Origin of the sequence: Klebsiella sp. I138 (assembly GCF_051131765.1) — a bacterium.
Classification (GTDB): Bacteria; Pseudomonadota; Gammaproteobacteria; order Enterobacterales; family Enterobacteriaceae; genus Klebsiella.
The window spans coordinates 4597935-5052935 of sequence record NZ_CP180447.1; the positions used below are offsets into that span (position 1 = coordinate 4597935).

General features: G+C 54.2%; 447 protein-coding genes, 5 tRNA genes, 4 rRNA genes, 2 other RNA genes, 5 pseudogenes and 1 riboswitch (2 of these 464 running past the window's edge). Of the genes and pseudogenes, 263 read left to right on the forward strand and 200 right to left on the reverse strand.

Features of this window, described 5'->3' with window-relative positions; translation table 11 throughout:
- A protein-coding gene (argD, locus tag ACMYSK_RS21390; protein WP_434638435.1) for a bifunctional acetylornithine/succinyldiaminopimelate transaminase crosses the window boundary here: on the forward strand, positions 1 to 306 show its 3' portion. The gene continues 915 nt to the left of window position 1, outside the view; the window shows 306 of its 1221 coding nt (coding positions 916-1221); its start codon lies off the left edge, out of view; the stop codon is at positions 304 to 306.
- Here the strand turns inward: argD and ACMYSK_RS21395 are convergent.
- Positions 296 to 2374, reverse strand: coding sequence for a YccS/YhfK family putative transporter (locus tag ACMYSK_RS21395; protein ID WP_434638436.1), 2079 nt, complete (start codon positions 2372 to 2374; stop codon positions 296 to 298). The two genes, argD and ACMYSK_RS21395, sit on opposite strands and share 11 nt — an antisense overlap.
- A 52-nt stretch (positions 2375 to 2426) precedes the next feature.
- Positions 2427 to 3059, reverse strand: a complete 633-nt coding sequence (crp, locus tag ACMYSK_RS21400) for a cAMP-activated global transcriptional regulator CRP (RefSeq protein ID WP_000242758.1) — start codon at positions 3057 to 3059, stop codon at positions 2427 to 2429.
- A 305-nt stretch (positions 3060 to 3364) separates the two neighbouring features.
- On the opposite strand from crp, the gene ACMYSK_RS21405 reads away from it, so the two are divergent.
- The gene (locus ACMYSK_RS21405) at positions 3365 to 3769 is read left to right on the forward strand and encodes an OsmC family protein (RefSeq protein ID WP_434638437.1); all 405 of its coding nucleotides are present in this window, start codon (positions 3365 to 3367) and stop codon (positions 3767 to 3769) included.
- Between the two features lie 64 nt (positions 3770 to 3833).
- Here the strand turns inward: ACMYSK_RS21405 and ACMYSK_RS21410 are convergent, their stop codons facing one another.
- From ACMYSK_RS21410 to ACMYSK_RS21430, 5 genes are all read right to left on the reverse strand, one after another.
- Entirely contained in the window at positions 3834 to 4700 is an 867-nt protein-coding gene (locus ACMYSK_RS21410) for a phosphoribulokinase (protein ID WP_434638438.1), read from the reverse strand.
- Between the two features lie 36 nt (positions 4701 to 4736).
- Positions 4737 to 4955, reverse strand: coding sequence for a YheU family protein (locus ACMYSK_RS21415; RefSeq protein ID WP_004868412.1), 219 nt, complete (start codon positions 4953 to 4955; stop codon positions 4737 to 4739).
- Complete coding sequence (locus tag ACMYSK_RS21420; protein WP_434644271.1) at positions 4952 to 5911, reverse strand: hydrolase; 960 nt, start codon at positions 5909 to 5911, stop codon at positions 4952 to 4954. The genes ACMYSK_RS21415 and ACMYSK_RS21420 overlap by 4 nt, the downstream gene beginning before the upstream one ends.
- A gap of 270 nt (positions 5912 to 6181) precedes the next feature.
- Positions 6182 to 6634: a nuclear transport factor 2 family protein gene (locus ACMYSK_RS21425; RefSeq protein WP_434638439.1), complete on the reverse strand. Its 453-nt coding sequence runs from the start codon at positions 6632 to 6634 to the stop codon at positions 6182 to 6184.
- 110 nt (positions 6635 to 6744) lie between these two features.
- Positions 6745 to 8649, reverse strand: coding sequence for an ABC transporter ATP-binding protein (locus ACMYSK_RS21430; protein ID WP_434638440.1), 1905 nt, complete (start codon positions 8647 to 8649; stop codon positions 6745 to 6747).
- Between the two features lie 173 nt (positions 8650 to 8822).
- On the opposite strand from ACMYSK_RS21430, the gene kefG reads away from it, so the two are divergent.
- From kefG to slyD, 4 genes are all read left to right on the forward strand, one after another.
- The gene (gene kefG / locus ACMYSK_RS21435; RefSeq protein ID WP_434638441.1) at positions 8823 to 9386 is read left to right on the forward strand and encodes a glutathione-regulated potassium-efflux system ancillary protein KefG; all 564 of its coding nucleotides are present in this window, start codon (positions 8823 to 8825) and stop codon (positions 9384 to 9386) included.
- Positions 9373 to 11178, forward strand: a complete 1806-nt coding sequence (gene kefB / locus ACMYSK_RS21440) for a glutathione-regulated potassium-efflux system protein KefB (protein ID WP_434638442.1) — start codon at positions 9373 to 9375, stop codon at positions 11176 to 11178. Before kefG ends, kefB begins: the two co-directional genes overlap by 14 nt.
- A gap of 13 nt (positions 11179 to 11191) precedes the next feature.
- The gene (locus tag ACMYSK_RS21445) at positions 11192 to 11392 is read left to right on the forward strand and encodes a YheV family putative zinc ribbon protein (protein WP_013364433.1); all 201 of its coding nucleotides are present in this window, start codon (positions 11192 to 11194) and stop codon (positions 11390 to 11392) included.
- A 94-nt stretch (positions 11393 to 11486) separates the two neighbouring features.
- Entirely contained in the window at positions 11487 to 12071 is a 585-nt protein-coding gene (gene slyD / locus ACMYSK_RS21450; protein WP_131049118.1) for a peptidylprolyl isomerase, read from the forward strand.
- A gap of 186 nt (positions 12072 to 12257) precedes the next feature.
- Here the strand turns inward: slyD and ACMYSK_RS21455 are convergent, their stop codons facing one another.
- Positions 12258 to 12476, reverse strand: coding sequence for a protein SlyX (locus ACMYSK_RS21455; RefSeq protein ID WP_004868395.1), 219 nt, complete (start codon positions 12474 to 12476; stop codon positions 12258 to 12260).
- Positions 12477 to 12698: 222 nt separating this feature from the next.
- On the opposite strand from ACMYSK_RS21455, the gene fkpA reads away from it, so the two are divergent.
- The 11 genes from fkpA (at position 12699) to bfr (ending at position 21103) form a co-directional block, all read left to right on the forward strand.
- Positions 12699 to 13529, forward strand: a complete 831-nt coding sequence (gene fkpA / locus ACMYSK_RS21460; RefSeq protein WP_434638443.1) for an FKBP-type peptidyl-prolyl cis-trans isomerase — start codon at positions 12699 to 12701, stop codon at positions 13527 to 13529.
- 355 nt (positions 13530 to 13884) lie between these two features.
- Positions 13885 to 14607, forward strand: coding sequence for a helix-turn-helix transcriptional regulator (locus ACMYSK_RS21465; protein ID WP_004868391.1), 723 nt, complete (start codon positions 13885 to 13887; stop codon positions 14605 to 14607).
- Positions 14607 to 14993: a sulfurtransferase complex subunit TusD gene (gene tusD / locus ACMYSK_RS21470; RefSeq protein WP_434638444.1), complete on the forward strand. Its 387-nt coding sequence runs from the start codon at positions 14607 to 14609 to the stop codon at positions 14991 to 14993. The genes ACMYSK_RS21465 and tusD overlap by 1 nt, the downstream gene beginning before the upstream one ends.
- On the forward strand, positions 14993 to 15352 hold the full coding sequence (tusC, locus tag ACMYSK_RS21475) for a sulfurtransferase complex subunit TusC (RefSeq protein WP_434638445.1): 360 nt from the start codon (positions 14993 to 14995) through the stop codon (positions 15350 to 15352). Before tusD ends, tusC begins: the two co-directional genes overlap by 1 nt.
- A 7-nt stretch (positions 15353 to 15359) precedes the next feature.
- Positions 15360 to 15647: a sulfurtransferase complex subunit TusB gene (tusB, locus tag ACMYSK_RS21480; RefSeq protein WP_434638446.1), complete on the forward strand. Its 288-nt coding sequence runs from the start codon at positions 15360 to 15362 to the stop codon at positions 15645 to 15647.
- 124 nt (positions 15648 to 15771) lie between these two features.
- Positions 15772 to 16146 carry a 30S ribosomal protein S12 gene (gene rpsL, locus ACMYSK_RS21485; RefSeq protein WP_002920115.1) on the forward strand — a complete coding sequence of 125 codons (375 nt, stop codon included), beginning with the start codon at positions 15772 to 15774 and terminating at the stop codon, positions 16144 to 16146.
- Positions 16147 to 16241: 95 nt separating this feature from the next.
- Complete coding sequence (gene rpsG, locus ACMYSK_RS21490) at positions 16242 to 16712, forward strand: 30S ribosomal protein S7 (RefSeq protein ID WP_004106370.1); 471 nt, start codon at positions 16242 to 16244, stop codon at positions 16710 to 16712.
- Between the two features lie 96 nt (positions 16713 to 16808).
- Positions 16809 to 18923 carry an elongation factor G gene (gene fusA / locus ACMYSK_RS21495; protein ID WP_434638447.1) on the forward strand — a complete coding sequence of 705 codons (2115 nt, stop codon included), beginning with the start codon at positions 16809 to 16811 and terminating at the stop codon, positions 18921 to 18923.
- A gap of 70 nt (positions 18924 to 18993) precedes the next feature.
- Complete coding sequence (gene tuf / locus ACMYSK_RS21500; RefSeq protein WP_045854065.1) at positions 18994 to 20178, forward strand: elongation factor Tu; 1185 nt, start codon at positions 18994 to 18996, stop codon at positions 20176 to 20178.
- Between the two features lie 180 nt (positions 20179 to 20358).
- A complete protein-coding gene (bfd, locus tag ACMYSK_RS21505) occupies positions 20359 to 20553 on the forward strand; it encodes a bacterioferritin-associated ferredoxin (RefSeq protein ID WP_004106366.1) in 195 nt (64 codons plus the stop codon).
- Positions 20554 to 20626: 73 nt separating this feature from the next.
- The gene (bfr, locus tag ACMYSK_RS21510) at positions 20627 to 21103 is read left to right on the forward strand and encodes a bacterioferritin (RefSeq protein WP_004868378.1); all 477 of its coding nucleotides are present in this window, start codon (positions 20627 to 20629) and stop codon (positions 21101 to 21103) included.
- On the opposite strand, the gene ACMYSK_RS21515 is transcribed toward bfr, so the two are convergent.
- A complete protein-coding gene (locus tag ACMYSK_RS21515) occupies positions 21087 to 21554 on the reverse strand; it encodes a prepilin peptidase (RefSeq protein ID WP_434638448.1) in 468 nt (155 codons plus the stop codon). The two genes, bfr and ACMYSK_RS21515, sit on opposite strands and share 17 nt — an antisense overlap.
- 379 nt (positions 21555 to 21933) lie before the next feature.
- On the opposite strand from ACMYSK_RS21515, the gene rpsJ reads away from it, so the two are divergent.
- From rpsJ to ACMYSK_RS21670, 31 genes are all read left to right on the forward strand, one after another.
- Positions 21934 to 22245, forward strand: a complete 312-nt coding sequence (gene rpsJ, locus ACMYSK_RS21520; RefSeq protein ID WP_001181005.1) for a 30S ribosomal protein S10 — start codon at positions 21934 to 21936, stop codon at positions 22243 to 22245.
- A gap of 32 nt (positions 22246 to 22277) precedes the next feature.
- Complete coding sequence (gene rplC / locus ACMYSK_RS21525) at positions 22278 to 22907, forward strand: 50S ribosomal protein L3 (RefSeq protein WP_004868374.1); 630 nt, start codon at positions 22278 to 22280, stop codon at positions 22905 to 22907.
- A 10-nt stretch (positions 22908 to 22917) separates the two neighbouring features.
- Positions 22918 to 23523, forward strand: coding sequence for a 50S ribosomal protein L4 (rplD, locus tag ACMYSK_RS21530; protein ID WP_000424395.1), 606 nt, complete (start codon positions 22918 to 22920; stop codon positions 23521 to 23523).
- Entirely contained in the window at positions 23520 to 23822 is a 303-nt protein-coding gene (rplW, locus tag ACMYSK_RS21535) for a 50S ribosomal protein L23 (RefSeq protein ID WP_004868363.1), read from the forward strand. The genes rplD and rplW overlap by 4 nt, the downstream gene beginning before the upstream one ends.
- A 17-nt stretch (positions 23823 to 23839) precedes the next feature.
- Positions 23840 to 24661, forward strand: a complete 822-nt coding sequence (rplB, locus tag ACMYSK_RS21540; protein ID WP_002919786.1) for a 50S ribosomal protein L2 — start codon at positions 23840 to 23842, stop codon at positions 24659 to 24661.
- Between the two features lie 16 nt (positions 24662 to 24677).
- Entirely contained in the window at positions 24678 to 24956 is a 279-nt protein-coding gene (gene rpsS / locus ACMYSK_RS21545) for a 30S ribosomal protein S19 (RefSeq protein ID WP_001138115.1), read from the forward strand.
- 14 nt (positions 24957 to 24970) lie between these two features.
- Entirely contained in the window at positions 24971 to 25303 is a 333-nt protein-coding gene (gene rplV, locus ACMYSK_RS21550; protein ID WP_000448832.1) for a 50S ribosomal protein L22, read from the forward strand.
- Positions 25304 to 25320: 17 nt separating this feature from the next.
- Entirely contained in the window at positions 25321 to 26019 is a 699-nt protein-coding gene (gene rpsC, locus ACMYSK_RS21555) for a 30S ribosomal protein S3 (RefSeq protein ID WP_002919766.1), read from the forward strand.
- Between the two features lie 12 nt (positions 26020 to 26031).
- Positions 26032 to 26442 carry a 50S ribosomal protein L16 gene (rplP, locus tag ACMYSK_RS21560; RefSeq protein WP_002919759.1) on the forward strand — a complete coding sequence of 137 codons (411 nt, stop codon included), beginning with the start codon at positions 26032 to 26034 and terminating at the stop codon, positions 26440 to 26442.
- On the forward strand, positions 26442 to 26633 hold the full coding sequence (gene rpmC, locus ACMYSK_RS21565; protein ID WP_004868359.1) for a 50S ribosomal protein L29: 192 nt from the start codon (positions 26442 to 26444) through the stop codon (positions 26631 to 26633). The genes rplP and rpmC overlap by 1 nt, the downstream gene beginning before the upstream one ends.
- Entirely contained in the window at positions 26634 to 26888 is a 255-nt protein-coding gene (rpsQ, locus tag ACMYSK_RS21570) for a 30S ribosomal protein S17 (RefSeq protein WP_004868357.1), read from the forward strand.
- A gap of 161 nt (positions 26889 to 27049) precedes the next feature.
- Entirely contained in the window at positions 27050 to 27421 is a 372-nt protein-coding gene (gene rplN, locus ACMYSK_RS21575) for a 50S ribosomal protein L14 (protein ID WP_000613954.1), read from the forward strand.
- Between the two features lie 10 nt (positions 27422 to 27431).
- On the forward strand, positions 27432 to 27746 hold the full coding sequence (rplX, locus tag ACMYSK_RS21580) for a 50S ribosomal protein L24 (RefSeq protein ID WP_004106345.1): 315 nt from the start codon (positions 27432 to 27434) through the stop codon (positions 27744 to 27746).
- 14 nt (positions 27747 to 27760) lie between these two features.
- Positions 27761 to 28300 carry a 50S ribosomal protein L5 gene (gene rplE / locus ACMYSK_RS21585; protein WP_001096206.1) on the forward strand — a complete coding sequence of 180 codons (540 nt, stop codon included), beginning with the start codon at positions 27761 to 27763 and terminating at the stop codon, positions 28298 to 28300.
- 14 nt (positions 28301 to 28314) lie between these two features.
- Entirely contained in the window at positions 28315 to 28620 is a 306-nt protein-coding gene (rpsN, locus tag ACMYSK_RS21590; protein WP_002919667.1) for a 30S ribosomal protein S14, read from the forward strand.
- A gap of 33 nt (positions 28621 to 28653) precedes the next feature.
- Positions 28654 to 29046, forward strand: coding sequence for a 30S ribosomal protein S8 (rpsH, locus tag ACMYSK_RS21595; RefSeq protein WP_004106343.1), 393 nt, complete (start codon positions 28654 to 28656; stop codon positions 29044 to 29046).
- Between the two features lie 12 nt (positions 29047 to 29058).
- On the forward strand, positions 29059 to 29592 hold the full coding sequence (gene rplF / locus ACMYSK_RS21600; RefSeq protein WP_004868354.1) for a 50S ribosomal protein L6: 534 nt from the start codon (positions 29059 to 29061) through the stop codon (positions 29590 to 29592).
- Between the two features lie 9 nt (positions 29593 to 29601).
- Positions 29602 to 29955 carry a 50S ribosomal protein L18 gene (gene rplR, locus ACMYSK_RS21605; protein ID WP_000358960.1) on the forward strand — a complete coding sequence of 118 codons (354 nt, stop codon included), beginning with the start codon at positions 29602 to 29604 and terminating at the stop codon, positions 29953 to 29955.
- Between the two features lie 14 nt (positions 29956 to 29969).
- Positions 29970 to 30473, forward strand: a complete 504-nt coding sequence (gene rpsE, locus ACMYSK_RS21610; RefSeq protein WP_004106339.1) for a 30S ribosomal protein S5 — start codon at positions 29970 to 29972, stop codon at positions 30471 to 30473.
- Positions 30474 to 30476: 3 nt separating this feature from the next.
- Positions 30477 to 30656, forward strand: coding sequence for a 50S ribosomal protein L30 (rpmD, locus tag ACMYSK_RS21615; RefSeq protein ID WP_001140434.1), 180 nt, complete (start codon positions 30477 to 30479; stop codon positions 30654 to 30656).
- 3 nt (positions 30657 to 30659) lie between these two features.
- The gene (gene rplO / locus ACMYSK_RS21620; RefSeq protein ID WP_004868352.1) at positions 30660 to 31094 is read left to right on the forward strand and encodes a 50S ribosomal protein L15; all 435 of its coding nucleotides are present in this window, start codon (positions 30660 to 30662) and stop codon (positions 31092 to 31094) included.
- A gap of 7 nt (positions 31095 to 31101) precedes the next feature.
- Positions 31102 to 32433 (forward strand): preprotein translocase subunit SecY, encoded by a 1332-nt coding sequence (gene secY / locus ACMYSK_RS21625; protein WP_041142963.1) that lies wholly within the window; start codon positions 31102 to 31104, stop codon positions 32431 to 32433.
- Between the two features lie 31 nt (positions 32434 to 32464).
- Entirely contained in the window at positions 32465 to 32581 is a 117-nt protein-coding gene (gene rpmJ, locus ACMYSK_RS21630; RefSeq protein WP_000868187.1) for a 50S ribosomal protein L36, read from the forward strand.
- A 144-nt stretch (positions 32582 to 32725) separates the two neighbouring features.
- Positions 32726 to 33082: a 30S ribosomal protein S13 gene (gene rpsM, locus ACMYSK_RS21635; RefSeq protein WP_434638449.1), complete on the forward strand. Its 357-nt coding sequence runs from the start codon at positions 32726 to 32728 to the stop codon at positions 33080 to 33082.
- A gap of 16 nt (positions 33083 to 33098) precedes the next feature.
- Entirely contained in the window at positions 33099 to 33488 is a 390-nt protein-coding gene (gene rpsK, locus ACMYSK_RS21640; RefSeq protein ID WP_004138423.1) for a 30S ribosomal protein S11, read from the forward strand.
- A gap of 33 nt (positions 33489 to 33521) precedes the next feature.
- Positions 33522 to 34142 carry a 30S ribosomal protein S4 gene (gene rpsD / locus ACMYSK_RS21645; RefSeq protein WP_004868345.1) on the forward strand — a complete coding sequence of 207 codons (621 nt, stop codon included), beginning with the start codon at positions 33522 to 33524 and terminating at the stop codon, positions 34140 to 34142.
- Between the two features lie 25 nt (positions 34143 to 34167).
- Entirely contained in the window at positions 34168 to 35157 is a 990-nt protein-coding gene (locus ACMYSK_RS21650) for a DNA-directed RNA polymerase subunit alpha (RefSeq protein ID WP_002919219.1), read from the forward strand.
- Positions 35158 to 35197: 40 nt separating this feature from the next.
- Entirely contained in the window at positions 35198 to 35584 is a 387-nt protein-coding gene (gene rplQ, locus ACMYSK_RS21655; protein WP_004868344.1) for a 50S ribosomal protein L17, read from the forward strand.
- A gap of 106 nt (positions 35585 to 35690) precedes the next feature.
- A complete protein-coding gene (locus ACMYSK_RS21660; protein ID WP_434644274.1) occupies positions 35691 to 36059 on the forward strand; it encodes a DUF1992 domain-containing protein in 369 nt (122 codons plus the stop codon).
- A 2-nt stretch (positions 36060 to 36061) separates the two neighbouring features.
- The gene (zntR, locus tag ACMYSK_RS21665) at positions 36062 to 36487 is read left to right on the forward strand and encodes a Zn(2+)-responsive transcriptional regulator (RefSeq protein ID WP_434638450.1); all 426 of its coding nucleotides are present in this window, start codon (positions 36062 to 36064) and stop codon (positions 36485 to 36487) included.
- 57 nt (positions 36488 to 36544) lie between these two features.
- A complete protein-coding gene (locus tag ACMYSK_RS21670; RefSeq protein WP_434638451.1) occupies positions 36545 to 36760 on the forward strand; it encodes an alternative ribosome-rescue factor A in 216 nt (71 codons plus the stop codon).
- On the opposite strand, the gene mscL is transcribed toward ACMYSK_RS21670, so the two are convergent.
- From mscL to def, 5 genes are all read right to left on the reverse strand, one after another.
- Positions 36761 to 37174 (reverse strand): large-conductance mechanosensitive channel protein MscL, encoded by a 414-nt coding sequence (mscL, locus tag ACMYSK_RS21675; protein ID WP_041142958.1) that lies wholly within the window; start codon positions 37172 to 37174, stop codon positions 36761 to 36763.
- Positions 37175 to 37318: 144 nt separating this feature from the next.
- Positions 37319 to 38695: a Trk system potassium transporter TrkA gene (trkA, locus tag ACMYSK_RS21680; protein WP_032690486.1), complete on the reverse strand. Its 1377-nt coding sequence runs from the start codon at positions 38693 to 38695 to the stop codon at positions 37319 to 37321.
- Positions 38696 to 38708: 13 nt separating this feature from the next.
- Positions 38709 to 40004, reverse strand: a complete 1296-nt coding sequence (gene rsmB, locus ACMYSK_RS21685; RefSeq protein ID WP_434638452.1) for a 16S rRNA (cytosine(967)-C(5))-methyltransferase RsmB — start codon at positions 40002 to 40004, stop codon at positions 38709 to 38711.
- Between the two features lie 51 nt (positions 40005 to 40055).
- Positions 40056 to 41003 carry a methionyl-tRNA formyltransferase gene (gene fmt, locus ACMYSK_RS21690; RefSeq protein ID WP_434638453.1) on the reverse strand — a complete coding sequence of 316 codons (948 nt, stop codon included), beginning with the start codon at positions 41001 to 41003 and terminating at the stop codon, positions 40056 to 40058.
- Positions 41004 to 41017: 14 nt separating this feature from the next.
- On the reverse strand, positions 41018 to 41527 hold the full coding sequence (gene def / locus ACMYSK_RS21695) for a peptide deformylase (RefSeq protein WP_434638454.1): 510 nt from the start codon (positions 41525 to 41527) through the stop codon (positions 41018 to 41020).
- A 128-nt stretch (positions 41528 to 41655) separates the two neighbouring features.
- On the opposite strand from def, the gene dprA reads away from it, so the two are divergent.
- From dprA to ACMYSK_RS21725, 6 genes are read left to right on the forward strand one after another with little or no spacing between them, the layout of a single operon-like run.
- Positions 41656 to 42780 carry a DNA-protecting protein DprA gene (dprA, locus tag ACMYSK_RS21700; protein WP_434638455.1) on the forward strand — a complete coding sequence of 375 codons (1125 nt, stop codon included), beginning with the start codon at positions 41656 to 41658 and terminating at the stop codon, positions 42778 to 42780.
- The gene (gene smg / locus ACMYSK_RS21705) at positions 42752 to 43225 is read left to right on the forward strand and encodes a DUF494 family protein Smg (RefSeq protein WP_434638456.1); all 474 of its coding nucleotides are present in this window, start codon (positions 42752 to 42754) and stop codon (positions 43223 to 43225) included. The genes dprA and smg overlap by 29 nt, the downstream gene beginning before the upstream one ends.
- Positions 43226 to 43251: 26 nt before the next feature.
- Positions 43252 to 43806 (forward strand): DNA topoisomerase family protein, encoded by a 555-nt coding sequence (locus ACMYSK_RS21710; protein ID WP_100686336.1) that lies wholly within the window; start codon positions 43252 to 43254, stop codon positions 43804 to 43806.
- Entirely contained in the window at positions 43799 to 44371 is a 573-nt protein-coding gene (gene tsaC / locus ACMYSK_RS21715; RefSeq protein WP_434638457.1) for an L-threonylcarbamoyladenylate synthase type 1 TsaC, read from the forward strand. The genes ACMYSK_RS21710 and tsaC overlap by 8 nt, the downstream gene beginning before the upstream one ends.
- Positions 44372 to 44374: 3 nt before the next feature.
- Positions 44375 to 45193: a shikimate dehydrogenase gene (gene aroE / locus ACMYSK_RS21720; RefSeq protein WP_434638458.1), complete on the forward strand. Its 819-nt coding sequence runs from the start codon at positions 44375 to 44377 to the stop codon at positions 45191 to 45193.
- Positions 45190 to 45447 (forward strand): DUF1488 domain-containing protein, encoded by a 258-nt coding sequence (locus ACMYSK_RS21725; protein WP_434638459.1) that lies wholly within the window; start codon positions 45190 to 45192, stop codon positions 45445 to 45447. Before aroE ends, ACMYSK_RS21725 begins: the two co-directional genes overlap by 4 nt.
- Here ACMYSK_RS21725 and ACMYSK_RS21730 read toward each other — a convergent pair.
- A complete protein-coding gene (locus ACMYSK_RS21730; protein WP_434638460.1) occupies positions 45423 to 45977 on the reverse strand; it encodes a gamma carbonic anhydrase family protein in 555 nt (184 codons plus the stop codon). The two genes, ACMYSK_RS21725 and ACMYSK_RS21730, sit on opposite strands and share 25 nt — an antisense overlap.
- 467 nt (positions 45978 to 46444) lie before the next feature.
- Between ACMYSK_RS21730 and ACMYSK_RS21735 the strand changes: the two genes are divergently transcribed.
- The 5 genes from ACMYSK_RS21735 (at position 46445) to rrf (ACMYSK_RS21755) (ending at position 51581) form a co-directional block, all read left to right on the forward strand.
- Positions 46445 to 47986 (forward strand): 16S ribosomal RNA (locus ACMYSK_RS21735).
- A 232-nt stretch (positions 47987 to 48218) separates the two neighbouring features.
- Positions 48219 to 51124: ribosomal RNA gene (locus ACMYSK_RS21740) — 23S ribosomal RNA — on the forward strand.
- A 97-nt stretch (positions 51125 to 51221) separates the two neighbouring features.
- Positions 51222 to 51337 (forward strand): 5S ribosomal RNA (gene rrf / locus ACMYSK_RS21745).
- Between the two features lie 14 nt (positions 51338 to 51351).
- Positions 51352 to 51427 (forward strand) — tRNA-Thr (locus ACMYSK_RS21750).
- Between the two features lie 38 nt (positions 51428 to 51465).
- Positions 51466 to 51581, forward strand: a 5S ribosomal RNA gene (gene rrf, locus ACMYSK_RS21755).
- The 16S, 23S and 5S rRNA genes sit together here with 1 tRNA gene alongside, the layout of an rRNA operon.
- A 236-nt stretch (positions 51582 to 51817) precedes the next feature.
- Here the strand turns inward: rrf (ACMYSK_RS21755) and ACMYSK_RS21760 are convergent.
- The 3 genes from ACMYSK_RS21760 to ACMYSK_RS21770 form a co-directional block, all read right to left on the reverse strand.
- Positions 51818 to 52039, reverse strand: a complete 222-nt coding sequence (locus tag ACMYSK_RS21760; protein ID WP_434638461.1) for a lipoprotein — start codon at positions 52037 to 52039, stop codon at positions 51818 to 51820.
- 292 nt (positions 52040 to 52331) lie between these two features.
- Entirely contained in the window at positions 52332 to 55442 is a 3111-nt protein-coding gene (locus ACMYSK_RS21765; protein WP_434638462.1) for an efflux RND transporter permease subunit, read from the reverse strand.
- Positions 55443 to 55455: 13 nt separating this feature from the next.
- Entirely contained in the window at positions 55456 to 56595 is a 1140-nt protein-coding gene (locus ACMYSK_RS21770) for an efflux RND transporter periplasmic adaptor subunit (RefSeq protein ID WP_434638463.1), read from the reverse strand.
- A gap of 369 nt (positions 56596 to 56964) precedes the next feature.
- Here ACMYSK_RS21770 and envR point away from each other — a divergent pair, with 369 nt between their 5' ends.
- A complete protein-coding gene (gene envR, locus ACMYSK_RS21775) occupies positions 56965 to 57615 on the forward strand; it encodes an acrEF/envCD operon transcriptional regulator (RefSeq protein WP_434638464.1) in 651 nt (216 codons plus the stop codon).
- An 80-nt stretch (positions 57616 to 57695) separates the two neighbouring features.
- Here envR and fis read toward each other — a convergent pair whose 3' ends face one another.
- The 11 genes from fis to acuI form a co-directional block, all read right to left on the reverse strand.
- Positions 57696 to 57992: a DNA-binding transcriptional regulator Fis gene (fis, locus tag ACMYSK_RS21780; protein ID WP_000462905.1), complete on the reverse strand. Its 297-nt coding sequence runs from the start codon at positions 57990 to 57992 to the stop codon at positions 57696 to 57698.
- Between the two features lie 25 nt (positions 57993 to 58017).
- Positions 58018 to 58983: a tRNA dihydrouridine synthase DusB gene (gene dusB / locus ACMYSK_RS21785; RefSeq protein ID WP_132729490.1), complete on the reverse strand. Its 966-nt coding sequence runs from the start codon at positions 58981 to 58983 to the stop codon at positions 58018 to 58020.
- Positions 58984 to 59342: 359 nt separating this feature from the next.
- Positions 59343 to 60224 carry a 50S ribosomal protein L11 methyltransferase gene (prmA, locus tag ACMYSK_RS21790; RefSeq protein WP_434638465.1) on the reverse strand — a complete coding sequence of 294 codons (882 nt, stop codon included), beginning with the start codon at positions 60222 to 60224 and terminating at the stop codon, positions 59343 to 59345.
- A gap of 11 nt (positions 60225 to 60235) precedes the next feature.
- Entirely contained in the window at positions 60236 to 61687 is a 1452-nt protein-coding gene (gene panF / locus ACMYSK_RS21795; RefSeq protein ID WP_434638466.1) for a sodium/pantothenate symporter, read from the reverse strand.
- Complete coding sequence (locus tag ACMYSK_RS21800) at positions 61677 to 61919, reverse strand: YhdT family protein (protein ID WP_434638467.1); 243 nt, start codon at positions 61917 to 61919, stop codon at positions 61677 to 61679. The genes panF and ACMYSK_RS21800 overlap by 11 nt, the downstream gene beginning before the upstream one ends.
- Before the next feature lie 108 nt (positions 61920 to 62027).
- Positions 62028 to 63377, reverse strand: a complete 1350-nt coding sequence (accC, locus tag ACMYSK_RS21805) for an acetyl-CoA carboxylase biotin carboxylase subunit (protein ID WP_434638468.1) — start codon at positions 63375 to 63377, stop codon at positions 62028 to 62030.
- 10 nt (positions 63378 to 63387) lie between these two features.
- On the reverse strand, positions 63388 to 63852 hold the full coding sequence (gene accB, locus ACMYSK_RS21810) for an acetyl-CoA carboxylase biotin carboxyl carrier protein (protein ID WP_434638469.1): 465 nt from the start codon (positions 63850 to 63852) through the stop codon (positions 63388 to 63390).
- A 22-nt stretch (positions 63853 to 63874) separates the two neighbouring features.
- Complete coding sequence (aroQ, locus tag ACMYSK_RS21815; protein WP_004868300.1) at positions 63875 to 64327, reverse strand: type II 3-dehydroquinate dehydratase; 453 nt, start codon at positions 64325 to 64327, stop codon at positions 63875 to 63877.
- 233 nt (positions 64328 to 64560) lie between these two features.
- Positions 64561 to 65160, reverse strand: a complete 600-nt coding sequence (msrQ, locus tag ACMYSK_RS21820) for a protein-methionine-sulfoxide reductase heme-binding subunit MsrQ (RefSeq protein ID WP_434638470.1) — start codon at positions 65158 to 65160, stop codon at positions 64561 to 64563.
- Positions 65160 to 66161, reverse strand: a complete 1002-nt coding sequence (gene msrP / locus ACMYSK_RS21825) for a protein-methionine-sulfoxide reductase catalytic subunit MsrP (protein ID WP_434638471.1) — start codon at positions 66159 to 66161, stop codon at positions 65160 to 65162. The genes msrQ and msrP overlap by 1 nt, the downstream gene beginning before the upstream one ends.
- A 77-nt stretch (positions 66162 to 66238) precedes the next feature.
- Positions 66239 to 67213, reverse strand: coding sequence for an acrylyl-CoA reductase (NADPH) (acuI, locus tag ACMYSK_RS21830; protein ID WP_434638472.1), 975 nt, complete (start codon positions 67211 to 67213; stop codon positions 66239 to 66241).
- A gap of 219 nt (positions 67214 to 67432) precedes the next feature.
- Between acuI and csrD the strand changes: the two genes are divergently transcribed.
- The 8 genes from csrD (at position 67433) to tldD (ending at position 79995) form a co-directional block, all read left to right on the forward strand.
- Positions 67433 to 69373 carry an RNase E specificity factor CsrD gene (csrD, locus tag ACMYSK_RS21835; RefSeq protein WP_434638473.1) on the forward strand — a complete coding sequence of 647 codons (1941 nt, stop codon included), beginning with the start codon at positions 67433 to 67435 and terminating at the stop codon, positions 69371 to 69373.
- 304 nt (positions 69374 to 69677) lie between these two features.
- Positions 69678 to 70721 (forward strand): rod shape-determining protein MreB, encoded by a 1044-nt coding sequence (gene mreB / locus ACMYSK_RS21840; RefSeq protein WP_002918653.1) that lies wholly within the window; start codon positions 69678 to 69680, stop codon positions 70719 to 70721.
- 71 nt (positions 70722 to 70792) lie between these two features.
- Entirely contained in the window at positions 70793 to 71785 is a 993-nt protein-coding gene (mreC, locus tag ACMYSK_RS21845) for a rod shape-determining protein MreC (RefSeq protein ID WP_434638474.1), read from the forward strand.
- Positions 71785 to 72273 (forward strand): rod shape-determining protein MreD, encoded by a 489-nt coding sequence (gene mreD / locus ACMYSK_RS21850; RefSeq protein WP_182952168.1) that lies wholly within the window; start codon positions 71785 to 71787, stop codon positions 72271 to 72273. Before mreC ends, mreD begins: the two co-directional genes overlap by 1 nt.
- 7 nt (positions 72274 to 72280) lie before the next feature.
- Positions 72281 to 72862 (forward strand): Maf family protein, encoded by a 582-nt coding sequence (locus ACMYSK_RS21855; protein ID WP_434638475.1) that lies wholly within the window; start codon positions 72281 to 72283, stop codon positions 72860 to 72862.
- A 2-nt stretch (positions 72863 to 72864) separates the two neighbouring features.
- Entirely contained in the window at positions 72865 to 74334 is a 1470-nt protein-coding gene (gene rng, locus ACMYSK_RS21860; RefSeq protein WP_032690542.1) for a ribonuclease G, read from the forward strand.
- Positions 74335 to 74460: 126 nt separating this feature from the next.
- Positions 74461 to 78261 carry an AsmA2 domain-containing protein YhdP gene (yhdP, locus tag ACMYSK_RS21865; protein ID WP_434638476.1) on the forward strand — a complete coding sequence of 1267 codons (3801 nt, stop codon included), beginning with the start codon at positions 74461 to 74463 and terminating at the stop codon, positions 78259 to 78261.
- Between the two features lie 288 nt (positions 78262 to 78549).
- Positions 78550 to 79995, forward strand: a complete 1446-nt coding sequence (tldD, locus tag ACMYSK_RS21870) for a metalloprotease TldD (RefSeq protein ID WP_434638477.1) — start codon at positions 78550 to 78552, stop codon at positions 79993 to 79995.
- A 50-nt stretch (positions 79996 to 80045) separates the two neighbouring features.
- On the opposite strand, the gene aaeR is transcribed toward tldD, so the two are convergent.
- Positions 80046 to 80975 carry an HTH-type transcriptional activator AaeR gene (gene aaeR, locus ACMYSK_RS21875; protein WP_434638478.1) on the reverse strand — a complete coding sequence of 310 codons (930 nt, stop codon included), beginning with the start codon at positions 80973 to 80975 and terminating at the stop codon, positions 80046 to 80048.
- A 131-nt stretch (positions 80976 to 81106) separates the two neighbouring features.
- On the opposite strand from aaeR, the gene aaeX reads away from it, so the two are divergent.
- From aaeX to ACMYSK_RS21895, 4 genes are all read left to right on the forward strand, one after another.
- Entirely contained in the window at positions 81107 to 81310 is a 204-nt protein-coding gene (gene aaeX / locus ACMYSK_RS21880; protein WP_004868260.1) for a p-hydroxybenzoic acid efflux pump operon protein AaeX, read from the forward strand.
- Between the two features lie 7 nt (positions 81311 to 81317).
- Positions 81318 to 82250, forward strand: a complete 933-nt coding sequence (gene aaeA / locus ACMYSK_RS21885; protein ID WP_434638479.1) for a p-hydroxybenzoic acid efflux pump subunit AaeA — start codon at positions 81318 to 81320, stop codon at positions 82248 to 82250.
- Between the two features lie 5 nt (positions 82251 to 82255).
- Entirely contained in the window at positions 82256 to 84223 is a 1968-nt protein-coding gene (gene aaeB / locus ACMYSK_RS21890; RefSeq protein ID WP_434638480.1) for a p-hydroxybenzoic acid efflux pump subunit AaeB, read from the forward strand.
- A 154-nt stretch (positions 84224 to 84377) separates the two neighbouring features.
- Positions 84378 to 84641 carry a barstar family protein gene (locus tag ACMYSK_RS21895; protein ID WP_434638481.1) on the forward strand — a complete coding sequence of 88 codons (264 nt, stop codon included), beginning with the start codon at positions 84378 to 84380 and terminating at the stop codon, positions 84639 to 84641.
- Between the two features lie 81 nt (positions 84642 to 84722).
- Here the strand turns inward: ACMYSK_RS21895 and yhcN-B are convergent, their stop codons facing one another.
- The 3 genes from yhcN-B to argR form a co-directional block, all read right to left on the reverse strand.
- Positions 84723 to 84989 carry a DUF1471 family stress response protein YhcN-B gene (gene yhcN-B, locus ACMYSK_RS21900; RefSeq protein ID WP_434638482.1) on the reverse strand — a complete coding sequence of 89 codons (267 nt, stop codon included), beginning with the start codon at positions 84987 to 84989 and terminating at the stop codon, positions 84723 to 84725.
- Between the two features lie 103 nt (positions 84990 to 85092).
- Complete coding sequence (gene yhcN, locus ACMYSK_RS21905) at positions 85093 to 85356, reverse strand: peroxide/acid stress response protein YhcN (RefSeq protein ID WP_434638483.1); 264 nt, start codon at positions 85354 to 85356, stop codon at positions 85093 to 85095.
- Between the two features lie 353 nt (positions 85357 to 85709).
- A complete protein-coding gene (argR, locus tag ACMYSK_RS21910) occupies positions 85710 to 86180 on the reverse strand; it encodes a transcriptional regulator ArgR (RefSeq protein WP_041147448.1) in 471 nt (156 codons plus the stop codon).
- Between the two features lie 415 nt (positions 86181 to 86595).
- Here argR and mdh point away from each other — a divergent pair, with 415 nt between their 5' ends.
- On the forward strand, positions 86596 to 87534 hold the full coding sequence (mdh, locus tag ACMYSK_RS21915) for a malate dehydrogenase (protein WP_434638484.1): 939 nt from the start codon (positions 86596 to 86598) through the stop codon (positions 87532 to 87534).
- 54 nt (positions 87535 to 87588) lie between these two features.
- Here mdh and degS read toward each other — a convergent pair whose 3' ends face one another.
- The 3 genes from degS to zapG all read right to left on the reverse strand — a co-directional run bounded on the left by degS (position 87589) and on the right by zapG (position 90674).
- Positions 87589 to 88647 (reverse strand): outer membrane-stress sensor serine endopeptidase DegS, encoded by a 1059-nt coding sequence (gene degS / locus ACMYSK_RS21920; RefSeq protein WP_434638485.1) that lies wholly within the window; start codon positions 88645 to 88647, stop codon positions 87589 to 87591.
- Between the two features lie 87 nt (positions 88648 to 88734).
- On the reverse strand, positions 88735 to 90102 hold the full coding sequence (gene degQ / locus ACMYSK_RS21925) for a serine endoprotease DegQ (protein WP_434638486.1): 1368 nt from the start codon (positions 90100 to 90102) through the stop codon (positions 88735 to 88737).
- A gap of 173 nt (positions 90103 to 90275) precedes the next feature.
- Positions 90276 to 90674 (reverse strand): Z-ring associated protein ZapG, encoded by a 399-nt coding sequence (gene zapG, locus ACMYSK_RS21930; RefSeq protein ID WP_434638487.1) that lies wholly within the window; start codon positions 90672 to 90674, stop codon positions 90276 to 90278.
- A 190-nt stretch (positions 90675 to 90864) separates the two neighbouring features.
- Here zapG and zapE point away from each other — a divergent pair, with 190 nt between their 5' ends.
- The 5 genes from zapE to sspB all read left to right on the forward strand — a co-directional run bounded on the left by zapE (position 90865) and on the right by sspB (position 94571).
- The gene (gene zapE, locus ACMYSK_RS21935) at positions 90865 to 91992 is read left to right on the forward strand and encodes a cell division protein ZapE (RefSeq protein WP_434638488.1); all 1128 of its coding nucleotides are present in this window, start codon (positions 90865 to 90867) and stop codon (positions 91990 to 91992) included.
- A gap of 289 nt (positions 91993 to 92281) precedes the next feature.
- Positions 92282 to 92710 carry a 50S ribosomal protein L13 gene (rplM, locus tag ACMYSK_RS21940; RefSeq protein WP_004868222.1) on the forward strand — a complete coding sequence of 143 codons (429 nt, stop codon included), beginning with the start codon at positions 92282 to 92284 and terminating at the stop codon, positions 92708 to 92710.
- Positions 92711 to 92725: 15 nt separating this feature from the next.
- The gene (rpsI, locus tag ACMYSK_RS21945) at positions 92726 to 93118 is read left to right on the forward strand and encodes a 30S ribosomal protein S9 (RefSeq protein ID WP_003025138.1); all 393 of its coding nucleotides are present in this window, start codon (positions 92726 to 92728) and stop codon (positions 93116 to 93118) included.
- 313 nt (positions 93119 to 93431) lie between these two features.
- Positions 93432 to 94070 (forward strand): stringent starvation protein SspA, encoded by a 639-nt coding sequence (gene sspA, locus ACMYSK_RS21950; protein ID WP_434638489.1) that lies wholly within the window; start codon positions 93432 to 93434, stop codon positions 94068 to 94070.
- A 3-nt stretch (positions 94071 to 94073) separates the two neighbouring features.
- Positions 94074 to 94571: a ClpXP protease specificity-enhancing factor gene (gene sspB, locus ACMYSK_RS21955; protein WP_434638490.1), complete on the forward strand. Its 498-nt coding sequence runs from the start codon at positions 94074 to 94076 to the stop codon at positions 94569 to 94571.
- A 32-nt stretch (positions 94572 to 94603) separates the two neighbouring features.
- On the opposite strand, the gene ACMYSK_RS21960 is transcribed toward sspB, so the two are convergent.
- On the reverse strand, positions 94604 to 95254 hold the full coding sequence (locus ACMYSK_RS21960) for a TetR/AcrR family transcriptional regulator (RefSeq protein ID WP_434638491.1): 651 nt from the start codon (positions 95252 to 95254) through the stop codon (positions 94604 to 94606).
- A 165-nt stretch (positions 95255 to 95419) separates the two neighbouring features.
- Between ACMYSK_RS21960 and ACMYSK_RS21965 the strand changes: the two genes are divergently transcribed.
- From ACMYSK_RS21965 to ACMYSK_RS21985, 5 genes are read left to right on the forward strand one after another with little or no spacing between them, the layout of a single operon-like run.
- Positions 95420 to 96208, forward strand: coding sequence for a 3-ketoacyl-ACP reductase (locus ACMYSK_RS21965; RefSeq protein WP_434638492.1), 789 nt, complete (start codon positions 95420 to 95422; stop codon positions 96206 to 96208).
- A gap of 15 nt (positions 96209 to 96223) precedes the next feature.
- Positions 96224 to 97375 (forward strand): Gfo/Idh/MocA family protein, encoded by a 1152-nt coding sequence (locus tag ACMYSK_RS21970; protein ID WP_434638493.1) that lies wholly within the window; start codon positions 96224 to 96226, stop codon positions 97373 to 97375.
- A gap of 9 nt (positions 97376 to 97384) precedes the next feature.
- On the forward strand, positions 97385 to 98218 hold the full coding sequence (locus ACMYSK_RS21975; protein WP_434638494.1) for a sugar phosphate isomerase/epimerase family protein: 834 nt from the start codon (positions 97385 to 97387) through the stop codon (positions 98216 to 98218).
- Between the two features lie 57 nt (positions 98219 to 98275).
- On the forward strand, positions 98276 to 99499 hold the full coding sequence (locus ACMYSK_RS21980; RefSeq protein WP_434638495.1) for an MFS transporter: 1224 nt from the start codon (positions 98276 to 98278) through the stop codon (positions 99497 to 99499).
- Positions 99500 to 99510: 11 nt separating this feature from the next.
- Positions 99511 to 101577, forward strand: a complete 2067-nt coding sequence (locus ACMYSK_RS21985; RefSeq protein ID WP_434638496.1) for an FAD-binding protein — start codon at positions 99511 to 99513, stop codon at positions 101575 to 101577.
- A 117-nt stretch (positions 101578 to 101694) separates the two neighbouring features.
- On the opposite strand, the gene ACMYSK_RS21990 is transcribed toward ACMYSK_RS21985, so the two are convergent.
- Together ACMYSK_RS21990 and gltB are read right to left on the reverse strand one after the other, a co-directional pair.
- The gene (locus tag ACMYSK_RS21990) at positions 101695 to 103113 is read right to left on the reverse strand and encodes a glutamate synthase small subunit (protein ID WP_434638497.1); all 1419 of its coding nucleotides are present in this window, start codon (positions 103111 to 103113) and stop codon (positions 101695 to 101697) included.
- 9 nt (positions 103114 to 103122) lie between these two features.
- Positions 103123 to 107583, reverse strand: coding sequence for a glutamate synthase large subunit (gene gltB / locus ACMYSK_RS21995; RefSeq protein WP_434638498.1), 4461 nt, complete (start codon positions 107581 to 107583; stop codon positions 103123 to 103125).
- A 672-nt stretch (positions 107584 to 108255) separates the two neighbouring features.
- Between gltB and ACMYSK_RS22000 the strand changes: the two genes are divergently transcribed.
- The 4 genes from ACMYSK_RS22000 to mtgA all read left to right on the forward strand — a co-directional run bounded on the left by ACMYSK_RS22000 (position 108256) and on the right by mtgA (position 113223).
- The gene (locus tag ACMYSK_RS22000) at positions 108256 to 109191 is read left to right on the forward strand and encodes a TIGR01212 family radical SAM protein (RefSeq protein WP_434638499.1); all 936 of its coding nucleotides are present in this window, start codon (positions 108256 to 108258) and stop codon (positions 109189 to 109191) included.
- Between the two features lie 84 nt (positions 109192 to 109275).
- Positions 109276 to 111615, forward strand: a complete 2340-nt coding sequence (gene arcB / locus ACMYSK_RS22005; RefSeq protein ID WP_434638500.1) for an aerobic respiration two-component sensor histidine kinase ArcB — start codon at positions 109276 to 109278, stop codon at positions 111613 to 111615.
- 232 nt (positions 111616 to 111847) lie between these two features.
- Positions 111848 to 112501 (forward strand): isoprenoid biosynthesis glyoxalase ElbB, encoded by a 654-nt coding sequence (gene elbB, locus ACMYSK_RS22010; protein ID WP_434638501.1) that lies wholly within the window; start codon positions 111848 to 111850, stop codon positions 112499 to 112501.
- On the forward strand, positions 112498 to 113223 hold the full coding sequence (gene mtgA / locus ACMYSK_RS22015; RefSeq protein WP_434638502.1) for a monofunctional biosynthetic peptidoglycan transglycosylase: 726 nt from the start codon (positions 112498 to 112500) through the stop codon (positions 113221 to 113223). The genes elbB and mtgA overlap by 4 nt, the downstream gene beginning before the upstream one ends.
- 60 nt (positions 113224 to 113283) lie before the next feature.
- Here mtgA and npr read toward each other — a convergent pair whose 3' ends face one another.
- From npr to ACMYSK_RS22070, 11 genes are all read right to left on the reverse strand, one after another.
- Positions 113284 to 113556: a PTS phosphocarrier protein NPr gene (gene npr / locus ACMYSK_RS22020; protein ID WP_004868176.1), complete on the reverse strand. Its 273-nt coding sequence runs from the start codon at positions 113554 to 113556 to the stop codon at positions 113284 to 113286.
- On the reverse strand, positions 113553 to 114407 hold the full coding sequence (gene rapZ, locus ACMYSK_RS22025) for an RNase adapter RapZ (RefSeq protein WP_004868172.1): 855 nt from the start codon (positions 114405 to 114407) through the stop codon (positions 113553 to 113555). The genes npr and rapZ overlap by 4 nt, the downstream gene beginning before the upstream one ends.
- A 45-nt stretch (positions 114408 to 114452) precedes the next feature.
- Complete coding sequence (gene ptsN / locus ACMYSK_RS22030) at positions 114453 to 114941, reverse strand: PTS IIA-like nitrogen regulatory protein PtsN (protein WP_434638503.1); 489 nt, start codon at positions 114939 to 114941, stop codon at positions 114453 to 114455.
- A 72-nt stretch (positions 114942 to 115013) separates the two neighbouring features.
- Entirely contained in the window at positions 115014 to 115301 is a 288-nt protein-coding gene (gene hpf / locus ACMYSK_RS22035) for a ribosome hibernation promoting factor (RefSeq protein ID WP_434638504.1), read from the reverse strand.
- 22 nt (positions 115302 to 115323) lie between these two features.
- On the reverse strand, positions 115324 to 116757 hold the full coding sequence (rpoN, locus tag ACMYSK_RS22040) for an RNA polymerase factor sigma-54 (RefSeq protein ID WP_434638505.1): 1434 nt from the start codon (positions 116755 to 116757) through the stop codon (positions 115324 to 115326).
- 47 nt (positions 116758 to 116804) lie between these two features.
- Complete coding sequence (gene lptB / locus ACMYSK_RS22045) at positions 116805 to 117530, reverse strand: LPS export ABC transporter ATP-binding protein (protein ID WP_434638506.1); 726 nt, start codon at positions 117528 to 117530, stop codon at positions 116805 to 116807.
- Positions 117531 to 117536: 6 nt separating this feature from the next.
- Positions 117537 to 118082, reverse strand: a complete 546-nt coding sequence (gene lptA / locus ACMYSK_RS22050; protein ID WP_434638507.1) for a lipopolysaccharide ABC transporter substrate-binding protein LptA — start codon at positions 118080 to 118082, stop codon at positions 117537 to 117539.
- Positions 118051 to 118626 (reverse strand): LPS export ABC transporter periplasmic protein LptC, encoded by a 576-nt coding sequence (gene lptC / locus ACMYSK_RS22055; RefSeq protein WP_434638508.1) that lies wholly within the window; start codon positions 118624 to 118626, stop codon positions 118051 to 118053. Before lptC ends, lptA begins: the two co-directional genes overlap by 32 nt.
- A complete protein-coding gene (kdsC, locus tag ACMYSK_RS22060; protein WP_434638509.1) occupies positions 118623 to 119189 on the reverse strand; it encodes a 3-deoxy-manno-octulosonate-8-phosphatase KdsC in 567 nt (188 codons plus the stop codon). The genes lptC and kdsC overlap by 4 nt, the downstream gene beginning before the upstream one ends.
- A 14-nt stretch (positions 119190 to 119203) precedes the next feature.
- Positions 119204 to 120208 (reverse strand): arabinose-5-phosphate isomerase KdsD, encoded by a 1005-nt coding sequence (gene kdsD, locus ACMYSK_RS22065; protein WP_434638510.1) that lies wholly within the window; start codon positions 120206 to 120208, stop codon positions 119204 to 119206.
- On the reverse strand, positions 120205 to 121182 hold the full coding sequence (locus ACMYSK_RS22070; protein WP_434638511.1) for a calcium/sodium antiporter: 978 nt from the start codon (positions 121180 to 121182) through the stop codon (positions 120205 to 120207). The genes kdsD and ACMYSK_RS22070 overlap by 4 nt, the downstream gene beginning before the upstream one ends.
- 211 nt (positions 121183 to 121393) lie before the next feature.
- Between ACMYSK_RS22070 and mlaF the strand changes: the two genes are divergently transcribed.
- The 7 genes from mlaF to murA all read left to right on the forward strand — a co-directional run bounded on the left by mlaF (position 121394) and on the right by murA (position 126200).
- Positions 121394 to 122212: a phospholipid ABC transporter ATP-binding protein MlaF gene (gene mlaF / locus ACMYSK_RS22075; protein WP_434638512.1), complete on the forward strand. Its 819-nt coding sequence runs from the start codon at positions 121394 to 121396 to the stop codon at positions 122210 to 122212.
- Positions 122212 to 122994, forward strand: a complete 783-nt coding sequence (mlaE, locus tag ACMYSK_RS22080; protein ID WP_434638513.1) for a lipid asymmetry maintenance ABC transporter permease subunit MlaE — start codon at positions 122212 to 122214, stop codon at positions 122992 to 122994. Before mlaF ends, mlaE begins: the two co-directional genes overlap by 1 nt.
- A gap of 4 nt (positions 122995 to 122998) precedes the next feature.
- Complete coding sequence (gene mlaD, locus ACMYSK_RS22085; protein ID WP_434638514.1) at positions 122999 to 123550, forward strand: outer membrane lipid asymmetry maintenance protein MlaD; 552 nt, start codon at positions 122999 to 123001, stop codon at positions 123548 to 123550.
- A gap of 18 nt (positions 123551 to 123568) precedes the next feature.
- Positions 123569 to 124204, forward strand: a complete 636-nt coding sequence (mlaC, locus tag ACMYSK_RS22090) for a phospholipid-binding protein MlaC (protein ID WP_434638515.1) — start codon at positions 123569 to 123571, stop codon at positions 124202 to 124204.
- Positions 124204 to 124494, forward strand: a complete 291-nt coding sequence (gene mlaB / locus ACMYSK_RS22095; RefSeq protein WP_434638516.1) for a lipid asymmetry maintenance protein MlaB — start codon at positions 124204 to 124206, stop codon at positions 124492 to 124494. Before mlaC ends, mlaB begins: the two co-directional genes overlap by 1 nt.
- A gap of 137 nt (positions 124495 to 124631) precedes the next feature.
- On the forward strand, positions 124632 to 124886 hold the full coding sequence (ibaG, locus tag ACMYSK_RS22100; RefSeq protein ID WP_434644276.1) for a BolA family iron metabolism protein IbaG: 255 nt from the start codon (positions 124632 to 124634) through the stop codon (positions 124884 to 124886).
- Positions 124887 to 124940: 54 nt separating this feature from the next.
- The gene (gene murA / locus ACMYSK_RS22105) at positions 124941 to 126200 is read left to right on the forward strand and encodes a UDP-N-acetylglucosamine 1-carboxyvinyltransferase (protein ID WP_434638517.1); all 1260 of its coding nucleotides are present in this window, start codon (positions 124941 to 124943) and stop codon (positions 126198 to 126200) included.
- Between the two features lie 79 nt (positions 126201 to 126279).
- Here the strand turns inward: murA and sfsB are convergent, their stop codons facing one another.
- Together sfsB and ispB are read right to left on the reverse strand one after the other, a co-directional pair.
- Positions 126280 to 126552, reverse strand: coding sequence for a DNA-binding transcriptional regulator SfsB (sfsB, locus tag ACMYSK_RS22110; protein WP_434638518.1), 273 nt, complete (start codon positions 126550 to 126552; stop codon positions 126280 to 126282).
- Between the two features lie 201 nt (positions 126553 to 126753).
- Positions 126754 to 127725 (reverse strand): octaprenyl diphosphate synthase, encoded by a 972-nt coding sequence (gene ispB, locus ACMYSK_RS22115; protein WP_434638519.1) that lies wholly within the window; start codon positions 127723 to 127725, stop codon positions 126754 to 126756.
- Positions 127726 to 127985: 260 nt separating this feature from the next.
- Between ispB and rplU the strand changes: the two genes are divergently transcribed.
- The 4 genes from rplU to cgtA all read left to right on the forward strand — a co-directional run bounded on the left by rplU (position 127986) and on the right by cgtA (position 130829).
- Entirely contained in the window at positions 127986 to 128297 is a 312-nt protein-coding gene (rplU, locus tag ACMYSK_RS22120) for a 50S ribosomal protein L21 (RefSeq protein WP_004106123.1), read from the forward strand.
- A 19-nt stretch (positions 128298 to 128316) separates the two neighbouring features.
- Positions 128317 to 128574 (forward strand): 50S ribosomal protein L27, encoded by a 258-nt coding sequence (gene rpmA, locus ACMYSK_RS22125; protein ID WP_003861831.1) that lies wholly within the window; start codon positions 128317 to 128319, stop codon positions 128572 to 128574.
- Positions 128575 to 128669: 95 nt separating this feature from the next.
- Positions 128670 to 129635, forward strand: coding sequence for a DMT family transporter (locus tag ACMYSK_RS22130; RefSeq protein ID WP_434638520.1), 966 nt, complete (start codon positions 128670 to 128672; stop codon positions 129633 to 129635).
- A gap of 15 nt (positions 129636 to 129650) precedes the next feature.
- The gene (gene cgtA, locus ACMYSK_RS22135; RefSeq protein ID WP_434638522.1) at positions 129651 to 130829 is read left to right on the forward strand and encodes an Obg family GTPase CgtA; all 1179 of its coding nucleotides are present in this window, start codon (positions 129651 to 129653) and stop codon (positions 130827 to 130829) included.
- Between the two features lie 120 nt (positions 130830 to 130949).
- On the opposite strand, the gene dacB is transcribed toward cgtA, so the two are convergent.
- On the reverse strand, positions 130950 to 132383 hold the full coding sequence (gene dacB / locus ACMYSK_RS22140) for a serine-type D-Ala-D-Ala carboxypeptidase (RefSeq protein ID WP_434638523.1): 1434 nt from the start codon (positions 132381 to 132383) through the stop codon (positions 130950 to 130952).
- A gap of 235 nt (positions 132384 to 132618) precedes the next feature.
- On the opposite strand from dacB, the gene greA reads away from it, so the two are divergent.
- Positions 132619 to 133095 (forward strand): transcription elongation factor GreA, encoded by a 477-nt coding sequence (greA, locus tag ACMYSK_RS22145; RefSeq protein WP_123756322.1) that lies wholly within the window; start codon positions 132619 to 132621, stop codon positions 133093 to 133095.
- 152 nt (positions 133096 to 133247) lie between these two features.
- Here greA and yhbY read toward each other — a convergent pair whose 3' ends face one another.
- Positions 133248 to 133541: a ribosome assembly RNA-binding protein YhbY gene (gene yhbY / locus ACMYSK_RS22150; RefSeq protein ID WP_004139797.1), complete on the reverse strand. Its 294-nt coding sequence runs from the start codon at positions 133539 to 133541 to the stop codon at positions 133248 to 133250.
- A gap of 124 nt (positions 133542 to 133665) precedes the next feature.
- On the opposite strand from yhbY, the gene rlmE reads away from it, so the two are divergent.
- The 7 genes from rlmE (at position 133666) to ACMYSK_RS22185 (ending at position 139889) form a co-directional block, all read left to right on the forward strand.
- On the forward strand, positions 133666 to 134295 hold the full coding sequence (gene rlmE / locus ACMYSK_RS22155; RefSeq protein WP_004106110.1) for a 23S rRNA (uridine(2552)-2'-O)-methyltransferase RlmE: 630 nt from the start codon (positions 133666 to 133668) through the stop codon (positions 134293 to 134295).
- Positions 134296 to 134394: 99 nt separating this feature from the next.
- Entirely contained in the window at positions 134395 to 136329 is a 1935-nt protein-coding gene (ftsH, locus tag ACMYSK_RS22160) for an ATP-dependent zinc metalloprotease FtsH (RefSeq protein WP_434638526.1), read from the forward strand.
- A 98-nt stretch (positions 136330 to 136427) separates the two neighbouring features.
- Positions 136428 to 137276 carry a dihydropteroate synthase gene (folP, locus tag ACMYSK_RS22165; protein ID WP_434638527.1) on the forward strand — a complete coding sequence of 283 codons (849 nt, stop codon included), beginning with the start codon at positions 136428 to 136430 and terminating at the stop codon, positions 137274 to 137276.
- The gene (gene glmM, locus ACMYSK_RS22170) at positions 137269 to 138606 is read left to right on the forward strand and encodes a phosphoglucosamine mutase (protein WP_434638528.1); all 1338 of its coding nucleotides are present in this window, start codon (positions 137269 to 137271) and stop codon (positions 138604 to 138606) included. The genes folP and glmM overlap by 8 nt, the downstream gene beginning before the upstream one ends.
- 306 nt (positions 138607 to 138912) lie before the next feature.
- Positions 138913 to 139242 (forward strand): preprotein translocase subunit SecG, encoded by a 330-nt coding sequence (gene secG, locus ACMYSK_RS22175; protein ID WP_100684841.1) that lies wholly within the window; start codon positions 138913 to 138915, stop codon positions 139240 to 139242.
- Positions 139243 to 139255: 13 nt separating this feature from the next.
- Positions 139256 to 139342 (forward strand) — tRNA-Leu (locus ACMYSK_RS22180).
- Positions 139343 to 139487: 145 nt separating this feature from the next.
- Positions 139488 to 139889, forward strand: coding sequence for a hypothetical protein (locus ACMYSK_RS22185; RefSeq protein WP_434638530.1), 402 nt, complete (start codon positions 139488 to 139490; stop codon positions 139887 to 139889).
- 40 nt (positions 139890 to 139929) lie between these two features.
- Here ACMYSK_RS22185 and ACMYSK_RS22190 read toward each other — a convergent pair whose 3' ends face one another.
- The 3 genes from ACMYSK_RS22190 to argG form a co-directional block, all read right to left on the reverse strand.
- Positions 139930 to 140481 (reverse strand): YfaZ family outer membrane protein, encoded by a 552-nt coding sequence (locus tag ACMYSK_RS22190; RefSeq protein WP_434638531.1) that lies wholly within the window; start codon positions 140479 to 140481, stop codon positions 139930 to 139932.
- A 680-nt stretch (positions 140482 to 141161) separates the two neighbouring features.
- Positions 141162 to 141791 carry a helix-turn-helix domain-containing protein gene (locus ACMYSK_RS22195; protein ID WP_434638532.1) on the reverse strand — a complete coding sequence of 210 codons (630 nt, stop codon included), beginning with the start codon at positions 141789 to 141791 and terminating at the stop codon, positions 141162 to 141164.
- Positions 141792 to 141960: 169 nt separating this feature from the next.
- A complete protein-coding gene (gene argG / locus ACMYSK_RS22200; RefSeq protein ID WP_434638534.1) occupies positions 141961 to 143304 on the reverse strand; it encodes an argininosuccinate synthase in 1344 nt (447 codons plus the stop codon).
- 455 nt (positions 143305 to 143759) lie between these two features.
- Here argG and ACMYSK_RS22205 point away from each other — a divergent pair.
- The 12 genes from ACMYSK_RS22205 (at position 143760) to mtr (ending at position 157500) form a co-directional block, all read left to right on the forward strand.
- Positions 143760 to 143836: transfer RNA gene (locus ACMYSK_RS22205), tRNA-Met, on the forward strand.
- Positions 143837 to 144042: 206 nt separating this feature from the next.
- Positions 144043 to 144495 (forward strand): ribosome maturation factor RimP, encoded by a 453-nt coding sequence (gene rimP / locus ACMYSK_RS22210; protein WP_004868075.1) that lies wholly within the window; start codon positions 144043 to 144045, stop codon positions 144493 to 144495.
- A 27-nt stretch (positions 144496 to 144522) separates the two neighbouring features.
- A complete protein-coding gene (gene nusA / locus ACMYSK_RS22215; RefSeq protein WP_434638536.1) occupies positions 144523 to 146010 on the forward strand; it encodes a transcription termination factor NusA in 1488 nt (495 codons plus the stop codon).
- Positions 146011 to 146034: 24 nt separating this feature from the next.
- A complete protein-coding gene (infB, locus tag ACMYSK_RS22220; RefSeq protein WP_434638537.1) occupies positions 146035 to 148713 on the forward strand; it encodes a translation initiation factor IF-2 in 2679 nt (892 codons plus the stop codon).
- A gap of 95 nt (positions 148714 to 148808) precedes the next feature.
- Complete coding sequence (gene rbfA, locus ACMYSK_RS22225) at positions 148809 to 149210, forward strand: 30S ribosome-binding factor RbfA (RefSeq protein WP_434638539.1); 402 nt, start codon at positions 148809 to 148811, stop codon at positions 149208 to 149210.
- Positions 149210 to 150154, forward strand: coding sequence for a tRNA pseudouridine(55) synthase TruB (gene truB / locus ACMYSK_RS22230; RefSeq protein ID WP_434638540.1), 945 nt, complete (start codon positions 149210 to 149212; stop codon positions 150152 to 150154). The genes rbfA and truB overlap by 1 nt, the downstream gene beginning before the upstream one ends.
- Positions 150155 to 150301: 147 nt before the next feature.
- Positions 150302 to 150571, forward strand: a complete 270-nt coding sequence (rpsO, locus tag ACMYSK_RS22235; RefSeq protein ID WP_004868066.1) for a 30S ribosomal protein S15 — start codon at positions 150302 to 150304, stop codon at positions 150569 to 150571.
- Between the two features lie 242 nt (positions 150572 to 150813).
- The gene (gene pnp, locus ACMYSK_RS22240; protein WP_434638542.1) at positions 150814 to 152949 is read left to right on the forward strand and encodes a polyribonucleotide nucleotidyltransferase; all 2136 of its coding nucleotides are present in this window, start codon (positions 150814 to 150816) and stop codon (positions 152947 to 152949) included.
- 108 nt (positions 152950 to 153057) lie between these two features.
- Positions 153058 to 153942 (forward strand): lipoprotein NlpI, encoded by an 885-nt coding sequence (gene nlpI, locus ACMYSK_RS22245; protein ID WP_123756336.1) that lies wholly within the window; start codon positions 153058 to 153060, stop codon positions 153940 to 153942.
- Between the two features lie 103 nt (positions 153943 to 154045).
- Positions 154046 to 154126 (forward strand): protein YrbN, encoded by an 81-nt coding sequence (yrbN, locus tag ACMYSK_RS22250; protein ID WP_099001532.1) that lies wholly within the window; start codon positions 154046 to 154048, stop codon positions 154124 to 154126.
- Positions 154119 to 156113 carry a DEAD/DEAH family ATP-dependent RNA helicase gene (locus tag ACMYSK_RS22255; protein WP_434638543.1) on the forward strand — a complete coding sequence of 665 codons (1995 nt, stop codon included), beginning with the start codon at positions 154119 to 154121 and terminating at the stop codon, positions 156111 to 156113. Before yrbN ends, ACMYSK_RS22255 begins: the two co-directional genes overlap by 8 nt.
- 142 nt (positions 156114 to 156255) lie before the next feature.
- Positions 156256 to 157500, forward strand: coding sequence for a tryptophan permease (mtr, locus tag ACMYSK_RS22260; RefSeq protein WP_434638544.1), 1245 nt, complete (start codon positions 156256 to 156258; stop codon positions 157498 to 157500).
- Between the two features lie 86 nt (positions 157501 to 157586).
- On the opposite strand, the gene ACMYSK_RS22265 is transcribed toward mtr, so the two are convergent.
- From ACMYSK_RS22265 to ubiU, 3 genes are all read right to left on the reverse strand, one after another.
- The gene (locus ACMYSK_RS22265) at positions 157587 to 158594 is read right to left on the reverse strand and encodes a luciferase-like monooxygenase (RefSeq protein ID WP_434638545.1); all 1008 of its coding nucleotides are present in this window, start codon (positions 158592 to 158594) and stop codon (positions 157587 to 157589) included.
- 142 nt (positions 158595 to 158736) lie between these two features.
- Entirely contained in the window at positions 158737 to 159615 is an 879-nt protein-coding gene (locus tag ACMYSK_RS22270) for a U32 family peptidase (protein WP_434638546.1), read from the reverse strand.
- A gap of 8 nt (positions 159616 to 159623) precedes the next feature.
- Positions 159624 to 160619 (reverse strand): ubiquinone anaerobic biosynthesis protein UbiU, encoded by a 996-nt coding sequence (ubiU, locus tag ACMYSK_RS22275; RefSeq protein WP_434638547.1) that lies wholly within the window; start codon positions 160617 to 160619, stop codon positions 159624 to 159626.
- Positions 160620 to 160840: 221 nt separating this feature from the next.
- On the opposite strand from ubiU, the gene ubiT reads away from it, so the two are divergent.
- Complete coding sequence (gene ubiT / locus ACMYSK_RS22280; RefSeq protein WP_434638549.1) at positions 160841 to 161365, forward strand: ubiquinone anaerobic biosynthesis accessory factor UbiT; 525 nt, start codon at positions 160841 to 160843, stop codon at positions 161363 to 161365.
- The gene (locus tag ACMYSK_RS22285) at positions 161359 to 161862 is read left to right on the forward strand and encodes a GNAT family N-acetyltransferase (protein WP_434638551.1); all 504 of its coding nucleotides are present in this window, start codon (positions 161359 to 161361) and stop codon (positions 161860 to 161862) included. The genes ubiT and ACMYSK_RS22285 overlap by 7 nt, the downstream gene beginning before the upstream one ends.
- Here the strand turns inward: ACMYSK_RS22285 and ACMYSK_RS22290 are convergent.
- Positions 161849 to 162133, reverse strand: a complete 285-nt coding sequence (locus ACMYSK_RS22290; RefSeq protein WP_434638552.1) for a GIY-YIG nuclease family protein — start codon at positions 162131 to 162133, stop codon at positions 161849 to 161851. The genes ACMYSK_RS22285 and ACMYSK_RS22290 overlap by 14 nt on opposite strands.
- 55 nt (positions 162134 to 162188) lie before the next feature.
- On the opposite strand from ACMYSK_RS22290, the gene ACMYSK_RS22295 reads away from it, so the two are divergent.
- From ACMYSK_RS22295 to ACMYSK_RS22305, 3 genes are all read left to right on the forward strand, one after another.
- The gene (locus ACMYSK_RS22295) at positions 162189 to 162626 is read left to right on the forward strand and encodes a YhbP family protein (RefSeq protein WP_434638553.1); all 438 of its coding nucleotides are present in this window, start codon (positions 162189 to 162191) and stop codon (positions 162624 to 162626) included.
- A 92-nt stretch (positions 162627 to 162718) separates the two neighbouring features.
- Positions 162719 to 163363, forward strand: a complete 645-nt coding sequence (locus ACMYSK_RS22300; RefSeq protein WP_434638554.1) for an NAD(P)H-binding protein — start codon at positions 162719 to 162721, stop codon at positions 163361 to 163363.
- Positions 163364 to 163410: 47 nt separating this feature from the next.
- Positions 163411 to 164448: a permease gene (locus ACMYSK_RS22305; protein ID WP_434638555.1), complete on the forward strand. Its 1038-nt coding sequence runs from the start codon at positions 163411 to 163413 to the stop codon at positions 164446 to 164448.
- Between the two features lie 99 nt (positions 164449 to 164547).
- On the opposite strand, the gene dolP is transcribed toward ACMYSK_RS22305, so the two are convergent.
- Genes dolP through ACMYSK_RS22325 form a run of 4 tightly spaced genes read right to left on the reverse strand, consistent with a single transcriptional unit; the run spans position 164548 to position 168198 of the window.
- Entirely contained in the window at positions 164548 to 165123 is a 576-nt protein-coding gene (gene dolP, locus ACMYSK_RS22310; protein ID WP_032690598.1) for a division/outer membrane stress-associated lipid-binding lipoprotein, read from the reverse strand.
- Positions 165124 to 165132: 9 nt separating this feature from the next.
- Positions 165133 to 165723 carry a DnaA initiator-associating protein DiaA gene (diaA, locus tag ACMYSK_RS22315; RefSeq protein WP_002918211.1) on the reverse strand — a complete coding sequence of 197 codons (591 nt, stop codon included), beginning with the start codon at positions 165721 to 165723 and terminating at the stop codon, positions 165133 to 165135.
- A gap of 22 nt (positions 165724 to 165745) precedes the next feature.
- Entirely contained in the window at positions 165746 to 166132 is a 387-nt protein-coding gene (locus ACMYSK_RS22320; RefSeq protein WP_434638556.1) for a YraN family protein, read from the reverse strand.
- Complete coding sequence (locus ACMYSK_RS22325) at positions 166090 to 168198, reverse strand: penicillin-binding protein activator (protein ID WP_434638557.1); 2109 nt, start codon at positions 168196 to 168198, stop codon at positions 166090 to 166092. The genes ACMYSK_RS22320 and ACMYSK_RS22325 overlap by 43 nt, the downstream gene beginning before the upstream one ends.
- A gap of 63 nt (positions 168199 to 168261) precedes the next feature.
- Between ACMYSK_RS22325 and rsmI the strand changes: the two genes are divergently transcribed.
- On the forward strand, positions 168262 to 169125 hold the full coding sequence (gene rsmI, locus ACMYSK_RS22330) for a 16S rRNA (cytidine(1402)-2'-O)-methyltransferase (protein ID WP_434638559.1): 864 nt from the start codon (positions 168262 to 168264) through the stop codon (positions 169123 to 169125).
- 85 nt (positions 169126 to 169210) lie between these two features.
- Here rsmI and ACMYSK_RS22335 read toward each other — a convergent pair whose 3' ends face one another.
- The 8 genes from ACMYSK_RS22335 to kbaZ all read right to left on the reverse strand — a co-directional run bounded on the left by ACMYSK_RS22335 (position 169211) and on the right by kbaZ (position 176336).
- Positions 169211 to 169921, reverse strand: a complete 711-nt coding sequence (locus tag ACMYSK_RS22335) for a galactosamine-6-phosphate isomerase (RefSeq protein ID WP_434638560.1) — start codon at positions 169919 to 169921, stop codon at positions 169211 to 169213.
- Positions 169922 to 170713 (reverse strand): PTS galactosamine transporter subunit IID, encoded by a 792-nt coding sequence (gene agaD / locus ACMYSK_RS22340; RefSeq protein WP_434638562.1) that lies wholly within the window; start codon positions 170711 to 170713, stop codon positions 169922 to 169924. It lies immediately after the preceding gene.
- Positions 170703 to 171506, reverse strand: a complete 804-nt coding sequence (agaC, locus tag ACMYSK_RS22345; protein WP_434638564.1) for a PTS galactosamine transporter subunit IIC — start codon at positions 171504 to 171506, stop codon at positions 170703 to 170705. The genes agaD and agaC overlap by 11 nt, the downstream gene beginning before the upstream one ends.
- Positions 171507 to 171558: 52 nt before the next feature.
- Positions 171559 to 172035 carry a PTS galactosamine transporter subunit IIB gene (gene agaB, locus ACMYSK_RS22350; RefSeq protein WP_004868006.1) on the reverse strand — a complete coding sequence of 159 codons (477 nt, stop codon included), beginning with the start codon at positions 172033 to 172035 and terminating at the stop codon, positions 171559 to 171561.
- Positions 172036 to 172101: 66 nt separating this feature from the next.
- Positions 172102 to 172980 (reverse strand): tagatose-bisphosphate aldolase subunit KbaY, encoded by an 879-nt coding sequence (gene kbaY, locus ACMYSK_RS22355; RefSeq protein WP_434638567.1) that lies wholly within the window; start codon positions 172978 to 172980, stop codon positions 172102 to 172104.
- A 12-nt stretch (positions 172981 to 172992) separates the two neighbouring features.
- Positions 172993 to 174147, reverse strand: coding sequence for an SIS domain-containing protein (locus ACMYSK_RS22360; protein ID WP_434638568.1), 1155 nt, complete (start codon positions 174145 to 174147; stop codon positions 172993 to 172995).
- A 361-nt stretch (positions 174148 to 174508) separates the two neighbouring features.
- On the reverse strand, positions 174509 to 174943 hold the full coding sequence (agaF, locus tag ACMYSK_RS22365; protein ID WP_004867999.1) for a PTS galactosamine/N-acetylgalactosamine transporter subunit IIA: 435 nt from the start codon (positions 174941 to 174943) through the stop codon (positions 174509 to 174511).
- Between the two features lie 97 nt (positions 174944 to 175040).
- Positions 175041 to 176336 carry a tagatose-bisphosphate aldolase subunit KbaZ gene (kbaZ, locus tag ACMYSK_RS22370; RefSeq protein WP_434638570.1) on the reverse strand — a complete coding sequence of 432 codons (1296 nt, stop codon included), beginning with the start codon at positions 176334 to 176336 and terminating at the stop codon, positions 175041 to 175043.
- 250 nt (positions 176337 to 176586) lie between these two features.
- On the opposite strand from kbaZ, the gene ACMYSK_RS22375 reads away from it, so the two are divergent.
- Positions 176587 to 177396 carry a DeoR family transcriptional regulator gene (locus ACMYSK_RS22375; RefSeq protein WP_434638571.1) on the forward strand — a complete coding sequence of 270 codons (810 nt, stop codon included), beginning with the start codon at positions 176587 to 176589 and terminating at the stop codon, positions 177394 to 177396.
- Positions 177397 to 177451: 55 nt separating this feature from the next.
- On the opposite strand, the gene garD is transcribed toward ACMYSK_RS22375, so the two are convergent.
- Positions 177452 to 179023: a galactarate dehydratase gene (gene garD, locus ACMYSK_RS22380; RefSeq protein ID WP_434638572.1), complete on the reverse strand. Its 1572-nt coding sequence runs from the start codon at positions 179021 to 179023 to the stop codon at positions 177452 to 177454.
- A 394-nt stretch (positions 179024 to 179417) separates the two neighbouring features.
- Here garD and garP point away from each other — a divergent pair, with 394 nt between their 5' ends.
- The 6 genes from garP to ACMYSK_RS22410 all read left to right on the forward strand — a co-directional run bounded on the left by garP (position 179418) and on the right by ACMYSK_RS22410 (position 185391).
- Complete coding sequence (gene garP, locus ACMYSK_RS22385) at positions 179418 to 180752, forward strand: galactarate/glucarate/glycerate transporter GarP (protein ID WP_434638574.1); 1335 nt, start codon at positions 179418 to 179420, stop codon at positions 180750 to 180752.
- A 28-nt stretch (positions 180753 to 180780) separates the two neighbouring features.
- Positions 180781 to 181551, forward strand: a complete 771-nt coding sequence (gene garL / locus ACMYSK_RS22390; RefSeq protein ID WP_434638576.1) for a 2-dehydro-3-deoxyglucarate aldolase — start codon at positions 180781 to 180783, stop codon at positions 181549 to 181551.
- 28 nt (positions 181552 to 181579) lie between these two features.
- Complete coding sequence (gene garR / locus ACMYSK_RS22395; RefSeq protein ID WP_434638577.1) at positions 181580 to 182470, forward strand: 2-hydroxy-3-oxopropionate reductase; 891 nt, start codon at positions 181580 to 181582, stop codon at positions 182468 to 182470.
- A 65-nt stretch (positions 182471 to 182535) separates the two neighbouring features.
- Positions 182536 to 183681: a glycerate 2-kinase gene (gene garK / locus ACMYSK_RS22400; protein ID WP_434638578.1), complete on the forward strand. Its 1146-nt coding sequence runs from the start codon at positions 182536 to 182538 to the stop codon at positions 183679 to 183681.
- 32 nt (positions 183682 to 183713) lie between these two features.
- Positions 183714 to 184092: RNase P RNA component class A (rnpB, locus tag ACMYSK_RS22405), an RNA gene on the forward strand.
- A 426-nt stretch (positions 184093 to 184518) separates the two neighbouring features.
- Positions 184519 to 185391 carry a mechanosensitive ion channel domain-containing protein gene (locus ACMYSK_RS22410; protein ID WP_434638579.1) on the forward strand — a complete coding sequence of 291 codons (873 nt, stop codon included), beginning with the start codon at positions 184519 to 184521 and terminating at the stop codon, positions 185389 to 185391.
- A gap of 55 nt (positions 185392 to 185446) precedes the next feature.
- Here ACMYSK_RS22410 and ACMYSK_RS22415 read toward each other — a convergent pair whose 3' ends face one another.
- Together ACMYSK_RS22415 and ACMYSK_RS22420 are read right to left on the reverse strand one after the other, a co-directional pair.
- Positions 185447 to 185614: a hypothetical protein gene (locus ACMYSK_RS22415; protein ID WP_434638580.1), complete on the reverse strand. Its 168-nt coding sequence runs from the start codon at positions 185612 to 185614 to the stop codon at positions 185447 to 185449.
- 24 nt (positions 185615 to 185638) lie between these two features.
- Positions 185639 to 186340 (reverse strand): pirin family protein, encoded by a 702-nt coding sequence (locus ACMYSK_RS22420; RefSeq protein WP_434638581.1) that lies wholly within the window; start codon positions 186338 to 186340, stop codon positions 185639 to 185641.
- A gap of 104 nt (positions 186341 to 186444) precedes the next feature.
- Here ACMYSK_RS22420 and ACMYSK_RS22425 point away from each other — a divergent pair, with 104 nt between their 5' ends.
- Positions 186445 to 187341, forward strand: coding sequence for a LysR family transcriptional regulator (locus ACMYSK_RS22425; RefSeq protein WP_434638582.1), 897 nt, complete (start codon positions 186445 to 186447; stop codon positions 187339 to 187341).
- Positions 187342 to 187379: 38 nt separating this feature from the next.
- On the opposite strand, the gene ACMYSK_RS22430 is transcribed toward ACMYSK_RS22425, so the two are convergent.
- The 11 genes from ACMYSK_RS22430 to ACMYSK_RS22480 all read right to left on the reverse strand — a co-directional run bounded on the left by ACMYSK_RS22430 (position 187380) and on the right by ACMYSK_RS22480 (position 194796).
- Positions 187380 to 187748 carry a DUF805 domain-containing protein gene (locus ACMYSK_RS22430; RefSeq protein ID WP_434638583.1) on the reverse strand — a complete coding sequence of 123 codons (369 nt, stop codon included), beginning with the start codon at positions 187746 to 187748 and terminating at the stop codon, positions 187380 to 187382.
- A 126-nt stretch (positions 187749 to 187874) separates the two neighbouring features.
- Positions 187875 to 188861 carry a glutathione S-transferase family protein gene (locus tag ACMYSK_RS22435; protein ID WP_434638584.1) on the reverse strand — a complete coding sequence of 329 codons (987 nt, stop codon included), beginning with the start codon at positions 188859 to 188861 and terminating at the stop codon, positions 187875 to 187877.
- A gap of 77 nt (positions 188862 to 188938) precedes the next feature.
- Positions 188939 to 189331 carry a DoxX family protein gene (locus ACMYSK_RS22440; protein ID WP_004867955.1) on the reverse strand — a complete coding sequence of 131 codons (393 nt, stop codon included), beginning with the start codon at positions 189329 to 189331 and terminating at the stop codon, positions 188939 to 188941.
- Positions 189332 to 189639: 308 nt separating this feature from the next.
- Complete coding sequence (locus tag ACMYSK_RS22445) at positions 189640 to 189936, reverse strand: YqjK-like family protein (RefSeq protein WP_434638585.1); 297 nt, start codon at positions 189934 to 189936, stop codon at positions 189640 to 189642.
- Positions 189936 to 190331 (reverse strand): phage holin family protein, encoded by a 396-nt coding sequence (locus ACMYSK_RS22450; RefSeq protein WP_434638586.1) that lies wholly within the window; start codon positions 190329 to 190331, stop codon positions 189936 to 189938. Before ACMYSK_RS22450 ends, ACMYSK_RS22445 begins: the two co-directional genes overlap by 1 nt.
- 2 nt (positions 190332 to 190333) lie before the next feature.
- Entirely contained in the window at positions 190334 to 190639 is a 306-nt protein-coding gene (locus ACMYSK_RS22455; protein WP_434638587.1) for a DUF883 family protein, read from the reverse strand.
- A 44-nt stretch (positions 190640 to 190683) separates the two neighbouring features.
- Entirely contained in the window at positions 190684 to 191052 is a 369-nt protein-coding gene (locus tag ACMYSK_RS22460) for a DUF1090 domain-containing protein (RefSeq protein ID WP_434638589.1), read from the reverse strand.
- Positions 191053 to 191202: 150 nt separating this feature from the next.
- Positions 191203 to 191586, reverse strand: coding sequence for an EnvZ/OmpR regulon moderator MzrA (gene mzrA, locus ACMYSK_RS22465; RefSeq protein WP_434644277.1), 384 nt, complete (start codon positions 191584 to 191586; stop codon positions 191203 to 191205).
- 2 nt (positions 191587 to 191588) lie between these two features.
- The gene (gene yqjA, locus ACMYSK_RS22470) at positions 191589 to 192251 is read right to left on the reverse strand and encodes a DedA family general envelope maintenance protein YqjA (protein ID WP_434638591.1); all 663 of its coding nucleotides are present in this window, start codon (positions 192249 to 192251) and stop codon (positions 191589 to 191591) included.
- A 337-nt stretch (positions 192252 to 192588) separates the two neighbouring features.
- The gene (gene exuR, locus ACMYSK_RS22475) at positions 192589 to 193365 is read right to left on the reverse strand and encodes a transcriptional regulator ExuR (RefSeq protein WP_434638592.1); all 777 of its coding nucleotides are present in this window, start codon (positions 193363 to 193365) and stop codon (positions 192589 to 192591) included.
- A 129-nt stretch (positions 193366 to 193494) separates the two neighbouring features.
- The gene (locus tag ACMYSK_RS22480; protein ID WP_434638593.1) at positions 193495 to 194796 is read right to left on the reverse strand and encodes an MFS transporter; all 1302 of its coding nucleotides are present in this window, start codon (positions 194794 to 194796) and stop codon (positions 193495 to 193497) included.
- A gap of 482 nt (positions 194797 to 195278) precedes the next feature.
- Between ACMYSK_RS22480 and uxaC the strand changes: the two genes are divergently transcribed.
- From uxaC to ACMYSK_RS22495, 3 genes are all read left to right on the forward strand, one after another.
- Positions 195279 to 196691: a glucuronate isomerase gene (uxaC, locus tag ACMYSK_RS22485; RefSeq protein WP_434638594.1), complete on the forward strand. Its 1413-nt coding sequence runs from the start codon at positions 195279 to 195281 to the stop codon at positions 196689 to 196691.
- An 18-nt stretch (positions 196692 to 196709) separates the two neighbouring features.
- The gene (locus ACMYSK_RS22490; protein WP_434638596.1) at positions 196710 to 198197 is read left to right on the forward strand and encodes a UxaA family hydrolase; all 1488 of its coding nucleotides are present in this window, start codon (positions 196710 to 196712) and stop codon (positions 198195 to 198197) included.
- Between the two features lie 146 nt (positions 198198 to 198343).
- On the forward strand, positions 198344 to 198898 hold the full coding sequence (locus ACMYSK_RS22495; RefSeq protein WP_434638598.1) for a YgjV family protein: 555 nt from the start codon (positions 198344 to 198346) through the stop codon (positions 198896 to 198898).
- 18 nt (positions 198899 to 198916) lie between these two features.
- Here ACMYSK_RS22495 and sstT read toward each other — a convergent pair whose 3' ends face one another.
- The 4 genes from sstT to ACMYSK_RS22515 form a co-directional block, all read right to left on the reverse strand.
- Positions 198917 to 200164: a serine/threonine transporter SstT gene (gene sstT, locus ACMYSK_RS22500; RefSeq protein ID WP_434638599.1), complete on the reverse strand. Its 1248-nt coding sequence runs from the start codon at positions 200162 to 200164 to the stop codon at positions 198917 to 198919.
- A 254-nt stretch (positions 200165 to 200418) separates the two neighbouring features.
- Positions 200419 to 201387: a TerC family protein gene (locus tag ACMYSK_RS22505; protein WP_434638601.1), complete on the reverse strand. Its 969-nt coding sequence runs from the start codon at positions 201385 to 201387 to the stop codon at positions 200419 to 200421.
- A 279-nt stretch (positions 201388 to 201666) separates the two neighbouring features.
- A complete protein-coding gene (locus tag ACMYSK_RS22510; RefSeq protein ID WP_434638603.1) occupies positions 201667 to 202656 on the reverse strand; it encodes a Gfo/Idh/MocA family protein in 990 nt (329 codons plus the stop codon).
- Between the two features lie 73 nt (positions 202657 to 202729).
- Positions 202730 to 203230: a M48 metallopeptidase family protein gene (locus ACMYSK_RS22515; protein WP_131048503.1), complete on the reverse strand. Its 501-nt coding sequence runs from the start codon at positions 203228 to 203230 to the stop codon at positions 202730 to 202732.
- Between the two features lie 136 nt (positions 203231 to 203366).
- Here ACMYSK_RS22515 and rlmG point away from each other — a divergent pair, with 136 nt between their 5' ends.
- On the forward strand, positions 203367 to 204503 hold the full coding sequence (gene rlmG / locus ACMYSK_RS22520; protein ID WP_434638604.1) for a 23S rRNA (guanine(1835)-N(2))-methyltransferase RlmG: 1137 nt from the start codon (positions 203367 to 203369) through the stop codon (positions 204501 to 204503).
- Positions 204504 to 204567: 64 nt separating this feature from the next.
- Here rlmG and ACMYSK_RS22525 read toward each other — a convergent pair whose 3' ends face one another.
- The 3 genes from ACMYSK_RS22525 to lsrR form a co-directional block, all read right to left on the reverse strand.
- The gene (locus ACMYSK_RS22525; RefSeq protein WP_434638607.1) at positions 204568 to 206589 is read right to left on the reverse strand and encodes an FAD-dependent oxidoreductase; all 2022 of its coding nucleotides are present in this window, start codon (positions 206587 to 206589) and stop codon (positions 204568 to 204570) included.
- A gap of 377 nt (positions 206590 to 206966) precedes the next feature.
- A complete protein-coding gene (lsrK, locus tag ACMYSK_RS22530) occupies positions 206967 to 208559 on the reverse strand; it encodes an autoinducer-2 kinase (protein ID WP_434638608.1) in 1593 nt (530 codons plus the stop codon).
- Between the two features lie 37 nt (positions 208560 to 208596).
- A complete protein-coding gene (gene lsrR, locus ACMYSK_RS22535) occupies positions 208597 to 209568 on the reverse strand; it encodes a transcriptional regulator LsrR (RefSeq protein ID WP_434638610.1) in 972 nt (323 codons plus the stop codon).
- A gap of 217 nt (positions 209569 to 209785) precedes the next feature.
- On the opposite strand from lsrR, the gene lsrA reads away from it, so the two are divergent.
- Genes lsrA through lsrG form a run of 6 tightly spaced genes read left to right on the forward strand, consistent with a single transcriptional unit; the run spans position 209786 to position 215507 of the window.
- Positions 209786 to 211273 carry an autoinducer 2 ABC transporter ATP-binding protein LsrA gene (lsrA, locus tag ACMYSK_RS22540; RefSeq protein WP_434644278.1) on the forward strand — a complete coding sequence of 496 codons (1488 nt, stop codon included), beginning with the start codon at positions 209786 to 209788 and terminating at the stop codon, positions 211271 to 211273.
- On the forward strand, positions 211270 to 212304 hold the full coding sequence (gene lsrC, locus ACMYSK_RS22545) for an autoinducer 2 ABC transporter permease LsrC (RefSeq protein ID WP_434638611.1): 1035 nt from the start codon (positions 211270 to 211272) through the stop codon (positions 212302 to 212304). The genes lsrA and lsrC overlap by 4 nt, the downstream gene beginning before the upstream one ends.
- Positions 212305 to 213297 (forward strand): autoinducer 2 ABC transporter permease LsrD, encoded by a 993-nt coding sequence (gene lsrD / locus ACMYSK_RS22550; RefSeq protein ID WP_434638612.1) that lies wholly within the window; start codon positions 212305 to 212307, stop codon positions 213295 to 213297.
- Between the two features lie 4 nt (positions 213298 to 213301).
- The gene (gene lsrB, locus ACMYSK_RS22555; RefSeq protein WP_434638613.1) at positions 213302 to 214315 is read left to right on the forward strand and encodes an autoinducer 2 ABC transporter substrate-binding protein LsrB; all 1014 of its coding nucleotides are present in this window, start codon (positions 213302 to 213304) and stop codon (positions 214313 to 214315) included.
- 11 nt (positions 214316 to 214326) lie between these two features.
- Positions 214327 to 215214, forward strand: coding sequence for a 3-hydroxy-5-phosphonooxypentane-2,4-dione thiolase (gene lsrF / locus ACMYSK_RS22560; RefSeq protein ID WP_434638616.1), 888 nt, complete (start codon positions 214327 to 214329; stop codon positions 215212 to 215214).
- A complete protein-coding gene (gene lsrG / locus ACMYSK_RS22565; protein WP_434638617.1) occupies positions 215211 to 215507 on the forward strand; it encodes a (4S)-4-hydroxy-5-phosphonooxypentane-2,3-dione isomerase in 297 nt (98 codons plus the stop codon). Before lsrF ends, lsrG begins: the two co-directional genes overlap by 4 nt.
- Positions 215508 to 215574: 67 nt before the next feature.
- Here lsrG and ygjK read toward each other — a convergent pair whose 3' ends face one another.
- From ygjK to ebgR, 7 genes are all read right to left on the reverse strand, one after another.
- Positions 215575 to 217926 (reverse strand): alpha-glucosidase, encoded by a 2352-nt coding sequence (ygjK, locus tag ACMYSK_RS22570; protein WP_434638618.1) that lies wholly within the window; start codon positions 217924 to 217926, stop codon positions 215575 to 215577.
- 17 nt (positions 217927 to 217943) lie between these two features.
- A complete protein-coding gene (gene ygjJ, locus ACMYSK_RS22575; RefSeq protein WP_434638619.1) occupies positions 217944 to 219002 on the reverse strand; it encodes a protein YgjJ in 1059 nt (352 codons plus the stop codon).
- Between the two features lie 52 nt (positions 219003 to 219054).
- The gene (locus ACMYSK_RS22580) at positions 219055 to 220488 is read right to left on the reverse strand and encodes an amino acid permease (protein ID WP_434638620.1); all 1434 of its coding nucleotides are present in this window, start codon (positions 220486 to 220488) and stop codon (positions 219055 to 219057) included.
- A gap of 224 nt (positions 220489 to 220712) precedes the next feature.
- The gene (locus ACMYSK_RS22585) at positions 220713 to 222146 is read right to left on the reverse strand and encodes an amino acid permease (protein ID WP_434638621.1); all 1434 of its coding nucleotides are present in this window, start codon (positions 222144 to 222146) and stop codon (positions 220713 to 220715) included.
- A 94-nt stretch (positions 222147 to 222240) separates the two neighbouring features.
- Positions 222241 to 222690, reverse strand: coding sequence for a beta-galactosidase subunit beta (locus ACMYSK_RS22590; protein WP_064359231.1), 450 nt, complete (start codon positions 222688 to 222690; stop codon positions 222241 to 222243).
- Entirely contained in the window at positions 222687 to 225779 is a 3093-nt protein-coding gene (ebgA, locus tag ACMYSK_RS22595; RefSeq protein ID WP_434638622.1) for a beta-galactosidase subunit alpha, read from the reverse strand. Before ebgA ends, ACMYSK_RS22590 begins: the two co-directional genes overlap by 4 nt.
- 241 nt (positions 225780 to 226020) lie before the next feature.
- Positions 226021 to 227004: a transcriptional regulator EbgR gene (gene ebgR / locus ACMYSK_RS22600; protein WP_064359229.1), complete on the reverse strand. Its 984-nt coding sequence runs from the start codon at positions 227002 to 227004 to the stop codon at positions 226021 to 226023.
- Between the two features lie 218 nt (positions 227005 to 227222).
- On the opposite strand from ebgR, the gene ACMYSK_RS22605 reads away from it, so the two are divergent.
- The gene (locus ACMYSK_RS22605) at positions 227223 to 227555 is read left to right on the forward strand and encodes a tRNA-binding protein (protein ID WP_065907099.1); all 333 of its coding nucleotides are present in this window, start codon (positions 227223 to 227225) and stop codon (positions 227553 to 227555) included.
- A gap of 88 nt (positions 227556 to 227643) precedes the next feature.
- Here ACMYSK_RS22605 and ygjG read toward each other — a convergent pair whose 3' ends face one another.
- Together ygjG and ACMYSK_RS22615 are read right to left on the reverse strand one after the other, a co-directional pair.
- Positions 227644 to 229023, reverse strand: coding sequence for a putrescine aminotransferase (gene ygjG / locus ACMYSK_RS22610; RefSeq protein ID WP_434638623.1), 1380 nt, complete (start codon positions 229021 to 229023; stop codon positions 227644 to 227646).
- 267 nt (positions 229024 to 229290) lie between these two features.
- Entirely contained in the window at positions 229291 to 229884 is a 594-nt protein-coding gene (locus ACMYSK_RS22615; RefSeq protein WP_434638624.1) for a PadR family transcriptional regulator, read from the reverse strand.
- Between the two features lie 234 nt (positions 229885 to 230118).
- Between ACMYSK_RS22615 and ACMYSK_RS22620 the strand changes: the two genes are divergently transcribed.
- Positions 230119 to 230895, forward strand: coding sequence for a siderophore-interacting protein (locus tag ACMYSK_RS22620; RefSeq protein ID WP_434644281.1), 777 nt, complete (start codon positions 230119 to 230121; stop codon positions 230893 to 230895).
- Positions 230896 to 231004: 109 nt separating this feature from the next.
- Here the strand turns inward: ACMYSK_RS22620 and ACMYSK_RS22625 are convergent, their stop codons facing one another.
- The 4 genes from ACMYSK_RS22625 to dhaK all read right to left on the reverse strand — a co-directional run bounded on the left by ACMYSK_RS22625 (position 231005) and on the right by dhaK (position 235899).
- Positions 231005 to 232663 carry a glycerone kinase gene (locus ACMYSK_RS22625; RefSeq protein ID WP_434638626.1) on the reverse strand — a complete coding sequence of 553 codons (1659 nt, stop codon included), beginning with the start codon at positions 232661 to 232663 and terminating at the stop codon, positions 231005 to 231007.
- Between the two features lie 90 nt (positions 232664 to 232753).
- Positions 232754 to 234175, reverse strand: a complete 1422-nt coding sequence (gene dhaM, locus ACMYSK_RS22630) for a dihydroxyacetone kinase phosphoryl donor subunit DhaM (RefSeq protein ID WP_434638627.1) — start codon at positions 234173 to 234175, stop codon at positions 232754 to 232756.
- A gap of 10 nt (positions 234176 to 234185) precedes the next feature.
- On the reverse strand, positions 234186 to 234818 hold the full coding sequence (dhaL, locus tag ACMYSK_RS22635) for a dihydroxyacetone kinase subunit DhaL (protein ID WP_434638628.1): 633 nt from the start codon (positions 234816 to 234818) through the stop codon (positions 234186 to 234188).
- A 10-nt stretch (positions 234819 to 234828) separates the two neighbouring features.
- A complete protein-coding gene (gene dhaK, locus ACMYSK_RS22640; protein ID WP_434638630.1) occupies positions 234829 to 235899 on the reverse strand; it encodes a dihydroxyacetone kinase subunit DhaK in 1071 nt (356 codons plus the stop codon).
- Between the two features lie 597 nt (positions 235900 to 236496).
- On the opposite strand from dhaK, the gene ACMYSK_RS22645 reads away from it, so the two are divergent.
- The 4 genes from ACMYSK_RS22645 to ACMYSK_RS22660 all read left to right on the forward strand — a co-directional run bounded on the left by ACMYSK_RS22645 (position 236497) and on the right by ACMYSK_RS22660 (position 241870).
- On the forward strand, positions 236497 to 237594 hold the full coding sequence (locus ACMYSK_RS22645; RefSeq protein ID WP_434638631.1) for a glycerol dehydrogenase: 1098 nt from the start codon (positions 236497 to 236499) through the stop codon (positions 237592 to 237594).
- 96 nt (positions 237595 to 237690) lie between these two features.
- On the forward strand, positions 237691 to 239616 hold the full coding sequence (gene dhaR / locus ACMYSK_RS22650; protein ID WP_434638633.1) for a dihydroxyacetone kinase operon transcriptional regulator DhaR: 1926 nt from the start codon (positions 237691 to 237693) through the stop codon (positions 239614 to 239616).
- A gap of 180 nt (positions 239617 to 239796) precedes the next feature.
- Positions 239797 to 240120, forward strand: coding sequence for a DUF1889 family protein (locus tag ACMYSK_RS22655; protein WP_434638634.1), 324 nt, complete (start codon positions 239797 to 239799; stop codon positions 240118 to 240120).
- 223 nt (positions 240121 to 240343) lie between these two features.
- Complete coding sequence (locus ACMYSK_RS22660) at positions 240344 to 241870, forward strand: sensor domain-containing diguanylate cyclase (RefSeq protein ID WP_434638635.1); 1527 nt, start codon at positions 240344 to 240346, stop codon at positions 241868 to 241870.
- 416 nt (positions 241871 to 242286) lie between these two features.
- Here ACMYSK_RS22660 and ACMYSK_RS22665 read toward each other — a convergent pair.
- Positions 242287 to 242362: transfer RNA gene (locus tag ACMYSK_RS22665), tRNA-Ile, on the reverse strand.
- A gap of 124 nt (positions 242363 to 242486) precedes the next feature.
- On the opposite strand from ACMYSK_RS22665, the gene mug reads away from it, so the two are divergent.
- The gene (gene mug, locus ACMYSK_RS22670) at positions 242487 to 242993 is read left to right on the forward strand and encodes a G/U mismatch-specific DNA glycosylase (RefSeq protein ID WP_434638636.1); all 507 of its coding nucleotides are present in this window, start codon (positions 242487 to 242489) and stop codon (positions 242991 to 242993) included.
- Positions 242994 to 243088: 95 nt separating this feature from the next.
- Here the strand turns inward: mug and rpoD are convergent, their stop codons facing one another.
- The 3 genes from rpoD to rpsU form a co-directional block, all read right to left on the reverse strand.
- On the reverse strand, positions 243089 to 244933 hold the full coding sequence (rpoD, locus tag ACMYSK_RS22675) for an RNA polymerase sigma factor RpoD (RefSeq protein WP_434638637.1): 1845 nt from the start codon (positions 244931 to 244933) through the stop codon (positions 243089 to 243091).
- A 150-nt stretch (positions 244934 to 245083) separates the two neighbouring features.
- Positions 245084 to 246829, reverse strand: coding sequence for a DNA primase (gene dnaG, locus ACMYSK_RS22680; RefSeq protein ID WP_434638638.1), 1746 nt, complete (start codon positions 246827 to 246829; stop codon positions 245084 to 245086).
- 176 nt (positions 246830 to 247005) lie between these two features.
- Positions 247006 to 247221 (reverse strand): 30S ribosomal protein S21, encoded by a 216-nt coding sequence (gene rpsU, locus ACMYSK_RS22685; RefSeq protein WP_001144069.1) that lies wholly within the window; start codon positions 247219 to 247221, stop codon positions 247006 to 247008.
- A 360-nt stretch (positions 247222 to 247581) separates the two neighbouring features.
- On the opposite strand from rpsU, the gene tsaD reads away from it, so the two are divergent.
- On the forward strand, positions 247582 to 248595 hold the full coding sequence (tsaD, locus tag ACMYSK_RS22690; protein WP_434638639.1) for a tRNA (adenosine(37)-N6)-threonylcarbamoyltransferase complex transferase subunit TsaD: 1014 nt from the start codon (positions 247582 to 247584) through the stop codon (positions 248593 to 248595).
- A gap of 52 nt (positions 248596 to 248647) precedes the next feature.
- Here tsaD and ACMYSK_RS22695 read toward each other — a convergent pair whose 3' ends face one another.
- The 8 genes from ACMYSK_RS22695 to ACMYSK_RS22730 all read right to left on the reverse strand — a co-directional run bounded on the left by ACMYSK_RS22695 (position 248648) and on the right by ACMYSK_RS22730 (position 255371).
- A complete protein-coding gene (locus ACMYSK_RS22695; protein WP_434638640.1) occupies positions 248648 to 250255 on the reverse strand; it encodes a purine-cytosine permease family protein in 1608 nt (535 codons plus the stop codon).
- 154 nt (positions 250256 to 250409) lie between these two features.
- Complete coding sequence (gene ureG, locus ACMYSK_RS22700) at positions 250410 to 251024, reverse strand: urease accessory protein UreG (RefSeq protein ID WP_434638642.1); 615 nt, start codon at positions 251022 to 251024, stop codon at positions 250410 to 250412.
- Positions 251025 to 251032: 8 nt separating this feature from the next.
- Positions 251033 to 251707: an urease accessory protein UreF gene (locus ACMYSK_RS22705; protein ID WP_434638644.1), complete on the reverse strand. Its 675-nt coding sequence runs from the start codon at positions 251705 to 251707 to the stop codon at positions 251033 to 251035.
- Entirely contained in the window at positions 251708 to 252199 is a 492-nt protein-coding gene (ureE, locus tag ACMYSK_RS22710) for an urease accessory protein UreE (RefSeq protein WP_434638646.1), read from the reverse strand.
- A gap of 9 nt (positions 252200 to 252208) precedes the next feature.
- On the reverse strand, positions 252209 to 253912 hold the full coding sequence (gene ureC / locus ACMYSK_RS22715) for an urease subunit alpha (protein WP_434638648.1): 1704 nt from the start codon (positions 253910 to 253912) through the stop codon (positions 252209 to 252211).
- Positions 253905 to 254225 carry an urease subunit beta gene (locus tag ACMYSK_RS22720; protein WP_434638650.1) on the reverse strand — a complete coding sequence of 107 codons (321 nt, stop codon included), beginning with the start codon at positions 254223 to 254225 and terminating at the stop codon, positions 253905 to 253907. Before ACMYSK_RS22720 ends, ureC begins: the two co-directional genes overlap by 8 nt.
- Before the next feature lie 9 nt (positions 254226 to 254234).
- Positions 254235 to 254537, reverse strand: a complete 303-nt coding sequence (locus ACMYSK_RS22725) for an urease subunit gamma (RefSeq protein WP_434638652.1) — start codon at positions 254535 to 254537, stop codon at positions 254235 to 254237.
- 9 nt (positions 254538 to 254546) lie between these two features.
- Positions 254547 to 255371, reverse strand: a complete 825-nt coding sequence (locus ACMYSK_RS22730; RefSeq protein WP_434638655.1) for an urease accessory protein UreD — start codon at positions 255369 to 255371, stop codon at positions 254547 to 254549.
- Here ACMYSK_RS22730 and ACMYSK_RS22735 point away from each other — a divergent pair.
- Positions 255361 to 255444, forward strand: a pseudogene (locus ACMYSK_RS22735) (short-chain dehydrogenase); the annotation flags it as partial. The gene ACMYSK_RS22730 and the pseudogene ACMYSK_RS22735 overlap by 11 nt on opposite strands.
- Positions 255445 to 255508: 64 nt before the next feature.
- Here the strand turns inward: ACMYSK_RS22735 and ACMYSK_RS22740 are convergent.
- Entirely contained in the window at positions 255509 to 256978 is a 1470-nt protein-coding gene (locus tag ACMYSK_RS22740; RefSeq protein WP_434638656.1) for an MFS transporter, read from the reverse strand.
- A gap of 214 nt (positions 256979 to 257192) precedes the next feature.
- Positions 257193 to 257813, reverse strand: a complete 621-nt coding sequence (gene plsY, locus ACMYSK_RS22745; protein WP_004867810.1) for a glycerol-3-phosphate 1-O-acyltransferase PlsY — start codon at positions 257811 to 257813, stop codon at positions 257193 to 257195.
- Positions 257814 to 258043: 230 nt separating this feature from the next.
- Here plsY and folB point away from each other — a divergent pair.
- Positions 258044 to 258437 (forward strand): annotated as a pseudogene (gene folB, locus ACMYSK_RS22750) (bifunctional dihydroneopterin aldolase/7,8-dihydroneopterin epimerase).
- 208 nt (positions 258438 to 258645) lie between these two features.
- A complete protein-coding gene (bacA, locus tag ACMYSK_RS22755; RefSeq protein ID WP_434638657.1) occupies positions 258646 to 259467 on the forward strand; it encodes an undecaprenyl-diphosphate phosphatase in 822 nt (273 codons plus the stop codon).
- Positions 259468 to 259494: 27 nt separating this feature from the next.
- On the opposite strand, the gene ACMYSK_RS22760 is transcribed toward bacA, so the two are convergent.
- Positions 259495 to 260736: a multifunctional CCA addition/repair protein gene (locus tag ACMYSK_RS22760; protein WP_434638658.1), complete on the reverse strand. Its 1242-nt coding sequence runs from the start codon at positions 260734 to 260736 to the stop codon at positions 259495 to 259497.
- A 61-nt stretch (positions 260737 to 260797) separates the two neighbouring features.
- Positions 260798 to 261418 carry a TIGR04211 family SH3 domain-containing protein gene (locus tag ACMYSK_RS22765; RefSeq protein ID WP_434638659.1) on the reverse strand — a complete coding sequence of 207 codons (621 nt, stop codon included), beginning with the start codon at positions 261416 to 261418 and terminating at the stop codon, positions 260798 to 260800.
- Between the two features lie 214 nt (positions 261419 to 261632).
- On the opposite strand from ACMYSK_RS22765, the gene ACMYSK_RS22770 reads away from it, so the two are divergent.
- From ACMYSK_RS22770 to glgS, 4 genes are all read left to right on the forward strand, one after another.
- Entirely contained in the window at positions 261633 to 262931 is a 1299-nt protein-coding gene (locus ACMYSK_RS22770) for an inorganic triphosphatase (RefSeq protein ID WP_434638660.1), read from the forward strand.
- A gap of 21 nt (positions 262932 to 262952) precedes the next feature.
- On the forward strand, positions 262953 to 265790 hold the full coding sequence (glnE, locus tag ACMYSK_RS22775; protein WP_434644284.1) for a bifunctional [glutamate--ammonia ligase]-adenylyl-L-tyrosine phosphorylase/[glutamate--ammonia-ligase] adenylyltransferase: 2838 nt from the start codon (positions 262953 to 262955) through the stop codon (positions 265788 to 265790).
- Positions 265791 to 265848: 58 nt separating this feature from the next.
- Positions 265849 to 267282, forward strand: a complete 1434-nt coding sequence (gene hldE / locus ACMYSK_RS22780; RefSeq protein WP_434638661.1) for a bifunctional D-glycero-beta-D-manno-heptose-7-phosphate kinase/D-glycero-beta-D-manno-heptose 1-phosphate adenylyltransferase HldE — start codon at positions 265849 to 265851, stop codon at positions 267280 to 267282.
- Between the two features lie 261 nt (positions 267283 to 267543).
- Positions 267544 to 267753 carry a cell surface composition regulator GlgS gene (gene glgS, locus ACMYSK_RS22785; protein WP_434638662.1) on the forward strand — a complete coding sequence of 70 codons (210 nt, stop codon included), beginning with the start codon at positions 267544 to 267546 and terminating at the stop codon, positions 267751 to 267753.
- Between the two features lie 31 nt (positions 267754 to 267784).
- Here glgS and ubiK read toward each other — a convergent pair whose 3' ends face one another.
- A complete protein-coding gene (ubiK, locus tag ACMYSK_RS22790) occupies positions 267785 to 268054 on the reverse strand; it encodes a ubiquinone biosynthesis accessory factor UbiK (protein WP_434638663.1) in 270 nt (89 codons plus the stop codon).
- Between the two features lie 120 nt (positions 268055 to 268174).
- Positions 268175 to 268326: riboswitch (FMN riboswitch) on the forward strand.
- 105 nt (positions 268327 to 268431) lie between these two features.
- Between ubiK and ribB the strand changes: the two genes are divergently transcribed.
- Positions 268432 to 269085, forward strand: coding sequence for a 3,4-dihydroxy-2-butanone-4-phosphate synthase (gene ribB / locus ACMYSK_RS22795; RefSeq protein WP_154144088.1), 654 nt, complete (start codon positions 268432 to 268434; stop codon positions 269083 to 269085).
- Between the two features lie 56 nt (positions 269086 to 269141).
- Here ribB and zupT read toward each other — a convergent pair whose 3' ends face one another.
- Positions 269142 to 269912, reverse strand: coding sequence for a zinc transporter ZupT (zupT, locus tag ACMYSK_RS22800; RefSeq protein ID WP_434638664.1), 771 nt, complete (start codon positions 269910 to 269912; stop codon positions 269142 to 269144).
- A gap of 193 nt (positions 269913 to 270105) precedes the next feature.
- On the opposite strand from zupT, the gene ygiD reads away from it, so the two are divergent.
- Positions 270106 to 270897 carry a 4,5-DOPA dioxygenase extradiol gene (ygiD, locus tag ACMYSK_RS22805; protein WP_434638665.1) on the forward strand — a complete coding sequence of 264 codons (792 nt, stop codon included), beginning with the start codon at positions 270106 to 270108 and terminating at the stop codon, positions 270895 to 270897.
- 48 nt (positions 270898 to 270945) lie between these two features.
- Here the strand turns inward: ygiD and ACMYSK_RS22810 are convergent, their stop codons facing one another.
- From ACMYSK_RS22810 to tolC, 3 genes are all read right to left on the reverse strand, one after another.
- Positions 270946 to 272106, reverse strand: a complete 1161-nt coding sequence (locus ACMYSK_RS22810) for a glutathionylspermidine synthase family protein (protein WP_434638666.1) — start codon at positions 272104 to 272106, stop codon at positions 270946 to 270948.
- A 5-nt stretch (positions 272107 to 272111) separates the two neighbouring features.
- On the reverse strand, positions 272112 to 272783 hold the full coding sequence (locus ACMYSK_RS22815) for a DUF1190 family protein (protein ID WP_434638667.1): 672 nt from the start codon (positions 272781 to 272783) through the stop codon (positions 272112 to 272114).
- Between the two features lie 181 nt (positions 272784 to 272964).
- Positions 272965 to 274437 carry an outer membrane channel protein TolC gene (gene tolC, locus ACMYSK_RS22820; protein WP_434638669.1) on the reverse strand — a complete coding sequence of 491 codons (1473 nt, stop codon included), beginning with the start codon at positions 274435 to 274437 and terminating at the stop codon, positions 272965 to 272967.
- Positions 274438 to 274632: 195 nt separating this feature from the next.
- On the opposite strand from tolC, the gene nudF reads away from it, so the two are divergent.
- The 5 genes from nudF to parE are packed head-to-tail and all read left to right on the forward strand — an operon-like array spanning position 274633 to position 279037.
- Complete coding sequence (gene nudF, locus ACMYSK_RS22825; RefSeq protein WP_434638670.1) at positions 274633 to 275265, forward strand: ADP-ribose diphosphatase; 633 nt, start codon at positions 274633 to 274635, stop codon at positions 275263 to 275265.
- On the forward strand, positions 275262 to 275684 hold the full coding sequence (locus ACMYSK_RS22830) for a DUF1249 family protein (protein ID WP_434638671.1): 423 nt from the start codon (positions 275262 to 275264) through the stop codon (positions 275682 to 275684). Before nudF ends, ACMYSK_RS22830 begins: the two co-directional genes overlap by 4 nt.
- A 24-nt stretch (positions 275685 to 275708) precedes the next feature.
- Positions 275709 to 276536 (forward strand): 3',5'-cyclic-AMP phosphodiesterase, encoded by an 828-nt coding sequence (gene cpdA / locus ACMYSK_RS22835; protein WP_434638673.1) that lies wholly within the window; start codon positions 275709 to 275711, stop codon positions 276534 to 276536.
- Positions 276536 to 277111, forward strand: coding sequence for an esterase YqiA (yqiA, locus tag ACMYSK_RS22840; RefSeq protein WP_434638675.1), 576 nt, complete (start codon positions 276536 to 276538; stop codon positions 277109 to 277111). Before cpdA ends, yqiA begins: the two co-directional genes overlap by 1 nt.
- Before the next feature lie 30 nt (positions 277112 to 277141).
- Positions 277142 to 279037, forward strand: a complete 1896-nt coding sequence (parE, locus tag ACMYSK_RS22845) for a DNA topoisomerase IV subunit B (protein WP_123756445.1) — start codon at positions 277142 to 277144, stop codon at positions 279035 to 279037.
- A gap of 73 nt (positions 279038 to 279110) precedes the next feature.
- Here parE and ACMYSK_RS22850 read toward each other — a convergent pair whose 3' ends face one another.
- The 4 genes from ACMYSK_RS22850 to qseB all read right to left on the reverse strand — a co-directional run bounded on the left by ACMYSK_RS22850 (position 279111) and on the right by qseB (position 282143).
- Positions 279111 to 279425, reverse strand: coding sequence for a putative quinol monooxygenase (locus ACMYSK_RS22850; protein WP_434583049.1), 315 nt, complete (start codon positions 279423 to 279425; stop codon positions 279111 to 279113).
- A gap of 35 nt (positions 279426 to 279460) precedes the next feature.
- On the reverse strand, positions 279461 to 280042 hold the full coding sequence (locus tag ACMYSK_RS22855; RefSeq protein WP_434638677.1) for an NAD(P)H-dependent oxidoreductase: 582 nt from the start codon (positions 280040 to 280042) through the stop codon (positions 279461 to 279463).
- Positions 280043 to 280146: 104 nt separating this feature from the next.
- Complete coding sequence (qseC, locus tag ACMYSK_RS22860) at positions 280147 to 281487, reverse strand: quorum sensing histidine kinase QseC (protein ID WP_434638678.1); 1341 nt, start codon at positions 281485 to 281487, stop codon at positions 280147 to 280149.
- Complete coding sequence (gene qseB / locus ACMYSK_RS22865; RefSeq protein ID WP_434638679.1) at positions 281484 to 282143, reverse strand: quorum sensing response regulator transcription factor QseB; 660 nt, start codon at positions 282141 to 282143, stop codon at positions 281484 to 281486. The genes qseC and qseB overlap by 4 nt, the downstream gene beginning before the upstream one ends.
- Before the next feature lie 150 nt (positions 282144 to 282293).
- Between qseB and ACMYSK_RS22870 the strand changes: the two genes are divergently transcribed.
- From ACMYSK_RS22870 to ACMYSK_RS22895, 6 genes and pseudogenes are all read left to right on the forward strand, one after another.
- Entirely contained in the window at positions 282294 to 282701 is a 408-nt protein-coding gene (locus tag ACMYSK_RS22870; protein ID WP_434638680.1) for a YgiW/YdeI family stress tolerance OB fold protein, read from the forward strand.
- Between the two features lie 138 nt (positions 282702 to 282839).
- A pseudogene (locus tag ACMYSK_RS22875) lies at positions 282840 to 282937 on the forward strand (AraC family transcriptional regulator); the annotation flags it as partial.
- Between the two features lie 121 nt (positions 282938 to 283058).
- Positions 283059 to 285320 carry a DNA topoisomerase IV subunit A gene (gene parC, locus ACMYSK_RS22880; protein ID WP_434638681.1) on the forward strand — a complete coding sequence of 754 codons (2262 nt, stop codon included), beginning with the start codon at positions 283059 to 283061 and terminating at the stop codon, positions 285318 to 285320.
- Positions 285321 to 285640: 320 nt separating this feature from the next.
- The gene (plsC, locus tag ACMYSK_RS22885; protein ID WP_434638682.1) at positions 285641 to 286378 is read left to right on the forward strand and encodes a 1-acylglycerol-3-phosphate O-acyltransferase; all 738 of its coding nucleotides are present in this window, start codon (positions 285641 to 285643) and stop codon (positions 286376 to 286378) included.
- An 85-nt stretch (positions 286379 to 286463) separates the two neighbouring features.
- Positions 286464 to 287876 carry a cell division protein FtsP gene (ftsP, locus tag ACMYSK_RS22890; RefSeq protein ID WP_434638683.1) on the forward strand — a complete coding sequence of 471 codons (1413 nt, stop codon included), beginning with the start codon at positions 286464 to 286466 and terminating at the stop codon, positions 287874 to 287876.
- Between the two features lie 33 nt (positions 287877 to 287909).
- Positions 287910 to 290183, forward strand: coding sequence for a YgiQ family radical SAM protein (locus ACMYSK_RS22895; RefSeq protein WP_434644287.1), 2274 nt, complete (start codon positions 287910 to 287912; stop codon positions 290181 to 290183).
- A gap of 97 nt (positions 290184 to 290280) precedes the next feature.
- Here the strand turns inward: ACMYSK_RS22895 and dkgA are convergent, their stop codons facing one another.
- Both dkgA and yqhD read right to left on the reverse strand, forming a co-directional pair.
- Positions 290281 to 291108 (reverse strand): 2,5-didehydrogluconate reductase DkgA, encoded by an 828-nt coding sequence (gene dkgA, locus ACMYSK_RS22900; RefSeq protein ID WP_434638685.1) that lies wholly within the window; start codon positions 291106 to 291108, stop codon positions 290281 to 290283.
- A gap of 145 nt (positions 291109 to 291253) precedes the next feature.
- Positions 291254 to 292417, reverse strand: coding sequence for an alcohol dehydrogenase (gene yqhD, locus ACMYSK_RS22905; protein WP_434638687.1), 1164 nt, complete (start codon positions 292415 to 292417; stop codon positions 291254 to 291256).
- A 196-nt stretch (positions 292418 to 292613) separates the two neighbouring features.
- Between yqhD and ACMYSK_RS22910 the strand changes: the two genes are divergently transcribed.
- A complete protein-coding gene (locus ACMYSK_RS22910) occupies positions 292614 to 293513 on the forward strand; it encodes an AraC family transcriptional regulator (RefSeq protein WP_434638688.1) in 900 nt (299 codons plus the stop codon).
- 65 nt (positions 293514 to 293578) lie between these two features.
- On the opposite strand, the gene yghB is transcribed toward ACMYSK_RS22910, so the two are convergent.
- Together yghB and metC are read right to left on the reverse strand one after the other, a co-directional pair.
- On the reverse strand, positions 293579 to 294238 hold the full coding sequence (gene yghB, locus ACMYSK_RS22915) for a DedA family general envelope maintenance protein YghB (RefSeq protein ID WP_434638689.1): 660 nt from the start codon (positions 294236 to 294238) through the stop codon (positions 293579 to 293581).
- A 130-nt stretch (positions 294239 to 294368) separates the two neighbouring features.
- Positions 294369 to 295556: a cystathionine beta-lyase gene (gene metC, locus ACMYSK_RS22920; protein ID WP_434638690.1), complete on the reverse strand. Its 1188-nt coding sequence runs from the start codon at positions 295554 to 295556 to the stop codon at positions 294369 to 294371.
- Between the two features lie 250 nt (positions 295557 to 295806).
- Here metC and exbB point away from each other — a divergent pair, with 250 nt between their 5' ends.
- From exbB to ACMYSK_RS22935, 3 genes are all read left to right on the forward strand, one after another.
- A complete protein-coding gene (gene exbB / locus ACMYSK_RS22925) occupies positions 295807 to 296538 on the forward strand; it encodes a tol-pal system-associated acyl-CoA thioesterase (protein WP_434638691.1) in 732 nt (243 codons plus the stop codon).
- A gap of 6 nt (positions 296539 to 296544) precedes the next feature.
- Positions 296545 to 296970, forward strand: coding sequence for a TonB system transport protein ExbD (exbD, locus tag ACMYSK_RS22930; RefSeq protein WP_434638692.1), 426 nt, complete (start codon positions 296545 to 296547; stop codon positions 296968 to 296970).
- A 141-nt stretch (positions 296971 to 297111) separates the two neighbouring features.
- Positions 297112 to 297606 carry a TIGR00645 family protein gene (locus ACMYSK_RS22935; protein ID WP_434638693.1) on the forward strand — a complete coding sequence of 165 codons (495 nt, stop codon included), beginning with the start codon at positions 297112 to 297114 and terminating at the stop codon, positions 297604 to 297606.
- Between the two features lie 39 nt (positions 297607 to 297645).
- Here ACMYSK_RS22935 and mgrA read toward each other — a convergent pair whose 3' ends face one another.
- Positions 297646 to 298686, reverse strand: coding sequence for an L-glyceraldehyde 3-phosphate reductase (gene mgrA, locus ACMYSK_RS22940; RefSeq protein WP_434638694.1), 1041 nt, complete (start codon positions 298684 to 298686; stop codon positions 297646 to 297648).
- Positions 298687 to 298832: 146 nt separating this feature from the next.
- Here mgrA and yghX point away from each other — a divergent pair, with 146 nt between their 5' ends.
- Both yghX and ACMYSK_RS22950 read left to right on the forward strand, forming a co-directional pair.
- Entirely contained in the window at positions 298833 to 299720 is an 888-nt protein-coding gene (gene yghX, locus ACMYSK_RS22945) for a YghX family hydrolase (protein ID WP_434644289.1), read from the forward strand.
- A gap of 77 nt (positions 299721 to 299797) precedes the next feature.
- Positions 299798 to 300085 (forward strand): DUF2623 family protein, encoded by a 288-nt coding sequence (locus tag ACMYSK_RS22950; protein ID WP_434638695.1) that lies wholly within the window; start codon positions 299798 to 299800, stop codon positions 300083 to 300085.
- A 34-nt stretch (positions 300086 to 300119) separates the two neighbouring features.
- Here ACMYSK_RS22950 and yghU read toward each other — a convergent pair whose 3' ends face one another.
- Positions 300120 to 300986 carry a glutathione-dependent disulfide-bond oxidoreductase gene (gene yghU / locus ACMYSK_RS22955; RefSeq protein WP_434638696.1) on the reverse strand — a complete coding sequence of 289 codons (867 nt, stop codon included), beginning with the start codon at positions 300984 to 300986 and terminating at the stop codon, positions 300120 to 300122.
- Between the two features lie 116 nt (positions 300987 to 301102).
- Positions 301103 to 301663 carry a DsbA family protein gene (locus tag ACMYSK_RS22960; RefSeq protein ID WP_434638697.1) on the reverse strand — a complete coding sequence of 187 codons (561 nt, stop codon included), beginning with the start codon at positions 301661 to 301663 and terminating at the stop codon, positions 301103 to 301105.
- A 102-nt stretch (positions 301664 to 301765) separates the two neighbouring features.
- On the opposite strand from ACMYSK_RS22960, the gene ACMYSK_RS22965 reads away from it, so the two are divergent.
- The 3 genes from ACMYSK_RS22965 (at position 301766) to ACMYSK_RS22975 (ending at position 305102) form a co-directional block, all read left to right on the forward strand.
- Positions 301766 to 301873, forward strand: a complete 108-nt coding sequence (locus ACMYSK_RS22965) for a hypothetical protein (RefSeq protein ID WP_434644292.1) — start codon at positions 301766 to 301768, stop codon at positions 301871 to 301873.
- A 75-nt stretch (positions 301874 to 301948) separates the two neighbouring features.
- Positions 301949 to 303820 (forward strand): bifunctional glutathionylspermidine amidase/synthase, encoded by a 1872-nt coding sequence (gene gss / locus ACMYSK_RS22970; protein ID WP_434638698.1) that lies wholly within the window; start codon positions 301949 to 301951, stop codon positions 303818 to 303820.
- A gap of 100 nt (positions 303821 to 303920) precedes the next feature.
- Positions 303921 to 305102 (forward strand): PLP-dependent aminotransferase family protein, encoded by a 1182-nt coding sequence (locus tag ACMYSK_RS22975; protein ID WP_434638699.1) that lies wholly within the window; start codon positions 303921 to 303923, stop codon positions 305100 to 305102.
- 165 nt (positions 305103 to 305267) lie between these two features.
- On the opposite strand, the gene ACMYSK_RS22980 is transcribed toward ACMYSK_RS22975, so the two are convergent.
- From ACMYSK_RS22980 to ACMYSK_RS23015, 8 genes are all read right to left on the reverse strand, one after another.
- Positions 305268 to 305456, reverse strand: a complete 189-nt coding sequence (locus ACMYSK_RS22980) for a hypothetical protein (RefSeq protein ID WP_434638700.1) — start codon at positions 305454 to 305456, stop codon at positions 305268 to 305270.
- Positions 305457 to 305624: 168 nt separating this feature from the next.
- On the reverse strand, positions 305625 to 307544 hold the full coding sequence (locus tag ACMYSK_RS22985) for a tyrosine-protein phosphatase (protein ID WP_434638701.1): 1920 nt from the start codon (positions 307542 to 307544) through the stop codon (positions 305625 to 305627).
- 276 nt (positions 307545 to 307820) lie between these two features.
- Positions 307821 to 308156, reverse strand: a complete 336-nt coding sequence (locus ACMYSK_RS22990) for a hypothetical protein (protein ID WP_434638702.1) — start codon at positions 308154 to 308156, stop codon at positions 307821 to 307823.
- Positions 308157 to 308251: 95 nt separating this feature from the next.
- Positions 308252 to 309052 (reverse strand): hypothetical protein, encoded by an 801-nt coding sequence (locus ACMYSK_RS22995; RefSeq protein ID WP_434638703.1) that lies wholly within the window; start codon positions 309050 to 309052, stop codon positions 308252 to 308254.
- A 130-nt stretch (positions 309053 to 309182) separates the two neighbouring features.
- Positions 309183 to 310712, reverse strand: a complete 1530-nt coding sequence (locus ACMYSK_RS23000) for a DHA2 family efflux MFS transporter permease subunit (RefSeq protein ID WP_434638704.1) — start codon at positions 310710 to 310712, stop codon at positions 309183 to 309185.
- 10 nt (positions 310713 to 310722) lie between these two features.
- Complete coding sequence (locus tag ACMYSK_RS23005) at positions 310723 to 311739, reverse strand: HlyD family secretion protein (RefSeq protein ID WP_434638705.1); 1017 nt, start codon at positions 311737 to 311739, stop codon at positions 310723 to 310725.
- A gap of 355 nt (positions 311740 to 312094) precedes the next feature.
- Positions 312095 to 313477 carry an aspartate aminotransferase family protein gene (locus ACMYSK_RS23010; RefSeq protein WP_434638706.1) on the reverse strand — a complete coding sequence of 461 codons (1383 nt, stop codon included), beginning with the start codon at positions 313475 to 313477 and terminating at the stop codon, positions 312095 to 312097.
- Positions 313478 to 313525: 48 nt separating this feature from the next.
- Positions 313526 to 315016 (reverse strand): aldehyde dehydrogenase, encoded by a 1491-nt coding sequence (locus tag ACMYSK_RS23015; RefSeq protein ID WP_434638707.1) that lies wholly within the window; start codon positions 315014 to 315016, stop codon positions 313526 to 313528.
- 530 nt (positions 315017 to 315546) lie between these two features.
- Here ACMYSK_RS23015 and ACMYSK_RS23020 point away from each other — a divergent pair.
- The 5 genes from ACMYSK_RS23020 to argE all read left to right on the forward strand — a co-directional run bounded on the left by ACMYSK_RS23020 (position 315547) and on the right by argE (position 320370).
- Positions 315547 to 316476 (forward strand): LysR substrate-binding domain-containing protein, encoded by a 930-nt coding sequence (locus tag ACMYSK_RS23020; RefSeq protein ID WP_434638708.1) that lies wholly within the window; start codon positions 315547 to 315549, stop codon positions 316474 to 316476.
- Between the two features lie 348 nt (positions 316477 to 316824).
- The gene (locus ACMYSK_RS23025) at positions 316825 to 318090 is read left to right on the forward strand and encodes a flavin-containing monooxygenase (protein WP_434638709.1); all 1266 of its coding nucleotides are present in this window, start codon (positions 316825 to 316827) and stop codon (positions 318088 to 318090) included.
- A gap of 29 nt (positions 318091 to 318119) precedes the next feature.
- Positions 318120 to 318542 carry a RidA family protein gene (locus ACMYSK_RS23030; protein ID WP_434638710.1) on the forward strand — a complete coding sequence of 141 codons (423 nt, stop codon included), beginning with the start codon at positions 318120 to 318122 and terminating at the stop codon, positions 318540 to 318542.
- Between the two features lie 9 nt (positions 318543 to 318551).
- Complete coding sequence (locus ACMYSK_RS23035; RefSeq protein WP_434638712.1) at positions 318552 to 319226, forward strand: DUF1028 domain-containing protein; 675 nt, start codon at positions 318552 to 318554, stop codon at positions 319224 to 319226.
- Positions 319219 to 320370 (forward strand): acetylornithine deacetylase, encoded by a 1152-nt coding sequence (gene argE, locus ACMYSK_RS23040; protein WP_434638713.1) that lies wholly within the window; start codon positions 319219 to 319221, stop codon positions 320368 to 320370. Before ACMYSK_RS23035 ends, argE begins: the two co-directional genes overlap by 8 nt.
- 187 nt (positions 320371 to 320557) lie before the next feature.
- Here argE and ACMYSK_RS23045 read toward each other — a convergent pair whose 3' ends face one another.
- Both ACMYSK_RS23045 and ACMYSK_RS23050 read right to left on the reverse strand, forming a co-directional pair.
- Positions 320558 to 321961 (reverse strand): purine-cytosine permease family protein, encoded by a 1404-nt coding sequence (locus ACMYSK_RS23045; RefSeq protein ID WP_434638715.1) that lies wholly within the window; start codon positions 321959 to 321961, stop codon positions 320558 to 320560.
- A gap of 677 nt (positions 321962 to 322638) precedes the next feature.
- Entirely contained in the window at positions 322639 to 323241 is a 603-nt protein-coding gene (locus ACMYSK_RS23050; RefSeq protein WP_434638716.1) for a short chain dehydrogenase, read from the reverse strand.
- Positions 323242 to 323340: 99 nt separating this feature from the next.
- Between ACMYSK_RS23050 and ACMYSK_RS23055 the strand changes: the two genes are divergently transcribed.
- The 13 genes from ACMYSK_RS23055 (at position 323341) to ACMYSK_RS23115 (ending at position 336355) form a co-directional block, all read left to right on the forward strand.
- Positions 323341 to 324240, forward strand: coding sequence for a LysR substrate-binding domain-containing protein (locus ACMYSK_RS23055; RefSeq protein ID WP_434638717.1), 900 nt, complete (start codon positions 323341 to 323343; stop codon positions 324238 to 324240).
- Between the two features lie 996 nt (positions 324241 to 325236).
- Positions 325237 to 325752 (forward strand): fimbrial protein, encoded by a 516-nt coding sequence (locus tag ACMYSK_RS23060; protein ID WP_434638718.1) that lies wholly within the window; start codon positions 325237 to 325239, stop codon positions 325750 to 325752.
- Between the two features lie 89 nt (positions 325753 to 325841).
- A complete protein-coding gene (locus ACMYSK_RS23065) occupies positions 325842 to 326393 on the forward strand; it encodes a fimbrial protein (RefSeq protein WP_434638719.1) in 552 nt (183 codons plus the stop codon).
- Between the two features lies 1 nt (position 326394).
- On the forward strand, positions 326395 to 328878 hold the full coding sequence (locus ACMYSK_RS23070; RefSeq protein WP_434638721.1) for an outer membrane usher protein: 2484 nt from the start codon (positions 326395 to 326397) through the stop codon (positions 328876 to 328878).
- Positions 328879 to 328907: 29 nt separating this feature from the next.
- Positions 328908 to 329663 (forward strand): fimbria/pilus periplasmic chaperone, encoded by a 756-nt coding sequence (locus tag ACMYSK_RS23075; RefSeq protein ID WP_434638722.1) that lies wholly within the window; start codon positions 328908 to 328910, stop codon positions 329661 to 329663.
- Positions 329664 to 329679: 16 nt separating this feature from the next.
- A complete protein-coding gene (locus tag ACMYSK_RS23080) occupies positions 329680 to 330261 on the forward strand; it encodes a fimbrial protein (RefSeq protein WP_434638723.1) in 582 nt (193 codons plus the stop codon).
- Entirely contained in the window at positions 330254 to 330736 is a 483-nt protein-coding gene (locus ACMYSK_RS23085) for a fimbrial protein (protein ID WP_434638725.1), read from the forward strand. Before ACMYSK_RS23080 ends, ACMYSK_RS23085 begins: the two co-directional genes overlap by 8 nt.
- A gap of 12 nt (positions 330737 to 330748) precedes the next feature.
- Positions 330749 to 331615 (forward strand): MrpH family fimbial adhesin, encoded by an 867-nt coding sequence (locus ACMYSK_RS23090; RefSeq protein WP_434638726.1) that lies wholly within the window; start codon positions 330749 to 330751, stop codon positions 331613 to 331615.
- Between the two features lie 265 nt (positions 331616 to 331880).
- Positions 331881 to 332747 carry an MrpH family fimbial adhesin gene (locus tag ACMYSK_RS23095; protein WP_434638728.1) on the forward strand — a complete coding sequence of 289 codons (867 nt, stop codon included), beginning with the start codon at positions 331881 to 331883 and terminating at the stop codon, positions 332745 to 332747.
- A gap of 92 nt (positions 332748 to 332839) precedes the next feature.
- A complete protein-coding gene (locus tag ACMYSK_RS23100) occupies positions 332840 to 333622 on the forward strand; it encodes an EAL domain-containing protein (protein ID WP_434638730.1) in 783 nt (260 codons plus the stop codon).
- Between the two features lie 113 nt (positions 333623 to 333735).
- A complete protein-coding gene (locus ACMYSK_RS23105) occupies positions 333736 to 334491 on the forward strand; it encodes a winged helix-turn-helix domain-containing protein (protein ID WP_434638732.1) in 756 nt (251 codons plus the stop codon).
- The gene (locus ACMYSK_RS23110) at positions 334454 to 334942 is read left to right on the forward strand and encodes a hypothetical protein (RefSeq protein WP_434638733.1); all 489 of its coding nucleotides are present in this window, start codon (positions 334454 to 334456) and stop codon (positions 334940 to 334942) included. The genes ACMYSK_RS23105 and ACMYSK_RS23110 overlap by 38 nt, the downstream gene beginning before the upstream one ends.
- Before the next feature lie 270 nt (positions 334943 to 335212).
- The gene (locus ACMYSK_RS23115; protein ID WP_434638735.1) at positions 335213 to 336355 is read left to right on the forward strand and encodes a Fic family protein; all 1143 of its coding nucleotides are present in this window, start codon (positions 335213 to 335215) and stop codon (positions 336353 to 336355) included.
- A gap of 342 nt (positions 336356 to 336697) precedes the next feature.
- Here the strand turns inward: ACMYSK_RS23115 and ACMYSK_RS23120 are convergent.
- The 4 genes and pseudogenes from ACMYSK_RS23120 to ACMYSK_RS23135 all read right to left on the reverse strand — a co-directional run.
- A pseudogene (locus ACMYSK_RS23120) lies at positions 336698 to 337260 on the reverse strand (hypothetical protein); the annotation flags it as partial.
- A 69-nt stretch (positions 337261 to 337329) separates the two neighbouring features.
- A complete protein-coding gene (locus ACMYSK_RS23125; protein ID WP_434638736.1) occupies positions 337330 to 337515 on the reverse strand; it encodes a hypothetical protein in 186 nt (61 codons plus the stop codon).
- Between the two features lie 969 nt (positions 337516 to 338484).
- Entirely contained in the window at positions 338485 to 338958 is a 474-nt protein-coding gene (locus tag ACMYSK_RS23130) for a hypothetical protein (RefSeq protein WP_434638738.1), read from the reverse strand.
- Complete coding sequence (locus ACMYSK_RS23135; protein WP_434638739.1) at positions 338948 to 339739, reverse strand: winged helix-turn-helix domain-containing protein; 792 nt, start codon at positions 339737 to 339739, stop codon at positions 338948 to 338950. The genes ACMYSK_RS23130 and ACMYSK_RS23135 overlap by 11 nt, the downstream gene beginning before the upstream one ends.
- A gap of 1126 nt (positions 339740 to 340865) precedes the next feature.
- On the opposite strand from ACMYSK_RS23135, the gene ACMYSK_RS23140 reads away from it, so the two are divergent.
- The 5 genes from ACMYSK_RS23140 (at position 340866) to ACMYSK_RS23160 (ending at position 347632) form a co-directional block, all read left to right on the forward strand.
- The gene (locus ACMYSK_RS23140) at positions 340866 to 341426 is read left to right on the forward strand and encodes a fimbrial protein (RefSeq protein ID WP_434638741.1); all 561 of its coding nucleotides are present in this window, start codon (positions 340866 to 340868) and stop codon (positions 341424 to 341426) included.
- Positions 341427 to 341473: 47 nt separating this feature from the next.
- Positions 341474 to 342202: a fimbrial biogenesis chaperone gene (locus tag ACMYSK_RS23145; RefSeq protein ID WP_434638742.1), complete on the forward strand. Its 729-nt coding sequence runs from the start codon at positions 341474 to 341476 to the stop codon at positions 342200 to 342202.
- A gap of 44 nt (positions 342203 to 342246) precedes the next feature.
- Complete coding sequence (locus ACMYSK_RS23150) at positions 342247 to 344781, forward strand: fimbria/pilus outer membrane usher protein (RefSeq protein WP_434638743.1); 2535 nt, start codon at positions 342247 to 342249, stop codon at positions 344779 to 344781.
- Between the two features lie 885 nt (positions 344782 to 345666).
- Positions 345667 to 346830: a fimbrial protein gene (locus tag ACMYSK_RS23155; protein ID WP_434638744.1), complete on the forward strand. Its 1164-nt coding sequence runs from the start codon at positions 345667 to 345669 to the stop codon at positions 346828 to 346830.
- Positions 346831 to 346927: 97 nt separating this feature from the next.
- Positions 346928 to 347632: a fimbrial biogenesis chaperone gene (locus tag ACMYSK_RS23160; RefSeq protein ID WP_434638745.1), complete on the forward strand. Its 705-nt coding sequence runs from the start codon at positions 346928 to 346930 to the stop codon at positions 347630 to 347632.
- 193 nt (positions 347633 to 347825) lie between these two features.
- On the opposite strand, the gene ACMYSK_RS23165 is transcribed toward ACMYSK_RS23160, so the two are convergent.
- Both ACMYSK_RS23165 and dgcJ read right to left on the reverse strand, forming a co-directional pair.
- Positions 347826 to 348122 (reverse strand): hypothetical protein, encoded by a 297-nt coding sequence (locus ACMYSK_RS23165; protein WP_434638746.1) that lies wholly within the window; start codon positions 348120 to 348122, stop codon positions 347826 to 347828.
- A 331-nt stretch (positions 348123 to 348453) separates the two neighbouring features.
- On the reverse strand, positions 348454 to 349971 hold the full coding sequence (gene dgcJ, locus ACMYSK_RS23170) for a diguanylate cyclase DgcJ (protein ID WP_434638747.1): 1518 nt from the start codon (positions 349969 to 349971) through the stop codon (positions 348454 to 348456).
- Between the two features lie 793 nt (positions 349972 to 350764).
- Here dgcJ and ACMYSK_RS23175 point away from each other — a divergent pair.
- Positions 350765 to 352543: pseudogene (locus tag ACMYSK_RS23175) on the forward strand (AAA family ATPase); the annotation flags it as partial.
- 553 nt (positions 352544 to 353096) lie between these two features.
- The gene (locus ACMYSK_RS23180) at positions 353097 to 353579 is read left to right on the forward strand and encodes a FidL-like protein (RefSeq protein WP_434638748.1); all 483 of its coding nucleotides are present in this window, start codon (positions 353097 to 353099) and stop codon (positions 353577 to 353579) included.
- 841 nt (positions 353580 to 354420) lie between these two features.
- Here the strand turns inward: ACMYSK_RS23180 and ACMYSK_RS23185 are convergent.
- The 6 genes from ACMYSK_RS23185 to ACMYSK_RS23210 form a co-directional block, all read right to left on the reverse strand.
- The gene (locus ACMYSK_RS23185; protein WP_434644295.1) at positions 354421 to 354540 is read right to left on the reverse strand and encodes a ProQ/FINO family protein; all 120 of its coding nucleotides are present in this window, start codon (positions 354538 to 354540) and stop codon (positions 354421 to 354423) included.
- 285 nt (positions 354541 to 354825) lie between these two features.
- Positions 354826 to 356823 carry a heparinase II/III domain-containing protein gene (locus ACMYSK_RS23190; RefSeq protein ID WP_434638749.1) on the reverse strand — a complete coding sequence of 666 codons (1998 nt, stop codon included), beginning with the start codon at positions 356821 to 356823 and terminating at the stop codon, positions 354826 to 354828.
- A gap of 19 nt (positions 356824 to 356842) precedes the next feature.
- Positions 356843 to 358117 carry an MFS transporter gene (locus tag ACMYSK_RS23195; protein WP_434638750.1) on the reverse strand — a complete coding sequence of 425 codons (1275 nt, stop codon included), beginning with the start codon at positions 358115 to 358117 and terminating at the stop codon, positions 356843 to 356845.
- 298 nt (positions 358118 to 358415) lie between these two features.
- Positions 358416 to 359399 carry a PTS glucitol/sorbitol transporter subunit IIB gene (locus ACMYSK_RS23200; RefSeq protein ID WP_434638751.1) on the reverse strand — a complete coding sequence of 328 codons (984 nt, stop codon included), beginning with the start codon at positions 359397 to 359399 and terminating at the stop codon, positions 358416 to 358418.
- The gene (locus ACMYSK_RS23205) at positions 359390 to 359611 is read right to left on the reverse strand and encodes a hypothetical protein (RefSeq protein ID WP_434638752.1); all 222 of its coding nucleotides are present in this window, start codon (positions 359609 to 359611) and stop codon (positions 359390 to 359392) included. Before ACMYSK_RS23205 ends, ACMYSK_RS23200 begins: the two co-directional genes overlap by 10 nt.
- The gene (locus ACMYSK_RS23210) at positions 359611 to 360129 is read right to left on the reverse strand and encodes a PTS glucitol/sorbitol transporter subunit IIC (protein ID WP_434638753.1); all 519 of its coding nucleotides are present in this window, start codon (positions 360127 to 360129) and stop codon (positions 359611 to 359613) included. Before ACMYSK_RS23210 ends, ACMYSK_RS23205 begins: the two co-directional genes overlap by 1 nt.
- Before the next feature lie 332 nt (positions 360130 to 360461).
- On the opposite strand from ACMYSK_RS23210, the gene ACMYSK_RS23215 reads away from it, so the two are divergent.
- Positions 360462 to 360854, forward strand: a complete 393-nt coding sequence (locus ACMYSK_RS23215) for a helix-turn-helix domain-containing protein (RefSeq protein WP_434638754.1) — start codon at positions 360462 to 360464, stop codon at positions 360852 to 360854.
- Positions 360855 to 360889: 35 nt separating this feature from the next.
- On the forward strand, positions 360890 to 361222 hold the full coding sequence (locus tag ACMYSK_RS23220) for a hypothetical protein (RefSeq protein ID WP_434638755.1): 333 nt from the start codon (positions 360890 to 360892) through the stop codon (positions 361220 to 361222).
- Positions 361223 to 362097: 875 nt separating this feature from the next.
- On the opposite strand, the gene ACMYSK_RS23225 is transcribed toward ACMYSK_RS23220, so the two are convergent.
- From ACMYSK_RS23225 to ACMYSK_RS23235, 3 genes are all read right to left on the reverse strand, one after another.
- The gene (locus tag ACMYSK_RS23225) at positions 362098 to 363357 is read right to left on the reverse strand and encodes a tyrosine-type recombinase/integrase (protein WP_434644300.1); all 1260 of its coding nucleotides are present in this window, start codon (positions 363355 to 363357) and stop codon (positions 362098 to 362100) included.
- 164 nt (positions 363358 to 363521) lie between these two features.
- A tRNA-Phe gene (locus ACMYSK_RS23230) sits at positions 363522 to 363597 on the reverse strand.
- Between the two features lie 105 nt (positions 363598 to 363702).
- The gene (locus ACMYSK_RS23235) at positions 363703 to 364416 is read right to left on the reverse strand and encodes a DUF554 domain-containing protein (protein WP_434638756.1); all 714 of its coding nucleotides are present in this window, start codon (positions 364414 to 364416) and stop codon (positions 363703 to 363705) included.
- A 436-nt stretch (positions 364417 to 364852) separates the two neighbouring features.
- Here ACMYSK_RS23235 and ACMYSK_RS23240 point away from each other — a divergent pair, with 436 nt between their 5' ends.
- Positions 364853 to 367009 carry an ornithine decarboxylase gene (locus ACMYSK_RS23240; RefSeq protein WP_434638758.1) on the forward strand — a complete coding sequence of 719 codons (2157 nt, stop codon included), beginning with the start codon at positions 364853 to 364855 and terminating at the stop codon, positions 367007 to 367009.
- 50 nt (positions 367010 to 367059) lie between these two features.
- On the opposite strand, the gene ACMYSK_RS23245 is transcribed toward ACMYSK_RS23240, so the two are convergent.
- Together ACMYSK_RS23245 and ACMYSK_RS23250 are read right to left on the reverse strand one after the other, a co-directional pair.
- The gene (locus ACMYSK_RS23245) at positions 367060 to 367752 is read right to left on the reverse strand and encodes a response regulator (RefSeq protein ID WP_434638759.1); all 693 of its coding nucleotides are present in this window, start codon (positions 367750 to 367752) and stop codon (positions 367060 to 367062) included.
- Positions 367742 to 369379: an ATP-binding protein gene (locus tag ACMYSK_RS23250; protein WP_434638761.1), complete on the reverse strand. Its 1638-nt coding sequence runs from the start codon at positions 369377 to 369379 to the stop codon at positions 367742 to 367744. The genes ACMYSK_RS23245 and ACMYSK_RS23250 overlap by 11 nt, the downstream gene beginning before the upstream one ends.
- Before the next feature lie 347 nt (positions 369380 to 369726).
- On the opposite strand from ACMYSK_RS23250, the gene ACMYSK_RS23255 reads away from it, so the two are divergent.
- The 8 genes from ACMYSK_RS23255 to citG are packed head-to-tail and all read left to right on the forward strand — an operon-like array spanning position 369727 to position 377037.
- Positions 369727 to 371088 (forward strand): 2-hydroxycarboxylate transporter family protein, encoded by a 1362-nt coding sequence (locus tag ACMYSK_RS23255; RefSeq protein WP_434644302.1) that lies wholly within the window; start codon positions 369727 to 369729, stop codon positions 371086 to 371088.
- A 17-nt stretch (positions 371089 to 371105) separates the two neighbouring features.
- Positions 371106 to 371969, forward strand: coding sequence for a fumarylacetoacetate hydrolase family protein (locus ACMYSK_RS23260; RefSeq protein ID WP_434638762.1), 864 nt, complete (start codon positions 371106 to 371108; stop codon positions 371967 to 371969).
- 13 nt (positions 371970 to 371982) lie between these two features.
- Positions 371983 to 373002, forward strand: coding sequence for a [citrate (pro-3S)-lyase] ligase (citC, locus tag ACMYSK_RS23265; RefSeq protein ID WP_434644304.1), 1020 nt, complete (start codon positions 371983 to 371985; stop codon positions 373000 to 373002).
- Between the two features lie 16 nt (positions 373003 to 373018).
- Entirely contained in the window at positions 373019 to 373312 is a 294-nt protein-coding gene (gene citD / locus ACMYSK_RS23270) for a citrate lyase acyl carrier protein (RefSeq protein ID WP_434638763.1), read from the forward strand.
- Positions 373309 to 374184: a citrate (pro-3S)-lyase subunit beta gene (citE, locus tag ACMYSK_RS23275; RefSeq protein ID WP_434638764.1), complete on the forward strand. Its 876-nt coding sequence runs from the start codon at positions 373309 to 373311 to the stop codon at positions 374182 to 374184. Before citD ends, citE begins: the two co-directional genes overlap by 4 nt.
- A gap of 10 nt (positions 374185 to 374194) precedes the next feature.
- On the forward strand, positions 374195 to 375712 hold the full coding sequence (gene citF, locus ACMYSK_RS23280; protein WP_434638765.1) for a citrate lyase subunit alpha: 1518 nt from the start codon (positions 374195 to 374197) through the stop codon (positions 375710 to 375712).
- A gap of 4 nt (positions 375713 to 375716) precedes the next feature.
- Positions 375717 to 376256: a citrate lyase holo-[acyl-carrier protein] synthase gene (citX, locus tag ACMYSK_RS23285; protein ID WP_434638767.1), complete on the forward strand. Its 540-nt coding sequence runs from the start codon at positions 375717 to 375719 to the stop codon at positions 376254 to 376256.
- Positions 376234 to 377037, forward strand: coding sequence for a triphosphoribosyl-dephospho-CoA synthase CitG (gene citG / locus ACMYSK_RS23290; protein WP_434638769.1), 804 nt, complete (start codon positions 376234 to 376236; stop codon positions 377035 to 377037). The genes citX and citG overlap by 23 nt, the downstream gene beginning before the upstream one ends.
- 37 nt (positions 377038 to 377074) lie before the next feature.
- Here the strand turns inward: citG and ACMYSK_RS23295 are convergent, their stop codons facing one another.
- The 4 genes from ACMYSK_RS23295 to mutY form a co-directional block, all read right to left on the reverse strand.
- Entirely contained in the window at positions 377075 to 378334 is a 1260-nt protein-coding gene (locus ACMYSK_RS23295; protein ID WP_434638770.1) for a nucleoside permease, read from the reverse strand.
- 239 nt (positions 378335 to 378573) lie between these two features.
- Positions 378574 to 379656 carry a membrane-bound lytic murein transglycosylase MltC gene (gene mltC / locus ACMYSK_RS23300; protein WP_434638771.1) on the reverse strand — a complete coding sequence of 361 codons (1083 nt, stop codon included), beginning with the start codon at positions 379654 to 379656 and terminating at the stop codon, positions 378574 to 378576.
- Positions 379657 to 379709: 53 nt separating this feature from the next.
- Positions 379710 to 379982 (reverse strand): oxidative damage protection protein, encoded by a 273-nt coding sequence (locus ACMYSK_RS23305; protein ID WP_434638772.1) that lies wholly within the window; start codon positions 379980 to 379982, stop codon positions 379710 to 379712.
- Between the two features lie 27 nt (positions 379983 to 380009).
- Entirely contained in the window at positions 380010 to 381068 is a 1059-nt protein-coding gene (mutY, locus tag ACMYSK_RS23310; RefSeq protein ID WP_434638773.1) for an A/G-specific adenine glycosylase, read from the reverse strand.
- A gap of 136 nt (positions 381069 to 381204) precedes the next feature.
- Between mutY and trmB the strand changes: the two genes are divergently transcribed.
- From trmB to ACMYSK_RS23325, 3 genes are read left to right on the forward strand one after another with little or no spacing between them, the layout of a single operon-like run.
- Positions 381205 to 381924, forward strand: coding sequence for a tRNA (guanosine(46)-N7)-methyltransferase TrmB (trmB, locus tag ACMYSK_RS23315; protein ID WP_434638774.1), 720 nt, complete (start codon positions 381205 to 381207; stop codon positions 381922 to 381924).
- On the forward strand, positions 381924 to 382250 hold the full coding sequence (locus ACMYSK_RS23320) for a YggL family protein (protein ID WP_434638775.1): 327 nt from the start codon (positions 381924 to 381926) through the stop codon (positions 382248 to 382250). Before trmB ends, ACMYSK_RS23320 begins: the two co-directional genes overlap by 1 nt.
- Positions 382251 to 382300: 50 nt before the next feature.
- Entirely contained in the window at positions 382301 to 383020 is a 720-nt protein-coding gene (locus ACMYSK_RS23325) for a DUF2884 domain-containing protein (protein WP_434638777.1), read from the forward strand.
- 53 nt (positions 383021 to 383073) lie between these two features.
- On the opposite strand, the gene ACMYSK_RS23330 is transcribed toward ACMYSK_RS23325, so the two are convergent.
- The 8 genes from ACMYSK_RS23330 to ACMYSK_RS23365 form a co-directional block, all read right to left on the reverse strand.
- The gene (locus ACMYSK_RS23330; protein WP_434638778.1) at positions 383074 to 384321 is read right to left on the reverse strand and encodes a sugar ABC transporter permease; all 1248 of its coding nucleotides are present in this window, start codon (positions 384319 to 384321) and stop codon (positions 383074 to 383076) included.
- A gap of 4 nt (positions 384322 to 384325) precedes the next feature.
- The gene (locus tag ACMYSK_RS23335) at positions 384326 to 385162 is read right to left on the reverse strand and encodes an ATP-binding cassette domain-containing protein (RefSeq protein ID WP_434638780.1); all 837 of its coding nucleotides are present in this window, start codon (positions 385160 to 385162) and stop codon (positions 384326 to 384328) included.
- Positions 385163 to 385220: 58 nt separating this feature from the next.
- A complete protein-coding gene (locus ACMYSK_RS23340) occupies positions 385221 to 386270 on the reverse strand; it encodes an ABC transporter substrate-binding protein (protein WP_434638782.1) in 1050 nt (349 codons plus the stop codon).
- Positions 386271 to 386583: 313 nt separating this feature from the next.
- Positions 386584 to 387723 carry a radical SAM family heme chaperone HemW gene (hemW, locus tag ACMYSK_RS23345; RefSeq protein WP_434638784.1) on the reverse strand — a complete coding sequence of 380 codons (1140 nt, stop codon included), beginning with the start codon at positions 387721 to 387723 and terminating at the stop codon, positions 386584 to 386586.
- Positions 387716 to 388309 carry an XTP/dITP diphosphatase gene (locus ACMYSK_RS23350; RefSeq protein ID WP_434644306.1) on the reverse strand — a complete coding sequence of 198 codons (594 nt, stop codon included), beginning with the start codon at positions 388307 to 388309 and terminating at the stop codon, positions 387716 to 387718. The genes hemW and ACMYSK_RS23350 overlap by 8 nt, the downstream gene beginning before the upstream one ends.
- A gap of 12 nt (positions 388310 to 388321) precedes the next feature.
- Positions 388322 to 388612: a DUF167 family protein YggU gene (gene yggU, locus ACMYSK_RS23355; RefSeq protein WP_434638786.1), complete on the reverse strand. Its 291-nt coding sequence runs from the start codon at positions 388610 to 388612 to the stop codon at positions 388322 to 388324.
- A complete protein-coding gene (locus ACMYSK_RS23360; RefSeq protein ID WP_434638787.1) occupies positions 388609 to 389175 on the reverse strand; it encodes a YggT family protein in 567 nt (188 codons plus the stop codon). The genes yggU and ACMYSK_RS23360 overlap by 4 nt, the downstream gene beginning before the upstream one ends.
- Positions 389176 to 389192: 17 nt before the next feature.
- Positions 389193 to 389897: a YggS family pyridoxal phosphate-dependent enzyme gene (locus ACMYSK_RS23365; protein WP_434638788.1), complete on the reverse strand. Its 705-nt coding sequence runs from the start codon at positions 389895 to 389897 to the stop codon at positions 389193 to 389195.
- Between the two features lie 16 nt (positions 389898 to 389913).
- On the opposite strand from ACMYSK_RS23365, the gene ACMYSK_RS23370 reads away from it, so the two are divergent.
- Both ACMYSK_RS23370 and ACMYSK_RS23375 read left to right on the forward strand, forming a co-directional pair.
- On the forward strand, positions 389914 to 390894 hold the full coding sequence (locus ACMYSK_RS23370; RefSeq protein ID WP_434638789.1) for a type IV pilus twitching motility protein PilT: 981 nt from the start codon (positions 389914 to 389916) through the stop codon (positions 390892 to 390894).
- A 334-nt stretch (positions 390895 to 391228) separates the two neighbouring features.
- Positions 391229 to 391882, forward strand: a complete 654-nt coding sequence (locus ACMYSK_RS23375) for a LuxR C-terminal-related transcriptional regulator (RefSeq protein WP_434638791.1) — start codon at positions 391229 to 391231, stop codon at positions 391880 to 391882.
- Between the two features lie 60 nt (positions 391883 to 391942).
- Here ACMYSK_RS23375 and ruvX read toward each other — a convergent pair whose 3' ends face one another.
- The 8 genes from ruvX to metK all read right to left on the reverse strand — a co-directional run bounded on the left by ruvX (position 391943) and on the right by metK (position 400023).
- Positions 391943 to 392359, reverse strand: a complete 417-nt coding sequence (gene ruvX, locus ACMYSK_RS23380; protein WP_004867490.1) for a Holliday junction resolvase RuvX — start codon at positions 392357 to 392359, stop codon at positions 391943 to 391945.
- Positions 392359 to 392922, reverse strand: coding sequence for a YqgE/AlgH family protein (locus ACMYSK_RS23385; protein ID WP_434638793.1), 564 nt, complete (start codon positions 392920 to 392922; stop codon positions 392359 to 392361). Before ACMYSK_RS23385 ends, ruvX begins: the two co-directional genes overlap by 1 nt.
- A gap of 990 nt (positions 392923 to 393912) precedes the next feature.
- Positions 393913 to 394860, reverse strand: coding sequence for a glutathione synthase (gene gshB, locus ACMYSK_RS23390; protein ID WP_434638795.1), 948 nt, complete (start codon positions 394858 to 394860; stop codon positions 393913 to 393915).
- 20 nt (positions 394861 to 394880) lie between these two features.
- Complete coding sequence (gene rsmE / locus ACMYSK_RS23395) at positions 394881 to 395612, reverse strand: 16S rRNA (uracil(1498)-N(3))-methyltransferase (RefSeq protein WP_434638797.1); 732 nt, start codon at positions 395610 to 395612, stop codon at positions 394881 to 394883.
- A gap of 88 nt (positions 395613 to 395700) precedes the next feature.
- Positions 395701 to 396408 carry a deoxyribonuclease I gene (gene endA / locus ACMYSK_RS23400; protein WP_434638798.1) on the reverse strand — a complete coding sequence of 236 codons (708 nt, stop codon included), beginning with the start codon at positions 396406 to 396408 and terminating at the stop codon, positions 395701 to 395703.
- 94 nt (positions 396409 to 396502) lie between these two features.
- The gene (locus ACMYSK_RS23405) at positions 396503 to 397003 is read right to left on the reverse strand and encodes a SprT family zinc-dependent metalloprotease (protein WP_434638800.1); all 501 of its coding nucleotides are present in this window, start codon (positions 397001 to 397003) and stop codon (positions 396503 to 396505) included.
- A gap of 78 nt (positions 397004 to 397081) precedes the next feature.
- Entirely contained in the window at positions 397082 to 398476 is a 1395-nt protein-coding gene (locus ACMYSK_RS23410; RefSeq protein WP_434638802.1) for a sugar porter family MFS transporter, read from the reverse strand.
- Between the two features lie 392 nt (positions 398477 to 398868).
- A complete protein-coding gene (gene metK / locus ACMYSK_RS23415; protein WP_041147193.1) occupies positions 398869 to 400023 on the reverse strand; it encodes a methionine adenosyltransferase in 1155 nt (384 codons plus the stop codon).
- Positions 400024 to 400160: 137 nt separating this feature from the next.
- On the opposite strand from metK, the gene ACMYSK_RS23420 reads away from it, so the two are divergent.
- The 5 genes from ACMYSK_RS23420 (at position 400161) to speB (ending at position 403941) form a co-directional block, all read left to right on the forward strand.
- Positions 400161 to 400436, forward strand: coding sequence for a hypothetical protein (locus ACMYSK_RS23420; protein WP_434638804.1), 276 nt, complete (start codon positions 400161 to 400163; stop codon positions 400434 to 400436).
- Between the two features lie 127 nt (positions 400437 to 400563).
- Positions 400564 to 400638, forward strand: a complete 75-nt coding sequence (locus ACMYSK_RS23425; protein WP_434644309.1) for a hypothetical protein — start codon at positions 400564 to 400566, stop codon at positions 400636 to 400638.
- 85 nt (positions 400639 to 400723) lie between these two features.
- Positions 400724 to 400840, forward strand: a complete 117-nt coding sequence (yqgB, locus tag ACMYSK_RS23430) for an acid stress response protein YqgB (protein WP_434644311.1) — start codon at positions 400724 to 400726, stop codon at positions 400838 to 400840.
- Between the two features lie 8 nt (positions 400841 to 400848).
- Complete coding sequence (gene speA / locus ACMYSK_RS23435) at positions 400849 to 402825, forward strand: biosynthetic arginine decarboxylase (RefSeq protein ID WP_434638805.1); 1977 nt, start codon at positions 400849 to 400851, stop codon at positions 402823 to 402825.
- A gap of 195 nt (positions 402826 to 403020) precedes the next feature.
- The gene (speB, locus tag ACMYSK_RS23440; protein WP_434638806.1) at positions 403021 to 403941 is read left to right on the forward strand and encodes an agmatinase; all 921 of its coding nucleotides are present in this window, start codon (positions 403021 to 403023) and stop codon (positions 403939 to 403941) included.
- 3 nt (positions 403942 to 403944) lie between these two features.
- Here speB and ACMYSK_RS23445 read toward each other — a convergent pair whose 3' ends face one another.
- Positions 403945 to 405156, reverse strand: coding sequence for an MFS transporter (locus ACMYSK_RS23445; RefSeq protein ID WP_434638807.1), 1212 nt, complete (start codon positions 405154 to 405156; stop codon positions 403945 to 403947).
- Positions 405157 to 405585: 429 nt separating this feature from the next.
- On the opposite strand from ACMYSK_RS23445, the gene ACMYSK_RS23450 reads away from it, so the two are divergent.
- The 14 genes from ACMYSK_RS23450 (at position 405586) to ACMYSK_RS23515 (ending at position 418308) form a co-directional block, all read left to right on the forward strand.
- A complete protein-coding gene (locus ACMYSK_RS23450; protein ID WP_159773963.1) occupies positions 405586 to 405909 on the forward strand; it encodes a Rieske (2Fe-2S) protein in 324 nt (107 codons plus the stop codon).
- Entirely contained in the window at positions 405906 to 406214 is a 309-nt protein-coding gene (locus tag ACMYSK_RS23455; protein WP_434638808.1) for a recombinase-like helix-turn-helix domain-containing protein, read from the forward strand. The genes ACMYSK_RS23450 and ACMYSK_RS23455 overlap by 4 nt, the downstream gene beginning before the upstream one ends.
- A gap of 10 nt (positions 406215 to 406224) precedes the next feature.
- Positions 406225 to 407247, forward strand: a complete 1023-nt coding sequence (locus ACMYSK_RS23460; protein WP_434638809.1) for a Rieske 2Fe-2S domain-containing protein — start codon at positions 406225 to 406227, stop codon at positions 407245 to 407247.
- Positions 407247 to 407996, forward strand: coding sequence for an SDR family oxidoreductase (locus ACMYSK_RS23465; RefSeq protein ID WP_434638810.1), 750 nt, complete (start codon positions 407247 to 407249; stop codon positions 407994 to 407996). The genes ACMYSK_RS23460 and ACMYSK_RS23465 overlap by 1 nt, the downstream gene beginning before the upstream one ends.
- Positions 407997 to 408010: 14 nt before the next feature.
- Entirely contained in the window at positions 408011 to 408799 is a 789-nt protein-coding gene (locus tag ACMYSK_RS23470; protein WP_434638811.1) for an IclR family transcriptional regulator, read from the forward strand.
- Positions 408800 to 408887: 88 nt separating this feature from the next.
- Entirely contained in the window at positions 408888 to 409814 is a 927-nt protein-coding gene (locus ACMYSK_RS23475; RefSeq protein WP_434638812.1) for a VOC family protein, read from the forward strand.
- Positions 409811 to 411007 carry an NAD(P)/FAD-dependent oxidoreductase gene (locus ACMYSK_RS23480; protein WP_434638814.1) on the forward strand — a complete coding sequence of 399 codons (1197 nt, stop codon included), beginning with the start codon at positions 409811 to 409813 and terminating at the stop codon, positions 411005 to 411007. Before ACMYSK_RS23475 ends, ACMYSK_RS23480 begins: the two co-directional genes overlap by 4 nt.
- A gap of 27 nt (positions 411008 to 411034) precedes the next feature.
- Entirely contained in the window at positions 411035 to 412291 is a 1257-nt protein-coding gene (locus ACMYSK_RS23485) for an MFS transporter (protein ID WP_434638816.1), read from the forward strand.
- Between the two features lie 10 nt (positions 412292 to 412301).
- Positions 412302 to 412832, forward strand: coding sequence for a cupin domain-containing protein (locus ACMYSK_RS23490; RefSeq protein WP_434638817.1), 531 nt, complete (start codon positions 412302 to 412304; stop codon positions 412830 to 412832).
- A 9-nt stretch (positions 412833 to 412841) separates the two neighbouring features.
- Positions 412842 to 413612: an alpha/beta fold hydrolase gene (locus ACMYSK_RS23495; RefSeq protein ID WP_434638818.1), complete on the forward strand. Its 771-nt coding sequence runs from the start codon at positions 412842 to 412844 to the stop codon at positions 413610 to 413612.
- Entirely contained in the window at positions 413596 to 414390 is a 795-nt protein-coding gene (locus ACMYSK_RS23500) for an SDR family oxidoreductase (protein WP_434638819.1), read from the forward strand. Before ACMYSK_RS23495 ends, ACMYSK_RS23500 begins: the two co-directional genes overlap by 17 nt.
- Positions 414391 to 414403: 13 nt before the next feature.
- Positions 414404 to 415174 (forward strand): aspartate dehydrogenase, encoded by a 771-nt coding sequence (locus ACMYSK_RS23505; protein ID WP_434638820.1) that lies wholly within the window; start codon positions 414404 to 414406, stop codon positions 415172 to 415174.
- A gap of 9 nt (positions 415175 to 415183) precedes the next feature.
- The gene (locus tag ACMYSK_RS23510) at positions 415184 to 416653 is read left to right on the forward strand and encodes an aldehyde dehydrogenase (RefSeq protein ID WP_434638822.1); all 1470 of its coding nucleotides are present in this window, start codon (positions 415184 to 415186) and stop codon (positions 416651 to 416653) included.
- A 14-nt stretch (positions 416654 to 416667) separates the two neighbouring features.
- A complete protein-coding gene (locus ACMYSK_RS23515; protein WP_434638823.1) occupies positions 416668 to 418308 on the forward strand; it encodes a thiamine pyrophosphate-binding protein in 1641 nt (546 codons plus the stop codon).
- Positions 418309 to 418360: 52 nt separating this feature from the next.
- Here the strand turns inward: ACMYSK_RS23515 and ACMYSK_RS23520 are convergent, their stop codons facing one another.
- Positions 418361 to 419119 (reverse strand): M48 family metallopeptidase, encoded by a 759-nt coding sequence (locus ACMYSK_RS23520; RefSeq protein ID WP_434638824.1) that lies wholly within the window; start codon positions 419117 to 419119, stop codon positions 418361 to 418363.
- Between the two features lie 277 nt (positions 419120 to 419396).
- On the opposite strand from ACMYSK_RS23520, the gene tkt reads away from it, so the two are divergent.
- The 7 genes from tkt (at position 419397) to ACMYSK_RS23555 (ending at position 427938) form a co-directional block, all read left to right on the forward strand.
- Complete coding sequence (gene tkt / locus ACMYSK_RS23525) at positions 419397 to 421388, forward strand: transketolase (protein WP_434638825.1); 1992 nt, start codon at positions 419397 to 419399, stop codon at positions 421386 to 421388.
- Positions 421389 to 421719: 331 nt separating this feature from the next.
- Positions 421720 to 422739 (forward strand): erythrose-4-phosphate dehydrogenase, encoded by a 1020-nt coding sequence (gene epd, locus ACMYSK_RS23530; RefSeq protein WP_434638826.1) that lies wholly within the window; start codon positions 421720 to 421722, stop codon positions 422737 to 422739.
- Positions 422740 to 422816: 77 nt separating this feature from the next.
- Positions 422817 to 423980: a phosphoglycerate kinase gene (gene pgk, locus ACMYSK_RS23535; protein WP_434638827.1), complete on the forward strand. Its 1164-nt coding sequence runs from the start codon at positions 422817 to 422819 to the stop codon at positions 423978 to 423980.
- Between the two features lie 195 nt (positions 423981 to 424175).
- Entirely contained in the window at positions 424176 to 425255 is a 1080-nt protein-coding gene (gene fbaA / locus ACMYSK_RS23540) for a class II fructose-bisphosphate aldolase (RefSeq protein WP_434638828.1), read from the forward strand.
- Positions 425256 to 425442: 187 nt separating this feature from the next.
- Complete coding sequence (gene mscS / locus ACMYSK_RS23545) at positions 425443 to 426300, forward strand: small-conductance mechanosensitive channel MscS (protein ID WP_434638830.1); 858 nt, start codon at positions 425443 to 425445, stop codon at positions 426298 to 426300.
- Between the two features lie 150 nt (positions 426301 to 426450).
- On the forward strand, positions 426451 to 427086 hold the full coding sequence (gene argO / locus ACMYSK_RS23550) for an arginine exporter ArgO (RefSeq protein WP_434638832.1): 636 nt from the start codon (positions 426451 to 426453) through the stop codon (positions 427084 to 427086).
- A gap of 90 nt (positions 427087 to 427176) precedes the next feature.
- Entirely contained in the window at positions 427177 to 427938 is a 762-nt protein-coding gene (locus ACMYSK_RS23555) for an oxidative stress defense protein (protein ID WP_434638834.1), read from the forward strand.
- Positions 427939 to 427988: 50 nt separating this feature from the next.
- Here the strand turns inward: ACMYSK_RS23555 and argP are convergent, their stop codons facing one another.
- A complete protein-coding gene (argP, locus tag ACMYSK_RS23560; protein ID WP_434638835.1) occupies positions 427989 to 428882 on the reverse strand; it encodes a DNA-binding transcriptional regulator ArgP in 894 nt (297 codons plus the stop codon).
- A 167-nt stretch (positions 428883 to 429049) separates the two neighbouring features.
- Between argP and rpiA the strand changes: the two genes are divergently transcribed.
- The 3 genes from rpiA to ACMYSK_RS23575 all read left to right on the forward strand — a co-directional run bounded on the left by rpiA (position 429050) and on the right by ACMYSK_RS23575 (position 431862).
- Positions 429050 to 429709, forward strand: coding sequence for a ribose-5-phosphate isomerase RpiA (gene rpiA / locus ACMYSK_RS23565; protein WP_434638836.1), 660 nt, complete (start codon positions 429050 to 429052; stop codon positions 429707 to 429709).
- Positions 429710 to 429976: 267 nt separating this feature from the next.
- Positions 429977 to 431209: a phosphoglycerate dehydrogenase gene (gene serA, locus ACMYSK_RS23570; protein WP_434638837.1), complete on the forward strand. Its 1233-nt coding sequence runs from the start codon at positions 429977 to 429979 to the stop codon at positions 431207 to 431209.
- Positions 431210 to 431250: 41 nt separating this feature from the next.
- Positions 431251 to 431862: a DUF2238 domain-containing protein gene (locus ACMYSK_RS23575; RefSeq protein WP_434638839.1), complete on the forward strand. Its 612-nt coding sequence runs from the start codon at positions 431251 to 431253 to the stop codon at positions 431860 to 431862.
- Between the two features lies 1 nt (position 431863).
- Here ACMYSK_RS23575 and ACMYSK_RS23580 read toward each other — a convergent pair whose 3' ends face one another.
- The 3 genes from ACMYSK_RS23580 to zapA form a co-directional block, all read right to left on the reverse strand.
- Positions 431864 to 432463, reverse strand: coding sequence for a 5-formyltetrahydrofolate cyclo-ligase (locus ACMYSK_RS23580; protein ID WP_434638841.1), 600 nt, complete (start codon positions 432461 to 432463; stop codon positions 431864 to 431866).
- Positions 432464 to 432579: 116 nt separating this feature from the next.
- A non-coding RNA gene (gene ssrS, locus ACMYSK_RS23585) (6S RNA) lies at positions 432580 to 432763 on the reverse strand.
- Between the two features lie 41 nt (positions 432764 to 432804).
- Complete coding sequence (zapA, locus tag ACMYSK_RS23590; RefSeq protein WP_004867406.1) at positions 432805 to 433134, reverse strand: cell division protein ZapA; 330 nt, start codon at positions 433132 to 433134, stop codon at positions 432805 to 432807.
- A 166-nt stretch (positions 433135 to 433300) separates the two neighbouring features.
- Here zapA and ACMYSK_RS23595 point away from each other — a divergent pair, with 166 nt between their 5' ends.
- From ACMYSK_RS23595 to ACMYSK_RS23630, 8 genes are all read left to right on the forward strand, one after another.
- Complete coding sequence (locus ACMYSK_RS23595; protein WP_434638843.1) at positions 433301 to 433879, forward strand: YecA family protein; 579 nt, start codon at positions 433301 to 433303, stop codon at positions 433877 to 433879.
- Between the two features lie 23 nt (positions 433880 to 433902).
- On the forward strand, positions 433903 to 435219 hold the full coding sequence (gene pepP / locus ACMYSK_RS23600; RefSeq protein WP_434638845.1) for a Xaa-Pro aminopeptidase: 1317 nt from the start codon (positions 433903 to 433905) through the stop codon (positions 435217 to 435219).
- Complete coding sequence (gene ubiH, locus ACMYSK_RS23605) at positions 435216 to 436394, forward strand: 2-octaprenyl-6-methoxyphenyl hydroxylase (RefSeq protein WP_434638847.1); 1179 nt, start codon at positions 435216 to 435218, stop codon at positions 436392 to 436394. Before pepP ends, ubiH begins: the two co-directional genes overlap by 4 nt.
- A 10-nt stretch (positions 436395 to 436404) precedes the next feature.
- Complete coding sequence (gene ubiI / locus ACMYSK_RS23610) at positions 436405 to 437607, forward strand: FAD-dependent 2-octaprenylphenol hydroxylase (protein ID WP_434638849.1); 1203 nt, start codon at positions 436405 to 436407, stop codon at positions 437605 to 437607.
- Positions 437608 to 438042: 435 nt separating this feature from the next.
- The gene (gene gcvT / locus ACMYSK_RS23615; RefSeq protein WP_434638851.1) at positions 438043 to 439137 is read left to right on the forward strand and encodes a glycine cleavage system aminomethyltransferase GcvT; all 1095 of its coding nucleotides are present in this window, start codon (positions 438043 to 438045) and stop codon (positions 439135 to 439137) included.
- Positions 439138 to 439160: 23 nt separating this feature from the next.
- Positions 439161 to 439550, forward strand: a complete 390-nt coding sequence (gcvH, locus tag ACMYSK_RS23620) for a glycine cleavage system protein GcvH (protein ID WP_123756549.1) — start codon at positions 439161 to 439163, stop codon at positions 439548 to 439550.
- 111 nt (positions 439551 to 439661) lie between these two features.
- Complete coding sequence (gene gcvP / locus ACMYSK_RS23625; RefSeq protein ID WP_434638852.1) at positions 439662 to 442535, forward strand: aminomethyl-transferring glycine dehydrogenase; 2874 nt, start codon at positions 439662 to 439664, stop codon at positions 442533 to 442535.
- A 59-nt stretch (positions 442536 to 442594) separates the two neighbouring features.
- On the forward strand, positions 442595 to 443338 hold the full coding sequence (locus ACMYSK_RS23630) for an SDR family oxidoreductase (RefSeq protein WP_434638854.1): 744 nt from the start codon (positions 442595 to 442597) through the stop codon (positions 443336 to 443338).
- A gap of 169 nt (positions 443339 to 443507) precedes the next feature.
- Here ACMYSK_RS23630 and ACMYSK_RS23635 read toward each other — a convergent pair whose 3' ends face one another.
- The 6 genes from ACMYSK_RS23635 to ACMYSK_RS23660 form a co-directional block, all read right to left on the reverse strand.
- Positions 443508 to 444008, reverse strand: a complete 501-nt coding sequence (locus ACMYSK_RS23635; protein WP_434638856.1) for a protein disulfide oxidoreductase — start codon at positions 444006 to 444008, stop codon at positions 443508 to 443510.
- Positions 443998 to 444609: a DsbA family protein gene (locus ACMYSK_RS23640; RefSeq protein WP_434638858.1), complete on the reverse strand. Its 612-nt coding sequence runs from the start codon at positions 444607 to 444609 to the stop codon at positions 443998 to 444000. The genes ACMYSK_RS23635 and ACMYSK_RS23640 overlap by 11 nt, the downstream gene beginning before the upstream one ends.
- A gap of 2 nt (positions 444610 to 444611) precedes the next feature.
- Positions 444612 to 446621 (reverse strand): protein-disulfide reductase DsbD family protein, encoded by a 2010-nt coding sequence (locus tag ACMYSK_RS23645; RefSeq protein WP_434638859.1) that lies wholly within the window; start codon positions 446619 to 446621, stop codon positions 444612 to 444614.
- A 48-nt stretch (positions 446622 to 446669) separates the two neighbouring features.
- The gene (locus ACMYSK_RS23650; RefSeq protein ID WP_434638860.1) at positions 446670 to 447029 is read right to left on the reverse strand and encodes a copper resistance protein; all 360 of its coding nucleotides are present in this window, start codon (positions 447027 to 447029) and stop codon (positions 446670 to 446672) included.
- A gap of 134 nt (positions 447030 to 447163) precedes the next feature.
- Positions 447164 to 448597, reverse strand: a complete 1434-nt coding sequence (locus tag ACMYSK_RS23655) for a 6-phospho-beta-glucosidase (protein WP_434638861.1) — start codon at positions 448595 to 448597, stop codon at positions 447164 to 447166.
- 119 nt (positions 448598 to 448716) lie between these two features.
- A complete protein-coding gene (locus ACMYSK_RS23660; protein ID WP_434644313.1) occupies positions 448717 to 449445 on the reverse strand; it encodes a MurR/RpiR family transcriptional regulator in 729 nt (242 codons plus the stop codon).
- 49 nt (positions 449446 to 449494) lie between these two features.
- Between ACMYSK_RS23660 and yqfB the strand changes: the two genes are divergently transcribed.
- Positions 449495 to 449806, forward strand: coding sequence for a N(4)-acetylcytidine aminohydrolase (yqfB, locus tag ACMYSK_RS23665; protein ID WP_434638862.1), 312 nt, complete (start codon positions 449495 to 449497; stop codon positions 449804 to 449806).
- A gap of 161 nt (positions 449807 to 449967) precedes the next feature.
- The gene (gene trhA, locus ACMYSK_RS23670; RefSeq protein WP_434638863.1) at positions 449968 to 450627 is read left to right on the forward strand and encodes a PAQR family membrane homeostasis protein TrhA; all 660 of its coding nucleotides are present in this window, start codon (positions 449968 to 449970) and stop codon (positions 450625 to 450627) included.
- A gap of 113 nt (positions 450628 to 450740) precedes the next feature.
- Here trhA and ygfZ read toward each other — a convergent pair whose 3' ends face one another.
- Positions 450741 to 451724: a tRNA-modifying protein YgfZ gene (gene ygfZ / locus ACMYSK_RS23675; protein WP_434638864.1), complete on the reverse strand. Its 984-nt coding sequence runs from the start codon at positions 451722 to 451724 to the stop codon at positions 450741 to 450743.
- A 297-nt stretch (positions 451725 to 452021) separates the two neighbouring features.
- Here ygfZ and sdhE point away from each other — a divergent pair, with 297 nt between their 5' ends.
- Together sdhE and ACMYSK_RS23685 are read left to right on the forward strand one after the other, a co-directional pair.
- Complete coding sequence (sdhE, locus tag ACMYSK_RS23680) at positions 452022 to 452288, forward strand: FAD assembly factor SdhE (RefSeq protein WP_434638865.1); 267 nt, start codon at positions 452022 to 452024, stop codon at positions 452286 to 452288.
- Positions 452269 to 452679 (forward strand): protein YgfX, encoded by a 411-nt coding sequence (locus tag ACMYSK_RS23685; RefSeq protein ID WP_434638866.1) that lies wholly within the window; start codon positions 452269 to 452271, stop codon positions 452677 to 452679. Before sdhE ends, ACMYSK_RS23685 begins: the two co-directional genes overlap by 20 nt.
- A gap of 5 nt (positions 452680 to 452684) precedes the next feature.
- Here the strand turns inward: ACMYSK_RS23685 and fldB are convergent, their stop codons facing one another.
- Positions 452685 to 453206, reverse strand: coding sequence for a flavodoxin FldB (gene fldB / locus ACMYSK_RS23690; RefSeq protein ID WP_434638868.1), 522 nt, complete (start codon positions 453204 to 453206; stop codon positions 452685 to 452687).
- A 177-nt stretch (positions 453207 to 453383) separates the two neighbouring features.
- Here fldB and xerD point away from each other — a divergent pair, with 177 nt between their 5' ends.
- Together xerD and dsbC are read left to right on the forward strand one after the other, a co-directional pair.
- Complete coding sequence (gene xerD / locus ACMYSK_RS23695; protein WP_434644315.1) at positions 453384 to 454280, forward strand: site-specific tyrosine recombinase XerD; 897 nt, start codon at positions 453384 to 453386, stop codon at positions 454278 to 454280.
- A gap of 22 nt (positions 454281 to 454302) precedes the next feature.
- Positions 454303 to 455001 carry the 5' portion of a bifunctional protein-disulfide isomerase/oxidoreductase DsbC gene (gene dsbC, locus ACMYSK_RS23700; RefSeq protein ID WP_434638869.1) on the forward strand. It continues 15 nt past the right edge of the window, so the window shows 699 of its 714 coding nt (coding positions 1-699); it begins with the start codon at positions 454303 to 454305; the stop codon falls past the right edge of the window.

Sequence of the window (455001 nt, forward strand, 5' to 3'; positions counted from 1 at the left end):
GACGTGCTGAACGGTGTGAACGCGAAGCGTGAGCTGTTTGTGCAGTACCTCCAGCAGATTGATGCGCAGTTTGACCTGTTCAGTGATATCCGTGGGATGGGTCTGTTGATTGGCGCTGAGCTTAAGCCACAGCATCACGGCCGGGCGCGTGATTTCCTGTATGCCGCGGCAGATGCGGGCGTGATGGTGCTTAATGCCGGACCGGATGTTATGCGCTTTGTACCTTCTTTAGTTATCGACGAGAAGGATATTGCCGAAGGGATGGCCCGCTTTGCACAGGCGGTACAGCAGGTACTTAGCGCTTAATCGCGCGTAGCCAGATGCCGTGATGCGGGCGCTGACGCCATGCCACCGAGGAGATGGTGTGCATGGTGTTCAGATGATCGAGGATCCGCTGCAAATGCTGTTCCATCGTACTCAACGGGCCACGGCTCACTTCTACATCCTGCGACTCCATAATATTCACATCGCCAGTGCTGCCCGGACCATCGGTATCCAGCCGCTGCTGGCAGCGCTGGAGCGCAATCTCACAAGATTCCAGATAGCGTCGGGCCAGCTCCGGCGTCAGCATCGTATGCTCACGGGCAAGCGTGGTCATCGCATTGATATGTTCAACAATAAACTGACTGTGGGTGACCCAGAGCTTCATATCGTCAAGATAATGTGAGTTAAAACCGGGCTCCTGCATGGCCTGATTCAGCGAGTTATACAGTGAGTTATGCGCCTGATTAACACGCATGCGGCGGTAGGCCAGCGCCGGGGCCTGATGATCGTCGCTGAGAATGAGTCTGATGGCCTCCTGGTCCGCTTCCAGCGCATCGTGGGCGTTTTTACGCAGCAGCCCGCTTTGCCATTGCGGCCATAGCCAGACCATGCCGCCAAACGCGATAAGGCAGCCGATAAGCGTATCGATGAGCCTGGCGACAATATACTGCTCGCCGTTTAGCGTCAGAAGCTGCAGGGTATACACCGCCGTTACGGTAAAGCCGACCATCGCCCAGCCGTAATGCTTGCGAATAATCAGGTAGCTCATCAGCGTGACGAGCAGCATCGCGGTGAGCGTATAGCCCTCCGGGACATGAAAGTGCAGCGCCAGTCCGGCGATGGCCAGACCGGCAAGGGTTCCTGCCGCCCGGTGGACGATACGTACTCGCGTCGCGCCGTAGCCGTTTTGGGTCACGAACAGCACCGTCATCAGGATCCAGTAGGGCTTGGGCAGATTCAGGGCGCTACCCATCAGACTGGCTGCCGATAGCATCACGCAGATGCGGGCGGCGTTGCGTAATGCCGGTGATTTCAATGAGAGATAGTTCTTCAGCGCAGGCAGCAGCGGCAGGCGACGTTCTTTATCTGCCATCAGGTTGCGGGCATAGAGCGGGCGCTGGGTACGCAAAACCCGGGCTATTCGACTAAAGTGCCAGGCGCAGAATTGTCCGACCGGGTTGTCAGGATGCTGCCAGGCAATTTTCTCCAGCGCACCGATTTGCTTATCCATATGAAAGCGTTGCGGATAGCGGTGGTACAGAATGTCATCGGCCAGCACCCGCAGGCGGGCAGCTACGGTTTGCGCGTTCCAGCGGATCACCGCCTCCGCGTGGCTGCGCTCTACCAGCTTTTGCACTTCTTCGGGTTGATGCAGGCTGACGGAAATATGTTCCTGTAAATCCAGCGCCACCTGAAAGGCCCGCAACAGACGTTTGTGGTCGTTGCGCTGGTTCGCCGCCAGCATATGCATCTGCTGGTAGCATTGGGTTATCAGGTCCACCACCTTTTGCTGGCGCGTGAGCAGCGGCGGCAGCGAAGTGGCCGGATCGATATGCTGCGTCAGCAGGCTGTATTTCGCTTCGCAGTAGTTAGCCAGCTCCCGATAGAGCAGGCTCAGCGATTCACGCAGCGGCTGTTCGCGCCAGAGCCAAAACCAAAACCAGTTAAACAGGCCATACCACAAGGTCCCGAGAGCGTAGATCAGCAGTGGCTCCCAGACGGGCATGTTCCCGGCAAGGCTCAGGGTAAAGATCGCGGCAATTAACGATGCGGGCAGCAGCCTGGCGTGCAGGGAGCTGATTTCCGCCGTGACGCCAAGCAGCAGCGCCAGGCCACTGAGAATCAGAGGCAGCGGGATATCCTGCTGGAGCAGAAGCTGGACGACCAGGCTGCTGCCGGCAAATAACGAACCGCCAACGATCAATCGCTTAAAAAAGCGTTTGTGAGGTGTATCGAGGCCAGCGACGTTACAACAGGCAGGCACTAACGAGAACAGCAGGCCTTGCTGTAGATGACCGAGGAAGAGACCGATTGCGACAGGCAAACACAACACCAGCGTTTGCCGCAGTGCATAGTTGACTTCCGGGTGGTAAATCAGCCTGCGCCACATAATGGGGAAACAAAAACGGCGTATTGCGGGTGCAATACGCCGTTTTATCGACTTAACGCGTACCGTAGACGACGATAGTTTTACCGTGTGCAGAGATCAGGTTCTGATCTTCCAGCATCTTCAGGATACGGCCAACGGTTTCGCGGGAGCAACCCACGATCTGACCAATTTCCTGACGGGTAATTTTAATCTGCATACCATCAGGATGGGTCATCGCGTCTGGCTGTTTTGCCAGATTCAGCAACGTCTGAGCGATACGCCCGGTGACGTCGAGGAAGGCAAGGTTACCCACTTTTTCTGAGGTTACCTGCAGACGACGAGCCATCTGCGACGACAGACGCATCAGGATGTCCGGGTTGACCTGGATAAGCTGACGGAATTTTTTGTAGGAGATTTCGGCCACTTCACATGCGGTTTTCGCACGTACCCAGGCGCTACGCTCCTGGCCTTCTTCAAACAAGCCTAATTCACCGATGAAATCGCCCTGGTTGAGGTAGGAGAGGATCATCTCTTTCCCTTCTTCATCCTTGATGAGCACAGCCACAGAGCCTTTGACGATGTAGTACAACGTTTCTGCTTTTTCACCCTGGTGGATCAGCGTGCTTTTAGATGGGTACTTATGAATGTGGCAATGAGACAAGAACCATTCGAGGGTAGGGTCTGTTTGCGGTTTGCCAAGCACCATGCGCGGTTATCCTCTGTTATAAGCTATCTCCGGGTGCCGACACAACACGGCATCCGGGCATGCAATCGTATTGTTTCCCTATGCCTGGGAAACGGCTGGTGATTTTTCTTCAGCCTGTAATGTGAACTCCTCTGCATACATGCAGTACATCAATGTAATACTGTAGCATCCTGACTGTTTTAGCATAGCTTTTGCCGCATGTCTCCTGGTGTCTCGCTTCAGCATGATGCAGGTCGCCTTCCGTTGCGAGAATTGTTATGTGCGCGTAATCTGTCAGGAAAATTGCAACCTTGGAGTTAAATTTTATGCAAGCTCGTGTGAAATGGGTTGAGGGGTTAACCTTCATTGGAGAGTCCGCATCGGGTCATCAGATTTTGATGGATGGCAACTCCGGGGATAAAGCGCCAAGCCCGATGGAAATGGTGCTGATGGCGGCGGGTGGATGCAGTGCGATCGATGTCGTGTCTATTTTGCAAAAAGGTCGCCACAACGTGACCAACTGCGAAGTGAAGTTGACGTCGGAACGCCGGGAAGAGGCGCCGCGCCTGTTTACCCATATCAATATGCATTTTATCGTGACTGGCAAAGAGCTGAAAGATGCGGCGGTCTCGCGTGCGGTAGAACTGTCGGCGGAGAAATACTGCTCGGTAGCGCTGATGCTGCAAAAAGCGGTGAACATCACTCATACATTTGAAGTGGTGGAAGCGTAATACCAGATGCCCGGTGGCGCGATGCTTACCGGGCTTACACCGTTTTGTCGCGCCGCCCGGCCATTTAAATCGCTTTGCCTTCCATCAGGCGCTCTACCAGCGGCGTCATAATGAGTTCCATCGCCAGCCCCATTTTCCCGCCCGGCACTACCAGCGTATTGATATGTGAGATAAACGAGCCCTGTAGCATCGCGAGCAGCCAGGGGAAATCGATATCCCGCAGGTTGCGGAAGTGAATCACCACAAAACTTTCATCCAGAGACGGAATGCCTTTCGCCGCAAACGGGTTGGAGGTATCGACGGTGGGAACGCGCTGGAAGTTGATATGCGTGCGTGAAAACTGTGGCGTAATGAAGTTGATATAGTCCTCCATCGAACGGACCACGGAGTCCATCACCGCTTCACGTGAATGCCCCCGTTCGCTGGTATCGCGGGTCAGCTTCTGAATCCACTCCAGGTTGACGATGGGCACGACCCCGACCAGCAGGTCGACATTCTGCGCAACGTCATACTGAGGCGTGACAACCCCGCCGTGCAGCCCTTCATAAAACAGGACATCGGTCGGCTCCGGTAGCGGTTGCCACGGTGTGAACGTGCCCGGTACCTGGTTCCACGGCACCGCCTCGTCATAGGTGTGCAAATATTTGCGCGACTGGCCGCTACCGTTTCGTCCGTACTCAAGGAAGGTATTTTCCAGCAGGCCGAAGTCGTTCGCTTCCGGACCAAAGTAGCTGATGTGCTTCCCCTGATCTCGCGCTTTGCGGATTGCCATGTCCATTTCCGGGCGGGTATAGCGATGAAAGCTGTCGCCTTCCACTTCCGCGGCACGCAGGTTTAGCTGTGCGAAGATTTTACGAAAGGCGAGGCTGGTGGTCGTGGTTCCCGCGCCGCTGGAGCCCGTGACGGCAATCACCGGATGTTTGGCAGACATAACAACTCCCAGATTAAACGATGGTGTGGCGCCGCCTTAGCCGTGAAACTGCTTGCGGGGCATGATGTTGACCGTCTCGTGTAGTTCTGACCACACCAGCACGGCTTCTCCGCTTTTCAATTGTTGTTTGACGTCGGCGACTTTATCCGCCAGCGAGCGTTCATGTTCACCATAATCTGTGCCTTCGCGCAACACAAAGCTTTCGATCAGATTATCCAGCGTTTCGGGATCCAGATCGTGCCAGGGAATAATCATTTTTGTGCTCCCAACCAACGGGTTAACCAGTCCGGGATGCGTCTTTCCAGCCACATTTCCGGCTTGCGCAGCGTACCACCGACGAACCCGACGTGCCCGCCATGTTCCGTCAACTGATACTCGACGTTTGCCGGCAGCTGAGCCTGCGGCGGGATCGAGTGGTGATCCATAAAAGGATCGTCCTTCGCATGGATAATCAGCGTCGGTTTGGTAATGTCGCTGAGTCGTGGCATTGCGCTGCACTGACGATAGTAGTCCAGCGCATCCGCAAACCCGTGGATTCTGGCGGTGATCATATCGTCAAATTCGCGGATGCGGCGCATGCCTTTGAGCTGGCGTAAATCAACCGGTAGCGAGCCGGGATAGGCTTTGAGCTTACGGGCAGCGTTGGCTTTTAACAGGTTGAGCAAATAACGCTGATAGACCCGGGAAAAACCCTTATCCATATGAGAACTGCAGGCTTCGAGCATAAACGGGGCTGAGACGATGACCGCCGCATCGAGCGGGACGCTATCGCCTTCTTTCGCCAACAGGCAGCCCAGCATATTTCCGCCCAGGGAATAGCCGACGGCGGCGGTCGGTACCGCACCCCATTCGCGCTGTAGCCAGTGCAGGAACCAGCTGCCATCTTCGGTTTCGCCCGAGTGGTAGATGCGATTGTTCCGGTTAGGTTCGCCGCTACAGCCGCGAAAATGCATTACCACACCCAGCCAGCCGCGCTGCATGGCTGCGTGAATAAGGCCGTGAGCATACGGGCTGTGCAGACTGCCTTCCAGCCCGTGGAACACAACCAGTCGCGGTTTGTGCGGTGCCTCGGCGGGATTTTCGCTCCACGCGAGATCGACAAAATCACCGTCCGGCAGTTCAAGGCGCTGCCAGTACGGCGTGAAGCCCAGTTTACGGCGGATCAGGCGCGGCAGCATGGTTTGCAGATGACGATTACCCACGCCGCGCATTGGGTGGAACTCGCGCGAGTCGTCTTCGGGGGGCGTCATTTCTGTGGGGGTGATTTCAACCATAGCACCAGAGCAGTTAATCATCTTATAAAACAGTATACCGCGCATGAAGTGCGCAGGTTATCCAATATGTGGTCTTGCGGCCTGCGCTATAGGTTACACGAAATTGAGGGGCGGTGATGAATGCTAGCTGGATTAAGAAAGCGTGCCGACCGGAAACCCCGAGAGGAGAAACAGCCACCGCACGGAGCAGGTGGCTGCGCCACCGGCTTAAAACATGCTGTTGCCGCTGGCGGTTTTTTCCGGAACTGTCTGGATAACGTCCCAGTGCTCTACGATCTTGTTCTGCGCGTCGAGGCGGAAAATATCGATTATCGCGCGGGTGATGCCCGGCTCGCGGCCGGTGGAAGCAACGTGCAGAACAACATAGTCACCGTCGACAATCACGCGTTTTATTTCGCTGTGAGAATCGGGGAATTTGTCTTTCAGAAAAGTGATGAACTGACGAAAGCCCTCCGGCCCATCCTTTGCTCCCGGGTTATGTTGGATATACTCCTTTCCGAGATAGGGTTTTGCAGCGTCAAAGTCTTTGTCATTCAGCGCTTTATTATAAAAGGCGATGACGTTTTCTTTGTTCTTTAATTCGCTCTCAGTGTAGGCAGCAAAGGCGGTATGGGTCAGGGCGCAAAGCAGTGAGAGAGAAATAAGCGTTTTTTTTACCATGGCAATGCCTCTTCGCAGATGAGTGTTGCTGTTTTAGCAGGGGCATATAACGGCGCGATCCCATAGCCCGACGCCGCTGCGTTTATGCCCCTGCCTTAGCATAACCGGCTTTAGCCTTCTTGCATCATCTGTTCCAACTGCTCCTGCGCCTCAAGCCAGGCCATCTCGCACTCTTCCAGGCCCGATTTCGCATTGGCCTGCTGTTGCAGGCAGGCGGTCAGCTCGGCTTTACGGGAGTTGTCATACAGCTCGCTGTCGCCGAGTTTCTCTTCCGCCTGGGCAAGCTGAGCGTTGAGCTTATCCATCTCTTTTTCGAGGCGGGTAATTTCTTTACGCAGCGGCTGCGTGAGCGTCCGCAGCTCAGCTTCCCGCCGTTTCTGGTCTTTGCGAGCCTGCGCGCTGTTGCCGTTATCTTTGGCGACGTCAGACGACTGACTCTCCTGCTTCTGCGAGTCGCTTAGCCACTGCTGATAATCTTCCAGGTCGCCATCGAACTGCTCGACCTTACCGTCATGCACCAGATAAAGATCGTCGGTGGTGGAGCGGATCAGGTGGCGATCGTGCGAGACCACGACCAACGCGCCTTCGAAATCAATCAGCGCTTCGGTCAGCGCCTGGCGCATATCGAGATCGAGGTGGTTCGTTGGTTCATCGAGCAGCAGAAGGTTAGGGCGTTGCCAGACGATTAACGCCAGCACCAGACGTGCTTTTTCGCCACCGGAGAAACGCTGCGTCTCTTCGTTGACCTTGTCGCTCTGGAAGCCAAACCCACCGAGATAATCGCGCAGCTTTTGCTCCAGCTCCTGAGGTGCCAGGCGAGCCAGGTGCTGAAGAGGGGATTCGTCAGCGCGCAGGAACTCCAGCTGATGCTGGGCAAAGTAGCCAAGCTTAATGCCTTTCGCGAGGCCAATCTCGCCGTGCAGCGGCTGAAGTTCACCGGCCAGTAGCTTAATCAACGTTGATTTACCGGCGCCGTTACGCCCTAACAGGCCAATACGCGAACCGGGCACCAGGTTGAGCTTGATGGAGTCCAGAATAATTCGTTCGCCGTAGCCGGCGCTGACTTTTTCCATTTTCAGCAGCGGGTTTGGCAGGCTCTCCGGGGCGCGGAAGCTAAAGTGGAACGGGTTATCGACGTGAGCCGGGGCGATAAGCTCCATGCGCTCCAGCATCTTAATACGGCTTTGCGCCTGCTTGGCCTTGGTCGCCTTGGCGCGGAAGCGATCGATATAGCTTTGCAGATGGGCGACGCGCAGCTGCTGGCTCTCATACATTGACTGCTGCTGCGACAGGCGGGTGGCACGCTGCACTTCAAACGAGCTGTAGTTACCGGTGTATTCGTACATCGTTTGCTGTTCGATATGAATAATTTTATCGACGATCGGGTCCAGAAAGTCGCGATCGTGCGAGATCAGAATCAGCGTGCCGGTATAGCCTTTGAGCCATTTTTCCAGCCAGATAACCGCGTCGAGATCGAGGTGGTTGGTCGGCTCATCGAGCAGCAGCAGATCGGAACGGCAAATCAGCGCCTGCGCGAGGTTCAGGCGCATACGCCAGCCGCCGGAAAAGTCGCTGACCGGGCTCTCAAGCTGCTCATTACTGAACCCCAGACCGTGCAACAGGCTGGCAGCGCGTGAACGAATGGTCCAGGCATCGATAGCATCCAGTTTACCGTGCACCGTCGCAATGGCGTGGCCGTCATTAAGCTCGTTGGCCCGATTTAAATCGGCTTCGAGCTGGCGATATTCGCGATCGCCGTCAATAACATAATCAATGGCTGGCTGCGGTAAGGCAGGGGTTTCCTGATTAACCCACGCCAGCTGCCAGTTGCCCGGAAAGGTCATACTGCCGCCGTCGGCGCTAATCTCGTTTTTCAAAAGCGATAGCAGCGTGGACTTGCCGCAGCCGTTTTTGCCCACCAGACCGACCTTCTGGCCAGGATTGATGGTAGCGGTGGCGTTGTCCAGGAGGACCCGTACGCCGCGACGAATTTGTAACGAGGAGAAAACAATCATAAGGCGCCGTATGTTCTGACTATGTTAGTTTGTCATTATGATAATGTAATGTGGCAGCAAGTTGCTCCACCGGGCCGCAATGGTAGCCCAAAACGAAGACGATACACAAAGTCATTCTGGTTGCGTCGAGACGCAGCCGTTGTACAGGCCACCAGAAGATGTTCGGGAGGGGAATGATGTCTCAGACAGCGAAGGTTTTGCTGCTGTATGCCCACCCAGAATCCCAGGATTCCGTGGCCAACCGGGTTTTACTTGAACCGGCTTTACAGTTGCCTAATGTCACCGTGCATGACCTCTATGCGCACTACCCTGATTTTTTTATTGATATTGCCCATGAGCAGGATCTCCTGCGCCAGCATGAGGTGATTGTTTTCCAGCATCCGCTCTATACGTGGAGCTGCCCGGCGTTGCTCAAGGAGTGGCTGGACAGAGTCCTGACCCGCGGCTTCGCCAGCGGTGCCGGAGGGAATCAGCTCGCGGGAAAGTACTGGCGTAGCGTGATTACCACCGGCGAGCCGGAGAGCGCCTACCGACGCGATGCCAATCGCTATCCGATGAACGATATTCTGCGCCCATTTGAACTGACCGCCGGCATGTGCCGGATGCACTGGATGAGCCCGATTATCGTCTACTGGGCTCGCCGACAATCGCCTGCTGATTTGAAAAGTCACGCACGCGCCTATCGTGACTGGCTGGCTAATCCCATTGCGGCAGGAGGCACAAATGGAGGGATCTGATCTGCTTCTAGCGGGGGTCTTATTTCTGTTTTCTGCGGTGGTCGCGGTGCCGTTGGCCGCCCGGCTTGGGATCGGTGCGGTATTAGGCTATCTGCTGGCCGGCATTGCGATTGGCCCCTGGGGGCTGGGATTTATTAGCGATGTCGATGAAATTTTGCACTTCTCTGAACTGGGCGTGGTGTTCCTGATGTTTATCATCGGGCTGGAACTGAACCCGGCTAAGCTCTGGCGCCTGAGAAGCTCTATTTTTGGCGTGGGAGCGGCACAGGTGATGCTCAGCGCGGGCATTCTCGGAGGCCTGCTGATCCTTACGGGGTTCACCTGGCAGGCGGCGGTTGTCGGCGGTATTGGCCTGGCAATGTCCTCCACGGCGATGGCCCTACAACTGATGCGTGAGAAGGGCATGAGCCGCAGTGAGTCCGGACAGCTGGGCTTTTCCGTGCTGTTGTTTCAGGACCTGGCTGTTATCCCCGCCCTGGCCCTGGTGCCGCTGCTGGCCGGTTCCGGCGATGATCATTTTAACTGGGTGACGGTCGGACTAAAGGTTCTGGCCTTCGGTGGAATGCTAATTGGCGGCCGGTATCTGCTCCGCCCGGTTTTTCGGTTTATTGCCGGTTCCGGCGTACGTGAAGTGTTTACCGCCGCGACGCTGCTGCTGGTGCTGGGGTCAGCCCTGTTTATGGATGCGCTCGGTTTGTCGATGGCACTCGGTACCTTTATTGCCGGAGTGCTGCTGGCTGAAAGCGAATATCGCCACGAGCTGGAGATTGCCATCGAGCCGTTTAAAGGGCTGTTGCTCGGGTTATTCTTTATTTCCGTGGGTATGGCGTTGAATCTGGGTGTGCTTTACACCCATTTATTGTGGGTAGCGGCAAGCGTTGCTGTGCTGGTGGCGGTGAAAAGTCTCGTGCTGTACGGTCTGGCGCGGGTATACGGTTTACGTAGCTCGGAGCGGATGCAGTTTGCGGGTGTGCTGAGCCAGGGTGGGGAGTTTGCCTTTGTGCTGTTCTCCATGCCGGCCTCGCTACGACTGTTCGAAAACGACCAGATGGCGCTACTGCTGGTGACGGTTACGCTGTCGATGATGACCACTCCGCTGTTAATGACGCTTATCGATAATGTTCTCTCCCGGCGCTTTAACCAGCCGGAAGAAGAAGATGAAGCACCGTGGGTTGAGGACGATAAACCGCAGGTCATTATCGTCGGCTTCGGCCGCTTCGGCCAGGTAATTGGCCGCTTGCTGATGGCTAATAAAATGCGAATTACCGTGCTGGAACGTGATATTAGTGCGGTTAACCTGATGCGCAAATATGGCTACAAAGTCTACTTTGGCGATGCAACGCAACTGGAGCTACTGCGCTCGGCGGGAGCAGAAGATGCGCAGTCGATTGTTATCACCTGCAACGAGCCGGAAGATACCATGAAGCTGGTGGAGATGTGCCAGCAGCATTTTCCGCACCTGAATATTCTGGCGCGCGCCCGGGGCCGCGTTGAGGCGCATGAATTGCTGCAGGCCGGCGTGAAGCAGTTCTCACGTGAAACGTTTTCGAGCGCGCTGGAGCTGGGTCGCAAGGCGCTGATTACCGTAGGCATGCATCCACATCAGGCACAGCGTGCGCAGCTGCACTTCCGTCGTCTGGATATGCGAATGCTGCGTGAGTTAATGCCCGTGAATACGGATACGCTGCAGATATCTCGCGTACGGGAGGCTCGCCGGGAACTGGAAGAGATTTTCCAGCGCGAGATGCAGAAAGAGAGCAGGCAGCTTGACGGCTGGGATGAGTTTGAATAAGAGGCAAATGATGATGGCAGTGCGTAAACGTTTTATTGCCGGCGCAAAATGTCCGGCGTGCCAGGCGCAGGATTCCCTGGCGATGTGGCGTGAGAATAATGTCGATATTGTTGAGTGTGTTAAGTGTGGCCACCAGATGCGAGAGGCGGATAAAGAGGCGCGAGAGCACGTCCGCAAAGACGAACAGGTGATTGGCATTTTTCATCCGGACTAGCGTTATCTGTCGCCTTTTTTTAAGCTAGAGGGTACACGGCTGCAGAATTCCGCTACAATCTGCGCCACTATTCTTCCCATGCTCAGGAGATATCATGAAAGTAGCAAAAGACCTGGTGGTCAGCCTGGCCTATCAGGTACGTACAGAAGACGGTGTGTTGGTTGATGAGTCTCCGGTAAGCGCGCCGCTGGACTACCTGCATGGTCACGGTTCCCTGATTTCCGGCCTGGAAAATGCGCTGGATGGTCATGAAGTAGGCGACAAATTTGACGTAGAAGTCGGCGCGAACGATGCGTACGGCCAGTACGACGAAAACCTGGTTCAGCGTGTTCCTAAAGACGTCTTCATGGGCGTTGATGAACTGCAGGTTGGCATGCGTTTCCTGGCAGAAACCGACCAGGGTCCGGTGCCGGTTGAAATTACCGAAGTTGATGACGAGCACGTCGTGGTTGATGGTAACCATATGCTGGCTGGCCAGAACCTGAAGTTCAACGTTGAAGTTGTTGCGATTCGCGAAGCAACTGCAGAAGAGCTGGAGCACGGTCACGTGCACGGCGCACACGGCCACGAACATGACCACGATCATGAAGGTTGCTGTGGCGGCCACGGCCACGACCATGACCACGGTCATGAACATGGCAAAGGCGGTTGTGGTAACGGCGGTTGCGGTTGTCACTAATACCCGTCGTCTTTCAAGCCGCAGGCGCGTTGGCTTAGCTTTCATACCCCGGTGACATAGTTTTCTATGCTCCCGGGAATTATCAAGCTGGCCGCCTTCCTGCGACTCGAAATTCTTAGGGTATGTGATCCGGTAGACGCAGTGTTACCGGATATAGTCAGCGGGGAAACCCGCTTTTTTTACGCCTCAATAATGCGGAGGGGGCGTTTCTTCAGCCTGCGATGCAATGTGCGATGATTGGGTGGCTTTCAGCTTTTCAACCATCAAGCGCATATGTTCACGCATCTTCGCCATTTCGATCTCATGGGCGGTGACGGTCTTGTTGAGGTCTTCAATGGTGATTTCCTGAAACGCCAGTCGGCTTTCCAGCTCCGCCAGGCGAGTCTCCAGTGTACTGTCGTGCATGAGTAACCTCTTCTGTCTTATCTCGCGAGCGGATTCTACGCAACTTTCATCCTCCGCGCAGCAATGTCGCGTAAGACAGGAAACTTATTTATACAAAAATAGTCTGAAAACTGGCGATATTCAGGAAGGTCTGTATGTAGATTTGCTCTGCAACGTTCTATAGTACCTTTTTTGCTTTTTACGATAACCCTGGGGTGAGATGCCCCGGCCCTGGAGAAATGGATGAAATCACTGTTTAAAGTAACGCTGCTGGCGACCACGATGGCTGTCGCCCTGAATGCACCGCTGACCTTTGCGGCTGATACTGCTGCGAAGACGGCACCTGCAACGGATAGCAAAGCGGCATTTAAAAATGACGATCAAAAATCTGCTTATGCGCTAGGTGCTTCACTGGGGCGTTACATGGAAAACTCCCTGAAAGAACAAGAAAAACTGGGTATCAAGCTGGATAAAGATCAGCTGATTGCCGGTGTTCAGGACGCTTTTGCTAATAAAAGCAAACTGTCCGATCAAGAAATCGAACAGACTCTGCAAACCTTCGAAACTCGCGTGAAAACCGCTGCTCAGCAGAAAATGGAAAAAGACGCGACTGAGAACGATGCTAAAGGTAAAGCATACCGTGACACCTTCGCGAAAGAGAAGGGCGTAAAAACCTCTAAATCTGGCCTGCTGTACAAGGTTGAGAAAGAAGGGACCGGCGATGCACCGAAAGACAGCGATACTGTTGTCGTGAACTACAAAGGTACGCTGATTGACGGTAAAGAGTTCGATAACTCCTACACCCGCGGTGAACCGCTCTCCTTCCGTCTGGACGGCGTTATCCCGGGCTGGACTGAAGGCCTGAAAAATATCAAGAAAGGCGGCAAAATCCAGCTGGTCATCCCACCGGATCTGGCTTATGGCAAAACTGGCGTACCGGGTATTCCGGCTAACTCCACGCTGGTCTTCGACGTAGAGCTGCTGGATATCAAACCGGCACCGAAAGCCGATGCCAAGCCTGAAGCTGCGGCTGATGCCAAAGCTGATGCACAAAGCGCAGACGCTAAGAAGTAATCTGGTTTGAGCCGCCGCCGTTAAAGGCGGCGGCTTTTTTATTTGGGGCAGATATAATTAAAACTGGAAAGTGCCTCAAGCGCTGTATTACTTTAGTTAGCTTAATAATGATGATGAGCCTGCCCTGACAAGCTACACCTCATCCTTCAAGCTGCCTCTGTATTGGCTGCATCCGCTTATTCCGGTAGCTACCGGAGTCAGCCCTGAGACGCGATAAGAGATCTGTTTCCTCTTACCGCGCCAGCTTACGGCTGGTCAAATTCGTCCTGACGAATGTCTCAGCCATGCACCACAATGCACCTTGAACGGTTTCGTGTAAAAAATGACAGGCTCCTGAAAAGGAGTGCTTTTTTTCATGTCCAGGTCGCTTTTAACCAACGAAACCAGTGAGCTTGACCTGCTGGATCAACGTCCTTTCGACCAGACCGACTTCGATATCCTCAAATCCTATGAAGCGGTGGTGGACGGGTTAGCGATGCTCATTGGTTCCCATTGTGAGATCGTGCTGCATTCTTTACAGGATCTGAAATGCTCCGCCATCCGCATCGCCAACGGTGAACATACTGGTCGCCAGATTGGCTCGCCGATTACCGATCTCGCGTTGCGTATGCTGCATGATATGACAGGGGCCGATAGCAGCGTTTCCAAATGCTACTTTACGCGGGCCAAAAGCGGCGTCCTGATGAAATCCGTCACGATAGCCATCCGCAACCGCGAACATCGGGTCATCGGCCTGCTGTGCATCAACATGAACCTTGATGTGCCGTTTTCCCAGATCATGAGCACCTTTATTCCGCCGGAAACGCCGGAGGTGAACTCTCAGGTTAACTTTGCCTCATCGGTTGATGATTTGGTCGCTCAAACGCTTGAATTTACCATTGAAGAAGTTAATGCCGATCGCAATGTTTCTAACAACGCGAAAAATCGCCAGATTGTCCTGAACCTCTACGAGAAAGGCATCTTTGATATCAAAGATGCTATTAACCAGGTTGCCGATCGGCTGAATATCTCCAAACACACGGTCTACCTCTACATTCGTCAGTTTAAGAGCGGCGATTTCCAGGGGCTGGATAAGTAATGCGTTTTGCCATTACGGTGACGGGGCCTGCCTATGGAACACAGCAGGCCAGCAGCGCCTGGCAGTTTGCCCAGGCAGTTTTGCAAGAAGGTCACGAGCTGGCTTGTGTCTTCTTCTATCGTGAAGGCGTCTACAACGCAAACCAGTTAACGGCTCCTGCCAGTGATGAGTTTGACCTTGTACGCGCGTGGCAGAAGTTGCATGACGATCATGCCGTCGCGTTGCACATCTGCGTTGCGGCAGCCCTGCGTCGTGGAGTTACCGACGAGCGGGAAGCACAGCAATTGGGGTTACCCGGCCATAATCTGCAGCCCGGTTTTACCCTGAGCGGTCTGGGTGCGCTGGCTGAAGCGTCATTAACCTGCGATCGGATGGTGCAGTTCTGATGAAACGCGTTGCCTTTGTTTTTTCTTCTGCTCCCCACGGCTCTGCCTCTGGTAGAGAAGGCCTGGATGCGCTGCTGGCGACTTCAGCGTTGACCGATGACCTCGGCGTTTTCTTTGTCGGCGATGGCGTCTTTCAGCTGTTACCTGGCCAACAGCCGTCGGCGGTGCTTGCCCGTGACTACATCGCGACCTTCAGGCTCTTACCGCTTTACGATATTGACGCGTGTTGGATTTGCGCCGCTTCCGCCCGCGAACGAGGTCTGAATGCTGACATCCCGTGGGTGGTGGACGTCGGGTGGCTGGAGCCTGATGCGCTGTGCGCCCGGCTTGATGATTTCAATGTGATTTTGCGTTTCTGAGGACTGAATGCTCCACACACTCAGCACATCCCCGTGGCATACCGATCTTCGCGCAATGCTGCGCCTGGTAAAGGATGGTGACGATCTCCTGCTGCTTTCTGATGGCGTGCTTGCCGCCGTCGCCGGCGGGTCGTTCCTTGAAATCCTGCAGTCTGCCCCCATAACCATTCATGCTCTGCAAGACGATATCGATGCCCGTGGGCTGGCTGGTCAAATTGCGGACAGTGTCGTCAGGGTTGGCTATACTGATTTCGTCAGAATGTCGCTCAAACATCCTGGACAGTTGTCCTGGTAATGGCGGGATCGTTGTATATTTCTTGACACCTTTTCGGCACCGCCCTAGAATTCTGCGTCCTCATATTATATGAGGCGATTTATTACATGTTTACGAAGCAAAAGCTAAAACCAGGAGCTATTTAATGGCAACAATTAACCAGCTGGTACGCAAACCACGCGCACGCAAAGTTGCAAAGAGCAACGTGCCTGCACTGGAAGCCTGCCCGCAGAAACGTGGCGTATGTACTCGTGTATATACTACCACTCCTAAAAAACCGAACTCCGCACTGCGTAAAGTTTGCCGTGTTCGTCTGACTAACGGTTTCGAAGTCACCTCCTACATCGGTGGTGAAGGTCACAACCTGCAGGAACACTCCGTGATCCTGATCCGTGGCGGTCGTGTTAAAGACCTTCCGGGTGTTCGTTATCACACCGTTCGTGGTGCGCTTGACTGCTCTGGTGTTAAAGACCGTAAGCAAGCTCGCTCCAAGTATGGCGTGAAGCGTCCTAAGGCTTAATGGTTCTCCGTTAAGTAAGGCCAAACGTTTTAAATTAATGTCAAAATAAACTCTTTGAGTTTTGGACAATCCTGAATTAACAACGGAGTATTTCCATGCCACGTCGTCGCGTTATTGGTCAGCGTAAAATCCTTCCAGATCCTAAGTTCGGATCAGAACTGCTGGCAAAATTTGTAAATATCCTGATGGTAGACGGTAAAAAATCTACTGCAGAAGCAATCGTATACAGCGCGCTGGAGACCCTGGCTCAGCGCTCTGGTAAAAATGAACTGGAAGCGTTCGAAGTCGCTCTGGACAACGTCCGTCCGACCGTCGAAGTTAAGTCCCGCCGCGTAGGTGGTTCTACTTACCAGGTTCCAGTTGAAGTCCGTCCGGTTCGTCGTAATGCCCTGGCAATGCGTTGGATCGTAGAAGCTGCTCGTAAACGTGGTGATAAATCCATGGCTCTGCGTCTGGCGAACGAACTTTCTGATGCTGCAGACAACAAAGGTACTGCAGTTAAGAAACGTGAAGACGTTCACCGCATGGCAGAAGCCAACAAGGCGTTCGCTCACTACCGTTGGTAATCCCTTCGGAGTCATAGTCACCAGGCGGGCGCTTCAGGTAAGTGGCCCGTACTGGATAACTTAACTGAACGCCTAAAGAAATAAACGAGGAATCAAATGGCTCGTAAAACACCCATTGAGCGCTACCGTAACATTGGTATCAGTGCTCATATCGACGCCGGTAAGACAACTACTACCGAACGTGTTCTGTTCTACACCGGTGTAAACCACAAAATCGGTGAAGTTCATGACGGCGCAGCAACCATGGACTGGATGGAACAGGAGCAGGAACGCGGTATTACTATCACGTCTGCTGCGACCACCTGTTTCTGGTCAGGTATGGCTAAACAGTTCGAACCACACCACATCAACATCATTGACACCCCAGGGCACGTTGACTTCACCATCGAAGTTGAACGTTCCATGCGTGTTCTTGATGGTGCGGTAATGGTTTACTGTGCTGTTGGTGGTGTTCAGCCACAGTCTGAGACCGTATGGCGTCAGGCAAACAAATATAAAGTTCCACGTATCGCGTTCGTTAACAAAATGGACCGTATGGGTGCTAACTTCCTGAAAGTTGTTGATCAGATTGAAAAACGTCTGGGCGCAACTCCGGTGCCTCTGCAGTTGGCAATCGGGGCAGAAGAGAAATTCACCGGTGTTGTTGACCTGGTGAAAATGAAAGCCATCAACTGGAATGAAGCCGATCAGGGCGTGACCTTCGAATACGAAGAGATCCCAGCTGATATGCAGGAACTGGCTGAAGAATGGCGCCAGAAGCTGGTTGAAGCCGCTGCTGAAGGTTCTGATGAGCTGATGGAGAAATTCTTTGGTGGCGAAGAGCTCACTGAAGAAGAGATCAAAGGTTCTCTGCGTAAGCGCGTTCTGAACAACGAAATCATCCTGGTTACCTGTGGTTCTGCATTTAAGAACAAAGGTGTTCAGGCGATGCTGGATGCGGTTGTTGAATACCTGCCAGCACCGACTGATGTTACTGCGATTAACGGTATTCTGGACGACGGTAAAGACACTCCGGCAGTTCGTCACTCTGATGACAATGAGCCGTTTGCTGCTCTGGCATTTAAAATCGCTACCGACCCGTTCGTGGGTAACCTGACCTTCTTCCGCGTCTATTCTGGCGTTGTTAACTCTGGTGACACCGTGTTCAACCCGGTGAAATCAGCGCGCGAGCGTCTGGGCCGTATCGTACAGATGCACGCTAACAAACGTGAAGAGATCAAAGAAGTTCGTGCGGGCGATATCGCTGCAGCTATCGGTCTGAAAGAAGTGACCACTGGTGACACTCTGTGTGACCAGGACAACGTGATCATTCTGGAGCGCATGGAGTTCCCGGAGCCGGTAATCTCCATCGCTGTTGAACCGAAAACCAAAGCTGACCAGGAAAAAATGGGTCTGGCTCTGGGCCGTCTGGCTAAAGAAGACCCGTCTTTCCGCGTATGGACTGACGAAGAAACTAACCAGACCATCATCGCCGGTATGGGTGAACTGCACCTCGACATCATCGTTGACCGCATGAAGCGTGAATTCAACGTTGAAGCGAACGTCGGTAAACCTCAGGTTGCTTACCGCGAAGCGATTCGTGCGAAAGTTACCGATATCGAAGGTAAACATGCTAAGCAGTCTGGTGGTCGCGGTCAGTATGGTCACGTTGTGATCGACATGTACCCACTGGAGCCGGGCTCAAATCCGAAAGGATATGAGTTCATCAACGACATCAAAGGTGGTGTAATTCCTGGCGAATACATCCCGGCCGTTGATAAAGGCATCCAGGAACAGCTGAAAGCTGGTCCGCTGGCAGGTTACCCGGTAGTTGATCTCGGTGTGCGTCTGCACTTCGGTTCTTACCATGACGTTGACTCCTCTGAGCTGGCGTTTAAACTGGCTGCTTCTATTGCCTTTAAAGATGGCTTTAAGAAAGCAAAACCAGTTCTGCTTGAGCCGATCATGAAGGTTGAAGTAGAGACTCCGGAAGAGAACACTGGTGATGTCATCGGTGACCTTAGCCGTCGTCGTGGTCAGCTGAAAGGCCAGGAATCTAACGCTACTGGCGTACAGATTCATGCTGAAGTTCCGCTGTCTGAAATGTTCGGATATGCAACTCAGCTGCGTTCCCTGACCAAAGGTCGTGCTTCTTACTCCATGGAGTTCCTGAAGTATGATGACGCACCGAACAACGTTGCTCAGGCCGTAATTGAAGCCCGTGGTAAATAAGCCGTAGGGTTAAAACCAAAATCCCGTGCTCTCTCCTGAAGGGGAGAGCGCTATAGTAAGGAATATAGCCGTGTCTAAAGAAAAATTTGAACGTACAAAACCGCACGTCAACGTCGGTACTATCGGCCACGTTGACCATGGTAAAACTACTCTGACCGCTGCAATCACTACCGTTCTGGCTAAAACCTACGGTGGTTCTGCTCGTGCATTCGACCAGATCGATAACGCACCGGAAGAAAAAGCTCGTGGTATCACCATCAACACTTCCCACGTTGAATATGACACCCCGACTCGCCACTACGCACACGTAGACTGCCCGGGCCACGCCGACTATGTTAAAAACATGATCACCGGTGCTGCTCAGATGGATGGCGCGATCCTGGTTGTTGCTGCGACTGACGGCCCGATGCCGCAGACTCGTGAGCACATCCTGCTGGGTCGTCAGGTAGGCGTTCCGTACATCATCGTGTTCCTGAACAAATGCGACATGGTTGATGACGAAGAGCTGCTGGAACTGGTTGAGATGGAAGTTCGTGAACTGCTGTCTCAGTACGACTTCCCGGGCGACGACACTCCGATCATCCGTGGTTCTGCTCTGAAAGCGCTGGAAGGCGAAGCAGAGTGGGAAGCTAAGATCGTTGAACTGGCTGGCTACCTGGATTCCTATATCCCGGAACCAGAACGTGCAATCGACAAGCCGTTCCTGCTGCCGATCGAAGACGTATTCTCCATCTCCGGTCGTGGTACTGTTGTTACCGGTCGTGTAGAGCGCGGTATCGTTAAAGTTGGCGAAGAAGTTGAAATCGTTGGTATCAAAGAGACTGCTAAGTCTACCTGTACTGGCGTTGAAATGTTCCGCAAACTGCTGGACGAAGGCCGTGCTGGTGAGAACGTTGGTGTTCTGCTGCGTGGTATCAAACGTGAAGAAATCGAACGTGGTCAGGTACTGGCTAAGCCGGGTTCTATCAAGCCGCACACCAAATTCGAATCTGAAGTGTACATCCTGTCCAAAGATGAAGGCGGCCGTCATACTCCGTTCTTCAAAGGCTACCGTCCGCAGTTCTACTTCCGTACAACTGACGTGACTGGCACCATCGAACTGCCGGAAGGCGTAGAGATGGTCATGCCGGGCGACAACATCAAAATGGTTGTTACCCTGATCCACCCGATCGCGATGGATGACGGTCTGCGTTTCGCAATCCGTGAAGGCGGCCGTACTGTAGGTGCGGGCGTTGTTGCTAAAGTTCTGAGCTAATTCGTTAGTTCTGAATTAAAAAGGGCGCTTCGGCGCCCTTTTTGCTGTCTGCTATTTGGCATGAGTAGGAATGACGCGAATACTATAAAAGTGCGCCGAAGCGGGTATTTAATCGACTGTCTATTGTAATTATAACTATTCTCATTTACACTTTTGATCATAAATTGAACGGGAGTCGGTATGTACGTTTGTTTGTGTAATGGTGTAAACGATAAAAAAATTCGTCAGGCCGTACGTCAATTTCATCCACAGTCCTTTCAGCAATTGCGCAAATTCATTCCCGTTGGAAATCAATGCGGTAAATGCGTCCGTGCCGCCCGTGAGATTATGGAAGATGAATTAACTCGCATGCCGGAATACCAGGAGATCGCTTAAGAGCTCTGGCTTTTCTTTGACATCTTTATAGCCCGAACTACGCTTCAATAAGTGGAAGCGGAGGGACTATATAATGAAAGGTGATGTCAAAATCATAAGTTATCTCAATAAATTATTGGGAAATGAGCTTGTCGCAATAAATCAGTACTTTCTTCATGCCAGGATGTTCAAGAACTGGGGCCTGATGCGCCTCAATGATGTTGAATATCATGAATCCATCGATGAAATGAAACACGCCGATAAGTACATCGAGCGAATACTATTTCTTGAAGGAATTCCAAATCTGCAGGATCTCGGCAAACTGGGCATCGGCGAAGATGTCGAGGAGATGCTGCAATCTGATCTGAGACTAGAGCTTGAAGGTGCAAAAGACCTTCGCGAAGCGATCGCCTATGCCGATAGCGTGCACGATTATGTCAGTCGCGACATGCTTATCGAAATCCTGACGGATGAAGAAGGCCATATCGACTGGCTGGAAACAGAGCTGGATCTGATAGGTAAATTAGGGTTACAAAACTATCTTCAGTCGCAAATCAAAGTGGCTGACTGACAAACGGTTGCCACCCGCACCAAAAACCCGCTGCAGCCAAAAAAGGGCCGAAAGGCAGCGGGTTGTCCAGTAAGCCCTGTGCTTTACCGAGAATAACCAATAACAGCAGAGCTCCACCGGCAAAAATTGTCGCCACAAGAACCAGCTGTGGCAAAATTTGCCAGCCGTGCCACGCGCCAAGCGCGGCCAGTAATTTCACATCCCCGTAGCCTAGCCCTTCATAACCGCGTATCCCTCGGTAGAACCAATAAATTAACGCAAAAGACAGGTAGCCGGCGATGGCCCCACCAACGGCATGTTCCAGCTGAAGCGGCGCATGGCAAAGATAATAGAGGAGCCCTCCCCAGAGCAGGGGACAGGTCAAACGGTCAGGGAGCAGACCGTAGCGAAGGTCATACCAGCAGAGGACAAGCAGTATACTGCTATAGAAAAGCAAGGAGGGGAGCATCATCGGGATCCTGTCTGGCTATGGGGCAGATGCGCGGAGTCTGGTAGATAAAGAGGCAGGCAGCAAAGGCCGGGACTTGTTATCGCGAGTCTCTGTCCACGATATTTGCCCGTATTCACCTGGCTTCACCGGCTGCTGAACGTAGCACGTAAAAAAGAGTGATGATTTTGTATGCAGCACTTGCGTAGTGGCGGAATTTGCGTATAATGCGCGGGCCTGTCAAAATTGGCAGGCCGGTTCGATAAGAACCCAGATAGAGCTTTTAGCTATCAAACAATGTTCCCAATCGGGGAACTATGTAAGAACGGTTACACTCTCCCATCAATCGTAATGGGTATGAGGAGTAACCATTTCGTCTATAAATAATTGGAGCTCTGGTCTCATGCAGAACCAAAGAATCCGTATCCGTCTTAAAGCGTTTGATCATCGTCTGATCGATCAATCAACCGCGGAAATCGTCGAGACTGCCAAGCGCACTGGTGCGCAGGTCCGTGGTCCGATCCCGCTGCCGACCCGCAAAGAGCGCTTTACCGTTCTGATCTCCCCGCACGTCAACAAAGACGCGCGCGATCAGTACGAAATTCGCACTCACAAGCGTCTGGTTGACATCGTTGAGCCAACTGAAAAAACCGTTGATGCTCTGATGCGTCTGGATCTGGCTGCCGGTGTAGACGTGCAGATCAGCCTGGGTTAATCAGGTCATCGAGCGATTGAGAGGTTGAAACAATGATTGGTTTAGTCGGTAAAAAAGTGGGTATGACCCGCATCTTCACTGAAGATGGCGTATCTATCCCAGTAACCGTAATCGAAGTTGAAGCAAACCGTGTTGCTCAGGTCAAAGACCTGGCTAACGATGGTTACCGCGCAATTCAGGTTACCACCGGTGCTAAAAAAGCTAACCGTGTAACCAAGCCGGAAGCTGGTCACTTCGCTAAAGCTGGCGTAGAAGCTGGCCGTGGCCTGTGGGAATTCCGTCTTGCTGACGGTGAAGAGTTCACCGTAGGTCAGAGCATTAGTGTTGAACTGTTTGCTGACGTTAAAAAAGTTGACGTAACCGGTACCTCTAAAGGTAAAGGTTTTGCTGGTACCGTTAAGCGCTGGAACTTCCGTACCCAGGATGCTACACACGGTAACTCCTTGTCTCACCGCGTTCCGGGTTCTATCGGTCAGAACCAGACTCCGGGCAAAGTGTTCAAAGGCAAGAAAATGGCAGGTCAGCTGGGCAACGAACGTGTCACCGTTCAGAGCCTGGACGTAGTACGTGTTGACGCTGAGCGCAACCTGCTGCTGGTTAAAGGTGCTGTCCCGGGTGCAACCGGTAGCGACCTGATCGTTAAACCAGCTGTGAAGGCGTGAGGAGATAGCAATGGAATTAGTATTGAAAGACGCGCAGAGCGCGCTGACTGTTTCCGAAACTACCTTCGGTCGTGATTTCAACGAAGCGCTGGTACACCAGGTTGTTGTTGCTTATGCAGCTGGTGCTCGTCAGGGTACTCGTGCTCAGAAGACTCGTGCTGAAGTAACTGGTTCAGGCAAAAAGCCGTGGCGCCAGAAAGGTACCGGCCGTGCGCGTTCAGGTTCTATCAAGAGCCCGATCTGGCGTTCCGGTGGCGTAACCTTCGCTGCTCGTCCGCAGGACCACAGTCAAAAAGTTAACAAAAAGATGTACCGCGGCGCGCTGAAAAGCATTCTGTCCGAACTGGTACGTCAGGATCGTCTGATCGTTGTCGAGAAGTTCTCTGTTGAAGCGCCTAAAACTAAGCTGCTGGCACAGAAACTGAAAGACATGGCTCTGGAAGATGTGCTGATCATCACCGGTGAGCTGGACGAAAACCTGTTCCTGGCTGCGCGCAACCTGCACAAGGTTGACGTACGCGATGCAACTGGTATCGACCCGGTTAGCCTGATCGCCTTCGACAAAGTCGTAATGACTGCTGATGCTGTTAAGCAAGTTGAGGAGATGCTGGCATGATTCGTGAAGAACGTCTGCTGAAGGTGCTGCGTGCACCGCACGTTTCTGAAAAAGCGTCTGCTGCGATGGAAAAAACAAACACCATCGTTCTCAAAGTTGCTAAAGACGCGACCAAAGCAGAAATCAAAGCTGCTGTGCAGAAACTGTTTGAAGTCGAAGTCGAAGTCGTTAACACCCTGGTAGTTAAAGGGAAAGTTAAACGTCACGGACAGCGTATCGGTCGTCGTAGCGACTGGAAAAAAGCTTACGTCACCCTGAAAGAAGGCCAGAATCTGGACTTCGTTGGCGGCGCTGAGTAAGTCGGAGGAGTAATACAATGGCAGTTGTTAAATGTAAACCGACATCTCCGGGTCGTCGCCACGTTGTTAAAGTGGTTAACCCTGAGCTGCACAAGGGCAAACCTTTTGCTCCGTTGCTGGAAAAAAACAGCAAATCCGGTGGTCGTAACAACAATGGCCGTATCACCACCCGTCATATCGGTGGTGGCCACAAGCAGGCTTACCGTATTGTTGACTTCAAACGCAACAAAGATGGTATCCCGGCAGTTGTTGAGCGTCTTGAGTACGATCCGAACCGTTCCGCGAACATCGCGCTGGTTCTGTACAAAGATGGCGAACGCCGTTACATCCTGGCCCCTAAAGGCCTGAAAGCTGGCGACCAGATTCAGTCTGGCGTTGATGCTGCAATCAAAGCAGGTAACACCCTGCCGATGCGCAATATCCCGGTTGGTTCTACCGTTCATAACGTAGAAATGAAACCAGGTAAAGGCGGTCAGCTGGCTCGTTCCGCTGGTACTTACGTTCAGATCGTTGCTCGTGACGGTGCTTATGTCACCCTGCGTCTGCGTTCTGGTGAAATGCGTAAAGTCGAAGCAGACTGCCGCGCTACTCTGGGCGAAGTTGGCAATGCTGAGCATATGCTGCGCGTACTGGGTAAAGCTGGTGCTGCACGCTGGCGTGGTGTTCGTCCTACCGTTCGCGGTACTGCGATGAACCCAGTCGACCACCCACATGGTGGTGGTGAAGGTCGTAACTTTGGTAAGCACCCGGTATCCCCGTGGGGCCTGCAGACCAAAGGTAAGAAGACCCGCAGCAACAAGCGTACTGATAAATTCATCGTACGTCGCCGTAGCAAATAATATTAGAGGATAAGCCATGCCACGTTCTCTCAAGAAAGGTCCTTTTATTGACCTGCACTTGCTGAAGAAGGTAGAGAAAGCGGTGGAAAGCGGAGACAAGAAGCCCCTGCGCACTTGGTCCCGTCGTTCAACGATCTTTCCTAACATGATCGGTTTGACCATCGCTGTCCATAATGGTCGTCAGCACGTTCCAGTTTTTGTTTCCGACGAAATGGTTGGTCACAAACTGGGTGAATTCGCACCGACTCGTACTTATCGCGGCCATGCTGCTGATAAAAAAGCGAAGAAGAAATAAGGTAGGAGGAAGAGATGGAAACTTTAGCTCAACATCGCCATGCTCGTTCTTCTGCTCAGAAGGTTCGCCTTGTAGCTGACCTGATTCGCGGTAAGAAAGTGTCGCAGGCCCTGGATATTCTGACCTACACCAACAAGAAAGCGGCTGTACTGGTCAAGAAGGTACTGGAATCTGCCATTGCTAACGCTGAACACAACGATGGCGCTGACATTGACGATCTGAAAGTTACGAAAATTTTCGTAGACGAAGGCCCGAGCATGAAGCGCATTATGCCGCGTGCGAAAGGTCGTGCAGATCGCATCCTGAAGCGCACCAGCCACATCACTGTGGTTGTGTCCGATCGCTGAGACTCTGGAGACTAGCAATGGGTCAGAAAGTACATCCTAATGGTATTCGCCTGGGTATTGTCAAACCATGGAACTCTACCTGGTTCGCGAACACCAAAGAATTCGCTGACAACCTGGACAGCGATTTTAAAGTACGTCAGTTCCTGACTAAAGAACTGGCTAAAGCGTCCGTATCTCGTATCGTTATCGAGCGTCCGGCTAAGAGCATTCGTGTGACTATTCACACCGCTCGCCCGGGCATCGTTATCGGTAAGAAAGGCGAAGACGTAGAAAAACTGCGCAAGGTCGTAGCGGATATCGCTGGCGTTCCTGCACAGATCAATATCGCCGAAGTTCGTAAGCCAGAACTGGACGCTAAATTGGTTGCTGACAGCATCACTTCTCAGCTGGAACGTCGCGTTATGTTCCGTCGTGCTATGAAGCGTGCTGTACAGAACGCAATGCGTCTGGGCGCTAAAGGTATCAAAGTTGAAGTTAGCGGCCGTCTGGGCGGCGCGGAAATCGCACGTACCGAATGGTACCGTGAAGGTCGCGTACCGCTGCACACTCTGCGTGCTGACATCGACTACAACACCTCTGAAGCGCACACCACTTACGGTGTAATCGGCGTTAAGGTATGGATCTTCAAAGGCGAGATCCTGGGTGGTATGGCTGCTGTTGAACAACCGGAACCGGCTGCTCAACCTAAAAAGCAGCAGCGTAAAGGCCGTAAATAAGGAGCGTCGCTGATGTTACAACCAAAGCGTACAAAATTCCGTAAAGTGCACAAAGGCCGCAACCGTGGTCTGGCGCAGGGTACGGATGTTAGCTTCGGCACTTTCGGTCTGAAAGCTGTTGGCCGTGGTCGTCTGACTGCACGTCAGATCGAAGCAGCACGTCGTGCTATGACCCGTGCAGTTAAGCGTCAAGGTAAGATCTGGATCCGTGTATTCCCGGACAAACCGATCACCGAGAAGCCGCTGGAAGTTCGTATGGGTAAAGGTAAAGGTAACGTGGAGTACTGGGTTGCCTTGATTCAGCCGGGTAAAGTCCTTTATGAAATGGACGGCGTACCGGAAGAGCTGGCCCGTGAAGCCTTCGGCCTGGCAGCAGCGAAACTGCCTATCAAAACCACCTTTGTAACTAAGACGGTGATGTAATGAAAGCAAAAGAGCTGCGTGAAAAAAGCGTTGAAGAGCTGAACGCTGAGCTGCTGAACCTACTGCGTGAGCAGTTCAACCTGCGTATGCAGGCTGCAAGTGGCCAGCTGCAACAGACTCATCTGCTGAAGCAAGTGCGTCGTGATGTTGCACGCGTTAAGACTTTACTGACTGAGAAGGCGGGTGCGTAAATGACCGATAAAATCCGTACTCTGCAAGGTCGCGTTGTTAGCAATAAAATGGAGAAATCCATCGTTGTTGCTATCGAACGTTTTGTGAAACACCCGATCTACGGTAAATTCATCAAACGTACGACCAAACTGCACGTACATGACGAGAACAACGAATGCGGTATCGGTGACGTGGTTGAAATCCACGAATGCCGTCCGCTGTCCAAGACTAAGTCCTGGACGCTGGTTCGCGTCGTAGAGAAAGCGGTTCTGTAATAGAGCCTGCATTCTCAACGAATAAACGGCTCAGCGATGAGCCGTTTATTTTTTCTACCCATATCCGATTTCCGGTGTTATAATGCCGCGCCCTCGATATGGGGATTTTTAACGGCCCGATTTTGGGTCTCAGTAGTAGTTGACATTAGCGGAGCACTAAAATGATCCAAGAACAGACTATGCTGAACGTCGCCGACAACTCCGGTGCACGTCGCGTAATGTGTATCAAGGTTCTGGGTGGCTCGCACCGTCGCTACGCAGGCGTAGGCGACATCATCAAGATCACCATCAAGGAAGCAATTCCGCGTGGTAAGGTCAAAAAAGGTGATGTGCTGAAGGCGGTAGTGGTGCGCACCAAGAAGGGTGTTCGTCGCCCGGACGGTTCTGTCATTCGCTTCGATGGTAATGCATGCGTTATTCTGAACAATAACAGCGAGCAGCCCATCGGTACGCGTATTTTTGGGCCGGTAACTCGTGAGCTTCGTAACGAGAAGTTCATGAAAATTATCTCTCTGGCACCAGAAGTACTCTAAGGAGCGAATCATGGCAGCGAAAATCCGTCGTGATGACGAAGTTATCGTGTTAACCGGTAAAGATAAAGGTAAACGCGGTAAAGTTAAGAATGTCTTGTCTTCCGGCAAGCTCATTGTTGAAGGTATCAACCTGGTTAAGAAACACCAGAAGCCGGTTCCGGCTCTGAACCAACCAGGCGGCATCGTTGAAAAAGAAGCTGCTATTCAGGTTTCTAACGTTGCAATCTTCAATGCGGCAACCGGCAAGGCTGACCGTGTAGGCTTTAGATTCGAAGACGGCAAAAAAGTCCGTTTCTTCAAGTCTAACAGCGAAACTATCAAGTAATTTGGAGTAGTACGATGGCGAAACTGCATGATTACTACAAAGACGAAGTAGTTAATAAACTCATGACCGAGTTTAACTACAATTCTGTCATGCAAGTCCCTCGGGTCGAGAAGATCACCCTGAACATGGGTGTTGGTGAAGCGATCGCTGACAAGAAACTGCTGGATAACGCAGCAGCAGATCTGACAGCAATCTCCGGTCAAAAGCCGTTGATCACCAAAGCACGCAAATCAGTTGCAGGCTTCAAAATCCGTCAGGGCTATCCGATCGGCTGTAAAGTAACTCTGCGTGGCGAACGCATGTGGGAGTTCTTTGAGCGCCTGATCACTATTGCTGTACCGCGTATCCGTGACTTCCGTGGCTTGTCCGCTAAGTCATTCGATGGTCGTGGTAACTACAGCATGGGTGTCCGTGAGCAGATCATCTTCCCAGAAATCGACTACGATAAAGTCGACCGCGTTCGTGGTTTGGATATTACCATTACCACTACTGCGAAATCTGATGAAGAAGGCCGCGCTCTGCTGGCTGCCTTTGACTTCCCGTTCCGCAAGTAAGGTAGGGTTACTTAATGGCTAAGCAATCAATGAAAGCACGCGAAGTAAAGCGCGTGGCTTTAGCTGATAAATTCTTCGCTAAACGCGCTGAACTGAAAGCTATCATCTCTGATGTGAACGCAACCGACGAAGATCGTTGGAATGCTGTTCTCAAGCTGCAGACTCTGCCGCGTGATTCCAGCCCGTCTCGTCAGCGTAACCGCTGCCGTCAAACAGGTCGTCCGCATGGTTTCCTGCGGAAGTTCGGGTTGAGCCGTATCAAGGTCCGTGAAGCCGCAATGCGCGGTGAAATCCCGGGTCTGAAAAAGGCTAGCTGGTAATTGTCACCAATTGAATCACGGGAGTAAAGACAGATGAGCATGCAAGATCCGATCGCGGATATGCTGACCCGTATCCGTAACGGTCAGGCCGCGAATAAAGCTGCGGTCACCATGCCTTCCTCCAAGCTGAAAGTGGCAATTGCCAACGTGCTGAAGGAAGAAGGCTTTATTGAAGATTTTAAAGTTGAAGGCGACATCAAGCCGGAACTGGAACTGACTCTTAAGTATTTCCAGGGTAAAGCTGTTGTAGAAAGCATTCAGCGTGTCAGCCGCCCAGGTCTGCGCATTTATAAGCGCAAAGACGAGCTGCCGAAAGTTATGGCAGGTCTGGGTATCGCAGTTATTTCTACCTCTAAAGGTGTTATGACTGATCGTGCAGCGCGCCAAGCTGGTCTTGGTGGCGAAATTATCTGCTACGTAGCCTAATCGGAGGAAACAATGTCTCGTGTTGCTAAAGCACCGGTCGTTATTCCTGCCGGCGTTGACGTTAAAATCAACGGTCAGGTTATTACGATCAAAGGTAAGAATGGCGAGCTGACTCGTACTCTCAACGATGCTGTTGAAGTTAAACATGCAGATAATGCACTGACTTTCGGTCCGCGTGATGGTTTCGCTGACGGTTGGGCTCAGGCTGGTACCGCGCGTGCCCTGCTTAACTCAGTAGTAATCGGTGTTACCGAAGGCTTCACTAAAAAGCTTCAGCTGGTTGGTGTAGGTTATCGTGCAGCAGTTAAAGGGGATGTAGTAAACCTGGCTTTAGGTTTCTCTCATCCTGTTGAACACAAGCTGCCGGCCGGAATCACTGCAGAATGTCCGACTCAAACTGAAATCGTGCTGAAAGGCGCTGATAAGCAGGTGATCGGTCAGGTTGCAGCAGATCTGCGCGCCTACCGTCGTCCTGAGCCTTACAAAGGCAAGGGTGTTCGTTACGCCGACGAAGTCGTGCGTACCAAAGAGGCTAAGAAGAAGTAAGGTAACACTATGGATAAGAAATCTGCTCGTATCCGTCGTGCGACCCGCGCACGCCGCAAGCTCCAGGAGCTGGGTGCAACTCGCCTGGTGGTACATCGTACCCCGCGTCATATTTACGCACAGGTAATTGCACCGAACGGTTCTGAAGTTCTGGTAGCTGCTTCTACTGTAGAAAAAGCTATCGCTGAACAACTGAAGTACACCGGTAACAAAGACGCGGCTGCAGCTGTGGGTAAAGCTGTTGCTGAACGCGCTCTGGAAAAAGGCATCAAAGATGTTTCCTTTGACCGTTCCGGGTTCCAATATCATGGTCGTGTCCAGGCACTGGCAGATGCTGCCCGTGAAGCTGGCCTTCAGTTCTAAGGTAGAGGTGTAAGATGGCTCACATCGAAAAACAAGCTGGCGAACTGCAGGAAAAGCTGATCGCGGTTAACCGCGTATCTAAAACCGTTAAAGGTGGTCGTATTTTCTCCTTCACAGCTCTGACTGTTGTTGGTGATGGTAATGGCCGCGTAGGTTTTGGTTACGGTAAAGCGCGTGAAGTTCCAGCAGCGATCCAGAAAGCGATGGAAAAAGCCCGTCGCAATATGATTAACGTCGCGCTGAACCACGGCACCCTGCAGCACCCGGTTAAAGGTGTTCACACGGGTTCTCGTGTATTCATGCAGCCAGCTTCCGAAGGTACCGGTATCATCGCCGGTGGTGCAATGCGCGCCGTTCTGGAAGTTGCTGGAGTTCATAACGTTCTGGCTAAAGCATATGGTTCCACCAACCCGATCAACGTGGTTCGTGCAACTATTGATGGCCTGGAAAATATGAATTCTCCAGAAATGGTCGCTGCCAAGCGTGGTAAATCCGTTGAAGAAATTCTGGGGAAATAAACCATGGCAAAGACTATTAAAATTACTCAAACCCGCAGTGCAATCGGTCGTCTGCCGAAACACAAGGCAACGCTGCTTGGCCTGGGTCTGCGTCGTATTGGTCACACCGTAGAACGCGAGGATACTCCTGCTGTTCGTGGTATGGTCAACGCGGTTTCCTTCATGGTTAAAGTTGAGGAGTAAGAGATGCGTTTAAATACTCTGTCTCCGGCCGAAGGCTCCAAAAAGGCGGGTAAACGCCTTGGTCGTGGTATCGGTTCTGGCCTCGGTAAAACCGGTGGTCGTGGTCACAAAGGTCAGAACTCTCGTTCTGGCGGTGGCGTACGTCGCGGTTTCGAGGGTGGTCAGATGCCTCTGTACCGTCGTCTGCCGAAGTTCGGCTTCACTTCTCGTAAAGCGATGATCACTGCAGAAGTTCGTCTGTCTGATCTGGCTCACGTAGAAGGCGATGTAGTCGACCTGAACACGCTGAAAGCGGCTAACATTATCGGTATTCAGATTGAGTTCGCGAAAGTGATCCTGTCTGGTGAAGTAGCTCGTCCGGTAACTGTTCGTGGCCTGCGTGTGACTAAAGGTGCTCGTGCTGCTATCGAAGCTGCTGGCGGTAAAATTGAGGAATAAGTAGCAGATGGCTAAGCAACCGGGATTAGATTTTCAAAGTGCCAAAGGTGGACTTGGCGAACTGAAACGCAGACTTTTGTTTGTTATCGGTGCGCTGATTGTGTTCCGTATTGGTTCTTTTATTCCGATCCCTGGTATTGATGCCGCTGTACTTGCCAAACTGCTTGAGCAACAGCGAGGCACCATCATTGAAATGTTTAACATGTTCTCTGGTGGTGCTCTCAGCCGTGCTTCTATCTTTGCTTTGGGTATCATGCCGTATATTTCGGCATCGATTATTGTCCAACTGTTGACGGTTGTTTATCAGCCGTTAGCGGAAATGAAGAAAGAAGGGGAGTCTGGTCGTCGTAAGATCAGCCAGTACACCCGCTACGGTACTCTGGTGCTGGCGATATTCCAGTCGATCGGTATTGCTACCGGTCTACCGAATATGCCTGGTATGCAGGGCCTGGTGATGAATCCGGGCTTTGCATTCTATTTCACCGCTGTTGTAAGTCTGGTCACAGGGACTATGTTCCTGATGTGGCTCGGCGAACAGATAACTGAACGTGGTATCGGTAACGGTATTTCGATCATTATCTTCGCTGGTATCGTTGCGGGTCTCCCGCCAGCCATCGCCCATACTATCGAGCAAGCGCGTCAAGGCGACCTGCACTTCCTCCTGTTGCTGTTGGTTGCAGTATTAGTATTTGCCGTGACCTTCTTTGTTGTATTCGTTGAACGTGGTCAACGCCGCATTGTGGTGAACTACGCGAAGCGTCAACAAGGTCGTCGTGTCTATGCTGCACAGAGCACACATTTACCGCTGAAAGTGAATATGGCAGGGGTTATCCCGGCAATCTTCGCTTCCAGTATTATTCTGTTCCCTGCGACCATCGCGTCATGGTTCGGGGGCGGTACCGGTTGGAACTGGCTGACAACAATTTCGCTGTATTTGCAGCCTGGGCAACCGCTTTATGTGTTACTCTATGCGTCTGCAATCATCTTCTTCTGTTTCTTCTACACGGCGTTGGTTTTCAACCCGCGTGAAACAGCAGATAACCTGAAGAAGTCCGGTGCATTTGTACCAGGAATTCGTCCGGGAGAGCAAACGGCGAAGTATATTGATAAAGTAATGACTCGTCTGACTCTGGTCGGTGCGTTATACATTACCTTTATCTGCCTGATCCCGGAGTTCATGCGTGATGCAATGAAAGTGCCGTTCTACTTCGGTGGGACCTCGCTGCTTATTGTTGTCGTTGTGATTATGGACTTTATGGCTCAAGTGCAAACTCTGATGATGTCAAGTCAGTACGAGTCTGCATTGAAGAAGGCGAACCTGAAAGGCTACGGCCGATAACTGGTCGCCCGAGAAGTTACGGAGAGTAAAAATGAAAGTTCGTGCTTCCGTCAAGAAATTATGCCGTAACTGCAAAATCGTTAAACGTGATGGCGTCATCCGTGTGATTTGCAGTGCCGAGCCAAAGCATAAACAGCGCCAAGGCTGATTTTTGCATATTTTTCTTGCAAAGTTGGATTGAGCTGGCTAGATTAGCCAGCCAATCTTTTGTATGTCTGTGCGTTTCCATTTGAGTATCCTGAAAACGGGCTTTTCAGCATGGTGCGTACATATTAAATAGTAGGAGTGCATAGTGGCCCGTATAGCAGGCATTAACATTCCTGATCAGAAACATACCGTAATTGCATTAACTGCTATTTTCGGTATCGGCAAGACCCGCTCTAAAGCCATCTGTGCTGACACGGGTATCGCTGAAAATGTTAAGATCAGTGAGCTGTCTGAAGAACAAATTGAATTACTGCGTGAAGCAGTTGGTAAATTTGTCGTTGAAGGTGATCTGCGCCGTGAAATCACCCTGAGCATCAAGCGTCTGATGGACCTTGGTTGCTATCGTGGTTTACGCCATCGTCGTGGTCTTCCGGTTCGCGGTCAGCGTACTAAGACCAACGCACGTACCCGCAAGGGTCCGCGTAAACCGATCAAGAAATAATCGGGGTGATTGAATAATGGCAAAGGCACCAGTTCGTGCACGTAAGCGTGTAAGAAAACAAGTCTCTGATGGCGTGGCTCATGTCCATGCTTCTTTTAACAACACCATCGTTACCATTACTGATCGTCAGGGTAACGCGCTGGGTTGGGCAACAGCCGGTGGTTCCGGTTTCCGTGGTTCTCGCAAATCCACTCCGTTTGCAGCTCAGGTTGCAGCAGAGCGTTGCGCTGAAGCCGTAAAAGAATACGGCATCAAGAATCTGGAAGTTATGGTCAAAGGTCCGGGTCCGGGTCGCGAATCTACCATTCGTGCTCTGAACGCCGCTGGTTTCCGCATCACTAATATTACTGATGTGACTCCGATCCCTCATAACGGTTGTCGTCCGCCGAAAAAACGTCGCGTATAACGCGCTCGTTTCTAGGATTGTTGGAGAAAGAAAATGGCAAGATATTTGGGTCCTAAGCTCAAGCTGAGCCGTCGTGAGGGCACCGACTTATTCCTTAAGTCTGGCGTTCGCGCGATCGATACCAAGTGTAAAATTGAACAAGCTCCTGGCCAGCACGGTGCGCGTAAACCGCGTCTGTCTGACTATGGTGTGCAGTTGCGTGAAAAGCAAAAAGTTCGCCGTATGTACGGTGTGCTGGAGCGTCAGTTCCGTAACTACTATAAAGAAGCAGCTCGTCTGAAAGGCAACACCGGTGAAAACCTGTTGGCTCTGCTGGAAGGTCGTCTGGACAACGTTGTATACCGTATGGGCTTCGGCGCAACTCGTGCTGAATCACGTCAGCTGGTTAGCCACAAAGCTATCATGGTAAACGGTCGTGTTGTTAACATTGCTTCTTATCAGGTTAAAGCGAACGACGTTGTTAGCATTCGTGAGAAAGCGAAAAAGCAATCTCGCGTGAAAGCCGCTCTGGAGCTGGCTGAGCAGCGTGAAAAGCCAACCTGGCTGGAAGTTGATGCTGGCAAGATGGAAGGTACGTTCAAGCGTCAGCCGGAACGTTCTGATCTGTCTGCGGACATTAACGAACACCTGATCGTCGAGCTTTACTCCAAGTAAAGCTTAGTACCAAAGAGAGGACACAATGCAGGGTTCTGTGACAGAGTTTCTAAAACCGCGCCTGGTCGATATCGAGCAAGTGAGTTCGACGCACGCCAAGGTGACCCTTGAGCCTTTAGAGCGTGGCTTTGGCCATACTCTGGGTAACGCACTGCGCCGTATTCTGCTCTCATCGATGCCGGGTTGCGCGGTGACAGAGGTTGAGATTGATGGTGTACTGCACGAGTACAGCACCAAAGAAGGCGTTCAGGAAGATATCCTTGAAATCCTGCTCAACCTGAAAGGGCTTGCGGTGAGAGTTCAGGGTAAAGATGAAGTCATCCTTACTTTGAATAAATCTGGCATTGGCCCTGTGACCGCAGCCGACATTACCCATGACGGTGATGTCGAAATCGTCAAGCCGCAACATGTGATCTGCCACCTGACCGATGAGAACGCTGCTATTAGCATGCGTATCAAAGTTCAGCGCGGTCGCGGTTATGTGCCGGCTTCTGCCCGAATTCATTCGGAAGAAGATGAGCGCCCAATCGGCCGTCTGCTGGTCGACGCATGCTACAGCCCAGTAGAGCGTATTGCCTACAATGTTGAAGCAGCGCGTGTAGAACAGCGTACCGACCTGGACAAGCTGGTCATCGAAATGGAAACCAACGGCACAATCGATCCTGAAGAGGCGATTCGTCGTGCGGCAACCATCCTGGCAGAACAACTTGAAGCTTTCGTTGACTTACGTGATGTACGTCAGCCGGAAGTGAAAGAAGAGAAACCAGAATTCGATCCGATCCTGCTGCGCCCTGTTGACGATCTCGAATTGACTGTCCGCTCTGCTAACTGCCTCAAGGCAGAAGCTATCCACTATATCGGTGATCTGGTACAGCGTACCGAGGTTGAGTTGCTGAAAACGCCGAACCTGGGTAAAAAATCTCTTACTGAGATTAAAGACGTGCTGGCTTCACGTGGTCTTTCTCTGGGCATGCGCCTGGAAAACTGGCCACCGGCAAGCATTGCTGACGAGTAACCGGATCACAGGTTAAGGTTTTACTGAGAAGGATAAGGTCATGCGCCATCGTAAGAGTGGTCGTCAACTGAACCGCAACAGCAGCCATCGCCAGGCTATGTTCCGTAACATGGCTGGTTCGCTGGTTCGTCATGAAATCATCAAGACGACCCTGCCGAAAGCGAAAGAACTGCGTCGCGTAGTTGAGCCGCTGATTACTCTTGCCAAGACTGATAGCGTTGCTAATCGTCGTCTGGCATTCGCCCGTACTCGTGATAACGAGATCGTGGCAAAACTGTTTAACGAGCTGGGCCCGCGTTTCGCGAGCCGTGCCGGTGGTTACACTCGCATTCTGAAGTGTGGCTTCCGTGCAGGCGACAACGCGCCGATGGCATACATCGAGCTGGTTGATCGTGCTGAGCTGAAAGCAGAAGCTGCTGCAGAGTAATCTGTAGTAACGTAAAAAAACCCGCCTCGGCGGGTTTTTTTATATCCTCGTTATGACTGCTTCACTACAATGTCTGTATTCTTTTTGTTCATCCCGGAGCCGTATGATGTGGTTACTGGATCAGTGGGCAGAACGCCATATCCTTGACGCACAAACCAAAGGCGAATTTGATAATCTTCCTGGCCGGGGAGAGCCGCTGACTTTGGATGACGATCTGCATGTCCCGCCTGAATTACGTGCTGGCTACCGCTTACTCAAAAACGCTGGCTGTTTGCCTCCTGAACTTGAGCAGCGAAGAGAAGCCGTTGTTCTGGTCGATTTATTAAAAGCGGTCCGCCCGGACGATCCGCAGTATGCAGAACTCAGTCGCCGACTCGCTTTGCTTGAGCTGAAGTTACGCCAGGCCGGGTTGAACACCGATTTTTTACGCGGTGAATATGCAGACAGGCTTCAGAACAAGATTGATGAGGAGTAAACATGTACCGCATTGGTGAACTCGCAAAACTTGCTGATGTCACGCCAGATACTATTCGCTACTATGAAAAGCAGCAGATGATGGCTCATGACGTACGGACTGAAGGTGGATTTCGTCTTTATACCGACAATGATCTCCAGCGGCTACGTTTTATTCGCTATGCCCGGCACCTGGGGTTCACACTTGAAGCGATTCGCGAATTACTGTCGATCCGTGTCGATCCAGAGCATCATACCTGCCAGGAATCTAAAGGTATCGTGCAGGCACGATTGAGCGAAGTTGAGGCCCGTATTAAAGAGTTGCAGACCATGCGTCGCTCACTACAGCGGCTCAATGATGCCTGCTGCGGCACTGCTCATAGCAGTGTGTACTGCTCTATTCTTGAAGCGCTAGAGCAGGGGGCCAGCAGCGCTACGGGGGGACATTGATTTTTTCATTGCGCGGATCTACACTCGCGCCGATCTTATTCACAATCAGGAGTTGTTATGAGCCGCTACCAGCATACAAAAGGGCAAATTAAAGATAATGCCATCGAGGCGCTGTTGCACGACCCGTTATTCAGACAGAGAGTTGAGAAAAATCGGAAGGGAAAAGGCAGTTACCAACGTAAAGATAAACATGCAGGACGAAATGACCGGGAGGCCAGTGGCAAAAGAGTGAATCACTTTTTTACCACTGGCCTTCTGCTTTCTGTTGCCTGATTAAGAACGGTTATTCTGTTCTTTCAGCAGATCGCGAATCTCACTTAACAATACTTCTTCTTTCGTTGGAGCCGGTGGCGCAGCAGGCGCTTCTTCCTTTTTGCGATTCAGGTTGTTCATCAGCTTAATCGCCATGAAAATGGCAAAGGCTACGATCACGAAATCGAAGACATTCTGGATGAATACACCGTAATGCATCACGACTGCCGGGATATCACCCTGCGCATCACGTAACGTGACGGCGAATGATTTAAAATCAATACCGCCAATCAGTAAGCCCAACGGCGGCATAATAATGTCGGCAACCAGAGACGATACAATTTTACCGAATGCCGCACCAATGATGACACCCACTGCTAAATCAACAACATTCCCGCGCATCGCGAAATCGCGAAACTCTTTTAAAATACTCATTTTATTCTCCTTGAGCCCACTAACAGTGATAAGTTTATCAAATGTATTTTCATTTGCCATTGCTGTTGAATAATTGCTAAAAAATATTATCCACTGAAAAATAAAGGATAATAAAAACGGGCGCCATATTGGCGCCCGTTGCAATTAAAGGAAGAAGGGACTGGGCTGGAAGAGACGCTCGACGTCAGATATAAATTTTTTGTCAGTCAGAAACATAATGACGTGATCGCCCTGTTCAATACGCAGATTATTATTAGCGATCATGACGTCATTGCCACGTACGACTGCACCAATGATCGTGCCGGGCGGTAGCTTGATCTCATCGATCGAACGCCCCACCACGCGGGAGGTGCTTTCATCACCGTGAGCAACGGCTTCGATGGCCTCCGCAACGCCGCGGCGTAGTGAGGATACGCCAACAATATCAGCCTTACGGACATGACTCAGCAGGGCAGAAATCGTGGCCTGCTGCGGCGATATCGCAATATCGATAACGCTGCCCTGCACCAGATCGACGTACGCTTTCCGCTGGATCAAGACCATGACTTTCTTGGCACCCATTCGTTTGGCCAGCATTGCGGACATAATGTTAGCTTCATCATCGTTGGTGACGGCGATAAAGAGATCGACCTGATCGATATGTTCTTCTGCCAGCAACTCCTGATCTGATGCATCGCCATAGAAGACGATAGTATTCTGTAGTTTCTCAGCAAGTTCGGCAGCGCGCTGCTGATCGCGCTCAATAAGCTTAACGCTGTAATCTTTTTCGAGACGACGCGCAAGACCAGCACCGATATTTCCGCCGCCAACCAGCATGATGCGCTTATAGGGCTTCTCCAGGCGCTGTAGCTCACTCATGACGGCACGAATATGCTGTGAAGCGGCAATAAAGAAGACCTCATCACCGGCCTCAACAATCGTTGAGCCCTGCGGACGAATGGGTCTGTCGTGACGGAAAATGGCAGCGACGCGGGTATCGATATGCGGCATGTGTTCGCGCATTGTCGAGAGTGCGTTACCCACCAGTGGGCCGCCATAGTAAGCTTTCACAACCGCGAGGCTGACTTTCCCCTCGGCAAAATTAACAACCTGAAGTGCACCAGGATATTCAATAAGCCGATAGATATTGTCGATAACTAACTGTTCAGGGGCGATCAGGTGGTCAATTGGCACCGCTTCAGAGTGAAACAGTTTTTCAGCATCACGTACGTAATCCGGAGAACGGATACGCGCAATACGATTAGGCGTATTGAACAGAGAATAGGCGACCTGGCAGGCCACCATATTAGTTTCATCTGAACTGGTTACGGCAACCAGCATATCGGCATCATCGGCACCGGCTTCACGCAGCACTCGGGGGTGGGAACCATGCCCCTGGACAACGCGAAGGTCGAATTTATCCTGCAGGCTGCGCAGGCGGTCACCATTGGTGTCGACTAAGGTGATGTCGTTGTTCTCTCCGACGAGGTTTTCCGCGAGAGTTCCGCCAACCTGACCGGCGCCCAGAATAATAATCTTCATCAGCAGTGATCCATTATTTCCGATGTTTGATCAGCTTAGCGTAAAAGAACCCGTCACCCTCTTCCGCACCAGGCAAATTTTGCACGCCCGGTTGCTCAGGTGTACCGGTGACGCTAAGTTCTGCGTCCGGTGTACGCTTCAGGAATGCGGCAATTTGCTGGCTATTCTCTTCCGGAAGAATTGAGCAGGTCGCATAGACCAATATCCCACCGGGTTTCAGGTGAGCCCAGATGGCATCGAGAATCTCTGCCTGCAGCTGGGCCAGCTCGGCTATATCACGGTCGCGGCGTAGCCATTTGATATCCGGATGACGACGAATGACGCCCGTTGCCGAGCAGGGGGCATCGAGAAGAATGCGATCGAACTGCTGATCTTCGCACCACTGAGCAGGATAGCGGCCATCACCCTGTTTGACCTGCGCTTTCATTCCAAGCCGCTTCAGGTTTTCGTAGACGCGGGACAGACGCTGTTCGTCAATATCAACGGCTAAAACGCTGGCCTGCGGAGCAACTTCCAGGATATGCGTCGTTTTACCCCCTGGAGCGGCACACAGATCCAGGATTCTCTCACCGTTCTCCGGTGTCAAATAGCGCATACAGCCCTGGGCAGAAGCATCCTGGACCGTAACCCAGCCCTGGTCGAACCCCGGTAATGCTTGTACGGGGGCCGGCGTTGCCAGGCGCACCGCATCAGGATAGTCAGGGTGAGCAAAGCCTTGCAGCCCTGCCTCTTCCAGAAGCGCGAGCCACTCATCGCGTGAATGATGATTGCGGTTTACGCGCAGCCACATGGGCGGACGTTGGTTATTAGCATCGGCAATAGCCTGCCATTGCTGCGGCCAGGATTTTTGCAAACGCTTGAGCAGCCATGCCGGGTGAAGAAAACGGCTCTCGCTTTGGGCAAACTCAGCCAGTAACGTTTCCTGCTGGCGCTGGAACTGGCGTAAAACCCCGTTAATAAGGCCTTTCAGCTGCGGGCGCTTGATTGCTACCGCACCTTCAACCGTTTCCGCCAGAGCTGCATGGGCCGGAATGCGGGTATATAGCAGCTGATAAAACCCCACCATAATCAAATAGTGAACGGTGCGCTGTTTGCCTGTCATCGGGCGAGCCATCAGTTTGCTGACCAGCCAATCCAACTGGCTGAGGGTGCGCAGGACACCAAAGCACAGCTCTTGCAGCAGCGCTTTGTCCTTTTCCCCGACCTTTTGCTGTAACGGTGGCAGAACGTTGCTTAATGACTGGCCTTGTTCGACAACTTGCTCAACGGCCTGCGCCGCCAGACTGCGTAAATTTAGATTTTTTTTCATAACCGCAAAATAAAAATGCCCGGTAAACCCGGGCCTGAGAAGTGACTACCGTCAGGAGAGACGGTTACCGGGGATAAACCATTCCCGGCGAGAATTTAGCAAGTCCTGGGCGCTCATCGCTTTTTTACCTGCGGGTTGCAGCGACTCCAGATTCAGGATGCCATTGCCGGTTGCGACCTGAATACCTTGCTTTCCTGCGGCGATAATTGTGCCAGGTTCAGCACTACTGGTTTCAGCAAAGACTGATGCTTGCCAGACTTTCACCGGTTGTTCATCAATTTCGAGCCAACTCATGGGCCACGGGTTGAATGCACGGATGCAGCGTTCAAGCTGTACAGCGGAAAGAGACCAGTCAATACGGGCTTCTTCTTTACTGAGCTTCTCAGCGTAAGTCACTAACGCCTCATCCTGGACTTCCGGGTGAGTGGCATCGTTTGCTATCTGAGTTAACGTTTCCAGCAACCCCTGTGGGCCGAGTTCTGCCAGCTTGTCATACAGACTGGCACTGGTATCTTGCGCGGTGATCGGGCAGGAGAGCTTATACAGCATGTCTCCCGTATCCAGGCCAACATCCATTTGCATAATGGTTACGCCGGTTTCGGCATCACCCGCCCAAAGTGAACGCTGAATAGGTGCAGCCCCGCGCCAGCGCGGTAACAAAGAGCCGTGGACGTTGATACAGCCCAGTCGCGGCATGTCCAGAACTGCTTTAGGCAGAATCAGTCCATAGGCCACAACGACCATGACATCGGCATTCAGAGAGGAAACCAGCTGTTGATTTTCCTGCGGGCGCAGGGATACAGGCTGGAAAACCGGCAGATTGTGAGCTTCCGCGAGAACTTTTACCGGGCCTGGCATCAATTTTTTGCCGCGACCAGCAGGACGGTCGGGCTGCGTAAATACGCCAACAACCTGATGCTCAGACGACAGCAGCGCATCAAGATGACGCGCTGCAAAATCGGGGGTTCCTGCAAAAATAATACGTAGTGATTGTGACACGTTAGTCCTTGTCCTCAGGCACGCGTACGCAAACGATCCATTTTTTCAACTTTCTGGCGAATACGCTGTTGTTTCAGCGGCGACAGATAATCGATAAACAGCTTGCCTACCAGGTGATCCATTTCATGCTGGATACAGATTGCCAACAGGCCGTCAGCTTCCAGTTCGAACGGCTTGCCCTCACGATTCAAAGCGCGAACCTTCACGGTTTCAGCACGTGGTACCAGTGCGCGTTGTTCCGGGATAGACAAGCATCCCTCTTCGATGCCCGTTTCACCGTTTTTTTCCAGCAGCTCTGGGTTGATGAGCACCAGTTGCCCATCACGGTTTTCTGAAACATCGATAACGATAATGCGCTGATGAATATCCACCTGTGTGGCGGCCAGACCAATACCTTCTTCAGCGTACATCGTCTCGAACATATCATCGACGATACGTTGAATTTCCGCATTAACTTCTTTTACCGGTTCAGCGACTTTGCGAAGGCGCTCGTCCGGGATATGTAACACTTGCAAAACTGCCATAAAGATCCAGAGTCGTATTCAGGAGTTGATAAGATTATTAGCTCTATTCTAGACAAAACCCCCCGTAATTGACAGTCTCGCTGTCCAATCGCAAAGATTGTCAAAGCCACTTATGGCAGAGGGTGAGGATGGCGCCTACAGAGATCTGGCTGCGCTTGATGAAGGTAAACAACCTTTATGGTGACAGCATGGTGATGGCTGCCCGGATGATGTGTGGAGCCCCTGTGCTTGATGGCGAAGCATTACGTACCTGCGGTTTGAGCGAGGCTCAATCAAAGCAATTTTTGTCCTTTAGCCAGCAAGAGCTTGAGTCTACGCTGTTATGGCTGGAACAGCCTGGGCACCACCTGCTGTCGGTCGATCGTCCTGACTACCCACCTCAGCTACGAGCAATTGTTGACTATCCTGGTGCTCTTTTGGTGAATGGTAATTTGGCCGTGCTGAGCAGCTTGCAATTGGCCGTTATCGGTAGCCGTTCGCATTCCTGGTACGGTGCTCGCTGGGGGCGACAGTTCAGTGAAATCCTGGCGGGTTATGGTATGACCATCACCAGTGGTCTGGCGATTGGCATTGATGGCGTCGCTCATCGCGGGGCACTTGAGGCGAACGGGAAGACTGTCGGCGTTCTCGGCAACGGATTAGCTACGATTTATCCACGTCGACATAGCGAATTAGCACAGCAGATCGTGGGTAGTGGGGGGGCGTTGTTGTCTGAGTTTCCTCTCTCCGCCTCTCCGCTGCCGGGAAACTTTCCCCGGAGAAATCGCATTATCAGCGGGCTCAGTATCGGTGTGCTGGTGATTGAAGCTGCCTTGAAAAGCGGCTCTCTGGTGACCGTTCGTTGTGCATTGGATCAAGGACGAGAAGTCTTTGCCCTGCCTGGACCGGTGGGCAATCCCGGCTCGGAAGGTCCACATTGGCTCATCAAGCAAGGCGCTATCCCCGTGACTTCAGCAGAAGATATCGTTGAATATTGCCAGCAGGAGCTACGATGGCTCACGGATGTGCCTGACAATATAAATAATTGCATGGATCCACCTCCCGTGGCATTGCCATTTCCAGAGCTCCTGGCTAACGTAGGAGATGAGGTAACACCTGTTGACGTTGTCGCTGAACGTGCCGGCCAATCTGTGCCAGTGACCGTAGCTCAGCTACTTGAACTGGAGTTAGCAGGCTGGATCGCAGCTGTACCCGGCGGCTATGTCCGATTAAGGAGGGCAAGCCATGTTCGACGTACTCATGTATTTGTTTGAGACTTACATCCAAAACGAAGCAGAAATGCGCGTGGATCAGGATAAACTGACCCGTGACCTGACTGATGCAGGGTTCGATCGGGAAGATATCTATAACGCGCTGATGTGGCTCGAGAAACTGGCTGATTATCAGGAAGGTCTCGTTGCACCCATGCAGCTTGCTTCTGACCCGCTCTCTTTGCGGATTTATACCGAAGAAGAGTGCCAGCGTCTGGATGCCAGTTGCCGAGGTTTTTTATTATTCCTCGAGCAGATTCAGGTGTTGAACCTCGAAACGCGAGAAATGGTGATAGAGCGCGTGCTGGCGCTGGATACAGCAGAGTTCGATCTGGAAGACCTGAAATGGGTGATCCTGATGGTGCTGTTTAATATTCCGGGCTGCGAAAATGCCTATCAACAAATGGAAGAATTACTCTTCGAAGTAAATGAAGGTATGCTGCATTAATCTTTTTGCGGCAACATCGAGTTGTTATGACCAAATCAGCACTGTTTTCGGTGCGTAAAAATGAGCCCTGCCCGCAATGCGGGGCTGAACTGGTAATTCGCTCCGGGAAACACGGGCCGTTTCTCGGCTGCTCACATTATCCGGACTGTGACTATGTCCGTCCTCTGAAAAATCAGGCGGACGGACATATCGTCAAGGTACTGGAGGGTCAGGAGTGTCCGTCGTGCGGTGCCGTCATGGTGTTGCGCCAGGGGCGCTTCGGTATGTTTATTGGTTGCAGCCGTTATCCGGAATGCGAACATACTGAAACCATCGATAAACCTGATGAAACAGCTATTTCCTGCCCGCAGTGTGGGCAAGGACAGCTGGTCCAGCGCCGCTCTCGTTTCGGCAAAACCTTTCATTCCTGCGATCGTTACCCCGATTGCCAGTTCGTTATTAACTTCAAACCGGTAGCGGGTGAATGTCCTGAATGCCACTATCCGCTATTAATCGAAAAGAAAACGGCGCAGGGCGTAAAACGCTTTTGTGCCAGTAAACAATGTGGAAAGCCGATCCCGGCGGAACAAATCAGTGAATAATAACCTGCACTCCGAAACCGTCGCCCATGCCGTGGCGGTTCTGCATAATGAACATGTCATCGCCTATCCAACAGAAGCTGTTTTCGGCGTAGGCTGCGATCCTGACAGTGAAACGGCGGTTATGCGCCTGCTGGCACTTAAACAGCGCCCCGTTGAGAAGGGGCTTATCCTAATCGCAGCCAGCTACGAACAGCTAATTCCCTATATTGATGATTCGCAGCTTAATGATAAGCAGCGAGCGGCTATCTTCTCCTGCTGGCCGGGACCGGTAACTTTTGTCTTTCCGGCTCGTACTACCACACCGCGCTGGTTGACCGGGCGTTTTGATTCCCTGGCGGTACGCGTTAGCGATCATCCGCTAGTAGTCGAACTGTGCGAGGCTTATGGTAAACCGCTGGTGTCAACCAGTGCGAATTTATCTGGTCAGCCGCCTTGTCGCACCACGGACGAGGTTCTGGCCCAGTTTGGCGCCAGTTTCCCGGTAGTGGACGGTGATACGGGCGGTCGCCAGAATCCGTCTGAAATTCGTGATGCCCTGACGGGCGAACTCTTTCGCCAGGGGTAAGTGATGGAAACCTACGCAGTCTTCGGCAATCCGATTGCTCATAGCAAGTCCCCCTCTATTCATCAGCTCTTTGCACAGCAGCTGCAGATTGCACATCCGTATGGGCGAGTCCTTGCCCCGCTGGACGGGTTTATCCGTACCCTTGATGCTTTTTTTGCTGATGGGGGGAAAGGGGCTAATGTAACCGTTCCGTTCAAGGAAGAGGCGTTTGCTCGCGCGGATGAGTTAACTGAACGAGCGGCTTTAGCGGGGGCGGTGAATACCCTAAAAAGGTTGGATGACGGACGTTTGCTGGGGGACAACACCGACGGAATAGGGCTGTTGAGCGATCTGGAGAGGCTGGGTTTTATTAGACCGGGTTATCGGGTATTGCTCATCGGAGCTGGCGGCGCATCGCGCGGTGTCTTGCTACCACTGCTGTCACTGGATTGTGCAGTCACTATTGTCAACCGTACTTTTTCCCGTGCGCATGAATTGGCTACGCTGTTTGCACATACCGGAAGTGTCTGCGCACTTAAGATGGAATCACTGGCTGACCATGAGTTTGACCTCATTATTAATGCCACGTCCAGCGGCCTCAGCGGTGAAGTGCCGGCGATTCCCGCATCGTTAATTAATGCGCACGTCTATTGCTATGACATGTTTTACCAGAAGGGTTGCACGCCGTTTTTGCGCTGGTGCCAGGAGCATGGTGCGAAAATGTATGCGGATGGGCTGGGTATGCTGGTGGCGCAGGCCGCCCACGCGGTACTGCTGTGGCATGGCGTCCTGCCGGATATTGCTCCGGTTATCCAGGCCTTGCATAAGGAACTGAATACGTGAATCAGGCCATTCAGTTTCCTGACAGGGAGGAGTGGGATACCAACCGGCAATGTGTCACCTTTCCGGTGCTGGTGAATGGTATGCAGCTTACTTGTGCGATCAGAGGTGTGACGTTAAAACAGCGCTTCGGTGGTGAAGCGCCGGAACAGTGGCTGGCTGCGTTTCGTGTGCATCGCTGGGATCTGGAAGAAGAGGCTGATGAATTGATCCGCGAGCAGCAGGAAGACGATCAGGGCTGGGTTTGGTTTTCCTGAGCCAGATAATCGTCTTTCCATTTCACATAGTTGTTTGCTGAATAGAGTAAACCCGCGCGTTCCGCCTCCGTCAGGGGGCGGATCTGCTTCACCGGATTGCCAAAATAGAGATAGCCACTTTCCAGTCGTTTGTTTTGCGGCACCAGGCTACCCGCGCCAATCATGACATCGTCTTCTATTACCACGCCGTCCAGCAAAATTGAGCCCATCCCCACCAGTACCCGATTGCCAATGGTGCAGCCATGCAGCATGACCTTGTGACCGACTGTGACATCTTCACCAATAATGAGAGGGTTACCTTGCGGATTAGAGGCCGATTTGTGGGTGACATGCAGCACACTACCATCCTGAATGTTAGTGCGAGCACCGATTGCCACGTAGTTAACATCACCGCGAATTGCAACCAGCGGCCAGATACTAACGTCATCAGCCATTCTGACATCACCGATTGCCACACTGGTGACATCGATCATCACTCGCAGGCCGGTTTGTGGGGATAAATCTTTATAAGGACGTAAATTAGCGGACATGATTACCTCAATAAATCTGGGTTGTATGAAGACTTTGGTGGCTTTTCCTGCCACCTGCAACCCCTTATTGTGGTGAAAATTGAGCAAACTGGACAAGAACGCCGCGAAAAGGGTGAAAAAACATCACTTGGAAAAAAAGATCGATAAAAGACTTGTGCAATAAAATGGGATCCCTATAATGCGCTCCCACTGACACGGCACATGTGAACAACTTCACAGAGTAAGCCGGGTCGGAAGAGAAAAAATCCTGAACTTAAGGGTTGACTCTGAAAGAGGAAAGCGTAATATACGCCACCTCGCGACAGAGCGCTCAGCGCCGTCGCACTGCTCTTTAACAATTTATCAGACAATCTGTGTGGGCACTCAAAGTGACATGGATTCTTAACGTCCTCGGACGAAAAATGAATACCAAGTCTCTGAGTGAACACGTAATTCATTACGAAGTTTAATTCACGAGCATCAAACTTAAATTGAAGAGTTTGATCATGGCTCAGATTGAACGCTGGCGGCAGGCCTAACACATGCAAGTCGAGCGGTAGCACAGGAGAGCTTGCTCTCTGGGTGACGAGCGGCGGACGGGTGAGTAATGTCTGGGAAACTGCCTGATGGAGGGGGATAACTACTGGAAACGGTAGCTAATACCGCATAACGTCGAAAGACCAAAGTGGGGGACCTTCGGGCCTCATGCCATCAGATGTGCCCAGATGGGATTAGCTAGTAGGTGGGGTAATGGCTCACCTAGGCGACGATCCCTAGCTGGTCTGAGAGGATGACCAGCCACACTGGAACTGAGACACGGTCCAGACTCCTACGGGAGGCAGCAGTGGGGAATATTGCACAATGGGCGCAAGCCTGATGCAGCCATGCCGCGTGTATGAAGAAGGCCTTCGGGTTGTAAAGTACTTTCAGCGAGGAGGAAGGCATTAAGGTTAATAACCTTGGTGATTGACGTTACTCGCAGAAGAAGCACCGGCTAACTCCGTGCCAGCAGCCGCGGTAATACGGAGGGTGCAAGCGTTAATCGGAATTACTGGGCGTAAAGCGCACGCAGGCGGTTTGTTAAGTCAGATGTGAAATCCCCGGGCTCAACCTGGGAACTGCATTTGAAACTGGCAAGCTTGAGTCTTGTAGAGGGGGGTAGAATTCCAGGTGTAGCGGTGAAATGCGTAGAGATCTGGAGGAATACCGGTGGCGAAGGCGGCCCCCTGGACAAAGACTGACGCTCAGGTGCGAAAGCGTGGGGAGCAAACAGGATTAGATACCCTGGTAGTCCACGCTGTAAACGATGTCGACTTGGAGGTTGTTCCCTTGAGGAGTGGCTTCCGGAGCTAACGCGTTAAGTCGACCGCCTGGGGAGTACGGCCGCAAGGTTAAAACTCAAATGAATTGACGGGGGCCCGCACAAGCGGTGGAGCATGTGGTTTAATTCGATGCAACGCGAAGAACCTTACCTACTCTTGACATCCACGGAATTTAGCAGAGATGCTTTAGTGCCTTCGGGAACCGTGAGACAGGTGCTGCATGGCTGTCGTCAGCTCGTGTTGTGAAATGTTGGGTTAAGTCCCGCAACGAGCGCAACCCTTATCCTTTGTTGCCAGCGGTTCGGCCGGGAACTCAAAGGAGACTGCCAGTGATAAACTGGAGGAAGGTGGGGATGACGTCAAGTCATCATGGCCCTTACGAGTAGGGCTACACACGTGCTACAATGGCATATACAAAGAGAAGCGACCTCGCGAGAGCAAGCGGACCTCATAAAGTATGTCGTAGTCCGGATCGGAGTCTGCAACTCGACTCCGTGAAGTCGGAATCGCTAGTAATCGTGGATCAGAATGCCACGGTGAATACGTTCCCGGGCCTTGTACACACCGCCCGTCACACCATGGGAGTGGGTTGCAAAAGAAGTAGGTAGCTTAACCTTCGGGAGGGCGCTTACCACTTTGTGATTCATGACTGGGGTGAAGTCGTAACAAGGTAACCGTAGGGGAACCTGCGGTTGGATCACCTCCTTACCTGAAAGAACCTGCCTTTGTAGTGTCCACACAGATTGTCTGATGAATAAAAAATTTCAAAATGTACTGAGAAGTGCATTGTGAAATTTTGCTCTTTAAAAATCTGGATCAAGCTGAAAATTGAAACGACACACTGTTTCCTTTCTCCGTAATAAGAAAGGAAAAATGGTGTGTTCGAGTCTCTCAAATTTTCGCAATGCGAGCTGTTTTACGAAACAGTTTCGGGTTGTGAGGTTAAGCGACTAAGCGTACACGGTGGATGCCCTGGCAGTCAGAGGCGATGAAGGACGTGCTAATCTGCGATAAGCGTCGGTAAGGTGATATGAACCGTTATAACCGGCGATTTCCGAATGGGGAAACCCAGTGTGATTCGTCACACTATCGTTAAGTGAATACATAGCTTAACGAAGCGAACCGGGGGAACTGAAACATCTAAGTACCCCGAGGAAAAGAAATCAACCGAGATTCCCCCAGTAGCGGCGAGCGAACGGGGAGCAGCCCAGAACCTGAATCAGTTTGTGTGTTAGTGGAAGCGTCTGGAAAGTCGCAGGGTACAGGGTGATACTCCCGTACACTAAAATGCATATTCTGTGAGTTCGAAGAGTAGGGCGGGACACGTGGTATCCTGTCTGAATATGGGGGGACCATCCTCCAAGGCTAAATACTCCTGACTGACCGATAGTGAACCAGTACCGTGAGGGAAAGGCGAAAAGAACCCCGGCGAGGGGAGTGAAAAAGAACCTGAAACCGTGTACGTACAAGCAGTGGGAGCCTCTTTATGGGGTGACTGCGTACCTTTTGTATAATGGGTCAGCGACTTATATTCTGTAGCAAGGTTAACCGTATAGGGGAGCCGCAGGGAAACCGAGTCTTAACTGGGCGTTAAGTTGCAGGGTATAGACCCGAAACCCGGTGATCTAGCCATGGGCAGGTTGAAGGTTGGGTAACACTAACTGGAGGACCGAACCGACTAATGTTGAAAAATTAGCGGATGACTTGTGGCTGGGGGTGAAAGGCCAATCAAACCGGGAGATAGCTGGTTCTCCCCGAAAGCTATTTAGGTAGCGCCTCGTGAACTCATCTTCGGGGGTAGAGCACTGTTTCGGCTAGGGGGTCATCCCGACTTACCAACCCGATGCAAACTACGAATACCGAAGAATGTTATCACGGGAGACACACGGCGGGTGCTAACGTCCGTCGTGAAGAGGGAAACAACCCAGACCGCCAGCTAAGGTCCCAAAGTCATGGTTAAGTGGGAAACGATGTGGGAAGGCACAGACAGCCAGGATGTTGGCTTAGAAGCAGCCATCATTTAAAGAAAGCGTAATAGCTCACTGGTCGAGTCGGCCTGCGCGGAAGATGTAACGGGGCTAAACCATGCACCGAAGCTGCGGCAGCGACGCTTATGCGTTGTTGGGTAGGGGAGCGTTCTGTAAGCCGTTGAAGGTGGCCTGTGAGGGTTGCTGGAGGTATCAGAAGTGCGAATGCTGACATAAGTAACGATAAAGCGGGTGAAAAGCCCGCTCGCCGGAAGACCAAGGGTTCCTGTCCAACGTTAATCGGGGCAGGGTGAGTCGACCCCTAAGGCGAGGCCGAAAGGCGTAGTCGATGGGAAACAGGTTAATATTCCTGTACTCGGTGTTACTGCGAAGGGGGACGGAGAAGGCTATGTTAGCCGGGCGACGGTTGTCCCGGTTTAAGCATGTAGGCGGAGCGTTTAGGTAAATCCGGACGCTTATTAAACGCTGAGGTGTGATGACGAGGCACTACGGTGCTGAAGTAACAAATGCCCTGCTTCCAGGAAAAGCCTCTAAGCATCAGGTAACATCAAATCGTACCCCAAACCGACACAGGTGGTCAGGTAGAGAATACCAAGGCGCTTGAGAGAACTCGGGTGAAGGAACTAGGCAAAATGGTGCCGTAACTTCGGGAGAAGGCACGCTGATGGTAGGTGAAGTGACTTGCTCACGGAGCTGAAATCAGTCGAAGATACCAGCTGGCTGCAACTGTTTATTAAAAACACAGCACTGTGCAAACACGAAAGTGGACGTATACGGTGTGACGCCTGCCCGGTGCCGGAAGGTTAATTGATGGGGTTATCCGTAAGGAGAAGCTCTTGATCGAAGCCCCGGTAAACGGCGGCCGTAACTATAACGGTCCTAAGGTAGCGAAATTCCTTGTCGGGTAAGTTCCGACCTGCACGAATGGCGTAATGATGGCCAGGCTGTCTCCACCCGAGACTCAGTGAAATTGAACTCGCTGTGAAGATGCAGTGTACCCGCGGCAAGACGGAAAGACCCCGTGAACCTTTACTATAGCTTGACACTGAACATTGAGCCTTGATGTGTAGGATAGGTGGGAGGCTTTGAAGTGTGGACGCCAGTCTGCATGGAGCCAACCTTGAAATACCACCCTTTAATGTTTGATGTTCTAACGTAGACCCGTGATCCGGGTTGCGGACAGTGTCTGGTGGGTAGTTTGACTGGGGCGGTCTCCTCCTAAAGAGTAACGGAGGAGCACGAAGGTTAGCTAATCCTGGTCGGACATCAGGAGGTTAGTGCAATGGCATAAGCTAGCTTGACTGCGAGCGTGACGGCGCGAGCAGGTGCGAAAGCAGGTCATAGTGATCCGGTGGTTCTGAATGGAAGGGCCATCGCTCAACGGATAAAAGGTACTCCGGGGATAACAGGCTGATACCGCCCAAGAGTTCATATCGACGGCGGTGTTTGGCACCTCGATGTCGGCTCATCACATCCTGGGGCTGAAGTAGGTCCCAAGGGTATGGCTGTTCGCCATTTAAAGTGGTACGCGAGCTGGGTTTAGAACGTCGTGAGACAGTTCGGTCCCTATCTGCCGTGGGCGCTGGAGAATTGAGGGGGCTGCTCCTAGTACGAGAGGACCGGAGTGGACGCATCACTGGTGTTCGGGTTGTCATGCCAATGGCATTGCCCGGTAGCTAAATGCGGAAAAGATAAGTGCTGAAAGCATCTAAGCACGAAACTTGCCCCGAGATGAGTTCTCCCTGACTCCTTGAGAGTCCTGAAGGAACGTTGAAGACTACGACGTTGATAGGTCGGGTGTGTAAGCGTAGCGATACGTTGAGCTAACCGATACTAATGAACCGTGAGGCTTAACCTTACAACGCCGAAGCTGTTTTGGCGAAGAGACGAAATTGATTTTCAGCCTGATGACAGATTATTCACTGCGCAGAGATGCGGGGTGGAAACAGAATTTGCCTGGCGGCAATAGCGCGGTGGTCCCACCTGACCCCATGCCGAACTCAGAAGTGAAACGCCGTAGCGCCGATGGTAGTGTGGGGTCTCCCCATGTGAGAGTAGGGAACTGCCAGGCATCAAATTTAGCGTGCTGATATGGCTCAGTTGGTAGAGCGCACCCTTGGTAAGGGTGAGGTCCCCAGTTCGACTCTGGGTATCAGCACCAGTTTTTAGGTTAAAGTTCGGTACTTTGAAAAGAATTTGCCTGGCGACGAGAGCGCGGTGGTCCCACCTGACCCCATGCCGAACTCAGAAGTGAAACGCCGTAGCGCCGATGGTAGTGTGGGGTCTCCCCATGTGAGAGTAGGGAATTGCCAGGCATCAAATAAAGCAGAAGGCCCAGTCGAAAGACTGGGCCTTTTTGCATTTCAGTTTTCTCGCGTCGAGAACAATACTTTTACAGTAGTCGGCGATCTCTATCTCGGTACTCGCTGATGAATGGCTGCCTGGAATCGTAGGAAACGGACGGTTATCGAACAAAAAGGGCTCAGTCTCGTGACTGAACCCTCTGTTTTATCGGAAATTTATTGGCATCGCGTTATTCAGCAATGAAATCTTAGCGAGTCAGGGCCACAATACCTAATGTCAGCCCCGCAACGGCCGCAGCGCCTCCTGCAATAGCACCTGCTGTTTCCCAGTTATCCTGGGTGGTTCCTTTCATACAGGTATTGGTATGGACTAATCTACCCTGAGAATCATAGACCGGTACGCAGGGGGAATCGTGTGCACAGCCGGCAAGTAAAGTTGCCAGCAGCGTCACTAGAATAAATTTTTTCATGGTCGGGCCTCTGAATAATCCGTCGGGTTGTACCGGTTTCGATATATGACGGAATGGCCTATTTTACCATCGACAATATAAAGGCCCGCAGCCGAAATAATCTCAATTTATGACTAGCGTAAATATCGTGGAGATAGCGACGAGATTATGAGGGAAATATGTAGAATAAAATAACAGAAGAGAGATAAGGTTAATTCATCCCTAATATAACGGATTGATTTTTCAATTAATAGTATGCAGACCGATTGACGAAAAAAGGCGCCATGAGGGCGCCTTATCATGAATGACATGCTTACTTATGCTGACGCACAAATCGACTTCTGACTACGACGAAGAAGACCGGTACGAAGAAGATAGCCAGCAGTGTGGCGGTCAACATGCCACCCATAACGCCTGTACCGACGGCGTTTTGCGCTCCGCTTCCCGCACCATGGCTTATTACCAAAGGGAGTACCCCGAGAATAAATGCCAGGGAAGTCATTAGTATAGGACGTAAGCGCATACGCGAGGCTTCCAGCGTCGCTTCAATAATACCTTTCCCTTCTTTATCCATAAGATCTTTTGCAAACTCAACGATAAGGATAGCGTTTTTTGCGGAGAGACCGATGGTGGTTAATAAACCCACCTGGAAATAAACGTCATTATTGAGTCCACGCAGTGAGGCCGCCAGCAAGGCACCAATTACCCCTAATGGTACAACTAGCATAACGGAGAAAGGTATCGACCAGCTTTCATAAAGCGCGGCCAGGCACAGGAAGACGACAATCAGTGAAATAGCATAAAGTGCCGGAGCCTGATTGCCCGACAGACGTTCCTGGTATGACATTCCCGTCCAGTCGAAACCGATGCCGGCCGGCAGCTTGCTCGCCATTTTCTCCATCAGAATCATGGCATCTCCGGTGCTCTTTCCTGGCGCCGCCTCACCTAACAGCTCCATTGATGGCAGACCGTTATAGCGTTCCAGTCGTGGTGAACCGTAAACCCAGCGTGAGGTGACGAATGAGGAAAAAGGAACCATTTCGCCATTTGCGCTGCGCACGTACATGTTATTCACGTCGCTGGGCAGCATGCGGAAATGGGCGTCGGCCTGCACGTACACTTTTTTCACCCGGCCATGATCGATAAAGTCATTTACGTAGTAGCCGCCAAGAGATGCAGATATGGTTTCGTTGATATCCGACAGAGAAATACCCAGCGCCTGGGCCTTTTCCTGGTCGACGTCGAGCTTGAATTGCGGTGTATCCTCAAGCCCGTTGGGACGCATGCGTACCAGTTGGTCAGGATGTTGTTTCGCCATGCCGAGAAGTTGGTTGCGTGCCTGGGTCAGTGCGTTATGACCAAGGTTACCTTGATCGATAAGCTCAAAGTCAAAGCCCGTAGCCGTACCGAGTTCGATAATGGCCGGAAGGTTGAACGGAAAGACCATGGCATCCTTAATCTGACTAAAAGCGGCCGTCGCCCGTTTGATAATGGCCTTAACGCCATTTTGTGAGCCACTGCGAGCTTCCCATGGCTTCAGGCTGACAAATGCCATCCCTGAGTTTTGCCCCTGGCCGCTGAAGCTAAACCCGTTAACCGTAAAGACGCTCGCGACGTTTGCCTTCTCATTATTCAGGTAGTAGCTCGTGACGGTATCCAGCACTTTCTGCGTCCGCTCCTGGGTCGCGCCAGATGGCAGCTGGATCATGGTCATAAACACACCTTGATCTTCATCCGGCAGAAAGGAGGTAGGTAAGCGCATGAAAAGCACCGCCATTCCGACAACAATAAGCAGGTAGATAACCAGATAGCGACCGGTATTACGTAAAATCCCGCTGACGCTGTTGGTGTAGTGATTAACGCTGCTTTCGAACCGGGCATTAAACCAGCCAAAGAAGCCCTTCTTTTCATGATGATCGGCCGACGCTGGTTTCAACAACGTGGCGCACAGGGCCGGCGTCAGAATCAAGGCGACCAGCACGGACAGCGCCATGGCTGAGACGATGGTGATTGAAAACTGGCGATAAATTGCGCCCGTGGAGCCGCCAAAGAAGGCCATAGGAACAAACACTGCGGACAGGACCATCGCAATGCCAACCAGCGCCCCTTGAATCTGCGACATCGACTTTTCGGTCGCCTCTTTTGGGGGGAGCTTATCCTCCACCATGACGCGCTCGACGTTTTCGACCACCACTATCGCATCATCAACCAACAGGCCAATCGCCAACACCATACCAAACATCGTTAGGGTATTAATGGAGTAGCCAAAGGTCGCCAGCACCGCGAATGTCCCAAGAAGAACAACCGGTACGGCAATCGTCGGAATTAGCGTAGCACGTAGATTCTGTAGGAACAGATACATGACAAGGAAGACAAGGATAATGGCTTCCAGCAGGGTTTTAACCACTTCATGAATGGAGATCTTCACAAACGGCGTGGTGTCATAGGGATAAACGATGCTCATTCCCTGCGGGAAGTACGGTTGCAGCTCGGCGAGTTTAGCTTTAATTGCCGCAGCGGTGTCGAGCGCATTCGCTCCGGTGGCGAGCTTAATTCCCAGGCCAGAAGCCGGCTTGCCGTTAATTTTCGCGACGATGTTAGAGTTTTCACCTCCCAGCTCGATACGCGCGACATCTTTCAAATGAACAACGGATCCATCGGCATTCACCCGTAAGGTCACTTTGCCAAATTCTTCCGGGTCTTTCAGGCGCGTTTGGGCAATGATGGAGGCGTTAAGCTGTTGGTCTTTGATTGCCGGTGTCCCCCCAAGCTGGCCAGCGGCAATCTGGTCGTTTTGCACCTTTAGCTGGTTGATAACGTCAACCGGCGTGAGGTTGTATTTGTTCAGCAGGTTGTTATCAAGCCAGATACGCATCGCGTACTGAGCGCCGAATAGCTGGACATCCCCGACGCCGTTCAGCCGGCTAATCGAATCTTTCACGTTTGAAGCAACGTAGTCAGAGATATCGTCCTGAGTCGTTGCGGGGTTGTCGGAGATGAAACCGGCAACCAGCAGAAAGCTACTGCTGGACTTCTCAACGCTAATCCCTTGCTGCTGTACTTCCTGGGGTAATAGCGGTGTCGCCAGCTGCAGTTTATTCTGCACCTGAACCTGGGCGATGTCGGGATCCGTACCTGATTTAAAGGTTAACGTGATGGTGACGCCGCCGGCAGAATCGCTGGTCGAAGACATATACATCAGGTTATCGATACCGTTCATGTTCTGTTCGATAACCTGAGTTACGGTATCCTGAACGGTTTGCGCATCTGCTCCGGGATAGGTCGCGGTTACCGCAACGGCAGGAGGCGCAATGGTCGGGTATTGCGCTATTGGCAGCTGTAAAATCGCGAGGCCGCCGGCGATCATCAGGATAATCGCCAGTACCCAGGCGAACACCGGTCGATGGATAAAAAACTTAGACATAATGATGCGTACCTTATTGTGCGACAGGCGCCGCAGTATCCTCTGTGGCCTTCACCGTGACGCCGGGGCGAACCTTCTGCAAACCGCTCACAACGACTTTCTCGCCGCTATGTAGTCCACCGGTAATCAACCAGCGATCGCCGATCGCCTGCGATGTCGTCACCGCACGGGTTTCAATTTGGTTTTTGTCATTCACCAGCATCACGCTGGCCTCGCCGCGAGGTGTACGCGTCACGCCCTGCTGAGGAACCAGCATTGCTTCTGGATCAACGCCTTCATCAATCCGGGCACGAACAAACATCCCCGGTAATAGCGTGTGCTGCGGGTTGGGGAAAATGGCACGCAGCGTAATAGAGCCGGTACTCTCATCCACAGTGACATCAGAGAATTGCAAAGATCCTTTAAGCGGGTAGGTCTGCCCATTTTCCATCACCAGCTGCACGCTTTTCGTGTCGTTACCGCGCTGTAGGCTTTGCTGCTTCAGGTGCATAAAATCGTTGCTGGATTCGGTGACATCGACGTAAATCGGATCGAGCTGTTGGATTGTGGCCATCGCATTTGTCTGGCCATTAGTGACAAGGGCGCCTTCGGTTACGCTGGACTTACCAATTCGTCCCGCAATCGGTGAGGTCACTCTGGTGTATGCCAGATTGATACGTGCACTTTCCACCGCTGCTTTGGTCGCGATAACATCGGCATCGGCCTGACGCGCCGTAGCCACGGCCTGATCGTACTCTTGCCGGCTGATATATTGAGTCCCGAGTAGGGGAAGGTAGCGTTTAACGGTCAGGTGAGCGAGGCCTGCTGCGGCTTCAGCTTTCGCTTCATCACCTTTCGCACTGTTATAAGCGGCCTGATAGGTTGCCGGATCGATTTGATAAAGCGACTGTCCGGCTTTGATATCACTCCCTTCGGTAAAATTACGCTGCAGAATGATCCCGCTGACCTGGGGCCGCACTTCAGCGATGCGGAATGCCGATGTACGTCCCGGCAGCTCTGTGGTTACGGAAAGCGGCGCGGTGCTAACTACATGGACGGTAACCTGAGGTGTTTGCGCACTGGACGGCTTATCGCCTGAATGGTCGCAACCTGTAAGCCATATCGCAGAGATAATAAGACTGGATAAAAATGTAATCCTGGCGTGACTCGTCATTGCTGTTCCTTATCGATTACGCACCGGCTCTGGCAGTGAATCTGTGAAAGAAGGAGAAAATAAAAACAGCCTGCATCCTACAAATAAATATCGGTGGATGTAAGGGATAGTTATTTTTGAGCAACAGACAAGGCACGCAAACATAAAAATAAGATATTTTGAGTGTAATAGATGCTCTGGGATTTAAATTTTCTTACACTGATATTTATTTGGTGAATGATTTTATATTTTGATATTTGTTTTATATATTGTTTATTTGAGAATTAAGCTACCTACATTTTTGCTAAATACAATGTTTCAACATATGCTAAATTTAATAATGACTCAGCCTGTTCTCTATTCATTTTTTGCTAGCGAGAAACGCATTGTATGGCACGAAGAACAAAAAAAGATGCATCACGTACGCATCAGTTACTGATCGATGCAGCCATTCAGCAGTTTGCCCTACGCGGCGTGGCCAGTACCACGCTGACGGACATTGCGGATGCCGCCGGGGTAACCCGCGGCGCAGTATACTGGCACTTTTCCAGCAAGGCTGAGTTATTTAATGAGATATGGCGACAGCAGTTGCCTCTGCGAAACCTTATTCAGCAGGAACTAAATCTGGGTCATAATCCAGAACTGCTTAATCAGCTAAGGGATAAGTTCATTGCTGGTTTGCAATATATCGCGGTAGATTCACGCCAGCGAGCATTGATGCAAATCTTGTATCATAAATGCGAATTTACTGATGAGATGATGTCGGAAAGTGAAATCCGTCAGAGAATTGGGTTCAGTTATTCTGCCATCGGTGAGGTTTTACAGGCATGCATTCGTAACCGCTTATTACCAGCAGAAACAAATATCGAAATTGTATTGATTGTATTACATGCGACTTTTAGCGGAATAATTAAAAACTGGCTGTTGGCACCGCAGCGATTAGATCTTTTTGGTCAGGCACCGGCTTTGGTTGGGAATATTATGTCTGCGCTATGCATACCGCAGAGAAGGGAGGATCAGGGAGAGGAGGGCGTTCAGTGAGGCGCGAAACGGCAGGCAGTAAAAAGGCGCTTCCCCATGCCGAAGAGCGCCTTTTATAACAAACAATGAGCTGATTAGTATCAGTTCATGCCGTATTTTTTCAGTTTTTTACGCAGGGTGCCGCGGTTGATGCCCATCATCAGGGCTGCACGGGTCTGGTTACCGCGGGTGTATTGCATCACCATGTCCAACAGGGGCTGTTCAACTTCAGCCAGTACTAGCTCATACAGATCATTAACATCTTGACCATTCAGTTGAGCAAAATAGTTCTTCAGTGCCTGTTTAACCGAGTCACGCAGGGGTTTTTGAGTTACCTGATCCTGAGAGTTAACGGTAGAAACGGTCAGTACGTCAGAATTTACGCGTTGTTCGAACATAGTTCTGTCAGCTCTTTATTTCTGTTTACGCAAAATTTTCGAAGTATGCCTCCAACGCCTCCAGCTGATCGCTGGCATCCTCTATGGCGTTGAATGTGCGCCGAAACTGGTCATTTGGGGCGTGCTCCTGTAGATACCAGGAGACGTGTTTACGTGCAATTCGGTACCCTTTTGCCTGGCCATAAAAGTCATGCAATTCCCGAACATGCGCGCAAAGCAAACGCTTAACCTCTGCCAATGGCAGCGGGGGCAGCAGCTCCCCAGTGTCCAGATAATGCTGGATTTCCCGAAAGATCCAGGGTCTTCCCTGAGCTGCGCGGCCTATCATAAGGGCATCAGCCCCCGTATAGTCGAGCACAGCTCTGGCTTTAAGCGGGTCAGTAATGTCACCATTCGCGATAACCGGAATGGAAACTTTCTGCTTAACTGCCCGAATACTGTCGTATTCAGCGTCTCCGTTAAACAAACAGGCGCGCGTGCGTCCGTGAATAGTCAGAGCCTGAATGCCACACTCTTCAGCCAGTTGGGCAATTTCTACACAGTTACGGTGTTCCGGCTCCCAACCGGTGCGAATCTTGAGTGTCACGGGAACGTCCACTGCCTTGACGACCGCCGTCAGGATTAACTTCACCTGCTCGGGATACTGCAAGAGGGCTGAACCTGCGAGCTTGCGATTCACCTTTTTCGCCGGGCACCCCATATTAATATCAATAATCTGGGCACCGCTTTCCACGTTAATACGGGCGGCTGCGGCCATCTCTTCCGGTACGCTACCGGCGATTTGCACGGTACGAATACCGGGCTCATCCACGTGCACCATCCGTAAACGGGACTTGTCGCTCTCCCAAACCTGCGGGTTGGAGGACATCATCTCGGAAACGGTTAAACCTGCTCCCATCTCGTAGCACAGCGTCCTGAATGGTCTGTCAGTAATGCCAGCCATTGGCGCTGCGATCAGGCGATTTCTGAGCTGATAGTGTCCGATGCGCATGAGTTAAGAAATGACCATACTGTGACTGCAAGGCGGCGTATATTACGCATTTTTTGCACGAGATGAAAGGCCAAACTTTGAGCAATCCTCTGTCACAGATCAATGAATCCAGCATCCGTAGAAAAGTGATGAATAAATTATTATATTAATCATAGTGTTAATCTAAGGTGGATAATTTGTGTCCATTTATAAAATCACAAAACTTCTCGATTTTTCTTAGAAAAAGGCGGCTCTCAACGGCATAAAACGCTGTTTTTGTAGTCAAAAAAGCGCATCGTAATGCGATCTGGCTCCCATTTCTTGACGTCATTCAGCGGTTACTGGAAACAAAAATGCGGCCCGCAGGCCGCATTCCAGAGTTACTTTCTCTGGCCGGTAATCCGGCACCACTCTTCTTTCTCCACCACCGGGTCGAGCGCAAAGCTATCGGCATACGCTTCGCAGACGCTTTCAGCCTGGCTGGCAAGAATACCGGAAAGGCCCAGCAGACCGCCTGAAACGGGCAGCACGCTGATTAACGGGGCCAGCTCACGTAATGGGCCGGCCAGAATGTTGGCGACCACGACATCGGCGCTGAGCGCTTCAGGCTGGTCCTGCGGTAAATAGAGCTCCAGTCGCTCTGAGACGCCGTTACGCTCGGCGTTATCACGGCTGGCCTGGATGGCCTGCGGATCGATATCTATGCCGATCGCTCTCGCCGCACCCAGCTTCAGCGCCGCAATAGCCAGAATGCCCGAGCCACAGCCGAAATCGATAATTGTTTTGCCCGTCAGGTCCAGCCCGTCCAGCCATTGCAGGCACAGCGAAGTGGTCGGGTGCGTACCGGTACCAAACGCGAGGCCCGGATCGAGCATGACATTGACCGCGTTTACATCTGGCACGTCACGCCAGCTTGGGCAAATCCACAGGCGCTCACCGAAGCGCATCGGGTGGAAATTATCCATCCATTCGCGCTCCCAGTCTTTATCTTCCAGCTGTTCGATTTTATGCGTGAAACCGGCGCCCAGCAGCGGATGCTGCTCGAGGATAGCCACCACGTCATGCATATCGCTTTCGGCATCGAACAGACCAATAACATCAGTATCTCCCCACAGGCGAGTTTCACCCGGCAGCGGTTCGAACACCGGCGTATCGTGGGTATCCTGGAAGGTGATAGAGACCGCTCCGGCCTCCATGAGCGCATCGCTTAAGTCTTCAGCATGTGCACCGGTGGTATTCAGTTTCAGTTGGATCCATGGCATAGCAAAACTCTTTATTTGTCAGTAGTCATAACAGGGGCTGGTGGCACAGGTTGACCAAAACGGTTTCCCACCACAAAAGCCAGCAAACTTAACAGCAGCGAAGGCACGATAGGATGAAAGCCCAGGTACTGAATTTTCAGGGTGGCGAGTACGGCGTACAGCACGCCGCCGACAATCATCCCGCTCAGGGCGCCTGCTGCATTGGCACGATCCCAGTACAGGCCCAGCACCAGCGGCCACAGGAAGACCGCTTCCAGCCCGCCAAATGCCAGCAGGTTTAGCCAGATTATCATCTCTGGCGGACGCCATGCGGCCAGCAGCAGCAGCGCGCCGAGGATCAGCGTAATCAGCGCTGACATTCCCTTCAGGCGTTTCTCGTTATGCAGCTGCTCTGGGTGCAGGTTCAGGTACAGATCCTTAATGATCGTAGCGGAACTCTGCAATAGCTGCGCGTTGATCGTCGACATGATCGCCGCCATTGGCGCGGCAAGGAAGATCCCGGCGGCAAACGGCGGCAGTACTTTCACCATCAGCGTAGGGATGACCAGATCCGGGATCGTGAGGTCCGGGATCACCGCGCGACCCAGGGCGCCGGCGAGATGCATACCAAACATCAGGATCGCCACCACGATGGTGCCGAGAATAATCCCGCGGTGCACCGCTTTACTGTCTTTATAGGAGATACAGCGCACCGCAGTGTGCGGCAGGCCGATCACACCGAAGCAGACCAGCACCCAGAAAGAGGTCATAAAAGTGGGGGACAGAATATCGTCCGCTCCCTGAGGAGAAACCAGTTTCGGATCGATGTGTTCCAGGGTCTGCACCGCCTGGCTCAGACCACCCGCAGCATGCACGATGCCGACGAGAAGCACGATGGTGCCTATCAGCATCACCAGGCCCTGCATCGCATCATTCAGCACGCTGGCGCGAAAGCCGCCAAAAGCGGTGTAGAGCGCGATACTGATACCGAAAATCAGCAAACCGGTTTCGTACGGGATGCCCGCGGCGGTTTCCAGTAGTCGCGCGCCGCCGATAAACTGGACCGTCATGGCCCCGATAAACGCAACCAGCAGGCTGAGGCTCGCAAGCCACACCAGTAGACGACTTTGGTAGCGGGCGAAGAGCATATCGTTGAGCGTCACCGCATTATAACGACGGGCAAGAATGGCGAATTTTTTCCCCAGCACGCCCAGCGATAACCATACGGCAGGCAGCTGGATCATCGCCAGCAGGACCCAGCCGAGTCCATATTTATAGGCCGCACCCGGGCCGCCAATGAATGAACTGGCGCTGATATAGGTGGCGGTCAGAGTCATGGCCAGCACGAAGCCGCCCATCGAACGACTACCAAGAAAATACTCGTTGAGGAATGTCCCGGTCGAGCGCTTGCGCATGGCATAAATCGACAGGCCAAACACCACCAGCAGGTAGGCAATAAGCGGCAGGATCACTTCAGGCTGCATCGTCATCCTCCAGCGGAATATCGCGATAGATAAACTTCACCATCGCCCAGCACAGCAGGATAAATATCAGCGGGGTCAACAGACAGGCCATTTCAAACCAGTGCGGCAGGCCGGTAAAGCCCTGCAGAGAGTTTGGTATGTAAGCACTTGCTAACCATGCTGCAAGATAAAGGAGGGTAAGCCACAACGCCCAGCGGGCTTCTTTGTGGGCCTGAACAAAACGCGCGTCCATAAGGCTCCCAGGGTCAATTTAAAGCGGGGATTGTACCTTAAGGGGCTGGCAAGGGGAGAGAAAAAGAAAAAAGGCCGGATTATCCGGCCTTATGCTGCGAGTGCAGGATTATTTTTCCTGCATGCCGAGTTTTTTCTCAAGATAGTGGATGTTGGTCCCACCATGCTGGAAATGCTCGTCATTCATGATGCGAATCTGCAGATCGACGTTGGTTTTAATACCGTCGATGATCAGTTCCTGCAGCGCATTTTTCATGCGTGAAATCGCAACATCACGGTTCTCGCCGTAGCAAATCAGCTTGCCAATCATTGAGTCATAGTACGGAGGTACGGTGTAGCCTGCGTAGATATGAGACTCCCAGCGAACGCCGAAACCGCCTGGCGCGTGGAAGCGGGTAATTTTACCCGGGCTCGGCAGGAAGGTGTTCGGGTCTTCGGCGTTGATACGGCATTCTACCGCATGGCCACGAACCTGGACTTCTTCTTGCTTGATGGACAGCGGCTGGCCCGCCGCAATGCGCAGCTGTTCTTTGATCAGGTCAACGCCGGTAATCATTTCGGTAACCGGGTGTTCAACCTGAATACGGGTGTTCATTTCAATGAAGTAGAACTCGCCGTTTTCGAACAGGAACTCAAAAGTACCTGCGCCGCGATAGCCGATGTCGACACACGCTTTGGAGCAGCGCTCGCCGATGTAGCGACGCAGTTCCGGAGTAATGCCCGGTGCCGGCGCTTCTTCGACGACTTTCTGGTGACGACGCTGCATGGAGCAGTCGCGTTCCGCCAGATAAATAGCGTTGCCCTGGCCGTCAGCCAGTACCTGGATTTCGATGTGACGTGGATTTTCCAGGTATTTTTCCATATATACCATGTCATTGCTGAAAGCAGCTTTTGCTTCAGCTTTGGTCATGGAGATGGACTGGGCCAGTTCGGCATCGCTGCGCACAACGCGCATACCGCGGCCGCCGCCGCCGCCGGACGCTTTGATGATAACCGGGTAGCCAATGCGTTTTGCATGGGCGCGGTTAGCATCCATATCGTCGCCCAGTGGGCCATCAGAACCGGGAACGGTTGGCACGCCTGCTTTCTTCATCGCGTTAATCGCAGACACTTTGTCGCCCATCAGGCGAATGGTGTCGGCTTTCGGGCCGATAAAGATAAAGCCAGAACGTTCAACCTGCTCAGCAAAGTTGGCGTTTTCGGACAGGAAGCCATAACCCGGATGGATTGCCACCGCGCCGGTAATTTCCGCTGCGCTGATGATTGCCGGGATGTTCAGATAGCTTTTAATGGATGGAGCCGGGCCGATACAGACCGTCTCATCCGCTAACAGTACGTGTTTTAAATCGCGATCCGCAGTGGAGTGCACAGCGACGGTCTTGATGCCCAGTTCTTTACAGGCACGCAGGATACGCAGTGCAATCTCGCCACGGTTGGCGATAACAATTTTATCCAGCATGTTCGCCTCGTTACTCGATGACTACCAGCGGCTCATCAAATTCTACCGGTTGGCCACTTTCGATCAGAATGGCTTTCACCACGCCGGCTTTATCGGCTTCGATCTGGTTCATCATTTTCATTGCTTCTACGATGCACAGGGTGTCGCCCACGTTAACTTTCTGACCGATTTCCACAAACGCTTTTGCGTCCGGGCTCGGGGTGCGGTAGAAAGTACCGACCATCGGGGAACGTACGATGTGACCGCTGATTTCTGCTTTCGCCGGCGCGTCTGCCTGAGCGGCTGCCGGTGCTGCTGCAACCGGTGCCTGAGCCTGCATCATCGGTGCAGCATAAGCCTGCTGCATTAGCGGATAGCCAGCATTTGGCGCGGCGCGGCTGATGCGTACAGACTCTTCGCCTTCAGAAATTTCCAGTTCGGAGATGCCTGATTCTTCAACCAGCTCGATCAGCTTTTTAATCTTACGAATATCCATGAGTGGGTTCCGTACTCTTTGTTTAGTGTGATTGTGACAGGCGTTTTACCGCCGTCTGTAAAGCGTATGAATAGCCGTCCGCACCGAGTCCGCAAATAACGCCCGAGGCGATATCCGACAGATAGGAGTGGTGACGGAACGGTTCGCGTGCATGTACGTTGCTCAGGTGAATCTCGATAAACGGGATACTGACCGCAAGTAACGCATCGCGGATAGCCACGCTGGTGTGCGTAAACGCGGCCGGATTAATCAGGATATAGTCCACAGTGTCTTTAGCCTGATGAATTCGGTCGATTAGTGCGAACTCCGCATTGGACTGCAGGTGATCCAGCGCCACGTTCAGAGCCGAGGCTTCTGATTCCAGACGGTTAACAATCTCAGAAAGCTTCAGGGTGCCATACTTCTCAGGCTCGCGCGTACCGAGCATGTTAAGGTTGGGTCCGTTTAAAAGCAAAATGCGAAACTTGTCTGCCATTGTGCGGCTATCTCCTGCCATTCTCGGGTAAAAAACAAAATATACCTTCGAAGCGCGCTTGTCACCTTTTCAGGGCTCGAAAACCCCGTCAGGAAAACCAAAGTCGCACATTATAACGATTTCGTAGCATTTGGCAGCTAAATACTGGTCTTATCAGGGAAGATTATCAACCGCTATCGTGCAAAGCGTCGCGGTTGATAAAAGATCTGCGGGAAACTGCACATATCCGAAGATTATCGCCACCACTGGCGGAACTTCTTGTAACGCCACGCTAAAAGCAATACTGCAAGCACGGCATAGATAACCGGCTGCGGGGATAAGATCTTCACTGACCACAGGTAGTGAACGGGGGCCAGGATCGCAACCAGATAGACGAAGTTGTGCAATGTTTGCCAGCGGCGACCTAATTTTCTCTGCAGCGCTTGCGTTGAGGTGGCGGCCAGCGCCAGCAAAATCAGCCAACTGATAAAACCCAGAGTCAGGTAAGGCCTGCTCACTAACTCCGATCCCAGCAGCGCCAGATTGTTGATCCCCAGCTCCAGCAGCGTGTAGCTGGTGAGATGCAGTGTCGCCCAGGCAAAGCACCATAACCCTAATAAGCGCCGGGTACGAATCAATAATGGCTGTTTAGCGTAGCGCGCCAGCGGCGAGACAAGCAAGGTCGCGAGCAGAAATTTAAGAGCCATCCTACCGGTAAAGTGTTGAATATCTTTTGCTGGATCGGCGCTAAAGTAGCCCTGCTCTCCGGCCCAGAAGAGCCAAAGAAAAGGTAAAAAACCGGCCAGATGAAGGACGACCTTCAGCCAGGTAATCTGTTTTACGCTCAGACGCACTAGTAGTACTCCCGCAGATTTAAGCCCCGATAGAGCGATGCCACCTCGTCAGCATAGCCGTTGAACAACAGCGTCGGCTGGCGCTTAACGTCAAGCACGCCGCCCGAGCCGATAAAGCGCTCCGTCGCCTGCGACCAGCGTGGATGATCGACGTGCGGATTGACGTTAGCGTAGAAGCCATATTCCTGGGGCCCGGCCAGGTTCCAGGTTGTGGGGGGCTGTTCACGTGTCAGTTCGATACTGACGATAGACTTAATGCCTTTAAAACCATATTTCCACGGGACGGTCAGACGGATCGGCGCGCCGTTTTGCGGCGGTAGTGCTTTACCGTACACGCCGACGCTCAACAGCGTCAGATGATGCATAGCTTCGTCCAGCCGCAAGCCTTCTACATAAGGATAAGCCAGCCCCCCACCGATAAAGCGGTCTTTTTGCCCCGGCATCTGATCCGGCGCATACAGGGTTTTAAACGCGACAAAACGAGCGTTGCTGGTGGGCTCAACCAGCGCCAGCAGTTTATGCAGCGGGAAACCAACCCAGGGCACCACCATCGACCAGGCTTCTACACAGCGCATCCGGTAAATGCGCTCTTCCAGCGGAAAGCGCCGGGTCAGGTCATCATGATCGAGCGTCAGCGGTTTAGCCACTTCCCCGCCAATTGTGAGCGTCCAGGGATCGGTGCGCAGGCTGCCGGCATTGGCCGCAGGGTCGGCTTTATCAAGGCCAAATTCATAGAAGTTGTTATAGCCGGCGACTTTATCTTCCGGCGTGAGGGCGAGCGAGCTTTGCCATTGTGCGGGTTTATCAAACGTCAGGGCTTTGCCTGCCGGGGCCGGCGGGCGGTCGTGACCTTTAAACCAGTTCAGCAGATCGGCCTGTGCAGTGGGGGAAAGCGAAAGGGCCGTTGCGGTAATCCCGAGCGTCTTCAGAACCTGGCGGCGCTGCAGCATAAATACGGATTCTGCCGTTACATCGGCTTCCGTGAGTTTTCTTGGTTTCATGACTTCCTCCGGCATGCTTTTTTCTAAGCATGACGGAGGCGGAGATTTATCGCGAATATGTCACGAAAAATTGCAGATTAGGCGATTTTCACCAACGTCCGGCCCTGGATTTGGTTGTTCATGATCTTCTCTGCGAATGCCGGAGCCTCTGCGAGCGTGATTTCCGTGGCGCTGGCGGCGTAGAACGATTCAGGCAGATCGTGCACCAGACGTTGCCACGCTTTTGCACGGCGCGCAGGCGGCGTCATCACGGAATCGACGCCCTGAAGGCGGACATTACGCAGAATAAACGGCATGACCGTTGTCGGCAGTGCGAAGCCACCGGCCAGACCGCAGGCGGCGACACAGCCGCCATAGTTCATCTGCGCCAGCACTTTCGCCAGCATCTTGTCACCGACGGTATCAATCGCGCCAGCCCACAGCTGTTTTTCCAGCGGACGGGTTTCGGCAAATTCTTCGCGGCCGAGAATACGCTGTGCGCCGAGGCTTTTCAGGTATTCATGAGTGCTTTCACGACCAGAAACCGCGACAACCTGATAGCCCAGCTTATGCAACAGCGCAATGGCGGTACTGCCGACGCCGCCGCTGGCGCCCGTCACGATGATTTCGCCATCCTGTGGGCGGATGCCGGCATCTTCCAGCGCCATAACGCACAGCATCGCGGTGAAGCCAGCGGTGCCGATAGCCATTGCTTTACGACCATCCAGGCCCGCAGGCATCGCGACCAGCCAGTCGCCTTTTACGCGCGCGCGCTCGGCGAGGCCGCCCCAGTGGTTTTCACCAACGCCCCAGCCGGTCAGAAGCACTTTCTGGCCGCCGTGGAAGCGCGGATCTTCGCTTGAGTGAACGGTACCGGCGAAATCAATGCCAGGAATCATCGGAAAGTTACGGATGATTTTTCCCTTGCCGGTGATTGCCAGCGCATCTTTATAGTTGAGGCTGGACCAGTGAATATCGACGGTGACATCGCCCTGTGGTAGCCGGTCGGCGTCGATGGTTTGCACCGAAGAGATTGTTTTGCCATCCTGCTGTTCTAATATTAAAGCCTGCATATGCGGGTCCTTATTTGTACAAAGATTGGAAAAAATTTTCTGCAGACTATACTCGCTATCGACATTATTACGCCGATATAACGCAATAAATTGCCAGAAACGCCAGCTTTGATAGTATGCCTCGCGCTTTAGAAAGTTAGTGCTTACTTTAGGTAAAGCGCCAGTACACGAGCCTGAAAATCTATCGGGCAGTCATTCACTCGCGGAGTTAACACAGGGATGCGATTAACGACGAAGTTCTCAGCATTTGTCACGCTGCTTACCAGCCTGACCATCTTTGTCACGCTCATAGGTGCTTCGCTGAGTTTTTATAACGGTATCCAGCTGAAAATGGAGAATCGCGTCCAGGCCGTGGCGACGATGCTGGATAACCGCCTGATCTCTTCCTCGTTTGAGAAACTCGAACCGCAAATGGATGAGTTAATGACGCCGGTGGAGATCGCCCAGGTGGATTTTCTGCTTAACGGAAAGTCGGTCTACAGCCACACGCGGAGCGGCAGCTATCGCCCCCCTGGCAGCAATAATCAGTATCGCGAAATCACAGTACCGTCGTTAAAACATCCGGGGATGACGCTCCACCTGGTCTATCTCGATCCGATGGCAAATTATTTCCGCTCGCTGCATATCACCGCACCATTATCGATAGCCATCGGCTTTATGGTGCTGATGATCTTCTTCTCGGTGCGCTGGATTCGCCGCCAGCTGGCGGGGCAGGAGCTGCTGGAGGTGCGCGCTGCGCGGATCCTCAACGGTGAGCGCGGGCCACAGGTCCGCGGGTCGGTACACGAATGGCCGGCGAGCACCAGCAGCGCGCTGGATATGCTGCTTTCCGAGCTACAGTTTGCCAGCGACCAGCGTAGCCGGATGGATACGTTGATTCGTTCATATGCTGCACAGGATTCGAAAACCGGGCTAAATAACCGACTGTTCTTTGATAATCAGCTGGCCACGCTGCTCGAAGATCAGGAGAAGGTGGGGGCGCACGGCATGGTGATGATGATCCGTCTGCCGGAGTTTGATCTGCTACGTGATAACTGGGGACGAGCCGCTGCTGAAGAGCATTACTTCATGCTCATCAATCTGCTGTCTACTTTTATTATGCGCTATCCGGGGGCGCTGCTGGCGCGCTACCACCGCAGTGATTTTGCCGTGCTCCTCCCTCACCGTACCTTAAAAGAGGCCGATAGTATCGCCGGGCTGCTATTAAAAGCGGTAGATGCTCTGCCGCCAACGCGTATTCTCGATCGTGATGACATGATGCATATTGGACTCTGCGCTTTTCGCAGCGGGCAGACGACCGCTCAGGTAATGGAACGCGCCGAGGCCGCAACGCGCAACGCGGTGCTGCAGGGCAGTAATAGCTGGGCAGTCTACGATGATTCTTTACCGGAGAAAGGGCGCGGCAACGTCCGCTGGCGGACGTTGATTGAACAAATGCTCAGCCGCGGCGGGCCGCGGTTGTATCAAAAGCCGGCCGTGACCCGCGATGGCCGCGTTCATCACCGTGAGCTGATGTCGCGGTTGTATGACGGAACGGAAGAAGTGATCGCGGCAGAATATATGCCCATGGTGCAACAGTTTGGCCTGGCGGAAGAGTATGACCGCTTGCAGGTCACGCGATTACTGCCATTTTTAAGCTTTTGGCCGGAAGAAAACCTCGCGCTTCAGGTGACGGTGGAGTCACTGATCCGGCCGAGATTTCAGCGCTGGCTACGTGATACTTTGATGCAGTGTGAAAAATCGCAGCGTCGACGGATTATTTTTGAACTTGCAGAGGCAGATGTTTGTCAATATATCGGCCGCCTACAACCGGTAATGCGCCTGGTCAATGCTCTGGGTATACGCGTTGCCGTCGTGCAGGCCGGATTAACGCTGGTGGGAACCAGTTGGATCAAGCAGTTGGACGTCGAAGTGATTAAGCTGCATCAGGGGCTGTCGCGCAATATAGAAAAACGCAGTGAGAACCAGCTGCTGGTTCAGAGTCTGGTGGAAGCCTGTAAGGGCATGCCGGTACAGGTTTTTGCAACCGGAGTACGCAGTCGCAGTGAGTGGCAGGTGCTGTCTCAGTGCGGTGTCACCGGTGGTCAGGGGGAATTTTTTGCCGCCTCACAGCCACTTGACACAAATGTGAAAAAATATTCGCAAAGATACTCGGTTTGATCTGCCGTTTAGCGTGATTTCACGTAGAATAACGCGCGCCATAGTGAAGGGGGTGTGCTTGTCTACCTGCCGGATTGTCGCAATGTAAATGCCAGTAAATGACCTTTGACGGGTTACAGATTCAGGCGCGGAGCGCTGTTGAAGATTTCAGCACTGAATGGACCCGGTAAATTTGTAACGAAGGAAATTCACTGCACTAATTTTCACCGTAGCAGATGATTTTTGCGCCTTGTCGCTGCTGCGTGTGGTTGGTAAAGTAAGCGGATTTTGTTTTCCGCCCCAGCTTTCAGGATTATCCCTTAGTATGTTAAAAAAATTTCGTGGCATGTTTTCCAATGACCTGTCCATTGACCTGGGTACCGCGAATACCCTTATCTATGTAAAAGGACAAGGCATCGTATTGAATGAGCCTTCCGTTGTGGCCATTCGTCAGGATCGTGCCGGCTCGCCGAAAAGCGTCGCTGCTGTTGGTCATGAAGCGAAGCAGATGCTCGGGCGTACACCGGGCAACATCGCGGCGATTCGCCCGATGAAAGACGGCGTTATCGCCGACTTCTTCGTTACCGAAAAAATGCTCCAACACTTTATCAAACAGGTGCATAGCAATAGCTTCATGCGTCCAAGCCCACGTGTTCTGGTGTGCGTGCCGGTCGGCGCAACTCAGGTTGAGCGTCGTGCGATTCGTGAATCTGCTCAGGGTGCTGGCGCTCGTGAAGTCTTCCTGATTGAAGAGCCGATGGCGGCTGCAATCGGTGCGGGCTTACCGGTTTCTGAAGCAACCGGTTCTATGGTGGTGGATATTGGTGGCGGTACCACAGAAGTGGCGGTGATTTCCCTGAACGGTGTGGTTTACTCCTCTTCCGTTCGTATCGGCGGTGACCGTTTCGATGAAGCCGTGATTAATTATGTGCGTCGTAACTACGGATCGCTGATCGGTGAAGCGACGGCGGAACGTATCAAGCATGAAATCGGTTCGGCGTATCCGGGCGATGAAGTGCGTGAAATCGAAGTTCGCGGCCGTAACCTGGCAGAAGGTGTGCCACGCGGCTTTACTCTGAACTCGAACGAAATTCTCGAAGCGCTGCAGGAACCGCTGACCGGTATTGTTAGTGCCGTCATGGTGGCGCTGGAGCAGTGTCCGCCGGAGCTGGCTTCCGATATCTCCGAGCGCGGTATGGTTCTGACCGGCGGTGGCGCTTTGCTGCGCAACCTCGACCGTCTGTTGATGGAAGAGACGGGTATTCCGGTCGTAGTTGCAGAAGATCCACTGACTTGCGTCGCACGTGGCGGCGGTAAAGCGCTGGAAATGATCGATATGCACGGCGGCGACTTGTTCAGCGAAGAGTAGTCAGCCGAAGACCCCCGGGCGGCCTTATGGGCTGCCTTTGGTCTTAACTGACACGAGAATACGCATAGCCTATGAAGCCAATTTTTAGCCGTGGCCCGTCGCTACAGATTCGCCTTATTCTGGCGGTTTTGGTGGCGCTTGGCGTGATTATCGCCGACAGCCGCCTGGGTACGTTCAGTCAGATTCGAACGTATATGGACACTGCCGTCAGTCCTTTCTACTTTATCTCAAACGGTCCCCGGGAATTGCTGGACAGCGTATCGCAAACGCTGGCAACCCGCGATCAGCTCGAACTGGAAAACCGCGCGCTGCGTCAGGAACTGCTGTTGAAGAACAGCGATTTACTGATGCTGGGTCAGTACAAACAGGAGAACGCGCGTCTGCGTGAGCTGCTGGGCTCGCCGCTGCGCCAGGATGAGCAAAAAATGGTGACTCAGGTCATCTCAACGGTTAACGATCCTTACAGCGATCAGGTTGTCATCGATAAAGGCAGCGTGAACGGCGTGTATGAAGGCCAGCCGGTTATCAGCGACAAAGGCGTCGTTGGCCAGGTCGTTGCGGTGGCGAAGTTAACCAGCCGTGTGCTGCTCATCTGCGACGCGACGCATGCGTTGCCGATTCAGGTGTTGCGTAATGATATTCGCGTGATTGCGGCGGGTAACGGCTGCACTGACGATTTGCAGCTGGAGCATCTGCCGGCGAATACCGACATTCGCGTGGGTGATGTGCTGGTGACCTCCGGTCTCGGCGGTCGCTTCCCTGAAGGTTATCCTGTTGGCGTGGTCTCCTCAGTCAAGCTCGACACGCAGCGTGCGTATACGGTCATTCAGGCTCGCCCAACGGCGGGTCTGCAACGTCTGCGCTATCTCCTGCTGCTGTGGGGCGCCGATCGTAACGGTGCGAACCCGATGACGCCGGAAGAAGTGCATCGCGTGGCTAACGAGCGCCTGATGCAGATGATGCCGCAGGTTCTGCCGGCTCCGGATGCGATGGGGCCGCAAATGCCTGCACCGGCCACCGGCATAACGCCGCCTTCGCAACCTCAGCCTGCTGGGGGGCAATAGTGGCAAGTTATCGAAGCCAGGGACGCTGGGTTATCTGGCTCTCGTTTCTTATCGCGCTATTGCTGCAGGTCATGCCATGGCCGGCGGACCTGACCGTCTTCCGGCCAAACTGGGTGTTCCTTATCCTGCTGTACTGGATCCTCGCCTTACCGCATCGGGTGAACGTGGGCACCGGTTTCGTAATGGGTGCTATCCTCGATCTCATCAGCGGGTCGACGCTGGGCGTTCGCGCGCTATCGTTAAGTATCATCGCGTATCTGGTTGCGCTGAAATATCAGTTGTTCCGCAATCTGGCGCTCTGGCAACAGGCGCTGGTCGTGGTGATGCTATCGCTTGCTGTGGATATCGTTGTTTTCTGGGCTGAGTTTTTAGTGATCAACGTCTCTTTCCGTCCAGAAGTGTTCTGGAGTAGTGTAGTAAACGGTGTGCTCTGGCCATGGTTATTCCTGCTGATGCGTAAAGTCCGTCAGCAATTTGCGGTGCAATAAGGTTGATATGACGACTCTGTATCTCGCTTCAGGTTCTCCGCGTCGGCAGGAACTGCTGACGCAGCTGGGGCTCTCTTTTGAACGCCTGGTTCCCGGTATTGAAGAACGACGGCAGCCGCAGGAGAGTGCCGAGCACTATGTTGCGCGCCTGGCGCGTGAAAAGGCGCAGGCGGGCGTTGCGCTAGCGTCTCGCGATCTGCCGGTACTGGGGGCGGATACCATCGTCATCCTTAACGGCGAAGTACTGGAAAAACCGCGCGACGCCGCGCATGCCGCTGAGATGCTGCATATGCTTTCCGGTAAGACGCATCAGGTCATGACGGCTGTGGCGCTGGCGGATCGGCAACAGACGCTGGATTGCCTGGTGGTGACGGAGGTGACTTTCCGCCTGCTCTCAGAGCAGGATATTGCGAGCTATGTGGCCAGTGGCGAACCTCTGGACAAAGCGGGCGCATACGGTATTCAAGGGTTGGGTGGCTGTTTTGTCAGGAAGATTAATGGCAGCTATCACGCCGTAGTCGGCTTACCGCTGGTAGAAACGTATGAGTTGCTGAGTAACTTTAACTCACTGCGTGAAGAAAAGGGATAAAGATGACGGCAGAATTATTAGTTAACGTAACGCCATCGGAGACGCGCGTTGCGTACATTGATGGCGGTATTCTTCAGGAAATCCATATTGAGCGTGAAGCGCGGCGCGGAATCGTAGGCAATATCTACAAAGGTCGTGTCAGTCGTGTACTGCCGGGGATGCAGGCGGCTTTTGTAGATATTGGCCTGGACAAGGCCGCCTTTCTGCATGCGTCAGATATTATGCCGCATACTGAGTGTGTCGCCGGGGAAGAGCAAAAGCAGTTTACCGTGCGCGATATTTCCGAACTGGTTCGCCAGGGCCAGGACCTGATGGTGCAGGTGGTGAAAGATCCGCTCGGCACGAAAGGTGCCCGCCTGACGACGGACATTACGCTACCTTCCCGCTACCTGGTGTTTATGCCTGGGGCATCTCACGTTGGTGTGTCACAGCGTATCGAAAGTGAAGCCGAACGTGAACGCTTGAAGAAAGTGGTCGCCGATTACTGCGATGAGCAGGGCGGTTTTATCATCCGTACCGCTGCGGAAGGCGTGCACGAACAGGAACTGGCCGCCGATGCGGCGTACCTCAAGCGCGTATGGACTAAGGTCATGGAGCGCAAAAAACGTCAGCAGACTCGCTATCAGCTCTATGGTGAACTGGCGCTGGCTCAGCGCGTGCTGCGCGATTTTGCTGATGAGCACCTCGATCGTATTCGCGTCGATTCCCGTCTGACGTATGAATCTCTGGTGGAGTTTACCGCCGAATATATGCCGGAAATGACCAGCAAGCTGGAGCATTACAGCGGTCGTCAGCCGATCTTCGATCTCTTTGACGTAGAGAACGAAATTCAGCGCGCGCTGGAGCGCAAGGTAGAGCTGAAATCCGGCGGCTATCTGGTTATCGATCAAACCGAAGCGATGACTACCGTGGATATTAATACCGGGGCATTCGTCGGGCACCGCAATCTCGACGACACTATCTTCAATACCAATATTGAGGCGACCCAGGCGATTGCTCGTCAGCTGCGTCTGCGCAACCTTGGTGGGATTATTATCATCGATTTCATTGATATGAATAATGAAGACCACCGCCGCCGGGTGCTGCATTCGCTAGAGCAAGCGCTGAGTAAAGATCGGGTTAAAACCAGTATTAACGGCTTCTCCCAGCTGGGGCTGGTGGAGATGACCCGTAAGCGTACCCGTGAAAGCGTTGAGCACGTATTGTGCAAGGATTGCCCTACCTGCCACGGACGCGGTACGGTGAAATCGGTTGAAACGGTGTGTTATGAAATCATGCGTGAGATTGTGCGTGTGCATCATGCCTACGATTCCGATCGTTTCCTGGTCTATGCTTCTCCTGCGGTTGCGGAAACCCTGAAAGGGGAAGAGTCGCACGCGCTGGCGGAAGTCGAAATCTTTGTCGGTAAGCAGGTCAAAGTACAAATTGAACCGCTCTATAATCAAGAGCAGTTCGATGTCGTTATGATGTAATCATCTGGTTTGCCTCTGTTCAGGCGCTCGGGAGCATGGCAAAGCGATGCCGCTTCACGGGAGTGAACGCCGCTGACGCAGAGGCAAATGACGGATGACGTATAAAAGTCTGACAAGGAGAGAGGCGTGAGGCGACTGCCCGGGATATTACTGCTCACCGCGGCAACATTGACTGTTGTCGTCGCACTGCTGGTGAGCGGCCTGCGTCTCGTGCTGCCGCAGCTGGACGCGTGGCGTCCGCAGCTGCTGGAAAAAATCTCTGCAATTTCTGGCTCGCCGGTCAATGCCTCTCAGCTGACGGCCAGCTGGGAGAACTTTGGCCCCACGCTCGATGTCCGCGATGTCTCCGCCGGCCTGAAAGATGGCGGTCAGCTCTCTGTTAAACGGGTCACCCTGGCCCTGGATGTGTGGCAAAGCCTGCTGCACATGCGCTGGCAGTTCCGCGATCTCACCTTCTGGCAGTTAAAAATCCATACCAATTCGCCAATCCAGACTAATGATGGCGGCGATAGCCTGAAAACCGACCATATTGGCGATCTCTTTCTGCGCCAGTTTGACCACTTTATTCTGCGCGATAGCCATTTGAGTTTCGTGACCCTCTCCGGTCAACGCGCGGAATTAGCCATTCCGCAACTGACCTGGCTGAACACCAATAACCGCCATCGTGCGGAAGGGCAACTGAGCCTCTCCAGCCTCAACGGGCAGCATGGGGTGATGCAGGTACGAATGGATCTGCGTGATGAAAATGGCCTGCTGAACAAGGGGCGCGTATGGCTACAGGCTGACGATATTGACGTTAAGCCATGGCTGGGCCGCTGGATGCAGGACAATATTGCGTTGCAGAATGCGCGCTTTAGCCTTGAAGGCTGGATGACTATCGACAAAGGCGATATCGCCGGCGGAGACGTTTGGCTGAAGAAGGGCGGTGCCAGCTGGCAGGGTGATAGCCAGCCTCATCGATTGACGGTGGATAACCTGACGGCGCATATCTTCCGTGAGAAGCAGGGTTGGGGCTTTCATATCCCGGATACCCGTATTTCAATAGATGGCAAAGCCTGGCCACGCGGAGCGCTGGCAATGGCGTGGATCCCGGGGCAGGACGTCGGCGGAGATGACCACTTACGCAGCGATGAACTGCGTATTCGCGCCAGCAACCTCGATCTGAATGGCCTGACCGGGCTGCAACCTATTGCCGATAAGCTATCGCCTGAACTGGGCGAAGTCTGGCGTACCACGCAACCTGCGGGGAAAATCGATCTCCTGGCGCTGGATATTCCGCTGCAGGCGGCGGAGAAGTCCCGTTTCCAGGCGAGCTGGAGCGATTTATCCTGGAAGCAGTGGAAGCTGCTGCCCGGGGCCGAGCACTTCTCTGGCAGCGTTGCCGGGAGCGTGGAGAACGGTGCTCTGCATGCCAGTATGACCGAAGCAAAAATGCCTTATGCCACGGTCTTCCGCGCGCCGCTGGAAATCGCCCAAGGCGATGCCACCCTCAGCTGGGTGAAGAATGATAAAGGCTTTATGCTCGACGGGCGCAATATTGACGTGCAGGCGACCGGGGTACGGGCGCGGGGTGGATTCCGCTATTTACAGCCGCAGGGGGATGAACCGTGGCTGGGGATTCTGGCGGGGATCAGCACCAATGACGGCGGTCAGGCATGGCGGTATTTCCCGGAAAATCTGATGGGCAAAGCGCTGGTGGATTATCTCAGCGGCGCGATACAAGGCGGGCAGTCGACCAACGCCACCCTGGTTTACGGAGGGAATCCCCATCTGTTCCCGTATCTGCACAACGAGGGCCAGTTCCAGGTTTCCGTGCCATTAACTAACGCCACGTTTGCTTTTCAACCGGACTGGCCGGCGTTGACCGGGCTGGATATTAACCTCGACTTCATCAATAACGGTTTATGGATGAAGGCCAATAAGGTGATGCTGGGTAAAGTTACTGCCAGCAATCTTGATGCGGTTATTCCGGACTATTCGCGGGAAAAACTGCTTATTGATGCCGATATTAACGGTCCTGGAAAAGAGGTTGGTCCCTATTTTAAAGAGACGCCGCTGAAAGATACGCTGGGATCGGCGCTGGACGAACTGCAGTTGGATGGCAATGTGAGTGCTCGCTTACATCTTGATATCCCGCTGGATGGTGAGCTCACCACCGCCAAAGGTGATGTGAATCTGGCCAATAATAGTCTCTATATCAAACCGATAGATACGACCCTTAAGGATCTGACCGGCAAGTTCAGCTTTGTAAATGGCGATCTGAAAAGCGAAACCATGAAAGCCAACTGGTTTAATCAGCCGCTGAATCTCGATTTTTCCACCACCGAGGGGCCAAAAGCCTTTCTGGTCAACGTTGGAATGAACGCCAGCTGGCAGCCGTCGCGTACCGGCCTGCTGCCAAAAGCCGTCGATGATGCCGTTAGCGGCAGCGTGCCGTGGGACGGGAAGGTGGCAATTGAGCTGCCGTATCACGGAAATGCAAGCTATAAGGTTGATATTAATGGCGATCTGAAAAATGTGAGCAGTGACTTACCTTCTCCGGTCGATAAGCAGGCGGGTGAGCCGCTTCCGGTTAAAATCAACGTCGAAGGCGGACTGAACAGCTTTGAGTTGACCGGCGCCATCGGGGGGAAAAACCATTTCAACAGCCGCTGGCTGCTGAACCGCAAGCTGACGCTGGACCGGGCGATTTTAACGTCCGATAGCAAAGCCATTTCTCCGCTGCCGGATCAGGCTGGCGTTGAGCTGAATATGCCGCCGATGGATGGCGCGGAGTGGCTGGCCCTTTTCCAGGGCGGAGCAGTCAATGAAGTCAGTAGCAATATTATCTTCCCGGAACGTATTACTTTACGAACGCCGTCACTGACGTTTGCTGGCCAAAGCTGGAACAATGTGAGTCTGGTTACTCAACCGGATGCCGGTGGCTCGAAGGTTGAAGCCCAGGGGCGTGAAATCAACGCTTCATTGACGATGCGCCAAAATGCTCCCTGGCAGGCCGCTATTCGCTACCTTTACTACAACCCGGCATCCGCTCAGAAGAGTAGCGAAACGAACGTCAGCACGGGCCCGCTTACCGGTAATCGCTTTGATTTCCGCGGCTGGCCGGATCTCCAGCTACGCTGCGCAGAGTGCTGGCTATGGGGGCAAAAATACGGGCGGATTGACGGTGATTTCTCGATTAAGGGCGATACCCTGACGCTGGCTCATGGACTGGTGGATACCGGTTTTGGCCGCCTGACTTCCGACGGCGTCTGGGTCAACGCGCCGGGCGGAGTACGGACGTCGCTGAAAGGTAAGCTCCATGGGAATAAAACAGATGCCTTTGCCAGCTTTTTCGGTATTTCCACTCCGGTGAAAGGCTCTTCGTTCGATGTCGATTACGATTTACACTGGCGTGCACCGCCGTGGCAGCCGGACGTGGCTTCTCTCAACGGGGTACTGAAAAGCCATCTTGGAAAAGGTGAGTTTACCGATATCAGCACCGGCCACGCCGGGCAGCTGCTGCGCCTGCTGAGCGTCGATGCGCTGCTGCGCAAACTGCGCTTCGATTTCAGCGACACCTTTAGCGAAGGTTTTTATTTTGATTCGATCAACAGTACGGCATGGATTAAAGATGGCGTGCTGAATACGGATGATACGCTGGTGGATGGCCTTGAAGCCGATATCGCTATGAAGGGCTCGGTCGATCTGGTTCGCCGCCGGCTGGATATGCAGGCCGTCGTTGCGCCAGAGATCTCGGCTACCGTTGGCGTCGCGACGGCGTTTGTGATCAACCCGATTGTCGGCGCCGCCGTGTTTGCCGCCAGTAAAGTACTGGGACCGTTGTGGAACAAAGTGTCTATCCTGCGCTATCGCATTACCGGTCCTATCGATCAGCCGCAGATTAATGAAGTTCTGCGCCAGGCGCGCAGCGACAAAAAGCAATGATTTGACGATTGCGGGGAATTATCGCACTCTCAATAGATAGCGTTCTATACCCGTTTTATTTCAAACCACAGATGCGTTGGCGAGTGATTGCTCGACCCATCCTCGGGCTTCGCCCCGATGGGCCGTCGCAAGCGGCGTTCAAATCTGCTCCGGGCAGATTCGTCGTTCACTCCAGTAACATAGTTTTCTATGCCGCTGGGATTTTCTCACTTGCCGTCTTTCTGCACCTTGAGCTATTTAGGGTATCTATTTCCGCCTGATACGCGGCAACAAATGAGTAGCATAACGATGAGTCTGAACCTGGTAAGTGAACAATTACTGTCGGCAAATGGCCTGAACCATCAGGATCTTTTTACCATTCTTGGCCAGCTGGCCGAGCGCCGTCTTGATTACGGCGATCTTTATTTTCAGTCGAGCTATCACGAATCCTGGGTTCTGGAAGACAGCATCATTAAAGATGGTTCTTACAATATTGACCAGGGCGTCGGCGTTCGTGCGGTAAGCGGTGAAAAAACCGGTTTTGCTTATGCCGACCAAATCAGCCGGCTGGCGCTGGAACAAAGTGCGCATGCGGCCCGCACCATCGTGCGCGATAGCGGTGATGGCAAAGTGCGTACCTTGGGTGCGGTAGAATACAGCTCGCTGTATACCAGCATCGATCCGCTGCAAAGTATGAGCCGTGAAGAGAAACTGGATATTCTGCGTCGCGTCGATAAAGCGGCTCGCGCCGCGGATAAACGTGTGCAGGAAGTGTCTGCCAGCCTGAGCGGCGTGTATGAATTAATTCTGGTCGCGGCGACCGATGGTACGCTGGCGGCGGACGTTCGTCCGCTGGTGCGCCTGTCGGTTAGCGTGCTGGTGGAAGACGACGGAAAACGCGAACGCGGGTCCAGCGGCGGCGGTGGTCGTTTTGGCTATGATTACTTCCTGGCTGACGAAGACGGGGACGTTCGTGCCGACGTCTGGGCGAGAGAAGCGGTGCGCATGGCGCTGGTGAATTTATCCGCCGTTGCCGCCCCGGCGGGCATGCTGCCGGTAGTACTCGGTGCAGGCTGGCCTGGTGTATTACTGCATGAAGCAGTTGGACACGGTCTGGAAGGCGATTTCAACCGGCGTGGTACGTCGGTGTTCAGCGGTCATATGGGTGAGCTGGTGGCTTCTGAGCTGTGTACCGTCGTGGATGATGGCACCATGGCCAATCGTCGCGGCTCGCTGGCGGTTGATGATGAAGGGACGCCGGGTCAATACAACGTGTTGATTGAGAATGGTATCCTGAAAGGCTATATGCAGGACAAACTCAACGCGCGTTTAATGGGGGTTGCGCCGACCGGTAACGGGCGTCGCGAATCCTATGCCCATCTGCCTATGCCGCGTATGACTAACACCTACATGCTGGCGGGGAAATCAACGCCGCAGGAAATTATTGAATCGGTTGATTACGGTATCTATGCCCCTAACTTCGGCGGCGGCCAGGTGGATATCACCTCCGGTAAATTTGTGTTCTCTACCTCTGAAGCCTACCTGATCGAAAAAGGCAAGGTGACGAAGGCGGTGAAGGGCGCGACGCTTATCGGTTCAGGGATTGAAGCTATGCAGCAGATTTCCATGGTCGGTAACGATCTGAAGCTTGATAGCGGCGTCGGCGTCTGTGGTAAAGAAGGCCAGAGCGTGCCGGTAGGCGTTGGTCAGCCAACGCTGAAGGTGGATAACCTCACCGTTGGCGGAACCGCCTGAGTGCTCTCAATGCGCTTTCGCATCATGCGAAGGCGCAGCGTGTACCGCGATTAGCGGGCAATTCCCCGGCCGTGCATCCCCTGGTAAATCTTCGCCACCTCGACGAAATATTCCGTCAGCGAGTTAATACAGACCTGAACCTTCAACGGCAGCTTGTCTTTTTCGGTATACACCGCGTACACCGGGCGAGGATCGGACTGGTAGCTCGGCAGCAGGATCTCCAGCTCGCCGCGATTGATCTCTTCGATCGCCCACATCAGCGGCACGTAAGCCACGCCAACGCCTGCGGTGAGCCAGCGTACCAGCGTCATGGGATCGTTAGTGACAAAGCGGCCCTGCGGGATCAGTTTTATTGAGATCCCTTCCGGGGCGATAATTTCAAATTCATTATCGGGGCGCACGCTGTACTCGAGCCACGAATGGCTGGCGAGATCGGCCGGCTTCTCCGGGATCCCGGCCTGCTGTAAGTAGCTTTTCGCCGCACAGAGCACCATGGGCATCGATCCAAGCCGGCGCGAGAAAAGACTCGAATCCTGCAGCGCCCCGACGCGGATCACCACATCCAGGCCGTCGGCAATCAGATCCGGAGCCGGGATGCCGGTAACCAGGTTGACGGATAAACCCGGGTACTCTTTCAGCATCCCTGCGGTAATGTGGGCCAGTACATTCTGTGCCATAGTTGAAGAGCAGCCGACGCGCAGCGTACCGATAGGCGTATTATTAAATGCGTACAGTTGCTCGTGAACATCCTGGGCTTCGAACAGCATTCGCCGACAGCCCTGGTAATAAATTTTGCCCGCTTCCGTTAAGCCAAGGCTGCGGGTACTGCGGTTGAGCAGCTTCACCTGGAGTTCATCTTCCAGTTTGGCTACAGTCTGGCTGATTGACGATACGCTCATCTGGAGCTGGTGAGCCGTGGCGGTAAATGAACCAAGTTCAACCACTTTGGCGAAAACGGACATGCGTTTTAATCGTTCCATTGTTCACTCTGACTTAAAAGTGATTTAGATCACATAATATAGATCATGCTGCAATTGTTACGTTACTATATTGTTAGCTAAATAATAAATGCTTCACGCATATCACCTGTACGCTTCTTATCAAGGTCATCATGAGTCTGTTTCCTGTCATCGTGATTTTCGGCTTGTCGTTCCCGCCGATCTTCTTTGAGTTGCTAATATCGCTGGCTATCTTCTGGCTGGTACACCGCCTGCTGGTTCCCACCGGCATCTATGATTTTGTCTGGCACCCTGCACTGTTTAATACCGCGTTATATTGCTGCCTTTTTTATCTGATATCGCGTTTGTTCGTTTGAGGTCGATGTGAAAACACTAACAAGAAATATCTTCCGTACCGCAATCACTGTGATACTGGTTATCCTGGCATTTGTCGCGATTTTTCGCGCATGGGTCTATTACACCGCGTCTCCCTGGACGCGCGACGCGCGTTTCAGCGCCGATATCGTCGCCATCGCACCCGATGTGTCGGGGCTGATTTCGCAGGTAAATATTAAGGATAACGAGCTGGTTAAGAAAGACCAGGTGTTGTTTGTCATTGATCAGCCTCGCTATCAGAAAGCCCTGGAAGAAGCTCAGGCCGACGTTTCCTATTACCAGACACTGGCGCAGGAAAAACGTGTTGAAGCCGGACGGCGTAACAGGCTGGGCGTACAGGCGATGTCTCGTGAAGAGATAGACCAGGCCAATAACGTTTTACAAACCGTGGAACACCAACTGGCGAAAGCCGTAGCCAGCCGGGATCTGGCTAAGCTCGATCTTGAACGTACGGTTGTCCGCGCGCCAGCCGATGGCTGGGTGACCAACCTTAACGTCTATAACGGCGAATTTATTACTCGTGGTTCTACCGCAGTGGCGCTGGTTAAACAAAATACCTTCTACGTGGTGGCCTATCTTGAAGAGACCAAGCTGGAAGGCGTGCGTCAGGGCTACCGTGCAGAAATTACCCCGTTAGGAAGTAGCCGTTCGATTAAAGGTACGGTAGACAGTATTGCCGCCGGGGTGACCAACGCCAGCAGCAGTAGCGACGCAAAAGGGATGGCGTCTGTGGACTCTAACCTGGAGTGGGTACGCCTGGCGCAGCGCGTGCCGGTACGTATTCGTCTCGATAAGCAGCAGGGCAATCTGTGGCCGGCGGGGACGACCGCGACGGTGGTAATCACCGGCAAAGAAGATCGTGATACGACCCAGGTGAACTTCTTCCAGAAACTGGCGATGCGCCTGCGTGAGTTTGGTTAATCGCCATGGGCATCTTCACCATTGCTCCCCGGCACCTTCGCTTCGCGATTAAATTAGCGTGTGCGGTGGTGCTGGCATTATTTGTCGGCTTCCACTTTCAGCTGGAAACGCCACGTTGGGCGGTGCTCACGGCGGCCATTGTGACCGCGGGTCCCGCGTTCGCCGCCGGTGGAGAACCGTATTCTGGCGCGATCCGCTATCGCGGGATGCTGCGTATTGCCGGGACGTTTATCGGCTGTATTGCTGCGCTGGCGATTATTATTCTGATGATTCGCGCCCCGTTGTTGATGATGCTGGTGTGCTGTCTGTGGGCAGGCTTCTGTACCTGGATCTCCTCGCTGGTGCGCGTCGAAAACTCCTATGCCTGGGGGCTGGCGGGCTATACCGCGCTTATCATTATCATCACCATTCATACCGACCCGATGCTGGCGCCGCAGTTCGCCGTTGAACGCTGCAGCGAGATTGTTGTCGGTATTGTCAGCGCCATCATGGCGGACCTGCTGTTTTCTCCTCGCTCCATTAAGAAAGAGATCGATCTTGAGCTGGATAACCTGCTGGTAGAACAGTACCGCCTGATGCAGCTATGCGTGGCTCATGGCGATAGCGAAGTGGTCGACAAAGCATGGGGGGCGCTGCTGCGCCGAACCAGCGCGCTGGAAGGGATGCGCGGCAACCTGATTATGGAGTCTTCGCGCTGGGCGAAGGTCAATCAGCGGTTGAAGGCCATCAATACAATCTCTTTAACGCTGATTACTCAGGCCTGCGAAACTTACCTAATCCAGAACTCGCGCCCGGAGATCGTGACCGATGATTACCGCGAGCTGTTTGCTGAACCGGTAGAAACCGTACAGGATGTTCATCGGCAGCTGAAAAGAATGCGCCGCTTTCTGACCTGGAAAGGGGAGCATAATACGCCGGTGACGATCTACAGCTGGGTTGGTGCTGCGACACGCTATCTGCTGCTAAAACGCGGCGTGGTGGGCAATACCAAGATCAGCCGGATTGAAGACGAAGTGCTGCAGGGCGAGGTGGTGGTAAAGGCAGGGTCTGCCGAGCGCCATCATGCGATGGTCAACTTCTGGCGCACCTCCATTTCCTGCATCCTTGGGACGCTGTTCTGGCTATGGACCGGATGGACGTCGGGCAGCGGAGCGATGGTGATGATTGCGGTAGTGACGTCCCTTGCCATGCGTCTGCCTAACCCGCGAATGGTGGCGATAGATTTTCTGTACGGTACGTTGGCAGCCTTACCATTGGGGGCATTGTTCTTCCTGGTGATCATGCCTGCCACGCAGCAGAGCATGCTGCTGCTGTGTATCAGCCTCGCGGCAATGGCGTTCTTTATCGGTATTGAAGTACAAAAACGGCGGCTGGGATCGCTGGGGGCTCTGGCGAGTACCATTAACATCCTGGTGCTGGATAACCCAATGCAGTTTCATTTCAGCCAGTTTCTCGATAGCGCATTGGGCCAGATAGTCGGCTGTTTCCTCGCGCTGATGGTTATTCTGCTGGTGCGGGATAATTCACAAGCGCGTACCGGACGCGTGTTGCTCAATCAGTTTGTTTCGGCAGCCGTTTCATCGCTGACGACGAATACAGCCCGCCGTAAAGAGAACCATCTGCCGGCGCTTTATCAGCAGCTGTTCCTGTTGCTGAATAAGTTCCCGGGGGATATTGCCCGTTTCCGCCTTGCATTAACCCTGATTATTGCCCATCAGCGCCTGCGGGATGCGCCTGTGCCAGTGAATGAAGATCTGTCGGCATTCCACCGCCAGTTGCGACGTACCGCGGACCATGTTATTTCCGCCAGCAGCGATGATAAACGACGCCGCTATTTCTCCCGTTTGTTAGAAGAGCTGGATGTTTATCAGGAAAAATTGCAGGTCTGGGAGGCGTCGCCCCAGGTGACGGAGCCGGTCCGAAGGCTGGTAGAGATGTTGCGTAAGTACCAGCACGTATTGACCAATAGCTAACTGCCTGAACCGACGCTAAGCGTCGGTTTTTTTATCACTATACTTAAGCGTCGGGGGTGTTCGCGCTTCGTACAGGACCGCAGGGAGAGAAACCCTGAGGCGTGGAGAGTATCAGGGCGGGTGATAATAGCGCGATGTTGACAGGGTGTGGACGATGACTATCTATACATTTGATTTTGATGACATAGCCGGGCAGCAGGATTTCTATCGTGAATTTTCTCGGACCTTCGCGCTCAACCGTGAGCAGGTGAATAATCTGGACTCACTGTGGGAAGCGGTGACCGGCGGTCTGCTGCCATTGCCGCTGGAGATTGAGTTTATTCACTTAAGCGATAAGCAGCGTCGGCGCTTTGGCGCCTTGATATTGTTGTTTGATGAAGCCGAGGAAGAGCTGCGCTTTAACGCCCGACAGGCATAAAAAAGGTCCATCGCATCTTCGCGTGAACCAAAAAAAGCCCCCGACAGGCGGGGGCAAGTCGTCGGAAAAGACGACGAGGGTTTATTTGTACAACTCAGCTGTAGCGTGCCAGCTATCGCCGGTACGGGCTTCAATAATACGGTAGCTGCTTGCGCCTTCTTTAGCGGCTTTTGCTGCCAGTTCCTGACGCATATCCATTGGGGCACTACCAACCTGAGAAACAGAGATGGTCCCCATAGACTGCAGATTTTGAGCTTGTTCTTCACTGACCTGATGTACTGCGGCGCTTGCGCCGAAGGAAAGGACGGAAGCCAGGCCCAGGGATGCGATGATCATTGCACTTTTCATAATCTTTACTCCAACCATATTGTTGCAGCGGCGGGAGGTTGCTTATGGACCTGGGCCGCTGGAAATTATTCGTATTCAGTTAATAACCGACAATCGTTAAATCTTATTTATAAAGCTCAGCCGTAGCGTGCCAGTGGTCGCCGGTACGGGCTTCGATAATGCGATAGGAAGAAGCACCTTCTTCCTGAGCTTTCTTGTTCAGCATTTCATGCATATCCATCGGGGAAGCACTCACCGCGCCGACGGAAATGGTACCGATTGACTGACGGCCCTGGGCCTGATCGCTGTTGATGGAGTCAGCGGCGAAAGCGCCAAAGGACAGAACAGACAGGATGCTTAGTGCAGCTACAGTTGTTTTGATTTTCATGATGTTCACCTCGTCGAATCTTATTATTGAGGGCTCTTCGTTTCGTGACCCTCATCACAAAATCAAGTATACACTAATCACCGAAAATATTAATACTCTGCTAATGGTTGTATGAGTAAATAATTACAAAGAATTGTCGTTTTTATAACGTATAAGTATTAGAAATGTCATTTTCTCGCCATGACAGTCTGTTATAGCGAATAAAATCATATGGATAGGTGATTTTGATATTTCGTGCGCTTCTGGCCTTTTCATTCGGTAAAGGAATGTATAGAGGCAGAAAACCACACTAAATGTTAAAGAAATGCTGCATTTTTGAAGAGGCCCTCTGGCGGGAACCAGAGGGAAGGCACTTAGAGTTCCTGTTCAAACAGAACGAGAATGGCATCGTGCAGATCTTTGACGGTGAAGCCTCTGGCCGGGGTCGTAAAGATAGTATCATCGCCAGCAATGCTGCCGAGAATCCCTTCAGCCTTGCCGAGAGAGTCCAGCAGACGCGCAATCAGCTGCGCTGCACCCGGGCTGGTGTGGATAACGACCACGGCATCGTTATAGTCGATATCGAGCACCAGGTTTTTCAACGGACTGGAAGTCGTCGGAACGCCAAGCTCGGCAGGCAGGCAATAGACCATCTCCATTTTGGCGTTACGGGTACGAACCGCGCCAAATTTTGTCAGCATACGGGACACTTTCGATTGGTTGATATTATCGAAACCTTCTTCCTGCAGCGCCTGGACGATTTCACCTTGAGAGCTGAACTTTTCTTCTTTAAGTAGCAGTTTAAACGCTTTAACCAGTTCTTCTTGTTTTGCCGAACTTCGCATAAGTCACCCAGATTATGGTGGTAAAAACAACATCATTATGCATAGGAATGAATTTTTATGCAAATAATCCGCAAGGGGATAAAGTAAATAATGTTATGAAGGGGGCATATTTTAGCAAATAACCCTGCTAAGGAACATGCCTTCATCACAGCACGTAAATCGCTGTAAAAGTAAACTAAATGTTATGAGAATGGTGTTGTTTTGCCGAGCGAGCTGGGTGTATTGTAACCAACAGTCGATCCGGTACTACGTTTTGCTGGATGGTCAGTCTCAGGGATGAAAATGCGAAGCGAATGCATCGCTGCGCACCAGAACGCATTCTTCAACCATACTTATTGTAATTGTTCATCTTGTGAATTAAGGTCCAGGCGACGGAGTAACGAAAGACTATATTAACCATAATAAGGAGTTTAGGATGAAAGTTGCAGTCCTCGGCGCCGCTGGTGGAATCGGCCAGGCGCTTGCCCTACTACTTAAGACCCAACTGCCTTCAGGTTCAGAACTCTCGTTGTACGACATTGCTCCGGTTACCCCGGGCGTGGCGGTTGATCTTAGCCATATCCCTACCGATGTAAAAATCAAAGGTTTCTGCGGTGAAGACGCTACTCCAGCGCTTGTCGGGGCTGATGTGGTGCTGATTTCAGCTGGCGTCGCCCGTAAGCCAGGCATGGATCGCTCCGATTTATTTAACGTTAATGCCGGTATCGTGAAGAATCTGGTACAGCAAATCGCGAAAACCTGCCCACAGGCCTGCATCGGTATTATCACCAACCCGGTAAACACCACGGTGGCCATTGCGGCAGAGGTGCTGAAAAAAGCAGGCGTTTACGATAAGAACAAATTGTTTGGCGTCACCACGCTGGACATCATCCGTTCGAATACCTTTGTGGCTGAGCTGAAAGGTAAATCCGCATCTGACGTCGAAGTACCGGTGATAGGCGGCCACTCTGGCGTGACCATTCTGCCGCTATTGTCACAGATTGCTGGCGTGAGCTTCAGCGAGCAAGAAGTTGCCGATTTGACAAAACGTATCCAGAACGCCGGTACTGAAGTGGTTGAAGCCAAAGCCGGTGGCGGATCGGCAACGCTCTCCATGGGTCAGGCAGCCGCTCGTTTTGGGCTGTCCTTAGTACGCGCGATGCAAGGTGAGAAAGGCGTAGTCGAATGCGCCTATGTGGAAGGTGATGGCCAGTATGCGCGTTTCTTCTCACAGCCGTTGCTGCTGGGCAAAAATGGTATCGAAGAGCGCCAGTCGTTCGGTAAGCTCAGCGCATTTGAGCAACAGGCGCTGGAAGGAATGCTGGATACGCTGAAGAAAGATATCGCCATGGGCGAAGATTTCGTCAATAAATAAGATGACGATGTGATAAAAAAACCGGAGCTTACTGCTCCGGTTTTTTTATGTCGGCTAGTTAGTTGCCGGGTATTCCTGCACGGCGATATGCAGGGTGATTTTTTTGTCGTCGCGCATGATAACCACCGGAATTTCAGAGCCTGGACGAATTTCCGCGACCTGGTCCATGGTTTCGAGAGCGGAGACCGCCGGTTTATCATTCACTGAAATGATCACGTCATTCGCGCGGATCCCGGCCTGAGCCGCCGGGCCATCCGGGGCTACGTCATTAACCACTATCCCTTGTAGCTGATCGATACCGCCGCCCTGGGCGTGCAGTGGCGCTATCTCGCGGCCGCTGATGCCGATATAGCCGCGGATCACGCGGCCATCGCGGATCAGCTTATCCATGATCTTCGTCGCCAGCTGGAAAGGAATCGCAAATCCGATCCCTTCCGGGGTTTCGCCATCATTACTTTTATCAAAGGACAGCGTGTTGATACCCATCAGCTCGCCCAGCGAGTTCACCAGCGCACCGCCGGAGTTGCCGTGGTTGATAGACGCATCGGTTTGCAGGAAATTTTGCCGTCCAGTGGGGTTCAGGCCAATACGACCGGTGGCGCTGATGATCCCTTGCGTAATCGTCTGTCCAAGGTTGTAGGGGTTGCCAATCGCAAGGACCACATCACCAATATGTGGCACTCGTTTCGGGTTGATAGGGATGACCGGCAGGCCCGCATTGGCGTTAATTTTTAAGACCGCCAGGTCAGTCAGGGTATCTGAGCCAACCAGCAAGGCTTCAAAGACGCGGCCATCCTGCAGTGCGACAATAATCTGATCCGCATCATTGATGACGTGTTTGTTAGTCAGGATATAACCACGTTGGTCCATGATAACGCCGGAGCCGAGAGTCAGCTGATTATGGCTGGTGCCGTTCAGCGCGCGGTTATAAACGTTGACCACCGCAGGCGCGGCGCGGCGGACGGCAGGATTATAGCTGGCGGGTGACTCGTCCGCGCTATCGTACGGGGTGGTCGTCGACAGATGCCACTGACGCAGAGAAGGCATAACGGCCAGAAGCAGGCCTCCGACGATCAAACCAATGAGTACAGAACGTAAAAACTTTCCAGGCATGATACCGGTATCGTTGATGGATGGACATGCGCAGCATAGCACGAGTTATCCGGACATCGCACTGCAGGCGATGTCCGGAAATGCGTGTTAACGCAGCAGCAGATAGATGCTTTCGTTACCGCGAATGACGTTCAGCGCGATGACGGCCGGTTTGCTCTCCAGTACTTTACGCAGCTCGGCGATAGAACGAATACGCTCGCGGTTAAGACCGATAATAATATCGTCCTTATGCAGGCCAACCTGTGCCGCAGGACTTCCTTTATCGACGTTTTCGACGGCGACGCCTTTCGTACCGTCTTTCATCTGGCCATCGCTCAACGATGCGCCCTGGAGGGCCGGGATGATGAGATCGGCGCTGGCAGTCGAAGAGGTGCTCTTATCCAGCGTGACTTCGACGTCCAGCGGTTTCCCGTCGCGCAGCAGGCCGAGCTTCACCTTGGTGCCCGGCTCGGTAGTGGCAATCCGTGAGCGCAGTTCGGCAAAGCTACTCAGCGGTTTGCCGTTCATGCTGACGATCACATCCCCGGACTTAACTCCGGCTTTCGCCGAACCTGAGTTCGGTAAGACTTCGCTGACGAAGGCCCCGCGCTGAGCGTCGATATTCATCGCTTTCGCAATATCTGCGCTCATTTCCATGCCTTTAATTCCCAGCAGGCCGCGTTTGATTTCGCCAAACTGAATGAGCTGCTGAGCGAGGGTTTTTGCCATATTACTCGGAATGGCAAAGCCGATGCCGACGCTGCCGCCGCCCGGTGCGAGAATCGCGGTATTAATACCAATCAGTTCACCGTTGAGGTTCAGCAGCGCCCCACCGGAGTTACCCCGGTTGATTGAAGCATCGGTCTGAATAAAGTTCTCCAGCCCTTCGAGGTTAAGACCGCTGCGACCGAGTGCGGAGATAATGCCGGACGTGGCGGTCTGCCCGAGACCAAACGGGTTACCGACGGCGACGGCGAAGTCACCAACCCGGAGTTTATCGGAGTCAGCGATCGCGATTTGCGTCAGGTGGCTGGGGTTTTGCAATTGCAGCAGGGCGATATCGCTCTGATCGTCGCTGCCGACCAGCTTCGCATCAAATTCACGACCATCGTTTAGCTGAACGCTGATTTTCTGTGCCTGGCTGATCACGTGATTATTGGTCAATACATAGCCTTTGGCCGCATCGATGATGACGCCGGAGCCCAGGCCTTCAAAAGGTTGAGCCTGCTCCTGCGGTGCATTATCGCCAAAGTATTTTTTTAGCTCCTCCGGCATGTTTTGCGCAGGGGCGGCGGTTCCTTCAACCTGTACGCTCACCACCGCAGGCAGCACTTTTTCCAGCATCGGTGCCAGGCTTGGCAACGCCCCCTGGCCGGGGACCTGGGTGGGTAACGATGCCGTAGCCGTTGGTAGAACCGACAACGATAACCCGATGCTTAACGCTAACGCACTCAACAGCAAAGTCTGTTTCTTCATTAGATGCTGGCTCTCGTAACCTGAGGTGTATGGAAATACGTCCCGAATGGTCTGATGTTATTGAATTTTCGACCGGCTAACAATGCGGTCAATGCTTAAATAATAGCTGGGATGTGGGGTTGAGTCGGGCGCAGGAAGTGCGCCCGGATAATATTTTTGCTGTCAGGGGAAAATTAGTCGCGTTTTGCGCCACCGCGCAGCAGGCCGGATGCGCCTTCAGAATAATCGCGCGGCATCTGGACCGGAGCCTGATCGTTGCCGGCTTCTGATTCAGCCAGACGATTGCGGAACGGATTCGCGTCCGCCATGGCGTCCGGCAGCAGGCTGGAAGAGCTTTTGGCCATGTGCTGATACAGCTGGCGATAGTCATCAGCCATGTTATCCAGCAGTTCAGCGCTGCGGGCAAAATGGCTGACCAGCTCTTCACGATACTCTTCAAGCTCTGTTTTATTTTTTTCCAGTTCGAACTGCAGCGCCTGTTGTTGACGTAATTTGCGGTTGCCAAAACGCATGGCGACGGCACCGATGATGATACCGACAACTAGCCCAATTAGCGCATATTCCCAGGTCATGTACATCTCCCGTTGTTTTGTGGTTCCGTAGGGTGGCTGTTAGGCTCTCCGCCTGCGCCTGATAGTGCCACTATAACCGCTAATTCCACAGAAGTGGAATCCTGGCGTATCATCGCGTAGTGTAGAACGGCATTTTTTTCGTCAATCGTGAGCTCTGGCGTTACGGTTTTCAAGGAATAACAATAAGATCATGCAAAGCCTGTCCCCAACATCGCGTTACCTTTTAGCTCTCAAAGAGGGCAGCCACCAACCTGACGACGTCCAGCAAGAAGCGGTTAGCCGCCTCGATACCATCTATCATGAGCTACAGAATAAACCCGTTCCGGCACCGCAAAGCGGCGGCCTGCGGGCAAAATTCGGCAAGCTGCTGGGCAAGCGTGAGCCAGTTGCTGAGACTGCTGCCGTGCGTGGTCTCTATATGTGGGGGGGGGTCGGGCGGGGGAAAACCTGGCTGATGGACCTGTTTTATCATAGCCTGCCGGGCGATCGTAAGCAGCGCCTGCACTTTCACCGCTTTATGCTGCGCGTTCATGAAGAGCTCATTACTCTGCAGGGACACAGCGATCCGCTGGAGATCCTCGCCGACCGCTTTAAGGCGGAGACCGACGTGCTGTGTTTTGATGAATTCTTTGTCTCTGATATTACCGATGCGATGCTGTTGGGCGGTCTAATGAAAGCCCTGTTCGCTCGTGGGATCACGCTGGTCGCCACCTCGAATATTCCGCCGGATGAGCTATACCGCAACGGCTTGCAGCGGGCCCGTTTCCTGCCGGCTATCGAGGCGATTAAACAGCATTGCGATATTATGAATGTCGATGCCGGAATAGATTACCGTCTGCGTACATTAACCCAGGCCCATCTGTGGCTGTCGCCGCTCAATGTGCAGACCCAGCAGCAGATGGATAAACTGTGGCTAGCGTTGGCCGGTGCTAAGCGTGAGCAGACGCCCACGCTGGAGATTAACCACCGTCCCTTGCCTACGCTCGGCGTGGAAAACCAGACCCTGGCGGCATCGTTCTCTACGCTGTGCATTGATGCGCGAAGCCAGCATGACTACATCGCGCTATCTCGCCTGTTCCATACCGTTATGCTGTTTGATGTACCGGTCATGACGACGCAGCTGGAGAGCGAGGCGCGGCGTTTCATTGCGTTGGTTGATGAGTTCTACGAGCGCCACGTTAAGCTGGTGGTCAGCGCAGCGGTGCCGCTGTATGACATTTATCAGGGTGAACGGCTGAAGTTTGAGTTCCAGCGCTGTTTATCACGCCTGCAGGAAATGCAAAGCGAAGAGTATTTGAAACGCCCACATATGCCTTAAGAGCGCGCTCTTTCCCACGTTGCCTGTTATCCGGGAGAGAGGAAGCAGGGCGGCACCGCACCGCCGAAAAAACCTGGTTCAAATCACATAAAGGGGTCGATCTTTGGCCCTGACTTCTCTATAATCTTGCGACCCCACGTTACGAGAAGGTTTTTTTCCCAAAACTTTCTATGTGCCGGCATAGGCTATTCGAAGGGGTAGGTTTGCTGGACAATGTCGTGTGAACCTCAACTGACTAAAACGTTTGGGTGTTCACCAACGTGTAACTTATTATTTGGGTAAGCTTTTAATGAAAACTTTTACAGCTAAACCAGAAACCGTAAAACGCGACTGGTATGTTGTTGACGCGACCGGTAAAACTCTGGGCCGTCTGGCTTCTGAACTGGCTCGTCGCCTGCGCGGTAAGCATAAAGCGGAATACACTCCGCACGTAGATACTGGTGATTACATCATCGTTCTGAACGCAGAAAAAGTTGCTGTAACCGGCAACAAGCGTGAAGACAAAATGTATTACCATCACACCGGCCACATCGGTGGTATCAAAGAAGCGACCTTTGAAGAGATGATTGCCCGCCGTCCTGAGCGTGTGATTGAAATCGCGGTTAAAGGCATGCTGCCAAAAGGCCCGCTGGGTCGTGCTATGTACCGTAAACTGAAAGTTTACGCTGGTAACGAGCACAACCACGCGGCACAGCAACCGCAAGTTCTTGACATCTAATCGGGATTATAGGCAATGGCTGAAAATCAATACTACGGCACTGGTCGCCGCAAAAGTTCCGCAGCTCGCGTTTTTATCAAACCAGGCAGCGGCAAAATCGTTATTAACCAGCGTTCTCTGGAACAGTACTTTGGCCGCGAAACTGCCCGCATGGTAGTTCGTCAGCCGCTGGAACTGGTCGACATGGTTGAGAAACTGGATCTGTACATCACCGTTAAAGGTGGTGGTATCTCTGGTCAGGCTGGTGCGATCCGTCACGGTATCACCCGCGCTCTGATGGAGTATGATGAGTCCCTGCGTGGCGAACTGCGTAAAGCTGGCTTCGTTACCCGTGATGCTCGTCAGGTTGAACGTAAGAAAGTCGGTCTGCGTAAAGCACGTCGTCGTCCTCAGTTCTCCAAACGTTAATTGTTTTCTGCTCACGCAGAACAATTTGCGAAAAAACCCGCTTCGGCGGGTTTTTTTATGCATAAACCTGCCGTTATCCACAAGGAAATCGCCTGTTCTTACCACTTTTTCAGCATTTCCAGAATCCCCTCACCACAATGCCTTCAAGATCTGGTAAACTATCATCCAATTTTCTGCCCAAATGCTGGTGATTGTTCGTTTTTTGTTTTTTTGCATAAACAATAATGACTTCACGCGAATGGGGTTTTTACATCTGGCTAGCCACGCGTGGCTGGTAGCAGTACAAAAATTCTGAATATACCTGGAGGTTTTCATGGCTGTCGCTGCCAACAAACGTTCGGTAATGACGCTGTTTTCTGGTCCTACTGACATCTATAGCCACCAAGTCCGCATCGTGCTGGCAGAAAAAGGTGTTAGTTTTGAGATAGAGCACGTGGAGAAGGACAACCCACCTCAGGATCTGATTGACCTCAACCCGAATCAAAGCGTACCTACGCTGGTGGATCGTGAGCTCACTCTGTGGGAATCCCGCATCATTATGGAATATCTGGATGAGCGTTTCCCGCATCCACCGTTAATGCCGGTTTATCCGGTGGCGCGTGGAGAAAGTCGTCTGTACATGCAGCGTATCGAAAAAGACTGGTATTCGCTGATGAATACCATTCAGAACGGTACTGCAGCGCAAGCGGATACCGCGCGCAAACAACTGCGTGAAGAGCTGCAGGCGATTGCGCCTGTCTTCACTCAGAAACCTTACTTCCTGAGCGATGAGTTCAGCCTGGTTGATTGCTATCTGGCGCCGCTACTGTGGCGTTTGCCGGTTCTCGGTGTTGAAGTTATTGGTGCCGGCGCGAAAGAGCTCAAGGGCTATATGACTCGCGTCTTTGAACGTGATTCCTTCCTCGCTTCTTTAACTGAAGCCGAGCGTGAAATGCGCCTCGGTCGGGGCTAATCGATGGATGTATCGCAGCTAACGCCGCGTCGCCCGTATTTACTGCGAGCGTTCTATGAGTGGCTGCTGGACAACCAGCTGACTCCACATCTGGTCGTGGATGTGACACTGCCGGGCGTAGAGGTTCCAATGGAGTATGCGCGCGACGGGCAAATCGTTCTGAATATTGCTCCGCGTGCGGTCGGTAATCTTGAGCTGGCTAATGACGAAGTGCGTTTCAACGCGCGCTTCGGCGGTGTCCCGCGTAATGTTTCTGTGCCAATGGCCGCCGTACTGGCTATCTATGCCCGTGAAAACGGCGCGGGTACCATGTTCGAACCTGAAGCGGCCTACGATGAAGACGTCACTTCTCTGAATGATGACGATGCATCAGAAGGTCATGAAAGCGAGACGGTTATGTCGGTGATCGACGGTGATAAGCCGGACAATCATGACGATGATCCTGACGATACGCCACCGCCACCGCGCGGTGGGCGTCCGGCGCTGCGCGTCGTGAAGTAATCTTACGGGCAGGGCCATCAGGCCCTGCTTTTTTATGCCTGAATACCGGGCATCAGCCAGCATTCAATAGTCTCACGCATCACCTTTCTTCTGGCGGCTAATGCTTCCGGGCGCTTCAAATCCTGCTGATAAATGATCGACAAGGTCGACTGGTTGATAAGATAGAAAAAACCCAACGCCGACATTGTAATATTCAGCTGCATCGCATCGATTCCCGGCCGGATGGTTCCGTCTTCTTGTCCGCGGTCGAGAATGCGCTGGGTGATCCCAATCCACGTGCTGTTGATCGGTACGATCGTATCCACCCCTTTCAGGTGGCGTGCTTTCAGCTGATTTTCACTGTTGAGTAGCTGAATAAATTCCGGATTCTCAAGATAGTAGTGCCAGGTGAAATCCATCAGCTCGAGTACCGCATCGCGGGCAGGCAGATGATCCAACTTAAGCGCTGCTTCTTTGGTGCGGATATCCTGATATGCGACCTGCAAAACGTGGGTAAAGAGCGTATCTTTATTTTCAAAATAGTAATAGATAAGCTGCTTGTTCACTTTCGCCGTCGCGGCAATCTGATCGATCCTCGCACCATCAAAACCATTCTCTGCAAACTCCTTTCTGGCGGCATTCAAAATCAGACATTTTGTGAGATCCGGATCATGCCTGCGCTTGGTTCTCGATTCCCCTTTCATAGCATCTCCATTGAATTGCTTGTTTTAATTGTAGTTTTAATTAAATCAACCATCTGGTTGATTTTGAGAAGTCGATCATGATTTAAATTTTTGACTCTTTCTATACTGATTTCGAAGTTTCAACTGTTTAGTTGAAATGTGTCGAGATAAGCAAGGAGTATCCTCATGATCCATTCACAGCGTCCGGTAGCATTGGTGACAGGCTCCACACGGGGAATTGGTAAAGCATGTGCTCTTGCGCTAGCCAGAGCTGGATTTCATGTTGCCATTAACGGACGTGATAACGAAGAAGGCCGCACCCGGCAACAAGCCATGGTAGCGGAATTAGAACAATTTGGCATCGAAGCGCAGGCATTACCGGGCGATGTATCAGAATTACCGCTCCAGCAGGCGATGTTTGACAAGGTCCTGGCTCGCTGGGGGCGGCTGGATTGTGTCGTCAATAACGCGGGGACGGCGGCGAAGCAGAGAGGTGACCTGCTGGAAGTCACCCCGGAAAATTACCAGTACTGCCTGGACGTCAACACAACTGCGATGTTCTTCTTTTGTCAGAAAGCCGCGCGAGCCATGTTGCAGCAAGGTGAGATAAACCAACAGCATCGATCCATCATCAACATCACCTCCTGTAGCGCTCACAGCTTGTCGATTTCTCGCGGTGAATATTGTGTATCAAAAGCGGCGGCGAGTATGGTCACGCAATTGTTCGCGTTACGTCTGGCTGAAGAGGGGGTCGGCGTTTATGAACTGCGCCCGGGCATTATCGCTACCGACATGACCAGCGCTGTGAAACCAAAATACGACCAGCTCATTAGCGATGGCCTGGTGCCGATGAAGCGTTGGGGGCAGGCGGAAGATGTTGCCGCTGTTGTCGAGGCGCTGGCAAGCGGCAGACTTCCTTTCACCGTCGGTCAAATTATTGATGTTGATGGTGGCCTGAATAAATCCCACTTTTAATCTCGAGGTATAACAATGGCTACAATTCCCGTTGGCATTATCATGCATGGCGTAACCGGTCGGATGGGTAAGAATCAACATCTGATCCGTTCGATCGTCGCGATTCGCGAGCAGGGTGGCGTTCTGCTGGAAAATGGAGATCGACTATTGCCGGAACCGATCCTGATTGGTCGCAGCGAAGAAAAAATTTCCGCACTGGCAAAACAGACCGGCATCACTCGCTGGGGGACCGACCTGGATGCGGCGCTTGCTAATCCCAACGACACCATTTTCTTTGATGCAGCGACCACGCAGGCACGCCCCACGTTATTGAAAAAAGCCATCGCTGCGGGCAAGCATATCTACTGCGAAAAACCTGTCGCGGTGAGTCTTACTGAAGCGATAGAGCTCTACCACTACGCAGAACAGCAGGGCGTGTGTCACGGTGTCGTGCAGGACAAACTTTGGCTACCGGGGCTGCGTAAACTTCAGATGCTCAACCAGGCGGGTTTCTTTGGGCAGGTGCTGTCGGTTCGTGGTGAATTTGGCTATTGGGTGTTTGAAGGTGATTTGCAACCGACACAGCGTCCGTCCTGGAATTACCGCCAGGAAGACGGCGGCGGCATCATCCTCGATATGATCTGCCACTGGCGCTATGTCGTCGACAATCTGTTCGGGGAAATCAAAAGCATCAGTTGCCTGGGCGCGACCCACATACCGGAACGTTTTGACGAGCAGGGCAATGCTTACAAAGCTACCGCCGATGATGCTGCTTATGCCACCTTTGAACTAAAAAACGGCACTATCGTGCAGATCAATAGTTCCTGGTGCGTTCGCGTGCGCCGCGACGACCTGGTGACCTTTCAGGTTGATGGCGTAAATGGTTCCGCTGTTGCGAGCCTCACCGACTGCCTGACTCAGTCACGTGTAAATACGCCAAAACCGGTCTGGAACCCGGACATTCGCCAGTCGCACAACTTTTTCGACGACTGGTCACGGGTACCTGACACGACGACCTACGACAACGCCTTCAAAGTTCAGTGGGAACTCTTCCTGCGTCACGTGCATGGTGAGATTGATTTTCGTTGGAACCTGCTCGAAGGGGCGAAGGGTGTACAGCTGGTTGAGCTGGCCTTGCAGAGCTGGAAAGAGCGGCGCTGGGTCGATGTTCCGTCACTGGTACGTTAAGGGGGCGTTATGCAACAACCCGATCAAAAGCGGTTATCGCTGAATACAGCCACTGTCCGCCGGCAGTGGACGCTGGATAAGATTATCGACGGTTGTGCCCGCCATGAAATATGCGGCATCTCGCCATGGCGAGATCAGGTGCAGGCGCTTGGATTGGAACGTACTGCCCGGCTTATCCGCACGAATGAGCTGCTCGTCAGTGGCTACTGCCGCGGGGGGATGTTTCCCGGTATCGACGAGGCAGCCCGACGTGCGGTGGATGATGATAACCGTCGGGCAGTTGACGAAGCGTTGGCAGTGAATGCCGCTTGCCTGGTTCTGGTGGTTGGTGGCTTGCCGGGTGGTTCGAAAGATATTGCCGGGGCGCGTAGCCAGGTGCGGGACGGTCTGGGACGCTTGCTGGACTATTCGCGTAAAACGGGCATGCCGCTAGCCATTGAACCACTGCACCCGATGTATGCAGCAGAGCGGGCCTGTGTGAATACTCTGGAACAGGCGAATGACCTCTGCGATGAGCTTGGGGACGAGGGGTTGGGGATAGCTGTTGATCTCTACCACACCTGGTGGGATCCGAAGTTCTTCCAGCAAATTACGCGTGCCGGACGTAAACGTATCCTGGGATTTCACATTTGCGACTGGCTGGTGCCGACACAGCACCTGCTGCTTGATCGCGGCATGATGGGCGATGGCGTGATTGATATCCGTGCCGCTCGCCAGGCTGTTGAAGCCTTGGGTTATGAAGGTGCACATGAAGTCGAGATTTTCTCCGAAAATAACTGGTGGCAACGCGATCCGGACACGGTGCTGGCTACCTGCAAAGCGCGTCATGTGACGCATTGTTAATCAGATTTTGGCTGTATCTGATATCTCGTCAGTCTTACCGGGTTAGTCGAGGGAAATATGAATACAGATACAAAAAAGATGGTGCTGGTGTCGGTACTATGCGGCCTGGGTTACATGATGTACTCCGTGGATCGCATGACCGTCTCCTCTGCAATTGGGCTTATAGCGACGGATTTCGGGCTGGGTAAGGGCCAGTCCGGTGTCCTGATGAGCTCGTTCTTCTATGGTTTTATCGGCTTTCTGTTCTTGTCAGGGATTATTGCCGACAAGCTCAGTGGTAAGCCGGTTCTGATCTTAGGCCTGGTGATGTTCTCGGTCGCCACCATGCTTACAGGTATTGCGGGGAGCCTCAGCTCACTGATTTTTTACCGTGTGATGACGGGTATAGGCGAGGGGGTATTCTGGCCCGCCGCTTCGCTGGAAGTGGCCAATGTCACTACTGAAAAACAGCGTACTACCGTGATGTCACTCTACTGGATGGGATATCCAATCGGTGGTTTTTTTGGCACCTGGCTGGGGGCCGTACTCGGCCCGGAGTTTGGCTGGCGCTTCGTATTTTATGTTGCGGGTGGTTTAGGGCTGCTGGTTGCAATCGCCTATGGCGTACTGGTGAAGTCTGAACCCAAAAAAGTTATCACCGTTGCTGATCATGAGAAAGTACCTTTAAAACAATTGTTTCGTAATAAGTCTGTGATGTTGATGGCTTTCTACTACTTCCTGTTGTTAAGCGGTTGGTGGATTGTCCTGCTTTGGGCACCGACCTTCCTGATGAACGTTAAGCAGCTCTCTATCGGCACAGCGGGGACGATCGCCAGTCTGTTAGGTCTGACCGGGGCACTGGGTGGTTTCCTGCTGGGGCGTTTTTGTGACGGTGGCGATTTTTCCCGTAAGCGCAGCGTTCTGATTGGCATCACTATCGCAAGTAGTCTGTTGATGGCGGCGATGGTGCTACAGCTGCCGGTTTTTGCTGTCGTCATTCTGGTGTTACTGCTCGGTCTGCTGGGCTATCCGGTTACGCCGCTGGTGCTCTCCTTCACAGCGGAACTGGTGCCTGCACAACTTCGTGGTTCAGCGATAGGTTTCGTGATGAATGTGGGAATGACCGCAGGTGGCATCTCTCCGGTACTGGCAGGTTATTTTGCTGATAAATACTCTATGTCCGCAGTCTGGTTCGTAGCAGCTTGCGTCATGGTAGTGAGTTCAGTGCTGTTACTTGGGGTAAGAAAGGTCGCGAAGCCCGTTAAAGAAATGGAAATGTCCGGACTGTCATCACGCGTTTAACGAGGTAAAACATGGCAATAACGATCCCACAATCGATTCTTGAAAATCTGACCAACGTGACCATGCCGCGCCACGTTGTACAGGCACAGGCGCAGCAAACGATGGAAGTAGAGGGATTTCGTATTCCGGTTTATCACAGTGATGCGCTGGTGGTGGGAAGCGGTGCCGCCGGACTGCGCGCTGCGGTTGAGCTGAAGCGCAGGAAAGTGGATGTGCTGGTAGCGACCCAGACGTTGTTCTGGGGCACATCTGCATGCTCAGGATCCGATAAGCAGACGCTCCACACTGCATCGACCAGTTTTACAGGCGACAATTTCACGGCTCTTGCCAGCGCGATTGGTGCTGGCGGGGCAATGGATGCGGACACCGCCTACGTAGAATCTGTCGGATCGGTTGAGGCATTTATTGGCCTGAAAAGTATCGGGCTGCCTCTACCGGAAGATAGATATGGTGCGGTGCTGCGCTATCAGACGGACCATGATGAAGTCGGACGCGCTACCAGCTGCGGTCCGCGGACGTCCCGGCTAATGGTGCAAGTACTTGCGGAAGAGGCTGCGCTGCTGGGCATACCTTTTGTGGACCATGCCACGGCTGTAAGGCTGCTTACCGAAGGTAAAGGCACTCAACGTCGGGTGGCGGGGATCCTCGCCATAGTCAAAGGAGCAAGAACAAAGGATAACCCTTGGGGGATGTGTCTGATACGCAGCGCGACGGTGGTACTTGCAGCCGGCGGTCCAGGAGAGCTCTTCAGGGACAGCGTATATCCGAAACGCTGTTTTGGCTCGCTAGGGCTGGCGCTGGAAGCGGGGATTGCCACGGTTAATCTGACGGAGCACCAGTTTGGCATTGGCACCCGTCGTGATGAATTCCCATGGAATCTGTCGGGTACTTACGTACAGAGCATACCCTATATCTACTCGGTGGATGAGCTCGGACAGGAACACAACTTCCTTGCCCGTTACTACCGCACGACTCGCGAGCTGGCCTCGAATATTTTCCGCAAAGGTTACCAGTGGCCGATTCATGCCACACGCATGCTGGATTTTGGCTCAAGCCTGGTGGATCTGGCGATTTACAATGAGTCGCAGGCCGGGCGAACTATCCTGATGGATTTCAACCGCAACCCGCTGCCAGTAACGGACGATGAACCTTTTGCCCTTGGGAATCTGGACGAAGATGTCTATCGCTATCTACGTAATAATGATGCGTGTCTCGAGTTACCCATTGCTCGCCTGCAGCGCATGAACCCGCTGGCTATAGAACTTTATAAGCATCATGGGCACGATCTGACAACGCAACCGCTGCCGTTTAACGTCAATCATCAACATATGAACGGTGGCATAGCGGTGGATGTGTGGGGCCATTCGTCACTGGAGGGCTGCTATGCTGTGGGCGAAGCTGCGGGAACGCATGGCGTAACCCGGCCAGGTGGGGCGGCGTTGAATGCCGGACAGGTCTTTGGGTTGCGCTGTGCGAAGCACATTGCGGCTACTCCGCGTAACGTTTCCTCGTCACTCTTTAAAGAGGAAACGGCTGAACTGTTACGTCAAATTCAGGATGACAGCCGTCATCCTGACAGTCTGCCAATTGAAGAGGTCCGTGTCGAAATCCAGCGGCGTATGAGCGAGCGCGCTGGATTTGTGTGTAAAGCTGACTCTGTACCGGAAGCACTTCAGGAAGCCCGTCGTCTGAACCAACGTATTGCCGAGTGTGGCGTGGCAATCGACCATCCAAATAAGGCCGCATTTAGTCTTCAGTGGCGACAAATGGCGCTGGCGTCCGAAGCGCTACTGGTGGCGCTTGATGCTTACATCTCAAAAGGTGGCGGCAGTCGAGGAGCGCGGATGCTTTGCTCCGCCCGAGGTGATGTCGTGCCTCAGAGTCGTGAAGGTGAGCTGTCGGATTTTCGTTTTCTTTCGGAGAAACCCGAGCACCGTCAGGAGCAACTGCAGGTAATCTTGCATGACGGCGAATTCAGAGTAGAGGTAAAACCGCTGCGTAAGCTTGATGATCTGTCGACTCTTTTCTTTGAGAAAAACTGGCCTGCATACCTGACGGGGGATATCTATCGAGACTAGTCATCAACGAGAGTGACTGGCGTTAACTTCGCCAGCCAGATTTGATGCGATAAGAAAGAGCGCTGCAAATATCGGTAGGCCGGATGAGGTTCTTTCACCATCATCCGGCACTTCATCTTACACTTCCAGGTAGTTCAGGATCCCGTCAGCCGCTTTACGACCTTCGGCAATCGCCGTGACCACCAGATCGGAGCCGCGCACGATATCACCGCCAGCAAAGATTTTCGGGTTGCTGGTCTGGAACGCATTTTCATGGCCTTCCGGCGCGATAATGCGGCCCTGAGAATCCAGCTCAACGTCGTGCTTCGCCAGCCACTCCATGCTGTGCGGACGGAAACCAAACGCCATGACCACCGCATCTGCCGGGACGACGTGCTCGGAGCCCGCGACGATTTCCGCACGACGACGACCCTTAGCATCTGGCTGGCCCATCTCGGTACGCGCCATTTTCACGCCGCACACCTTACCGTTGGCATTCACTTCAACGCCCAGAGGCTGAACGTTGAACTGGAACTCGACGCCTTCTTCACGCGCGTTTTTCACTTCGCGGCGGGAGCCTGGCATATTTTCTTCATCACGACGATAGGCGCAGATGACATGCGATGCCCCCTGACGTACGGAGGTACGCACGCAGTCCATCGCGGTGTCACCACCGCCGAGAACCACAACGCGTTTGCCTTCCATGTTGACGTACGGCTCGCTCGCCGTTTCGCCAAAGCCCATGGTCTGCTTGGTGTTGGCGATCAGGAACGGTAGAGCATCAAAGACGCCGTTTGCCTCTTCATTTTCCAGCCCGCCGCGCATGGACTGATAGGTCCCGACGCCAAGGAAGACCGCATCGTACTCTTTCAGCAGGTCATCGAGCTGCACATCCCGGCCCACTTCGACGTTGAGTTTGAATTCAATGCCCATGCCGGTGAAGATTTCACGACGACGTGTCATGACCTCTTTCTCCAGCTTGAATGCCGGGATACCGAAGGTCAGCAGGCCGCCGATTTCCGGATGGCGGTCGAACACTACCGCTTTGACACCGTTGCGGGTCAGGACGTCGGCGCAGGCCAGTCCTGCCGGGCCAGCCCCGACGATGGCCACCGTTTTACCGGTTGGCTTCACGCCAGAGAGATCCGGACGCCAGCCCATTTCGAACGCTTTATCGTTGATGTAGCGCTCGATGTTGCCGATAGTCACCGCGCCGAACTCATCGTTCAGCGTGCAGGAACCCTCGCACAGACGGTCCTGCGGGCAAACGCGGCCGCAGACTTCCGGCAGCGTGTTAGTCTGATGCGACAGCTCTGCCGCTTCAAAAATACGCCCCTCGTTGGCGAGCTTCAGCCAGTTAGGAATGTAGTTGTGGACCGGACATTTCCATTCGCAGTACGGGTTGCCGCAGGACAGGCAGCGGTCTGCCTGGGCTTTGGCCTGGCCTTCTGAAAACGGCTCGTAAATTTCGACAAATTCAATTTTACGGATCTTCAGCGGTTTCTTTGGCGGATCAACGCGCTGTAAGTCGATAAACTGGTATACGTTCTGGCTCATCTGAATTCCTTACTGCGCCTGCACACGCAGCTCTGCTGCGCTACGACTGCGGTGACCCAACAGTGCTTTAACATCGCTGGACTTTGGTTTAACCAGCGCGAATTTCGCGGCAAATGCCGGCCAGTTGGCCAGGATCTCTTCGCCACGAGACGAACCGGTAAGCTGCACGTGTTCGGTAATCAGACCACGCAGGTGCTCTTCATGGATAGCGAGAGAGTCTACGTCCAACACTTCCACCAGTTCCGGGTTCACACGTTTACGGAAATCGCCGTCTTCATCCAGGACGTAAGCAAAGCCGCCGGTCATCCCTGCGCCAAAGTTGACGCCGGTTTTACCCAGCACGCAGACGATGCCGCCGGTCATGTATTCGCAGCCGTTATCGCCGATGCCTTCTACTACGGTGATTGCACCGGAGTTACGCACTGCAAAACGTTCACCCGCCCGGCCCGCTGCGTACAGACGACCGCCGGTCGCACCGTACAGACAGGTGTTGCCGATAATGCTGGCTTCATGGCTGCGGAAGGCTGAGCCCACCGGAGGACGGATTGAGAGCAGACCACCTGCCATCCCTTTACCGACATAGTCATTCGCGTCACCGGTCAGATGCAGCTCCACGCCGCCGGCGTTCCACACGCCGAAGCTCTGCCCGGCAGTGCCGCTGAAGTGAGCGGTAATCGGGTCTGCTGCCAGTCCCTGATCGCCATGGGTCTGGGCGATATAGCCGGATAGCGACGCGCCAACGGAGCGGTCGGTGTTGCGGATATCGAACCAGAAGGTTTTGCTCTGCTTGCTGTCCACGAACGGTTTCGCCTGTTGCAGCAGCTGCGCATTCAGCACCCCGTTATCAAACGGCGGGTTGCTTTCGGTGCAATGCAGCGCTTTACCGGCATGCGGCTCGGCGGTTTCCAGCAGTTTGCTCAGATCCAGCTTCTGTTGCTTCGCGGTAAAGCCGTCCAGCACTTTCAACAGGTCGGTACGACCAATCAGGTCGACCAGACGCTTCACGCCGAGCTCTGCCATCAGCTCGCGGGTTTCGCGGGCGATGAATTCAAAGTAGTTGGTCACTTTGAACGGCAGGCCGTGGTAGTGATTCTTACGCAGTTTGTCGTCCTGGGTTGCGACGCCGGTTGCGCAGTTGTTCAGGTGGCAAATACGCAGGTATTTGCAGCCGAGCGCAACCATCGGGCCGGTGCCGAAGCCGAAGCTTTCCGCGCCGAGAATCGCTGCTTTAATGATGTCGAGGCCGGTTTTCAGGCCGCCGTCCACCTGCAGACGAATCTTATGGCGCAGGCCGTTGGCCACCAGCGCCTGCTGGGTTTCAACGAGGCCCAGTTCCCACGGACATCCCGCGTACTTCACCGAAGAAAGCGGGCTGGCACCGGTACCGCCATCGTAACCGGCGATAGTAATAAGGTCGGCATAGGCTTTTGCTACGCCGGTGGCGATGGTGCCGACGCCCGGTTCGGAAACCAGCTTCACGGAAATCATCGCTTTCGGGTTGACCTGTTTGAGGTCAAAGATCAGCTGTGCCAGATCCTCGATAGAGTAAATATCGTGGTGCGGCGGTGGTGAAATCAGCGTGACGCCCGGTACCGAATAGCGCAGTTTGGCAATGTACGGCGTGACTTTATCACCCGGTAACTGCCCACCTTCGCCCGGCTTCGCGCCCTGAGCGACTTTAATCTGGATAACATCGGCGTTGACCAGGTAAGCCGGAGTGACGCCGAAGCGGCCGGAAGCGACCTGCTTGATACGCGACACTTTGTTGGTGCCATAGCGTGCCGGGTCTTCCCCGCCTTCACCGGAGTTAGAGAAACCGCCGATGCTGTTCATGGCTTCCGCCAGCGACTCATGGGCTTCCGGGCTTAGCGCACCGATAGACATGGCCGCGGTATCGAAGCGTTTGAACAGCTCTTTTGCCGATTCAACGTGGTCGATGCTGATGGCCTCATCGCCAGGATTCAGCGCCAGCAAATCACGCAGCGTTGCGGCCGGACGTTCATTCACCAGTTTCGCATATTGCTGATAATCATGGTATTCGCCGCTCTGTACCGCTTGTTGCAGCGTGCGTACAACGTCCGGGTTGTAGGCGTGATATTCGCCGCCGTGAACGTATTTCAGCAGGCCGCCCTGATCCAGCGGTTTACGGACCAGCCAGGCACGTTTGGACAGATTCAGCAGATCCTGCTGGAAGTCATCAAAGCCCGCGCCGCCGATGCGGCTGACAACGCCGAGGAAGCACAGGTCGGAAACTTCGCGATGCAGGCCGACCGCTTCGAACAACTTCGAGCAGCGGTAGGAGGCGATGGTCGAGATGCCCATCTTGGACATGATCTTGTACAGGCCTTTGTTGATGCCGTTACGGTAGTTCAGCATCACCGTACGATAATCTTTCTCAATGGCTTTGTTGTCGACCAGTTTCGCCAGCGTTTCATAGGCCAGGTACGGATAGATAGCCGTGGCACCAAAGCCCAGCAGAACCGCAAAGTGGTGTGGATCGCGAGCACTGGCGGTTTCAACGATAATGTTGGCATCGCAGCGCAGGCTTTTATCCACCAGACGGGTCTGGATCGCGCCAACTGCCATCGGTGCCGGAACCGGCAGACGACCTTTGGCGATGTTGCGATCGGAAAGCACCAGCAGAACGGTACCGTTACGCACCATCTGTTCGGCTTTATCACACAGCGCTTTCACCGTGTCCGCCAGCGAGGTTTCCGCGGCGTTAAAGGTGATATCCAGCGTATCAGCGCGATAGTGTTCCTCTTCCATGGTGGTGAGCTGTTTGAAATCAGAGTACAGCAGAATCGGTGATTTGAAGCTCAGACGGTGCGCCTGGCCTTCCGCTTCGCAGAAGACGTTCATTTCACGGCCGATGCTGGTGGCCAGCGACATCACGTGGGCTTCACGCAGCGGGTCGATTGGCGGGTTGGTCACCTGCGCAAACTGCTGACGGAAGTAATCATAAATGATACGCGGCTGACTGGAGAGCACGGCAAACGGGGTGTCATCGCCCATTGAACCGACGGCCTCCTGGCCATTTTCGCCCAGTACCCGCAGCACGGAGTCGAGCTCTTCGGCACTGTAGTTAAACTGTTTCTGGAAGCTGGTGAGGGTATCGTCATCCAGCTGACGGCTGCCGACGTCTTCGTCCGGCAGATCTTCAAACGGTACCAGGCGGCGAACGTTTTTCTCCATCCACTCCTTATAGGGGTGGCGGCTTTTCAGGTCATCATCGGTTTCCGCAGAGTGCAGAATGCGCCCGCCGCGGGTGTCGATAACCATCAGTTCACCTGGGCCAACGCGGCCTTTTTCGACAACTTCGTCGGGCTGGTAATCCCAGATCCCCACTTCTGATGCGCAGGTGATCAGTTTATCTTTGGTGATGACGTAGCGCGCCGGGCGCAGGCCGTTACGGTCGAGGTTACAGGCCGCGTAGCGACCGTCGGACATCACGATACCCGCCGGGCCATCCCACGGCTCCATATGCATGGAGTTAAAGTCAAAGAAGGCGCGCAGCTCCGGATCCATATCCGGGTTATTCTGCCAGGCAGGCGGCACGAGCAGACGCATGGCACGCACGATATCCATACCGCCGGCCAGCAGCAGCTCAAGCATGTTATCCATGGAGCTGGAATCAGAGCCGGTTTCGTTGACGAACGGTGCAGCATCGTGCAGGTCCGGAATTAACGGCGTCTGGAATTTATAGGTACGCGCGCGCGCCCACTGGCGGTTGCCAGTAATGGTGTTGATCTCGCCGTTATGCGCCAGATAGCGGAACGGCTGTGCCAGCGGCCAGCGCGGCACGGTGTTGGTGGAGAAGCGCTGGTGGAACAGGCAGATTGCCGATTCCAGACGCAGGTCCGCAAGGTCCAGGTAGAAGCGCGGCAGGTCAGCCGGCATACACAGACCTTTATAGATGTTCACCAGATTCGACAGGCTGCAAACGTAGAAATCTTTATCTTCCTGCAGGCGCTTTTCAATGCGGCGACGGGCGATGAACAAACGACGTTCCATATCACGCGGGCGCCAGCCTGCCGGAGCATTAACAAAAATTTGTTCAATACGGGGCAGCGAGGAGAGGGCGATTTCACCGAGAACCCCTTCGTTGGTCGGCACTTCGCGCCAGCCGACGATAGACAGGGTTTCACGTTGGAGTTCTTCTTCAACGATGCGGCGTGAGGCAGCCGCCAGTTCAGGATCTTTATTAAGGAATAACATCCCGACGGCGTAATTTTTGGCTAAACGCCAGCCGCGCTCTTCCGCAACGATACGGAAGAAACGATCGGGTTTTTGCAGCAGCAAGCCACAACCGTCGCCGGTTTTACCATCGGCGAGGATAGCGCCGCGGTGCTGCATTCGGGCCAGTGCGTGTATAGCGGTACGCACTACCTTGTGGCTAGGTTCGCCTTCTATGTGGGCGATCAGGCCGAAACCACAGTTATCCCTCTCAAGGGATTTATCGTACAACATATCAGTGAACCTCCCCAGGCTCTACGGGACACCCTCCGATACCGATTGCGCACGGGCACAGAAAGAGCATGGCGACGGGGTTTGCACCTCGCATTCGCCCTCTTTAAATCCTTTTCGCATCGGTACGCAAGTTTGAGGACTTGCTGTAAGAGGGAATCTCAATTACTGCATAAATATGATGAGCAGAGTGCTCATCCAGAAAGCTTCCAGCGGATTCCCAAGTTATCGGGAATCCGCACTTACGTCAAATGGCAATCTTATTTATACGAAAATGTGCTATGAGGTATTTAATGTTATGATTGTTAAGGAAAATGATGGTTTTTAAACGGTAATGAAACGCAGCGGGAAGCATAATCTAGTGTGATCTGTCTCACTATATCGATAGCGTAACATTATCGATCTGTGCTGAAGTGGCTATTTATTGCAGAGTATTTATCTACCTGTTGTCTTACAGGCGGGAAATAACACTGTTTTTAGCCCTGATGAAGATAATGGCAAACCAGAGGTTAAGTATAAGGAAAAGTCATTACATATTGGGTGAATGAAATTGCAGTTATCTTGATTGTTTATGCAATGAGCTGAGCGGCCGCGCTGACGATTGATCCAGGTCATCGCCGTCGGTGGCTAAAAATGGCAGGCTTGGCCCCTTTATTCAGGCCGGTCTATCAGATTATGCAGTTACAAAAATTAGTCAATATGTTTGGTGGGGATCTTTCGCGGCGCTATGGCGAAAAAGTCCATAAACTGACGCTGCATGGTGGTTTTAGCTGTCCGAATCGCGATGGCACTATCGGTCGCGGAGGCTGTACGTTCTGCAACGTAGCCTCTTTTGCTGACGAAGAGCAGCAGCACCACTCCATTGCAGAACAGCTGGCGCATCAGGCGCAGCGGGTTAACCGCGCGAGGCGCTATCTGGCTTACTTCCAGGCTTACACCAGTACGTTTGCGGAAGTCCAGGTGCTGCGTTCGATGTATCAGCAGGCGGTGAGCCAGGCCAATATTGTCGGGCTGTGCGTTGGCACTCGTCCGGATTGTGTCCCGGAGGCGGTGCTCGATCTGCTCAGTGAATACCGGGAGCAGGGTTACGAAGTGTGGCTGGAGTTAGGCCTACAGACGGCGCACGACAAAACGCTGCGGCGGATTAATCGTGGCCATGATTTTGCCTGCTATCAACGTACGACTCGCCTGGCGCGTGAACGCGGGCTAAAGGTCTGTGCACATTTGATAGTCGGCCTGCCGGGCGAGGTGCAGAATCATTGTCTGCAAACGCTGGAGCAGGTTGTGGACACTGGCGTGGATGGTATCAAACTGCATCCGCTGCATATCGTGACCGGAAGTACAATGGCCAAAGCCTGGCAGGCGGGGCGACTGGAGGCGATCGCGCTGGATGAATATACGCGCATCGCCGGAGAGATGATTCGCCACACCCCGCCTGAGGTGATTTATCACCGTATTTCAGCCAGCGCCAGACGCCCGACGCTGCTGGCTCCCCTGTGGTGTGAAAACCGCTGGACCGGAATGGTTGAACTTGACCGCTATCTGAATCAACACGGTGTCCAGGGCTCGGCGCTGGGACGAGCCTGGGTACCACACAGCGCTTTAGAGTAAGGGCCCCCGCATTTTTTGCACAACTTACAGCGTATTGCTCAGAATTGGGTATTATTGTGCGGAGTTGTCGCGAAGGAATCCCTTATGAAGCAAATCCGTATGCTGGCGCAGTACTATGTCGACCTGATGATGAAGCTGGGTCTGGTGCGTTTTTCCATGCTGTTGGCCCTCGCCCTGGTGGTTCTGGCGATTGTGGTGCAGATGGCCGTCACGATGGTCCTGCACGGTCAGGTTGAAAGTATTGATGTGATCCGCTCCATCTTCTTTGGCCTGCTTATCACCCCCTGGGCCGTCTACTTTCTGTCGGTGGTCGTGGAACAGCTGGAAGAGTCGCGTCAGCGCCTTTCCCGGCTGGTTGAAAAACTGGAAGAGATGCGTGAGCGGGACCTGAAGCTCAACGTGCAGCTCAAAGACAATATCGCGCAGCTCAATCAGGAGATTGGCGAGCGTGAGAAAGCAGAAGCTGAGCGCGAGACCACGCTGGAGCAGCTGAAGATTGAGATGAAAGAGCGCGAAGAGACGCAAATTCAGCTGGAACAGCAATCCTCCTTCCTCCGTTCTTTCCTTGATGCCTCACCGGACCTGGTTTTTTATCGTAATGAAGATAAAGAGTTTTCCGGCTGTAACCGGGCGATGGAACTGCTGACCGGGAAAAGCGAAAAACAGCTTATCCACCTGAAACCTCAGGATGTCTATAACGAAGAAGCGGCGGTCAAAGTGCTGGAGACGGACGAAAAAGTCTTCCGCCATAACGTGTCGTTGACCTACGAACAGTGGCTGGATTACCCGGACGGGCGTAAAGCCTGCTTTGAAATCCGTAAGGTCCCCTACTATGACCGCGTCGGCAAGCGCCGTGGCCTGATGGGCTTTGGTCGCGATATTACCGAGCGTAAGCGCTACCAGGATGCGCTGGAGCGCGCCAGCCGCGACAAGACTACGTTTATCTCAACGATTAGCCACGAACTGCGTACGCCGCTTAATGGCATCGTGGGGCTTAGCCGTATCCTGCTGGATACCGACCTGACCAGCGAGCAGGAAAAGTACCTCAAAACTATCCATGTTTCCGCGGTAACGCTGGGGAATATTTTCAACGATATTATTGATATGGATAAAATGGAGCGGCGTAAAGTTCAGCTGGATAACCAGCAGGTCGACTTTACCGGCTTCCTTGCCGACCTGGAGAACCTTTCTGGCCTGCAGGCGCAGCAGAAAGGGCTACGCTTCGTGTTGGATCCGGCGCTGCCGTTGCCGCACAAGGTCGTGACCGATGGGACGCGCCTGCGACAGATCCTGTGGAACCTCATCAGCAATGCCGTCAAATTTACGCCGCAGGGCGGAAACGTCACCGTCCGCGTTCGCTACGATGAAGGCGATATTCTGCATTTTGAAGTAGAAGACTCCGGTATCGGGATCCCCCAGGACGAGCAGGATAAGATTTTCGCCATGTATTATCAGGTGAAAGACAGCCACGGCGGCAAACCGGCGACGGGGACGGGAATTGGCCTTGCCGTTTCGCGTCGCCTGGCGCGCAATATGGGCGGCGACATTAATGTCTCCAGCCTGCCGGGCCAGGGCGCAACGTTTACACTGACCGTGCATGCGCCTGCGGTAGCTGAAGAAGTGGAAGATATGCTGACCGATGATGAGATGCCCCTGCCGGCACTCAACGTGCTGTTAGTTGAAGATATCGAGCTCAACGTGATTGTCGCGCGTTCGGTGCTGGAGAAACTGGGTAACAGCGTCGATGTGGCGATGACCGGTAAGGCCGCGCTGGAGATGTTTAAGCCGGGTGAATATGACCTGGTGCTGCTGGATATTCAGCTGCCGGATATGACGGGGCTGGATATTTCTCGCCATCTTAAACAGCACTTTGCTGCCGATGAACTGCCGCCGCTGGTTGCCCTGACCGCCAACGTCCTGAAGAATAAAAAAGAGTATCTCGATGCCGGAATGGATGACGTGCTGAGCAAGCCGCTATCGGTGCCGGCGCTCACCGCTATTATTAAAAAGTTCTGGGATTCACCGGAAGAGGATGAGATCGAAATGCCGACCGTTGATGCGAGTAAGTCAGAATCCGTGCTGGATATTCCGATGCTTGAGCAGTATATCGAGCTGGTGGGGCCGAAGCTTATCAACGATGGGCTGGCGGTTTTCGAGAAAATGATGCCGGGCTATATGGCGGTGCTGGAGTCTAATCTGACCGCCCGCGACCAGAAAGGGATCGTTGATGAAGGGCACAAGATTAAAGGGGCGGCGGGGTCTATCGGCCTGCGACATATTCAACAGCTTGGGCAGCAGATTCAGACTCCGGACCTGCCAGCGTGGTCAGATAATGTTGGCGAATGGGTCGAAGAGATGAAATCCGAGTGGCAGAACGATGTGGCCGTGCTGAAAGCGTGGGTTGCGGCGGCACATAAAAAATGACCCCGGATAAACCGGGGTGCGCGAACACTGCGCCAACACCAGGGAACTGGTCGTTGCGCCAGAATTTTTAGAGATATTTTTACGTAGCGCAACCTGAGGATTTGGTTTGCTCGCTCATTAAGATAGCAAACCTTAAATTATTTGTTACGTGAATCAGTAAAATATGTGAAGCAATGCGAGTAAATCAAAATTTTTGACTGGTTTCAGCAAGTTGCACTAAGGAGCTGGCAGTATGAAAAAGATTGGTGTGGTATTGAGCGGCTGTGGCGTTTATGACGGAACGGAGATCCATGAAGCGGTCATTACTCTGTTGGCGATAGCCCGTGGCGGCGCGCAGGCAGTTTGCTTTGCCCCCGATAAAGCGCAAACGGACGTGATCAACCACCTGACCGGTGAGCCGATGGTTGAAAGCCGCAACGTATTGGTTGAGGCGGCGCGTATTGCCCGCGGAGATATTCAGCCTCTGGCCACTGCCCGGGCTGAAGATTTAGATGCGCTGATTGTCCCAGGCGGCTTTGGTGCGGCGAAGAACCTCAGCAGCTTTGCTTCCGAGGGGGCTGAATGTCTGGTCGATAGCGACCTGAAAGCGCTGACGCTGGCCATGCATCAGGCGGGTAAGCCGCTGGGCTTTATGTGCATTGCTCCGGCGCTGCTGCCAAAAATTTTCCCGATCCCGCTGCGGATAACCATTGGCACCGATCTTGATACCGCTGACGTAGTGGAAGAAATGGGGGCAGAGCACGTTCCTTGTCCGGTCGATGATATCGTGGTCGATGAAGAGCATAAGGTCGTAACGACACCAGCCTGGATGCTGGCACAGGACATTGCGGAAGCGGCAAGCGGAATTGAAAAGCTGGTGGCTCGCGTGTTGGTTCTGACTGCATGAGTGTACGTTTGTCGCCGTTCCGCATGATTAAACGCCTTTTTCTGCGTATTCTGCTGATTGCGGCGGTCTTTTGGGGCGGCGGCATCGCGCTCTTTAGCATTCTGCCGGTTCCGTTTTCCTCCGTCATGCTGGAACGCCAGGTCGGCGCCTGGCTGAGCGGTGATTTTCATTATGTCGCCCATTCTGACTGGGTCGGAATGGACGAGATTTCACCGTGGATGGGGCTGGCGGTCATGGCCGCTGAGGACCAGAAATTCCCTGACCATTGGGGCTTTGATGTCCCGGCGATAGAAAAAGCGCTGGCGCATAATGAACGTAATGAAAACCGCGTTCGCGGCGCATCAACGCTGTCGCAGCAGACGGCGAAAAACCTGTTTTTATGGGATGGTCGGAGCTGGCTGCGTAAAGGGCTGGAGGCCGGGCTGACGGTAGGTATCGAGACGGTATGGAGCAAAAAGCGCATTCTCACCGTCTATCTGAATATCGCTGAGTTTGGCGAAGGGACGTTTGGCGTTGAAGCAGCATCGCAGCGCTATTTTCACAAGCCCGCAAGCCGGTTAAGCGCTTCTGAAGCGGCGCTGCTGGCGGCGGTATTGCCCAATCCGATTCGCTTTCGGGCCGATGCGCCGTCCGGCTACGTGCGCAGTCGACAGGCGTGGATCCTACGCCAGATGCGTCAGTTAGGCGGAGAAGGATTTATGCAGACACACAAGCTGTATTAAGGAAAAGGCGGGAATATTTGCCCCGGTCAGCGTCACGCTGCCGGGGAGAGGCTGGAAAGGTTAGTCTTCGTCAAAACCGGCGTTGAACAGCGCAATGACCGCAGCCAGTGCCTCGACTTCCTGCGGACCGTTGGCCTCAATCTCGATTTGCCGACCTTTGGCAGAGTCGAGCATGAGCAAGGCAATCACGCTATTGGCTTCTGCTTCAGTCCCTTCGTCGTTGCGTAGCAAGACTTCAGCATCATAATTTTGCATCAGCTCGAACAGCTTCATCGCCGGGCGGGCATGCATCCCCAGCTTATTCGTGATTTCAACGATCTGCTTTACGGTCATGATTTGCGTTTTTCCAGCGTCCGATGGCGAGACTGCACGTTCTTACCGCGCGAGCGGAAGTAATCAGCCAGTTGTTCGGCGATGTAGACCGAACGGTGTTTACCGCCGGTACAACCAATAGCCACCGTCAGATAGCTGCGATTATTGGTTTCCAGCATCGGTAACCATAGCTCAAGATAGCTGCGGGTCTGGTAAATAAAATTGTGAACTTCCGTGTGCCGGTCAAGGAAGGCGGCAACGGGCTTATCCAGACCGGTCATCGGACGCAGTTTTGGATCCCAGTGCGGGTTTGGCAAGAAGCGTACGTCGAAGACATAGTCAGCATCAATCGGGATACCGTGCTTAAAACCAAAGGATTCAAAGACCATGGTCAGTTCGCGTTCGCGTTTGCCGAGCAGACGCGTACGGAGCATTTCCGCCAGTTCATGTACCGACATCTCTGAGGTGTCGACGATCAGGTCAGCCCGGGAACGCAGCGGTTCCAGCAGGGCGCTCTCTTCGTCAATTGCGCTCTCAAGCGACAGGTTTTTGCTCGATAGCGGATGCAGGCGGCGGGTATCGCTGTAGCGGCGGATCAGCGTATTGCGGTCAGCATCAAGGAACAGCAGCTGTGGGGAAAACGCCTCAGGCAGATTTTTCATCGCCTGTTCGAAGATCTCCGGCGATTCCGGCATGTTACGCACGTCAATGCTGACGGCGGCAGATATGTTTCTGTCGGCCAGCGATCTCGCCAGCTCAGGCAGCAGCACTACCGGCAGGTTATCTACGCAGTAGAAGCCCATATCTTCCAGCGCCCGCAGAGCGACGGATTTCCCCGAGCCTGAACGGCCGCTGACGATCATCAGTACCATGTACCGTTTCTCCTCAGTACGATAAAGAGTAGGGGGCGACTGTCGTTATACGTCATCGCTGCTTCCCGCTTCGGTGATGATCTCATACAGCTCTTGATCGCTTTGCGCCGCGCGCAGGCGACGGCATATCGTTTTGTCCGCGAGTCGTTTTGCGACCAGCGAGAGCGTATGCAGATGGGTTTTGGTCTGGTCAGCCGGCACCAGAAGCGCAAACAGCAGATCGACCGGCTGGTTGTCGATGGCATCAAATGCGATCGGCGTCTCCAGTTGGACAAACACACCGACGGCGCGCAGCGTATCCTCTTCGAGCTTACCGTGCGGAATAGCAATGCCGTTGCCAATCCCGGTACTGCCCATTTTCTCACGGGTGAGGATCGCTTCAAACACCACCTGCGACGGTAAACCTAACTGTTTTGCTGCCAGCTCACTGATGATTTCCAGCGCGCGTTTTTTGCTCTGGCAGTGGACCTGACTGCGGGTACATTCCTGGTTAAGGACATTGCTCAGTTGTAGAGCCGAATCGTTGTTCATCATAATTTCACCTGAGCGCGCCCTTTGCCTGTCACCAATGAGAGCCGGTGGCAGGCAAGGGCGGCGCCCGGACAATTAGTGTTGTTTTAGTTTATCTTTATGTTTTGTTAACTGTCTTGCCAGCTTATCGATAAGACCATCGATGGCGGCATACATATCCTGCCCTTCCGCACTGGCATGGATTTCGCCACCGTTGACATGCAGATTGGCATCCGCGATTTGCGTCACCTTCTCTACTTTTAACACAATATAGACCTGGTTGATCCTGTCGAAAAACTGTTCCAGTTTGCCGAACTTCGCGTTGACGAAGTCGCGCAGTGCAGGGGTTATCTCGACGTTGTGTCCTGTAATGTTGAGCTGCATAGTGTCTTCCTTATCGGTTGTGTCAGACCAGTTGTTTACGCTGGTTAGACGGCGGAATGGATAAAGACTCTCGGTACTTAGCGACGGTACGGCGTGCCACCATGATACCCTGTTCAGACAGGATGGTGGTCAGCTTACTGTCACTCAACGGCTTCGCCGGATTCTCCGCGGCGATTAACTTCTTCACCAGCGCACGAATAGCCGTCGACGATGCTTCGCCGCCGCCTTCCGTATTAACATGGCTGGAAAAGAAATATTTCAGCTCAAAAATACCGCGTGGACTGTGCAGATATTTTTGGGTGGTAACACGTGAAATAGTCGATTCATGCATTTCGACGGCCTGGGCGATATCCGCCAGTACCATCGGTTTCATAAACTCTTCACCCCGATCGAAAAAGGCTTGCTGCTGTTCGACGATGCAGCGGCTGACGCGCAGCAGCGTGTCGTTTCGGCTTTCCAGGCTCTTGATTAACCAGCGGGCTTCTTGCAGGTTGCTGCGGATAAACTGGCTGTCTGCGTCATTACGCGAGCTGTTACCCATGGCCGCGTAATGCTGGTTGATTTTCAGGCGCGGGATGCTGTCTGAGTTCAGTTCGACAACCCAGCGATCGCTGACTTTACGCACCAGTACGTCAGGAATGACGTATTCCGGTTCGCTGGTCTGGATCGACTGGCCCGGACGCGGGTCGAGGGACTGGATCAGATTAACCGCTTCTTTCAGCACCTCTTCTTTGAGCCGGGTGACGCGCATCAGGGAGCGGAAATCGTGGTTGGCGAGTAGATCGAGATGATCGCTGATGATCAGTCGGGCTTCTTCCAGCCACGGCGTCTCTTTGGCGTATTGTGAAAGCTGGACCAGCAGACAGTCGCGTAGATCTTTTGCCGCTACGCCGACCGGATCAAAACGCTGGATCCGCTTGAGTACCGCTTCAACTTCTTCGAGGCCGATTTCGTCATCGTCGATGCTCTCGACAATATCTTCCACTCGAACGGTGAGGTAGCCGGTATCATCCACGGCATCGACAATCGACGTGGCAATCGCGCGATCGGTATCGGTAAACGGCGTCAGCTCGACCTGCCACATCAGGTAATCCTGCAGACTTTGTGTCGTTTCGCCTTGATAAACTGGCAGCTCGTCGTCCTGGTAATCCACGCCGTTGCCTGACGGTGTGCCGGCGGTGTAGATTTCATCCCAGCTGGCGTCGAGCGGCAGCTCTTCCGGCATCTCTTTTTTTTCCAGAGCGTCGACGCTATCCAGCGACTCGCGGTCCTCGATCTCTTTGGTTTCTACCTCATCGTGAAGATCGGTTTGCTCAAGCAGCGGATTACTCTCCAGCGCCTGCTGGAGTTCCTGCTGGAGTTCTAACGTGGACAGCTGCAGCAAGCGGATGGCCTGCTGCAGTTGTGGCGTCATGGCAAGCTGTTGGCTTAGCCTTAATTGCAAACCTTGCTTCATATTCAGGGCTAATATCTCCGGCTAAAACGTCTGTAACCTCTACCCTATCAGAGTCTGAAGTCTTCCCCAAGATACACGCGCTTAACCTGCTCGTCTTCAAGGATTTCCTGCGGGGTTCCGTGAGCTATCAGGTGGCCCTGGCTGACGATATAGGCACGTTCGCAAACGGCCAGCGTTTCCCTGACGTTATGGTCAGTGATCAGCACGCCAAGGCCGCTGTCACGCAGATGCTCGATGATCCGTTTGATATCAATAACTGAAATGGGGTCAACGCCGGCGAAGGGTTCATCCAGCAGAATGAATTTCGGGTTGGCGGCCAGCGCACGGGCGATTTCGACACGGCGGCGTTCACCACCGGAAAGCGCCTGTCCCAGGCTGTCGCGCAGATGCTCGATGTGAAACTCTTCCATCAGCTCTTTCGCGCGATCTTCACGTTGTTCAGTGCTGAGATCGTCACGAATCTGCAAAACGGCCATCAGGTTGTCGTATACGCTCAGACGGCGGAAAATGGACGCTTCCTGGGGCAGATAGCCGATCCCACGACGCGCACGGGCATGCAGCGGCAGCAGGCTGATATCTTCATCATCGATGATGATGTTGCCAGCGTCGCGCGGCACAATGCCGACGACCATGTAGAAGGTTGTGGTTTTACCGGCCCCGTTTGGGCCAAGCAGACCAACAATCTCGCCGGAGTTCACGGTCAGACTGACATCTTCCACCACGCGGCGGCCTTTATATGCTTTGGCGAGGTTTTTTGCGGTTAATGTTGCCATAACGAATTAGTTACCCTTCTTTTGCTGGTTGGCACTTTTGTCTTGCAGCTGCGAAGGAACCAGAACCGTCGTCACGCGCCCGCCTTTATTGCTGAACGCCTGCATTTTCTGCTCTTTCACCAGATAGGTGATTTTGTCGCCCTGGATGTTGCTGTCGAGCTGGTCGAGGTGTGCATTCCCGGTCAGCACGACAAAATCGTTCTGCAGTTCATAGTGCATTTTCTCGGCACGGCCTTTCACCGGTTTGCCGTTGTCCTGCATCTGGTAGAAGGTTGCAGGATTACCGAAACCGTCGATCACCTCTTTGCCTTTTTCACCACCAGGGCGGGTCACCACAACCTTATCAGCGTTGATTTTAATGGTGCCCTGGGTGACGACGACATTACCGGTGAAGGTGACAACATTACCTTGCATATCCAGCGACTGCTGATCGGATTCGATGTGAATCGGCTGATCGGTGTCGCCGGTTTTTGCCAGCGCCGGCAGGCTGGCGGCCAGTAAGGCGCTGGCGAGCGCAATCTTAAGGCTGAGTTTGTTTGTTCTGAATTTCATAAGAGGTTCTAACCTTTTCAATCAGCTCGGCAGTTTTGCTGCGTAAATTTCCGCGCATTTTCAGGCCGCTGGAATTAAATGTTGTCCCGTACAACGTCACCATGTCATCGGAGGTCACGTCTTGCGTCACCAGGTTTATCTGGGCGTTATCCGTCGTAATTTTGCGCAATTGAGAGTCCGCAGTCAGCGCGTCCACCTCAACGTGGCCGTAAAGATACAGCATGCGGTCTTTAGTCAGCTTGGCTTTATCCGCTTTGATAGACCAGGTCGGGACCTTGTTGGTATCAAATGTGGTCATCACCGGTCGGGTGAACCACGACAGCTCCTGGGCGGAAAAATACTCTACATGCTCAGCGATTAAGCGGTAGTTAAGCGCCCCTTCTGGGGTATAAACAACAGTATCGGTATGCTCGCTGGTGTAGGTCGGGTCATCAGGACCGATCTCTTGCAGAGTGGTATCGTCCGTACTCGCCAGATTCAGGCCGATCAGGATCAGCGCGACCAGCGACAGTAAAATGATAACCCAACGTCTGGTTTTACTCATATTGATTGCCCTTTGGCCTCATCCAGCTTGCCCTGCGCCAATAGTAACAAATCGCAGACTTCGCGTACCGCTCCACGTCCACCGTCGATACGGGTGACATAATCCGCCTTCGGCAACAGCAGCGGGTGCGCATCCGCAACCGCAACGCTTAAGCCAACCTCAGCCATCACCGGCCAGTCAATCAGGTCATCGCCGATGTAGGCAACTTCGTCCGGACGAACGGCCAGCTTGTTCAATAAGTCACGAAATGCCAGTAGCTTATCGGACTGCCCCTGATACAGGTGCGTTATTCCCAGCGTCTGGCAGCGATCTTCTACTAGTTTAGCTTTTCGTCCGGTAATAATCGCGACTTCAATGCCTGAAGTCAGCGCGCAGCGGATCCCGTAACCATCACGAACGTTAAACGCCTTCAGCTCTTCGCCGTGGTTGCCCATGTAGATAAGGCCATCGGACAGTACGCCGTCTACGTCGAGGATCAATAAACGTATCTTTGCCGCCCGCGCGATAAATTCAGGGCTTACTGGCCCGTAGCAGGTCGCCTGCAGAGCATCAGCATTATTCATTATTTTATCCTTACTTACACTACGCCTGCGCGCAGGAGATCGTGCATATGTACCACACCCAACAGGCGGTCGCCATCGGCAACTAACACACAGGTGATATGGCGAGATTGCATCAGGTTCAGTGCATCGACGGCCAGAATACCGGGGCGAATACGAATCCCGCCCGGCGTCATCACGTCGGCGATACGGGCATTACGCATATCAACGCCGGTATCAAACACCCGGCGCAGGTCGCCATCGGTGAAAATACCGATGATGTTCATGTCATCATCGCAGATTGCCGTCATACCTAAATTTTTACGTGTGATTTCCAGCAACGCATCGCGCAAGGTGGCTTGCACATTGACGTGCGGTATTTCATCACCCGTATGCATAATATCATTGACCCGCAGCAGCAGCTTACGGCCCAGTGCGCCACCGGGATGCGACAGCGCAAAATCTTCGGCGGTAAAGCCGCGAGCCTCCAACAGGGCAACTGCCAGCGCATCGCCCATCACCAGTGCGGCGGTGGTGCTGGAGGTCGGAGCCAGCCCCAACGGGCACGCTTCTTTCAATATCTTCACGCAAAGGTGAATGTCTGCCGCACGCGCCATGCTGCTTTCCGCACGGCTGGTCATGCAGATAAGGGGCACCTGCTGGCGTTTAAGCACGGGAATCAGTGCCAGGATCTCATTCGATTCGCCGGAGTTCGAGAGCGCGATAACAATATCCTTCGGCGTCACCATGCCTAAATCGCCGTGAGCAGCTTCGCCGGGGTGAACGAAAAACGACGGCGTGCCGGTGCTGGCAAACGTGGCCGCCATTTTACGCCCGATATGGCCGGATTTGCCCATCCCCATCACCACGACTTTACCCGCGCAGCGGAAGATCTTCTCGCAGGCATGAGTGAAATCTTCATTTATGTACTGATCGAGTTGAGCCAGACCTTCACGTTCAATTTCCAGAACTTCACGCCCTGCCCGTTGAAAGTCAAAATCCGTTGGCAAATCTATTTGCGACATAATGTTATCCCGATTCATTCAACGAAGAGCGGTGCTGCCCAGTACAGCATCGCCAACCAAACCACAAAACCGCCGACCAGCAGCACGCCGACAAGGCGGCCGGGTTGCCGTTTGCGACGCCAGCATAGCAGGGCGAATATGACGCTGACGAACATCATCACGGCGTAGTCGCGCGTAAAGGCTTCAGGCGCGAACGCGCCAGGGGCAATCAGCGCTGGCAATCCGAGAACCAGGGCAATATTCAGGATATTCGCGCCAATGATATTCCCGATGGCGATATCGTCTTCCCCTTTTCGTGCCCCCGCAATCGCCGTAGCCAGTTCCGGCAGGCTGGTACCGATGGCGACCACCGTTAAACCGACGGTCAGTTCGCTAATAGCAAAATAGTTTGCCAGCACGGTGGCGTTATCTACGACCATTCGGGTCGCCATGGGCATCACAATCATGGCAACGCCCAGCCAGAGCAGCGCAACGGGAAGCGAACCTTCACGTGGAAGCTCAGCCATCTGTTCCCGGGTCAGACTGTCGCTGCCCTGATGCTCAGCAAGACGGGCGATTTTAATCGTAAACAGTAACCACAGTATGGCGAGCGCCAGTAAAAAAAGACCGTCCATACGCGACAGCTGGCCATCGTAAAGCACAAAACTCGCCAGCAAACTCACCAGCAACATTAGCGGTAACTCGCGGCGCAGGATATCAGAATGCACGGTAAATGGGCGCAGCAAGGCGGCGAGGCCGAGTATTAATAATATATTGGTAATATTGGATCCGAGCGCGGTGCCGATCGCCAGATCGGTCTGCCCGTGCAGGGACGCGGCGGCGGAAACGATGATCTCCGGCAGACTGGTGCCGATACTCACCACCGTCATCCCGATAATCAGCGGGGGGATCCCTATCATGCGGCAAAGTATTGAAGCGGCGTAGACCAGACGATCGGCGCTGTAGACTACCAGCAGTAAACCAATTATTAACAGAGCCGTCGCTAAGAGCATCTAAAGTCCTTTCTTCAGGTATAATCGTCGATTCGCTGTGCCGATCCATCTGCAGCGTAACGAATTCTTAATTTTGACTTTATGTTTGTCAAAAGTAAAACAAATGCCAGCTTTCGCTAACCCAGGCAGGTAAGATTCTGTAAAAATGTTGGGTTTGTGGCGAAGGTACGCGCCATGCTTAGCCCGAGGGATGTTTAGGAAGGATGATTTTATGAGCCAAACTCTGGCGAATTTGGTCGAAGTGCGCGGTATCCGCTTCTCTCGCGGCGATCGTGTCATCTTCGACGATATCTCGCTGTCAGTGCCGCGCGGTAAGATCACGGCGATCATGGGACCATCGGGGATCGGTAAAACGACGCTGCTGCGCCTGATCGGTGGGCAGATCCCGCCGGACAAAGGTGAGATCCTGTTCGATGGTGAAAACGTGCCGCAGATGTCACGCTCGCGCCTGTATACCGTGCGTAAGCGTATGAGCATGCTCTTCCAGTCCGGGGCGCTGTTCACTGATATGAATGTTTTCAATAACGTCGCGTATCCGCTACGTGAGCATACGCATCTGCCTGATGCGCTGCTGCATACGACCGTCATGATGAAGCTTGAAGCGGTGGGTCTGCGCGGGGCGGCGAAGTTAATGCCTTCCGAGCTGTCTGGCGGGATGGCGCGCCGTGCCGCTTTAGCCAGGGCTATTGCGCTGGAGCCTGACCTGATTATGTTCGATGAACCTTTTGTCGGGCAGGATCCCATCACCATGGGCGTGTTGGTCAAGTTGATTTCAGAGCTAAACAGTACGCTAGGCGTGACCTGTATCGTGGTGTCACACGATGTGCCGGAAGTGCTTAGCATTGCTGATTACGCGTATATCGTGGCGGACAAAAAAATCGTGGCGCATGGCAGCGCGCAGTCGCTGCGTGAAAACGGCGACCCGCGGGTTCGCCAGTTCATTGATGGTATTGCCGACGGTCCGGTGCCGTTCCGCTATCCGGCCGGTGATTATCACCATGATTTATTAGGCAAGGGAGCGAGCAACTGATGCTGCTAAATGTGCTGGCATCACTCGGACACCGGGGAATTAAAACGACCGCGGCTTTCGGGCGTGCCGGATTAATGCTTTTCAACGCGGTAGTGGGCAAGCCAGAGTTCCGTAAGCATGCGCCGTTGCTGATTCGTCAGCTTTATAACGTCGGCGTGCTATCGATGCTGATTATCATCGTGTCAGGGCTGTTTATCGGCATGGTGCTGGGGCTGCAAGGCTATCTGGTGCTCACGACGTACAGCGCAGAAACCAGTCTGGGCATGCTGGTGGCGTTATCGCTGTTGCGTGAGCTGGGGCCGGTGGTCGCCGCGCTACTGTTTGCCGGGCGTGCAGGCTCAGCGCTGACGGCTGAAATCGGCCTGATGCGTGCGACTGAACAACTCTCCAGCATGGAAATGATGGCGGTTGATCCGCTGCGTCGGGTGATTTCTCCTCGCTTCTGGGCGGGCGTTATCTCATTGCCGCTGTTGACTATTATTTTTGTCGCAGTGGGGATCTGGGGGGGCTCGCTGGTGGGCGTAAGCTGGAAAGGTATCGACAGTGGCTTCTTCTGGACCGCCATGCAAAACGCCGTCGACTGGCGAATGGATCTGGTTAACTGTCTGATTAAGAGTCTGGTGTTCGCTATTACGGTGACATGGGTCGCGTTATTTAACGGTTATGACGCTGTCCCCACTTCCGCCGGGATTAGCCGGGCAACGACGCGTACCGTGGTGCATTCGTCGCTGGCGGTTCTGGGGCTGGATTTTGTGCTGACTGCGCTGATGTTTGGGAATTGAGTTCATGCAAACGAAAAAAAGTGAAATCTGGGTAGGTGTGTTCTTACTGCTTGCGTTGCTGGCGGCGCTGTTTATCTGTCTCAAAGCCGCCAACGTGACCTCTTTACGTACCGAGCCAACGTATCGTATTTATGCCACCTTTGACAATATTGGTGGGCTGAAGGCGCGTTCTCCGGTCCGCATCGGCGGCGTGGTTGTGGGCCGGGTGGCGGATATTACCTTGGACCCGAAAACCTACCTGCCGCGCGTTGCGCTCGATATTGACGAGAGCTACAACCATATTCCGGATTCCAGTTCGCTGGCCATTCGTACCTCAGGCCTGCTGGGAGAACAATACCTGGCGCTGAATATCGGTTTCGACGATCCGGAACTGGGTACGTCTATCCTTAAAGATGGCGGAACCATTCAGGACACCAAGTCTGCCATGGTTCTGGAAGATCTGATTGGGCAGTTCCTTTACAGCAGTAAGGGCGGTGACAATAAGAATTCTGGCGATGATTCGGCTGCGGGAGAAAGTCATACTGACGCAACGCCGCCGGCTGCCACGACGCATTAATTTCAGGAGAGACACGATATGTTTAAACGCTTACTAATGATCGCCATGCTGGTGATTGCTCCATTGACGGCTTCGGCGGCAGCGGATCAGTCCAATCCGTATAAGCTGATGAACGAAGCGGCGCAGAAAACCTTCGATCGCCTGAAAAATGAACAATCGAAAATTCAGGCTAACCCGAACTATCTGCGCGATATCGTTGATCAGGAACTGATGCCGTATGTTCAGGTCAAGTATGCTGGTGCGCTGGTGCTGGGCCGCTATTACAAAGATGCGACTCCGGCACAGCGTGAAGCCTACTTTGTCGCTTTCCGTGAATATCTGAAGCAGGCCTATGGCCAGGCGCTGGCGATGTATCATGGTCAAACCTATCAGATTGCTCCGGAACAGCCACTGGGCGATGCGACAATCATCCCTATTCGCGTGACGATTATCGATCCTAACGGTCGCCCGCCGGTTCGTCTGGATTTTCAGTGGCGTAAAAATACCCAAACCGGTCACTGGCAGGCTTACGACATGATTGCCGAAGGGGTGAGTATGATTACCACCAAACAAAACGAGTGGAGCGATCTGCTGCGTACCAAAGGCGTTGATGGTCTGACCGCGCAGCTCAAAGCGATCTCTGCTCAGCCGATTACTCTGGAACAGAAAAAATAATGACCGGGCAGCTGAGCTGGACTCGCGATGGCGAGCGACTGGCGCTGCATGGGGAGCTGGACCAGGATCTGCTGGTCCCGCTCTGGGACGCCCGTGCGCAAGCGACCGATGGCGTGTCGGTTATCGACCTGAGTACGGTGACCCGGGTGGATACCGCCGGGCTGGCGTTGCTGATGCATCTTGTGGCGTTAATTCGCCGCCAGGGTCGAGAGGCGCAACTGATCGGTAAGAGCGATAACCTGCAAACGTTGGTCAGTCTTTACAACCTCCCTGCCGATATGATCCCATAGTTTTTTCAGTGCGTTACTACTAAGGTTATCCTGAAAGCCCCATCAATATTTTCGATGGGGCTTTTTGCTTGTTTAAGACCGCGTCACTTTCCTCTAAGATGTTGGGCTATTTTCACTACCAGATAAAATTTGAACCCATGGAAAATCATGAAATTCAGACCGTGCTGATGAACGCACTCTCCCTCCAGGAAGTCCACGTCTCTGGCGATGGCAGCCACTTTCAGGTTATTGCTGTGGGTGAGATGTTTGACGGCATGAGCCGGGTAAAGAAGCAGCAGACTGTTTACGCTCCGCTGATGGAATACATTGCCGACAATCGCATTCATGCTCTGTCGATCAAAGCGTATACCCCGCAAGAATGGGCACGAGACCGCAAACTCAATGGCTTTTAAGCTGCAGGGATGTTCCCCGCAGCGTATGTGAATTCTTAACAGAGAACAGAATCAATGGATAAATTCCGTGTTCAGGGGCCGACTCGCCTCCAGGGTGAGGTCACCATCTCCGGTGCGAAAAACGCCGCCCTGCCGATCCTCTTTGCAGCACTGCTGGCAGATGAGCCGATTGAGATCCAGAATGTACCAAAACTGAAAGACATCGATACCACGATGAAACTGCTGAGCCAGCTCGGCGCTAAAGTGAAGCGCAATGGTTCAGTCTGGATCGATGCGGGTCCGGTTGATGTCTTCTGTGCTCCGTACGATCTGGTCAAAACAATGCGTGCTTCCATCTGGGCGCTGGGCCCGCTGGTAGCGCGTTTTGGTCAGGGACAGGTTTCACTGCCTGGCGGCTGCGCTATCGGCGCTCGTCCGGTTGACCTGCACATTACCGGCCTGGAGCAGCTGGGCGCCGAGATTAAGCTGGAAGAGGGCTACGTCAAGGCGTCGGTCAATGGACGTCTCAAGGGCGCGCATATTGTGATGGATAAGGTCAGCGTTGGCGCGACCGTCACCATCATGAGCGCAGCCACGCTGGCAGAAGGCACAACCGTTATTGAAAACGCCGCGCGTGAGCCGGAAATCGTCGATACGGCTAACTTCCTCGTTGCGCTGGGTGCGAAAATTAAAGGTCAGGGGACTGACCGTATCACCATCGAAGGCGTTGAGCGCCTGGGCGGCGGCGTTTACCGCGTTCTGCCTGACCGTATCGAAACCGGTACTTTCCTGGTTGCCGCAGCTATCTCCGGCGGTAAAATTCTTTGCCGTAACGCCCAGCCTGATACGTTAGATGCCGTACTGGCTAAGCTGCGCGATGCGGGTGCCGATATCGAAATCGGCGAGGACTGGATTAGCCTGGATATGCACGGCAACCGTCCGAAAGCTGTCAATGTACGCACCGCGCCACATCCGGGATTCCCGACCGACATGCAGGCGCAGTTCACGCTGCTGAACCTGGTGGCGGAAGGTACCGGCGTGATCACTGAGACGATCTTTGAAAACCGTTTCATGCACATTCCGGAACTGATCCGTATGGGCGCACACGCGGAGATCGAAAGCAATACGGCGATTTGCCACGGTGTGGCACAGCTCTCTGGTGCTCAGGTGATGGCGACCGACCTGCGTGCGTCAGCAAGTCTGGTTCTGGCCGGGTGTATTGCTGAAGGGACAACGATTGTTGATCGCATCTACCACATCGACCGTGGATATGAGCGTATCGAAGATAAACTGCAGGCGCTGGGCGCGAATATTGAACGCGTAAAAGGCGAGTAAATCTGCAGCGATAACGGCCCCCTGACGCGTGTCCGGGGGCCGTTTTTTTGTTATGTCCTGTTCATTCACCGTTCTGCCTTCATGTAGGCTCTTTCTTCTGCCGTATCATCTGCGTTCTGTCGATAAACTGATGTGTCACCGGGTCGTGGTAGCGTGAGGGCCAGATAATCCACGGCGTGGTACCCAGTGCATCTGCAATGATCAGCTCGCCTTTTGGCCACGGTCGGGTCAGCGCATTCGCCAGCGTGGAAGAACTTAAGCCGTTACGCCGCGATTCCGCTGCCAGCGACGTCCCTTTTTTATGCAATCCAGCAATGATATCCGCCGGATGCCAATCGATGAACTTATCCATAAATTCTCCTGGTGATAAGGATCCTGTTTGCCTGATATGTGAGCAACAGAATGACTATACTCCAGGTTCATTTAAGTTCTAACAAGTTCTTGTAAGCGAGTAAGATATTCGGAATTTGTTAATTTAAGGGCTGTGGTTACGTGTTACTGGAACTTTATGTCGCGTTCCCGCGCTTTTGCGGGAACGGAGCAAGGGGAGATATTAGTGGTCGCGCTGAACCGCAATATGGGCAAGACCGATAAGCGCTTCACGCCACGGTGAGTCTGGTAACACCTGAAGAACGGCAATAGCCTTGTCTGCTTCTTCTTCCGCGCGCTGACGGGTCCATTCCAGCGAACCGCAGGCGGCCATGGTTTCCAGTACCGCATCAAGAAGATGGCGCCCGTTACCTTGTTCAATCGCCCCACGAATCATGGCTGACTGCTCAGGTGTGCCGTGGCGCATGGCATGCAATAACGGTAACGTCGGTTTGCCTTCGTTTAAATCGTCACCCACGTTTTTGCCAAGACGCTCGCCATCCGAGCTGTAGTCCAGCAAATCGTCGATCAGCTGGAATGCGGTACCCAGATAGCGACCGTAGTCCTGCAGTGCTTGTTCCTGTTCCGCCGTACAGCCGGCCAGAATACCGGAACACTGTGCGGCAGCTTCAAACAGACGGGCGGTTTTGCTGTAGATAACCCGCATGTAGTTTTCTTCGGTGATATCAGGGTCGTTGACGTTCATCAACTGCAGCACTTCGCCTTCAGCAATGACGTTAACGGCTTTCGACATGACTTCCAGCACCTTCAGCGAGCCGAGGCTGGTCATCATCTGGAAAGAGCGTGTATAGATAAAATCACCCACCAGTACGCTGGCTGCGTTGCCAAAAGCCGCATTTGCCGTCGCCTTGCCACGACGCATATCTGATTCATCAACGACATCATCATGCAGCAGGGTAGCGGTATGGATAAACTCGATCAGCGCGGCAATAGTGACGTGCGCGTCGCCCTGGTAACCCACTGCCCGGGCGGCAAGAACCGCAATCATCGGACGAATACGTTTACCGCCTCCGCTAACGATGTAATAGCCTAACTGATTGATAAGCTGAACATCTGAGTCAAGTTGCTCAAGGATTGTCGCATTGACACCCGCCATATCCTGCGCGGTTAACTCATTGATTTTTTCTAAATTCATCGCAAAAGCCGGGCCACATGTCCTGTTACCGCGAATCCAGGTGGGTTCACAGAAGGATTAAGATAGAATTAAACGAAGCTATGATTGTACTGAAAAAATGCCATAGATAAACGTTAGCGTGAAAGTTGTGTTTTTTTTCTGCGTTGATCGCTAATCGCTCTTGTCAAAGGCTCGCGTTTTGCGTAATATTCGCGCCCTATTGTGAATATTTATAGCGCACTCTGAATCACACGAAGAGGTGCGCGGAAGCGGAGTTTTATATGTACGCGGTTTTCCAAAGTGGTGGTAAACAACACCGAGTAAGCGAAGGTCAGACCATTCGCCTGGAAAAGCTGGACATCGCAACTGGCGAAGCTGTTGAGTTCGCTGAAGTGCTGATGATCGCAAACGGTGAAGAAATCAAGATCGGCGTTCCTTTCGTTGAGGGCGGCGTAATCAAAGCTGAAGTTGTTGCTCACGGTCGTGGCGAGAAAGTTAAAATCGTTAAGTTTCGTCGTCGTAAACACTACCGTAAGCAGCAGGGCCATCGTCAGTGGTTCACTGATGTGAAAATTACTGGCATCAGCGCCTAAGACCTGAGGAGAGATTTAAATGGCACATAAAAAGGCTGGCGGCTCAACTCGTAACGGTCGCGACTCAGAAGCTAAACGCCTGGGCGTTAAGCGTTTCGGTGGCGAATCCGTTCTGGCGGGTAGCATCATCGTTCGTCAGCGTGGCACCAAATTCCACGCAGGCACCAACGTAGGTTGCGGTCGTGACCACACTCTGTTTGCTAAAGCAGACGGTAAAGTGAAATTTGAAGTTAAAGGCCCGAACAACCGTAAATACATCAGCATCGTTGCTGAGTAAGTTCTTCGTGGTCCGGTAACGGATTAAAGCCCCGCAACGTGTTGCGGGGCTTTTTACATTAGAATCCCGGATATTTTTCTGCAGGGAAAACGGGTATGAAGCAGCAGGCCGGCATTGGCATTCTTTTGGCGCTCACCACCGCAATGTGCTGGGGTGCTTTGCCAATTGCAATGAAGCAGGTTCTTGAAGTGATGGAGCCGCCGACGGTGGTGTTTTATCGCTTTTTGATGGCGAGTATTGGCCTTGGCACAATTCTGGCTATCAGAGGAAAGCTGCCGCCGCTGCGTCTCTTTCGCAAACCGCGCTGGCTGGTGCTTCTGGCCATTGCGACGGGCGGCCTGTTCGGTAACTTCATCCTGTTTAGCTCTTCCCTGCAATATCTTAGCCCCACGGCTTCTCAGGTAATCGGACAACTGTCTCCGGTTGGCATGATGGTGGCCAGCGTGTTTATCCTGAAGGAGAAAATGCGCGGTACTCAGGTTGTGGGGGCATTGATGCTGATTTGCGGGCTGGTGATGTTTTTCAACACCAGCCTGTTTGAGATTTTTACCCGCCTGACGGATTACACGTGGGGGGTAATATTTGGCGTTGCAGCGGCTGCAGTCTGGGTTAGCTACGGCGTCGCGCAAAAGGTGTTATTACGCCGCCTGGCGTCACAGCAGATCCTCTTTTTGCTGTACACTTTATGTACGATAGCGTTGCTGCCGTTAGCGACGCTTTCACAAGTTCTGGCGTTAAGTGACTGGCAACTGGCGTGCCTGGTTTTCTGCGGGTTAAACACCCTGGTAGGCTACGGTGCGCTGGCGGAAGCCATGGCACGCTGGCAGGCAGCGCAGGTGAGCGCGTTAATTACCTTAACGCCATTGTTTACGCTGCTTTTTTCAGATTTATTATCACTGGCCTGGCCCGATGTTTTCGCCAGACCGATGTTAAACCTGTTAGGTTATCTCGGTGCGTTTGTCGTGGTTGCGGGCGCGATGTATTCCGCCATAGGCCACCGTCTTTGGGGTGGCTTACGTAAGCGTGAAGCGGTTGTGCCGCTGCCCCGCTCAGGCGAATGATTTTCGGAGAGTAAAATGAAGTTTGTTGATGAAGCAACAATCCTGGTCGTAGCAGGTGATGGCGGCAATGGTTGCGTTAGCTTCCGCCGTGAAAAATATATACCGAGAGGCGGCCCGGACGGCGGCGATGGCGGTGATGGCGGTGATGTCTGGCTGGAAGCGGATGAGAACCTGAACACCCTGATCGACTACCGTTTTGAGAAATCCTTCCGCGCCGAGCGTGGACAGAATGGTCAGAGCCGCGACTGTACCGGTAAACGTGGTAAAGACGTTTCGGTAAAAGTGCCTGTAGGGACCCGTGTTATCGATCAGGGGACCGGTGAGGTCATGGGCGATATGACCAAGCATGGTCAGCGTCTGATGGTCGCTAAAGGCGGCTGGCACGGCCTGGGCAACACCCGTTTCAAATCGTCCGTCAACCGTACGCCGCGTCAGAAAACGATGGGGACTCCGGGTGACAAACGCGATCTGCAGCTGGAGCTGATGCTGCTGGCAGATGTTGGGATGCTGGGAATGCCGAATGCCGGTAAATCCACCTTCATCCGCGCCGTTTCTGCGGCGAAGCCGAAAGTGGCCGATTATCCGTTTACCACGCTGGTGCCAAGCCTCGGCGTTGTGCGTATGGATAACGAGAAGAGCTTCGTGGTTGCAGATATCCCAGGGCTTATCGAAGGCGCAGCGGAAGGTGCTGGTCTGGGTATTCGTTTCCTGAAACACCTTGAACGTTGCCGCGTGCTGCTGCATCTCATCGATATCGATCCGATTGACGGCTCCGATCCGGCTGAGAACGCACGCATCATCATCGGTGAGCTGGAAAAATACAGCGAGAAGCTGGCTGAAAAACCACGTTGGCTGGTCTTTAACAAGATTGACCTGATGGATAAAGCAGAAGCCGAAGCGAAGGCGAAAGCAATTGCTGATGCGCTGGGCTGGGAAGATAAGTTCTATCTGATCTCCGCGGCGAGCCAGCAGGGCGTGAAAGACCTATGCTGGGATGTGATGACCTTTATCATCGAAAACCCAATTGTTCACGCTCAGGAAGAGAAAGCGCCTGAAAAAGTCGAGTTCATGTGGGATGACTACCACCGTCAGCAGCTTGAAGAAGCGGAAGTTGAAGTCGAAGATGACGAAGACTGGGATGACGACTGGGACGAAGACGACGAAGAAGGCGTTGAGTTCATCTACAAGCGTTAAGCTGTTCTGTCGCCCCGGCGACATTGTTGATCGGGGCTACGGCAATCCGTTTGGCCGGATTTACCGGTAAGCGATTCAGAACGCACTAAAAAGGGCCGCATTATTTGCGGCCCTTTTGTATTAATTGTTCTGGTACAAATCCTTGTATAACCGGCTCTCAAAGCGTACGAGCGGAATCCGACGATTACGCTGATCCGCAGGCGGCACCGCATACCCTGATAAATACTGCACAAAGGCGATTTTCTGCCCGCTGGCGGCGGTAATAAAGCCTGCAAGGTTGTAGACGCCCTGCAGAGAACCTGTTTTGGCCGACACTTTACCGTCAACCCCAGCCTGATTCAGACCTGCACGGTACTGCAGCGAGCCATCGTGGCCAGCCAGCGGTAGCATGGAGATGAAGTTGAGCTCATTATCGTGCTGGGCGATATATTGCAGCACCTGCATCATGGTCGCCGGCGCTATCAGATTATGGCGCGACAGGCCGGAGCCGTCGGCAATAATGGTATTACCTAAATCAATCCCGGCCTGTTGACGCAGGATCTGGCGCACGGCATCAGATCCGGCACGCCATGTGCCAGGTACGCCGAGGCGAGCATGGCCGATGGTGCGGAAAACGGTATCCGCGATCATGTTGTCGGATTTTTTCAACATGATCCGCAGGAGATCGTGCAGCGGCGCGGATTGCGTGGTGGCCAGCACGGTTCCCGGATCGTTAGCCAATGTCTGGCGCAGCAGCGTGCCGCTATAGGTAATACCAGCCTGGGTCAGCTCGGACTTCAGGATCACGCCGGCATAGCTCGCGCCGTCCTGAATGGCGAAAGCCAGCGGCAAGGGCTCACTGCGCTGCGGCAGGCAACCAGTCAAGGTATAGCGGTTCAGATCGCCTGTGACCACGTCGAGCTCGCAGTACTGGGCCTCAGCAGAGCCGCGGGCCAGCGTCCTCACCTGGCTAAACATCGTCACTGGGTAGTACGACGCCACGCGAATAAAGGCCAGATCGCCTGGTTTCTGTGCGCTGTAAAGTGAGACAGAAAAACAGTTACGATCGACGATAGCTGCCGCCGGAGGGGCGCTAAAGCATTGGGTCATGTCGTTCCACGGCCAGCCCGGAGCTTTGTCATGGCTGGCGAAGACCGATGTGTCAATCAATACGTTCCCTTCGATCCGCTGGACGCCCGCTTTTTTCAGCGTTGCGACCATATTGCGAATATCCTGGCGTTTGAGCGTTGGGTCACCGCCAAAACGGGCAATCAGATCGCCTTTTAGCACGCCGCCATCGAGGCTGCCTTTGGTTTCCAGGGTGGTCGTGAAACGAAAGTCCGGCCCGAGCTGCAACAACGCGGCCAGCGCAGTGATCACCTTCTGGGTGCTGGCAGGCAGCGCCATCTGCTGGCTGTGGAAATCTATCTCCGGCGTCGGGGAGCCAACCTTCTGCGCTATAAAGGCGAGGTTAGCACCCGCAGGAAGCTGGGTGATGTATTCGTCAATGTTCGCCGCCTGAGCGCTAAACGCTATACCGGCGGTCAATCCGATGATAAATCTGGGAAATCGCATAATCTCGCGCTAACAACCTGAAACCGAGCCGTCATACTACGGTGCAACACCCTGTAAAGTAAACGATGACCCATAGTGAACTTCAGGGTAAAATACGTATCAAATTGAAAATTGCTGCTGACCTGGGGAATGTTTTCCGGGTTGGTTTTCTTTTTGCTCCTGTTCTGCTCAAAGGCTGACAGGTTGCGGAACGGCGGCGTCCGTTCCATGAAGGAATGATAAAGAGGTATAACTAATGCAAGCTATTCCGATGACCTTACGTGGTGCTGAAAAACTTCGCGAAGAACTGGATTTTTTGAAGTCAGTTCGTCGTCCTGAAATCATTGCTGCTATTGCTGATGCGCGTGAACACGGCGATTTGAAAGAGAATGCCGAGTACCACGCCGCCCGTGAGCAGCAAGGTTTCTGTGAAGGCCGTATTAAGGATATTGAAGCGAAGCTGTCAAATGCGCAGGTTATCGATATCACCAAAATGCCGAACAACGGACGGGTGATTTTTGGCGCGACGGTAAACGTCCTGAACCTCGATACCGATGAAGAACAGACTTACCGCATCGTGGGTGATGATGAGGCTGATTTTAAGCAAAATCTGATCTCTGTGAATTCACCGATTGCCCGTGGTTTGATCGGTAAAGAACAGGATGATGTGGTGACGATCCGTACACCAGGTGGTGAAGTAGAATACGAAATTATTAAGGTCGAGTACCTTTAGTTCGTTTTTCCCGCTACCATGTTGATGGATTGTAAAGAAAGGAAAAAGGCCGCATAGCGGCCTTTTATCAACGTCCGGAGCATGGCATTTTGCTCGTCTACCCGTAGAAATCCCTCGTTTTACACAATGTTGTGTCGAGATTCAGGATATTCTTAGCGTGGCAGCGAGATTTTACGCTCTTTAGTTGGGCGATACAGGACCAGCGTTTTACCGATGACCTGTACGTTACAGGCGCCGGTTTCGCGCACGATAGCTTCCACGATCAAGGTTTTAGTTTCGCGGTCTTCCGATGCGATTTTCACCTTGATGAGCTCATGGTGCTCTAACGCTTGTTCGATCTCGGCCAGTACCCCTTCGGTCAAACCATTATTGCCAAGCATAACTACCGGCTTGAGCGGATGTGCCAGACCTTTCAGGTGCTGTTTTTGTTTAGTACTCAGATTCATCGTATTTTTTTGCTTACGTTGGGATTGAAAACGGTTCATTCTACCGCCATCTCCCATATATCGCCAAACTACCGTGTCGATTTTTACGTCGCAAAGTATGATGAACCCGAAATGGGAATGTGAAATGACAGGTAAAAAGCGTTCTGCCAGCTCAAGTCGCTGGCTTCAGGAACACTTTAGCGATAAATATGTTCAACAGGCACAGAAAAAGGGGTTACGTTCCCGTGCCTGGTTTAAACTTGATGAAATACAGCAAAGTGACAAGATTTTTAAACCGGGGATGACCATTGTTGACCTCGGTGCTGCACCCGGTGGCTGGTCGCAATATGCGGTTACGCAGATCGGAAACAGCGGCCGCATCATCGCTTGCGATCTTTTACCGATGGATCCAATCGTTGGTGTGGACTTCCTTCAGGGCGATTTTCGTGATGAATTAGTCCTGAAAGCGTTACTTGAGCGCGTAGGTGACAGTAAAGTACAAGTTGTCATGTCCGATATGGCACCAAACATGTGTGGAACACCGGCGGTGGATATTCCCCGGGCCATGTATTTGGTGGAACTGGCGCTTGGAATGGCTCGTGATGTATTAGCGCCGGGTGGTAGTTTTGTAGTGAAGGTGTTCCAGGGCGAAGGCTTCGATGAGTATCTAAGAGAAATTCGCTCCCTGTTTACGAAGGTCAAAGTTCGTAAGCCGGACTCTTCTCGCGCACGTTCGCGTGAAGTGTACATTGTAGCGACCGGGCGTAAACCATAACCGGTAGATTTCAAACGAAAGTTTGAAAGACGCTGGATATAGAGTATCCTGACGCTGTTTTTAACACAGTTGTAATAAGAGGTTAATCCCTTGAGTGACATGGCGAAAAACCTAATACTCTGGCTGGTCATTGCCGTTGTGCTGATGTCAGTATTCCAGAGCTTTGGGCCCAGCGAGTCTAATGGCCGTAAGGTGGATTATTCAACCTTCCTGCAAGAGGTCAACCAGGACCAGGTTCGCGAAGCGCGTATCAACGGACGTGAGATCAACGTTACCAAGAAAGATAGTAACCGTTACACGACTTACATTCCGGTTAACGATCCGAAGCTGCTCGATAACCTGTTGACGAAAAACGTCAAAGTGGTTGGCGAACCGCCGGAAGAACCGAGCCTGCTGGCTTCCATCTTTATTTCCTGGTTCCCGATGCTCTTGCTGATCGGTGTCTGGATCTTCTTCATGCGGCAAATGCAGGGCGGCGGCGGAAAGGGCGCGATGTCCTTTGGCAAAAGCAAAGCCCGTATGCTGACGGAAGACCAGATCAAAACCACTTTTGCCGATGTCGCCGGTTGCGATGAAGCAAAAGAGGAAGTGGCTGAGCTGGTTGAATACCTGCGCGAACCGAGCCGTTTCCAGAAGCTGGGTGGTAAAATCCCGAAAGGTGTCCTGATGGTCGGCCCTCCGGGTACCGGTAAAACGCTGCTGGCGAAGGCTATCGCCGGCGAAGCGAAAGTCCCGTTCTTCACCATTTCCGGTTCTGACTTCGTAGAAATGTTCGTCGGCGTGGGCGCATCTCGTGTGCGTGACATGTTCGAACAAGCTAAGAAAGCGGCACCGTGCATTATCTTCATCGATGAAATCGACGCCGTCGGCCGCCAGCGTGGCGCCGGTCTGGGTGGCGGTCATGATGAACGTGAGCAGACGCTTAACCAGATGCTGGTTGAGATGGATGGTTTTGAAGGCAACGAAGGCATTATCGTTATCGCTGCGACTAACCGTCCGGACGTTCTTGACCCTGCGCTGCTGCGTCCTGGCCGTTTCGACCGTCAGGTTGTGGTTGGCCTGCCGGATGTCCGTGGCCGTGAACAGATTCTGAAAGTTCACATGCGTCGCGTGCCGCTGTCGCCAGATATCGATGCGGCAATCATTGCGCGCGGCACCCCGGGCTTCTCCGGTGCCGATCTGGCGAACCTGGTCAACGAAGCCGCTCTGTTTGCTGCTCGTGGCAACAAGCGCGTGGTTTCGATGGTTGAGTTCGAAAAAGCGAAAGACAAAATCATGATGGGTGCGGAACGTCGCTCCATGGTGATGACGGAAGCGCAGAAAGAATCTACCGCCTACCACGAAGCGGGCCATGCGATTATCGGCCGCCTGGTACCGGAACACGATCCGGTGCACAAAGTGACGATTATCCCACGCGGTCGCGCTCTGGGTGTGACGTTCTTCCTGCCGGAAGGCGATGCGATCAGCGCCAGCCGTCAGAAACTGGAAAGCCAGATTTCAACCTTGTACGGCGGTCGCCTGGCGGAAGAGATTATCTACGGTGTAGAACATGTTTCTACCGGTGCGTCGAATGACATTAAAGTCGCGACTAACCTGGCGCGTAACATGGTGACGCAGTGGGGCTTCTCTGACAAACTCGGTCCGCTGCTGTATGCGGAAGAAGAGGGCGAAGTTTTCCTCGGCCGTAGCGTCGCCAAAGCGAAGCATATGTCCGATGAGACTGCACGTATCATCGACCAGGAAGTGAAATCTCTGGTTGAACGTAACTATAATCGTGCTCGTCAGATTCTGAACGACAACCTGGACATCCTGCATTCGATGAAAGATGCGCTCATGAAATATGAGACCATCGACGCACCGCAGATTGATGACCTGATGGCTCGTCGCGAGGTTCGCCCACCTGCGGGTTGGGAAGATCCGAACGGCACCAATAACTCTGGCAACAATGGCACCCCGAGTGCACCGCGTCCGGTCGATGAACCGCGTACGCCGAACCCGGGTAACACCATGTCAGAGCAGCTGGGCGACAAATAAGTTAGCCGCTGTTGATGTTGTTGTGCATATTGAAACCCCGGGGCGCCCGTCGCTCCGGGGTTTTTCTTTTTAAACCTTCCTGATTCAGGGATTTCGTGATGAAACTCGTAGCCCAGGGCTCAACCCTCGATCTCTCCCATCCTCACGTGATGGGTATCCTTAATGTGACGCCAGACTCTTTCTCCGACGGCGGCACGCATAACTCGCTCGTGGAAGCGGTTAAGCATGCCAACCTGATGATAAACGCGGGAGCGACTATCATTGATATCGGTGGTGAATCGACGCGCCCGGGCGCACTAGATGTGAGCGTTGAGGAAGAGCTGGCACGAGTGATCCCGGTCGTAGAAGCAATTGCTCAGCGATTCGAAGTCTGGATCTCCGTGGATACGTCGAAGCCTGAGGTGATCCGTGAGTCTGCCCGGGCAGGCGCGCATATTATTAACGATATACGCTCGTTGACCGAACCCGGTGCGCTGGCCGCTGCGGCCCAAACCGAGCTGCCGGTGTGCCTGATGCATATGCAGGGCCAGCCAAAAACGATGCAGGAAGCGCCGAAGTACGATGATGTCTTTGCCGATGTCGGCCGCTTTTTCACCGAGCATATCGTGCGCTGTGAGCAGGCGGGTATCGCAAAAGAGAAATTGTTGCTCGACCCAGGATTCGGTTTCGGTAAAAATCTTTCCCATAATTATGAGCTGCTTGCTCGACTCGGCGAGTTCCACCATTTCGGTCTCCCGCTGTTGGTCGGTATGTCGCGTAAGTCGATGGTCGGTCAATTGCTTAACGTCGGGCCGACGGAGCGCCTGAGTGGCAGCCTGGCATGTGCAGTGATTGCAGCGATGCAGGGCGCGCAGATTATTCGCGTCCACGACGTCAAAGAAACGGTAGAAGCGCTACGCGTGGTGGAAGCCACCCTGAGCACAAAGGAAAATAAACGTTATGAGTAACCGCAAATATTTTGGCACCGATGGTATCCGTGGCCGCGTGGGTGATGCGCCAATTACCCCGGAATTCGTACTCAAACTGGGCTGGGCTGCGGGCAAGGTGCTGGCGCGTCATGGCTCACGCAAAATCATTATTGGTAAAGATACCCGAATCTCCGGCTATATGCTGGAATCGGCGTTAGAAGCAGGACTGGCCGCCGCGGGGCTCTCAGCTTCTTTCACCGGGCCGATGCCAACTCCGGCGGTGGCATACCTGACGCGTGCTTTCCGTGCGGAAGCGGGGATTGTGATTTCAGCGTCGCATAACCCGTTCTACGATAACGGCATTAAGTTCTTCTCTATTGAAGGCACCAAGCTGCCGGATAATGTGGAAGAAGCTATCGAAGCAGAAATGGAAAAAGAGCTTACCTGCGTGGATTCTGCCGAACTTGGCAAAGCCAGCCGCATCGTGGATGCCGCCGGTCGTTACATTGAGTTCTGCAAGGGCACCTTCCCGAATGAATTAAGCCTGAATGCGCTGAAAGTGGTCGTCGACTGCGCGCATGGCGCAACCTATCACATCGCGCCGAACGTGTTCCGCGAGCTGGGCGCTCAGGTCATTGCGATGGGTTGTGAGCCTGACGGACTCAATATCAATGAAGAGGTCGGTGCGACCGACGTACGTGCCCTGCAGGCGCGCGTGCTGGCTGAAAAAGCCGATCTTGGCATCGCCTATGACGGCGATGGCGACCGCGTCATTATGGTCGACCATGAAGGCAATAAAGTGGATGGCGATCAGATTCTGTATATCATTGCCCGCGAAGGGCTGCGTCAGGGCCAGCTGCGCGGTGGCGCGGTGGGGACGCTGATGAGCAATATGGGTCTCGAGCTGGCGCTCAAACAGCTGGGCATTCCGTTTGCCAGAGCAAAAGTCGGTGACCGCTACGTTCTCGAGAAGCTACAGGAGAAAGGCTGGCGTATTGGGGCGGAAAACTCCGGCCACGTCATTCTGCTGGATAAAACCACGACCGGTGACGGTATCGTTGCGAGCCTGCAGGTCGTGGCGGCGATGGTGCGTAACCACATGAGCCTGCATGATTTATGCAGCGGTATGAAAATGTTCCCGCAGATCCTGGTCAACGTACGTTTCACCGAAGGCAGCGGTAACCCGCTGGAGCATGAAAACGTGAAAGCAGTCATGGCGGAAGTGGAAGCGGCGCTGGGCAACCGTGGTCGTGTACTGCTGCGTAAATCGGGTACCGAGCCGTTAATTCGTGTGATGGTTGAAGGTGAGCACGAAGAGCAGGTTCATGAGTTTGCGCATCGTATCGCCAATGCGGTAAAAAACGCCTGATTAAGCCGGTTATTTTATTTGCCGATTTGAGCGGAGCGTAGCCCGGACTCAGACCGCGTGTAATCATCATGCTGGATGAAACGGCTCTAAGTGTTTAAAAAGGCGGCGCTTGCCGCTTTTTTATTGGCCGAAAGATCGTTTTTTGCTGTTTTTTTCCGCAGTTGATACAATGCACCGAAATTGCCCTTGCGAAGGTCATTCGCTTTGGTTAGTATTCACACCCGCTTCAGTGGGAAACATTAAAACGTCCCGCTTTATTGGTTGAAGCAATTGGTATGCGGCGAATCCGCAAGGAACAGGTTGATTATGCAAGAAGCTCTTTTAGTTGTTTTCCTTATTGTGGCAATTGGCCTTGTTGGTCTGATTATGCTGCAGCAAGGTAAAGGCGCTGATATGGGAGCCTCCTTCGGAGCAGGCGCTTCCGGCACATTGTTTGGATCCAGCGGTTCTGGTAACTTCATGACCCGCATGACCGGTATCCTTGCAGCGTTGTTCTTCATCATCAGTCTGGTGCTGGGCAATATCAACAGCAACAAGACCAATAAAGGAAGTGAGTGGGATAATCTGAGCGCTCCGAAAACTGAGCAGACTCAGCCAGCAGCACCGGCACAGCCGAGCAGCGATATCCCGCACTAATAGTTATATCCGTGCCGAGGTGGTGGAATTGGTAGACACGCTACCTTGAGGTGGTAGTGCCCGATTGGGCTTACGGGTTCAAGTCCCGTCCTCGGTACCAATATTCTGAAAAAAAGACGCTGAAAAGCGTCTTTTTTTTGCTTTCGATATGCGCTTGTTTATTTATAAATAACTCTTCACTGGTCTTGAACCCACCGTAATCGCTAAAGTCGCGCTCATCTATTCAGAAGAGGTGAAGTGACGCCATGAAAAAAATCAGGTCGTTTATCATTGCCGGCGCCCTGTGTTTGTCCGGATGTAGTACCACGCCATCGGCGGATACAGTGGATACCATTAATACTTTAATGGTGCCGGTATTGCATAGTGATGCGCAGCCTTCAGGGCAAAGTGCTCAGGCAGTGGTCAGTTGTTTTCAGGATAATACCGCGATTATCGGTAGCTTGAGCCGGTCGTTGAAAGATAACTACCTGCAGGATGCCTCTAAAAAAGACATTTTCGATAAGGACAGTGAGGCGTTCCACGTCTATAGCGCTCTGACGAAACTGGAGCAGATGTCTGCGATGAACGAGGTTTATCGGAAAGAGAACAACATTGCAGGGCTTCAGGTGATCAACCGGCTGCTAAAAGCCGTTCCGGCGGTGGCATAAATGAATGAGGGATTGCCGGCGGCAATCCCCTTTGCTGGCATCAGAAATTGAAGTTGAAACCTGCATAGGCACCATCAGCCAGCGTGTTGTCGTGATGGGCATCTTTCCCCGCCATATCAATGTAGCGATACCCCGCTTCAATATTCAGCGATTTAATCACGTTAATCCGCACGCCAGCATTAGCTTCGACATAGTCGTCTACGCCGCTGGACAAGGAGTCCGGAGAATAATAGGTCTCGCCAAATAACGTAAAGTATTGGCCCAGCGGGAGCTGCGCACCGCCACCCAGCGCGACAGCATAGCCTTCATCGCTATCCTGTGGATTCAGATAAAGCGCCTTACCACCCAGAGTCAGAAGAAACGGGCCAAGGTTAAAGTTATAGCCCATGCCTAACCCGGCAACGTCGCCGTCATTATCGCTGTGTGCCCAGTTGCCGTTAAAGGTCATGCCCGGCTCTTCTGCACCGAAGCTGGCCGACAGGTTAGTGAACTCTTCCCCGGCTTCTCCGTGTAAGTTTACCGATGCGCAGGCGGCACTGCTGGCACCGAGAGCGACGACTAACAGAACTGATTTCGGCGTGATCATGCTCATTGTTGAATTCCTTCAGGTAAAAAAATGCCCGATACGGGCGTTCGGGCAAAAAGTTAACGGGTTTTTGGGTTTAATCGTTATTTACTGAAGTGCTATCCCACTGTCGCAATGGCGGCAGAGATATTGGCACTTACGCTTTGCTGATTATTGGCAGCGTTGCTGACACGCGAAAACAGTGCGCGGCCAGCCCAGTCTGGCGTGACATCATGATAGAGCGACATCTAGTGACGGTAATCCCGTCCATCGGACGTTTTCAGGGACAGCTGAAAGCGCCTGATTCCTCCGACCATCATCGTGCCTGTGGGGACATTGATCCCTGCCTCAGCCAGATAAGGGTTTATCCTCACATCAGGCGCTCTCTCTTGCCGCACCTTAATGGTCCGGATATCGAAGAGCGCCGTAGTGTAAGCCGCAGAAACAGGCATTGCCGTACCGGGCATTGCGGCAGAAGGGAGTCAACCTTCCCACAATGCAGAAATTTCAGTAAACGGCACAAGGAGAGCCATCTTCATTTCTGAGCTTGTTGTTCAGTTTTCAGCACACAATCAGTGTGATAAATACAGGAGCTCAGAATAAAATTATTTATCGCTCGTCGTTATCGTTTGTTTGTTTAAATTTAAACTCTTTCGTCGAACCAGTGCCGACAACAATAGATAAGCGATAAATAGTGTGATGGATGATTAGAATTTTTCGGGAAGCGAGTTTACGCCTTGCAAATAACCGCCGCGGGCGAACTCAATATATCCTCCCTTTTTTAACGCCGACAGGACATTAAGAATACTGCTGCGTGAAAGATGGGTGCGGTCCTGAATATACTCCAGAATGGAGACTCGCAGTCGCGTCTCTTCCTGTAACAGCAGCATTTCCAGAAGATGATTGCGAATGACCGAGTAGGTGCGCTGCTGTAAGACCAGATCGTCCCGATACACCAGATAAGAGGTATGGTACGCCAGTAGTCGGGTGACCTCTTCCCACAGGTTGTGCTCGCGGAATAGCCTGATGGCGTGCTCGCTATCAATACGCAGAACTTCGGAAGCGACCTCAGCGCGCAGAGCGTGGCTATGGCTTGGCTGAAGTATCTCGGCTACGCCAAACAAATGCGGTTCATAGACGGTGACGATCAATAATTTATCTGATGAACGAATGACGGACAGCTCGCCTTTTTTTAAAAGATAGAGCTGTGTTTTGCCTTTATAGCTCGGCGTCAGCCTTTTTCTGGCAACGACATTCATGGGTGTGGCATACGGTTCGAGCGTTTCCAGCAGGCGGTTGATTGCCTGATTTGGCCTGACCGGGGGATTAATATTCATCGCGATCCTCACGGGGTCAAGGATAAAGGTATCCGGGTGATTATAGACAATAATTATAAGAAATTGCGACAGGTAAAAATTAACAGGCTAAGGTTTTTGTGATGTTGAGAACGGGTCAGATAAAAAAGCCGACGGATTAACGTCGGCTGAAAGCGTAGTTGAAAACAGGTTATTTGTCTCTGTTTTCCAGGTTTTCTACCTGCGGCAGACCGGTGACTGAAGAGGCGCTCAGCAGGCCCGATTGCGCGTAACCAAACAGCTTGTCACGAGTATCGGTAATATCCAGATTACGCATCGTCAACTGACCAATGCGGTCTTCCGCCGAGAACATCGAGTCGCCTTTTTCCATTGTCAGACGTTCGGCTTTGTAGGTCAGATTGTCTGAGACGGTATTGAGGATCGAGTAGTCGTTGCCACGACGGAGTTCCAGCGTGACTTCGCCGGTGATCTGGCTTGCTACCCAACGCTGCAGACCATCACGCAGCATCAGGGCCTGGGAATCAAACCAGCGTCCCTGATACAGCAGGCGACCTAGCTGACGGCCATGAGCATGGTACTGCTCGATAGTGTCTTCGTTATGGATACCGGTCAGCAGGCGTTCATAAGCAATATGCAGCAGCGCCATCCCCGGTGCTTCATAGATACCGCGGCTTTTCGCTTCGATGATACGGTTTTCAATCTGGTCACTCATACCCAGACCGTGGCGACCGCCGATGCGGTTGGCCTCCAGCATCATCTCAACGTCGTCGTTGAAGGTTTTTCCGTTCAAGGCTACCGGGTGGCCCTGTTCAAAACGAACGGTCACTTCTTCGGCCGGAATTTTGACGCTGTCGTCCCAGAACTTGACGCCCATAATCGGGTTAACGATTTTGACGCTGGAGTTCAGGAATTCCAGGTCTTTCGCCTCGTGCGTTGCACCCAGCATATTGGAGTCGGTGGAGTAGGCTTTTTCAACGGACATTTTGTAGTCAAAGCCGCAGGCGATCATAAACTCGGACATTTCCTGACGGCCGCCCAGCTCATCGATAAAATCGCTATCCAGCCACGGTTTGTAGATTTTCAGCTCGGCGTTGGTGAGCAGGCCATAGCGATAGAAGCGTTCGATATCGTTGCCTTTATACGTACTGCCGTCGCCCCAGATATTGACGCCGTCTTCTTTCATCGCTGCGACCAGCATTGTTCCGGTCACCGCGCGGCCCAGCGGGGTGGTGTTAAAATAGGTCAGCCCGCCGGTCGTGTTGTGGAAAGCCCCGCACTGAATCGCGGCGATACCTTCTGCGACCAGCTGCTTACGGCAGTCGATCAGACGAGCGCCTTCGGCACCGTACTCTTTGGCCCGACGAGGAATGGCATCGTAATCCTCTTCGTCGGGCTGACCCAGGTTTGCGGTATAGGCATAAGGAACTGCGCCTTTTTTGCGCATCCACAGCAGTGCGGCGCTGGTATCCAGACCACCAGAGAAAGCGATACCAATGCGTTGACCAACCGGGAGATGCTTAAGAATCGTCGTCATAAAATAAAACCCTGCTAGATAGACTGTTGTGAGTTCGGTTTATCAAGTCGTAGAACCTGTTCTGTTTGACTATATCTGCCTGCCGTTTTTTCTTCGGACAATGTGCATAATCTTCTCGAACTATGACGCTGAACTGCTGACTGCGTGCTTCGCATGGCCAAAGATGCAGTACTCATGACGTCAAATGGAACAGGTTTATATTGCATTTTTATGCATTAATTGTGAGTTTTCATTTAATCATCTTTTGCGGATGACAGGAAGTGCTTCATCGCTTTTTTGCTAAAAAAGAGCAATATGGCAGCACAAACGAGAACAGAGAGAGATGAAATACATGTTGACAAAATATAGGGTTTATCAATAAACTTTACCACGATTTTATGTCCCGTCCTCGGTACCAAATCCCAGCAGTATTTGCGTCTTTTACTCAATAAGAGTAAAATGTGCCACGTTTCAGGCGCGGGGTGGAGCAGCCTGGTAGCTCGTCGGGCTCATAACCCGAAGGTCGTCGGTTCAAATCCGGCCCCCGCAACCACTTTCCCTTTGAGTACTTTTTCAAATATACTGTGAGGACCTGGTCCTTCGTAGCTGAATTTGAAAGAATTCTCCTGGAAGGTGTTCCAGATCGCAGTTGCGATCGCAGGGTTCAGTTATCTAAAACCCCGATTTATCGGGGTTTTTTGTTATCTGACTTCAGAATAACTGGGCTATACGCCCTTTTTTTATGTCTTGGGGGTGGGTTTGTCCACATTAGAGCAAAAATTAACAGAGATGCTCACGGCGCCGGTTGAAGCGCTTGGCTTTGAGCTGGTCGGCATCGAATTCATTCGCGGTCGCACATCCACACTGCGCATCTATATTGATAGTGATGATGGCATCAATGTTGATGATTGTGCTGATGTGAGCCACCAGGTCAGCGCTGTCATGGATGTCGAAGATCCAATCACCGTAGCTTACAACCTGGAAGTGTCTTCACCTGGTCTCGATCGCCCGATGTTTACCGCCGAACACTATGAGCGTTTTTCCGGTGAGGAAGTCGCGCTGGTATTGCGTATGGCGGTACAGAACCGTCGCAAATGGCAGGGCATTATCAAAGCGGTAGACGGTGAAATGATCACGGTAACCGTCGAAGGCAAAGATGAAGTGTTCGCGCTGAGTAACATCCAGAAGGCGAACCTGGTTCCCCACTTTTAACAGTCTGGATTGAGGTGAAAGGCCCCGATGAACAAAGAAATTTTGGCTGTTGTTGAAGCCGTTTCCAACGAAAAGGCGCTGCCGCGCGAAAAGATTTTCGAAGCGCTGGAAAGTGCTCTGGCAACGGCAACCAAGAAAAAATACGAACAAGAGATCGATGTGCGTGTCAGCATCGATCGTCGTAGCGGTGATTTTGATACCTTCCGTCGCTGGCTGGTCGTCGAAGAAGTGACCCAGCCGACGCGCGAAATTACGCTAGAAGCGGCGCGCTACGAAGACGAAAGCATGAATCCTGGTGACTTTGTTGAAGACCAGATTGAATCAGTCACCTTCGACCGTATCACCACGCAGACCGCGAAACAGGTTATCGTACAGAAAGTCCGTGAAGCTGAACGTGCCATGGTTGTCGATCAGTTCCGCGAGCACGAAGGTGAAATCATCACCGGCGTGGTGAAGAAAGTAAACCGCGACAACATCACTCTGGATCTGGGCAGCAATGCTGAAGCCGTGATCCTGCGTGAAGATATGCTGCCGCGTGAGAACTTCCGCCCGGGTGACCGTATTCGCGGCGTCCTGTATGCGGTTCGCCCGGAAGCGCGTGGCGCTCAGCTGTTCGTGACCCGTTCTAAACCAGAAATGCTGGTTGAACTGTTCCGTATTGAAGTGCCAGAAATTGGCGAAGAAGTTCTCGAAATTAAAGCCGCCGCTCGCGATCCGGGTTCCCGTGCGAAGATTGCGGTGAAAACTAACGATAAGCGTATCGACCCGGTTGGCGCTTGTGTAGGCATGCGTGGCGCGCGCGTTCAGGCGGTTTCGACCGAACTGGGCGGCGAGCGTATCGATATCGTTCTGTGGGATGATAACCCGGCGCAGTTCGTCATTAACGCAATGGCGCCGGCTGACGTCGCTTCTATCGTGGTGGATGAAGATAAACACACCATGGATATCGCGGTTGAAGCGGGTAATCTGGCGCAGGCGATTGGCCGTAACGGTCAGAACGTCCGTCTGGCCTCGCAGCTGAGCGGCTGGGAACTCAACGTTATGACCGTTGATGACCTGCAGGCGAAGCATCAGGCTGAAGCCCACGCGGCTATCGATACCTTCACGAAATATCTTGATATTGATGAAGATTTCGCCACGCTGCTGGTTGAAGAAGGTTTCGCTACGCTGGAAGAACTGGCCTATGTGCCAGTGAAAGAACTGCTGGAAATCGACGGTCTGGATGAAGACACCGTTGAAGCACTTCGTGAGCGTGCGAAAAACGCGCTGACCACGCTGGCGCTGGCTCAGGAAGAAAGCCTGGGAGATACTAAACCTGCCGATGATTTGTTAAATCTGGAAGGTTTAGAACGTTTGATGGCTTTCAAACTGGCTGCCCGTGGTGTTTGTACGCTGGAAGATCTCGCCGAGCAGGGCATTGATGATCTGGCTGATATCGAAGGGTTGACCGACGAAAAAGCCGGAGAGCTCATCATGGCCGCCCGTAATATTTGTTGGTTCGGCGACGAAGCGTAATAAACTGTAGCAGGAAGGAACAGCATGACAGATGTAACCATTAAAGCGCTGGCCTCAGAGATTCAGACCTCTGTGGATCGCCTGATACAGCAATTTGCTGATGCAGGGATTCGCAAATCGGCTGATGATTCTGTGACGGCGCAAGAGAAGCAAACCTTGTTGACGCACCTGAACCGTGAGCACGGTTCGGCGCCCGACAAGCTGACGCTGCAGCGCAAAACGCGCAGCACGTTAAATATTCCAGGTACCGGTGGAAAGAGTAAATCGGTACAAATCGAAGTCCGCAAGAAACGCACCTTTGTGAAACGTGACCCGCAGGAAGCTGATCGTCTGGCGGAAGAAGAAGCGAAGCGTGAAGCGGAAGAACAAGCCCGCCGTGAGGCTGAAGAAGCAGCCAAGCGTGAGGCACAGGCAAAAGCTGAACGTGAGGCCGCAGAACAAGCTAAACGTGAATCCGCTGATAAAGCGAAACGTGAAGTTGCGGAAAAAGACAAAGTGAGCAATACAGACGATATGACTAAAACCGCCCAGGCTGAAAAAGCCCGCCGTGAAGCTGAAGCCGCTGAGCTGAAGCGCAAATCGGAAGAAGAAGCGCGCCGCAAGCTTGAAGAAGATGCGCGTCGCGTTGCGGAAGAAGCCCGCCGCATGGCAGAAGAGAACGAAAAGAACGGTAATGCGAACGCAGAGCCGACTGAAGACACCAGCGACTATCACGTCACCACCTCTCAGCATGCTCGTCAGGCTGAAGATGAAAACGACCGTGAAAGTGAAGCCGGTCGTGGCCGTGGTCGTAACACCAAAGCCGCGCGTCCAGCGAAGAAAGCCAACAAACACGCTGAATCCAAAGCCGATCGCGAAGAAGCTCGTGCTTCCGTACGCGGCGGAAAAGGTGGCAAGCGTAAAGGTTCCGCGCTGCAGCAAGGCTTCCAGAAGCCTGCCCAGGCCGTTAACCGTGACGTTGTGATTGGTGAAACCATCACCGTTGGCGATCTGGCAAATAAAATGGCAGTCAAAGGCTCTCAGGTCATCAAAGCGATGATGAAGCTGGGCGCAATGGCGACCATCAACCAGGTCATCGACCAGGAAACCGCACAGCTGGTTGCCGAAGAGATGGGCCACAAAGTTATCCTGCGTCGTGAGAACGAGCTGGAAGAAGCGGTAATGAGCGACCGTGATACTGGTGCTGCGGCTGAATCCCGTGCTCCGGTTGTGACCATCATGGGTCACGTTGACCACGGTAAAACCTCTCTGCTGGACTACATTCGTTCAACCAAAGTAGCATCCGGCGAAGCGGGTGGTATTACCCAGCACATCGGTGCATACCACGTTGAAACCGAAAACGGCATGATCACTTTCCTGGATACCCCGGGGCACGCCGCGTTTACCTCTATGCGTGCTCGTGGTGCGCAGGCAACGGATATCGTTGTTCTGGTTGTCGCAGCAGACGATGGCGTGATGCCACAGACTATCGAAGCTATCCAGCACGCAAAAGCGGCTCAGGTTCCGGTAGTGGTTGCGGTCAACAAGATCGACAAACCTGAAGCGGATATGGATCGCGTTAAAAACGAACTGTCTCAGTACGGCGTTATGCCGGAAGAGTGGGGCGGCGAATCTCAGTTCATCCCTGTTTCTGCGAAAGCGGGTACCGGTATTGATGACCTGCTGAATGCAATCCTGCTGCAGGCTGAAGTTCTGGAGCTGAAAGCCGTTCGTAACGGTATGGCCAGCGGCGCGGTTATCGAATCCTTCCTGGATAAAGGTCGTGGTCCGGTTGCTACCGTTCTGGTTCGTGAAGGTACCCTGAATAAGGGCGACATCGTACTGTGTGGCTTTGAATATGGCCGCGTTCGTGCAATGCGTAACGAACTGGGTCAGGAAGTTCTGGAAGCGGGTCCGTCCATTCCGGTGGAAATCCTCGGTCTGTCCGGTGTTCCGGCTGCGGGTGATGAAGTGACCGTTGTTCGTGACGAGAAAAAAGCGCGTGAAGTTGCTTTGTATCGTCAGGGCAAATTCCGCGAAGTCAAACTGGCGCGTCAGCAGAAATCTAAACTCGAGAACATGTTCGCTAACATGACTGAAGGCGAAGTTCACGAAGTGAACGTCGTACTGAAAGCGGACGTTCAGGGTTCTGTGGAAGCGATCTCTGACTCTTTACTGAAACTGTCTACCGACGAAGTGAAAGTGAAGATCATTGGTTCTGGCGTAGGTGGTATCACCGAAACCGACGCAACCCTGGCTGCGGCATCCAATGCTATCCTGGTAGGCTTCAACGTGCGTGCTGATGCATCTGCGCGTAAAGTTATCGAAGCAGAAAGCCTGGATCTGCGCTACTACTCCGTCATCTATAACCTGATCGACGAAGTGAAAGCGGCAATGAGCGGCATGCTGTCTCCGGAACTGAAACAGCAGATCATTGGTCTGGCTGAAGTGCGTGATGTGTTCAAATCGCCTAAGTTTGGCGCAATCGCGGGCTGTATGGTTACCGAAGGGACGATCAAACGTCATAACCCAATCCGCGTACTGCGTGACAACGTGGTTATCTACGAAGGCGAGCTGGAATCCCTGCGCCGCTTCAAAGATGATGTTAACGAAGTCCGTAACGGTATGGAATGTGGTATCGGTGTGAAGAACTACAACGACGTTCGCGTTGGCGATATGATCGAAGTATTCGAAATCATTGAAATCCAACGTACTATCGCTTAATTGCTGATGGTAGGCCGGGTTAGCACAGCGCCACCCGGCACGCATTCTAAAAAGGGGCTAAGGCCCCTTTTTTGTCTTTATCTGGAGAATCTATTATGGCGAAAGAATTTGGTCGCCCACAGCGTGTGGCTCAGGAGATGCAAAAAGAAATTGCTATCATCCTGCAGCGTGAAATTAAAGACCCGCGTCTGGGCATGATGACGACAGTCTCTGGCGTAGAAATGTCCCGCGACCTGGCTTATGCCAAAGTCTTTGTAACCTTCCTGAATGACAAAGACGAAGCCGCGGTTAATGCTGGCATCAAAGCGTTACAGGAAGCATCCGGTTTTATTCGTTCCCTGCTGGGCAAAGCGATGCGTCTGCGTATCGTGCCGGAACTGACCTTCTTCTACGACAACTCGCTGGTCGAAGGGATGCGCATGTCCAACCTGGTGACCAGCGTGGTGAAGCATGACGATGAGCGTCGTGTGAACCCGGACGACAGCAAGGAGGACTGATGAGTCGTCCTCGTCGTCGCGGCCGCGATGTGCATGGCGTACTGCTGTTGGATAAGCCTCAGGGCGCATCCAGCAACGATGTACTGCAAAAGGTAAAACGCATTTATAACGCGAACCGGGCAGGGCACACCGGTGCGCTGGATCCGCTGGCTACCGGCATGTTGCCGATTTGCCTTGGGGAAGCCACTAAGTTTTCTCAGTATCTGCTGGACTCCGATAAACGCTATCGCGTGATTGCGAAACTCGGGCAGCGCACCGATACCTCTGATGCCGATGGCCAGGTGGTGGAGGAGCGTCCGCTGACGTTCAGTGATGAGCAGCTAGCGACGGCGCTGGAGAGTTTCCGCGGTGAAACGCAGCAGATACCGTCGATGTATTCGGCGCTGAAGTACCAGGGGAAAAAGCTCTACGAATATGCCCGTCAGGGAATTGACGTTCCGCGTGAAGCCCGGCCCATTACCGTCTATGAGCTGCTGTTTATTCGCCACGAAGGGGACGAGCTGGAGCTGGAAATTCATTGCTCAAAAGGCACCTATATTCGTACGATTATCGACGATCTCGGGGAAAAACTGGGCTGTGGAGCCCACGTTATTTTCCTGCGCCGTCTGGCCGTCAGCAAATATCCGGTTGAGCGAATGGTGACGCTGGAGCAGCTGCAGGCGCTGGTTGAACAGGCGACGGAGCAGGATATTCCTGCCGCGCAGCTGCTCGATCCGCTGCTGATGCCGATGGATAGCCCGGCGTCGGACTATCCTGTGGTTAATATTCCCGAAACATCGGCTGTTTACTTTAAGAACGGCAACCCAGTCCGTACGACAGGCGCACCGCCGCAGGGTCTGGTGCGAGTTACCGAAGGCGAAGAAGAGAAATTTCTCGGTATGGGTGAAATTGACGAAGAGGGCCGCGTCGCGCCGCGTCGTCTGGTGGTTGAATACCCAGCTTGAGGGCTGTTCTTGCGATAAAAGCCGGCTGCGAGTAGAATATCGCCGCTTAACGTCCGCAAAAGTGTTTTAACATTTTCGGGCGTTGCATCAGGGGTCGCTGAATTAGAGATCGGCACCCTTTCTTTCTTTTAAATTTGGAGTTTTAAAATGTCTCTAAGCGTTGAAGCTAAAGCAAAAATCGTTTCTGAGTTTGGTCGTGGCGAAAACGACAGCGGTTCTACCGAAGTTCAGGTTGCACTGCTGACTGCACAGATTAACCATCTGCAGGGTCACTTCTCCGAGCATAAAAAAGATCACCACAGCCGTCGTGGTCTGCTGCGCATGGTTTCCCAGCGTCGTAAACTGCTCGACTACCTGAAACGTAAAGATGTTGCACGTTACTCTTCGCTGATCGAGCGTCTGGGTCTGCGTCGCTAATTCTGCGAGTTTCAGAAAAAGGGGCCTCAGGGCCCCTTTTTTCGACCGGGCGGCAGCAATTCACTAAAAACTCATGTATTGTTGCTATTAATGATCTTTGTGCAGAGGTTCGCGCGGCTAATGAGAGGCTTGATCCGCAGGGGCGGGTAAAGGTTGTCATTAGTCGCGAGGATGCAGAAGATCGGGTCAACTGACGCGATGTCGTGGATATTGCGTCACCAATTGATATAAAGGATAGAATTTTGCTAAATCCGATCGTTCGTAAATTCCAGTACGGCCAACATACCGTAACGCTGGAAACCGGCATGATGGCTCGTCAGGCCACTGCCGCTGTCATGGTTAGCATGGATGACACTGCGGTATTCGTTACCGTTGTTGGTCAGAAAAAAGCGAAGCCAGGTCAGGACTTCTTCCCGCTGACTGTTAACTATCAAGAACGTACCTACGCAGCAGGTAAAATCCCGGGTGGTTTCTTCCGTCGTGAAGGCCGTCCAAGCGAAGGCGAAACCCTGATCGCGCGTCTGATTGACCGCCCGGTTCGTCCGCTGTTCCCGGAAGGCTTCGTTAACGAAGTTCAGGTTATCGCCACCGTTGTTTCCGTTAACCCGCAGGTTAACCCGGATATCGTTGCGATGATTGGTGCTTCTGCTGCGCTGTCCCTGTCTGGTATTCCGTTCAACGGTCCTATCGGTTCTGCTCGCGTTGGTTACATCAACGACCAGTATGTTCTGAACCCGACTCAGGATGAACTGAAAGAAAGTAAGCTGGACCTGGTTGTTGCCGGTACCGAAGCTGCAGTACTGATGGTTGAATCTGAAGCAGAACTGCTGAGCGAAGACCAGATGCTGGGCGCCGTGGTCTTTGGCCATGAGCAGCAGCAGATTGTTATTCAGACCATCAACGATCTGGTTAAAGAAGCGGGTAAACCGCGTTGGGACTGGCAGCCGGAAGCCGTCAACGAAGCGCTGAATGCGCGCGTTGCTGCGCTGGCCGAAGCTCGCCTGAGCGACGCTTACCGTATCACTGACAAACAAGAGCGTTATGCTCAGATTGATGTGATCAAAGCGGAAACCATCGCGACGCTGATTGCTGAAGACGAAACCCTGGACGCTAACGAACTGGGTGAAATCCTGCACGCTATCGAGAAAAATGCCGTTCGTAGCCGTGTACTGGCAGGCGAGCCGCGTATCGATGGCCGTGAAAAAGACATGATTCGTGGTCTGGACGTTCGTACCGGCGTACTGCCGCGTACTCACGGTTCCGCACTGTTCACCCGTGGCGAAACGCAGGCGCTGGTTACCGCGACTCTGGGTACCGCACGTGATGCGCAGAACATCGATGAACTGATGGGCGAGCGCACTGACTCCTTCCTGTTCCATTACAACTTCCCTCCGTACTCCGTAGGTGAGACCGGAATGGTAGGTTCACCGAAGCGTCGTGAAATCGGTCACGGTCGTCTGGCTAAGCGCGGCGTACTGGCCGTTATGCCGACCACTGAAGAATTCCCGTACACCGTTCGCGTAGTGTCTGAAATTACCGAATCTAACGGTTCTTCCTCTATGGCTTCCGTGTGTGGTGCTTCCCTGGCGCTGATGGACGCAGGCGTGCCGGTGAAAGCTGCCGTTGCGGGTATCGCGATGGGCCTGGTGAAAGAAGGCGACAACTACGTTGTTCTGTCTGACATCCTGGGTGACGAAGACCACCTGGGCGATATGGACTTCAAAGTTGCGGGCTCCCGCGACGGTATCTCTGCGCTGCAGATGGATATCAAAATTGAAGGCATCACCAAAGAGATCATGCAGGTTGCGCTGAACCAGGCTAAAGGTGCGCGTCTGCACATCCTGGGCGTTATGGAGCAGGCGATTAATGCGCCGCGCGGCGACATCTCCGAATTCGCACCGCGTATCCACACCATCAAGATCAGCCCGGACAAGATCAAAGACGTGATCGGTAAAGGCGGTTCTGTGATTCGTGCGCTGACCGAAGAAACCGGCACCACCATCGAAATCGAAGATGATGGTACTGTGAAGATCGCAGCGACCGACGGTGACAAAGCGCAGCACGCTATCCGTCGTATCGAAGAGATCACCGCTGAGATCGAAGTAGGCCGTGTCTACAATGGTAAAGTGACCCGTATCGTTGACTTTGGCGCATTTGTTGCCATCGGTGGCGGTAAAGAAGGTCTGGTTCATATTTCTCAGATCGCCGATAAGCGCGTAGAGAAAGTGACTGATTACCTGCAGATGGGTCAGGAAGTTCCGGTTAAGGTTCTGGAAGTTGACCGTCAGGGCCGCGTTCGTCTGAGCATTAAAGAAGCAGCTGAACAGACTCAGCCTGCCGCTGCACCGGAAGCTCCGGTTGCTGAGCAAGGCGAGTAAGGTTGCCGTTTGCCCTCCGCGTTGGCGGAGGGCGTATTACGGGCAGGACGCCTTGTTTGCAGCCGGGGAACTGGACGTTCATCCAATCGTTGTCTTCGGGAGTGGGAAATGAAGCCTTTTTTGCGCTGGTGTTTCGTGGCGACAGCTCTCACGCTGGCAGGATGCAGCAACTCTGCCTGGCGTAAGGACGCAGTCCTCGCGGTGCCATTGCAACCGACTTTGCAGCAAGAAGTGATTCTGGCGCGCATGGAACAAATTCTTGCCAGTCGGGCTTTAACCGATGACGAACGCGCACAGCTTTTATATGAGCGCGGAGTGTTGTATGATAGTCTCGGTCTGAGGGCATTAGCGCGAAATGATTTTTCACAAGCGCTGGCAATCCGACCTGATATGCCTGAAGTATTCAATTACTTAGGCATTTATTTAACGCAGGCAGGCAATTTTGATGCTGCCTATGAAGCGTTTGATTCTGTACTTGAGCTTGATCCAACTTACAACTACGCGCACTTAAATCGCGGTATCGCCCTTTATTACGGCGGTCGCGCTAAGTTAGCGCAAGATGATCTGCTGGCGTTTTATCAAGACGATCCCAATGATCCTTTCCGTAGCCTGTGGCTTTATCTCGCTGAGCGTAAACTCGACGAGAAGCAGGCGCTTGAAGCACTGAAGCAGCGCTTCGACAAATCGGATAAAGAGCAATGGGGATGGAACATTGTCGAGTTCTACCTTAACGACATCAGCGAAAAAACGTTGATGGACCGTTTGAAGGCAGACGCAACGGATAACACCTCGCTCGCTGAGCATCTCAGTGAAACCAACTTCTATTTAGGTAAGTACTACCTAAGTCTGGGGGACAGGGACAGCGCTACGGCACTGTTCAAACTGGCGGTCGCAAACAACGTTCACAACTACGTTGAGCACCGATACGCATTGTTGGAATTATCGCTCTTGGGCCAGGAGCAAGATGACCTGGCAGAATCGGACCAGCAATAGCTGACGAACACACATCAGCCCATTTTTTGTTTGCCATCACCTTAACGGGTGAGGGCGTTGTTGTTCGTTAATACACCTACTTTGAGCCGGTTCACACTTTTCAATGAAAATTACTCTAAATTTTCACGTTGAGTTATGTAGACTGGCCGCCATTAATTTTGAGGCACACGTACTACATGGCTGAATTCGAAACCACTTTTGCAGATCTGGGCCTGAAGGCTCCTATCCTTGAAGCCCTTAACGATCTGGGTTACGAAAAACCATCTCCGATCCAGGCTGAGTGCATTCCGCATCTTCTGGGCGGCCGCGACGTTCTGGGTATGGCCCAGACGGGTAGCGGTAAAACCGCAGCGTTCTCTTTACCGCTGCTGAACAATCTTGATCCTGAGCTCAAAGCACCGCAAATTCTGGTGCTGGCGCCGACCCGCGAACTGGCGGTTCAGGTTGCTGAAGCAATGACGGACTTCTCTAAACATATGCGCGGCGTAAACGTGGTTGCCCTTTACGGCGGCCAGCGTTATGACGTGCAGCTGCGTGCTCTGCGCCAGGGACCACAAATCGTTGTCGGTACCCCGGGTCGTCTGCTGGACCACCTGAAGCGCGGTACTCTTGACCTCTCTAAACTGAGCGGTCTGGTACTGGATGAAGCTGACGAAATGTTGCGTATGGGCTTCATCGAAGACGTAGAAACGATTATGGCGCAGATCCCGGAAGGTCATCAGACCGCTCTGTTCTCTGCCACCATGCCGGAAGCTATCCGTCGTATTACCCGTCGCTTTATGAAAGAGCCGCAGGAAGTACGCATCCAGTCCAGCGTGACGACTCGTCCGGATATCAGCCAGAGCTACTGGACTGCTTACGGTATGCGTAAAAACGAAGCGCTGGTGCGTTTCCTGGAAGCGGAAGATTTTGATGCGGCGATTATCTTCGTTCGTACCAAAAACGCGACCCTGGAAGTGGCTGAAGCGCTGGAGCGTAGCGGCTATAACAGCGCCGCGCTGAACGGTGACATGAACCAGTCACTGCGCGAGCAGACGCTGGAGCGTCTGAAAGACGGTCGTCTGGATATCCTGATTGCGACTGACGTTGCGGCCCGTGGCCTTGACGTTGAACGTATCAGCCTGGTTGTTAACTACGATATCCCGATGGACTCCGAGTCTTACGTTCACCGTATCGGCCGTACCGGTCGTGCGGGTCGTGCGGGTCGTGCGCTGCTGTTCGTTGAGAACCGCGAACGTCGCCTGCTGCGTAACATCGAACGCACCATGAAGCTGACAATTCCAGAAGTCGAGCTGCCGAATGCAGAACTGCTGGGCAAACGCCGTCTGGAAAAATTTGCTGCGAAAATTCAGCAGCAGCTGGAAGCGAGCGATCTGGATCAGTACCGCGCGCTGCTGTCTAAAATCCAGCCGTCTGCCGAAGGTGAAGAACTGGATATTGAAACTCTGGCTGCAGCATTGCTGAAAATGGCCCAGGGCGAACGTCCGCTGATTCTGCCGCCAGATGCTCCGATGCGTCCTAAGCGTGAATTCCGCGATCGCGACGAGCGTTTTGAACGTCGTAATGACCGTAACGATCGTAATGACCGTGGCCCGCGTGGTGACCGTCCTGAGCGTAGCGGTGAAGATCGTCCTAAGCGTGAACGTCGTGACGTTGGCGATATGGAATTGTATCGCATTGAAGTGGGCCGTGATGATGGTGTTGAAGTTCGTCACATTGTTGGCGCTATCGCTAACGAAGGCGATATCAGCAGCCGTTATATCGGTAACATCAAGCTGTTCGGTACCCACTCTACCATCGAACTGCCGAAAGGCATGCCGGGCGAGGTTCTGCAGCACTTTACTCGCACCCGCATCCTGAACAAGCCGATGAACATGCAGCTGCTGGGCGATGCTCAGCCGCGTCCAGACCGCGGTGGCGAACGCCGTGGTGGTGGTGAGCGTCGTGAAGGCGGTCGTGCATTCGGTGGCGAACGTCGTGAAGGCGGCCGCAACTTCGGTGGTGGTGAGCGTCGTGAAGGCGGTCGTGGTGATGGTCGTCGTTTCAGCGGCGAGCGTCGTGAAGGCCGTGCACCACGTCGTGATGATGCTGCTGCTCCGCGCCGTGATGATGCCGCTGCACCGCGTCGTGATGATGCCGCTGGCCGTCGTCGTTTCGGTAGCGATGCGTAATTAGCGCACTCCGCTAGCGTAAAGAAAATAATACAGCCCCGATCGTAATGATTGGGGCTTTTTTTATTTCTTTTGTACTCGTGTACTGGTACAGTGCTGCGCGTTAACAACGAAAAGCATGATTGACTGGAGATTTCGGCAAATGGCGACACTTACCACTACGGCAGCGCGACCGTCTTTGTTTGGCGGCGTGGTGATTATCGGCGGAACCATTATAGGCGCGGGGATGTTCTCGCTGCCGGTGGTCATGTCCGGTGCGTGGTTTTTCTGGTCGCTGGCGGCGCTGGTCTTCACCTGGTTTTGTATGCTGCATTCCGGACTGATGATTCTGGAAGCGAACCTGAACTATCGCATTGGCGCCAGCTTTGACACCATCACCAAAGATCTGCTCGGCAAAGGCTGGAACCTGGTTAACGGACTGTCGATCGCCTTTGTGCTCTACATTCTGACCTATGCCTATATATCGGCTAGTGGCTCCATACTGCACCATACCTTCTCCGAGTTTTCGTTTGATGTGCCGGCACGGGCTGCGGGCTTTGGCTTCGCGCTACTGGTGGCTTTTATTGTCTGGTTGAGTACCAAAGCGGTAAGCCGGATGACGGCTATCGTACTGGGGGCAAAGGTCATCACGTTCTTCCTGACTTTTGGAAGCCTGCTGGGGCATGTTGAGCCAACGACGCTGTTCAACGTCGCCGAAAAAAATGCCTCCTACACGCCGTACCTGCTGATGACGTTGCCATTTTGCCTGGCCTCTTTCGGTTATCACGGTAACGTGCCGAGCCTGATGAAGTATTACGGTAAAGACCCCCGGACGATTACCCGCTGCCTGGTTTACGGTACGCTGCTGGCGCTGGGGCTGTATGTCATCTGGTTGCTGGTGACGATGGGCAATATTCCGCGCCCTGAGTTTGTCGCTATCGCGCAGAAGGGCGGTAACATTGATGTACTGGTGCAGGCATTGAGTGGGGTGCTCAACAGCCGTAGTCTGGATCTGCTGCTGGTGGTGTTCTCGAACTTTGCGGTTGCCAGCTCTTTCCTCGGCGTGACTCTGGGTCTGTTTGACTATCTGGCGGATCTGTTCGGATTTGATGATTCTGCGCTGGGGCGTTTTAAGACCGCGCTCCTGACCTTCATCCCGCCGGTGATTGGCGGCCTGCTGCAACCAGATGGTTTTCTCTATGCCATCGGTTATGCCGGGTTAGCTGCCACTATCTGGGCGGCCATTGTTCCAGCCCTGCTGGCTCGTGCATCGCGTAAACGCTTCGGCAGCCCACAGTTTCGCGTATGGGGTGGAATGCCGATGATTGTGCTGATTCTGCTGTTTGGTGCGGGTAACGTGGTCGTGCATTTCTTATCGAGCTTTAATCTGCTGCCTGTTTACCAGTAAACATAACGCCCGGTAGCGCGATGCTTACCGGGCTCTGCAAAGAGCGGGCAGGCCGGATAAGGCCGCAGCCGCCATCCGGCAATAAATTACCCCTCCAGCTCTTCTTTCACCTGCATCGCTAACTCAAACGAATACAAGCGCGCCTGATGATCGAAGATCTGGCCGTTCACCATCAGCTCATCGGCCTGGGTTTCACGCAAAATGGATTCCAGCCCGTGGCGGATCCTGGCTTTATCCCCAACCAGCGACATGCTCAGCGCCTGCTGGACGCCGTACTGCTCAGATGCGGACCACAGCTGATGCATATTTTCTACCGGTGGCGGGAGCTGGCCGGTTTCACCACGTCGCAGCTTCACAAATGCCTGCTGCATCGAGGTAAACAGGAATTCGGCATCACGGTTGCTGTCGGCGGCGATGATATTAATGCAAACCATGGCATAGGGTTTTGCTAAGCGTTCGGATGGTTTGAAATGGGTACGGTAAAGATGCAATGCCTGGAATAACATATCCGGCGCAAAGTGCGAGGCAAAGGCAAAAGGTAGCCCAAGCTGTGCGGCCAACTGGGCGCTGTATAAGCTCGATCCTAGCAGCCACACGGGAATTTTTTCCCCGTAACCGGGCACCGGGCGCACGTGTGGATTAGGATCGCGGGCATCGAACCAGTCCACCAGTTCCGCCACATCGCGTGGGAAATTATCGACATCACCGCCCATGTGGCGGCGTAATGCCATCATTGTGCGCTGGTCGCTCCCCGGTGCACGGCCAAGACCCAGGTCAATACGACCGGGATACAGGGTATTGAGCGTACCGAACTGTTCGGCAATCACCAGCGGTGAATGGTTGGGTAGCATCACGCCACCGGATCCCAGGTGCAGCGTCGTCGTATTCGCGGCAAGATAGCCGATAAGCACCGATGTCGCGGCGCTGGCGATGCCGACCATATTATGGTGTTCCGCCAGCCAGTAGCGGTGATAGCCGCGTTTTTCAGCCAGTTGAGCGAGATCCAGAGAGTGCGAGAAGGCCGTTTTGGCGCCAGAACCCTCGGGGATCGGTGCCAGATCGAGCACCGAGAACGGAATAGATTTGTCAGTCATAAAGGCTCACTTTGTTACAGCATCGTCATCAGATTGAAGGTCTTCTTCCAGCCTGGCGCATTCAGCAGGCGCCAGCCAGAAAAGCTGCAGCTTTAATACTGCATGAAAAGACGAAGCATGCTGTTAACAAAGTGAGCTATTTTCAGGATTGCAGTTCCAGCCCGGCCAGTCGTTTCCAGTAACCGTTACAGTCGCTGTTGGCGGTTAGTTGTAGCGGCGAGGTACCGTTTTCGTTGGCGCGGAAGGCATCGAGCATGGCGAAAGTGTCATTACCCAGCGGCGACAGACGCACGATATCGACCAGGCCCTGCATCGACGTCAGTTCGTTGCCGAGGTTATAGACGTAGCCGCTCATGGTCTGAATACCATTCAGTACAAATACCTGCTGATTCTCCTGGGACAGCACGCTGCGTCCGTTCGGGTACTTGATACAGCAGGTCTCACATTCGTCTTTTGGACGATCTTCGGAACGCGCGGTAAAGCAGCGGGCAGAGTAAGCCAGCGGCAGGTGGCCATAGCTCAGAACTTCCACTTCGAACTGATCGCGGATCCCTAACTCTTCGCACTGGGTGAGCAGATTCACCAGCCAGTCGCGAGACAGCTCGACCGGCATGCACCAGCGCATCATGCCTTGTTTGCGCAGCAGACGCAGGGTGACGGCGTTATAGCAGTTGAGCGCATGACCGGCGACAAACGGCAGCTTGCGCTCTGCGCACATATTGACGACGCCCAGGTCACTGGCTTCGATCAGAAATTCGCCGTTATCGACATAGCGCTTCAGCTCGCCTAACTCCGAGGAGGCTTGTACAAGGGCGAGGGTGGAGAGCACCACCTGCTTGCCGCTGCCCGCCAGCGCTTTTGCCATCTCAAGCCAGTCGCCCACTTTGGTGGCTCGACGTTTGCTGCACACCGCTTCACCCAGGTAGATCGTATCGGCACTGGAACGTGCGGCCTGCTGATAAAAATCTTCCAGCGTCTCTTTCGACCAGTAGTAAAGCACCGGCCCTAATGAATATTTCATTACTTTTCTCACTGCCATTTACGGTGGTAGGCGCCAAGGGTCGTTTGCGTCCCTTCAGACATGGCACCGAGCGTTTCCATCCACGCGGATTGCGGAATAAAGTTTTGCGGATCGGCTTTGCAGCGATCGATTGCCTGGCGCCAGACTTTCGCAACCTGGGTGACGTAGGCCGGGCTGCGCTGACGGCCTTCAATTTTCACCGATGCAATATTCGCCGCCATCAGTTCCGGCAGCAGTTCCAGCGTGTTCAGGCTGGTCGGCTCTTCCAGCGCATGATAGCGTTCGCCATCCACCAGATAACGGCCTTTGCACAGCGTCGGGTAGCCGGCGTTTTCGCCGTCCTTGTAGCGATCGATCAAGACTTCGTTCAGGCGTGATTCCAGGCCTTGAGGCGTTTGCTGCCAGCGAACGAAGCGCGCAGGTGAGCAGGCTCCGACGGTATTTGGCGATTCACCGGTCAGATAGGAAGAGAGATAGCAGCGACCTTCCGCCATGATGCACAGGCTGCCGAAGGCAAAGACCTCCAGGGGAACCGGCGTGGCGCGCGCCAGCTGCTTCACCTGATGAATCGAGAGCACGCGCGGCAGCACGACGCGAGCGACGTCAAAATTGCGGTGATAGAAACGGACAGCCTCTTCATTGGTTGCTGAAGCCTGAACCGAAACGTGGCGTTCAATATGCGGATAGCGCTCGGCGGCATATTCAAGCATCGCAATATCGGCAAGAATTAAGGCATCAGCACCGAGCTGTGCCGCCATGTCTACCGCGCGCTGCCAGCGGGCATAACCGTCAGGGTGCGCAAAGGTATTGATCGCAATATGCAGCTTACGACGGTGCTGATGCACAAAGCTAACGGCTTCCTGCAATTTCTTTTCGGTGAAATTAAGGCCGGCAAAATGACGGGCATTGGTATCATCTTTCAGCCCGATATAGACGGCGTCGGCACCGTTTTCGATGGCCGCCTTAAGTGCCGGAAGATTGCCGGCTGGGCAGAGCAGCTCCATAATTTTTCCTGAAAAATGCGGCCCGTAGGGACGCTGATAGGGTTAATGAGCAGGGATTTTAGTTAACCTTCTGGTGACAATTTTTGATTTGAGGCAGTTAAAAGCGTATTGGCGGAACCAATAATAGGCACTCGTCGTCGTGATTTTGTTGATTTACGCCGCTATGTCGTTTATTTGATATGGCACAATAGCGAAACTATTGCTTTCATGGAGTAAGGCTTGTGTTGGATAAATTGCGTTCCCGGCTGGTCCACTTTGGCCCGTCTTTGATGAGCGTGCCGGTTAAGCTGGCGCCTTTTGCCCTCAAGCGCCAGGTGCTGGAGCAGGTATTAAGCTGGCAGTTTCGTCAGGCTCTGGAAGATGGCGAGCTGGATTTTCTCGAAGGCCGCTGGTTAAGTATTAATGTGCGCGATATCGGTCTGCTGTGGTATACCTCGGTGAGCGAGGGGCGTCTGGTGGTTAGCTCAACGGCCGAAGCCGATGTGAGCTTCAGCGCCGATGCCAGTGATCTGCTGATGATTGCCGCACGTAAACAGGATCCAGATACATTGTTCTTCCAGCGTCGGCTGGTTATCGAAGGCGATACCGAGCTGGGGCTGTATGTAAAAAACCTGATGGATGCCATTGAGCTGGAGCAGATGCCAAAAGCGCTGCGCATGATGCTGCTGCAGCTGGCTGACTTTGTTGAAGCGGGGCTAAGTAGCCCGCGGAAACCTGAACAGACATCGGTAGGTGAGGCATGCTGATTCGAGTTGAAATTGGGATTGATGCACCGGGAATCGACGCATTATTGCGTCGTACGTTTGGCAGCGATGCTGAAGCGCTGCTGGTGCGCGATTTACGTGAAGACGGTCTGATCACGCTGGGCGTGGTTGCGACGGATGATGAAGGGCAGGTTATTGGCTATGTTGCCTTCAGCCCGGTCTCCGTCGAAGGCGAAGAGCTGCAGTGGGTCGGCCTGGCACCGCTGGCGGTAGATGAAAACTACCGCGGACAGGGGATCGGCAGCCAGCTGGTCTACGAAGGATTGGATTCGCTAAATGAGTTTAGCTATGCCGCGGTGGTAACGCTGGGCGATCCGGCCCTCTATGGCCGCCTGGGCTTCGAGCCGGCTGCGCGTTTCGATCTGCGTTGCCGCTGGCCGGATACCGCTGAAGCGTTCCAGGTTCGCCCGCTGGCCGATGATGCGCTGGTAGGGGTACATGGCCTGGTAGAGTACTGCGATCGCTTCAATCATCTCTGAGGCTCTCCAGCAGGGTCTCAAAAGAACCATCACCGGCAACGAGGCGCTCTTTCTGGCGCTTCGTTAGCTGCTTGATGCGATATTCCAGCCGCAATGCAAGTGAGTGTTCACCAACTTCCTGGCTGAACGCCAGCTGCAGCTCGCCTTTCCCACGCAGTGCTTTTGCCCCCTTGCCATCCTGATGCTGACAAAAGCGACGAGAGACGTCGGTGGTAATTCCGGTATAGAGGCGATTATCGGCGGTACGTATCAGATAAAGAAACCAGCGCACGGTAGAAAGGTCGGTATGTTAAGGTGTGTGCACCATAACATACTGGAGAGTAAAGATGGATACGCTTGCTGCTATTAGCCGCTGGCTGGGCAAACAGCATGTTATCACCTGGTGCGTGGCCTCTGAAGGGGAGCTGTGGTGTGCCAATGCATTTTACGTGTATGACCCGCAAAATGTCGCCTTCTATCTCCTGAGTGATGACAATACCCGCCACGGGCAGATGACCGGCCTGCATGCCAGGGTCGCTGGTACCGTGAATGGCCAGCCCAAAACCGTAGCCCTTATTCGCGGTGTCCAGTTCAAAGGTGAAATTCGCCGTCTTTCAGGCGACGAGGAAGCGGCGATGCGCAAGCGGTATATTAGCCGCTTTCCGATAGCCAGGATGCTTCGGGCGCCGGTCTGGGAAATCCGCCCTGATGAGCTCAAGTTCACCGACAACACGCTCGGATTTGGCAGCAAGCTCCACTGGTTACGGCACCCTGAAAACGTGTGAAATTCTGCAAAGGTGTGCAGAGTTCCACGTTTCTCGCATACTTTCGTTATCGCGGCATCCGCCGCTGAACGGTTGATTTTTCAGGGGGCATGATGAGCCAGGTGCTAATAACAGGGGCTACTGGATTAGTTGGTAGGCACTTACTTCGGATGTTGATCCAGGAGCCGGGCATTGCGGCGATAACTGCGGCGACCCGTCGTCCGCTGGTGGATGCCGAGGGCGTGCTCAATCCCCACGATCCTCAGCTGAGCGATGCGCTGGCTCAGGTTGTTGACCCTGTCGATATCGTTTTTTGCTGTCTGGGAACGACGCTGCGGGAGGCCGGTAGTAAAGCCGCCTTTATTCAGGCCGACTATACGCTGGTGGTAGATACGGCGCTGACGGGACTGCGGCTGGGCGCGCAGCACATGCTGGTAGTCAGCGCAATGGGGGCCAACCCGCATTCGATGTTCTTCTACAACCGCGTTAAAGGCGAAATGGAAGAAGCGCTTCGTGCCCAGCCGTGGCCGCGTTTGACGATCTTGCGACCGTCAATGCTGCTGGGCGACCGTGATAAAAAAAGGGCGAATGAAACGGTGCTGGCACCGTTGTTCCGGCTGTTGCCGGGAAACTGGAAATCTATTCATGCTCATGATGTGGCGCAAGCGATGTTGAGCGAAGCGCTGGCCCCGGGACGAGAAGGCGTGACTATCCTGCCATCGGCAAAACTGCGTGAAATTGCGGCCAGCGAAGCGTAGTATTCTGCGCCTTACATCACATCACCACATCTTTCCTGGGGAATGCTATGACTGGTCAGTCTTCATCTCAGGCGGCATCACCGTTTCAATGGTGGAAGCCCGCGCTCTTTTTTCTCGTTGTTATCGTTGGTCTGTGGTTCGTCAAATGGCAGCCGTACTATGGCAAGGCGTTTACGGCGGCAGAAACCCATAGTATCGGTAAATCAATCCTGGCTCAGGCTGACGCTAACCCGCTGAAAGCGGCATGGGACTACGCGGCAGTCTACTTCCTGGCGGTCTGGAAAGCGGCAGTGCTGGGCGTATTGCTCGGTTCGTTGATTCAGGTGCTGATCCCCCGCAACTGGCTGCTGCGCACGCTGGGACAATCGCGATTTCTCGGTACACTCACAGGCGTCCTGTTTTCTCTGCCCGGTATGATGTGTACCTGCTGTGCCGCGCCGGTGGCAGCAGGAATGCGTAAGCAGCAGGTATCGATGGGCGGTGCGCTGGCTTTCTGGATGGGAAACCCCTTGTTGAACCCGGCAACGCTGGTGTTTATGGGGTTCGTGCTGGGCTGGCAGTTTGCGCTGATTCGTCTGGTGGCAGGGCTGGCAACGGTATTGATCGTCGCGACACTGGTGCAAAAATGGGTCGGTGAGGCGGCAACGCAGCCGTCAGCGATTCCGGCTGTCGGCGATAGCGAACAGGGGCCTTTTTTCACCCGCTGGCTACGCGCGCTCTGGATCCTGTTCTGGAACACAATCCCGGTATATATTCTGGCGGTTCTGCTCCTGGGCGCAGCGCGCGTCTGGCTGTTCCCGCACGCCGATGGTGCAGTGGGGAATACCCTGTTTTGGGTGCTGGCGATGGCGATAGCCGGCTGCCTGTTTGTCATCCCGACGGCGGCAGAGATCCCTATCGTGCAGACCATGATGCTGGCGGGAATGGGTTTTGCGCCGGCACTGGCGCTGCTCATTACGCTGCCTGCGGTCAGCGTGCCGTCGTTGATTATGCTGCGTAAGGCTTTTCCGGCGAAAGCGCTGTGGCTGACCGGCGGGCTGGTGGCGCTGTGCGGCGCGGTGGTTGGCGGACTGGCGCTAATCTGATAATCCTCCCGGAGATGGCGCGACGCGCCTGTCCGGGCTCCAAATGCAGATGGTTTTGCCTTGTAGCCCGGTCAGCGAAGCGCCACCGGGGAGAGCGACTTACTTAATATAGGTAAAGGCGGTGGTCACGCGAGAGACGCCGCTTACCCGGCTGGCGATATCTGCCGCCGCACGACCTTCACGATCCGTAACCAGCCCCATCAGGAACACTTCGCCATTCTCGGTCGTCACTTTGACGTTCGACGATTTCACCTGGTCGGTCCCCAGCAGCTGAGAACGCACTTTTGTCGTAATCCAGGTGTCTGAAGAGGCGGTACCTAAGCCAATTGGCTGGCCCTGGCGAACTTCGTTAAAGACTTCCGTCGTGCCTTCTACGCCCATCGCAATTTGTTTCGCGCGTGCGGAGAGGTCGGCTACCGGAGACTGACCGGTCAGCAGGACTTTGCCCTGATAAGCCGTGACGTTAATCCGGGCCTGTTTCTTAATTTGCTCGTCTTTCGACAGCGCGCTGTTGACGCGCAGTTCCAGCGTACTGTCATCAACCTGAGTACCTACCGTACGCGGGTCCGTGGCGGCTTTGGTGCCGACAGCTGCCGTTCCGACTACCGCTGCGGCAACGCATCCCTGTAGCAGTAGTGCAGAAAGAATGATGGCGAGGGGCGAGAGAGCCTTCATGTGTTCTCCTTAATCGTCCTGGTGTGGAAAAAGCGTGTTATCAATCAAATCGCACAGGCAGTTGACGGTGAGCATATGCATTTCCTGAATTCGCGCGCTGCGATGAGACGGAATGCGGATTTCGACATCCTGCTGGCCCAGCAGGCCAGCCAGCTCACCACCGTCGTAGCCGGTAAGCGCGACGATGGTCATATCGCGGGTCACGGCGGCTTCAACGGCTTTCACGATGTCCCGGCTATTGCCGCGTGTGGAAATAGCCAGCAGAACATCGCCTGCGTGGCCTAACGCGCGAACCTGCTTGGCATAGATTTCGTCATGCAGGCGATCGTTGGCAATTGCGGTTAAGACCACATTATCGGTATTTAGTGCAATGGCGGGTAAACCTGGACGCTCTGTTTCAAAACGATTAATCATGCTGGCAGCAAAATGCTGTGCGTTGGCGGCAGAGGTGCCATTGCCACAACAGAGGATTTTGTTGCCATTGAGCAGCGATTGTACCAGGGTCATGGCCGCACGGGAGATGGCATCCGGGAGTGCTTCCGCTGCTGCAATTTGGGTTTGAATGCTTTCAGTGAAGCAGGCTTTAATTCTATCGAGCACGGGATCCCTTAATTCATTTACGCTATTCGCCAAAGGCGTTTTTCAGCCATTGGATGTCGTTTCCGGTGAAGGCTACCACATCGAAACGGCAATCCACAGTGTCAAAGCTCCCATTATGTCGGGAGAGCCACAGGTGACCTGCCTGGAGGAGTCTTTGTTGTTTTTTTTGCGTGACGCTGGAGGCGGCATCGCCGTAGCTCGCGCTGCGACGATAACGCACCTCCACAAAAACGGTTACCGCACCGTCGCGCATGATGAGGTCAATTTCGCCGCCCCGCTCACGGGCGTTGGCGGCGATAAAACGAAGCCCCTGGCTTTCCAGCCACCGGCGAGCCTGGATTTCCCAGGCATCTCCGGTTTGTTTGGTCAGTTGGCTGCGACGATCTGTCCGTGCTGGTACTTGAGCCATGACAATTTCCTGTTGATCACACAGTCCTGTGAGGCCGTCAGATCGCCGGTATTGCCGTTCAGCTCGAAGCCCGGCGTCTGGCGCATCTGGGCAAAATGGTTAGCCAGTGACCAGGCATCCGCGCCCATCGCGTACAGGCGAGCCAGCGAATAATCGTTGCGCACGGCAGAGAGCGCCTGCTGCATCAATGCCGGGTTGCTGCCTGCCAGCATCGGGATCTCACTATACTGCAAACCTTCCATCTCCAGACGGAAATCCGGGCCGGCGGTGCCCTGGGCGCTACGGGAGCTGGCGTACAGGGTGACATTGCTTTGGCTGCCGTTACGCAGGGCGATCATCGGTTTGATATAGGCAATCTGCTCCGGCGTCGCCAGGATCCAGGCGGCATCGACACCACCGGTGCTGCTGGCAGGGACATCCTCCGGGTTGCCGAGGGCGCTGTCAGCCGCTGACGGCAGCGTAGATACCGGCGTCCCGCTCAAGGAGATACCGCTATTGACGCTGGATTTCAGTTCGGAGGCCGAGCCGAAACGCTGCTGCAGCACGGTACCGCCGCCCAGCTTTAACCACTCGTTGGCAAAGGCACTTACCACACGATCGCCGAGGGCACCGCGTGGTGCCAGCAGCAGCGGCGATTGTTTGCCCTGGTCGTGAATATGACGCGCCGCATCACGGGCTTCATCTTCCGGTGAGAGGGCGAAATAACAAATATTGGCGCGATTTTCGACTTTCTCCGGCTGGTTCAGCGCCAGCACGTTCAGCGAGGTATTGCTCTTGATAACATCCTCGACGTTATCTTTCAGCAGCGGGCCGACGACGATGGTAGCGCCGTCCTGCTGTACCTGCGCGAGTAGCTGGCTCATTGGCTGCGTGGTGGTGTCGTAAATTTTCAGTTCTGCAGAAGGATTGGCCGGGGTGGCGGCAACCGTCTGAGACTGCGGTGCGGCAACCGCAGGTTGAGCGGCGGATGCTGCGGCATCGCTGGTGGCTGACGGAGCCGGCGTTGCTGCCGCCTGAGTCGCTGCCGGTGCCGTTACGGGAGCCGGCGCCTGGTCTGTGGTGGGTGCCTGGACGGGTGCCTGTGCGGTATTGGTCGAGGTCAGGTCGCCAACTTCAGCCTGCGAAGGGCTCACAACATCGCTGCTGGCGACGTTTGCGGCCTGGGCAACCTGAGCAGGAACGGCGCTTCCGGCGACGGCAGGTGCGCCATTTTTTGCGGCTTCAAAACCTTGCTGGATGGTACGGCCAAAGACGGCTGCCTGGCCATTTAGCGGCAGCAGGAGGGCGATCTTATTGGTCGACGCCGGTTTATAATTCTGCATATTCACCAGCGCCGTTGGCAGCATTTTCGCACCAGGGTTCTGCGGATAGCGGGTCTGCCAGTCTTTCACACCGGCTTTAAGCATGGTGGGATCGTTACGGTTATCAAACCACATGCGTTGCAGATCCAACCATCCCTGCAGGACGTTTTCATCGGCATTGATGACCAGCGCGTTAGCCTGCTCCTGAGTCATTGAGGTGAGTGCTTTCCAGGTCGCGTCGATGTTCTGCTGCTGCTGTTTCGGCTGGCTCAGCAGCGGCTGCTGAGCGATGAGGGCGCGCAGCAGTGTAATCGACGGGCGTCCCTGGCTGGCATCAATTTGCGCCTGCCAGTATCGCGACTGCTGACTTTGTTCAAAACTCGCCGGATCGAGCTTAGCCAGCAGCGCCTGAGCACCCTGGAAATCGTTCTGCGCCAGCTTCACTTCGACCGCCAGCAGCGATTGTTCGCGGGCCTGCGCGCCGCTGAGATTAGACGGCAGCTGGTTGAACAGATCGATGGCCTGCTGTTTTTTGCCTTCCTGTAACAGTGCACGAATGGCGAGTAATTGCCAGTTGGTCTTGCTATCATTCGAGCTTTGCTGCATTTGCTGTAGGTAGTAACTGGAATCTGCCTGTGCCGTACCCTGTAAAAACGCCGTGCTTTGATCCGGGGTATGGGTGCCGCAGCCAGCGAAGATCAAAGCAGCCAGCAGTACGGGCAGACAACGCGCGGGTTTAGAACGAAGAAATGTTGACGGTACCATATGTATCCAGTGATATTTTTTTGGCTCAATGCTCAATATTAATTCGGCAATACGGACGAGACAATGAAACAACACGAATCAGCAGATAATTCTCAGGGGCAGCTCTATATTGTGCCCACTCCGATCGGAAATCTGTCTGATATCACGCAGCGTGCCCTGGAAGTGCTACAAGCCGTTGATTTAATTGCTGCGGAAGATACCCGCCATACCGGTTTGTTGCTCCAGCATTTTGCGATTAACGCCCGTTTATTTGCGCTGCATGACCATAATGAACAGCAAAAAGCTGAAACACTTCTGGCTAAATTGAAGGACGGACAGAACATTGCGCTGGTTTCTGACGCCGGGACACCGCTGATCAACGATCCGGGCTATCACCTGGTGCGTGCCTGCCGTGAGGCGAATATCCGCGTAGTACCGCTGCCGGGACCTTGCGCTGCCATTGCGGCGCTGAGTGCTGCGGGCCTGCCTTCCGATCGTTTCTGCTACGAAGGTTTCCTGCCGGCAAAATCGAAAGGTCGCCGCGATACCCTGAAGGCGCTGGAAGAAGAGCCGCGAACCATTATCTTTTATGAATCAACCCACCGCCTGCTGGAAAGCCTGGAAGATATTTGTACGGTGCTGGGCGAGTCCCGCTATGTAGTGCTCGCACGCGAGCTGACTAAAACCTGGGAATCCATTCACGGCGCGCCGATTGGTGAACTGCTGGCGTGGGTGAAAGAAGATGAGAACCGCCGAAAGGGCGAGATGGTGCTGATTGTCGAAGGATTTAAAGCTCAGGAAGAAGCGCTGCCCGCAGATGCGTTACGTACGCTGGCCTTACTGCAGGCGGAGCTACCGCTGAAAAAGGCGGCAGCCCTGGCAGCGGAGATCCACGGCGTGAAGAAAAATGCGCTGTATAAATATGCCCTGGAGCAGCAGGGGGAGTAAGTTATCCTCGCGATGACCGTGCTTATCTGGTTTAAAATGTGATTATCAGCCAGGCAAACTCAGTGTTGCCCGGCTGATTAACGCCTTACATTGCGCAGAATAAACAGATCGTCCGGGGATGCAGCCAGAGAAATGATGCCGGGATCTGAGTCGTCACTTTCCCTTCTCTGAACGCGTGAAATGCCTGCTGTTTTCCGTCACCGGCAACCAGCAACAGGATCTCTTTTGCCGCGAGAATATCCCTGAGGCCCAGCGTGATTCCCCTGTCCACCGGGACTGATGCCTGTTTCAGCATGTCATGCTGGCGGGTGCCTGCGTCGAGAAGTGCGATATGGCTACTGGGTACAAGGGCGTCACCCGGTTCGTTAAGCCCTAAATGCCCATTTTTCCCGATCCCTAACAGACAAAGATCCAGACCACCGTGCCGGGCAATGTGCTCGACAACTCGCTGGCATTCTTGTTCGTCAGCCCTGTCAGAAGCAAACGAAATATAGCGTTCATCTGTAATCGCAAGTGGCTGAAGAATATGCTTTTGCAGAAAAACATTGCAGGTAGCCGGGTTATCGGGGGACAGCCCGACCCATTCATCGAGCTCGACGAAAGTGACCCGACTGACGTCCACTTTTTGGCTCTTCACCTTCTCAACGAACAGCTGGTAAGTGAGCAGCGGCGTCGCCCCGGTTGCCAGGCATATCAGCGCGTCTGGCTTACGGTGAATGAGCGCGATTAAATGGTCGCTGGCGCTTTCGCTCAGCGCACGATAATCGCGGGATTCATGAAATACAATGTCACCCATTTATAAGATCCCCAGTGCAGAGCCGGCAATGGCCAGTACAAAAGTGACTGCAATCAGCAAAACAGGATGGGTCTTTTTCACCCGCAGCAGGTAGTACATTAGCAGTGTGTAACCCATCGGCAAGATATTGGGGAAGACTTTGTCAAAGAAATCCTGCTGTAGCGCAACGTTATGTGTGGCATCAATGGCAAAGGTGGTGACCACGTTGATGTGTACATACGATGCAATCAGGCCGCCAATCACCGTGACGCCGAGGATTGTCGCCGAGCGGGCGATCATCTGCGAGTTTTCCCGCACCTTGTCTATGGCTTTTATCCCGACCGTATAGCCGACGTGCGTCCAGCCTACGCGCAGGAAAAAGATGGCAAGATACACTGCGAAGAACAGGATCGGCCCCAGGACGTTGCCCTGGCTTGCAAAAGAAGAGCAGATCCCAGCCATAATCGGCAGCAGAGTAAACCAGAAAATTGCATCCCCAATCCCTGCAATAGGACCGAAGAGCGCCACTTTCAGGCCTTTGATCGTATTTCGGTTTTCTCCTTTTTCTTCCATGGAGATCAGCAGGCCCATCAGAAAGCCTACGAGGTTTGGGTGGGTGTTAATAAACTCCAGATGATCCTTCATGGCGGCGCTAAGGCCTTCTTTATCACCTTTATAGATCTTTTTCAGGATCGGCAGCATCGCCCAGGTAAAACCACCCGCCTGCATACGTTCGTAGTTGAAACTGGCCTGAAGTAAAGAGGAGCGAAAACCCAGGCGCGTAATGTCTTTTTTACTGATTTCAGATCCCATTGCTATAATCCTCTTCATCTTTTTTTGGCGCGGTAGCCTGAGACTGCGCGGCGTTTTTTGCTTTCGCATTGAAGAATTCGTAAACCGCAAATCCAGCGCCTAAAACGGCTACCGGCAGCAGGTTGCTGACCTGGATGTAACAGACAAACAGAAAGCCTGCGATGAGGTAAGGAATATATTGCGCCTTAAACATCACGCGCAGCAGCAGACCGAAACCGACCGCAGGCAGAATACCGCCCGCCACTTCGAAGCCGTGGGTCAGCCAGGCAGGCATTGCTTTCACCAGGGCCTGCATTGCCCCTTGCGCCAGGTAAGTACAGAGAAAGGCAATAACGGCGTACGAGCAGGCGACAATCAGCGTCGTCGTCCAGTTCAGACGAGCAAACGCTGCCGTGTCGGCCTCTTTCGCGCATTTATCGGCTTTAGACATAAATAACGAAAATGCCGAGTAGAAGAACAAAATGACATATTGCATTAACAGGCTAAACGGCAGACCTAAACCGATTGCGGTTTTAGCATCAACGCCGGTGGTCCAGGCGATGACGGTCGTCATTACCCCCGCCATGATGGGGTTTGGCGGCTGCACGCCGCCGGCAGGAGTCAGGCCCGCAAAGGCCAGTTCAGTCAGACCCCCGGTGATTAAACCAATATGGATGTCACCAAGGATCGCCCCGGTAAGCGTACAAACGATGATCGGACGAAAAAGGAAAAGAGCTTCCAGCCAAAAATCTATCCCAAGAACAAAAACTAATGCGGCCAGGGAAATTCCCTGAATGAGGGTTATTTCGTGCATTTTGTTGCCTCGTAATAGTGATTTCAGTTATTAGAATATCGAGACTCTGCAATTAATCAGGGATGCCCTCTTTCGTATCTCCGGGAACATCCTGAATAAATATGTTTACGCCGCTATGCTTGATAAATTGCAGATTATCTAAATCGTGATTATCGACATAGACCTTACTGCTGATCTGTTTTTTCCCTTCAGAGAAATGCATATTTCCAACATTGACATCTTTTAATGGCACGCCGCCTTCGATAAGTTTTCTGACGGTAGCCGGAGTACGGCAGATGAGAAAAATTTTCTGGTGAGGGGCCGCCTTAGAAATGATGGCGATCGTTTTCTCTATTGAGAAAAAACGAATGCCGAAGCCGTAGGTGTCTGCCGTCATCCCCATTAACTTTTGCTGAATGTCGTCGTTTGCGACTTCATCATCGACAACAATCAATAAATTTGCACCAATCGTGGATGTCCAGGTGACACCGACCTGGCCATGGACCAGGCGGTTATCAATGCGGGTTAATAAAATATTTGGAGTACTCATATGATTAATTCCTGTCAATATGATCGGTAAGTTACGCATTATTAAAATAATATGCTTGCGCTTGATTTAAGAAACCGATACCGAATCGATCGCTAATTTATCCGCCGACCCGCAAACGGTGATTTTGTTTCTGACCACCTCTTTCATGGCATCCATGCCGACGCGCATATAGTAGCGAGGATCGTTACCCTGCGGGTTTTCGGCGAACCATTTTTTGACCGCCGCGGCGAATGCAATTTTCAATTCGGTGGCCACGTTAACTTTGCAGACTCCCAGTTCGATAGTGCGACGGACGTAATCGTCTGGTACGTCGCTCGCGCCGTGCAGCACCAGAGGTATGTCCACGACTTCGCGGATTTCCGCCAGACGCTGGAAGTCAATTTTTGGCGTTTTGCTGTAAAGCCCGTGGGCGGTGCCTATGGCCACCGCGAGGCTGTCGACGCCAGTCAGCTCAACAAAACGTTTTGCCTCCTGCGGATCGGTCAGAAATGCGCTTTCAGCATCCACGTTCATGTCATCTTCCATGCCACCCAGGCGACCGAGTTCTGCCTCTACGCTGCAATCACGGGCGTGGCAAAAATCCACGACCGATTTCACCAGCCTGACATTCTCAGCAAACGGGAAATGGCTGCCATCGATCATGGCGCTGCGAACGCCGGCGTTCACTTTATGGGTGATATCTTCCAGCGATTCATGATGATCGAGGTGCAGTGCCAGCGGCATGCCGTAAGTCGCGGAATAAGCGCTGCACAGCGCGTAGATCTCTTCCAGCGCAATGTGTTTGAACGTGCCCGGAGTCCCCGCGAGGATCACCGGCGATCGCATTTCGCGGCATACTTCGAGGATCGCCTGAATAGTCTCGGCGTTATGAATGTTGAAGGCAGGGACCGCATAGCCTTTTGCCTGAGCGTCCAGCAGGAGGTATTTCGTTGAAATAATGCTCATGATGCGATCCTCTCAAGCAATCCAGGGATGAATGACAACGCCTTGTACCACGCGGTTAACCGTACCGCTGATGGAAGGCGCGTCCGGGGTATTACCGACGCTGATAGATTGTGCGAGAGCGAAAGTCTGGGCATACATCAGGAAGCAGAAAGCCTGTTCGACATCGATAAACGTACGAGAAGGCGGTAACAGGATGTGCGGACCGGCTTCGATAGCAGCATCGTTCTCAGCGGCAATCGCTACCACGCGCATGGCCTGGTTGTCGCGGCGTAGTTCGGCCAGCAGATCGAGATCGTACTGACGGGTATACGGATGACTGGAAACCAACACCACAATCAGCGTTTCTTTATCAACCAGTGATTTAGGGCCGTGGCGGAAGCCGGTAGGAGAGTCATAAAATGCCGCTCGCTTGCCTGCGGTCAATTCCAGGACCTTGAGAGCCGATTCACGAGCCGCACCCTGTAATCCACCGCTGCCAAGGTAGACGATCCGTTTCCACGGCTCATGACCAAATACGCCATTGCTAAAATCGCCGAGCGACGTGAGGATCGTTTGGCAGCGATCCGCCACGTCACCGAACGTTGTGCTGTTGATCGTTTCTGGTGCAAACACCGCAAGGCAGCTTGCCATCATGGTGGTGATGCTGCTGGTCATTGCGAAGCCGCGATCGTGGGTTTCAGCCGGCATTAATAGCGCAAAGGCATTAGGGTTGTTTACTGCATTTTGATACAGGCTGCCGGCTTCATTGCAGGTAATCGACAGGTGGTAACATTCAGGTACGAATTGGTTAGCCAGTTCGACAGCCGCGACGCTCTCCGGGCTATTGCCAGAGCGGGCGAAGGAGACCAGCAGCAGCGGATGTGCCGCGTTAAAGTAGTCCATGGGGTTTGTGACCAGATCGGTCGTCGGGACCGCGCTGAAATTTTTTCCGGTATGGCGCGACAGCCAGGGCGCGATGATCTCGCCGATAAAGGCGGAGGTGCCGGCTCCGGTCAGGACAATTCGCAGGTCGTTTTTGCGTAGCAGGGGGGTAAGGAAGCTGTCGATCGCCGAGCGAATATTGTCGATATTGCTGAGTGAACGTAGCCAGCAGGCAGGCTGCTGACGGATCTCTGCTTCAGTCCAGGTGCCAGTGCTAGCAAAGGCGGCGGTAGAGGTTTCAGGCATAGCTCGGTCCTTAATCGTGTGAATTCCACATCAGACGCTGGCAAAATGTCGCTATCTTTCGTTTCGTTTCACTTGTTTGCTTAATCAGTTTTATAAAATTTATACGAAAGAAAGTGAAAGTTCAATGCACGATTAAGGAAATAAAACGAAATTTGTGATCGAAACGCAGAATGAAAAGATAATGTATTGTTTTTAATAGATAATATTATTATTTATTTATAAATCAGACGGCTTTATGAAAGGAAAAGAAAGCCTTCGGTTTGAAACGAAGGCTTTATGCGGCGTAATGAAAGGGTCAGCGAAGTGGCCTGTTTCGCGACAGGATGAGTGATATTCGCGTTACCTGGCTCAGGTAACGGCATCAGATTCCTTCTTCCACGGGCTTTTCCGTGCGACAGCGTCCTAGCTCATCACTCAGGCTGGTCAAGCCGCGATGGCCGCACTCCAGCGCCTGTACGCGAAACGCCTCACTGCATAAGCCCTCACGTTCCATGACCATTTCCAACACTAACTGTAAGTTGGTGCCGGTGATGACTTCACTGCCCGGTTTCTGTATTGCCAGCGTGGAGGCCACCCGAAATGGCGTTCCTCCCAGCAGGTCAGTCAAAAAGATAATACCGTCCGCGTCTTCAAGTTCTGCAACTGCCTGCTCCAGCTGAGAGGTTAGTTGTGCAGTGGTCGATGTTTCAGGGAAATCAATGGCGATAAATTGTGTCTGTTCGCCGAGGATCTGCTTCATCGCTTTTTCCATCCCGGTAGCGAACCCACCGTGACCGCAAAGAATAATACCTAACATTGTGACTCCTCTTACTTAGCATTTTTCGCCTGGAATTCGTGTCGGGTTTACCCGCCGCTGTCTGCTGTAAACGGATAGCCCACGTTAGCAGAAACGGTTACGCGCTATGTGACATAACGGCCGCACAGGCGGCGTGGTACTGCTGCAGTATGTCCTGAATGTGATCGAGGATGAGTGCTCGCGGTTCCGCCTTGAGATCGCCCTCGCGAACTTTGGTGTACTGCAGCGGCATATACTGGCTGAGGAGCGGCAGTGGGAGTGGCCGGTCCGCAAGATTGCGTACCAGGCGTTCAAACGCCTCATCGATTTGCCGGTCCGGCCAGTAGTAGCGCACGCGGTCTGAATAGCTATAGCCCCGTGCCAGACGTCGCGCATTGCCATCGCCATGGTAGTGGTTTTGCCAGTATTCAGGGCGATCGAGCATCACGTTTTCCAGCACGTGACGCAGGCCGGAGCACGCCTTCGCAGGCAGAAGCTCTTCTTCTATGGCCGAAAGTGAGAACAGCGCTTCGCGCAGAGCGAAGGTAAGCGCCGGACCTACCTTCAAAATGGCGAAGTGATCTTTCACCAGCTGGCGTAGAGCCTGCGGTGTCTGGTAATCGGTAGAGTGGGCTTCAAAGATCAATTCATCATAGTCTTCAATCGTGGCGCTAAGCGCTTCGGCCCGCTGAGGCTGATAGTCGATAATATGGGTGTGATCGAATTCGACGCCGGGCTGCACGACTAATCCAATTATGCGTGGCCAGATGTCGGTCAGCCCGCATTGCGCAAAAGCATGGCGATGCGCTTCGAGCGTCGCGCGCGCGGCATCAGGAGTGGTGACCTGCAGTTCGGTCAGCATTTCGTGGGCTCCGCCAGGAACGGGCACTTCGGTACCGATGACGTAAACCAGGTCGGATTCACCAAAGCGCTGGCGGCAGGTGTCTTCAGCCACCGTGGCCAGACGCGCGGCACGTTCAGCGACAATCTCATCGGTTAACGGTACCGGGTCACCCTCGCAGGACATGCTGCAATCGAGGTGGATTTTTTTAAAACCGGCGGCGACGTAGCTTTTAATTAAATCGTCGGCATTGGCCATCGCCTGAGCGGCGGGCAGGTTTTGCCAGCGGTTGGGACCGAGATGATCGCCGCCGAGGATCAGCTGCGTCAGGGGAAAATTGAGCGAACGGGCAAGCTGGCAGACGAAGCCGCGGAAATCAGTGGGTGTCATACCGGTATAGCCGCCGAACTGATCGACCTGGTTCGATGTTGCTTCAATCAGGAGTGGAGTTTGCTGCATTTGGGCATAACGAATGGCGGCTTCAAGCACCAGTGGATGGGCGGAACAGACGGCATAAATTCCGTTGTTCCCGCCTTGTTTATGCTGTTCCACCATGTTTGTCAGATGTTTCACTTTCCTCTCCATTTCGGATGGTAATGACATTTATCTTTCGATTTATTTCATTTTATATTGCATAAAGGTCTCATGAAAACAAAATGAAAGGTTTTTGTTTTACGATCTGTCTCACAAAAGAAATGTAATGAAAGTTTTCAGCGATAGCAGATGCGCTGAACTCCGGTTTTATGGGGCTTGCATTCCGCCAAAAGAAAGGTGTTAATAGACAAAACGAAATGAAACGAAAGATTTGAACAAAGGAATACTTATGAGCGGTACCGACTCTTCTGTGGATAAGCGTATCAGCGGCACGAGTGAAAGGCGCGAGCAAATTATCCAGCGCTTGCGGCAGCAGGGAAGCGTGCAGGTGAACGACCTTTCTCTTTTATACGGCGTCTCGACGGTCACTATTCGCAACGATCTGGCCTTCCTGGAAAAGCAGGGTATTGCCGTTCGTGCCTACGGTGGCGCGCTAATTTGCGATGGGACAATGCCGGCTCCTGAACCCTCAGTGGAAGATAAAAGTGCGCTCAATACTGCGGTGAAGCGCAGTATTGCACAGGCGGCGGTAGAACTGATTCAACCGGGGCACCGGATTATTCTCGACTCCGGCACCACAACGTATGAAATTGCCCGCATGCTGCGTCAACATACCGATTTGATCGTCATGACTAACGGGATGAACGTGGCGAATGCGCTGCTGGATGCCGAAGGGGTGGAGCTGTTGATGACCGGGGGCCACCTTCGTCGCCAGTCTCAGTCGTTCTATGGCGACCAGGCAGAGCAGTCCCTACAGAATTACCACTTTGACATGCTTTTTCTCGGCGTCGATGCCATCGATCTCGATCGCGGCGTGAGTACCCACAATGAAGATGAAGCGCGTCTGAACCGGCGGATGAGCGAGGTGGCGGAGCGGATCGTTGTCGTGACCGACTCAACGAAATTTAATCGTTCAAGCCTGCATAAGATTATTGATACGCAGCGAATTGATATGATTATCGTTGATGAAGGGATCCCGACCGAAAGCCTTGATGGGCTGCGCAAAAGCGGCATTGATGTGCGACTGGTGAAGGGCTAAACGTGGCCTCCCTCCTTGCAGGAGAGAGGCTCAACGCTATGCCGTCCGGCGGAAATCAGGTCACCGGAGCCGGGTTAAACACCGCCAGCTGATTGTGCAGGCCCCAGCGGTCAGAGAAGGTTTTCTTACGACCACTCGCCACATCCAGAATAAACTCGAACAGCTTCAGGCCAACATCTTCAATCGTCTCTTCGCCGGTGGCGATAGTCCCGGCGTTGATATCCATTAAGTCATACCAGCGGTTTGCCAGTTCGGTACGGGTCGCCATCTTGATAACCGGTACTGCTACCAGACCATATGGCGTGCCGCGGCCGGTGGTAAACACCTGAACCGTGATCCCCGAAGCAACCTGCTGAGTGCCACAGACAAAGTCGCTGGCCGGCGTGGCGGCGAAGATCAGGCCGCGTTTAGTTGGGCGCTGGCCCGGAGAGAGGACCTCGGCAATCGCGCTTTTGCCGGATTTAGCGATAGATCCCAGCGCTTTTTCCACCACGTTCGCCAGGCCGCCTTTCTTATTGCCGGGGGAAGGGTTGGCGCTGCGGTCGGTTTTACCTAAATCCAGATAGTTATCGTACCAGGCCATCTCTTCGAGCAGGCGTTTACCCACCTCTTCGTTGATCGCCCGTGGCGTCAGCAGGTGGATAGCATCGCGGACTTCAGTCACCTCAGAGAACATCACGGTTGCGCCACAGCGAACCAGCAGATCGGACGCATAGCCGACGGCGGGGTTGGCGGTGACGCCGGAGAAGGCATCGCTGCCCCCGCACTGCATGCCCACCACCAGTTCAGAGGCCGGGCAGGTTTCGCGCTGGCGGGCGTTCAGTTTCGCCAGATGCCGTTCTGCTACCTGCAGAATATCGTCAACCATCGACTGGAACCCGACGTGGTGTTCATCCTGCAGGCGGATGATGCTGGCACTGTCGACGGCGACGGGCTGGACATCGTCGGTACCCTGAAGCAGTCGCTCCGGCTGGAGCTTTTCACAGCCCAGCCCAACCACCATGACTTCGCCGCCGAAATTGGGATTCAACGAAATATTATGGATCGTACGAATAGGGATCACGGCGGCCGGGGCGTTGATCGCCACGCCGCAGCCGTACAGGTGGTTGAGACCGACCACGCCATCAACATTCGGGTATTTTGGCAGCAGGTCTCGTTCAATAATTTTCACAACATAATCTACAACACCCGCCACGCAATGTACGCTGGTGGTGATACCGAGCAGGTTCTTGGTGCCGACGCTGCCGTCCGCATTGCGATAACCCTCAAAGGTATAGCCGGTAAGCGCAGGGAGAGGCTCCGGGACTTTCGTTGCCAGCGGTAGCGTGTTCAGCGGCGGCGCCTTCGGGAGTTCAACGAGTGATTCGTCAATCCAGCTGCCCTGCGGGATATCGCGTACCGCGTAGCCAATAACTTCGCCGTAGCGGATGATTTCACCGTGAGCGGGAATATCAACCAATGCCACTTTGTGACCTTGCGGGATATGTTCTATGAGCGTTAGCCCATCAGGGAAACGCGTTCCGGCTTGTAAACCTCGATCGTTAACAATAATCGCCACATTATCCGTTGCGTGTACTTTTATATAAAACGCCGTCGGCGATTGTTGTTTAATTTCAATGTTAGCCATTGTCCAGTATTCTCCAGCAAGGTGCGAATAATAAAATAAAACGGTTATTCAATTCGGAATTTCAGATTTCTGGGAGAAAGAATGTCAGGTGTTTTGATTTTAAAATGTGATCTAAATCACTCATTGTTGCTAGCGCGAACCCGTTAAAGAGGGAAAACACCGGAACTGTGCATCAGCGCCCATTCATTATGGCATTTGCACAATTATAATGATTTATTTATTGTCCTTATGGGTCTTGTGCACAGTGTCCAATGACCGCGAGCTGATTATACTGAGTCATGCTTGCAATGCGCCGGATGAGTAAATCGATAGCCCCTGATATTGATTTATTAATAATTAAGAATCACACCAAAAATAAATAAATGGAAGGTGTGTCGTGCCTGAGGAATATTAAATGAGTCTGGATGCAACGATAGAAGAAAGAAAAGGTGTGCCAACCCGATATTTAATTTTGCTGATAATATTCATTGTTACCGCCGTTAACTATGCTGACCGTGCAACGTTATCAATTGCCGGCACCGAAGTGGCAAAAGAGCTCCAGCTGAGCGCGGTCTCAATGGGCTATATTTTCTCTGCTTTTGGTTGGGCATACTTGCTGATGCAGATCCCCGGAGGCTGGCTGCTCGATAAATTTGGCTCGAAGAAAGTCTATACCTATAGCCTGTTCTTCTGGTCGCTGTTTACGTTCCTGCAAGGCTTTGTCGATATGTTCCCGCTGGCCTGGGCCGGGATTTCGATGTTCATCATGCGCTTTATGCTCGGCTTTTCAGAAGCCCCTTCCTTTCCGGCGAATGCCCGTATTGTGGCTGCCTGGTTCCCGACGAAAGAGCGCGGTACCGCCTCGGCTATCTTTAACTCCGCACAGTATTTCTCTCTGGCGCTGTTTTCGCCGCTGCTGGGCTGGCTGACCTTTGCCTGGGGTTGGGAGCACGTCTTTACCGTGATGGGCGTGATTGGCTTTGTGCTGACCGGTCTGTGGGTCAAGCTGATCCATAACCCGACCGACCATCCGCGAATGAGCAAAGAGGAGCTGAAGTTTATCTCCGAGAACGGTGCGGTCGTTGATATGGACCACAAAAAGCCGGGCAGCGCAGCGGCCAGTGGACCAAAGCTTCACTATATCAAGCAGCTGTTGAGCAACCGCATGATGCTGGGCGTGTTCTTTGGTCAGTATTTTATCAATACCATTACCTGGTTCTTCCTTACCTGGTTCCCGATTTACCTGGTACAGGAAAAAGGCATGTCGATTCTGAAAGTGGGTCTGGTGGCCTCCATCCCGGCACTGTGTGGTTTTGCCGGAGGTGTGCTGGGCGGGGTGTTCTCTGACTATCTGATTAAACGTGGTTGGTCTCTCACCATGGCACGTAAGCTGCCGATTGTCCTGGGAATGCTGCTGGCATCAACCATCATTCTGTGTAACTACACCAATAATACGGCGCTGGTCGTGATGCTGATGGCGCTGGCGTTCTTCGGTAAAGGGTTTGGCGCACTGGGCTGGCCGGTGATTTCCGACACCGCGCCGAAAGAAATTGTTGGCCTGTGCGGCGGCGTATTCAACGTCTTTGGCAACGTCGCTTCCATCGTAACTCCGCTGGTGATTGGTTACCTGGTAAGTGAATTGCACTCATTCAACGCAGCGCTGGTCTTCGTCGGATGCTCGGCCCTGATGGCAATGATTTGCTATCTGTTTATTGTCGGCGACATCAAACGTATGGAACTGCAGAAATAATTAACGGTTAAGTGACAAGGTATAAGCGATGAACAACGATATCTTCCCGAACAAATTTAAGGCCGCCCTGGCGGCGCATCAGGTTCAGATTGGCTGCTGGTCCGCACTGGCCAGCCCGATCAGTACAGAAGTGTTAGGCCTGGCAGGTTTCGACTGGCTGGTACTGGATGGCGAGCATGCGCCGAACGATATCTCCACCTTTATCCCCCAGTTGATGGCGCTGAAAGGCAGCGCCAGCGCACCGGTTGTACGTGTACCCACCAATGAGCCGGTCATTATTAAACGCCTGCTGGATATCGGTTTCTATAACTTCCTGATTCCGTTCGTTGAGAGCGAAGAACAAGCCGTCAACGCTGTCGCTTCGACCCGCTATCCGCCAGAAGGTATTCGCGGCGTTTCTGTGTCACACCGCGCCAATATGTTTGGCACCGTGCCAGATTACTTCGTGCAGTCGAACAAAAATATCACCATCCTGGTACAAATCGAAAGCCAGCAGGGCGTGGACAACGTCGATGCAATCGCCGCCACCCCAGGCGTTGACGGTATTTTTGTTGGCCCAAGCGACCTGGCCGCCGCGCTGGGACATCTGGGCAACGCTTCTCACCCGGAAGTCCAACAGGCTATCCAGCACATTTTTGCGAGTGCGAAAAAACACGGTAAGCCGAGCGGCATTCTGGCTCCGGCAGAGGCCGATGCGCGTCGCTATCTGGAGTGGGGGGCAACCTTTGTCGCCGTTGGCAGCGACCTGGGCGTATTCCGTTCCGCCACGCAGAAACTGGCTGATTCCTTTAAGAAATAACCGCCACCGAAACAAGAGAGATAAAGACATGACAATGAAAGTTGGATTTATTGGCCTTGGCATCATGGGTAAACCCATGAGTAAAAACCTCCTCAAAGCGGGTTACTCGTTGGTGGTTGCCGATCGTAACCCGGAGGCGATTGCTGAAGTCATTGCTGCAGGCGCTGAAACAGCCGCTTCGGCGAAAGCGATCGCTGAACAGTGTGACGTGATAATCACCATGCTGCCGAACTCCCCGCATGTGAAAGAGGTTGCGCTGGGCGAAGGCGGCATCATCGAAGGGGCGAAGCCGGGCACCGTGCTGATTGATATGAGCTCGATAGCGCCGCTGGCGAGCCGCGAAATCAGCGATGCGCTGAAAGCGAAAGGTGTCGATATGCTCGATGCGCCGGTTAGCGGCGGAGAACCGAAGGCTATCGACGCGACTCTGTCGGTCATGGTGGGCGGCGATAAAGCGATTTTCGACAAATATTATGATCTGCTGAAGGCCATGGCGGGCTCCGTCGTACACACCGGTGATATCGGTGCGGGTAACGTGACCAAGCTGGCTAACCAGGTCATTGTGGCACTGAACATTGCCGCGATGTCTGAAGCGCTGACTCTGGCGACGAAAGCCGGCGTTAATCCGGATCTGGTGTACCAGGCAATCCGCGGCGGGCTGGCCGGTAGCACCGTACTGGATGCCAAAGCGCCGATGGTGATGGATCGCAACTTCAAGCCGGGTTTCCGCATCGATCTGCATATCAAAGATCTGGCGAATGCGCTGGATACCTCCCACGGCGTGGGGGCGCAGCTGCCGCTGACCGCTGCGGTGATGGAGATGATGCAGGCCTTGCGTGCCGATGGTCTGGGAACGGCTGACCACAGTGCGATTGCATGCTACTACGAAAAACTGGCGAAAGTGGAAGTCACTCGCTAACAAGAAGGGCGCGGATGCGCGCCCTGTAATTCTTGCCTTGCGCGGCACTGTCAGGCTACATAACTATGAAAATCGTAATCGCCCCAGACTCTTATAAAGAAAGCCTCTCGGCCACTGAGGTTGCACAGGCTATAGAAAAAGGTTTTCGGGAAATTTTCCCCGACGCGCTCTACGTGAAGGTTCCTCTCGCCGATGGCGGAGAAGGCACCGTTGAGGCGATGATAGCCGCGACGCAGGGAACCGAGATGAGCGCTTGTGTGACGGGGCCGCTGGGTGTTCCGGTTGACGCTTGCTGGGGGCTTTCCGGTGATGGCAAAACCGCGTTTATTGAAATGGCGGCGGCCAGCGGGCTGGGGCTGGTACCACCCGCGCAGCGAAATCCGCTATTGACGACCTCGCGCGGTACCGGTGAGCTGATTTTGCTGGCGCTGGAACATGGGGCGAGAAATATCATTATCGGCATTGGTGGCAGTGCGACCAATGACGGTGGTACGGGGATGGTGCAGGCGCTGGGCGCGCGACTCCGTGATGCAAATGGCGCAGACATTGGCTACGGCGGCGGCAGCCTTGCCAGTCTGAATTCGATTGACCTGTCTGCGCTGGACGTGCGATTGCAGGAATGTTCTATTCGCGTTGCCTGCGATGTCTCTAATCCATTGATCGGCGAAATGGGCGCTTCACGTATTTTCGGCCCACAAAAAGGGGCGACGGAAGCGATGATCCTTGAGCTGGATCGTAATCTTGAGCGCTATGCCGATGTCATTAAGCGCGACCTGCATGTTGATGTCAAAGAGGTCGCTGGGGCCGGTGCCGCCGGTGGGATGGGCGCAGCGCTGATGGCATTCCTGAACGCAGAGCTACGCAGCGGTATTGAGATCGTGACCCAGGCGTTAAATCTGGAAGAGCATATTCTCGATTGTTCGCTGGTGGTGACTGGTGAAGGAAGGCTCGACAGTCAAAGTATTAGCGGTAAGGTGCCGGTCGGTGTTGCAAGCGTGGCGAAAAAATACCATAAGCCGGTGATTGGTATTGCCGGTAGTCTGACTCGTGACGTTGGCGTTGTGCATCAGTACGGTATTGACGCGGTGTTCAGTGTGCTGACCACCATCACCACCCTGGAAGAGGCCTTCCGTGGCGCCTCGGATAACATTTATCGCGCTTCACGTAATATTGCCGCGACATTGCAGGTCGGGATTGCGATGGAAGGATGACAACCGGCGGTAAACCTTTTATACTTCGCGCCGAAGCTGACCAGACAGTCGCCGCTTCGTCGTCGTCCTCTTTCGGGGGGAGACGGGCGGAGGGGAGGAAAGTCCGGGCTCCATAGGGCAGGGTGCCAGGTAACGCCTGGGGGGGAAACCCACGACCAGTGCAACAGAGAGCAAACCGCCGATGGCCCGCGCAAGCGGGATCAGGTAAGGGTGAAAGGGTGCGGTAAGAGCGCACCGCGCGACTGGTAACAGTTCGTGGCACGGTAAACTCCACCCGGAGCAAGGCCAAATAGGGGTTCACAAGGTACGGCCCGTACTGAACCCGGGTAGGCTGCTTGAGCCAGTGAGCGATTGCTGGCCTAGATGAATGACTGTCCACGACAGAACCCGGCTTATCGGTCAGCTTCAATCATTCAGAAACGCCCATACAGCGCAATCTGTATGGGCGTTTTGCTATCGGAAAAGCGATGAACGACTGCCCACTCCGTTCTCAACGAAAAGAAAGCGGCTTACCGGTCAGCTTCTATCATTCAGAAACGCCCATACAGCGCAATCTGTATGGGCGTTTTGCTATCTGGGGTAGGCTCTAAGCTAAGCGTGGGGATAAATAACTGACACATTAGCTTCAGGGTAATTGAACAATAAATATTTCCGGGCAATATATAAATTTAAACGTTTTTCCGACTGTGCTTAACTGAATTCTCAGAGATAATATCAGGCTCAATACTGGTCTGTTCTATCCGTTTTTGGCAATTATTCCTGGTGTGCATTCTGCCTTTTTTCAGGTTAATGGATAGCATTTTTATTCTTTTACACCCGAACAGGAGAGTGTATAGCATGAAAAGCTTTGTTTTGTTCCCACAGGTTAAATATGCCATTGAATGGCTTAAAGGTCATGGTGACACTATCATCCAGTTTGGCTGGAATATTGCCGCAGCCTTAATATTGCTGTTTGTCGGGAAATTGATATCTAAGCTCTTATCAAAAGCCATAGAACGAATTCTTCTCCGCAGAAATGTTGACGCCACGGTGGTCCACTTTTTTGCCGCTATTGTTCGCTATATTACGATGGCATTCGCCATTGTCGCTGCTTTGGGCAGAGTAGGAATTGAAACATCATCCATTATTGCTGTTATTGGTGCCGCGGGGTTAGCGATTGGCCTGGCGTTGCAGGGGTCACTATCAAACTTTGCCGCAGGTGTGCTGCTGGTGACGTTGCGCCCTTTTCGTGCCGGTAATTTTGTTGAGGTCGGGGCCGTATCCGGCGTTGTACAATCGGTACATGTTTTCTCGACGACGTTGCTGACTGTTGATAACAAAGAAGTTGTTATTCCAAACGGTAAGATTATCGCCGACAGTATTGTGAACTATTCTCGTCATCCATGGCGGCGTATTGATATTCTGCTGGGCGTCGCCTACCAAAGCCGTATTGGCGAAGTAAAAGATGTGATTCAGCATATTATTGATAACGACAAACGAATTGATAAATCTCGTGGGACAACGGTGCGCCTTATTGAGCTTGGACCGTCAACACTTAACTTTACCATACGCGTTTGGGTGAAAAATGTTGAATACTGGGACACCTATTTCGATCTTCTGGAAAATATTAAAGATGCGCTGGACGAACATCATATTATGTTACCAGGGCCGAGAATGGATGTGCGGTTGATGGGCCCATCCGGGAATCCCATTATGCAGCCGAATGGATAAAATACAGCACAGGGCGGCCAGATAATCGGCCCCATTTGGGGCCGGGTTAAATACGTCAGGCGGCGCGCTCTTCATCCTGAAGCCGGACTTCAGCTTCGGTAATAATAGCTTCCAGCTCGCTCAGCATCTCTTCATAGCCAAAATTCACGGGCTCCGTTGGCTCAACGAACAGAGCTTGAGGTGGCGTAACGGCTTTCTTTGCTTTCTTCTTATGCTTACTCACTGACAGACTCCATGACTCCCGTAATTACACCGGTAAATCTATCAGCAAAGCGCGCAAAGGCGTATCGGCAACGAGGGTAATGTTAGCTTCGTCACGAATAAATGCCCCATCGCCGCAGGTCAGCGCCTGTTTCTGTTCCTCATGCGCGACAGCATGCACCGTTCCATGAATAGATTGCAGGTAGGCGCGTGGCCCGTGAAGCTGGATATTCACCCGCTCGCCTTTGGCGAGATCGAGATGGTGGATCCAGACCTGCTGGCGCAGTTGCAAACTGTTATCTGCACCGTCCGGAGACGCGAGTATCTGCTGCCCGACGCCGGCAATAGTCATCTTCTGCACCAGCGGGTTTTCCCGCTGCGGGCAGGCGTCCAGCCACAGCTGCATCCGCGTCAGAGAGCCGTCTTTACTCAGGTTGTGCTCGCTGTAACTCACGCCTGGCTGAGTGGATATCAGCAGCGCTTCACCGGCCTTTGCCTGCACATGGTTGCCGTCACTGTCACGATACTCCGCTTCCCCTTCCAGAATCAGGTTCAGAATATCGACTTTTGGGTAGGTACGCGGTTGAAACGACGCGCCGGGTGCCAGAACTTCCTGGTTGAGCACGCGCAGGGAGGCGTAGCCTAACAGTTTAGGGTCAAAGTAGTGTCCAAAGGAAAAGGTGTAGCGGGCCTGCAGCCAGCCGAAATCTGCTTGTCCGCATTGTTTGGCTGTTCGGGTAGTAATCATGTTCTTGACCTCTCTTTACACTAAATCAATGGTAAAGGTATGGACGCTGTATTGTTAGCCAGATATTCTGCCCGGTATATTCAAATTTCCTGAATGAGAGTGCTATGGCTAAAGAGAGAGCATTAACGCTGGAAGCGTTACGCGTAATGGACGCTATCGACAGGCGTGGGAGCTTTGCTGCTGCGGCTGACGAACTCGGACGGGTGCCCTCCGCCCTCAGCTACACCATGCAAAAGCTGGAAGAAGAGCTGGATGTGGTGCTGTTTGACCGCTCGGGCCATCGGACAAAATTCACCAACGTCGGACGGATGTTGCTGGAACGCGGGCGCGTGTTGCTGGAAGCGGCGGATAAGCTCACGACCGATGCCGAAGCGCTCTCGCGCGGCTGGGAAACGCATCTGACTATCGTGACTGAAGCTCTGGTGCCAACGCAGGATTTCTTTCCTCTCATCGAGAAGCTGGCGACCAAATCAAATACGCAGCTGTCGGTCATTACCGAAGTGCTGGCCGGTGCGTGGGAGCGGCTTGAACAGGGGCGCGCGGATATTGTTGTCGCGCCTGATATGCATTTTCGCTCCTCGTCGGAGATTAACTCGCGCAAGCTCTATTCGGTGCTGAACGTCTATGTTGCTGCGCCGGATCACCCTATTCACCATGAACCGGAGCCGCTTTCTGAGGTGACGCGGGTAAAATATCGCGGTATCGCGGTAGCCGATACCGCCCGCGAACGTCCGGTTTTGACGGTACAGCTGCTCGACAAACAGCCGCGCTTAACGGTCAGTACTATTGAAGATAAACGTCAGGCTCTGCTGGCGGGGTTGGGGGTCGCGACGATGCCTTATCCACTGGTCGAGGAGGATATTGCCGAAGGGCGTTTACGGGTCGTCAGCCCGGAATATACCAATGAAATCGACATCATCATGGCATGGCGCCGCGATAGCATGGGCGAAGCGAAATCATGGTGTCTGCGGGAGATCCCGAAGCTGTTTGCCAGGAAGTAAATCCGCTATGCGCTCCTTCCGCGGGAGGAGCGCATGAGTCATGATGACAGGGATTTTGGGTCCGGCCCGAAACGATTGTTTCCAGGCGTACCGTTCTGACAATTGAAGACCAGAATGACCAGCCAGCCAATAACCGGAATCAGCATCAGTAGCAGCCACCACGCCGAGCGATCCGTGTCGTGTAAACGACGGAACTGCACCGCCCACCACGGTAAAAAGACCAGCACGCCATAAATCGTTGTCAGGATGCCTTCACCTCCTGCGCGCTGCCAGCCCAGCATTTTATCGATGATGCTCAACACGCCAGTCAGGATGATGTTGACCAGAATAAACATCCAGTATTCTTTGCGGCGTGCGCGGCCGCCAAATCCAATATAGTTTCTTAGTACTTTTAAATACCAGTCCATTTTTACGCCTCGATTAACGGTCAATCACTTGTTTTTAAAGCGATCGCAATAAGAATAGACGTGAATGGCAGGCGGGTAAATATTCAGGAACTGAAATATCGGGCGCCGGAAATGGCGCCCGATGGGTTAGCCGAACAGAATGTCACGGCCATGGGGCTCAAAGAGATCCTGCTGCGGTCCGACAGAGATAATTCCGGTCGGGTTAATCGTTTTATGGCTGCGATAGTAGTGGTTGCGGATGTGGGCAAAATTCACCGTCTCCGCAATGCCCGGTATCTGGTAGATATCGCGCAGGAAGCCATACAGGTTGGGATAATCGCTGATGCGTCGTTTGTCGCACTTAAAGTGAGTCACGTAGACCGGATCGAAACGCACGAGAGTCGTCCACAGACGAATATCAGCTTCGGTCAGCTCGCTGCCCGTCAGGTAGCGATGCCGGGAAAGAATTTGTTCCAGACGTTCCAGCGAGGTGAACACCGCATCGACGGCCTCATCATAAGCCTGCTGGCTGGTGGCAAACCCGGCTTTATAGACGCCGTTATTGACGTTGTCGTAAATCCAGCCGTTTAGCGTATCGATGTTTTCGCGCAGCACGGTCGGGTAGTAATCACCGGCGGTTGCGCCCAGTCCGTCGAAGGCGGTATTGAACATACGGATGATTTCAGCCGATTCATTGCTGACTATCGTCTTCTGCTTTTTATCCCACAGGACCGGTACCGTGACGCGCCCGGTGTAGTGCGGGTCGGCATGCAGGTAAAGCTGATAAAGAAATTCATGTTGATACAGCGAATCGCCGGTTGCATCCGGAAAATCGTCACCAAAGGTCCAGCCATTTTCCAGCATCAGGGGATGAACTACCGAGACGGAAATAAACGGATCGAGACCTTTGAGCTTACGCAGAATCAGCGTGCGGTGCGCCCACGGGCAGGCAAGGGAAACGTACAGATGATACCGGTCTTTTTCTGCGGCAAAGCCACCGCTGCCGGAGGGGCCTGGTGCACCATCGGCAGTCAGCCAGTTGCGGAAGGCGGAAACGGAACGCTTGAAACGCCCGCCGGTTGATTTGGTGTCATACCATGTATCGTGCCAGACGCCGTCGACTAATTGTCCCATTTTTTCCTCCTTCAGACTTCAGATAGCAAAAGCGAGGAGATATCTCCTCGCTTTGTTCGTTACTCAGTATAGTGCGCTTACCACTTTTTATTCAGCACGCGGTCGATGCTGAATGCGCCCGGACCGGTGATGGCCAGCAGCAGGAAGCCGCCTGCGATGGTCAGGTTTTTCATGAACATCAGCGAGTTCACGCCTTCAGCAAAGTTGCTGTGGAACAGGAACGCAGTCAGCAGGGTGAAGCCTGCGGTAAACAGCGCAGTGGTACGCGTCAGGAAACCGAACAGAATCGCCAGACCGCCGCCGAACTCCAGCAGAATGGTTAACGGCAGTAATGCGCCCGGTACGCCCATGGCTTCCATATATTGTTGAGTACCCGCATAGCCGGTGATTTTTCCCCATCCTGCAGTGATAAACAGGATTGGCATCAGAATACGCGCTACCAGTACACCAACATCTTCTAATTTTTTCATTTCTTACTCCAGAAAACCCAAAGGGCGGCGATTTTGTTTTTTAGTGCAATCCTGCGTAGTTACGCGGGGTTGCTGTCGATGGAGAGAATATTAGCGAGGCTCTGAGGGAAATGTTAGCAAGGAAAACTGTAGATCTTCATCAAAGATTCTGAGTAATCATAGCGGCTAAACAGGGCGTGACCTGGCAGACGAGCAGGGATAGACCCTGGCGTGCAGGACTGAATGGGATAAAAATCGGCACGAATCACGAGGCGTTTAAGCCCCGGGAGCGGTGAACTGCGGCCGCTAGCCTGCGTCGAAAAAGGGGATCAGAGGGATGATTGCTGGCGCAGCAGGCTTTTGACCATGCGCCAGGTGCTCCAGATACCGAAGCCGCGTTTTGTCCAACGGAGTAAAAAGCGCGGATGGCGAACGGACCAGACTGCCATGATGCCGCTGCCGACCATTGCCCAGGAGCGAAGGTGCTGAAACGTCTGCCAGCCACGATCTAACGGAGCGGTCGTTTCCAGCCAGTCGCGGCGGCTGGCGATTAAATCCAGCCGCTGCTGTTGGATCTGACGCAGCAGCAGCGCTTTACGCTGCTCGCGTTCCTGTTTGCTGTTCATTAGCGTTCGTCCTCCAGCAGAGCCCGGTCGTCAGCCAGCTCTTTGCGCGTCAGACGCAGGAGAGTCGAGCGGCGTGCTTTACGCAGCGTCCAGATACCACCGATTAACGAGCTAAGAAGCAGCACGGCGGTGGTGGCAATCATCACGTACAGCCGGTACTGCGGATCGATGGCCCAGATAATCAGGACCAGCAGACTCATCAGGCCAAAGGCGGCAAACAGCAGCGTCAGTCCCAGCATTAAAAACAGCTGGAAGAGGTTCGCCTTCTCTTCCTCCAGCTCCACGACTACCAGGCGCAGACGCGTTTCCACCATTTCGACCAGCAGCGTAATGATGCGCTGGCCGATACCGAAAACGCTCTTGCCCGGTCCTTGCGTGTTTTGAGAGTCCGCCATAATTAACGACGCGTCAGCAGGACACCCAGCACCAGCCCAACGGCTGCGCCAATACCTACGCCGGTCCACGGATTTTCGCGGACGTACTCGTCGGCGCGGGCGGCGGTTTCACGCGTTTGTTTGACGATGGCATCGCTGGTTTCACCCAGGCGAACGCGGCTTTCTTTCAGCGCACTCTCTGCTTTACTGCGCAGTTTGCCAATTTCTTCTTTTGACTTATCCGTGGAGGAGTTCAGCACTTCTTCCAGGGTATCAGCCAGCGTTTTCAGTTCTGTACGCAGATCGTCTGCAACGTTGTCTTTAGGCATCTTTCTCTCCTGTAGAGTGGGTCCATAACGTAAAAAGTGACTTATTAGTAATCACGCGACTCGAGCGTTTTCAGCTCTTGCTGCGCTTCATCAAGTTTGTGCTGGCGCTTGCTGATCTTATCCGCATCGCCTTTTTGCCGGGCTTCCTGCAGGTCCCGCTGACGTTCAGCAATTTCTTCGCGCTGTTTGGCGATTTTTTGCTGATGAGCGGCTCTGAGCTGGCTGTCACTGCAGCTTGCTCTGACCTGGCTGAGTGCCTTATTCAGGCCGTCAATACGGCTCTGATTATGGTGTTTTTCAGCGTAGCTAATCTCACGCTTGATATCCTGCTCTTTTTCCTGACAGGGGGTGTTGGCAAAGGCACTGGCGCTAAGCGAACCCAGGACCAGGAGCAGAGCAATGCGGTATTTCATGAATGCTACCTTCCATTGTGAGAGGGCATACCCGGGAGATATGCCCGATCCAGTCGATAAACGTCAGCCCGGCGGCTCCCGCAATCTTAAGCATAGTAAGTAAAACGAGAAACCACCAAACTGCGTGAATATATTCAGAATTTTGGCTATTTATCCAAATCTGTGTGGCGCATCGCGCAGACGGGAGAGCCATGCTGTCGGCGTATTCTCTTCCTCCAGCAAAGCAATAATATAACCATGTGGCAGGGCGCGGCCCAGCACTTCTTTAGCGGCAATGCCTTGCTCGCTGGAATCAAATTTGATCAGCAGGCCGTCTTTTTGCGGGGTGATGCTTTTAAAACGAATGCCGTTGGCGTCGAGATGATGCCAGACGGAAAAACCGTCCGGCATGCCAACGCCCTGAGAGACAGGGTGGATGGTCAGGGTCGATTCTTGTTGCTGCACCGCCAGCCATAGCCAGAACAACGCACACAACAGCACGGAGCCACCCAGCAACCAGCTAAGCCGGCGCCGGGAGAGGCTTTTTATGGCCATCATCAGCTCCGGCTTCTGTATTTTTTCTTCCACAGGACAACTAACGATCCGACTAAGCCGAATACCAGTAGCACCACCGGCAGCAGCATCAGGCAGGACATCAGCTGATCCTCATATTTGAGGAATACCGGGGTTTTGCCCAGCAGGTAACCCAGGGTGGTGAGAATCAGAACCCACAGCAGGCCGCTCATCCAGTTAAAGAACTGAAAGCGGGCATTGTTCAGACCGGAAAGCCCGGCGATGGTCGGCAGCAACGTACGGACGAAGGCAATAAAGCGGCCCATCAATAAGGCGGAAAGCCCGTGTTTATGGAACAGGTGGTGCGCGCGCTGGTGGTAATGGGACGGCAAATGCGAAAGCCAGTTTTGCACAATCCGCGTATTGCCGAGCCAGCGGCCCTGAATATAGCTGAGCCAACAACCCAGACTGGCCGCGGTTGTCAGCAGAAGCAGAGTTTCCGGAAAGCCCATTGCGCCTTTGGCAATCAGGACGCCGACCAGAACCAGCAGGCTGTCGCCCGGTAAAAAGGCGGCGGGAAGCAGGCCGTTTTCAAGGAACAAAATCATAAATAAGACAAAATACAGCATGCCAATCATGGAGGGATTCGCGAGGGTCTCGTAATCCTGGCTCCACAAAGCATTCAACAATTGGGTTAATAGTTCCATTCACGATTCCTGGTACATCGGTTAACGGTATGTCTGAACGCGTGTGTGTAGCGACATAGATTCTTATTAGATTATGGTCGCTGTTCGTGCGTCCTGAACGATTCCCTGTTTAAAAGTGAAGTAAGTGCAAGCCTACTTTCAGAACGACAAAATGCATCTAATTGTAACAAAAGCACTGACTTTACGTCAGAAAAATTGCAGTCTGTTGCATGTTGATTTTGCTGATTGCGGCGGCGGGTGGCGAGTGTCTTTACACAGGCTGACACTATATATGTTTGCTTACCCAGGCGGGTTTACGGGCAGGCGCTGAGAGCCTGCCTGAGATGAGGATAATCGCTTATTTTACGCCGTTAGCTGCGGTATCGAGGTGAACAACCGGATTTTCAGCAAACAGGTAGCGGTCGGCATTAAATTCAAAATCATCGCTGGTCTCATTGAACAACATCAGTTTGGTGTTTTCCAGATGCTGCCACATGGCCAGTTTCGCCGCGTGAGGATCTTTGCGAATCAGCGCCTTCAGAATTTGGTCGTGATCGTCACACCAGTTATCCACCGTACGCAGGTCGATATGGTCATGCAGCTTTTTCCAGTACGGGTTATGCACGCGCTGGGTCCACATTTTTTCAACGATGGCGGCTAATGCGGTATTCTGCGTTGCCAGGGCAACCTGGACGTGAAACTGGAGATCCCACTCTGAATCGCGAAAGCATTTCTCTTTACGCGCCTTCTCCTGGATTTCCATCAGCTTCATGATGTCCTGCTTGGTCACCTGGGTGGCAGCAAACTCGGCAATATTACTTTCAATCAGCTGGCGCGCCTGCAGCAGTTCAAACGGCCCGTAGCTGGCGAACTCCAGCGTTTCATCAACCACCTGCTGATGTTTCGGATGGTTGGAGATGACATGGATGCCTGAGCCTTTGCGCACCTCAACATAGCCTTCCACTTCCAGCATGATAATGGCTTCGCGAACCACGGTGCGGCTGACGCTTTTCTCATCGGCGATAAACCGTTCTGCGGGCAGCTTATCGCCCACAAGGTAGACACCTTGTTCAATACGCGCTTTCAGCTCGGCAGCAAGCTGCTGATACAAACGACGCGGTTCTGTGATTTCCATATTCGCTCCCGGAAGATGGCGACAATATTGGATTTGTTATACCACTTTTACGCGCATCTCACCACTATCAGGCATGAAAAAGCCGCCTTCTGTGAGGCGGCTTTGTGAACGAATTTAAGCGTATCAGGGCTAGTTTTGCGTCACGGGCTTATTCGTACTGAGCGGCGGGATGTCATCATCGGCCGACTTGTTCTTCAGCACGGTCCAGATAACCACGGCACCCAGCAGGTCGAAGACCGCCAGCACGGCGAACAGCGGGCTGAAACCGATGGTATCTGCCAGAGCGCCAACCACCAGGGCGAACATGGTACTCGCCATCCAGGCTGCCATACCGGTCAGACCGTTGGCGGTAGCCACTTCGTTACGACCAAACACGTCGGAAGAGAGCGTAATCAGCGCACCGGACAGCGCCTGGTGAGCAAAACCGCCGACGCACAGCAGGGCGATGGCGACGAACGGGCTGGTGAACAGGCCGATCATCCCCGGGCCAATCATCAGCAGCGCGCCCATGGTTACGACCATTTTACGCGACACAATCAGGTTAACCCCGAACCAGCGCTGGAACAGCGGTGGCAGGTAGCCCCCGACGATGCAGCCCAGGTCGGCAAACAGCATTGGCATCCACGCAAACATCGCGATTTCTTTCAGGTTAAAGCCGTAGACTTTAAACATGAACAGCGGGATCCAGGCGTTGAAGGTCCCCCATGCTGGCTCAGCAAGGAAGCGCGGCAGCGCAATGCCCCAGAACTGACGGTTACGCAGAATCTGCCACGGAGACATTTTCTTGCTGTTGTTGGTCTGGTGATGAGATTCCTGACCGCCAATGATGTATTCGCGTTCTTCCTCGGTTAATTTCTTCTGGTCACGCGGGTGTTTGTAGAATACCAGCCACGCCATTGCCCAGATAAAGCTTAAGACACCGGAAATGATGAACGCCATCTGCCAGCTGTGCATCACAATCGCCCAGACGACCAGCGGTGGAGCGATCATCGCACCGATTGAGGAGCCCACGTTGAAGTAGCCCACGGCAATAGAGCGTTCTTTTGCCGGGAACCATTCAGAGCTGGCCTTCAGACCTGCCGGGATCATCGCCGCTTCCGCCGCGCCGACGGCGCCACGAGCCAGTGCTAATCCGCCCCAGCTGCCCGCCAGCGCCGTTGAACCGCAGAAAATGGCCCAGGCGATAGCAAAGAAGGCATAGCCGATTTTCGTCCCCAGAACATCAAGGACGTAGCCCGCTACCGGCTGCATAACGGTGTAAGCAGCTGAATAGGCTGCGATGATATAGGAATACTGTTGGGTGGAGATGTGTAACTCTTCCATCAGAGTCGGCGCAGCCGCAGCCACAGTGTTACGTGTCAGGTAGCCCAGCACGGTGCCCATTGTCACCAGTGCGATCATGTACCAACGTAACCCTTTAATTTTACGCATGTAAAACCTCATCGTTTGTTATATCTCCGCAGCGAGTGCGGCCATCTTCAAACCCTGTAACAGGGGTGGAGAAGGAGAAACGGAGGGCTCAGGGGGGAAAACCCATATGGCCCGAACCTTGCCATCAGTTGTTTTGCTTAATTCGGTATCCGTACCGGTCAACCCGATGTGTTTATTCATCGGAAGTGCACTCTGTCGGTTTATATGTTGCGACGGCAGAAAGATAACTTGTCATACAACTTTAAAAGTTGAGTACTGTCACAAAAGTGGGAAAGTTTATGGGGGTATTATCTCTTGCGAGCAAAGCCAGAGCTGGCGCGGCCTGGGAGAACGTTTACTCCCTGAAGGGTACTTTTTTTGTCAGCGTTTATTGATCTAACTCACGAAAAAGATTTCGGCCTGTGGAAATTGGTGTGATAACTTTGTCAGCATGATAGTCAATCATCTGATGGGCTCCGAAACGGGGCGAAGAGGAAATGAAAATGACACCGTTTATGACCGAAGATTTTCTGCTTGATACCGAGTTTTCCCGCCGCTTGTACCACGAATACGCCAAAGACCAGCCGATTTTCGACTATCACTGCCATCTTCCGCCGCAGCAGATTGCCGAAAATTATCGCTTTAAAAACCTGTATGACATCTGGCTGAAAGGTGACCACTACAAATGGCGCGCGATGCGTACAAATGGCGTGGCTGAGCGCCTGTGTACCGGTGATGCCTCGGACCGCGAGAAGTTTGACGCATGGGCAGCAACCGTTCCACATACTATCGGCAACCCGCTCTATCACTGGACACACCTGGAGCTGCGCCGCCCGTTTGGGATTACCGGTAAGGTGTTATCCCCACACACTGCGGATGAAATCTGGAATCAGTGCAACGAGTTGCTGACCCAGGATCGTTTCTCCGCTCGCGGCATCATGACGCAAATGAACGTGAAAATGGTCGGCACCACCGACGATCCGATCGATTCTCTGGAACATCATGCGGCAGTGGCGAAAGAGACGACCTTCACCACCAAAGTTCTGCCAAGCTGGCGCCCGGATAAAGCGTTCAACATTGAACAAGCCACTTTTAACGACTACATGGCGAAGCTGGGTGAAGTCTCAGATACCGACATCCGTCGCTTTGCTGATTTACAGTCCGCGTTGGTTAAGCGTCTGGATCACTTCGCCGCCCACGGCTGTAAAGTTTCCGATCACGCGCTGGATGTCGTGCTGTTCGCCGAAGCCAGCGATGCTGAACTGGACAGTATTCTTGCCCGCCGTCTGGCTGGTTCCACCTTGTGCGAGCATGAAGTCGCGCAGTTTAAAACCGCCGTGCTGGTCTTCCTCGGTGCCGAATACGCTCGCCGCGGCTGGGTACAGCAGTACCATATCGGCGCGCTGCGCAATAACAACCAGCGTCAGTTCAAGCTGTTAGGGCCTGATGTTGGTTTTGACTCCATCAACGATCGCCCGATGGCGGAAGAGCTGTCCCGTCTGCTGAGCAAGCAGAATGAAGAAAATCTGCTGCCGAAAACCATTCTTTACTGCCTGAACCCACGCGATAACGAAGTACTGGGCACGATGATCGGTAACTTCCAGGGTGAAGGGATGCCGGGCAAGATGCAGTTCGGATCCGGCTGGTGGTTCAACGATCAGAAAGACGGCATGGAACGTCAGATGACCCAGCTCGCTCAGCTTGGTCTGCTGAGTCGCTTTGTTGGCATGCTAACCGATAGCCGCAGCTTCCTGTCCTACACCCGCCATGAGTATTTCCGTCGCATCCTGTGCCAGATGATCGGCCGCTGGGTTGAAGCGGGTGAAGCGCCAGCGGATATTCAGCTGCTGGGCGAGATGGTGAAAAATATCTGCTTTAACAATGCGCGTGATTACTTCGCGATTGAACTGAATTAAGACCAGAGGTCGGTTGATATGCAATACATTAAGATCCATTCGCAGGATAACGTTGCTGTCGCATTAGCTGATATGGCTGCGGGTACCCAGGTCACTATTGATGGCGATACGGTTACGTTAAGCCAGGACGTTATCCGTGGCCACAAGTTCGCACTACACGCGATTGCGAAGGGAGAAAACGTCATTAAGTATGGTCTGCCCATTGGTCATGCGCTGGCGGATATCGCGCCAGGGGAGCATATTCACGCCCATAATACGCGAACCAACCTGAGCGACCTTGACGAGTATCGCTATCAACCCGATCTTATCGAGCCGACGGCGCAGCCTGCCGACCGCGAGGTGCAGCTTTATCGTCGCGCAAACGGCGATGTCGGGGTGCGCAATGAACTGTGGATCCTGCCGACCGTCGGCTGCGTGAACGGTATCGCTCGTCAGATTCAGAACCGTTTCCTGAAAGAGACCAACGAAGCGGAAGGTACCGATGGTGTCTTCCTCTTCAGTCATACCTACGGCTGTTCGCAGCTGGGGGATGACCACATCAATACCCGCACCATGCTGCAAAATATGGTGCGTCATCCGAACGCCGGGGCCGTGCTGGTGATTGGCCTGGGCTGTGAGAACAACCAGGTTGATGCATTCCGTGAAACCCTGGGCGAGTTCGATCCTGAGCGCGTGCACTTTATGATCTGCCAGAAGCAGGATGACGAAGTGGAGGCCGGGCTTGAGCATCTGCATCAACTTTACGACGTGATGGGCCACGACAAACGTACGCCAGGTAAACTGAGCGAACTGAAGTTTGGCCTTGAATGCGGCGGGTCAGACGGCCTTTCGGGGATTACTGCTAACCCGATGCTGGGGCGTTTCTCGGATTACCTGATCGCCAACGGCGGCACTACCGTACTGACGGAAGTCCCGGAAATGTTCGGCGCCGAACAGCTGCTGATGAGCCACTGCCGAGATGAAGAGACCTTCGGCAAGCTGGTGACGATGGTGAATGATTTTAAACAGTACTTTATTGCCCATAATCAGCCTATTTACGAGAACCCATCGCCGGGCAACAAAGCCGGTGGTATCACCACGCTGGAAGATAAGTCTCTGGGCTGTACCCAAAAAGCGGGCTCCAGCCAGGTGGTAGACGTCCTGCGCTACGGCGAACGTTTAAAAATGCACGGCCTCAACCTGCTGAGCGCGCCGGGCAACGATGCGGTAGCAACCAGCGCACTGGCCGGTGCGGGCTGCCATATGGTGCTGTTTAGTACCGGTCGCGGCACGCCTTACGGCGGTTTTGTGCCGACGGTTAAAATCGCCACTAACAGCGAACTGGCGGCGAAAAAGAAACACTGGATCGATTTCGATGCCGGTCAGTTGATTCACGGTAAAGCGATGCCGCAGCTGCTGGAGGAGTTCGTGGATACCCTCGTTGACATCGTCAATGGCAAACCGACCTGCAATGAGCGCAATGATTTCCGCGAACTGGCTATCTTCAAAAGCGGTGTCACCTTGTAATGATCCTCATCCGACTTCGTCACGGTGCCGGGTGGAACAATAGCCCGGCCGGCGTATAAAAAAGATGAAGTCTCTGTAGTGAGTGAAAAACGGCGCGCCCTGAGGGGATCGCCGTTTGCTTTTGTCTGTTATGACAAGGAACTTTCATGACTGCGTATTGGCTTGCCCAGGGCGTAGGTGTCATCGCCTTTCTGATCGGAATCACCACCTTTATCAATCGCGACGAGCGCCGCTTTAAACAGCAACTGGCGCTGTACAGCGGCATAATCGGGCTGCATTTTATTCTGATGGGGGCGATGCCCGCCGGCATGAGCGCCGGGCTGAACGCCGTGCGCACGCTCATATCATTGCGCACGCGTAGCATGTGGGTGATGGCGACGTTTATTACCCTGACGCTGGTTCTTGGTCTGGGAAAATTGCAGCATGCGATGGAGCTGCTACCGGTTATCGGTACCGTCGCCAGTACCTGGGCTCTGTTCCGCTGTAAAGGGCTCACCGTCCGCTGTGTGATGTGGTGTTCTACCGCCTGCTGGGTGACGCATAACTTTTGGCTGGGTTCGATCGGTGGAACGCTGATTGAAGGCAGCTTCTTAATCGTCAATGGCCTGAATATTATTCGTTTCTGGCGCATGCAAAAACGCGGGATAGATCCGTTTAAACTGGAAAAGGCTGAGGGGGAAGCGAACCCCTCCGCACGTTAGCGGAGGGGAAGGGCGGGATTAATCGCGCAGTGCGTTTTTCGCCAGCTGCTCGTCTTCCGCCATACAGGCGGCAGCGGTGAACAGCACGTCGGTGGAGGAGTTCAGCGCGGTCTCACAGGAGTCCTGCAGTACGCCAATGATAAAGCCGACAGCAACGACCTGCATGGCAACATCGTTGGGAATGCCGAACATGTTACAGGCCAGCGGAATCAGCAGCAGAGAACCGCCCGCCACGCCGGAAGCGCCGCAGGCGCACAGAGAGGCGACGACGCTCAGCAGCAGCGCGGTAGGCAGATCCACCGGAATACCCAGGGTGTGCACGGCAGCCAGCGTTAGCACCGTAATAGTAATGGCGGCCCCGGCCATATTGATGGTTGCGCCCAGCGGGATCGACACCGAATAGGTATCGCGATCGAGATTCAGTTTTTCACTCAGCGCCATATTCACTGGAATGTTGGCGGCGGAGCTGCGGGTAAAGAAGGCGTACACGCCGCTTTCGCGCAGGCAGGTCAGCACCAGTGGGTACGGGTTACGACGGATTTTCCAGAAGACCAGCAGCGGGTTAATTACCAGCGCCACCAGCAGCATGCAGCCTACCAGCACCATCAGCAGCTGCGCGTACCCCCACAGGGTTTCGAAGCCCGTGGTCGCCAGCGTTGAAGAGACCAGACCAAAAATACCCAGCGGTGCAAAACGAATAACCAGTTTTACAATAAAGGTCACCGCATGGGAGACATCGTTGATCAGGTTTTTCGTCGTCTCGTTGCCTTGACGCAGCGCAAAACCCAGGCCGACAGCCCACACCAGAATCCCGATATAGTTGGCGTTGAGTAAGGCATCAACTGGGTTTGAGACCATGCTCATCAGCAGTCCGCGCAGTACTTCGACGATACCAGACGGCGGCGTAATGTCGCCGGCGGCGGACGTCAGGTGCAGCGTGGAAGGGAAGACAAAGCTAAACAGCACGGCGGTTAATGCCGCGCTGAAGGTCCCCAGCAGATACAGGAACAGAATCGGACGGATACTGGTTTTTTGTCCCTGCTGGTGGTTGGCGATGGAAGCCATGACCAGCATCAGCACCAGAACCGGCGCAACGGCCTTCAGCGCGCCGACAAATAGCGTACCGAGCAGGCCAACGGCGATTGCCGCCGGTTTGGAAACCAGCGCCAGCAATACGCCAAGCACCAGGCCGACTAAAATTTGTTTAACCAGGCTGCCCTGAGCCAGGCGCTGTAGCAGGCCCGATGGGGGCGTTTGTGTCGTCATAATTCATTCCTTGTTGTGATGTTGCTATCCGTCCCGTGTACGTATTATTTGTTACGTTTATGTCCGGATGTAAATAAATGTTTGCCTGGTTGAGTATACGGAAAGCGCGTCGGGTAGGAAGCGTAAAATGCTGCTTATTTAGCTGAGATCTTATTTTTTAACTATGTATTAACGTTTTTGTGACATGACGAGAAATAATACGCGGCGGGCGTTGCTGACCGGGTGAAAGCGGCTTCCACCCGGTCATTTAAGGCTTAGTGCTGTAATTTCTTCTTATCGTTTTGCTTATTAACCCACGCGTTAATCAGCAGCGTCAGCGCCAGAATGCCGCCAACCACGCCGAGCGAAATGCCAATCGGGATATGGTAGAAGTCGACGATCAGCATCTTGATGCCGATAAAGACCAGAATGATCGACAGGCCATATTTCAGCATTGAGAAACGCTCTGCGACGCCGGCCAGCAGGAAGTACATCGCGCGCAGGCCGAGAATGGCGAACAGGTTCGACGTCAGGACGATGAACGGGTCGGTGGTCACGGCGAAAATCGCCGGGATGCTATCGACCGCGAAAATGACATCGCTCAGTTCTACCAGGATCAGCACCAGCAGCAGCGGCGTGGCAAACAGGACACCGTTTTGCCGCGTGAAGAAGCGCTCGCCTTCAATTTTATCCGTCATACGCAGATGGCTGCGGATCCAGCGTACCAGCGGTTTGTCGCCGAAACCGGAATCGTCTTCTTTCGCCAGCGCCATCTTCACGCCGGTAAACAGCAGGAAGGCGCCAAAGATGTACAGCAGCCACTCGAACTGCGAAATCAGCCAGCTTCCGGCAAAGATCATCACCGTACGCAACACGATCGCACCGAGCACACCGTAAACCAACACTCTTCGCTGTAGCGCGGGCGGAACGGAGAAGTAGCTGAACAGCATCAGCCAGACAAAGACGTTGTCTACGGCCAGCGCTTTTTCAATCAGATAGCCGGTAAGGAAAGCCAGCGCCTGAGGATCGGCAACGGCACGGCCTTCGGTTTGCGCCAGGTGCCACCAGAAAACAGCGTTAAAGAGAAGGGAGAGCGTAACCCAGAGAATTGACCAACCTGCGGCCTGTTTCATGGTCATGCCATGCGCACCACGCCGTCCCTGAAGAAGCAGATCGATGGCCAACATGATCACCACGACCACGGCGAATCCGCCCCATAACAACGGTGTGCCGACAGTATTCATTACTTAATTCCTTACATAAAAACAAAACGGCTGACGTCGGAAGACGGCAGCCGCTGCGTGTTTATGCATAGACCTCGCCTTCCGGCAAGGTCTCACTTACAACAATAAAAGAGCCGCGCGATACAGGCGGATCTTTTATTATTGCCCGGCGACCGGATGCGGTTTTGCACGCATCGTAATGACGATCCACCGGCAAGGAAGTTACTCCCCTTTGCGCGTAACAAAATATGACAAGTCATAAGTGGCGTCAATGGCTGCTGACGGCCTCTTTACACTCTTTTACGCCACCTGCGGATTATCAGCCGGGAATACTACGCCGGTCTGGCGGCGAATTTCGCTCAGCAGGCTGGCCGTAATACGGCTGACCTCCAGCCCAGGGTGAATAACCTGTTTGTTCTCCACCAGGCGCGCAAACTCTTCCGCCTCGTAGAGCATAGTATTGATATGCTGTGGCTGCGTCAGATCCTGGGCTTTCCCGCCGCGCGGAATGAAAGAGAGCTTCTGGCACTCGGAGATTTTTTCGATCACCAGCGCACCGGCTTCGCCCTGAATTTCGCTTGGCAGCGTGGAGTCGCTCACTTTTGAATGGTGCAGCGTGACGTCAAAATCTGCATAGTTCAGCACCACGGTTCCCTGTGCATCAACGCCGCTGTCCAGCAGGCTGGCGCTGGCATGAACCGCACGCGGTTCGCCCCACAGCGCCACGGCCGAGGCCAGGCAATAGAAACCGATATCCATAATCGAGCCGTTAGAGAAGGCCGGGTTGAAGGTATTCGGGTTCTCACCGTCGAGATAGCGCTGATAGCGAGAAGAGTACTGGCAGTAATTGATAAATGCTTTATGCAGTTTTCCCACTTTACCAAGCGACTGTTGCAGCAGCAGGAAATTCGGCAAAGTAGCGGTTTTGAAGGCTTCGAACAGCACCACCTGGTGTTCACGAGCGGTTTTGATCGCGGCTTCAACTTCCCGCAGATTTGAGGCCAGCGGTTTTTCGCAAATCACATGTTTTTTATGGCTCAGGAACAGCTGTGTTTGCGGGAAGTGCAGGGAGTTCGGGCTGGCGATATAAACGGCATCGACGGCATCGCTTTGCGCCAGATCGTCCAGCGACGTAAAAAGATGGTCGACGGGATAATCTTGCGCAAAGGCTTGCGCTTGTTCAAGGCTGCGAGAGTAAATTGCGGTGAGTTTATACTTGCCAGTTTCATGGGCGGCATCGACAAACTGTTTAGTTATCCAGTTTGTGCCAACAACAGCGAAACGTATCATAAACGTTGACGAACTCCGTTAAAGGGGACCTTTGGTCACTTTAACATGCCATCATGACAAAACCAGTGCGCGACTACGCAGAACGATTTAACGAAAGGTGCGTCAGCCACAGACGGGTATCGAACTCCAGCTGATGGTACTGCGGTTCCATATAGCAGCAGAGTTGATAGAAGGCTTTGTTATGCTCTTTCTCTTTAAGATGCGCCAGCTCATGCACTACGATCATGCGCAAAAAGGCTTCCGGGGCGTCGCGAAATACCGTGGCTACGCGAATTTCGGCTTTCGCCTTCAGCTTCCCTCCCTGAACCCGCGAAATGGCGGTATGCAGGCCGAGCGCGTTATTCAACACATGGATCTTGCTGTCGTACATCACCTTATTTACCGGTGCTGCGCCGCGTAAATAGCGGGTTTTCAGATCCTGAGTGTACTGATAAAGCGCCTTGTCGTTATTGACATCATGGCCTTCCGGATAGCGCTTTTGCAGGACCGCCCCCAGGCGCTGCTCGGCAATTAATGTGCGAACCTGGGAAAGTAAATTCTCCGGATAGCCTTGCAGGTATGTGAGTTGACTCATTACAGCTCCAGATAAAAGATCTTCACATCCTCCTTCAGGCTGCATCGGCGCATCTTGAATGATTTTGTGCATAAAAAGGGTATACTCACGCACCCTTTCAGGGATAACACCGAAATTTTACCACTCAGGAGGGCCGATGAGCCACTTAGACAACGGTTTCCGTTCACTGACACTAAAACGTTTTCCGGAAACGGATGATGTTAACCCGCTACTGGCGTGGGAAGCGGCGGATGAATATCTGCTGCAGCAGTTAGATGAGACGGAAATTAACGGCCCGGTCCTGATTTTCAACGATACCTTTGGTGCGCTGGGCTGCGCGCTGGCGGAGCATACGCCGTTCAGCATCGGCGATTCTTACCTCACCGAGCTCGCCACGCGTGAGAACTTACGCCATAACAATATTGAAGAATCCAGCGTCAAGTTTCTCGACAGTACGGCTGAGTATCCTCAGGCGCCAGGCGTTGTGCTAATTAAAGTTCCGAAAACGCTGGCATTGCTGGAGCAGCAGCTGCGCGCCCTGCGTCAGGTTGTGACACCGCAAACCCGCATCATCGCCGGCGCGAAGGCCCGCGATATTCATACTTCCACGCTGGAACTGTTTGAGAAAGTACTGGGGCCGACCACCACCACTCTGGCCTGGAAAAAAGCCCGTCTGATCAACTGTACGTTCAGCGCACCGGCCCTTGCCGAGGCTCCGCAGACGCTGAGCTGGAAGCTGGAAGGGACGGACTGGACGATCCACAACCATGCGAATGTGTTTTCCCGCACCGGGTTGGATATCGGCGCGCGTTTCTTCATCGAACATCTTCCGTCAGACATTGAAGGTGAGATTGTCGATCTGGGCTGTGGTAACGGGGTGGTTGGCCTGACGCTGTTGGAGAAGAATCCGCTGGCTAACGTGGTGTTCGTTGATGAATCGCCGATGGCCGTCGCCTCCAGCCGTCTGAATGTTGAAACTAACATGCCAGAGGCGCTGGACCGCTGCGAGTTTATGATTAACAACGCGCTGTCGGGCGTAGAGCCTTTCCGCTTTAATGCTGTATTGTGCAACCCTCCTTTCCATCAGAAGCATGCGCTGACGGATAATATTGCCTGGGAGATGTTCCACCACGCGCGCCGCTGCCTGAAGATCAACGGTGAGCTGTATATTGTGGCCAACCGTCACCTCGATTATTTCCACAAGATGAAGAAAATCTTCGGTAACTGCACTACCGTCGCCACCAACAATAAATTCGTGGTGTTGAAAGCGGTGAAAGTGCGCAAGCTGCGCTGATCTGTAGACTACCGTAACCCGGAAGGCGCAGTGCCTCCCGGGGTTTTCTGGTTTGCGGCCATCGTTAAATGGCCAGCGCGAGCGTCGTACCCTGGGCAATAGCGCGGCGAGCATCCAGCTCCATCGCGACATCGCACCCGCCAATCTGATGCACCACTTTCCCCGCCGCGCGCAGCGGGTCCGCCAGCTCGCGTCTGGGTTCCTGGCCGGCGCAAATAATGACCCGATCGACATGCAACACCTGCGGTTCACCGCCGATCGTGACATGCAATCCTTCATCGTCGATCTTTTGATAGCTGACGCCCGGGAACATTTTGACGCCGCGCGCCAGCAGCGTGGCGCGGTGGATCCACCCGGTGGTTTTCCCCAATCCATCGCCGGGTTTGCTGGTCTTGCGCTGGAGCATCACAATTCGACGCGGGCTTTTTTCCAGCTGCGGTCCTTCCGGACGCAGGCCGCCTGCCGTCTGCAGGCTGGTATCAATGCCCCATTCCTTGCAAAATGCGTCGATATTCTGGCTGGTGGCAACGCCCGGCTGGCTCAAAAACATTGCGGTATCAAACCCGATGCCGCCGCAGCCGATAATGGCGACGCTCTGGCCCACCGGTGCCTTGTCGCGCAGAACGTCGAGGTAGCTCAGGACTTTCGGATGGGTAATTCCGGCGATATCCGGCATTCGCGGGGCGATCCCGGTGGCGAGAATAGTTTCATCAAACGTCATCAAACGATCCGCCGTGACGAATTGACCCAGCTGCAAATTAACCCCGTGCAGATCCAGCATGCGGCGGTAGTAGCGCAGCGTTTCGTAAAACTCTTCTTTGCCGGGGATCTGTTTGGCGATATTAAACTGCCCACCGATCTCCTGCTGCGCGTCAAACAGGGTGACAGAATGTCCGCGCGCGGCGGCATTAACGGCAAAGGCCAGCCCTGCTGGGCCAGCGCCGACGACGGCGAGGCGTTTTGGCACGGCCGCAGGCGTGACCGGCATCAGAGTTTCGTGGCAGGCTCGTGGGTTAACCAGACAGGAGGTGACCTTCCCGGCGAAGATCTGATCCAGACAGGCCTGGTTACAGCCGATACAGGTATTTATCTCATCGGCGCGCCCGCTTTTGGCTTTGCTAAGGAACTCACCGTCGGCAAGGAACGGGCGCGCCATTGACACCATATCGGCATCGCCGCGGGCGAGGATCGCATCGGCCACTTCGGGATCGTTGATGCGGTTAGTGGTCACCAGGGGGATCGACACCGCGCCCTTCAGCTTACGGGTTACCCAGCTGAAAGCACCGCGCGGCACCGGCGTGGCGATGGTGGGAATACGCGCCTCGTGCCAGCCTATTCCGGTATTGATAATCGTCGCTCCCGCCGCTTCGATGGCCTGCGCCAGCGTAGTGACCTCCTCCAGGGTACTCCCGTCGTTGACCAGATCGAGCATCGACAGGCGATAGATAATAATAAAGTCGTGACCGGCTCGCTCGCGTACCGCGCGCACGACTTCGACGGCAAAGCGCATGCGCCGGGCGTAATCGCCACCCCACTCATCGGTACGCTGGTTGGTGTGCGCGGCGAGAAACTCGTTGATTAAATAGCCCTCTGAACCCATCACTTCGACACCGTCGTAGCCCGCCTCCCGGGCCAGCTGTGCGCAGCGGGCAAAATCGGCGATCAGCTGCAGGATCTCATCATGGCTTAGCGCATGCGGAGTAAAGCGGTTAATCGGCGCCTGCAATGCCGACGGCGCCACCAGCTGTGGCTGATAGCTATAGCGACCGGTATGTAAAATTTGCAGGGCGATTTTGCCGCCTTCGCGGTGGACCGCATCGGTAATGTGCCGATGGTGTGCCAGGTGGCTGGCATCGTCGAGCACCGCGCCGCCGGCCATCGTGACGCCGGAGTCCGCTGGCGCAATTCCGCCGGTGACAATCAGCGCCACGCCGTGGCGCGCGCGCTCGGCGTAAAAGGCCGCCAGCCGCTCTGCGCCGTCGGCATGTTCTTCCAACCCGGTGTGCATGGAACCCATCAGCACGCGGTTTTTCAGCTGGGTGAAACCCAGGTCGAGCGGGGCGAATAACGACGAGTAGTGGCTCATAATGGCTTCCAGTCTCTTATACCCGCCATACTTCAAGCTGCATATGTGTTGGCTGCGCTCGTTATTCGGCTCATCCATGAGCCTCACCCTTATCAGGGCCGCTGCTCGCAGCGTTCAAATCTGTTCCAGACAGATTTGTCACCCCAGTCACTGACTTTGTAAGCTCCTGGGGATTTACGGCCTTGCCGCCTTCATGCCGCTTGAATTATTTCGGGTATGTAACATTATTGTTGTGTGGTCGGATGAGTTACTAATTTAGCCGTCGCGGGCGAAAAGTGAAAAAGGGCGTGCGGTGATTGTGATGGGATTCAAATAACGATGGCGAGAAGGCCCCCTCATCCAGGGAAGAGGGGGAGTCTGTACTAAGAGCTGGGAGCTCAGGGCGCCGGGACGACCGGTGGCCGTCGCTCAAGGCCCGGTGCTTGCCACATTGACGTCGTCAGCCCGCTGTCGACCAGCCCCAGTTGGTCGGCATAGACCGACTGCCATTTCTCCATCATCCCCTGGTACAGCTCGCGATGTGCCGGGTTAGGGGTAAACTCCCGGTGCCAGCTCACCAGCTTCTCGCCCGCGCTGGCCATATCGCTGTATAAGCCGGCGCCGGTTCCGGCGGCGATTGCGCAGCCCAGCGCCGTGGCTTCACGCACGACCGGTACTCGTACCGGCAGGCCGGTGACGTCGCTGAGGATCTGGCTCCACAGTGCCCCTTTCGATCCGCCGCCGGCAAAGACCAGGCTGTCAAACGTCACGCCGGAAAAGCGGGATATTTGCGCCAGGTTGCAGGCGGAGACAATCGCCGCGTTCTCCTCCAGCGCGCGGAACAACGTGGCCTTGTTGCATTTTTCCGGGTCGATGGAGAGGTTAATAAACGACGGCGCGGCGTGATACCACTGCTTAAAATGCATTGCATCGGAGAATATCGGCATCACGCCGTGAGAACCTGCCGGCACGCGGCTGGCCATCTCTTCGAGCAGAGCATAGGCATCCATCCCCAGGCGTTCCGCAACCAGCTTCTCTTCAGCGCAAAAAGCATCGCGGAACCAGCGCATGGTCAGGCCGGTGAAGAAGCTGATGGACTCGGCCTGCGCCATACCGGGAATGACGTGCGGGTTGATGCGAATATTCATCTCCGGGTCGGTACGGACCTCCGGCAGATTCACCACCTGTTGCCAGAAAGTGCCCCCCAGCACGGCGCTTTGGCCGGCGCGTACCACGCCCAGGCCGAGGCAGCCGAGCTGTACGTCCCCGCCACCCATGACCACCGGCGTCCCGGCCCGCAGGCCGCACTGCTGCGCCGCCGTGTCGGTCACTGCGCCAAGCGGTGTGCCGGTCTCTTTCACCGGCGAGAGCATATCCGCACGCAGTCCGGCCATATCGAGCAGCGCAGGACGCCAGTCGCGGCTGAACAGATCGAGCATCCCGGTAGTACCGGCGTTAGACGGGTCGACGGCCAGTTCACCGGAGAGTTTTGCCGCCAGCCAGTCGCTAATCATGGTGATAGTGGCGGCCTGACGATAGATATCCGGGCGATGGTGGGCCAGCCACAGCAGCCGCGGCATGGCGCTTAACGCCAGCGTCTGGCCGGAGACGTCATAGACTTCAGATTCAAAATGATAATCATGAATCTCTTTAAGCTCAGCCACTTCGCGGCTGGCGCGGGCATCGACGTTGGCGCAGGCCCAGATAGCCTCGCCGTTGCGGTCGTACAGCACGATGCCTTCGCGCATGGAACAGCAGGCGACGGACTGAATATCGCCCCCCTGGAGGTGGGCGTTTGCCAGCGCCTGGCGGATACACTGGCAGGCCAGAAGCCAGTTGGTGGTGAGGTCAAACTCCATAGAGCCGGGAACATTTTCCACGCTCAGATGCTTCCATTCCGCCTGGCCGACTGCGACCTGGTGGCCGGCGAGATCGAAAATCACCGCCCGAATACTGCCGGTCCCGGCATCTAACGCTAACAGGTAACTCATGACATGCGCCTCGCGATTGTTGCGCGGCGCAGGGCCATCAGGAGGCCAGCGTGAGCACCGCGCGTGCTGTTGTCTCTTCCGTTACCAGGCCATTGATGCGTTTGCCCACCAGGGCGGCATAAATCGCCTGCGCTTTTTCCGTTCCACCGGCAACGCCGACAATGGTCGGCAGCTGCGCCAGCTCGTCGAGGGTGACGCCGAGTAATTCCCGGTGAATCTCTAGTTCCTCAACCCGCCTGCCGTCGGCCTGCAGGAAATACCCTAAAATGTCGCCGACTGCGCCTTTCCGGGCGTACATCAGCTGTTCGCCTTCGCTGATGTAGCCGGAGCGCAGAATGGTGGCATCGCGGCGCTGGTCGATGGCGCCGATGCCCACGACCGCCGCATCCGCCGCGGTGGCTGCCAGAATGACATCGCGAACGCTCGACTCCCGCCGCAAAATTTCAGCCACGTTGGCCGAAGAGACCCGCAGCGGCGCCGGAATGATGCTGACGCGACAGGCGGCGTCCAACTGGCCGATGCCGGTCATATAGGGACCGACGCCGCCGGACAGCGTGACCAGCCGCACCTGCTGAGAGCTGATAAACCCGCTCAGGTGCTGCAGGCAGCTCATGGTGGCTTCGCCAAATCCCACCGCCAGCAGCTGCCCCGGTTCCAGCACCCCCATCAGCGATTGCGCCGCGCCAATCCCCAGACGCGTGTTCATCGGCGGGGTATTGAGCGCCGGCAGCACGCGAGCGATCTTCAGGTTAAAACGCTGCTGCAGCTCGGTTTCCAGCGCCAGACACCCCTCATAGCGGGAGTTGATCTGCACGCGGATCACCCCGGACTGGCGGCCTTTCTCCAGCAGACGGGAGATCTTTAACCGCGGCAGCCCCAGGCGCTCGCCGATATCGTTCTGCGTCAATCCGTCGTGGTAGTAACACCAGGCCACCCGAGCCACCAGCTCCTCTTCGGCTAATGCCAGGCCTGCGTAGCGACTCTCTTCCGTAATGCGTTTTTCGCTCATAAATTGAACTCTTATAAAAATTTAGATCATATGTTCGCTATTGCGCGGTCGGAAAGTGTGAGCCGACTGGCAAAACCGATCTTTCATTGTTTGCCGATTTTTTCCAACGATCTAAAGCATGAAACTGTGATCTTTGCACGGTTGTAAATATAGTTCACCGTCTACGCTTTTGAACATTATTAAATTAAAAAATCATTTGTTCATACGAGGCGTGATGATGAACCCACTGCTTGAAGCCCGGCAGATTCGCAAACAGTTCTCCGGCATCGCCGTGTTGAAGGGCATTGATTTCACGCTCTTTTCCGGCCAGGTGCATGCGCTGATGGGCGGCAATGGCGCGGGAAAATCAACGCTAATGAAGATTATCGCCGGGGTGGAAACGCCCGACGACGGTGAACTTACCCTTGGCGGCCGCGCTTTTGCGCGTCTTAACCCGGCGCTGGCCCATCAGCTGGGGGTGTACCTCGTTCCCCAGGAGCCAATGCTGTTTCCCAACCTGACGGTACGGGAAAATATTCTTTTCCGTCTGCCAAAGCGGCCAGATAACAGCGGACGGCTGGAGGAGACGCTGCGGCAGTTGAACTGTCAGCTCAATCTGGAGGCGGTGGCCGGGACGCTGGAAGTGGCGGATCAACAGATGGTGGAGATCCTGCGTGGCCTGATGCGCGACGCGCAGATCCTGATCCTCGATGAACCCACCGCCTCTTTAACTCCCGGGGAGACGGATCGGCTGTTTCGTCAGATCCGCGCCCTGCAGGATCTCGGCGTCGGGATTGTTTTTATCTCGCACAAGCTGCCGGAGATCCGCCAGATCGCCAGCCATATCTCGGTCATGCGCGACGGCGCAGTGGTGCTCAGTGGTGAAACCGCGTGCTACAGCGACGCTCAGTTGATCAATGCGATGACCCCCGTCGACAGAGGGCACGATCTCAGCGATAGCCAGAAGCTTTGGCTGGCGCTGCCGGGGAATCGCCGCACTCAGGCGCAGGATTTTCCGGTGCTGAGGGTGGAGGATCTGACCGGCGAAGGTTTTATCGATCTCAGCCTGGAGATCCATGCCGGGGAGATCGTTGGTCTGGCCGGGCTGGTGGGATCCGGACGTACCGAATTTGCCGAGACGCTGTACGGCCTGCGTCCGCCGCGTGCCGGGCGAGTGTGGCTGGAGAACCGCGACATTAGCCGCGACAGCACGCGCGCACGGCTTGCCAGCGGTCTGGTCTATTTGCCAGAGGATCGCCAGGTGTCCGGGCTGTTTCTCGATGCCCCGGTACGCTGGAATACGGTGATGTTTAACCAGCCGTCATGGTGGCAGCAGCGCCAGCGCGAGTCGGCGGTCGTGGAGCGCTATCACCGGGCGCTGGGTATCAAACTCAATCACAGCGATCAGACCGTGCGAACGCTCTCCGGCGGTAATCAGCAAAAGGTGCTGCTGGCCCGCTGTCTGGAAGCCAATCCGCTGCTGCTGATTGTCGATGAGCCGACGCGCGGCGTGGACGTTTCCGCCCGGGCTGACATCTATCAACTGCTAAAAAGCGTCGCCGCACAAAACGTGGCGGTGCTGATGATATCAAGCGATCTGGATGAGTTTGTCGGGCTGGCCGACCGGGTGGTGGTAATGCATCAGGGTCGGCAGAGCGGCGAGTTGTTAAGGCCGGCGGTCACCGTCGATCGCATGATGACGCTGGCCTTTGGAGGGCAGTCATGAAAATGTTACTTAGAAACCGCGAGCTGAGCGCTTTGCTGGCGATTCTGGCGCTGTTTGCGCTGCTGATCGCGCTCAACCCGGCCTGGTTCAGCCTGCAAATTCTGGCGATGATATTTGCCAGTTCACAAATTCTCTGCCTGCTGGCGCTGGGGGCGACGCTGGTGATGCTGACCCGCAATATCGATGTGTCCGTCGGCTCGACCGTCGGTCTGAGCGCGATTGCAGTAGGCGCCGCGCTCAACGGCGGCTATGGCCTGACGGCGGCGATCGTCTTTGCGCTGGCGGTTGGCGCGCTGGCGGGGGCCTTTAACGGCCTGCTGGTTGTTGGTCTGCGCATTCCGGCGATTGTTGCGACGCTCGGTACGCTGGGGCTGTATCGCGGGGTGATGCTGCTGTGGACCGGCGGCAAGTGGATCGAGGGCCTGCCCGATAGCCTGAAGTCACTTTCCGAACCGGTTTTTATCGGCGTTTCTCCGCTGGGATGGCTGGTACTGGCGCTGCTGCTGGTAGGCGCATGGCTGCTGGCACGCACCGCGTTTGGCCGTGATTTTTACGCCGTAGGCGATAACCTGGCCGCCGCGCGTCAGCTGGGGGTCGCGGTTAACCGCACGCGCATGCTGGCTTTTACGCTGAACGGTATGCTGGCGGCCTGCGCCGGGATCGTCTTTGCCGCGCAGATAGGTTTTGTCCCCAATCAAACCGGCAGCGGGCTGGAGATGAAGGCCATTGCCGCCTGCGTGCTGGGGGGGATTTCTCTGCTCGGCGGAACCGGAACTCTCGTCGGCGCCTTTCTCGGCGCCTTTTTCCTCACCCAAATCGATACCGTACTGGTGCTGCTCCGACTCCCGGCATGGTGGAACGACTTTATTGCTGGTCTGGTTCTGCTGGGGGTGCTGGTGCTCGACGGGCGGCTGCGCCAGGCGCTGGCGCGGCATCAGCGAGCGCTGAAGTACAGCCGCTTTCAACCCGGCAACAAAGGGGGAAAGCACGTCACCCCGTTCGCAAAACGTAAAAGCAAAGAGGTGGCGTAGATGAAACTCAACTGGGAAAGCACGCTGCTGGCATTATTGGTACTGGAGATCCTGCTGTTTGGTGCGATCAATCCGCGCATGCTGGATATCAACATGCTGCTGTTCAGCACCAGCGACTTTATCTGTATTGGCATCGTCGCACTGCCGCTGACTCTGGTGATCATCAGTGGTGGCATTGATATTTCTCTCGGATCCACCATCGGCCTGTGCGCCATTGCGCTGGGGGTGATGATGCAGTCTGGCTGGCCGATGGGGCTGGCAATTCCCCTGACTCTCGTTCTTGGTCTGCTGTGCGGCCTGGTGAACGCGGCACTGATCCACTATACCGGCATCAGCCCGCTGGTGATTACCCTCGGCACGCTGTATCTCTACGGCGGCGCCGCGTTGCTGCTTTCCGGTATGGCGGGGGCAACGGGTTATGAAGGCATAGGCGGCTTCCCGGACAGCTTTACCGCCTTCGCCAATCTGACGCTCGTTGGCCTGCCGCTCCCGCTGGTGTTGTTTATCGTCATTACCTTTTTCTTCTGGCTGCTGACCCACCGCGGGCGCTTCGGCCGCCACCTCTTTTTGCTTGGACAAAACCCCAGAGCGGCGCGCTATGCCGCCTTGTCGGTCAACGGGATGCCGTACGTGCTATATGGCCTGGTGGGCGTGGCTTCGGCAATCGCGGCGCTGATTCTGGTCTCCTACTTCGGCTCAGCGCGATCGGATTTGGGCCGCGACCTGCTGATGCCTGCGCTGACCGCGGCGGTGCTCGGCGGGGCGAATATCTACGGCGGCTCGGGTTCGATACTGGGTACGGCGCTGGCGGCACTGCTGGTGGGGTATCTGCAACAAGGTTTACAGATGGTCGGCATCCCCAACCAGGTGTCGAGCGCGCTGTCAGGGGCGCTGTTGGTTGTGGTGGTGATGGGACGTTCGTTGAGCCTGCATCGTGAATGGGTGCGTACGGTCTGGCGGCGTCTTTTCTCGCGTAAAACAATCGGAGCATAACAAGATGAAAGCAAAACATATTCTGCACATCAGCGCCCTGGCGCTGACCATGAGCGTGGCGGTAGCTCAGGCTGCCGACCGTATCGCCTTTATCCCTAAACTGGTTGGCGTAGGCTTCTTTACCAGCGGCGGTAACGGCGCGAAAGAGGCCGGTAAAGCGCTGGGAGCAGACGTCACCTACGACGGACCGACCGAGCCGAGCGTGTCCGGCCAGGTGCAGCTGATCAATAACTTCGTCAACCAGGGCTATAACGCGATTATCGTCTCAGCCGTGTCACCTGACGGCCTGTGCCCGGCGCTCAAGCGGGCGATGCAGCGCGGGGTCAAGGTGCTGACCTGGGACTCTGACACCAAACCTGAGTGCCGCAGTATTTATATCAACCAGGGAACGCCGCAGCAGCTCGGTGGCCTGCTGGTGGATATGGCGGCGAAACAGGTCAGCAAGCCGACGGCCAAAGTGGCGTTCTTCTACTCCAGCCCGACGGTGACCGACCAGAACCAGTGGGTAAAAGAGGCGAAGGCCAAAATTGAAAAAGAGCACCCGCAGTGGCAAATCGTCACTACCCAGTTTGGCTATAACGATGCCACTCGCTCCCTGCAAACCGCTGAAGGGATCCTGAAAGCCTACCCGGACCTTGACGCCATTATCGCGCCGGATGCCAACGCGCTTCCGGCTGCCGCGCAGGCGGCAGAAAACCTCAAAAGGCAGGGCGTTGCGATCGTCGGCTTCAGCACGCCGAACGTGATGCGCCCCTACGTTGAGCGCGGCACGGTAAAAGCCTTCGGCCTGTGGGATGTGGTACAGCAGGGGAAAATTGCGGTTAACGTCGCCGATCGGCTGCTGAAAAAAGGCGATCTTAACGTTGGTGACAGCGTAGACGTTAAAGATATCGGGACGCTGAAGGTCGAACCAAACAGCGTGCAGGGCTACCAGTATGAAGCGAAAGGCAACGGTATCGTGCTGCTGCCGGAGCGCGTGGTGTTCACCAAAGATAACATCAATAACTACGACTTCTGATGGAGGATGAGATGGCAGATTTAGACGATATCAAAGAGGGGAAAGACTTCGGGTTTGACCGACCGCAGAAGAATACGCTCTATACGTTGAAAGGCTGCGGCTCGCTGGAGTGGGGGATGCAGTCCCGGCTGGCGCGCATCTTTAATCCGCACAGCAACCGCACGGTGATGCTGGCCTTCGACCACGGCTACTTTCAGGGGCCGACCACCGGCCTTGAACGTATCGATCTTTCTATCGCCCCATTGTTTGATGAAACTGACGTGCTGATGTGTACCCGCGGCGTGCTGCGCAGTCAGGTTCCGGCGGCCACCAATAAGCCGGTGGTGCTGCGTGCCTCCGGCGGTAATTCTATTCTCAGCGAACTGTCCAACGAGTGCGTCGCTGTGGCGATGGAGGACGCGTTGCGCCTGAACGTCTGTGCGGTGGCGGCCCAGGTCTATATCGGGAGTCCGTATGAGCATCAGTCGATCAATAACATCATTAAGCTGGTGGACGCCGGGAACCGCTACGGGATGCCGGTACTGGCGGTCACCGGCGTGGGTAAAGAGATGACCCGCGACGCCCGCTACTTCTCATTAGCCAGCCGGATTGCCGCCGAGATGGGGGCTCAGTTTGTTAAAACCTACTTCGTCGAAGAGGGGTTTGAAAAGGTCACCGCCAGCTGTCCGGTGCCGATCGTGATCGCCGGCGGGAAAAAGCTGCCGGAGCATGAAGCCCTTGAGATGTGCTGGCGGGCGATTGACCAGGGCGCATCCGGCGTGGATATGGGGCGCAATATTTTCCAGTCCAGCGCGCCGCGCGCGATGCTGAAGGCAGTGAAGAAAGTGGTCCACGAGAATATGAATGCCCGTGAGGCGTATCAGTTCTGGCAGGAAGAGAAACAGGGAGAGCTAAAATGAACGTGACGCTGGTGGAGATAAATATCAAGCCAGAGCGGGTGGAGGCGTTTCTCGACGTCTTTCGTGCCAACCATGAAGGGGCGCTGAAAGAGCCGGGCAACCTGCGCTTTGACGTGTTGCAGGACCCGGAAGTGAAGACCCGTTTTTTTATCTACGAAGCCTATAAAGATGATGAGTCGGTGCTGGCGCACAAGCAAACCCCGCACTACCTGGCCTGCGTGGAGAAGCTCGACGAGATGATGTCGGAGCCGCGTAAGAAACGCAGTTTCGTGGGGTTATTGCCGGTGGTGTAGGCATTACCGGGCCTACGAGTCAAACCCCGTAGGCCCGGTAAGCGTAGCGCCACCGGGCATTAATGGACTACGGTTTCCTGAAAAAATCGTTATACAACATATACAAATGCGCGGCGCTCCAGGAGAAGTTGGGCGCGCCTTGCTGGGCGCCGGTCAGCGGGTTGTAGTTCTCCTGAATCGGGCCGTCGGAGGTGAGTCCTTTGGCGTGCTTAAAGAAGGTATCCGCCAGCTTGAGTGCTTCTTCACGATGACCGTAGCGTGCCATGCCTTTGAGGCCAAACCAGAACTGATCCACCCACACGCGGCCGCGCCAGTAAATATCCGGGCCAAATGCCGGGTTGGTTAATGCGGCGGTACCCAGCGGTACGAAGGTATTGAACTCTTTGGCATCGAGCATCACGCTGATCACCCCATCGGCGTGCTGCTGGGTTGCCGCGCCGTTAAACAGCGGCGACCAGCCTTCCGGGCCTTTGCCGCGTTCGACAATCGGCTTCCCGGCGCAGCCGTTGGCCAGCGGCTTTTCTTCGATCCGAATGTCGTAATAGAACGAGGTCTGCGGGTCGAACATACAGGTGTTGATATAGTCCGCCAGCTTCTGTGCCAGCGCCTGGTAGCGTTTCGCCTCATCGGGTTTACCGAGAAGGGTCGCCATCTCCGCCAGATAGTGGTTGTCGCTGTACATATAGCTGGCCTGATCAACCGACTCCTGTAACAGTGAATAGCCCAGCAGATGTCCTTGTTTATCGCGGTTTTCGGCAAAGTTGACCGTCCAGTCACTGCGCTTGCCGCCGTTGGCCACATACTTATCCAGCTGATCTTTATCGATAAAGCCGAACACCGCCGCATCATCGCGCCCTGACTCCCAGGACGCGGCGACCTGCGCCGGGATCTCCAGGCTGTCATAATCCCCCTTGCGGGTGACGGCTTCATAGGTTTTCAGGCCAGAAAGTGTCTCCTCGTTGTCGCCTTTTTTGAGCGTAAACAGCATCGCGCCGTTGGCGGTATTATGGGCTTTATCGCGAGTGGCGCCGTACTCTGGCACGCCGTTGCCGTTATGATCGCGATTGCGTAGCCACCAGTCGTGATAGGCCACCAGCTTCGGATACATCTCCTGTAGCCACGCTTTATCTTTGGTGACGCGATAGACCTCCATCACCGACCAGGCGGCCAGGCTTGGCTTGGTATTGCGCTCATTCCAGTTAGTACCATCGCCGCCGCGCTCTGGGCTCAGGTTCCAGGCGATGAGGTCCGGGACGAAGCCGACGTCCTGCGGGCGTACCTTGTCGTTGGCCTGAATCTGCCAGGAGAAGACCGCGCGAATATTCTCTTTGGCGATCTCGGGGTTAAAGTGCGCCATGGCGTAAGCCTGTTTCCAGGTATCCCAGGGCCAGGTCTGATTGCCGGAGAACCAGCGCCCGGTGACCGACGGAGTGACAGTATTGTGCTGCACTGCGCCGCCCGGCGCGCGCCAGTTACCGTTAAGCGTTTCGATAGCCTTAACCGCCACCCGGGTCTGTTCGGCGGTCGCATCCGGGTTAGTCAGCCCTTTTTGCAGATAGCCGTCCCAGCGCTGCTGCGACGCGTTCAGGTAGAACGCCGGGCGAGCGAGGATATCGCGGATCTGTGCTTTCTCCGTTCGCACCTGCTCCGCGGTCAGCAGATGTGAATAGGTTGTGTAAATCGTCGTGGAGCCGCTGATTTTGGCCGTGCTGGTAAAGCGGTGGCCGTCGATTTCGGTCTCGGCCGGCAGGGACTTATGGATCTGATACTGCGACTCACCGGAGGTCATCAGGTCAGAAGCGGCGCGTACCTTGCCGAAGCTCACCGTCAGTCCGTCGTGGGTTGCCGTCAGGCGGCGCTGATAATCCGGGAATGCGCCGTCGATGGTCTTATCCGAGAGTGGTTTTCCCTCTTTGGCTTCCAGTTTTTCCAGCAGCGCGCCGTCCCACACCAGGGTGAGCGGCGTATTGCTGGTGATTTTGGTCTCCAGCAGCGAGGTGTGCGGGCTGGCAAAGCGCAGGGTCATGACGACGCGTACGCCGGGGGCGGTTAGCGTCTGTACCAGCGCGCCGGGCAGACTCCAGGCCTGAAGGGTGAAGGCCACTTTTTGACCGTTCTGATAGACCGTCAGTCGGTCGAAGCTGGTGGCCATAAAGTTGATGTATTCTTCCGTCAACAGCGCCGGGCCGGGGAAGCCGCCCATGGTTGCCGGGCCATCCGGAAGCAGATGTCCGTGCCACGCACCGAGATCGAAAAACGGGTTAAAACGCTGGTGGTCATCGTGGTCAAAATCATGCATGTACTGTGGCGAACCGGTCCGGTTGATGACGTTTTTAAACGCATCGGCGGTGACCGCGTGGGCGGAAAAACTCAGTAGCAGCGCACAGGCCAGCGGCGTGAAACGGGTGGTGATATTCATGGTATTTATATCCCTTCTTACCAGTAGAAATATTGCATCAGGAAGACCTGATCGGCCGGATCGCCAGAAGCATTTTTCAGATAAAAACGGCTGTCGGCGGCGGTAGCAAAACGGCCGCCGCCATATTCGTACCAGATACCGAATTGCATAAACGAGGTGGTCTCTTCGGCGGCACGATCCGGGCGGTGTCTGGCGTAGCTGTATGCGGTTGAAAGGTAAAAGCCTTTTAATGCTTCATACATTGCGCTGGCCATAAACCCGGTTTCGCTTCCGGGGACGTTCAGGCCTTTAGCGCGGCCGGTATGGTGCCAGGCGCGGGCGGCGAGGTTGGGTGAGAGAATACCGGTTAAAAATAGCTGCCCGGTGCCGTCGGTCACTTCCAGGCCGTTCATCCAGGTGACCTCTTTGGTCAGGTCGTACTGGATATAGCCGTTGACCATTGCCGGATAGGTATATTTATCGTCGTAGCGGTCATATTTGCCAAAGTGCAGCCAGGCTTTGCTCTCGTCATGATGTCCGGCCGGCGTAGCGGTGATGCTGTAGCGCAATTCTCCGGCCAGGTTTTGCACCTTGAGGGCGTACATGATGTCGCGGGTATTGGGGATAACGTACCCCAGGTCCGGCGTAAAATCGGCCCACCACTGTAGGTCATCCAGCGACGAGTCCTGGCGCAGGCTGAGCATGATTTCGGTGCTGTCATCAGTTTTATAGCCGCCATAAAACCGGTTTATCCCGCCTTCAAACCCGCCCCAGCTGTGGCCGGGCTCCCAGGCGTTGCCCTGGCTGTCCGCCTGTACCGTCCAGCCTTCGCCGTAAATTAAACCGAACCAGTGGCCGTGCTTTATTTCCAGACCCCCTTCAATATAGGTCCCGTCGCTATACTTATGTTTATTTTCACCTTCTAAATCCATATATCCGCCGAGGCCCATCTCGCCATAAAAACGGAATGACGGAGAGGTCATTTCTGGCGTTTTTGTATCATCATGCTCCGCCGGATGGGCGATTTCAGCGGCAATAGCCGGGCAGCAAAAAGCGAGGGCAGCGAGTGCCCCGTACAGCGAATTATTATTTTTCATAACGTTTTCAGAGGTATTGTTGTTTATATTTTTAGAATGATTTTTAGGTGCCTTAAGACATATTTGAGGCTGGCGCAGCTTCCGTTTCCCGCTCTTTCTGGGTTAATCCTTTGACGTATTTGCTGTATTTCCACCATGCAAATCCAAGGAAAATGACGATTCCACCGACGTTATAGAAAATAATCGTCATGATATTGCCGCCGGTCGGGAAGGTAGAGGCGATAAAGCCGATAGTGAAAATAACAATCAGCATTGAGACGACCACGATACCGGTCGTTCGTGAGCCCATTTTGAAATCGCGCGGCAGGTGATCCAGTTTACGGCGCAGGTTAAGGTACGCCAGCATAATAAACAGCGGTGGCAGCATGGAGGCGGCAGCGGTCATATTAATGATGGTATTCATTAATTCCTGAACGGTGTTGGAACCCAGCATCGGAATAATCATTAACGGGATGACAATCAGGAACTGAATCCATGCTGCGCGAGCCGGTACGCCATTTTTGTTCAGCTCAACGGTCTTCTTGCCGAAAATGCCTTCGGGGATTTCGGAGAAGAAGATCTTCACCGGCGTCGCGGTCCACATCAGCAGCGAGCCGAACATGGCGGTAAAGGAGACGAGGCCGACGAAGCGGTTCATCATGATTTCAGGCAGGCCAAAGTACGCTGCCAGGCCGTGGAACACCTGCACTGAACCGCCGGTAAATTTCAGCTCTTTGCTGCTGACGAAAACGTTAATCAGTACTGAAGAGACAGAATACAGTACGCCAATCACAATCCCGGCAAGGATTATCACTTTGACAAAGGATTTCGAACCGCCTTTGACGTCATTTACGTAGACCGCAACAGACTCTGCCCCGCCGGCCGCCATAAAGATCCAGGTGGTTATCCCAAGGAACGCCCAGTTAAAATTCGGGATCATCGCTTCGACGGTAATCGGGTCCGCCGGCTGTACGCCGCCGACCAGCGCGGTTCCCGCCAGTAAAATATAGGAGAGCGTCAGCAGCAGCATCAATGATGAGGTTACGGACGTTATCGGCCCCAGCATTTTCGCGCCGTTGGTAGAAACCCAGGTGGAGAAGGCGAACAGCGCCATGCTTAGCACCGTTGTTGCCACAGGGGTCAGAATGTACTCGTAGCCTAAAAAGGCGTACGAGGCGTAGGCAATAACGCGTGGCAGCAGGGAAGTAAAAAAGAACAGGTTCACGAACCAGTAGGTATAGGCGGTAATAAACGCCCAACGGCCGCCCAGCGAGCTTTTGACCCAGGCATAGACCCCCGCTTCGGAGGTTTTATTCAGCGACACGAATTCCGCAATGATCAGGCAAAACGGGATGAAGTAGAACAAGGTGGCGAGGAAAAACATCGGCGCCGATGCCAGTCCTAATTCGATATTGTTATTGATAACGTTATTAAAACTGTAAACGGCGGCGAAGGTCAGCGACAGCAGGCCGAACTTACCGATGGTATTACGTTTGGTATCAGACATAACACATCTCCACACATTGTCCTTCAGAGGATGCCGAAGGGGGTTGTGTTGTTTGTAAGACAGAGGTAGTTAAGTAGTGAAGTTAATTTTAGTAAAAGTTTTAGTAAATAACAGAAATAAAACCCGGTTGCTTTAACTCGATCACGAAAAAGCTGAGCGTGACGTAATGACAGGTAGAAAAAATCCCGCCAGCGGGACAAGCGCTGGCGGGAGAACGCGACACGTTATCTGGAGATACCCGGTGCCGTCGCAGCCGACGCTTTCTGGCGCTGCTGCTGTTTTTTCTCAAAGCGGGTGATCCACCACCAGGCAAGGCCTGAGAAGACGGCGGTCATAAAGACGTTGATAAAGAAGGCGTTAACCAGGTCGACACCCGCCGGGAAGGCGGAAGCCGTCATGCTGACCACAAAGATAACAATCAGCATAGAGACGATGCCCATGCCGACCTTGCGCGAGCCCATGCGGAAGTCGCGCGGGGTATCATCGTGTTTCCAGCGTAGAACAAAGTAGGCCACCATAATAAACAGCGGCGGCAGCATTGCAGTGCCGGCGGTCAGATTAATGGCCGTATTCATCATCTGCTGCACGCTGGCGGAGCCGAAGCCGTTAACGATAAGCATCAGGAAGACGAACAGGAACTGCCACCATGCGGCGCGTACCGGTACGCCATGCGCATTCAGTTCGGTGGTTTTCTCGCCGTAGATGCCGGCCGGAATTTCAGAGAAGTGGATTTTTACCGGTGCCGCGGTCCACATCATCATGCTACCGAAGATGGCGATAAACAAAATAACCCCGACAAAGCGGCCCATCAGCAGCTCAGGAATATGGAAGTAAGCTCCCAGTCCGGTAAAGATTTCCACCATCCCACCGGCGTAGGTCAAATCTTCACGTGCGACGAACACGTTGACCAGCAGCGAGCCCAGCGCATACATGCCGCCAATCAATACGCCAGCGGAGATAATGACTTTGATAAACGATTTCTGGCCACCCTTGGTATCGTTCAGATAGGCTGCCACGGTTTCTGCGCCGCCTGCGGCCTGGAAAATCCAGCACATGATGCCCAGCGTGGCCCAGTTGATGGTCGGCTCCATGGCGGAGAGCGTAATCGGCTGTGCCGGGACGTGGCCAGAACTTAATGCGGTAAAGGCGCCGACGACGTAGATAGCAAACAGCGCGAAGACGCCGTAGGCCACGCACTCGGAAATTCTCCCCAGCCACGTCGCCCCTTTCGTCGAGATGTGGGTTGCCATGGCGAACAGCACGATGGAGATCATTGAGGTGACCATTGGGGAGAAGGGAATGGCGTACCCCATCACGGCGTATGAGGCATAGGCCACGACGTTGGGCAGTAGCGAAATGAAAAAGAACAGGTTCACGAACCAGTACAGGAACGAGCCGAGATAGGCCGCCCGTGACCCTAACGGCTGTTTCAGCCAGGCATACATGCCCGATTCGGAATGCTTATTGGCCGAGACAAATTCGGCGATGATAAAGACAAAGGGGATGAAATAGACCACCGTGGCAAACAGGAAGATCGGGGCGGAACTCAACCCTAGCTCAATGTTGTTATTGACGATGTTCCGCACGTTAAACACGGCGGTGAAGGCCATCGACAGCAGGGCGAATTTGCCTATTTTGGCGCGAACTGATTCGGACATAAGTCCTCCGGGAAATCATGTAGCCCGTATTCTGGGCTGGAAACGGTCAGGTCAGCGGGTATCCCGCTGACCTTGGGTATTGCTGAGGACTGCACTACTTATTCAGGAAATAGCCGTCTTCAATCGTTACTTTGAGCACCACTTTTTTGACCGGCGTTTCGCTGATAAAACGGTAGGCCTCATCGTTATCACAAATCACCATCTGTCCTTCATGCACCTGGACGGTCTCACCGAGGCCTTTCAGGTATTCGCGATCCGTCTCATCCCGGTAGCAGGCTACGGTTTGCAGCTGTGCTTTCGCGGCAAACTCGATCTTTTGCTGTCCCTGCAGGTAGTAATGCACCTCGAAGTAGCGGCGATGGCCGGCAAACAGCGCATCGGTGGTGCTGTCATTTTCCACGCGATAGGAGAGTGAGTCCCCGATCGAATGGGCCACGCCAGGGCGAATGTTTTCGATGTTATTAATGGCTTCCACGCAGCGCTGCCATTTACGTCCGCTGTGATAGATCTGCTTAAATTGTTCTAAATTATCAAGAATTCTCATTTTTCAGCCTCGCTGTGTGAAACGGGGGAAAAGAAACCGGCGCCGAAGTCATGGTTCGCCAGCACCTGCGAGGAGCCGCATCCGCCTTCCAGCGGCAGCAGCGTAAAGCCATAGTTGAAGGGGGTGAGCCAGACGCGCCAGCTATCCAGAACTTCGCTGCCCCAGGAGTTGGAGCCAAGGCCGAGCAACCGGGCGTCGATGTTCAGCGTGATGTCGTCGCTGCGCTGGAGTTCGTTGCAGTGCTGGGCTGCGTGCAGATTTTCTGCCGTGTAGTGCCAGGCGCTGACGTTCAACGGCGCACGCGGAACCACCAGCAAACCGCTGCCGTGGCGGTTGGTAAATGACGCCCAGCGTACGTGCTGACGGTTGCCGTTATTCTGTGGGAACGGGTAGTTCTCAAACATGTCGTCAACGCTGGTACGCCAGACATCGATAATATTGCTCTGCTGGCTATCGGCGTAGTTCTCTCCTGGCCCGCGACCGTAATAATTGACCTGCTCAAACTGACCGTTAATCCCCATCATAAAGCCGACGCACGGAACGATATGCGGGTAGTCGCCGTAGCGCTCGCCCTGCAGTTCAACGTTGATATGGCCCTGTGGCGTGATCTGCCAGCGATAGGTACAGCGCATCCCGAAATCAAAAACCGGCGGCGCGATAATCGTCCGCGTAGTGATGATAACGGTCTCGCCCTGCTGTTCAACGCTGAACTCCCGCAGATGCTCCTGCATGATGTGCAGATGGTTCGGCTGCCACAGCCCCTCATATTCCTGTTTATGGTTATCAATCATCGGCTTGAAGAAGTTAATCTTCGGCTCACGGGTCACCTGCTCGCAGCCATTAACCAGCCAGCGGGTCAGTTTGCCGCTGAGTTTAGAGAATTCGACGCGGAAATTATGCCCGGTCAGGGTGTAGCTCAGACGTTCGTCAGCAATCTGCAGCGGCGTTGCGCTGGCATTGGCGAGCGTCGTTTTTGCCGCTGTCTGCGCCTTTAGCGGGAACTGATACACGGCAATATCGTGGTTGGCTTCGCTATACAAGGTCCGGGAATCTTTGGTGACGATGACGTTGACGAATGTTTCACGCGCATCCAGTTCGGGCAGCGCAATCGTGATATCACGACCGCTGTTCGGCGGCAGATCGCGAACTTTTATCGTCTGAGTCGACAGCGTTTCCCCTTCGGCGCGCACTTCAATGCGCAGGGTGTAATCGTCGAGGGTGGAGAACCACAGTTTGTTCTCGATGCGCAGTTCGCCGCGATGGATATCCGTCGCCTGCACCTTGACCGGCGCAATAACCTGCTTGTACTCCCTTAAACCCGGTCCAGGGGTTTGATCGGAGAAGATCAGGCCGTCGAGGCAGAAGTTATAGTTGTTCGGGTAGTCGCCATAGTCGCCGCCGAATTTGTACCATACTGCACCGTTCTCATCGGTGGCCTGAATACCGTGATCGCACCACTCCCACACGTAGTGGCCCTGAATGCTGTCGTGCTGGTAAAAAACGTTCTGGTATTCGGTCAGCCCGCCCGGGCCGTTACCCATGGCGTGGGCATATTCGCAGATAATGCGCGGCTTCTCGTGCGGGTGCTCGCCGAACTCATTCATCAGCGGTACGCGGGTATACATGGTCGAGATGATATCGACGACTTCAGCGTCGCGGTCCTCTTCGTAGTGCACCAGGCGGGTATCATCCAGCGCTTTGGTGGCGTGATACATCGCGCGAATGTTACAGCCGTAGCCGGATTCATTCCCCAGAGACCAGATGATGATTGACGGGTGGTTTTTCTGCGCGTGTACGTGCCGCACGATGCGCTCAACGTATACGTGCTCCCAGCCTGGGTCATCGGTAATGCGGCTCAGGTTGCCGACGTTGGCGAAACCATGGGACTCCACGTCGGTTTCCGCCATCACAAACAGGCCGTAAATATCGCACAGCTCATAAAAGCGCGGATCGTTTGGATAGTGGGCGGTGCGCACCGAGTTGATATTGTGCTGCTTCATCAACAGCAGATCTTTTTCGACGCGATCCATCCCGACGGCGCGGCCTTTCAGATGGTCGTTGTCGTGACGGTTGACGCCATGGAGCATCACGTAATGGTTGTTGATGTAGAACAGGCCATTGCGCACCTTAATGTCGCGAAAGCCGACGCGCTGCGGGATGATTTCGAGCACTTCACCGGCGGCGTTTTTCACCGTCATCACCAGATGATAGAGCCAGGGATTTTCCGCCGACCACTGCTGCGGAGCGGTGACATCAATGGTGAAACCGCTCTCCAGCGATTGCCCGACCGTCAGGCGACCGGTGGTACCCTGATACAGCGCGCTGTCGCCATCAAACAGAGTATATTCCACGCTGACATCGGCAGGCTGGCCGCTCAGGTTTTCCAGCACCAGCTGGCAGGAGAGGGTGGCGTCGCGGTAATCGTCATTAAAATCAGTACGTACGGTAAAGTCCTGCACGTGAAGTGGATTTTTACCCACCAGGTAGACATCGCGGAAGATCCCCGCCATCCACCACATATCCTGGTCTTCAATATAGGTGGAGTCTGCCCACTGCATTACCCGCACGCACAGCAGGTTATCACCGGTTTTCACCGCCGCGCTGATATCAAACTCGGCGGTCAGACGGCTGCCTTTGCTGAAGCCAATATACTGGCCGTTGACGTAGACTTCGAAGTAGGTCTCGACGCCGTCGAACTTAATCAGGGTCTGCTTACCCTGCCAGCCGTCGCCGAGGGTGAAGATGCGCTGATAGGCGCCGGTTGGGTTGTCAGTTGGTACGTACGGCACGTCAATCGGGAAGGGAAAACCTTCATCGGTATACTGAAGCTGCCCGTGGCCTTCCATCTGCCACATTCCCGGCACGGTGATCGGACCCCAGCCCGCGATATATTCGCGGGTGAACGCCTCCGGAACCAGCAGCGGGTGCGTGAAGAAGCGGAAGTTCCATTGCCCGCTAAGCGATAAAAAGCGGCTGCTGGTTTCGCGGACAAAGGTGCGCGCCTGCGCCAGCGTATCGTAAGAGAAGAAATACGCTCGCGGCGGCAGCCTGTTTTCATGAGTCAGTTGAAGATTTTCCCAGCGATTCATATCGCCTCCCTGTACGGATCTGATGTAATACGGCTATTTTAGTAAAACTTTTACTAAATAAAATGGGCAGGGATGATTTACTTTAACTCGATCACAAAATGAGCGCTGTCAGAGGGGGACGAACGTGCAAATCAGAAAATACCGGGGAGCGGAATTTTACCGCATTTACGCCGGGATGGACGTAGAGGAAGTCTCCCCGGCCGGCCTGGTGCCGTCGGGGAAGTTTCGCGCGAAGAGGGTGTTATCGGGTGGTGCCGCGCAGCTTCAGGACGCTGGGGACAAAGACGTTCAGCGGTAATGCCCGGCCATCGCGGGCTTTTTCGTACAGCAGGTTCACCCCCTGGCTTCCCATCATTTCTGAGTGGATGCGCACGGTCGACAGCGGCGGGAAGGTGAAACGCGCGGTCGGAATATCATTCACGCTGATTAACGAGATATCTTCAGGTATCGACAGGCCGCGTTCGTGAATGGCGCGCAGGACGCCGATGGCAATCGAGTCCGAGGCGACAAATAGCGCCATCGGGTAGTCTTCCTGAGCCAGCATGGTTTTCGCCAGCTCATAGCCCGACGAGCTGGAGAAACCGCCGCGCCAGATATCACCCTGTGAGACCACGCCTTTTAGCTGTCCGTACTCAACGAATGCCATTTCGCGGATATCGGCTTTGCCGGGTTCATCCTGGCCACCGATAAAGCCAATGCGTGAAGCCCCCTGGGCGATAAAGAAGTCGATCACCTCTTTGGCGATGCGCACCAGATCGATATCCACCGCATCGTAACTGCTGTCTGGCTCATGAAAATCGATAAAGCAGATATTGTCGGTCAGCGCGGTGGCGGCTTCGCGAATGGCGCGGGAAGGCTTGCCGACGATCAGTACGCCGGTGGCTTTTTTCAGTTCGGGTAGCGCACTGTTGAGGTAGCAGTTGGTCAGCTCGATCCCCAGTTTTTCGCACTGGGTTTCAATCCCGTGGCGGATTGCCAGATAGTAAGGATCGTTAATCTCTAGATCCTGCTGGTAGCTGTAGAGCGCCAGAATATGGTGATGGCCCACGGCATGAACCTGCGCCTTACGCGAACTGCTGCTTTTATATTCCAGCTTCTCCGCAATCTCCAGGATACGGTGCTTGGTCTCTTCTTTCACGTTCAGGGTCGGATCGTCGTTTAATACCCGTGAAACCGTCGCCAGTGAGACACCCGCTTCGGTTGCGATATCTTTGAGTGTTGCCATCTTATTCCTTATCTGACGTTGCCCCATCTGCGCCCGCCCATTGTAAAGCAAGCTTGGGTTCCTGCATCTGTTTTCAGTAAATATTGCTGGTTTTATTCGCAGCGAACGGGGTCTTTTTTCCGCCATAAAGAGTGACGGAAGTAACATTCCTGTCAGCGGGATGCTGAACAAATCATTAAACTTGCTATATTTTACTAAAATTTTACTGGAGGTAAACGATGGATACTGTTGCTTACGATGATTTTGCCAGACTGGAAATGCGTACCGGGAAGATTGTTGAGGTTAAACGGCATGAGAATGCCGATAAGCTGTATATCGCGAAGATTGATATTGGCGAGCGTATCTTGCAAACGGTGACAAGCCTGGTGCCTTACTACAGCGAACAGGAGCTGTTGGGAAAAACGGTGGTGGTGCTGTGCAATCTGGCGAAGGCCAAAATGCGGGGTGAAACGTCGGAGTGCATGCTGCTGTGCGCAGAGACTGAGGATGGCAGCGAAAGCGTGTTGCTGACGCCGGAGCGTCTGATGCCACCTGGCGTACGGGTGGTTTAAGCTTCGTTTCTCTGCGTGAGGATATCGGCGATACCGCAGGAAAAGCGCCTCTCCCCGATGGGGAGAGGACAGCGCAGAGTAGAGAGCATCAGGCCTCTTCTACGGCAACCCGCAGTGCAGCCAGCGCCTGACGCGCCGCGCTGAGCACCTGCTCGCACTGATCGAGCGTCAGCGTCAGCGGCGGTTCGATGCGAATGGTTTTGGCATTATTTAACGTTCCGGCCACCAGAACCCGCTGGCGGAACATCTCGCTGGCAAAGTTATAGCCGATTTCGTTATCCACGAACTCAATCGCCATCAACATTCCTTTACCGCGTACTTCATTCACCAGATCCGGATACTCGTTGGAAAGCTGACGGAAGCCGTTTAGCAGCAGTTCACCTTTCTGTTCCGCCTGGGCCGGCAGGTTCTGCGTCAGCAGGACGTTGATCGTTGCCAGCGCTGCGGCACAGGCCAGCGGGTTACCGCCGAAGGTGGTGGTATGCAGAAACGGATTGTCGAACAGCACCGAGAACACCTCTTCGGTAGCAATCGTCGCACCAATGGGCATAACGCCGCCGCCGAGTGCTTTAGCAAGGCACAGAATGTCCGGCTGGACGTTCTCGTGCTCGCAGGCAAACATTTTGCCGGTGCGCCCCATGCCGGTTTGCACTTCGTCGAGGATCAGCAGTGCGCCAAACTCATCGCACAGCTTGCGCACCGCGGGCAGGTAGCCCTGCGGCGGCAGGATCACCCCCCCTTCGCCCTGTATCGGCTCGAGGATCACCGCCGCGACGTCATCACCGGTTTTCTTGCACTCGCTCAGCAGCGTGCGCATGGCGTTGATATCGCCAAACGGTACGTGGCGGAACCCCGGCAGCAGCGGCATAAACGGTTTACGGAAGGTCGACTTGGCGGTGGCAGAAAGTGCGCCCAGGGATTTACCATGGAAAGCGCCGCTGGTCGCGACGAAGGTAAATTTACCACGCGGTGACTGATAGGCTTTGGCGAGCTTCAGCGCCGCTTCGACCGATTCCGTGCCGCTATTACAGAAGAAGCTGTATTTCAGCTTGCCGGGCGTTAACGCGGCCAGCGTTTTCGCCAGCATGGCCCGCAGCGGGTCAAGCAGTTCCTGACTATGAAGAGGTTGTTTAGCGAGCTGATGCTCGACGGCGGAAATCACAACTGGATTACGGTGCCCTACATTAAAAATTCCAAAGCCACCCAGACAATCAACAAACTCTTGTCCCTGAGTGTCGACAAGCGTATTTAACCCTCCCGCTTGCCACTCTACGGCTCCGTAATCCCCGCCAGCGGTGACCGATTTTCGGTACTCTAAAAACCCGGGATTCACATGCTCTTTAAAGTATTCCCTGACCTCCTGGTTAAGTGCTTTCATCTCCTCATGATCAAGCGTTCGCTTCTCAATGAGATTCAGTGCGTGTGCGCTGCAGGCCAGAGCCGATGCGCTGGAAGGTAACCTGTTCAAAGTGAGCTCCTGGGACGGGCGTATCACATGATACTGAAGTAAGTATTGCAGGGATTACGCCACTTCGGCACGGGAGCTGAAAATCGGGATAAACGCAGCGCGAAAGCGCATTTGCGCGAAATTTAATCTCACGGCGATATTTTTGGCATGTTTTACTCCTGAACGGGAAACATGACCTGGTGGGAAGCATTCCGCCGCGTGCTTCGCGGCGGTGCAGATTGCCCAATATGAGGGCACAAAGGGGGCTAAGATATCGCCCCGGAGAGATTAATCGAGCTGGGAAATCTCCATCGCCGCCCGGTCAATGACGGCGACGATCTGTTTCAGCTGGGCTTCGCTGATGGACTGCTGGTTAACTTTTAAATCCAGTACGGCTTTAAAGTTCTCCAGTGCCCGCTTCATTTGCGGGTTTTTGCGCAGCTCACAGCCGACCATTCGCGCCTGTAAACGTTCCTGGATATGGCCAAGATGTTCCAGATTCTCGGCGTGCAGAAGGCTCCCTTCTTCAGTAATGGCGATTTTTTTGCGGCCATTTTCCTCTTCTACGCTGATAAGGCCCTGATCCTGAAGGAGATCAAGAGTTGGATAGATAACGCCCGGGCTTGGACTGTAGTTGCCCTGAGTCAGATTCTCTATCTCTTTAATCAGCTCGTAGCCGTGGCTGGCATTGCGGGTGAGGATATCGAGGATAACCAGACGCAATTCGCCGTGGCCAAAGAAACGCTGACGGCGTCCGCCGCCACCGCCGCCCCTGCGGCCGTGTTCGCCATGTTCGCCGCCTCGACGGCCATGCTCCCCGCGTTCGCCGTGTTCACCGTGGTGCCCACGTGGCCCACGACCGTCTTCATGATGATGTCGCATAGTTTGCTCCTGTATGTTTTGATATATCTAATCTATATCTAAAAAATAATACTTAGCAAGGATGAATCGTAATATTTTTATATCTATATGATTTATAGCGATTTAATTTTCATGTGTGGACTTTATTGCTTTTTATCATGGCTATATCAAAAAAAACTTGCATTCTTTTTTAATGGCAATCATTATCATTTGGGTAAAGTTTAGATATATCTATAAAGTTCACGAAGGCGAATGATGATGATAAAAACGAAAGAACCTCAGTACCCGCAACGCGTTCGTAACGAGCTGCGTTTCCGTGAGTTAACCGTACTGCGCGTTGAGCGCGTCGGCGCCGCATTCCAGCGTATTGTGCTGGGTGGTGACGCGCTGGACGGTTTTGTTTCCCAGGGGTTTGACGATCATACCAAACTCTTTTTCCCGGAAGCCGGCGCCGCGTTTACGCCGCCGCAGGTGACGGAAGAGGGCGTTAACTGGGGCGAGGGCGTTCGCCCGGCAACCCGTGACTACACGCCGCTGTATGATGCTGAACGTCATGAGCTGGCGTATGACTTTTTCATCCACGATGGCGGTATCGCCAGCCGCTGGGCGCTGGCGGCAAACGTTGGTGATAAGCTGGTGATTGGTGGTCCGCGCGGCTCCCTGGTGGTGCCGGAAGATTATGCCTGGCAACTGTATGTCTGTGACGAGTCCGGTATGCCTGCGCTACGCCGTCGTCTTCTGGGCCTTAGCCGTCTGCCGGTGCGCCCGCAGGTCACGGCGTTGGTAACGATCGGCGAGGAGTCGTACAAAGATTATCTGGCGGATCTGCAGGGCTTTAATATTGAGTGGATCGTCGGCCATCATTCGCCCATCGTGGCGGAACGTCTGGCTCAGGTCAGCGTGCCTGCGGAAGATTACTTTATCTGGGTGACCGGTGAAGGCGCAGTGGTGAAATCGCTGCTCGGTCGTTTTGAAAATGACGAGATTGACCCGCAGCTGGTACGTTCCCAGGCCTACTGGCACACTAAATAGTGTGATTCCCGGGCAGTCGCGTCAATGCCTTGCCCGGGATACCGGCCGTTCAGTTCTGGCGCCCGGCTAAGCGTTGCGCCGCCGGGATGTTCAGCCGGTGAGCGCGGGCTTAGCTGCGGCGTTGTTCTGTCAGGGTTTTAAAGACCTGCGCCACCGCGTGGGCACCGGGGTCCATATTACCCAGCAGGCTGTCGCTATTGAGATACGATGCCCGTCCGGCGTTGGCTTTGCTGGCGTGGCAGGTGCGTTCGGCGCCCGCTTGCGCAGCGGCAAAGGCCGCCTGCATATCCATCGGCGCGGCAAGCAGCGACGCCAGCGCTGGCTGCAGCGCATCAATCATGGTGCGATCGCCCTCATCCGCTCCGCCGTAAAACTTCATTTGTGCCAGACCGGCATTTAAGGCCTCCGGGATACCGGCGCCTTGTTCCAGCTTCTGCCCGGCGGCGGTAAAGAAGATAGACATCAGCACGCCGCTCGAACCGCCCATCACCACCGTCAGACGCTCGCCGATCAGGGCGAACAGCGTCGCGAGATTGCCGAGCGGCAGCTGCTGGCGGTGCAGCAGGTCGGCGATATCGCGCGCGCCGGCGGCAAAAGTAGAGCCGGTATCGCCATCGCCGACTTTGGCATCCAGCGCATTCAGGTGCGTCTCCAGGCCAGACAAGGTTCCGGTTATCTGGTCGACATAGCCCGCGACGTCGTGATTGTCAGAAGGCTGAAACGCCACGCGGGTGCTGCGCAGTGAAGAGGGCATCACTTCAATCGTTCGCGGCTGCACCGGCGCCTGCCAGCTGGCTGTTTCAACCGCGGAAAGCAGCGCTTTTTCAATGCTCTCTTCCAGCACGATGGCCGTTATCGAGAAACCTTTCATATCCAGCGCCGTCACCAGTGATGCAGGGCCTATCAGCCAGTCAATTCGCTGATGGAGCGGTGTGTCGGCCAGTTCACGCGTCAGAATCGCCATTTCCGCTACCGACACGCCGCCGAGGTTATTAAGCATGACCGCCAGGCGGCCGGTTTGCGGCAGGGCGGCGGTCAGTTTCTCGACCATCAGACGGACAATCTGCGCGCTGTTCTGGGTGGCGATGACCGAGGCTCCGGGTTCACCATGAATGCCCATGCCCAGTTCAGCCTGGTCAGGATGGTGACGTGGTGCCGTTTCAGCGTCCTGCGGCAGGTGACAGCTGGAGAGCGCGAGGCCGAGGCTACAGGTTTTGTCCGCTGCATAGCGGGCTTCGCGCAGCACGGTGGCCAGGTTATAGCCACATTCGGCAAAATAACCGGCCACTTTATGCACCAGGATGGTTCCGGCGATGCCGCGCGGATGCTTGTTGTCCGGCAGAGAGATATCGTCCCCGACAATAAGCATCTCGACGTTATAGCCCAGACGGCGAGCTTTCTCCGCGGCGAGGCCAAAGTTAAGGCGATCGCCGGTATAGTTTTTAACGATCAGCAGACAGCCCGCTTCACCGGTTACCGCCTGAATCGCGGTCAGGACCGCATCTACGCTCGGGGAGGCAAAAATATCGCCGCAAACCGCAGCGGTGAGCATCCCTTTGCCGACAAAACCGACGTGGGCTGGTTCATGACCGGAGCCACCGCCGGAGATGACCGCGACGTTGCTTTTGTTCAGGTTGCGGCGGACGACCACGCGGATCGCCGGGTCGCTCTCCAGCCGCGCCAGGTTATTCCACGGACTGGCAATAATCGTTCCTTCAATGACATCGTCGACGAGGCGGGCGCGCTGATTAAAAAAGAATTGAGACATAACGGTTCCTGGAGATTGAGCGTAAACAGTATCCCCGGAGGCGGAGCCTCCGGCGTAAAAAATAGGGTACAGAGAATGTCGAACGAAGAGTTACGTGCGGATAACGCGTTTGCCGGCGACATCGAGCGTGAGGGATTCACCGTCGCGTATGTGCTTCAGGGCCTCTCCCTGCTGGCACAGGCAGGCGATGCCGGCTTCGCGGGCGATGATCGCGCCGTGAGAAACCTCGCTTCCTTCCCGCAGGCAAATCCCTTTGACCCACCGGGTGTCCAGCTGCAAGACGGTGGACGGGAAGATATCCTCGGCGATGATAATTGTCGGCTCATGCAGCGCCCTCGATTCCTCGCTGTTGCCTTGCAGATGGCGCAACGTCCGGTGGAGCAGATCGTCGATATCAATAGAACGTGCCTGCAGATAGGGATCGTTTAGCTGGCGGTACTGCTGGCTGAGATCGGTCAGCACCTGAGACCACGCCCATTCCGCATTGCAGCGCTCCTGGCGCACGATGTCACAGGCGGCTTCATAGAGATCAGGGTCGTCGAGCAGCGTGTGGTGACCGGAGAAAATCGCCGCGATATCGGCAGAATAGCGATCCTCCGCCAGGGTAGTCAGCGCATTGAGATCGTCCAGCGTCCGATCGATTGCCTGCTGGAGGCGCCGCTGTTCATTGGCGATATCGGTGCCGTTTTGCCGCTCAGGCCGGGTGTCAGGCAGCAGATAGCGTACTGCTTTCCCTTGAACGCGCGCGGCGGCGGGGCGAGAGACCGCTGGCGTTGCCTCCGGCTGCTCGCCAAAGTTCTCCGCTGCCAGCGCCTGAAATGCCGCCAGCGCCGCCTCGGCATCCGGCCCGCGGGCCAGCAGCCTCAATGTATCGTTGCGGCGTACCTGAAGCAGGGCAATTTGATTAATACTGTCCGGCGAGACGCATTTGCCGCCTTTTTCCAGCACCAGATCGGCATTGAAGCCGGCTAATGCGGCGACCAGACGCGATGCCGGACGAACGTGCAAACCGTTGTGGTTTTTAATGACCACGGAGACGGACTGGCCGCTCAGATCGTCGGCCATTGCCGTGGCCTCGCCAGCGTCTTGTGAGAGCGATGGTAACCCCAGCTGTACGCGCTTAGCTTCCAGGGCGTTCATGGCGTCGGCGATCACTTTATCAATGTCCGATCCGGTAGCGGCGCTGACCGTTGCTGCCAGCGTGCCCTCTACCAGCGGGGCCGCGCACAGGCGAACCTTTGCCGCAATCGCCGGATCGAGAAGATCCAGCGCGGTTTCCGCACTGAGCAGGGCGCTGCCAATATCCATCATCACCAGTACGTGATCGGTATCGGCAACGGATTCAATTGCCTCCATTACCTTGACGGGATCGGTGCCGATCGGATTTTCAGGATCGTCAATGCCGGCGGCGATCGCCAGCTTACAGTCGTCGCCCATTAACATCTGCCGGGCCAGTTCCCCGACACCTTCGCCCAGCCGGGCGCTATGAGAAACAATCACCAGGTTTACCATCGCTTTATCCTTACTCTTTGGCTGCCGCAGCCAGCTCCTGAATCATAAACATCACCGACGTTGCCCCGGGATCCTGATGCCCGATGCTGCGCTCGCCGAGATAGCTGGCGCGACCTTTACGGGCCTGCATGGTGATGGTCGAGCGGGCGGCGTCTTCCGCATGTTTCACTGCGGCATCCAGCGCGTGCTGAACCGACAGGTGCTGTTCGCTGGACTGACGCAGTGACTCAACGACCGGGAGCCAGACATCGCACATGGTTTTGTCACCGGGCTCTGCTTTCCCGCGGTTGACCACGCCGTCCGCCCCTTCGCGCATCATCTGATACAGCTCATCGAGGGTCAGGCTCTGGTGAGCCTGTGTCACCTGGGCTGCGCGGATAAAGAAGGTCCCGAACAGCGGGCCGCTGGCACCGCCGACGTTGGAGAGCAGCGTCATCCCCGTATTTTTGAGGATAAAGCCGATGTCTTTATCGGCAATGGACGGCAGCTTTTCCACCACTTTGCTGAAGCCGCGGTACATATTCAGGCCGTGGTCGGCATCGCCAATCTCTTTATCCAGGCCGGTCAGAAAATCTTTCTCTTTGGTGAAGATATCGCCGCAGCGATAGAGCCAGTTAACGATTTGCGTTCTGTTCAGTGACATGTCGTGCTCCTTAATGGCCCCAGTTCAGCGCCGGGGTATGAACGGGGGCGTCCCATAATGCCAGCGTGTCGTCATCGACTTTCAGCAGCGTGAGGGAGAAGCCCACCATATCGAGCGATGTGCAGTAGCTGCCGATGAGATTGCGTTCGATAGCGATGCCGTACTCCTCGCAGCGAGTGGCCAGGCGGTTGTATACGCCATACAGCTCAGACAGCGGGGTGGCGCCAAGGTTATTGACCAGCGCGATAACGCGGTCGCCCTTCTGTAGCGCCTGTTTACCTTGCGTGACGTCCCGCCAGCTTCCTTTGACGGTATCCCACTCGCGCAGCGTGCGGCTGTAGGTGCCGTTCTCGAGCAGGGTGTCGAACATCTCATCGACGGTACGATCGAGTGAACTGAAGGCGCGGCGGTCGATGCCTGGCTCGCCGTGGATACCAACGCCGAACTCCATCTCATTATCTTGTAATTCGAATGATGGCTGTCCGGCGGCCGGCACGGTACAGGCGCCCAGTGCAACACCAATAGAGTGCCCAAGGTTGTTAAGCCTCCGGCCCAGCTCAGCGCAGGCCTCCAGTGAATCGCCGCGTTCAGCGGCCGCGCCGACCAGTTTTTCAATCAGCACGGTGTTGGCGACGCCACGGCGCCCGGCAGTGTAGAGGCTGTCTTTGACCGCCACGTCGTCATCGATCACCACGGTAGTCACCTTTATGCCGCTTTCGTGCAGCAGTTCGGTGGCGGTTTCGAAGTTGAGAATATCCCCGGTGTAATTTTTGATGAGCAGCAGCACGCCTTCGCCGCCGTCGATATTCATCGCGCATTCGAACATTTTATCCGGCGTCGGTGAGGTGAAAATCTCGCCCGGACAGGCGCCGGCAAGCATGCCTTTGCCGATATAGCCGCAGTGCATCGGCTCATGTCCGCTGCCGCCGCCGGAGAGCAGTGCCACTTTTCCGGCGACCGGCGCATCGGCGCGGGTGACATACACCGGGTCCTGATGCAGCGTTAATTCAGGGTGGGCTCTGGCAAGGCCAAGCAATTGTTCACTCAGTACATCTTCGACACGGTTAATCAGTTTTTTCATTATGTATGCTCCGTCGGAGTGATGCGATGCGGCCTCTCTACGCACGGAGGCGGTCATCGTGTAGGGGTATCGTCTGGCGTGAAGAACCACCCGGCGATGTCATGATTCTGGCTGAGTTAACGGAAAAAAAAATGTCGAGAAAACCGGTTTCATAACGGAACACGGTTATTTATTTTTGTTCCGTTATGAAACGATATCGACGACGAAAAGAGAAAAATGCGAGCTAAGCCTGTTTTTTCGCCCCGGCTTCAATGGCGACAGGCGCGGGTGGCAGCGAGATTTTCTGATATGTTTTCTGCTGCTGAGAGCAACGGCTCTGGCGGATTATGCGGTTTTTTTCGCGGCATGGCATTGAATGAGCGGATCGGGATCGCAATCCCGTCGTTTTTCGGTAATTGATGTTCCAATATGGAACGTTAAAAAATATTCTCTGTTTCATATCAGAACAAAAACGGGAAAAATTTTTTTGTTCACCGCTCGCCCTACAGTGTTTGCATCGCTCCGGCCACGATCCCGTTTCCGCCATAAACCGAAGGCTGAACAGGATGACGCCAGGGCTCATCATGTAAAACATGCACTTATTTGAGGGTGAAAGGAATGCTAAAAGTTATTCAATCTCCGGCCAAATATCTTCAGGGTCCTGATGCGTCCACGCTATTTGGCCAGTATGCCAAAAACCTGGCGGACAGTTTTTTCGTGATTGCCGATGACTTCGTGATGAAGCTGGCGGGAGACAAGGTACTCAATGGTCTGCATAACCACGGTTTAAGCTGCCACGCGGCGCGTTTTAACGGTGAATGCAGCCATGCGGAAATCAACCGCCTGATTGCGATTCTGAAGCAGCACGGCTGCCGCGGCGTGGTGGGAATTGGCGGTGGGAAGACGCTCGATACGGCCAAAGCCATCGGCTTCTACCAGAAGCTGCCGGTAGTGGTGATCCCGACGATTGCCTCTACTGATGCGCCAACCAGCGCGCTGTCGGTTATCTACACCGAAGCCGGTGAGTTTGAAGAGTATCTGATCTATCCGAAAAACCCGGATATGGTGGTTATGGATACGGCCATTATTGCCAAAGCACCGGTGCGTCTGCTGGTGGCTGGAATGGGCGATGCGCTCTCGACCTGGTTTGAAGCCAAGGCCTGTTTTGATGCCAGAGCGACCAGCATGGCCGGCGGGCAGTCCACGGCGGCGGCGTTGAGCCTGGCCCGCCTGTGTTATGATACGCTGCTGGCCGAAGGCGAAAAAGCGCGCCTGGCGGCGCAGGCTGGCGTGGTTACCGATGCGCTGGAGCGCATTGTCGAAGCCAACACCTACCTCAGCGGCATTGGCTTTGAAAGTAGCGGCCTTGCCGCGGCACACGCTATTCATAACGGCTTCACCATTCTGGAAGAGTGCCACCATCTGTACCACGGCGAAAAAGTGGCGTTTGGCACCCTCGCGCAGCTGGTGCTGCAAAACAGCCCAATGGAAGAGATTGAAACGGTGCTGGGCTTCTGCGAGAAAGTCGGCCTGCCGGTGACCCTGGCACAAATGGGCGTCAAAGAAGGCATTGAAGGAAAAATTCAGGCGGTCGCGGAAGCGACCTGCGCGGAAGGTGAAACGATCCATAACATGCCATTCCCGGTAGCGGCCGATAATGTTTACGCCGCGATCCTGACGGCCGATTTGCTCGGCCAACAGTGGCTGGCGCGTTAACCTCTGGCTGACCTGCTTCCTGCAGGATGAAGCGTGTCCTACCCCTCTGGCAGTGTCTGCCGGAGGGGTTATCTATTTTAAACAGCGGAAAGGGAAATGACGGCGCAGACTCAGGACTCCGGGAAAACAGTATCTTCCGTTATCAGCCAGTCGTGGCATCGTTGCAGTCGGTTTATGCCACGGGAAACCTGGCAGGCACCGCATCAGGCGCAGGGGCTGACTTTCGAATCAATCTGCCGACGTAAAACCGCGCTGCTAACCATTGGCCAGGCTGCGCTGGAAGATGCCTGGGAATTTATGGATAGCCGACCCTGCGCGCTGTTTATCCTCGATGAGTCCGCCTGTATTCTCAGCCGCTGTGGGGAACCGCAGACGCTGGCGCAGCTGGCCGATCTTGGATTTCTCGACGGCAGCTACTGTGCGGAGAGCATTATCGGCACCTGCGCGCTGTCGCTGGCTTCGATGCTGGGTCAGCCGGTGAAAACGACCGGCGAGCAACATTTTAAACAGGCGCTGCACGGGTGGTCATTTAGCTCCACGCCGGTGTTTGATAACCACGGTCGCCTGTTTGGTTCTATTTCGCTGTGCTGTTTGACCGAAGAGCAGGCTTCCTCTGATTTGTCTCTGACGCTGGCTATTGCCCGGGAAGTGGGCAACTCACTGCTGACCGACAGCCTGCTGGCCGAATCCAACCGCCACCTCAACCAGATGTATGGCCTGCTGGAGAGCATGGATGACGGCGTGATGGCGTGGAATGAGCAGGGGGTCTTGCAGTTTCTTAACGTCCAGGCCGCGACGCTTCTGCATCTTGATGCGCAGACCAGCCAGGGGAAAAATATTAACGAACTGGTGACGCTGCCGGCGCTGCTGCGCCGGGCTATTAAGCATGCGCGCGCGCTGAACCACGCGGAAGTCACGTTTGAAAGCCAGCATCAGTTTATCGATGCCGTCATTACCCTCAAACCGATTGTCGAAGAGCAGGGCAATAGCTTTATTTTACTGCTGCACCCGGTGGAGCAGATGCGCCAGCTGATGACCAGTCAACTGGGGAAAGTGAGCCATACTTTCGAGCAGATGTCCTCGGACGACCCCGAGACGCGGCGGCTGATTCATTTTGGCCGTCAGGCGGCGCGGGGGGCTTTTCCGGTTCTGCTTTGCGGTGAAGAGGGCGTGGGCAAAGAGCTGGTCGCCCAGGCTATCCATAATGAAAGTGAACGGGCGGGCGGCCCTTATATTGCGGTCAACTGTCAGCTGTATGCCGACAGTGCGCTGGGCCTGGATTTTATGGGGAGTGCGCCGACCGATGATGAAAACGGGCGTCTGAGCCGCCTGGAGCTGGCCAGCGGCGGGACCCTGTTTCTGGAAAAAATTGAGTACCTGGCGCCGGAGCTACAGTCTGCGCTGCTGCAGGTCATTAAGCAGGGAGTGTTAACGCGGCTGGATGCCCGGCGCCTGATCCCGGTGGATGTTAAGGTCATCGCCACCACAACCGTCGATCTGGCTAATCTGGTGGAACAGAACCGCTTTAGCCGCCAGCTTTATTATGCGCTGCACTCGTTTGAGATAGTTATTCCACCGCTGAGATCGCGGCGCAACAGTATTTCCTCGCTGGTGCACAACCGCCTGCGTAGCCTGGAGAAGCGCTTTTCATCGCGCCTGAAAGTGGACGATGACGCCCTTGCGCAACTGGTGAGCTACTCCTGGCCGGGCAATGATTTTGAGCTCAATAGTATTATTGAAAATATCGCCATCAGCAGTGATAACGGGCATATCCGCCTGAGTAACCTGCCGGAATATCTCTTCTCTGAGCGGCCGGGGAGTGACACTGCGTCGCCGCTGTTACCTGCCAGCCTGACCTTCAGCGCCATTGAGAAAGAAGCCATTATCCACGCTGCTCGCGTCACCAGCGGCCGGGTACAGGAGATGTCCCATCTGCTCAATATCGGGCGCACGACGCTGTGGCGCAAAATGAAGCAGTACGATATCGACGCCAGTCAGTTTAAGCGCAAAAACCAGGACTGATTTCCCGGCGTTCCCCCTTACGGGCATATGTGACGGGGGCTGCGTTTATGCGTGCAACGCCAGACCTATCGAACAGAAAAACGCCATGCAAACGTTTGACTGAGGGCTGAATCAAAGAAAGGCAACGATCTCTTTGATATCCCGGCGGACTTGGGTCCATAGTATAAACATGTTCATCACATGGTAAATTTTAAGGATAAGAGCATGCCAACAGCGATAGATAAAGCATTAGATTTTATTGGTGGAATGAACACATCAGAACCGGCTCCGCCTTCAATGGATGAAAGCACAGCTAAAGGAATTTTAAAGTATTTGAATGAGCTAGGTGTTCCGGCGAGTGCTGACGACGTGATGGCGCGGGGTCAGCTGGAGGGATGGAATACCGGCTTCACGGAAAAAGTGGCCGGATGGGCAGATAAAATCGCATCTGGTGACCGTCTCATCATTAAAAACCCTGAGTTCTTCTCTTCCTACATGCGGGAGCAGCTCCGGGAACTGGTGTGAGTTGAGCGTTGCAACCGCACATTCCGGACTACGCTATTCAGCGTGTAAGGTATAAAAAAAGGAGCGATCCGTTGTTAACGGCGCTCCTTATATTTTCAGTATGATCATCCTGTTAGCATAACGCTCAAAAAACAATCGAATAGATAGTTGCTCACGGTAATTAATTTTTATCCTAAAAGCTTCATGATAGAATAACCTTACACTTTGCAATGGAATGACAAACGTGAAACCCTATAACACAAACAAAGCCATCGCCAGCTTAGTTTTGATATTACTCATCCCCTTCATTGTCATTTGTGTTTATACCTATCTCTATATTGATTTAAGTAGTAAAAAAGAATTTAAAAGTACCATGTCCCGGTTTACGACTAACGCTTCAAAGGCCAACATTGAAACGCCGGTCAATGAGATAAAGTTAATGTTCAGAAGTCTGTCTGCTAATATCGACGAGGCGGATATCGAAAAGTATTTGAGCGGTGAGAAGACTGATTTAAATACCGTGATACCAGCAATAACAGACTCAACCGTATTTTTTAGTAATGTCATCATTTCGGATCCTAACGATAAGTATAAAATATATCCAAACGTTGTGTTACGTAAATTTTCTCCACGTTCAAGGCCGTGGTACCCGCTGACGGCTACAAAGGATTTTATCAGCTATTCAGAACCTTACCCGTCAATTATTGATGATGTAAATGGCACTGCTAAATTAAAAAAGAAGTCTATTACCGTAAGCATGAATCTGTTTAATAAACATTCTGATTTTATCGGGAATATTGCATTCGATCTGGATTTAAAGTCCATAAGTTCCACCATCAATAATAAAATGCCGCCCTATCATGGTAAGTTTTTAATTACTTCGTCGACAGGGGAGGTGGTGCTGAGTGAGAACAAGAACGAGATTCTCCGTAAAAAGGTGCCACTCTCCTGGATTGAACGGGCATCTGATGTTGAAGGGGAGTTTTATGATAGTAAAGAGAAGGTTTTTGTTTTCTATAAAACATTCATGAATCCTGACTGGTTCGCTTTTACTATCGTAAATGAAAGTGATTACCATGATATTACCAGTATTGCCAAAAAGACATTCTGGATAGTGACGTTATCCTGTCTGGTGTTTTACATGATTATGGTTTTCCTGGCTAAGTTGTACATGGAGAAGATAATCTCAAGGCTCTATATGGGGATTAATGGGATCGACCCCAGGGAAGAGAAAATAACAATGGGTGCGATCTATGCCGATATCAGGAAGAATAAAGAAAATCTTGAACAGGCTGTTTATAACGCTACCGTTGATGGCTTAACGAAAATATTTAACAGAAGAAAATTTGATGATGATATTCATCAGCTCATTAAAGATGAGACGACATTCTATCTGGCAATAATAGATATAGATGATTTTAAAAGGATAAATGATACATATGGTCACGATGCCGGCGACGTTGTTTTGCAAACTGTCAGTAAGACAGGGAGCCAGGTGGTTGGCAGTGAACATTGCATCTACAGGTTCGGTGGGGAAGAGCTGTGTGTTATCTATGTCGGCGAAGATTATGACTGTTTTTACCAGATGATTGATACCTGGTTGCAGATGGTTTCTATCCGTAAATGGCGGGAGGCCGAATTGCATGTCACGTTCAGTGCGGGTATGGCTAAACACGTCAGCGGTGAATCTGCGGAACAGCTATTGAAAAGAGCGGATGCCAGGCTTTACCAGGCGAAAATGGCCGGCAAAAACCGTATCATCGGGGAATGATCGTCATAAGAAACGTCGCCTCGTTTCTGAAGAAGGTTTGCAGACGCAAAGTACTTCGTGCTACCTGCGGAGCAACGGAAGAAAGAGTTCGCGACTGAAATACAGGTGAACTTTTCAAGGGGGTTTGCCGTCGCCTGTCTGGCAGTACAGCAGCGTTGGGGATAATCAGAGTTGCCACGCGGAACGCATGATGAACGTTTAGCTTTATTGGGCAACATTGACGTAGAGGATCCGGACCTCAATCATGAGCTGAGTCAGCACATCACTTACGTGGCTCAACGCAACGGGATGGAAGCCCGAGCGAAGATTTATGCGGAGCGTCAGCAGATCCTCAATATGGTATTTGTGCTATCGACAGTTTATGGATGACAACAAAAAGGAGTTAGACGATTTCTCATCTAACTCCTTGTTTTATTTGGTGGCCCCTGCTGGACTTGAACCAGCGACCAAGCGATTATGAGTCGCCTGCTCTAACCACTGAGCTAAGGGGCCGTGGCGAGGGATTATAAAGTAACTGGCAGATGCAATCCAGCGCAAAACGCACGGCTGCTGTTTTTATAAACAATGCATTTTCAATCCTTTATAATCACCTTTTAGGTATTGAGCGGGTGGAAAGATGATTAACGATATTCTGGCCCCGGACCTACGGGTGATCTTCTGTGGCATCAATCCAGGAAAGTCCTCTGCCCATACCGGTTTTCATTTCGCGCATCCGGGCAACCGTTTCTGGAAAGTGATTTACCAGGCTGGCTTTACCGAGCGCCTGCTGAAGCCGGAAGAGGAGCGGCAGCTGCTTGATACGCGCTGCGGGATTACCATGCTGGTGGAGCGTCCGACGGTGCAGGCCAGCGAAGTTGCCTTGCAGGAGCTGCGCAGCGGCGGACGGGAGCTGGTGCTGAAAATTGAACAGTATCAGCCGCGGGCGCTGGCAATTCTTGGCAAGCAGGCTTTTGAGAAAGCGTTTCAGGTTCGCGGTGCCCGCTGGGGTAAGCAGCAGGTGACCATCGGCGATACGGAAGTGTGGGTGCTGCCTAACCCCAGCGGATTGAATCGGGCGACCCTGGAGAAGCTGGTGGCGGCGTATCGTGAACTGGATGAAGCGCTGGCGTCGCGAGGTCGATAGCCTCCCGTGACGGTGCCGTGGTCCTTCCCGGCAACAGGGTAAACTGAAGGCAAAAAAAAGCTCCCCTCGGGGAGCTTTTTTATTTCCGGCAACGATTAATCGTCGAGGAAGCTACGCAGCACTTCAGAACGGCTCGGGTGACGCAGCTTGCGCAGCGCCTTCGCTTCGATCTGACGGATACGCTCACGGGTGACGTCGAACTGCTTACCGACTTCTTCCAGCGTGTGGTCGGTGTTCATGTCGATACCGAAACGCATACGCAGAACTTTCGCTTCACGAGCGGTCAGCCCTGCCAGCACGTCGTGAGTGGCGGCACGCAGGCTTTCCGTGGTTGCGGAGTCCAGCGGCAACTCGAGGGTGGTATCCTCGATGAAATCACCCAGATGCGAATCTTCATCGTCGCCGATCGGCGTTTCCATGGAGATAGGCTCTTTGGCAATTTTCAGCACTTTACGAATCTTATCTTCCGGCATCAGCATGCGTTCTGCCAGCTCTTCCGGCGTCGGCTCGCGGCCCATTTCCTGCAGCATCTGGCGGGAGATACGGTTGAGCTTGTTGATGGTCTCAATCATATGCACCGGGATACGGATGGTGCGCGCCTGATCCGCGATAGAGCGGGTGATCGCCTGACGGATCCACCATGTTGCATAGGTGGAGAACTTATAGCCGCGACGATATTCGAACTTATCAACCGCTTTCATCAGACCGATGTTACCTTCCTGAATCAGATCCAGGAACTGCAGACCACGGTTGGTGTATTTCTTAGCAATAGAGATAACCAGACGTAAGTTTGCTTCAACCATCTCTTTCTTCGCACGGCGGGCTTTCGCTTCACCGATGGACATACGACGGTTGATATCTTTAACCTGCTCGATGGTCAGTCCGGTTTCTTCTTCAATCTGCTGCAGCTTCTGCAGGCCGCGCTGAACGTCTTCTTTTACGTCGTGCAGCTTTTCAGACCACGGCTTGTTCATCGCAACCGCAGCGTTGAACCAGGTTTCGCTGGTTTCGTTGCCGGTGAACAGGGTGATGAAGTTTTTCTTCGGCATTTTGCACTGTTCGACACACAGTTTCATGATGATGCGTTCCTGAGTACGGACGCGATCCATCATGCTACGCATGCTGCCGACCAGGTAATCGAACTGTTTCGGTACCAGACGGAACTGTTTGAACACTTCGGACAGCTTGAGAATTTCTTCCTGTGCTGCGGCGTGGCTACGCCCTTTCGCTTTGATGGTGTCGCGGGTCAGTTCGTACTGCGTACGCAGTTCAGCGAATTTCGCGCGCGCCAGCTCAGGGTCGATGCTGTTGTCGTCATCGCTGCTGTCGTCGTCTTCTTCTTCATCTTCGTCTTCGTCGTCATCCATCTCTTCCTGAGAGAGTTCAGAGCCGACGTGCGTGGCAGTAGGCGCCAGGTCTTCTTCTGCGTTAGGATCGACGAAACCGGTGATCAGGTCAGACAGACGCGCTTCTTCAGCTTCAACGCGATCGTACTGCTCCAGCAGATAGGTAATCGCTTCCGGGTATTCAGCTACGGAGCACTGAACCTGGTTGATCCCATCTTCAATACGCTTGGCGATGTCAATTTCGCCTTCGCGCGTCAGCAGTTCTACGGTACCCATTTCGCGCATGTACATGCGCACCGGATCGGTTGTGCGTCCGATTTCAGATTCAACACTGGACAGTACCTGTGCAGCAGCTTCTTCTGCATCTTCGTCAGTGTTGTTGCTGTTTTCAGCCAGCAGCAGATCATCGGCATCCGGTGCTTCTTCCATCACCTGAATGCCCATGTCATTGATCATTTGGATGATGTCTTCGATCTGATCGGAGTCGACGATATCTTCCGGCAGATGGTCATTGACCTCGGCATAGGTCAGATAGCCTTGCTCCTTACCACGTTGGACAAGAAGCTTCAGCTGTGACTGCGGGTTTTGCTCCATAAGACGGTATCCACACTTAATTCGTTTGATTGGTGTCGACAGACAAACTGCCAACATTTAAAGCGAGGGCGTACTTATATTATTGCCGCTGCGCCTCAGCGCGGCTGTCGGGGGCTTCCCGAACGATATTCGGCACTTAAGCCGTGCAATTCATTTTTTTGCCAGTTCCTGACTGATAGTCCAGAGTTCCCGGCGTTCCTCACTGCTTAAACCGTGTGTGCGGTCGCGAGCTATCAACTCTTCTTGCCGCAGTTCCAGCAGTGAATCAAACATATGGTTGAGCGAGTCGGTGAAGGTTTTTTCCGCGATATCTTTATCTGCTATATCGTCCCACATCGACAGTTTTTCAAGGGTTGCGGCCTCATTTGTACCGCGATACTGCTCTAAAAGTTGCCCGGTGGTCAGACCTGGCTGAGACAAACAGGTTTTGACCAGTTCGCTGAACAGGCCAAGCCCGGGCATTTTGCGCTGATCCAGACCTTCTAAAGGTGGAACCAGCGGTGCCAGATCCGGGTTTTGCACCAGCAGTCCTATTAGTATACGCATGGTCGTGCGTTTTAGCTGCGGTGCGGGGCGCGGGGCGCCATTTTCTGTCTGTTTTGGCATTAAACGTTCAAGCTGGGCGTCATCTAAAATCCCCAGCTTGTTGCCCAACTCCTGGCGCAAATAAATACGCAGCGTTTCGCCCGGCACCTGGGTTATCAGCGGCAGCGCTAAAGTACTGAGCTGCGCTCGCCCGTCCGGGGTGCTCAAATCGACCTGCGGCAGCAGGCTGTTGAACAAAAACGTGGAGAGCGGTTGAGCCTGCTCCATCCGCGCTTCAAACGCGGCTTTACCCTCTTTGCGCACCAGCGTATCCGGGTCTTCGCCGTCGGGCAGAAACATAAAGCGTAGCTGACGACCGTCGGTCATGTACGGCAGCGCCGTTTCCAGCGCGCGCCATGCGGCATCGCGACCAGCTCTGTCTCCGTCGTAACAACAGATGACCTGATTGGTTGCCCGGAACAAAAGCTGAATGTGGTCGGCTGTCGTCGACGTACCCAGCGAAGCGACGGCATAGTTAATGTCGTACTGCGCCAGCGCCACGACGTCCATATAGCCTTCGACAACCAGCAAACGCGGTGGTTCGGCGTTATCCTGCTGCGCTTCATACAGACCGTACAGCTGACGGCCCTTATGGAAAATATCGGTTTCCGGGGAGTTAAGGTATTTCGGCAGGGCATCGCCCAGCACGCGTCCACCAAAACCAATGACCCGGCCTCGCTTATCGCGGATAGGGAACATCACCCGTTCGCGGAAGCGGTCGTAACTGCGCCCCTTATCGTTCGTGACCAGCATGCCGGCATCAATAAGTGACTGGCGATTTTCTTGATTGCCGCCAAAACGTTTTAGGACGTTATCCCAACCGGGAGGGGCGTAACCAATCGAGAAGCGCGTAATGATCTCGCTGCTTAAGCCACGTTTCGCCAGATACTGGCGCGCAGGGTCGGCGGCGGGTTGCATCAGAGACTGTTGGTAAAACGCATTCAGGCCGTCCATCAATTGATAGAGACTTTGCCGCTGATGGCGCTCTATTTGACTCGGCCCGTTACCTGCTTCGTATGGCACTTCGAGGTTGTGCATGGCGGCCAGTTCTTCAACCGTCTCCACGAACTCGAGCTTGTCGTAGTTCATCAGGAAGTCGACTGCGTTGCCGTGCGCACCGCAACCAAAGCAGTGATAAAACTGTTTTTCACCGTTGACGGTGAAAGAGGGGGTTTTTTCGTTATGAAATGGACAACACGCGTGGTAATTCTTGCCCTGCTTTTTGAGCTTTACCCGTGCGTCGATGAGATCGACGATGTCGGTGCGCGCCAGCAGGTCATTGATAAATACGCGTGGAATTCGTCCAGCCATAGGCCCCGTATACTATACACATGCTCTTGAAACGGCCTCAGCGTTAGCTGCGCGCGCTCCGGCATGATGCTGTGTATATGCTAATGCATAAACGAAAATAAGCCGCGCATTCCTTCCGGAAGCACGGCCTTACAACAACAACTCGGTCTGAATTGAGGGCTTTGGCCCTCAACAGATTAGTACAGACGAGTGCGGCGTGCGTTTTCGCGAGCCAGTTTCTTCGCGTGACGTTTCACTGCAGAAGCTTTAGCGCGCTTACGTTCGGTAGTCGGTTTTTCATAGAACTCACGACGACGAACTTCCGCCAGAACACCTGCTTTCTCACAGGAACGCTTGAAGCGACGCAGAGCTACGTCGAACGGCTCGTTTTCACGTACTTTAATTACCGGCATGTGCCTCTCACCTTTGATTAATTCGGTTTGCTGCTGGCATCAACGCCAGCTTATTTCAAAATGGTGCCGAATTTTACTGCAACTGCTGCTGCTTTGTAAAGCACCGGCGCCCTTTTTGAAAGGACTTTTATAAGGGTGAGGAGTATACACGAGGGTTCTTCCTGGGGCGAACAAAGTTTTAACTCCGCTCGCTTCAGAAGTGTAAGGTATCACCTTCCGGGCTTAATCCGGGCGCCGTCCGGCGAGGTGTGGCCTGACGGTTTTTGAGGCGCTGCGTTGCCGTGACCCGATACGCTGAGGGTATACATCAACCCGCATTGGTCCTAAACTGCGCGGTATTAGAGCGAGGTAAAACAAGACATGCGTGTACTGGGTATTGAAACATCCTGCGATGAAACCGGCATCGCCATTTATGACGACGAACAAGGTCTGCTGGCCAACCAATTGTATAGTCAGGTGAAATTACACGCTGACTACGGCGGCGTGGTGCCGGAGCTGGCTTCGCGCGACCACGTGCGTAAAACCGTACCGCTGATTCAGGCCGCGCTGAAAGAAGCCGGGCTGACGGCGAAAGAGATCGACGCGGTAGCGTATACCGCAGGTCCGGGTCTGGTCGGTGCGCTGCTGGTCGGGGCAACGGTAGGGCGTTCGCTGGCGTTTGCCTGGAACGTGCCGGCGATTCCGGTGCACCATATGGAAGGGCATCTGCTGGCGCCGATGCTGGAAGATAATCCCCCTGCGTTCCCGTTTGTGGCGCTGCTGGTCTCCGGTGGACATACCCAGCTCATCAGCGTAACCGGTATTGGTCAGTACACTTTGCTCGGTGAGTCTATCGATGATGCCGCCGGGGAAGCGTTTGATAAAACCGCCAAACTGCTGGGGCTTGATTATCCCGGCGGCCCGATGCTGTCTAAGATGGCGGCTCAGGGCACAGAAGGACGGTTTGTTTTCCCCCGTCCGATGACCGATCGCCCCGGCCTGGATTTCAGCTTCTCCGGCCTGAAAACCTTTGCGGCTAACACCATCCGCAATAACGATGACGACGAGCAGACCCGTGCAGATATCGCCCGTGCATTTGAAGATGCGGTGGTCGATACGCTGATGATTAAGTGTCGTCGTGCGCTGGAACAGACAGGCTTTAAACGCCTGGTGATGGCCGGTGGCGTGAGCGCCAACCGCACGCTGCGCGCGAAGCTGGCGGAGATGATGACAAAGCGCGGCGGCGAAGTGTTCTATGCCCGCCCGGAATTCTGCACCGATAACGGCGCAATGATTGCCTATGCCGGGATGGTTCGCCTGAGCTCCGGTGCAAAACCCGATCTCGGTGTGACCGTCCGTCCGCGCTGGCCGCTCGCTGAACTGCCGGCAGCATAATCTGCATTACAGGCCGACACTGCATCGGCCTGCCTTTTTCTGCCTTCCTGCGTTACTCCATACTTTTACACAGCGAGCAAATAGCGCCCTGATGCTTGTGCGAATGCATCACATCCGGACGTTCGTACTCTTCTTCACAGCTCACGCACTGGTAAACGGTAATGGACGCGTTGCCCTGCGCGTCGTAGCGCGGCTCGCTAATACCGTCATCGTGCTGCTTGATATAGTAGCGCCCGCCGGTGAGGATGCCCATCAGTGGGGTCATCACCAGCGCAACGACCAGCGCAATCAGCGGAGAGAACGGCGCCAGCGTGGCACCCAGCAGGCCGAAGAACGCGCAGATGGACAGCCCGGCAGCCAGAGCGAAAGAGACCACGCCTACCGGGTTAACGTTGTGGATCATCCCGCGACGATATTCCGGTTGTGCCGGGGCGAGCTTCAGCAGACCCTTGTTTACGGTGATATCGGTCGCCACCACCACCACCCAGGCAATGGCAAAGTTGGAGTAGAAGCCAAGAATCCACGACAGCGCGCTGAACATATCGCCTTCCATCAGCGCCAGCGCAATGGCCAGGTTGACGATGACGAAGATAATCCGTCCCGGATAGCGTTTGGTGGTCCGCGTCCAGGCGCTGGTCCACGCCAGCGAGCCGGAATAGGCGTTAGTAACGTTGATCTTAATCTGCGAAATGACCACCAGCACCACGGCCAGGGTCAGCGCCAGCCAACCGGGCACGAGGTTATCAAAGACGCTGACGAACTGCTGTACCGGTTCGGTGTTATGCACCGCCGGAAAGCGAGTCAGCAGATAGAAGCCGAGGAAGGCGCCGATAATCTGTTTTATGGCGCCTAATACCACCCAGCCTGGGCCTGCGGAAAAGACTGCCAGCCACCAGCTTTTGCTGTTTTCAGCGGTTTTAGGTGGCATAAAGCGCAGGTAATCGATCTGCTCGCCTATTTGCATAATCAGCGACAGGCACACCCCGGCGCCGAGCATGATAGCGGTTAAATCGACGTGCGCTGCATTATTCCTGCCTCTGAAGTTCATAAAGCTGTCGACCAACGCCGGGTCTTTGGCAATCAGCCAGGCAACCGGCACGACCATCAGCACCAGCCACAGCGGCGTGGTCCAGACCTGCAACCGGGTCAGGGCTTTCATGCCGTAAATGACCAGCGGCAGCACCATCAGAGTGGCGATGAGATAGCCCATCCACAGCGGGATACCTAATCCAACCAGCAGGCCCTGAGCCATAATCGAACCTTCAAGGGCGAAGAAAATAAAGGTAAAACCGGCGAAAATAATGCTGGTGATGACCGAGCCAAAATAGCCAAATCCGGCGCTGCGGGTGATTAAGTCGAGATCGATGTTGTAGCGCGCAGCGGTAATCGCCAGCGGGATCCCGGTGAGGAAAATGACCAGTGCCGCCAGCAGGATGGCGTAAATAGCATTGGTGGTACCCCATGCCATACCGATACTGGCGCCGATAGAAAAGTCCGCCAGATAGGCGATGCCACCCAGCGCGGTGACGGCGACGACGCCAGGTCCCCAGCGACGAAAGCTCAGCGGAGCGTAGCGGAGAGTATAGTCTTCCAGCGTTTCTCTGGAGCCAGATGCCCCGGCCTGTGCAGGTAACTCAGTTTTAATATCCAGTGATGACATAGTCATTCCTTAATGGTTAGGCATGACTGGAATTAGCAAACCTTATGCCACTTCGCAGAGCAGCGCTGGCGGGGACTTACGGCGTGGGGATGAATAAATCGGGGCAGGATATGCACCATCCGAACGCACGTGCGCCCGGATGGTGCGAAGGTGCTTAACGCAGCATGCCTTTGTCTTCGAGGAAGGCAATGATGTTGTTCAGGCCATCGCCGCTTTTCAGGTTGGTAAAGGTCCACGGACGCTCGCCGCGCATACGCATCGTATCGCGCTCCATAACCTCAAGCGACGCGCCCACATACGGTGCAAGGTCGGTTTTGTTGATCACCAGGAAGTCAGACTTCGTGATCCCCGGCCCGCCTTTACGCGGGATTTTTTCCCCTTCGGCAACGTCAATGACATAGATGGTCAGATCCGCCAGCTCCGGGCTGAAGGTGGCGCTCAGGTTATCACCGCCGCTTTCGACAAAGATCAAATCGAGGTTGCCGAACTTCTCGCTCAGCGCTTCTACCGCCGCAAGATTCATCGAAGCATCTTCGCGGATCGCGGTATGTGGGCAGCCGCCGGTTTCGACGCCGACGATACGTTCAGGTTCCAGTGCGCCCGCCTCGGTGAGAATACGCTGATCTTCTTTGGTGTAGATGTCGTTGGTGACGACGGCCAGCTGCCAGGTGTCGCGCATAGCTTTACACAGCGCTTCCAGTAGGGCTGTTTTCCCGGAGCCGACCGGGCCGCCGACGCCGACGCGCAGCGGATGTTTGTAGTTGTGCATACTCTCTCCTAGGAACGGAATAATCGGGAATACTGGGTTTCATGTCGGGCGGAAGCAATGGCGGCCAGCGGCGTGGATGAACCTATCGCGCTGTCCGGCGCCGCAAGGGCGCGGGCCATATCCGCCGCGTAGCGATCGCACAGGCGCAAAATCAGCTGTTGGGCGGCCTGCTGGCCGAAAGGAACCAGCTTAACCCCCGCCATGACCGCGCTTTCAATCCAGCTGTACCCCAGGCTCAACGCCAGGTCCGGAAGCGCGATTTGCCACCGCACGCCGAGCCAGGCCATGCCGGCCTGCTGGCTTTGTCGGCACAAAATGCGCCATTCCTGCGGGCAATCCGGCTGCCAGTCGGCCAGCAGCCGGGCAAATGCTGCGCCGCGATTGCGCTCTTCTTCACGCAGTTCGCGGGTCTCTCTACAGGCGATCAACCAGGCGGTCCAGCGCTGTGCTGACGGCAGATCGTCGTTTTCACAGGCGTAATACAGCCGGGCGAACAGCGGGAGATCGACGGTAAAAAAGCTCTGTTCCATCTGTTGCAGCTGCCAGCGTTCGAAAGCGGCGGTATCGGGCACCCAGCCAGCTTCCACCGCCCATTCCAGCCCTTGCGACCAGCTATAGCCTCCGACCGGCAGGTTGCTGCTGGCCAGCTGCATTAGTCGCAGGCGTTTTTCCGACGTTGGCATTTAGTGACTGTGCTCATGATGGTGATGGTCATGATCGTGGCTATGACCATGGCTGTGGCCGTGGCTTTCGCTGGCGTAGGCGCCGGCTTCCGGCTCAAACGGCAGTTGGGCGAACGTCACCTCCAGGCCGAACTGGCGCAGCATATCGTCCAGCACATGGTCATGGTGGTAGCGCAGTTCGCCGGGCATAATTTGTAGCGGAACGTGGCGGTTGCCGAGGTGATAGCAGGCTTTCGCCAGCATGAACGGATCGTCACAGCGCACAACGGAGACCCCTTCATCCGCAGCGATAACTTCTACAAACTCGCTACTGTCTTCATTACTGAGCACATCCCCGCCGCGCAGCAGCAGTCCGCGCGGTAACAGTAAACCCGCTTCGCGACCATCGTTGAGGGTGACTTTGATACGACTTTTTACCCGCACATCGATCGGCAGGGTGAGGCTGGCGGTCAGTTTGCCAGGAGAATCAACTCGTTGGGTCAGATAGATCATCTGGACTCCTTAAAACAGAAAATAGCGTTGCGCCATCGGCAGAACGTCTGCCGGTTCGCTGGATATCAGCTCGCCATCGATGCGCACTTCATAGGTTTGTGCATCGACGGTGATATTGGGCTGCAGGCTGTTATGGATCATATCGGCCTTTTGTACCGTCCGGCAGCCTTTCACCACCGCCGTAGCGCTGTGCAGGTTCAGACGCTGCGCCACGCCACTATCGACCGCCGCCTGCGGCAGGAAGGTCAGGCGACAGTGATGGCGAGCGCTGCCCAGCGCACCAAACATCGGACGGTAGTGCACCGGCTGTGGCGTCGGAATCGAGGCGTTGATATCGCCCATTGGTGCAATGGCTATCATGCCGCCCTTGATAACCGCGGCAGGCTTAACGCCGAAAAATGCCGGAGACCACAGCACGAGGTCCGCCAGCTTGCCCACTTCAATCGAGCCGACTTCATGGGCGATACCGTGGGTCAGCGCCGGGTTAATGGTGTACTTGGCGATATAGCGCTTCACGCGGAAGTTGTCGTTATCGCCGCGCTCTTCGGCCAGCGGCCCGCGCTGAACCTTCATCCGATGGGCGACCTGCCAGGTGCGCAGAACGACCTCTCCGACGCGCCCCATCGCCTGCGAATCCGAAGAGGTCAGGGAGAAGGCGCCAAGGTCATGCAGGACATCTTCCGCCGCGATGGTTTCCCGACGAATGCGTGATTCGGCAAACGCCACATCTTCCGCGATATCCGGGTCGAGGTGGTGGCAGACCATCAGCATATCCAGATGCTCATCAATGGTATTAACGGTGTACGGCAGCGTCGGGTTGGTGGAGGAAGGTAAAATATTGGGGTGTGCACAGGCGGTAATAATATCCGGCGCATGGCCGCCGCCGGCACCTTCGGTATGGAAGGTATGGATTGTCCGCCCGGCAATCGCCACCAGCGTATCTTCAACGAAACCCGATTCATTCAGGGTATCGCTGTGCAGCGCCACCTGAATATCCATTTCGTCGGCAACCGTCAGCGCGCAGTTGATGGCCGCCGGCGTGGCACCCCAGTCTTCATGGATTTTCAGGCCAATCACTCCGGCCGCTACCTGCTCGCGCAGCGCATCCGGGTTCGAACCGTTACCTTTACCCAGCAGGCCAATATTCACCGGCAGGCTGTCCGCCGCCTGCAGCATCCGCGAGATGTACCACGGGCCGGGAGTACAGGTGGTGGCATGCGTTCCCGCGGCCGGGCCGGTTCCGCCGCCGACCATCGTGGTGACGCCGGAGACCAGCGCTTCTTCTGCCTGCTGCGGGCATATCCAGTGGATGTGGGTATCGACGCCGCCGGCGGTGACTATCTTCCCTTCGGCAGCGATGACTTCCGTTGCCGCGCCGATGGGGATGGTGACGTTGGGCTGGATGTCCGGATTACCGGCTTTGCCGATCGCAAAGATCCGTCCTTCTTTGACGCCAATATCGGCTTTGACGATCCCCCAGTGATCGACGATCAGGGCGTTTGTCAGCACCAGATCGACGCAATCGTCCGCGCACATTTGCCCCTGACCCATACCGTCACGGATCACTTTACCGCCGCCGAATTTCACCTCTTCACCGTAGGTGGTGAGATCGTCTTCGACCTCGATCCATAGCTCGGTGTCGGCCAGACGCACTTTATCACCAGTGGTGGGGCCAAACATGTCGGCATAGGCCTGACGTGTAATATCACTCATCGTTTGCCTCCAGATTCCCCATCACGTCGCCGCGAAAACCGTACACAGCGCGACGACCAGCGAGCTCAACCAGTTCCACCTCGCGTTTTTGCCCCGGCTCAAAACGGACTGCGGTACCGGCGGCGATGTTCAGGCGGTAGCCAGTGGCCTGCCCACGGTCAAATTTCAGCGCCGGGTTGACCTCGGCAAAATGGTAATGCGATCCCACCTGAATCGGCCGGTCGCCATGATTTTCAACGATAATGCTGCGGGTGGCGCGGCCAACGTTCAGAGCAATCTGTCCGGGCTGCACCTTGTATTCACCTGGGATCATCGCGATACCTCAGATAATTGGGTTATGGACGGTGACCAGCTTCGAGCCATCCGGGAAGGTGGCCTCGACCTGGATATCAGGGATCATTTCGGGAACGCCCTCCATGACCTGCTCGCGGCTTAGCACATGACGGCCTTCTTCCATTAGCGCCGCAACGCTCTTGCCATCGCGGGCGCCTTCCATAATAAAGGCGCTGATTAAGGCGACGGCTTCCGGGTAGTTCAGTCTCAGGCCACGGGCCAGACGACGTTCCGCCACCAGCGCGGCGGTAAACAGCAACAGCTTGTCTTTTTCTCTGGGAGTCAGTTCCATAGCGTTCTCTTAGGTCAACCAGATTCGGGGAAGGACCGGAGATTTCCCGGTCAGATGCGGGCGCATAAACTGCCAGATATCACGCATCGCCCGCTGGCAAAGTAAATTATCGTCACTTAAAAATCGCACCGTCAGCAGGCCGTCGGTCAGCGTGGCGCCGGCGTAGTTTCCCAGCGTCGTCAGTCGTTCACGCACCCCGTCAAGCAGGGCCTCGCTGGCGGGGTAGAACAGCAGAGTACCGACCCACGGGCGCTCCGCCACGCTTGCCAGATGTCCATCTGCCAGGTTCAGGCGTTCAATCAGCAGCGGTGAATCATCTACCCACACTTCAAGACGGTTGCTGAGGGCGCCGTGGCTAAAGCTTTCGCCGATGACCGGGCGGCCAAGGCACAGCAAATCCCAGGCCAGCAGCGAGCTGGAAGGATGAAGGTGGAAGGTTGTATGCAAACTGGCCTGCGCGCCGGGAAAGAAAATCGCATCCTGCGGCAGCCACTCCAGCGTTGAGTGTGCCGCCAGCGTCAGATGCTGATGCAGGCAGGCCTGTGGGCCGCTGCTGCGGTAAAACTTACTGGCGCCGGGCATGGTGATTAACGTGTGGCAGCGGCTATCGAGCGTGGCGCGAATGGTCAGCTCGTCGCCGCCAACGATCCCACCTGGCGGATGGAGTAGATAGAGGTGACAGGTATCATCCTCGGGATAAAAGGGACGCTGGACGGTGAGCGGGCCGACGTGACGGGCGGAGTTGAGTACCGTTTTGCCGCCGCGATGTTGAAAATGAAGGTCCAGCGTCGCCTGCCAGCCTTTTTTATTCTCTGGTAACACGGTGCTGTGCAATGTTGCGCCCCTGCAAAATCAAGATAAAACAGCAGCGATGAGTATTGATCGGCGCGAAAGTATCTCGATCATATGAAAAGCTTATGAGTTAAAAACAGGAAAACAGCCGCCTGAGCGACGGCCGCTTAGCGACACGATTATTGCGCCTGATAATCCTCGGCGTCAATGTCATAGCCCGATGGTTCCCAGCGAATGGCGAGCAGCGACAGCAGGCCAATCAGCGGCGCCGCGGCGATAATCCAAAATACGTGGGTATCCAGAGCCGCAACCAGCAGCGGGAAGAGAAACAGCGACAACGTTGAGCTGCTGCGCATCAGGGTCTGGTTCAGGCCGACGCCGACGCCGCGCAGTGAGGTTGGATAGCTCAACGAGGCAAACGTCATGGTGTGCGCGCCGGGGCCAAATCCCTGACCAAAGAGGAACAGCGCCAGCAGCGCGACGGCAGCGATACCTTCGCCAGCGCCGTCCGGTCGGCCAATCAGCGCCAGCCCCAGCAGCGCCAGCAGCTGGCAGCTGTAGCCCGCCAGCGACTTTTTCCACGCCCCTAAACGCGGTACCAGCCGCACCGCCAGCAGGCCGCCGACGAAAGCAAAGAGCAGATTCAGCGCCAGTGAGATCAGAATCGTAGTCAGCATCGACTGGACAAAGAAGCTGGAGATAATCACCGGCAGGCCGAAGGCGACGGCGTTATAAGCGAATGACGAAACGACGGACAGCAGCGTGGCCAGGGTAGTCCGTCGCAGATAAACGCCCTGGAACAGGCGGAAATAGTTACTCCACTGCGCTTTTTTGACCACCGGCACCGGGTTTTCCAGCGCGTCCTGCGCCACGTGGGCGTTGATATTATACGCCTTGCGAAGAATTGCCGCCGCGTCGCGCAGGTTGCCCTGGTTGGCGGCCCACACCGGGGATTCGCTCATATAGCGGCTGCGAATGGCGATAATCACCAGCGCCGGTATCGCGCCGAAGCCCAGAATCAACCGCCACAGCCAGTCGCTGTGGCTTTCTGGCAGCACGGCATAGAAAAAGAGCACCAGCAGGTATGAAATGCTGATGGCGGCATACCACGTCGGGCACCACATGGCGACGCTGGCCGCTTTGTTGCCCGGCCCTTTGAGCCTGGAGAATTCGCTCAGAAAGGCCATCGCCACCGGGAGATCGATCCCAACGCCAAGCCCCATCACAAAGCGGGCGCCGGTCAGCACATATTCGTTAGGTGCCAGCGCGCAGGCGATTGCCGCTACCACAAAAAACAGCATATCGGCCATAAACACCCGATAGCGGCCAATTTTATCCGTCAGGTATCCGCCCAGCAGCGCACCGACGATTGCCCCGAAGGTGATGGCCGAGGCCACCATGCCGGTACCGGCCGGCGTCAGATTAAACTCGCGGGTTATATCTTTCAGGCCGAAAGCCAGGGAACCCAGGTCGTAGGCATCGAGGAAGATACCGCCGAGGGCGATACCCATAACAATTCGTGCATTGTTACGCCCGCTGCTGCCTTCATTGATTAAACGTGAGACATCGGCGGCGCCGCGTATCCATCTTATTTCCCCGCCGGGCGACCCTGCCGCTGCGACCGGAGCCGCATTGATTACGTCTGTCATGATGATGTTCTGTGCAGTCTTATAGAGGAATTCAGAGTAAACATCGGGGCGGGCGGAAATAAATTATTTTTGGTTATAAGACATAACTAAGTGATTGTTGTAAAAAGGATTATCTTTGCCTGCGGTTTCATTCAGAATGATTGGCTGCAAAAAAGGGCAATTCAGTGAGATTGTCGTGATAACTGGCGTCCGGCGAGGGGCGCCGGGCGCAAGATTATTTCTGCTCTGGCGTTTTTTTGTTCTTCTTCAGCCGGGCCCAGATTTTGGTTTCCTGGCGACGCCACAGACGTTGAATATTGTCGTGGTGGCGCAGCAGAATCAGGCAGGAGAGCATTGAAACCGGGAAGGTATACTGCGGCTTGAACCACCAGACGTAGAAGGGGGCGATGAGCGCGCTGACAATCGCTCCGAGCGACGAATAGCCGCTGAGCAGAATGGTCAGCAGCCAGGTGCCTGCCATGACGCCGGTCAGATCCCAACCGATGGGCGCGATGGCGCCGAAAGCGGTTGCGACACCTTTACCGCCGCGGAAATTAAAAAACACCGGCCAGATATGCCCTACGCAGGCCGCGATAGCGACCAGGCCCAGCCAGAATGGCGTCAGGCCGAGCGCCCAGGCACCCCAGACGGGTAACATGCCTTTGAGCACATCAAAAATAAGAACCGTTACCGCTGCTCCTTTGCCGCCAATTCGTAGTACGTTAGTCGCCCCAGGATTGCCGGAACCGCTATCGCGAGGGTCGGGCAGGCCAGCGAGACGACACACCAGAATGGCGCTGGAAATTGAGCCGCAGAGGTAGGCAAGGATAACCAGTCCAGGCGCGATTGCACTCATCAGCTGTTCCATTTTGAAAATGTCGTTTTATCCCCGTCGTCCTTCGCGTGGCTGATGCGCAGGCGGTCATCATTTGTGCCGCCTGCGGGTCGTGCGGTGCGCCAGAACGCTTGCTGCGCCGCCGCTTTCCTGCCATGCGAATTATTTAGGGGATGTCTTTGCATCTGTGGATAATACGCATAATTCGCCGGAAGTGGTATCCGGTTTAGCCAAAAAGCAGGCAGGTCGTGATGGATATTGTATTTATAGAGCAACTTTCGGTAATCACCACTATTGGTGTTTACGACTGGGAACAAACCATTGAACAGAAGCTGGTGTTCGATATCGAAATGGCGTGGGACAACCGCAAAGCGGCAAGCAGTGATGATGTCAGCGATTGCCTCAGCTATGCTGATATCAGCGAGCTGGTGATTGGTCACGTCGAAGGCGGGCGTTTTGCACTGGTCGAGCGCGTTGCAGAAGAGATTGCCGATTTGCTACTGGAAAAATTCCCCTCGCCGTGGGTGCGGATTAAAGTCAGCAAACCTGGTGCGGTAGCCAGGGCGGCAAACGTTGGTGTAATTATCGAACGCAGCCGGACATAGCCTTAATCTGAAACAAAACTTTTCAGGTCATACTCGTTAAACAAATTGTGTTTATACCGGTCATATGAGCCGGCTATCGGGATATTTTATTGTCATCCGGCGTCTGGACAGCACTCGAAATTTTCGCGTACTCCGTGTACGCTCCGATTTCCTGCGCCGTCCGTCTCCAGACTGGCCGCATCAATATCACCTGATGGAATGGTTCAGCGTATCTGGTTTTTTCATTTTACTTTTAAAGGGTTTATTGGATGAGCGATATACACTCGCTGCTGGTGGCGGCAATATTGGGTGTGGTTGAAGGGTTGACGGAATTTTTACCTGTTTCCAGTACTGGCCACATGATTATTGTGGGTCATCTACTGGGCTTTGAAGGTGATACGGCAAATACTTTTGAGGTGGTCATTCAGTTAGGTTCTATTCTTGCCGTTGTCGTCATGTTCTGGCGCCGTCTGTTCGGTCTGATTGGTATTCATTTCGGTAAACCACCGGAGCATGAGGGCCAGGGCAGCGGTCGTTTATCGCTGATTCATATTTTACTGGGGATGATCCCGGCGGTGGTGCTGGGCCTGTTACTTCACGATACCATCAAATCGCTGTTTAACCCGGTTAACGTGATGTACGCGCTGGTTGTGGGCGGCTTACTGCTGATCGCGGCGGAAGTGCTGAAACCGAAACAGCCGCGCGCTGTCGGCATTGATGATATGACCTACCGTCAGGCGTTTGTGATTGGCTGCTTCCAGTGCCTGGCGCTGTGGCCTGGCTTCTCTCGCTCAGGTGCGACCATTTCCGGTGGGATGCTGATGGGTGTCAGTCGCTACGCGGCGTCAGAGTTCTCCTTCCTGTTGGCAGTGCCGATGATGATGGGCGCGACCGTGCTGGATGTGTATAAGAGCATCGGTTTCCTCAACGCCAGCGACATTCCGATGTTTGCCGTCGGCTTTATCATGGCGTTCCTTGTGGCGCTGATCGCGATTAAAACCTTCCTGCAACTGATTAAACGTATTTCGTTTATCCCGTTTGCCATCTACCGTTTTGTTGTCGCGGCAGTGGTTTACGTTATCTTCTTCTAAGTTTTAAGCGCCGGTAAAACCGGGCCCTCAGTCGCAAGGCTGAGGGCAGCGTTCTTCCTTCCACTTCGCAACGGCCAGAATACGTCGACGCGTCAGCTCCTCGCGAATCTCCGGCCCTTTAAATCCCTCGGCGACCACGTCCTTTGTCGAGACTGATTGGGCAATATTCCAGGCTTCAAGCAGCAGGCGTCCCTGCGGATAATCACAGGCTTCAAACCCGGTGCGCCCGCGCACGTCGGCCTCGCTGGTTAAGGCGATTTGCATGACCCGCTGCGGTTTACGCCAGGCGTCGATATTATCAAACAGCTTAACCAGCGTTTTGGGCTGGAGTATCGGCAGAGTATGAATCAGATCGTGGAACTCAGCGACCAGCTTCGCCAGGTCGCGAATGTCGTTCGGTACGCGCAGGCGAGCGCAGAGCTGTTCGACCAGCTTGACGCCTGCCGGGCCGTGGCCGTGGTGTCGCGGCCAGAGCGCTTTCGGCGTCAGCCCTTTGCCGAGATCGTGGCACAGCGTCGCAAAGCGAACGTCAATGTCCGGCGACAGCATCGCCGCCATCGTCAGGGTCATCAGCGTATGCAAACCGGTGTCGATTTCCGGGTGCCATTTGGCCGGCGCGGGAACGCCGTACAGCGCGTCGATTTCCGGGAACAGCACGCCGAGTGCACGGCAGTCGCGTAGGGTCTGGAAAAAGACCTGCGGATTGCGGGTACCAAGGGCGTTTTCCGTCTCTTTCCAGACGCGTTCCGGCGTCAGATGCGCCAGCTCGCCGGCGTCGGCCATCGCACGCATCAGCGCCATTGTCTCATCGGCAATACGAAAACCAAGATGGGCATAGCGGGCGGCGAAGCGCGCAACGCGCAGAACGCGCAGCGGATCTTCGCTAAAAGCAGGTGAGACGTGGCGCAGCAGGCGCAGGCGTAAATCGGCCTGACCGTCGTAGGGATCGATAATCAGGCCATCGGGGCCCTGAGCCAGTGCATTGACCGTCAGATCGCGGCGCAGCAGATCCTGTTCCAGCGTGACGTCCGGGGCGGCATAGCAGGTGAAACCGGTATAGCCGGAACCCGATTTACGCTCGGTACGGGCCAGCGCATACTCTTCCCGGCTTTTCGGGTGCAGGAATACGGGGAAGTCGCGGCCTACCTGCTGGTAGCCCGCATCAAGCAATTGATCAGGCGTGGCACCAACCACGACCCAGTCTCTGTCTTTGACCGGTAGCCCTAATAACGCATCCCGAACCGCACCACCGACCAGATAAATCTTCACGCCTGACTCTCCCGTATCCACTTTGCTCAAGATGATACGTAAGTCTGGCAGAGAAGACGAATTAGTTCATCCACCGGTCTTTACGTTTACGGCTCGGGACCAGATGCGGCAGCACCAGACCGAGCAGCAGGCCAACGCCAAGCACGCCGCCGCCATACATAAACCACTGCATGATAATGGTGCGCTGCTTATCATCCAGCTGCAGATTCGCGGCATTCACCTTCTTCTGGGCGACAACCAGCTCATTTTTCAGCTTTTGGTTCTCGTCTTTCAGCGCGTTGATGACGGTATCGCTCCCGGCGACCTTTTTCTGCATGTCTGCGGTGCGCTGATTCCAGGTGGTATCGATGTTATTCAGCTTGTCGGTCAGGGTTTTCACCTGGTTTTCCAGATCCGGTACGCGAGTGCGCAGGCTGGGCTCGGTGCTCAGCTCTTTCAGCGGAATCCAGGCGGTACGGCCGTTGCCGTCGCGGATCTGGGCATAGCCGGTGCTGTCATTGGTTTGCAGCAGAGAGACTTCTTCCCCGGCGTTGATGGTGCCCTGAAGACGATAATTATCGCCCGGCCCCGTGCGAACCCAGGTGTTCAGTTCATCAGAAACATAGCGCTTTTCTTCCGCATGAACCGCCGTGGTGGCGCTGAGCGCCAGCAACATAAAAGTAATAAGGCGTAATTTTGGCATCAGGTCATCGTTTGATCGTAAAAAGTTGAACGATAGTAGTGGCATCGCCATAGCGACGCAAAGTTTTCTGCCACAATCGGAAACATCCAGGAGGTGGCCCGGCAAAATGCGCATTGCATGGCGAATCGCCGCAAAATACTATCTACTGACAAAAAATATCGGCGATAGTTCGCCGTATTTTCCCGGCAGAGCACAGAAGCGGAAGAATTCAGTCATGGCTCAAGAAATCGAATTAAAGTTTATTGTCTCCGAGAACGGCGTAGATACATTGCGTCAGCACCTTAATACCCTTAACGCACAGCACACGCCTGCGGGGCAATTGCTCAATATTTACTATGAAACGGCGGATAACTGGCTGCGTCGCCACGATATGGGACTGCGCATTCGTGGCAATGGTGGTCATTATGAAATGACCCTGAAAATCGCCGGCCGCGTAGTGGGCGGGCTGCATCAGCGTCCGGAATTCAACATTCCACTGGAAAGCCCGGAACTGGCGCTGGAACGCCTTCCCGCTGAGGTCTGGCCGCAGGGTGAACTGCCTGCGGAGCTGGCGCAAAACGTACAGCCGCTGTTCAGCACCGATTTTGAACGTGAAAAATGGGTGGTTAGCGAAGGGGAAAGCCAGATTGAGATTGCGCTCGATCGCGGGGAAGTGAAAGCCGCTGAACGTCAGGAAGCAATCTGCGAACTGGAGCTGGAGCTACTCTCTGGCAAGACGGAAGATGTGCTGACGCTCGCCCGTCGTCTGCTGGAGACTGGCGTGCTGCGCCAGGGGAGCCTGAGCAAGGCGGCTCGCGGCTACCATCTTGCCCAGGGCAACGATGAACGTCTGGTTAAGCCATTCGGTATTTTGCAGGTAGCGGCAAAAGCCAGCGTTGAGCAGGGGCTGGAGGCGGCGCTGGAAAGCGCGCTGGCGCACTGGCTCTATCATGATGAAGTCTGGAACCGCGGTAATCCGGCAGCCAAAGGCGAAATCCTTCGCGCCATCGCGCGGGTGCGTCATACGCTGGTGCTGTTTGGCGGTATCGTGCCGCGTAAGGCCACTGCGCAGCTGCGTGAACAGCTCGGTGAAGCTGAAGCCGCGCTGACGGAAGCCGGAAAAGACCCGGCGGTGCTGTTCAGCATTGCCACGGTCAGCGCGAAGCTGACGCTGACCGAATGGCTGGTGGGCTGCGGCTGGCTCGCATTTTTAAATGAGGGTGCGCAGAAGAAGATCGCCGGCTCTTTTAAACGCTTTGCGGATATTCAGCTTTCACGGGCGGCTGCGGAGTTAAAAAATGCGTTCCAGCAGACGCTGGGGGATGATTATGACGGTCAGCTGCCGCGCCTGGCTCGTGACATCGACTGCATTCAGCTGCTTGCCGGCGCCTATGCCGATGCTGCGGCATCCTGGCTGGAAAACTGGCTGGAAGTCCGTCGCGCCATTGAGCACAAAGATCGCAGCGTCATTGAATATTTCCGCCGCCAGGCGCTGGCCGCGGAGCCATTCTGGCTGCATAGTGGAAAACGATAATTTCAGGCCAGGGAGACCCCTATAATGCCGCTTTCTTCACAGTTACAGCAGCACTGGCAGACGGTTATAGACCGGCTGCCGGCGGATTTTCCATTACAAACGTTAAGTCCGCAAGCGCAGTCGGTGATGGCGTTCAGCGATTTTGTCCAGCAAAGTCTGGTGGCCCAGCCGCAGTGGCTGACCGAGCTTGAACATTCACCGCCAGAGGCGCAGGAGTGGCGTGACTATGCCGACTGGCTACAGGCCGCATTGGCCGAGGTCAACGACGAAGCGGCGCTGATGCGTGAGCTGCGCCTGTTTCGCCGTCGTGTCATGGTGCGTATCGCCTGGGCTCAGGCGCTGTCGCTGGTCAGTGAAGAGAGCAGTTTGCAGCAGTTAAGCGCGCTGGCGGAGACGCTGATCGTCGCCGCTCGCGACTGGCTATATACCGCCTGCTGTAACGAATGGGGAACCCCTTCCAGTGCCGAAGGAAAAGCGCAGCCGCTGCTGATTCTCGGGATGGGAAAATTAGGCGGAGGCGAGCTTAATTTCTCGTCGGATATCGACCTGATTTTTGCCTGGCCTGAGCATGGCGCAACCCGCGGCGGGCGCCGCGAGCTGGATAACGGGCAGTTCTTTACTCGCCTCGGCCAGCGACTGATTAAAGTCCTCGATCAGCCAACGCAGGATGGCTTTGTTTATCGCGTTGATATGCGCCTGCGGCCCTTTGGCGATAGCGGGCCGCTGGTGCTGAGCTTCGCTGCGCTGGAAGATTACTACCAGGAACAAGGGCGCGACTGGGAACGCTATGCGATGGTCAAAGCGCGGATCATGGGCGACAGTGAAGGCACTTACGCCAGCGAACTGCGCGCCATGCTGCGCCCGTTTGTCTTCCGTCGCTATATTGACTTCAGCGTGATCCAGTCACTGCGTAATATGAAAGGCATGATTGCTCGTGAGGTTCGTCGTCGCGGACTGAAGGACAACATCAAACTCGGTGCGGGCGGTATCCGCGAAATCGAATTTATCGTTCAGGTCTTCCAGCTGATCCGCGGCGGGCGCGAGCCGGCGCTCCAGCTGCGGGCACTGCTGCCGACGCTGGCGGCGATAGATGAGCTGCACCTGCTGCCGGAAGGCGATGCCGCCCGGTTGCGTGATGCCTACCTGTTCTTACGTCGCCTGGAAAACCTGCTGCAAAGCATCAATGACGAGCAAACGCAGACCCTGCCACAGGATGCGCTCAATCGCGCTCGCCTGGCGTGGGGCATGCACGTTGATGACTGGGAAACGCTGATCGCGCAGCTGGACGAGAAAATGGCCAGCGTACGGCGGGTGTTCAACGAGCTGATTGGCGATGATGAGGCGCAATCACCGGATGAACAACTGGAAGAGTACTGGCGTGAGCTGTGGCAGGATGCGCTGCAAGAAGATGACACCAGCCCCGCGCTGGTCCATCTTGAGGATGGCGACCGCCGCAGCGTGCTGGCGCTTATCGCTGATTTTCGCAAAGAGCTGGATAGACGCACCATCGGCCCGCGCGGGCGGCAGGTGCTGGATCAACTGATGCCGCATCTGCTCAGCGAAGTCTGTTCACGGGCCGATGCGCCAGTGCCGCTGGCGCGTATTACGCCGCTTTTAACCGGTATTGTCACCCGAACAACCTACCTCGAATTGCTCAGCGAATTTCCCGGCGCGTTGAAGCACCTGATTAGCCTCTGTGCCGCCTCGCCGATGGTGGCCAGCCAGCTGGCGCGTCATCCGCTGCTGCTGGATGAGCTGCTGGACCCCAATACGCTCTATCAACCGACGGCGACCGATGCCTATCGTGATGAGCTGCGTCAGTATCTGCTGCGGGTGCCGGAAGAGGATGAAGAGCAGCAGCTGGAGGCCCTGCGTCAGTTTAAGCAGGCGCAGCTGTTGCACATCGCCGCCGCCGATATCGCCGGTACCCTACCGGTGATGAAAGTGAGCGATCACTTAACCTGGCTTGCCGAAGCGATGATTGATGCGGTGGTGCAGCAGGCCTGGATGCAAATGGTGGCACGCTATGGCCAACCGACGCACCTGCACGACCGCCAGGGGCGCGGTTTTGCCGTTGTCGGCTATGGAAAACTGGGCGGCTGGGAGCTGGGCTACAGCTCCGATCTTGATCTGGTGTTCCTGCATGACTGCCCGGTTGAAGTGATGACGGACGGCGAACGCGAAATCGACGGCCGTCAGTTCTATCTGCGCCTGGCCCAGCGCATTATGCACCTGTTCAGTACCCGCACATCGTCAGGGATTCTCTACGAAGTGGACGCTCGCCTGCGGCCGTCAGGCGCTGCGGGCATGCTGGTCACCACCGCTGATTCATTTGCCGAGTATCAGAAGAATGAAGCCTGGACCTGGGAGCATCAGGCCCTGGTGCGCGCCCGCGTGGTGTACGGCGATCCGGAACTGCAGGTGCGTTTTGATTCCATCCGTCGCGATATTCTCAGCGCTTCGCGCGAAGGGGCCACGCTACAGACCGAAGTACGGGAAATGCGTGAGAAAATGCGCGCGCATCTCGGGAATAAGCACCGCGATCGCTTTGATATTAAAGCCGATGCCGGAGGAATTACCGATATTGAATTTATTACCCAGTATCTGGTCCTACGCTATGCGCACGATAAACCGAAGCTGACGCGCTGGTCTGATAACGTGCGCATTCTGGAACTGCTGGCGCAAAACGACATTATGGATGATGAAGAGGCGCGGGCGCTGACCCACGCGTACACCACGCTACGCGATGCGCTGCATCATCTGGCTTTGCAGGAACAGCCGGGGAACGTCGCCCCGGACGCCTTTACCCATGAACGTGAGCAGGTAAGCGCCAGCTGGCAGAAGTGGTTGATGGCTTAACTAAAAAACCGGGTGTGCTATTATCGCGCGCAAAGTTTGTATCTCGCAGGAGAGAGTCATGAAAGTAACGCTGCCGGAGTTTGAACGTGCAGGAGTGTTGGTGGTTGGCGATGTCATGCTGGACCGCTACTGGTATGGTCCCACCAGCCGTATTTCCCCTGAAGCCCCGGTGCCGGTGGTGAAAGTGGAGAATATCGAAGAGCGTCCCGGCGGTGCGGCAAACGTGGCGATGAACATTGCGTCTCTCGGTGCGACCTCCCGGCTGGTCGGGCTGACCGGTATTGATGATGCTGCGCGAGCGTTGAGCAAAGCGCTGGCCGACGTCAACGTGAAATGTGATTTTGTCTCTGTACCGACTCACCCAACTATCACCAAGCTACGTGTGCTGTCGCGCAACCAGCAGCTGATCCGCCTGGATTTCGAAGAAGGATTCTCCGGCGTCGATCCGCAGCCTATGCACGACCGCATTCAGCAGGCGCTGGGGGCTATTGGGGCGCTGGTGCTGTCTGATTATGCGAAAGGCGCGCTGGCCAGCGTCCAGACCATGATTAAACTGGCGCGTGATGCCGGTGTACCGGTGCTGATCGATCCGAAAGGCACTGATTTTGAACGCTATCGCGGTGCCACACTGCTGACGCCGAATCTCTCCGAATTTGAAGCCGTCGCGGGCAAATGCAAAGACGAAGCGGAGATTGTTGAACGCGGCCTGAAAATTATTGCTGATTTCGAGCTCTCTGCGCTGCTGGTGACTCGTTCCGAGCAAGGGATGACGCTGCTGCAACCGGGCCGACCGCCGCTGCATATGCCGACTCAGGCGCAGGAAGTGTATGACGTTACCGGCGCCGGTGACACGGTGATTGGCGTGCTGGCGGCAACGCTTGCATCGGGCAATACCCTGGAAGAAGCTTGCTACTTCGCCAACGCGGCGGCGGGCGTGGTGGTCGGTAAGCTGGGAACGTCAACCGTTTCGCCTATCGAGCTGGAAAATGCGGTGCGCGGGCGTGCGGAAACCGGGTTTGGCGTCATGAATGAGGACGAATTGAAACAGGCCGTTGCGGCGGCGCGTAAGCGCGGCGAGAAAGTGGTGATGACCAACGGCGTGTTTGACATTCTGCACGCGGGCCACGTTTCTTATCTGGCCAACGCGCGCAAGCTGGGCGATCGCCTGATTGTGGCCGTTAACAGCGATGCGTCGACTAAACGTCTGAAAGGCGACTCTCGTCCGGTTAATCCCCTCGAGCAGCGTATGATCGTGCTGGGCGCGCTGGAAGCCGTCGACTGGGTGGTCTCATTTGAAGAGGATACGCCGCAGCGCCTGATCGCCGGTATTCTGCCGGACCTGCTGGTGAAAGGCGGAGACTATAAGCCGGAAGACATCGCGGGCAGTGAAGAAGTCTGGGCGAACGGCGGCGATGTTCTGGTACTGAACTTTGAAGATGGTTGTTCTACGACCAACATCATTAAGAAGATCCAGAAAGACAGCGGGAAGTAATTTGTCATGCCATAAGGGTGGCCGGGGAGGTTGGGTTGCGGATAGCGCAGCCGGAGAAACCCCCAGCGCTCTGATAAAAAGGCCTGCGATCGTGAGATTGCAGGCCTTTTTTATATTTAATGATGACAGAAATGATGTAGCGCAATAAATAAACAGTGCGGGCGCATTTTTCGTACAAAAAGCGTTAGCGTAAGCATAAATACTGAAGTGAGTAGAAAGCATATGACCAATCAGAACACACACGGCTGAAGGAGTATGCGGATGAATCAACACGAACTGTATTCAATGAAGAACTTTGATTTTCTGGCCCTGAGTTTCGCCAGAATGCACGCGCAAGGTCACTCCGTTGATCTCCAGGCCATTGTTGGCAACATGGACGAGGTTCATCGGGAATGGTTTTGCCAGCGGTATGAACTCTACTGCCGTCAGGTCAGTAAAGAGGTGACATCGGAACCAGAGCTGGAACACTAAGACAACAACGGGCCTGATGGCCCGTTATTTTTTACTGCTTCTCTGCGGTATCTGGGGTGGTCGAGCGGCTTTCCAGATCGCTGATACGCTGCTCCAGCAGCGCCAGTTTTTCGCGGGTGCGCAACAGCACCTGGGTCTGCACATCAAACTCTTCGCGACTAACAAAATCCAGGCGGGTCAGCTGCGACTGGAGTACCTGGCGAATCTTTTTCTCCACATCGTCTCCAAGATCGCGAAGGCCTTTCGGCATCGACTCATGGACCTGGCGGGCGATTTGTTCAATTTTTTTTGGGTCAATCATGGTGGTTTCCTGCTCTGGTCGATTTGCCGTCCATTGTAGTGCGATCAACGCTGCCTATAAACCAGAAATGTTTGAAGCTTATGCATTGCCGATGATAATCAATAGCGTTATAGTGATCCTGCTTATTCTCAGGGCGGGGCGAAATTCCCCACCGGCGGTAAATCAACCATTGCGTTGAAAGCCCGCGAGCGCTTCCTGCGACAGCAGGAAGGTCAGCAGATCCGGTGTAATTCCGGGGCCGACGGTTAGAGTCCGGATGGGAGAGAGTAACGGCTCAGTCGGGTTTCGATCCGCTTGCGTTGACTTTTGCCGCTAAACCGGCGCTCCTAAGACTGCCCTGATTCTGGTAACCATAATTTTAATGAGGTTTTTTTACCATGAATCAGACGCTCCTTTCCTCTTTTGGTACCGCTTTTGAACGTGTGGAACACGCTTTAAATGCACTGCGCGAAGGCCGCGGTGTGATGGTGCTTGACGATGAAGACCGTGAAAACGAAGGCGACATGATTTTCGCCGCCGAAACCATGACCGTTGAACAGATGGCGCTGACCATTCGTCACGGCAGCGGCATTGTGTGCCTGTGCCTGACCGATGAACGCCGTAAGCAGCTTGACCTGCCGATGATGGTGGAAAACAACACCAGCGCATACGGAACCGGCTTTACCGTGACCATTGAAGCAGCAGAAGGCGTCACCACCGGCGTTTCCGCCGCTGATCGCGTGACCACCGTGCGTGCCGCCATTGCCGATGGCGCCAAACCTTCAGACCTGAACCGTCCTGGCCATGTTTTCCCGCTGCGTGCCCAGCCGGGTGGCGTGCTGACCCGTGGCGGTCACACGGAAGCGACTATCGACCTGGTGACGCTGGCGGGCTTCAAGCCGGCTGGCGTACTGTGTGAACTGACTAACGACGATGGCTCCATGGCGCGTGCGCCAGAGTGCATTGCGTTCGCGCAGAAACAAAATATGGCCGTTGTCACCATTGAAGATCTGGTGGCCTACCGTCGCGAACATGAGCGCAAAGCCAGCTGATTCTGGCCCGCGTTATCACAAAGCCCACCTCTGCGTGGGCTTTGTTGTTTTTACCCTCAGCCAATACCCATTGCCTGCAGGGCAACCAGACTTAATCCCATCACCGACATACCGCACAGCACGCCGTAGCTTGGGTTGCTCTGGGGATCGATTTCCTTTGCCAGCGGCATCAGTTCATCGACCGACAACGCCACCATAATCCCGGCGACGGCGGCCATAATGGCACCCATCACGACCGGCGATACTAGACTACCGAGGATCAGCCAGGCCAGCAGCCCGCCGAGGATTTCTGCCATTCCGGAAAGCCCTGCCCAGAGAACCGCTTTGCGCCGTGAACCGGTGGCGGCATAGACCGGCCCGGCGACCGCCAGCCCCTCAGGAATGTTATGTAAAGCGACCGCCAGCGCAACGCCCATGCCCAGCTCAAGGTTGTTACTCGCCGTCACAAAGGTGGCGATCCCTTCCGGAAAGTTGTGCAGGCTGATACCCAGGGTCAATAAAATTGCGGTGCGGCGCAGATTGCGCGGGCGCGGTAAGCCCGGCGACATCAGATCCTGCGGATGCGCATGGGGTAGCATATGGTCGAGTGCAAAGTAGCCCAGCAGGCCGATGACAAACATGCCATAGCCGAGCAGCGGCGACATTCCTTCGGCACTCAGCGCGGCAGGCAGCATCTCCATCAGCGAGATAAGCAGCATGATGCCGGCGGCAAAACCCAGAGAAAACCCCAGCAGCCGGTTGGATGGCTTCTGGCCCAGGACGCCAAAAATAGCCCCGATGAATGTGGCGCTACCCGCCAGCAGCGTCAATATTAATGGTGACGACATTATTCATCTCCTTTGATAATGATTATCATTCATAATATCCGTATTGCGTGGTAACGGCGAGAGGGAGAAGTGGCCTTTACAGCGAATTACATTCAAATTTTCTGACGATCATCATCATGCTTATCTGAGTTTATCCTGACTCAAAAACGCGTAATGTGAAGGCATCACAATTCCTCTACTTAAGGATATCACCATGTCCCGTACCCGAATGCCAGCGTTGTTTTTAGGCCACGGCAGCCCGATGAACGTGCTGGAAGATAACGTCTATACCCGCGCCTGGCGGCACCTGGGCGAAACATTGCCGCGTCCAAAGGCAATCGTTGTGGTTTCTGCGCACTGGTTTACGCGTGGTACCGGGGTAACGGCTATGGAAACACCGAAGACGATCCACGATTTTGGCGGCTTCCCGCAGGCGCTTTACGATACGCATTACCCGGCTCCAGGTTCCCCTGAACTGGCACAGCGTCTGGTTGAGCTGTTGGCGCCGGTGCCCGTGACGCTGGATAAAGAAGCCTGGGGCTTCGATCATGGCTCATGGGGTGTACTGATTAAAATGTATCCCGATGCGGATATCCCGATGGTGCAGTTGAGCATCGACAGCACCAAACCGGCCGCCTGGCATCTGGAGATGGGGCGTAAGCTGACGGCGCTGCGCGATGAAGGCATCATGCTGGTGGCGAGCGGTAACGTGGTCCATAACCTGCGAACGGCGCGCTGGCACGGTGAGAGCACGCCATATCCGTGGGCGGAATCATTTAACGACTACGTGAAAACCAACCTCAGCTGGAAAGGGCCGGTTGCAGAGCATCCGCTGGTGAACTATCTGGCGCACGAGGGGGGATCGCTCTCTAACCCGACGGCGGAACACTTCCTGCCGCTGCTCTACGTTCTGGGCACCTGGGATGGGGAAGAACCGATTTCTGTTCCGGTGGAAGGGATGGAGATGGGATCGCTGAGCATGCTGTCGGTGCTGATTGGGGCGTAGAAGATAACGTTATAAACCCGGCAGGCGTTAGCGCTGCCGGGGCAAATCTTATTCGACGAAAATATGCGGGTAGAAGCGCGACAGATCTTGCGTGATCAGCGCGCGATCCTCACGCACGCCGATCCCGGCGGGCTGGTCGTTGATCAGCCAACTGCCTATCAACGTGTAGCTGTCGCCAAACTTCGGCAGTGGATAGAACGCCTGCACGATCGTACCTTCTTCCCCGTACGGGCCTTCTACCGCCTCCAGCACTTTGCCGTTTTCCACGATCGACACGTTTGCACCTTCGCGGGAGAAAATAGGCTTAATGACGTACTTCTCCATCTCCGGATGCGCATCTTCGCTGAAGTAAGCCGCCAGCAGGTTTGGGTGGTTGGGGAACATCTCCCACAGCAGCGGGAGCAGAGCTTTGTTTGAAATAATGCTCTTCCATGCCGGTTCCAGCCAGCGTACGCCCGCGTCTTCCAGCTTGGTGGAGAACATCTCGCGCAGCATATATTCCCACGGGTAAAGCTTGAACAGATTGCCTATCACCTGATCCTGCAGGTCGGTGAACTGACCTTTTTCGCCCAGGCCGATATCTTCAATATACAAAAACTCAGTGGCCACGCCCGCTTCCGCGGCACAGTCCTGCAGGTACTGCACGGTACCGCGATCTTCTTCGGTATCGCGGCAGCAGGCCATATGCAGCAGCTGGAAGCCAAACTGATCGCGCAGCTCGGTAAAGCGCTCGATCAGTTTTTCCTGCAGACTATTGAACTGGTCGCTGCCTGCCGGCAACTGCCCGGCATTGATCTGATCTTCCAGCCAGATCCACTGAAAGAACGCGGCTTCATACAGCGAGGTTGGGGTGTCGGCGTTGTTTTCCAGCAGCTTCGGCTCGCCCACGCCATCCCACGCCAGATCGAGACGCGAGTACAGCGACGGCTGGTTGGTTTTCCACGACTGGCGCACGAAGCTCCAGGTATGTTTCGGGATGCGGAATTTCGCCATCAGCTCATCGCTGGCGACGACTTTTTCCACCGCCTGCAGGCACATTTGATGCAGCTCGGCGGTCACTTCTTCGAGCTTATCAACCTGCGCCAGCGTCAGTTTATAATAGGCTTCTTCGCTCCAGTACGGCTCGCCATACATGGTATGAAAGTTGAAGCCGTATTCGGTCGCCTTTTCACGCCAGTCCGGGCGCTCCGTGATGCTGATTCTTTCCATGTGATTTAGCCGCCCATTGAGCGTTTAGTCGAGGTGGTGCCCGCAGCGCTGCGCTGCATGGTAGATTGCTTCGCAACCGATTCACCAAAGCCGCCGCGGGTTACGGTGCTGGTGGTGGCCGGTTTTGGCGCCATTGCCGTCTTCGGTACGTTCATCGTCCGGCCCGGCTGTGCAGCGCCGTAGCTCTTACCGCCGGCATCGGTGTACTGGCCATAGGCCGGGCTGGCCGGGTTTTTAGAGCTGAACAGCGGCTGCTGTGCGCCCATACCGCCGCCCATCATGCGGCCCATCATGTAGCCTGCCATCAGCGGCATCCAGAAGCTGCCGCTGCTTTGCGCCTGCGCCTGGTTTTCTGGTGCTACGCCTGCCTGAGCCGGCGTCTGCTGGCACTGGCCTTCACCGAATTCAGCGACGCAATCTTCACGCGTGGCGTATTTAGGTGCGGTGCGTACCGCTTCCTGCTGAGCGTTGTTGAAAGCGGTAGTACATTCTGCGCTTTTGCCCGGGTTGGCAGTAGAGCAGTCATCGGCGTTTTGATACAGAGAAACCGTCTCGTCGGTTTGTTCACAACCGGCAAGCATAAATACGGCCGTTACGGCAAGAGCAACTGGCGTCAGATGGCGCGCGCTCCAGCTTTTACGGAACGAAGCATGATTGATATTTTTTGTCCGTTTCATATTTGTCTTCCAGGACCCAGTGGTATAGCGGTTTGTTAACGCTCAGGATAGAGGATGAGTGGTGGAAAATGAAGCGAAGAGGGACGGAAAGGAGGGGAAAGCAGGGGATCTTTACGTTGCCTTACGTTTAGCGCTTCGCTTAGCGGAATTCGTTAAGCGAAGCGCCATCACGCAATGACGATTACTGGCGGAAAGGATTTGAGCCGCTGGATTTCGTGGTGCGGTTAGAAGCCGGTGTCGCTGCCGGGGCTGCATTGCTGCTGTAGCCGTCGGCGCTGGCATCCTGCTGCGGGTTTTCCGGTGCGACGCTATCCGGTGATGTCGCAACGGGTTTGCCCAACGTATTGTTCAGCGCAACCAAATCCTGCTCGTTCAGAGTGCCGAGTGCAGATTTAATGTTCAGTTGGTTAATCAGATAGTTATAACGAGCGCTGGAGAGCTGTTGCTTCGCGTTGTACAGGGTGGTTGTGGCATCCAGTACATCGACGATAGTACGCGTACCCACAGAATAGCCCGCTTCCATTGCATCAAGGGAGCTCTGTGCAGAGACCACCGCCTGTTTGTAGGCGTTGATGCTGCTGATAGAGGCGTTGATGTTATTAAAGGAAGAACGAACGGTCTGTACGACGCTGCGATGCGAGCTTTCCAGCTGTTCGCTGGCGCCAACAAAGTTGTACTGCGCTTGTTTAACCTGAGAGTTAACCATCCCACCTTGATACAGCGGCAGCGAGAAGCTCAGGCCGATTTTGTTCTGCCCGGCATCGTTGTCGTCATACTGAGTACTGTTGTGGGTTTTTGAACCGCTGTAGGAGGTGTTGGACACCCCGGTCGATGCGGTTAAATCCAGGGTCGGCATGTGGCCATCCTGCGCCTGGCGAATTTGTTCGCGGGCCAGATCCTGGTTCAGACGTGCCTGCAGCAGCGACAGGTTGCGGTTTTCCGCTTCCTTCAGCAGCGCATTAACGGTCTGCGGTTTGTTAGTCTTAAAGCCGTCGACGTTCAGCGATGCCAGCTCAGGATAGTAGTTGCCGGTAACCTGACGCAGCGCTTCTACCGCGTTGTCGAGGTTGTTGCGGGCGGTCACTTCGTTGGCCAGCACGGAATCATATTGTGAACGGGCGTTCTGCACGTCGGTGATGGCCACCAGGCCAACGTTAAAGCGCTGAGTAGTTTGATCTAACTGGCGGTAGATCGCCTGTTTTTGTGCTTCGGTATAGGAAAGCGTATCAATGGCGCTCAGGACGTTAAAGTAAGCCGTTGCGGTGTTCAGAATCAACGTTTGCTGGTCGGTCTGATAAGTCACATCCTGAATACCGGCCGCTTTTTCCTGCAACGTCAGGGCGCGCCACTTCGACATATCAAACAGCGTTTGCGTTAACTGCAGGGAGCCGCTGGTAACGTTAGAGTTCACACCGTTGCTGTCACGATAGCCATTGGTATAAGTATAATCCGCACCCAGGCCGAGCTGAGGCAGTAACGGGCTACGTGCTTCGTTGATCTTCTCGAATGCAGCATCACGATCGGCTGCTGATTTACGCAGGTCAGGGTTGCTGACGCGCGCCTGCTGATAAACCTGCATCAGGTTTTCTGCCTGGCTCATGGCGCTGAAGCCAGTCAGGCCCAGACCGATGAGGATGGGGAAAAGTTTCTTCATTTGCATTCCTTGTTGTGAAGCATAAAGCGCTGCCCAAATTCTAAATATATTTGCTGATTGTATCGAGTCTGCCGCGGTAAAAAGTTGGCGTTACGTGCCATCCGGCGGTAATTTGCACCAATCTAACATACAGACTGTAAAACGGTAGCCAAACGGCTTATAAATCCTTACTTTCGGATGCGCAGGACAGAGACAATGAGCAAGCCCAATCAGCAAGGAATCACCTTCTCGAAAAACGATGTAGAAATTATTGCACGCGAAACGCTTTATCGTGGTTTTTTTTCGCTGGATTTATACCGTTTTCGCCATCGCCTGTTTAACGGCGGGATGAGCGGCGAGGTGACGCGCGAAATTTTTGAGCGCGGGCATGCCGCAGTCTTGCTACCCTTTGACCCGATACGAGACGAAGTGGTGCTGGTCGAGCAAATTCGCATCGCCGCGTATGATACCAGCGAGAGTCCGTGGCTGTTGGAAATGGTCGCCGGTATGATTGAAGAAGGTGAAACCCCCGAGGACGTTGCCCGCCGCGAAGCGGTAGAGGAGGCCGGGCTGGAAGTCGGGCGAACAAAACCGGTCTTGAGCTATCTGGCCAGCCCAGGCGGTACCAGCGAAAGGCTGTCGATTATGGTCGGCGAAGTCGATGCAACGACAGCAAAAGGGATTCACGGACTGGCGGATGAAAATGAAGACATCCGGGTGCATGTGGTAAGTCGGGAGCAGGCTTATCAGTGGGTTGAAGAGGGGAAAATCGACAACGCGGCCTCTGTCATCGCCTTGCAATGGCTGCAATTGCATTATCACAATTTACGTAATGAGTGGACAAAATGAAGCGTTATACACCTGACTTCCCGGAAATGATGCGCCTGTGTGAAACCAATTTTGCTCAGTTGCGCCGCTTGTTGCCTCGAACCGATGCAGCCGGCGATGTCGCGGGCTATCAGGTGGGAAATGCGCAGTATCGATTAACTATCGTCGAATCGACCCGCTACACTACATTAGTGTCAATTGAGCAGACGGCTCCGGCGGTGAGTTACTGGAGTTTACCGTCAATGACGGTACGCCTGTATCATGATGCGATGGTCGCTGAAGTGTGTTCGACTCAGCAGATCTTTCGCTTCAAAGCAAAGTATGATTATCCTAATAAAAAGTTGCATCAACGCGACGAAAAGCATCAAATTAATCAGTTTCTGGCGGACTGGCTGAGATACTGTTTAGCACATGGAGCGATGGCGATTCCGGTTTGTTAGCGTCGTGAAACCTAAGGACACCATTTGGAAAGCCTGTTAAATCTGCCTCTGGCTGGTGAGACCAGAGTCAGGATATTACAAATTACTGATACTCACCTGTTTGCTGAAAAACACGAAACGCTGTTAGGTATTAATACCTGGGAAAGCTACCAGGCAGTGCTGGATGCCATCCATGCCTCACAGCGTCAGTGCGACCTTATTGTAGCAACAGGCGATCTGGCGCAGGACCATTCCGCCGCGGCCTATCAGCACTTTGCTGAAGGTATCGCGAGCTTTGCTGCGCCCTGCGTCTGGTTACCGGGCAATCATGACTTCCAGCCGGCGATGTACAGCACGCTGCAGGAATCCGGTATTTCCCCGGCCAAGCGGGTTTTGCTCGGCGACCATTGGCAAATCTTATTGCTGGACAGCCAGGTTTTCGGGGTTCCACACGGTGAGCTAAGTGATTTTCAGCTGGAGTGGCTGGAGCATAAACTGGCGGAAGAGCCGCAACGCTATACGCTGCTGCTGCTGCACCATCACCCGCTCCCTTCGGGTTGTAGCTGGTTGGATCAACACAGCCTGCGTAATGCCGGAGCCCTCGATCGCGCCCTGGCCGCTTTCCCTCGCGTGAAGCATCTACTCTGCGGCCATATTCACCAGGAGCTGGATCTCAACTGGAACGGGCGACGGATGATGGCAACGCCCTCGACCTGCGTACAGTTTAAGCCGCATTGTGCCAATTTTACCCTGGATACTATTTCTCCCGGTTGGCGCTGGCTGGATTTGCACGCCGACGGTACGTTGACCACGGAAGTGTGTCGCCTTAATGGCGTGAAGTTTCACCCGGATATCGCTTCAGAAGGATACTGATGTCTACGCTCCTCTATCTGCATGGTTTTAACAGTTCGCCGCGGTCGGCAAAAGCGACGGCGCTAAAGGACTGGCTGACGCAGACTTATCCCGACATTACGATGGTGGTGCCTGAACTGCCAGCCTACCCGGCAGAAGCAGCAGAGCTGCTGGAAGCTATTGTGCTGGAACACGGCGGGGAACCGCTGGGCGTGGTGGGGTCATCTCTGGGAGGCTACTATGCCACCTGGCTGTCGCAGTGTTTTATGCTGCCGACGGTGGTTGTTAACCCGGCGGTACGGCCGTTTGAACTACTGAACAATTTCCTTGGCCTCAATGAGAATCCGTACACGGGGCAGCAATATGTGCTAGAGTCACGCCATATTTACGATCTCAAAGTCATGCAAATCGACCCGCTGGAAGCGCCTGATTTACTCTGGCTGTTGCAGCAAACGGGCGATGAAGTGCTTGATTACCGCCAGGCCGTTGCTTACTACGCCTCATGCCGGCAGACGGTAGATGAGGGCGGCAATCACGCATTTGTCGGCTTTGAAGATCATTTCACTCAGATTATCGATTTTCTGGGTCTGCGTTAAGCAGCCCTGGATCACCTACGAATACACACCATGACGCAATCTTCATATAACGCTGATGCCATCGAGGTACTCACCGGGCTAGAGCCGGTTCGCCGCCGTCCGGGGATGTACACTGACACAACTCGTCCTAACCATCTCGGCCAGGAAGTTATTGATAACAGTGTGGATGAAGCACTGGCTGGCCACGCAAAACGCGTGGAGGTCATTCTTCATGCCGATCAATCTCTGGAAGTCATTGACGACGGACGCGGGATGCCGGTTGATATCCACCCGGAAGAAGGCGTTCCGGCGGTTGAACTGATCCTCTGCCGGCTGCATGCTGGCGGTAAATTCTCCAATAAGAGCTACCAGTTCTCCGGTGGTTTGCATGGGGTGGGGATTTCGGTGGTCAACGCCTTGTCGAAACGCGTTGAAGTGAACGTGCGTCGTGATGGTCAGGTCTACAGCATCGCCTTCGAGAACGGCGATAAAGTCGAAGATCTCCACGTCACCGGCACCTGCGGCAAGCGCAACACCGGGACCAGCGTGCATTTCTGGCCGGATGAAAGCTTCTTTGATAGCCCGCGTTTCTCCGTAACACGGCTGACGCATGTGCTGAAAGCTAAGGCTGTGCTCTGCCCGGGCGTTGAGATCGTGTTCCGCGACCAGGTCAATAACAGCGAGCAGCGCTGGTGCTACCAGGACGGCCTGACCGACTATCTGTGCGAAGCCGTTAACGGCCTGCCGCTGCTGCCGGAAAAACCATTCGTTGGCAACTTCTCCGGCGAAACCGAAGCGGTAGACTGGGCGCTGCTGTGGCTACCGGAAGGCGGTGAATTGCTGACCGAAAGCTACGTTAACCTGATCCCGACCATGCAGGGCGGGACCCACGTTAACGGCCTGCGCCAGGGGCTGCTCGAAGCGATGCGTGAGTTCTGTGAATATCGCAATATCCTGCCGCGCGGCGTGAAGCTGTCTGCGGAAGATATCTGGGATCGCTGCGCCTACGTCCTGTCGGTGAAAATGCAGGATCCGCAGTTTGCTGGCCAGACCAAAGAACGTCTCTCTTCACGTCAGTGTGCGGCATTTGTCTCTGGCGTGGTGAAAGATGCCTTCAGCCTGTGGTTGAACCAGAACGTACAGGCGGCGGAACTGCTGGCCGAAATGGCTATCTCCAGCGCTCAGCGCCGGATGCGCGCGGCGAAAAAAGTCGTGCGTAAAAAGTTAACCAGCGGCCCTGCGCTGCCGGGTAAGCTGGCGGACTGTACCGCACAGGATCTGAATCGTACCGAGCTGTTTCTCGTGGAAGGAGACTCGGCGGGCGGTTCGGCCAAGCAGGCGCGCGACCGTGAATATCAGGCGATCATGCCGCTGAAAGGCAAAATCCTCAACACCTGGGAAGTCTCTTCTGATGAAGTACTGGCTTCGCAGGAAGTCCACGATATTTCAGTGGCGATCGGTATCGATCCGGATAGCGATGATTTAAGTCAGCTGCGCTACGGCAAGATCTGCATTCTCGCGGATGCGGATTCCGATGGTCTGCATATCGCTACGCTGCTGTGTGCGCTGTTTGTGAAGCATTTCCGCACGCTGGTGAAACACGGACACGTCCACGTTGCGCTGCCGCCTTTGTACCGTATCGATCTCGGCAAAGAGGTTTACTACGCGCTGACTGAGGAAGAGAAAGCCGGCGTGCTGGAGCAGCTCAAGCGTAAGAAGGGCAAACCAAACGTTCAGCGCTTTAAAGGGCTGGGCGAAATGAACCCGATGCAGCTGCGCGAAACCACGCTCGATCCCAATACCCGCCGCCTGGTTCAGCTGATTATCAGCGATGAAGATGAGCAGCAGACAACGGCGATGATGGATATGCTGTTAGCCAAAAAACGGTCGGAAGATCGCCGTAACTGGCTGCAGGAGAAAGGGGATATGGCGGATCTGGAAGCCTGACCTGTTGCTAAAGCAGAACTGGCGCTGCCGCCAGTTCTGATTCACTTCTTTTTTTCTTTTCCTGCGCGCAGGCTTAAATGCCGGACTGCAGAATACGAATGCTGGTTTCCAGCACGTCGCCTTTTACCGCTTCACCGTACGCTTTCATATGCGGCGTTTGCAGATGCGCTTCGAGATGGGCAACGCTTTCCCACTGTTCAACCATCACGATGGAATCCGGAGAGGTGCTCTGGAAACTGACGCCCGCGGCGTGGTCAACCAGCGGGGCATAGCCGTGGCAGCCTTCTTCCTGTAAAACCACAGGAACAAGTTTAGCGAACTGATCAAGCACCGCCTGGCGATGATGCTGGCCTGGGCGTGTGCGAATTTCTGCGATCACTGTCAACATGATTAACTCAACTCCTTCTGTATGTAGGTCTTTAGTTAACCAAAAATTTGCGCCAGATGCTTGCGATATTCTGCGATGTAACGCGGAACATCCGGCATTTTAATCACGTCATTGACGATAAAGGTCGGCAGAGGGGTCATGCCGAGAAACTGGTTGGCTTTATGGAACGGCAGATAGACGCCGTCAACGCCCACGCCATGGAAGAACTGATCTTCATCGGTAAATGCATCCATCGGCGCATTCCAGGTCAGGGAGAGCATGTACTGCTTGCCCTGAATCAAGCCGCCGGAACCATACTTTTTGCTGGCGTCGGAGCGGGTGCGTCCATCGCTGGCATACAGCGCACCGTGCCCTTCGGTGAAGACGTCATCGATATATTTCTTCACGGTCCACGGCGCACCCATCCACCAACCCGGCATCTGCCAGATAACCACGTCGGCCCAGAGGAAGTTCTGCACTTCTTGCTGGATATCATAATCGCTTTCGGCGCGGACAATTTTAACATCATGCCCGGCGTCGCGCAGATAACCATCCGCGACCTCGGTCAGGGTGTCGTTCAGCTGGCCGTTTGAGTGGGCGAATTTCTTCGCACCGTTAATAATCAGGATGTTGCTCATTTTCTACCCTTCGAGTTTCGAGTTTGTCACTAATTTTACCCCGCGAAGCGGGGCGGTAAAATGAGCAAAATGTGCAAAGTCTTTTGCAATATTCGCAATAATTTCTACCAGCGTACGCGGGCTATAAAGCCGCCCTCGCGCGCGTTGCTGAAGTCTACCGTCATCCGGTGCAGCGCAGCGATGCGTCGGACGATAGAGAGTCCCAGGCCGCTGCCGGGTTCGTCCTGGCCGGGGGGGCGATAAAACCGCTCGCCGATCCGTGCCAGTGCCTCGGGGCTGATGCCCGGGCCATTATCACGTACGTAAAACTCCCTAGCTTCAAGGGTGATATCGACCTGGCTTCCGCGTGGGCTATAGCGTACGGCATTATCCAGCAGGTTGCGTACCAGCAGACTCAGCAGCAGAGGCTGGCCCGACTGCATGACGTGGGCTGCGTTAAGATGCAGGCGGAGCTCGATGCCAGCCTGCTGCGCAGAATGGTACATCTCCATAACCGACGATTGCAGTAACTCATCTATGGCAAGTGTGTGTACATCATCAAGCTGCGCCAGCGAATCCAGGCGCGACAGCGTTAAAAGCTGGTCTACCAGCCGGGTCGCGCGGTCAATCCCTTCATGCAGCTGCGCCAGCGCCTTCTCGCGCCCCTGCGGGTCATCCATCGACAGCTGCGCGACTTCGGTCTGTACCTTCAGTGCCGCAAGAGGACTGCGTAGCTCGTGTGCGGCATCGGAGGTGAAGCGGCGTTCACGAATCATGGTGTCGTGGGTACGGGTAAAGAGTTGATTCAGGGCATCGACCAGCGGGCGGACTTCGTTGGGAACCTTGTCGACATTCAGCGATTCGGCTGAATCCGGCGCGCGCAGGCGCAGCGTCCGGGCCAGCTGCTTTAACGGCGCCAGTTCCCGGCTCAGCAGCACAATCAGCAGCAGGAACATCAGCGGCAGTGCTACCAGCCACGGCGTCAGCTGTGAGGTAACGATATCCAGCGCCATTTCCCGCCGGTAGTCCCACTCCTGGCCAACGACAATCCGATAGCGGCCATCGCTGGTGGTTAACTGCAGGAAGCGCCATTCATCGTCATCGTTATTCAGATAGCCGTCGCTGAACCCTTCCCGGCGGTTTTGCCACGGAATATCCTGGCCATTCTCACCGTCGTGAAGGACGCGTTTGCCGTCGGCGGTAAAAATCGTGAAGGCCAGTGCGTCGTCATCGAGATGGCCGTGTTTGATCTTCTTTTTCGTTCTTACCGGTGCCGCGATCGTATGCAGCTCGTCGAAATTCATTGCGCTCAGGCGACGGGCAAACAGCAACTGCTGGGTATCAAAGAGCTTATCCAGCTTTTCCGTCGTTTGTTGCCAGGCAATAAAACAGGCGATGCCCCAGGCCGCGCTGGTCAGCAGGAAAAAAAGCAGCGTCAGGCGGACGCGCAGGCTTAGTCGTTTCATGCATCACCGAGGGTATAGCCGATACCGTGAACGGTACGGATAAATTCACTGCCGAGCTTGCGACGCAGATGATGAACATGCACCTCGACCGCGTTGCTGGAAACGTCGTCATCCCAGCTATAGAGCTTTTCTTCAATGAGCTTACGCGGCAGGACGCGTCCGGCATTGCGCATCAGGAGCTCCAGCAGCGCGAACTCTTTTGGTTTCAGCGCCAGATTGTCGCCGTCAAGCGTGGCAGTCAGGCCAATGGGGTCGAGCGTGACGTGGCCATGACGCAGCTCGCTGCTGCTCTGACCGTGGGCGCGGCGAATCAGCGCTTCCAGGCGGGCGGCAACTTCAATCAGCGCGAATGGTTTACACAGATAATCGTCAGCGCCGAGATGCAGCCCTTCAACCCGCTGGTCGAGTGCATCGCGAGCGGTGAGGATCAGCACCGGCTCGTGGCGGCCCTGATTGCGCCATTCGCGCAGGATATCCAGCCCGTCGATACCGGGTAGCGTCAGGTCGAGGATCGCCGCGTCATAGGGGGCCGAATAGAGTGCGGCTTTCCCCTCTTCGCCGCGGGTAAACCAGTCGATGCTGAAGCCCATTTTCGTCAGCCCGACTTTAATGCCATCGCCGATGAGCTTGTCGTCTTCCACCAGTAAAATGCGCATGGCCGCTCCTGTGGCTATCATCAATACGCGCAGTAAACCGCGTTGCAGCAGGCGCTGTACAGTAATAAAATTTCTTTTTTCTGCTTAAGAAGTCGTTAAGTTTTGCCTGATGTAATCATGGTCATATAACCAGACAAGGGAGAACATCTTATGAAGAAAATTGCTGCAATGACCGCGATCGTCGCTTTAATTTCCATGCCGGTACTGGCTGCGGAACAAGGCGGTTTTACCGGGCCGGGCGCGACGCAAACCAGCCAGACGTCTACGCAAAAAGGCGGTTTTATTGGCCCGAGCGGTAGCGTCACAACGGTAGAAAACGCGAAATCGCTGCGTGATGACACCTGGGTGACCCTGCGCGGCAAAATCGTGCAGCGAATCTCCGACGATCTGTATAAATTCCAGGACGCTTCCGGGACAGTGAATGTGGATATCGACCATAAGCGCTGGAACGGCCTGACCGTCACGCCGCAGGATACCGTTGAGATTCAGGGGGAGGTCGATAAAGACTGGAACTCTGTTGAGATTGATGTGAAGCAAATGACGAAAGTCACCCCGTAAGCGCGACATCACCCAGGCCCGGCGTATGCCGGGCTTGAACATTCAGCGTCGAGCGTCATCTGGAAAATCCCGGTCGCCGCATCGTTCGCCCTATCACTTTCACCGGCAATTCTGCACCTGGTGCGACGTGCCGCTGTATCGCTACGGGACGTTCCCGTATTTTTCACTCCCTCAACGTCGTGCATGAAGTCGGCGAACACGAGCGACAGACCGATATTTATCTGCCGCTGTGCTGATTAGCATCAACGGAATCCTCAGCCGATCTCACGGCCTGTGACTCAGGGCGTGAGATCGGGTATTATCGCGGGTAGTTTTGCCGCCCGTACGGTCGGTACGCAGATTGAGGATTCACGATTAATGAGCGATATGGCAGAGCGCCTTGCGCTGCATGAATTTACGGAAAATGCTTACCTGAACTATTCCATGTACGTCATCATGGACAGGGCATTGCCGTTTATTGGCGATGGTCTTAAGCCGGTCCAGCGTCGCATCGTTTACGCGATGTCCGAGCTGGGGCTGAACGCCAGCGCGAAGTTCAAAAAGTCCGCCCGTACCGTGGGTGATGTGCTGGGTAAATATCACCCGCACGGCGATAGCGCATGCTATGAAGCCATGGTGCTGATGGCGCAGCCATTCTCTTACCGCTACCCGCTGGTGGACGGACAGGGGAACTGGGGGGCGCCGGACGATCCCAAATCCTTCGCCGCGATGCGTTATACCGAATCCCGTTTGTCAAAGTATGCGGAACTGCTGCTGAGCGAGCTGGGACAGGGAACCGTCGACTGGGTGCCGAACTTTGACGGAACGATGCAGGAGCCGAAAATGCTACCTGCGCGTCTGCCGAATATCCTGCTGAACGGCACCACCGGCATTGCCGTCGGTATGGCTACCGATATTCCTCCGCACAACCTGCGTGAAGTGGCACAGGCGGCCATCACCTTGATCGAAAAACCGCAGACCTCGCTCGACGAGCTGCTGGATATCGTTCACGGGCCAGACTACCCGACCGAAGCGGAAATCATTACTCCACGTTCCGAGATCCGCAAAATCTACCAGAACGGCCGCGGCTCGGTGCGCATGCGTGCAGTATGGAAGAAAGAAGATGGTGCGGTGGTGATCAGCGCGCTGCCGCATCAGGTTTCCGGCGCGCGCGTGCTGGAGCAAATTGCCGCCCAGATGCGCAACAAAAAGCTGCCAATGGTTGACGATCTGCGTGATGAGTCGGACCACGAGAATCCGACCCGTCTGGTGATCGTCCCGCGTTCGAACCGCGTGGATATGGAGCAGGTGATGAATCATCTGTTTGCCACCACCGATCTCGAAAAAAGCTATCGCATCAACCTGAATATGATTGGCCTGGACAACCGTCCGGCGGTGAAAAACCTGCTGGAGATCCTGACTGAATGGCTGACTTTCCGCCGCGATACCGTGCGCCGTCGTCTGAACTACCGTCTTGAGAAGGTGCTCAAGCGCCTGCACATCCTCGAAGGTTTGCTGGTCGCGTTCCTGAATATCGATGAAGTCATTGAAATTATTCGCCATGAGGATGAGCCTAAGCCAGCGCTGATGTCGCGTTTTGGCATCAGCGAAACCCAGGCTGAAGCGATCCTTGAGCTGAAATTGCGTCACCTCGCTCGACTGGAAGAGATGAAGATCCGCGGTGAGCAGAGCGATCTGGAAAAAGAGCGCGATCGGCTGCAGGCGATTTTGGCCTCCGAGCGGAAAATGGATAACCTGCTGAAGAAAGAGCTGCAGGCTGACGCTGAGACCTTCGGTGACGACCGTCGTTCACCGCTGCGCGAGCGCGAAGAAGCAAAAGCGATGAGCGAGCACGACATGCTGCCGTCTGAACCGGTCACTATCGTTCTGTCGCAGATGGGCTGGGTGCGCAGCGCCAAAGGGCATGATATTGACGCGCAGGGCCTCAGTTATAAAGCGGGCGATAGCTGGAAAGCATCGTCGAAAGGCAAGAGTAACCAGCCGGTGGTGTTTATTGATACCACCGGGCGTAGCTACGCCATCGATCCCATTACGCTGCCGTCTGCACGCGGTCAGGGCGAGCCGATTACCGGCAAGCTGACGCTGCCGCCGGGCGCCAGCATTGAACATATGTTGATGGAAAACGAGGATCGTAAGCTGCTGATGGCGTCCGACGCCGGTTACGGTTTCGTATGTACCTTCAACGATCTGGTCGCCCGCAATCGTGCCGGCAAAGCGCTGATTACGCTCCCGGATAACGCACGGGTGATGGCGCCGCTGGTGATTGAAGATGATTCAGATATGCTGCTGGCGATCACCTCTGCCGGACGCATGCTGATGTTCCCGGTCAGCGACTTGCCGCAGCTGTCGAAAGGTAAGGGGAATAAAATTATCAATATTCCGTCGGCGGAAGCGGCTTCCGGCCAGGATGGCCTGGCGCACCTGTTTGTGCTGCCGCCGCAGAGTACGCTGACGATCCACGTCGGGAAGCGGAAAATTAAACTGCGCCCGGAAGAGCTGCAAAAAGTCACCGGTGAACGCGGTCGTCGCGGCTCGCTGATGCGCGGGCTGCAGAAAATTGACCGTGTGGACATTGATTCACCGCGTCGGCCGTCGTCGGCGGGTGATAGCGAAGAGTAAGATGAGCATCCTCTGCTATCAGGTAGGGGATGCTAAAATTTGCCGCAAAATCGTTGTTTATTCAGATGTTGCGATTAACAATAGGCGCAAAATCATTCAAGATACGTCGGGCGGCCAGTCAATGACACCCGACGCCCGCAATCTGCTAAACAGCGAGTCAGTACCCTATACACGTGAGCTGCGCTTTAACGCAGTGAAGAGTGTATCAGGCGTGTCGTGCACGGGCGGTCACGATGTACCGGGCGATGTTGCCGTTCGCGCGCATACAAGCTGAAGTTTGACGGGTATCATACTAAGCGGTTTGGGTTTTAGAGGTAGCTATGCTATTTATTTTTCGACTAATTATTGTTGTTATTTATTGTCTCTTTGTGTGCATATTTGGCTGTATTTACTGTTTGTTCAGCCCGCGTAATCCAAAACATGTTGCCACCTTTGGGCATCTGTTTGGCCGACTGTCTCCGCTGTTCGGTCTGAAGGTTGAAACACGCAAGCCCGCAGATGCAGAGAGCTATGGCAATGCGATCTACATCGCTAACCATCAGAACAACTATGATATGGTGACGGCATCAAATATCGTACAGCCGCCAACCGTAACCGTAGGCAAAAAGAGCCTGGTGTGGATCCCGTTCTTTGGCCTGCTCTACTGGTTGACGGGGAACCTGCTGATTGACCGGAATAACCGGGCGAAAGCACACGGGACTATTTCGCAGGTCGTCGATACGTTTAAAAAACGCAAAATCTCTTTCTGGATGTTCCCGGAAGGCACACGCAGCCGCGGTCGCGGTCTGCTGCCCTTTAAAACCGGCGCTTTCCACGCGGCAATCGCCGCTGGTGTGCCGATTATTCCGGTATGCGTTTCCAATACGTCGAATAAAATTAATCTCAATCGCCTGAACAACGGTCTGGTGATTGTCGAAATGCTGCCGCCGGTCGATACCAGCCAGTTTGGTAAAGAGGGCGTACGCGCGCTGGCAACGCACTGCCGCGAGCTGATGGCCGCGAAGATTGAAGAGCTGGATCGTGAAGTTGCCGAGCGCGAAGCGGCGGCAAAGAAATAAAACAGGAACTGCCGCGATAGCGCGAGCACATGGCTAGCGGGAAACGAATTCCCATTTTGATTAGTTAGTATTCCATGGAGTTAATATGTCACTCAGTCGGCGTCAGTTTATTAAGGCTTCAGGCGTAGCGCTGTGCGCGGGAGCCGTGCCACTGAACGCACATGCCGCCGGCCAACAGCCAGCACTGCCGGTTCCGCCGCTGCTGGAGTCCCGCCGCGGTCAGCCGCTGTTTTTGACTCTGCAGCGGGCGCACTGGTCATTTACACCGGGCACGCGCGCATCGGTGTGGGGCGTGAACGGTCGCTATCTTGGGCCGACTATCCGCGTGTGGAATGGCGATGATGTGAAGCTTATTTACAGCAACCGTCTGACGGAAAACGTCGCCATGACCATTCGGGGTTTACAGGTTCCCGGTCCGCTGATTGGCGGCGCGGCACGTATGATGTCACCGAACGCCGACTGGGCCCCGGTGCTGCCGATTCGCCAAAGCGCCGCCACGTTGTGGTACCAGGCCAATACCCCGAACCATATGGCCAGACAGGTCTATAACGGTCTGGCTGGCATGTGGCTGGTGGAAGATGAAATCAGCAAAAACCTCCCCGTTCCAAACCACTATGGCGTCGATGATTTCCCGGTGATTATCCAGGACAAGCGCCTGGATAATTTTGGGACGCCTGAATACAGCGAACCCGGCAGCGGCGGTTTTGTCGGTGATACCCTGCTGGTGAACGGCGCGCAGAGTCCGTATGTCGAAGTGTCACGCGGGTGGGTGCGTCTGCGTTTGCTGAATGCTTCTAACTCCCGCCGCTACCAGCTGCAGATGAGCGACGGCCGGCTGATACACGTTATCTCCGGTGACCAGGGTTTTTTACCCGCCCCGGTATCGCTGAAACAGCTGTCGTTGGCTCCCGGCGAGCGGCGAGAAATTTTGGTAGATATGACCAACGGCGATGAGGTGTCGATTACCTGTGGCGAAGCAGCAAGCATCGTGGACCGTATTCGCGGCTTCTTTGAACCGTCGAGCATCCTGATTTCTACGCTGCTCTTAACATTGCGCCCGACGGGCCTGCTGCCGCTGGTCACCGATAGTCTGCCGGTGCGCCTGCTGCCGACAGAGTTTCTGTCCGGTGCGCCGCTTCGCTCGCGCGATATCTCTCTGGGCGACGATCCGGGAATTAACGGTAATCTGTGGGACCCGCAGCGCATTGATATCACCGCCCAGCAGGGAACATGGGAGCGCTGGACGGTGCGTGCCGATCGGCCGCAGTCGTTCCATATAGAAGGCGTCATGTTCCAGGTGCGTAACGTTAACGGCTCTGCGCCGTTCCCGGAGGATCGCGGCTGGAAAGATACCGTGTGGATCGACGGGCAGGTGGAGCTGCTGGTGTACTACGCGCAGCCTTCCTGGCCGCACTTCCCGTTCCAGTTCTTAAGCCAGACGCTGGAGCTTGCCGACCGCGGCTCAATTGGCCAGATGCTGGTCAATCCGGCACCGTAATACCTCATACCCTGACCGGTACGCGGTTAGGGTATAAGAAAATCTCCCTTCATTTCCGTCATCGATCCGGCTTATAATCGCCGCCCTTTGATTGTTTTTTTATCATTTTTTTCCGGAAGCAATATGAGCGCAATATCCCTGATCCAGCCGGATCGTGACCTTTTTTCATGGCCGCAGTACTGGGCCGCCTGTTTTGGCCCGGCGCCATTTTTACCCATGTCACGTGAAGAGATGGATCAACTTGGCTGGGATAGCTGCGACATCATCCTGGTAACCGGCGATGCCTATGTTGACCATCCAAGCTTTGGGATGGCTATCTGCGGACGCATGCTGGAAGCGCAGGGGTTCCGCGTTGGGATCATTTCCCAGCCTGACTGGAACAATAAAGATGACTTTATGCGCCTCGGGAAACCGAACCTGTTCTTCGGCGTCACTGCCGGCAACATGGATTCGATGATCAACCGCTACACCGCCGACCGTAAGCTACGTCATGATGATGCCTATACCGCAGGTAATGTTGCCGGTAAACGTCCCGACCGCGCCACGCTGGTCTATACCCAGCGCTGCAAAGAAGCGTGGAAGGATGTGCCGGTGATCCTCGGCGGTATCGAAGCCAGCCTGCGCCGCACCGCGCATTATGATTACTGGTCTGATACCGTGCGTCGTTCGGTGCTGGTGGACTCGAAGGCCGATATGCTGATGTTTGGCAACGGTGAACGCCCGCTGGTTGAAGTGGCGCATCGTCTGGCCGCCGGCGAGCCAATTGGTCAAATTCGCGATGTGCGTAATACCGCGATTATGGTTAAAGAGGCGCTGCCGGGCTGGAGCGGAGTGGACTCCACTCGTCTCGATACGCCGGGTAAAATTGACCCTATCCCGCATCCGTATGGCGAAGACCTGCCGTGCGCGGATAACAAAACCGTCGCGCCGCCAAAACAAGAAGCCAAACGCGTTACCGTACAGCCGCCGCGCCCGAAGCCATGGGAAAAGACCTACGTTCTGCTGCCGTCTTTTGAGAAGGTCAAAGGGGACAAGGTGCTGTATGCGCATGCGTCACGCATTCTGCATCATGAAACCAACCCGGGCTGTGCACGTGCGCTGATGCAAAAACACGGCGAACGTTATATCTGGGTTAACCCGCCGGCTATCCCGCTGTCGACGGAAGAGATGGACAGCGTTTTTGCGCTTCCTTATAAGCGTATCCCGCATCCGGCGTACGGTGACAGCCGCATCCCTGCGTACGATATGATCCGCTTCTCGATTAACATTATGCGTGGCTGCTTCGGCGGCTGCTCATTTTGCTCAATCACCGAGCACGAAGGCCGCATCATTCAGAGCCGTTCTGAAGACTCGATCATTAATGAAATTGAGGCGATTCGCGACACGGTACCTGGTTTTACCGGCATTATCTCCGATCTTGGCGGCCCAACGGCTAACATGTATATGCTGCGCTGCAAGTCCCCGCGCGCGGAACAGACCTGCCGTCGTTTATCCTGCGTCTATCCGGATATCTGCCCGCACATGGATACCAACCATGAGCCAACGATCAATCTGTATCGCCGCGCCCGCGATCTGAAAGGCATTAAAAAAATCCTCATCGCCTCCGGCGTGCGTTATGACATCGCCGTAGAAGATCCGCGCTATATCAAAGAGCTGGCTACCCATCACGTAGGCGGCTATCTGAAGATCGCGCCGGAACATACGGAAGAAGGTCCGCTGTCAAAAATGATGAAGCCGGGCATGGGGAGCTATGACCGCTTTAAAGAACTGTTCGATACCTATTCGAAACAGGCGGGCAAAGAGCAGTACCTGATCCCGTACTTTATCTCTGCGCATCCGGGTACCCGTGATGAAGATATGGTGAACCTTGCGCTGTGGCTGAAAAAGAACCGTTTCCGTCTCGATCAGGTGCAGAACTTCTATCCGTCGCCGCTGGCCAACTCAACCACCATGTATTACACCGGCAAGAACCCGCTGGGTAAGATTGGCTATAAGAGTGAAGATGTCGTGGTGCCGAAAGGCGACAAGCAGCGTCGACTGCATAAAGCGCTGCTGCGTTACCACGATCCGGCAAACTGGCCGCTGATTCGCCAGGCGCTGGAAACGATGGGTAAGAAGCACCTGATTGGCTCACGCCGTGACTGTCTGGTTCCGGCGCCGACGCTGGATGAGATGCGCGAAGCGCGTCGTCAGAATCGTCATACCCGCCCGGCATTAACCAAACATACGCCGATTGTGCATCAGCGTTCTAATGCTGAGGCGACGGCGAAAAAGCCCGCAAAACGCGGCAAGGTCGCCAGTCGTTAAGTCTGTTGTATTGCCCGGTAGCGCTGCGCTGACCGGGCCGACAACAGTGTGAATCGTAAGCCGGATCAGCGTTAACGCTATCCGGCTTTTTTACGTTCTATCCACCAAACTGATCCGGATCCGGTCCCAGACGTTTGTTCTGGTCCAGTTTCGCCAGCTCACCCAGTTCGTCTTTATCGAGACGGAAGTCCCAGACGTTGAAATTCTCCGCGATACGTGCCGGAGTGACGGATTTCGGAATGACCACCAGACCGTTATCCAGATGCCAGCGGATAACAATCTGCGCGGGCGTTTTCCCGTACTTATCCGCCAGATGGCGAATCACTTTCTGATCGAATACACCGACTCCTCCCTGCGCCAGCGGGCTCCAGGATTCCGTCTGGATTTTATGTGTGGCGTTCCAGGCGTGGAGCTGACGCTGCTGCAGTAAAGGATGGAGTTCTACCTGGTTTATCACCGGTACGATGCCGGTTTCATCCAGCAGGCGTTGCAGATGGTGCACCTGGAAGTTACAGACGCCGATGCTCTTGACCAGCCCCTCTTTTTGCAGCGCAACCATGCCTTTCCAGGCGTCAACATAGTGATCAATTGCCGGAACCGGCCAGTGCATGAGATAGAGATCGACGTAATCAAGCTGCAGCTTACGCAGGCTCTCTTGCAGTGCTTCACGAGGGCGCTTTTGATCGTCATTCCACAGTTTGGTGGTAATGAACAGCTCATCGCGTGACACGCCTGCGCTGTTTAACGCATTGCCGACGCCGGTCTCATTTTGGTACGCGGCGGCGGTGTCAAAAGAGCGATAACCGACTTCCAGCGCCTTATGAATGGCGGAGACGACTTCCTCGTTGCCTGCTTTCCACACGCCGAGGCCCAGTTGTGGCATCAGGTTGCCGTCGTGCAGTTTTATATCGGTTGGATGTGTCATGCCTTCCTCCTGTTAATGAAACTCAGCGGGATACATTCCGCTAAGGGGTAGCATTAAGTCTGGACGAAATAGCTAAAAACGGTAGTAAAACTCTTCTCCTTCACGCGGGTTCACGTGAAGGAGAAGGGGGAGTGAAGGGGAAAACTTAGCGTGCAGCCTCGTAAATCCGGCGGCTGACGTCGAGGGTGATATCCTGGTTTTCACCCAGTTGGGTCATGCCGTGTTCTTCCAGTTTAGCCAGCAATGCCGGGATGGAGCTACCGTCCAGGCCGTAGTCGGAAAGACGAGTCGGAACGCCAAGCTGTTCGAAGAAGCTACGAGTCGCGGCGATAGCGGCGTCGATACGTTGGTCTTCAGAACCTTCGGTAATATTCCAGACGCGAGCGGCATATTGCAGCAGTTTGGCGCGTTTAGTATCGCGTTTTTCATTCCACAGTACCGGCAGAACGATAGCCAGCGTCTGGGCATGGTCGAGACCATGCATTGCGGTCAGTTCGTGACCCAGCATATGCGTTGCCCAGTCCTGCGGGACGCCGGCACCGATCAGGCCGTTCAATGCCTGGGTAGCGGCCCACATAATATTGGCGCGAACGTCGTAATTTTCCGGCTCTTTCAGCGCTTTCGGGCCATCTTCAATCAGCGTCAGCAGAATACCTTCAGCAAAGCGGTCCTGAATCTTGCCATCGACCGGGTAGGTGACGTACTGCTCAACGGTATGGACAAATGCGTCAACAACCCCGTTAGCTACCTGGCGCGGTGGCAGGGTATAGGTGTAAACCGGATCGAGGATCGCAAACACCGGCTGCACATGAGAAGACATAAAGGCGCGTTTGTCACCGGTGGTTTTACGCGAAACTACGGCACCTTTATTCGATTCGGAACCGGTCGCCGGCAGCGTCAGCACGGAACCCATCGGGATCGCGCTTTTCACGTTGCTGCCGTAAGTTTCGAGAATTTCCCACGGATCGACGTTTTCGTCATAGTGCGCTGCCGCGGCGATGAATTTCGTGCCATCCAGTACGGAACCGCCGCCAACGGCGAGCAGGAAGGTGACTTTTTGTTCACGGGCGATTTTCACCGCGTTCATCAGCGTTTCGTAAGAAGGGTTTGGTTCAATACCGCCAAACTCCAGAACGTCGAAACCCTTCAGGGCGTTGAGGACCTGATCGAGCACGCCGGTTTTCTTGACGCTGCCGCCGCCGTAGGTCACCAGAATACGTGCATCCGCCGGGATTTGATCGCGCAGGTTGTCGATGGCGCCTTTACCAAACAGGATGCGGGTTGGGGTATGTAGATCGAAATTGTTCATTGCTCGTGCCCTCAAAAAAAGAAAACTGCCGACTGAGAGGATGCCTCGGCCAGATGACGGTCATTGTGGTCCTGTCGCCTGTTCCTCTCAATGCACATTTCTGCCGTTGTCTTGCCCATTTCTCCTCGGTGCTGGAGAAAAAGCAGAAAGATGCGCACAATGCAGTGGTGAGAAAACGTCTGGAGAGTCACCGAAAATGAACCGCGCCGAGATATGTCAGCTGCTGACGGAAAAGGTTAATGCACTGAAAGATAAAGAAGAAAATCTAAGTGTGCTGCTGCCAGATATTCGCCTGTTGTACGGCACGCTGCCGGGTACCCGCACGCCGGTGATGTACCAGCCAGGCATTGTTTTTCTCTTTTCTGGGCATAAAATTGGCTACATCAATGAGCGAACATTCCGCTATGACACCAATGAATATCTGCTGTTGACGGTACCGCTGCCGTTTGAGTGTGAGACCTTTGCGACGCCGGAGGTGCCGCTGGCAGGACTACGGTTAAACGTGGATATTCTTCAGCTGCAGGAGCTGCTGATGGATATTGGCGAGGATGAGCTGTTTCAGCCTTCGATGGCTTCCAGCGGCATCAACTCGGCGGCCCTGTCGGAAGAGATCCTGTGTGCGGCGGAAAGACTGCTGGATGTGATGGAGCGCCCGCTGGACGCACGCATTCTCGGGAAGCAGATTATCCGCGAGATCCTGTATCACGTGCTCACCGGGCCATGCGGCGGCGCGCTGCTGGCGCTGGTCAGCCGGCAAACCCACTTCAGCCTGATTAGCCGCGTACTGAAGCGTATTGAAAGCCAGTACACCGAAAATCTGAGCGTGGATCAGCTGGCGGCTGAGGCGAATATGAGCGTCTCCGCGTTCCATCATAATTTCAAATCGGTGACCAGCACGTCGCCGCTGCAGTACCTGAAAAGCTACCGTTTACACAAGGCGCGGATGCTGATGATTCATGACGGAATGAAAGCCAGCGCTGCGGCGATGCGCGTGGGCTACGAGAGCGCGTCGCAGTTTAGTCGAGAGTTTAAACGCTATTTTGGTATGACGCCGGGGGAGGACGCGGCGCGGATCAGAATGATTCAGGGAATGTGACGGGCGAATGGCTACGGTGCCGGCCCCCGGGAAGGCACCGCAGCACCACTCCCGGGAACACGCTCTCAGGCGCTACAGAATTTTTTCTTGATGACCACGACCAGCGTGCCCACCAGCCCGGCAACCAGCAGCGCGATGGGCAGAATCATCAGGCAAGTCATCACCTGATCTTCATGGCGTTTCACGAACGGGATCATGCTGAGCGCATAGCCCAGACCGGTAACTACGCCGACCCACAGCAGCGCGCTGAGCCAGTTGAAAAACTGGAAGCGGCGGTTGGAGAGCCCGGAAATACCGGCCATCGTTGGCAGTAAGGTTCGCACGAAAGCGAGGAAGCGCCCGGCAAGCAGCGCCAGCAGACCATGCTTATCGAACATGCAGGTCGCACGCTGATGGTACTTCTGCGGCAGATGGGCGAGCCAGCCTTTAACCGTTTCGGTATTACCCAGCCAACGCCCTTGCAGATAGCTCAACCAGCAGCCGAGGCTGGCTGCCGCGGTCAGGATGGCGAGCGTCGGCACAAAGTCCATGACGCCTTTGGCAATGAGCGCCCCGGCGAGCAGCAGCAGGCTGTCCCCGGGTAAAAATGAAGCGGGCAGCAGACCGTTTTCCAGAAACAATGTCGTGAACATGACCAGATAAACAACGCCCACAACCTGGGGGTTTGCCAGCGCGGCAAAATCATGTTGCCACAGGGCGGCGACAATCTCTTGAATGACAACCATGGACTTTCCTAAGTGGTACCGTATTTTCGATTAGTGTACTCCTGAAGAGCCCCGAACACCTTGATCTCGGGCGCAACAAAAGCGGCCGCCTCACACAGAACGTCCGCTATTATTGCCACTCGCTGTCACTTTACACGATACGGGAGAAGCCTGCCGCTAAATCCGCCAGCAGATCGTCAACATTTTCTAAGCCAATATGGACGCGAATCAGCGTGCCGCTGAAATCGACTTCAGCTTCCGGGCGAATTGAGGCGATTTGTTCCGGCTGGTTGGCCAGAATCAGCGATTCAAAACCACCCCAGGAGTAGGCCATGCTGAACAAGCTGAAGTTGTCGAGATACGCAGAAAGTTCGTCATCGGTCAGGCGTTTATTGAGGACAAATGAGAACAGGCCGCTGCTGCCGGTAAAATCGCGTTTCCAGAACTCATGGCCTTTGCTGCCCGGTAATGCCGGGTGGTTGACGCGGGCGACCTGGGGATGCTGCGCCAGCCATTCGGCAATCTGCAGGCTGCTTTCATGATGCTGGCGCAGGCGGACGCCGAGGGTTCTCAGACCGCGGCTGGTCATATAGGCGGTATCCGCATCGACCATCTGCCCCATCAGGTAGGCATTCTCCCGCAGCTGATCCCAGCAGCGCGCGTTAGATACCGCGGTGCCGACCATCGCATCGGAGTGGCCAATCAGGTATTTCGTCGCCGCCTGAATCGAAATATCGACGCCAAAATCCAGCGCTTTAAACAGCACGCCCGCAGCCCAGGTGTTATCGATCATGATAATCGCCTGCGGCGCAACGCGGCGCACGGCCGCAACAATGGCCGGAACGTCGTGAACTTCCATGGTGATTGAGCCGGGCGATTCAAGGAATACTACGCGCGTGTTCGGCTGCACCTGGCGGGCGATGTCGGCGCCAATAAGGGGATCAAACCAGCTGGTTGTCACACCGAGTTTCGCGAGAATTTTGGTGCAAAAATCCTGGCTGGGCTCATATGCGGTATTGGTCATCAGGACATGGTCGCCCTGCTCGACGAAGGCCAGAATGGTATTGGCAACGGCCGCAGCACCACAGGGAAACAGGGCGCATCCGGCGCCACCTTCCAGCTCGCACATAGCTTCCTGCAACGAAAAGTGGGTCAATGTGCCACGACGGCCATAAAACAGCTCGCCTTTTGCCCGATTGCGGGTGGCCTGTTTTTTGGCTTCAACGGTTTCGAAAACCAGCGATGAAGCACGTTGAATCACGCTGTTGACCGAGCCCTGAGTATATTTTTTACTACGCCCGGCGTTAACCAGCGCGGTATCAAGATGTTTATCAGCCATGTTTTTTTACCTGGTTTTATACGTCTGGACGTCTAAACTAGCATGAATGCCCGGTCCTGTACCGGGGAATGGCCGATACGGGTAAAAATTTTGCGAAATCCGCGGTCGGCCACTTTTTTACTGCGTAAGCGCAAGGAATCTAAACGTGATTTGCTGCACAGTGTAAATACTAATGAGAACCACTATCAATTCGATGCTTTTTTGATATTATTGTGCTCAGATTTTGTGATTGACGTCCTGGAGATTCAGCGTGGGTAATAATTTGATGCAGGCGGACCTGTCCGTTTGGGGTATGTATCATCATGCCGATATTGTCGTTAAGGTCGTGATGATTGGCCTGATTTTGGCATCGGTAGTCACATGGGCTATCTTTTTCGGCAAAGGTGCTGAAATCCTCTCCAGTAAGCGCCGTCTCAAGCGCGAACAGCAGCTGCTCAGCGACGCTCGCTCTCTCGATCAGGCCAGCGACATCGCAAACAGCTTCCACCCGAAGAGCTTAAGCACGCAGCTTATCAACGAAGCACAGAACGAGCTGGTGCTCTCTGAAGGCGTCGAAGATAACGAAGGAATTAAAGAACGTACCGGTTTCCGTCTTGAGCGTCGCGTGGCGTTCGTCGGTCGTTACATGGGCCGCGGCAACGGTTATCTGGCGACCATCGGGGCGATTTCCCCGTTCGTCGGTCTGTTTGGTACCGTCTGGGGCATCATGAACAGCTTTATCGGCATTGCGCAGACGCAGACCACCAACCTGGCAGTGGTTGCTCCTGGCATCGCAGAAGCGCTGCTGGCGACGGCCATCGGCCTGTTCGCGGCGATTCCAGCCGTGGTTATCTATAACATTTTTGCCCGCATGATTGGCAGCTACAAAGCGTCGCTCGGCGATGTTGCCGCGCAGGTTCTGCTGCTGCAAAGCCGTGACCTGGACCTGAGCGCCAGCGGTGTGAAGCCGGTCCGTACCGCGCAGAAATTACGAGTAGGTTAATGCTTTATGGCAATGCATTTTAACGAAAACCTCGATGATAACGGCGAAATGCATGACATCAACGTCACGCCGTTTATTGACGTCATGCTGGTGCTGTTGATCATCTTTATGGTGGCGGCACCGCTGGCCACCGTAGATGTGAAGGTCAATCTGCCAGCGTCTTCAAGCCAGCCGCAGCCGCGTCCGGAAAAGCCGATTTATCTGTCGGTGAAAACGGATAAAACCATGTTCCTCGGCAACGATCCCATTACCGAAGAGAGCATGATTGGCGCGCTGAATTCGCTGACAGAAGGGAAGAAAGACACCACCGTCTTCTTCCGCGCGGATAAAACCGTGGACTACGAGACGATGATGAAGGTCATGGATACCCTGCATCAGGCGGGATATCTGAAGATTGGTCTGGTGGGTGAAGAAACCGTAAAAGCGAATTAACCCTCCCGATGACGCTTCTCAGGCTGGCCTTGTGCCAGCCTTTTTTATGCCCGTCGCTCAGCGGTTATGCGGCGGGATATTGCCATCGCGGCGGCGGGTTGCGATATAATGCCCGTCGTTTTTATTCACTCACAGGATCCTATGGAACGCTTTCTGGAAAATGCTATGTATGCCTCGCGCTGGTTGCTGGCACCGGTTTATTTTGGTCTTTCGCTTGGGCTGATTGCGCTGTCGATCAAATTTTTTCAGGAGATTTTCCACATACTGCCGCACATCTTTAGCGTGGGGGAGTCGGACCTGATTCTGACGCTGCTGTCGCTGGTCGATATGACGCTGGTGGGCGGCCTGCTGGTCATGGTGATGTTCTCCGGCTACGAGAATTTTGTCTCCCAGCTGGATATCAATGAAGGGAAAGAAAAGCTCAGTTGGCTGGGCAAAATGGATGCCACATCCCTGAAAAATAAAGTGGCGGCGTCAATCGTCGCGATCTCCTCTATCCATCTGCTGCGGGTGTTTATGGATGCGAAAAACGTGCCGGACAACAAACTGATGTGGTATGTGATTATCCATCTGACCTTTGTGCTGTCGGCGTTTGTGATGGGCTATCTCGATCGTCTGACCAAGGTTAAACACTGATTCAGCTGGCCGGCGGCGCGGCGCCGCCGGACGAGGGGATTACTTATCCGATGAGGTTTGCCATAAGTTGAGTTGACCATCCGCGACGTGCTGGTCAATTTGCGCAAGCTCTTCTGTACTAAACGTCAGATTTTGCAGCGCCTGTACGTTCTCCTCCAGCTGCTGCGGGCGGCTGGCACCAATCAGTACCGACGTGACCCTGTGGTCCTTCAGCAGCCAGCTCAGCGCCATCTGCGCCATACTCTGTCCCCGGCTATGTGCCATCTCCTGCAATAATCGCAGGCTGTTCAGGTTTGACTCGCTGAGCATATTTTCCGTCAGGCCGCGTGCTCTTTTCCCTTCGTAGAACATCCGCGATCCTTCCGGGATCTGCTGAAGATATTTGCCGGTCAGCAGGCCCTGCGCCAGTGGCGTAAAGGCGATGCAGCCGATGCCGTTCTCCTCCAGCGTGTCCAGCAGCCCGCTGGTGTCAACCCAACGGTTAAGCAGGTTGTAGGAGGGCTGGTGAATCAGCAGTGGGATCTTCCACTCGCGCAGCAGCGCCGCCATCTCCCGGGTGCGCTCCGGTGAGTAGGAGGAGATCCCGACATACAGTGCTTTACCGCTCTGTACCGCCTGCGCCAGCGCCGCGGCAGTCTCTTCCATCGGGGTGTTTTCATCGACGCGATGCGAATAGAAAATATCGACGTACTCCAGCCCCATGCGTTTCAGGCTCTGGTCGAGGCTGGACAGCAGGTATTTTCGTGAACTGCCGTTGCCGTAAGGGCCGGGCCACATGGAATAGCCGGCTTTAGTCGCGACAATCAGCTCATCGCGGTAGGCGGCAAAGTCTTCGCGCAGCAGGCGACCAAAGTTTTCCTCCGCGCTGCCTGGCGGTGGCCCGTAGTTGTTTGCCAGATCAAAATGGGTAATGCCGAGGTCAAAGGCTTTACGTAGCAGGGCGCGCTGGTCATCCAGTGCGTGGCCATGGCTAAAGTTATGCCACAGTCCTAGCGACAAAAGCGGCAACTGCAGGCCGCTTTTACCACAGTAGCGATACTGCATCCGATCGTAGCGGGTAGGGTCAGCTAACCAGGACATACTCTCTCCTCATAGATTAAAACGTCGTTTCTATTTTAACTGGTATGGCACGGCGACGGCGTTTGCTGGATCACAATGCGTAAGATTGCTGGCGCCAGCGTGAGCTTATGCTTTGCTTAAAGGGGTTTATTTCAGGAGAAGAGATGATGACGCGACTGACGGCGAAAGATTTTCCGCAAGAGCTGCTGGAGTATTACGACTATTACGCGCACGGTAAAATCAGTAAACGGGAGTTTTTGCAGATGGCCGGGAAGTACGCCGTCGGCGGGATGACCGCCCTGGCGCTGTTTAACCTGCTGAAACCAAACTATGCGCTTGCCGAGCAGGTCCTGTTTACCGACCCGGATATTCGTGCGGAATATATTCGCTATCCTTCTCCCGACGGCCACGGAGAGGTGCGAGCCTACCTGGTGGTGCCGACGAAACTTACCGCAAAGCCGGCATCGGTTGTTGTGGTACATGAGAATCGCGGTCTGAATCCCTATATTGAAGATGTTGCCCGGAGGGTGGCAAAAGCGGGTTATATCGCACTGGCTCCGGATGGCCTGAGCTCGGTGGGCGGCTATCCCGGCAATGATGATGAAGGACGCGAGCTCCAGCAGAAAGTCGACCCCCTGAAGCTGATGAATGATTTCTTTGCCGCTGTCGCCTTTATGGAGAAGTATCCGCAGGCAAGCGGCAAGGTAGGGATAACCGGTTTTTGCTACGGCGGCGGCGTCTGCAATGCGGCTGCCGTGGCAATCCCTGAGCTGGCCTGTGCGGTGCCGTTTTATGGCCGACAGCCGCCGGTCGCAGATGTCGCGAAAATCCATGCGCCGCTGTTGCTGCACTATGCCGAGCTGGATAAATCTATTACCGACGGCTGGCCCGCCTATGAGCAGGCGCTGAAGGCGCAGCACAAAGTGTTTGAGGCCTATATCTATCCACAGGTGAACCACGGTTTTCACAATGACTCTACGCCGCGCTACGACCGGGCCGCAGCCGAGCTTGCCTGGCAACGCACGCTGGCGTGGTTTGCCAAATATCTGGGCTAAAAAGGGGTGAAATAGCGCTGGCACTCGCTCAAAAAATCGCTATATAATTTTGTATATAACGATTGAGGGTGAAAGTGATGGATAACCATTTTGGCAAAGGTTTAATGGCAGGGCTAAAAGCCTCTCAGGCTGAAAGCGCCAGCAACGCAGCCGGTTTTTGCGCGGATTATAAACGTGGGTTTGTCCTCGGTTATTCTCAGCGTATGTTTGAAAAAACCGGCGATCGCCAGCTAAGCGCCTGGGAGGCGGGGATCCTGACCCGTCGCTATGGCCTGGACAGAAACATGGTCATGGACTTCTTTAAAGAGGGGCATTCCTGCACCGCGATGCGCTACTTTATGGCGGGATACCGGCTGGAAAGTTAACTACCGAAGGCCGAAGCCCTCGGTAGGCGTTGCGTTATGCCTGGCGCTTGTCTTCGGTCAGGGTATCGAAGTCGCTGGCGTTATGGCGTTCATGCAGCTGCTCGTTAAGCGGGCCGTTGGTCCGGTTGACGATGCGCCCGCGTTTGACTGCCGGACGACTGGCGATGTCCTGCGCCCAACGCAGGACGTTTTTGTAGCTGCCTGCGTCAAGGAATTCAGCGGCGTTATACACGCCACCCAGCACGACATTACCGTACCACGGCCAGATGGCCATATCGGCGATGGTGTACTCTTCTCCGGAAACATAGCGGTTGCGGGCGAGCTGTTTATCCAGCACGTCAAGCTGACGTTTGGCTTCCATCGTGAAACGGTCAATTGCGTACTCGATTTTCACCGGCGCGTAGTTATAGAAGTGGCCAAAACCGCCGCCGAGGAACGGGGCTGCGCCCTGTAACCAGAACAGCCAGTTAAGGGTTTCGGTGCGCCCGGCGGGGTCTTTGGGCAGGAAGAAACCAAACTTCTCCGCGAGGTAAAGCAGAATGCTGCCGGACTCAAATACGCGCGTTGGCGGGGTGGTAGAGTGGTCGCTCAGCGCGGGAATTTTTGAGTTAGGGTTCACCTCGACAAAACCGCTGGAGAACTGATCGCCTTCGCCAATGCGAATTAGCCAGGCATCGTATTCCGCGCCGCTCACGCCGAGCGCCAGCAGCTCTTCCAACAGAATAGTCACCTTCTGACCGTTTGGCGTTCCCAGTGAGTAAAGCTGTAGCGGATGCGAGCCAACCGGCAGCGTTTGTTCATGGGTTGCGCCGGAGACGGGACGGTTGATGTTGGCGAACGCGCCGCCGTTGTTTTGCTTCCACTCCCACACTTTGGGTGGTTGGTAGTTATTCTCTGACATGAGGACCTGCCTTTTTAGTGAGCCGTTGAGGGAGTGTAGCAGGAGATGCCTGGCGGGTTTAACAGTGTGAGGCTTATTGGCCCCGGTCAGCGTCGCGTGACCGGGGCGAACGGGACTCAGGCCATAATCCGCGCGGCCCATACGCTGATATCGTCGCTGCTGCCCAGATCCGGCTGCACCAGTCCGTTAACCATAAAGGTGGGCGAGACGTGGATACCATTCTGCCGGGCGTATTTGCAATGCCATTTAATTTCAGCCTGCAGCTCCGGGCGGGCGAAAGCCGTGGAGAGCAGCACCTGGCTGTAGCGTTCAATGCGCTGGATAATCTGCTGCGGCGTCGTATCCATATTGGGTCCGCTACAGTGGTCGGTAAATTCAAACTCTTCGCGGTGGTCGGCAACGGCTTTTAGCACCCTGTGCGCCTGCTCTCTGCCGTGCGGCAGCGTCGAAGCGGCAAGAATACAGCGCACGATGACGCCGGAGAAAAGATGCCACGGCTGCGACTGCAGGCGGATCTTGATGGTCACATTATCCGCGCCGACTTCATCCAGCAGGTCATCGAGCTTATTGAATGCCCGGACGGAAAAGGGGCAGGTTGGCTCCAGGAATACCTCAAAAGTACGCGGGCCGTGGCCCCAGACCAGCGGTTGGGCCTGCAGATGCGGTTGTGTGCTCATAATCAACTCCTGACGTTGTTTCATTCTTCGTTATGATTCCCTGCCCCTGCCTGACTCGGGTGGCCGCCAGCGGCAACGCAACCTGAAGTATTGCGGGGAGATATTACCAATAACGATATCACTTTTACCCAAAGGCGCTGGGTTATTTTCCCGCAGGGCACGATTAGTGAATCCAATGAGTGGTATCATCTTTTCACCTCTGTCTGGTAAGTGCCTGCGGCAGGATAAGAAGAGGGAGTTTTGTTCCGCCAACTGCCCGGGCTGCATTAATTTGAGGTCAGGCTAATGAGCAAAGGATCGACAAGCAGTGATGCCCCTTTTGGTACATTGTTAGGCTACGCGCCGGGCGGCGTAGCAATTTATTCATCGAATTACAGTAGCTTAAATCCGCGTGACTATCCGGATGACGCGACGTTCCGCAGTTACATCGGCAATGAGTATATGGGGCACAAATGGCAGTGCGTTGAATTCGCGCGCCGTTTTTTGTTCCTCACCTACGGTTTTGTTTTTACCGATGTCGGTATGGCCTATGAAATCTTCTCCCTGCGTTTTCTGCGAGAAGTGGTCAATGACAATATTCTGCCGCTCCAGGCCTTCGCAAACGGCTCCCGTCGCCCACCGATGGCCGGCTCGCTGCTGATTTGGCAGAAGGGCGGTGAGTTTAAACATACCGGCCATGTTGCGGTGATCACGCAGCTGGTGGGGAATAAGGTCCGTATCGCCGAGCAAAACGTGATTCACGCGCCGCTGCCGCAGGGTCAGCAATGGACCCGAGAATTGACGCTGGAAGTGAAAGACGGTGTCTACACCATCAAAGATACCTTTGCCGATACGGAAATATTAGGTTGGATGATTCAGACCGCCGATACCGAGCACAGTCTGCCGCAGCCGGTGCTGCCGGGTGAGGCGATGGCTATCCAGGGCGCAAGACTGCCGAATAAAGGCCAGTTCCGCGGTAACTGGCTGAACGAGAAAGATTCGCTGCAAAAAGCCTACGTGGCCGCCAACGGTCACTTTATCAATCAAGATCCCTACCAGTATTTCACCATCACCGAAAGCGCCGAGCAGGAGCTTATCAAAGCCACCAATGAGCTGCATTTGATGTACCTGCACGCCACCGACAAGGTGATGAAAGATGACAATCTGCTGGCGCTGTTTGATATCCCTAAAATCCTCTGGCCGCGCCTGCGGCTCTCGTGGCAGCGACGTCGTCATCATATGATAACCGGCCGCATGGATTTCTGTATGGATGAGCGCGGGCTGAAGGTCTATGAATACAACGCCGACTCCGCCTCCTGCCATACCGAAGGCGGGCTGATCCTCGAACAGTGGCTGAAACAGGGCTACTACGGCAGCGGACATAACCCGGCGGAAAATCTGCTTGATGAGCTGGCGGGGGCCTGGAAACACAGCCGCGCCCGTCCTTTCGTGCATATCATGCAGGACAAGGATCTGGAGGAGAACTACCACGCCCTGTTTATCCAGCGCTCGCTCACGCAGGCGGGCTTCGACAGTAAGATCCTCTTTGGCCTCGATGAGCTGCACTGGGATGCCGCCGGGCAGCTGATCGATGGCGACGGGCGCCTGGTAAACTGCGTCTGGAAAACCTGGGCCTGGGAAACCGCCATCGAACAGGTGCGTGAAGTCAGCGCCGATGAATACGCCGCTGTGCCGATCCGTACCGGGCATCCGCAAAATGAGGTGCGGCTTATTGACGTGCTGTTGCGTCCGGAAGTGCTGGTCTTCGAACCGCTGTGGACGGTGATCCCCGGCAACAAAGCTATTCTGCCGGTGCTGTGGTCGCTGTTCCCGAACCATCGTTATCTGCTGGATACCGATTTTGTGGTCAATGAAGAGCTGGCAAAAACCGGCTATGCGGTTAAACCCATCTCTGGCCGCTGCGGGAGCAACATCGATTTAATTGGTCCGAAAGACGAAGTTCTGGATAAAACCAGCGGGCAGTTTGTCGATCGTAAAAATATTTACCAGCAGCTCTGGTGCCTGCCGAAGGTGGATGGTAAATACATTCAGGTGTGTACGTTTACCGTCGGCGGCAACTACGGCGGTACTTGTCTGCGCGGTGATGACTCGCTGGTGGTCAAAAAAGAGAGTGATATCGAACCGTTAATTGTGCTGAAAGACAACGACGGCCGGTAGCCAGCAGCCCGGATAGCCGCATAAACGGCCCGTCCGGGCAACAAATCCTGCAAACACGAAAAGCGACAAAGACAACAACAAGACAGAAAAGGAAAATAATATGCACGACAGGCGACTCGCCGCCCGCGCGGGTGAACTCAAGCCCTCCGCCGTCCGCGAACTTCTCAAGCACAGTAAACTGCCCGGGGTTATCTCTCTGGGAGGCGGGATCCCGGCCCCGGAGCTGTTTGATACCGAAGGTCTGAATCTGGCTGTGCAGCAGGTGATGAGCGGGCGTTTCAACGATGCATTTCAGTATGGTTTGACCGAAGGCTACCCGCCGCTGCGTCAGGCCGTGAGCGAACTGTGTCAGGCGCGCGGCGTTGACTGCCAGGCCAGCCACGTCTATATCACCTCTGGTTCTCAACAATCGCTGGATATTGTGGCCCGTACGCTGCTCGATCCGGGCGATACGATTGTGGTCGAGCGCCCAACCTACCTGGCGGCGCTACAGGTATTTCAGCTGGCGCAGGCCAATATTCTCAGCGTGGATACCGACGATAACGGGATGCTGGTCGAACAGCTGGCAGACCTGCTGGAAACGACTCGCGTCAAAGCCGTTTATCTGGTGCCGACCTTTGGCAACCCCGGCGGGAAAACCCTGAGTGAAGATCGCCGCCGTCGTCTGGTGGCGCTGGCGAAACAGCATGATGTTGTCATCATCGAAGATGACCCCTACGGCGAAATCAGCTTTACCGATGAAGTCCGCCGTCCGCTGTATCAGCACGCGGTTGAGCAGGGCTGTGAAGATCAGGTGGTCTACACCTCCACCTTCTCCAAAATCCTCGCTCCGGGGATGCGTATCGGCTGGATTGTGATGCCGGACTGGCTGGCGCAGCAGACGGTGATCGTCAAGCAGGCTGCGGATCTGCATACCAATATGCTGTCGCAGGTGATCACGGCGGAATACCTGGCGATGAATCGTCTGGATAACCAGATAGCGTTGATCCGCGAAGATTATCGTAAGAAGTGCGTGGCGCTGGCGGATGCGCTGGAGTCTCGCCTTGGGGAGCACATTGCATTCAGCCGGCCAAAAGGCGGGATGTTCCTGTGGGCTCGTTTCCGCTATTCGTTTGATACGATGGAATGGATGAAGAAAACGCTGGCAAACGGCGTGGTGTTCGTCCCTGGCGAGGCGTTTTATCACGATAATCCGGATACCCGCACGCTGCGTCTGTCTTATTCGACGGTGTCGGAAGAGGGTTTGATGACGGCGGTTGAACGCCTGGCTAAATCGCTGTAGCTCTCTGTAAATAACTCCGCGCCGCCGGGCGGCACGGAGTTTTAATCTGGTTTATTCGCTTTCGGCGATGCGGTCATCGAGCCAAATTAGCATCAGTGAGGAGAGAAATGCGACGCCGAGTGTGCCAATAAATAGCCACATAAAAAATACCTCAGAGGTTTTTAATTATTTTTCTGATTTTACCGGTGAGTGGTTGTTTTTGTTGATCATCGTAACTTTGGTCGCCGACTGGGATGTGGCGAGTGTGAAGAAATCATCTGCATCAATATCAAAATTCAGCACAATTTCCCTGTATTTCCCGCAGTGAACTAACTCTTTCGCTTCTTGCATATTACTGGCTGTAATTGTCGGCATCGTCTTATCTCGTGTGAAAACTGGTTAGCAAAGTAAGAGCTTGTGCATATCAGATCAACTCTTTTTTATCACCGTGGCCAATATATGTTTTCCTTATAATTTAAAGGGAAAATGGCGGATAGCGCAAAATATCAGGGCAGGTCTTCGGTCGACGACCTGCCCTGGGCGTTAAAAGGCGTAAGCGACGCTTAAGTTTCCGCTGAAGCCGTGGCTATCTCCGCCGCTGGCCATTTCCGCCTGGCCACCCAGGTTCAGGCTGAGCGCCCCGCGGGTCAGGCCAATGTTGGCTCCGGCATTAACGATATCCCGACTGTCAAAGGCGGAGTGCTGCCACACCGTATAGGGATAAATTTGTCCGCTGGTGCCTACCGACGGGCCGCTGAAGCTGTGTTCGTACCCGATATTGACCGCCGGAGACAGCGTCCAACTACCGAGATTTTGTGGGGTAAAGGCAAAATTGACGCCGGCCAGGCCGCTGCTGCTGTTTTCGCTCACGCTGGCGACGTCAAGCGCCAGCTCGCTGCCGGTTTCGTGGAAAGCGTCCATACGCAGATGCGTCAGACGCGTGCCGATGGAAGACTCGATGCTGACAACATCGAACGGGCTGACATAACCGAGACGTAAGGTGCCACCGACTATCTGCCCGTGGGTATCGCCGGAGGCGGTGCCCAGACCGCCGCCGAGTCGACGGGTGCTGCTATAGTCGACCCAGCCGGCGTTCAGGTCGGCTGCGGCAAAGGGACCATGGGTAAGATCCTCAAAGGCATAGCGCGCACCTGTTCCCAGCAGAGTGGTATTGGCGTCGGCCTCGGCGTTAGCGCTGCCCAGCGAGCCCCGGCTATAGCCCACGGTACCGTAGGCGCTGAGTCGGGCGTTAACACGCTGGGTATAGCCCAGCAGACTTCCGGCGGTATGTTCATTGCTGCTGGCCGCTTTTTCAGAGCCATCGGTGCCCAGGTAGCCACTCAGCGCGGTCAGCCATAGTTTTCCTTCCCCCTCGCGCAGCAGGCGGCTGTCAATATTGGGTGTCAGCGCCCGATCCAGCCGTGAACCGCTGCGCAGCAGATAGCTGGCGGTATCGGCATAAATTTGTCCGCCTACCTGCGATTCAACCCCGCCGAGCGTGCCGGCATCGATGGCGGATTGCAGGTAGCTGTTGTAATCGGTGTAGTGGCCCGACAATGTGCTGTTTTGCAGCGCGTTCAGCAGCCCAGCACCCTCTGCGGCATTCCCGCGAAGTGCGCTCTGCCCTGGAAGCTGGGCGTAGTGCACCATCTTCGCGCGCAGCACGTAAATCGTTGCCTGCGATAGCCCCAGCCCCTCTTTCAGGTAATTATCAACCGAACCGTACTCGCGGGTAATCTCATCCAGACCGGCCTGCAGATAGCTGGCATCAACGCCAAGCAGCGGCTCGTAGATAGCGGCCATTGCCGGAGGCATCGCGGCGAGGGTCGCGGTAATGCGCTGACGGGTATAATCATTGGTCGCCAGGTAGTTTTCCATGATGGTCGGGCTATCTACGCCGGCAATGCTCAGCAGCATCGCGGCGGTCCAGCCGGTCCGGTCCTTACCGGCGGTACAGTGGAACAGGGCGGCACCGTCGGCGCCGGCCAGGTCGTTAAACAGGGTGGCAAACTGCGCACGCATTCCGGAATCGCTGACAAAAGAGACGTTGGCCTGTTGCATCATCGCTTTCGCTTCGGCGGCGCTGGTCACCGCGATACTGGTGATATTGCTGCCTGACGTTCCGCTGCCGATGATATCGATATGGGTATAGATAGCACCGTCTGGCAGCACGTCCGGTGCGCTGGCGATTTCACTGGCGGTGCGCAAATCGTAAACATCGCTGATGCCGAGTGAACTGAGGGTGGCCTGATCTGCGGAAGAGAGCGTCAGCGCATTTGCGCGATAAAATACGCCGGTCCGCATCGTGCCATCATGGCTGGTGGTATAAATTGACGTGGTGCCGGCAATATCGCGAAAATTATCGATGCTGGCGAGCATTGGGGTATTTATCGGTGCGGCATAGAGTGCGCCGGAGAGTGTGCTGGCGACCAGAGATAATGAGAACGGGATCGAGCGAATCAAAATAAGCCTCAATGTTTTATCAGTTGTAATTGATTGTTTATTAAGGCTTGAAAAGATATGTGGCGTTTATTACAGAAATATTTCTCTCAGCAGTTTTATTGCCCTTCGGTAAGGCGCGTGATGAAAGCACAATAACAAGATATCGAGATATTAGGTTAGATTCCGCTATTTAAACGCAGGCATCCCGCCAGTAAGAGCAGGATGTTGTTTTAAATTATCGTTAGCCAGCTAATCCTTCGCCAGCCATTATTTTGCATTGCCGGCGCCAGCGCGGGCTTAATCTTGCTGTTTTGCGCTCATCAACTGGCGGCAGCGCTGCTGATCCTGGCCAATGCTGGCTTGTTCTTCCCGGCTGAGCTGCAGCCATGTCTGGCGCATACGTTCGCCGAGCGCAGGGATAAAGTGGTTTTTGTTCAGGGCATAATCTGAATTGCCGCCTTCGACAATATTTTCCATATCGCCGAGAAATGCCCGGCTATCCTGGTGGTCGATGACACAGAAAACCGAGCGGTACCAGGCCATCTCTTCTGTGGAGTAGCGTGGCGTAAGCCACCAGACAAGCAGTGCGGTGAGCGCCAGCAGTGGCATCGTAAAAAGTAATTTCTTCAGCATGAATCGGTCAGGAAGGGGAAACAGGGGCGGTAGTGTACCTGCTGAAGAAACAGGATGTAAAACCGGAGGCCGTATTTGCCTCCGTTCGGCGGCGATCAGAGCTGATATTGCCAGGAGAGCAGGAAGCGTTTTTCCGCGTTATCCAGGTAGGTATTGTTATCCTGAATATAGGTCATCACTTTCACCGAATTATGCTGGGTGAGGCTATAGCCAAGACCGACCCCGGCAAAGTAGCCTTTGTAATTGTCTCCGGCATCGTTTTTTGAGCCGTAGGTCCCGCCTAAAAAGCTTAATAATCTCAGGTCATCAGTCAGTGGTTTCAGGGTGAAAACGCCCAGATAACCGCTGCTGCCGGAACTGGTGGTCGATTCAAAACCATTGTCCGGCGAGGGCATCCCGTCAAATCCAGGCTGCGAGCAGGATTTATGCTGGCCTGCATTGCATGCCATGTGCTCGCCATCGTTATAGGTATAACCTGCCATCGGGAATATCTGGAAGCCGGCAGGTTCGATACCAAAGGCGCTAAGCGGAATAAACGTGCCCACGGAGTAATTAGTTTGCGATGCGTTATCCGGATATTCGTTTTTACCAAAGTTGAAGTTAATAATTCCAACCGGGAATAACCATGAACCGCCAATGCGCCATTCTGACGCATCGCTATTCACGCGGACGTTAATTTTTTTCACCTGATCGAACGCCAGCGATCCGGAGAAGGCAACGTTGCTGTCGTTCATCTTATAATTATCGGACCAGGAGACACCGACTTTGGTTGTCACCTTCGTCGGATCATCGGCTGATTTTTCGGCATTCGTTCTGACGTCTCCCGTCTTTGCGAAGAGGGCACCGGGAAGCAGACCGATGCACAGGGCCAGGAGAGGGAGGAATTTCATTTGCATATTGGATATCCAGAGTGGCGATACTCATTTCTAAAATATATAACAACCGACTACTGTACAGGTCGTCAGGTATATCAAGGCATTTCGATGCGTTTAATTTTGAATTTTATCGATGGTCCGTTACGACGTATTAATTTCCCTTAATCAACGGTCGTGAAAATAACAGCACCAGCGGCAGCAGCAGAAAACAGAGAAACATCATCAGACGGAAATCCTGGTAGTAAGCCAGAACAGCTGCCTGGCGCGTCACTTCGCCATTAATAGCGAGCAGACCGGGCAGATGGTGAATATTGTAAGCACCAGACTGCATATCCTGCTGCAGGGCTTTATTAAATGGGTTAATAAAACCAGAAAATAGCATGTGGTTGCGCTGGGTCTGCTGCGCCAGATAGGTGGTGACGACCGAGATCCCGATACTGCTGCCGATATTGCGGATCAGTGAATAGAGTGAGGCTCCCTCGGTACGGTACTGCGGCGACAGCGTAGAGAAGGTGAGCGTCGAGAGCGGTACAAAAGTCAGGCCCATCCCGACACCTTGCACGACGCCTGAGCTGATAATATCCGTTGGGCTCATCCACATGGCATAGCGGGTCATCATCCACAAGGAGAGCGCCATAATCATAATCCCCACGCCGATCACATAGCGCATATCGACTTTACCGGCGATGCGTCCGACAAGCATCATGCTGAACATGGTGCCAAAACCGCGAGGTGTCATTAACAGCCCGACGTCGATCACCGGATAGCCCATCAGTCCTTGCAGCAGGGGCGGCATCAGCGCCATGGTTGCCAGCAGAATAGTCCCCACCACGAAGCTGAACAGCAGGCCAACGACAAAGTTTTTATCACGGAAAATAGCCGGGTCGATAAATGGCTTTTTGATGGTGAAAATGTGTACCACGAACAGATACAGCGCCAGGGCGGCCAGTACCGCTTCGATGATGATTTCACCGCTGCTAAACCACTCTTTTGATTGCCCGCGATCGAGAAACAGCTGCAGGCTGCCGATGGTCACGCTCAGCAGGAAGAAACCCAGCAGGTCAAACTTCCGCGTCGTATCAACGGGTGTTTCACTGACGAAGGTGCTGATGCCCAGCCAGGCCAGTACGCCAAAGGGAATGTTGATATAAAACACCCAGCGCCAGCTGTAATATTCGGTCAGCCAGCCGCCCAGAGCCGGGCCCAGAATCGGCCCAACCATGACGCCCATGCCCCACATCGCCATTGCCGCCCCATGTTTTTCCGGCGGCCAGCTGTCCAACATCACCGACTGGGACAGCGGAACCAGGCTTGCGCCAAAAATCCCCTGCAACAAGCGGAACAGGACTATCTGGTTCAGCGTTTGTGCCGCTCCGCACAGCATGGAGGCGAGCGTAAAACCGATAACCGCAATGACAAACAGGCGCTTGCGACCGATGCGGGCGGAAATAAAACCCGTGAGTGGCATGGCGATTGCTGCCGCGACAATGTACGAGGTCAGGACCCAGGAGGTCTGGTCCTGAGTCGCCCCCATCGCCCCCTGCATATGGGGCAGGGCAACGTTAGCTATTGTCGTGTCCAGCGCCTGCATGATGGTTGCCAGCATCACCGAAAAAGTGATGAGCAGACGGCGGTCGATAGCGCTTTTCTTCGGCGGTGAAGCCGTCATTATTTCAGACATAGGCCCCTCGTTACGATGCGCTGTTTACGTCAGATTGCGTGTCGATTTTGATCGTGGCGCTGAGGCCCGCCCGCAGCTGAGGCTGTTGAACATTGGTTTGTAAACGAATACGCACCGGAATTCGCTGGGTAACTTTCACCCAGTTGCCGGTCGCATTTTCGGCCGGAATCACCGAGTACTCCGCGCCAGTTGCCGGGCTAATGCTGCTGACCTTGCCATGCCAGGTTACCCCGGGAGCATAATCAACGTTAATTTCCGCCTGCTGGTTATCACGGATATGGGTCAGATCTTTTTCGGTGAAATTGGCTTCAATATAGATATTTTTATCGGAGACTAATAACATTGCCGTTGTCCCGTCCTGCACGTATTCACCTTTTTGCAGCACTTTGGTTATCGTGCCGGACGCCGGAGCATATTCCCGGACATGGGCCAGATTGTTTTTGGCGATATTTAATTGGGCCAGTGCTTTTTTATAACGCGGGTGTTGCTCAACGGGCATATTAATATCGCCACCAAAGCTATCGGCCACTTCCTGCAGCTGGGTTTTCAGCATATTGACTTCCAGGGCCATCAGCAGCGTTTTTTGATGGGCGCCATCCATATCGGAGGCCGAGACATATCCCGGTCCATTCAGGCGATGCAGGCGATCCTCTTCACGCTGCGCATATTCATGCTGGCTTTGAGAAACTGCGATATTGGCCAGCTTACTTTGGTATTGCGATTTAATCGTTTTCAACTCGATAAGAGTATTATTAAGATCGGACTCCGCCTGGGCAACGGCCAGCTGATAGGGCCTGGCATCCACGCTGAACAGCAGGTCACCTTTATTGACGTGCTGGTTCTCTTTGACCGCCACCTTCACGACTCGACCATCAACTTCAGCGCTAATTCCGGTTTTGTCAGCCTTCACGTAGGCGTTGTCCGTTTCGACATAGCGACCGTTGGCGAAATAATACCAACCGCCGGTCGCCAGCCCCAGAGCCGGCACCACAAGCAACAGCATTAAACGTAATTTTTTTATATTCATATTGCAGGTCTCTTTATTATGGCGATATTGATGAATATCCCGATGGTTAAAAATCAGAGATGCCCGTCAATATTTGAAATGAGGTGGCGTACGATCAATAGCGAGTGAAAAGTGCCCTGGCTTGCAGGGATCATTGATTGAGGACAAATGGATACTGCCCGTTGCCACTGGTAGAGAATAATATAGTTAGCCTGCTTATTATAAACTAAGCTGCTCGTGCTATTCGCTGTTTAAAAATAAACTCTGCGGGGTGTGCTGTTCTGGAGATAGCAAATTAGCCCGCTAGTGCGCGGGCTGATTTATGAGGGAAAGAGGTGACCCGTTAGCGCGGCGATCCGGCTAACGGGGAAGGTGCTTAAAGCAGGCCAATTTCTTTGGCGGTGCGGTCGACGGCGCGCCGGGTCTTCTCGACCAGCTCATCCAGCTCGCTGTGGCTGGCAATCAGTGCTGGCGCCATAATCATGCGCCCCAGCGTAGAGCGGATAATCACCCCTTCTTCGAAGCCGATCGTCCGGCAGCGCCAGGCCAGATCGTTTTCATTAGCAAAGCGTTTGCGGGTTTGCTTATCTTCGGCGAACTGCAGGGCGGCGACGAGGCCGGTGCCCTGGATTTCTCCGATCAGAGGGTGATTCCCAAACACTTCGCGCAACGTTTTTTGCAAATAGGGGCCGCTGTCGTTACGTACGGTCGTCACCCACTGCTCATCCCGCAGCGCTTTCAGGTTGGCAATGGCGACGGCCGCGGCGACAGGGTGGCCGGAATAGGTCAGACCGTGGGCAAACACGCCGCCTTTCTCGACCAGCACGTCGGCCATACGTTTGCTCAACACCAGACCGCCCATCGGCACGTAGCCGGAGGTCAGCCCTTTGGCGATGGAGAGCGTATCCGGTTCAAAGCCAAAATACTGGTGTGCAAACCATTCGCCGGTTCTGCCGAAGCCGCCAATCACTTCATCGGCGCACAGCAGCACGTCGTATTTCCGACAAATACGCTGAATTTCCGGCCAGTAGCTCTCCGGTGGGAAGATCATCCCACCTGCGCCCTGGAATGGTTCAGCGATAAAGCCAGCAACGTTCTCTGCGCCCAGCTCCAGAATTTTGTCTTCCAGCTGGCGAGCGCAGCGCAGACCAAACTCCTGCGGGGTCAGGTCGCCACCGTGCATGTACCAGTAGGGTTCATCAATATGCGCCACGTCGGGGATCATCCCGCCCATGGTGTGCATGGCCTTCATGCCGCCAAGGGCAGTGGCGGCCAGGGTGGAGCCGTGGTAGCCGTTCCAGCGGCCAATCATTACCTTTTTCTGCGGCTTATCGAGAATCTGCCAGTAGCGGCGCACGGTGCGGATCAGCACTTCATTCGATTCGGAGCCGGAGTTGGTATAAATAGCGTGGCTGTAGTGCCCGGGCAGCAGGCTGAACAGCAGCTCTGACAGCTCGATCACCGTCGGGTGAGTGGTGTGAAAGAACATATTGTAATAGGGCAGTTTGGCGAACTGAGCCGCTGCGGCATCCGCCAGATCCTGGCGGCTGTAGCCTAGCTGGGTACACCACAGCCCGGACATCCCATCAAGGTATTTATTGCCGTCATTGTCCCAAAGGTACAGGCCTTCGCCGCGCACCATGACGCGCGGTCCTTCGGCGTTCAGCGCTTTCTGGTCGAGAAACGCATGGATATGGTGTGCGGCATCCCCGCGTTGATACTCGGAAGTGGAACGCGTCGGGTGAATCGGGTGAGTCATTTTATCTCTCCTGTAAGCGGAATCAGAGCAAGGCGAGGCCGCCGCCTGCTAGCGAAACTGGAACCAGGTCGTTTTCAGGCAGGTAAACTTGTCGAAGGCATGCAGCGACAAATCCCGACCAAAACCAGACTGTTTATTGCCGCCAAACGGCACGGTGACATCCAGGGCATCGACGGTATTGACCGACACCGTGCCGGCGTTAAGCCGTCCGGCAACGCGATGGGCGCGATGCAGGTCGTCGGTCCAGACCGAGGCGGCGAGGGCGTAAATATGGTTATTGGCCAGCTGGATGGCCTGCTGTTCATCATCAAAAGGGATAACGGCAAGCACCGGGCCGAAAATTTCATCCTTCCACAGCGACATCTCTTCGCTCACCGTATCCAGCAGCGTGGGCTGGACATAGTTGGCGACCCCTTCAATTTCGACTTCGCGGCCGCCGGTCAGCACGCGCGCACCTGCCTGCTCAGCAGCGCGGATTGCACGCATCACCTTTTGCGCGTGCGCCGCGCTGACCATCGCCCCCATTTTTGCTGTCGGATCAAAGGGGTGAGACGGGGCCCATGCTTCCATTTTGCGCTGTAGCCGCGAGACAAAGTCGCTGTAAATCGTGCGCTCTACCAGCAGGCGGGAGTTGGCAGAGCAGACCTCCCCCTGGTTAAAGCAGATGCCGAAAGCCGCTTTTTCCGCCGCCAGATCGAGATCCTGGCAGTCGGCAAAGACGATATTGGCGCTTTTGCCCCCGCACTCCAGCCAGACCTGTTTCAGATTTGACTGCGCGGAATAGGCCATGAAAGCCTTGCCGACGTCAGTCGAGCCGGTAAAGGTGATGACATCGATGTCGTTATGCAATCCAAGCGCGGCTCCCGCCTCGGTACCGAGGCCGGTGACCACGTTCAGAACGCCGGGCGGCAGGCCCGCTTCGAGCGCCAGTTCACCCAGGCGCAACGCTGAGAAGGGCGAATTTTCAGATGGCTTGAGGATCACGCTGTTCCCGGCGGCCAGCGCTGGCCCCAGTTTCCAGCAGGCAAGATCGAGGGGAAAGTTCCACGGTACGATGGCCGCCACCACGCCCACCGCTTCGCGGGTGAGGGTGGCAAGTGACCCTTTACGGGTTGGGGCGACCTCGGCATAAATTTTATCGACGCTTTCGGCGTACCAGGCCAGCACATGCGCCGCGCCGGGGATATCGACACTCAGCGCGTCGTTGACCGGTTTGCCCATACTCGCACTTTCCAGCAGCGCCAGCTCTTCACGGTGTTCGAGAATCAGTGCGGAGAGCCTGAGCAGCACGGTTTTACGTTCCTGCGGCGATAGGCCAGACCAGGCGCCGGAGGCGAAGCTGGCGCGGGATGATTTCACCGCGATATCAATATCTTCCGCCTGCAGCGCCGTGACCTCCGCGAGCACGCTATTGGTTGCCGGGTTGACCGCCGGGCAGACTTTGCGGCTCCTGGCGAGGCAGGGGCGGCCATCAACGATCGCGTGGCTGATAAAGCGCTGCTCCCGCAGTTTGTTCTGCCAAAAGTTTCTGTCAGACATACGCCTCTCTCTTAGTGTGTTGCTTATTTGTTATTTATTTGTTGCTGTTGATTCATGATGCAGGAGGGGGCGGCGGCGAGAAAGGACTAAAAATCTAGGTAACCTCCATAAAAAACTTTGTTAGTCCCGGGGAGGCGATAATCTCCGGCGGCGCCAACGTCGGTTATTTCTGTGACAGCATTCATGAAATTGAGAAGGGATTATTTTTAATTATTTGTATTAAAACAATTTTTATTTCCATGCCGGATTGTTTTTACCACCGTCGCTCCCTTCATTTGAATAGATTAAATATTCTCTAATCTTATTGTTGAGAATAAAAAAAAGATGAATGGCCATGATACAACCGCAGCGGAGGTCTCGTTGCTATTGCTGGCTCGCAGCTTTTATGCGTTTTGTCTGTTAAATTTCTGTAAAAATCTGACCCGCGTCGGATAGTTGATCTTTTTTCTGCTGGCGGGGTTGCGGGTACAGGGTGGCATCGTTTAAAGCTATTTAGCTTATCTCTCTGAGAATAAAAAATAAGGTGTCACATGCCCCATTTCACCCTGAAACAGCTCAAATACTTTGTCGCCGTTGTTGAAGCGGAGAGTATTGCTGAAGCCTCCAGACAGTTGCATATCGCGCAACCGTCAATCTCCATTGCGGTGAAAACGCTGGAAGATATGTTTGAACAACAGTTCTTTATTCGCCACCACGCGCAGGGGGTTTCTATGACGCCCAGCGGGCAGCGCTTTTATGAAAAGGCGAAAGAGCTGCTGCGGCTTTCTTACCAGTTTGAGCAAAACTCGAAAGCGGATAATGAACTGGTCTCCGGCATTATTTCCCTCGGCTGTTTTGAAACGGCGGCACCGCTCTATTTACCTTCGCTGATTGCCGGGTTTAAAAAAATCTATCCGGATATCACCCTCAAAATTTGCGATGGTGAGCAGCATGAAATCGCCCACGGATTGCATCGCGGTCGCTTCGATCTGGCGTTTTTATATGACCTTGAGCTGGATACCGCTCTGCATACGGAAAGTCTTAATGCGCCACAGAAGCCTTATGCTCTGCTGCCGGCAAATCATCTGCTGGCGCAGCGGGCGACGGTGAAACTCTCAGAGCTGAATAATTTGCCGATGGTGCTGCTGGACGTGGTGCCAAGCCGAAACTATTTTCTCAGTATCTTCAAGGATAAAGGGTATAACCCGCAGATCGCCTACAGTTCACCGTCCATTGAGATGGTGCGCTGCATGGTTGGCCAGGGACTGGGCTTTTCCGTGCTGGTGACTCGCCCGGTTTCGGATATAACCTACGATGGCCAGCAGGTGCGCTGCGTGGAAATCCAGGATGAGATGGCGAACTCCACGCTGGTGATGGCACACCTGCGCAGCAGCGAGCCGACCAAACCCACCAGGCTGTTTATGGAATATTGTCGCCATGCGGTACTCAGTCCGGTGGATATCGACGCGCGGGTGGCGTAAATACAGGGAATAATGAGAGACGGCTCGCATAATTGCGGGCCGTTCTCGTTTCTGGCCACCCGATGAATTAAATATAAAAAAACGAGTCTCTGATAATATTTTTTATAGGCTATGGCATTTGCATTTTCTTTTTTATAAATAATTCAGCATGCGCCAGATTATCTTTTGTCGATAAATTGCCGTGAATGTAATTTTTATCCATTAAATTCAAGGTGCTGCGTTCTGCATCACTATTTTATTCTCAGGTTCTAAATTTATAATAATTTACCTGCTTGTTACGGTTTATTAACCTCAGTCCTGCGCAGTGGTTTATTCCTGGCGATTGAACACCATTCGAAGGACACATTTATGACCGTAGAAAAAATGAATATTGATACGCTGATTGTTGGCGGGGGCCAGGCCGGTATCGCCATGAGTGAGCACCTGACGAAGCTTGGGATCTCACATCTGGTTATTGAGAAAAACCGTATCGCCGAGGCCTGGCGGACCGGACGCTGGGACTCGCTGGTGGCTAACGGTCCGGCGTGGCACGACCGTTTCCCGGGCATGGAATTTAAAGGCGGCAATCCTGACGGCTTTATTCCCAAAGATGATGTGGCGGAATATTTTGAAGATTATGTCAGGGCATTCGCACTGCCGGTGCGTACCGGCGTCGAAGTAAAGAGCGCGGTTCGCAATAGCGGGCGTCCGGGTTTTACCATTGAGACCACCGATGGCGTGATTGAAGCCCAGCGTATTGTCGCGGCGACCGGGCCATTTCAAAAGCCGGTGATTCCACCGATTGCGCCGAAAGAGAGCAGTATTCATCAGATCCACTCCGCCAGATACTACAACCCCGAACAGCTTCCTGAAGGGGCGGTACTGGTCGTTGGCGCAGGCTCTTCCGGCGTACAGATTGCCGATGAACTCCAGCGCGCTGGCCGTCAGGTCTATTTATCCGTCGGCGCCCACGACCGCCCACCGCGTGCGTATCGCAACCGGGATTTCTGCTGGTGGCTGGGGGTGCTGGGAATGTGGGATACCCCCGCCAGCGCACCGGGCAAAGAGCATGTCACGATTGCGGTCAGCGGTGCCCACGGCGGGCACACCGTGGACTTCCGCGAGCTGGCGCAGCGCGGGATTACCCTGGTCGGGCTGACGAAAGCCTTTGAGTCCGGGACGGTAACCTTCCAGTCAGACCTGTGTGACAACATTCGCCGCGGGGATGAGAACTACCTGGCACTGCTGGATGCCGCGGATCAATACGTTGACGCCAACGGCCTGGATCTCCCGCTGGAGCCTGGCGCCCGCACGTTTTTGCCTGACCCACCGTGTATGACTTCGCCAGTTCTCTCCCTGGATCTCGCGCAGGCGGGTATCACCACCATTATCTGGGCAACCGGCTACGCCGTGGATTACAGCTGGCTCAATGTGAATGCCTTCAATGAGCAACGGCGTCCGCAGCACCAGCGCGGCGTCTCCAGCGAGCCGGGCGTCTATTTCCTCGGTTTGCCGTGGCTGTCGCGCCGGGGATCAACCTTTATCTGGGGCGTCTGGCATGACGCGAAACATATTGCCGACCATATTGCTACCCAGCGTAAATACAGCCAGTACCAGGATGCCGGTCAGCGCTGAACACTCGCCTACTAAACAGGATAAAATAGATGCCAACGCATACCCGTATTCGCATGTTTAATACGAAAGAAACTTACCCCAATCAGAGCCTGGATAACGATTTATGTCAGGCGGTTCGCGCCGGGAATACCGTTTACGTGCGCGGCCAGGTGGGAACGGATTTTTCCGGTAATCTGGTCGGGCTGGGCGACCCGCAGGCTCAGGCTGAGCAGGCGATGAAAAACGTCAAACAGCTGCTGGAAGAGGCCGGAAGCGACCTGTCGCACATCGTGAAAACCACCACCTACATCATTGACCCGCGTTATCGCGAGCCGGTGTATCAGGAGGTGGGTAAATGGTTGAAGGGCGTCTTCCCGATCTCCACCGGGCTGGTGATTTCAGCGCTGGCGCAGCCGCAATGGTTGATGGAGATCGATGTGATTGCCGTGATCCCCGATGATTACCTGAAGTAAGGAGCGACGATGACGTTTTCTATCGCAGCATATTGCCCGGAAAGCGGGCAGTTTGGCATTGCGCTCAGCTCCTCCAGTATTGCCGTCGGCGCGCGTTGCCCGTGGCTACAGGCCGGGGTCGGGGCGGTGTCCAGTCAGAACATCACGTTACCGGCGCTAGGGCAGCTGGCGCTGGCGCAGCTGGAACAGGGTTTAGCACCGGAGATGGCGTTGCGCAGGGCGCTGGCGGAGGATGATTTCAGCCGCTACCGGCAGATTATCGCCATCGATGCGAACGGGAAAACCGCCGCCTTCAGCGGAGATAAAACTCTTGGTATTTACCATGTTGCCGAAGGCGAAAACTGCATTGCCGCCGGAAATATGCTGGCCAGTACGTCGGTAATTGAGGCGATGGTGGCCGGTTTTCAGCAGAGCGAGGGCGAAATGGCGCTGCGGCTGGTGGCCGCGCTTCAGGCCGGTCTGGCCTGCGGGGGGGAGGCCGGGCCGGTCCACTCAGCGGCGGTGAAGGTCGTGGATGACTATTCGTGGCCGCTGGTGGATCTGCGCATTGACTGGAGCGAGGACGATCCCATTGGCGAGCTTGCTGCGCTCTGGCAGGCGTATGAACCGCAGATGCAGGCCTATATCACGCGTGCGCTCGACCCGCGGGAGGCCCCCAGCTACGGAGTACCGGGCGATGAATAATGAGCTACGGAAGATACTGGCAACGCTGCTGGCTTTTGATACCACCAGCCGTGAATCCAATCTGGCAATGATCGACTACATAAACCGCTTTCTGAGCGGTTTTGGCATTGAATCCCGGCTGTTCTACGATGACGATGGCAAAAAAGCCAATCTCTATGCCCGCCTGGGGCCGTCGGGACCGGGGGGGGTGATGCTCTCCGGCCATACCGATGTGGTCCCGGTTGACGGTCAGCGCTGGACGGTCCCTCCTTTTGAACTCACCCTGCGCGATGGCCTGTGCTACGGGCGCGGCAGCACTGACATGAAGGGCTTTATTGCCTGTGTGCTGGCCAGCATTCCTGCTTTTCTCGCGCAACCTTTAAGCATGCCCCTGCATCTGGCCTTTTCCTATGACGAAGAGGTGGGGTGTCTTGGCGTTCGCAGTCTGGTGAACCATCTCAAAGCCTCAAAAGACAAGCCAGCTCTGTGCATTATCGGTGAGCCGACGGCGATGCGCCCGGTCTACGGCCATAAAGGTAAATTAGCCATGCGCTGCCATATTCACGGTAAGGCCTGCCATTCGGCCTATGCCCCAGACGGCGTGAATGCCATTGAGTATGCGGCAAAGCTCATTACCCGCCTGGGCGTGCTGGGTGAAAAACTGGCGCTCAGGCAGGATCCGCGCTTTGATCCCCCCTATAGCACCTTACAGGTGGGGCTGATTACGGGCGGTGCGGCGCTTAACATCGTACCTGAACGCTGCCAGTTTGATTTCGAAATTCGCCATTTACCGGATGTATCACTCGACGAGACGATCGCCGGGCTGCGGACGTATGCCGAAGACGAGCTGGTGAAGGCAATGCGCACGGTCGCGGAGGAGGCAGCGATTCGCTTTCAGCCGCTCAGTCAGTATCCCGGCCTGTTGAGCGACACGCAGTCGTCTTTTGCTGGCTGGTTGGCGCAGTGGGCGGGAAATGATGACTTTGCTACCGTCGCATTTGGTACCGAAGGCGGTCTGTTTGACGAGGCAGGCGTAGCGACGATGATCTGTGGACCGGGAAGTATGGATCAGGGCCACAAGCCCGATGAGTTTATTGCCCTGACTCAACTGGAACAGTGTCTGACAATGCTGGATAACCTGCGCCACTGGATGGCCGCCTCCTGAACCTTTGGCGCCCGTTTTCGGGCGCATGCTCGCAGACTTCTTCCCCGCATCTTTTCTCTTCGTTATGTTCTGGCAGACCGTTCCTGTATTGATTAGATCCTGCCATTTTTAATTATCTTCCACTCTGGAAATAAAAAAGCTCCGGAACTTGTCCGGAGCGAAATAATCACCTGAGGGAATGTGCTGCTTAAGCTTTCTCTTTTGCAAAGGCCATCTTCTTGACCGTCTTCGCTTTCGAGAGATAATAATAGACAGGAGAAACCACCAGCAGGCCAATAATCCATGATAAATCAGCCCCGCCGAATGACAGTGCAACCGGGCCGGTATAAATTGCCGTCGACATAAACGGCACTTCTACCGCAATACCTAATAAATAACAGAAGATGGCAGTCGCATTAAAATAACCGTAGACGCCGCCATCGCGTTTAAAGAAGGAATCAACATCATATTCGCCATGAGCAACAAGGTAGTAATCTACCAGGTTAATTGCCGTCCATGGTACCAGCACGTATAACAGAACGGTTATAAAGTTAGTGTAGATGAGTAAAAAGTTTTCCTGACCATAGATCGCCAGTGATATTTCGAGGAGCATTGTCAAAATGGCGGTAATTATTCTGGCCCGGGCCATCGGCGACCAGCCATCAATAAAGGTCTGGCCTAAGGTTAAGGTGCAGAGTACCCCGCAGTACAGCATCATGGAGTTCGTGGCGGCGATACCTAATGCCAGAACCACAATAACCAGGGCACCCATTCCGCCCGTCAGGTCAATAATGCCTTGAATAATATCATCATTGCTAATGCAAGTGGCGACCAGTACCCCAAGGACCATCGGCAGATAAGAGCCTAAAATGCAGCCAGAGTAGCTGGCATAAAAGACACTTTTATCGTTGGTGCTGTAGGGCATATAGCGAGAATAGTCAGAGACATACGGCGCATAGGCGAGTTGCCACAGTGCGGCAATGGATACCGCGCCGAGAAAGCCCACTTTATTAAAGCCGCCGCGGTCGAGAAAATCGACCGGCAGGCCATGCACGAACACGATCCACAAAAAAGTGGCGGCCAGCACAATACCGGAAATCCACGACATGATTCTGGCGTAGGAGTGGATGATTTTGTAGCCAAAGATGGTGGCGAATAAGCTGAGCGCCCCGACGACAATAATCCCTACGTCGGAGTTCATCGGTTTATAAATAGCATGCATCGACTGCCCGCCTAATACCAGACTGGAGGCGGTAAATCCGATATACATTAATACGACAATCGAAACGACCAGTACCGAACCATAGGAGCCAAACTGCCCCTTGGTTTGAACCATTTGTGGGACGCCTAGTCTCGGGCCCTGGGCAGAATGTAATGCCATAAAAAGACCGCCAACCAGGCTGCCGATAAGAAGGGCAATGACTGACCATAAAAATGAAAGATGAAAAATCGTTACCGCCATGGCTCCGGTGATAACGGTTAATAACATGATATTTGAGCCAAACCAAATGGTAAAAAGATCGCCGGGTTTGCCGTGTCGCATATTAAGCGGAATAGGTCTTATGGTATTACTTTCGAGATTTTCAACATGGACGGATTGAGGTTTAGTCATGGTGCTCTCTCATCACTGTAGGGCTAAATCAGCGTTAGATTGATATTCCAATGAGGAGTACAGCTAATCTACTCATCATAACATTTCGTTTACTATTGTCACAATCCTGCATCATTTTGGAAATTATTAAAAATGTCGAACGTCGATATAAAAAAAATGCTTTACGCACGGCCTGTGCCCTGAATCACCGTGTTGAGTAGGCCGTCAAAACTCTTTTTCAGAGATTTATGCTGCTTATATTGGGATTCAATAATTAACCCCGCTGGAAGGCTATTTTCAGACAGATAAAACTCCGCAGAGGCGGTTGTTGCCTGGAATGATTGGTTGTCTGGTGGAATGGGAAAGGCCTGGTAAATATGTGGAAAAGCGATAGCGCGAGAATAAAGAGATTTTATTTGCGAATGTGTGATATTTATGGCTTAAAATCAAAGAGTTGAATTTTTTCACTCAAAGAGTAATGTCATTAAAAGCAGGTCAGAGAAATAAATGATGCGGGAAGCTTCACAATTAAATGCATTTATCTGGAGTGTGCAGCAGATCAATATTTACAACACGTAATGCGCTCTTTTTCTTTTCTCTTAGCGGGAAAATGTCGGCGGAACGTTGCCTGTCCCCCGCTATCCGGCGGGGGACAGGACAGACTCTGCCCGGGCAAAATTTGCCGGCGTTCCCACAAGTCAGTAACCGACGGTGTACACCCGCCCGCTTTGTACACCTTCCACGCTGCGGCGATAGGCCTGAGCAACGGCAGCGGCAGGAACGCTGTCGAATCCGGGGAAGAAACCGTCATAAGCGGCAAGCGACTCCGTCAGAACGGTAGGGCTTATCAAATTGATGCGGATCCCACGCGGGAGTTCGCAGGCAGCGGCACGGACAAAACCTTCCAGCCCGGCATTCACCGTGGTGGCGTTGACGCCCTGGGCGATCGGCTCATGGGCCACTATACCGCTGATAAGCGTAATTGAGCCGCCTTCATTCAGATAATGCTGCCCGGTTAGCGCAAGGCGGATTTGTCCCAGCAGTTTGTCCTGCAGGCCCTGATTGAAATCCCGGTCCGTCATGGTCGCCAGCGGGCCAAAGAACAGATTGCCGGTAGCCGAGACGATCGCATCGACCTGGCCCACTTTTTCAAAGAGTGCCTCGACGCTCGGCTGCGAGGTGATATCAACCTGAAGATCGCCCTGAGTACGACCTACGCGAATGACTTCATGTTTACGCTTCAGTTCTTCGACAACTGCGCGTCCGACGGTACCGCTGGCACCAATAATGACGATTTTCATGGCTGACTCCCGTTCTGGTGTGAGCCTCTATTCTTTAATGAAACAGATATCGGATAAACTGGCTAAAAGTTAGATGATGACTAACCAGAGGTTTGTAATATGGATAAGCTGCGCGGGATGGAGACGTTTATCGCCGTGGTGGAATGCGGCAGTTTTACCGAAGCAGCATCGCGGCTGGAGATTTCGGCGGTGATGGTGGGGAAATATATCGCGCTGACAGAGCGTCAGCTTGGCACCCGCCTGCTTGAGCGCAACACCCGCCGTCAGAGCCTGACCGATGCCGGGCGAGTCTATTATGAAGAGGCCAAACGGGTACTTGAGCAGGTCGCCATTGCTGAAAGCTCGGTCGAGCGATTACGACTGGCACCGGCCGGTACGTTGCGCATCAGCGCGCCGACCTCTTTTGGTGCCTGCGCAATTGCGCCGCTGACCGCCTCTTTTTTACAGGCGTGGCCGGATGTCCGCATTGAGCTGGACCTGACTAACCGGATGATTGACCTTGTCGATGAAGGGGTTGATCTGGCGATCCGGATTGGTGAGATTCACAACACCGATCTGGTGGCGAAGTACCTCTGTCCTTATCGGATGGTCATTTGCGCCGCGCCCGATTATCTGGCCCGCCACGGTACGCCAGTCGTGCCGGCGGATTTAGTCGATCATCTCTGCCTGTCCCACACGGTGTGGACGGCGCGCAATGAATGGACATTGCCAGGTGCGCAAGACGCAGTGCGCTGGAAGCGGGATGCCATTCTGCGTTGTAACGATGGCTACGGCCTGCGAATGGCGGCGATAGCCGGAGCCGGGCTGTTGCTCCAGCCGGAAGTGCTGCTGAGCGAGGCGCTGGCCAGCGGTAAGCTCGTGCGCGTGCTGGAGGCCTTTACTCCCCACCCGCGGCCGGTGCATCTCCTCTGGCGCCAGGATCTTCGTCCGCTGCCGAAGCTGACCCGCTTTGTTCAGCATGTACTGAAGGCGCTGGGGGAGATGCCCCCGCAGCTTTGATATTTATCCCGGCGCCATTTCAGTGATATGAAAAGAGATGTCGCGGGAACGACAAGATGTGCACGACGGAATATATTGGGTAAATGTTTCATTCATATTATTGTTTTTTCCTCCAGGGAGTCATGTTATTTCAGATGTCTCGCATTTCTTATGGCTCGCCTCACTGAAGTGTTTTCTTCATTCTGGCGATGCTGTCGCATTGTTCTACGCATGCAGCTCCGGCATCAGTCGTCTGAAAAATAGATAAAGGTCTTCGGCCCGCAGCAGAATATTTTTTGCTACGGCGAAAGCGGCTGTTGTATTGCTTCGTTCAGCTCAGGGTTGTCCGCATCTGCTCTGGAAGAGCGGCATTCTTTCGTCTGCACATTTATCTGTGTATTTGTCATTTCTCCTGAATGTAGCAGGGTCTGAATCCATTCATTTCACCGATATGTGAATACCCCAATGCCGGGAAGATAATAATTCAAGCCTTGCGATATTGCGGTTTTCGCGCCTGGATATTGTATTTTTTTAATGTCTCAGGTGAGCCGTAGATATTGATTGTTAGTATAAAAACCTAATATTAATAGAATTGTAAGTATATAAATCTAATGAAGTGAGTTTCGTGTGTTTTTGTCCTAATAAATCTGATGTTTTTAGAGATGGTATTTCATTTTAAACCTGCTGTTTTTTTAGTCTTCCAATTTCAGAGGATTGAACGATAATTTAAAACGTCAGCGAAGTGAGAGCTTGGGTTTATATTTCAGCCTTGGGCCAGACTCTCGACTGGTGATGTGATTTTAGATGTTGTGTCATATTGATAAATCGGAACCGGCAGTTTTAGGTTTATTCGAATCTTTCGGATGTTTATTTGCATGCATATTCGCGGGCAGGGAGCTTTATGTCTTAAATTCTGACAGGGAGTGTCGTCGGGCTATTGAATATGAATGAAATGAAAGGTTTTTGACGATTTATTAATAGTAATTAAGTCTTTCGTTCAATTAAAAGGATTGTTTTATGAAACTGAATAACGTTTTTTCTGCTCTGGTAATCGCGTCGGGTCTGGCTGCATTTGGTGCGCAAGCCGATCAAGGTAGTGGTGTGGTTACGTTCACGGGTTCCGTTATTGACGCACCATGCTCAATCGCGGCGGGTGACGAAGACCAGACCATCAGCCTTGGCCAGGTTTCCAGCTCTGCTGTCGCTAACGGCGGGACCTCTACTCCGGTTCCGTTCTATATCCACCTGGAAAACTGCTCTGTTGATACGGCAAACACCGTAACCACAACCTTCAGCGGCGCAGACTCCAACGTTGACGGCGCAGTTCTGGGTGTAACCGGTTCTGCAACTGACGTCGGCATCGTGATGACCGATGGTTCAAGCAACACCATCTCCCTCGGTGAAGCGACTGCTGGCCAGACCATCGCCAACGGCGACAACACGCTCGCTTACTCTGCTTACATCATCGGTGGCGCAGCGCCGACCGAAGGTGATTTCACCGGCGTAACCAACTGGACCCTGGCGTACGAATAAGCCCTGACCTTATTTCGTTAATCCGTTCAGACGGCCGTAACTGGCCGTCTGATATTCGATACCGACTGAATAAGTGAAAAGGGTTTGCTATGCGTTTTATATTTCCCAGAACAATAAAAATAGTGAAAGCATTCCCTTTTCTCCTGTCCGGTTATTGCCTGCCATTATTTGCTGCAAACCACGGGGAGGGCGCCGTTTTCATCAGAGGCGAAGTGCTTTACACCCCCTGTGCCATTGATCTGGATAGTCGCGATCAAACCATTGAAATGGGCGATACGCCCGTGTCGGACATCGCAACCAAAGGCTATGGCCCAACCCGCGTATTCACCGTTCGCTTAATTAATTGTCTGATGCTGCCTGCACCAGGGAACAGCAAATATGACTCCGAGTACTACCAGATAACGTTTGAGCCGATGACCGGCGCTGAGCGATTTGCCATTCGCGGCGACGCTGAGGGCGTTGAGCTGGCCATCCGCGATACGGACGGCAACATCGCCCAACCTGGCGTGGCCTTTCCCGCCAGAGAAGTGACGGCGGGAAGCATGAATTTGAATTATTCACTGCAGCTTGTCAGCAATGGTCAGCCGCTTAAAGCCGGGGATTACCAGTCTCTGATTCGCTTCAGAATGGATTACTACTGAGATGAAAAAGACAACACGGCTGTTCCGACGTTCACCGCTCAGCGTGCTTATTCTGGGGCTGATGATATCAGCAACCAGAACATGGGCTGACGATGAGATTCAGTTTAATACCGACGTACTGGATACTCAGGACAAGAGCAATATCGATCTCAGCCACTTCTCGCGCCGTGGCTACGTGATGCCAGGGGAATACACCTTTAGCATCATGGTGAACAAGGACATTCTCCGTGAAGAACAGATCGTGGTTTACCCCGACGGTGAAAGCGGACAGGACAGCCTGATCTGCCTGACGCCGGAGCAAATTTCACGCTTCAACATGAAGGCCAGCGCCATCGACGATTTACGCTGGCTGCGCGACGGACAGTGCCTGGATAAGTCCAGCCTTGAAGGTCTGGAGATGCGTGTCGACCTGGCGAAAGACACGCTGTACCTGTCCATCCCTCAGGCATGGCTGGAGTTCACCGCGCCGAACTGGGACCCGCCTTCACGCTGGGATGACGGTATTGGCGGGATGGTGGCCGACTACAACCTGAATATGCAGACTCAGCACTCCCAGAACGGGACCGACAGCCAGAGTTTCAGCGGAACGGGCGTACTGGGTGCCAACCTGGGAGCATGGCGCGCTCGTGCGGACTGGCAGGCCAACTGGAACAAACGTAACGGCTACACGGACAAGGATTTCTCCTTTAGCCGCTACTATCTCTATCGCGCGATCCCTTCTCTGAAAGCCAAGCTGACGGTGGGTGAGGATTATCTCAGCTCAGATATCTTCGACACGTTTCGCTTCAGTGGCGTGAGCCTGAATTCCGATCTCAGCATGTTACCGCCTAGCCTGCGCGGCTATGCGCCGGAAGTGACAGGGATCTCCCGTGCCGGCGGCAAGGTGACGATCAGTCAGCAGGGACGCGTGCTGTATGAAACCCAGGTGGCGGCAGGGCCTTTCCGCATTCAGGAGCTCAATGATGCCGTCTCCGGCACGCTGGACGTACGGGTAGAAGAGCTGGATGGCAGCGTGCAGGTCTTCCAGGTTACCACCGCTTCGGTGCCTTATCTGACGCGTCCGGGCGCGCTGCGCTACAAGCTGGCGGCGGGTAAACCCTCCGAATGGGAACATCGCATGACCGGACCGGTTTTCAGCTCCGGTGAGGTTTCCTGGGGCGTGGCGAACGGCTGGACGCTGTATGGTGGGATGGTTCTCGGCGGCGACTATAACGCGCTGTCGATAGGAACCGGGCGAGACCTCTATTTGCTTGGCGCACTGGCGTTTGACGTGACGCAGTCACGAGCCGCGTTGCCTTCTGAAGGTACGTTGTCCGGGACGTCATACCGCGTGAGCTACTCGAAAACGTTTGATGAATATGACAGCCAGGTCACCTTCGCCGGCTATCGCTTCTCCGAACGCGACTTTATGAGCATGTCGGAATATCTCGACGCCCGCTACGGCAACGGCACATCGCACAGCCCGAAAGAGAAATATACGGTGTCGTTCAATAAGCGGTTTCGCGATCTCGGGCTGAGTACCTATATCAACTACAGCCACCAGACCTACTGGAACAGTGCCGATAACGACCGCCTGAGCCTGTCCCTGTCCCGCTATCTCGACATCGGGCCGTTTAAGAATATGAGTATGTCGATCTCAGTCTACCGTAGCGAGTACTACTCCTTTAAGGACGATGGCGCCTACGTGTCGCTGTCGCTGCCCATCGGCAACGGCACCTCTCTGAGCTATGGCGCCACCGTCAACCGCAGTGATAACACTCATCGAGTGAGTTATTACGGTCGCGTGGACGAACACAACAGTTTCCAGGTCAGCAGCGGCATCTCGCGCAGTGGCCCGACCGCATACGGGTATTACACCTGGCTTGGGGACAGTGCGCAGGTTCAGGCCAATGCCAGCTATCAGTCCGGGAGCTATAGCGCGCTGGGCATGAGCGTTACCGGCGGCCTGACGATGACCCCGGAAGGGGGAGCGGCGCACCGTTCCAATGCCCGCGGCGGCAGTCGGGTACTGGTGGATACAGCTGGCGTCAGCGGCGTGCCGGTGAAAGGCTTTGGCGCTTCGGTGAAAACGAACGGCTTCGGCAAGGCTGTGATTGCCGATGTGAACAGCTATTACCGTAACCCTATTCGAATCGATGTCGACAAGCTGGATGACAATGCCGATATCACGCGTTCCGTCTCCCAGGCCACGCTCACCGAGGGCGCCATTGGCTATCGGCAGTTCGACGTCATTTCCGGGGGCAAAGCGATGGCCTTTATCCGCAAGGCGGACGGGAGCTTCCCACCGTTTGGCGCCTCCGTGGTGAACGAAAAAAACCAGGAAACCGGCGTCGTGAACGACGAAGGAAGCGTCTGGCTGAGCGGGATTCAACCAAACGGCAAAATGACCGTGAAATGGGATGGCAAAGCGCGCTGCGTGGTGCATCTGCCCGGCACGCTGCCTGAGGTACTGGAAAACCTGCTTTTAACCTGTGAGCCGGAATAAACCGGCCTGACTAACAAGAGTTAACCGAGATGACAATGATACGTTTTTCCGCCCTGGCGGGCATGGCACTGATGATCTCCTGTATGGCGCAGCAAGCGGGCGCTGCCGTGTCGCTGGACAGAACCCGGGTCATTTTTGACGGCGCGGCGAAGTCGGTCAGCCTACGTCTCACCAACGAGAACAAAACGCTGCCGTACCTGGCGCAAGGGTGGGTGGAAGATCCGCAGGGGAAAAAGATCACCGATCCGCTGGTGCTGCTGCCGCCGGTTCAACGTATCGAACCGGGCGAGCAGAGCCAGATTAAGGTGCAATCTACCGCCTCGATCCAGCGTTTGCCGCAGGATCGTGAATCGCTGTTCTATTTCAATCTGCGCGAGATCCCGCCGAAAAGCAGCAAACCCAACACCCTGCAGCTGGCGTTACAGACCCGCATTAAGCTCTTCTACCGCCCGTCGGCTATCGAAGTGAAACGCGCAGATTATTCCACGCCGTTTCAGGAACAGCTGACTCTGACGCGTGAAGGCGACAAGTATCGGATCAATAACCCGACGCCATATTACATCTCGCTGGTCAATGCTTCTTCAACGCTGACCGGCAAAGCGGCTGCGGGGTTCAAGCCCATTATGGTGGAACCGAAAGGGCAGTTGACGCTGGTGCCGACCGCTTCTGCACTGGGTGGTGCGCCGGTGCTGACCTACGTCAACGACTTTGGCGGGCGTGCGAAACTGGTCTTTAGCTGTAGCGGCAGCGGATGCAAAGCCGTACCGCAGGAAAAGAAAAAATAAACGTCGGGAGAGCAAAATGAATATGGCTTGCTTGAAAAAAGGGGGGTGGCTCGCCCTGATACTGGCAGCCGCGCCGCTTAATGCCGCAGACGATCGCGTCGACGGGAGCGATGGCCTGTTGCACGTTCACGGTACGTTAACGGAGAGCGCCTGCCGCCTGGCCATGGAGTCGGCCTGGCAGGAAGTCGACATGGGGAATACGGCGACCGCCAGCCTGAAGCGTCCCGGCGATCGGGGCGAGCCGGTAAGGGTGGCGATTCGGCTGGAAGATTGCTTGCCATCTCCGTCTTCCATCCGCGATGCCTGGAGCGGCGATTTGCTCTGGAGCCGCGATATGCCCTCGGTCACGGTGAGTTTTGTGGCGCCGGGTGAACGCTTTCAACCCGGGCTGGTCAGCGTGTCCGGGACCAATGGATTAGCGCTCCGGCTGAGCGACCGCCTGCATCGCGACGTTCGTCTGAACAGTGAAGGTCACCCGCTGCTGCTCGATCCGGGTGGCAACACGCTTTTTTACTATATCGCACCGGAACGCACCGCCGCACCGCTGGTGGCGGGAGCGTGGCAGGCGCTGATTCACTTCAGGCTTAATTATGACTAATCCACGGTATCGACTGCTGAGCGCCATGATAGCGCTGATGCTGGCGCCTGCGTCCTGGTCTTCCTTGACGGTCAATGTGACTGGCGTGGTGGTGGAAGGCGTTTGTGAAATCAATAACGGTGAAACTATCCACGTCGATTTTGGCAACAACCTGCAGCCTCGCCTGATTGACGGCGAGAATTTTATGAAAGCTATCGAATACTCACTGACGTGTGAGGATCTGACCTCGAACGATCTGGAAATGGAGTTTGAGGGGATCGCGAGCACCTTTAGCGAGGACTACCTGGCAACCGATCGCGAAGGGTTGGGGATCAAGCTGTATATGAATGGTGTATCCATGCCGCTCAACACCTGGATGCCGTTTACCTGGCCCGAGGTGCCGGTGTTGCAGGCGGCACCGGTTAAAAGCGAGGCGACTGAAGTCGAAACCGGCGTGTTTAGCGCATCAGCCACCCTGAAAATTCAGTATCAGTAAGGGAAAGTACTTATGATTCGATTGTTATACGCCGTCATCTTATTGGCAGGACTGGCGTTCAGTCCGGTCTCTTCGGCATCTATCTGGAGCTGGATTGATGATTTGAGCACCTGCTCGGCGACCCAGACCTATTGTTACGACTACAACTTCACTATTGCGGATTGGGATGAGGACGATTCAACACCTAATCCGTGCTATTCGCTTTCGGCTTGCACCCTTTTCATTGGCCACAGACACAACGCGGCTGGCACCTCAGGCAGCGGGATCGTCCGCTCATGGGGAGCGGGCACCTATCCTTTTATCATTGAGGCCGAAACCCTCGGTGATTTAGCAAAACAGTTCAAAACGGTTTTCTCGCTACCCTTTTCCAGTACCACCAACCATACAGCGAACACCGTGGCGACTGAAGAGTGCGTTGGCCTGTTCTACGCCGCAGGGAAAAACCTGGGCAGCAATAGTTCGGCCGTGAACCAAACGGCCTTTGAGGGGCATCCCATTATGCCCGGCAGTATCTGCGGTTCTGCGCCGGCGCCAAGCGGTTCATGCGATTTCGATCAGGATGTGCTCACGCTGGATCACGGCACCTTGACGCGCCAGGAACTGGAGGGACATGAGGCCAGTGAAAACGTCAGCATCAGCTGTACGACCTCGCAGACGCTCAAGCTGTACATTTATTCTTCTGACCATGTGTCGTTACGCGACGATGGGAGTCTGTACTCCGAACTTTATATGAACGACAACGTCCTGGGGTCTGCAGGCTTCACGCTGGATGTGGCCGCGCAGGAAAATGTGACGGTGAAATCGATTCTACATACTAACGGTAATATTGATGCTGGCGAGTTTTCTGGCTCAACGGTCATGCTGATTACGGTGGAGTGATAAACGATAAAATATCGTCATGAAACTATGTAAAACGCCATTGTGCATAAATGAGGGGCGTATTTAACATAATTTTCTGGCGATGATGAACGTCGTGTTCGTCGTTCAATATATCAGTCAGTGACTGAGTTACACGTAATATTTATCTGATTGAATTATTATTTCCAGACTGCTTTGGTAAAGAATAAATAATATTAAATTACATTGGGAATATTTAATGTTCCCGTAATAATAAAATGATAGTGTTGAGTATGGGAATGAACTTATGTTGTCAAAGGTATTAATGGTCAGTGTGCTGATGCTCTTTTCTGCAAATATTATGGCGGCAATCTGGAGCTGGATTGATTCGGTGATCGATACCTCCGGGGCAATTTATAATAACTATGAGTATACTTACCGAATTGAAGCCTGGGATGATGACGATGATACGCCGAATCCCTGCTACGGTTTAAGTGCGTGTACGCTGTTTATTTCCCACCGTCATAATGAAGATGGTACATCAAGCTACTCGGTTAAAAATTACTATGGTACCGGAGGGACCGGATACTATGCCTTTTTATTAACGGCAAAAACCATGGGTGAGTTAGGCTCATTAATGAAGCCAACGCTCAATCTACCGATAACGGGAACCATGACGCACTCGTCAGATAAAACCATTCCTGATGAGTGTGTTGGCATATTTTATGCTGCGGGGAGTAACTTTGGGACTGGCGCTTCTTCAGTGAACAACCAGTTTAACGGTCATCCCCTTCTACCCAGTTCGGTATGCGGCGTGGCGCCGACGCCCAGTACAACCTGTAACTTTGGCAATGACGTGATAAACCTGGATCACGGGGTGCTGTCGTCCGGTGAAGTAGAGGGGCATTCTGTTTCCGAGACGGTCAATATCACCTGTTCAAAAGTGGCTGAACTCAAGCTGTATATGTATCCCGATTCGAAAATATCGCTCTCTGATAGTGGCGATTTTTATAGTGAGCTGTACGTGGATGATGCACTTATTCCAACGACGGGGGCCAACTATGAAGTGGATTATACCCGGGCTTTGAACGTGAAGTCTGTTCTTCGCAGCAGCGGGAGCGTAAAGCCAGGTTCATTTTCTGGCTCGGCAATTATCGTTATGGAATTAAACTAATGTGCCATTGCATATTGTCGGAATTCACTTTGCCAAAATATTCATGCCTATTGGCCTGAAATGATTATTTTTTAATGCTTGAGGCAGGCTTCATGTCAGATTTGGACTTTTATCGGCGCAAGCTTCACCGGGCGATGAACAATGAAGAGATTTTCCCGTACTATCAACCTATTATTAATGTTGATTCTGGCGTTGTTGATGGTCTCGAGGTTTTAGCGCGCTGGAAAGGGACTAATGGTATTATTTATTCACCGGCGTTTTTTTTCTCACATTTAGAGAGGTTGGGGCTGGAGAGGGAATTAGCCGAGTTCCTGATGCAATGTGTTGAGCGTGATATGAAAGATTTGGGTGCTTTACTCCCTCACGGAGTTTATCTGGCGATGAATTTTAGTGTCGCCACCGTGCAAACGCCCGGATTCATTAATACGTATTTATCGTTTGTGTCTAAATTTCCGACGGGAAGGTACGCGTTTGTTGTTGAATTGACCGAAACACAGGCCTTAAACAAGGCCGCAAGGTCTGCCCTGCAAACGCTACAGCTTACTAATGTCAAAATTTTTCTTGATGATTTTGGAACTGGTCATTCTAACCTTAATTATTTACTGCTGCTTGATATCGACGGGCTGAAATTAGATAAATGCTTTACTGAAAACTATCTTTCGGTTAAAGGCGACAAGGTGATAGACGGGATCCTGACGCTTGCGCGTTCATTGAACGTCGCGGTGGTAGTCGAAGGCGTAGAAGTAAAAAGCCAAAGCGAATACTTTCATAGCAGAGGCGTTTTTCACCAGCAGGGTTTTTTATACGCCAAACCAATGAGTTATAACAATCTTAAAGTATATCTGGAATCTTCTTATATTAAAAAGACACAGTGAAATTGTGTCTTTATTTAGATGCCATGTACAGGTACTATAAAAAATATAGTCGATGGCTAATGTCGTTCGGGTAATCGTCTTAAAATTAACTGGAATGCTTGGTGATGAGGTAGATGAAATATATAATTAATGGCACAGTACAATTTCTTGTCGCTGAGCGAAAATTAACCGGCGATGATGGTGTCGAAGTTGTCCTGTCTAATCCAGCATGTCGGCTATTAATCGTATTTCTTGAGCATAACCATCTGCAGGTAAGTCGGGAAATCCTGCTGGAAAAAGTGTGGGAAGACTTTGGCCTGGTTTCTTCTGAAAGCAGCTTGAATAATAGCATCAGTAGCCTAAGACGTGGATTACGAGATGTGGGAGTAGACAATACGATTGAAACCGTACCGAAAAAAGGCTTCGAGTTTCATGTCGATGAGTTGATTCTGGAGAATATAACAGCAGATTTTCTGGTCAATAACCTGGAAAGCGAGCCTGTTGTCGGGAGCAGCGTAAAGACTAAACCAAAGGGCTTACTGATAAATCACGGTCAGATCATTTTTTCAGCACTCTTTGTTTTATTTATACTTTTCTCCATTGTGTTCTTTTATAAAGAAAAAAATCAGGAGTATAAACTTTTTGGCCACGTCGGGAAATGTAATATTTACTTTTTTAATGGTATTAAAAGCAATGTGAAAAAGTATTTTTCAAGTGCCAGAGGAAAAGAATTATTGTCCCAGTGTAACCAGCCTGCCGTTGTTTATTATGATGAGACCAGCAGAGGCAAAAAAAGTGGGGTGCCGGAAAGTATTGCGTCTATATGCGGTATCGGAGTAGATGGGAAAATAAATGCGTGTAAAAACTATGTCGATATTATTCATAATTAGTAGTGTTGTTATTCTGACGGTTGTTTTCGTCATTATGCGTAATGAGTCGACGGTTGAAGAGTTAAACTGCTCAGGAAATGTGGATATTTTAATGAGCTCATCAGGTGTTCAGACGTTAGATGGCGATATTCAAATAACGGCTCATCTTGTTCCCGTAGACGGGCGCAGGAGCTATGTTGCTGAATATGGGAAGGTTATTTATGGCGGGAAGAGCTACATTATTGACCGTAATGTCAGACTCTTATTTACGGAAACCAAGAGTAATGGGTTCTCCGAAGTGCATAGAGAGGGGGTTGATAAAAATCAATCCGATACCCTTCCGGATCATATTGCGCAGGCGCTGTTATCGTCTCAATCGATCTTCTTTTACCGGCTGGATAAAATTCAAAGTGGGATCTGGCGGTTGAGCGATTTGAGGCGCACCATTTTTATTTGCAAAGTCATATCATGATATTACCTTTGCCCCGGAGGGGTGAGCGGCCTGCCGCGAATAATCGAACGGAGTTCGATGGAGAGTCCGCTTCGCAGAAAGCAAAAAACCAGCCCTTAGGCTGGTTTCTGTCGCATTGCTTTGCGCATCTTTCAAACTTACATTTGATATGTTGAAGCAACGATTTTTGAGATAATAAAAAAATGAATTATTTCTAATTTATAGATTTTATTAGTATTTTTGCTACAATTTTGAGATGTTGTTATTCACCAGTTGAGATAACTAAACATCATGGCTCAATTTAATCACTTTGAACTCTCGCTTCTGAACCCCAGCTTTGACTCCCCTTTAGTCGACGCGCTGACGGAACTGGAGTTACTCCGACACCTGCGTCTGGAAACTGACGTTCATCCTATCCTGTTTGCACAGTTGAAGGCTGTTTTCCACATGCTGGAGAGTCTTGGTTCCGCAAGGATTGAGGGAAACCACACTACGCTTGCCGACTATGTTGAAAGCAAGGTTGAAGGAACGCAGAGTTCGACAGACCAGCTCAAAGAAATCAACAATATTGAAGCCGCGATGGAGTTCATCGACGAATACCTCAACGATGGCGATGATATAACAGAATATTTTATTCGCGAGTTACATGGTCTGGCGGTTGCCGGACTGCAACAGGAAGGCGACAGAACGCCCGGCGCATATCGACAGAATAGCGTTAGCATTGCTCAATCTGATCATTTACCGCCCGACCATATCCACGTTCCTGATTATATGGCGGAGCTGACAGCCTTCATTAACCGTGCCGATAAGCCAAAGTACGATCTGATGAAGATTGCCCTGGTGCATCACCGCTTTGGCTGGATACATCCCTTTGGTAACGGTAATGGCAGAACGGTCAGATTGCTGACCTATGCGTTGCTTATCAAGTATGGCTTTAATGTACAGACTGGTGGGCGGGTTCTCAATCCGACTGCGGTATTCTGTAACGATCGAGAACGCTATTACGCCATGCTTTCGTTAGCCGATAAGGGAACAGAGCAGGGGCTGGAAGAATGGTGCTTATATGTACTTTCGGGGATTTCCTCTGAGCTGAAGAAAGTCGATCAACTGACAAGCCATGCTTTTCTGAGTGAAAAGATCTTGTATCCGGCTATCGATTTTTCGTCGGAGAGAGGACTGATAAACCCGCTGGAATCAAAGGTACTGAAACGCGCAGTCGAATTAGGGACGATAAAAGCGGGCGATCTACGTGCTGTTTTGCCAGACCTGAAGCCAACGCAGGTGACTTATCAGCTTGGTAAGCTGATTGAACGGGGACTGCTCCAGCCAGTAGAAGAGGGGGCTCGTAGCTATACGGCGAAGTTTTCTAACTCGTATCTGATTCGTGGGGTGATTAAGGTATTGCGGGAAGAGGGATTTATTCCTCACTTGTAATGATGCCTTTCGCAGAAAGCAAAAAACCAGCCCTTAGGCTGGTTTCTCTAAATAGTGGTGCCCGGACTCGGAATCATATTTACAATTAACAAAATGATTTTTATTGTTTTTGTTGATATTTCTCAGCAAGCAGAGCCCCCACAAAAGCCCCTGTAAAAGATCGCTCTGATTTTGCGATGGTAATCACGAAACAAAACGGGATTAGGTGGGGATGTGCCCAGAACCATATATAACGCCAGAATTGATTGGTTTAAATTTTTACCAAAAATTCACTTACGAATGGACAGATTGTACTGACTCCCAACTGTAGGGCAGGATCGTCTACTAGGGTGGGTCAGTCCAATTTAGCCAGTCTGCGATGATGCCCATTGGCTCAATTGGCCAGACGGGCCGGATGTGTACCACGGTCCCGAAATAGCGCTGTATGGTTTCAATGTTATGCACTGTCATTTGGGAAACAAAATTCTGCGCCGCAGGCTTGAAAAGGGAAAGAACCATGTCACGGGCAGCGGATTTTTGATTCTTTTTGACTTCATGAAATACTCATCGCTGAAGCGCTTAAGGGACCATTCATGCTCCACCATGGCCCCGGCGCAGTACATCAGGTGCGCCTCCATGATAGTCACATCATGGACGAAAGACATCCTTTAAACTGGTACAGGCTGCTCTTCATCAAGCAGGAAAAATAAATCCTTCAGCTCCTGATTTGCGTGCAGGAAACGCTGATGAGCATTGTTTAGGGAAGCCACAAACAGCCCGTGTTCATGATTCCACTGAGCCTGGTCTGCAAGCGCCTCCTGCTCCCATTCTTCAGAACCAGGGACAACATTCGGGTAATTTTCCTTAGGCCATTTATCAAAACGATTAGCTTCAGTATCCAACATCGAGTCTTTCATGCTTGCCATAAACCAAGTTCCACTCTGTATGGCTCTATAAACGGGAAATCCCGCCCTGCCGTTTATCTCTGGACATTTTCAGAATCTGTCCTTCATTCGCTGCTGCACCGACAACAAGGTGAGCTCTTCCAGCCCGTCCGGGACGATCCGCTCCGGATTGGTGTAGATGGCGTTCGCATCCCCAGTCATCCACCAGGAGCCGGAGGCCCGGACACGTTCGGCCACCATCAGCCCGTCCCAGGTGACTATCAGCCAGGTGTTCACGCTCCCCTTATCCGAGAGGTAGCCAGAGCCGCTGATGGCCTAGGGGGTCAGCACCCGCCAGGCCGCTTCAAGTGAAACCGGAACGCGCTCGCTATCGGGGGATCTGAATACATAGGTAACAGTAACTTATAGTTATTATTTGTGGGAATCCCTGATGATAATTGTTCTTATATTACCTTTACATAATAATTACTTGGGTGATAACAAGCTAGCATGTTGTCACCATGGTAAATTACTAGGTGCGCATTTCGCAGTGATCCGGCTTTTCCGTTATTCCGCAGTTTCTGGAAGTGTAGCATTGTGAGGAAATAATCATCCCCCTGTTTTCCGCCCCGGCTGGCCGGGTCACGGGTAGAGGGAAAACACAACTTGTAGAAGAAGAACCGTTGACAGCGTGGCACATATTGTGGTTTCAGGCTGTAACCGAACGAGAGGCGTGAAGAAGATCCGGAACTTGGGGTTTTCGGATCTTCAGATATACAGAATCACATTATGGACAGAAATGCGCTAATTAACCAAAATTGATAACAAAAAAGCATTATTGATGTTTTGGCAAGAGTATATTTAATTTATTGCGATGTGGGGCATAATCTGTTTTCCCTCTGGCCTGCATGGCTCCCGTAAGCCGTTACCTGCCCGGAATGAAAACCCTCGGGAAAGAATGCAGTTTCAGAAAGGTGTCAGGCGTGCCCTTCTCCGTTCTGCGAACCGGCGTACGGGCAGAGACATAACTGCGAAATGTATGGGTCGTGCTGACGCTGCAGTCTTTATGATTTTCATGTCTGGGAATACGGGAAGTCGTCAGCCCTGATATCTTGTTACGCGATCCAGCATAAATGACGTCACAGGAGAGGGAAAAATAGATGCAGCTCAGGAAAGCCATCGTCAGTTTGCTCATATTAGTCCTTTGACCACCAGTATTATCACTTAGCTATCGCAGGATTTACGGCTATAAATGAAAAAATGTCACTATTTTTTCATGCAGTACATGACTGGCATATCTCCGGAATAGATGATAAGGGCATTATTGATGGGATATAAGCTGTAAAAAGTACTCTTCTTTTCGTGAAGGATGGCATCATTTACAAACGTATCCAGTGAATTGATTCGGGTGTTATTTAGCGGAACAACAGTGACATGTTCTGAAAAAAACTGATAAGCAGACCCTTCCCGTTTAACTTTGAAATTATTACGAAGCTTAAAATAACTGGCTTTTTTATCCGGGTAGGAGATTTTACCGTCCATGATCCATATGCCATCGCTACCGTTAAGCGTCAGGCTGTTCCTTGATGAAAATGAGGTGTCATTATGGATGGCGGTATATTCGCCCGCGCAGGAAAAGTGCGTCATCCGGTACTGCTTATATAAATAAAAAGAAACGGTGGAGACAACTATAGTCAGCATGGCATAAGAAATAAAAAAAATCCATTTTCTAGTGCTCATTTTTACCTCGAAGATTCAATACACGACAGGCGTCTGGGGACGAATTTATTTCTTTATTGCATGATATCACCGAGACATTGGAAGAGTATGAATAGGTAGTAATGTAATTAAAAGGATTTTTATTACATGTAAGTAACGCCGGGTCAATCTGTGAAAGCTGGAAATTACTGCTGTAAGGAGAAAGAAAAAAGGAGCATTCCGTGATATCGGGGGAGGTTTGTTTTTTATAATTCCCGAAGGAAACAGTTTTGAAAAGAAATGAATCAGATGTTAAATGTAAAATGAGAAATGTGGTAAATGTTAAACCAACAATAGCACAAATCAGCATAAAGAAATGGAATTGTTTTACATCAGTGGTTCGGTCATCACCCGAACCTAGATCCGTTCCGGCTTCAGGTGAGGACGAATCACTCGCAGCTTTTATTCCTGACGTACGCTGTTCTGGTGAGACTGTGACTTCAGGGTTGATCCGAAAACCCCGTCTTGTTTCAGTCAGAATGTAGTTTACGCCGCTCTCGTCCAGTTCCCTGAAAGCCCGACGCAATACCGAGATGCTCTGATAAAGCGTATTTGGTGAAGGGATAAATCCACTTCCTGCCCAGCCGTATTCATATAATTCATTCTGAAAAACGAGATCCATCCGGGTAAGGAGGAGTTCAAGACAGCGGGACGCTGGACCGGTCAGTTGTATGGATCTGGTTTCATTTTTACCATCAGACAACAGATTTCTTTCAGGCCAGAAGATTAATATCCCATTTAGAATATATGTTTTTTGAAACATAAAAGTAACACCTCATGATATGTAATTTTACATCACAGATATCATTTCTTTACATGCATTTCTGAAATTATCTTATCTCTCTTATATAAGATTATATAAGAATTTTTAAAAATTTCCAAAAAACAACATAACCAACTGAATTATATAGATATTTTAAACTTAAATTCATTTTGTAGCTAACAATTTAATAACATATATTTGTTGTGCTTAACTATTAGCTTTTCATGTGAAAAAGGTAAAAAAAAAAGGGCCTTGACCTTATACTGCTCACCAGTGGACAGATACAGAGTTAAAAATATTCCTGATTTCTTCCGTATTACCGGGTAACAGGAAAGCTCCTATACACAGCGACCTGAGCCATCATGGGAAGATTAATAAAGAAGGAAAAAATTTTTTCTCAGGATAAAAAACCACAGTAATTCATCTTCTGAGAGATTTATGGTCGCATTTACGTCTTATTGATCTATCTTGGGTGTTATATAAAATCCACACCACTGATGAGGTTAGATTCCAGGAGGATAACTTTGAATGTTGAAAAAAAGAGAAAAGTTTCAGCAAGCCCTTTATGGATATTGCCTCGGAGATAACCTGGAATTCCGGATTGCACCGGCGTTATTGGTGAATACTTTAACGGGTATAAGTATGCGCCTGAGACCCACTATGGCGCGATTATTACAGTACATCCTAAACCATTCCAATGACAGAATGATTGAGGATAAAAAAATAATGAAGGAGGTTTTCGAAGACTTCGGGCTCAAGTGTAATAAACAACGCCTCTGGCAGGCAATAAATGCTCTGAAAAATACCCTGTTCAAATCGGGATGCAGGAGTGTTGCCATACACAGAGTTAATAACTGTGGTTTTTTGATTTGTAACGTTCAGGTGAGCGTGCTTATCTCATATCCGATAAATAATCTGGGTATGACTTTACCCCTGGTTCAAAACTGAAAGAAAGGGAATTCAGAAGCTAATCCATCTGTTACCGAAGTAATTTATTTTGTGCAACTTTATGAATGGCAATTAAATTTTTGCAGTATATACATCCTTTAAACTTCAGCCGACATTACGCTGTAAAAGACAGTGTTTTGTCAAAATTCAGAAATATTCAGTGCATAAGGAAACGTTTATGAAAAAGTCAGTTATCAGTGCTTCAGTTTGTGCAGTATTTGCCATTGCAGCGTTTAGTGCCCACGCAGCGTCAACCGGAACCATCACGTTCAACGGAGAACTGACCGACACCACCTGTCAGGTGGATATCAATGGTCAGGGATCTGATGCCACTGTTGTTCTGCCGACAGTTGGTGTTAATCAACTGACCGCCAGCGGTGACACCACAGGACGCACTTCCTTTAATATGAATATCTCTGATTGTGTCATCGGAACTGAAGGTGGCCATTCCAAAGTTTCCGCATTCTTCCAGCCTGGGAATACCGTTGATCTGAGCACAGGCCGGCTGAAAAACACGGGCGGCAGCGCGACAAACGTCGATTTGCGTCTGCTTGACGCATCGAATAACTATGCCCCGATTAATGTGGGTAATACCGATCAGGTCAATGATACGGCTTATGTGGATATCAATGCAGACGGCACTGCAAATGTGCCTTATGCGGTTGAATACTACGCTAATGCGCAGACCACTCCAGGTACCGTTATCAGCAGTGTCGTTTATAACCTGCAGTATAAGTAACAGCTAATCACGGGGGAGATCCTCCCCCTTTTAATCGGGAGCATGCTATGAAACCATCTTTAATCCGGAAAATAGCCTGCAGCTGCTTTATTATGGCTGTTACGGCAATATTACCGACTCATGCCAGTGTGATTGTTAATGGTACTCGTGTCATTTATGACAGCAAGGAAAGAGACGTTTCGGTAAGATTAACCAATACCGGAACACAACCTGTGCTGGTGCAGAGCTGGATCGATGATGGTCAACAAAATGCTAAACCTGATCATCTATCAACACCATTTACATTAACACCACCGATAAACAGAATTAATGCAGGAAAAAGCCAGACTCTCCGGATTAGTTATACCGGGATAACTGCGCTGCCACAAAATAAAGAATCCGTTTACTGGTTAAATGTACTGGAAATCCCGGCAGCACAGAAAAATGAGAAAGACAGCAAGCTTCAGGTTGCATTTCGTACGCGTATTAAACTCTTTTACCGGCCCGATATCCTTTCCGACAGAGGCAGGGTCACCGAGGCTGCTGAAAAGGTGCAATGGTCTGTGGCCGGAGACAAACTGACGGCTATCAATACTTCACCTTACTTTATCTCTCTTGTTTCCGTGACCTTGAGCAATAACGGTCGGAAGGGGTCTCTCGAAGGTGAGATGGTTCCCCCATTGGGAAAATATGACTTCAGATTACCCGGATCCTTACGACCGGGTACCGGAACCACATTAATTTATGAATATGTGAATGACTGGGGTGCGGTTAAAAAAGTTGAATACATCTTATAGTGCCCTATTAAAAACCGCGAAATAATTATCAGGAACATAAATTCATGCGCCATCAGACAGGATATTCATTGATTGCCCTCGCAGTCATGGCTGCCATTTTGTGCCCGCAACAGGTTTTAGCAGCGTCAGCAATGAATGAAAACAAGACTACCGATGATATTACGTTTGATCCTAACTTCCTGAACATTTCAGGAAACGAGACTATCGATTTGTCCCGTTTTGAGAAGGGTGATGCCGCCCTGCCGGGTACATGGATAACGGATGTTTTTGTAAATGGACAATCGGTTGCGCAGGATAAAATAATATTTATAGAAAGAAAGGACAAGACTGTTCAGCCCTGTGTTACACGCGATCTGATTAAAAATTTTAATTTAAATTTCAGTCAGCTTCCACAATCCTTTACCGATGCCATCAGAGAAAGTCATGAATGTTATTTCCTCAGTGACCTGTTACCAGATATTAAGATGGCTTACGATTCATCCAGTCAGCGTCTTGACCTTGAAATACCACAGGCCCTGATACGTACCACTGCTCGCGGATATGTCAGTCCGGCGCTATGGGATAAAGGTATTCCTGCAGCCACACTTGGCTATAATGCCAGTACTTACACCACCCGTTCACGAGGTGAAGATTTTACGTCTTCTTATATCGGCGTTAATGGCGGGATTAATATTGACGGCTGGTATTTCAGACACGACGGAAATTATAGCTGGCAACAGGGTAGTGGCAGTCACTATCAGTCGTTAAATAATTACGTACAGCGTGATATTTCCTCCATCCTGGGGCGGGCGCTTCTCGGTGATACCTCAACCGGTGGACAGCTATTCGATACCCTACCTTTCAGAGGGGTCGAACTGGTGAGCGATGACCGGATGCTGCCGCAATCCCGTCGTGGCTACGCACCTGAAATCCGTGGCATTGCACGTACGAATGCGCGCGTCACCGTACGCCAGAATTCTCGTGTCATCTATGAAACCACCGTGCCGCCGGGCGCATTTGTCATTGATGATTTATACCCTACAGGCTACGGCGGCAATCTTGATGTCAGCGTCACTGAAGCCGACGGAAGTATGCAGACATTTGAAGTGCCCTATGCCTCTGTCACACAGCTTTTGCGACCCGGGACTCACAGATATGATGTCGTGGCGGGAAGGCTGAATGATCCGAATTTATCCTTTAATCCCACGCTGTATCAGGCTACCTACCAGCGCGGACTTACCAATACAGTGACAGGCTACGGCGGTATTCAGGGAAGCGGGGCGGATTACTATGCAGTCCAGCTGGGTATGGCACTCAGCACGAGTCTGGGAGCTTTCTCCGCAGATGTCACTCAGGCCAGGGTTCATCTGAAAACAACCGAAGAAATGGCTAATAGTGGTCAGAGCTATAAAGTGAGTTTCAGCAAGTACTTACCGGAAACTGACAGTAACCTCACTGTAGCAGCATACCGGTTCTCAACGTCAGGGTATTACGATTATCAGACTGCCATGCGGGCAATAAATGAAGAAAAACGCGGCGGGCTGGCGTCAGGTGTCTGGCGCCCTAAAAACCGCCTGAATCTTACCATGAACCAAGGACTGGGTTCTGGATGGGGACAACTGTATTTAACCGGTTACACCCAGGATTACTGGGACAATAGCCAGTCCGATATGCAATATCAGCTGGGATACAGCAACAACATCGGACGGCTTAACTATAACGTTAGTGCCGGCAGGGTCAGGGATTACGCAGGTAAAATGGAAAACAATTTTTTGCTGAACCTGTCGGTTCCACTGGGGGGCTATGAGCAAAAGCACGTACCTATGCTGACTGCGAGTCTTAATAAAAACAGTAATGGCAGAATGGGTGAGCAGGTCGGTGTTTCTGGCGCATACGGCGAGGACAACCAGTACAATTACGGGTTAACAGCCGCTAATTACAATCAGAATACCGGCAGCAGCATGACTGCAAGCGGCGGATGGAGAACGCCGTACACACATCTCACCGCCAGCTATGGTGCCGGCAGGCATTATCAGAGTACAAGTCTTGCGGCCAGCGGGACAGTTATTGCCTGGCAGAATGGTGTTGTTGCCACACCTTATACTGGAGATACTTTTGCGGTGGTTGAGGCGAAAAATGCTCAGGGGGCCAAAGTCGGTGGTTATCCGGGACTGAAGATTGATCGCTTAGGTCATGCTGCAGTTCCTTATCTTACCCCTTATGAAATAAATGAAATCAGCCTTGATCCGAAGGGCCTTCCTCAGGAAATTGAACTCAGCAATACGTCTGAAAAGGTTGCTCCACACTGGAGGGCTGTGAGTAAAATTACGTTTGAAACCCGGAAAGGCATCCCTCTCCTTATCAGTGCGAGAAACCCGGCGGGAGAGACTTTGCCATTTGGCGCCGACGTTTTCGATGATAATGGAGTGAATGTCGGTAATGTCGGCCAGTCGGGACAAATATATGCCCTGACCGGGAAAGAGTCCGGAATATTGACGGTCAAATGGGGAGCGGACACAACGCAGCAATGTAACATCTCTTACAATACAGAATCATTAAAAGAACCCGGCTTTAAGAGGCTGAATGCTATATGTCAGTAAAATACCTGTAGTTGCAGTCGCATGAGGCCTTACAAAAAGAAAAGAATTGATGTTGCGTTCCTGAATAACGTAACCATCATTAATTAATCCGGGTTGTGAAAATTATGTTTACTCCAGAAAATGACAGCAGAATGCAGTTTGACATTTTCACGATGGATTTTTGTCTGCAGAGTGCGCTGCAGCATCTTTTCATCAGATGCCATGAGTTGGATGCGCTTCATAATATGAAGAATGTAAGAATTTTTTGTAAGAGAGGTAAAGGAGATCTCAGAATCGCGCTTATTGATGTAAGGTGTCTGTATCTGAAAAATGAAATGTGGCTGAGCATAATGAGAGCTATAAAGAACTCAGATTTTTTTATATTTATGTCAAGTTCGGAAGTAACACTTGGAAATATTTTACATTTATCACTCAAACAACCGGTCAGCAACATTAAAAGAGATCTGATAAATATGCTCGAAAAAAGGTTATGTAACAGGACGCGTAATCATTACGATTTGATGTCACCACTCAATATATCTGAGAGAGATCTTTTCGTGCAGATGGCCGGTAATGTGGATATTCTTCAGGTCCAAAAAATGACTGGGATAAAAAATAAAAAAATTTACCAGGTACGTGCAGGGATAATGAGGAAGTTCAACATCAACAATAAGAAAGAATTCAATCTTATACTGAGGTTGTATGATTTTCTTGAATATGTGAACTGCAGGGGTAGCTCCATATGTTGATGTTTATTATCCGTTAATATAAGGTGCCTGGAATGTGAAAATATTAAGAGATACATATACAATCATGTCTGGTAGCGCTGACTCACGTTAACCCTCGAAGACATTATTTTTATTACACGTAACAATGCCGTTTTTTCCGGCATATAGGGAGTTATATATGAACTGGTCCGGTAATGGTCGTGGTAAATTTTCAGGAAAGCATTTCTGGTTGTGTGCTTTTGTCTGCTCATGTATGTTGATGGCGTCAAAGGCGTACGCTGTAACCTGTGGTTTTTCTCAAAAATTTAATGATAACGTCACTGTACCCGTTGTGGGGCCTGGGCTGGCGACAGCCGGCGAAGATGTTCCGGTTGGTAAAGTGCTCTATCAGCAAACCTATCTGCTCAGTAAAGATACAACATATTCATGTACCGTGAGTCCTGAAGAATATGGACAAACATTTTTAATGAACGTATTCAGCCGGATGGATGTTATTTCCACCCCGTCAGGGGCTCCAACCAGAGCGGGCGAGACGGATACGTTTCCCACGAACGTTCCCGGTATTGGAGCAGTTATTACCATTAACGGTTCCATTCCTTTTAATGCAAAGTATCCTAATACCTGGGAGAGAAATTCAAATATTTCAATAGGTACCAGTACTCAGGATATGGGTATAATTAGCCTCGTAGAAATAAAATTTGTCAAAACAGGCCCTATTCCTTCCGGTACACAACAGATAACCGGTGCTGCTTTACCAACTTTCCAGATTTCTGCCGGTTCAACGTCCCCCGTTCCCGAGGAAAACATATTCGTGACCTTAAATTTTACCGGCACAACGACGATGCACACGAAAACCTGTCAGCTCGCAACGCCGGATATTGACGTTAACCTTGGAAAGCATCAGTTAACTAATTTTAACGGGCCGGGTGCGGTTACGGCCTGGAAAGACTTTGATATTGTGTTAAAAGACTGTCCGCCGTTTCACGGTTATGGTAACTACATCTTTGACAGTAGTCAGAATATGACTATTGGTGCGAGTACTGATAATGCTGTCACCATTGGATTCAGAAGCGTCTACGGCGTAAATGATTCAAACCCTGCGCTGGCTAAACTGGAATCCGGTCCAAACGCTGCCACGGGCGTGGGTATAGAATTATCTGAAAGAAATGCTACAGCTAGAATTCCGCTTGATGGGACTGGTGGTTTTAATGTGCTGAATCTTCCAAAAGAAGATAACTCTACAGTCACTATTCCGCTGAAGGCACGCTATGTTCAGACTGACACAAATGTTCAGGCAGGACAGGCTAATGGGGCTGTTGTTTTCACAATCACATACCAGTAAGTGTGGGAAATTAATGCTCTGAGAAGGCTTATGTGGATGTTATGTTTTTTAAACTCATTATGCTCCCGGCTGACTTGATTGATAAGGTGTCAATAAAATGCATAGACGTATATCCATTTATCCTGTTCTTGTATTTCTTATAATGTTCCTGTCCGGGACGCCAGCTTTTGCCGGTGTTGTTATCACAGGAACCCGGATCGTTTATCCCGGGAATGAGAAAGAGGTGACTGTAAAAGTTGATAATGATGGCGAGCAACCCGTGCTCGTTCAAATATGGAGCGATCGGGGTAATGCTGATGCCACTCCGGATAAAGCCAGCGCACCTTTTCTGGTCACACCGCCTGTAAAGCGGATTAACGGGGGGAAAGGCCAGATGTTCCGTCTTATCTATACGGGAGAAAATTTACCTGTTAATAAAGAGTCGCTGTTCTGGCTCAATGTGCTTGAAATTCCGGCAGAGAAAAAGGGGAGTACTGACAAGCTCAAAATGGCCTTCCGTTCCCGCCTTAAGATTTTCTTTCGGCCGGCAGGTTTACAGGGTAGCGCTGAACAGGCGTTTAAAACGCTGACCTGGAAAAAGGTCAAAGGTGGCATTGAGGGCGACAATCCGACACCGTATTTTGTTTCTGTTGCCAGCATTGCCGAAGACAAAGACGGGAGAAGTATCCTTAATCATGGAGGGATGATAGCGCCGGGCAGCAAGGCTTTTTTTCCGATGAAAAATTCGCTGAATACCATTTATCCCTCTTTTATAAACGATTTTGGTGGGCTGGTTACGCTACCCCAGCCGGTAGTATACTGAGCGGAATTTCTTTCCGTGCGATGGATCCATAAAGATTTTCGGGCTCATGCCGGCTGCGGCAGAATTTTGAACAACATAACGGAACCATCATGACAAGGCAGGAATGGCTTTTGCGTCGCAGACGCTGACGCTCAGGTGTCCGCTTGTACTGGAAAAAATGTACCGCCTGGCAATTGACGCGTCGTAGAACTGTTCAGTTACAGGCAGAGCCGTGAAAGCGACGTTTGAAGAAACTTACCTGAACTGTTTTTCTGGTGTGCAGATCCATTAAGCCAATGAGCTGCAGGGCATAGCTGATATTGAGACCCGTCACATTGGTATTGAGGGCCTTCATCATGCCTGCGCTCGTATAAATGACGTTGCCCTTCAGGCTTCCCTGATAGCCTTTTGACGTGACTACTGCCAGTTGTTCCTGATTGCGGAGAGCTTTCCTGCCCGCGAGTAGGTCTGACTCAACGGCACGCAGGTAAAGCGGGGAGGACGCCACCACAAACCGATCGTCAGGCCTTGCCTGAATCAGCGTCTTCAGAGAAGTACACCGTCGTTCCGAAGGTGGACGCGTTGTCAGTCGTTCCCAGTGAGGGGCCTGGAAAACGGAAAATATCCTACGCTAAGCCTCCAAGCATGACAGGCGGCTTTTTGCCAGAAGAGGACTCTGTTCTATTCGTACCATGCGAATTCATTACGAGAGAGGGTTAAATTTTCCCATTAACACTGTGTAGACCCAAGTTAACCAATTTCATCTGGAGCCGCAAAGTGATTTTAAACCACTTCTTAGCGGCATCGGCAGTATGATTTAGGCAAAAAACTATTTAAAATAGTCAGTTACGCTCGGGGTACTTGCTCCGTTTATGCTGATAAAGCAATTCATCGGATTTCAGAATGGCAACTTCCAGTGTGTCTCCTGGCAGCAGCTGATATGCCCCCCAGGAAAATGCCACCAGTTTATCCGGGTCAATTGCGAGTAATTGTTCCTGCGCACGGGCAATGACTTCACGAGATTTATCCAGAGAATAATCGATAAGAACCAGACAAAACTCATCGCCCCCAAGCCGGATACCATAATCACTTTTACGAATAGCATTGCCCAGCGCCATCCCAAGTAACTGTATCACTTTATCGCCCATATGGTGACCGAGAGAGTCATTGATTCTTTTGAGTCCGTCACTGTCAATGGCGATGACCGTGACGGGGATAACTCTGTCAACGAGTGAGCCGATTTTATGTTTCAGCTCCGGTGTAATAACTTTTCTGTTATATAGCCCGGTCATCGCGTCCGTCACGTTATCCCTGGAAAGTAAGGTTTGTCTGATTAACTGTTTATGGGCATACCGGCATAATGTCCAGGTTCCAAGGAGATAAAGCAGCAGCAGCCATAAATTCGCAATAATGATGTAGTTAGCATCCAGTTTTACATGTAGGGTGTAATACTGGGTGAGCGAGTCTTCATAACTGATCAATGCATAAGATTTGATATATGGTTTATGGAAAAAAATATTGCTGCCGGTTACATTGTCGGTGACATATAAAGAAAGAAATTGCCACAGCAACGGGCGGTTGACTGTTTTAAACGAAACCACCAGATCGTGAATGTTGATGTCTGTAATCATAATACCTTTTACTTTGTCGCCCAGAAATACAGGGCTAAGCATGCTGATAATATTATTTCGGGTATAGCCATCCTGATAAATATGAGACAGTGTGGTTTCCCCTCTCAGCAGGTCTTTCAGAGCATTATCATCAATCGAAATCGTGTGCGCGCTGCGAGCAATATTGATGCTACCATTATTGCCCTCGAGCCAGTTATTGAAGGTATAGTCGTGAGTATTAACTAGCTGATTAATATAAATATAGTTGTAATCAAGGTCGATGTAGTATCTGATATTCCTGAACGTATAACCAGTATAATTTGAAAAGCTGTACTTCGACTGAGCGATGCGATCGGCGTTGTGAATTATCGGTAGCGCGCCAATGTCTCCCCCCCACTCATTACACGATCTATTGCGTGTTTGCAGGGTGCCGTCGAGATTAATATCTTCTTTCTTCAACAGATTGAATCCGTAAATATCACCTACGTTTTCAAGATGTTGACATATTGCGGCCCGTTCGGTGCCGGTAGAGGACGCATCGGCTATTCGGCGATAGAATTCCCGCGAAAGCCGGGTGGCAATATTCTGGTTAAAAGACTCTTCATGGAAAAGCGCCGACTTCCCATTTTCAGCGACGTACCCCATATAGTTCTTCAAATCGTGCGCCTCGCGAACAGCCAGCATGGCAAACAGAGAGGTTGTGCAAACCACGATCAGGAGAATCGCACTGAAATATTTTTTTCTGGACAAGATGGCTAATTCCCTGTTGTACCACCTGAAAATAATAGCAAATATAGCACCAAACAATGGCATCTTAGCGGATGATGCCTCCAGGACAAAGCTTCAGTTTCTTCTCGCTGATCAGCCCGGATGTTATTCTCCGGTCTGTTCCGTCAGATGAGGCGGACATTTTTTCTGCACCAGGCCAGGATAGTAACCTGTTTGGTGGTGGTGTGTCAGGCGGCAGAGGGCGCGTTACGTGTATCACCCCACCGCAAGAGTCACGGTATTTTTCGATACATTGCGTGAATTCATCGGACACCCTGCAAGATGGTCAACACTTCGCTGTCAGCTCTGACGACGTGAGCCACATTGTCGTCATTACATTATATGAACGTCTGCTCCTCGCTCAGAGCGGACGATGGTTCCTTGCAGTAATCCCTCCTATTAGGCCTCGCCAAAATTGCATTCAAACTTTAATCTTCATCGGCTTTTCAGTGAGGATCCGACTTCAGGGGTTTTCGGATCTCTGTGAGAAGATAAAGAAACTAATGCTACTAAAGTAATAATACTCAGTTATTGTTGCTTTTATTTCATTATTGTCAGAAAGGCAATAATCATCACGCTCTGTTGCGGTAATCCGCAAGCCGGAAAAGAAAGCCGCCCCTCTCATGCGTAACCCGTTACATGCGCTTCGGGTTCAGATCAAATATTGATTAACCTGTTACGGAAATAAAATGAAGCCGGAACGGGATCGCCTTAATATAAAAAATTATTCAAAGCCTTCGGGCATTCATCAGCAACCGAATAAAGGTATCAGGGAATGTATCCTGTATTTGAGAATGGCTCCTGCTGGGTCAAGGTGGATTTTCATCTTCATACCCGTGCAGATAAAGAATTTCGCTATGCCGGAGGATCCGACAGGTATATTCGCGACTACGTCAGTGCCCTGAAAGCGGCTGAAGTGGGCGTCGGCGTGATCACCAATCACAATAAATTCGATCCCGGTGAGTTTAAGGCACTGCGCAAAGCCGCGCGCCATGAAGGTATGGAGCTGCTCCCCGGCGTGGAGCTGTCCGTTAATGATGGCCAGGCCGGTGTGCACACACTCGTGGTGTTTGCTGATGAGTGGTTTATCAATCCGCAGCAGACAAACCATATTGAAAGTTTCCTGACGGCCACGTTTGCGGGCGTTGATAATTTTGAGAACGAAAATGCCCGTTCAACAGAAAATATCACACAGACCATCCAGCGCCTTGACCGGTACGAACGGGATTACTTTATTGTGTTTGCCCACGTGGAGGCCCCTAACGGGTTATGGGGCGGGCTGAGCCCTGGCCGGATCGGGGAGCTTTTTGATAATGAGCTTATCCGCCGGCGCGTAACGGGATTTCAGAAGGTGATGACCCACGACCTGCGGGTCAAAATTAAGGGCGTGCTCGGTGAACGCTATCCTGCCGAAGTCCAGGGATGTGATGCCAAAACGCTGGATCACATTGGTGCCAGAAAAGTCGCCAGCTATCTGAAACTGGGAGATTACAGTTTTGAGGCTGTCCGATTTGCGCTACAGGATTTCCCGCACCGCGTCAGCGGGGAGAAACCGGCACTGAACCACAGCCATATCCGCCAGATAGCATTCGAGGGAGCCGGTTCGCTTGGCGGAACCGTGGTGAAATTATCGCCGGAGCTGAACACCCTGATAGGGATCCGCGGCAGTGGAAAATCCTCCATCCTTGAAGGGATCCGGTATGCACTGGACATTCCGTTTGGCGAGAAGGCTTCTGACCGCGATTACAAAGAAAATCTGGTCAGTAATTTACTCAAAAGCGGGGGGAAGATCACCGTCGATGCCGTGTGCCGTCACGGACGGGCCTATCAGATAACCCGCATCTTCGGCCAGGAGCCGCAGGTTATTTTTGACGGTCAGGCCCGGCACGGGGTGGCGCTACGGGAAACGGTGCTGCACAAGCCGGTGTATTTTGGCCAGAAAGACCTGTCCAATACCGGCGCGGGATTTGAACACGACCTGATTGAAAAACTGGTCGGGGAGCGCCTGGCCACCATGCGGAACAAAATTCGCCAGCAGGAAGAAGTCGTCCTCGACAGGTTACGCGAATATCGTCGTCTGAAAACATCAGGTGAAACACTCACCGAATGGCAGGCGAAAGAGAAGGATGCGCAGTTCCGACTGCGATTTTATGCCCAGCACGGTATGGAAGAAAAACTGGCACGTCAGACCACCTTCGGACGGGATGAGCGCTACCTCAGCAGTACCACTGAACGGGCAACCCGGGCGCTGGACAGTCTGCAGGATGGGATCAGGGAAACACTCGATGAGCTGAAACAGGAGCAGAAACATGAGTCCGCCCATAACCAGGCAGACATTGATGATTACAGTGCGGGATATGATCGCTTCATGGCCCATCTCGGCTCGCTGAACACCATCGTGGACGGCGCCCGCCGGCTGCTTACTTACCTGATTGAACGTCATGGGGAGGTCGCCTCCCGGGACGATATTCTTGAGACGGTCTGGACGATGCACGGGCTGCGGTCATCCAATAACAGCCTGAACAAATATATTGCCGACCTGCGAAAAATATTCGTAAATCTGGAGCTCGGGACGGAGGTGATTATAACCGTACCCAAAGTCGGCTTTATGATGTCCCGTGATGTGGACATTGAAATAAAACAAACGGATGATGATGTCTTTCCCTTACAGTCGCCTGAAGAAGCTCTGCCCGTCATCAGTCAGAAACGGTATATCCCCCCGTTAAGAATATTGGTCCTGACCGCGGTAATCATCACCGGGGGCGTGGTATCCCTGTTTTCCGATTCTGTTCTTAAGCTTGAGTTATTTGGCAGGAATGAAATTCCTGAAAGCCCGGTATTTTATCTGGGTGACGTGGACGGCTGTAAAATAATGACCCTGCAGCCGGGCTCGGAGAAAATGACGCCGGTAAAACTGACTCTGGCTCGTGAAGTGATGAAACACGCCAATATATTCTGTACGCCGGACACTGAAATTTATTTCCAGCCCTCAGATCCAGCCGTGTATGGCGATAAGGGGCGTGTATTTCTTTCTCGCTGCACATTTAACAAATTTGCAAAAGGAAAGTTTGCGGCATGTAAAAACTATTATGGTGTAAATTACAGAAATGAATAAAAAGATAAAATATGTCTTCGTTGCGGTGTTTTTATTGGTCACTCTGGCTGTTATTTTCAGCATCCTCCAGAAACGTTCCAGTGAAGTATTTTCTGACACCTGCACGAGCGTTTTCAGCATGGAAAATCTTTCTTCATCCTTTACGTCCTCCGTGGATACAATGATAGTTTTTCGTCGCGATAAATCAGCGTATATCGCGTTTTCTGGCCAGCTTAACGCTGACAACCGGACAATGATTTTATCGAGAGACATACATTTTCATTACGAAAAAGACAGCAGGAATGTGTATCAAATGAATCATATATCGACGGTAAAACATGCCGCAGATAATACGTCAGATGCCATAATGGACGCCTTATTTTTTAGTATCAGCAAAGAAAAAGTGCGCTATATGACCGTTGACAGAATAAACAATGCCTACGTCATTGGTAATCTTCATTCCCCGGTATTTATGTGTGTTGTAAAACAGACCTGAACTTGACTGCCGGCGGGGGAATCGACAAGACTGCGGACCTGCTGTTTCTGCAGCGGGTCCGGCAGACCGGGAATGCCGTCCTCCGCAGCCGGCCGGTTGCAGCCACCCAGGGACAACGTCAGCACCCGGCGATAGCCGATTACGCATGTCCCGAAACCGTAAAGCGGCCGCGCGGACACGGGATATCATGACCGGTAACAGAGAACATCTGGCCACGGTGACTGCCTGGAACGACCCCAGCGGGGTGACGCAGTCATAAGCACAGGCAACGTCAATCTCATGGTCACCTGCGTCAACGCAAAAACGTGCCTGCAGGTGATGCGGTCTTTCCGGATGAACGTGACGTGGAGAGAGCTTACGGGCTCTGGCTGGAAAGGCTGGAGCAGGGCAGCTGCGGCGCGTAACGGTGCCGAAATGTGGGTGATTTCAGCTGACCTGGAGCTACTGCACGTATCAGACCCGGTGGTTTCGTACGAGGCTACGTTCTCCTCGATGCCGTTCTGCCATCGCACTCACTGGGAACGGCTGACAACGCGACCGCCTGCGGAACGGCGGTGTGCCTCCCTGAAGACGCTGATGCAGGCAGGGCCTGACGATCGGTTTGTGGGGGCCGCCTCTCCGGTGTACCTCCGTGCCGTCGAATCGGACCTGCTCGCGGGAAGAGGGGGCTCAGTGCGCCTGAACAGCGGCAGGTTGTCACCTCAAAAGGCTACCAGGGCAGCCTGAAGGACAGTGTCAGATATACGAACGCAGGCGTGATGAAGAAGCTCAATACCAACATGACAGGCCTCAACATCAGTTATGCCCTGCAGCTCATTTCCCGGTAGGCAGTGTAATAAACTTACTGCGATTTTCTCAGCTTCTTAATCTTTTCCCTGGCGCGTTCCCTGTGTTCATCGCTGATAAGGCCCACCGGCTCACCGTTAAGATTGAAACGGTGAGTTCCTTCCACAACTGACATGACATAGCGCGCACTCTGGGTGTATCTGACCAGATACTGCTTAATCTGAACTTCAGAAATACACCGTAATTTTAGTAATGGCTTCCAGTTGCGGTAAAATACCCTTATCCATTCAAAATGCCAGGGCACAGATAGCTGGCTGATGCGATTTCCCTTTTTTCTCCGGCCCTGGTAATCAAAAAACCAGTCCTAAGGCTGGTTCTCCTGAATTCAGCCGCACCGTGTCCGAATGGCCCTGATTGTGGAAGATAGCGTATCGTCAGGCACTGTAGCTAATTTAGGACATCAGATAGGGTGGGTGATGATCTCCCGCTGTAAATCCGAGGCGATATTGACGGTGTTTTGCCGCAGCGAGATAAACACGTTACGCATCAGGTCCTCTTCCGCGTGCAGGTCAATCACGTGAACGCTGATGAATACGGGTGCCCGCGAGCGGGTTTTCAGGTAGCTCAGTGACGTCAGGGGCGGGTTTGCCGGGCCCTGCAACTGGTGGAGCTCTGCCTTCGGATCACTGCAGGCGCAGTGGATCTGGATTTTTTTCCCCATCAGGGTGCGGAACGGCACCGCGAGTGTCCGCCCCATCGGACTGACGAAGCATTCGCTGAAGTAAAACATCGGGTCGCTTTCGTCATAATCGCGCAGGGGCAGGTAGCTCCCGGTGGTCACCAGCCTTTCGCCGTCAATGTGCAGGATGTTATCCAGTTGACGGCGGTGCGGGTTGGTCACGCGGGTGATATCCACCACCATGTATTCATATACGACCACCTTGCGACGATAAACAATGTCCCGGTAGGCGTGGGTGTTCCACTCTATGTGGGTCAGGCTGGGCACATCGGCCGGGGGCTCACGCCAGTCCACCTCGACCGTCACCTCGGCGTACTTTTCCGTCTCCGTAAAGCTCAGTGTCTGTGGACTGGCGGGCGGCTGGTTGGACTCTTCTGCACACAGGACGTTATGGGTAAGCGTGTTTTTGTAGTAGCTGTAGTGCATTGGGGCCCCGTAACCGGTGGTCCCCATATCAGGAAGAATGGCCACGTTCTGGTCGTAAATGATGAGCCCGGGCTTATCGTAGTGATCGTGCTCGCCCCCGTAGGGGGTGTGCTTGACGACCACGGCCCGACCCTGCTCTGGATTGCGGAAGATAGTGATGCCGTTATCCGGGTCGTGATAGTTGCCCGTCTCCCGGACCGGCTCCGTGATGCGCAGCCGCGGATCGCCGTACAGGAAGGCACCCAGGCTGGTCCGGGGCTCCTTGTCATAGATGATGGAGAGCATGCGCGCAAAGTTGTCTTCCCCATAACAGGCGTAGGCAAACTCGTAAAGGTCAGGATAGGTCACTGTATCCTTCATCGGGATACAGTCATTAAATGCGGGCTCGGTGTCGTCCGGCATCAGCAGCTTAATGGGCAGGTCGAGCATTTTCCTGTAGTACGGCTGGCTCATCAGGCTGTAGTCCTGATGGGCATAGCGGACCATACGCTCAAATTCGAAGAAGCCCTGAAGGGCATAATAGTGATAGTGCAGGGAGCCTTCAAACCACAGACCGCCTTTGAGGACCCCGCACCTGAGCTGGTCGTGCAGGCCCCAGACCGCATTGACGCCGGTCTGTAGATAACGGGGGTCATCCAGCACTGCGCCGGTCATGGCCAGCGCACTGTTGATCCGTACTTCATGGTTATGCAGCTGCTTCCAGCGCTTACTGATGAGAAATTCGGCGCAGGCCCGGAGTAAATCACGCTCGATGGTGGTTCGTTCTGCCGGGGCCAGTGCGTCATAAATAAGATCGTAGCCCTTCACAAACCCGGACAGACACAGGGCTTCACAGAGCGTCTGGGCATTCATTTTCCCGGGGCCGTTATAGGGGATCCCACCGTGCTCGGCATAGCCGGGGTAGTAGCGCGCGTACGCCATGAGGATATCCCGCACTATCGTGAAATAGACCTTCTCCCCGGTCAGCATCCAGGCGATACCCAGTTCATAACAGGCCCGGGCGTTCAGGTCGTTGAGTTTTCGCCACCAGGCGCCCCGGTACGGTTCCCCCGTCAGAACTTCGTTATCGACCGGGCAATGGTAGGCTTCCGGCGAGAGCCGGTCCCAGATAAGCGGGACGCCATGTTTCGGACAGTAGTAGAAGAGCTCCCAGCTGGCACATCCTGTTTCGGGGACCAGAACGGGGTGGTTAAGCACGACCTCATTGTCTTTGAGTATTTTTTTAAGGATGCGCGGATCGTCGAGGCTGGCCTGTCTCAGGCGCTGGATATCGGACGGACTGAACTGTTTCATGATGTTTTCTCCTGGTGGGTCAGAGACCCGGGTTAAGGACAGAGTCACGGAGGGGAGCGGAGCGGGGAATGCTGAGTAGGGTCCAGAGCAGGGCGGCCCCGATAAGATCGAGGAAGCCCAGCACGTCGAAGACCAGGCTATAGCCGATCCTGGCCACGGCGGCCCCGATCAGCAGCGTCCCGATAAATCCCCCCACACCGCCGACCAGCCCGGCAAACCCGGTGACGGTGCCAACCTCGTCCTCGCTGAAGAACTCGGCAGACATGCTGATCACCGTGATGGAGGCACACTGGTGGGCGAACCCGGCGACGCAGAAGAGGGTGATGGCCATTCCGGTGGTGGTGACAAAATTGAGCAGCGGGATGAGCGTCATCAGGCAGGCCGCCAGGGTGAAGGTGATGCGCTTGGCGTTGATGAGGGTGACTCCACGCCGGTGAAGCCACTGGGCAAACAGGCCCGCAAAGAGGCAGCCTGCGTCAGCGGTGAGAAACGGCAGCCAGGCGAAGAGGGCAATTTGCTTCAGATCCAGATGGCGGATGGTGACCAGATAGAGGGGCATCCAGAAGCCCAGCGCGGCCCAGGTGGGGTCCGCAAACAGGCGGGGCAGGGAGATGGCCCAGAGGTTCCGCCGGGGCAGCATTGTTTTCAGCGAGACGCGGTGCGTGACTTTCGTGCGCTTTGCTTCGCGGCCAATCAGAGCGAGCTCTTCTTCTGTTATGAGGGCATGCTTTTCCGGGGCGCGATAGGCAATCAGCCAGAGCACGGACCAGACAATCCCGAAGACGCTCGCCACGACAAAGGCGATGCGCCAGTTGTAATGGATGATGGACCAGGCGACCACGGGCGGAGCGAGCATGGCCCCGGCTGAAGTGCCGATGCTGTAGATCCCACAGGCCAGGCCGCGCTCCCGGGGCGGGAACCACTGGGCGGAGACTTTCATCCCGGCAGGATTGAAGGTAGATTCGGTGAGGCCAATACCCATCCGGAGTATCATTATGGGGAGCCAGGAGCTGAAGAAACCGGTCAGCGCGTTAAAGACGGACCAGAGGATGGCCATCATGGCGAAAACCCAGCGTACGCCGAACCGGTCCATGATATAGCCGGCGCCGACTCCGCCCACAGGGTAAGCAAGGTTAAAGGCGGCGGTGATCCAGGCGTACTGCTGTTCGGTAAAGCCGATGTCCTTCAGCATGGTCGGGGCAGCGATACCAAGAGTATTACGGGACAGGTAGTTAGTAATGGTACCCATCATAACCAGGACAATAATGTACCATCGTAGATTCTTAATTTTCATTTCCAGGGCATCCTTTTCTATCCGTTAATGCGTTAGTTTTGGTGTCCTGCCTGAATAACGCGTGAGCGAAGCCGTTGCCCGTATACGAAATAAAGGCCAGAGACGAAATCGGGTAGTACTGTCAGTCAGGTTATGTGTGGGTTCCGATACCTCCCCGTGCATGGGTATTGGTCAGTTTCAGGCAACAGTTATCCCCACCCGGTAAGGGGGTGATGAGCCGTTCACTGTATCCTTTCGGTCCGGTGCGTTATCCCCCGTGGTCGGCTATCCGCGTACCGGCCCCCTCATCAGCCGTGCGTCAGGTAAACAGTCCGGTGGCGCAGAGCCAGCCGATAATGACGGCCAGCGGTCCCGTCAGCTGGCGGGAGAGTAAAAAAGCCGGTACTCCGGCGGCGATAGTGGCCCGGCTGGCTCCCTGAATAGCCAGCCCCACTTGAATGAAATCGCATCCGACCTGCACGTTGATGGCGAACAGGGCGGGTAGAGCCAGGGCGGGAGGCAGGGTCCCGGCCCCGATCTGCGTCCCGATAATCACTCCAGCCACCTGCGTGAAGGCCGCCCCCGGCCCGAGCAGCGGGGACAGGAACGGGAAGCTGCAGATGACCGAGAGCAGCAGGAGTCCCCAGACCGAGCCCACGAGCGGGGTCAGCAGGTGTTCCATGGCGGCCCCCAGGGTTGAGTTTTCGGCGAGGGCCATCAGCAGGGCGATCAGGGCCATAAAGGGCAGGATGTCGCGCAGTGATACCTGAATGGCCTCCCGGGCTGTATCGCGTAACAGGGGGAGCACTTCCCCCACCCACAGGGCCAGACGAACCTCCCCGGCGGCAAGGCACTTAATCCCGCGTGGCGCGGGTGGCGAATGGCGGATCACTGGCCCGGACTCCCTTATGGGCGATGAGACCGGATCGGGCACGGTGTGTATGTCCGCCCGGGCGATTTCGGAGAGGGTCACTCCGGAGACATAGGTGGCATCGGTGATGACGCTTGCGAGATGGCCGTTGTAGCGGCCCGGCCGGACGTTGATTACCGGAATGCGCTTCTGAGGATAAAGGCCACAGAGCAGGGAGCCCGGGTCGTCGAGCACCACGCAGAGCAACCGTTCATCGGGGGGCAGGGTGGAATAGCCGTTGATCAGCTCGGACTCGGTCAGGGCCGCCAGCTCGATGGCGACGGGATGAAAATCCCCGCCTGTGAGACACAGGATGATCCGGCCGCTGCGTAGCGGAAGCCAGAAGCCTGTGCCGCTGCCCCCGGGGCCGGGGGTGATGTGGATCAGCTCCATGGATAGCCCTCCTCGATGATGAATGCGCCCCACAGATCGGCAAGCTCTGAAGTCGGACTGCCCGGATGCAGGACCCCGTCGTGGAGAGGCACATGTGCATGTTCGAAGAACATGACCAGTATGCCGTCCCCGGATAGAGACTCCCGCACCAGTGAGCGGCAGTCTTCCACATGGGTTCCTTGTTTGATGATGAGGGTGGGGTAGCGTTGCATCAGCGTTTCCCTCGTGAGGTGATCCGCAGAAAGATCCACTCTGTGACCATTCCCCGGATAAGGCAGATCAGCACGCCAGTCAGGAGATAGCGCAGGACCAACTGGGTCACGGGCAGGCCATGGTTCCGAAGTCCGGCCGTAATGCTTAGCCAGGCGACCAGTTCAGGGGTCACTACCCCCGGGAAGGCGGTGGACAGGGGATGGGCAAGGGTGGTGAGTGCATCCTCGAAGCCGGGCTTACTTTTCTCCGGCAACACGAACCCGAGGGCCAGCGCCCCTGGAGCCCGGAGCAGCAGCCAGCCAATCACTGGCAACAGCCCGTAGGTGAGCACCCTGGAACGGCCACAAAGCCGGGCGAGGGCTTCTGTTTGCGCGGTACCTACGAGGCGCAGGGTCACAGTGAGCAGGATCCGCATGAACAGAAATACGGGCAGTATGGTGATGGCCAGCGTGAGAAAATGTCCGCTGGCGCTCTGGATAAAGGTAAGGATGCCGTCGTTCAGGCTGAGCAGTTCCATGTCCAGTCCTCTGTCTGGAGAAAAAAAACCGTGGCCCTGGCAAACCGACCAGGAGGAGCCAGCATGGCTGATACAACAGTCAGAGACCCCGGACACAGTGGCGGTACAGACTCAAGCACCTGCTTAGTTTTTTTCAGGGCGAGCGCAGGCGTGGCATTTCAGCCCTGTTTATGCGATTCTCAGAAGTTAAGTTTGCAGAAATACAATGTCTGCAATGAGATGAATGACTATAAGATAACAAAGTTAACTTTAAATGTGAATCTTAACTTTTATCTCGTGAAAATATTATTAATTGATTAATAATCAACGGCTTATTCTTCTGGGTAACTGAAATGGATATTAAGAACGAAGAAAATCGAGAAGAAGATCACAAATTCCAGTTTGGAAGAAGATTGGCTCAAGCTATGCTGCTTACAAAGCATTCTAATGCGGCCTTAGCCAAGGCTATTGGTGTTAGTGAGCCAATGATTAAAAAATACGTGGATGGGAAAAATTTACCTAAGGCCGACGTGCTCCAAAAGATTTCACTAGTATTAGGTATTGATGTTTCTCTATTGCTTGATGCCCAGGATTCAGATGGTAATAGAGAGGATAAAGACCTTGAGTTCCTTAACCAAACATTCAAATATCTTACTGTCTTGCAAAGAAAAATAATCCTTAGACAACTTTCTGAAACCGTAACCAATCTCCTTAAACAAGAAGAAAACTACCTTACTAAGAAATGACTACGTCAGAATTCGGCCAGAGGCTGACTGATGCTATGTCTGCGACAGATGACACGGTTAGCTCACTTGTTGTCAAAACAGGTATACCTAACTCGACTATCAGGAGTTATCTGAAGGGAGACTCAGTTCCTGGGATTTTACAGCTTAAAAAATTAGCTTCTGGGATGGGCATCAAAGCAGGATGGCTATTGGGCGACGAGGATGGTCAGCCAGCATTGCGATCGGATGCTGATGCGCTTGAAAAAGATCTCGAGTTACTTAACAGTATGTTCAGATTTATGACGCCGGGACAGAGAGCCAGAATCTTAAAGCGTGTGCTTAACAGTATTTCAGGCCAACTGGATAAGGATTTTGGCGGAAGTAGGTAAGGGGAGTAGTACAGTTGTTATCGAGGAAATCATGAACTTGATTATCCGGTTAAGCGACTGACGCCCAGTTAAAGTAAACCCCAAAAAACAGAGAGCTTATTTAAACTCAATGACCCTTCTCGCCATCCGCCCCATGACATCGCCCAGTCAGTACGCCCCACGGTGTTGGGCGATGTCATGGGGCGATAGCCAGGTCGCGTTGCGGCAAAGTGCCGTAAAGCTGTGCTTCCCGGCATAAAATCCCGAACGCCTGTCAATGCGGGCTGGACGCCCTTATTTCCAGTCTCGCAGGGGTAATGTCGCGTCTGGACGCCGCGCCAAAACCCCAGGGTCAAAAGCGGCACACCGTCACGCGCTACGCGCGCCCCCCCCCCTTTAAGACGCGCGTTTCGCCTGTTTTTTTCTCGCAAGCTCCAAAAAAAACGGGAACGCTGCTTTAAAGGGGGGGGTCGCGCAACGCTACCGGCTTCTGGCCGGAGACTTAGCGGCGACGGTGTGCGGGGCAAGCCCCCCAAATAAACCGACGCGTGGGCGCGTCTTTTTGCTCGCTGGGGCGGCAAAATTTATTCGGCTCCCCCCGGCCTGCTCGGTTCCCTTTGGAGAGAACGCTCGCGGGTGGGTTCGGGCGACGCAAATTAGCCATTTCTTCGAAAAGGAATTTCCTCACCTCACGCCACTTTTTAATTTCTGCTGTTCGCATCCATTAAAAAGCCATATAAGCGCAGCCTGTCATATCGATTGTCCCTGGAATACGGGTAATGGTGGTGGGGAAAAATCCCGCTATTTTATCAAAGGGGAGTGCTCGCTCTGTTGTACTCCACCTAAGCCCTTTGTATGTTCAGAAGCGGTTTATGCTTTCGGTGCATCAGTCTGGCTCAGGCAATCTTAATCGACTTCTCAAAGCGATAAGCCGGGATGAATTGATGCTGGCAGGCATCAAGATAATCCGACCACCATTGCATCATTTGAGTTCGTTCGTCGAGGTGTTCTGCTTTATGAATATAGGCGGCACGAACGTGATTACGTTCCTGATGGCTCATCTGCCGCTCCACGGCATCTTTTGACCAGCGACCTGATTCAATCAACGCGCTACACGCTATCGTACGGAAGCCATGTCCGCAGATGTCCACTTGTGTGTCGTAACCCATCGTGCGCAGTGCCTTGTTGATGGTGTTCTCACTCATTGGCTTACGGGCATCGTGATCGCCGGGGAAGAGTAAATCCCCGTTGCCGGATAACAGTTTTAGCTGCTTCAGTACCGTTACCGCCTGTTTTGACAGCGGCACCAGATGCGGCGTTTTCATTTTTGCACCGCGTTCTGAGTAACGCACACCTGTGATGGGTTCCCGATTTGCAGGAAGTGTCCACATCGCATTATCCAGGTCGATCTCCGACCAGCGGGCAAAACGTAATTCACTGGAGCGAATAAAAATCAGCAAATTAAGCTGTACCGCCAGCCTTGTTAGCAGTCTGCCTGAATAGCTTTCTATTCTTTCCAGTAGTTCCGGTAATTTTTCCAGCGGCAGGGCAGGGTAATGGTTTTTTGGTGGCGGGGTGATAGCGCCGCAGAGGTCATTGGCCGGGTTGCTTGTAATCAATCCTTCCTGTACGGCGTAACGCATGATGACCGTGGTACGTTGCTGTATTCGTGCTGCTGTTTCCAGGCAACCTTTTTTCTCTGCTATCCGTAGCGGAATAAGCAGATCGGCAGTTTTCAGGTCAGTCACAGGGGCATTGCCGATGAACGGGAAAATGTGCAGCTCGAGTGATCGCAGGACTCTGGTGGCGTGTGCCTCACTCCAGCGAATGTTCGCGGCTACCCACTGACGGGAGACGGTCTCGAAGGTATTGCCGTTTTTTCTCGCCTGCTTGTCCTGCTGTTTCTTTACACCGGGATCGGCACCAGTGCTCAGTATTGTACGGGCTTCCTGGCGCAGTTTACGGGCCGTTGCCAGCGAGACAGTCGGGTAAGCGCCAAACGCCAGCTTTTTCTCTTTTCCGCCAAAGCGGTACTTAAGGTGCCAGAGTTTGGAACCGTTGGGTTTAATCAGCAGGTATAAACCTTGCGTGTCGCTGAGTTTGTAAGGTTTGTCGAGAGGTCTGGCGTGGCGGGTGGCGGTATCAGTCAGAGGCATTGTGGGGGCTCCGTAGTTTATCAAACCGGCAGGCCCCCAATTAAGCCCCCAAAAACTACGGATGTCAAAAAATCCGGCAGTACCTTGCGGTACTCCAGATTTTCATCAACTTACTGATTTTTCTAGGTTCCCGGACGTATAGGAACGTCCCAAAACTAAAATAGTGGTGCCCGGACTCGGAATCGAACCAAGGACACGGGGATTTTCAATCCCCTGCTCTACCGACTGAGCTATCCGGGCAACGGGGCGCATTAAAACCGATTCGCCTCGCTTCGTCAACGAAATTTATTCAAATCGACGCAGACTGCACAATCTATCACCAGATCGAATTAAAAGCACGCGCCTTCAGGTAAAAAATATCGTCCAGGCCGCTGAAATCGGCATCGCCAGCAGCAGGGCGGGCAGCATATTCACCACCGCAAACATCTTAATTCCGCAGATGCGCAGCCCTGTTGCCAGCAGCAGCATACCGCCAACGGCAGTAAAATCTGCCATCATCATCGGCGTGGTCAGTGGCATGATCAGCGAGGCGCAGGCCGCCAGCGACAGCTGGATAGCCAGCATCGGCAAGCAAATTGCTGCAACGGCAAACCCAAGGGTGCAGGCGAAAATCGTGGCGGTGAAAAAATCGAGAAAAGCTTTGGCGATCAGAATGCTGGCATCGCCGGTCATCCCTTCGCGCATGGCGCCGAAAATGCCGGTACCGCTGGCGCAGAACAGGACAATAATGGCGACGTAGCTCTGAATAAATGACGTATTCAGCGGCGCCTTTTTGTTGCCTTTCGGCGTCAGCCACTGCTGAAGCTTGCTGACCAGCGTGTTGATGCCTTTTTCCATATTGCAGGCTTCGCCAAGTAGCGTCCCGACCAGCGTGGAGAGCACCATCACCGGCAGGTTGGCACACTTGATAACCAGCAGAATACCAATCCCCAACGAGGCCAGACCAAAAATAGAGGTCATCGATGTGCGAATCCGCTCCGGCAACCTCTGGCTCAACAGCGCGCCCAGTACGCCGCCTAAAAGGACCGCACCGGCATTAATAAAAGGTCCTGTCACCACAGTAGAGCTCCTGTTAATTATCCCTGATAACAGCATTATTATGACCCGAAAGCCCGGCAAAGGCCTGTAATTCCGTCGGGTATTTGCATACAGATTTCATCTTGCACGGGTATGTCAAAGGTGACATTATTGCGCGAATTTTCTTCTCTTCAACTGTGAGGCCGTCGGTGATAACTCTATCCGTACATCGTCATTGCCGCTGCGCGCAGATGCGTAAGTCGCCTCATCTTGCTACTCTGCATTCTGATCCCCTGCACCTCATGCGGTGAAGACAGCGCATGCTCACTGCAGGACAACAGTAAGATCGGACCCGGTCTGCTTTTACTGATGTCTGGCGGTCGGAGCTGGAATCCAGTCGGACCCTGACATTTCGTTGGGCAAGGCAGAAATGCCTTGTCTGAAGCCTTTTACTCTCCGGAAACGGGTATTCGCGCTAATGAAATCAATGCACATTGCCGCCAGCCACGCGCTGGTCTCTCATCTCTCCACCCACCGTCGCGTGGTGGCGCTGGACAGTACTGATTTTACCGATGTGGCGGCAGTCGTCATTACCGCAGCGGACAGCCGCAGCGGCATCCTTGCTCTGCTTAAACGCAGCGGCTTTAACCTGCCGGTCTTCCTGCTGACCGATACCGATATGGCAACGCCAGACGGCGTGACGGCAACGATCGGCGGGAAAGAACAAGAATGGCTGGAGCTGGAAGCTGCTGCCTGCAGCTATGAAGAGAACCTGCTACCGCCATTTTTCGATACCCTGACGCAGTACGTCGAGATGGACAACAGCACCTTTGCCTGTCCAGGACATCAGCACGGAGCCTTCTTTAAAAAGCATCCGGCGGGTCGTCAGTTTTTTGACTTTTTTGGTGAGAACGTCTTTCGTGCCGATATGTGCAATGCCGATGTGAAGCTGGGCGACCTGCTGATCCACGAAGGCTCGGCAAAGCATGCGCAGAAGTTCGCGGCGAAGGTCTTCAATGCCGACAAAACCTATTTTGTTCTCAACGGCACCTCGGCGGCGAATAAAGTGGTCAGCAACGCCCTGCTGACCCGCGGCGATCTGGTGCTGTTTGACCGCAACAACCATAAATCCAACCATCACGGCGCGCTGATTCAGGCGGGGGCTACGCCGGTGTATCTTGAAGCCTCGCGAAACCCGTTTGGCTTTATCGGCGGTATTGATGATCACTGCTTTGATGAACGCTACCTGCGCGATCTGATTCGGGAAGTGGCGCCGGAGAAAGCCGATGCGCCACGTCCGTTTCGCCTGGCGATCATTCAGCTTGGCACCTACGACGGGACGGTCTACAACGCCCGTCAGGTGGTCGATAAAATTGGCAGCCTGTGCGATTACATCCTGTTTGACTCCGCATGGGTAGGCTATGAGCAATTTATCCCGATGATGGCCGACTGCTCGCCGCTGCTGCTGGATTTGAATGAAAACGATCCGGGCATTTTTGTTACCCAGTCAGTGCATAAGCAGCAGGCGGGGTTCTCGCAAACGTCGCAGATCCATAAGAAGGATAACCACCTGCGCGGCCAGGCGCGGTTCTGCCCGCATAAGCGGCTGAATAATGCCTTTATGCTGCACGCCTCTACCAGCCCGTTTTACCCGCTGTTTGCGGCGCTGGATGTGAACGCCAAAATCCATGAAGGAGAGAGCGGTCGCCGGCTGTGGTCAGAGTGCGTGGCGCTGGGCATTGACGCTCGTAAAGCGATTATCACCCGCTGCAAAATGATTCAGCCGTTTATTCCACCGGTGGTTGCAGGGCGTCCGTGGCAGGATTACTCCACCGAGACAATTTCCCGCGAGCGGCGTTTCTTTAGCTTTGAACCCGGCGCACGCTGGCATGGTTTTGACGGTTATGCCCGCGAGCAGTACTTTGTCGACCCTTGTAAGCTGCTGTTGACTACCCCGGGCATTGATGCCGAAAGCGGTGACTACACCGCATTTGGGATCCCGGCGACGATTCTGGCGCACTACCTGCGCGAGAACGGTATCGTACCGGAGAAGTGCGATCTGAATTCGATCCTGTTTCTGCTGACGCCGGCAGAGAGCGCGGAAAAGCTGGCCCAGTTGGTGGTGATGCTGGAGCAGTTTGAACAGCACATCGAAGCCGACACGCCGTTGGCCGACGTCCTGCCGACCATCTATAACAAGTACCCCGTCCGCTATCGCGATTACACCCTGCGCGAGCTGTGCCAGGAGATGCACGATCTGTACGTCAGCTTTGACGTGAAGGATCTGCAAAAAGAGATGTTCCGCAAGCAGAGCTTCCCCCACGTGGTGATGAACCCGCAGGATGCTAACCGCGAGTTTATTCGCGGCAACGTTGAGCTGGTGCGTTTAAGCGAGGCCGAAGGCCGGGTGGCTGCTGAAGGGGCGCTGCCGTATCCGCCGGGCGTACTGTGCGTGGTTCCGGGAGAAGTCTGGGGCGGGGCGGTGCTGCGTTATTTCCTGGCCCTGGAAGAGGGCGTCAATATGCTGCCCGGTTTCTCGCCGGAGCTGCAAGGGGTATACAGCGAGACCGACTCTGACGGTATCAAACGTCTGTACGGCTACGTGCTAAACCAGGACGCCACGCGCCTTTCTTAACCTGACGCCGATCCTCTCCCGCGACGTGCCGGGAGAGGTTTTTTGGTCACTCAAACCGTGCTGCGCTTATACATCCTGCGCGGATGGCCTATCTTGCCGTATAGCATCTCTACGCTCAGAAAACCGCTCTCTACGCAGTGTTCCAGATAGCGGCGGGCGGTCGTCTTACTCAGTCCCGTCGCGCTCGCAACCTCGTCCACTGAAAAGCAGTTCGCGGTATGCTGACTAAACAGCTGCTCTACCCGCGCCAGCGTATTGCCCTCAATGCCTTTGCTACCGTTATCCTGGCGGTAGTTTTTTGCCTGCAGCTGATACAGCGAATCCACGTTTTGCTGATCGACAATCTTCCACACCCGCTGCTGCTCGGCGAACTGAATAAAGCGTTCCAGCGACTGGCTGAGGCGTTTCCATGACACCGGCTTGAGGATATAGTCGAACGCGCCGTTGCGGATCGCAAGGCTACAGGTATTCATATCGCTGGCGGCGGTGATAAAAATAACCGAACAGTGGGTACGCGCCAGCATTGCATTGCCGATAAGCGTGATACCTTTTCCGTCTGGCAGGTAATTATCCAGCAGCACCAGCTGCGGCCGCTTGCTCTCAATTTGCGCCTGGGCATCGGTCAGGGAGGATGCGATCCCCACCAGCCGCAGGTCCGGATGTTTGCCAATCAGCTCCGCGTGCAGCTGTGCCAGCGTGTGCTCGTCTTCCACGATCAGTACATCAATAAGTTCATGTTGCATAGTCGGTCTCTTCCAGTTCCAGTGCCGGGCGTCTGGCGGTTCCCGTGGTGGGAATAAACAGTGAGAAAATTGCACCTCGCGGCATATTGTCGGCGACTTCGATAGACCCGCCTGCCTGGGTGACATAGCTGTCGATCAGGTACAGCCCGATACCATGATCGCCGTGGGTTTTGGTGGTAATACCGCGCTCAAATATTCGTTCGCGAAATGCCGGCGTAATACCGATACCCTGGTCGGCGACCTCCACGATCAGCTCCTGGCTGTTAAGCTTTATCAGGACTTCTACCGGCGCGTGCGGCAGCGGCGCACGCTGCGTCGCTTCAATGGCGTTATCCAGCAGGTTACCGATAATCGAAATCAGCTCTGATTCGGCGAGCGGGGCGAAGGGTTTGTCCATCAGGCAGGCCGGATCGAAGTGAAGTTCGACGCCTTTTTCGCGGGCGCGGGAGGCCTTGCCCAGCAGCAGGCCGCACAGCGTGGGCGAGCGAAAGCGCGATGAGATAAAGTCCAGCAGCTCCTGGGCATGTTCTGACTGGGCCTGAATATAGTGAATAGCTTCCTTGTAGCGTCCCATATGCAGCAGACCGGAGAGTGTGGTCATACGGTTCAGCTGCTCGTGGCGCATGATGCGCAAATTGTCGACGTAGCGTTTCACCTGGCTGAGCTGTGCGCTGAGCGTATCTATCTCATTGCGATCGCGGAAGGTAATGACCCAGCCCTGCAGCGAATCCTCCAGCATGATTCGCACGCGGCTGGCGATCACCGTGAGATCGTTGAACCGGCAGATTTCATCATGTGTATCCTGCTGTAGCATCGTTTTCAGCGTGAAGAAGGGGACGGGAGCAATCACCTGACTGATTCGCCGGCCGCGCAGCTGGCGAACAGGCTGGCTCAGATCCAGCAGCTTCCGGGCTGCCTGGTTGATCACTTCGATCCGCAGATGGTCGTCGATGGCGATCACCCCTTCGTAGATCGACTCCATCATCGCTTTTTGCTGGCGCACCAGCAGGCCTATCTCACGTGGCTCCAGTGAGAAGATTTGCTTCTTGATGCTGCGGGTGAAAAACCACGAGAACACAAACAGGGCGAGCAGTAGCAGAACGGCGGCGATCAGGATATTGACGACTTTACTGACGGTAATGGTATCGAGGTAGCTGGTAAGATAGCCGACGGAGACAATACCGACCACCTGACCCTCATCGTTCAATACTGGCGCTTTGCTGCGTAGAGAAATCCCCAGTCCTCCCTGGCGAATGGTCGTCGTGGTATTACCATTCAGTACCGCTTCGTTGTCGCCACCGACGAGCTGCGTGCCAACCCGGTCGGCAAATGCGGAGTGAAACAAATGACGGCCCTTGTTATCTCCGACGACAATAAAACTGGCATCGCTCCGGGCTGCTATTTCATTCATAAACTGAGTAATGGCTGGAATATCTTTTCTGGCGACGCTTTTTCGTAATGAAGGAATGATGGCGATTTCTTCGGCCTGTATTTTTGCGCGGGTGCTCATTTCCATATATAGCTGTTTTTCAACATCAGTATAATAATAGCCGCCCAGCAGTGCAAAAAGCACTGAGAAAAAGACCGTCAACGAAATAAACAGCTTTATTTGAAATGATACTTTCATGACTATCACGCGCGGTATCAATGGAAGTCGTTAATGTATCATCTTTTTTCCCGCTGGCATCTGGTTTGCTGGAAACTTGTGATCCTTTGCACAAGCGCCAGATAGCAGGAAATTGTCGTAGCGAAAGCAGATCTTAAATTTACGTTAATAAATGTTATTTGTTTGTTCAATTTGGAAAATAAACCATAAAAACCACGCCAATAAATAAATCATGAATCACATTAAATAAAAGAAACCATTAAAACCATAGCAGCCATTAAAGTTTCGATTTTAATATGCTGAGCCTCACATTAAGTCTGCTTTTGGCACATTAAGATGCCAGCACAAAATAACCAAGGGGCTTAATGATGAGCACGACTGACGATTCTTTCTCTGTTACCCAGGACCCAATTGATATTCACAAACCGTCGCTCAAAGAGCGCTGGTGGCATATTATGGATAGCTGGAAAATTGGGATTATTCCTTTACCACTGTTTGTTCTTGCCGGGCTGCTTATCGCCATCGATTGTCTGGGCGGCAAGCTGCCGAGCGATATCGTGGTGATGGTAGCCACGCTGGCGTTTTTTGGTTTTGCCTGCGGCGAGTTCGGCAAGCGCCTGCCGATTGTCGGCAAACTCGGCGCAGCAGCGATTTGCGCGACCTTCATCCCCTCGGCACTGGTCTACTATGGCCTGCTGCCGGACGTGGTGGTGGAGTCCACCACCAAATTCTACAAATCCACCAACATCCTCTATCTCTACATCTGCTGCATTATTGTCGGCAGCATCATGAGCATGAACCGCACCGTGCTGATCCAGGGTTTTCTGCGCATCTTCTTCCCGATGCTGTGCGGTGAAATCGTCGGCATGATCGTCGGGATGGGCGTGGGCCTGGCGCTCGGTCTTGAGCCGTTCCAGATCTTCTTCTTTATCATACTGCCGATTATGGCGGGTGGCGTGGGCGAGGGGGCGATCCCGCTCTCTATAGGTTATGCGACGCTGCTGCATATGGATCAGGGCGTAGCGCTGGGCCGCGTGCTGCCGATGGTCATGCTGGGCGGCCTCACCGCCATTATTATCTCCGGCTGCCTGAACCAGCTCGGTAAGCGCTATCCGCACCTGACCGGTGAAGGCCAACTGATGCCAAACCGTGCCAATACCGATGAAACCGCTTCTCAGCCCGCCTCTTCTGGAAAAGTAGACGTCACCACCATTGCTTCTGGCGCCCTGCTGGCCGTGCTGCTGTATATGCTGGGGATGCTGGGCCATAAGCTGATTGGCCTGCCTGCGCCGGTTGGCATGCTGTTTATGGCGGTGCTGGTGAAACTGTTTAACGGCGTTTCCCCGCGCATTCTTGAAGGTTCTCAGGTGGTCTACAAATTCTTCCAGACCTCTGTGACCTATCCCATCCTGTTTGCCGTTGGCGTGGCGATCACCCCGTGGCACGAACTGGTCGCCGCCTTCACCGTCAGCAACCTGCTGGTGATTATCAGCACCGTCTCCGCGCTGGTGGCGACCGGCTTCTTCGTCGGTAAAAAAATTGGTATGCATCCGATTGATGTCGCCATCGTCTCCTGCTGCCAGAGCGGACAGGGCGGAACCGGCGATGTGGCAATTCTGACCGCCGGCAACCGTATGAGCCTGATGCCGTTCGCCCAGATTGCCACCCGTATCGGCGGTGCGATTAACGTCTCCGTCTCGCTGCTGATTCTGGGCAACTTCCTCGTTTAAGTTTTCAGGAAAAAACAATGAAACTCGCAAGCTTTATCTATCAGGGTATTCGCAGCTTTGGCATCGTCAAAGCGGAAGGGATGATTGATTTAGGTCGCCGCCTGGGCGATCGCTACGGCGACCTGAAGGCGCTGTTGCAGGGCAACGGCCTGGCGGAAGCCAGCCGCTATCTTAACGATACGGTGGATGTGCCAATGTCGGCTGTGACCTTCCTGCCGGTGATTGAGCAGCCTGAAAAAATTCTCTGCGTCGGCATGAACTACGCCGAAAAGCGCAAAGAGTTCGATCAGCACAATCCGGCGCCGACGCTGTTTGTCCGCTTTCCCGATTCCCAGACCGCCCACAATGCGCCGGTGTTGAAACCGCGCCACTCCAGCGAATTCGACTATGAGGGCGAGCTGGCGGTGATTATCGGCGAAGGCGGTGAGAATATCCGCCGCGAGGAGGCGCTGCGCCACGTTGCGGGCTACAGCTGCTACATGGATGGCTCCGCTCGCGACTGGCAGCACAGCTGGTTTACCGCGGGAAAAAACTGGCGGCAGACCGGCGCATTCGGCCCGTGGATGGCTACCGCTGATGAGATCCCGGATCCGCATCAACTGGCGATCCGCACCTGGCTGAACGGGCGGATGGTTCAGGATGACAACACCAGCAGCATGATCCACAAGGTGGCGGATCTGATCGAGTATATCAGTACGTTCACCCGCTTAAGTCCGGGCGATGTGATCATTACCGGATCGCCCGGCGGAGTAGGGAAAAAGCGCAATCCGCCGCTGTTTATGCAAGAGGGCGATCGCATTGAGGTTGAGATCGAGCATATCGGCCATCTCAGCAATGTGATCATGGAAGCGCCAGCCAACATGCTGACGACGGCACACTGAGTAAGGCGTGATGATGGACTCGCAACCCGCTATCGACTTTCGTCTCACGGAAGTGGCCCGACACCCGGAACGTCTGAGTCAGATTCGCTATCTGCTGACGGACAGCGGTCTGGGGATGGATAACGACATCACGCTGTTTATTGAGGCCTGGTCCGGCGGGCAGCTGGTGGGCTGTGCGGGGCTAGCCGCCAACGTTATCAAATGCGTGGCGGTCGATGAGCAGCTGCGCGGTGTCAACCTTAGCGCGCGGCTGCTGGCGGAAGTGGAAAACGTCGCCCTGGCGCGCGGCCACTTCCACCTTTTCCTGTGCACCCGACCGCGTAACGAGGAGCGCTTTGCCCGCAGCGGCTTCTGGCCTGTCGCCCGGAGTGGCAGTAACGCGGTATTGATGGAAAACACGCCGCAGGGCATCACGCGCTACTGCCGCTCGCTCAGCAGCCAGCGCCGGCCCGGCCAGGATATCGGGGCGATTGTGATGAACGCCAACCCGTTTACGCTCGGCCACCGTCATCTGGTGGAGCAGGCGGCGGCACGCTGCGACTGGCTGCATCTGTTTGTGGTACGCGAAGATGCCTCCTTCTTTCCGTTCAGCGCCCGTCTGGAGATGGTCCGGGCCGGAGTGGCGCATCTGCCGAATGTTTCCGTCCACGAAGGCTCGCAGTACATCATTTCCCGCGCCACTTTCCCGGCCTACTTCCTCAAAGAGAGCGGCAAAGTGCAGCAGGCGTGGAGCGAAATCGACGTGCTGATCTTTCGCGACTACATCGCGCCGTCCCTTGGCATTACCCATCGTTTTATCGGCTCTGAGCCGTTTTGCGATATCACCCATCAGTACAACCAGACATTACACGAGCTCCTGGCGGGCCATATCAACGTTGAGGAGATGGCCCGCATCAAGGCGGGCGGAAGCGCTATCTCGGCCTCGGAAGTCCGCCGTTTACTTAAGACAGAACAGTATTCTCGTATTCGGGACATTGTCCCGGAATCTACTTTCGCGCATCTCGAAGCGCACTACAGCGCGGAAGTCGCTTAACTATCAGGAAACGATCATGAAAATTGTAAGGGAGGCGCTGGCCGGTACGCAGGAGTCCAGCGACCTGATGGTGAAAATCGCCCCCGCCGACGGCGAGCTGGAGATTGTCATCCACAGTGAAGTGATAAAGCAGTTTGGCGAGCAGATTCGCCAGGTGGTTGAAGAGACGCTGCACGCCATGGCGGTGCATCAGGGGTTGATTATCATCGAAGACAAAGGGGCGCTGGATTGCGTTATTCGTGCGCGTCTGCAATGCGCAGTGCTGCGCGCCGTCGATGAGCCGCATATCGACTGGAGGGCCCTGCGATGAATACGCTCCGTCGTAGCATGTTATTCCTGCCGGGCGCTAACGCAGCGATGCTCTCTACCGCTTTTGTCTACCGTCCCGATTCGATCATGTTCGATCTTGAGGACGCGGTGGCGCTGCGCGAGAAAGACAGCGCGCGCCTGCTGGTCTGGAATGCGCTTCAGCATCCTGTATATCAGGATATCGAAACCGTCGTGCGGATTAACCCGCTGAGCACGCCGTTTGGCCTCGCGGATCTTGAAGCGGTCGTCCGCGCCGGCGTCGATGTGGTGCGTCTGCCGAAAACCGATACCCCGGAAGACATTGACGAGCTGGAAAGCCATCTGGTGCGCATCGAGCGCGACTGCGGACGTGAAGTGGGGTCGACCCGCATCATGGCCGCAATTGAGTCGGCGATTGGCGTGATTAATGCCGTGGCTATTGCCCGTCGCTCCCCGCGGCTGATTGGCATTGCGCTGGCGGCGTTTGATTACGTGATGGACATGCAGACCGAGCGCAGCGACGGCACCGAGCTGTTCTACGCCCGCTGTGCGGTACTGCACGCTGCCCGGGCTGCCGGTATCGATGCCTTCGACGTGGTATGGTCAGATGTGAATGACGAAGCCGGATTCCTGCGCGAAGTCGAATTGATCCGCAAGATGGGCTTTAACGGCAAATCCCTGATTAACCCGCGCCAGATTGACCTGCTGCACAACGCCTATGCGCCTACCCGGCAGGAAGTCGATCACGCAAAATTAGTGATTGAGGCCGCGCAGGAGGGGGAGCGCAATGGCCTGGGCGTGGTATCGCTCAACGGCAAAATGGTCGACGCCCCGATTATCAACCATGCACAGAGAGTGCTGGAGCGCGCGGCCGCCTCCGGCGTGCGCCGTTAAGGATAAAACAATGAACCAGACAGAACTTCTCCATGCCAGTTTTCCCCATCTGCGGGATTTAAAACCGTTTGATTCCGCCCTCAGCGCCACGCCCTGGCTGGCCGACGTAGAGGCAAAACATCGTCGTAAACTGTGCGAATCCGTCGAGGAGGCGGTGGTGCGCAGCGGCCTGCAGGACGGGATGACTATCTCCTTTCACCATGCTTTCCGCGAAGGAGATCGGGTGATTAATCGCGTGGTGGCGAAGCTGGCACAGATGGGGTTTAAAGGCCTGACGCTGGCCTCCAGTTCACTGATGACCTGCAACGATGCGCTTATTGAACATATACAGAGCGGGGTGATTCGCCGCATTTACACCTCCGGGATGCGCGGGAAGCTGGCGGATGCTATCTCCCATGGATTGATGGATGAGCCGGTGCAGATCCATTCTCACGGCGGGCGGGTGAAATTATTACAAGACGGTGAGCTAAAAATTGACGTCGCGTTTCTCGGCGTACCGTGCAGCGATGAATTTGGCAACGCTAACGGTACCCACGGGCGCTCCTGCTGCGGTTCGCTTGGCTATGCGATGGTCGATGCGCATTTTGCCCGCAAAGTGGTGCTGCTTACCGAAGAGTTGGTGCCTTTCCCCAATATGCCCGCTAGCCTGATGCAGGATCAGGTGGACTACATCGTACAAGTTGAAAGCGTGGGCGACCCGGCGAAGATCAGCGTCGGCGCCGCGCGCGTCACGAGTAACCCGCGCGAACTGATGATTGCCCGCTATGCGGCGGAGGTGATTGAGCATTCCGGCTACTTCCGGCCCGGTTTTTCGATGCAGACCGGCTCCGGTGCGGCGGCCACCGCCTGTACCCGTTTTTTGGGGGAGAAGATGGCGCGCGACGGTGTGAAAGCCCGTTTTGCGCTGGGGGGGATTACCGGCAGCCTGGTGGATTTGCATGAGAAGGGGCTGATTGAAAAGCTGCTTGATACCCAGTGTTTCGATGGTCAGGCTGCGGCTTCTCTGGCGCGTAATCCCAATCACGTGGAGATCTCCACTAACGTCTACGCCAACCCGGGCAGCAAGGCAGCGAGCTGCGACCAGCTGGACGTCGTTATCCTCAGCGCACTGGAAATCGACGTCGATTTCAATGTTAACGTGATTACCGGTTCCGACGGCGTCATGCGTGGGGCTTCCGGTGGCCACTGCGATGTGGCGGCGGCGGCAAACCTGACCATTGTTGTCGCCCCTCTGCTGCGCAGCCGGATCCCAACGGTAGTGAAGCGGGTGACGACGCGACTGACGCCCGGAGAAAGCATTGATGTGCTGGTGACCGACCACGGCATTGCGGTGAATCCGGCACGCCCGGAGATCCGCGCGCGCCTGATTGAGGCCGGGATGAAAATTGTCGATATCGACGCGCTGTATGCGCGAGCCGTCTCGCTCAGCGGGGTCCCCAGACCGATTGAATTTACCGATAAAATCGTCGGCGTCATTCGCTATCGCGACGGACGAGTGATCGATACCGTGCGCCAGGTTAAGGAGTAGCCCTATGAACACCGCGATGCCCGCGCAAGCGGGTGTCAGCCTCGATGCGTTGCTGGCGGCGAAGGAACGCCGCGCGGCGCGTCAGGCTGACTGGCTAAGACGTTATCAACAGCCGGTTATCTCTCTGACTCTGGTGACGCCGGGAGCGGTAAAAAACAGCCTCCGCTACCGTAATACGATGGGCGTGGCGCTACAGATGTGTGACCAGTTGCTGTGGGAAAACCGCTGGCAGGTGCGGGATCGTCAGGTGCTGTGGCTTCCGACGGGGCCTGAGGCGATGTGGTCCGTGGCGCACAATGCCCCGGAAATTAAGGCCCACTGCGCGGCGCTGGAGCAGATGCACCCGCTCGGCAGACTGTGGGACCTGGATGTGATAAGTCCGCAGGACGGCCACGTTGGCCGCCTGTCGCTTGGCCTGCATATGCGCCGCTGCCTGGTGTGCGATGAGCCGGCGCATGCCTGCTCCCGCTCGCGCAAGCATCCGGTGGAGCAGGTGGTCGGTGGGGTGGAGAAGATAATCAATGACTGGTTTGCTCGCGACTAAACGTGATGCCATTGACGTCCCTCGTCTGGCGGAAGAGGCGCTGTGGCAGGAGCTGGAGCTGACGCCGAAGCCGGGGCTGGTGGACCGGCTGAACAGCGGTTCCCACCGCGATATGGATCACGCTCTGTTTGTTCGCAGTATTGCGGCGATTGCACCGTGGTTATCTCGCTTTACCGAGCTGGGGAGCCACCATGCGGGCAAACCGGCAGACGGGCAGCTACGCCTGCTGCGCCCGATGGGGATTGCTTGCGAGCAGGCGATGTATGCCGCAACCGGCGGCGTGAACACCCACAAAGGCGGGATATTTTCCCTCGGCCTGCTCTGCTTTGCCGCCGGGCGAGTGCAGGAAGTGACCGCATCAACGCTGTGTACTGAAGTGGGGCTTCTATGCCAGGGGCTGGTAGCGCGCGAGCTGGCAGGGCGCGGCGCGGCGGCAACCGCAGGTGAACGTCAGTTTCAGCAACTGGGGTTAACCGGCGCGCGCGGCGAGGCGGAAAGTGGTTTTGCAACGGTACGCGGCGTTTTGCCGCAGTGGAACGGTCGCCGGCTGCATGATCTTTTACTGCGGCTGATGGCGGTGAATCCGGACAGCAATCTGGTGTCGCGCGGGGGGATTGCCGGCCTGCGGTATGTGCAGACCTATGCGCAAACGCTGCTGGCAAGCGGCTGGGATCGCCGTCGGCTGCTGGAGATGGACCGGGCGCTGATAAAGCGTCATTTAAGTCCGGGAGGGAGTGCGGATTTACTGTCGGTGGCGTGGGTATTAGCGAAATGCGGCTGATGCCCTCCCCCCGATGAGAGGGGGAGGGAGCCATCAGTTAATGTGTGACAGGAGTGTGTGCACCGGCCGGGACGCGCACGTGTTTGTACTTAAACAGCGCGATGAAGGCGACGGCCAGAACCAGCGAATACGCGGCAAAGATCAGCCACACGGGCTGCCAGTCGGTAATGCCGTTGGTGGTATACATCTCCACGACTTTCCCGCTCACGACACCGCCGAGAATACAGCCGAAGCCGTTGGTCATCATCAGGAACATCCCCTGGGCACTGGCGCGAATTTCCGGTCTCACCTCTTTCTCAACAAACACCGAACCGGAGATGTTGAAGAAGTCGAAGGCGCAGCCGTAAACAATCATCGACAGAACCAGCAGCACGGTGCCGAACGGCGTCGGATCGCCATAGGCAAAGAGGCCGAAGCGCAGCATCCAGGCAAAGATACTGATAATCATCACGTTTTTGATGCCATAGCGGCTCAGGAAGAACGGGATGGTCAGAATGAACAGGGTTTCGGATATCTGGGAAATCGACATCATCACCGACGCATGTTCAACGATAAAGCTCCCGGAGAACAGCGGGTTATTATCGAAGCTGTGCAGGAAGGTATTCCCGAACATGTTGGTGATTTGCAGCTCTGCGCCTAACAGCATGGAGAAGATAAAGAAGATCGCCATCCGTTTGTTTTTGAACAGAGCAAAGGCATCCAGGCCCAGCATGCTGCTCCAGCTCTGGTTTTTCTGCTGATTGGAGACCGGGATATGCGGCAGCGTCAGAGTGAACAGCGCCAGAACGACGGAGAGTACTGCGCCGATGTAAAGCTGCATATGGCTCAGTTCGAAACCGGCAAAGCTAACGGCCCACATTGCCATGATAAAGCCGATGGTGCCCCAGATACGAATCGGCGGGAAATCCGTCACAATATCCAAACCGGCAGACTTCAGGCGGTAGTAGGAAATCGTGTTGATTAAGCCCAGCGTTGGCATATAGGCCAGCGAGTTAAGCAGAATGACGAAGAACATCTCTCCAGGGGTGGTCACCTGGGCCGCCATAAACAGCGTACCCGCTCCCACCAGGTGGCACAGCGCATAAACCCACTTCGCGCTGATCCACTTATCCGCCACGATACCCAGCAGCGTTGGCATCAGAACCGCCGCAATGCCGAGCGAGCTGTAAACGGCGCCGATAGACGCGCCGTCGAACTTGAGCGTCACAAACATATAGGAGCCAAGTGTAGTCAGCCAGCTACCCCACAGGCAGAACTGCAGAAACGACAATATTTTAAGCTGCAGCTTAAGGTTCATGTTATTTTCCTCACGAGTAAGCGGGGGATGTGTTGTGATAATTACATTCAGAGTTGCAATTTGATGAAATTCTATCAGCTAACGCCATTATGTTTTGTTACCTTCCGCAAAAAAATGCAATCCACATTAATTTGCAGATTAGATTGTGATGCAAATAACATTTTCGTATGGAGACGGGATGGGAAGGCGGGGAAAACCGGCCCTTCCGCGTCAGGAAAGGGCCGGGGGAAGAGATAACCTTACTTCCGGCGATAGGACTTCTGCGCCGTATTCACCTTGTAAAGATAGCGGCGTGATTCCGCAGACGGGTGACGGTTGGTCAAAGTAGCGTAGACATCTCCGGGGGTCATGCTGTTGATAATATTGGCCGCCTGGACCTTATCACTGGAGAAGACGCGCAATACGCTGCCCGCACCGCCGTTATACGCGGTAATAACGGCGTAGCGACGCGAGGTCGGGTTATCGATGCCTGACAGATACACGTTATTCAGCATCGCCAGATAGGCGGTGCCGGTATCAATGTTATTCACCGGATCGAACAGATAGCTGCGGCTTGGCAGGCCCGATTTCCCCTGCGAACGGAATACGTCTTTCCCGGCGCTGTGCTGCACGACCTGCATCAAACCCAGCGCATCGGCATGGCTGACGGCGTAAGGGTTGAAAGAGGATTCGGTCTGCATAATCGCCAGAATCAGCGACTCATCGACGCCATATTTCCGCGCCGACTGGCGAACGTAGCCAATGTACTTATGCGCACGTTTGTCGAGGTGGTTTGGCACCAGATTGATGGTGATGCTGTAGATCATCCGCAGGCCGTTGCTGCGGCTTTTTAGCCGCGTTTGCAGCAGATAATCGGCATAGCGCGAGGCCCGCCACTCCCAGCGAATCGGATCGCCGTGGTTATCCACTACCTGCCCGTAAAGGAAGGGCTCTTTGGAGATCTGGATATCGTCGGCGTCGGAATAGAGGTCGATTGACCCCGGATCGTCGCCCATCAGCAGGGTCTTAATGATGGTCTGACGTAAACGGCCCGTCGGATCGGTACCGGCGATGGTCTCGACCGTGATGGTACCTTCATCAAAGTTAATGTGGCTACGGGTCTGATATCCGTCGGTATATTTAACGTAGTCTTTCGGCCCGGCGAGCAGGACTTCGTTATAACCCCAAATATTTTCGACGTTATGGGCAAACTGGCCCATCAGGATATCGAAGCCGTTGGTGTCCTTCACCCAGGCTTCGTTATACTCAGCGCCCTTTTTATTTGAGCTGGAACACGAAACGAGCAAAGGCGCGATGAGCGCTAGCGCTAAATATTTTTTCATCATTCCGGGAGTGTGCGTTGTGTTTGTTGTGCTTAAGAGTCAGCTGACTCTTACTATTTTTCAGGCGGCGTGTAGCCTTCGATGTGCACATCTTTCCCTTCAAACAGGAACTTGACCATCTCTTGCTCCAGCAGCTTGCGATGCTCCACGTTCATCATGTTGAGCTTTTGCTCGTTGATTAACATGGTCTGCTTGTGCTGCCACTGAGCCCAGGCTTCTTTCGAAATTTCGTTATAGATACGTTTGCCTAGCTCGCCCGGATACAGCTGAAAATCCTGGCCATCCGCTTCACGCTGCAGGAAAGTACAAAAAATCGTTCTGCTCATTAGTCATCCTCTTTATTCGCCAGAAAGCTATGCAAGTGCCCCGGCCTTCAGCTGTTGCAACAAGCGCTCCACGGGAGCTGCCAGTCCGACCGACGGCGGCTGCGCTAAGTTATACCAGAGTGCGCTGCCTTCATCCATGCATGTACCAGATGAATCTACGGTAAGCCACATTGGCACAATATCCAGATGGAAATGGCTGAAAGTATGGCGGAACGCGGTCTGCTGCGTCAGATTATCGTCCTTTATCCCGCGCTGAGTCAGCCATTCACGGAGTGCGGCCTCCTCTTCAAACTGCGGAAAACAGAATAATCCGCCCCATAAGCCCACCGGCGGACGCTGGGAAAGAAACACTTTGTTACCGTGCTGCATCAGCAGGAAATAGCCCGTGCGCTCCGGAATGGTCTGCTTCGGCTTTTTGCCTGGGTATTGCACCCATGAATGATTTGCGTAGGCAATACAGCCGTTATTTAACGGACAGATTTCGCACTTGGGTTTTGAACGGGTGCAGACTATCGCCCCGAGATCCATCATCGCCTGGTTAAAGCGTTCGACCCCTTTTGCCGGCGTGACCTCTTCGCTGATTTGCCATAATCTTTTCTCGACCTCTTTTTTCCCCGGCCAGCCGCTGACCGCATAGCAGCGGGCCAGCACCCGCTTCACGTTGCCGTCGAGAATGGGGTAATGTTTGCCAAGGGAGAGGGATAAAATCGCGCCGGCCGTTGAGCGCCCGACGCCGGGCAATGCGGCCACTTCATCAAAGGTCTGCGGGAATTCGCCGCCGTGCAGGCTGGCTACCTGCTGTGCCGCCTTATGCAAATTTCGCGCGCGGGCGTAATAGCCCAGTCCGGTCCAGAGGTGCAGGACTTCATCCAGCGGCGCCTCGGCCAGATCGATAACCGTCGGAAAGCGCGCCATAAAGCGCTCAAAATAGGGGATAACCGTCGCAACCTGCGTTTGTTGCAACATCACCTCGGAGAGCCATACTTTGTAAGGCGTTTTGCCCATTTGCCAGGGCAGGGTCTTACGCCCGTATTTGTCGTACCAGTCCAGCACCTGGGCTGAAAATTGCGCGGCGAGAAAAGTCAAAGCTACAGCTCCGGAATCGCGATATCAGGGTGGCAGATTGCAGCATAAGGGCGACAGGCTGTAAACCCTTGCATCCGTCGGGTAACTTTGGATAATGCCCGTTTTCCGAACACTTTCACAAGCAGACTTAATCTTTATGAAAAACGACGTCATATCTTCGGAATTCGATGAAAACGGCCGCCCGCTGCGCCGTATTCGTAGCTTCGTCCGCCGCCAGGGCCGCCTGACTAAAGGGCAGCAGCATGCGCTGGATAACATTTGGCCGGTGATGGGCGTTGAGTTCAACGATGCGCCGCTCGACTTCGTCGCGCTGTTTGGCCGCGCCGCGCCGACCACATTAGAGATCGGATTTGGCATGGGCGCTTCGCTGGTGGCGATGGCGAAAGCGAAACCGGAGCAGAATTTCCTCGGTATTGAAGTCCACTCTCCGGGCGTTGGGGCCTGCCTGGCCTCCGCTGAAGAAGAGGGCGTTCAAAACCTGCGCGTGATGTGTCACGATGCGGTCGAGGTGCTGCACACCATGATCCCGGATAATTCTCTCAATATGGTGCAGCTGTTTTTCCCTGACCCGTGGCATAAAGCGCGGCATAATAAACGCCGTATCGTGCAAGCGCCTTTTGCTGAGCTGGTGAAAAGTAAGCTGAAGCTGGGGGGCGTCTTCCACATGGCGACCGACTGGGAGCCGTATGCCGAACATATGCTGGAAGTGATGTCATCTCTGGAAGGATATCGTAACCTGTCAGAAAGCAACGATTATGTACCGCGCCCGGAATCGCGTCCGGTAACCAAATTTGAACAGCGTGGCCATCGTCTTGGCCACGGCGTATGGGACTTAATGTTCGAGAGGGTGAAATAATGGCAAAGAATCGTAGCCGTCGTCTGCGTAAAAAAATGCATATCGACGAGTTTCAGGAAATCGGTTTTTCCGTTGCATGGCGTTTCCCGGAAGGGAGCACGGAAGAGCAGATCGATCAGACCGTGAATGACCTGATTGATCAAGTGATCGAGCCGAACAAACTGGCGTTTGACGGCAGCGGTTACCTTTCCTGGGAAGGGCTTATTTGCATGCAGGAAATCGGTAAATGCACCGAAGAGCATCAGGCTATCGTGCGTAAGTGGCTGGAAGAGCGTCAGTTAGCCGATGTGCGCACCAGCGAACTTTTTGACATCTGGTGGGACTAAGTTTGACAAGGGTCGGCAATTGCCGACCCGTTTTGTCTTAAGGGAGTTTTATGATGCGTAAAACGCTGCTGGCGGTGGCGCTGTCCGTTACTGCTCTGTCCGCGCATGCGGACTACCAATGTAGCGTCACGCCGCGTGACGACGTGATCCTCAGCCCTCAGCAGGTGCAGGTGAAAGGGGAGAACGGCGATCTGGTGATTAAACCGGACGGCAACCTGACCTATAACGGAAAACAGTATTCTCTGACTGCGGCCCAGCGCGAGCAGGCCCAGGATTACCAGGCCGGTTTGCGCAGCAGCCTGCCGTGGATTGATGACGGTGCGCGCACGCGAGTCGAAAAAGGGCGTCAGGCGCTGGATAAAATCATTACCGAGCAGGTAGGCGCCAGCAGCAGCATGCATGGCCGTCTGACCAAACTGGATGCGCAGCTTAAAACCCAGATGAACCGCATTATTGAACGTCGCAGCGACGGTCTGACCTTCCACTATAAAGCGATCGATCAGGTGCGCGCCGACGGCCAGCAGCTGGTTAACCAGGCGATGGGCGGCATTCTGCAGGACAGTATCAATGAAATGGGGTCGAAGGCAGTCCTGAAAGGCGGAGGCAATCCGCTGCAGGGGATCCTCGGCAGTCTTGGCGGCCTGCAAACGGCAATCCAGGATGAATGGAAAAACCAGGAAGCGGATTTCCAGAAATTTGGCAAAGACGTATGTAGCCGGGTGGTCTCTCTTGAAGACAGCCGCAAGGCGCTGGTGAGTTCCCTGAAATAACGTTCTCTGCGGTGTGCCACGGCCTTCACCGGGACACACCGCGTTCAATCATCTCAGGCACGTCCGTGCGATACCCGCGAACGGCGGGCCAGAGAGTCAATAATCACCGCAATCGCCAGCACGCAGCCGGTAATGATATAGCGCAGCGATGACGGCAGATTCAACAGCGTCAGGCCATTGGAAATCGACTGAATCACGATGATCCCCAGCAGAGCGGACCAGGCGCTGCCGCGCCCGCCGAACAGGCTGGTGCCGCCGATGACCGCCGCCGCAATGGCGTTCAGGTTTACATCGCCGGTTCCAGCCTGCTGGCTCGCCGACGCCAGTCGGGAAGCGGCCAGAATGCCGCCGAAGGTGGCGAGCGTGGTACAGAGCACAAAGGCGCTGACGTAAATAGCCCGAACGTTGATCCCCGAACGGCGTGCGGCTTCGCGGTTGCCGCCGACGGCAAACATTGAGCGCCCCCACTGCGTGCGCTTGAGCGCATAGTTGAGCATCATCACAAATGCGACGAACAGGCCGAAAATCCACGGAACACCGCGCCCGAGATTGAGGTAGAACACGGCGGCTTCAAAGATTACCGTGAGCAAAATGGCGCGCAGCAGCAGTGAACTGACGGCTTCCGCCGACAGATTCGCCGTCAGCCGACGCGTGCGCGTTTTGAGGCCAAATACCAGAATCGCCAGTCCGGGCAGCAGCGCCATCAGATGAGAGAACCAGCCGGGCATCACCAGTAGCTGGCCAAAGCGCACCAGCGGTGACGCGTACGGCAGGTTAATGCTGCCGCTGGGACCGAGGATATACAGCTGTAGCCCGAGCAGCGCCAGCAGACCGGCGAGCGTTGCCACGAAGCTTGGCATCCCGACGCGGTTATACAACAGGGCGTAAATCAATCCGACGCCGACACCGCACAGCAGTGCGACGGCAATCGCCGCGGCAACCGGCCAGCCGGCATTGACCCATAGCACGCCAACAATCGCCGAGGAGAGACCGCTCATTGAGCCGACCGAAAGATCGATTTCGCCAAGCATCAGCACACAAACGATCCCCAATGAGATAAACCCAACCGTGGCGCAGTCAAAAAGCAGGTTCACCAGGTTATTGGGGGCGATATAAACCGGGTTGAGCCAGGTGAAAACCAGAGAGATAACGATCAGACCGGCGATGACCGGCGCGGTGCCGAGATCGCCGGTTTTGATACGATTGATTTGCGCACGTACCATGCCGAACAGGCCGTCGTTGTGCCGGACGCGCTCATCGCTGCGATCCAGTGCGGGGCGGGATTCTGTCTTGCTGTTCATAAAATTAAATCACTCCGGAAGCGCTAGACTGGGATTTCCGTTCGACGCGACGTGAAACGGCATTTTCTGTTGCGCCGGTAATGGCCGCCACCAGATCCTGGTTTGATGCGTCGGGGGTAAAGATGCCTTTATTGCGCCCGAGTCGTAGCACCACGATGCGATCGGCCACCGCGCGGACGTCTTCCATGTTGTGGCTGATAATAATCACACCGAGGCCGCGCTCGCGAACGCGCTCAATCAGATTGAGCACCTCCGCCGTCTGGGCTACGCCGAGCGCAGCGGTGGGCTCGTCAAGCATGATGATTTTGGGATTCATTAGCAGCGAACGGGCGATGGCCACCGTCTGGCGCTGGCCGCCGGAAAGCGACGCAATCGGCTCGCGCACTGACGGAATTCTGGCCGCCAGCTCCTGCAATAATGTCCATGCCCGCACCTCCATCGCCACTTCATCAAGCTGCAACGGCGAAATTTCGTGGCCTAAAAATAGGTTCGCCACGACGTCGAGATTTTCACACAGGGCTAAATCCTGAAAGACCGTAGCGATGCCGTATTCCAGGGCTTTGCCCGGACTGTCGAGGGTGATGGCCTTGCCGTCGAACTCAATGGTGCCGGCCGTGGGCTGGTGTACGCCGGCGAGGATTTTCACCAGCGTTGATTTTCCCGCGCCGTTATCGCCAACCAGCGCGACCACTTCGCCGGCGTGAACCTCCAGCTCGATATCTGTCAGGGCGGAAACCGCGCCAAAGTGTTTGGAGACGTGACTCAGTTTCAAAATGGGTTGCCTGGTGCTGGCGACATTTTCTTGTTTTTGCGCGTGTTCTTGCGGCTGTGTTTGCAACATAAAAGAGACCTCAATCATGGCGAAACTGCGCCCGTTACGGAAGACGGGCGCAGGGACATCATTTTTTCTCGATACCTAATTTCTGGCAGGCCGCGGCATATTCACCGGTGCAAACCTGAGCGTAGGTCTGGATCTTTTTATCGAAAATTTCCGCTTTGATATTTTTGGCGGTGATGACCGCCGGGGTAAACAGCTGAGAAGGCGTGTTATACAGCGTGGTGCTTGCCTGCGGCTTCTTACCCTGAATCAATTCCACGGCCACTTTTGCCGCTGCGGCGGCAACAATCTCTGAGGGTTTGGAGATAGTGTTGTACTGGTCGCCGGCGATGATGAGCTGCAGCGCAGCAATCGTGGCGTCGTTACCGGTGACCGGCGGAACAGGCTGTACGCCGGCGGCTTTAAAGGCGGCAATGGCGCCGCCGCCGGTGCCGTCATTGGCTGCGACGACACCCTTAATTTTGTCGCCAAAGCGAGTTATCTGTCCGGCGGCCCACTCCTGCGCTTTTGGCGGCGCCCATTCCGGCGTATCAAACTCCGCCAGAGTGGTGTAGCCCGACTCTTTCAGACCGCGATGAATACCATCGCGGATCAGCCCCGCAGCGGCATCGGTCGGTGAGCCGTTAATTTGCAGAACGCCGGCATCTTTCGGTGCGCCGCTCTCTTTCAGATGATGAACCAGCGATTGGGAAATGGCATAACCGATGCCTTCGTTATCAAACGAGACGTAAAAATCCGCCGGCTTGTTGGGAATGGGGCGATCGTAGGCGATCACTTTCACATCCTGGGCCTGGGCATTTTCGACCAGTGCGGCGGCTGCGGAGGAGTCAACCGGGTCGAGGACGATAATCTTCGCCCCCTGGGCAATGACCGAATTGAACTGCTGCTGTTGCAGCGTCGCGCTGGCGTTTGCGTTTTGATAAATGACTTTGCACTCGGCGCACAGTTTGCTCATTTCCGCTTTAAAACCGGGGAAATCATGCTGCTCATAACGCGTGGAGGCCTGGTCAGGCATTAAAAATGCCACGGTGGCGGATTCGGCCGCTTGCGCCGATGCGGAAATACCGCCGGATATTGTTGCGAGTGCGATGAAAATATTACGGTAATTCATTGTATTACCCTCTTTTTTATATGCTTGAGCCCGCCGGCCTCAGCCGACGTCATAAAGACTTTTTTAATAAGAGTTACTAATAATTCACATGCAGGATACTTCGGTTTTACATTTGCTCAACCGATGAAGCAGGATTACCACTGCGCAAAAAAGGAGTCAAGAAATGGAAAAAAGTCGATGCAGATCTGTGATTGGCTGCAAAGAACCGAATAAAAAACAGACAGCCGGTTTGACCGAAACGCGGGCACAAAAAAGGGCGGAAGAGGGTGCTAAAGAGATGAGAATAACGGGCGGTGGAGGGCCGCCCGGAGGATTAATCTTCGCTGAGAAACAGCTCAAGCAGAGAGTTTAAAAACAGCTTGCCGTGTTCGGTTATCTGCCAGCAATGCTCATCTTCAGCCAGGTAGCCCTGGGCGATGGCGGCATCGATTTGCGGGCGGATCACGTGCTCTTCGAGGCCGGTATAGCGGCTGAATTCGCTGCGCGGCGCCGCTTCCAGCAGACGAAAGCGGTTCATAAAGAACTCGAACGGTTTATCGGCAATTTCGACGTCATGCTGACGTTCGAGGTAACGACCTTCCATGTATCCCCGAGGATGGCGTGTTTTTGCCGTACGCAGAATTCTCCCGTCCGGGAAGGTGACCTTGCCGTGTGCGCCGCAGCCGATGCCCAGGTAGTCACCAAAGCGCCAGTAGTTCAGATTGTGCTGGCACTGATAGCCCGGCTTCGCATAGGCCGACGTTTCGTACTGCTGATAACCTGCAGCCGTCAGCAGGCGATGCCCCTGCTCAAAGATATCCCATAGCGCATCGTCATCCGGCAGGACCGGCGGACGCGAGCCGAACAGCGTGTTTGGCTCAATGGTCAGCTGATACCAGGAGAGATGCGGCGGATTAAGGTCGATAGCCTGGCGCAGGTCGTCCAGCGCCTCTTCCAGCGACTGATCCGGCAGGCCGTGCATCAGGTCGAGGTTGAAGCTGCGCAGCCCAAGGCCGTTTGCCAGGTGCGCCGCCCGTTTCGCCTCGTCGGGGCCGTGAATGCGGCCCAGGCGCTGCAGCTTAGGCTCACTGAAGCTTTGCACGCCGATGGAGATTCGGTTCACGCCTGCCCGCTGGTATTCGACGAAACGATCGGCTTCCACGGTGCCTGGATTGGCTTCCATGGTGATCTCTGCACCGGCGGCCAGCGGCAGGCACGCCCGCACGCCGTCGAGCAGGGTTTGCATCGCCGGCCCGGAGAGCAGGCTCGGCGTACCGCCGCCGATGAAAATAGTCCCGATTTCACGTCCCTGGGCGTAGGCCGCATCGGCCCGCAGGTCGCTCAGCAGATGCTGCACATAATCATCGTGCGGCACCTCGCCTTTTAGCGCATGCGAATTAAAGTCGCAGTACGGGCATTTCTGCACACACCAGGGGATATGAATATACAGGCTCAGAGGTGGCAAATTAGCCATTACGTAATGCTTCCAGTAACAGTTTCAGCGCGCGTCCGCGGTGGGATATCGCGCTTTTTTCTTCACGGCTGAGTTCCGCTGCGGTTTTACCCTCGGACGGAACAAAGAAAATTGGGTCGTAGCCGAAGCCGCCGCTGCCAGCCGCCTGACGGGTAATGACCCCCGGCCAGCTGCCGTGACAAACGACAGGCGTCGGGTCGGCCGCATGACGCAGATAGACCAGCACGCAGTGGAATTGCGCCTGACGCCGGTCGTCAGGGACATCCTTCAGGGCATCGAGCAGCTTTTCCAGGTTCTGCTGGTCGCTAGCGTCTTCCCCGGAGTAGCGGGCTGAATAGATACCCGGCGCGCCACCCAGCGCATCAACCGCGATACCGGAGTCGTCGGCAATGGCCGGTAAACCGGTAATCTGAGCCGCGTGACGAGCTTTCAGAATCGCGTTTTCGATAAAGGTCAGACCGGTTTCCTCGGCGGAATCCACGCCCAGCTCGGTTTGAGCAACGATATCCAGACCAAAATCTTCCAGCAGCGAGGCCAGCTCGCGAACCTTCCCGGCATTACCGGTGGCGAGAACAACTTTTTGCATCATTAATCCTGTCTATTCTGTCAGCGCCGCGACCGCAGTCGGGATCTGTTGCGGGTTGATGATTTTTATCTGTTTGTGGCGACCGAGCTCTCCTTTTTCAAGAAGTACCTGGCTTTTCGCGACACGAAACTGTTTGGCGAGGAATTTAACCAGATGGGCGTTAGCCTGGCCATCAACGGGTGGAGCGGTAATGGCGACTTTGAGCTCGTCGCCATGTAAACCAACGATGCTATCACGGCTGGCCTTGGGCTGAATATACAGCCGCAGCACCAGCCCGTCAGCGCAGGCCTCAACGGCACTCATAGCGCCATCCATAGCCCCGGAAGCAGGACGTTGCCGGTCGCCTGTAGCAGTTCGGCGATCCCCATATTGACCACGTACAGCAGCAGAACCAGCACCATCGGCGAGAAGTCGATACCGCCCATCGACGGCAGCATTTTGCGGATGGGGCGCAGCAGCGGATCGGCCAACTGCATCAGAACGAATTCTACCGGGCTACGGCCCTGGCTTACCCAGCTCATGATCGCCATCAGCAGCAGCACCCAGAAAATCAGCAGGCCGACGGTCTTCATCAGAATCAGCAGCGCGGAAATCCAGATAATCGGCTGGAAGGTGACCACCATAAACAGCACGATGGCTTTCACGACGCAGAGAATAAAGGCGATCAGCAGCGAGGAGCTGTCGATGGGGCCCATGGCCGGAATAATACGTCTCAGCGGCCCAACGATCGGCTGGGTAACCTTAACGACAAACTGCGAAAATGGGTTGTAAAAATCGCAGCGTGCCCACTGCATCCAGACGCGTAGCAACATGATCATCGTGTAAAGTTCAATGACCGTTGCCAGCAGGAAAGTCAACGTCTTCATGGCGTTCCTCAGATTCCTTAATTTTTGCTGTAGTCGCGCGCACCGAAAATTGCGGTACCGATGCGCACCATCGTGCTTCCCGCCGCGATTGCGGCTTCCATATCATCCGACATGCCCAAAGACAACGTATCGACCGTAGGGTATTGCGTTTTCAATCGCGCAAATGCTACCGCCATTTGTTGGGCTACGGCAAACTGCCTTACATATTCTGACTCAGGTGCCGGAATCGCCATCAGCCCGCGTAGCTGCAGGTTGGGCAGGGCGGCAATCTCCGCTGCCAGGGCGTCCAACGCAGGCAGAAGAATGCCAGACTTGCTCTGTTCATCGCTAATGTTTATTTGAATCAATACATTAAGCGGTGGAAGGTGTGCCGGACGCTGCTCGCTAAGCCGCGTGGCGATTTTCAGACGATCGACGGTGTGACACCAGTCAAAATGTTCCGCTACCAGGCGACTTTTGTTGGACTGCAGTGGGCCAATAAAGTGCCACTGTAGCGAAGCGGCGCCAGCTTCCTGGAAGTAGCGGATTTTTTCCACCCCCTCCTGGACGTAGTTTTCACCAAAAGCCACCTGGCCTTCGGCTATCGCCTCTTCAATCGCGCTCGCAGGTTTGGTTTTACTCACCGCAAGCAGCGTAATTTCTTCTGGATCGCGACCGCAGCGTGCGGCAGCGTCTGAGATTTTGTCCCGGACCTGTGCCAGGTTATGCGCAATATCGTTCATATTCCGAGGATGAGTTATGGAGCTGGAAGAAATCGTGGCCCTTAGTGTAAAGCATAATGTCTCCGATCTACACCTGTGCAATACCTCGGCAGCGCGCTGGCGTCGGCTGGGAAAGCTAGAGCCTGCACCATTTTACACGCCGGATATTGTGGAATGGCTCAATGACTGGCTTAGCGAAAAGCAGCTAGCGCACTGGCTGGCCAATGGACAGGTGGATTTTGCGCTCACGCTGGCGGCCGGGCTGCGCCTTCGTGCCAGCGCGTTTTCCCACGCCCGCGGAGTTTCTCTGGCGCTGCGCTTATTGCCGGAAAGCTGCCCCCGGCTTGAGGCGCTGCGTGCCCCTGCGGCGTTGACGGAGTTGTTGAATGAAGAAAGTGGTTTGATTCTGGTCGCCGGGGCGACCGGCAGCGGTAAGTCGACCACACTGGCGGCGATGGTTAACCACCTCAATCAGCAGCGGGAGGGGCATATTCTGACGCTTGAAGATCCGGTGGAGTTTGTCCATCAGAGCGAGCGGTGCCTGATTCAGCAACGTGAAATCGGCCGCGATAGCCCCACTTTTGCCTCGGCTCTGCGAGTGGCGCTGCGCCAGGACCCCGACGTTATCCTGCTGGGAGAGCTGCGCGACAGTGAAACGATCCGCCTGGCGTTGACCGCGGCGGAGACAGGCCATCTGGTGATGGCTACGCTACATACCCGTGGTGCGGCGCAGGCGGTTGAGCGTCTGGTTGATGTTTTCCCCGCGCAGGAAAAAGAGCCGGTTCGCAGCCAGCTAGCGGGAAGCCTGTGCGCGGTTCTGGCGCAAAAATTACTCCCGGCAGCGGCAGGCGGAAGAATTGCGCTATACGAGCTTTTGGTGAATACCCGGGCCGTCGCTAATTTGATCCGTGAAGGGAAAACGCATCAATTGCCGGGCGTCATGCAAACCGGTCAGCAGGCCGGGATGCTGACTTTTACGCAAAGTTTTCAACAGCGTGTGTCATCTGGTCTTTTATAAGCGACGTTTTATTATTCAGTTGTCATGCCAGTGCATTGTTATCGTGATGTTTTACTAATGTTTGTTGTTATTGCCGCTGAATATAATTATGCATCAATGCCTACGCCAAATTAATGACGTCTATGAAATGGGGAGTGACATTATCCTCGCAGAATAAGGAAAAAAATCAGATTATCTTTTGACACTTTTCGTATGTTCGACTTATGCTGTTTCTGGAGATAGGATGTTTCCCATGAAATATTGTTTTAAAATGTAAATTTATTAATTTTTTGTAATTTTAGGTTTAATTCATTTAACCGCCATGATGGTGGGTGCTTGCTAAGGAGAGTTTTAAGTGATTAATTTTAAAGGTAATATATCTAATTCTCGTCAGGTTGTGTTTATTACTCATCCGTCAATTCAGAGTAAGGCATTTGCCTCTTATCTGAGCGATGCATTGTCGGTTATGGTGACGCTTCATAATATCAACAAACCGCTGACGCAGCGTTTGCCGAAAGAATCGGTAATATTATTTGATATTGCCGTGTCGAATAAAAAACTGAACGGACTATGGCGGGATATTATTCGGTCTTACGCCGAAAATCCGCGTTTGCTGATTATCAACAGCGCACAAAAATATGAGCTTTATGAAATGGCGCAGTGGCCGGCATTGTACGGTGTTTTCCGCCATGACGATGATGAATCGCGTTTAATTGAGGGCGTTAAGGCCGTGCTAAATGGCGAACAGACGGCTGAATTGAGCGTGATGCACCCGGCGATGTATGCCGCGGATCATGCATCGATCCCTGCGGAGAGCTCGCCGTTGACCGAGCGTGAATGTGAAATCCTTAATGAATTACGCTGTGGCGCAACCAATATGGATATTGCTCGCGCGCTGTTTATCAGCGAAAACACGGTACGTACTCACCTGTACAACGTGTTTCGTAAGCTGAGCGTAAAAAACCGCACCCAGGCGGTAAGCTGGGCGAATGAGCATTTACGTCACTAGGGCATTCGGTAACGATGGCGCCATTTTGCAGAAGGTGGCGCCATCGGCGTAGCTTCGGGCTCAGAAACCCTGCTCGAAGTAGCTTTCCAGAATGATCACCGCAGAGGCAGAATCAATGCTGCCTTTATTCAGGGCGCGGAACCCGCCGTGCTCGAATAGCCCGGCACGAGCTTCCACCGTGCTCAACCGCTCGTCGTGCAAGGTGATTTTCACCCCAAAACGGCCGTGAATTTTATTGGCGAAGTTGCGCGCGCGCGCAGTCAACGGCTGTTCTGTCCCGTCCATATTCAGCGGCAGGCCGACGATCACCGCTTCTGGTTGCCACTCCTTCAGCAGCTTTTCGATGACATTCCAGTCTGGTTTGCCATCCTGCGCTTTCAGTGCCGGAAGGGGACGGGCGGTGCCGGTGATGCGTTGGCCGACGGCAACGCCGATGCTTTTAGTGCCGAAATCAAAACCCAGTAGCGTTCCGCTCATTATGCGTGCCCCGCGATACCGGGCATCGTCACGATGTCGATACCGATAAGTTTCGCCGCGTCACGCCAGCGGTCGGCGATGGGCGTTTTAAACAAAATATTCTGATCCGCCGGGGCCGTCAGCCAGGCGTTATCGAGGATTTCCTGTTCCAGCTGACCTTTCTCCCAGGAAGAATAGCCCAGCGCGACCAGCACATTAGCCGGTTGTTTATCCGTACCGAGCGTTTCCAGTACGTCACGGGAGGTGGTAATCACCGTATTATCGGAGATACGAATGCTGGAGGAAAAATCAGAAGGCGGTGAATGCAGAATAAAACCGCGATCTTCCGCCAGCGGCCCGCCGAGCATCACCGGTTTATCCAGACGAATCTCCGGATTACGCGGCTCAGCGACAATGTTTAACTTTTCCAGAATTCCGTCAATCTGCAAATTTTCCATCGGCTTATTGATGATAATGCCCATGGCGCCATCGTCATTGTATTCGCAGATATAAACCACGGAGCGGCGGAATATAGGATCCTGAAGAGCAGGCATGGCAATCAGAAAGTGATGCTGTAAATTCATTGTCAGAGGTTCTGTTCCTGGTTCAAAAAAGCAGCACCCAGTATGCGGGTAAAGCCTGGACCTGTCGATTCAACTTTATCTTTCAGGCGACAGAGGCGTTGATTTCCTCGCTCGAACCGGTCACATAGTGAACTATGCTCCCGGTCTCTTGCTGCGTCATCGCCTTCCTGTCACCTGAAATCTTTCGTTGAATCATGTGGACTATCTTGTCGCATGACAGAGGCGTTGATTTCCTCGCTCGAACCGGTCGCATAGTGAACTATGCTCCCGGTCTCTCGCTGCGTCATCGCCTTCCTGTCACCTGAAATCTTTCGTTGAATCATGTGGACTATCTTGTCGCATGACAGAGGCGTTGATTTCCTCGCTCGAACCGGTCACATAGTGAACTATGCTCCCGGTCTCTTGCTGCGTCATCGCCTTCCTGTCACCTGAAATCTTTCGTTGAATCATGTGGACTATCTTGTCGCATGACAGAGGCGTTGATTTCCTCGCTCGAACCGGTCACATAGTGAACTATGCTCCCGGTCTCTTGCTGCGTCATCGCCTTCCTGTCACCCGAAATCTTTCGTTGAATCATGTGGACTATCTTGTCGCATGACAGAGGCGTTGATTTCCTCGCTCGAACCGGTCACATAGTGAACTATGCTCCCGGTCTCTCGCTGCGTCATCGCCTTCCTGTCACCCGAAATCTTTCGTTGAATCATGTGGACTATCTTGTCGCATGACAGAGGCGTTGATTTCCTCGCTCGAACCGGTCACATAGTGAACTATGCTCCCGGTCTCTTGCTGCGTCATCGCCTTCCTGTCACCCGAAATCTTTCGTTGAATCATGTGGACTATCTTGTCGCATGACAGAGTCGTTGATTTCCTCGCTCGAACCGGTCACGTAGTGAACTATGCTCCCGGTCTCTCGCTGCGTCATCGCCTTCCTGTCACCCGAAATCTTTCGTTGAATCACGAGATTATCTTTCAGGTCACAGGTTGACCCGCTTACTTCCCGAGGCGTTTCTCGATAGCGTCCATCAGCATACCGGTGATGGAAATCGGGAACGCCGCTTCAATTTCACGTACGCAGGTTGGGCTGGTGACGTTAATTTCCGTCAGGCGATCGCCGATGATATCCAGACCGACGAAAATCAGGCCTTTGGCCTTCAGCGTTGGCCCGACGCGGCGGGCAATGGCCCAGTCGCTGTCGCTCAGCGGACGTGCTTCACCACGACCACCGGCGGCAAGATTACCGCGCGTTTCGCCGCCCTGCGGAATACGCGCCAGGCAATAAGGCACCGGTTCGCCGTCAACCACCAGCACGCGCTTGTCACCGTCTTTAATCGCCGGCAGGTAGTTCTGCGCCATGCAGTAACGGCTGCCAAGCTCGGTCAGCGTCTCCGCAATCACCGGCAGGTTCGGATCGCCCTCTTTGACGCGGAAAATGGAGGCGCCGCCCATGCCGTCCAGCGGTTTGAGAATAATATCGCCGTGTTTTTCCCAGAAAGCTTTCAACTGAGCTTTATTCCGGGTCACCAGAGTCTCTGGCGTCAGGTCGGCAAACCAGGCGGTAAACAGCTTCTCGTTACAGTCACGCAGGCTCTGCGGTTTGTTAACGATCAGCGTACCTTTATCTTCGGCGCGCTCAAGAATATAGGTCGCGTAAATAAACTCGGTATCAAACGGCGGATCCTTACGCATCAGAATGACGTCGAGATCCGCCAGCGGCAGATCCTGCTCGTCGGTAAACTCGTACCACTTATCGTAATTCTGTTCCACGCTCAGCTTACGCGTACGGGCGCGGGCTTCCCCGTTGATTAAGTACAGGTCGTTCATCTCCATATAATGGAGTTCATAGCCGCGACGCTGCGCTTCCAGCAACATAGCGAAGCTGGTGTCTTTTTTGATGTTGATGGTTGCGATGGGGTCCATCACGATGCCGAGCTTGATCATTGTTATTCTCCGTTAACGCTTCAACCTAAGTCGCCAAAACGCACCTGCAGGGCGGTAATGGCAGTTAGCGCAGTTGTCTCTGTACGCAGAACGCGCGGTCCCAACAGAATATCAGTAAACTGGTAGCGAGCGGTCATCACTATCTCTTCCGCCGACAGGCCGCCTTCCGGGCCAATCAGCAGACGAACGCGTTCAACCGGCAGCGGCAGCGTGTTAATACTGGCGCTGGCGCGTGGGTGCAGGTTGAGCTTCAGACTATTGTCCTGCTCAGCACACCAGGCCTCCAGCTGCATGGCCGGGCGAATTTCCGGTACCACGTTGCGGCCGCTTTGCTCGCAGGCGGCAATGGCGATTTTCTGCCACTGCTGGATTTTTTTCTGCAAACGTTCGGCATCCAGTTTAACGCCGCAGCGTTCGGAAAACAGTGGCGTTATGAGGCTTACACCGAGCTCAATCGATTTCTGAACGGTGAATTCCATCTTTTCGCCGCGCGACATCACCTGACCCAGGTGAATATGCAGAGGGGACTCGCGGTCGTCAGTCTCGCCGCCGATCACGTCAACCAAAACGTTTTTCTTTCCGGCTTCAGCGATAACGGCGTCGAAAACCTGATTACTGCCGTCAAAAAGCTGAATAGCCTGGCCTTTGCCCATCCGTAGTACGCGGCCAACGTGGTTGGCGGCATCGTCAGAGAGGGCAATTTGACTGCCTACGGTTACAGGCTCCGGGTGGTGAATGCGAGGGATGCGCATGCTGGGTATTCCGTTCTTCGCGCAGGCGCAGTCTTTTCCACTGCGGGGAAAGCGGCACCTGCAAATTAACAATTGCCGCTAGTGTAGGTTAGCTCTTTTGCGCCTGGCAAGCTTGCTGGACGTATGGATTGTGGTTGCCCTGTACTTTAGCGATGCGCTCGTCGCGTTCGCACTCCCACGAAGTGACCGGATACATCTTATCCCAGGCGGTAAATAGCTGGGTTTGCTGACGGGAGAGGGTGAGCTGATAGGTATCGCGCATATAAAAGTAGGTACGAGCGATAGAACCGCGGGCGCGGGCAGGCGGCTCGGCAACTTTATCTTTAAAGTCGACCTTCATGGCGCACTGACCATACTGGCCTTCTCCGCCGTTCCACTGGCCATACATAAAGTTGGCGCGGTCGCCGTTGACTTCACCCACGGCCGGCTGCAGGTTGTGCATATCGCTTTCTATCTTACGATAGACCGGATCTTTGGCGCAGTTTTTCCGCCCGCCGTCCTGCCAGCACTGGCGCTGATGGCCAAACTGCCATGCCGGAACGACGTGTTCCCACTCTACCCGGCTGGCGCGGTTTTCATTTTTACGCACTTTATAGCCGCAAGATTCCAGATCGATAACGCCTTTTTTCCCCTGCCAGTCAATTTTACAGCCGCAGTAGAAATCGCCGGGTACATCGGCATTGACCTTTACTCCGGCAGCTTTCGCCTGGGAGAAGCTGTTGATTCCTTCGGCCGTAGCCTGGCCGCTGCAGGCGGCGACCAGAAACGCCGTGGCAAAAACATAATTACGGGACATCGTTAACTCCGTGTCAAAACGAGCCCGCAACGTAACGAATGCGATTGTCAGATGCAATCAGCCAGATCAGAAAATTTCCAGTTATACCCGATATTTACTCTTCAGCGACCAGGAGATCGCCGCAGCGCACGCAGCGGTAGGTCGCTTCGCCGCGAACCACGCGGTTATGACGGCGGACGGTGAGCTGATGCTGCTGGCACTGACAGCGATAGGGAAAGGTATTCTGGCGAACGGAGTCGAGTTCGAAACGGTGGGTACGGCGGGCGGCGACGCCGAGCACGCTTTCCATCATCCATTTCCACTCTTTGCCGTGCGGCGCTACGCGACCAAAATGTTTCCAGACCAGCAGATGCGCCAGCTCGTGCGGGACGACCTCGTCGATAAAGGCCTGCTGGTTTTCCAGTAGCAGTACCGGGTTGAGGCGAATTTCGTTTTTCTCAAGCCAGGCGGTACCGGCGGAGGTGCCGCGCTGCTGATAGACCAGGGAGGGTTCCGGGTAATTGCGGCCAAGCTTGAGGTTCGCCTGGGCGAGCTTTTCCCGCAGGCAGCGCATCGCGGCCTGTTGAATGGCGATAGGAATTCGGGGTGTTTTCATAGCGCCAGAGGATAGTGCGCCGGAAAGGGGAGAGCAAGAGGAAGACGCTTCCTCCCGGGCGGGAGGAAGCGTTAATGGTCAGTCGCGTGCGCCGATTTCGCGCAGCGGACGGCCTTTCATCAGGTTACGTTCAATGTGTTCCAGCGAAACGTTTTTGGTTTCCGGGATAAGCCACAGTGTCAGAACAATAAACAGAACGTTCAGACCGCCATAGACCCAGAAGGTGTTCGCGCTGCCCAGCGAGTTAAGCATGGTCAGGAAGGTCGCACCGACGATCATGTTGGCAATCCAGTTGGTTGCCGTAGAGCAGGTGATACCAAAATCGCGGCCTTTAAGCGGCTGAATCTCTGAGCACAGTACCCAAATCAGTGGACCGGCGCTCATGGCGAAGCCAACGATAAACATCAGCAGCATCAGCACGGAGAAGTACTGGGCGGTGGCTGAATGAATACCGATATGCATCATTGCACCCAGCACGCCCATGCCGACGGCCATCACGATAAAGCCGAGGATCAGCGTCGGTTTACGGCCCCAGCGGTCAACCAGCCCGATAGCGATAAAGGTCGCCAGCACGTTGGTCAGACCGACAATAACGGTCCCCCACATCTGTTCGGTCGTGTTGGCATACCCCGCCAGTTCAAAAATCTTCGGCGCGTAATACATGATGACGTTCATACCGGTGAACTGTTGCATGACCTGCAACAGGATGCCGAGGAATACGGCGCGACGGAAGTTGCTGTTTTCTTTAAATAACTCCCAGCCAGACTGTTTTATCTTCAGGCTTTCACGAATCTCATCCAGCTCGCGTTTGGCTTCGGCGCTGGTGTCACGCAGACGCAACAGTACGCGTTCGGCATCGACGAAGCGGCGTTTGGCGGCAAACCAGCGCGGGCTGTCCGGCAGGAAGAAAACGCCAACCAGCAGCAAAAGCGCCGGGATGATAATGACGCCCAGCATCCAGCGCCATGCGCCGCTGTAGCTGAAGGCGGTATCCGACATATAGGCACCGAGGATCCCGATGGTGATCATCAGCTGATACATTGAAATCATACTGCCGCGGATTTTTTCCGGTGCGATTTCAGACAGATACAGCGGGGCGGTGTAAGAAGCGACGCCAACGGCCAGGCCGAGCAGCACGCGGGATACGAGCAGTACTTCAACGTTCGGGGCGGCGGCGGAGAACAGGGAACCGGCGACGAACAGGATAGCGCCGATCATCAGGCTCTTTTTACGACCGAGGCGGAAAGAGAGCCAGCCGCTGCCGACTGCGCCGACGGCGGCGCCGAACATCATGGAACTCACCACCCATTCCTGAGTGTGAGCGCTAATCTGGAACTCGTTGGCAATAAAGGGTAAGGCACCCGCAATGACACCGATATCAAGGCCGAAAAGCAGGCCAGCCAGTGCAGCGAGGAAACAGACAAAGAACGTCATCGTCTTGTTCGAGCGCCCTTGTTTTTTGTTGTCAGGCATAACGCCCTCCAGTTGAGTTATTGATTCTGTCGATGCTTAGGGTAGGGGAGTCCATCACAAAAAAACGTGATACCAATCACGGCTGTGTAATCGCTTACACTAAAGTAAAGAAGTGTAATCACTAAAATATCATTAATTTCAAAGAGATAATGTATTATAAAACCACTATATAAAATCAATAATCAGATAAGCCTGAAACACTATGCAATATAGTGAAAGATTGTTTCACTTACTTGGTTTGGTGGTTATTTTATGGCTATAGCTCTAATGTAATCGCTTTCATTTTGTTGGGGAAAAGCGCGTTTTTCTGAGGCAGAGAAGAAGAAACAACGGGGTTATGAAAACAAAAAGGCCAGCACGGGGCTGGCCTTGGCAGAAGAAAAGCGTCGGGATTACTTCAGGCCGGCCGCTTCACGCAGCAGAGCCGCTTTGTCGGTTTTTTCCCACGGGAAATGTTCACGACCAAAGTGACCGTACGCCGCCGTCTCTTTGTAGATCGGGTGCAGCAGATCCAGCATCTGAATCAGGCCGTAAGGGCGCAGGTCGAAGAATTCACGCACCAGCAGAGTCAGTTGCTCAGAGGCGATTTTCTCGGTACCGAAGGTTTCCACCATAATGGAGGTCGGTTCTGCTACGCCGATAGCGTAGGAAACCTGAATCTCACAGCGGTCAGCCAGGCCAGCGGCAACGATATTTTTCGCCACATAGCGCGCGGCGTACGCCGCAGAACGGTCAACCTTAGACGGATCTTTACCGGAGAACGCACCGCCGCCGTGACGTGCCATGCCGCCGTAGGTATCCACGATGATTTTACGACCGGTCAGGCCGCAGTCGCCCATCGGGCCGCCGATAACAAAACGGCCGGTCGGGTTGATGAAGAATTTGGTAGCGCTGCTCAGCCATTCGGTCGGCAGGACCGGCTTGATTATCTCTTCCATCACCGCTTCCTGCAGTGATTTCTGATCGATATCTTCGGCGTGCTGAGTCGACAGAACCACGGCATCGATGCCGACGATTTTGCCGTCGTCATACTGGAAGGTGACCTGGCTTTTCGCATCCGGACGCAGCCACGGCAGCGTGCCGTTTTTGCGCACTTCAGCCTGACGCTGCACCAGACGGTGAGCATAGGTGATCGGCGCTGGCATCAGAACGTCGGTTTCGTTAGTCGCATAGCCAAACATCAGACCCTGGTCGCCCGCGCCCTGTTCCAGCGGATCGGCGCGGTCAACGCCCTGGTTAATGTCCGGGGACTGCTTGCCGATGGCGCTCAGTACGGCACAGGAATTGGCATCAAAGCCCATATCGGAATGCACATAGCCAATTTCACGAACCGTATTACGCGTAATTTCTTCGATATCAACCCATGCGCTGGTGGTGATTTCACCGCCGACCAGCACCATGCCAGTTTTGACATACGTTTCACACGCGACGCGCGCTTTCGGATCCTGTTCGAGGATCGCATCCAGCACGGCGTCGGAGATTTGGTCAGCAATTTTGTCTGGATGCCCTTCTGATACAGACTCGGACGTAAAGAGGTGTTTTGCCATGTTTTATTTTACCTGTGGAGTATTCGTGTAGCTCATACTGTTGTGTGAATTCGCTCTGATAGGCAATTCTACCAAAACTTGCAGGTAGTGACACGAGCAGTCTGAGTGTTAATCAGTATAGACGGATTAACTTCTGGATGGCTATTTTAGGTCAGATCTTAATCCCATTTCCAGCCTTTTTTGATGTAGATCGCATTGATGAAAAAGAGTGGGTGGCAATTTTTCCTGCCATCCGCGGCAACAGGCCTATTTTTATTTTGCATTTTAGCCGGCTTATCGGTATAAAACGCCGCGCGCGGCTCATTAAAAAAGCGCACGAAGCCCATCTCGTGACGCCACTTCCAGCCGGGTTAAGCAGTCTGTATATACAGAAATCTGCAGCGGTGTTTTGCACGTTGCTGCGGTATGTCTAGCTTTGGCTTGTCGCTGACTCGTATCCGGGCAGTGTGGAGGTGATACCAGATAATGAACCCACGTTTTTCATCCGACTCGTCGCGTCGTTCCGTCGCGCGTCTCTATCCCGCAATCTGCATCTCTTTCATGCAAACCAGCCGACGTTCTACCCGTCTCGGCGCTTCTCAGGATTCCAGGGCCGGCAGGCTATCTGAAAACTGAACAAGGGCTCTCTTGCTATCGCAAGGGTTTTCTCGTGGTTTCTCCGGACTGTCATACTACGTTCGGGTATGTGTTTTACTATGATATGAATAAGAAACCGGTCGCGCAGTCGCAAAGCCAGCACTATCTGCTGGGGTTTAGGACTGTTCATGGGTTGTTATCGCGTCTTCGGGCTGCGATAGTAGTCAATATTACAATTTGAGGTTCGCTATGTCTGACGACATTTCTTCAGTTTCGCCTTCGTCAGCAGGCGAACACGGTGTACTACGTTCCATGCAGGAGGTTGCGATGAGCTCCCAGGAAGCCAGCAAAATGCTACGTACTTATAATATTGCCTGGTGGGGTAATAACTACTACGACGTTAACGAACTGGGCCACATCAGCGTTTGCCCGGATCCTGACGTCCCGGAAGCCCGCGTTGACCTCGCTGAATTAGTGAAAGCACGCGAAGCCCAGGGGCAGCGCCTGCCGGCACTGTTCTGCTTCCCGCAGATTCTGCAACATCGCCTGCGTTCGATTAACGCCGCCTTTAAACGTGCGCGTGAGTCATACGGCTATAACGGCGACTACTTCCTGGTTTATCCGATCAAGGTTAACCAGCACCGCCGTGTGATTGAGTCGCTGATCCACTCCGGCGAACCGCTGGGTCTGGAAGCCGGATCCAAGGCCGAGCTGATGGCAGTCCTGGCACACGCCGGGATGACCCGCAGCGTTATCGTCTGTAATGGCTATAAAGACCGTGAGTACATCCGTCTGGCGCTGGTCGGTGAAAAGATGGGCCACAAGGTCTATCTGGTTATCGAAAAAATGTCGGAAATCGCGATTGTGCTGGAAGAAGCCGAGCGTCTGAATGTCGTTCCGCGCCTTGGCGTGCGTGCGCGTCTGGCGTCGCAGGGTTCCGGTAAATGGCAGTCTTCCGGCGGTGAAAAATCGAAGTTCGGCCTCGCGGCAACGCAGGTTCTGCAACTGGTTGAGATTCTGCGCGCGGCGGGGCATCTGGAAAGCCTGCAGCTGCTGCACTTCCACCTCGGATCGCAGATGGCCAACATTCGCGATATCGCCACCGGCGTACGTGAATCGTCGCGTTTCTACGTTGAGCTGCACAAGCTGGGCGTGAATATTCAGTGCTTTGACGTTGGCGGTGGCCTGGGCGTTGATTACGAAGGCACCCGTTCGCAGTCCGACTGCTCGGTGAACTACGGCCTGAACGAGTATGCCAACAATATTATCTGGGCAATTGGCGATGCCTGTGAAGAGAACGGCCTGCCGCACCCGACGGTGATTACCGAATCAGGTCGTGCGGTCACCGCGCACCACACCGTGCTGGTCTCCAATATCATCGGCGTTGAGCGTAACGAATACACCGAGGCGACCCCGCCTGCGGAAGATGCGGCGCGCCCGTTGCAGAGTATGTGGGAAACCTGGCTGGAGATGCACGAAACCGGCAACCGCCGCTCGCTGCGCGAATGGTTGCACGACAGCCAGATGGATCTCCACGATATTCATATCGGCTACTCGTCCGGTACCTTCAATCTTCAGGAGCGCGCCTGGGCAGAGCAGCTGTATCTGAACATGTGCCATGAAGTACAAAAGCAGCTTGATCCGAGCAATCGCGCGCATCGTCCGATTATTGACGAGCTGCAGGAACGCATGGCGGATAAGATTTACGTCAACTTCTCGCTGTTCCAGTCGATGCCGGATGCATGGGGTATCGACCAGCTGTTCCCGGTCATGCCGCTGGAAGGGCTGAATATGGTGCCTGAACGCCGCGCGGTGCTGCTGGATATCACCTGTGACTCCGACGGCGCTATCGACCACTACGTGGATGGCGACGGGATTGCCACCACCATGCCGATGCCGGAATACGACCCCGAGAACCCGCCGATGCTGGGCTTCTTTATGGTTGGCGCCTATCAGGAAATCCTCGGCAACATGCACAACCTGTTCGGCGATACCGAAGCGGTCGACGTTTTCGTCTTCCCTGACGGCAGCGTTGAGGTTGAGCTGTCCGACGAAGGGGATACCGTGGCGGATATGCTGCAATATGTGCAGCTTGATCCGAACACGCTGCTGACCCAGTTCCGCGATCAGGTGAAAAATTCCGGTCTCGACGAAGCGCTGCAGCAGCAGTTCCTCGAAGAGTTTGAGGCTGGTCTGTACGGGTATACTTACCTGGAAGACGAGTAATGTTTTACGGGCCCTCTCTGCTATTGGGGGAGGGCACTCGGTCACACAACTGTGATGCCGACTTGAACCCGTACGCATTAACGGCGATAATTCGCGCTAACAAGCAGTCCCCTATTCAAACCCTTCCTCGTCGGGCCTAACGACGCGGAAGGGTTTTTTTATATCTGTCATCGACGGTAAAAAGAGGTCATTCTCATGAGCACCTTAGGTCATCAATACGATAACTCCCTGGTATCTAACGCGTTTGGTTTTCTGCGTCTGCCGCTGAATTTCCAGCCGTACGACAGCGACGCGGATTGGGTTATTACCGGCGTGCCTTTTGATATGGCAACTTCCGGGCGCGCAGGTGGCCGTCATGGCCCGGCGGCTATCCGTCAGGTATCCACCAACCTCGCATGGGAGCACAACCGCTTCCCGTGGAACTTCGACATGCGTGAGCGTCTGAACGTGGTTGACTGTGGTGACCTGGTGTACGCCTTTGGCGACGCGCGCGAAATGAGCGAGAGGCTGCAGGCGCATGCGGAAAGACTGCTGGCGGCCGGGAAGCGTATGCTCTCCTTCGGCGGCGACCACTTTGTGACCCTGCCGCTGCTGCGCGCCCACGCGAAGCACTTTGGCAAAATGGCGCTGGTGCACTTTGATGCGCATACCGACACCTACGCCAACGGCTGCGAATTCGATCACGGCACCATGTTCTTCACCGCGCCGAAAGAAGGTCTGATCGATCCAAACCACTCGGTGCAGATCGGTATTCGTACCGAGTTTGACAAAGACAATGGGTTTACCGTGCTGGATGCCTGCCAGGTGAACGATCGTTCCGTGGACGACATTATCGCGCAGGTGAAACAGATCGTCGGTGATATGCCGGTGTACCTGACCTTTGATATTGATGCGCTGGATCCGGCGTTTGCACCGGGTACCGGTACGCCGGTGATCGGCGGGCTGACCTCCGATCGGGCGATCAAGCTGGTACGCGGCATGAAGGATCTGAACATCGTCGGGATGGACGTCGTTGAAGTGGCGCCGTCTTACGATCAGTCCGAGATCACCGCTCTGGCAGCGGCGACCCTGGCACTGGAAATGCTCTATATCCAGGCCGCGAAAAAAGGCGAATAAGCCTTAGGCGCTCACTGCTGCTGCGCGACGCATGCGCAGCAGCAGCATCCCTCCGGCAAGCAGCGTTACCACCTGCGAGGCCACCAGCACTGAAAACCCTGAGCTCACCGAACCTGCCGACTTCATCACCATTCCCATCAGCAGCGGAATAAACGCCGCACAGATGTTGCCAATGCCGTTAATGATGCCGTAAGCGCTACCTACCGCCTGGCGCGGCGCGTGATGCTGTACTACCGCCGGGATCGCCGCACCCTGTAATCCCCAGAAGATATTGGCCGCTAACATAAATAGCGCGAGAAGCGCCGGCTGCGAGCTTAGCATCAGCGCCAGGACCGAGCTGGCGGTCAGCAGTCCACCGATAATAAACAGCAGCGGCGCCTGCTCCGGTCGCATCTTATCGAGCAGGACGCCGCCGAGAAATTTCGACCCGAGGCTGAGCAGGAAAGGGATCGCGGCAAGCAGGCCGGTGGCCTGAAGGGAAAAGTGGTGTTCATCACGCAGCCAGGCCGGTAGCCAGGCGCTACTGCCCCACAGATAGCTCAGAGTGGCAATTTCTACCAGCAGGATCCAGCCGAGAAGCGGCGTATGCCAGGCCAGCAGAAAGGTCTGCCAGAAGCCGGGCGTGGCGCTTTTTGTCTGAACCACCGGAGCCGGTAAGAAACGCCAGATCACTCCGCCGCCAAGCACCAGGTTCAGTCCTGCCAGGCTGTAAAACGATCCCATCCATCCCTGGTGTTCAACGAAAAAAGTAACCAGCGGAAAGCCCACCGCCAGCCCCAAAGAGACACCCAGAGCGGTCACCGCATTTGGTTTCCCAATCTCTTCGGCAGAGAAGCTGTCGCTGATAAAGCGCGTTTTGAGGGAAAACAGCGGACCTTCCGCGATCCCGAGGATAATTCTGGCCAGCAGCATCCCCATTAGCGAGCCCAGCAGTGGTGAAATGGCACAGATCAGCGCCCAGATAGCAATGCTGGTCAGCAACCCCTGTCGGTAATTCAACTTACTTTCGATAACCGGGGTTAATAGTAATGCCGAAAATCCATAACCCAGAAGAAAGCAGGTCATCAGCATTCCTTGTAACATTCTGTTTTCATTTAGCTGAAAGTGGGTGGCAAAATCGGGGTTAAGAATCATCACCGAGATATTTACCCGATCGACGTAAGAAATGATTATTAGCAACAGTATTGCGATTGTTCCCTGCCATCTTGCGGTCATTTTTATTCTTCTCTCTCGCTTGTTAATGAATCAATGTTGTTATTTTTAAATTACGGTGATAATCACGTATGTAAAATGGTTCACCAATGAAACTCATTGTTTTAAATCGATAATTTAAATTGTTGTTTCACCTGTGAAACCTGATGTCATGCGGCTTTTATCATTTTTAATGATCCTTGATAAAAAAAGTCAATAGCAGTTATCGACAATATCAGCGGCAGATTAATTTAATTTCATCTCGCACCTTAAATATCACAATTTCATATCGCAGCATTTTTTCGTGATCAATTGCACACTTAGTTAATTAAATAGCGCTTAGTTAACAAATCCTTCACATTGCCGCTTGACGAAAGATTGAACGCTTTTATATTGACCGTATTAAATAAGAAACAGAGTTTCATATATGAAACAAAAGCCTGGAGGATCGTGATGAGCTGGATAGGCGTATGTGACGCAGAGCAGGTACAGGAAGATTTCCCTTATAGCGGCAACATCGACGGTAAAGAAATCGGTATTTATCTGATTGAAGGTGAGTACTACGCGCTGGAAGACGTGTGTCCCCATGCCTACGCGCTGTTGAGCCAGGGTTTTGTGGAAGACGGCAAAGTCGAATGCCCGCTGCATGAAGCGGTATTTGATGTCAAAACCGGGCAATGCCTGCATGGTCCCGGCGGTCGTAACCTCAATCGTTACCCGGTGCGGGTATTCGACAATCAGATCCAGATTACTTTTATCGAGGAGAGTGTGGCATGAGTGAATCCCTGGACTTTAACCCGGCGCTACCGGAAAGCCGGCAGTTTACGCCGCCCGCGGAAGGCGGGAACGGCAATATTCATAAGCCTGGCGACTACCCCAACCTTATCTGGCAAACCCGCAGTCGCGTCCCGGAGACCTGGGAGCTGGAATTAATCGCGACCCTCGAAACGCTGTTTGAGCAGGGCGCGGAAAGCCTGACGCAGCTGGTGGACGGGTTGAACGCGCTGAAAATGCACGATCGACAAGGCGATGCCTGGAGCGAACAGAGCTTTCAGGTGTTTTTGCAGGTAAACGGATACTGAGGGCTCGGTGATGACGACAACGGTACAAAACTATCTTGATAAAGGTTTACGTGGCCTGTGGTATCCGGTTCTGGCGAGCTGGGAAGTGCAGTCTGCCCCGGTGGGCATTACCCGCCTCGGTGAACAAATTGTCGTGTGGCGTAACAAGGATGGAGAGCTGCAGGCGCTGGAAGACCGCTGCCCGCACCGGGGTGCCCGCCTGTCGATGGGCTGGAATCTCGGCGATCGTATTGCCTGCTGGTATCACGGCGTAGAAGTGGCCGGCAACGGTGAAGTGAAAGATGTCCCGGCGGTCGACAAGTGTCCGCTGGTGGGCCAGCAGTGCGTGCGGAGCTACCACGTCCAGGAAGCACATGGGGCGATATTCCTCTGGTTTGCGGCCACTGCCGACCAGCAGCCCGAGCCGCTCGCTTTCCCGCAGGAGCTGGCCGATAGCGATAAGTACAGCAACTTCCTCTGCACCGCTGCCTGGAAATGCAACTATCAGTACGCGCTGGAAAACGTGATGGACCCCATGCATGGCACCTATCTGCACTCCTCATCCCACTCGATGGCGGAAGGCGAACGAAAAGCCGAGATGGTGCTCCAGCCAACGAAAAGCGGCTTTATCTTTGAGAAAAAAGGCCAGAGCGGCGTGAACTTCGACTGGGTCGAGCTGGGTAACAGCGGCGCCTACTGGATGCGCCTGTCTATCCCGTACAAAAAGCGCTTTGGGCCGGGCGGACACTTCTGGATCGTCGGCATGGTGGTGCCGGAAGATAACGACAACTGCCGGGTCTTTTTCTGGCGTATTCGCGGCGTGCAGGGCTGGCAGCGCGATCTCTGGCGCTTTATGTACCGCAACCGTCTGGAAAAACTGCACTGGGAAGTCCTGGAGCAGGACCGGGTGGTGCTCGAAAGCCTGGCACCAAATGCCCGCGATCACGAATACCTGTATCAACATGATGTGGGTCTTTCCCGTCTGCGCCGGATGATGCAAAAAGCGGCTAAAGAGCAGCTGGCCGCGCGTGAAGAGCAGCAGGGAGCGGCCTGATGAACGGGTTGTTAACCGGCAAACGTATCGTGATTACCGGCGCGGCGCGCGGCCTGGGCTTTCATTTTGCCAAAGCCTGCGCGGAGCAGGGCGCTGAAGTCGTGATGTGCGACATTTTGCAGGGTGAGTTGGTAGAAAGCGCTCACCGCCTGCGCGAGCAGGGTTACCGCATCGAATCACAGGCAATCGATCTGGCCGATGCGTCATCTATTGAGCGTGCGTTTCACGCGATCGGTGAGCGAGGGAAGATCGACGGGCTGGTGAATAACGCGGCGATGGCCACCGGCGTCGGCGGGAAAGATATGATCGACTACGATCCGGATCTGTGGGATCGGGTGATGTCGGTGAATGTTAAAGGAACCTGGCTGGTGACCCGGGCGGCGGTATCGCTGCTGCGTGAAGGCGCGGGGATCGTGAACGTCGCCTCCGACACCGCGCTGTGGGGTGCTCCTCGTCTGATGGCCTACGTGGCCAGCAAAGGGGCGGTGATCGCCATGACGCGCTCGATGGCCCGTGAGCTGGGCGAAAAACGCATTCGTATCAACGCGATCGCCCCAGGGCTGACCCGGGTTGAAGCAACGGAATACGTGCCGGCCGAACGCCATCAGCTGTATGAAAATGGGCGCGCGCTGAGCGGAGCCCAGCAGCCTGAAGACGTGACCGGCAGCGTGGTGTGGCTGTTAAGCGACCTGTCGCGGTTTATCACCGGGCAGCTGATCCCGGTCAACGGTGGATTTGTTTTTAACTAAAGAGGCGAGGCGGTATGGCAAACGTTCAGGAAGTGAAATACCTGGTGCCGGGGCTGGAGCGGGGATTACAGCTATTGCTGGCATTTGGCGAGCAACATCGCGATCTGACCTTTGCCGAGCTGCATCGGCTGGTAGATATGCCGAAAGCGACCGCCTATCGCGTGGTGCAGACGCTGGAGTATATGGGGTTTCTGGAACGCAATTCGCGTACCAACACCTTCTCGCTGGGGATGAATGTCCTGCGTCTTGGCTTTGAATATATCGCGTCACTGGACGTGGCCCAGGTCGGCCAGCCGGTGATTGAGCAGCTGCGCGATACCAGCCAGTGCAGTAGCCATCTGGCGATCCGCGACGGGCGAGACATCATTTATATTGCCCGCGTGAGCGCCGCCGGATCGCGTATCAACCAGGTCAGTATCGGTACCCGTCTTCCGGTTCACTGTACCTCGCTTGGCCGTATGCTGCTGACCGATATCTCACGTGCGGACTTTGAGCAGCTGTTTCCTGACGAGCGGCTGCCGGGCAACACGCCGGGGCAAATTCATGATCGCGAGGCGCTGTGGCAGATGGTGCAGCAGGATAAAGCACGAGGCTACGTCATTGGCGAATCTTTCTACCGCCACGGCATCTCTTCTATCGTCTACCCGGTTTACGATCGCAGCGGTCGGGTGGCAGCGGTGGTCAGTATTCTGGTGCCGTCGGATGAAATCCCACAAAGCGATCGCGAACGGCTACAAAACGACGTCAGCCTGGCGGCGGACAAAATCTCTGGCTTTTTAGGGTACCTGTCACAGGCCAGTTAAATCAATGAGTTAACAGCAGGCGCTTGAGTGCGTCGGGCATGTTTTACGCCCAAATCAGGGCGACAGAACGGTAAAGAGGCTACGAACGATGAGTGTAACCGGAATTGAAAAGCTGGAGTTTGGCGTCGATGACCTGGCCCATTGCGGCAAGTTTATGCACGATTTTGGCCTGGCGGGTGACGCCAGCGGCCAGCGTTTTACGACCTTAAGCGGTGCGCGGGTGGAGTTGAACCCGATCCATAGCCCGGATCTGCCACCGGCTTTTGAAGCGGGTAACACCCTGCGCCGCCTGACCTGGGGCGTGGCGGACCAGGCGGCGCTGGATGCCCTGCGGCCAAAGCTGGCCCGACAGCCCGCTTTTCGTGAGGTTGACGGTGCCCTGGAGTGCCAGGATCCCAACGGTATGACGCTGCGTGTGCAGGTGACTCAACAAACCGCGGTGGAGCTTAACGTCGAGCCGATTAATCAGTGGGGCGACGCACGACGTATTGATACGCCAAGCCCGGTGTATGACCGGGCGCAGCCGATCAACGTCGGTCACGTGGTGTTCTTCGTCGAAGAGCTGGCGGCGGTTGAGAGCTTCTATCGTGACGTGCTCGGTTTCCAGGTCTCCGACCGCTATATCAACCGTGCGGTATTCCTGCGCTGCGACGTTCGCGGCGGCCACCACAATCTGTTTTTATTACAGCTCCCCAACCGTAAGCGCGGTCTGAACCACGTCGCCTTTACCGTGCGCGATATTCACGAAGTGATTGGTGGCGGTATCGCGATGAACAAAAACGCGTGGAGTACCTTTATTGGTCCCGGTCGCCATCCGGTCTCTTCCGCCTACTTCTGGTACGTCAACAGCCCGACCGGCGGCGCGTTTGAGTACTACACCAACGATGATTTCCTGACGGAAAACTGGCAGCCACGTGAGCTGGAACATTCGCTGGTCTCCTTTACCGAATGGGCGGTTGAAGGGGGAATCGACCACGATACCCGCCGCCAGCAGAAAAAGCCGGAGGCGGTATGACGGCGCGGATAGTCATTATCGGCGGCGGCCAGGCGGGCGGCTGGGCGGCGAAAACTCTGCGTGACGAAGGCTACGACGGCGAAATTTGCGTGGTGGCTGAAGAAGAGTGGGATTTCTACGAACGCCCCCCGCTCTCAAAAGCGTCGCTGCTGGAGACCGACGCGGTGCTGCCGCGCCTGTTCAGCGAAGAGGTCCAGCAGGCGTTGAACCTTAGCTGGTTCCGCCCGCTGCGCGCGGAGGCCATCGATCGCCAGAATAAAAGCGTGCGGCTGAGTAACGGCGAGCGGCTTGGCTACGACAAGTTGCTGATCGCCACCGGCGGTCGCGCCCGTCTGCCAGACGAAGCATGGGCGAAACAGCCGCAGGTTTACACGCTTCGTCACTGGCAGGATGCCCAGCGCCTGAAGCAACGGCTGGCGAACACCGCGCGGCTGGCGATTGTCGGCGGCGGCTGGATTGGTCTTGAGATCGCCGCATCGGCGCGAAAAAGTGGCGTCGCGGTTACTTTGTTTGAACAACAACCGCTGTTGTGCATGCGCTCGGTTAGCGCCGAGGTGTCGCAGGAGCTGGAGCAGATCCATCGCGATCGGGGCGTTGATATTCGTCGCGGCTGCGGCGCGCTGGAGCTGGAAGATGATGCCGGTCTGCCGGTTATCCATTGTGATGGCCTGCGCGAAACCTTCGATGCGGTGGTGGTGGGGATCGGTGTCGATCTTAATCTTGAGCTGGCGCGTGACGCGGGACTGGCCATCGATCGCGGAATCGTCGTCAACGCGCAGGGGCAAACGTCCGATCCGGCGGTGTTTGCTGCTGGCGACGTCGCGCAGCATCACCAGTATGGCCTGTGCATTCAGTCCTGGGCCTTCGCCCAGAATCAGGCGGTGGCGACCGCCAGAGCAATGCTGAACCCGCAGGCGGCGGGCTACGACGACGCGCCGTGGCTGTGGTCGGATCAATATACGCACAATATTCAGATCCTCGGCATTCCGCTGCCGGGTAGCCGGATGGTGATTCGCCGGGATCCGCAAGGGCCGCTGTTTTTCTCAATAGACCCCGACGGTCGTCTGGTTCAGCTGGTGGCGTTTAACGACGCCCGTACCGTCAAGCTGGCGAAACGTTGGATGGCCGCGGGGAGAGATCTTTCCGCCGTACCGCTCGATGACCTGGCCTTTTCGCTGATGTCATTGCGATAAGACACGCGCACCCTTAAAGGGGGAGAGATGACCACATTAGAGACAAACACCGCGCCGCTTGAGGCAGGCGGTGAGGGCGTCCGTACGCCTGAAAAAGCGGTTCGCTGGGCGATTCCACTGTCGCTGCTGGCCTGCGTGCTGCTGGCATTTTTCGACAAAATCAGCATTGCCGCGCTGTTTTCCGATAGCCATTTCCAGCAGGCGATGGGGATAGATTTTGACACCACGCGGCTGGGCATTCTGATGAGCGCCTTCCTGCTGAGCTACGGGTTTTCCTCGGTGCTGCTCAGCGGGCTGGGCGACCGCATTGCGCCGCTGCGCCTGCTCACCGGGATGATGGTGGTGTGGTGCATTTTAATGGTGATGATGGGCTTCACTCATAACTACACCGCGATGGTCACCTTGCGCATTCTGCTCGGTATCGCTGAAGGGCCGCTGTTCCCGCTGGCGTTCGCCATCGTCCGCCACACCTTTCCGCCGCGGCTTCAGGCACGGGCCACCATGCTGTGGCTACTCGGGACGCCGGTCGGTGCAGCGATTGGCTTTCCGCTGTCGATTTGGCTGCTCAATACTTTTGGCTGGCAGAGCACCTTCTTTGTGATGGCGATGCTGACGCTTCCGGTGCTGATTTTCGTGCGTATTGGCCTGCGCGGGGTCCAGCTGGAGAGCAAAGCGTCTGGCGAAAAGGTCTCCCAGGAGGCGCGCCGCGCCGCGCGTCGTGAGCTGTTTATCAGCCCGCATTTCTGGATGATTTGCGTGTTTAACATCGCCTTTTTGGCCTATCTGTGGGGCATCAACGGCTGGCTGCCTGGCTATCTGATTAAAGGGAAGGGGATCCATCTTGAACATGCCGGATGGCTGTCGTCGATGCCGTTTATCGCCATGCTGCTGGGTGAAGTGATTGGCGCCTGGCTCTCCGATCGTCTCGATAAACGCGCGGCTGCCTGCTTTATCTCGCTGGCCGGAGCGGCGGTTGGTCTGGCGGTGGTGATGCACCTCACCACGCCGTTGGCGGTGATTGCGGCGATGAGTTTCAGCACTTTTATGTGGGGGACCGGCGCACCCAATATTTTCGCCCTGCTGGCTAAGGCGACCCATCCTCGGGTCAGCGCCACGGCGGGCGGCATTTTCAACGGGCTGGGGAACTTTGCGGGCGCTCTGTCGCCGGCGGTGATGGGGGCGCTTATCGCCTTCACCCACAGCATGGATTCCGGGCTGATTTTTCTGGTGGTGATGGCGGCGGTGGGCTGCGTCCTGTTACTGCCGCTGCTGAGACGTTACTGAGGATAAAACGATGACTGATTCAACCGTGAGCGCAAAACAGGGTATCAAACCTGAACATCTGACGATGGAAGAGTGGGTAGAGTCGCGTATCGCGCGCTTTGAGGGGCGGAAATATGACTGGAATGCGCTGAAATTCCAGGCCGATTTCGATCCGAAATATCGCCGTGCCCAGATGCGCTATATCGGCACCGGCGCCACCGGCGTAGCGAGTGATACCAACACCGTGGCGGCGGAGAACTTCACCTTCTCCACCATGGTCCTGCCGGCGAAATGTGAAGGGCCGCTGCACCTGCACGACGACGTTGAAGAGGTGTTCTTCATGCTTAAGGGGCAGATAACCCTGATGATTCAGGACGGCGACAGCTATACCGAAACCGTGCTGCGCGAGCGGGATCTGATCTCCGTCCCGGCGGGGATCTATCGCGGGTTGTTTAACCACGGCGAGGAAGAGGCGCTGATGTGCGTGATGCTGGGGACTAAGAAGCCGAATATTCCAACTTATCCGGAAGATCATCCCCTGTCGAAAGTAAAACGCAATTAAGGAGGCGCTATGACGGGTTTTCGTGAACAAGGGCAGGGCGTGCCGCTGGTGCTTCTACACGGTATCAGCTCTGGCGCGGCCTCCTGGCATAAGCAAATGGCGCTGTCCGGCTATCGCGTGCTGGCCTGGGATATGCCCGGTTATGGCGAAAGCCCGATGCTGCCGGTTGAACAGGCTGATGCGGGCGATTATGCCGACGCGCTGGCACGCATGCTGGACCACGCTGGTGTCGATCAAGCGGTACTGGTGGGACACTCCCTCGGCGCGCTGGTGGCCAGCGCCTTTGCGGCAAAATATCCCCGGCGCATGCGCTACCTGGTGTTAGCCGATGCCGCGCAGGGGTATGGCCAGGCGGAGCCGGAACAGCGGGAAAAAGTCTGGCAGGGCCGCCAGCAGCAGATAGCGTTGGGTGTCGAAATGCTGGCGCAAACCCGAGCGGCGAAGCTCTTGCATCCGTGCGCTCAGGAGGCGGATATCGCCACCGTTGCTACCGGAATGCGCAAGCTGCGCCCAGAGGGCTACCTTGCCGCGGCGTGGATGCTGGCGCACGACGATATTCACCGCTGGCTGGGGGATTATCACGGCCGGTTTGAGGTGTGGTGCGGTGAACAGGACGCCATCACACAGCCGGAACTGGTCCACGGCCTGGCGCTACGCTACGGCATGCGCTACACCGCGATCCCGCATGCGGGCCACGCCAGCTATCTCGATAATGAAACCTTTTTTAATCAACAGCTTTTACGGGTAGGGGAAGAGGTGCGCGATGAATGCACAAATTGAAGGTCGTGTAGCGGTAGTCACCGGAGGATCGTCAGGGATCGGCTTTGAAACGCTGCGTCTGCTGCTGGGAGAAGGGGCGAAAGTCGCCTTCTGCGGCCGTAATCCCGACCGACTCGCCAGCGCCCATGCGGCGCTGCAAAACGACTATCCCGGCGCGGAGGTTTTGTCTTACCGCTGCGACGTCCTGCAAGAAGAAGAGGTACGGGCTTTTGCCGACGCGGTAGCCGAACGTTTTGGCGGTACGGATATGTTGATCAACAACGCCGGGCAGGGCTACGTGGCGCATTTTGCCGATACCCCGCGCGAGGCGTGGCTGCACGAGGCGGAACTGAAACTGTTTGGCGTGATCAACCCGGTAAAGGCCTTCCAGCCGCAGCTGGAGCAGTCGGATATCGCCTCGATTACCTGCGTGAATTCACTGCTGGCACTCCAGCCGGAAGAGCACATGATCGCCACCTCTGCCGCCCGCGCGGCGCTGCTCAACATGACGCTGACGCTGTCAAAAGATCTGGTGGGAAAAGGTATTCGCGTGAATTCGATTCTGTTGGGAATGGTGGAATCCGGACAATGGCAGCGGCGCTTTGAAAACCGCGCCGATAAACATCAGAGCTGGGCGGAATGGACGGCGGATATCGCCCGTAAGCGGGGGATTCCGATGGCGCGTCTCGGTAAGCCGCAGGAGCCTGCGCAGGCGCTGCTGTTCCTGGCCTCGCCGCTGGCCTCGTTTACCACCGGCGCGGCGCTGGATGTCTCCGGCGGTTTTTGCCGTCACCTGTAAATAAGGCGCCATCATGAAAAAAATTATGCTTATCGGCTATGGCGCCATGGCGCAGGCGGTCATTCAACGGCTGCCTCCGCAGGTCGCTTTAGGCTGGATTGTTGCCCGTGAAGCCCACCATGCGGCGATTCGCGCCCGCTTCGGCGACGCGGTGACGGTGCTTGACGACCCGCAAAACTGTACGGAAAACCCGGACCTGGTGCTGGAGTGCGCCAGCCAACAGGCGGTCGCGCAATATGGCGAAGCGATTCTCGCCCGTGGCTGGCATCTGGCGGTGATCTCCACCGGCGCATTAGCCGATAGCGCGCTTGAGCAGCGTTTATACCAGGCCGGCGGCAGGCTGACGCTGTTGTCCGGCGCGGTTGCTGGCATTGACGGGCTAGCGGCGGCGAAAGAGGGCGGCCTTGAGCGGGTGACCTATCAGTCGCGCAAAAGCCCGGCCAGCTGGCGCGGGAGCTACGCGGAAATGCTGATCGACCTTAATACCGTTAGCGAAGCGAAAATCTTTTTTGAAGGCAGCGCCCGTGAAGCGGCACGCCTGTTTCCGGCGAATGCCAACGTGGCGGCAACCGTGGCGCTGGGGGGGATCGGTATGGACGATACCCGCGTGCAGCTGATGGTTGACCCGGCCACCCGGCGTAATACCCATACGCTACATGTTGAAGGCTTGTTCGGTGAATTTCGCCTGGAGCTGAGCGGCCTGCCGCTGGCTGACAACCCAAAAACTTCCACCCTGGCGGCACTGAGCGCGGTACGCGCCTGCCGTGAACTGGCGCAACGCTGAGAGGCTGCGATGGACGAATTAACGATTTTTATCGGCGGACACTGGCGCCACGGCGGCGGCAACCTGATGCACAGCTATTTTCCTGCCGACGGTTCGGTGAACGCAACGCTGCGTGCGGCCAGTCTCGACGATCTACAGGATGCGATTACCTGCGCCGAGCGCGCCTGGCGGGAACCAGCGTGGCGCAACATGCTGCCGCACCTGCGGGCGAAGATCCTGCATAAGGTGGCGGATATTATCGAGTCGCGCCTGGATGAGCTGGCGCGCATGCAAAGCCGGGACAACGGCAAACCGCTGGCGGAAGCGCGGGGGCTGGTGATGAGCGCGGCGGGAAGCGCCCGCTATTTCGCTGCCGCCTGCGAACTGCTGGAGGGAGAACTGCCGACTCCGCGCCAGGCCGATCTGTTGACCCTGAGCCGCTACGAGCCGCTGGGCGTCGTGGCGGCCATTACCCCGTGGAACTCGCCGATCGCCAGCGAAATGCAAAAAGTGGCACCGGCGATCGCCGCCGGGAATGCGGTGATCCTCAAACCGGCGGAAGCGACGCCGCTGATGGCGCTGGAGCTGGCGCGGATCTTCGAACAGGCCGGTTTACCCGCGGGACTGCTGAGCGTACTGCCGGGGAAAGGATCGGTCATTGGCGATGCGCTGGCCCGCCATCCGCGGGTGCGCAAAATCTCGTTTACCGGTGGCACCAGCACCGGGCGCCATCTGGCGCACGTGGCGGCGGAAAAGCTAATCCCGGCGTCGCTGGAGCTGGGCGGAAAATCGCCCACCATCGTGCTGGAAGATGCCGATATCGAACAGGCGGCGCGGGGGATTTGCTACGGCATTTTCAGCTCCGGTGGCCAGGCGTGCATCGCCGGTTCGCGGCTGTTTGTGCATGAAAAAGTTTACCCGCAGCTGATGGCGCGACTGCTGGAGCTGACGCGCGGGCTACGCATTGGCCATCCGTTCAGCGACGAGACTCACATCGGGCCACTCATTAATGAACGGCATCGTGACAGCGTGCTCGCCTACGTCGAGCTGGCGAAACGCGAAGGCGGGCAAGTGCTGTGCGGTGGCGAGATCCCTGCCGATCCGGCGCTGGCGGCCGGCAGCTACTTCCAACCAACGATCGTTGAAGGGCTGACTAATCAGGCGCGCGCCTGCCAGGAAGAGATCTTTGGACCTGTGCTGGTGGCAATGCCCTTTAGCGATGAAGACCAGCTGATCCGCGAAGCCAATGACTCGGTCTATGGTCTGGCGGCGGGGATCTGGACGCGGGATAGCGGACGCGCGCTGCGCTTAAGTGAACTTCTGGAAGCCGGGACGGTGTGGATCAACACCTACAAGGTTTTCTCTATTTCGACCCCGTTCGGGGGCTTTAAAGAGAGCGGCCTGGGCCGCGAAAAAGGTATTCAGGGTCTGAAAGCCTGGATGCAACAAAAGAGCGTTTATCTGGCGACGGGTAATAGCGTGAATCACTGGTGCGATTGAGAGAAGGGTGAGCAATGAGCGAAATGATAACCGTCGGCGACGCCATCGCCAGAACGCTGGAGCAGTACAACGTTGAGGCTATTTACGGCGTCATCTCTATTCATAATCTGCCGGTTGCCGATGCGATTGGCCAGCGTGGAAATATCCGCTTTGTCCCGGCGCGCGGCGAAGCCGGTTCGGTCACTATGGCCGACGCCCACGGTCGGTTTTCCGGCCTTGGCGTGGCGCTGACCAGCACCGGAGCCGGGGCGGGTAACGCGGTCGGGGCGTTGGTTGAGGCGATGAATGCCGGCACGCCGCTGCTGCATCTGACCGGTCAGGTAGAAAAAACCTGGCTGGATGCAGATACCGGGTTTATTCACGAAACCCGCGATCAGCTGACCTTCCTGAAAGCCAGCTCTAAACGCGCGTATCGTATTAGTAACGCCAATCAGGCCATTGCTATTTTACACAAGGCGATTCAGGAAGCGCGGACGCCGCCGTGCGGGCCGGTATCGGTCGAGATCCCGATCGATATTCAGGGGGCAAGCATTCCTCTGGCGCTGGTCACCGCACCGCTGAACATCGCGCCGACCGCGTCTGTGGCTCAGGCAACGGTAGATACCCTGTGGGCGCAGCTCAGGCAGGCGAAACAGCCGCTGCTGTGGCTCGGCGGTGGGGCTATCGGTAGCGAGGCAGCGGTGAAGAAGCTGGCGGATGCGGGGATCACCGTGATCTCCAGCACCCACGGGCGCGGCGTGCTGCCGGACAGCCATCGTGCCAGCCTGCGTGCCTTCCATAACTCGCCTTCCGTTGAGGCGCTGATGGCGCAATGTGATTTCACCCTGGTGGCGGGCTCGCGTCTGCGCAGCAACGAAACGCGTTCCTGGACCCTGGAGCTCCCGTCCCCACGCGTACAGATTGATATCGACCCGGCGGCGGCCAGTCGTAACTATCTGATGGACAACACCGTGATCGCCGATTGTTCTGTCCTGCTAGGAGCGCTGGCGGACAAGGTACAAGGGCGCGAATGGGGTAATGCTCGTTGGGACGGGCAAATAAAAGAGGCGCTGGCGTTGGCAGAACACGGGCTCCGCGAACAGTGTGGCGCCTATGCGCAGCTGAATGATGCTATTGAACAGGCGCTGCCTGCCGATGGCATTCTGGTCCGCGATATTACCGTCTCCGGCAGCCTGTGGGGCAGCCGTCTGTTCCGCGCAAACGGGCCGCTAATGAACGTGCATTCGCTGGCAGGGGCCATTGGTATGGGCCTGCCGATGGCTATCGGGACGGCGATTGCCAACCCGCAGCGCAAGATAGTCGGCCTGGTCGGCGATGGCGGGCTGAGTCTGAACCTTGGGGAGCTGGCGACGCTGGCGCAGGAAAAGGCCAACGTGACGCTGCTCATCATGAACGATGGCGGGTACGGCGTTATGCGCGGTATTCAGGATAAATATTTCGGCGGTCGTCAGTATTACAACGAGCTGCACACGCCGGATTTCACGCTGCTGGCGCAGGCCATCGGTCTGCAGGCGTGGAGCGTTGAGCGGGCGGAGGATTTCCAGTCGGTGATGACTGAAGCGCTGGCGACGCCGGGGCCGTCAGTCGTGGAGGTCAGAATGGGGCAGATTGGCGCGCTGCGTTTTGCCGGGCCGCCGCAGAAGTCGCTGTACTAAGTCATCGACTAAGTTTTTCCCCCTCGCGGTGTTGTCGCGAGGGGGACAGGGCTTATTTAATACCGTCCGCCTTCATACGATCGCGGATATGCTGAGCTCGTTCTTCGGAGGCCGGGTGGTCGTCAAACATCGAGCTTTGGCGCCCGGCTTCCAGCTTAGCCAGCTTCTCGAAGCTGGTAGCCAGCCCCGCCGGGTTAATCCCGCGTTTACGCAGCAGGTCGTAGGAGTAGTCGTCCGCTTCGGACTCCTGGCGTTGGGAGAACTGGGAATTCACCAGTTTTTCGCCAAGATCGCCGAGCTGCGATTGCGACAGGCTGCCGACGATACCGCCCGCAGAGGCCGCCGCCGCACGCACGGCGTTGGTGCCCAACGCGACCTGCATACCTTTCTTCACGTGGCCAAGTGCAACGTGACCCATTTCATGGCCGATTACCGCTTCAACTTCGTTATCGTTCATGATGTCCATCAGGCCGCTATAGACGCGGATACAGCCGTTAGCCATCGCGAACGCGTTAACGTCCTTGGTTTCATACACTTTGTAATTCACCGGCTGGCCGTTGATATTGTCGCCCAGCGCGGCGGCGATTTTGCTCAGACGCTTGCTGTATTCGCTGCTGGCAGGCGAAAGCGTGGCTTTGCTATCCATCTCTTTGCAGGCCTGGTCACTTAAGGCTTTGACCTGTGCGTCGCTCAGTGAATAGGCCTGGAAAGCTTCGGCACCCGAACTGAGAAGGGCGTTGGAGTCCATGTTTTGACATCCGGTCAGGGTTGCTGCAATCCCAAGGGCAAGAATAGTTGAGCGAATTTTCATTTTTATCTTCCACAATCTTACGATTATTTATCTGAAAAAGGCGACGATAGACCTGTCGCATCCTGTACAAATTATAAAGACTATTACGCGACGCGGGCGAGAGTATTCCGGGGCAGCACAACGTGTTCCGGAGATTTCTTAAACCACAAAAGGATGCTCCATGTACATGCTTTCGCGCTTGGGTTACATTGTTGACACTTTTTTCTGGCGTAGCCCAAAACGCGCTCTCGTCAAGTCGTTAAGGGTATGGCCTTCAACAGTCCGAACTGGAGTCAAAATGTCCTCACGTAAAGAGCTTGCTAACGCTATTCGTGCGCTGAGCATGGATGCTGTACAGAAAGCCAAATCCGGCCACCCGGGTGCCCCGATGGGTATGGCTGACATTGCCGAAGTCCTGTGGCGTGATTTCATGAACCATAACCCGCAGAACCCGGCCTGGGCCGACCGCGACCGCTTCGTGCTGTCCAACGGCCACGGCTCCATGCTGATCTACAGCCTGCTGCACCTCACCGGTTATGACCTGCCGATCGAAGAGCTGAAAAACTTCCGTCAGCTGCACTCTAAGACTCCGGGCCATCCGGAAGTGGGCTACACCGCAGGCGTGGAAACCACCACCGGCCCGCTGGGCCAGGGGATTGCTAACGCCGTGGGCATGGCTATCGCGGAAAAAACGCTGGCCGCGCAGTTCAACCGTCCGGGCCACGATATCGTTGACCACTTCACCTACGCCTTCATGGGCGACGGCTGCATGATGGAAGGTATCTCCCACGAAGTGTGCTCCCTGGCGGGTACCCTGAAGCTGGGTAAACTGGTGGCGTTCTATGATGACAACGGCATCTCCATCGACGGCCACGTTGAAGGCTGGTTCACTGACGATACCGCTAAACGCTTTGAAGCCTACGGCTGGCACGTGGTGCGCGGCGTTGACGGTCACGACGCAGCCGCGATTAAACGCGCGGTAGAAGAAGCGCGTGCGGTCACCGACAAACCGTCTCTGCTGATGTGTAAAACCATCATCGGTTTCGGTTCCCCGAACAAAGCCGGTACCCACGACTCCCACGGCGCACCGCTGGGTGACGCAGAAATCGCGCTGACCCGCGAACAGCTGGGCTGGAAATACGCACCGTTCGAGATCCCGTCTGATATCTACGCGCAGTGGGATGCGAAAGAAGCCGGCCAGGCCAAAGAAGCAACGTGGAACGAGAAGTTCGCAGCCTATGCCAAAGCCTTCCCGCAGGAAGCGGCTGAATTCACCCGTCGTATGAAAGGTGACATGCCGGCTGATTTCGACGCGAAAGCGAACGAATTCATCGCTAAGCTGCAGGCAAACCCGGCGAAAATCGCCAGCCGTAAAGCGTCGCAGAACGCGATTGAAGCGTTTGGCCCGTTACTGCCGGAATTCCTCGGTGGCTCCGCTGACCTGGCGCCTTCTAACCTGACTATCTGGTCGGGTTCTAAAGCCATCAACGAAGATACTGCCGGGAACTACATCCACTACGGCGTGCGCGAATTCGGGATGACCGCGATCGCCAACGGTATCGCCCTGCACGGCGGTTTCCTGCCGTACACCTCGACCTTCCTGATGTTCGTCGAATATGCGCGTAACGCGGTGCGTATGGCTGCACTGATGAAACAGCGTCAGGTGATGGTCTACACCCACGACTCCATCGGTCTGGGCGAAGACGGCCCGACTCACCAGCCGGTTGAGCAGGTGGCTTCTCTGCGCGTGACCCCGAACATGTCAACCTGGCGTCCGTGTGACCAGGTGGAATCTGCGGTAGCGTGGAAATACGGCGTTGAACGTCACGACGGCCCGACCGCGCTGATCCTGTCTCGTCAGAACCTGGCGCAGCAGGATCGTACCGAACAGCAGCTGAAAGACATCGCTCGCGGTGGCTACGTGCTGAAAGACTGTGCGGGTCAGCCAGAGCTTATCTTCATCGCAACCGGTTCTGAAGTTGAGCTGGCGGTTGCGGCATGGGACAAGCTGACAGGCGAAGGCGTGAAGGCGCGCGTGGTGTCCATGCCGTCGACCGACGCGTTCGACAAGCAGGACGCGGCTTACCGTGAATCCGTGCTGCCGAAAGCCGTTTCTGCACGCGTTGCTATCGAAGCGGGCATTGCTGACTACTGGTTCAAATACGTGGGCCTGAACGGGGCTATCGTTGGCATGACCACCTTCGGTGAGTCAGCGCCAGCGGAACTGCTGTTCGAAGAGTTCGGCTTCACCGTCGACAACGTGGTCGCGAAAGCGAAAGCGCTGCTGTAGTCGTTATCTGCCCGGCTATCCGGGCAGTAAGCGCAGAAAAAGCCGGGATAATCCCCGGCTTTTTTTTTATCACCGTTATTCCCGATGGCCGTTGGAAGATTGCGTATTATTCCAACCAAAATGTGACGTACGTCAGATAACTCACTTCTTCCGCTGGACAGACATTCCTTTTATTCCTTGTTTCGCTTATTCTAGCTGAAGCGTTTCAGTCGTTTAAATGTTCGACAATTAATCAATCAGTCGCAGTTTGCGACGGGTAAGGTTTCCCTCCGGGCGTTGCTGGATTACTCTGTCAGCCACCTCAAATCAGGGACAACCTTGCAGGAGACCTATGACCATACGCATCGCGATTAATGGCTTCGGTCGCATAGGACGCAACGTGGTTCGCGCTTTATATGAATCCGGGCGTCGTGCGGAAATTACCGTGGTGGCAATCAACGAACTGGCGGATGCTGCGGGCATCGCGCATTTGTTGAAATATGACACCAGCCATGGGCGCTTTGCCTGGGATGTTCGCCAGGAGAGAGAGCAGCTTTACGTCGGCGATGATGCTATTCGCCTGCTGCATGAACCTTCGATTGAGGCGCTACCCTGGCAGGAGCTGGCGGTTGATATTGTTCTCGATTGTACCGGCGTTTACGGCAGCCGTGAGCATGGCGAAGCCCATATTCAGGCTGGGGCAAAGAAAGTGCTCTTTTCCCATCCCGGCAGCAGCGATATTGACGCGACCGTTGTTTATGGCGTGAATCACGGTGAATTACGTACTGAGCACCGTATTGTCTCTAACGCCTCCTGCACGACCAACTGCATTATCCCGGTCATAAAACTGTTAGATGATGCCTACGGCATTGAGTCAGGAACGGTAACGACAATTCACTCCGCTATGCACGATCAACAGGTGATCGACGCCTATCATCCGGACCTGCGCAGAACGCGCGCGGCCAGTCAGTCGATTATTCCGGTTGATACCAAACTTGCGGCGGGGATCACGCGAATTTTCCCGCAGTTTAATGACCGTTTCGAGGCAATTGCGGTCCGCGTACCGACGATTAATGTGACGGCGATTGACCTGAGTGTGACGGTGAAGAAACCCGTAAAGGCCAATGAAGTCAACCAGTTGCTGCAAAAAGCAGCACAAGGTACATTTCATGGTATAGTTGACTATACGGAATTGCCGTTGGTCTCGATAGATTTTAACCACGACCCGCACAGCGCCATCGTTGATGGCACCCAAACCCGGGTTAGTGGCGCTCATCTGATCAAAACATTGGTCTGGTGCGATAATGAATGGGGCTTTGCTAACCGGATGCTCGACACGACGTTAGCGATGGCCGTTATTGGTTTCAGGTGAGACATCCGTGCGCAACATCGTTCACGATAGCGCGTATGGCGTCTGCAAAACTTTAAGAATCATTGAGAGGATTCACCATGTCTGTAATTAAGATGACCGATCTGGATCTGGCTGGTAAACGCGTATTTATCCGTGCCGATCTGAACGTACCAGTTAAAGACGGGAAAGTAACCAGCGACGCGCGTATCCGTGCTTCTCTGCCGACCATTGAGCTGGCTCTGAAACAGGGTGCTAAAGTGATGGTCACTTCTCACCTGGGTCGTCCGACCGAAGGCGAGTACAACGAAGAATTCTCTCTGCTGCCGGTTGTTAATTACCTGAAAGACAAACTGTCTAACCCGGTACGTCTGGTTAAAGATTACCTGGATGGCGTTGAAGTTGCAGCCGGTGAACTGGTTGTTCTGGAAAACGTTCGCTTTAACAAAGGCGAGAAAAAAGACGACGAAGCGCTGTCCAAAAAATACGCGGCACTGTGCGACGTGTTCGTGATGGACGCATTCGGTACTGCACACCGTGCACAGGCATCTACCCACGGTATCGGTAAATTTGCCGACGTCGCGTGCGCAGGCCCGCTGCTGGCCGCTGAGCTGGACGCGCTGGGTAAAGCGCTGAAAGAGCCGGCTCGCCCGATGGTTGCTATTGTTGGCGGTTCTAAAGTTTCCACCAAACTGACCGTTCTCGACTCCCTGTCCAAAATCGCTGACCAACTGATCGTTGGCGGTGGTATCGCCAACACCTTCGTTGCCGCCCAGGGCCACAACGTGGGTAAATCCCTGTATGAAGCAGACCTGGTTGACGAAGCTAAGCGCCTGCTGACCACCTGTGATATCCCGGTTCCGACAGACGTTCGCGTAGCAACTGAGTTCTCCGAAACAGCAGCTGCCACGCTGAAATCTGTAAACGACATCAAAGATGACGAGCAGATTCTGGATCTGGGCGACGTTTCTGCACAGAAACTGGCTGATATCCTGAAAGACGCTAAAACTATTCTGTGGAATGGTCCGGTTGGCGTATTCGAATTCCCGAACTTCCGTAAAGGGACTGAAATCGTGGCTAACGCCATCGCAGACAGCGAAGGTTTCTCCATCGCCGGCGGCGGTGACACCCTGGCGGCGATTGACCTGTTCGGCATTTCGGACAAAATTTCCTACATCTCCACTGGCGGTGGCGCATTCCTCGAATTCGTGGAAGGCAAAGTCCTGCCAGCTGTAGCGATGCTTGAAGAGCGCGCTAAGAAGTAAGTTTGATCAGGCGGGAAAATCCCGCCTGTTTTTCAAATAAAATTCAATTTGTTGCTCTAAATAATTCGTGTTGCCGGAAGGTGGCGACAGCGCGAAAACCTGGTTCTTACGGAACCGGGGTAAGCGAGGGAAGCCAGGGGACTGCCACACGAATTATGGCGAGCATAAACGGCCGAAGATACAGGACTACGTAACATGTCTAAAATTTTTGATTTCGTAAAACCTGGCGTGATCACTGGTGATGACGTTCAGAAAGTGTTCCAGGTAGCTAAAGAAAATAACTTTGCTCTGCCAGCGGTTAACTGTGTGGGTACTGACTCCATTAACGCCGTTCTGGAAGCAGCTGCAAAAGCTAAATCCCCGGTTATCGTTCAGTTCTCTAACGGCGGCGCTGCGTTCATCGCAGGTAAAGCAGTCAAAACTGACGTTCCGCAGGGCGCTGCAATCCTGGGTGCTATCTCTGGCGCACATCACGTTCACCAGATGGCTGCACACTACGGCGTACCGGTTATTCTGCACACCGACCACTGCGCGAAGAAACTGCTGCCGTGGATCGACGGCCTGCTGGACGCGGGTGAAAAACACTTCGCTGCTACCGGCAAACCGCTGTTCTCTTCTCACATGATTGACCTGTCTGAAGAGTCCCTGCACGAAAACATCGAAATCTGCTCTAAATATCTGGCGCGCATGGCCAAAATGGACATGACTCTGGAAATCGAACTGGGTTGCACCGGTGGCGAAGAAGACGGCGTGGACAACAGCCACATGGACGCTTCTGCCCTGTACACTCAGCCGGAAGACGTTGATTACGCGTACACTGAACTGAGCAAAATCAGCCCGCGTTTCACCATCGCCGCTTCCTTCGGTAACGTACACGGCGTGTACAAGCCGGGTAACGTGGTTCTGACTCCGACTATCCTGCGCGATTCTCAGGAATATGTTTCTAAGAAACACAACCTGCCGCACAACAGCCTGAACTTCGTCTTCCACGGCGGTTCCGGTTCTTCTGCTCAGGAAATCAAAGACTCCGTCAGCTACGGCGTTATCAAAATGAACATCGATACCGATACCCAATGGGCAACCTGGGACGGTATCCTGCAGTACTACAAAACCAACGAAGCTTACCTGCAGGGCCAGCTGGGCAACCCGAAAGGCGAAGACCAGCCGAACAAGAAATACTACGATCCGCGCGTATGGCTGCGTGCTGCACAGGCGTCCATGGTGACTCGTCTGGAGCAGGCATTTAAAGAGCTGAACGCGATCGACGTTCTGTAAGCATCTTTTATTCTTGCCCGAAAGCCCGCTTAATTGCGGGCTTTTTTATGCCTGAATATCATCATATTTCTCTGAAAATTGTGATCAACTTGGCAAAACATGTGCATATTGTTTACCCTTAGTTAACCTGTCGCTGTGCAGGTTTGGTTTTTTTATTCCCCCTACGGGTATTCATAAGGAAGGTTAAATGGAAGAGTTGAACGTTGGCGATAGCCTACACAACGCCAGTTCATGGCTGGTGCGCAATCAGGAATTACTGCTGAGCTATGCCGTCAATATCGTTGCCGCCATCGCGATTATTATCGTCGGTATGATTGTGGCGCGGGTCATCTCTAATACGGTGAACCGACTGATGCTGGCGCGTAAGATTGATGCGACCGTTGCCGATTTTCTGTCCGCTCTGGTGCGCTATGCCGTTGTCGCCTTCACCCTGATTGCCGCATTGGGTCGCGTAGGCGTGCAGACCGCATCGGTGATTGCCGTACTCGGTGCCGCCGGTTTAGCCGTCGGCCTGGCGCTGCAGGGCTCGCTGTCTAACCTGGCCGCTGGCGTATTGCTGGTCATGTTCCGCCCGTTCCGCGCAGGTGAGTATGTTGATCTCGGTGGCGTCGCCGGTACCGTACTGAATGTGCAAATTTTCTCCACGACCATGCGTACGGCCGACGGTAAAATTGTGGTTGTCCCGAACGGTAAAATTATCGCCGGCAACATCATCAACTTTTCCCGTGAACCGGCACGGCGCAACGAATTTATTATCGGCGTGTCCTACGATGCCGATATCGATCAGGTTAAGCAGCTGCTCACCCGTATTATCGAATCAGAAGATCGTATTCTCAAAGATCGCGAAATGACCGTACGCCTGCATGAGCTGGGAGCGTCATCGGTGAACTATGTCGTTCGCGTCTGGAGCCTGAGCAGCGATCTGCAAAGCGTATACTGGGATGTGCTGGAGCGCATTAAGCGTGAGTTTGACGCCAACGGCATCAGTTTCCCGTACCCGCAGATGGATGTCCATGTGGTGCGCCCGCAGGAGAAAGCGGAGTAATTGAGCCGCAGAATTAAAGGCCAGCCACGCTGGCCTTTATTGTATTAACCACATTAGCTGTTCTTATTAATGATTAAAATTATCAATTTCCTCTAATGATTTTATCGCGCTATATTCTTCTGCATTAACGACCTTACCGGAAAAAACACCATGTTATCGTATTACTTTCAGGGGCTTGCCCTGGGAGCGGCTATGATTTTGCCGCTTGGCCCGCAAAATGCGTTTGTGATGAATCAGGGGATTCGTCGGCAGTATCACCTGATGATTGCGCTACTGTGCGCGGTGAGCGATTTGTTGCTGATCTGCGCCGGTATTTTTGGCGGTAGCGCATTGCTGATGCAGTCGCCGTGGCTGCTGGCGCTGGTGACCTGGGGCGGCGTGGCCTTTCTGCTTTGGTACGGTTTCGGCGCGCTGAGAACGGCGTTGAGCAGCAATCTGGAACTGGCCAGTGCGGAGGTGATGAAGCAGGGGCGCTGGAAAATTATCGTCACCATGCTGGCGGTCACCTGGCTGAATCCGCACGTTTATCTCGACACTTTCGTCGTGCTGGGAAGCCTGGGAGGGCAGCTGGACGTGGAGCCGAAGCGCTGGTTCGCGTTGGGCACAATTAGCGCCTCGTTTTTGTGGTTCTTTGGCCTGGCCCTGCTGGCGGCCTGGCTGGCCCCGCGCTTGCGTACCGCGCGTGCGCAGCGAATCATTAATGTACTGGTTGGCCTGGTGATGTGGTTTATCGCATTGCAGCTGGCGAAAGATGGTCTGATGCATATACAAGCTCTGCTTAACTAAGCGTTGTCCGATGGACTTTCGCCGCGTACGCGTTAAGCTTGCAGGCATGCGTCCGTAGACGGGCGACCAATGTAAGATGGAGAAACGACAGTGAAGTTAAAACTCATGGCCCTGGCGGCAGCAATTGGATTGAGTGCAATGGCAGTACAGGCAAATGAATTGCCGAACGGCCCGCACATTGTGACTTCAGGTACCGCCAGCGTAGCCGCCGTACCGGATATCGCTACCCTGGCGATTGAAGTTAACGTTGCCGCGAAAGATGCCGCTTCAGCGAAGAAGCAGGCCGACGATCGCGTGGCGCAGTACCTCTCGTTCCTGGAAAAGAACGGTATTGCCAAAAAAGATATTAACTCAGCAAACCTGCGTACCCAGCCGGACTACGACTACCAGAATGGTAAAAGTATTCTGAAAGGCTACCGTGCGGTGCGCACCGTCGAAGTCACGTTGCGCCAGCTGGATAAGCTAAATGGTCTGCTGGACGGCGCGCTGAAGGCGGGTCTGAATGAAGTGCGCTCTGTATCGCTGGGCGTTGCGCAACCGGATGCCTATAAAGATAAGGCGCGCAAAGCAGCCATTGATGATGCGGTGCATCAGGCGCAAGAGCTGGCGTCAGGCTTCCACAGCAAGCTGGGGCCGGTCTATAGCGTTCGCTACCATGTTTCGAACTATCAGCCGAGCCCGATGGTGCGCATGATGAAGGCTGCCGATGCGGCACCGGTTTCCGCGCAGGAAACCTACGAGCAGGCGACTATTCAGTTTGACGATCAGGTTGATGTCGTTTTTGAACTGCAGCCCGCAGCGCCAGCTCCGGCTCCCGCCGCACCGGCTAAGCAGCCTGATGCGGCACAGTAAGCGATAAAATAAAAAGCCACTTCTTTGAAGTGGCTTTTTTTCGCCTGCGTTTAGTCCTGCCGCAGCACCTTGTGACCGTAATCGATCAGCGCATCGGTGACCCGGCGCATCATCCGGCTTTCCGGCGCGAAGCGATGCCAGTAGAGCATCCGGCGCTGAAACAGTCCCGGCGTGAGATCGATAAGCTCGCCGCTTTTGAGCTCTTTTTCAATTTGCAGATGCGGGATCATGCAACAGGTCGTCCCCTGGCGCGCAAGCTGCACGAAGGCCTCCGAAGAGTTCACGATATGGCACGGGACGCTGCCCGGCGGCAGATCGAAGTTCTGCTGCAAAAACGCCTGATGCATATCATCCAGATGATCGAAGGCGACAACCGGCGCTTTCAGCAACGCAGAGCGAGTCACGCCGTTAGGGAAATAACGTTGCGCAAACTCTTTTGAGGCGACAAACAGGTAGTCGAGCGCACCAAGCTGATCGACCAGACAGCTCGGCAGCGCCTGCGGTTGAATACTCACTGCACCGACGACTTCACCACGACGTAGGCGTTCCTGAGTGCGGGTTTCATCTTCGACCTGCAGGTTGAGGCGGATAGGAGAGTCGGAAAGGACGCTAGACAGCGCGGGCAGCAGCCAGGTTGCCAGACTGTCGGCGTTGACCGCCAGCGACAGCAGCAGCGGCGTTGAACCCGTCTGCTCATCGCCCAGCCACTCTTCTTCCAGCAGCTCAACCTGGCGCAGCAGGGCTAACAGCTTTTGTCCCTGCTCGGTTGGGCGCGGCGGCACGGTACGGACCAGCAGCGGCTGGCCGAACATATTTTCCAGCTGTTTAATACGCTGTGAGACGGCGGACTGTGTAATGCATAGCTTCTGCGCGGCGCGCTCAAACCCACGTTCTCTTATCACCGCATCCAGCGCTTGTAGTGTTCTGTAGTCCGGTCGTTTCATTGCTCTGGCGTACCCCCATAACTTTTCGTTAACTTGCACTATGACATAAATTTGTTTTTGATGAAGACGAAAAATGGTCTGCTCAGTTGTGTGACCCTGCCGCAGGGACAATTCCCCCCATGGTGTTCTATAATGCGCCACAGGTATTCACATCTCGGACCATAATCATGACGCAAGATGAACTGAAAAAAGCAGTAGGCTGGGCGGCATTGCAGTATGTACAACCGGGCACCATCGTGGGTGTCGGTACGGGCTCCACGGCCGCGCATTTTATCGATGCGCTGGGCACCATGAAAGGGCAGATTGAAGGCGCTGTTTCCAGCTCTGATGCCTCCACCGAAAAACTGAAAAGCCTTGGCATCCCGGTTTTCGATCTTAACAGCGTTGACCGTCTGGGCATTTACGTTGACGGCGCCGATGAGATTAATGGCCATATGCAGATGATCAAAGGCGGCGGCGCGGCATTAACGCGCGAAAAGATTATTGCCTCAGTGGCGGATAAATTTATCTGCATTGCTGATGCGTCTAAGCAGGTGGATATTCTGGGTAAATTCCCGCTGCCGGTGGAAGTGATTCCGATGGCGCGCAGCGCCGTCGCGCGTCAACTGGTGAAGCTGGGCGGTCGCCCGGAGTATCGCCAGGGCGTGACCACCGACAATGGCAACGTCATTCTTGACGTCTTCGGCCTGGAAATTCTTGATGCTATTGCTCTGGAAAATACCATCAACGGTATTCCGGGCGTCGTTACCGTCGGGCTGTTTGCCAATCGCGGGGCGGATGTCGCCCTGATCGGCACCGCCGATGGCGTAAAAACCATCGTAAAATAATATAATTGGGGGAGCGAATGGCTCCCTCGCAAATATTTTTTCTCCTGGCTAAATTTGGTGACTTCTGTCACATTTATGCAACCAGCCTTAGTAACAATCTACCTTTACTTCTCTTTCTGGTGTTTTGTCCTGTCATTTCCCTCTGTGTGATATTTCTTCAGGTCGTCGACGCAAACGTTCATATTGCCGCGATAGTTTTTTTTGATATGTTGCTGAGAAGAACTTTCGTTCGGCACGACATCAGATAAGACAAAACAGGACGGGGAAATGGCTAAGGTATCACTGGAAAAAGACAAGATTAAGTTTCTGCTGGTTGAAGGTGTGCATCAAAAAGCGGTGGAGAATCTCCGCGCGGCAGGCTACACCAACATCGAATTTCATAAAGGTGCGCTGGACAGCGAGGAGCTGAAAGCGTCGATCCGTGATGCTCATTTCATTGGCCTGCGTTCCCGTACTCATCTGACTGAAGAGATCTTCGCGGCAGCGGAAAAACTGGTGGCGGTCGGCTGCTTCTGTATCGGCACCAACCAGGTTGATTTAGACGCGGCGGCGAAACGTGGTGTTCCCGTCTTTAACGCGCCGTTCTCAAATACCCGTTCCGTTGCCGAGCTGGTGATTGGCGAACTGCTGCTGATGCTGCGCGGCGTGCCAGAAGCTAACGCGAAAGCGCACCGCGGCGTGTGGAACAAACTGGCCGTCGGCAGCTTCGAAGCGCGTGGTAAAAAACTGGGGATCATCGGCTACGGCCACATTGGTACACAGCTGGGGATTCTGGCCGAATCGCTGGGGATGCACGTCTATTTCTATGATATCGAAAGTAAACTGCCGCTGGGCAACGCTACTCAGGTACAGCACCTCTCCGATCTGCTGAATATGAGCGATGTCGTCAGTCTGCACGTGCCGGAAAACGCCTCCACCAAAAATATGATGGGTGCGGAAGAGCTGGCGCTGATGAAGCCCGGCGCGCTGTTGATCAACGCCTCTCGCGGTACGGTGGTGGATATTCCTGCATTGTGCGATGCGCTGGCGCGTAAGCACCTGGCCGGGGCGGCGATTGACGTCTTCCCGACGGAGCCGGCAACCAACAGCGATCCGTTCACCTCGCCGCTGTGCGAGTTCGACAACGTGATCCTGACGCCGCACATCGGTGGCTCTACCCAGGAAGCGCAGGAGAATATCGGTCTGGAAGTGGCGGGCAAGCTGGCGAAGTATTCCGACAACGGTTCGACGCTCTCCGCGGTGAATTTCCCGGAAGTTTCTCTGCCGCTGCACGGCGGTCGTCGTTTGCTGCACATTCATGAAAACCGTCCGGGCGTGCTGACCGCCATCAACCAGATCTTTGCCGCTCAAAGCATCAATATCGCGGCGCAGTATCTGCAAACCACGTCGCAGATGGGCTATGTGGTTATTGATATTGAAGCTGAAGAAGATGTGGCACAGCAAGCGCTGCAGGCCATGAAGGCGATTCCGGGCACCATCCGCGCCCGTCTGCTTTACTGATTAACCTTTGAAAAGGATCCCTGCGGGGATCCCTTTAATTTATGCAGACCTCTCAATTGAATGTGGGCGCCTTTCTCCTGCTGCTGATCCTGGCATGGACGGGGTTGGGCACTCACGATAGTCTCACCTGGCTGATGGAAGTGACGCCGGTCATTATCATCGTTCCGCTGCTGCTCTTAACACGTTCGCGCTACCCGCTCACGCCGATCCTGTACGTGCTTATCTTCTTCCACGCCATTATTTTGATGGTGGGAGGGATGTATACGTACGCAAAAGTGCCGATTGGATTTGATGTGCAAGCATGGCTGAATTTAAGCCGTAATCCGTACGATAAGCTTGGCCACTTTTTCCAGGGGCTGGTTCCGGCACTGGCGGCGCGGGAGATTCTGCTGCGTGGCGACTATGTGCGCGGACGCAAGATGCTGTCGTTTCTGGTGTGCTGCATTGCGCTGGCGATCAGCGCCACCTATGAGTTAATCGAATGGTGGGCGGCGCTGGCGATGGGGCAGGGAGCGGATGATTTTCTCGGTACTCAGGGCGATCCGTGGGACACCCAGTCGGATATGTTCTGCGCGTTGCTGGGATCGCTGGCGACGATATTCTTACTCAGCGGATGGCATAACCGGCAGTTGAAAAAGCTCGGTAATCGATAGCTTACGGCCACTGCCACAGCGTCGAGGGGGTAATCACCGCCGGTAGCGGGATATCCCAGTGCGCTGTTGGCAGTGCGTCGACCTGCTGGCAATCATGGGCATAGCCAACAGGGTGCAGGGAATAATCCCGCCAGTTCTGCAATGTCCGGTCGTAGAAGCCGCCTCCCATTCCCAGCCGCTGTCCGACGGTGTCAAAGGCAACCAGCGGGACCATCAGCACGTCGAGCTGACTGAGCGGCAGGACGTCGCGCACATCCAGTTTCGGCTCGTTGATTTTCAACCGGTTCATCACCAGTTCGCTGCGCGGATGATAGTGTAAAAACAGCAGATTTCCAGGACTGAACGGGTGGAGCACGGGCAGATATACCCGTTTGCCGGCCTGCCACAGCTGGTCGATCAGCGGTCGGGTATCGAGTTCGCCATCAAAGGATAAAAACAGCGCAACGCTTCGCGCCTGCGCGACGGGAGGGTAGGTCATCGCGCGGTCCGCACCCTGGCGGGCAAACTGCATCTGCTGCTCTGCCGTCAGCGCGCGTCGACGCTGGCGAATCTGTTGGCGAATTTGCTGCCGGGTAGCCTGGGTGTCGGAAAGTTGAGTCATGACGGATCGCCTGATTGGGCACGGCTATGTGCGAGCCAGTTGAACGTAGGCGTAGTGTAATACACAAGGTGGTAAAAGTAGAAAATGAAGCAACAGGGAATGGAACGAAAAAGAAGGGAATCTCCGAGATGCCGCCGCAGGCTGTAACCCTTGAACCCTTGGTTCAAGGTGAATGCGTCGTCACAGTTTTAAGGCTTCTCGGACGGACCGAGCATGCTCACCAACCGTGGAGCGCCACATTCTTGTGGTATGAAATATCGGCTCAGGGGACTGGCCCGCTTGCAAACATCTCAGAGAAATTTTGTTCTTGCGATTACTCTAACACAGTTAACTGCAAAGTGTTATTCAAACTTCGGCCCGGTTCTTTCGCTTATGCGACCTTGCTCAAGCAACGCTTGTTCGATGGTCTGCTGAAGCATCCGAATACGCTGTTCCATGCTGGAGGCGTAGTCACGGGTTTTCGCTTTTTCCTGAGTCAACTCATAGCTGATGTTCAACGCGGCGATGAAGACCAGCTGCTCAGTATTTGTGACTCTAGTGCGTTCTTTTAAATCTTGCAACCGCTGATTCAGGTCATCAGCTGCCTGATTCAAGGCATCCCTTTGTTCAGGCGGGCAATTCACGCGGAGTGAACGGCCAAAAATTTGGAGATCGACGGGTTGTGCAGACATGCCACCTTCCTGCTGATTGACTGCGCGGCCTTCACGCCCGTATCTGGGGCTGCAAAGGGGCGACACTATAGCTACCCTGGTGCGAAGGTACAAGCCCTATTCTGGTTCACCAGGGTCCAAAGTGGTAGCATACCATGAATATTCCTCCCAACGATGACGAATGCGCATGTCTATACAGAACGAAATGCCTGGTTACAACGCTGTAGACCAGTTACTGAACCAACAGGGCGTGGGCTTAACCCCTGCCGAAATGCACGGTTTGATCAGCGGGATCTTGTGCGGCGGTAATAAAGACAGCAGCTGGCAGCCGCTGGTGCATGACCTGACGAACGAAGGCCTCGCATTTGGTCATGAACTGGCCGAATCGCTGCGCAACATGCACTCCGTAACCAGCGACTCGCTGGAAGACGACGGTTTCTTGTTCCAGCTCTATATGCCGGAAGGCGACGCAGTAAGCGTGTTTGATCGCGCCGACGCGCTGGCAGGTTGGGTTAACCACTTTCTTCTTGGTCTGGGCGTGACTCAGCCGAAGCTGGACAAAATCAAAGACGAGACCGGGGAAGCCATCGACGACCTGCGCAATATTGCACAGCTGGGTTACGACGAGGACGAAGATCAGGAAGAGCTCGAAATGTCGTTGGAGGAGATTATCGAGTACGTGCGCGTCGCCGCGCTGCTGTGCCACGAAACCTTCTCACGCCAGCAGCCAACCGCACCGGAAGTTCGCAAGCCAACATTACACTAACGAAAATTTGTTGAGGGGGCGTCATGACACAGCAGGAATTTCTTTCTCGTCGCCAGGCATTGCTGGCGCAGATGCAGCCAGGCAGCGCCGCGCTGATTTTTGCCGCGCCGGAAGCGGTCCGCAGCGCAGATTCAGAATACCCCTACCGGCAGAACAGTGATTTTTGGTACTTCACGGGATTTAATGAGCCGGAAGCCCTGCTGGTGTTGATTAAAAGCGACGACACCCATAACCATAGCGTGCTGTTTAATCGCGTTCGCGACCTGACCGCAGAGATCTGGTTCGGCCGTCGCCTGGGACAGGATGCGGCACCGTCGACGCTCGGCGTCGATCGCGCCCTGGCGTTCAGCGAAATTAACCAGCAGCTATTCCAGTTGCTTAATGGTCTTGACGCCATCTACTTTGCGCAGGGCGAATATGCCTATGCGGACAAAATCGTCTTTAATGCGCTGGAGAAGCTGCGCAAAGGCGTGCGCCAGAATTTGCAGGCTCCGGGAACGGTCATTGACTGGCGGCCGATAGTGCATGAAATGCGCCTGTTTAAATCGCCAGAAGAGCTGGACGTGATGCGTCGCGCCGGCGAAATTTCCGCGCTGGCCCATACCCGCGCGATGCAGAAATGCCGTCCGGGTATGTTCGAATACCAGCTGGAAGGGGAAATTCTGCATGAATTCAGTCGTCACGGCGCCCGCTTCCCTTCCTATAACACCATCGTGGGCGGTGGGGAAAACGGCTGTATCCTTCATTACACTGAGAATGAATCTGAACTGCGCGATGGCGATTTGGTGCTGATTGACGCCGGCTGTGAATACCGTGGCTATGCGGGTGACATTACCCGTACTTTCCCGGTGAACGGCAAATTCAGCCCGGCCCAGCGCGAGATTTACGATATTGTCCTCGAGTCGCTGGAAACATCACTGCAGCTTTACCGTCCCGGCACCTCAATTCATGAGGTTAACCAGCAGGTGGTCCGCATTATGATTACCGGTCTGGTGCGTCTGGGCATTCTCAAAGGGGATGTGGACGAGCTGATCGTTAACAACGCCCACCGACCTTACTTTATGCATGGCCTGAGCCACTGGCTGGGTCTGGATGTCCATGATGTCGGTCGCTACGATGTCGATCGCTCGCGCCCCCTTGAGCCTGGCATGGTTCTGACCGTTGAACCCGGTCTCTATATTGCCGTTGACGCCGATGTGCCGCCGCAGTATCGCGGCATTGGCGTACGTATTGAAGACGATATTGTCATAACCGAAGACGGCAACGAAAACCTGACCGCTGGGGTGGTGAAAAAAGCCGATGATATCGAGGCGCTGATGGCGGCGGCGCGGCGGTCATGAGCGTTCTGATCGTCGGCGGAGGGATGACCGGAGCGACGTTGGCGCTGGCTATCTCCCGGTTAACCCACGGTGCGTTGCCGGTTCACCTGGTTGAGGCGGTACAGCCGGACTCATCACAGCACCCGGGTTTTGATGCCCGCGCGATTGCGCTGGCGGCAGGGACCTGTCAGCAGCTGGCGCGTACCGGAATCTGGCAGGGGATGGCTGATTGCGCGACGCCGATTCAGCGGGTCCACGTCAGCGACCGCGGGCATGCGGGATTTGTGACGCTGGATGCGCAGGATTACGGCCTGGCGGCGTTAGGCCAGGTGGTTGAGCTGCACGATATCGGCCAGCGGTTGTTTGCGCAACTGCGTGAAGCGCCGGGCATCACGTTGCACTGCCCGGCGAAAGTTGAAGACGTCAACCGCTGGGAGGAGGGGGTCAGCATCACTTTGGACAGCGGTGAGACTATCGAAGGCAAACTGCTGGTTGCCGCCGACGGCTCGCGTTCCGCGCTGGGAGCCCGCTGCGGCATGAGCTGGCAGCAGCAGCCTTACGATCAGCTGGCGATGATTGCCAACGTCAGCACCGCGTTGCCCCATGAAGGCCGGGCCTTTGAACGGTTCACCGAGCACGGCCCGCTGGCCATGCTGCCCATGTCGCGTGGGCGTTGCTCACTGGTATGGTGTCACCCGCAGTCACAGCGTGATGAAGTGCAGGCCTGGTCCGACGCACAATTTTGCGAGCAGCTGCAACAGGCGTTTGGCTGGCGGCTGGGGCGCATCACCCATGCCGGGAAACGCAGCGTTTATCCGCTGACGCTTACCACCGCGACGCGCCCGGTTTCTCACCGTCTGGCGCTGGTCGGGAATGCGGCGCAAACGCTGCATCCGATCGCCGGGCAGGGCTTCAATCTCGGCCTGCGGGATGTTATGAGCCTGGCGGAAACGCTGGCGCAAGCCTGTGTTGACGGACAGGACCCCGGTGATTACTCACTTCTTTGTCACTATCAGGCGCGGCGTGCGGATGATAAGGCCGCGACTATCGGCGTGACCGATGGGCTGGTTCATCTGTTCGCTAATCGTTGGGCGCCGCTGGTTGCGGGGCGTAACGTGGGTCTGATGGCGATGGAATTATTTACCCCGGCGCGCGATGCGCTGGCGCAGCGTACCCTCGGTTGGGTTCCTCGTTAAGGAGTTGAACGTGCAAAGTGTTGATGTTGCCATTGTTGGCGGTGGCATGGTGGGGCTGGCGGTAGCCTGTGGCTTGCAGGGGAGCGGGCTGCGGGTCGCGGTGCTCGAACAAGCCGAGCCACAGCCATTGAACGCCGATGAGCCGCCGGCGCTGCGGGTATCAGCCATTAATGCCGCCAGCGAAAAACTGCTCACCAGGCTGGACGTCTGGCCGGAGATTATCGCCCGACGCGCCAGCTGTTACCACGGCATGGAAGTATGGGATAAAGACAGCTTTGGCCACATCAGCTTTGACGATCGGAGCATGGGGTTCAGCCATCTTGGCCATATTATTGAAAATGCGGTTGTTCATCATGCGCTATGGCAGAAGGCGCAGCGTTGCGCCGATGTCACGCTGCTGGCTCCGGCTCAGCTGCAACAGGTGGCATGGGGCGAAAACGAGGCGTTCCTGAGTTTGCAGGATGGCACGATGTTGACCGCCCGGCTGGTGGTCGGCGCCGATGGCGCGAACTCCTGGTTGCGCAACAAAGCGGATATTCCGCTGACGTTCTGGGACTATCGCCACCATGCGCTGGTTGCCACCGTTCGTACCGAAGAGCCACATCAGGCGGTTGCCCGCCAGGCGTTTCACGGCGACGGCATTCTGGCATTCCTGCCGCTGAACGATCCGCATCTGTGTTCCATTGTCTGGTCGCTATCGCCGCAGGAAGCGCAGCGTATGCAGCAGGCGGACGAAGCGGCGTTTAATCAGGCGCTGAATGTTGCCTTCGATAACCGTTTAGGCCTGTGCCACCTTGAAAGCGAGCGTCAAACCTTCCCGCTGACCGGTCGCTACGCGCGCCAGTTTGCTGCGCATCGCCTGGCGCTGGTTGGCGATGCTGCTCACACCATCCACCCGCTGGCCGGACAAGGGGTGAATCTGGGCTTCATGGACGCAGCGGAGCTGATCGATGAACTCCGGCGCCTGCATACGCAGGGCAAAGATATTGGTCAGTACCTCTATCTGCGCCGCTATGAACGCAGCCGCAAACACAGCGCCGCAATGATGCTCGCAGGTATGCAGGGTTTCCGTGAAATGTTCTCTGGCAGCAACCCGGCGAAGAAACTGCTGCGTGATATCGGCCTTAAGCTGGCGGATACGCTACCGGGCGTCAAACCGCAGCTGATTCGCCAGGCAATGGGCTTAAACGATCTTCCTGCTTGGTTACGTTAACCGCGTCACACTTCTCTCTCCCGGCCTCTGCGCCGGGTTTCCTCCTCTCATTTGAAATAATCTAATCTCACTCATTTTTTCGCATTAGTTTTATTAATGCGCCTCTTTTTTCGATACAGAAAACAGGCCTCTTTTTTCGCATAAAATACCATCATGCTCGGTGTTTTCAGCGAATGGTGTTGATTTTATGTGGTGTAAATCGCTTTTTCCCAGTCGATAACTCTGTAGTCTTTTTGGCGGCTTTTAGCCATAAGCTAATCTGATGTCCTGATTTAGCTTATGGTTTAGCGTCGGGTTAGGTGGTAAGTTCAGGCAAAAGAGAACGTTTGCGTCGGTACCCTAATGCGGCGCCGACGGTGGACTTTGTGGTGCGAAACCACCCTGATGCCACCGCCCAAAATAGTAGCTGGTTCCGTTTTATTCGATGAGGAAAAGATGGCTCAACAGACTCCGTTGTATGAACAACACACGCTGTGCGGCGCTCGCATGGTGGACTTCCATGGCTGGATGATGCCGCTACATTACGGTTCCCAGATTGATGAGCACCACGCGGTGCGAGGCGATGCCGGTATGTTCGATGTCTCGCACATGACCATCGTCGACTTCCACGGCAGCCGCATTCGGGAGTTCCTGCGCTATCTGCTGGCTAACGATGTCGCGAAGCTCACGGTACCCGGTAAAGCGCTGTATACCGGAATGCTTACCGCATCCGCCGGCGTCATCGATGACCTGATTGTCTATTTCCTTGCCGAAGATTATTTCCGCCTCGTTGTGAACTCCGCCACCCGTGAAAAAGACCTCGCCTGGATTACCCAGCAGGCTGAACCCTATGGCCTTGAGATGACCGTCCGCGACGATCTTTCTCTGATTGCCGTACAGGGGCCGCAGGCGAAAGCGAAAGCGGCAACGCTGTTCACCGACGCACAGCGTCAGGCCGTAGAAGGGATGAAACCCTTCTTTGGCGTGCAGACCGGCGATCTGTTTATTGCGACGACCGGCTATACCGGCGAAGCCGGATATGAAATCGCTCTGCCGAATGAGCAGGCGGCTGATTTCTGGCGTGGCCTGCTGGACGCGGGCGTGAAGCCTTGCGGTCTGGGCGCTCGCGATACCCTGCGTCTGGAAGCGGGGATGAACCTGTATGGCCAGGAGATGGATGAAAGTATCTCTCCGCTGGCGGCCAATATGGGGTGGACCATCGCCTGGGAACCCGCAGATCGCCCGTTCATCGGTCGTGAAGCGCTGGAACTGCAGCGAGAAAGAGGTACCGAGCAGCTGGTGGGTCTGGTGATGACCGAGAAAGGCGTGCTGCGCGGCGGCCTGCCGGTGCGTTTTGCCGATGCTGACGGTAATCAGAAAGAAGGTATTATCACCAGCGGCACCTTCTCCCCGACGCTGGGCTACAGTATTGCGCTGGCGCGCGTACCGGCCGGCATCGGTGATACGGCCATTGTGCAGATTCGCAACCGCGAAATGCCGGTAAAAGTGACTAAACCTGTTTTTGTACGCAACGGCAAAGCCGTGGTGTGATTCCCTTTTTTGGAGATTAATTGATGAGCAACGTACCAGCAGAACTGAAATACAGTAAAGAACACGAATGGCTGCGCAAAGAAGCTGACGGTACCTACACCGTCGGGATCACCGAACACGCCCAGGAGCTGCTTGGCGATATGGTTTTCGTCGATCTGCCGGACGTCGGTGCGACCGTTGAAGCGGGCGACGACTGCGCGGTTGCCGAATCGGTGAAAGCGGCATCAGATATTTATGCCCCGGTTAGCGGTGAAATCGTAGCAGTGAACGAAGAGCTGAACGACTCTCCGGAGCTGGTGAACAGCGACCCGTATGCTGACGGCTGGATCTTTAAAATTAAGGCCAGCGATGAAGCTCAGGTTGCGGCCCTGTTGGATGCGGCAGCCTATGCGGCGCTGCTGGAAAACGAATAAAGACGTTGCCCTCACGCTGCTGGCATCTGCTGCCGGCAGCGTGAACGATTTTGCCTGTTCAGGTAAGTAAAGACACATACGATTCACTGCACGTTTCAGGAACCATCGCTCATGACTCAGACTTTAGGTCAGCTTGAAAACCGCGGCGCCTTTATTGAACGTCACATCGGCCCGGATGCTCAGCAACAGCAAGAGATGCTGAACACCGTCGGCGCCGATTCGCTTAACGCCCTGATCGGCCAGATTGTGCCGCAGGATATTCAGCTGGCGACACCCCCTCAGGTAGGGGACGCGACCACCGAATTCGCCGCGCTGGCGGAACTGAAGGCGATAGCCGGTCGTAACAAGCGCTTCAAGTCTTACATCGGCATGGGCTACACCGCCGTGCAGCTGCCGCCGGTTATTCAGCGTAATATGCTGGAAAACCCGGGCTGGTACACCGCCTACACGCCATATCAGCCAGAAGTTTCCCAGGGTCGCCTGGAATCTCTGCTCAACTTCCAGCAGGTGACTCTCGATCTGACCGGGCTGGATATTGCCTCCGCCTCGCTGCTGGATGAAGCCACCGCCGGTGCTGAAGCGATGGCGATGGCCAAACGCGTCAGCAAGCTGAAGAATGCGAACCGTTTCTTTGTTGCCGCCGATGTACATCCGCAGACCCTGGACGTGGTCCGAACCCGTGCTGAAACCTTCGGCTTTGATGTCATCGTCGATGATGCCGAAAAAGCTCTCGACCATCAGGACGTTTTTGGCGTGCTGCTGCAACAGGTTGGCACCACCGGCGAAATTCATGACTACAGCAAGCTGATTACCGAACTAAAAGCACGCAAAGTCGTGGTCAGCGTTGCCGCAGACTTTATGGCGCTGGTTCTGTTGACCGCGCCGGGCAAACAGGGGGCGGATATCGTTTTCGGTTCCGCTCAGCGTTTTGGCGTACCGATGGGCTACGGCGGCCCACACGCAGCCTTCTTTGCTGCGAAAGATGAATTTAAACGCTCAATGCCGGGCCGTATTATCGGCGTATCAAAAGATGCCGCCGGTAACACTGCACTGCGTATGGCGATGCAGACCCGCGAACAGCATATCCGTCGCGAGAAAGCGAACTCCAATATTTGTACCTCCCAGGTGCTGCTGGCAAACATCGCCAGTCTTTATGCGGTGTTCCACGGGCCAGAGGGCCTGAAACGCATCGCCAGTCGCATCCATCGTCTGACCGATATTCTGGCCGACGGCTTGCAGAAAAAAGGGTTGAAGCTGCGTCACGCCCACTACTTCGACACCCTGTGTGTAGAAGTGGCCGATAAAGCCGCGGTGCTGGCACGCGCTGAAGCGCTGGAAATTAATCTGCGTAGCGACATCCACAACGCCGTTGGCATCACGCTTGATGAAGCGACAACTCGTGAAGATGTACTGAACCTGTTCCGCGCCATTATTGGCGACGATCACGGTCTGGATATTGATACGCTGGATAAAGACGTGGCGCTCGACAGCCGTTCGATCCCGGAAAGCATGCTGCGTAACGATGCATTCCTGACGCACCCGGTGTTCAATTGCTACCACAGCGAAACCGAGATGATGCGCTACATGCACTCGCTGGAGCGCAAAGATCTGGCGCTGAATCAAGCAATGATCCCGCTGGGCTCCTGCACCATGAAGCTCAACGCCGCGGCGGAAATGATCCCGATCACCTGGCCGGAATTTGCTGAGCTGCACCCGTTCTGCCCGGCAGAGCAGGCAGAAGGCTACCATCAGATGATTGCCCAGCTTTCCGACTGGCTGGTCAAACTGACCGGCTATGACGCCGTCTGTATGCAGCCAAACTCCGGCGCGCAGGGCGAGTACGCGGGCCTGCTGGCGATTCGCCACTACCACGAGAGCCGCAATGAAGGCCATCGTGATATCTGCCTGATCCCAAGTTCGGCTCACGGTACCAACCCGGCGTCGGCGCAGATGGCCGGCATGCAGGTTGTTGTTGTTGCCTGTGATAAAAACGGCAACATCGATCTCGCGGATCTGCGCCTCAAGGCAGAGCAGGCGGGTGAGAACCTCTCTTGCATCATGGTGACCTACCCGTCAACCCACGGCGTTTACGAAGAGACTATCCGCGAAGTGTGCGAAATCGTGCATCAGTTCGGTGGTCAGGTTTACCTCGACGGCGCTAACATGAACGCCCAGGTTGGCATTACGTCACCGGGCTTCATCGGCGCGGATGTGTCGCACCTCAACCTGCATAAGACCTTCTGCATCCCGCACGGCGGCGGCGGCCCAGGTATGGGACCGATTGGCGTCAAAGCGCATCTGGCTCCGTTTGTTCCAGGCCATAGCGTGGTACAGATCGAAGGGATGCTGACCCGTCAGGGCGCCGTTTCCGCCGCACCGTTCGGCAGCGCTTCCATTCTGCCAATCAGCTGGATGTATATCCGAATGATGGGCGCCGAAGGGCTGAAGCAGGCGAGCCAGGTGGCAATCCTTAACGCCAACTATATCGCCACTCGTCTGAAAGATGCGTTCCCGGTGCTCTATACCGGCCGCGACGGCCGCGTGGCGCACGAATGTATTCTGGATATTCGTCCGCTGAAAGAAGAGACCGGCATCAGTGAGCTGGATATTGCCAAACGTCTGATCGACTTCGGTTTCCATGCGCCGACCATGTCCTTCCCGGTAGCCGGAACCCTGATGGTTGAGCCGACTGAATCGGAAAGCAAAGTTGAGCTGGACCGCTTCATCGACGCGATGCTGGCGATTCGCAGTGAAATCGACCGCGTGAAAGCCGGCGAGTGGCCGCTGGAAGATAACCCGCTGGTTAACGCCCCGCATACCCAGGGTGAGCTGGTGGCAGAATGGCATCATCCGTACACCCGCGAGCTGGCGGTATTCCCGGCAGGTCTGGCGAATAAATACTGGCCGACGGTGAAGCGTCTGGACGATGTCTACGGTGACCGTAACCTGTTCTGCTCTTGTGTACCGATGAGCGAATACCAGTAACGAACTGACTGGACTCTCTTTTAAAGGCGCTTCGGCGCCTTTATTTTTTGGGGAATATGATGGCTATAGCACTGATTACCGGCGCCAGCCGGGGAATTGGCAGGGCGACCGCACTGCTACTGGCGCAGGAAGGCTATACCGTGGTGGTCAATTATCACCACAATATCAATGCGGCGATGGAGGTGGTCAACGAGATTGCCGTCCTGGGCGGGAAAGCCGTGGCGCTGTGTGCAGATATCAGCGATGAAGGGCAGATCGTGACGATGTTTGACAGTATTGATAGCCTTGATGAGCCGTTGACGGCTTTGGTCAACAACGCGGGCATCCTGTTTACGCAAAGTACTATTGAAAACCTGACCGCCGAACGGATTAACCAGGTGCTGAGCACCAATGTTACCGGCTATTTCCTGTGTTGCCGGGAGGCGGTGAAGCGAATGTCGCACCGCCACGGTGGGAAAGGCGGGGCTATCGTGAATGTCTCATCGGCGGCATCGCGTCTGGGGGCGCCGGGGGAATATGTGGATTATGCCGCCTCGAAAGGTGCCGTGGACACGCTGACCACAGGGCTGTCGCTGGAAGTCGCGGCCCAGGGCATTCGCGTGAACGGTGTTCGTCCCGGTTTTATCTATACCGAGATGCATGCTTCGGGCGGTGAGCCTGGGCGGGTGGATCGGGTAAAAGCCGCGCTGCCGATGCAGCGCGGTGGTCAGCCAGAAGAGGTTGCCCAGGCGATTGCCTGGCTGTTGAGCGACAAGGCGTCCTATGTGACAGGCAGTTTCCTCGAACTGGCCGGCGGCAAATAACCCCCGGCCAACGGGAAACGCCGGGCTACAGGCGCCTTTGGCGCCAACCCGTCCCGGAGGTGGCGCGTTGCGCCTGTCCGGGCGACAAAACGTCAAACCGCACGGCCCCGTAGCCCGGTCAGCGCAGCGCCATCGGGGGATTTTCCGGCAGCCGTTTCATTAGCGAAGGTCAGGACGCCAGCCACAGCCGCAGGCGCATACCCCAGCCGCTGGTCCAGCCGGTGGTGACCGACTTGACCTCCCCGCGAGAGATAACGATAAGCGTTGGCGTAACCTGAACGTCCCACTGGCGCGAAAGGCCGCCGCTGGCGTCGTTAACCGTGGGTAACGCCATTTTTTTACGCGTCAGCCAGTGGTTCAGCGTGTCATCGTCACCGGAACGCAGCGCGACCGTTATCACATTGCCGCCGCTGTCCGCCAGCGCCGCCACGGATGGCGTTGTGTAACGACACACGCCGCACCAGGTCGCCCAGACGTAGACCAGCAGCGGACGCTGCTGGCTCATGGCGTTCAGGTCGACGGCGTTGCCGTCCAGCGTCCGCAGCGGCGTGCTGGTCAGATTTTGCGGTAGCGCGGGCTGGCGCAGATAATCCATGACCGCGATAAGCGCCCCGGCAAGCAGTAGCAGGATAACCAGCTCGCGCAGCCAGCGGCGTAATTTACTGGCCATCGGCTTTTGCCAGCTGCTCTTTCACCAGCCCCTCCAGGTCCTGATAAGGAATCGCACCGGCGACCATTTGATCGCCGATAATCGTTGCCGGGGTGCCCTGAATATTCAGTACCTGAGACAAAATCAGGTTCATCTTCAGCGAGTCCATTGTTTTATCATCGGTTTTTACCCCGTCGGTTGCCGTTTTCTGCTGCGCGGCGAGAATACTGGCATCGTCGTGGTAACCTTTTTTGGCCATCAAACGCTGGTGCAATGCCCAGAATTTATCCGGCTGCTGGCGCCATGTGGAGAGCGCGGCTTTGGCGGCGTTAACCGAGCTTTGCCCCTTAAACGGCAGCAGTTTCACAATCAGCAGTACGTCGGGGTTATCGTGAACGATCTTCTCCAGCATCGGGTCAAACTGTTTGCAGTACGGGCAGTTATAATCGGTAAATGAGACGATAGTCAGGCGCGGCGCCTTGGCCCCGAGCCGTGGGCTGTCAGGATCGTTAAACAGCAGCTTTGCCAGTTGATCGTTGGCGGAAGCATCCGGCTGTTCTGCCGGTGCCGCCAGGCTGAAGGTGGATACGCACAGCAGAAGTAATGCGGTGATGATTCTCATGATTATTGACCTTTTGCGTCGGACAGGGTGGCGAGAAGATCGTCGCGGCTGAGCAGCGGAGGCAGCACGCGGCCCTGCGGTAATCCCGGTCCGTAAATTTGATTGAAGGGAACGGCGGCGCTGCCGCGAGTGGTCAGGAAGCGGCTGATAGTTTCTGATGGACGACTCCAGTCACCACGCAGGGCTACCACGTCCGGTTCGGACAGCGCGCTTTGCACGTCATCGCGCAGCAGCACGTTGTATTTATTGGCTTTACAGGTGACACACCAGTCGGCGGTGACGTCGATAAACAGCCGCTTATTGTTAGCCAGCGCATCGCTTATCGCCTGTTCGCTCAGCGGCTGCCAGTTCACGCGGTCGCGTCGTGACGCCTGACCGTCAGGCTGGGACAGAAAAGTGGCGGTCCCGGCGACCACTAGCATCAGGGCACCTGCCTTCAGCGCGGTGCGCCAGCGGTAGCGCCACAGCGTCGCCAGCAAAAGCGCAACGGCGAGGAATGCCGTCAGGGCGGCAACCGGCATCCGGCCGAGATGCACCGTCAGCAGGCTAATCAGCCATACCGACGACCCTAGCATCATCAATCCGAGTACCACGCGCAGGACGTTCATCCAACGCCCAGGGCGCGGCAGATGACGGGCGAAGCCAGGCCAGGCGGCAACCAGCAGCCACGGTAAACTCATACCTAGCCCCATGGCGAAGAATATGCCCCACAGCAGCGGCAGTGGCGCCACCAGCGCGACCGAAACGGCGGTGCCGAGAAACGGTGCCGTGCAGGGTGTGGCCAGCAGCGTTGCAAAGGCGCCCTGCCAGAAATGGCCGATCAGGCCATTGCCGCCGCGGGTGGCCAGAAACGTGCTGGTGCTGGAGGAGAGGCGAATGTCAAACAGGCCCAGCAGGCTGGCGCTGAACAGCACCATCACCAGCGCCATCGCGCCGATAAACCACGGGTTCTGGAACTGAATACCCCAGCCCAACGCCTGATTTCCCAGACGAAGCAGGGTCATCATCAACGCCAGCGCCAGAAATGACGCTACGATCCCGCAGACCGAAGCCAGAAACTGACGGCGTACGGTTCCGCGTTCGCGAGTCCCGGTTTGCACCAGCGACCCGAGCTTCATGCCCAGCACCGGCAGAACGCAGGGCATAACGTTGAGAATCAGCCCGCCTGCCAGCGCCATCAGCATAACCCACCAGAGAGCCGGTGCCTGCGCCGGGACGCCCTCGTCAATATTCAGCGCGCTCTCCTGTGCCAGCCCGTCGTCGGCAAGCACCAGCGACAGGCGTTTACCGCTCAGGTTCGGCGCCGCTTCACCCCAGCTGTCGGTGACCGGGATCTGCGCGACAAGGGTATTGCCATTCAGCGAGAAGGTCGGTTTGCCAAAATCGACGTTTTCCATGCTGTCGATAAACAGCGACGGCTGTTGCCAGCCGGCCTCCCGAACGGCGGTAACCGTAAGTTTTCCACTGCTATAGGCAGAGCTCAGCCGGGAGGTCAGGCCGTCCGAGCGCGGCAGCGTACCCAGCGCTCGGGTGAAATCATAGGCAAAACCGTCTTCCGCTGGGGAAGTCATATCCAGTGAAAAGGGATAGTCGGTCAGGATGCAGACATTGCTACAGGTGGAAAGCGTCAGCACACCGCTTAAGGTCTGCGGCACCTGGCCGCGGATGTCCAGCGGAAAGCTGACGTTACCGTGATAGCCCTGGGTGGATATCCCCGCGACGTCAAAGCGCTGCGGCGTTGGCCAGTGCCAGTTGACGTCCAGCGGCGTTTTCCAGGTGATAGCAGGGGCAATACCGCCTTCCCCGGGGGATCGCCAGTAGGTTTTCCAGCCTTTTTCCAGCGCGACATCCAGCAGCAGACGCGTTGCGCCGCCGTCTTCGTTCTGCGCACGCAGCCGGACGCTGGCGTGTTGATTATCGGCGGCGCGTAGCCAGCCGCTGTCGGCGGCCTGGCTGACGGGCAGCCATAGCCAAAGCAGGCAGACCAGTAGCCGCCTGAATACCATAAGCATAAATTTTCTCCGTAAATGATTGATTAACCTGAACTGTCAGGGAAATCCTCATTCACGGAAGACGCACAATCGCAAATGCACCCGTAGCCGGGGAGGAGAAATAACGCGGGGAGGCCAGAGACGCACGATGCGCGGCGGTATCGCCGCCAGCACCGTCAGCAGCAGTGCGATGGCAAACAATGCACCTTCAAACAGCACCGGCGGTGCGGCCAGGAGTGATTTCGCGCTCAGCTCGCAGGGCGTCACCGGCGCTTCGGCATTGTCTGAATTCTGCTGGGTTGATTGCGTCACGGCGGTGGCATTCATGACAAGCGCATGCAGCCCGGCCATACGCTGAGCGGTGCATATCAGCACCACCAGACAGGCAAGGGCTACAAGAAGAATGGCTTTTCGCTGTCGCTTAATCATTTTCGCCTCAATAATTCACGAGGCTTATCTTATCGGGCGAACGCGTTTTAGCAATGTTAATGCTGTAAAGAAGTGTCTGTAAGACGGGCTCTTTCCCTCTCCCCTGGCGAGGAGAGGGCAGAAGCGAGTCGAGATCAGAGGTTCTCACCGTTGCTGGCAATCACCTCTTTGTACCAGTTGAAGCTTTTCTTACGCGAGCGGGACATGTCGCCGGTACCGTCATCATGTTTGTTCACGTAGATAAAGCCATAGCGCTTACTGTACTGGCCGGTGGTAAAGGAGACGCAGTCGATACAGCCCCACGGGGTGTAGCCCATCAGTTCAACGCCGTCGTAGGTCACCGCCTTGATCATCTCTTCCACATGCGCGCGCAGGTAGTCGATACGGTAGTCATCATTGATGCTGCCATCTTCTTCCACTTTGTCGTAAGCACCAAAACCGTTTTCGACGATAAACAGCGGCTTCTGGTAGCGCTCGTACAGTTCGCACAGCGAGTAGCGCAGCCCCACCGGGTCAATCTGCCAGCCCCAGTCGGAGGCTTTGACGTGTGGGTTCGGGACGCTGCCTTCGAAGCCGGAGATAGCATCGCCACTACCGCCTTCCGCTTTGACTGCGTTAGTCATGTAGTAGCTGAATCCAAGGTAATCGCAGGTCCCTTCACGCAGGATCTGCTCGTCGCCCTCGTCCATGATGATGTTGAAACCGCGGCGCTCCCACTCGTTAAGGATGTAGCTCGGGTAGTAGCCGCGCAGCTGCACATCGGTAAAGACGTAGCGCTCACGCATCGACTCCTGAGCGAACATCACGTCGTCAGGTTTGCAGGAGAACGGATAGAGTGCCACCATTGCCAGCATGCAGCCGACCTGCATTTGCGGATTGATCCGCCGTGCCGCCTTCACCGCCAGCGCGCTGGCAACGAACTGGTGATGCAGCACCTGGTACATGGTCTCTTCCGGGTTTTCATGGTCGGTATAGACCACGCCGGAGCAGCAGTAGCCGAACAGCGGGGCGCGCCAGTTACGCTGGTTGTTGATCTCGTTGAAGGTCATCCAGTATTTCACTTTGTGCTTATAGCGCTCGAAGACCACTTCGGCGAAGCGCACAAAGAAATCGACCACCTTGCGGTTGGTCCAGCCACCGTACTGCTGTACCAGATGCAGAGGCATTTCAAAGTGGGAGAGGGTGATGACCGGCTCGATGTTGTACTTCAGCAGCTCATCGAACATGTCGTCATAGAATTTCAGGCCGTCTTCGTTCGGCTGAGTTTCATCACCCTGCGGGAAGATACGGGTCCAGGCAATGGAAGTACGGAAGCACTTGAAGCCCATCTCAGCGAACAGCTTAATGTCTTCTTTATAGCGGCCGTGGAAGTCGATAGCTTCATGGTTCGGATAGTACTTCCCCGCTTCAACTTCATGAGTTATCTCGCGCGGAACACCGTGGGCGCCGCCGGTCAGCACATCGCAAATGCTTGGGCCTTTGCCCTCTTTATTCCAGCCGCCTTCAACCTGATGAGCGGCGACCGCGCCGCCCCATAAAAAGTCTTTCGGTAAAGTGATTTTTTTCATCTTTGTTAGTCTCATCAAATAGCATCTGATTTTGAGTCTAACAAAGGGAATATAAATGTCACGATATAACAATTCCCGCTACGTGGAATATGTTACATCGAAAAAACAAGGTGTTATTTTCAGGCTAGCTTACGGGCTAACTTACGTCCCAACGACTCCAGAATATATATGACCGGTATTTGGGTGGTTATATCATAGACGCCACCGATGCGCGTTTGCGGCACGTGCCAGGAGAGGTTGAAGTCTGCAAGCTTTGCCAGACGCGAGTGTTCATGGCTGGTGACCGACATCACCTTGCAGTTATGCAGGCTGAACTGGCTGGCAAAGCGCAGAATCTCTTCGGTCTCCCCGGAAACGGACAGGACGATCGCCAGCGCGTTACGGGCCATATCGTTGGTCACCGGGAAATAAGGGTCATCAATGTGGTTACTGAATTTTCCGACGTTGGAGAAAAACCGTGCGCCATATTTTGCGAGGGCGCCTGAGGTGCCAGCACCAACAAATATAATACGTTCTGAAGCCAGAATAATATCGACGGCACGGTCGAGTAAATCATCAAATTCGTCATTGTTAACGCTTTTAAAAAAACTCATAATTTCACTGGCGCCGATATTTGCCTGTTGAGGCTCGTTCTGCTCCAGATATAATTTAAAGCGTACGCGAAACTCCGAGTATCCTTCGCACTGCAGTTTGCGGCAAAAGCGCAGGACGGTGGTCGTGGAGACCCCGGCGGCTTCTGCCAGCTCGCGGATGGTCATATACATCACTTTGTCACGATTTTTAATGACGTAGTGGTAGACCATCATCTCAAGATTATTGAGACTGGCGATCGCGGCGTGGGAGAACATACTCACAGTAATAACTCACAATTCATAATGACCAGGATGGAATTATACCATGCAGCCGAATGACATAACCTTTTTTCAGCGCTTTCAGGATGACATCCTCGCCGGGCGCAAAACCATCACGATTCGTAATGCCGCCGAATCGCATTTTAAAACCGGTGACGTGCTGCGCGTCGGACGCTATGAAGATAACGGCTATTTTTGCACGATTAGCGTGGTAGCCACGTCCACAGTGACGCTTGATACGCTCACGGAACGGCACGCCGAGCAGGAGAATATGACCCTGGCACAACTGCGGCAGGTGATCACCGAAATCTATCCTGGCGAAGACCAGTTTTATGTAATTGAATTCAAAAGACTTTGATAGAACAGCGAACGACTGTTAGTTGAAATTTTAATGTAACATTATGATTTTATAGTGTTTACAAATATTCATCGTTTTATTTTAGCTAACAGGTGTTCACTGGAATCATTCTCAGTTACCCTAAGTGAGCATTGAAAGCGTTCTTGTTTTCGGAGTCAAATATGGTTCGTAAACCATTAATCACGCAGGGTTATTCTTTGGCAGAGGAAGTTGCCAACAGCATCAGTCACGGAATCGGTTTGGTGTTTGGTATCGTCGGCCTGGTCCTCCTGCTGGTGCAGGCGGTGGACAGTAACGCCAGCGCCACGGCGATAACCAGCTACAGTCTGTACGGCGGCAGCATGATTATGCTGTTCCTTGCCTCCACGCTCTATCATGCTATTCCCCATCAGCGGGCCAAGCTGTGGCTGAAAAAATTCGACCACTGTGCCATCTATCTGCTGATTGCGGGTACCTACACGCCTTTTCTACTGGTGGGGCTCAATTCACCGCTCTCGCGCGGCCTGATGATTGTTATCTGGAGCCTGGCGTTGCTGGGGATCTTGTTTAAGCTCACCATCGCGCACCGCTTTAAGATTCTCTCGCTGGTGACCTATCTGACGATGGGCTGGCTGTCGCTCATTGTGGTGTATCAGCTGGCTATCAAACTGGCGGCAGGTGGCGTAACGCTGCTGGCGGTTGGCGGGGTGGTTTATTCGCTGGGGGTTATCTTCTACGTCTGCAAACGCATTCCTTACAACCATGCAATCTGGCACGGTTTTGTGCTCGGCGGCAGCGTATGTCACTTCCTGGCGATCTATTTATACGTCGGCCAGGTGTAAATAAAACATCGCATCATCGGGTAACTCCCCGGCGGCGGGGCAACAGGCCCGTGCAGTCCGGGGGGGCCGCCCGGGTAATAGCATCAGCATCGCGATTACCCGGAAACGGAAATCTATTCTTCTTCCAGCGAGTACGGCAGCGGGACGATGCTCAATGTGCCGGCATCGTCGCGCACGCGAAATACGCTGTCCGGCTCCATATCATTGTTCATCACCACCTGCACCAGCAGATGACCATCATCCAGCAGCACGGCTGCCAGCACGGTACCGGTTCGCCGCCAGTTTTCGCCCATCTTCAGCTCAAGATCTTCTCCGGCTTCCGGGACGCGGCTCGCTTTACCGGCCAGATACCACAGTGCGCGCTTATTTGCGCCGCGGAATTTCGCCCGGGCAACCATCTCCTGACCGGTATAGCAGCCTTTTTTAAAGCTGATGCCGCCCAACGCCTGCAGGTTAGTGGCCTGCGGAATAAACTGTGCGCTGTTGGCACTGTCAATGATCGGCAGACCGGCTTCGATGTTCAGCGCCAGCCACTGCTGGCTGTTGTTCATCTGCGCATCGCTGCGTAGCGCTTCGGCTACGCGAGCCGCGGTTTCAACGTCGGTGACCAGCAGGAAACGCTCCGCCGGGTGCTCAAACCACAGCAGGCTGGTAGCGCCGTCGGTGATGAGCGGCTTATCGCGGCCTGGAAGTTCGCTGAACAGCGGAGCCAGCGCGGCGCGCGCCTGGAAGCCGGCAACGCCAAGCAGGACGTGTTCGTCATCGGCGGCAATGGTCACTTTAGAGAACACCGCATATTTTTTCAGCTCGGTGAGCTGCGTATCGCGCAGGCTGCGGCGTTCAATCCAGGCAAAACCACCGTCACGGCGGAAGACCCGCAGGTTGCTCCACATCTTGCCCTTTGCATCACAGTGCGCGGCAAGCAGGTGCTGATCGTCGGTCAATGCACTGACATCGGCGGTAATCTGCCCCTGCAGATACTTCTCGCCATCCTGACCGGTTATCGTCGCCAGCGCCCAGTCATCCAGCGTCATCAGCGTTAACGGCAGACGAGCGGAAGAAGAAGGCTGACGCGGAGGAAAAGGTGTAAAAGCCATAGTCATGTCCTGAATAGCTTAACGCAGAGTGAATGACTAATGGTAAAAGAGCTATGGTGCAATGCAAGCGCTTTTGGCAGGCCATTTGTGCCCTGAAAGCACAAATGGAGAAACAAAGGCGAAAGATAAGTCCATAGTCCAGATGGGGTTTTTATGGAATGGCGTTCTCTGTTCTCGATATTGCTGTAAAGTAAGTGCAAAAAACGGGTTAAACTAACCTATCAACAACGTTTTTTCAGGCTGCCTTCCGGCGACCTGAAGGACGAAGTATGTATATCTTTATGCTGGAAGGACAACATGGACATTACTAATAAATCCCGCATCCACTGGGCATGCCGCCGGGGTATGCGTGAGCTCGATATCTCTATCATGCCGTTTTTCGAGTATGAGTACGATACGCTCAGTGATGAAGACAAGCTGCTGTTCATTCGCCTGTTAGAAAACGACGATCCTGATCTGTTTAACTGGCTGATGAATCATGGCGAACCAGCCGATGCTCAACTGCAACGGATGGTAAAATTAATCCAGACTCGGAATCGGGAACGTGGTCCTGTGGCAATCTGATTTACGCATTTCCTGGCGTTCGCAGTGGTTCTCGCTGCTGCTGCACGGCATTGTCGCCGCTATCGTGCTACTGATGCCGTGGCCGCTGAGCTACACACCGCTATGGCTGTTGCTGCTGTCGCTGGTGGTATTCGACTGCGTGCGCAGCCAGCGGCGGATCCACGCCTGTCAGGGCGAAATAAAGCTGATGACCGATGCGCGTTTGCGTTGGCAAAAGGCGGAGTGGGATATTGTCGGCACGCCGTGGGTGATTAATAGCGGGATGCTGCTGCGCCTGCAGGACGTGCAAACGCGCCGTAGCCAGCACCTGTGGATTGCCGCAGACAGTATGGATGCTAAAGAGTGGCGAGATCTGCGCCGGTTGGTCTTACAAAACCCGGCGCACGATTAACCGAATCAGGCGAACTGCTCAGCCATTTCGCCAAGGATTTGCTCACACCAGTTCTGGATGCGATCGTCGCTCAGGTCATACTGGTTTGTCTCATCAAGCGCCAGGCCAACGAACAGCTGGCCATCGGCAATAATCGGTTTCTGGCTGGTGAACTCATAGCCTTCCGTCGGCCAGTAACCGATAAACTTAACGCCTCTGGTGCTCAGCTTGTCGTGCAGCATCCCCAGCGCATCAAGGAACCACTCGCCGTAACCCAACTGGTCACCCATGCCATACAGCGCCACAATTTTATCCTGCAGATCCAGCTCATCCAGCTGCTGCCAGATGGCCTCCCAGTCTTCCTGAATTTCGCCGAAATCCCACGTCGGGATGCCGAGAATCAGTACGTCGTACTGTGTCATCAGGGAAGGGGAATCATCTTTCAGGTTATGCAGCGTGACTAATTCCGGGCCGATGATATCGCGAATCTTCTCCGCAGCCATTTCGGTATAGCAGGTGCTGGAGCCGTAAAAAAGACCTATGTTCATGGGGTAAACATCTCAATTCATGCGGTGACTTTGCGGCTAGTTTATCAGAAAGCCGCCGCCAGCCGCATACTTAAGGAGGCCTGTCGGGGAGCAGGAAAAAACAGCGTGGCCGTTTTTGCCCAGCAGGGCCACTTATTTGGGTATACTGAAGCCGTTTTAACGAGCAAAGAGGCCGATGTGGAACAGGATCTCGCACGAATCGAACAGTTTCTTGATGCCTTGTGGCTGGAGCGCAATCTGGCGGAAAATACGCTCAGCGCCTACCGCCGGGATCTGACGATGGTCGTGGAATGGCTGCACCATCGCGGGTCGTCGTTGCGCGACGTTAGCGGAGAGGATCTCCAGACGCTGCTGGCCGAGAGGCAAACGGGGGGCTATAAAGCCACCAGTACCGCACGCCTGTTGAGCGCCGTGCGCCGTTTTTTCCAGCATCTGTATCGGGAAAAAGTCCGTCCGGACGATCCCAGTGTGCTGCTGGCATCGCCGAAACTGCCGCAGCGTCTGCCAAAAGATCTGAGTGAAGCTCAGGTCAATCGATTGTTGCAGGCGCCGCTGGTTGAGCAGCCTCTGGAGTTACGTGATAAAGCCATGCTTGAGGTGCTCTATGCGACCGGCCTGCGCGTATCGGAACTGGTTGGTCTGACGATGAGTGACATCAGCCTGCGTCAGGGCGTGCTGCGGGTTATCGGCAAAGGCAACAAAGAGCGGCTTGTTCCGCTTGGCGAAGAGGCGGTGCTGTGGGTCGAAAATTACCTGGAGTACGGGCGCCCCTGGCTGCTAAACGGCGTGGCATCCGATGTGCTTTTTCCTAGCCAGCGAGCGCAGCAAATGACGCGCCAGACGTTCTGGCATCGGATTAAGCACTATGCCGTGCAGGCGGGTATAGATAGCGAGAAGCTCTCCCCGCACGTATTACGCCATGCGTTTGCCACGCATTTACTCAACCATGGCGCAGATTTACGCGTGGTACAGATGCTGTTAGGACACAGCGATCTTTCAACGACGCAGATCTACACCCATGTAGCAACCGAGCGTCTGAGACAACTTCATCAGCAGCACCACCCGCGGGCGTGAGTGCTGAATAAAAGGACTGAGTATGAAAAAAGGTTTATTAATGTTCACGCTGCTGGCGGCAACGCTGTCCGGTGCGGCCCATGCGGATAACGCGGCTATCAAACAATCGCTGGCCAAGCTGGGCGTGCAGAATTCGGATATTCAACCTTCTCCGGTTGCCGGGATGAGCACCGTACTGACCGACAGCGGCGTGCTGTATGTGACCGATGACGGTAAACACGTCATCCAGGGGCCGATGTATGATGTCAGCGGCGCCCAGCCGGTTAATGTCACCAACGCGCTGCTGGTGGGCAAGCTGAACGCGCTGGAAAAAGAGATGATTATCTATAAAGCGCCGCAGGAAAAACACGTTATCACCGTGTTCACCGACATCACTTGCGGCTACTGCCACAAGCTGCATGAAGAGATGAGCGACTACAATGCGCTGGGGATTACCGTGCGTTACCTCGCTTTCCCACGCCAGGGGCTGCAAAGCCAGGCCGAGCAAGATATGAAAGCGATTTGGTGCGCGAAAGACCGCAACAAGGCGCTGGATGACGCCATGGGCGGCAAAGGTGTCCAGCCGGCGAGCTGCCAGGTCGATATCAGCAAACACTACACGCTTGGCGTGCAGTTTGGCGTGAATGGAACGCCGGCGATGGTGCTGAGCAACGGCTACGTGCTTCCGGGTTATCAGGGGCCGAAAGAGCTGAAAGCCTTCCTTGATGAGCATCAAAAACAG

Excerpts from the sequence above, each read along its gene's own strand:
- ACMYSK_RS21395 (WP_434638436.1), bottom strand. The coding sequence starts at position 2,374 with ATGTGGCGCAGGCTGATTTACCACCCGGAAGTCAACTATGCACTGCGG.
- crp (WP_000242758.1), bottom strand. The coding sequence starts at position 3,059 with ATGGTGCTTGGCAAACCGCAAACAGACCCTACCCTCGAATGGTTCTTG.
- ACMYSK_RS21405 (WP_434638437.1), top strand. The coding sequence starts at position 3,365 with ATGCAAGCTCGTGTGAAATGGGTTGAGGGGTTAACCTTCATTGGAGAG.
- ACMYSK_RS21410 (WP_434638438.1), bottom strand. The coding sequence starts at position 4,700 with ATGTCTGCCAAACATCCGGTGATTGCCGTCACGGGCTCCAGCGGCGCG.
- ACMYSK_RS21415 (WP_004868412.1), bottom strand. The coding sequence starts at position 4,955 with ATGATTATTCCCTGGCACGATCTGGATCCCGAAACGCTGGATAATCTG.
- ACMYSK_RS21420 (WP_434644271.1), bottom strand. The coding sequence starts at position 5,911 with ATGCGCGGCGTGGGTAATCGTCATCTGCAAACCATGCTGCCGCGCCTG.
- ACMYSK_RS21425 (WP_434638439.1), bottom strand. The coding sequence starts at position 6,634 with ATGGTAAAAAAAACGCTTATTTCTCTCTCACTGCTTTGCGCCCTGACC.
- ACMYSK_RS21430 (WP_434638440.1), bottom strand. The coding sequence starts at position 8,649 with ATGATTGTTTTCTCCTCGTTACAAATTCGTCGCGGCGTACGGGTCCTC.
- kefG (WP_434638441.1), top strand. The coding sequence starts at position 8,823 with ATGATGTCTCAGACAGCGAAGGTTTTGCTGCTGTATGCCCACCCAGAA.
- kefB (WP_434638442.1), top strand. The coding sequence starts at position 9,373 with ATGGAGGGATCTGATCTGCTTCTAGCGGGGGTCTTATTTCTGTTTTCT.
- ACMYSK_RS21445 (WP_013364433.1), top strand. The coding sequence starts at position 11,192 with ATGGCAGTGCGTAAACGTTTTATTGCCGGCGCAAAATGTCCGGCGTGC.
- slyD (WP_131049118.1), top strand. The coding sequence starts at position 11,487 with ATGAAAGTAGCAAAAGACCTGGTGGTCAGCCTGGCCTATCAGGTACGT.
- ACMYSK_RS21455 (WP_004868395.1), bottom strand. The coding sequence starts at position 12,476 with ATGCACGACAGTACACTGGAGACTCGCCTGGCGGAGCTGGAAAGCCGA.
- fkpA (WP_434638443.1), top strand. The coding sequence starts at position 12,699 with ATGAAATCACTGTTTAAAGTAACGCTGCTGGCGACCACGATGGCTGTC.
- ACMYSK_RS21465 (WP_004868391.1), top strand. The coding sequence starts at position 13,885 with ATGTCCAGGTCGCTTTTAACCAACGAAACCAGTGAGCTTGACCTGCTG.
- tusD (WP_434638444.1), top strand. The coding sequence starts at position 14,607 with ATGCGTTTTGCCATTACGGTGACGGGGCCTGCCTATGGAACACAGCAG.
- tusC (WP_434638445.1), top strand. The coding sequence starts at position 14,993 with ATGAAACGCGTTGCCTTTGTTTTTTCTTCTGCTCCCCACGGCTCTGCC.
- tusB (WP_434638446.1), top strand. The coding sequence starts at position 15,360 with ATGCTCCACACACTCAGCACATCCCCGTGGCATACCGATCTTCGCGCA.
- rpsL (WP_002920115.1), top strand. The coding sequence starts at position 15,772 with ATGGCAACAATTAACCAGCTGGTACGCAAACCACGCGCACGCAAAGTT.
- rpsG (WP_004106370.1), top strand. The coding sequence starts at position 16,242 with ATGCCACGTCGTCGCGTTATTGGTCAGCGTAAAATCCTTCCAGATCCT.
- fusA (WP_434638447.1), top strand. The coding sequence starts at position 16,809 with ATGGCTCGTAAAACACCCATTGAGCGCTACCGTAACATTGGTATCAGT.
- bfd (WP_004106366.1), top strand. The coding sequence starts at position 20,359 with ATGTACGTTTGTTTGTGTAATGGTGTAAACGATAAAAAAATTCGTCAG.
- bfr (WP_004868378.1), top strand. The coding sequence starts at position 20,627 with ATGAAAGGTGATGTCAAAATCATAAGTTATCTCAATAAATTATTGGGA.
- ACMYSK_RS21515 (WP_434638448.1), bottom strand. The coding sequence starts at position 21,554 with ATGATGCTCCCCTCCTTGCTTTTCTATAGCAGTATACTGCTTGTCCTC.
- rpsJ (WP_001181005.1), top strand. The coding sequence starts at position 21,934 with ATGCAGAACCAAAGAATCCGTATCCGTCTTAAAGCGTTTGATCATCGT.
- rplC (WP_004868374.1), top strand. The coding sequence starts at position 22,278 with ATGATTGGTTTAGTCGGTAAAAAAGTGGGTATGACCCGCATCTTCACT.
- rplD (WP_000424395.1), top strand. The coding sequence starts at position 22,918 with ATGGAATTAGTATTGAAAGACGCGCAGAGCGCGCTGACTGTTTCCGAA.
- rplW (WP_004868363.1), top strand. The coding sequence starts at position 23,520 with ATGATTCGTGAAGAACGTCTGCTGAAGGTGCTGCGTGCACCGCACGTT.
- rplB (WP_002919786.1), top strand. The coding sequence starts at position 23,840 with ATGGCAGTTGTTAAATGTAAACCGACATCTCCGGGTCGTCGCCACGTT.
- rpsS (WP_001138115.1), top strand. The coding sequence starts at position 24,678 with ATGCCACGTTCTCTCAAGAAAGGTCCTTTTATTGACCTGCACTTGCTG.
- rplV (WP_000448832.1), top strand. The coding sequence starts at position 24,971 with ATGGAAACTTTAGCTCAACATCGCCATGCTCGTTCTTCTGCTCAGAAG.
- rpsC (WP_002919766.1), top strand. The coding sequence starts at position 25,321 with ATGGGTCAGAAAGTACATCCTAATGGTATTCGCCTGGGTATTGTCAAA.
- rplP (WP_002919759.1), top strand. The coding sequence starts at position 26,032 with ATGTTACAACCAAAGCGTACAAAATTCCGTAAAGTGCACAAAGGCCGC.
- rpmC (WP_004868359.1), top strand. The coding sequence starts at position 26,442 with ATGAAAGCAAAAGAGCTGCGTGAAAAAAGCGTTGAAGAGCTGAACGCT.
- rpsQ (WP_004868357.1), top strand. The coding sequence starts at position 26,634 with ATGACCGATAAAATCCGTACTCTGCAAGGTCGCGTTGTTAGCAATAAA.
- rplN (WP_000613954.1), top strand. The coding sequence starts at position 27,050 with ATGATCCAAGAACAGACTATGCTGAACGTCGCCGACAACTCCGGTGCA.
- rplX (WP_004106345.1), top strand. The coding sequence starts at position 27,432 with ATGGCAGCGAAAATCCGTCGTGATGACGAAGTTATCGTGTTAACCGGT.
- rplE (WP_001096206.1), top strand. The coding sequence starts at position 27,761 with ATGGCGAAACTGCATGATTACTACAAAGACGAAGTAGTTAATAAACTC.
- rpsN (WP_002919667.1), top strand. The coding sequence starts at position 28,315 with ATGGCTAAGCAATCAATGAAAGCACGCGAAGTAAAGCGCGTGGCTTTA.
- rpsH (WP_004106343.1), top strand. The coding sequence starts at position 28,654 with ATGAGCATGCAAGATCCGATCGCGGATATGCTGACCCGTATCCGTAAC.
- rplF (WP_004868354.1), top strand. The coding sequence starts at position 29,059 with ATGTCTCGTGTTGCTAAAGCACCGGTCGTTATTCCTGCCGGCGTTGAC.
- rplR (WP_000358960.1), top strand. The coding sequence starts at position 29,602 with ATGGATAAGAAATCTGCTCGTATCCGTCGTGCGACCCGCGCACGCCGC.
- rpsE (WP_004106339.1), top strand. The coding sequence starts at position 29,970 with ATGGCTCACATCGAAAAACAAGCTGGCGAACTGCAGGAAAAGCTGATC.
- rpmD (WP_001140434.1), top strand. The coding sequence starts at position 30,477 with ATGGCAAAGACTATTAAAATTACTCAAACCCGCAGTGCAATCGGTCGT.
- rplO (WP_004868352.1), top strand. The coding sequence starts at position 30,660 with ATGCGTTTAAATACTCTGTCTCCGGCCGAAGGCTCCAAAAAGGCGGGT.
- secY (WP_041142963.1), top strand. The coding sequence starts at position 31,102 with ATGGCTAAGCAACCGGGATTAGATTTTCAAAGTGCCAAAGGTGGACTT.
- rpmJ (WP_000868187.1), top strand. The coding sequence starts at position 32,465 with ATGAAAGTTCGTGCTTCCGTCAAGAAATTATGCCGTAACTGCAAAATC.
- rpsK (WP_004138423.1), top strand. The coding sequence starts at position 33,099 with ATGGCAAAGGCACCAGTTCGTGCACGTAAGCGTGTAAGAAAACAAGTC.
- rpsD (WP_004868345.1), top strand. The coding sequence starts at position 33,522 with ATGGCAAGATATTTGGGTCCTAAGCTCAAGCTGAGCCGTCGTGAGGGC.
- ACMYSK_RS21650 (WP_002919219.1), top strand. The coding sequence starts at position 34,168 with ATGCAGGGTTCTGTGACAGAGTTTCTAAAACCGCGCCTGGTCGATATC.
- rplQ (WP_004868344.1), top strand. The coding sequence starts at position 35,198 with ATGCGCCATCGTAAGAGTGGTCGTCAACTGAACCGCAACAGCAGCCAT.
- ACMYSK_RS21660 (WP_434644274.1), top strand. The coding sequence starts at position 35,691 with ATGTGGTTACTGGATCAGTGGGCAGAACGCCATATCCTTGACGCACAA.
- zntR (WP_434638450.1), top strand. The coding sequence starts at position 36,062 with ATGTACCGCATTGGTGAACTCGCAAAACTTGCTGATGTCACGCCAGAT.
- ACMYSK_RS21670 (WP_434638451.1), top strand. The coding sequence starts at position 36,545 with ATGAGCCGCTACCAGCATACAAAAGGGCAAATTAAAGATAATGCCATC.
- mscL (WP_041142958.1), bottom strand. The coding sequence starts at position 37,174 with ATGAGTATTTTAAAAGAGTTTCGCGATTTCGCGATGCGCGGGAATGTT.
- trkA (WP_032690486.1), bottom strand. The coding sequence starts at position 38,695 with ATGAAGATTATTATTCTGGGCGCCGGTCAGGTTGGCGGAACTCTCGCG.
- rsmB (WP_434638452.1), bottom strand. The coding sequence starts at position 40,004 with ATGAAAAAAAATCTAAATTTACGCAGTCTGGCGGCGCAGGCCGTTGAG.
- def (WP_434638454.1), bottom strand. The coding sequence starts at position 41,527 with ATGGCAGTTTTGCAAGTGTTACATATCCCGGACGAGCGCCTTCGCAAA.
- dprA (WP_434638455.1), top strand. The coding sequence starts at position 41,656 with ATGGCGCCTACAGAGATCTGGCTGCGCTTGATGAAGGTAAACAACCTT.
- smg (WP_434638456.1), top strand. The coding sequence starts at position 42,752 with ATGTTCGACGTACTCATGTATTTGTTTGAGACTTACATCCAAAACGAA.
- ACMYSK_RS21710 (WP_100686336.1), top strand. The coding sequence starts at position 43,252 with ATGACCAAATCAGCACTGTTTTCGGTGCGTAAAAATGAGCCCTGCCCG.
- aroE (WP_434638458.1), top strand. The coding sequence starts at position 44,375 with ATGGAAACCTACGCAGTCTTCGGCAATCCGATTGCTCATAGCAAGTCC.
- ACMYSK_RS21730 (WP_434638460.1), bottom strand. The coding sequence starts at position 45,977 with ATGTCCGCTAATTTACGTCCTTATAAAGATTTATCCCCACAAACCGGC.
- ACMYSK_RS21760 (WP_434638461.1), bottom strand. The coding sequence starts at position 52,039 with ATGAAAAAATTTATTCTAGTGACGCTGCTGGCAACTTTACTTGCCGGC.
- ACMYSK_RS21765 (WP_434638462.1), bottom strand. The coding sequence starts at position 55,442 with ATGTCTAAGTTTTTTATCCATCGACCGGTGTTCGCCTGGGTACTGGCG.
- ACMYSK_RS21770 (WP_434638463.1), bottom strand. The coding sequence starts at position 56,595 with ATGACGAGTCACGCCAGGATTACATTTTTATCCAGTCTTATTATCTCT.
- envR (WP_434638464.1), top strand. The coding sequence starts at position 56,965 with ATGGCACGAAGAACAAAAAAAGATGCATCACGTACGCATCAGTTACTG.
- fis (WP_000462905.1), bottom strand. The coding sequence starts at position 57,992 with ATGTTCGAACAACGCGTAAATTCTGACGTACTGACCGTTTCTACCGTT.
- dusB (WP_132729490.1), bottom strand. The coding sequence starts at position 58,983 with ATGCGCATCGGACACTATCAGCTCAGAAATCGCCTGATCGCAGCGCCA.
- prmA (WP_434638465.1), bottom strand. The coding sequence starts at position 60,224 with ATGCCATGGATCCAACTGAAACTGAATACCACCGGTGCACATGCTGAA.
- panF (WP_434638466.1), bottom strand. The coding sequence starts at position 61,687 with ATGCAGCCTGAAGTGATCCTGCCGCTTATTGCCTACCTGCTGGTGGTG.
- ACMYSK_RS21800 (WP_434638467.1), bottom strand. The coding sequence starts at position 61,919 with ATGGACGCGCGTTTTGTTCAGGCCCACAAAGAAGCCCGCTGGGCGTTG.
- accC (WP_434638468.1), bottom strand. The coding sequence starts at position 63,377 with ATGCTGGATAAAATTGTTATCGCCAACCGTGGCGAGATTGCACTGCGT.
- accB (WP_434638469.1), bottom strand. The coding sequence starts at position 63,852 with ATGGATATTCGTAAGATTAAAAAGCTGATCGAGCTGGTTGAAGAATCA.
- aroQ (WP_004868300.1), bottom strand. The coding sequence starts at position 64,327 with ATGGCAGACAAGTTTCGCATTTTGCTTTTAAACGGACCCAACCTTAAC.
- msrP (WP_434638471.1), bottom strand. The coding sequence starts at position 66,161 with ATGAAACCAAGAAAACTCACGGAAGCCGATGTAACGGCAGAATCCGTA.
- acuI (WP_434638472.1), bottom strand. The coding sequence starts at position 67,213 with ATGCAGGCTTTAATATTAGAACAGCAGGATGGCAAAACAATCTCTTCG.
- csrD (WP_434638473.1), top strand. The coding sequence starts at position 67,433 with ATGCGATTAACGACGAAGTTCTCAGCATTTGTCACGCTGCTTACCAGC.
- mreB (WP_002918653.1), top strand. The coding sequence starts at position 69,678 with ATGTTAAAAAAATTTCGTGGCATGTTTTCCAATGACCTGTCCATTGAC.
- mreC (WP_434638474.1), top strand. The coding sequence starts at position 70,793 with ATGAAGCCAATTTTTAGCCGTGGCCCGTCGCTACAGATTCGCCTTATT.
- ACMYSK_RS21855 (WP_434638475.1), top strand. The coding sequence starts at position 72,281 with ATGACGACTCTGTATCTCGCTTCAGGTTCTCCGCGTCGGCAGGAACTG.
- rng (WP_032690542.1), top strand. The coding sequence starts at position 72,865 with ATGACGGCAGAATTATTAGTTAACGTAACGCCATCGGAGACGCGCGTT.
- tldD (WP_434638477.1), top strand. The coding sequence starts at position 78,550 with ATGAGTCTGAACCTGGTAAGTGAACAATTACTGTCGGCAAATGGCCTG.
- aaeR (WP_434638478.1), bottom strand. The coding sequence starts at position 80,975 with ATGGAACGATTAAAACGCATGTCCGTTTTCGCCAAAGTGGTTGAACTT.
- aaeX (WP_004868260.1), top strand. The coding sequence starts at position 81,107 with ATGAGTCTGTTTCCTGTCATCGTGATTTTCGGCTTGTCGTTCCCGCCG.
- aaeB (WP_434638480.1), top strand. The coding sequence starts at position 82,256 with ATGGGCATCTTCACCATTGCTCCCCGGCACCTTCGCTTCGCGATTAAA.
- ACMYSK_RS21895 (WP_434638481.1), top strand. The coding sequence starts at position 84,378 with ATGACTATCTATACATTTGATTTTGATGACATAGCCGGGCAGCAGGAT.
- yhcN-B (WP_434638482.1), bottom strand. The coding sequence starts at position 84,989 with ATGAAAAGTGCAATGATCATCGCATCCCTGGGCCTGGCTTCCGTCCTT.
- yhcN (WP_434638483.1), bottom strand. The coding sequence starts at position 85,356 with ATGAAAATCAAAACAACTGTAGCTGCACTAAGCATCCTGTCTGTTCTG.
- argR (WP_041147448.1), bottom strand. The coding sequence starts at position 86,180 with ATGCGAAGTTCGGCAAAACAAGAAGAACTGGTTAAAGCGTTTAAACTG.
- mdh (WP_434638484.1), top strand. The coding sequence starts at position 86,596 with ATGAAAGTTGCAGTCCTCGGCGCCGCTGGTGGAATCGGCCAGGCGCTT.
- degS (WP_434638485.1), bottom strand. The coding sequence starts at position 88,647 with ATGCCTGGAAAGTTTTTACGTTCTGTACTCATTGGTTTGATCGTCGGA.
- degQ (WP_434638486.1), bottom strand. The coding sequence starts at position 90,102 with ATGAAGAAACAGACTTTGCTGTTGAGTGCGTTAGCGTTAAGCATCGGG.
- zapG (WP_434638487.1), bottom strand. The coding sequence starts at position 90,674 with ATGACCTGGGAATATGCGCTAATTGGGCTAGTTGTCGGTATCATCATC.
- zapE (WP_434638488.1), top strand. The coding sequence starts at position 90,865 with ATGCAAAGCCTGTCCCCAACATCGCGTTACCTTTTAGCTCTCAAAGAG.
- rplM (WP_004868222.1), top strand. The coding sequence starts at position 92,282 with ATGAAAACTTTTACAGCTAAACCAGAAACCGTAAAACGCGACTGGTAT.
- rpsI (WP_003025138.1), top strand. The coding sequence starts at position 92,726 with ATGGCTGAAAATCAATACTACGGCACTGGTCGCCGCAAAAGTTCCGCA.
- sspA (WP_434638489.1), top strand. The coding sequence starts at position 93,432 with ATGGCTGTCGCTGCCAACAAACGTTCGGTAATGACGCTGTTTTCTGGT.
- sspB (WP_434638490.1), top strand. The coding sequence starts at position 94,074 with ATGGATGTATCGCAGCTAACGCCGCGTCGCCCGTATTTACTGCGAGCG.
- ACMYSK_RS21960 (WP_434638491.1), bottom strand. The coding sequence starts at position 95,254 with ATGAAAGGGGAATCGAGAACCAAGCGCAGGCATGATCCGGATCTCACA.
- ACMYSK_RS21965 (WP_434638492.1), top strand. The coding sequence starts at position 95,420 with ATGATCCATTCACAGCGTCCGGTAGCATTGGTGACAGGCTCCACACGG.
- ACMYSK_RS21970 (WP_434638493.1), top strand. The coding sequence starts at position 96,224 with ATGGCTACAATTCCCGTTGGCATTATCATGCATGGCGTAACCGGTCGG.
- ACMYSK_RS21975 (WP_434638494.1), top strand. The coding sequence starts at position 97,385 with ATGCAACAACCCGATCAAAAGCGGTTATCGCTGAATACAGCCACTGTC.
- ACMYSK_RS21980 (WP_434638495.1), top strand. The coding sequence starts at position 98,276 with ATGAATACAGATACAAAAAAGATGGTGCTGGTGTCGGTACTATGCGGC.
- ACMYSK_RS21985 (WP_434638496.1), top strand. The coding sequence starts at position 99,511 with ATGGCAATAACGATCCCACAATCGATTCTTGAAAATCTGACCAACGTG.
- ACMYSK_RS21990 (WP_434638497.1), bottom strand. The coding sequence starts at position 103,113 with ATGAGCCAGAACGTATACCAGTTTATCGACTTACAGCGCGTTGATCCG.
- gltB (WP_434638498.1), bottom strand. The coding sequence starts at position 107,583 with ATGTTGTACGATAAATCCCTTGAGAGGGATAACTGTGGTTTCGGCCTG.
- ACMYSK_RS22000 (WP_434638499.1), top strand. The coding sequence starts at position 108,256 with ATGCAGTTACAAAAATTAGTCAATATGTTTGGTGGGGATCTTTCGCGG.
- arcB (WP_434638500.1), top strand. The coding sequence starts at position 109,276 with ATGAAGCAAATCCGTATGCTGGCGCAGTACTATGTCGACCTGATGATG.
- elbB (WP_434638501.1), top strand. The coding sequence starts at position 111,848 with ATGAAAAAGATTGGTGTGGTATTGAGCGGCTGTGGCGTTTATGACGGA.
- mtgA (WP_434638502.1), top strand. The coding sequence starts at position 112,498 with ATGAGTGTACGTTTGTCGCCGTTCCGCATGATTAAACGCCTTTTTCTG.
- npr (WP_004868176.1), bottom strand. The coding sequence starts at position 113,556 with ATGACCGTAAAGCAGATCGTTGAAATCACGAATAAGCTGGGGATGCAT.
- rapZ (WP_004868172.1), bottom strand. The coding sequence starts at position 114,407 with ATGGTACTGATGATCGTCAGCGGCCGTTCAGGCTCGGGGAAATCCGTC.
- ptsN (WP_434638503.1), bottom strand. The coding sequence starts at position 114,941 with ATGATGAACAACGATTCGGCTCTACAACTGAGCAATGTCCTTAACCAG.
- hpf (WP_434638504.1), bottom strand. The coding sequence starts at position 115,301 with ATGCAGCTCAACATTACAGGACACAACGTCGAGATAACCCCTGCACTG.
- rpoN (WP_434638505.1), bottom strand. The coding sequence starts at position 116,757 with ATGAAGCAAGGTTTGCAATTAAGGCTAAGCCAACAGCTTGCCATGACG.
- lptB (WP_434638506.1), bottom strand. The coding sequence starts at position 117,530 with ATGGCAACATTAACCGCAAAAAACCTCGCCAAAGCATATAAAGGCCGC.
- lptA (WP_434638507.1), bottom strand. The coding sequence starts at position 118,082 with ATGAAATTCAGAACAAACAAACTCAGCCTTAAGATTGCGCTCGCCAGC.
- lptC (WP_434638508.1), bottom strand. The coding sequence starts at position 118,626 with ATGAGTAAAACCAGACGTTGGGTTATCATTTTACTGTCGCTGGTCGCG.
- kdsC (WP_434638509.1), bottom strand. The coding sequence starts at position 119,189 with ATGAATAATGCTGATGCTCTGCAGGCGACCTGCTACGGGCCAGTAAGC.
- kdsD (WP_434638510.1), bottom strand. The coding sequence starts at position 120,208 with ATGAATCGGGATAACATTATGTCGCAAATAGATTTGCCAACGGATTTT.
- ACMYSK_RS22070 (WP_434638511.1), bottom strand. The coding sequence starts at position 121,182 with ATGCTCTTAGCGACGGCTCTGTTAATAATTGGTTTACTGCTGGTAGTC.
- mlaF (WP_434638512.1), top strand. The coding sequence starts at position 121,394 with ATGAGCCAAACTCTGGCGAATTTGGTCGAAGTGCGCGGTATCCGCTTC.
- mlaE (WP_434638513.1), top strand. The coding sequence starts at position 122,212 with ATGCTGCTAAATGTGCTGGCATCACTCGGACACCGGGGAATTAAAACG.
- mlaD (WP_434638514.1), top strand. The coding sequence starts at position 122,999 with ATGCAAACGAAAAAAAGTGAAATCTGGGTAGGTGTGTTCTTACTGCTT.
- mlaC (WP_434638515.1), top strand. The coding sequence starts at position 123,569 with ATGTTTAAACGCTTACTAATGATCGCCATGCTGGTGATTGCTCCATTG.
- mlaB (WP_434638516.1), top strand. The coding sequence starts at position 124,204 with ATGACCGGGCAGCTGAGCTGGACTCGCGATGGCGAGCGACTGGCGCTG.
- ibaG (WP_434644276.1), top strand. The coding sequence starts at position 124,632 with ATGGAAAATCATGAAATTCAGACCGTGCTGATGAACGCACTCTCCCTC.
- murA (WP_434638517.1), top strand. The coding sequence starts at position 124,941 with ATGGATAAATTCCGTGTTCAGGGGCCGACTCGCCTCCAGGGTGAGGTC.
- sfsB (WP_434638518.1), bottom strand. The coding sequence starts at position 126,552 with ATGGATAAGTTCATCGATTGGCATCCGGCGGATATCATTGCTGGATTG.
- ispB (WP_434638519.1), bottom strand. The coding sequence starts at position 127,725 with ATGAATTTAGAAAAAATCAATGAGTTAACCGCGCAGGATATGGCGGGT.
- rplU (WP_004106123.1), top strand. The coding sequence starts at position 127,986 with ATGTACGCGGTTTTCCAAAGTGGTGGTAAACAACACCGAGTAAGCGAA.
- rpmA (WP_003861831.1), top strand. The coding sequence starts at position 128,317 with ATGGCACATAAAAAGGCTGGCGGCTCAACTCGTAACGGTCGCGACTCA.
- ACMYSK_RS22130 (WP_434638520.1), top strand. The coding sequence starts at position 128,670 with ATGAAGCAGCAGGCCGGCATTGGCATTCTTTTGGCGCTCACCACCGCA.
- cgtA (WP_434638522.1), top strand. The coding sequence starts at position 129,651 with ATGAAGTTTGTTGATGAAGCAACAATCCTGGTCGTAGCAGGTGATGGC.
- dacB (WP_434638523.1), bottom strand. The coding sequence starts at position 132,383 with ATGCGATTTCCCAGATTTATCATCGGATTGACCGCCGGTATAGCGTTT.
- greA (WP_123756322.1), top strand. The coding sequence starts at position 132,619 with ATGCAAGCTATTCCGATGACCTTACGTGGTGCTGAAAAACTTCGCGAA.
- yhbY (WP_004139797.1), bottom strand. The coding sequence starts at position 133,541 with ATGAATCTGAGTACTAAACAAAAACAGCACCTGAAAGGTCTGGCACAT.
- rlmE (WP_004106110.1), top strand. The coding sequence starts at position 133,666 with ATGACAGGTAAAAAGCGTTCTGCCAGCTCAAGTCGCTGGCTTCAGGAA.
- ftsH (WP_434638526.1), top strand. The coding sequence starts at position 134,395 with ATGGCGAAAAACCTAATACTCTGGCTGGTCATTGCCGTTGTGCTGATG.
- folP (WP_434638527.1), top strand. The coding sequence starts at position 136,428 with ATGAAACTCGTAGCCCAGGGCTCAACCCTCGATCTCTCCCATCCTCAC.
- glmM (WP_434638528.1), top strand. The coding sequence starts at position 137,269 with ATGAGTAACCGCAAATATTTTGGCACCGATGGTATCCGTGGCCGCGTG.
- secG (WP_100684841.1), top strand. The coding sequence starts at position 138,913 with ATGCAAGAAGCTCTTTTAGTTGTTTTCCTTATTGTGGCAATTGGCCTT.
- ACMYSK_RS22185 (WP_434638530.1), top strand. The coding sequence starts at position 139,488 with ATGAAAAAAATCAGGTCGTTTATCATTGCCGGCGCCCTGTGTTTGTCC.
- ACMYSK_RS22190 (WP_434638531.1), bottom strand. The coding sequence starts at position 140,481 with ATGAGCATGATCACGCCGAAATCAGTTCTGTTAGTCGTCGCTCTCGGT.
- ACMYSK_RS22195 (WP_434638532.1), bottom strand. The coding sequence starts at position 141,791 with ATGAATATTAATCCCCCGGTCAGGCCAAATCAGGCAATCAACCGCCTG.
- argG (WP_434638534.1), bottom strand. The coding sequence starts at position 143,304 with ATGACGACGATTCTTAAGCATCTCCCGGTTGGTCAACGCATTGGTATC.
- nusA (WP_434638536.1), top strand. The coding sequence starts at position 144,523 with ATGAACAAAGAAATTTTGGCTGTTGTTGAAGCCGTTTCCAACGAAAAG.
- infB (WP_434638537.1), top strand. The coding sequence starts at position 146,035 with ATGACAGATGTAACCATTAAAGCGCTGGCCTCAGAGATTCAGACCTCT.
- rbfA (WP_434638539.1), top strand. The coding sequence starts at position 148,809 with ATGGCGAAAGAATTTGGTCGCCCACAGCGTGTGGCTCAGGAGATGCAA.
- truB (WP_434638540.1), top strand. The coding sequence starts at position 149,210 with ATGAGTCGTCCTCGTCGTCGCGGCCGCGATGTGCATGGCGTACTGCTG.
- rpsO (WP_004868066.1), top strand. The coding sequence starts at position 150,302 with ATGTCTCTAAGCGTTGAAGCTAAAGCAAAAATCGTTTCTGAGTTTGGT.
- nlpI (WP_123756336.1), top strand. The coding sequence starts at position 153,058 with ATGAAGCCTTTTTTGCGCTGGTGTTTCGTGGCGACAGCTCTCACGCTG.
- yrbN (WP_099001532.1), top strand. The coding sequence starts at position 154,046 with ATGAAAATTACTCTAAATTTTCACGTTGAGTTATGTAGACTGGCCGCC.
- ACMYSK_RS22255 (WP_434638543.1), top strand. The coding sequence starts at position 154,119 with ATGGCTGAATTCGAAACCACTTTTGCAGATCTGGGCCTGAAGGCTCCT.
- mtr (WP_434638544.1), top strand. The coding sequence starts at position 156,256 with ATGGCGACACTTACCACTACGGCAGCGCGACCGTCTTTGTTTGGCGGC.
- ACMYSK_RS22265 (WP_434638545.1), bottom strand. The coding sequence starts at position 158,594 with ATGACTGACAAATCTATTCCGTTCTCGGTGCTCGATCTGGCACCGATC.
- ACMYSK_RS22270 (WP_434638546.1), bottom strand. The coding sequence starts at position 159,615 with ATGAAATATTCATTAGGGCCGGTGCTTTACTACTGGTCGAAAGAGACG.
- ubiU (WP_434638547.1), bottom strand. The coding sequence starts at position 160,619 with ATGGAGCTGCTCTGCCCAGCCGGCAATCTTCCGGCACTTAAGGCGGCC.
- ACMYSK_RS22285 (WP_434638551.1), top strand. The coding sequence starts at position 161,359 with ATGCTGATTCGAGTTGAAATTGGGATTGATGCACCGGGAATCGACGCA.
- ACMYSK_RS22295 (WP_434638553.1), top strand. The coding sequence starts at position 162,189 with ATGGATACGCTTGCTGCTATTAGCCGCTGGCTGGGCAAACAGCATGTT.
- ACMYSK_RS22300 (WP_434638554.1), top strand. The coding sequence starts at position 162,719 with ATGAGCCAGGTGCTAATAACAGGGGCTACTGGATTAGTTGGTAGGCAC.
- ACMYSK_RS22305 (WP_434638555.1), top strand. The coding sequence starts at position 163,411 with ATGACTGGTCAGTCTTCATCTCAGGCGGCATCACCGTTTCAATGGTGG.
- dolP (WP_032690598.1), bottom strand. The coding sequence starts at position 165,123 with ATGAAGGCTCTCTCGCCCCTCGCCATCATTCTTTCTGCACTACTGCTA.
- ACMYSK_RS22320 (WP_434638556.1), bottom strand. The coding sequence starts at position 166,132 with ATGGCTCAAGTACCAGCACGGACAGATCGTCGCAGCCAACTGACCAAA.
- ACMYSK_RS22325 (WP_434638557.1), bottom strand. The coding sequence starts at position 168,198 with ATGGTACCGTCAACATTTCTTCGTTCTAAACCCGCGCGTTGTCTGCCC.
- rsmI (WP_434638559.1), top strand. The coding sequence starts at position 168,262 with ATGAAACAACACGAATCAGCAGATAATTCTCAGGGGCAGCTCTATATT.
- ACMYSK_RS22335 (WP_434638560.1), bottom strand. The coding sequence starts at position 169,921 with ATGGGTGACATTGTATTTCATGAATCCCGCGATTATCGTGCGCTGAGC.
- agaD (WP_434638562.1), bottom strand. The coding sequence starts at position 170,713 with ATGGGATCTGAAATCAGTAAAAAAGACATTACGCGCCTGGGTTTTCGC.
- agaC (WP_434638564.1), bottom strand. The coding sequence starts at position 171,506 with ATGCACGAAATAACCCTCATTCAGGGAATTTCCCTGGCCGCATTAGTT.
- agaB (WP_004868006.1), bottom strand. The coding sequence starts at position 172,035 with ATGAGTACTCCAAATATTTTATTAACCCGCATTGATAACCGCCTGGTC.
- kbaY (WP_434638567.1), bottom strand. The coding sequence starts at position 172,980 with ATGAGCATTATTTCAACGAAATACCTCCTGCTGGACGCTCAGGCAAAA.
- ACMYSK_RS22360 (WP_434638568.1), bottom strand. The coding sequence starts at position 174,147 with ATGCCTGAAACCTCTACCGCCGCCTTTGCTAGCACTGGCACCTGGACT.
- agaF (WP_004867999.1), bottom strand. The coding sequence starts at position 174,943 with ATGTTAGGTATTATTCTTTGCGGTCACGGTGGGTTCGCTACCGGGATG.
- ACMYSK_RS22375 (WP_434638571.1), top strand. The coding sequence starts at position 176,587 with ATGAGCGGTACCGACTCTTCTGTGGATAAGCGTATCAGCGGCACGAGT.
- garD (WP_434638572.1), bottom strand. The coding sequence starts at position 179,023 with ATGGCTAACATTGAAATTAAACAACAATCGCCGACGGCGTTTTATATA.
- garP (WP_434638574.1), top strand. The coding sequence starts at position 179,418 with ATGAGTCTGGATGCAACGATAGAAGAAAGAAAAGGTGTGCCAACCCGA.
- garL (WP_434638576.1), top strand. The coding sequence starts at position 180,781 with ATGAACAACGATATCTTCCCGAACAAATTTAAGGCCGCCCTGGCGGCG.
- garR (WP_434638577.1), top strand. The coding sequence starts at position 181,580 with ATGACAATGAAAGTTGGATTTATTGGCCTTGGCATCATGGGTAAACCC.
- garK (WP_434638578.1), top strand. The coding sequence starts at position 182,536 with ATGAAAATCGTAATCGCCCCAGACTCTTATAAAGAAAGCCTCTCGGCC.
- ACMYSK_RS22410 (WP_434638579.1), top strand. The coding sequence starts at position 184,519 with ATGAAAAGCTTTGTTTTGTTCCCACAGGTTAAATATGCCATTGAATGG.
- ACMYSK_RS22420 (WP_434638581.1), bottom strand. The coding sequence starts at position 186,340 with ATGATTACTACCCGAACAGCCAAACAATGCGGACAAGCAGATTTCGGC.
- ACMYSK_RS22425 (WP_434638582.1), top strand. The coding sequence starts at position 186,445 with ATGGCTAAAGAGAGAGCATTAACGCTGGAAGCGTTACGCGTAATGGAC.
- ACMYSK_RS22430 (WP_434638583.1), bottom strand. The coding sequence starts at position 187,748 with ATGGACTGGTATTTAAAAGTACTAAGAAACTATATTGGATTTGGCGGC.
- ACMYSK_RS22435 (WP_434638584.1), bottom strand. The coding sequence starts at position 188,861 with ATGGGACAATTAGTCGACGGCGTCTGGCACGATACATGGTATGACACC.
- ACMYSK_RS22440 (WP_004867955.1), bottom strand. The coding sequence starts at position 189,331 with ATGAAAAAATTAGAAGATGTTGGTGTACTGGTAGCGCGTATTCTGATG.
- ACMYSK_RS22445 (WP_434638585.1), bottom strand. The coding sequence starts at position 189,936 with ATGAACAGCAAACAGGAACGCGAGCAGCGTAAAGCGCTGCTGCTGCGT.
- ACMYSK_RS22450 (WP_434638586.1), bottom strand. The coding sequence starts at position 190,331 with ATGGCGGACTCTCAAAACACGCAAGGACCGGGCAAGAGCGTTTTCGGT.
- ACMYSK_RS22455 (WP_434638587.1), bottom strand. The coding sequence starts at position 190,639 with ATGCCTAAAGACAACGTTGCAGACGATCTGCGTACAGAACTGAAAACG.
- ACMYSK_RS22460 (WP_434638589.1), bottom strand. The coding sequence starts at position 191,052 with ATGAAATACCGCATTGCTCTGCTCCTGGTCCTGGGTTCGCTTAGCGCC.
- mzrA (WP_434644277.1), bottom strand. The coding sequence starts at position 191,586 with ATGGCCATAAAAAGCCTCTCCCGGCGCCGGCTTAGCTGGTTGCTGGGT.
- yqjA (WP_434638591.1), bottom strand. The coding sequence starts at position 192,251 with ATGGAACTATTAACCCAATTGTTGAATGCTTTGTGGAGCCAGGATTAC.
- exuR (WP_434638592.1), bottom strand. The coding sequence starts at position 193,365 with ATGGAAATCACAGAACCGCGTCGTTTGTATCAGCAGCTTGCTGCCGAG.
- ACMYSK_RS22480 (WP_434638593.1), bottom strand. The coding sequence starts at position 194,796 with ATGCGTAAAATTAAAGGGTTACGTTGGTACATGATCGCACTGGTGACA.
- uxaC (WP_434638594.1), top strand. The coding sequence starts at position 195,279 with ATGACACCGTTTATGACCGAAGATTTTCTGCTTGATACCGAGTTTTCC.
- ACMYSK_RS22490 (WP_434638596.1), top strand. The coding sequence starts at position 196,710 with ATGCAATACATTAAGATCCATTCGCAGGATAACGTTGCTGTCGCATTA.
- ACMYSK_RS22495 (WP_434638598.1), top strand. The coding sequence starts at position 198,344 with ATGACTGCGTATTGGCTTGCCCAGGGCGTAGGTGTCATCGCCTTTCTG.
- sstT (WP_434638599.1), bottom strand. The coding sequence starts at position 200,164 with ATGACGACACAAACGCCCCCATCGGGCCTGCTACAGCGCCTGGCTCAG.
- ACMYSK_RS22505 (WP_434638601.1), bottom strand. The coding sequence starts at position 201,387 with ATGAATACTGTCGGCACACCGTTGTTATGGGGCGGATTCGCCGTGGTC.
- ACMYSK_RS22510 (WP_434638603.1), bottom strand. The coding sequence starts at position 202,656 with ATGATACGTTTCGCTGTTGTTGGCACAAACTGGATAACTAAACAGTTT.
- ACMYSK_RS22515 (WP_131048503.1), bottom strand. The coding sequence starts at position 203,230 with ATGAGTCAACTCACATACCTGCAAGGCTATCCGGAGAATTTACTTTCC.
- rlmG (WP_434638604.1), top strand. The coding sequence starts at position 203,367 with ATGAGCCACTTAGACAACGGTTTCCGTTCACTGACACTAAAACGTTTT.
- ACMYSK_RS22525 (WP_434638607.1), bottom strand. The coding sequence starts at position 206,589 with ATGAGCCACTACTCGTCGTTATTCGCCCCGCTCGACCTGGGTTTCACC.
- lsrK (WP_434638608.1), bottom strand. The coding sequence starts at position 208,559 with ATGAGTTACCTGTTAGCGTTAGATGCCGGGACCGGCAGTATTCGGGCG.
- lsrR (WP_434638610.1), bottom strand. The coding sequence starts at position 209,568 with ATGAGCGAAAAACGCATTACGGAAGAGAGTCGCTACGCAGGCCTGGCA.
- lsrA (WP_434644278.1), top strand. The coding sequence starts at position 209,786 with ATGAACCCACTGCTTGAAGCCCGGCAGATTCGCAAACAGTTCTCCGGC.
- lsrC (WP_434638611.1), top strand. The coding sequence starts at position 211,270 with ATGAAAATGTTACTTAGAAACCGCGAGCTGAGCGCTTTGCTGGCGATT.
- lsrD (WP_434638612.1), top strand. The coding sequence starts at position 212,305 with ATGAAACTCAACTGGGAAAGCACGCTGCTGGCATTATTGGTACTGGAG.
- lsrB (WP_434638613.1), top strand. The coding sequence starts at position 213,302 with ATGAAAGCAAAACATATTCTGCACATCAGCGCCCTGGCGCTGACCATG.
- lsrF (WP_434638616.1), top strand. The coding sequence starts at position 214,327 with ATGGCAGATTTAGACGATATCAAAGAGGGGAAAGACTTCGGGTTTGAC.
- lsrG (WP_434638617.1), top strand. The coding sequence starts at position 215,211 with ATGAACGTGACGCTGGTGGAGATAAATATCAAGCCAGAGCGGGTGGAG.
- ygjK (WP_434638618.1), bottom strand. The coding sequence starts at position 217,926 with ATGAATATCACCACCCGTTTCACGCCGCTGGCCTGTGCGCTGCTACTG.
- ygjJ (WP_434638619.1), bottom strand. The coding sequence starts at position 219,002 with ATGAAAAATAATAATTCGCTGTACGGGGCACTCGCTGCCCTCGCTTTT.
- ACMYSK_RS22580 (WP_434638620.1), bottom strand. The coding sequence starts at position 220,488 with ATGTCTGATACCAAACGTAATACCATCGGTAAGTTCGGCCTGCTGTCG.
- ACMYSK_RS22585 (WP_434638621.1), bottom strand. The coding sequence starts at position 222,146 with ATGTCCGAATCAGTTCGCGCCAAAATAGGCAAATTCGCCCTGCTGTCG.
- ACMYSK_RS22590 (WP_064359231.1), bottom strand. The coding sequence starts at position 222,690 with ATGAGAATTCTTGATAATTTAGAACAATTTAAGCAGATCTATCACAGC.
- ebgA (WP_434638622.1), bottom strand. The coding sequence starts at position 225,779 with ATGAATCGCTGGGAAAATCTTCAACTGACTCATGAAAACAGGCTGCCG.
- ebgR (WP_064359229.1), bottom strand. The coding sequence starts at position 227,004 with ATGGCAACACTCAAAGATATCGCAACCGAAGCGGGTGTCTCACTGGCG.
- ACMYSK_RS22605 (WP_065907099.1), top strand. The coding sequence starts at position 227,223 with ATGGATACTGTTGCTTACGATGATTTTGCCAGACTGGAAATGCGTACC.
- ACMYSK_RS22615 (WP_434638624.1), bottom strand. The coding sequence starts at position 229,884 with ATGCGACATCATCATGAAGACGGTCGTGGGCCACGTGGGCACCACGGT.
- ACMYSK_RS22620 (WP_434644281.1), top strand. The coding sequence starts at position 230,119 with ATGATGATAAAAACGAAAGAACCTCAGTACCCGCAACGCGTTCGTAAC.
- ACMYSK_RS22625 (WP_434638626.1), bottom strand. The coding sequence starts at position 232,663 with ATGTCTCAATTCTTTTTTAATCAGCGCGCCCGCCTCGTCGACGATGTC.
- dhaM (WP_434638627.1), bottom strand. The coding sequence starts at position 234,175 with ATGGTAAACCTGGTGATTGTTTCTCATAGCGCCCGGCTGGGCGAAGGT.
- dhaL (WP_434638628.1), bottom strand. The coding sequence starts at position 234,818 with ATGTCACTGAACAGAACGCAAATCGTTAACTGGCTCTATCGCTGCGGC.
- dhaK (WP_434638630.1), bottom strand. The coding sequence starts at position 235,899 with ATGAAAAAACTGATTAACCGTGTCGAAGATGTACTGAGTGAACAATTG.
- ACMYSK_RS22645 (WP_434638631.1), top strand. The coding sequence starts at position 236,497 with ATGCTAAAAGTTATTCAATCTCCGGCCAAATATCTTCAGGGTCCTGAT.
- dhaR (WP_434638633.1), top strand. The coding sequence starts at position 237,691 with ATGACGGCGCAGACTCAGGACTCCGGGAAAACAGTATCTTCCGTTATC.
- ACMYSK_RS22655 (WP_434638634.1), top strand. The coding sequence starts at position 239,797 with ATGGTAAATTTTAAGGATAAGAGCATGCCAACAGCGATAGATAAAGCA.
- mug (WP_434638636.1), top strand. The coding sequence starts at position 242,487 with ATGATTAACGATATTCTGGCCCCGGACCTACGGGTGATCTTCTGTGGC.
- rpoD (WP_434638637.1), bottom strand. The coding sequence starts at position 244,933 with ATGGAGCAAAACCCGCAGTCACAGCTGAAGCTTCTTGTCCAACGTGGT.
- dnaG (WP_434638638.1), bottom strand. The coding sequence starts at position 246,829 with ATGGCTGGACGAATTCCACGCGTATTTATCAATGACCTGCTGGCGCGC.
- rpsU (WP_001144069.1), bottom strand. The coding sequence starts at position 247,221 with ATGCCGGTAATTAAAGTACGTGAAAACGAGCCGTTCGACGTAGCTCTG.
- tsaD (WP_434638639.1), top strand. The coding sequence starts at position 247,582 with ATGCGTGTACTGGGTATTGAAACATCCTGCGATGAAACCGGCATCGCC.
- ACMYSK_RS22695 (WP_434638640.1), bottom strand. The coding sequence starts at position 250,255 with ATGTCATCACTGGATATTAAAACTGAGTTACCTGCACAGGCCGGGGCA.
- ureG (WP_434638642.1), bottom strand. The coding sequence starts at position 251,024 with ATGCACAACTACAAACATCCGCTGCGCGTCGGCGTCGGCGGCCCGGTC.
- ACMYSK_RS22705 (WP_434638644.1), bottom strand. The coding sequence starts at position 251,707 with ATGCCAACGTCGGAAAAACGCCTGCGACTAATGCAGCTGGCCAGCAGC.
- ureE (WP_434638646.1), bottom strand. The coding sequence starts at position 252,199 with ATGATCTATCTGACCCAACGAGTTGATTCTCCTGGCAAACTGACCGCC.
- ureC (WP_434638648.1), bottom strand. The coding sequence starts at position 253,912 with ATGAGTGATATTACACGTCAGGCCTATGCCGACATGTTTGGCCCCACC.
- ACMYSK_RS22720 (WP_434638650.1), bottom strand. The coding sequence starts at position 254,225 with ATGATCCCAGGTGAATACAAGGTGCAGCCCGGACAGATTGCTCTGAAC.
- ACMYSK_RS22725 (WP_434638652.1), bottom strand. The coding sequence starts at position 254,537 with ATGGAACTGACTCCCAGAGAAAAAGACAAGCTGTTGCTGTTTACCGCC.
- ACMYSK_RS22740 (WP_434638656.1), bottom strand. The coding sequence starts at position 256,978 with ATGACAGACGTAATCAATGCGGCTCCGGTCGCAGCGGCAGGGTCGCCC.
- plsY (WP_004867810.1), bottom strand. The coding sequence starts at position 257,813 with ATGAGTGCAATCGCGCCTGGACTGGTTATCCTTGCCTACCTCTGCGGC.
- bacA (WP_434638657.1), top strand. The coding sequence starts at position 258,646 with ATGAGCGATATACACTCGCTGCTGGTGGCGGCAATATTGGGTGTGGTT.
- ACMYSK_RS22765 (WP_434638659.1), bottom strand. The coding sequence starts at position 261,418 with ATGCCAAAATTACGCCTTATTACTTTTATGTTGCTGGCGCTCAGCGCC.
- ACMYSK_RS22770 (WP_434638660.1), top strand. The coding sequence starts at position 261,633 with ATGGCTCAAGAAATCGAATTAAAGTTTATTGTCTCCGAGAACGGCGTA.
- hldE (WP_434638661.1), top strand. The coding sequence starts at position 265,849 with ATGAAAGTAACGCTGCCGGAGTTTGAACGTGCAGGAGTGTTGGTGGTT.
- glgS (WP_434638662.1), top strand. The coding sequence starts at position 267,544 with ATGAATCAACACGAACTGTATTCAATGAAGAACTTTGATTTTCTGGCC.
- ubiK (WP_434638663.1), bottom strand. The coding sequence starts at position 268,054 with ATGATTGACCCAAAAAAAATTGAACAAATCGCCCGCCAGGTCCATGAG.
- ribB (WP_154144088.1), top strand. The coding sequence starts at position 268,432 with ATGAATCAGACGCTCCTTTCCTCTTTTGGTACCGCTTTTGAACGTGTG.
- zupT (WP_434638664.1), bottom strand. The coding sequence starts at position 269,912 with ATGTCGTCACCATTAATATTGACGCTGCTGGCGGGTAGCGCCACATTC.
- ygiD (WP_434638665.1), top strand. The coding sequence starts at position 270,106 with ATGTCCCGTACCCGAATGCCAGCGTTGTTTTTAGGCCACGGCAGCCCG.
- ACMYSK_RS22810 (WP_434638666.1), bottom strand. The coding sequence starts at position 272,106 with ATGGAAAGAATCAGCATCACGGAGCGCCCGGACTGGCGTGAAAAGGCG.
- ACMYSK_RS22815 (WP_434638667.1), bottom strand. The coding sequence starts at position 272,783 with ATGAAACGGACAAAAAATATCAATCATGCTTCGTTCCGTAAAAGCTGG.
- tolC (WP_434638669.1), bottom strand. The coding sequence starts at position 274,437 with ATGAAGAAACTTTTCCCCATCCTCATCGGTCTGGGCCTGACTGGCTTC.
- nudF (WP_434638670.1), top strand. The coding sequence starts at position 274,633 with ATGAGCAAGCCCAATCAGCAAGGAATCACCTTCTCGAAAAACGATGTA.
- ACMYSK_RS22830 (WP_434638671.1), top strand. The coding sequence starts at position 275,262 with ATGAAGCGTTATACACCTGACTTCCCGGAAATGATGCGCCTGTGTGAA.
- yqiA (WP_434638675.1), top strand. The coding sequence starts at position 276,536 with ATGTCTACGCTCCTCTATCTGCATGGTTTTAACAGTTCGCCGCGGTCG.
- parE (WP_123756445.1), top strand. The coding sequence starts at position 277,142 with ATGACGCAATCTTCATATAACGCTGATGCCATCGAGGTACTCACCGGG.
- ACMYSK_RS22850 (WP_434583049.1), bottom strand. The coding sequence starts at position 279,425 with ATGTTGACAGTGATCGCAGAAATTCGCACACGCCCAGGCCAGCATCAT.
- ACMYSK_RS22855 (WP_434638677.1), bottom strand. The coding sequence starts at position 280,042 with ATGAGCAACATCCTGATTATTAACGGTGCGAAGAAATTCGCCCACTCA.
- qseC (WP_434638678.1), bottom strand. The coding sequence starts at position 281,487 with ATGAAACGACTAAGCCTGCGCGTCCGCCTGACGCTGCTTTTTTTCCTG.
- qseB (WP_434638679.1), bottom strand. The coding sequence starts at position 282,143 with ATGCGCATTTTACTGGTGGAAGACGACAAGCTCATCGGCGATGGCATT.
- ACMYSK_RS22870 (WP_434638680.1), top strand. The coding sequence starts at position 282,294 with ATGAAGAAAATTGCTGCAATGACCGCGATCGTCGCTTTAATTTCCATG.
- parC (WP_434638681.1), top strand. The coding sequence starts at position 283,059 with ATGAGCGATATGGCAGAGCGCCTTGCGCTGCATGAATTTACGGAAAAT.
- plsC (WP_434638682.1), top strand. The coding sequence starts at position 285,641 with ATGCTATTTATTTTTCGACTAATTATTGTTGTTATTTATTGTCTCTTT.
- ftsP (WP_434638683.1), top strand. The coding sequence starts at position 286,464 with ATGTCACTCAGTCGGCGTCAGTTTATTAAGGCTTCAGGCGTAGCGCTG.
- dkgA (WP_434638685.1), bottom strand. The coding sequence starts at position 291,108 with ATGACACATCCAACCGATATAAAACTGCACGACGGCAACCTGATGCCA.
- yqhD (WP_434638687.1), bottom strand. The coding sequence starts at position 292,417 with ATGAACAATTTCGATCTACATACCCCAACCCGCATCCTGTTTGGTAAA.
- ACMYSK_RS22910 (WP_434638688.1), top strand. The coding sequence starts at position 292,614 with ATGAACCGCGCCGAGATATGTCAGCTGCTGACGGAAAAGGTTAATGCA.
- yghB (WP_434638689.1), bottom strand. The coding sequence starts at position 294,238 with ATGGTTGTCATTCAAGAGATTGTCGCCGCCCTGTGGCAACATGATTTT.
- metC (WP_434638690.1), bottom strand. The coding sequence starts at position 295,556 with ATGGCTGATAAACATCTTGATACCGCGCTGGTTAACGCCGGGCGTAGT.
- exbD (WP_434638692.1), top strand. The coding sequence starts at position 296,545 with ATGGCAATGCATTTTAACGAAAACCTCGATGATAACGGCGAAATGCAT.
- ACMYSK_RS22935 (WP_434638693.1), top strand. The coding sequence starts at position 297,112 with ATGGAACGCTTTCTGGAAAATGCTATGTATGCCTCGCGCTGGTTGCTG.
- mgrA (WP_434638694.1), bottom strand. The coding sequence starts at position 298,686 with ATGTCCTGGTTAGCTGACCCTACCCGCTACGATCGGATGCAGTATCGC.
- yghX (WP_434644289.1), top strand. The coding sequence starts at position 298,833 with ATGACGCGACTGACGGCGAAAGATTTTCCGCAAGAGCTGCTGGAGTAT.
- ACMYSK_RS22950 (WP_434638695.1), top strand. The coding sequence starts at position 299,798 with ATGGATAACCATTTTGGCAAAGGTTTAATGGCAGGGCTAAAAGCCTCT.
- yghU (WP_434638696.1), bottom strand. The coding sequence starts at position 300,986 with ATGTCAGAGAATAACTACCAACCACCCAAAGTGTGGGAGTGGAAGCAA.
- ACMYSK_RS22960 (WP_434638697.1), bottom strand. The coding sequence starts at position 301,663 with ATGAGCACACAACCGCATCTGCAGGCCCAACCGCTGGTCTGGGGCCAC.
- gss (WP_434638698.1), top strand. The coding sequence starts at position 301,949 with ATGAGCAAAGGATCGACAAGCAGTGATGCCCCTTTTGGTACATTGTTA.
- ACMYSK_RS22975 (WP_434638699.1), top strand. The coding sequence starts at position 303,921 with ATGCACGACAGGCGACTCGCCGCCCGCGCGGGTGAACTCAAGCCCTCC.
- ACMYSK_RS22980 (WP_434638700.1), bottom strand. The coding sequence starts at position 305,456 with ATGCCGACAATTACAGCCAGTAATATGCAAGAAGCGAAAGAGTTAGTT.
- ACMYSK_RS22990 (WP_434638702.1), bottom strand. The coding sequence starts at position 308,156 with ATGCTGAAGAAATTACTTTTTACGATGCCACTGCTGGCGCTCACCGCA.
- ACMYSK_RS22995 (WP_434638703.1), bottom strand. The coding sequence starts at position 309,052 with ATGCAAATGAAATTCCTCCCTCTCCTGGCCCTGTGCATCGGTCTGCTT.
- ACMYSK_RS23000 (WP_434638704.1), bottom strand. The coding sequence starts at position 310,712 with ATGTCTGAAATAATGACGGCTTCACCGCCGAAGAAAAGCGCTATCGAC.
- ACMYSK_RS23005 (WP_434638705.1), bottom strand. The coding sequence starts at position 311,739 with ATGAATATAAAAAAATTACGTTTAATGCTGTTGCTTGTGGTGCCGGCT.
- ACMYSK_RS23010 (WP_434638706.1), bottom strand. The coding sequence starts at position 313,477 with ATGACTCACCCGATTCACCCGACGCGTTCCACTTCCGAGTATCAACGC.
- ACMYSK_RS23015 (WP_434638707.1), bottom strand. The coding sequence starts at position 315,016 with ATGTCTGACAGAAACTTTTGGCAGAACAAACTGCGGGAGCAGCGCTTT.
- ACMYSK_RS23020 (WP_434638708.1), top strand. The coding sequence starts at position 315,547 with ATGCCCCATTTCACCCTGAAACAGCTCAAATACTTTGTCGCCGTTGTT.
- ACMYSK_RS23025 (WP_434638709.1), top strand. The coding sequence starts at position 316,825 with ATGACCGTAGAAAAAATGAATATTGATACGCTGATTGTTGGCGGGGGC.
- ACMYSK_RS23030 (WP_434638710.1), top strand. The coding sequence starts at position 318,120 with ATGCCAACGCATACCCGTATTCGCATGTTTAATACGAAAGAAACTTAC.
- ACMYSK_RS23035 (WP_434638712.1), top strand. The coding sequence starts at position 318,552 with ATGACGTTTTCTATCGCAGCATATTGCCCGGAAAGCGGGCAGTTTGGC.
- argE (WP_434638713.1), top strand. The coding sequence starts at position 319,219 with ATGAATAATGAGCTACGGAAGATACTGGCAACGCTGCTGGCTTTTGAT.
- ACMYSK_RS23045 (WP_434638715.1), bottom strand. The coding sequence starts at position 321,961 with ATGACTAAACCTCAATCCGTCCATGTTGAAAATCTCGAAAGTAATACC.
- ACMYSK_RS23050 (WP_434638716.1), bottom strand. The coding sequence starts at position 323,241 with ATGAAAATCGTCATTATTGGTGCCAGCGGTACCGTCGGACGCGCAGTT.
- ACMYSK_RS23055 (WP_434638717.1), top strand. The coding sequence starts at position 323,341 with ATGGATAAGCTGCGCGGGATGGAGACGTTTATCGCCGTGGTGGAATGC.
- ACMYSK_RS23060 (WP_434638718.1), top strand. The coding sequence starts at position 325,237 with ATGAAACTGAATAACGTTTTTTCTGCTCTGGTAATCGCGTCGGGTCTG.
- ACMYSK_RS23065 (WP_434638719.1), top strand. The coding sequence starts at position 325,842 with ATGCGTTTTATATTTCCCAGAACAATAAAAATAGTGAAAGCATTCCCT.
- ACMYSK_RS23070 (WP_434638721.1), top strand. The coding sequence starts at position 326,395 with ATGAAAAAGACAACACGGCTGTTCCGACGTTCACCGCTCAGCGTGCTT.
- ACMYSK_RS23075 (WP_434638722.1), top strand. The coding sequence starts at position 328,908 with ATGACAATGATACGTTTTTCCGCCCTGGCGGGCATGGCACTGATGATC.
- ACMYSK_RS23080 (WP_434638723.1), top strand. The coding sequence starts at position 329,680 with ATGAATATGGCTTGCTTGAAAAAAGGGGGGTGGCTCGCCCTGATACTG.
- ACMYSK_RS23085 (WP_434638725.1), top strand. The coding sequence starts at position 330,254 with ATGACTAATCCACGGTATCGACTGCTGAGCGCCATGATAGCGCTGATG.
- ACMYSK_RS23090 (WP_434638726.1), top strand. The coding sequence starts at position 330,749 with ATGATTCGATTGTTATACGCCGTCATCTTATTGGCAGGACTGGCGTTC.
- ACMYSK_RS23095 (WP_434638728.1), top strand. The coding sequence starts at position 331,881 with ATGTTGTCAAAGGTATTAATGGTCAGTGTGCTGATGCTCTTTTCTGCA.
- ACMYSK_RS23100 (WP_434638730.1), top strand. The coding sequence starts at position 332,840 with ATGTCAGATTTGGACTTTTATCGGCGCAAGCTTCACCGGGCGATGAAC.
- ACMYSK_RS23105 (WP_434638732.1), top strand. The coding sequence starts at position 333,736 with ATGAAATATATAATTAATGGCACAGTACAATTTCTTGTCGCTGAGCGA.
- ACMYSK_RS23110 (WP_434638733.1), top strand. The coding sequence starts at position 334,454 with ATGCGTGTAAAAACTATGTCGATATTATTCATAATTAGTAGTGTTGTT.
- ACMYSK_RS23115 (WP_434638735.1), top strand. The coding sequence starts at position 335,213 with ATGGCTCAATTTAATCACTTTGAACTCTCGCTTCTGAACCCCAGCTTT.
- ACMYSK_RS23130 (WP_434638738.1), bottom strand. The coding sequence starts at position 338,958 with ATGAGCACTAGAAAATGGATTTTTTTTATTTCTTATGCCATGCTGACT.
- ACMYSK_RS23135 (WP_434638739.1), bottom strand. The coding sequence starts at position 339,739 with ATGTTTCAAAAAACATATATTCTAAATGGGATATTAATCTTCTGGCCT.
- ACMYSK_RS23140 (WP_434638741.1), top strand. The coding sequence starts at position 340,866 with ATGAAAAAGTCAGTTATCAGTGCTTCAGTTTGTGCAGTATTTGCCATT.
- ACMYSK_RS23145 (WP_434638742.1), top strand. The coding sequence starts at position 341,474 with ATGAAACCATCTTTAATCCGGAAAATAGCCTGCAGCTGCTTTATTATG.
- ACMYSK_RS23150 (WP_434638743.1), top strand. The coding sequence starts at position 342,247 with ATGCGCCATCAGACAGGATATTCATTGATTGCCCTCGCAGTCATGGCT.
- ACMYSK_RS23155 (WP_434638744.1), top strand. The coding sequence starts at position 345,667 with ATGAACTGGTCCGGTAATGGTCGTGGTAAATTTTCAGGAAAGCATTTC.
- ACMYSK_RS23160 (WP_434638745.1), top strand. The coding sequence starts at position 346,928 with ATGCATAGACGTATATCCATTTATCCTGTTCTTGTATTTCTTATAATG.
- ACMYSK_RS23180 (WP_434638748.1), top strand. The coding sequence starts at position 353,097 with ATGAATAAAAAGATAAAATATGTCTTCGTTGCGGTGTTTTTATTGGTC.
- ACMYSK_RS23185 (WP_434644295.1), bottom strand. The coding sequence starts at position 354,540 with ATGTCAGTTGTGGAAGGAACTCACCGTTTCAATCTTAACGGTGAGCCG.
- ACMYSK_RS23190 (WP_434638749.1), bottom strand. The coding sequence starts at position 356,823 with ATGAAACAGTTCAGTCCGTCCGATATCCAGCGCCTGAGACAGGCCAGC.
- ACMYSK_RS23195 (WP_434638750.1), bottom strand. The coding sequence starts at position 358,117 with ATGAAAATTAAGAATCTACGATGGTACATTATTGTCCTGGTTATGATG.
- ACMYSK_RS23200 (WP_434638751.1), bottom strand. The coding sequence starts at position 359,399 with ATGGAGCTGATCCACATCACCCCCGGCCCCGGGGGCAGCGGCACAGGC.
- ACMYSK_RS23205 (WP_434638752.1), bottom strand. The coding sequence starts at position 359,611 with ATGCAACGCTACCCCACCCTCATCATCAAACAAGGAACCCATGTGGAA.
- ACMYSK_RS23210 (WP_434638753.1), bottom strand. The coding sequence starts at position 360,129 with ATGGAACTGCTCAGCCTGAACGACGGCATCCTTACCTTTATCCAGAGC.
- ACMYSK_RS23215 (WP_434638754.1), top strand. The coding sequence starts at position 360,462 with ATGGATATTAAGAACGAAGAAAATCGAGAAGAAGATCACAAATTCCAG.
- ACMYSK_RS23220 (WP_434638755.1), top strand. The coding sequence starts at position 360,890 with ATGTCTGCGACAGATGACACGGTTAGCTCACTTGTTGTCAAAACAGGT.
- ACMYSK_RS23225 (WP_434644300.1), bottom strand. The coding sequence starts at position 363,357 with ATGCCTCTGACTGATACCGCCACCCGCCACGCCAGACCTCTCGACAAA.
- ACMYSK_RS23240 (WP_434638758.1), top strand. The coding sequence starts at position 364,853 with ATGAAATCAATGCACATTGCCGCCAGCCACGCGCTGGTCTCTCATCTC.
- ACMYSK_RS23245 (WP_434638759.1), bottom strand. The coding sequence starts at position 367,752 with ATGCAACATGAACTTATTGATGTACTGATCGTGGAAGACGAGCACACG.
- ACMYSK_RS23250 (WP_434638761.1), bottom strand. The coding sequence starts at position 369,379 with ATGAAAGTATCATTTCAAATAAAGCTGTTTATTTCGTTGACGGTCTTT.
- ACMYSK_RS23255 (WP_434644302.1), top strand. The coding sequence starts at position 369,727 with ATGAGCACGACTGACGATTCTTTCTCTGTTACCCAGGACCCAATTGAT.
- ACMYSK_RS23260 (WP_434638762.1), top strand. The coding sequence starts at position 371,106 with ATGAAACTCGCAAGCTTTATCTATCAGGGTATTCGCAGCTTTGGCATC.
- citC (WP_434644304.1), top strand. The coding sequence starts at position 371,983 with ATGGACTCGCAACCCGCTATCGACTTTCGTCTCACGGAAGTGGCCCGA.
- citD (WP_434638763.1), top strand. The coding sequence starts at position 373,019 with ATGAAAATTGTAAGGGAGGCGCTGGCCGGTACGCAGGAGTCCAGCGAC.
- citE (WP_434638764.1), top strand. The coding sequence starts at position 373,309 with ATGAATACGCTCCGTCGTAGCATGTTATTCCTGCCGGGCGCTAACGCA.
- citF (WP_434638765.1), top strand. The coding sequence starts at position 374,195 with ATGAACCAGACAGAACTTCTCCATGCCAGTTTTCCCCATCTGCGGGAT.
- citX (WP_434638767.1), top strand. The coding sequence starts at position 375,717 with ATGAACACCGCGATGCCCGCGCAAGCGGGTGTCAGCCTCGATGCGTTG.
- citG (WP_434638769.1), top strand. The coding sequence starts at position 376,234 with ATGACTGGTTTGCTCGCGACTAAACGTGATGCCATTGACGTCCCTCGT.
- ACMYSK_RS23295 (WP_434638770.1), bottom strand. The coding sequence starts at position 378,334 with ATGAACCTTAAGCTGCAGCTTAAAATATTGTCGTTTCTGCAGTTCTGC.
- mltC (WP_434638771.1), bottom strand. The coding sequence starts at position 379,656 with ATGAAAAAATATTTAGCGCTAGCGCTCATCGCGCCTTTGCTCGTTTCG.
- ACMYSK_RS23305 (WP_434638772.1), bottom strand. The coding sequence starts at position 379,982 with ATGAGCAGAACGATTTTTTGTACTTTCCTGCAGCGTGAAGCGGATGGC.
- trmB (WP_434638774.1), top strand. The coding sequence starts at position 381,205 with ATGAAAAACGACGTCATATCTTCGGAATTCGATGAAAACGGCCGCCCG.
- ACMYSK_RS23320 (WP_434638775.1), top strand. The coding sequence starts at position 381,924 with ATGGCAAAGAATCGTAGCCGTCGTCTGCGTAAAAAAATGCATATCGAC.
- ACMYSK_RS23325 (WP_434638777.1), top strand. The coding sequence starts at position 382,301 with ATGATGCGTAAAACGCTGCTGGCGGTGGCGCTGTCCGTTACTGCTCTG.
- ACMYSK_RS23330 (WP_434638778.1), bottom strand. The coding sequence starts at position 384,321 with ATGAACAGCAAGACAGAATCCCGCCCCGCACTGGATCGCAGCGATGAG.
- ACMYSK_RS23335 (WP_434638780.1), bottom strand. The coding sequence starts at position 385,162 with ATGTTGCAAACACAGCCGCAAGAACACGCGCAAAAACAAGAAAATGTC.
- ACMYSK_RS23340 (WP_434638782.1), bottom strand. The coding sequence starts at position 386,270 with ATGAATTACCGTAATATTTTCATCGCACTCGCAACAATATCCGGCGGT.
- hemW (WP_434638784.1), bottom strand. The coding sequence starts at position 387,723 with ATGGCTAATTTGCCACCTCTGAGCCTGTATATTCATATCCCCTGGTGT.
- ACMYSK_RS23350 (WP_434644306.1), bottom strand. The coding sequence starts at position 388,309 with ATGCAAAAAGTTGTTCTCGCCACCGGTAATGCCGGGAAGGTTCGCGAG.
- yggU (WP_434638786.1), bottom strand. The coding sequence starts at position 388,612 with ATGAGTGCCGTTGAGGCCTGCGCTGACGGGCTGGTGCTGCGGCTGTAT.
- ACMYSK_RS23360 (WP_434638787.1), bottom strand. The coding sequence starts at position 389,175 with ATGAAGACGTTGACTTTCCTGCTGGCAACGGTCATTGAACTTTACACG.
- ACMYSK_RS23365 (WP_434638788.1), bottom strand. The coding sequence starts at position 389,897 with ATGAACGATATTGCGCATAACCTGGCACAGGTCCGGGACAAAATCTCA.
- ACMYSK_RS23370 (WP_434638789.1), top strand. The coding sequence starts at position 389,914 with ATGGAGCTGGAAGAAATCGTGGCCCTTAGTGTAAAGCATAATGTCTCC.
- ruvX (WP_004867490.1), bottom strand. The coding sequence starts at position 392,359 with ATGAGCGGAACGCTACTGGGTTTTGATTTCGGCACTAAAAGCATCGGC.
- ACMYSK_RS23385 (WP_434638793.1), bottom strand. The coding sequence starts at position 392,922 with ATGAATTTACAGCATCACTTTCTGATTGCCATGCCTGCTCTTCAGGAT.
- gshB (WP_434638795.1), bottom strand. The coding sequence starts at position 394,860 with ATGATCAAGCTCGGCATCGTGATGGACCCCATCGCAACCATCAACATC.
- rsmE (WP_434638797.1), bottom strand. The coding sequence starts at position 395,612 with ATGCGCATCCCTCGCATTCACCACCCGGAGCCTGTAACCGTAGGCAGT.
- endA (WP_434638798.1), bottom strand. The coding sequence starts at position 396,408 with ATGTCCCGTAATTATGTTTTTGCCACGGCGTTTCTGGTCGCCGCCTGC.
- ACMYSK_RS23405 (WP_434638800.1), bottom strand. The coding sequence starts at position 397,003 with ATGAAAACACCCCGAATTCCTATCGCCATTCAACAGGCCGCGATGCGC.
- ACMYSK_RS23410 (WP_434638802.1), bottom strand. The coding sequence starts at position 398,476 with ATGCCTGACAACAAAAAACAAGGGCGCTCGAACAAGACGATGACGTTC.
- metK (WP_041147193.1), bottom strand. The coding sequence starts at position 400,023 with ATGGCAAAACACCTCTTTACGTCCGAGTCTGTATCAGAAGGGCATCCA.
- ACMYSK_RS23420 (WP_434638804.1), top strand. The coding sequence starts at position 400,161 with ATGGCTATTTTAGGTCAGATCTTAATCCCATTTCCAGCCTTTTTTGAT.
- yqgB (WP_434644311.1), top strand. The coding sequence starts at position 400,724 with ATGAATAAGAAACCGGTCGCGCAGTCGCAAAGCCAGCACTATCTGCTG.
- speA (WP_434638805.1), top strand. The coding sequence starts at position 400,849 with ATGTCTGACGACATTTCTTCAGTTTCGCCTTCGTCAGCAGGCGAACAC.
- speB (WP_434638806.1), top strand. The coding sequence starts at position 403,021 with ATGAGCACCTTAGGTCATCAATACGATAACTCCCTGGTATCTAACGCG.
- ACMYSK_RS23445 (WP_434638807.1), bottom strand. The coding sequence starts at position 405,156 with ATGACCGCAAGATGGCAGGGAACAATCGCAATACTGTTGCTAATAATC.
- ACMYSK_RS23450 (WP_159773963.1), top strand. The coding sequence starts at position 405,586 with ATGAGCTGGATAGGCGTATGTGACGCAGAGCAGGTACAGGAAGATTTC.
- ACMYSK_RS23455 (WP_434638808.1), top strand. The coding sequence starts at position 405,906 with ATGAGTGAATCCCTGGACTTTAACCCGGCGCTACCGGAAAGCCGGCAG.
- ACMYSK_RS23460 (WP_434638809.1), top strand. The coding sequence starts at position 406,225 with ATGACGACAACGGTACAAAACTATCTTGATAAAGGTTTACGTGGCCTG.
- ACMYSK_RS23465 (WP_434638810.1), top strand. The coding sequence starts at position 407,247 with ATGAACGGGTTGTTAACCGGCAAACGTATCGTGATTACCGGCGCGGCG.
- ACMYSK_RS23470 (WP_434638811.1), top strand. The coding sequence starts at position 408,011 with ATGGCAAACGTTCAGGAAGTGAAATACCTGGTGCCGGGGCTGGAGCGG.
- ACMYSK_RS23475 (WP_434638812.1), top strand. The coding sequence starts at position 408,888 with ATGAGTGTAACCGGAATTGAAAAGCTGGAGTTTGGCGTCGATGACCTG.
- ACMYSK_RS23480 (WP_434638814.1), top strand. The coding sequence starts at position 409,811 with ATGACGGCGCGGATAGTCATTATCGGCGGCGGCCAGGCGGGCGGCTGG.
- ACMYSK_RS23485 (WP_434638816.1), top strand. The coding sequence starts at position 411,035 with ATGACCACATTAGAGACAAACACCGCGCCGCTTGAGGCAGGCGGTGAG.
- ACMYSK_RS23490 (WP_434638817.1), top strand. The coding sequence starts at position 412,302 with ATGACTGATTCAACCGTGAGCGCAAAACAGGGTATCAAACCTGAACAT.
- ACMYSK_RS23495 (WP_434638818.1), top strand. The coding sequence starts at position 412,842 with ATGACGGGTTTTCGTGAACAAGGGCAGGGCGTGCCGCTGGTGCTTCTA.
- ACMYSK_RS23500 (WP_434638819.1), top strand. The coding sequence starts at position 413,596 with ATGAATGCACAAATTGAAGGTCGTGTAGCGGTAGTCACCGGAGGATCG.
- ACMYSK_RS23505 (WP_434638820.1), top strand. The coding sequence starts at position 414,404 with ATGAAAAAAATTATGCTTATCGGCTATGGCGCCATGGCGCAGGCGGTC.
- ACMYSK_RS23510 (WP_434638822.1), top strand. The coding sequence starts at position 415,184 with ATGGACGAATTAACGATTTTTATCGGCGGACACTGGCGCCACGGCGGC.
- ACMYSK_RS23515 (WP_434638823.1), top strand. The coding sequence starts at position 416,668 with ATGAGCGAAATGATAACCGTCGGCGACGCCATCGCCAGAACGCTGGAG.
- ACMYSK_RS23520 (WP_434638824.1), bottom strand. The coding sequence starts at position 419,119 with ATGAAAATTCGCTCAACTATTCTTGCCCTTGGGATTGCAGCAACCCTG.
- tkt (WP_434638825.1), top strand. The coding sequence starts at position 419,397 with ATGTCCTCACGTAAAGAGCTTGCTAACGCTATTCGTGCGCTGAGCATG.
- epd (WP_434638826.1), top strand. The coding sequence starts at position 421,720 with ATGACCATACGCATCGCGATTAATGGCTTCGGTCGCATAGGACGCAAC.
- pgk (WP_434638827.1), top strand. The coding sequence starts at position 422,817 with ATGTCTGTAATTAAGATGACCGATCTGGATCTGGCTGGTAAACGCGTA.
- fbaA (WP_434638828.1), top strand. The coding sequence starts at position 424,176 with ATGTCTAAAATTTTTGATTTCGTAAAACCTGGCGTGATCACTGGTGAT.
- mscS (WP_434638830.1), top strand. The coding sequence starts at position 425,443 with ATGGAAGAGTTGAACGTTGGCGATAGCCTACACAACGCCAGTTCATGG.
- argO (WP_434638832.1), top strand. The coding sequence starts at position 426,451 with ATGTTATCGTATTACTTTCAGGGGCTTGCCCTGGGAGCGGCTATGATT.
- argP (WP_434638835.1), bottom strand. The coding sequence starts at position 428,882 with ATGAAACGACCGGACTACAGAACACTACAAGCGCTGGATGCGGTGATA.
- rpiA (WP_434638836.1), top strand. The coding sequence starts at position 429,050 with ATGACGCAAGATGAACTGAAAAAAGCAGTAGGCTGGGCGGCATTGCAG.
- serA (WP_434638837.1), top strand. The coding sequence starts at position 429,977 with ATGGCTAAGGTATCACTGGAAAAAGACAAGATTAAGTTTCTGCTGGTT.
- ACMYSK_RS23575 (WP_434638839.1), top strand. The coding sequence starts at position 431,251 with ATGCAGACCTCTCAATTGAATGTGGGCGCCTTTCTCCTGCTGCTGATC.
- ACMYSK_RS23580 (WP_434638841.1), bottom strand. The coding sequence starts at position 432,463 with ATGACTCAACTTTCCGACACCCAGGCTACCCGGCAGCAAATTCGCCAA.
- zapA (WP_004867406.1), bottom strand. The coding sequence starts at position 433,134 with ATGTCTGCACAACCCGTCGATCTCCAAATTTTTGGCCGTTCACTCCGC.
- ACMYSK_RS23595 (WP_434638843.1), top strand. The coding sequence starts at position 433,301 with ATGTCTATACAGAACGAAATGCCTGGTTACAACGCTGTAGACCAGTTA.
- pepP (WP_434638845.1), top strand. The coding sequence starts at position 433,903 with ATGACACAGCAGGAATTTCTTTCTCGTCGCCAGGCATTGCTGGCGCAG.
- ubiH (WP_434638847.1), top strand. The coding sequence starts at position 435,216 with ATGAGCGTTCTGATCGTCGGCGGAGGGATGACCGGAGCGACGTTGGCG.
- gcvT (WP_434638851.1), top strand. The coding sequence starts at position 438,043 with ATGGCTCAACAGACTCCGTTGTATGAACAACACACGCTGTGCGGCGCT.
- gcvH (WP_123756549.1), top strand. The coding sequence starts at position 439,161 with ATGAGCAACGTACCAGCAGAACTGAAATACAGTAAAGAACACGAATGG.
- gcvP (WP_434638852.1), top strand. The coding sequence starts at position 439,662 with ATGACTCAGACTTTAGGTCAGCTTGAAAACCGCGGCGCCTTTATTGAA.
- ACMYSK_RS23630 (WP_434638854.1), top strand. The coding sequence starts at position 442,595 with ATGGCTATAGCACTGATTACCGGCGCCAGCCGGGGAATTGGCAGGGCG.
- ACMYSK_RS23635 (WP_434638856.1), bottom strand. The coding sequence starts at position 444,008 with ATGGCCAGTAAATTACGCCGCTGGCTGCGCGAGCTGGTTATCCTGCTA.
- ACMYSK_RS23640 (WP_434638858.1), bottom strand. The coding sequence starts at position 444,609 with ATGAGAATCATCACCGCATTACTTCTGCTGTGCGTATCCACCTTCAGC.
- ACMYSK_RS23645 (WP_434638859.1), bottom strand. The coding sequence starts at position 446,621 with ATGCTTATGGTATTCAGGCGGCTACTGGTCTGCCTGCTTTGGCTATGG.
- ACMYSK_RS23650 (WP_434638860.1), bottom strand. The coding sequence starts at position 447,029 with ATGATTAAGCGACAGCGAAAAGCCATTCTTCTTGTAGCCCTTGCCTGT.
- ACMYSK_RS23655 (WP_434638861.1), bottom strand. The coding sequence starts at position 448,597 with ATGAAAAAAATCACTTTACCGAAAGACTTTTTATGGGGCGGCGCGGTC.
- ACMYSK_RS23660 (WP_434644313.1), bottom strand. The coding sequence starts at position 449,445 with ATGTTCTCCCACGCCGCGATCGCCAGTCTCAATAATCTTGAGATGATG.
- yqfB (WP_434638862.1), top strand. The coding sequence starts at position 449,495 with ATGCAGCCGAATGACATAACCTTTTTTCAGCGCTTTCAGGATGACATC.
- trhA (WP_434638863.1), top strand. The coding sequence starts at position 449,968 with ATGGTTCGTAAACCATTAATCACGCAGGGTTATTCTTTGGCAGAGGAA.
- ygfZ (WP_434638864.1), bottom strand. The coding sequence starts at position 451,724 with ATGGCTTTTACACCTTTTCCTCCGCGTCAGCCTTCTTCTTCCGCTCGT.
- sdhE (WP_434638865.1), top strand. The coding sequence starts at position 452,022 with ATGGACATTACTAATAAATCCCGCATCCACTGGGCATGCCGCCGGGGT.
- fldB (WP_434638868.1), bottom strand. The coding sequence starts at position 453,206 with ATGAACATAGGTCTTTTTTACGGCTCCAGCACCTGCTATACCGAAATG.